The following is a 392,750-nucleotide window of genomic DNA, read 5'->3' as shown; positions in this document are numbered from 1 at the left end:
TGCCGGAGGCGTAGGAGGCGCCGCCGCCGCCGTGCACGTGCAGGTCGACGAAGCCGGGCACGACGGTGTACCCGGTCAGGTCGAGGTCGCCGGGCGTGGCGGTACCGCCGAGGCCGGCGATCCGCTCGCCCTCGACGGCGAGACGGTCGCCCTCGACGACGCCGCCGGGCAGGACCAGCCGGGCGCCGGACAGTGCGAGTCGGTCCGCGGTCACGCGGTCACCTCCATGGAGAGCAGATCCCAGGCGAGCAGGCCGGCGCCCAGCGACGCGGCGGTGTCTTTGAGCATGGCGGGTACGACCTCGGGGGGCATCTGGAAGGTCAGCCGCTCGGTGACCGCCGCCCGCAGGGGGGTGAAGAGGGTGTCCCCGGCCTCGGCCAGCCCGCCGCCGACGATCACCCGGGAGGGGTCGAGCAGGCTCTGGGCGAGCACGATGCCGTCGGCCAGGGCGTCCACCGCGCGCTGCCAGACCGCGAGCGCGCGCGGGTCCCCGGCGTCCACCGCGACGGCGCAGGATGCCGCGTCGGCGTCGGGGTCGCCCACGGCCTCGGCCCAGGCGCGGGAGACGGCGGAGGCGGAGGCGAGGGTCTCCAGGCAGCCCCGGGCGCCGCAGCCGCAGGCGGGTCCGCCGGGGCGGACCACCACGTGGCCGATCTCGCCGCCGTAGCCGTGGGCGCCGGCCTCGATCCGGCCGTCGATGCCGATGGCGCCGGCGATGCCGGTGCCGAGGGCGACGAAGAGGAAGCGCTCGACCCCCCGGCCGGCCCCGAGCCGGCCCTCGGCGAGACCGCCGGAGCGCACGTCGTGGCCGAGGGCGACCGGCATCGCGCCGTCCGGGCCGGCCAGGCGTGCGCCCAGCAGAGTGCGCAGGGGCAGATCGCGCCAGCCGAGGTTGGCGGAGAAGACCGCGATCCCCCGCTGTTCGTCGATCGTGCCCGGGACGGCTACACCTGCCGCCAGGGGCGCGACGCCGAAGCGGGCGCGGCCTTCGTCCGCCAGATCGGCGGCGAAGTCGAGGATGGCGGCGACCACGGCGTCCGTGCCGTGTTCCCGCCCGGTCGGGCGTCGTGCTTCGAACAGCACGGAGCCGTCCTGGGCGAGCAACGCGGCTTTCATGCCGGTGCCGCCAACATCGAGTGCGATGACGTGCTTCACGGGGGACAGTTTCCCCCGGTCCGGTCTAAGAGGTCTAGTCCAGTTGTCGCATTGGTCTGGTCCAAAGGGGTGAGCTTTGTCGCAGAAGTGTGCGGTGTGCGGCACTTTGCGCGGGCGGCCGGCCGGTTCGGCCGGAGGGCGGAACCGGACGTCCGGGAGGTCGGATTCGTGGATTTTGTTGCGCGGTGTGCAACAAATCCCGCACTTCGATAACTACCGGGCCTTCGGGGGCCGGAGGTCTGGACCACCGCGTGCCCGGTTTGGCACCCTTGCGGCCTCCCCCCGGCCGGATCTCCCCCCGATCCGGTCCGTTCCCCCTCAGCAGGATCCCCCCGAAGGCGGTACCCGCGTTGGACAGGCGCGCCCAGGCCCCCACCCGGTTGTTCGGCGTCACGATGGCCGGTGCCCTGGCCGGAGCCCTCGTGCTCACCGGCTGCGGCGGCCAGGACAACGGTCCGGTCACCCTCCGGCTGGTGGCGGCCGACTACGGCGAGAGCGCGGACACCAGCTCCAAGCTGTACTGGGACGACGTCGCCCGCCGCTTCGAGTCCGCCAACCCCGGCATCAAGGTGGACGTCGAGGTCGCGAGCTGGACCGACATCGGCAAGCGGGTCGACGAGCTCGTCCGCAGCGGCAAGTCCCCCGACCTGCTGCAGACCGGCGGCTTCGCCGACCAGGCCGCCGCGGACCGGCTGTACAACGTCTCGGACGTGCTCTCGCTGGAGACCCAGGCCAACATCATGGAGTCGTTCTCGCACGCCGGGCAGGTGCTCGGCACGCAGTACGGCATCCCGTTCGTCTCCACCTCCCGGGTGCTCTTCTACAACAAGGCGATCTTCCAGAAGGCGGGCATCACCCAGCCGCCGGCCACCTGGAACGAGCTCAAGGCGGCCGCCGAGAAGATCAAGGCGAAGGTCCCGGGCGTCACCCCGTACGGGCTGCCGCTGGGGCCCGAGGAGGCGCCGGCCGAGTCGATGCTCTGGACGCTGAGCGGCGGCGGAAGCCTCTCCGACGACGTGGGCAACTACACCATCGACAGCGACAAGAACCAGGCCACCTTCAGTTGGCTGCGGACCAATCTGGTCGCCCCCGGCCTGACGTACCCCGAGCCCGGGAAGATGAACCGGACCCCGGTCTACAGCGACTTCGCGGCTGGCAAGGTGGCGATGCTGAACGGCCACCCGACGCTGCTGCGGATGGCCACCAACGGCAAGATCGATTTCGGCACGGCCCCGATCCCGAAGAAGGACGGCCTGGCGAAGACCGGCAGCCTCGGGGTGGCCGACTGGATGATGGCGTTCAAGGCCGGCGGCCACAAGAACGAGATCCGCCGCTTCCTCTCCTTCGTCTACACCAAGGAGAACCAGCTCAAGTTCGACGAGACCTACAACCTGCTGCCGGTCACCCAGGACGCGTTCGACGCGATGACGGCGGACCCCAAGCACGCTGACCTGAAGCAGTTCGCGGCCGGGCTCGGCAACGCGAGCTTCTACCCGTTCGGGGACCCGGCCTGGGCCGAGGTCTCCAACCGGATCAAGGCCGGCATCGGGGCGGCGGCCACCGCCGAGCCCAAGCCGGTGCTGGAGGACCTCCAGCAGGCGGCGATGAAGGAGGCGGCCCGGATCCGCAAGTGACCCGGGCCCGCCCGGCGGGGGTCAGTAGGTGATCGCGTAGACCTTGCGGAGCGTCTCCAGGACGGTCCAGGTGGTGCGGTCGCCCTCCTGGAACACCCCGGCGACACCCGGGCCCAGCTCCAGCACCGGGCCGCCGTCGACCACGACGGTGGCCCGGCCGCTCAGCACCACGAAGACCTCCGCCGCCTCGGTGTCGGTGACCACGCCCGGGGTGATCTGCCAGATGCCCGACTCGCCGGAGGCGGACTCGGAGAGCACCAGGCCGGACACCTCGGGGGTGCCGGAGACGATCTGCGCCGGGTCCAGCGGGTCGGGTTCGAGCTCGGCGGTCGGGACGTGCAGGGCGAAGGCGGCGGCCGGGATGCTGGTCATGGGGGCGACGCTAGTCGGCGGACCGGGGCGGCGCAGCGCGCAGGGTGTGTCGGGTCCGCGGGGCAGAATGACACTCCGTAGTGATGGGCGGAGGTGGGCCCGGATGGGCGCGGACGAGGAAGCGGCACGGCCGGAACCGGAGGACGGGTCGGGCGGGTCGGACGTGCCCCCGGCGCGGGCCGGGCTGGACGCCAGGGACCGGGCGGTGCTGGCGCTGGAGGGCCGGAGCTGGCGGACGGCCGGTGCCAAGGAGCGGGCCGTCCGGGAGGAGCTGGGGCTCTCCAGCGCTCGGTACTACCAGCTGCTGAACGGACTGCTGGACCGGCCGGAGGCACTGGCGCACGCCCCGGTGCTGGTCAACCGGCTGCGCCGGGTCCGCGAGGCCCGCCGGGCGGCCCGCTGAGGCGGCGGCGCGGCCCTGACGGGTGACCCCCGCCCGGGCTGGGTACGGTCCCGGACATGGGCCTTTCCGACATCGCGCGAACACTGACGGACACCGGACGCATGGGGCTGGCGGCGCTGCTCGCCGCGCCCCGCGACGCCGTGATCGCCCTCGACTTCGACGGGACGCTCGCCCCGATCGTCCCCGACCCGGACACGGCCCGGGCGGACCCGGGTGCGGCACCCGCGCTGCGCGCGCTGGCACCGCGGGTCGGCGCGGTCGCGGTGGTGACCGGCCGCCCGGCCGCCCTGGCGGTGGAGTACGGCGGGCTGGCCGGGATCGACGGGGTGGTGGTGCTCGGCCACTACGGCGCGGAGCGCTGGGAGGACGGCCGGCTGACGGCGCCGCCGCCGCACCCGGGCGTGGCCGCGGTGCGGGCGGAGCTGCCCGAGCGGCTGGCGGCGCTCGGCGCGCCCGAGGGCACCTGGGTGGAGGACAAGGGCCGCTCGGTGGCCGTGCACACCCGCCGGACGGCCGGACCGGAGGCGGCGTTCGCGCTGCTGCGGGCGCCGATGGAGCGGCTGGCGGCCGAGCACGGGCTGGTGGTGGAGCCGGGCCGGCTGGTGCTGGAGCTGCGGCCGCCGGGGGTGGACAAGGGGGCGGCGCTGACCGGGCTGCTGCGCGAGCGCGGGGCCCGTTCGGTGCTCTACGCGGGGGACGACCTGGGGGACGTTCCGGCCTTCGCGGCGGTGGAGAAGCTGCGCCCGGAGGGTCTGGCCGGTCTGCTGGTGTGCAGCGGCGCGGTGGGGGACGCGCCGGTGCGCGAGCTCGCCGACCGGGCGGACCTGGTGGTCCCGGGCCCGGCCGGCGTGGTGGAGCTGCTGGTCGCGCTGGGGGAGGAGCTCAGCCGCCCGGCCGCAGGGCGTTGAGCTGGTCCAGGAACCACTGCTGCGGCGGCAGCGCCGTCGCCGCGGCGGCCAGCCGCTTGGTGCGGTCGGTCCGCTCGTCGGCCGGCATGGTGAGCCCGGCGTGCAGCGCCTCGGCGGTGGCCACGACGTCGTACGGGTTGACGCTCAGCGCGTCCTGGCCGAGTTCGGCGTGCGCGCCGGCCTCCCGGGAGAGCACGAGCGCGCACCCCTGGTCGGAGACCACCGGGACCTCCTTGGCGACGAGGTTCATGCCGTCCCGGATCGGGTTGACCAGGGCCACGTCGGCCAGCCGGTAGGCGGCCAGCGAGCGCGGGAAGTCGTCGTCGACGTGGAGCACCAGCGGCCGCCAGTCCGGGGTGCCGAACTCCTCCTCGATCTCCGCGGCGAGCGCCCGCACCCGGTCGGTGTAGGCCCGGTACTCGGCGAGGTCGGTGCGGGACGGGTAGGCGAAGGCGATGTGGACGACCCGGTCCCGCCACTCGGGGCGGGTGCGCAGCAGGTGCCGGTAGGCCAGGAAGCCGCGGACGATGTTCTTGCTCAGCTCGGTGCGGTCGACCCGGACGATCGTGCGGCGGTCGCCGACGGTCGCGCGCAGGGTGGCGAGCCGCTCGTCGACGTCCGGCCGGTGGGCCCGCTCGCGCAGGAAGTCGGCGTCGGCGCCGAGGCCGTGGACGCCGAGGGCGGTGGTGCGGCCCCCGAACGTCACGGTGAGCGCCTCGCGGTCGACGTCCGCGCCGAGGTACCGCTCGCAGCAGTCGGCGAAGGCGAGGGCCCAGCGGCGGGTCAGGAAGCCCGCCCGGTCGGCGCCGAGGATGCCGGTGAGGACGGTCCCGGCGATGTCGTCGGGCAGCAGCCGCAGGTACTCGGGCGGCGCCCAGGGGGTGTGCGAGAAGTGGCCGATCCGCAGGTCGGGGCGGGCGGCGCGGAGCAGCGCCGGGACCAGTGAGAGGTGGTAGTCCTGCACCAGGACGGCGGCCCCGGGGGCGGCCTCGGCGGCGAGGGCCTCGGCGAAGGCCGTGTTGTACGCGGTGTAGGCCGCCCACTCGGTGCGGAAGCCGGCGTCGAAGACGGGTTCGGTCGGGGTGTTCCAGAGCAGGTGGTGGACGAACCAGAGGGTCGAGTTGGCGATGCCGTTGTACGCGCGGGCGAAGGTCTCGGGATCGATGCCGAGCATCCGGACGGCCTGGCCGCCGACGTCGTGGCCGGCCCGGTCGAGCCTGCCGTCCGGGGCCTCGCGGGCGGCCCTGCGGTCGGCGTCGGAGAGGGCGGCGCAGACCCAGACGGCGTCCGGGTCGTCGATCGCGGACAGCCCGGAGACCAGCCCGCCGCCGCCTCTGCGGAGGGTGAGGCTGCCGTCCTCGGCGGTGCCGAACGACACCGGCCCCCGGTTGGACGCCACCAGCACGGGGGCGGCGCCGGTCGGATTCGAACGTTCGGTCGTGAGATCGCCCATGGTTGGTTCGTTGCCGTGGCTCCGGGGCGGCAAACCCGCGGGACGCGTCATCGGTGTCGGGTGGCGTACTCGGGAAGGGTGTGCATCGGCGGCCGCTCGGTCGCGCTGACCGGGTGGGTGTGGGCGGTGAAGGCGCGGGTCAGCGGGTCGCGGGTGAACTGGGTGAGCTGGGGGCGAACCAGGTCGGCGGACGCCTTCAGCCGGTGGGTGCGGTCCAGCCGCTCCAACGCGGTGCGGTAGATGGTGGCCGCCATCCGGCCGAGTGCCTGGGCGTCCTGGTGCCGGTGGTGGCGGATGCCGACGTCCACCTGCGCGAGCGCGTCCAGTCCGGCCGTCTCCAGGGCGTCGACGAGCAGGCCGAGCTCGACGCCGTAGCCGGTGGGGAAGGGCAGCCGTTCGAGCAGGGAGCGGCGGGCCGCGTACTCGCCGCCGAGCGGCTGGACGAAACCGGCGAGTTCCGGCCAGTGCAGATTGAGCAGCGGCCGGGCGACCAGTTCGGTGACCCGGCCGCCGCCGGCCGGTACCACCGCGCCGTCGGCCTCCAGCGGCCGGTCGTACATCGCCTTGACCAGCTGGATGTCCGGCTCGGTCAGCAGCGGGCCGAGGATGCCGGAGACCAGGGTGGGGTGGAACTCGCGCAGGTCGGCGTCCACGAAGCAGACGATCTCGCCGCGGGTGACCAGCAGCGACCGCCACAGCACCTCGCCCTTGCCGGGGGCGGCGGGCAGCCGGGGCAGAATGGCGTCCCGGTGGACGACGGTGGCACCGGCCGCGGCGGCGACCTCGGCGGTGGCGTCGGCGGAGCCGGAGTCGACCACCACCAGCTCGTCCACCAGCGGCAGCCGCTCCATCAGTTCCCGCCGGATCACCCGGACGATCCCGCCGACGGTGGCCTCCTCGTCCAGGGCGGGCAGCACGACGCTGACGGTGCCGGCCGGACCGAGGGCGCGCTTGGCGGCCACGAGCGTGTGAACCGGCCGGTCGGCCGCGGTCCACGAGCGCCGCCGCAGCCAGGACGCGGTCTCGGGGAGGGGCGCGGGGGTCGGTTCGGCGGGCACGGTGCTCTCCTCGACGGATGGGGCTCCCCCGGCCCTCGGCCGGGAGAGAGTGGGACGGGTCATCTCGCGTGGCGGACGGTCCCGTTCGGGGCCGGGGCCTTCGGATACAGTCTTCGTACAGCGGTCGGACCTTCGCACGCCGGGGTCGCCACTGCGCAGAACCACAACTTCACAGAGCTCATCCAGAGGGACTGAGGGAACGGCCCGTTGACGTCCCGGCAACCTTCTCGCACGGTCGGCCCACGGCCCCGGCGGGACAGGTGCCAATTCCGGCCCGGGCGCGACCGCGTCCTGGGGAAGATGAGGAGAGAGGTCTCCGTACCATCATGGCTATCGACACCGCCGCACCCGTCGCCGTCGACCTCGGCCCCGCCACCGCGCTGTCCTGTCGCGAGTGCGGCACCCGGTTCCCGCTCGGTCCCAGCTTCGCCTGTCTCGAGTGCTTCGGTCCGCTGGAGATCGCCTACGAGTTCGGCAGCGAGGGCGCCGAGGAGCTGCGCAAGCGGATCGAGGCCGGTCCGGCGTCGATCTGGCGCTACGCGCCGCTGCTGCCCGTCCCGGCCGACGTGGCGACCAAGCCGAACCTCAACCCGGGGTGGACTCCGCTGGTGAAGGCGGACAACCTGGGCCGCGAGCTCGGCTTCACCGGCCAGCTGCACATCAAGGACGACTCCGGGAACCCGACCCACTCCTTCAAGGACCGCGTGGTGGCCTGCGCCATCGAGGCGGCCCGGGTGTTCGGCTACACCACGCTGTCCTGCTCCTCGACCGGCAACCTGGCCGGCGCGGTCGGCGCGGCGGCGGCCCGGGCGGGCTTCCGGTCCTGCGTGTTCATCCCGCACGACCTGGAGCAGGGCAAGGTCGTGATGGCCGGGGTCTACGGCGGTGAGCTGGTCGGCATCGAGGGCAACTACGACGACGTGAACCGCTTCTGCTCGGAGCTGATCGGCGATCCGGCCGGCGAGGGCTGGGGCTTCGTCAACGTCAATCTGCGGCCGTACTACGGCGAAGGCTCCAAGACGCTGGCCTACGAGATCTGCGAGCAGCTCGGCTGGCGGCTGCCGGAGCAGATCGTGATCCCGGTCGCCTCGGGCTCCCAGCTCACCAAGATCGACAAGGGGCTGCAGGAGCTGATCAAGCTGGGCCTGGTCGAGGACCGGCCGTACCGGATCTTCGGCGCCCAGGCCGAGGGCTGCTCGCCGGTCTCGGCGGCCTTCAAGGCCGGTCACGACGTGATCCGGCCGGTCAAGCCGGACACCATCGCCAAGTCGCTGGCGATCGGCAACCCGGCCGACGGCCCGTACGTGCTCGACATCGCCCGGCGCACCGGTGGCGCGGTGGAGGACGTCACGGACGAGGAGGTCGTGGCGGCGATCCGGCTGCTGGCCCGGACCGAGGGCATCTTCGCGGAGACCGCGGGCGGCGTGACCGTCGGCGTGCTCAGGAAGCTGGTCGAGACCGGGCGGCTGGACCCGTCGAAGGAGACCGTCGCCATCAACACCGGGGACGGGCTGAAGACCCTCGACGCCGTCTCCGAGGCCGGCATGACCGCCGTCATCCGGCCGACCCTGGACGCCTTCCGGGGCGCCGGCCTCGCCTCCGACTGACCCCGTCGTCCCCGACCGCCCCGCCCAGCGCCCGTCGTAGCTAGGAGACCCCCATGAGCGCCAACGTCCGCATCCCGACCATCCTGCGCACCTACACCGGTGGCGTGAGCGAGGTGCCCGCCGAGGGCGCCACGCTGGGCGAGGTCATCGCCGACCTGGAGCGCAACCACGCCGGGATCGCCGCGCGGATCCTCGACGACACCGGCAAGCTGCGCCGTTTCGTCAATGTCTACGTGAACGACGACGACGTGCGGTTCGCCGAGGGCCTGGAGACGGAGATCAAGGACGGCGCGAGCATTTCGATCATCCCGGCGGTCGCCGGCGGGTGATCCTCCGGCGGTCCGTTCGCTCCGGGGCGGACGCGTCGTCGACGGCCGTCCGCGGCACGGAATTCCGTGCCGCGGACGGCCGCGCTTATTTTGGCGGGAATATATTCGGTCCCGGGCGGAGTAAAGTGTCGCTGGACCGGGAACAGCGCGCGCCCGCCGCCCTTGTCCGGGAACGAATCCACCGCACCGCCACCACCGCCGACGCCCCGCCCCACCGGAGTCGGGGCGGGTCCGGGACCGGGATACATGTCAGGCCGGTGTCAGAATTCTGGCGGACATTTCACGTAATAGGTCCGCTATGTCCGGCGGGGAATGCGGGACTTTATCCCGATTGCGCCCGTCCTGTCCAGTGGTGCCGCGGGTGAATTCCCCGCCATTGGCTCTGTTGCAGAGGGCGTCGATCCGGATACATTCAGCCGCGGTCGACGCAATCACCCGTTCGCCGGATGCCGTTCGGCGGCACCGGGAGGATTGCGGCGTGCGCGGCTGTGCCCAGGGGGGGTTCCCCGGGCCGGCCTCCAACCAGACCCGGGCCCGCAGACCTGCGGGCGCGTGAAGGGCCAGCACAGCACTAGGGGAGTTCGGAATGGCTCAGGGCACCGTCAAGTGGTTCAACGCGGAGAAGGGTTACGGCTTCATCGCGGTCGACGGTGGTGCGGACGTCTTCGTCCACTACAGCGCGATCCAGATGGACGGCTACCGCACCCTTGAGGAGGGCCAGCGGGTCGAGTTCGAGATCTCTCAGGGGCAGAAGGGTCCGCAGGCGGACATGGTCCGCGCGGCGGTCTGACCTTTCCGACACCCGGGAGCTCTGCTCGGCCCATCGGCTGGCGCACCTCTTGATTCTCACGGCGGGCCCGTACGACCTCGGTCGTACGGGCCCGCCGCCATGCCCGGCCCCGGGGGCCGGGGTGGTCGGGGGCGGCCGCGCGGGGTGGGTGGCGCGGCTCGCGGATTGCCCGATTGGGCTTGCACTCACCCACCCGGAGTGCTAATCATTGGCGTTAGCACTCACAGCTTGAGAGTGACAGCGGACCGGGTCGGTGAGGCCCCAGGGAGCGGTAGGGGAATGGACCCCCGCACACCAGGGCCGTCCGTCGCGGGCACCCCTTGGTCCGAGCAGTCGACCGTGTCCCGGAGGACCACTTCTGATGGCCAAGATCATCGCCTTTGATGAGGAAGCTCGCCGCGGCCTTGAGCGCGGCATGAACCAGCTTGCCGACGCAGTGAAGGTCACGCTCGGCCCCAAGGGCCGCAACGTCGTTCTGGAGAAGAAGTGGGGCGCCCCCACGATCACCAACGACGGTGTCTCCATCGCCAAGGAGATCGAGCTCGAGGACCCGTACGAGAAGATCGGCGCGGAGCTCGTCAAGGAGGTCGCCAAGAAGACCGACGACGTCGCGGGTGACGGCACCACCACCGCCACCGTGCTCGCCCAGGCGCTCGTCCGCGAGGGTCTGCGCAACGTCGCCGCCGGCGCCAACCCGATGGCCCTGAAGCGCGGTATCGAGAAGGCCGTCGCCGCCGTCTCGGACCAGCTGCTGGCCCAGGCCAAGGACGTGGAGACCAAGGAGCAGATCGCCTCCACCGCCTCCATCTCGGCCGCCGACACCCAGATCGGCGAGCTCATCGCCGAGGCCATGGACAAGGTCGGCAAGGAAGGCGTCATCACCGTCGAGGAGAGCAACACCTTCGGTCTGGAGCTCGAGCTCACCGAGGGCATGCGCTTCGACAAGGGCTACATCTCGGCCTACTTCGCCACCGACCTGGAGCGTATGGAGACCTCGTTCGAGGACCCCTACATCCTGATCGCCAACTCCAAGATCGGCTCGGTCAAGGACCTGCTGCCGCTGCTGGAGAAGGTCATGCAGAGCGGCAAGCCGCTCGTCATCATCGCCGAGGACGTCGAGGGCGAGGCCCTGTCGACCCTGGTCGTGAACAAGATCCGCGGCACCTTCAAGTCCGTCGCCGTCAAGGCCCCGGGCTTCGGCGACCGCCGCAAGGCCATGCTCCAGGACATCGCCATCCTCACCGGTGGCACCGTGATCTCCGAGGAGGTCGGCCTGAAGCTGGAGAACGCCGGCGTCGACCTGCTGGGCAGCGCCCGCAAGGTGGTCATCACCAAGGACGAGACGACCATCGTCGACGGTGGCGGCGACAGCGAGCAGGTCGCGGGCCGCGTGAACCAGATCCGCGCCGAGATCGAGAACAGCGACTCGGACTACGACCGCGAGAAGCTCCAGGAGCGCCTCGCCAAGCTGGCCGGCGGCGTGGCCGTCATCAAGGCCGGCGCGGCCACCGAGGTGGAGCTCAAGGAGCGCAAGCACCGCATCGAGGACGCCGTCCGCAACGCGAAGGCCGCCGTCGAGGAGGGCATCGTCGCCGGTGGTGGCGTCGCGCTGCTGCAGGCTTCGGTCGCCTTCGACAAGCTGGAGCTGGAGGGCGACGAGGCCACCGGTGCGAACATCGTCAAGGTCGCGCTGGAGGCCCCGATCAAGCAGATCGCGACCAACGCCGGCCTGGAGGGTGGCGTCGTGGTGGAGAAGGTTCGCAACCTCCCCGCCGGTCACGGCCTGAACGCCGCCACCAACGAGTACGTCGACCTGGTCGCCGCAGGCATCATCGACCCGGCCAAGGTCACCCGCTCCGCGCTGCAGAACGCCGCCTCCATCGCGGCGCTGTTCCTCACCACCGAGGCTGTCATCGCGGACAAGCCGGAGAAGGCCGGCGCTGCCGCCGGCGGCGGCATGCCGGGCGGTGACATGGACTTCTGATCCTGATCGCTTCGATCGGATCGGCAGGTCTTTCGTCCGCGAGGGCGGTTCCCCGACGGGGAGCCGCCCTCGCGGCGTTCCCGGGCCGGGCCGGCGCCCGCCCGGGTCGGGCCCGGTGGATTCCCGGGTCGGCGGGCGTTCTTGGGAGACTGGACGGATGGCTACGACAGACGACATCGAGACGGCGCTGCACACCGCGCGGGCGCTGATCCTGGCCGACCTGACCGCGCGGGACGCCGCCGACGCCGTGGTGGTGTCCCTGGTGGAGCAGGCCGTGACGCACCGGCGCTGGTGGCTGGAGCAGTGGCCGGACGGCGCCGGGTACGTGCTGGGCCTGGTCGCCCAGGACGTCCAGGACGCGCTGCTGGAGAGCCACGGCCGCTGGCCGCTGTGCGAGGACTGCGCGGCCGACGGCGACCCGCACGCGCTGGGCGTGGAGCCGGAGCTGGGGCCGGAGCCGCACTGGGTGTGCGGCAAGCGCGGCGCCGTGGTGGCGGCGGTGGGCGAGCTGTAGCCTCCGGCCCCCTTCACCGGTCCTTGCGCCGGTTCTTCACCGGCCCTTGCGCCGGTCCTTGTGCCGGTCCCTCCCTCCTCCGTACCGCCGTCGCACCTCCGGGTGCGGCGGCGGTTTTTTCGTACCGGTGGAACCGCCGGACTGCATATGCAGTCCAACGACATATATAGTCCGTCCGAGTCCTTCTTTCGGAACCCAGTGGGGGAGACCCATGTCCAAGCCAGATCCGGTTCGTCCCGTCCTCGAACTGCGTGCCGTCACCCGGACGCACGGGCGCGGCGAAGCCGAGGTGCACGCCCTGCGCGGCGTGGACCTGGCCGTGCGCGCCGGCGAGTTCGTCGCCGTGATGGGGCCCTCCGGCTCCGGCAAGTCCACCCTGCTGACGCTGGCCGGCGGCCTCGACCGGCCCAGTGGCGGACAGGTGCTGGTCGAGGGCGTCGAGCTGAGCGGGCTGAACCGCACCCGGCTCGCCGCCGTGCGCCGCCGCTCGGTCGGCTACGTCTTCCAGGACTACAACCTCGTCCCCGCGCTGAGCGCGGCCGAGAACGTCGCCCTGCCCCGCGAACTCGACGGGGTGTCCGGCCGGACCGCCCGCCGGGAGGCCCTGACCGCCCTGCGCGAGATGGGCATCCCGGAGCTGGCCGACCGCTTCCCCGAACAGCTCTCCGGCGGCCAGCAGCAGCGCGTCGCGATCGCCCGCGCCCTGGTCGGTGACCGCCGGCTGGTCCTGGCCGACGAGCCGACCGGCGCGCTCGACTCCGCCACCGGCGAGGCGGTGCTGGCCGTGCTGCGGGCCCGCTGCGACGCCGGCGCCGCGGCCATGATGGTCACCCACGACCCGCGTCACGCCGTCTGGGCCGACCGCGTGGTCGTCCTCAACGACGGCGCCGTCGTCGACGGGGGCGTCGGGCAGGCCGCGCACCCGCTGCTCGCCGGCGGGAACGGGGGACGGCGATGAAGCTCTCCGCCCTGCGCGTCGCGCTGCGCATCGCCCGCCGCGACGCGCTCAAGGCCAAGGGCCGCAGCGCCCTGGTGATCGCCATGGTCGCGCTCCCGGTGCTCGGCGTCACCGGCGCCGACATCGTCCACCAGAGCGGTCGGCTCACCCCCGCCGAGCGGGTCGGGCGGCTGATGGGCGGGGCGGACGCCCTGGTCTCCGCCGAACGCCCGGGCCGCTCCGTCGAGCAGGCGCCCTTCGCCGAGGACGGCGTGCGGGTGCTGCCGGAGGCCCGGACCGACCCCGCTTCGGCCCCGGCGGCCGCCGGGGCGGCGAGTTCGGCCGCGCTGCTGGGCGGGCTGCTGCCGTCCGCCTCGGTGCTGCTGCCGGCCACCTCCGGACCCGCGGTCAGCGCCTCGACCCGGGAGGGCCTGTTCACCACCTCCACCGCCGAGGCCGATCTGACGGACCCGGTCTGGTCGGGACGGCTCGACCTGGTCGAGGGCCGGGCACCGGCCGCGCGCAACGAGGCCGCCGTCACCCGGGCCTTCCTCGACGAGGCCGGGCTGCGGCTCGGCGACTCCACCACGGTCAAGGGACTGGAGCAGACCCCGTTCCTGCTCACCGGCGTGGTCGAGCACCCCGGTGAGCTGAAGAAGGTGGAACTGGTCGCCCGGCCCGGCCAGGTGATCTCCCCGCTGGCCGCGGCGGCCGCCGCCGCGCCGGACGCCCCGGGCGGACCGATCGCCGCGGGCCCGGACGAGGCCGTCCGCACCGAGAGCTGGCTGGTCCGGCTGCCCGCGGGTACCGGACTCGACTGGGCCGCCGTCCAGAAGCTCAACCGGTACGGCTTCACCGTGACCTCCCGGGCGGTCGCCCTCGACCCGCCCCCGACCTCCGCCGTCCCCTACGACGTCGACAAGTGGGTCTCCCCCGAGAGCGACAACCGGACCGTCATCCTGGTCACCGTGATCGGCATGGCGCTGCTGGAGGTCACCCTGCTGGCCGGCCCGGCCTTCGCGGTCGGCGCCCGGCGCTCCCGGCGGCAGCTGGCGCTCGTCGGCGCCGCCGGCGGCCACCGGGGCCACATCCGGGCCATCGTGCTCGGCGGCGGACTGGTGCTCGGACTGGCCGGAGCCGCCCTCGGAGTGGCACTCGGCACCGGCCTGGTCGCCGCGCTGCGGCCCTGGCTGGAAGGGGCCGGCGGCAGCCGCTTCGGACACTTCGCGATCGCGCCGCTCGACCTGCTGGCGATCGCCGCCGTCGGAGTGCTGACCGCGCTCGCCGCCGCGGTGCTGCCCGCGGTGCAGGCGGCCCGACGGGACGTGGTGGCCGGTCTCACCGGCCGCGACACCGTCGCCACGCCCAGCCGCCTGCTGCCGGTCGTCGGCCTGCTGCTGGTCGGCGCCGGTGCGGCGGTGGCGCTGTACGGCGCGGGGACCTACCAGAGCGGCACCATGCCGGTGCTCGGCGGGCTCAACAAGCGGGCGCTCTCGGTGCTCGCCGGCGCGGCCACCGCCGAGGTCGGCATCCTGTTCTTCACCCCGATGCTGATCGCCCTCTTCGGCCGGCTCGCCGGCCGGCTGCCGCTCGGACCCCGGCTGGCCCTGCGCGACTCGGCCCGCCACCGCGGCCGGACCGCGCCGGCGGTGGCCGCCGTGATGGCCGCCGTCGCCGGAGCCGTCGCCGTCGGTGTCTACAGCACCGGGACCGAGGCCCAGGAACGGGCCTCCTACCGGCCGGCGGCCCCGCTGGGCGCCGTCGTGCTCGACGCCCCCGCGGACCCGGGCAGCCAGGAACCGGCCCGGCTGCGCCGCGCCGTCGAGCAGGCCCTGCCGAACCTGGGCGCCCCCGCCGACGTCCAGGAGGTGACCTACGTGTTCTGCGACAACTGCTCCAGCACGGTGCAGGCCAAGGGGAGCGGTGCGCGCTCGGAGTCCGGCGGCGTCCTGAACCGGGTGCTGTCCGGCGACACGACGGTCCTGCACAGCCTGTTCGGCGTGCACGACCGGGCGGCCGAGGAGGCCCTCGCCGCGGGCCGGGCCGTGGTCTTCGACCCCGCGTTCCTGAACAGCGGGCGGGTGACGCTGACGATGCAGGGCGCCGCCGGCGGACCGGTCCAGCCCGGGCAGGTGCCGGGGACGGAGCGGATCGAGGTCCCCGTCGAGGCCGTCCTGGCGCAGAACCCCGACGCGGCCCGGTACGGGGCGGTGCTGATGGGCCCGGAGGCGGTGCGCAGGGCCGGGCTCACGCCCAGGCCCAACGGGTCGGTCTGGCGCCCCGGGGTCGCGCCCGACCGCAAGGCGCAGCAGCGCGCCGAGGCGGCCGTCGCCCAGCTCGTGCCGCACGCCCAGCTGGCGGTGGAGCGCGGCTACCAGCCGAAGGGGGACACGAACACCCTGGCGCTCGGCGGGTTCGCCGTGGTGGTGGTGCTCGGCGCCGCCGCCGTGGCCACCGGGCTGGCCGCGGCCGACTCGCGCAACGACCGGGCCACGCTGGCCGCCGTCGGCGCTCCGCCGCGGATGAACCGGATCCAGGCCGGGCTGCAGTGCACGCTGATCGCGGGCATCGGCGCGGTGCTGGGCACGGTGAGCGGGTTCGTGCCCGCGCTGGGGCTGCTGCGGTCGCACACGGCCGGGCAGCTCGGCGCGCCGGCGGTGCCGTTCGCCGCGCCCTGGGGGCTCCTGGTGCTGATCACGGTGGTGCTTCCGGTGGTGGCGGGGCTGGGGGCGGCGGCCTTCAGCCGGGGCCGGCTGCCGCTGGCGCGGCGGGCGGGCTGACCACGTCCGGGTCGACGGTGGGCGGGTCGACGGTGGGCGGGTCGACGGCGGACACCTCGTGCCGTTGTCGACCCGCCGTCACTCCCGGCCGTCCCCGCCCGGTGCCTCCAGACCGGCGAGCTCGGCGGCGAGGTTGGCCCGGGCGGCGGCGTCGAAGCGCCGGTGGGCGGTCGTCGTGCGGAACAGCGCGGGCAGCGCGAGCAACTGGCGCAGCACGGCCGCGCGCCCGGCCCGGAAGTCCGGCTCGGGCACGAACGCGTACTCCTCCCGGACGGCCGCCGCGTACGCCGCGTAGGCCGCCGGCCCGCCGCCGAGCACCGCGAGATCGGCGTCGCACAGCACCTCGCCGTCGCGGTCGCCGGGCTCGGGGCGGTGGGTGACGGTGAGCCGGACCAGCCGGGCGACCTCGGCGACCCGGGCCGCCGGGAGCCCGCTCCCGCCCAGCGCCCGGACGGCCAGGGCGGCGCTGCGCTCCTCGTTCTCGGAGCGGTCCGGCCGGTAGACGGCGTCGTGGAACCAGGCGGCCAGCCGGACGGCGTCCGGGTCGTCGGCGTGATCGGCGAGGGTGTCGACGTGGCCCAGCACCGCGCGCAGGTGCTCGACGGTGTGGTACCGGCGCTGCGGCTCGGACCAGCGGCGCAGCAGTTCCCGCCCGGCCGGTTCGGGGTCGGTGGCCGTGCCGCAGCGGTGCAGCAGGGCGGTCCAGGCGGTGAGCAGGTCCTCGGCGGCTGTGGCGGCTGGCGCGGTGGCGGTGGCGGTGGCGGTGGCGGGGGCGTCGGCTTCCGGCATGGCGCCATTCTGCTGGCCCGGACCGCGCCGCCAAAGATTCCGCTGGACATGATATGTCGACGAAAGGTATATGTAGCTCCATGACTGAACGGGCGATGCAAGAGCCGACGCTGCTCCTGCTCACCGCGCTGGCCGACGCCCCGCGGCACGGCTACGCGCTCATCCAGGAGATCTCCGCGATCTCGGACGGCCGGGTGAAGATGCGGACCGGCACCCTGTACGGCGCGCTGGACCGACTGCTCCAGCAGGGGCTGATCGAGGTCGCGGCCGAGGAGATCGTCGACGGCCGCGCCCGGCGCACCTACGCGCTCACCGAGGGCGGGCGGGGCGCGCTGGGCACCGAGGCGGAGCGGCTGGCCGCCGTCGCCGGGGAGGCCCAGCGGCGGCTCGCCGCCGTCCGCGCGTCAGCCGCCCGACCGGCCGCGGTCCGCCCCGTGGCCGGGGGCGGCAAGCTCGCGTTCTTCAAGGCGAAGGGGGCACTCGCATGACGATCCAGTTCTTCCCCGGAGCGGGGGAGCCGGTGGTGTTCCGGGCCGCGCTGCGGCTCTACCCGGCCCGCTACCGCCGTGAGCGCGGCGACGAGCTGTCCGCCGTCTTCGCCGACTCCACGGCCGAGGGCGGAAGGCTCACCGCCGCGCGCGAGGCGCTCGACCTCGGGGCGTACGGACTGCGGATGCGCACCGGCCTGACCTCCTCGTCCACCGCCGGGCGGCTGCTCGCGCTGGCGGCGCCGCTGATCGCCGGAGCGGTCGCGGGGCTGGGGCTGACCCAGGTGCTGCACGACGCGACCGGCCGGGCTCCGGACTGGATGTGGGACCTGCCGGACCGGGCGGTGCAGTTCCCCGCCTTCGCCTGGTACTACGGCGCCCTGCTGGTGCCGCTGCTGCTGGTCGGCGCGGTGCTGGCCGGCCGGTGGCGGCTCGCCCGGACGGCGGCCGTCGCCCTGGCGGCGGTGGGCGCGCTGGGCGTGGCGCTGGCGGTCCTGACCATGCCCAACGTCTGGCTGGTGTTCAACAAGTCCTGCGAGGCGACCCCGCAGCTGTTCGCCGGGCTGCTGTTCGCGCTCGCGCCTCAGGAACTGCTGCGGCGGCCGACCCGGGGCGACCGGGCGCTGGTGCTGACCGCGGCGGTGGGCGGCGGGCTGGTCCTGGTGGCGGAGGACTTCTACAGCTCCTGGGTGCTGATGGACGGAACGGCGGGCGCGGCGCTGGTGCTGGTCCCGCTGCTGGCGGTGCTCTTCGCGGCGCGCGACCGGCTGGTCCCGGCCGCGATGGGGCTGGCGGTGCTGCCGCTGACGCTGATGTTCAGCCTGTTCCGGATCTGGCAGTCGATCGGCGGGGTCTGGCGACTGCTGCCGGTGGTGGGCCTGGCGCTGGTCGCCACGATGGTGGCCGGTGGGCTGCTGCACCGCGGGACCGGGGCGGGAGGTCACCGGAGCCTCGCCTGAGCGGGGACGGCCGGGGCCTCGCCGCTCCGAACGGCCGGACGACCGGGTCACGGGCCCGGAGCGTCCGGCCGTTCCGTGTTTTCCGGGGTGTGTCGTCCGGTGCTTTCCGGGGTGCGCGTTCTCCGGCCAAGTGGCCGCACGGGGCTCGCCGGGGCCGGGGCGATGTGGCACTCTGTCTAATATGTCTAGACCAATTTTCGAAGTCATCGCGCTGACGCCCCAGGATGCCCAGGCCGCCGAGTCGGGCGGCGCCGACCGGCTCGAACTGGTCACCGACATGGCCGCGGACGGCCTCACCCCCGGGGTCGAGGACTTCGCCAAGATCCGGGCCGCCGTCGAGCTCCCGCTGCGGGTCATGCTCCGGATCCGGGACGGCTTCGCCCCCGGCGACCTGGACGCGCTGCGCGACCGCGCCGCCGCGCTCCGGGCCGAGGGCGCCGACGAGTTCGTCCTCGGCTTCCTCGACGCCGAGGGCGCGGTCGACCTGGCCGCCACCGAGGCGGTCGCCGAGGCGATCGCCGGCTGCCGCTGGACCTTCCACCGGGCGATCGACCACAGCGCCGACCGGGCCGCCGTCCGCGCCGCCGTCGGCGCGCTGCCCGGTCTGGACACCTTCCTCACCTCCGGCTCGGCCGGCGGCGTGGACGCCGGACTGGACGTCCTGCTGGCCGAGCTCGCCCGGGCCGGCGAGCCCGGCTACACCCAGCGGATCCTCATCGGCGGCGGCCTTCGGGCCGAGCACCTGCCGGGGCTGCGCGGGGCCGGCTTCGACGCCTTCCACGTCGGCGGCGCGGTGCGGGTCGACGGCTGGCAGTCGCCGGTGGACGCCGCCAAGGTCGCCGAGTGGCGGACGCTGATCGACGGCTGAACAACGGCCGTACGACGGGCGGGCGGTGGCACCCGAACCGGTGCCGGCGCCCGCCCGTCGCAGGCCGGCGTCAGTCCAGCTGCGCCGGCAGCGGCTCGGCGTGCAGCACCTCCAGGCCGGAGACCGCACGGGTCAGCGCCACGTACAGCCGCCGCAGACCGGTCCGCTCGTCCGGCTCGCCCGCGACCACCGCGGCCGGCTCGTCCAGCACCACGTAGTCGTACTCCAGACCCTTCGCCAGCGAGGCCGGGACCAGGGTCAGCCGGGCCTCCGCACTGGTCTCGGCGCCCGGGGCGAGGTGCGGCAGTCCGGCCGCCGTCAGCGCCTCGGCCAGCAGCGGCACCCGCGCGTCGGCGGCGATCAGACCGGTCGAGCCCTCCTTGCCGAGCGCCCGTCGACAGGCCGCGACCACGGCCCCGGCCCGCTCCTCCGGATCGACCCGGCGGACCGTCAGCGAGCCCGGGGCCTCACGGACCGAACCGGCCGGCGCCAGACCCGGGGCGATCGACGGCAGCAGCCGGGAGGCGTACGCGATGACCTCCTCCGGCACCCGGAAACCCTTGGTCAGCTCCTCGATGTGCGCGGCCGGCTTGCCCAGGTGGTGCAGCGCCTCCGGCCAACTCGCCGTCGCCCACGGGGTGGTGCCCTGGGCGAGGTCGCCGAGCACGGTCGCCGAACCGGTGCTGCAGCGGCGGCCGACCGCTCGGTACTGCATCGGGGAGAGGTCCTGCGCCTCGTCCAGCACCACGTGCCCGAGCGAGGGGGTGCGACGCACCAGGTCCGTCGCCTCGTCGACCAGCACGGCGTCGGCGGTGGTCCAGCGGGCGGTCCTCACCGAGCGGCCCGGCCGGGGCCACAGCACGGCGGCCTGCTCCTCGGCGGTCAGCACGCCCTCCGCGCACCCGGCCAGGAACTCCGGGTCGGACAGCAGCCGCAGCACCAGCTTGGCCGGGTCCACCGTCGGCCAGCACTGCTTGACCGTCGCCTTCACGGCGGCGTTGCGGGCCACCGCGTCCTGCACCCGGTCGTCCGGGGCCTCGCCGGACTGCTCCATCTTCAGCAGCACGGCGTGCGCGATCCGCTGCGGCAGCGCCTCCGCGGCCGCGCCGTAGCGGGTCTCCCGGGCCTTCAGTTCCTCGATGATCCCGGTCAGTTCGTGGACCGGGACGCGCCAGCGGCGGGAGCCGCGGACCACCACACAGGGCTCGGTGGGCAGCGCGATGCCGGAGCGCACCGCCCGCCGCAGCACCTCGGCCATCCGGGCGTCGCCCTTCAGCCGGGCCGCCTCGGGCGAGTCCTCGCCGCGGACCTCGACGTGCGCGACCAGCTGCTGCACGGTCGCCTGGGCGACGTCCAGCTCGCCCAGCGCGGGCAGCACCTGCTCGATGTAGGAGAGGAAGGCGTTGTTCGGGCCGATCACCAGGGTGCCGGTGCGGGCCAGCCGCTCCCGGTGCGCGTACAGCAGGTAGGCCACCCGGTGCAGGCCGACGGCGGTCTTCCCGGTGCCGGGCGCCCCCTGCACGCAGAGGGTGCCGGAGATGTCGGCGCGGACGATCTCGTCCTGCTCCGGCTGGATGGTGGCCACGATGTCGCGCATCGGGCCGACGCGCGGCTTCTCGATCTCGGCGGCCAGCAGGGCGGAGGCGGTGTCGTCCTCGGCGGGATCGGTGAGGTGCTCGTCCTCGTACGCGGTCAGTTCACCGCCGGTGTAGCCGAAGCGGCGGCGGCGCTCGACGTCCATCGGGGCGGTGCGGCTGGCCCGGTAGAACGGCTGGGAGACCGGCGCGCGCCAGTCGATCACCATCGGGTCGCCCTCGGCGTCGTGCACGTGCCGGCGCCCGATGTAGAAGCTGTCGCCGCCGGAGCCCTCGCTCAAGTCCTCGCCGATGGCGTGCAGGTAGTCGAGCCGGCCGAAGAACAGCGGGGTGTGCGAGAGGTCGGCCAGGGCGGCGATCCTGGCCTCGATCTGCTTGTGCAGCACGATGGCGGTGACCCAGGTGCCGGTCACGTCGCGGATGTCCAGGGACTCGACGTCCTCGCGCATCGCGCGCAGGGCGGCCCGGGACGAGGCGAGGTGGTCGCGCTCGCGCTGCAGGGGGTCGGTGGTGGGGGTGGCGGGCACAGCGAACCTTCCCGGCTGCCCCCGGAAGGCCGGGCGCAGCGGATCGTAGGAGCTCACGGTGGATACAGCCGACCGGTTGCCGTGCGGTCGGCACCTCCCCCGGCTGCCCGCGCGACTTCAGCGGGCACCACGGTTCGGGAGGGGGCAGACGGACGATCCTAGCCGTGCCGGCCTCGGGGATCCAGCCCTGACGGACTCGGGGCCTCCGTACTCCCGGAGGACGACCTTCGTCCCGTCGGGTACGGCCTTCGGGGTGATGGCTGCGGCCGTTCGGGTGCCTACCGTGGAACACATGAGCGCATCGCAGCACCGCACCCGTACCGCCCCGTCCGGCGCCACCGCCACCGCCGGCCGCCGCCGCAACCCCCTCACCACCACCGTCCGCAACGTCGGCATCGCCCTGGACACCGCCGCGCGCGTGATCCTCCTCGGCCGCGACGGCGTCCGCTACTGAGCAGCATGCAATCAGAACGCAGAATTTGTGAAACTCTGCGTATTTCTGCGATCTGATTTGGGTAGTCTTCCCATCGGCAGATGAGGAGGGCCAGCGATGCTGATGCGTTTCCGGGTGGCCAACCACGCTTCGCTCCTGGAGGAGCAGGAGCTGAGTCTGGTCGCGACCGACGAGCACGACGACATCGCAGTGACTGCCGTTGCCTCGGTGGGCGTCGATGTCCTGCCGGTGCTGGCGGTCTTCGGAGCCAACGCCTCCGGAAAATCCAACGCGCTGAAGTCACTGGCCTACATGCAGCGCGCCGTCCTCGAATCGCATGCCCGCTGGCTGCCGGACGGCGGGACGGGACGCACACCGTTCCTGCTCGGCGCCGAGGGCCGCGAAATGCCATCGGCCTTCGCCGTAGACGTGGTGCTGGACGGAGTTTCCTTCGAGTACGGGTTCGAGATCGACGGCGACCGAGTGCACGAAGAGTGGCTCAGGAGCTACCCCGAGGGGCGCCCGCGTCGGCTGTTCGAGCGGTCGGTCGCCGAGGACGGGACGTCGCACTACGAATACGGGCCCAGTTTCAAGGGGCGCAAGAAGCTCATCGAGGACGTGGTTCGTCCGAACAGTCTCTACCTGTCAGCAGGGGCCGGGAACAATCACGAGGTTCTACGACGGATCCAGCACTGGTTCCACCGGGGGCTGCGGGTCGCGGTGGACGGCAACTTCGAGGCCCGGCTGGCGGAGACCCGCCTGCTCTGGGAGGGCGGAGCATCGTCGCAGGAAGAGGTGCGACGGTTGCTTCGGTTCGCGGACCTGGGAATCGCGGACCTCATGTTCACGGAGGCGGACGAGGAGGAGAAGGCCAAGTTCGTGAAGTCGACGGCCGGAGTCCTCGCCCCCGAATTCATAGCGCAGTACAAGCTGCCGCCGCAGGTCCAGTTCGTCCACGCCTCTGAGGAGGGGGCCGTCAGGCTTGCCCTCCGGGACGAGTCGAGCGGGACCCGGACGTGGGCGGGGCTACTGGGTCCAGTGATGACCACGTTGAGGAACGGATCGCTGCTGGTCGTCGACGAACTCGATGCGCACCTCCACCCGCACCTGGCTGCCAGGCTCGTCGCGTTGTTCCAGGACCCGGTGCGCAACGTCAACGGCGCGCAACTCCTCTTCAACAGCCACGACGCCACGCTCCTGGCTCCGCACAGCGAGGCGAACCTGCACCGCGATCAGATCTACTTGGCGACCAAGGGGGTCCGCACAGGCGCCACCGAGCTCACCGCTCTCGTCGACTTCAAGGTCAGGGACGGCGTGGAGAATCTTGAGAAGCGCTACCTCGCCGGTCGTTACGGTGCGCTACCGTTCTTCGACGAAGAGCTTCTGGTGGGGATCGGGGCGAAGCGTGGGGTCGATGAGGCGGGGCAAGCCGCTTGGGACGAAGAGGCAGAAGGCACACACACGTGAGCCCGAGCGGAGCTTCTTGATCTACTGCGAGGGGGAAGTCACCGAGAAGATCTACCTGAACGGTCTGGCACGGGATCTCAGGGGTCGCCCGATCTCGCTGAAGATCGGCAATACCCACGGTGAGCCGGTCAAGCTGGTGACCGCGGCGATCGGGCATGCCAAGAAGGTCGACGACCCCTTCGACGAGGTGTGGTGCGTCCTGGACGTCGAGGCACCGCGCCAGCACCCCTCGCTGGACCGGGCCCTTCGTACGGCCAAGCAGAACGGTGTGAACTGCGCGCTCTCCTCGCCCTGCTTCGAGGTGTGGCTCCTGCTGCACTTCGACCAAGCGCGGGCGTACCTGGCGAGCCACCAAGCGGCGAAGGACTTGGAGAAGGTCCTCAAGGGCTACGGCCACAAGGGCAAGGCGTTCGATTTCGACGACGTCCGCGAACACACGGAGAAGGCCCGGAGGGCAGCACTCGACCTGCACGCCCGGCACGAGCAGCAGAGTGAGCAGATCGAGTGCTGGTGCGTCAGCAATCCCTGTACCTCGATGGGGAGTTTGCTGGACGCCCTGGACTACCGTCCCTGACTCCCGCTACAGCACGTCGTCCGCGTCGATGATGCGGTAGGCGTAGCCCTGTTCGGCGAGGAAGCGCTGGCGGTGGGCCGCGAAGTCCTGGTCGACGGTGTCCCGGGCGACCACGGAGTAGAAGTGGGCGGAGTGGCCGTCCGCCTTGGGGCGCAGGACCCGGCCGAGGCGCTGGGCCTCCTCCTGGCGGGAGCCGAAGGTCCCGGAGACCTGGATGGCGACGGTCGCCTCCGGCAGGTCGATCGAGAAGTTGGCCACCTTGGAGACGACGAGGACGCCGATCTCCTTGTTGCGGAAGGCGTCGAAGAGCTTCTCCCGCTGGGCGTTGCTGGTCTCGCCCTTGATCACCGGGGCGTCCAGGACCTCGCCGAGTTCGTCCAACTGGTCGATGTACTGGCCGATGATCAGCGTCTGGTCCTTCTCGTGCTTCTTGACCAGGGCCTCCACCACCCGGCGCTTGGTCGCCGTGGTGGCGCAGAACCGGTACCGCTCCTCCGGCTCGGCGGTGGCGTAGGCGAGCCGCTCGGAGTCGGTCAGGGTGACCCGGACCTCGCAGCAGTCGGCGGGCGCGATGTAGCCCTGGGCCTCGATCTCCTTCCACGGCGCGTCGAAGCGCTTCGGGCCGATGAGGCTGAACACGTCGCCCTCGCGGCCGTCCTCGCGCACCAGGGTGGCGGTCAGGCCGAGCCGGCGGCGGGCCTGGAGGTCGGCGGTGAACTTGAACACCGGGGCCGGCAGCAGGTGGACCTCGTCGTAGACGACCAGGCCCCAGTTGCGCGCGTCGAACAGCTCCAGGTGGGCGTAGACGCCCTTCCGCTTGGTGGTCATCACCTGGTAGGTCGCGATGGTGACCGGACGGATCTCCTTCCTGGTGCCGCTGTACTCGCCGATCTCGTCCTCGGTCAGCGAGGTCCGCTTGACCAGCTCGTGCTTCCACTGGCGGGCCGAGACGGTGTTGGTGACCAGGATCAGCGTGGTCGACTTGGCGTGCGCCATGGCCGCCGCGCCGACCAGGGTCTTGCCGGCGCCGCAGGGCAGCACGACCACGCCCGAGCCGCCGTGCCAGAACCCCTCGACCGCCTGCGCCTGGTAGGGGCGCAGGCTCCAGCCGTCCTCGGCCAGCTCGATCGGGTGCGCCTCGCCGTCCACGTAGCCGGCGAAGTCCTCGGCGGGCCAGCCGAGCTTGAGCAGCACCTGCTTGATCTGGCCGCGTTCGGAGGGGTGCACGACCACGGTGTCCGGGTCGACCCGGTCGCCCACCAGCGGGGCGACCTTCTTGGAACGCAGCACCTCCTCCAGCACCGGGCGGTCGGTGGTGCTCAGCACCAGGCCGTGGGTGGGGTGCTTGGTCAGCCGCAGCCGCCCGTACCTGGCCATCGTGTCGGCCACGTCGACCAGCAGCGCGTGCGGCACCGGGTAGCGGGAGTAGTTCACCAGGGCGTCGACCACCTGTTCGGCGTCATGGCCCGCGGCCCGCGCGTTCCACAGCCCGAGCGGTGTCACCCGGTAGGTGTGCACGTGCTCCGGCGCCCGCTCCAGCTCGGCGAACGGCGCGATGGCCCGCCGGCATTCGGCGGCCCTGGGGTGGTCGATCTCCAGGAGGAGAGTTTTGTCGCTCTGGACGATGAGCGGTCCGTCGTTCACGCGGGGAAGCCCTCCACTGGCTGACAGGTCGGTCGGGGCCGCGGGTCCTGCGGCACGCCGACCCTCCAGTGTCGCGCATCCGGGCGGGTGGACGGGACCGCCCCCGGCGAGCGGCTACTTCCACTCGTAGTACTTGCCGGCCGAGGTGCCGTCGGGTGCCACCTCGTACTCGAAGAGGCCGACGAGGTGGGTGAGGCGGTCGAGCTGCGGCGAGGCGGTGGAGAAGAAGAGCGATCCGCGCCAGCTGGTGCCGCCGCCCTCGGTGAAGTGGCCGACCGCGATGCCGCGCCAGGTGACGGTCTGGCCGTCGGCCGTCATGTCGACGCCCTGGCCCTCGCCGTGCAGGGTGCCGTCGGGGCGGAGTTCGGACTCGTAGGTGCCGAAGCCGGTGACCGGGGTGCCGTAGTAGTTGCCCTTGCTCTCGAACGAGACCTCCACCACGACGTGGCCGTCGCCGGCGTCGAGGACGCGGCGGCCGGTGTCCTTGTTCCGGGTCTCGCCAATGAGATCGCCGAGCATGATGACTCCTTTCGTCACCCCCGTCATTCCGGACTACGCCGGTCGGGGCGGCCCGTCAACCGGGGGTACGGGCCGTGCGGCCGGCGACGCGGGGGGTGACCGTGGCGGGAGTGGCTCGTTGATCCCTGCATGAACAAGTCGAAGCGTGTTCTCACCGCTCTCGCCCTGGCCGGTACGGCCTTCGCCGCGACCGCCTCCTCGGCCGGTTCCGCGCACGCGGTCGCGGGTGTCGGCGAGGGGCCCGGCGGGCTGCTGGCGGCGCCCGGGTTCCTGCTCGCCGACCTGGCCGGGGCGAACGCCGTGATGCCGGTCGGGCAGGGCGACCTCGCGGCCATGGCGGACAAGGCGATGAAGCAGAAGCAGGCCGAGCAGGAGGCCCAGCAGCAGGGCCACTGAGCCCGGGGTCACTCGTCGAGCTCGGCGACCCCGGTGATCCGGTGCAGCGCGAAGGTGCGCAGCTCGCCGTCGTGGTGGTCGAAGGCGGTCACGTAGCCGCCCTCGACCTTCACCGGGTCGATGATCCGCTGGCTGGCCAGGCCCTCGGCGTTGAGGTAGCCGATCCACATCCGCTCGCCGAGCAGGACGGCCGTCTGGAGGGCCGCCAGGGTCTCGGCGGCGGCGGTGCGCGGCAGCTGGCGCCCGGACGCGGCGGCGGGCTCGCGGCGGACGGCGGTGGCGGCCCGGTCGCCGGCCCGGATCGCCTTGACGGCGGCGGCGAGCAGGGTGTCGTCGGGTGCCGGCGGGCCGTCCGGGACGGGCACCGGCGCCGCCCGGGGCGGGGTGCGGTGGCTGTCCGGGCGGGTGATCAGCACATCGCCGTCGGCGGACTCGGCGGCCGGCGCGTAGCCCATCGCGCGCAGGGTGGCGAGCAGGACGTCCGGCGGGGCCTGGGCGGCCAGCACGGTCGGTGCGAGCAGCCGCAGCCGCAGGTCGGCGGAGCGGCGGTCGGCGAGGATCTCGTTCAGCAGCGACGGGTCGTCGCAGCGCAGGTAGGACGAGGCGGCGCCGACCCGCAGCAGGCCGTGCCGGCGGGCGACGTCGTCGATCAGGTAGGCGAGCGGCTGCGGGACCGGGGTGCGGGAGTGCTGGGCCAGGAAGGCCCGCAGGTCGGCCGCGCCGCGTCCGGCGTCGAGGGCGCGCCGGACCGACTCCGGGGTGAAGCGGTAGACGGTCGCGCCGCCCTTGGACTCGATGTCGGCGCAGAGCGCGAGCGCCTGGGCGAGCGGGGTGAGCAGCGGGCCGGGCGCGATCGCGGTGAGGTCCGGCTGGAGGATCACGTGGTCGAGCGGCCGCGGCAGCAGCGGGGCGAGCACGGTGGCGGGGTCCGCCTCGGCGGTGAGCAGCGCGCGGGCGGGGGCGGCGAGGGCGCCGCGGCCGGTGACGCCGAGCAGTTCGGCCTCGGCCAGGGTCCAGCCGACCAGGTGTTCGCGCAGGTCGCGGCCGTCGGGGTCGGTCGGCCCGCCGCGCAGCGGGCGCTGCCAGCGCAGGGTGGGCAGGAGATCGGCGGGGGTGGCCGCGGTGCCCGGCGGGAGTTCGGCGAGCAGGGCGAGGGCGGCGCGGCGCACGGACGGGGCGAGGGTGCGGTCCAGTTCGGGGCCGAGCGCGGCGCGCTGCTTGCCCTTGCCGTCGGCGGTGCCGGCCAGGGCCGGGACGCGGGTCGCGGCGAGCCAGGCGCGGGCGAGCACGGTCCAGCGTCCGGCGGTGTCCAGACGCAGCCACTCGTCGTACCCGGGCGTCGGCGCCCAGTGCTCGTCGACCTCGCCGTCCGAGGCCAACAGACCTGCGGTGTAGGCGAGTTCGAGCCAGAATGCGGCGGTCTGCTCGGTGCCCTCCAGGGCCAGGGCGGTGCGCTTGAGATCGCGCACCCCGAGGCCGCCGGCGCGCAGGGTGGTCGGCGGGGTGAGACCCCAGAGCTCCAGCAGCTCCTCGACGGTCCGGACGGCGGTGTGCGCCTGCCCGGCGGCCGCGCCGTCCACCGTCCCGGGGTCGCGCGGCGCGGCGGTGGGCGCGGGTTCGGGCTGGACCGGCTCGACGGTGCGGTGCGAGCGTCCGCCGCGCAGGTGCAGGGCGAGTTCACGGGGCAGGACGACGCTGCCCGGGCTGGTGGGCAGCAGCAGACCCCGGGCCAGCAGCCATTCGACCGGACTCCGGGCGTCCTGCGCGGTGACCGGGCGGGTGGCGTCCGGGACGGTGCCGGTGGGTGGTCCCCAGACCAGACGGTCGAGCAGCCGCAGCGCGGCCTCGGGGGCGGTGGCGAGCAGGGCCTCGCAGCGGGCGCGGTCGCCGAGCAGGGCGGTGAACGCGCCGACGGCGGTGACCGGGTCGGGCGTCGCCGGCTGCCCGGCGGAGGCGAGCAACTGCTGGAGCCGGGCCGGGGACATGCCGGTGCTCGCCTCGGCGAAGGTCGGGCCGAGGCCGGTGCGGCCGGGGTTGGCGGCGGTCGGCGCGAGTGCCTCGCGGGCCGCGATGACCAGGCGCAGCCCGTTGTCGGGCCCCCAGAGCAGGGCCCGGTCGCGCAGGGTGGCCAGGGCGCGGGGCAGCGCGGCGGCGACGGCGGCGCGGTCGGCGGAGCTCAGCGGGGTGGCCCCGGGGTGCGGCTTCACCTTGGCCGGGCCGGCCAGCAGCGTGCGCACGGCGGCCGGTGAGGAGGCGTCGGGGAGCGCGGCGAGGGCCTCGGCGGTCTGCAGGGTGAAGCGGTCCAGTCGCTCCAGCGCACGCAGGGCGGAGGCGCGGGACGAGAGCCGGGCGGTGAGCTGGGTGAGGTCGCCGGGCACGGGGTTGAGCAGGTCGGGGCGGGACCGGAGCAGGGCGGCGAGGTCGTCGTCGGGCCGGGCCCGGAGCTCCTCGGCGAGGGTGCGGGGGCCGGCGAGGGACTTGGCCTGGCGCTGTGGGCCCTGCTGTGTGGTCATTCGACCTAGGTTAGTCGGGCGGCGGCGGGGTGGGAGGGCCCCGGCGCCGGTGGATGCCGGGGCGTCGGCGGGATCCGCGGGGGCGGCCGGTGCTCGGGGGTTGACGGGAGCTGCGCGGGGGTGGGGCGTCGGGGGAGGGGGCCGGTGGGGGCGGAGGCGGTCCGGGCGGGGGCGGTTCCGTCGACCCCGGCCCCCGGTCGGGTGCCGCCGGGGCGAACACGGGTGCGGCCGGGCGGCGTTCCGGCTCGCGTGGCGGGGTGGCGGGTGGGTACCGTCACGGTCGGCGGGGATGACGCCGCGTCCGGACGTGTGGCGGGTCCGGGCGGGGGCGGGCATCGGTACGGGCCATCGGTACGGGCGAGGCGGGGTGCGTGGGGATGTCGGACGGCGAGTGGTGGCGCAAGCAGGGGCCCTGGAGCGGGCCGCCGGGGGGTGCCGGGGACTCCGGCGGGCCCTCCGGCGGGACCGGTGACGGGGGTGGGGACGGGGACAGCGTCTACGCCGGGGAGCCGACGCCCGCCGTCCCGCCGCGCCCCCGGGAACCTCCGCGTCCCGCCGGGGCGCCGTCCGGGCCGCCGTCCGGCTCCCCCGCCGCGTTCCTGCCGCCTCCCACGCGTTCCGGCCGGGACCGGGACCGGGGCGCGGATGGGGACGGTGGCTCGCCGTGGCTGGCGAAGCAGGTCGAGGACGCCCCCGCGGACCCGGAGGCGCTGCCCCCGGCCTACCGCGCCGTGAGCACGGGCGACTGGAACTACGTGACCATCGACTTCGGGGACGGCCCGATCGCCTCCAACCACCCGATCCCGGAGCAGCGGACCGCCGCCGACGCCGGTCCGGCGCCCGGAGCGGGCGGGGACGCCGCCGACCAGGGCGACCCGGCGGCACCGGACGCGGCCGCCGGGGCGGGGGGCGCGTCGGCGGGGAAGGGCAACGGGAAGGGTGGGACCAAGGGCGGGAAGAAGGCACCGGCGGGGAAGGGGAGATCCGGGAGGAAGGCGCGGGCCCGGGGGAAGAACGGCCCCGCCGGAGCGGACCCCGCCGAGGGCGCCCCCGCCGCGAAGGGCGGTGCCAAGGCGCCGGGCGGGCGGCGGCCCTCGTTCCTGCTGCTGCTCTCCGCCGCGGTGCTGGTCGGCGGGGCCGTCACCGGTCAGCTGATCGCCATGCTGATCGGCTGGGCGCTCGGCTACCTGTCCCGCCAACTGTCGGACTTCACGCGGAAGTTGGCGGTTTTCGGGATTCCGCTGATGGTGATCAGTGGCAGCTCGCTCTTCTACTGGGGGCAGGCGCAGGGCCGTTGGGGCGTGGCCCCGCAGCCGGGCGAGCAGGGCTCGCACGCGATGTGGGAGGCCGCGCCGGGAGTGCTGCGGGTGGCGGCGGTGCTGTCGGCCGTCTTCCTGCTGCTGATGTCCCTGCGCCGCAAGGGCGGTGGAGCGGCGGGCGCCGGTCGGTAGCTGCCGGGTCGGCGGCGGTCGACCGACCGCTGTCGTGGCGTCAACTCCGTTGGCCGGGGCTGGAAAGGGCCAAGACGTCGCCTGCTGTTCACGGGGCTCTCCACTCCCGTCTGATGGAATTGCCGGCCGTGGTGTCACCCGTGCGCAGCAGCTGCAGGAGGTCTCGCGTGCCGTCGTCCCCGTCGTCCCCGCCGTCCCGGACATCCCCGCTCTCCCAGGTGCCGCCGGTGCCCTCGCCGTCCGCTCCCGGGCGGCCCCGGACCGCCGCGATCGGCCGCCGCGGCCTGCTGGTCGGCGCGGCCGTCGCCGTGGGCGCCCAGGCGCTCAACATCCGTACGGCGCGCGCCGAACCGGTCCGCCGGGATCCGTTCCCGCTCGGCGTGGCCAGCGGCGACCCGTTGCCGGACGCCGTGGTCCTGTGGACCAGGCTGGTCGCCGACCCGTTCGACGCCGCCGCCATGGGCCCCCGCTCCGTGCCGGTGTCCTGGGAGGTCGCGGCGGACCCGGGCTTCCGCCGGGTCGTCCGGCGCGGCACCGCCGTCGCCGAGGCCGGACGCGCGCACAGCGTCCATGTCGACGTGCGCGGGCTCCTGCCCGGCCGCGACTACTGGTACCGCTTCCGCGCCGGCCGCCACCTGAGCCCGTCCGGCCGCACCCGCACCGCCCCGGCGGCCGGCGCCCGCCCCGGCCGGCTCCGCCTCGGCGTGGTCAACTGCCAGGACTGGCAGCACGGATACTGGCCCGCGTACACCGCCCTGGCCGCCGAGGACCTCGACGCCGTCGTGCACCTCGGCGACTACATCTACGAGACCGACCCGAACAGCCAGTACCCGGACCGCCTGCACACCACCCCCGCGACCCCCGGGACCAACCAGCTCCTCACCCTGGCCGACTACCGGGCCAGGCACGCGCTGTACAAGACCGACCCGGCCCTGCAGGGCGCGCACGCGGCCTTCCCCTGGATCGTCACCTGGGACGACCACGAGGTCGAGAACAACTACGCCGGCCTGGTCGACGAGGTCGACGACACCGGCGCCGGTCACCAGGACCCCGCCGCCTTCGCCCGCGAGCGCGCCGCCGCCTACCAGGCGTACTACGAGCACATGCCGCTGCGGAACCCGTACCGGACCGGCTCGCCGGACTACCGCATGTACCGCCGCTTCGACTTCGGCGACCTGCTGCGCCTCAACGTGCTCGACACCCGCCAGTACCGCACCGACCAACCGGGCGGTCACTCGCAGGACTTCGGGCCGGTCGCGGACGGCCTGGGCAACACCGCGGGCACCCTGACCGGGGCCGAGCAGGAGGAGTGGCTGCGTCGCGGCCTGTCCGGTTCCCGGGCGCGCTGGAACGTCATCGCCCAGCAGGTGATGATGAGCCAGATCCGCTTCCCCAACTTCCTGGACCCGGCCCACCCGCTGCCGCCGCTCGCCAACCTCGACCAGTGGGACGGCTACGACCCGGCCCGTACCCGGCTGCTGCGCTTCCTGCGGGACGCGGCGGTGGCCAACCCCGTGGTGCTGGCCGGGGACATCCACTCCTCCTGGTTCAGTGACCTGCGGATCGACCGCGACGACCTCGCGGCCGCGCCGGTCGCCGTCGAGTTCACGGCGACCAGCGTCAGTTCGGACTTCCCGGTCGCGTTCGACGGGCCGCTCAAGGCGCTCAACCCCACCCTCAACCCGCACGTCCGGTACTTCGACGGCCTGCGTCACGGCTACCTGCGCCTGGACGTGGACCGCGAGCGCTGGTTGACGGACGCCCGGACGGTCGACAGCATCGCCGTCCGGGAGTCGCCGGTGCGGACCTCCGCCTCCTGGGCGGTGGTGGCCGGCGAGCCGGGCCTCGTCCCGGCCTGACCCTTCGCGACCGCTAGTCGCCGCCGGGGTCCCGGTCGCCGCCACCGCCGCGGCCCCGGCGTCGGCCGCGGGCCCGGTCGCGGCGGCGCGGGCCGTGACCGGAGCCGCGACCGGGGGTGTGGCCGGGGCCGACACCGTGGGTGTGGTGGCGGCCGTGTTCGGGTTCCTCCGCCAGCCGTTGGGCGCGGACCTCCATGCCGGAGCGCACGGTCCGGCTCAGGGCGCCGGCCGCCGCGGCCAGGAAGACGAAGTTGTACGCGATCTGCAGGAGCACCACCAGACGTGGCCCCTGCCCCGCCGCGGTGATGTCGCCGTAGCCGATGGTCGCCATCGTGACGACCGTGAAGTAGAGCGCGTCCAGGCGGGTCTCCAGCCCGGCGAACTCGCCCGGACGGTCGGCCAGGACGTAGTAGGTGGCGGCGAAGACGGTCAGCGAGAAGCAGATCAGGAAGGCCAGCCAGACGCCGGGATGGCGGCCGGTGCCGCGGATGCTGTCGACGATCCGGGCCAGCAGCAGCCCGGTCAGCAGGGTCAGCACCGCGCCGAAGAGTGCCCAGCTCAGCAGCGGCCGGTCGTCTCCCAGCCGGCGCAGCGGCAGCGTGAAGTAGCCGAGCATCAGCAGGGCGAACGAGCTCAGCAGCAGACCCCAGGCCCGCAGGTCGGGATGCCCCAGGAGGGGGGCCGGCGGCGGCTGCTCGTTCGCGGACATCGTGGCCAGCCTGCCCCGGTGCGGCCGGTCCCGCCGCCGGGGCTGCTCCGTCCGGGCCGGGGGCCGGCGGCGCCGGACGCGACGAAGCCCCCGCCGGTTCGGGCGGGGGCTTCGGCCGACTGCGTGCCGCCGAGGATCAGGCGGTGGTGGACCGGGGCGTCTCGGTCGCCTTGGTCACATTGGTCGGGTTGACGGCGGCCGGCTGCGCCGGGGTGGCGGCCGGCTGGGCCGGGGCGGCGGTGCTCTGGGCGGTACCCGGCGCGGCGTCGGCGGCGGCGGGGGTGTCGTCCTCGCGCATCGCCTTCGTCTCCGCCTTCAGGATCCGCATCGACTTGCCGAGGCCGCGGGCCATCTCCGGCAGCTTCTTCGACCCGAACAGCAGGATCACGACAGCCAGCACCACAAGCACGTGCCAGGGCTCAAGACCGTTACGCAGCATCCCTGGCCACCGGTCCCTTCTCGTCTAGAGTCGTACGTCACAGTTGGGCAAAGCGCCCGTCCTGGCCAGTATGCCTGTCCCCGGCGGCGAACGTATACACCGGCCGGGAAACGCTGGTCAAAAACCAGGTGCTGCGCGGACGGACGGCCGGGGGTCGCGGTCCGCCCGCCGGGTGCCTGCCCGGTCAGGTCCGACGGGCCAGCAGGTAGCCGCGGCGGGTGGACGCCTCCTCGGGGTACGGGTCGCGCTCCAGCCGGGCGGTGACGGTGAAGCCGGCCTCGGCGAGCAGGCCGGAGACGGTGTCGGGCTCCAGGGAGCGGAAGTCCACGTCCACCCGGTGGCCCCACCACTCGTCCAGTGTCCTCACCCCGGTGCCCAGGTGGAACGAGACCAGGAGCACCCCGGACGGCCGCAGCACCCGCCGCATCTCCGCGAAGGCCGGTCGCAGTTCACCCGGTTCGAGGTGGATCACCGAGTAGAGCGACACCGCGGCGGCGAACTCCCCGTCGGCGGCGGGCAGCGCCAGCAGGTCGCCGACCCGGAACTCCGTCCCCGGGTGCTCCCGCCGGGCGACCGCCACCATCGCGGGCGACAGGTCCACCCCGACCGCCGTCGCTCCCCGTCCGCCCAGCCAGCCGGTGATGTGGCCCGGCCCGCATCCCAGGTCCGCGACCGTCCCTCCGGCGGCGTGCTCCAGCACCACGCCGAGCAGCGCCCGGTCCATCGCCTTGAACGCCAGCTCGTCCCCGATCCGCCGCCGGTACTCCTCCGCCACCGCGTCGTAGCTCGCCCGTACCCGCCCGTGTCCGCCGCCGTCCGCCATCCGGGCAGCCTGGCATCCGGTGCCGCCCCCGTACAGCCGAATGCCCGGACCGGCCGGACCGAACGGCGGACCGGCGCCCGGACCGAACGCGGCGGCCCCCGCCCGGGGTGGGCGGGGGCCGCGATGACGCGCGTGCGGGGGATCGGGTGGAGCGGGCGGGTCAGGCGGTGACGGGCTCGGGGGTCGTGGTGGCCGGGGCGGCGGCGGGGAGGTGGCGCATCAGGCGGTGGGCGAGGAAGGAGGCGCCGACCGCGAGGACGAGGCCGACCACGGCGGCGACGTGCAGGCCGTCGGTGAAGGCGGACCGGGCGGTGGCGAGCAGGTCGGTGCCGATCCGGCCGGGCAGGTGGGCGGCGACGGTGACGGCGCCGCCGAGGGTGTCCTGCGCGGTGCGGGCGGCCTCGCCGTCCAGGCCGGCCGGGAGGGCGCCGTCCAGCCGGGAGCGGTAGACCGCGGCGCCGGCCGCCCCCAGCAGGGCGATCCCGAGGGAGCTGCCGAGCTCGACGGCGGTCTCGGAGGTGGCGGAGGCGACGCCGGCCCGCTCGACCGGGGCGGCGGAGACGACCATCTCGGCGGTGAGCGTCATGGTGCCGACGGTGCCGGCGGCCAGCACGCCCGCCGCGGTGAGGATGAGCGCCAGCGGCGAGTCCGGGCCGACCAGGGTCATCATCGCGAAGCCGGCCGCGCCGATCAGGAAGCCGCCGGCCATCATCGCCGCCGGACGGACCTTCCCGGCGAGCGCCGAGCTGAGTCCGACGGCCGCGCCGACACCCACGCTGGGGACGAGCGACCAGAGTGAGGCGGTGAGCGGGCTCATGCCCTTGACCAGCTGCAGGTACTGCGAGGTGAAGAGGGTGAAGCCCATCATCGCGAACATCGCCATGGTGTTGACGGTGATCGCCCCGCTGAAGGCGCGGATCCGGAACAGGGAGAGGTCGAGCAGCGGGGCGGCGGCGGTGCGCTGGCGCCGGAAGAACGCGACGCCGAGGAGCAGGCCGGCCGGGACGGCGGCCGCGGCGACCGGGTCCCAGCCGTCGACGGCGAGGGTCTTGACGCCGTAGACCAGCGGCAGGACGGCGCCCAGCGAGAGGACGGCGCCGAGCAGGTCGAAGCCGCCGCCGCACCGGGGGGAGCGGTACTCGGGGAGCAGGGCGGGGGCGGCGAGCAGGACCAGGGCCATCACCGGGAGGGCGAGCAGGAAGACCGAGCCCCACCAGAAGTGGTCGAGCAGCAGACCGCCGGCGACCGGGCCGAGGGTGGCGCCGGTGGTGAGGATGCCGCCCCAGGCGCCGAGCGCGATCTGACGCTGCTTGGGGTCGTGGAACATGTTGCGGATCAGCGCGAGGGTCGAGGGCATCACGGTGGCCCCGGCGACGCCCAGCAGGGCGCGGGCGGCGATCAGCTGGGGGGCGCTGTCCGCGTAGGCGGCGAGCAGCGAGGCACCGATGAATCCGGTCGCGCCGATCATCAGCAGCCGGCGGCGGCCGATCCGGTCGCCCAGCGCGCCCATCGTGACCAGCAGCCCGGCCAGCAGGAACGAGTACATGTCCATGATCCACAGCTGCTCGGTGCCGCTCGGCGCCAGCGTGGTGGAGATGTAGGGGACGGCGAAGAAGAGGACGCCCATGTCCATGGTCAGGACGAGGGTCGGGAGCAGGAGGACGGCGAGGCCGATCCATTCGCGACGGCCTGCGCGGCCGGTGGTGGCGGTCATGAGGAAGACGGTACGGACGTGTCAGACATTTGTCTAGTACGAGCGTCTGAATCACTCGTGCGAGACTTGCGTGCCAGACGTATGTACGAGACATGCGTGCAAGACAAGCGTCTTGATCGGACGTAGCATGCGGGTATGGGAAATCGTGAGGACCTCATGGCCGGCGCCAAGCAATGCCTCTTCGACAAGGGCTACGGGCGCACCACCGCCCGGGACATCGCCACCGCGTCGGGCGTCAGCCTGGCGGCCATCGGCTACCACTTCGGGTCCAAGGAGTCCCTGCTCAACGCGGCGCTGATCGAGGCGACGGCGGAGTGGGGCACGGTGCTGGCGACCGTGGTGGCGCGGGCGAGCGAGGCGTCCGACGACCCGGCGGAGCGCTTCGTCGCGGTGTGGGACGGCGTGCTCGGGACCATCGCCGAGCACCGCGGCCTCTGGGCCTCGCAGTTCGAGGTGATGCTGCAGGCGGACCGGGTGCCCGAGCTGCGGGAGGCGCTCGCCGGGATCCAGAAGCAGGGGCGGCTCGGACTGTCGGCGCTGTTCCAGGGCCTGCCCGAGGTGCCGGACACCGACGAGGAGCTGTCCCGCGGCATCTTCTACCAGGCGCTGCTGGTCGGTCTGGCCGGCCAGTGGCTGGCCACCCCCGAACTGGCGCCGCGCGGGAAGGACTTCCTGCGCGGGCTGGAACTCGTCGGCGGTTCGGTGCTGCGGCCGAACGGTGCCCCGGCGGACGGTCCGGGGTGGCACGGGCCGACCGGCTGAACCTCAGGCGGTGACGGCCGTCAGCAGCACCACCGAGTCGACGTGCGCGAGCAGGCCGTGCCGCTCCTGCGGGACGGTCTGCAACTGGCCGGCGGAGAGTTCCTCGCGCCGGCCCGCGACGGTGAGGGAGACCCGTCCGCGCAGCACCTGGAGGCTGGCGGCGGCCGGGGCGTTGTGCTCGTCGAGCGAGGTGCCCGCGGTCAGGGCGATCACGGTCTGCCGGAGGACCCCGTCGTGCAGCACCAGATGGGCGCTGCGGCCGTGCGGGCTCTCGGCGGCCCGGGCCGCGTGTTCCGCGACGAGCTGTTCGAGATCGACCATCGCGTGTCCTCCTGAGTCCTGCCGCCGCTCCGCCGTGCCGGAACCCCCTCGCGGCCCAGCGTCCCGGACGTGCCCGGCGCCCGCACTCCGAGCGGCACCCCGGGCGGCGTCCGAGCGGCACCCGGGCAGTGGCCGGAGCCGTGTCCGGGCGCCCACGCGTGCGGACGCGGGTGGACGCGCTCGACGTGCGGGCGCGGCGGACAGCGCCCATCGTGGAGGGCATGGCGACCAACGAGCGTTCTTTCAGCGGGTTCCAGGTCAACCGCTCGCTGCTGGCCGGCGGCGCGCTGCTCACGGGCATCGGCGCGCTGTTCGGGACGGCGGGCGCGGTGATGGTGTGCGCGGCGCTGGCCACGGCCGGCCGCGACTGGGTGCGGCGGCTGGACACGCCGCCGCAGGCCCTGGCCCAGCGGGCCCTGCACGAGGCCAAGGTGGCGTCCTCGGCGGGCTGGGAGGCATGGCGCACCGAGCACCACTCGCCCAACTGAGACCGGGGCGGCACCCGTTCGCCCGTCCGCGCGTTCGACTCCGCGCGGACGGGCTGACCGGGTCCGGGCCGGACCGGTTCGGGGCGATCCGGGCCGGCCGTCGGTCCGGCTACAGTCCGAGCGACTTGGCGACGATGCTGCGCATGACCTCGCTGGTGCCGCCGTAGATCCGGAAGACCCGGTTGTCGGTGTAGAGCCGGGCGATCGGGTACTCCAGGATGTAGCCGTAACCACCGTGCAGCTGAAGGCACTTGTCGATCACGCCGGACGCCGACTCGGTGCAGAACAGCTTCGCCGCCGCGGCGTCCGCGACCGTCAGCTCGCCGTTCTGGTACAGCTCCAGCGCGCGGTCCACCATCGACTGCTGCGCCATCACCTGCGACTCGCAGTCGGCCAGGGTGAACTTGGTGTTCTGGAACTCGGCGACGGTCCTGCCGAACACCTTGCGGTCCTTGACGTACTGCACCGCGAACCGCACCGCCGCCGCGGCGGCCGCGTACGCGCCGACCGCGATCGCCAGCCGCTCCTGCACCAGGTTGTGGGTCAGATAGGTGAACGCCCTGCCCTCGTCGCCGAGCAGGTTCTCCACCGGCACCTTGACGTCCGCGAAGGCCAGCTCGGCGGTGTCCGAGCTGCGCAGCCCGATCTTCTGGAGCTTGCGGCCGACCGTGTAGCCGGGCGAGGTGGTGTCCACGCAGAGGATGGAGAGCCCGGCCCGACGGTTGTCCGGGTCGTACGGCGAGGTGCGGCAGACCACCAGGACGAGGTCGGCGAGGACGCCGCCGGTGATGAAGGTCTTGGCGCCGTTGAGGACGTAGTGGGTGCCGTCCTCGGAGAGCCGGGCGGTGGTGGAGATGCCGGCGAGGTCGGAACCCGCGCCCGGCTCGGTCATCGCGATCGCGGTCATGATGTCGCCGGAGACGAAGCCCGGCAGCCAGCGCGCCTTCTGCTCCTCGTCGGCGTACTCCAGCAGATAGGGCAGCACCAGGCCGGTGTGCACGCCGGAGGATCCGAAGCCGACGCCGGCCCGCGCGGTCTCCTCGGCCACCACCGCCTGGTACTTGAAGCCGCTCTCGCCCGCGCCGCCGTACTCCTCGGGCACCTCGATCCCGTAGACACCGAGCGCGCCGAGGGTGCGGTAGAAGTCCCGCGGCGGGTGTCCCGCGGCCTCCCAGTCCTCGTACACGGGGACGACCTCGTTGGCGATGAAGTCGCGGATGGTCTCGCGGAAGGTCTCGTGGTCCTCGGTGAACACGGTGCGGCGCACGGCGGCGCTCCCTTCGACGTGCCCGACGCGGCGCGGCCGGGCGGCCCGCCGATGGCCCCACAAGTTAATCGGGAGTAGCTTCGGCTGTCCAGGGTCGGAGGAGGGGTGTTCGCGCTGTTGCCGATGGGTGGGGGAACGGTCCGGCGGGGCCTTGGGTGAACGGCTGCTAGCCTGCCGGACGGGCGTCGGAGCGGGCGCCGAACGGGTGTCCGGAGGGGTGGGCGTCATGGTGGTGCGGCGGCCGCCCGCGCGGGCCCGGCGGGCGCAGATCCTGGCGGTGGCCGCCGAGCGCTTCCATCGCGAGGGCTACCACCGGGTGTCGATGGCGGACGTCGCGGCCGGGGTCGGCATCACCGCGCCCGCGCTCTACCGGCACTTCCGGGGCAAGCCCGAACTGCTGGACCGCGCCGTCGGGGTGGGCCTGGAGGCGCTGGCCGACGCGGTGCGGACGGCCGGTTCGACGGCGGACCTGGCCGCCGCGCTGGCCGCCGTGGCCGTCGCCCATCGCCCGCTGGGCACCCTGGTGCAGCGGGAGGCCCGGCTGCTGCCGCCGGACCGGCGGGCGGCGTTCCGGCGCGAACTGCGCGCCGACATCGGCCTGATGGCCGCCGTGCTGCGGGCCGAACGCCCCGGACTCGCCGCCGCGGACGCCGAACTGCTCTGCTGGTCGGCGCTGTCGGCGGGGGCCGGGCTCTCCTACCAGTCGACCGCCCCGCAGCCGCGACGGGCCGAACGGCTGCTCCGGGAGGTGCTCGGGGCGGTGCTCGCGGTCCGCCTCGACGCCGCGGGGCCCGCCGCCGCGGCCGCGGTCGCCGTCCCGGTGGAGCCCCGTCCCGCTCCCGCGCCGGGGTCGCAGTCGCGCCGGGAGGAACTGCTGACGGCCGCCGTGCGGCTGTTCCACCGGCGGGGCTTCGACAACGTCAGCACCGGTCGGCTGGGTGCGGAGGTGGGAATCTCGGGGCCGAGCGTCTACCGGCACTACGACAGCAAGGCGCAGCTGCTTGCCGCCGCCCTGGTCCGGGGCCGGGAGCGGCTCCGGCACGAGGTCGGCGGCGCGATCACCGGCACCCCGGGCGGTCCGGAACGGGCGCTGGCGGCGGGTCTGGCCGCGTACGTGGACTTCGCCCGGCGCAACGGGGACTACCTGGGCGTGATGCTGAGCGAGACCGAACGGCTGGCGCCGCCGGACCGCCGGGCCGCGGTGGACTTCCGGCGGGACTTCCTGCGCGGCTGGGTGGAGCTGCTGGTCCGGGTCCGCCCGGAGGAGGGCGCGGCGGCCGCCCGGATCCGGGTGCACGCGCTGTTCTCGCTGGTGAACGACGGGGTGCGGAACCGGCCGCACAGTGTCCGGCCGGACCTGGACGACTGCCTGCTGCGGCTCGGCCGGGCGGTCCTCGGCCTCCCGGACCTCCCGGACCTGTAGGACCTGTAGGACCTGTAGGACCTCCCAGGCCCGTCGGGTCACCCGGGCCCGCCGGACCTCCGGAGGCGACGGACCTCCCGGACCCGTCGGGTCCGGGAGGCCGGAGCGACGCGGCCGGGTGGGGCCCCGCCGGCGTGGGGCGCCCACCCGGCCGCGATCGGCGGACGTGCTCAGGGGCGGAGCGTCACTCAGCCACCGATGTGCGGGGCGAACAGGGCGGCGAGGTTGCCGTTGCCCTGGAGGGCGCCGATGTTGCCGGCGTTCCCGGTCGCCGCGAGGGTGTTGCTCTGGTTGCTGGCGCCGGAGCCGGTGGCGGTCTGCTGGTTGCTGACCACGTTGCCGTGGACGTTGCCGATGATGTTGCCGGAGCCGGTGTTGCTCACCACGCTGCTGTTGGAGTGGTGGTCCGCGCCGGCGCCGTTGTCGGCGTGGGCGGTGCCGATGCCGGCGAGGAGGAAGGCCCCGAGGGCGGTGACGGCGGCGGCTGCGCGGATACGGGACACGATGGTCTCCCTGAGGGTGGGGTGCGAATGGTGGCGCGTTCCGGAGTGGCCGCTCCGCAGCGCCGTTGCCTGACGTCGCACGACCAGGATTCACCGGGGCCGGGCAAGAACTCCACCGAATGGCCGAGGATTCGCCCGATGGTGGTACCCGGATGATTGTCCGACTGCTGCCCGGACCAGGGGTGTTCGAAGGTTTCTTGGTGAATGCTTTACTGTTTCATTGCCAAGAGTCGACCCTTCAGGCCCTCAGGAGTCCGCCCCGTGACCAGCCTCGCCCTCGGCCCGTCCTGGCTCGATCCGACCTACCTGATCTCCACCTTCGGGCTGATCGGCATCCTGGCGATCGTCTTCGCCGAGTCCGGCCTGCTGATCGGCTTCTTCCTCCCCGGCGACTCGCTGCTCTTCACCACCGGCCTGCTGGTGGCCGGCGGCACCTATCTGGACCAGCCGCTCTGGCTGGTCTGCGCGCTGATCGTGGTGGCGGCGGTGGCCGGCGACCAGGTCGGCTACCTGTTCGGACGGAAGGTCGGACCGGGGCTGTTCCGCCGCCCGGATTCCCGGCTGTTCAAGCAGGAGAACGTGGAGAAGGCGGCCGCCTTCTTCGACCGGCACGGCCCGAAGGCGATCGTGCTGGCCCGGTTCGTGCCGATCGTGCGCACCTTCACCCCGATCGTCGCCGGGGTGGGCGCGATGAACTACCGCGTCTTCGTCCTCTTCAACCTCATCGGCGGCGTGCTCTGGGGCGCGGGCGTCACGGTGCTCGGCTACTTCCTCGGACAGATCCCGTTCGTCCGGGAGAACATCGAGGCGATCCTGGTCGGCATCGTGCTGGTCTCGGTGGTCCCGGTGGCCGTCGAGCTGCTCCGCGCCCGGCGCTCCGGCCGGGCCGCCCCCGTCGTCGACGCCGAGCGCCCCGACCGTCCCGCGGCGCCGGCCGCCGGGGCCGGCGGCCGCCACCGCGCCGGGTAGGCGTCCGGGACCGCCCGGGCCCGCCGCCCCGTACATGTGCGTCCGGCAGTTCGATCGGGCATGGTGTATCCGGAGATCGAACGGCGGCCCGGGGGACCGGCACCGCCAGGGGCGGCAAGGAGCGGAAGTGCCGAAGCGGGGCCGGCCGGGCGGCGGCAAGAAGGCCAGGGGCGGTCGGGGCGGCCGGTCGCCCGGACCGCAGTCCCGGCCCGCCGCCGGGCCGCGTCCGGTCCACCCGTCCGACGCGCCGCCCACCGAGGGCCTGCTCGGGCGCCCCGCCCCGGTCGTCGAACCGACCGTGGAGATCCCGCTCGTCCTGCCCGTGCCCGAGACCAGGGGCCTGCTGGCCCCCGAGTCGGAGCCCGAGCCGGAGCCCCACGCCCCGCCGACGGACGCGGTGCCGTCCGGCGGGTCGCCCGCGGCCGGGACACCGGTCGATGCCGGGTCGGCCGAGCAGGGGCGCCGCCGCCGTTCGGTGGCCGAGGACACCCTCACCCCCGAGGAGTGGCGGGCCGCCGGCTACACCCCGCCGCTCGGCATCCCGGTCGGCGCCCTCAAGCCCGGCGCGCCCGGAGAGGCGCCGTGGCCGGACCGGATGCGCACCCTGCTGCGCACCCCGATGTCCGAGCGCCCGGCCTTCGAACGGACCGCCCGCGAGCTGCACCCCTCGGTCGCCGCCGGCCGCAACGTCCCGCGTGTCCTCGACCTGACCCTGCGCATCGGGGAACTGCTGCTGGCCAGCGGCGAGGCCGCCGAGGACGTCGAGGCGGCCATGCTCGGCATCGCGCACGCCTACCGGCTGGACCGCTGCGAGCCGCAGGTCACCTTCACCCTGATCGGGATCTCGCACCAGCCCTCGCTGGTCGAGCCGCCGATCACCGCCGACCGGGTGGTGCGCCGCCGCACCTCCGACTACACCCGGCTGAACGCGGTGTACGAGCTGGTCGCGGACATCACCGCCGAGCGGGTGAGCGTCAACGACGCCTACCGCCGGCTCGCGCTGATCCGCCGCAACCGCCACCCGTACCCGGCCTGGATGCTCGCCCTGAACACCGGTCTGCTGGCCGGCGCGGCGACCTTCCTGGTCGGTGGGCGGATCGACGACAAGGCGTGGCTGGTCTTCCTCAGCGCCTTCGTCGCCGCCGTGCTCGGCGACCGGATGGCCTCGCTGATCGCCCGTCGGGGACTGCCGGAGTTCTACCAGTTCGTGCTGGCCGCGATGCCGGCCGCGGCCTCCGGCATCGTGCTCTCCTTCAACGACCTGGGCCTGCGCGGCTCGGTGGTGATCACCGGCGGACTGTTCGCGCTGCTGCCCGGACGCGCCCTGGTCGCCGCCGTCCAGGACGGTCTGACCGGCTTCTACATCACCGCCGCGGCCCGGCTGCTGGAAGTCATCTACCTGGTGGCGGGCATCGTCATCGGCGTGATGCTGATCCTCTACCTGGGGGTCGGCTTCCAGGCGAAGCTGAAACCGGACGAGTCCCTGGTCGGGAACAGCTACCCGCCGGTCCAGATGGTCGCGGCGCTGGTGCTGACCTGCGCCTTCGCGATGCTGCTGCAGACCGACCGGCGCTCGCTGGCCCTGGTCACCCTGAACAGCGGCATCGGCTGGGCCAGCTACGGGGTGCTGGCCTACAACGCCCAGCTCTCGCCGATCGTCGCGACCGGTGTCGCGGCCGGCCTGGTCGGCCTCTTCGGCCAGCTGATGGCGCGCTACCGCAACGGCTCCGCGCTGCCGTACGTCACCGCCGCGATCGGGCCGCTGATGCCCGGTTCGGCGCTCTACCTCGGCATGCTGTCGTTCGCCCAGGGACACCCCAGCGGCGGCCTGGTCCAGATCACCAGGGCCGCGGCGATCGCCCTGGCGCTCGCCATCGGGGTGAACCTGGGCGGGGAGATCGCCCGGCTCTTCATGAAGCTCCCGGTCGGGGTCGAGCGGCCGTCGCTCGCACCGGTGATCCCGCGCCGGGCGGCCAAGCGCACGCGCGGGTTCTGACGCCGATCGTTGGCCTCCGGGCCATGTCGTGGCAGACCGCACGCAGCACCAGGAACGAAGGTAAGACGCATGACCACACTGCTGGACGGCTACCGCGAGCACATCGTCGGCGCGCACAAGCAACCGCTGTTCCTGCTGCTGGTCGGGTTCATCACCTCGTTCGTCTTCATCCGGTTCAGCGTGCGGATGATCAGGGCCCAGGTCCGCTGGTGGCCCGGCAACGTGACGCCCGGCGGGCTGCACATCCACCACATGGTCTTCGGCCTGGGCTTCCTGCTGGTCGGCGGCATCGGGGTGTTCGCCACCTACGGCGGCCACCCGTGGATCGACCTCTTCGGCCTGCTCTTCGGCATCGGCTGCGGTCTGGTGCTGGACGAGTTCGCGCTGATCCTGCACCTGGACGACGTCTACTGGAGCGAGCAGGGCCGCAAGTCGGTGGACGCGGTGATCTTCGGCATCCTCTTCACCGGTCTGCTGCTGGTCGGCTACGTGCCGCTGGGCGCCGAGCCCACCGGGGAGACCCGATGGGGCCTGGTCACGGTGATCTCGGTGAACGCGCTGGCGATGGTGGTCACCCTGCTCAAGGGCAAGATGTGGACCGGTCTGCTCGGGATCATGGTGCCCGGCCTCTCCTGGGTGGGCGCGATCCGGCTGGCCCGGCCGAGCAGCCCCTGGGCGCGCTGGCGGTACGCGGGGCGCCCGCGCCGCCGGGCCCGGGCACTCCGGCGCGAGCGTCGTCTGCACCGGCGCGCGGACATCGCCCGCACCTGGCTTTTCGATCTGATCGCCGGGGCGCCGGACAAGGTGTCGGCCAACCACCCGGCCGCCCACCGGGTGGCCGAGCGGATGGCCGCCCGGGCCAGTGCCCACCTGGACGCGCACGCCGCCCGGGCGCTGTCCCGGCGCTCCGCGCGGCTGGCCGACCGGCGCTCGGCGGCGGGCGGGGAGCACCCGTCGGGCAGCCACCGGACCGCGGGGGCGAACGGCAACGGGGGCGCCGCCGGGAACGGTGCGGCGTACGGCGGGGCGGCGTACGGCGGGCAGGGCGGCTACGACGGTGCGGCCGATCAGGCGGGGCCGCGGGGCGGGTCCCAGCGCCGCCGCCGAACCGTTCGGGCCGGCCGGGGCCGGACGTACGCCGTCCGGCCGACCGGGCAGCCCCTCCGTCCGGGGCGACACCGCTGGTTGCGGACGCATACGCGTCGGATGAGCCGTTAGTTCGCATACCCTGGCCGCCCGGTTGGGAGCGCTTCACGGTCGGATCATCGGATGGTCACCCGGCCGGCGGTGCGGGCTTGAGGTGTGAAACCCGCCCCGCTTGAGAACATGGCGGGTAGTGACCGTCTTGTCACGGAATGGGAGCCTTTGCCGCATCTGCCGGCGCCCGCCGCCCCGGCCCCGTCACCCGCCCGGGCCCCACCGCGGCGCGGGCGCGCGGCCGCTCCCTCGTGACCGTTCGAAGGGATGAATCGTGGCGCGCAGATTCCTGCCGACCCTCCTGTTGTCCCTCACCGTCCTGCTCGGGCTGCTCCCCGTCGCGGCCGCCGCCCCGAAGGAGCCGGGCGAGCCCAGCGTCGCCGCGGAACCGTCCGGGCCCGGTTCCGCGGGTTCCGCCGGGGCGCCGGGGGCCCTGGGGACCCTGGGTGCTCCGGGTGCTCCGGGTGCTCCGGGGGCGGAGACCTACCCCTCCGTCGAGGAGATCGACCGGTCCCGGGCCGAGGCCGACGCCACGGCCGGCTCGGTCGCCGCGATCGAGGCCGGCCTCACCGCCGCCAGGACCGAGCTGGACACCGCCGCCCGGACCGCCGAACAGGCCGTCGAGGCGTACAACGGCGCCCAACTGGCCCTCACCCGCGCCCGCGCAGAGGAATCCGCCGCCGCCGCCCGGTCGGCGGCCGCCGAGGTCGAACGCTCCACCGCCTCCGAGGACGCCGCGGCCCTGGCCGCCGAAACGTACCGGCAGGGCACCAGCGCCGAACTCTCCGCGATCAACGCCCTGCTCGGCGCACACGGCCCGCGCGAGGCCGGCGACCGGGCCGCCGTGGTCGGGATCGCCAGCGACCGCTCCCGGCAGATCCTCGACGCCGCCGTCTCCACGGCCGCCGAGGCCGGCCGGGCCGCCGCCGCCGCCCGTACCGCGACCGAGGCCGCCGAACGCGCCGCCACGGCGGTCACCACCGCCCGGGAACAGGCCGAGGCCCGGCTGACCGACCAGCAGAACCAGGTCGCGGCGACCGCCCTGAGGCGCGAACGGCTGCTCACCGAACTGGCGGCCGCCCGCCACACCACGGTCGAACTGGAGCGGCAGCGGCGCGAGGCGCTGGAGGCGATCGCGGCCCGCGAGGCCGAAGCGGCGGCGCGCGCGGCCGCCGAGAAGGCCGCCGCCGAACGCGAGGCGGCGGAACGGGCCGCCGCCGAGCTGGCCGCGGCGGAGAAGGCGGAGGCGGAGAAGGCGGAGAAGGCTTCCGCTTCCGCGGCCGCCGCCACCCCGGCGAAGACCGGCCCGGCCGCCGCCGCACCCCCGGCCGGACAGCCCTGGTCCGCCGAGGGCGCGGCCTCCGCCGTGGCCTACGCCCGCGCCAGGATCGGCCTGCCCTACATCTGGGGCGGCGAGGGCCCGGCCGGCTACGACTGCTCCGGGCTGACCATGATGGCCTGGCGCGAGGGCGGCAAACGGCTCAACCACTTCGCCGCCGACCAGTACGCGCAGTCCACCCCGGTCACCTACCGCCAGCTGCGCCCCGGTGACCTGGTCTTCTGGACCGCCACCGGGCGCGCCGCGGACATCCACCACGTCGGCCTCTACATCGGCGACGACCAGATGATCGAGGCACCACGCGTCGGCATGCCGATCAAGAAGGCCAGCCTCTGGATCATGGGCACCCCCGACTTCTACGCCCGCCCCTGACCGGCCGCCGCCCGGCTGTGCGGCGTCAGGTGCGGGTCGGCCTCGGCGACCGGCCAGAGGTCGAGGCCGTCGGAGTCCCAGTGGTCCAGCACGGGCTGCGTCACGATCACCCGGGCCGGTGTTCCGCGGGCCCGGGGCGTTCCGCACCGGGATTTCGCTGGCGGGCCGCGGTGGGAGCCGGGGTGCCGGGCGACCCGTCAGGGGCGGGGTCCAGGGCCGGAATAAATCGGATGCCGTCGCCGAAACCCCGCCGTACGGTGGGCGGATGGGCAACGAGACGTACGGCGGGACCAGGGAGCCGGGCAGCGGCCGACCGGGGGAGCGGGCCGACGCGGGTGACGGGATCGAGATCCGCGCGATCGGCGAGGGCGAGGTCGAGGCGTGGGACCGGGCGCTCGCCAAGGGCTTCCTGCGCGCGCACGTGGGCTCGGCGGCGGAGTTCCGCCGCCGGCAGTGGGAGCCGGACCGGATGGTCGGGGCCGCGGTCGACGGCCGGTTCGTGGCCACCTTCCGCAGCTTCGACACCGAGCTGACCGTCCCCGGCGGCGCGGTCGTCACGGCCGACGCGATCACCGCCGTCACCGTGACCGCCACCCACCGCCGGCGCGGGCTGCTCCGCCGGATGATGACCGCGGACCTCGCGGCCGCCCGGGAGCGCGGCACCGCGGTCGCGATCCTGATCGCCGCCGAGTACAACATCTACGGCCGCTACGGCTTCGGCCCCGCGACCCGGGGCCACGGCTGGAACATCGACCTGCTCCGGGCCGGAGGTCTGCGGGACGGTCTGCCCACCGTGCCCGGCGGGCGGATCGACCTGGTGGAGATGGCGGAGCTGCGCAAGCTCGGCCCCGAGCTGTTCGACCGCTGGCGGGTCACCCAGGCCGGTGCGATCGCCCGCGACGAGCTGACCTGGCAGCGCATCACCGGCGAGGTCGAGGTGCCCGGCTTCGACTGGAAGGAGCCGTTCGCGGCCGTCCACCGGGATGCCGACGGCACCCCGACCGGTCTGGCCGTCTACCGGATCGACGACAACTGGGACGGCTCGTACCCCAACTGCACGCTCACCCTCTCGGACCTGTTCGCCCTCGACCGGGCCGCGGCCACCGAGCTGTGGCGGTTCGTCTGCTCGATCGACTGGGTCCGCACGGTCGTGGCCGAGAACGTCGGCCAGGACGACCCGCTGCCGATGCTGCTGAACGACCCGCGGGCCGCGACGCCGCACGCCGACAACGCCGACTACATGTGGCTGCGGATCCTCGACATCGAGGCCGCGTTCAACGCGCGGACGTACGGCGCGGCCGGCCGCGCGGTGCTGGAGGTCGACGACCCGGCGGGCTACGTCGCGGGCCGCTGGGCGTTCGAGGTCGCCGCCGACGGCACCGGCCGCTGCGTCCGGACGGCCGACGAACCCGATCTGGCGCTGGACGCCTCGGCGCTGGGCGCGCTCTACCTGGGCGGCGAGACGCTGCCGCGGCTCGCCGTGGCCGGGCGGGTCACGGAGCTGCGCCCCGGTGCGGCGGCGGCCGCGGACCTGTTGTTCCGCACGCCGCTGGCGCCCTGGAACATCGACGGATTCTGATCGGGCCGCACGACCGGGGAAGGCCGGCCCGTTTTCGGCGGGTCGGCCTTTCCCTCTGTCCTCCCGCTATTTGACGGCGGTCTTCCCGATGGTGGGAAGGATGAAGTCCTGGATGAGCCCCTTGGCGTCGCGGACGATCGGCCGGAACACCCGGTAGCGCGAGAGGTTGATCACCCGGGCCGCCATGGGGGTGGACCGGTGGACGAATTCCCGGGTCCGCCCGGTGTCCTCGGTCCGGTCGAAGACCCAGTAGAGGACGACGACCATGAGGTGCAGCCAGAGCACGTCGGGCAGCAGCTCGACCAGTTCGGCGTCCAGCTTCGGTGCCAGGTCCGAGCCCTCCAGCACCTCGCGGAACAGCGCGACCGCGGTGGCCCGGGCCGGGTGCGACTCGTTGGAGAAAGGGCTCAGCGCGCTGGTGGGGTCGGCGGCCGTGCGGAAGAACTGGGCGGCGAACTCGTGGTACGGGGCCGCCGTGTCCAGCCAGGAGACCAGCGCGATCTCCAGGCGCTCGGCGAAGTCCCGGGTGTGGGCCATGCGATTCCTGGCGTCCGCCGCGTGGTCGTACGTCATCCGGTCGTAGAACCCCTGGATCAGGAATTCCTTCGCCGAGAAGTAGTAATAGGCGTTTCCGACCGAAACACCCGCCTCGGCGGCGATGGCGCGCATGGTGGTCTTCTCGTAGCCGCGCTCCTGGAAGAGCCGCATCGCGGTCTCCAGGATCAGGGCCCGGGTCTGCTCGCTCTTGTCCGTCTTCGGCCGGGCGCGGCTGCCGCGGGTCTCGGCGGGCGCCGAGGGGGCGCCGTCGGCGCCGCCGCTGTCGGTGCCGCCGCCGTCGTTCGTCGCGCTCGGGCCGTTCGTCGCTGCCAGGTCGTCCACGCCCCGAGCCTAGCCCGATCGGCCCAGCCTCCGGTGGTGTCGGCCCGGACGGCACCGGATGCCCCCTCCGCATCCGGTGCCGACACGGCGCCGTTCTCCGTGAACTCTCTTCGAATCTCTTCGAACGCGTTCAAAAGCATGCCATGACTTCGGACCGGGCTTGAACGCGTTCAGGCCGAATGAGAGGCTCGTTCCGTGATCACCACCATCCGCCGGGGGAGCGCCCGGGACGCCGAGGCCGTCGCCACGCTGCACGCCGCCAGCTGGCGCAGCGCGTACACCGGCATCGTTCCCGACAGTGCCCTCGGCGACGGGCTGGCGGGCGAGCGGCGTGAGATCTGGGAACTGCGGCTGACCGTCGACTACGGCGCCCCCGAGGCGACCCCCGAACTGCTGATCGCCGAACGGGCGGGCGACACCGTGGGATTCGCCTACCTGGTCCCGATGCCGGACGGCCGGGTGCTGCTCGACAACCTGCACGTCCGCCCCGGGCTGACCGGCGCCGGGATCGGCGGGGACCTGCTGGACGCGGCCCGCGCCCATGTCGCCCGACAGCACCCCGGGGCCGACCTCTACCTGGAGGTACTGCGGGCCAACACCCGCGCGATCGCCTTCTACGAGCGGGCCGGCGGCCGCCGCACCGCGGCCGGGCAGGGCGTCTTCCCCGGTGGTCACACACTGCCCGAGTACGAGTACACCTGGTCGGCCGTCGCGCCGGCCGGTCGGTCGCGGTCGTAGACCGTCACCGGCACCCCCCGGTCCGTCAGCCGGGCCCGCACCAGGGGCTCCACCGACTCCCAGCGCCCGCCCGCCAGTCCGCAGCCGATCCTCGGCATGTGCACCGAGGCGCCCAGGTCCAACGCGTGCCCGCCGAGGGTCGCCAACGCGGTGTCGATCGCCTCGTACCGCACCGGCGGCCCGGACGAGCGGCCCGTCCGGATGCCGCGCTGGCCGACCAGGTTGGCCACCCAGAGGTGCTCCGCCACCCGGACCAGTTGCACGGCGCCCAGCCCGAAGTCGTTCCCCGCGCGCTCCCGGTGCCACCGCCGGTACGCCGCCTCCGGCCCGGCCCAGCGCCGCGAGACGGCCAGCACGAAGCCCTTCCCCCACCCGCAGTTGTTCGCCCGCTCGCCTCCGGGGCGCTCTGATCCGGTGCCGACGGTCGTTGCTCCCTCGCTCGCCCCAAGCCTTCGGCCGGGAGGTGCCCCCACCGTCGCTCCGTCGCGCCTCCCTTTCGGCACCGGCGCGCCCCTTCGGCTCGGGGCGGAGCGTTGCAGACGTGCGCGATCACCTTCACCCCCTTGCCCAGGGGCGCCGTGGCATCGCCCCGGACGTAGTCGATGGTCCTCGCCGTCGTCATGTCCCGAAAGCTAGCGCGTGGCACTGACAGTGGATTCGGGAGCCGACAGGTCCGGGACGCGGGACGCGGTCCTCAGGTGGCGGCGGCCCGCGAGAGCGATCAGCAGGGCGAGCGCCGCCGCCCCCGCCGGGATCCAGTACCCCGCGCCGGGGCCTGCGTGTTCCGCGAGCGCGCCGGCCAGCGCCGAGCCGGTCGATATCCCGATCATGATTCCGGACACCGCGATCGCCATCGCCTCGTTCAACTGCCGCCGGGGCAGGAGTTCCTGGATCAGCGTCATGCCGGTGACCATGGTCGGCGCGGTGCCCGTGCCGGCCGCGAACAGGGTCGCCCCGAGCAGTGCGAGCCCCGCGCCGCCCAGCCCGGCGGCGAGCGGCAGGAGCAGCAGCCCCGCCATCGCCGCCACGCCCCGCAGGAAACGGGTACCCGCGGGGCCGGTCGGCCGCAGGGTGCCGAACGCCAGCCCCGCCACGCAGGAACCGGCAGCCACCAGGGCCAGCAGTCCGCCCGCGACCGGCCGGTTCCCGAGCGCGTCCGCGTACGCGACGGTGGTCAGGTCGAGCGCGCCGAAGACCATGCCGGTGCTGAGGAAGGTCAGCGCGAGCACCCGGAGCGCGGGGACCCGCAGCGGCGAGCGTGGTTCGTCGGCGTCGGCGTCGGCGTCGGCGTCGGCTTTGGCTTTGGCGGCTACGGCGGACTCGGGCCGGTCCGCCGTCGGCGGTTCGGTCCGCCGCTGGGCCGCGAAGAGCAGTGCCCCGACCGCGCCGGCCCCGCCGGCGGCGAGCATCCCGGCCTCCGGGGCGACCGTGGTGCACAGGACCATGCCGAGCACCGGTCCGGCCATGAAGCAGAGCTCGTCCAGGGCCTGTTCGAGGGAGTTGGCGAGGTGCCGGTCGTCCGGCGCGTCGCGGAGCAGGTGCGCCCAACGGGCCCGTGCCATGCCGCCGAGGTTCGGCATCGCGGCCCCGGCCGCCCAGCAGAGGTACAGCGTCCAGTCGGGCGCGCCGAGGCGGACGCAGAGCAGTAGCCCGGACAGCGGCACCAGGTTGTACAGCACCGCCGGGACGGTGACCCGGGACTGCCCGAACCGGTCGACGAGCCGGCCGATCAGCGGCATGCCGACCGCCACGGCGCCCAGTCCGGCCGCGGCGACGGTGCCCGCGAGCGTGTAGGAGCCGCGCCGTTCGGCGATCAGCACCACCAGGGAGACACCGGTCATCGACATCGAGAGCCGGGCGAGCAGCCCGGTCAGGGTGAAGGCGACGGTGCCGGGCCGGGTGAACAGGCGTCGGTACGGGGCGAGCATGGGGCTCCGGGGGAAGGAGGAGAGAGGGAGGGCTCCAGCCTCGGGCCGCCGCCCGCGCGCGGTCCAACACCTGTTCCGCCGCATTCACAACAAAGTGCTGTTGGTCAGGGCCGGGCGCGGCCTCCGACCGCCTCCGCCCGCCCGGCCGTCCGCGCGTTGCTAGCCTGCCGCCATGCCCCACGACCTGCACCCCCGCCTGCTGCGCGGCTTCGTAGCGACCGCCGAGACGCTGCACTTCGGCCGCGCCGCGGAGCGGTTGCACGTGGCGCAGCAGGCGCTCAGCCGGGATGTCCGGACGCTGGAACGGCTGCTCGGCGACACGCTGTTCGTCCGCACCACGCGCAGCGTCGAACTCACCACGGCCGGGCACGGGTTGCTGCCCAAGGCCCGCCGGCTGCTGGCCCTGCACGACGAGATCCTGACCGGCGTGGCGCAGCGGCCGCTGCTGCTCGACCTCAACAGCGATGTCACCGGCCCGGACCTCACCAGCGACCGGCTGCTCCAACGGGCGCGCGCCGCCTGGCCGGAGGGCGAACTGCTGGCCCGCTTCCACGGCGGCCTGGCGGCCGCGGCCACCGAACTGCTCGCCCATCGGCTGGACGTGTCGTTCGGCCGCTACGCCGGACTGCCCGCCCGGGCCCGGGCCCGACTCGCCCAGCGCCCGGTCAGGCTGGAGGCGGTCTCGGTGATGATGTCCTCGGGTCACCCGCTGGCCGGACGGCCGGCGCTGCGGCTCGCGGAACTCGCCGGGCATCCGGTCGACATCTGCGCGGGCAATCCGGCGACCACCGAGTGGGCCGACCTCGGCCGGCGGCTGCTGGAGGAGCACGGCCTGGCCGCGGCGCCGCCAAGGGTCCCGCCGGTGGGGGTGGACGAGACGGCCCGCTACCTGGCCCGGCACGGTGATCCGATGCTGACCACCGTCGGCGGTCCGGTGCTGCCGGGCGCCGTGAACGTGCCGCTGGTCGAGCCGGTGCCGCTCAGTCTGGTGAGTCTGGTGCACCGCCCGGAGCTGCGGCATCCCGGACTGACCGCACTGCTGACAGCCGCGGCCGAACTCGGCTCGGCCGAGGGCTGGTTGCGCCGCCCGGTGGGCAGCTGGCTGCCGGCGCCGGACGCCGCGCTGCTGGCGCCCTAGGTCTTCTCCTGCCCGCTGACGGGGCGGCCGGGCGGAACCGCCGGATCAGGAATCACCGTGCCGCGGCGGGTTGTTGTGGCGGGACAGGACTCCGCCCCTGCCGCTCGGGGGTCGGCAGGGGCGGAGTCGGGCGCGGGCGGGCGGTCGGCCCGGGGGTCGACACGCGCGCCCGCCGCTGTCGGGGGCCGCAGGGCCCGCGGCCGAGGTCGGCCGGGTCAGGCCGCCTTCACGGCGGAGATGTCGAAGGTGAGCTTGACCTTCTCGCCGATCAGCACGCCGCCGGTCTCCAGCGCCGCGTTGTAGGTCAGGCCCCAGTCGGTGCGGTCCAGGACGGCCTTGCCCTCGAAGCCGACCCGGTCGGCACCGTAGGCGTCGACGGCGTGGCCGGTGAAGTCGAGGTCCAGGGTGATCGGGCGGGTGACGTCCTTGATGGTCAGCTCGCCGCTCATCCGGTAGGACTCGTCGCCCACGCGCTCGGCGGCGGTGCTGCGGAAGCGCATCTCCGGGAAGCTCTCGGCGGCGAAGAAGTCGCTGGTGCGCAGGTGCTCGTCGCGCTGGGCCTGGTTGGTGTCGATGCTCGCGACCTTGATCACCAGGTCGGCGCGCGAGTTGGTCGGGGTGGTGCCGTCCAGGTGCAGCTTGCCCTCGTACTCGGTGAAGCGGCCCTTGACGTTGGTGACCATCGCGTGGCGGACGGCGAAGCCGATCTCGCTGTGGGTGGTGTCGATGGCCCAGTCGCCGGTCAGGTGTCCGAGCCCGAGGTCCTGGCCGGCCGGGTTCTCGGCGACGGCGACGGCGGTGGTCGCGGTGTCGGTGGTCTTGGTGCGGTTGAACAGGCCCATGGCTCCTCCTCGGGTTCGAAGCCATTTGTTTAGGCTTCAACTTGATGTCTCCACTGTAGACCCGACTCGTTCAAAGTTCAACCACTGATCGCGGGTGAGTCTCCGCCGGGTCCGCTTGACCCTCGACCCGGTCGAGGCCGCAGAGTCTCCGGCATGGAGAGCGACCTGCGCAGCATCGGCGAACTGGCCCGCGACAGCGGTCTGAGCGTCAGTGCCCTGCGGTTCTACGACGGCGCCGGGGTACTCGCCCCGGCCCGGGTCGACCCGCGCACCGGTTACCGCTGGTACGCCCCCGGACAGCTGGCCGACGCCCGGCTGCTCGCCCGGCTGCGCCGGGTGGGCCTGCCGCTGGCCGACATCCGGGCCGTGCTCGGCGCGGCCCCCGGCAGCGGCGCCGCCCGGCGGGTGGTGGACGAGCACCTGCGTCGACTGGAGGACGGCCTCGCCGACGCGCGCCGCGAACTCTCCCTGATCCGCCGGTTGATCGACCAGAGGGAGAGCCCCATGACCACGACCCCCGCCGAGTACCGCTTCACCGTCCCCGCCGGCGAGCTGGCCGAAGCCCTGGACGCGGTCCGCTTCGCCGTCGGCGGCGACCCCGAGCTGCCGGTGCTGTCCGGTGTGCTGTTCGACCTCGACGGTGGTCTGCTGCGCCTGGTCGCCACCGACCGCTACCGGATCGCCCTGGCCGAGGTGCCCGTGGAGTCCGAGGTGTCCGTCGAGCCCGCTGCCGCGTCGGCCGTCGTGCCGGTCGCGCTGGCCGACGCCGTCCGCGCGCTGCTCGGCTCCGCGGCAGGGGCGGTGGAACTGGTGCTCGGCGCCGGAGCGGTGCGTGTCACGGTCGGCGGCCACCGGATCGAGGGTGCCGCGCTCGACCACGACTACCCCGACTACCGGCCCCTCGTCCGGCTGGAGCCGGTCCACCGGATCGGGCTGCCTGCCGCCGAGCTGCGCGCGGCGCTTGTGTCCGCCGCGACCAGCAGCCTGCCGTCCGGACCGCACGGCGCGGCCTGCGAGGTCACCCTGCTGACCGTCGACGGCGAGGGCCGGTTCGCCGTCGCCGCCCCGGGGACCGGGACCGACGGGGCGGACGATGCCCTCCGGGTGGCGGTCAACCGGGACTTCCTCCTGGAGGCCCTCCCGGTCGACGCCCCGGGGCAACTGCTCCTCGAACTCGGCGGCCCGATCACCCCCCTCGCCGTCCGCGCCGCCGACCGCCCCGGCACCTTCTCCGTCCTGATGCCGGTCCGCCTTCCCGCCTGACCTCGTCCGCCTCCTGTTCGGTCCGGGTGTTTGCTGGTGCTAGCACGGTGCTTGCAATTGCAAGCGCGGTGGGGCAGGGTGTTCGCATGGCCTCACTGAACGTCGGCCCGCTGGGCGCGTACATCCGCGAGCAGCGGCGCAATGCGCAGTACTCGCTGCGGCAGCTGGCGGAGGCCGCCGGTGTGTCCAACCCGTACCTCAGCCAGATCGAGCGCGGGTTGCGCAAGCCGAGCGCGGAGATCCTGCAGCAGATCGCGAAGGCGCTGCGGATCTCGGCGGAGACGCTCTACGTCCAGGCCGGGATCCTGGAGGAACGGCGGGGGGAGGGCCTGGAGCTTCGGGCCTCGATCCTGGCCGATCCGCTGATCAACGAGCAGCAGAAGCAGGCGTTGCTCGCGGTCTACGACGCCTTCCTCAAGGAGAACGCCGCCGGGCGGCCGTCCGGCGCGGACCCGGTGACGGATCCGGCGGCGGACCCGGCCGGGAGCACGGACGAGCACCGGGGCGAGGCACCCTAAACACCACGGGAGGACCGGCCATGCCGATCACGGACGACATCAAGAAGACCCTGACCGACCCGACCCCGCTCTACGCCCTCGCCGGCGCCGGGGAACTCGCCTACGAGAAGCTGCGCGAGGTACCGGGCCGGGTCGAGGCGCTCGCGGCCGACCGCAAGGGCACCCAGGAGAAGGCCACCGCCGCGCTGGCCGAGGCCCAGGCCCGGTTGGTCGACGCGCAGGCCAAGGTCAGCGGCACGGTGACCGCGCTGCCGACCGACCTCAAGGCGCTGCAGGAGAAGGCGCAGACCTTCGCCCTCCAGCAGGTCGGCCGCGCCGTCGAGCTGGCGGTCAAGGCCAAGGAGACCTACGACGAGCTGGCCGAGCGCGGCAAGGTCGCGGTGGACCGGGGCCGTGGCACCGACGCCGACGCGGGCGAGGCGGTCGCGGAGCGGGTGGACGCGGAGTCGGCCGAGGCCGGCGAGCTGGTCGAGGGCGAGCTGGTCGAGGACGAGGCGCCGGTGGCCCCGAAGCGCGGCCGGGCCCGCAAGAGCGCGGAGTAACCCCGGCCGGACCGGGCCGGGGTTCCGGCACCCCGGGGCACGTCGGGTGCCGCCGGGCCGTTTGACCCCGTGGTGGACCGTGCGCCGTGCCAGGATGGACGGGCAGGTGTGCCGCAGCGAGACGCAGAGGAGGCCGTGATGGGCGGAGTGGCCCAGATTCTGATCCTGGACTACTTGAACCCGTTCTGGTGGCTGGCCGTCGCCATCCTGGGCTACAAGCTGTTCGCGCTGGTCGACGCCGCGACCCGCCCGGAGGACGGGTACCGGGCGGCCGACAAGAAGACCAAGGGTTTCTGGCTGGCGATCCTCGGTGTCGCGTTCGGTCTGGACCTGCTCTTCGGCGCCAACTTCATGACCAGCTTCCTCACCCTGGGGGGCCTGGTCGCCGCGATCGTCTACGTGGTCGACGTCCGCCCGGCGATCCGCGCGCTCACCAACCGGGGCGGCGGCCGGGGCGACCAGCGCAACATGGGGCCGTACGGACCCTGGTGACGGTCTGCTGACGGCCCGCTGACGGGCACTGTTCGCAGGGACTGCGCCGAGCCCCGGCGTCCGGCGGGTCCACCGTCCGGGCGCCGGGGCTCCGTGCTGCCCGCGGCCGGGGCCGGGTGTCAGCCCAGGATCAGCTGCACCGGGTTGCGCTCCAGCAGCAGCACCGCGACATCGTCCGTCAGGGCGCCGCCGTTCAGCTCCTCGACCTCGGCGATCGCGCTGTCCACCAGCCGGCCCCGGGTGAGCCCGGCGGACTGGTGGTCGCCGATCAGCTCGGCCAGGCCGTCCTGGCCGAGCCGGCGCGAACCGGCGCCGATCCGGCCCTCGATCAGCCCGTCGGTGTAGAGCAGCAGCCGCCAGCCGCGGTTCAGCTCGAAGGTGTGCGCCGGCCAGACGGCCTGGCCGTCGTCGCAGGGGAGCAGTCCGAGGGCGGGGCCGGCGTGCTCGGCGGGGAGCCCGATCGGGGTGTGGCCGTCGCCGAGCAGCAGCGGCGGGGGATGGCCGGCGAGGTAGAGCCGGGCCCGTTCGACCGCACCGGGGGTGCCGTCGTCGGCCGGCTCGATGATCAGCATGCAGAGCGTCGCGAAGATCTCGTCGCTGCGCCGCTCGTGCTCCAGGACGTGCTGGAGGGTGGTCAGCAGGGTCTCGCCGGTGAGGCCGGCGAAGACCAGGGTGCGCCACGCTATCCGGAGGGCCACCCCGAGCGCGGCCTCGTCGGGGCCGTGACCGCAGACGTCGCCGATCACCACGTGGACGGTGCCGTCGTCGGTGCGGACCGCGTCGTAGAAGTCGCCGCCGAGCAGGGCGCGGCGGCGGCCGGGCCGGTAGCGGCGGGTGAAGGAGAGGTTGGCGCCGTCGAGCAGTGGTGTGGGCAGCAGATGGCGCTGGAGGCGGGCGTTCTCCTGGCCGCGCAGCTCGGCCTCGACGAGCCGGCGCTGGGACTCGTCGGCGCGCTTGCGTTCGACGGCGTACCGCAGCGCGCGGGCCAGCAGCGGGCCGTCGGTCTCGTTCTTGATCAGGAAGTCCTGGGCGCCGGCGGCCACGGCGGCCGCTCCGAGTTCGGCGCCGGCGGCGTCGGTGAGCACCACGACGGCGGTGTGCGGGGCCCGGCGGAGCAACTCGTGCAGGCCCTCCAGGCCGTCGGACGGGTCCGAGGGGTGCGGCAGGTCGGCGGGTGCGGCGAGGTCGAGCAGGACGCAGCTGAAGTCGCTGTTGCGGCCGGGGTCGCCGCCGCGCGACCGGGTGCGCCGGGAGCCGGAGGGGGTGGGGGCGAGCAGCCCGAACGCCTGGTCGAGGCCGCGGGTCCAGTGGATCTCGATCGGGGCGCCGCTGTCGGCCACGGCGGCCTTGAGCAGCTGGGCGTCGGTGGCGTCGTCCTCGATGACGAGCAGTTTGAGCGGGGCGGTGGCGGGGGGAACGGCCGGTCCGGTGGACGGCGCCGCCGCCGGGCCGCCGGTGGCCTTCGACCGGGGGTGGGGTATCGGCGCGGAGGCGTTGGCGGGGCGGGCCGACCGTCGGTCCGCCCGGCGTTCCGGCGGTCGGGCCGGGTGCTGTTCCGGTGTCGGGGCCCGTTCGGGGGCACGATGGGCGGCGCGATCGGCGGCGGATCCGCGGGCGGGGGCGTCGGGGGCGGGCCGGTTCTGGGCGTGCCCGGGACGGGCGCCGCCCTGAGCGCCCGGCGAGTCGGTGGCACCAGGTGCCCGCCCGTCTCCCGTTGCGGGCATCGGCTGATCCTCCCTCTCCCCGAGTGCGTAACGGCCGAGGTCCGTCCGCAGTGCCCGCTCGGCACCCTGCGTCGGGGAACTTCTCGCGACCATAACGTGATCTCCGGGGATTTCTTCGGCCGACCGGCGCCGTTGTGGCTCGTGCCATGCCGGTGGCAGTGTGACGGACGGGGCGGGGAAGCGAGCGGTGGCCCGTGGGGCGGGCGCCGGACCGGGTCGGAAGAGGGGTTGTGGGATGGTGACGCGGATCACCCTGGTCGAGGGTGACATCACGGCGCAGCAGGTGGACGTGGTGGTGAACGCCGCCAATTCCTCACTGTTGGGCGGCGGTGGGGTGGACGGCGCGATCCACCGCCGGGGCGGAGCGCGGATTCTGGCGGAGTGCCGCGAGCTGCGGGCCTCACGGTACGGGCGGGGGCTGGCCACCGGGCGCGCGGTGGCGACCACGGCCGGTGACCTCCCGGCCCGCTGGGTGGTGCACACCGTGGGGCCGGTCCATCTGGCGGACGAGTACGAGGAGCGGGCGGAACTGCTGGCCTCCTGCTACCGCGAGTCGCTCCGGGTGGCGGCGGAGCTGGGCGCGCGGACGGTGGCCTTCCCGGCCGTGTCGGCCGGGATCTTCGGGTGGCCGCCGCCGGACGCGGCCAGGATCGCGCTCGGGACCGTCGCGGCGGTGCTGGCGGAGCGCGAGGACGGGCCCGAGGAGGTGCGCTTCGTGCTGTTCGGGGCGGAGATGTACGAGGTCTTCGCCGCCGTCGGACGGGAGCTGGGGCTGGTGGGGCAGGAGTGAAGTGCTGACCGGTGCTCCCATGGTGGCGTGACGGGGCGTCAACACGCCAGAGATATTCGATAACTCGTTCGAGTGAATCCGTGGACTCGCTCGCGGCCCCGGTCGCGCCGCCTAGGGCGCCAGGGCCGTCCAGGGCAGGGTGACCTCGCCCTGCCGCCACCGGCCGCGCGCGTCCACCAGCGGCCAGGCCCCGGCCAGCGCGGTGCAGGCGGCCACCCAGCGCTGCCGGGCGCCGAACGCCCCGTAGGGCGCGGCCGCGGCCCAGGCGCGGTCGAAGTCACGGAGGAACGCGTGCACCGGCCGGCCCGGCACGTTGTGGTGGATCAGCGCCTTCGGCAGCCGTTCGGCCAGGTCGGACGGCCGTTCGAGGCCACCCAGCCGGGCCGCGAAGGTGACCGTCCTGGGCCCTTCCGGGCCGAGCGCCACCCAGACGTGGCGGCGGCCGATCTCGTCGCAGGTGCCCTCGACCAGCAGCCCGTCCGGGGACAGCCGGGCGCACAGCCGCTCCCAGACCGAGGCCACCTGGGCCTCGTCGTACTGGCGCAGCACATTGGCGGCCCGGATCAGCCGGGCGGACGCGCCGCCGTCCAGCGGGACCTCGAAGCCGCCGCGCCGGAAGGTCAGCAGCGGCGGCACCGCGTACGGCAGCGCCGCGGCGACCCGGGCCGGATCGATCTCGATCCCGACCACCCGGACGTCCGGCCGCACCGTCCGCAGCCGCCCGGACAGCTCGACCGCCGTCCACGGGGCGGCGCCGTACCCGAGGTCGACGGCGGTCGGGGGGAGGTCGGCGGCCCGCAGCGCGGGTCCGAGCGTGTGGGCGATCCAGCGGTCCATCCGCCGCAGCCGGTTGGTGTTGGTGGTGCCCCGGGTCACGGTGCCCACCGGCCGCCGGGCCGCTCCGCGGGCGGGCGCGGTCGCGGAATCGAAGGAGGAGGCGGCCATGTCCCTCAGGGTACGGGCCGGACCGCGACCGGACGGCGGGCGCCCCGTGACGGGGCCCGGAACGGGCCGGGAGCGGAGCCGGAGCGGGCCGGCGGGGACTGGCTCCGGCCCCCGCGAGCCATCTCGTCCGGCGACCCGGGAATGCCGGTCACCGATCGCGTGGTTGGCAGACTGGTGGTGATGTGCGCCCGGACGGGCGGCAGGCCGGCGCGCGCCCGGGGCGGGCGTTCCGGCCGGGCGGCCCGGGCGGCGGCGCGCACACCGGACAGCAGGCAGTAGGCAGTAGGCAGCAGGCAAGGGCTGCGAGGCGGGCAGCACACGAGGAGGCTTCAGCCAGGTGATCCAGCACCCCGTCCGTTCGGTACGCCGTGCCCAGCCGGTCACGCCCGCGCGCGGGCGGCTCCAGTCGCTCGTCCAGGCCGGCCGGCGCCGCCCGCGCCGGATAGCCATGCTCAGCGTCCACACCTCCCCGCTGCACCAGCCGGGCACGGGCGACGCGGGCGGCATGAACGTCTACATCGTGGAGCTGGCCAAGCGCCTGGCCGCGCTCAACATCGAGGTCGAGGTCTTCACCCGGTCGATCTGCTCGGACGACGAGCCCACCGTGGAGCTGGCCCCGGGCGTACTGGTGCGGCACGTCACGGCCGGCCCCTACGAGGGCCTGGTGAAGGAGGACCTGCCGGCCCAGCTGTGCGCCTTCACCCACGGGGTGCTGCGCACCGAGGCCGGTCACCGGCCCGGCCACTACGACCTGGTCCACTCGCACTACTGGCTCTCCGGCCAGGTCGGCTGGCTGGCCGCGCAGCGCTGGGGCGTCCCGCTGGTGCACACCATGCACACCATGGCGAAGGTGAAGAACGCGGCGCTGGCCGAGGGCGACACCCCGGAGCCGGCGGCCCGGGTGATCGGCGAGAGCCAGGTGGTGGAGGCGGCGGACCGGCTGATCGCCAACACCACCGAGGAGGCCGCCGAGCTCGCTCGCTTCTACGCGGCCCGCCCCGAGCAGCTGGCCGTGGTCCACCCCGGTGTCAACCTGGACGTCTTCCGCCCCGGCGGGGCGGGCGCCCCGGGCACGGCGGAGGCCCGCCGTGCCGCCCGGGCCCGGCTGGGACTGCCCGCCGGGGCGGCGGTGCTGCTCTTCGCCGGGCGGATCCAGCCGCTGAAGGCCCCGGACGTGCTGCTGCGCGCGGTCGCGGTGCTGCTGGAGCGGCGTCCGGAGCTGCGCGAGCGGCTGGTGGTGCCGGTGGTCGGCGGGCCGTCCGGCACCGGCCTGGCCCGTCCGGAGAGCCTGCACAAGCTGGCCGCCCAGCTGGGCATCGGCGACGTTGTGCGCTTCCACCCGCCGGTCGGCCAGGCGATGCTCGCCGAGTGGTACCGGGCCGCGACCGCGCTGGTGATGCCCTCGTACAGCGAGTCCTTCGGGCTGGTCGCGCTGGAGGCGCAGGCGTGCGGCACACCGGTGGTCGCGGCCGCGGTGGGCGGCCTGCCGGTCGCCGTCCGGGACGGTGTCACGGGCACCCTGGTGCAGGGCCACGACCCCGCGGACTGGTCGCGGGCGCTGGAGCCGTACGTCGTCGATCCGGAGCTGGTGGTCCGGCGCGGCGGCGCGGCGGCGCGGCACGCGGCCGGGTTCGGCTGGGACACCGCGGCCGCGACCACCGCCGAGGTGTACGCCGGCACCCTGGCCCGGCCGGCCGGTCGGCTGACCGGGGCCCGCAGGCTGCTCGCCTGAGCGGCCGGGGCGGCTCGCGCGCGGTTGGGACGCCGGTCCCGGCGGGCGCTGCTGCGCGCGGCCGTACCCCCGAGTAACGTCAGCCCCATGGCATTCCGCACCAAGGACGAGGCCCTGACCCTCCTGCGCACCGCCCTGGACGAGGCCGGGGTGCCCTGGGAACCGGCCCCCGCCGACCCGTACACCCTGGTGGCGGCGCTCCCGGGCACCCGGAAGCTGAGCACCACGTGTGCCCTGCGGATCGGTGACCACACGCTCTCGGTCAACGCCTTCGTGGTCCGGCGACCGGACGAGAACCACGAGGCCGTCTACCGCTGGCTGCTGGAGCGCAACACCCGCCTCTACGGCGTGGCGTACGCGGTCGACCGGCTCGGGGACGTCTACCTGGCGGGTCGGCTGCCACTGGAGGCGCTGACCCCGGACACCGTGGACCGGCTGCTGGGCACGGTGCTGGAGAACGCCGACGAGCCGTTCAACACCCTGCTGGAGCTGGGCTTCGCCACCGCGATCCGGCGGGAGTGGGAGTGGCGCACCAAGCGGGGCGAGTCGACCCGCAACCTGGCGGCCTTCGCCCACCTCGCCGGTCCCGTGCCGGAACCGGCGTCCGTGCCGGACGCGGCGTCCGCCCCGGAGTAGCTCAGCCCGCCGCGGCCCGCTCGGGTTCGGCCCCGGCCCTGGCGCCCGCGCCCACCACGTCCGACTTCGCCAGCGCGGCCCCCGGCCGTCGGCCGAGCAGGACGTACCCGCCCGCGGCGACCGTGCCGAGCACCGCGCACGCCCCCCACATCACCTCGCTGCCGGCCCGCTCCAGCAGCACCCCGCCCGCGGCCGGCCCGAGGAACGAGGCGAGCGACCAGGAGAGCGAGTACACGCCCTGGTAGCGCCCCCGCGCCTCGGCCGGCGACAGCTCGGCGACCAGGCCCATCATGGTCGGCGCGTTCAGGATCTCGCCGAGCGTCCAGACCGCGACGGTGAGGGCGTAGAACCACGCCGAGGTGCCGGCCAGCGCGGTCAGCCCGAAGCCCCAGCCGATGAACAGCGCGCTGGCGACGAGCAGCGCCGTCCGGTCCCGGCTCTCCATCCACCGGGTGAGCGGGATCTGGAGCACCACGATGAGCAGGCCGTTGAGGCCGATCACCAGGCCGTACTGGGTGGAGGTGATGCCGGACCGGCCCATGTCCACCGCCAGCGTGGTGGACCCCTGCTGGGCGACCAGGGCGAGCAGCAGGTTGAGCACCACCACCGCCATGAAGCGGGCGTCCCGGAAGACCGTGACGAGGCCGATCGCCGGCGGCGCCTTCGGGCCGTCCGCGGTCGGGGCGGGTGCGGCGGGCCTGGTCTCGGGGACGCGGACGAAGATGACCACCGCGCAGATCACCGTGGAGAGCGCGTCCAGCAGGAAGAGCGTGAGGTAGCCGTGGGTGGCGATCAGGCCCGCCGCCGCCGCGGAGAGGCCGAAGCCGATGTTGATCGCCCAGTAGTTGAGGGCGAAGGCGCGGACCCGGTCCTCGGCGGGCACGATGTCCGCGATGATCGCCGAGGTGGCGGGCCGGGTCGCGTTGTTGCAGAAGCCGACCAGGAAGGCCACCACGGCGATCGCCACCTGGCCGTCGGTGAAGCCGAGCACCGCGGTGAACAGCGCGGTACCGAGCTGCGCGGCGACCAGCGTCGGCCGCCGTCCGATCCGGTCGCTCAGCACCCCGGCGACGAGCGAGGCGATCGCCGAGCCCAGGCCGAACAGCGAGGCGACCAGCCCCGCGTAGGAGGCCGAGTAGCCCCGCTCGGTGGTCAAGTAGAGTGCCAGGAACGTGACCACGAACGCGCCCAGCTTGTTGATCAGGGTGCTGGTCCAGAGCCACCAGAACTGCCGGGGCAGTCCGCTCATGGCTTCGACGACGGCTCCGACCGCACGAGCTGGGACGGAAACGGGCATGTGGGGGCTCCCGGGCAGGCGGCCGACCGCCGAGCACGCGGGCAGGACCGCTCGGCGGGAAGGTAAGTGTCACTGATGCGATGCACACCTTACCTGTCAGGGGGTCCGCCCACCAGGGGTTTTATCGGGCTCCACTAAGCTGGGCGCCATGGCTGACACGACGTACCGACTCATCCTGCTCCGCCACGGCGAGAGCGAGTGGAACCAGAAGAACCTGTTCACCGGTTGGGTCGACGTCGACCTCAACGAGAAGGGCGAGAAGGAGGCCGCGCGCGGCGGCGAGATGCTCGCCGCCGAGGGCTACCTCCCGGACGTCCTGCACACCTCGCTGCTGCGCCGCGCGATCCGCACCTCGCAGATCGCCCTGGACAAGGCCGACCGCCACTGGATCCCGGTCAGCCGCAGCTGGCGCCTGAACGAGCGGCACTACGGCGCGCTCCAGGGCAAGGACAAGGCCCAGACCCTGGCGGAGTTCGGCGAGGAGCAGTTCCAGCTCTGGCGCCGTTCGTACGACACCCCGCCGCCGGTGCTGGCCGACGACTCCGAGTTCTCGCAGGCCGGCGACGCCCGTTACGCCGGGATCCCGAGCGAGCTGCGTCCGCGCACCGAGTGCCTCCAGGACGTCGTCGAGCGGATGCTGCCGTACTGGTACGACGCGATCGTCCCGGACCTCGCCGCGGGCCGGACGGTGCTGGTCACCGCCCACGGCAACAGCCTGCGCGCGCTGGTCAAGCACCTCGACGGCATCTCGGACGCCGACATCGCGGGCCTGAACATCCCGACCGGCATCCCGCTGGTCTACGAGCTGGACGCCGACTTCAAGCCGACCGTCCCCGGCGGCCGCTACCTCGACCCGGACGCCGCCGCGGCCGCGATCGAGGCGGTCAAGAACCAGGGCAAGAAGTAAGCCGCTTGCCGCTACGGCCCCCCACCCGCGCGTTCGGCGCCGGTGCGGGGCCGTTGGCATTCCCGGGGTCCCGGGAATGTCGCCGGGCCGTCCGCGGGCCGTCGGCCCCGGCGGGCCGCGGAACCACTCCGATCCATCGACACGAGGTCCGAGATGCGCGTCTCCATCGCCACCGCCCCCGGCGGCCCGAACCCCAACGAGGACTGGGTGGCGGCCACGCCGACGCTCGCCGTGGTCCTGGACGGCCTGAGCACGGCCGGGCTCGACACCGGTTGCCGGCACGGCGTCCCCTGGTACGTCGCCCAGTTGGGCGGCCATCTGATGGCCGCGCTGGCCGAGCCGGGCCGGACGCCGGCGGACGGGCTGGCCCGGGCTCTCGACCAGGTCGCCGCACTCCATCCCGGCTGCGACCTCGGCAACCCGGGGACGCCCTCGGCGACGGTCTCGGTCCTGCGGGCCGGGGCCGACGGGTTCGACTACCTCGTCCTGGCGGACTCGCCGATCGTCTTCGAGCGCGCCGACGGCCACCAGCTGGTCACCGATCTGCGGGTGGACGCCACGGTGCCCGAACTCCGCGCCGAGGCCGAGCGGTTCCCCACCGGGACGCCCGCGCACACGGAGGCCGTCCGCCGGATGGTCGCGGCCCAACGGCTCACCCGGAACACCGCGGGCGGCTACTGGGTGGCCGGCTCCGACGGCGGGGCGGCGCACCACGCGCTGACGGGCACGGTGCCGCTCGCCGGGATCACCGCGGCGGCGGTCATGTCGGACGGCGTGTCCAGGCTCGTCACCGAGTACCGCGCCGCGTCGTGGACGGAGGTCTTCGCGACCCTCCGGGAAGGCGGTGCGGACGGACTGATCGCGGCGGTCCGGACGGTCGAGGCGACGGACCCCGAGGGGCTGCGGTGGCCCCGCTTCAAGGCGAGCGACGACGCCGCGGCGGCGTTCTGTCAGCTGTAGGCCGACTGGGCCCAACTCCCCTGTGGTGGGGAGGAGTTCGGCGTGCCGCAAAAGTGGTTCAGACCATTGACGGCCCCGGTGGCGGCTCCTACCGTGTGAGCACCGACCCGGCGCAGGCATGCCAAGCCCCCACGCGCGCGTGTCCGCGCTCGGCGGACTCTCCATCCACCCCCACGGAGGAGCACCATGCGCACACGTCATGTCGTCGGAGCCGTGATCGCCGCCCTGTCGGTGCCGGTCGCGGTCGCCCTGCCGGCCCAGTCGCACGGCTACATCAGCACCCCGCCCAGCCGGGCCGCGCTGTGCGCGGCGGGCACCGTGAAGGACTGCGGCGCGATCCAGTGGGAGCCGCAGAGCGTCGAGGGGCCGAAGGGCTTCCCGAGCAGAGGTCCGGCCGACGGCGCGATCTGCGCCGGCGGCAACAGCCGGTTCGCCGAACTGGACGACCCGCGCGGCGGCGCCTGGCCGACCACCGCCGTCTCGGCGGGCCAACGGCTCACCTTCACCTGGAAGTTCACCGCCCGGCACGCCACCACCGGCTTCAAGTACTACCTGACCAAGGCGGGCTACGACGCCACCCAGAAGGTCACCCGGGCGAACCTGGAGTCGACCCCGTTCCTGAACGTCCCCTACAACGGCACGCAGGTGCCCAGCACCCTCAGCCACACCGCGACCCTGCCGAGCGGCCGGACCGGGCACCAGGTGGTGGTCGCGGTCTGGGAGATCGCGGACACCGGCAACGCCTTCTACTCCTGCACCGACGTCAGGTTCTGACGCCGGTCGTTCCGGTCGCTCCGGTGGACCCCGTCGGCGTCCCGGCGGTGAGGAGTCCGGGGCGCGCGGCCGTCTCCCACGGCGGCCGCGCGCCCCGGAGCTCCGCGGCGGCACCGGGACGGGTCCGGCGGAGCGGACGGGCCGAGCGCCTCTCAGTGGCCGCAGCAGCCGCCGTCGGCCCCGCCGCACTGGCAGGGCGCGCCGGACTGGCAGCCGCAGCCGCAGCCGGGCCCGCAGCCGCAACCGGCGGCGAGGACGGGAAGCAGCCCGGGGGTGGGCGGTTCTACGGTGTCGGGAGCCGATGCCGGGCCGGTCGGGTGTGCCTTCATCGCGCGGACCCCTCCTTCTGACGGGCACGCTTCGGTGCCCTCGGGATCGAGTGAAACCGCCGACCGGAGGAAGCGTCAACGGGCGCGCGGTGGTGGGGAGTCGACGCTCGCGTGCTTCCCCACCACCCTCGGCCGGGGTTTACCCGTCCCGGGGGCCGGGCGCCGTCTCCGACGGCTCCCGGCCGGGAGGTCAGTCGAGCTGGGCGGCGGCCTCGGAGGCGGCGACGAACTCGTTCACGTGCTCGCCGGTCACCAGGTACACCACGCGCTTGGCCACCGACACCGCGTGGTCGGCGAAGCGCTCGTAGTAGCGGCCGACCAGGGTGACGTCCACAGCGGTCTCGATGCCGTGGTGCCAGCGCTCGTCGATGAGGTGCGCGAACAGCTCGCGGTGCAGCGCGTCGATCGCGTCGTCGTCCTGCTCCAGCTCCAGCGCCTTGTCGACGTCCTTGGTGGCGATCACCAGGCCGGCCTTGGCCACCAGTCGCTGGGCGAGCTGGCCCAGCTCCAGGACGGTCGCGTGCAGGTCGGTCGGGACGGCGCACTCGGGGTAGCGCAGCCGCGCGACCTTGGCGACGTGGCGGGCGAGGTCGCCGCAGCGCTCCAGGTCGGCGCTCATCCGCAGCGAGGTGACGACGATGCGGAGGTCGGTGGCGACCGGCTGCTGCCGGGCGAGCAGGTCGATCGCCCGGTTCTCCAGCTCGTGGTGCAGGTCGTTGACCTTGCCGTCGGCGGCGATCACGCTCTCCGCCAGTGCCAGGTCCGCGTCGAGGAGCGCGGTGGTCGCGCGCCCGAGGGCGGAGCCGACCAGCCGGGCCATCTCGACCAGGCTGTCGCCGATCGAGTCGAGTTCCTCGTGGTACGCGTCGCGCATTGTTCTCTCCTCAGTAGCTGTGTCGGTGGCGGTGCCGACCGGTCATCCGGTACGACCGTCCGAACGGCGCACGAATGACCGCTGCTGGTGGCGCGCATCGTACGCGCGCACCCGGGGTGGCGGACGGCTGTTCGGCCGGGCCACCCGTCCCACACGGGCTCCGGCGCCCACTCTGGGCCGTCCGGGCGACCGCGCACGACCCGTCCGGTGAATCAGTGGCTTCCTGAAGGTGAATTCTCGGCAACGCGTGGTCGATCCCTTGACCTGACCCTGGGGGAGCGGCCGCATCGTGCGCTTAGGCTGGCGACATGGACGTGAACGTGGCCGCCGCCGCTGCCTGCGCCATAGCCGGGCTCGGCGTCGGCCTCACGGCCTCGATCGCCTTCCGTTGGAGCGAGCGCGAGCAGGCGAAGGGCAGGCACAGCGGCACCAACCGGAATCAGGGCCTCGGCCCAGCGCAGGAACCCCCGCTCCCGCCGGGCGTCGACACGGTCCTCTCCGTGCTGCGCTCCTGCGCGATCGTGCTCGGAGAGGGCGACGAGGTGGTCAAGGCCAGCTCGGCGGCGTACGCGATGGGCCTGGTCCGCGGCGGCGCGGTCGCCCTGGACCAGCTGCTCGCGCTGGCCAGGGGGACCCGCAGGGACGGGGAGATCCGGCAGATCGAGCTGGAACTGCCCCGCCCGGGCGCGGCACGGGCCGCCGAACCGCTGGCGGTCTCGGTCCGGGTCGCCCCGCTGGGTTCCCGGCTGGTCCTGGTCCTGGTCGAGGACCAGACCGAGCGCCGCCGGGTGGAGGCCGTCCGCCGGGACTTCGTGGCCAATGTCAGCCATGAGCTCAAGACCCCGGTCGGCGCGCTCTCGCTGCTCTCCGAGGCGGTCGCCGACGCGGCCGACGACCCGGAGGCGGTGCAGCGCTTCGCCGGCCGGATGCAGATCGAGGCGACCAGGCTGGCCAGCCTGGTCCAGGAGATCATCGACCTCTCCCGGGTCCAGGACGACCGGCTGATGGTCGACCCGGAACCGGTCGCGGTGGACGAGCTGATCGCCGAGGCGATCGACCGCTGCCGCCAGCAGGCCGCCGCCAAGCAGATCCTGATCGCGGCCGGCGGCATCGCCGGCCTCTACCTGCACGGCAACCGGGGTCAGCTGGCCGCCGCGCTCGGTAACCTGGTCGAGAACGCGGTCAACTACAGCCCGCCCCGGACCAGGGTCGCGATCGCCACCCGCCGGATCTCCAGCGCCGCCGCCCTGGGCGAGGCGGACGGCGAACTCATCGAGATCTCCGTGACCGACCAGGGCATCGGCATCTCGGAGAAGGACCGCGAGCGGGTCTTCGAACGGTTCTACCGGGTGGACCCGGCACGCTCCCGGCAGACCGGTGGCACCGGCCTCGGTCTCTCCATCGTCAAGCACGTGGCCGCCTCCCACGGCGGCACCGTCTCGGTGTGGAGCGTCGAGGGCCAGGGCTCCACCTTCACCCTCCGCCTGCCCGCCGGGCAGGCCCCCGTGGACCGGCCCCTGGTGGCCGGGTCCTCGCACTCCTTGTCAGAAACAACCCCACTGCTTGCCCCGGAGGCCTGATCGTGACCCGAGTACTGGTGGTCGAGGACGAGGAGTCGTTCAGCGACGCCCTGTCGTACATGCTCCGCAAGGAAGGCTTCGAGGTCGCCATCGCCGCGACCGGCCCCGACGCGCTGGAGCAGTTCGAGCGCAACGGCGCCGACCTCGTCCTGCTCGACCTGATGCTGCCGGGGCTGCCCGGCACCGAGGTCTGCCGCCAGCTGCGGGTCCGCTCCAACGTGCCGGTGATCATGGTCACCGCCAAGGACAGCGAGATCGACAAGGTGGTCGGTCTGGAGATAGGCGCGGACGACTACGTCACCAAGCCCTACTCCACCCGTGAGCTGGTCGCCCGGATCCGCGCGGTGCTGCGCCGCCGCGGCGAGAACGAGGGCCCCGGCGACGGCGGCGGCCCCGGCGCCCTGGAGGCGGGCCCGGTCCGGATGGACGTCGACCGGCACGTGGTGACCGTGGACGGCGCCAAGGTCGACCTCCCGCTCAAGGAGTTCGACCTGCTGGAGATGCTGCTGCGCAACGCCGGCCGGGTGCTCACCCGGATGCAGCTGATCGACCGGGTCTGGGGCGCGGACTACGTCGGCGACACCAAGACGCTGGACGTCCACGTCAAGCGCCTGCGGGCGAAGATCGAGCCGGACCCGGGCGCGCCGCGCTACCTGGTCACGGTGCGTGGTCTCGGCTACAAGTTCGAGCCGTAGACCGGCCGGTCCGCGCGGCGGGCCGGGCCGAAGCCAAGGGGAACGCCCCCTCCGGATCCTTCCGGAGGGGGCGTTCCGTTGCCGCGGCCGCGTGCCGCGGCGGCGGCTCAGTGCGCGGCCGGGACCGCCGGAGCGGTCGTGCCCGTGGCCGGGGCGGCCGGCGTGGTGGCGCCCGTGGCCGGGGTGGCCGGCGTGGTTGCGCCGGTCGTCGGGGTGGCCTTCGGCGGCACGGCGGCCGGGGCGGCGGTCGGGCCGTAGCCCTTGTAGAGGCCCTTGTTCGGGCTGACCTGGGCCTCGGTGTCGAGCTTGTCGTGGTTCTTGAACCCGAACGAGGCCGCCACGTAGCCGCCCACGCTCACCGTGGTGGAGGCGACCTTGGCGGTCGGGCCGCCCGGGCCGCCGAGCAGCAGCGCGCCGCCGGCCGGGACGGTGATGGCGGGCAGCGCGGCGCCCTTCTCGTCGGCGAAGGTGGCGGTCGCCCCGTTGGCGACGGTGATGGACTGCAGTTCGAGCGCCTCGGTCCCGGTGTTGCTGATGTTCACCGTCACGTTGGCGGGGCCGGTGTGTTCGCCGGAGGACTCGTCCCCGGTGACCACGACGATGTTGTTCAGCCGGATGTCGGTGCCCAGGGTCGCCGACGCGTTGTCGGGCTTGACCTCCAGGGTGGCCGGGGTGTTCCCGGCGGCGCAGGAGGACAGCGAGGCGATGGCGAGGGCTGCGATGGCGGCGATGCCGCCGCGTCGAAGGCTGCGGCTCACGGCGGCGGCTTCTCCTAGGTCACGTGTCGATAGGTCAGGTCCCAGATTATCGACCACGCTTATGTCGTCCTCACGGGGTGGTCCCTTCGGGTCACGGTCCGGCCGTCAGGACGTTCGGACGGCGGTACGTCCGCGTGTTCAGGTCAATCATCGACCAAGATCGGATCACGATCTGGAAACGGCCCGATAAACGGTGAAAACCCAAGATCCAATCATGGTTTCGGGAGTGTTGCCAGAGGTTTCGGTGGGTGGTGGAACCGCCTCCGACCTGCGGGAAGCTCTCCTCGAACACCGGTCGCAGCACGTCATGGGGGTCCTTGTCAAGCCCCGAGACCGGCCCTGACCTGCGAAAACGCCCTTCGGGTGCGCCGAAAAGCGTGTTATTCTGGAAAGCCACGGAAGGGGTCCTGTCACATGACGTTCAAGGTTGGCGACACGGTGGTCTACCCCCATCACGGGGCCGCACTGATCGAGGCCATCGAAATTCGCCAGATCAAAGGTGTGGACAAGACCTACCTGGTGCTCAAGGTGCAGCAGGGAGACCTGACGCTCCGCGTGCCCGCCGAGAACGCGGAGTTCGTCGGCGTGCGTGATGTGGTCGGCCAGGAGGGTCTGGACCGGGTCTTCGAGGTGCTTCGCGCACCGTACACCGAAGAACCGACCAACTGGTCCCGTCGTTACAAGGCGAATCTGGAGAAGCTCGCCTCGGGTGACGTTATCAAGGTCGCCGAGGTTGTGCGCGACCTCTGGCGTCGTGAGCGCGAGCGCGGCCTCTCCGCCGGAGAGAAGCGCATGCTCGCCAAGGCGCGCCAGATCCTCGTCAGCGAGCTCGCGCTGGCGGAGAACACCAACGAGGACAAGGCGGAGACGCTGCTCGACGAGGTGCTCGCCTCGTAGCGGCCGTCCGCTCCACAACGCTCACAGCGCCCGATGCCGGCGCGCCGCCCACCGGACCGACGGTCCGTGGGTGGTGCAGTGGCACTTCGGGCGCTGAGGCGTGTCCGGACGACGCCCCCGCACCCGAGCGGCCTGGCCGGCCTCGGGTCTGCATGACCGTTTCTGCTGATCCTGCGGGCGGGACACGGTGGTGCTTCGGAAGGGGTCCGCGCCCGTCGCGCACGCCATGGCCATACCCACTTCGCCGAAGGAGTGAAACCTGAACGCCACAGGAGCAATCGCAGCAGCAGTCGTCCCCGCCGCCGGCCGCGGCGAGCGACTGGGACCCGGCGCCCCCAAGGCCCTGCGTGACCTGGGCGGCGTGCCGCTGCTGGTGCACGCGGTCCGGGCGCTGACCCGCAGCCGGGCCGTCGGCCTGGTCGTGGTCGCGGCCCCCGCCGACGGCGTGGCCGAGGTGGTCGCCCTGCTCGACAGCCACGGTCTGGAGGGCAAGGACATCCGGGTGGTGGCCGGAGGGGACACCCGCCAGGAGTCGGTGCGGCTGGGCCTGGCCGCGATCCCGGCCGAGGTCGGGATCGTGCTGGTGCACGACGCGGCCCGGCCGCTCGTCCCGGTCGAGGTGGTGGACGCGGTCGCGTCCGCCGTCCGGGCCGGGGCCGAGGCGGTGGTGCCGGCGGTGCCGCTGGCCGACACCGTCAAGCGGGTCGAGCCGGTCCGGGGCGGCCCCGAGCCGGTGCTCGACACGCCCGACCGGGCCACGCTGCGCGCGGTGCAGACCCCGCAGGGCTTCCGCCGGGACACGCTGGCCGAGGTGCACGCCAAGGCGCTGGCCGAGGAGTCGGCGGGGGCCGGGGGCGCTCTGCCGCCGGTCACCGACGACGCCGGGCTGGTGGAGCGCTTCGGCGGCCGGGTGGTCGTGGTGCCCGGCCACGAGGAGGCGTTCAAGGTGACCCGTCCGCTGGACCTCGTCCTCGCCGAGGCCGTACTCGCCCGCCGGAGGGCCGCCGATGCCTACTGAGCCGCACGCCCCCGTACTGCCCCGGGTCGGCATCGGCACCGATGTGCACGCCTTCGAGCCCGGCCGCCCGCTGTGGGTCGCCGGGCTGGAGTGGCCGGACGCCGAGGTCGGCCTGGCCGGGCACTCGGACGCCGACGTGGCCGCGCACGCGGCCTGTGACGCGCTGTTCTCGGCCGCCGGGATCGGCGACCTGGGCGCGCACTTCGGCACCGACCGCCCGGAGTGGGCCGGCGCGTCCGGGGTGAAGCTGCTCGGCGAGGCGGCCCGGCTGGTTCGCGAGGCCGGGTTCGAGATCGGCAATGTGGCGATCCAGGTGATCGGGATCCGGCCGAAGATCGGCAAGCGCCGGGCGGAGGCGCAGGCCGCGCTCGGCGCCGCGGTCGGCGCCCCGGTCTCGGTCTCCGGCACCACCACCGACGGACTCGGCCTCACCGGCCGGGCCGAGGGCCTCGCCGCGATCGCCACCGCCCTGGTGTACGAACGACGTTGACCGGGCCCGCCGCCCGTCGGCGGCGGGCCCGGCGGTGGCCGCGGCGCCCCGGTGCCGGACCGGGGCGCCGCGGCGGAAATAGACCGGACGTGACGGGTGTTCAACACCCTTGGCCGGGGCCCGGATCGCTACTCTTCGATGCGGGTTCGCCCCAGCAGTCGTCCTCCACCGCCGCTCGACGAGAAGAACCGAGGTCCCGATGGCCGCACACCTCTCCGACCAGGCCAAGGCCCTGATCGACGCCAAGAGCTTCGCCGTTGTCACCACCGTCCAGCCGGACGGCAGCCCCCAGTCCTCCGTGGTCTGGGTGAAGCGCGACGGCGATGACATCCTGTTCTCCACCGTCCAGGGCCGCCGCAAGCACCTCAATCTGGTGAAGGACGCGCGGGTCTCGCTCCTGGTCAACCCGCCGGAGAACCCGTACACCTACCTGGAGGTCCGCGGCGAGGTCAGCCTGACCGAGGAGGGCGGCCGGGAGCTGATCGACGAACTGTCGGTGAAGTACCGGGGCGAGGGGCCGTACGGCTTCGACGGCCCCGACGACGTGCGGGTGGTCGCCCGGCTCACCCCGCGCAAGGTCGTCGGCTCGATCTGAGCCCCACCGGGAGCGGAACGGACGCCCCGGGGCGGTCCCCGGGGCGTCACCCGGCGGAAAAGCACCCGCCGCGGTCTTGACATTCCGGAATGTCGCGGGGCACCCCCCACCGCCCACTACGCTTGACGCTGTGAGCATTCGCCTGTACGACACCAGCACCCGCCAGGTACGCGACTTCGTCCCGCTTGTACCGGGTTGTGTCTCGATCTACCTGTGCGGCGCTACCGTCCAGTCGGCGCCACACATCGGGCACATCCGGTCCTACCTCAACTTCGACGTGATGCAGCGGTGGTTCGCCTACCGCGGCTACCAGGTGACCTTCGTCCGGAACGTCACCGACATCGACGACAAGATCATCGCCAAGGAGCGCGAGCTCGGCACGCCGTGGTGGCAGATCGCCTACGAGAACGAGCGCGCCTTCAACGACGGTTACGACGCGCTGGGCTGCCTGCGGCCGACCGTCGAGCCGCGGGCCACCGGGCACATCCCCGAGATGGTCGGGATGATGCGCGGGCTCATCGAGAAGGGCCACGCCTACGCGGCCGAGGGCAACGTCTACTTCGACGTGAAGTCCTACCCCGACTACCTCGCGCTCTCCAACCAGAAGCTGGAGAACCTCCAGCAGCCCAGCGGCGAGGGCGAGACCGGCAAGCGCGACCCGCGCGACTTCGCGATGTGGAAGGCGGCCAAGCCGGGCGAGCCCAGCTGGGACACCCCGTGGGGCCGGGGCCGTCCGGGCTGGCACCTGGAGTGCTCGGCGATGGCCCACAAGTACCTGGGCGCGGCCTTCGACATCCACGGCGGCGGTCTCGACCTGATCTTCCCGCACCACGAGAACGAGATCGCCCAGTCCAAGGCGTTCGGCGACGACTTCGCCGGCTTCTGGGTGCACAACGCCTGGGTCACCATGGCCGGCGAGAAGATGAGCAAGTCCCTGGGCAACTCGGTGCTGGTCTCCGAGATGGTCCGCCGCTGGCGGCCGATCGTGCTCCGCTACTACCTGTCGGCCCCGCACTACCGCTCGATGATCGAGTACAGCGAGGAGTCGCTGCGCGAGGCCGAGGCCGGGTTCGGCCGGATCGAGGGCTTCATCCAGCGCGCCGTGGAGCGCTGCGGCACGGTCGACGCGGCGCCCGAGGTGCCGCCGGCCTTCGCCGAGGCGATGGACGACGACCTGGGCGTGCCGCAGGCGCTCGCGATCGTGCACACCGCCGTCCGCCAGGGCAACAGCGCCCTCACCGCGGACGACAAGGAGAACGCGGTGGCGCGATTGGCCGAGGTCCGTGCGATGCTCGGAGTACTGGGACTCGACCCGCTCGACCCGCAGTGGGCCGGGGCGGAGCGCGGCGAGGACCTGCACGGCGTCGTCGACTCGCTGGTCCACCTGGTCCTGGAGCAGCGGCAGGCGGCACGGGCCCGCAAGGACTTCGCGACCGCGGACGCCATCCGCGACCAGCTCGGCGTGGCCGGGCTGGTGATCGAGGACACCCCGTCCGGCCCGCGCTGGACGATCAACAGCCAGTAACCCCCGGGTGACCGAGGGGTGAGCGGTGGGCCGTACCGGACCGGTGCGGCCCTCCCGCATGACGGAGCGCATGCCGTCGGCCGCACCGGCCCGAGCCGGTGCGGCCGGCCATGCCGGACAGACAGACAGGAAGTACAGCCATGGCCGGCAACAGCCAGCGCAGGAACCGCCGCAACCCCGGGTCGAAGAAGGGCGCGAGTGTCGGTACCGGCGGCCACAGCCGGAAGGCGCTCCAGGGCAAGGGCCCGACGCCGCGCGGCGAGGAGCGCAAGGGGCACCCGAAGCAGCGGGCCGCCAACGCCGCGGTCAAGCGCGAGCGCGACGCCAAGGCCCGGGCCGGCATGCGCCGCGCCGGCGCCGGCGGCCGGGGCGGCCGCGGCGGCGCCGGCTCCGCCGAGCTGGTCTTCGGCCGCAACTCGGTGGTCGAGGCCCTGCAGGGCGACGTGCCGGCCAACGCGCTGTACGTCCAGCAGTTCATCGACACCGACGACCGGGTCCGCGACGCCTTCCAGGCCGCCAACGACCGGGGCATCCCGCTGATGGAGGCCCCGCGCCCGCAGCTGGACCAGATGACCGGCGGGATGAACCACCAGGGCCTGGTGCTCCAGGTCCCGCCGTACGAGTACGCCCACCCCGACGACCTGCTGGACGGGGCCGCGGACTCCGGCGACGACGCGCTGATCGTGGCGCTGGACGGGGTGACCGACTCCCGCAACCTGGGCGCCGTGGTCCGCTCCGCCGCCGCCTTCGGCGCGCACGGCGTGGTGATCCCGGAGCGCCGGGCGGCCGGTATGACCGCCGGTGCCTGGAAGACCTCCTCGGGCGCCGCGGCCCGGCTGCCCGTCGCCCGGGCCACCAACCTGACCCGCGCCCTGGAGGCGTACCAGAAGGCCGGTCTGACCGTGGTCGGCCTGGCCGCCGACGGCGCGGCCGAGATCGGTGACCTGGAGGTGCTGACCGGGCCGGTGGTGATCGTCGCGGGCAGCGAGGGCAAGGGCCTGTCCCGGCTCGTCGCGGAGACCTGCGACGTGCTGGTGCGGATCCCGATGTCCGGGCTCACCGAGTCGCTGAACGCCGGTGTCGCGGCGGGCGTCGTCCTGTACGAGGCGGCCCGACTGCGTCGCAAGGTCGGCTGACCCTCCGCTCCGGCGGCTCCGGCCGGCGGTGGCGGCACACGGCGGGTGCTCGGCGCAAGGCGTTCTCCGGAACCGCCCACCGCCCGCCCGCAATCCATGGAAAGCGATCGGATCCGCCCGGATCCGATCGCTTTTCTCATGATCACTTCAAGGGGACTCCCGATATCCACTCGGGAGAGTGTCCTAACCGGGTGTCACCCGGTTAGACGGGCGTGGACACCAGAACACCTCGGCGCCCGCTCCTGGGCGGTGGCAGCACCGGGATGGAAGCGGGCCCCGGCCTCAACACCGCCAAGGTGCCGTCGGACCCGGCACGCCTCAGCAGCACCCAGGCGAGCTTCCGGCTCCGGCTCGGCACGCCGGTGGCGCCGCTGATCGACGCCCCGGCCGGACTGCTGTCCACCGGCGCCGCGTTCGGCGACCCGTACGGCACCCAGGGCCTGATCCGCCGCCCGCTGGTCACCCCGCAGGTGGTCGTCCCCGTCGGCGACGTGTCGGCGCTCGCCGGGGCGCCGCCGCGCCGCAAGGGCAGGGTCACCGCCGTCACCTGGACCGGCGAGGCGCGGCCGGACGACATCGCGGCCACCCGGCTGCTGGAGGCCGTCCGACTGGGCGGCGTCCCGGCCGGGGTCGGCGGGCGCGGGGGCGGCCGCTCCGGCGGCTCCCTGGCGGACGCGGACACCCAGCTGGTCCCGCCGTACGGCGGCGCGCGGACGGTGCCGCGCCAGCCGCGCGAGGGCGACGGCACCGCCACCGAGGGCGGCGTCGGGCCGGTCGGCGCGCCGCAGGGCTGGACGCCCAGCGGTGAGCTGCCCGAGGTCTCGGCCGCCGGGGCCGAGGGCAAGCAGCCCTGGTACCCCGGCCGCCGGGTGGACCTCGGCCTGGTCCTGCTGCCGCTGCGCGCGGTGCTCGGCTCGCTCTCCGTCTACGCCGGGTTCAGCAAGCTCTGCGACCCGGTGTACTTCGACGGCGGCGAGCGCGGCTCGATGATGCGCTGGCTGTCCTCGCTGCACCCGTGGAAGGTCGCCGAGCCGCTGCTGGCCTTCGCCATGGCGCACCCGGTCGGCTCCGGTCTGGTGGTGTCGTTCACCGAGATCGTGGTCGGTGTGCTCACCCTGCTCGGGCTGTGGCAGCGGCTCGCGGCCGGGGCGGCGATGGCGCTGTCCGCCGTGCTGCTGTTCACGGTGAGCTGGCGGGCCGTCCCGGTGTACGACACGCCCGACCTGATCTTCCTCGCGGCGTGGAGCCCCCTGCTGATCGCCGGGGCGCCGTTCGCCTCGCTGGACGGGCGGCTCAACCTGGAAGCCTGGCGGCGGTACGGCGCGGGCGCGCCGGCCGCGCTGCGCCGGCGGGTGCTGCGGCGCGGCGCCGTGGTCACCGCGGCGGTGGTCGGTCTGACCCTGCTGCTCGGCTCGATGCTGGGCGGGGCGGTCCGGACCGGAGCCCGTCCGCACCCGGCGCCGTCCCGGCCCGCCACCGACTTCGGCACGCCGGTCTGGCCGAGCGGAGGGCCGTCGGTGACCCCCGGCGGCAGGAGCCCGGCCGGGACGGCGCCCTCGCCGGCCCCGTCGCGGCCGGCCACGCCGAGCGCGGCGGCCACCACCGCCGCGCCGTCCGGTGCCGCGGCCTCGCCGAAGGCGGCCCAGGCCACCCCGAGCGGCAAGGCGAAGCCCTCGGCGAAGCCCGAGACCGGCGCGGCCCCCTCGGCCGCTCCGGCGGCCTCCGCGCCGCCGGCCGCCCCGGCCCCGGCCGGATCGGCGCCCGCGCAGCGTGCTACTCCCGCCGCTCCGGCGGCCGGGAACGGGACGGCGCCGAAGCCGGCCCCGAACACCGGGAACGGCTCCGGCGGTACTCCGAGCGGGTCCGGCGGGTCCTCCCCGGGCGGCTCGGGACTGCTGGGCGGGGTGCTCGGCAGTGGGCCGCTGGCCGAACTGTCCGGCGGCGGTGCCCGCGCTTCCCGTCCGGAGCCGGCCACGGCCACCTGACGGGCGGGCCGGTCGGACCGGCCCGGGAAACGGCGACCGGCCGGGTGCTCCGTGGGGGAGCACCCGGCCGGTCGCCGTGCGCGGAGCACCTCGTGGGCGTTCCGTCAGCGTTCTCCTCGGACCGTTGTCCTCGGGCCGTTCGTCGTTCCAGGGCCGTGTCCGTCGAGCGGCGCGGACGTGGCGGAGCGCCCCGCCGCGGGGCGCCGTACCACGGGGCGCCGTACCGCTGCGGGCCCCGTCCTACTGCGGCGCGCGGCCGGCGCCCCCGGCGAGCTCCTTGGCGGCCTCGGTGAGGTCCTTGGCGGTGTCGATGGCCCGCCAGTAGACGCCCTGCGGCAGCTGGTAGCCGGCCAGCCGCTTGCTGCGGGCCAGCTGCGGGAAGGTGGTCCGCTCGTGGTCGCCGACGTCCGGCAGCAGCTCGGCGAAGTCCGGTCCGAAGACGTAGAGGCCGGCGTTGATGAGGAACGGCGAGGGCGGGGCCTCGATGAAGTCGAGCACGTTGCCGAACTGGTCGGTCTCCACGGCGCCCCACGGGATCCGCGGCCGGGCCAGCGCGAGCGTCGCGACGGCGTCCCGCTCGTGGTGGAAGGCGGCCATGTCGCGCAGGCTGAACCTGGTCCAGATGTCGCCGTTGGTGGCGTACCAGGGCTCGTCGGGGCGGGGCAGCGCCTTGGCCGCGTACTTGAGGCCGCCGCCCCGGCCGAGCGGCTCGGCCTCGACCACCGTGCGGACCCGCAGCGGCAGTTCGGCCTTGTCGAGCCAGTCCTCCAGCACGTCGGCCAGGTGGCCGCAGGAGATGACCGCGTCGGTGACGCCCTCGGCGGCCAGCCAGGCGAGCTGGTGGCCCAGGATCGGGGTGCCCGTGCCCGGGATCTCGACCAGCGGCTTGGGCCGGTCGTCCGTGTAGGGGCGCAGCCGGGAGCCCTGGCCGCCGGCCAGGATGACGGCCTGCGTCACCGGCACCGGGCCGACGGCGGGAGCGGGCTGGGGGGCGGCCGTGGGGCCGGAGTCAGCGGTCATGGCTGAACAATAGGCGCGCCGGGGCCGGCCGGGCGGCCGTCCGCGGCACCCGGTCGCCGCCGTGGCGCGGTGACGGCCCGTCGCGCCGGACGGGCCGGACGGCGACGGGTTCCCGGGCGGCCCCCAGTGGCTGTCGGTCGATCGGGGCCGCTCCCGGCTCGGTCAGCCCGCCGCGCCGGCGGCGAACGAGCCGTCGCAGACCGCCCGGGCGAAGGTGCGGGCCCGCTGGACGTCGCCCTGGTACTTGCGCACCGCCGCCTTGCCGAGTTCGGTGGCGAGCGAGCTGCAGTAGGGCGTGAGTCCGGGCTGCTCGCGCATCGCGCGCTCCAGCAGGTCGAGCGCGCTGCCCGGGTTGTGGGCCCGCAGCTCGTCCATGAGCGCGACGCGCAGGGCGTCCTGCGGGGCGAGCCCGTCGGACGTCCGGGTGGTGGTGGCGGCCCGGCCGATCCCCGCGCCGTCCCCGCTGGACGCCGCCACGACCTGCTGGTCCAGCGACGTGGGCGGGGCCCACGGGACCCTGGTCACGGCGAGGGTGCCGGTGGTCACCAGGACGACGGGCAGGGTGAGGGCGACGGTCTGGCCGATGCGGCGAACTAGCTGCTTCACGCACAGGAGAGTAGCGGTGGGTGGCGCCCGGATCACCCTTCGTTACACCATCGAGTGACATGGTGTCCCGGTTCGTCCCTTCACCGGGTTGACGAAGTCCTCCGTCGGAGTGGCCCGGAACGACGGGAGCCCCGCCGGACCGGGTGAGGGTCGGACGGGGCTCCGCGCGGCGGGCGGTGGCCCGGCGGGGCTCAGCTGGAGAGGCGGGCGCCGGTGCTGGTCGAGAACACGTGGGTCTCGTTGGCGACGGGCACGACGTGGATCGTCTCGCCGCGGGCCGGGATCTGGCGGCCGTGCACGCGGACGACCAGGTCCTTGTCCTCGCCGCCGATCTTGGTGGTGCCGTAGACGAAGCCGTCCGAGCCGAGCTCCTCGACCACGTTGACGGTGACCGCGACGCCCTCGATGCCGCCGCCGGGGACGATCTCGAAGTGCTCGGGGCGGATGCCGACGGTCACGTTCTTGTCGCTGCCGGCGCCGGCCAGGTCCTCGCGGGAGATGTTGACGACCGAGCCGCCGAACTTCACGCCGCCGTCCACCAGCGGCACCTCGACCAGGTTCATCGCGGGCGAGCCGATGAAGCCGGCCACGAAGAGGTTGGAGGGCCGGTCGTACATGTTGCGCGGGGTGTCGACCTGCTGCAGGACACCGCCCTTGAGGACCGCGACGCGGTCGCCCATGGTGAGCGCCTCGGTCTGGTCGTGGGTCACGTAGACGGTGGTGATGCCCAGGCGGCGCTGCAGGCCGGCGATCTGGGTACGGGTCGAGACGCGGAGCTTGGCGTCCAGGTTGGACAGCGGCTCGTCCATCAGGAAGACCTGGGGCTCGCGGACGATCGCGCGGCCCATCGCGACGCGCTGGCGCTGGCCGCCCGAGAGCGCCTTCGGCTTGCGGTCCAGGTACTCGGTGAGGTCGAGGATCTTGGCGGCCTCTTCGACCTTGGTGCGGATGTCCGACTTGTTGACGCCCGCGATCTTGAGCGCGAAGCCCATGTTCTCCGCGACGGTCATGTGCGGGTACAGCGCGTAGTTCTGGAACACCATCGCGATGTCCCGGTCCTTCGGCGGCAGGTGGGTCACGTCGCGGTCGCCGATGCGGATGGCGCCGCTGTTGACGTCCTCCAGGCCGGCCAGCATGCGGAGGCTGGTGGACTTGCCGCAGCCGGAGGGGCCGACCAGGACGAGGAACTCGCCGTGCTCGATCTCCAGGTCCAGCGCGTCGACCGACGGGGTGGTCGCCCCGGGGTAGACACGGGTCGCCTGGTCGTACGTCACAGAAGCCATGGCTGTGCTCTCCTTCACCGGCAGGAACGTGCCGGACGATCCGAAGTAAAGGGTGGGGGGACACCAGTGCGCCGGTCCCCAGGTGTGGTCTGAACCTCTGTGCGAGACCGGCTCCGGGCGACGCTACCTGCGCGTCCGCCGCTTGTCAGCCCCTCGACGGCCGGATTTCGGCATCGGTTCCATCACGCCCGCCCCGTCCGGCCCGCCACCGCCCGCGCTGCCGCCCGACCCCGGATATCCCCCCACCGCCCGCTCCCCGCCCGGTAGACTGCCCCCGGTGCCGCCGTGATCCGTCGCGGACGGTCACCATGCCTCCTTAGCTCAGCTGGCCAGAGCACCGCTCTTGTAAAGCGTAGGTCGTCGGTTCGAATCCGACAGGGGGCTCCGCAGGCCCTCGACGAAGGCCCCCCGGCGCGCAGCCGGGGGGCCTTCGTCGTTCCCGGGCCCGGGGTCGGGCCCGGCCCGGCGTCAGGGGCGGGGCCGGAGCTGGCGCAGGGTGTGGCCGGGGGCGTGGGCGGTGAACAGTTCGGCGGCGCGCCGGTAGGAGAGGCGGGCGCGGCCGGTGTGGGGGCAGCGGTCGGCGGCGGGGGTGGTGACCGGGGCGCGGCGGTCGGTGAGGAGGAGCGGGCCGGTGGGGCGGCCGGCGAGGTGCGGGGGGAGCAGCCGGGCGGTGCCGGACTGCCAGGTCAGCGCTGGGGCCGGGGGGCGGGTGCGGCGGTGCGGGAGGTCGAGGTCGTCGACGTTCAGGGCCAGCACGGTCTCGACGGGGGCGGCGCTCTCGTGGAGGAGGTGCCAGAGGAGCTGTTCGCGGAGCGGGACGCGGAGGGCGAACAGGGCGCGCAGTCGCTCGGGGGTGAGCGGGGCGGAGTCGTCGGCGGGGTCCGGGAGGGGGCGGGGGCGCAGGCCCTCGGCGGGGTCGGCGGTGATCCAGCCCCGGGCGCGCCACCAGGCGGTGGCGGCGCGCAGGGTGGACAGCTCGCGGTTGAGGGTGCGCGGGTCGGTGTCGGCGGCGCGGCGGTCGACGGCGGCCCGCAGTCGGGCGGCGCAGTCGGGGTGGTCGAGCAGCGCGAGCGGGAGGACGGGCGGTTCGGCCCGGCGACGGTCGGGGCCGGTCGGGGCCGGGCGGTCGGCGAGGGCCCAGGCCCAGGTGCCGAGGGCGATCCGGTAGATCCGGCGGGAGCCGGCGCCCAGCCCGGAGGCGGCCAGGTAGCGGTCGACGGCGACCGCGTACTCGACGGGGGGAGGCTGAGACATCGAGCGCTCTCTTTCCGCAGTAAATCTGCTCCTGCAGGGCAAGGGAAGGATAGCTCCGTGATGCAGTAAACAGCAGGTGGAGAAGGAGAAGTAGGGCTGTTTACTGCGACAGTGGGTCGAGCGGAAAAAATTGATGCTGTTGGACTCAAGTCCTGGCCCGGAAACCCTTGTCCGGCGCGACTCCCGCGAGCAGACTTGCCGCCCATGGCAGTGGACGCGGGAGTACGCCGCACGGGCCGGTCGGCCGTGCTGGGCGAGCGGGATTTCGGATGGTTCTTCGTCGGCTACGCGACCTCGCTGGTCGGCTCCTCCATGGCGCCCGTCGCGGTGGCCTTCGCGGTGCTCGGCGGCGGGGGCGGCGGGACGGAGCTGGGCTGGGTGATGGCCGCCCGGATCCTGCCGATCGTGCTGGTGATGCTGCTCGGCGGGGTGGTCGCCGACCGGCTGGGCAGCCGCCGGGTGATGCTCGCCGCGGAGGTGCTGCGCTGCGCGGTGCAGGGCGTCTTCGCCGGGCTGCTGCTGACCGGGCACCCGCCGCTCGGGGCGATGGTGGCGCTGGTCGCCGTCTGGGGCCTGGGCGAGGGGGTGTTCCTGCCCTCACTGGGCGCGCTGGTGCCCACGCTGGTCCGCCGCAAGGAGCGGTTGTCGGACGCCAACACCCTGCTGGGGCTGGCGCGTTCGGTGTCGACGGTGGCCGGCCCGGCGCTCGCCGGCGTGATCACGGCGGGGTGCGGACCGGGGGTGGTGCTGGCGGTCGACGCGGCGACCTACGGGGTCGGCGCGCTCGCGCTGGCCCGGCTGTCCGTCATTCCGCCCGGTACGACGACCGGCTCGGGCTCGGGCGCGGGCTCGGGCGCGGGCGCGGACGACCGCGAGGACTCGATGCTGGCCGATCTCCGCAACGGCTGGAGCGCGTTCCGCTCCCGGCGCTGGCTCTGGGTGACCACCGTGCAGATGGGGCTGTTCAACCTGCTGGTCTGGGCGCCGTTCCTGGTGCTCGGCCCGCTGACCGCGCAGCGGGAGCTGGGCGGGGCGCGGGCCTGGGGCCTGGTGATGGGCGTGTACGGGGTCGGGGCGGTGCTGGGCGGGCTGTCGATGCTCGGGCGCCGGCCCGGGCGGCCGCTCGCGGTGGCGACGGTGGCGACCCTCGGCTGGGCCCTGCCCTCGGCCTCGCTCGCGGCGGGGCTGCCGCTGGGCTGGACGGTCGCGGCGGCGCTGGTGGCGGGGGCGGGTTCGGCGGTCTGCGGTTCGCTGTACGCGTCGACGCTGCAGCGCTGGGTGCCGGCCGAAGTACTGGCGCGGGTGACGGCGTTCGGCGGGTTGGGCGCCTTCGTGCTGGGGCCGTTGGGCCTGGCGGCGGCGGGTCCGCTGGCCGACCGGGTGGGGGTGGCGGCCGTGCTGGCCTTCGGCGCGGGGTGGCAGCTGTTGGCCGCGGCGGCGGTGCTGGCGGTGCGCGCCGTGCGCCGCCGGGGCTGGGACGACGGGTCGGGGGCCGACGCCGGGGTGGTGGAACCGGCCCGTTCGACGGCGGGTGCCGGGTGAGCCGGGCGGTCGTACCGTGGAGAGGTGCGGGGGCGAACGGAGGAGGCAGACCATGCCCGGTTCTCTCACCATCGGCCACCACGGGGCGGCCGCGTCGCTGGACCACACGGAAGCCGCACGGCTCGCCACCGTCCTGGACGAGCTCGCGTACCTGTTGGAGATCCCGGGGCCGAACCGGATCAACGACGCCCAGCTCGCCGCCCTGTGCGAGGGACGGGCGGCCGACCGGGCCGAGCTGGCGGACTGGTCGCGGACGGTCGCGGCGGAGCTGAAGGGGCGGCGCCCCTGACCGTCACCGTCACCGTGCCGATGGCCGCCGCCGTGCCGGGGCTTCCGCCCGGCCCGCCGTACGATGACGCGCGGGCCGGGTGGCCGGTGCGCGTCCGGACGGACCCGGGCGGCACCGCCGGCGCGGTGGACCGCAGGGGGGAAGACATGGCGGGGAGGACGACGGCGCCGCTGTCCTGGCTGACGGTGGAGACGCCGCTGCCGAGCGGCGCGCTGCACATCGCGGTGACCGCCCGGGGTGTGGCGGCGGTCGGCTACCTCGGCCGGGACGGTGAACTGCCCCGGTGCACCGACGAGTCGAAGATCGCCGCGGTCACCGGCCGGGTCGGCGAGTACCTGGCGGGCCGGCGGCGGGAGCTGGACCTCCCGATCGACTGGAGCCTGAGCTCCGGTCCGCACCGGGAGGTGCTGCGGACGCTGTTCCACCAGGTGCCGTACGGCCGGACCGTCACCTACGGCGAACTCGCCTCGCGCAGCGGCGTGTTCGCCGATGTCGAGGAGCCGGGACTGGCGGCCCGGACGGTCGGGCAGATGATGGCCGCCAACCCCGTCGCCCTGCTGGTGCCCTGCCACCGGGTGGTGGCGGCGGACGGGATCGGCGGCTTCGGCGGCGGCCGGGTCGGCATCGACGTGAAGCGCTGGCTGCTCACCCTGGAGGGCGTGCTGGAGCCGACCCTGGACTGGAACGGCCCGCTCTAGGACCCGCCCCGGGCGGCCGCCCCGGAGGTCAGTGCACCAGTTCGGCTGCCGGGAGGGTCGCGGGGAGGACCGCCGGGATGACGGCCGGCGCGAACGGCGGCAGCCGGTGCGGCAGTACCGGCTGGATGCCGGACACCAGGGTGTACTCGATCCCGGCCGGGTCGCCGGCCCAGTCGGTGTCCGGGCGTTCGCCGAGCGCCAACTGCACCGCGTTCCAGGGGAGGTTGAGCCCGCACAGGCGCAGCTGGTGGAGTCCGCCGGAGGGGCGGGTGTTGACGTCGATGACCACCGGCTCCCCGTGCAGATGGCGGAACTGCACGTTGGACAGGTAGGCCATGCCGGTGGCCTCGACCAGGCGGCGGGCCGGTTCCAGGTAGCGCGGTTCGGTGGTGAAGCTGCGACGGCGCCGGTGCTTGCTGCGGCCGACGGCGGCCAGCAGGGTCCCGTCCAGGTCGGCCAGGCAGTCGACGGACACCTCGGGGCCGTCGAGGTAGGGCATGACCAGCAGGTCGGCAGGGGTGTCGGGGGTCTCGCGGGCGGCCCGGTCGAGCGCGGCGGCCACCTGGTCGACCTGGACCCGGCTGTCCCATCCGGCCAGCCGGTGCAGTCCGAAGGGTTCGCGGGTGAGCAGCCGGAAGCCCTCCCCGCCGGCGCCGGAGGCGGGCTTGAGGCAGGCGGTGAGGCCGGCCGCCTCGATCAGGTCGACGGCGTCGACCAGTTCCCCGGCGGTGCGCACCAGCCACCAGGGCGGGGTGGGCAGGCCGGCGGCGGTCATCGCCGCGTAGCCGTCGGCCTTGCTCTCGAAGGCGGCGATCGCGGTGGCGGGCGGGCAGGCGAGGGCGGTGCCGACGGCCTCGAACTCGTGGCGGTGCAGGGATATCGCGAGCTGGTGCAGCCGGGGCACGAACACGTCGACGCGGTGGCGGGCGCAGTGGTCGAGGGCGTAGGCGACGTAGGCGTCGGGGGTGAGGTCGGCGGGTTCCAGGCCGGCGGTGTCGGCGGCGGCGAGGACGGGGGAGTCGGGGTCGACGTGGGTCGCGTGGATCCGGACCGGTCGGGGGGCCGCGCGCAGCTGTTCGATGAAGAACACGTTCTCGGCGTACGTGCGGTTGAGCCAGACGGTGACGGGGGCGCTCAAGGGGGCTCCCAGGGCAGGGGTGAACGACGTGGAAGGGCTGTGGTTCGGCCGCATTCGTCCTGGCCCCGTGGCCCTTTGAGGTCGCACCCTAGCGGTCTGTCGAACGGGCCCGAACACGGGGTGGGTCCGCCGCGGGTCCGCCGCGCGCCGACCGCGAGGGCGAACCGGAGCATCCTGTTCCGGAACATATGGGATCACTTGATCGATTCAATATCGATCAGACATTCTATTCGTACTATTTTTTCGGGTATTCCGACCACTCGAAAGAGTGATTGCGGCGACCCTCCGAATGGGCCCAACATGATTGTTGCAAGTTGCAAGGCGACACTTCATCGGGTACGGGTACGCGAAGGGCTCCCTATGTCGACCGAAACCAACGTCGGTATTCCTGCACCGGGCGGTGAGGCGCGGACCCGGGACCAGCAGAGTCTCGCGACCGCGGCCGCGCGGAACCTGGCCACGACGACCAAGTCCGCGCCGCAGATGCAGGAGATCAGCCCCCGTTGGCTGCTCAGGACGCTCCCCTGGGTCCAGGTCTCGGGCGGTACCTACCGGGTCAACCGCCGGCTGCGCCACGCCGTCGGCCGCGGCCGGGTGAGCTTCGACCGGACGGGCAGTCGGGCCCGGATCCTGGCGCCGACCCTTCGCGAGGTGCCGGTCCTGCGGGGCTTCCCGGACGACGCGGTGCTGGAGGAGCTGGCCGGGCGCTTCGTCCAACGCGAATTCTCCGCGGGTGAGGTCCTGGTCGCCGCCGGAGCGCCGATCGCCGAGGTCTTCATCATCGCGTACGGGAAGCTCAACCGGTTGGGAACCGGAAAGTACGGCGAGGAGACCGTGGTCGGCACCCTGGCCGACGGCGACCACCTCGGCGACGAGGCGCTCCGGCAGGAGGGCGGGGACTGGCCGTACACCGTCCGGGCGGCCACCGCTGGCACCGTGCTGTCGCTGAGCCGGTCCGACTTCCAGGAGCTCGTCGACCGCTCCGACGCCCTCCAGCTGCAGATCATGGAGTACCTGGAAGGCTTCCAGCAGCCGCAGAACAAGCACGGCGAGGCCGCGATCGGCCTGTCCGCCGGCCACCACGGCGAGTACGAGCTGCCCACCGCCTTCGTGGACTACGAGCTGAAGCCGCGCGAGTACGAGCTCAGCGTCGCGCAGACCGTGCTCAAGGTGCACTCCCGGGTGGCCGACCTCTACAACCAGCCGATGAACCAGACCGAGCACCAGCTCCGGCTGACCGTCGAGGCGCTGCGCGAGCGCCAGGAGCACGAGCTGATCAACAACCCGGAGTTCGGTCTGCTCCGGAACGCCGACCACGAGCAGCGGATCCAGACCCACTCCGGCCCGCCCACCCCGGACGACATGGACGAGCTGCTCAGCCGCCGCCGCGGCACCAAGCTCTTCCTGGCCCACCCGAGGGCCATCGCCGCCATCGGCCGCGAGTGGAACCGGCGCGGCCTGTACCCGGACACCGTCGAGCTGCAGGGCCGCCGGGTCCTCGGCTGGCGCGGGGTGCCGCTCCTCCCGTGCAACAAGATCCCGATCACCGGAGACGGCACCACCTCGATCCTCGCGATGCGTACCGGCGAGGACAACCAGGGTGTCATCGGTCTGCACCAGACCGGAATTCCGGATGAAGTCGAGCCGAGCCTTTCGGTGCGATTCATGGGAATCGACGAGAAGGCGATCATTTCCTATCTGGTGAGCGCCTACTACTCGGCCGCGATCCTGGTGCCGGACGCGGTCGGTGTTCTGGAGAACGTCGACATCGCCCACCGCCAGGACTGACCGGGTCGGCCGGGATCGCGTCGTCCGTCCGGGCGGGGAGCCACCCCCGGTCGGGCGGCGCCCCTGACGATCCCGGTCCGCCGCGGGGCCCGTCCGCCACCGGGCCGGCCCGTCGTACCACCAAGGGGGAGGACCCATGGGAATGTTCACGCTGGAGCGCGACCATCGCGAGGGGCACGAGGCGCGGGACGTCCTCGCGCGCACCCGCGCCCTGGTCGACCCGGTGCTGCGGGCCGCCGTGGACTCGCTGCCCGGCACCATGCGCCGGGTGGCCGGCTACCACTTCGGCTGGTGGGAGGCGGACGGCTCGCCCTCGGCCGCGCCCTCCGGGAAGGCCATCCGGCCCGCCCTGGTGCTGGCCGCCGCCCAGGCCCTGGGCGGGGACCCGGCCAAGGCCACCGCCGCCGCGGCCGCCGTCGAGCTGGTGCACAACTTCACGCTGCTGCACGACGACATCATCGACCGGGACGAGACCAGGCGGCACCGTCCCACCGCCTGGCTGGTGTTCGGCACCACCGAGGCCATCCTGGCCGGCGACGCGATGCACTCGCTGGCCCTGCGACTGCTGGCCGAGGACGGCCACGCGGTGGCGGGCGACGCCGTCCGCCGGCTGGCCGACTGCGTGGTGGAGCTGTGCGAGGGCCAGCAGATCGACTGTGCCTTCGAGCAGCGCAGCGACGTCTCGCTGACCGAGTGCCTGGCGATGGCCGAGGCCAAGACCGGCGCCCTGCTCGGCGCCGCCTGCGCGATGGGCGCCCGGTACGCGGGCGGCTCCGAGGAGGCCGCGCAGGCGCTGGACGGCTTCGGCCGGGAGATCGGCCTGGCCTTCCAGCTGATCGACGACCTGATCGGTATCTGGGGCGATCCCGAGGTCACCGGCAAGCCGGTCGGCGCCGACCTCCTGGTCCGGAAGAAGTCCTTGCCGGTGGTCGCCGCGCTCCGCTCGGGGACGCCCGACGGGGAGCGGCTGGCGGAGCTGTACGCGCTGGAACGGCACCTGACCGCGGAGGAGTTGGCGAGCTGCGCGGCCGCCGTCGAGGGCGCGGGCGGGCGGGCCTGGGCCCAGGGCGAGTCCTGTGAGCGGATGGCGGCGGCGATGGCCCAGCTGGCGCTCGCGGTGCCCGAGCCCTCGGCGGCCGACGAGTTGCTCGCGCTGGCCGAACTGGTCACCCGCCGGACGCACTGAGGCGGGGCGGCGCCGCCGGGGGAGCGGGTACCCCGCTCTCCCCGGGCCGGTCCGGGCCGGTCCGGCCCCGCCGCCGTCAGGCCGACGCGTCCAGCAGCCGCCGTTCCTTCGCCGGCTCGATGCCGTGCGTGATTCGGCCGCGCTTGCGTCCGTCGGGCTCGGTGTCCTCGGCCGGTCCGCGTCCGCGCAGCCAGTCCCAGGTGTCCCGGGCGGTCTCGGCGAAGGGCCGGCAGCGCAGCCCGGCCGCCTCCGCCCGACGGGTGTCGACCTGCCAGGTCCCCGCGGACTCGGCCACGTCGGGCAGCCAGAGCGGCAGTTCGCTCCACGGCTGGACGCTGTCCGGCCCCTCCTTCAGCAACCGCGCGTCCGGGACCCAGACCAGCTCGACGTCCGTGCCGCCGGCCACCGCGGCGCAGCCCGTCAGGAACTCCCCGTAGGTGATCCGGCCGGGCGGTGCCGTGGTGAGGAAGCGCCCGGTGGTGCCCGCCGTCAGCAGGTCCACCCCGAAGGTCGCGAAGTCCCGGACGTCGATCAGCTGCATCGGCCGGCCCGGCTCGCCCGGTGCCAGCACCCGGCCGCCCCGGGCCGTCCGCTCCAGCCACCAGGGCAGTCGGCCGCCCCGCTCGTACGGGCCGATCAGCAGGCCGCTGTTGAGGATCAGCGCGCGGTCGGCGCCGAAGTACTCCAGCACGGCCCGTTCGCAGCCGGCCTTGAGCGCGGCGCTGAACTCCTGCCCGGGCGGGGTGTCGGCGGGGCAGGGGTGCAGCGGCGAGGTCTCGTCGACGGCCCGGGCGGGCCAGTCGGCGAAGGCGTGGACGGAGGAGATCAGCGTGTAGTGGTCGGCCCGGCCGTGCAGCAGTCGGGCCGTGGCGGCGGCCTGGGCGGGCTGCTGGGCCGAGGTGTCGACCACGGCGTCCCACTGCCGCCCCTCGACCAGCCGGGCCAGGTCCTCGGCCGAGTCACGGTCGCCGCGGACGGCCTCGACGCCGGTCAGGTCGGCGGCCGTGCGGCCGCGGTTGAAGGTGGTGACCTGGTGGCCCCGGGTGAGGGCCTCGAAGGCGAACGCCCGTCCCAGGAAGGACGAGCCGCCGAGCAGAAGGATCTTCATACCGGCAAGACTCTCCCGGCCGGTCGCTCCGCATACCGCCGTTCGCCCTGGGCGGAGGCCCGTCCTCCGGCCCCCCGGCCCCGGTCTCTCCGTGTCCGACCGCCCCCGCGCCCGTGCCCGACCGCTCCGCGCCCTGCCTCCACCACCGGGATGCCGCCCCCCGGAGACCCGCACAGCATCCGGTTTGTACCGATACCCACGTCATGCACGCGACGGCCCCGGGGCGGCGGGCGGTTCCGAGGGCGCGGCGGTGGACGGGGCCGGGGTCGCCGACCCGGTGGGGCCCGGCGCGGGCGTCGTGGGCGCCGCGGTCGGGGCCGGGGTCGTACCGGTGGTCGGGGTCGACGTCGGGGCCGCTGTGGACGTGGGGGCCGGCGTGGACGTCGACGGGGACGTCGGCGGGGTGGTGGGGGCCGGAGTGCCGGACGGCGCCGGTCCGCCCTCGGTGGGGGTTGGGCTCGGCGCGGTGGTCGGTCCGCCGGTGCCCGGCTCGGCCGGGGCCGAGGTGGACCCGCCGCGGTGCTGCGGCCCGCCCTCCAGGGTGACCACGGCCTGCGAGGGCGGCAGCGCGATCCGGGCGGTCCAGCGGGTGGCCGGGGCGAGGTCCTCGTCGACGCTGACGATCACGGTGATCCGCTGCCCGGGCGCGAGCGTCCCGGAGTCGCGGCTGAGCCGCAGCCAGGACACGTCCACCACGGCGTGCCAGTGGATCTCGGTGCCGCCGGAGTTGGTGAGGGTGAGCACTGTCCGGTTGCCGTACTCACCCGCCTCGACGGTCAGCAGTCCGGACGGGGCGGCGGACCCGGTGGAGGGGGAGCCGGAGCCGGAGGGCCCGACCGACGCCGGGCCGGCGGGGGCCGGTGCCGCGACCAGGGTGGGGCTGGCGAGCGGGGTCGCACCGTGGGCCGGGACCGGGATCAGCGGCCCCTGGATCCCGGGCAGCAACGTTTCTGCACTGAGCGGCCCCGCCCCGGCGAGCTCCATCCCGGCCACCGCCGGTCCCCGGGCCGGGGCCCCGCCGGTTCCGCCGCCCCCGGTCGCGCCGATCACGGCGCCGAGCACCGTGCCCTCCACCGGGACGGCGGAGCCGTCCGGACTCCGGCCCGCCGCACCGTCCGCCGCGCCCCCGGGGTGTCTCCCGCCCGCCGGGCGCCCGTCGTCCTCGACCCGCACCGAGGAGACCGCCGCGGCCGCCCCCGGCCCGCCACCGCCCCGGTGTCCCGCCCACAGCGCGACCACCGGCGCGGCCAGGACGGCGGCGAGCACCCCGGTGGTCACCACCCGGCGCCGCACCGTCGGTCCGCGCCCGGAGTCCGGGGCCCGGTGGCGGGGGAACCCGCCCTGGTCGAAGCGGAGCCCCGGCTCGGTCACCGGGACGGGCGTGCCCGCCCGCCGCCCGGTCGGCTCCCGGGGCGCCGAGGGCAGGAAGGCCAACGGGCCCGCGGGAGCGCCGGACCCGTCGGCCGGGGCGCCCCCCGACCCGGATCCGGCTCCCGCCCCCGCCCCGGCCGGCGCGGTGAGCACCGGCAGCCCGGACAGCCCCGGGCCCTGCGGCACCTCGCCCGCGACCCGTTCCGCCGTCCCCCGGCAGGTCGGGCAGTCCACCACGTGCCGCACCAGCTCGCGGCGGAGCGCCGGCCCGAGCACCCAGTCCCGCCAGCTCTCCGCCCCGGCGCCGCCGAGCCGGTCCAGCTCCGGGCAGCTGCCCACGCCGAGCACCAGCAGGGCGGCCCTGGTCCGGTCGACCTCGACCCGCGCGGAGGCCAGCAGCGTACGGACGGTTTCGAAGGGCTGCCCCAGGACGGCGGCCACCTCGATCGGGCTGAGCCGGTGGCGGACGGCGAGTTCGAGGGCCTCGCGCTGCTCGGGGTCGGTGCCGGCCGCCTCGGGCCAGGCCAGCGAGGCCAGCTCGCGCCGCCGCCGGACCGCCTCCGCCCCGCCGTCGTCCGCTCCGCCGGACCCGGTCCCGCGCGCCCGGCCCGCCGCTCCCGCCGCACCGCCGCGCGGACCCGCCGCACCGGGCTCCGCACCGGTCGGCGGACCGTCCGCCAGCCGCCGCAGGCAGCAGTAGCGGGCCAGCGAGTAGAGCCAGGCCCGGAGCAGCCCGGGCTCGGCCAGCCGGGCGCCGTGCCGCAGCGCCAGCTCGCGCACCTCCTGCAGGGCGGCAGCCGCGGCCCCGTGCTCGCACAGCACCGAGAGGCAGTAGGTGAAAAGGCCGTCGACCTGTCGCTCGTACGCCGCGAGGACGGCGTCGCGCGGCCCTTCCGTACTCGTCGTCACCCTTCCGACGGTAGAGACGGCGGGGCCCCGCCCCGGGCCATTCCGCCCGGTTGTACTTCTTTCGGGTAACAACATCGCTCATTCGTGGACCGGCTCCCGCCCCCGCCGCCCGCGCGCCCCGGACCGTCCGCCGCCCGCGTTGTCGTACCCGGGCGCTACGGTGACCGCATGGCTGCCCGTACCAAGACCACCGCCAAGCCGCGCCCGGCCTACCGCTGCACCGAGTGCGGCAACCAGCTGCCCAAGTGGGTCGGCCGCTGCCCGGAGTGCAACGCCTGGGGCACGGTCGAGGAGTACGGCGCCGTGCCGATCCGGACCACGGCCGCCGGGCCGGTCAGCTCGCCCGCCCGCCCGATCGCCCAGGTCGACGGCCAGGTGGCGACGGCCCGCTCCACCGGCGTGCCCGAGCTGGACCGGGTGCTCGGCGGCGGCCTGGTCCCGGGCGCCGTGGTGCTGCTGGCCGGGGAGCCCGGCGTCGGCAAGTCCACCCTGCTGCTGGACGTCGCGGCCAAGGCATCCGGCGCCCAGCACCGCACCCTCTACGTCACCGGCGAGGAGTCGGCCGGCCAGGTGCGGCTGCGCGCCGACCGGATCAACGCGCTCTCCGACCACCTGTACCTGGCGGCCGAGTCCGACCTCGGCGCCGTCCTCGGCCACATCGAGGCGGTCGACCCCGGCCTGCTGGTCCTGGACTCGGTGCAGACCATCGCCTCCGCCGAGCTGGACGGCGCGCCCGGCGGCCCGGCCCAGGTCCGCGAGGTGGCCGGCGCGCTGATCCGGGCCTCCAAGGACCGGGGCATGGCCACCCTGCTGGTCGGCCACGTCACCAAGGACGGCCAGATCGCCGGCCCCCGCCTGCTGGAGCACCTGGTCGACGTCGTCCTGAGCTTCGAGGGCGACCGCCACGCCCGGCTGCGGATCATCCGCGGGATCAAGAACCGGTACGGCGCGACCGACGAGGTCGGCTGCTTCGAGCTGCACGACGAGGGCATCGAGGGCCTGGCCGACCCGTCCGGCCTCTTCCTGACCAGGCGTGACAAGCCGGTGCCCGGGACGTGCCTGACCGTGACCCTGGAAGGGAAGCGCCCCCTGGTCGCCGAGGTGCAGGCGCTGATGGTGGACTCGCAGATCCCCTCGCCCCGCCGGACCACCTCCGGTCTGGAGTCGCCCCGGATCGCGATGATCCTCGCCGTGGTCGAGCGCCACGGCGGGGTGAAGCTCGGCAAGCAGGACATCTACACCGCCACCGTCGGCGGGGTGAAGCTCTCCGAGCCCTCGGCGGACCTCGCGGTCGCCCTCGCGGTGGCGAGCTCCTCCTCGGACACCCCGCTGCCCAGCAACCTGGTCGCGATCGGCGAGGTCGGTCTGGCCGGTGAGGTCCGGCGGGTGACGGGTGTGCAGCGGCGGTTGGCCGAGGCGCACCGGCTGGGCTTCACCCACGCGCTCGTCCCGCCGGACCCGGGCAAGGTCCCGCCGGGCATGAAGGTGGTCGAGGTGGCGGACATCGGAGAGGCGCTGCGCGCGCTGCCGGGCCGTCGTCGGGCCGCCGCGAAGCCCAGGGCTGAGGCCCCGTCGGCGCCGCCGGCCCCCCGGGCGCACCGGCCGGTGGCCCACCCGGAGGAGCTCATGGAGGGGTGGGAGCCGCTCGACTCCGACGAACTCCACTGACCCAAGCCCTGTCGTTGCCGCACGCAGTTAGACTTTCCCCTGTCTCATTGGTGACAAGGCAGTACTAAGCGACAGAGCAACAGACCGCAGGCCGGCGCCCCCCGCACGAGGCGCCCGGTACGGGGTCGACCGGAGGAGTCACGTGGCAGCCAGCGACCGGGCGGACAAGTCCTCCCGCGAGGAGGCCCTGCTGCGGGCCTCCCTCACCGCCATCGCCCCCGGCACCGCACTGCGTGACGGCCTGGAGCGGGTGCTCCGGGCCAACACCGGCGGTCTGATCGTGCTCGGTTTCGACAAGACGGTCGAGCCGATCTGCACCGGCGGCTTCGTGCTCGACGTCGAGTTCACCGCGACCCGGCTGCGCGAGCTGTGCAAGCTCGACGGCGCCGTGGTGCTGGACAAGGACATCACCAAGATCGTCCGGGCCGGCGTCCACCTGATGCCGGACTCCACCATCCCGACCGACGAGACCGGCACCCGGCACCGCACCGCCGAACGGGTCAACCGGCAGACCGGCTTCCCGGTGGTGGCGGTCTCGCACTCGATGCGGCTGATCGCCATGTACGTCAACGGCACCCGCCGGGTGCTGGAGGACTCCACCACCGTGCTGTCGCGCGCCAACCAGGCGCTGGCCACCCTGGAGCGCTACAAGCTGCGCCTGGACGAGGTGGCGGGCACGCTCTCCGCGCTGGAGATCGAGGACCTGGTGACGGTCCGGGACGTCACCGCCGTCGCGCAGCGGCTGGAGATGGTCCGGCTGATTGCCACCGAGATCGCCGGCTACGTGCTGGAGCTCGGAATCGACGGCCGACTGCTCTCGCTCCAGCTGGACGAGCTGATCGCGGGCGTGGAGCCGGAGCGTGAGCTGGTCGCCCGGGACTACTTCCCGGAGCGCGCCGCCAAGAAGGGCCGGACCGTCACCGAGGTCCTGGCCGACCTGGAGGCGCTGACCCACGCCGAGCTGCTCGACCTCACCACGGTGGCCAAGGCGCTCGGTTACTCGGGCACGCCGGAGTCCCTGGACTCGGCGGTCTCGCCGCGCGGCTACCGGCTGCTGGCCAAGATCCCGCGGCTGCCCAACACGGTGATAGAGCGCCTGGTGGAGCACTTCGGCGGACTGCAGAAGCTGCTGGCGGCCAGCATCGACGACCTGCAGACGGTCGAGGGCGTCGGCGAGACCCGGGCCCGCTCGGTCCGCGAGGGCCTGTCCCGTCTTGCCGAATCGTCCATCCTGGAGCGCTACGTCTGACCGGACGCGGTCCCGCCCGGACCACCGGGCCCGTGACGGGCGGAAGGCCCGGACCGTGCGAACGGTCCGGGCCTTCCGCCCGTCACGGGGGGACCGGCCTCAGTTCTCCAGGCGGATCGGGGAGCGGGCCGACGCCTGGCCGCCGGAGAGGCCGGTGAGGTCGGCCACCACCAGGTAGTTGCCGGCCGGGGCGGTCGCCGGATCGGCGGTCGCGCACTGCGGCTTGCTGCGGACCCGGTCCCAGCCGAAGGTCTCGGTCAGCCCGCCGTTGGCGGGGAGCTGGACCCAGGCGCTGCCCCGGTCGGCCGGGCAGTCGCCGGAGGACCAGATCCGCTCGCCGTTGCTGGCGGTGACGGTGATCGCGGAGGCGGTCCGGCCCAGGTCCACCCGGCAGGTGGCGGCGGAGGAGTTGTTGATGGTCAGCGCCAGCTTGGGCTTGTCCTTGGGCTGGTAGGAGTTCTGGGCGCTGGCCAGATTGAGCGTCACCTGGGAGGAGGCGCAGACCGGCAGGGCCATGATCTCGGTGGTGTTGACGGGGGGCTGGCCGCCGCCGGCCGTACCGCCGCCGCCCGAGGCGCTTCCGCCGGTGCCGCCCGCGCCACCACCCGTGCCGCCCGAGGTGCTTCCGGAGCCGCCCGTGCCGCCGCCCGCCGCCCCGCCGGTGGCGGGTGCCGGGGCGGTACCGCCACCGGTCGTGCCCCCGGTGCTGAGGCTGACATCGCCGCCGCCGGAGCCGCCCACGGCGCCGCCGGAGGCGCTGCCGCCGCCACTGCCGCTGCCGGGTCGGGAGTTGTTGGCCGGTCCGCTCGGCGAGGCGCCCGGCGTGATCGCCTGGGCCGGCGTCTGGTTCTGGGACTGGGTCGGTACGGCCTGTGCGGCCTTGTCCTTCGCTCCGTCGCCACCCCCGCCCTGATCGGTCATCAGCCAGATGACGAGGGCGGCGACCGCGACGGCGGCGACGATCACGACGACACGCCGACGCCAGTAGATCGAGGCCGGCAGCGGTCCTACGGGTTGACGGAGAGAGGGCACGCCCAAACTCTACGAGACAGTGTGTGCCCCTTGACGCACCAACACCGCACACTCACCCCTTCCTTCACATGATCCGCCATTTGCGCCGTTCGGGCGAGGCTGAATGGGGTGTTTTGCACATAGAAGCGGAATCCAATGATCCACTTCGGTGGCCGGTCCGGGCGTGGGAGGATCGAAGGGCCATGGCTGCGAACACCGTCACCCCCGTCCTCCCCGCACCCGCGACCTCCGCCGCGCCGCCGGGTCCCGACGCGCCCGCCGAGGTCCTGCCGAAGCTCGGACTGCCACTGCCGGTCCTGCACGCGACCGTCCTCGACTGGTACGCGGCCAGCGCCAGGGACCTGCCCTGGCGGACGCCGGACGCCTCGCCCTGGGCCGTGATGGTCAGCGAGTTCATGCTCCAGCAGACCCCGGTGAAGCGCGTGCTGCCGGTCTGGGAGACCTGGATGGAGCGCTGGCCGACCCCGGCCGACCTGGCCGCCGAGGCGCCCGGCGAGGCCGTCCGGATGTGGGGGCGGCTGGGCTACCCGCGCCGGGCGCTGCGGCTGCACGGCGCCGCGGTGGCGATCACCGGGAAGCACGGCGGTGAGGTCCCGGACGACCACGCGACCCTGCTCTCGCTGCCCGGGGTCGGCGAGTACACCGCCGCGGCGGTGGCCTCCTTCGCCTTCGGCCAGCGGCACGTGGTGCTGGACACCAATGTCCGGCGGGTGTTCGCCCGGGCCGTGACCGGGGTCGAGTACCCGGCCCAGGCCACCACGGCGGCCGAGCGGCGGACCGCGACCGCGCTGCTGCCCGCCACCGACCGCACGGCCGCCACCTGGGCGGTCGCCGTGATGGAGCTGGGCGCGCTGGTCTGCACGGCCCGGGGTCCGGAGTGCGGGGACTGCCCGCTGTTCACCTCCTGCGCCTGGCAGCGGGCCGGCCGGCCGCCGTACGAGGGTCCGGCCCGGCGCGGCCAGACCTACGAGGGCACCGACCGCCAGGCGCGCGGCAAGCTGCTCGCGGTGCTCCGCGAGGCGCACGGCGAGGTGCCGCAGTCCCGGCTGGACGCGGTCTGGCCGGACGCCGTGCAGCGGGCCCGCGCCCTGGACGGGCTGGTCGCCGACGGACTGGTCGAACCGGTCGAGCAGGGCGTCTACCGGCTGCCCCGGTAGTCCCGGGGTCCCGCCGGCGCCTCCGGCCCCGGAACGGAACGAAGGGCCCCCGCCCGCCGGTTCGGCGAGCGGGGGCCCCGTGCGTTCCGGCGGCCGACCGGGTCAGATCGCGACGGCCTCGGTGTTGCCGGCCGCCGGGGCGACCTTGCCGGTCCCGCCCTCCTCGGCGGGCGGCCCGCCGGCCCCGCGCAGCGGCACCTCCCGCACGAAGACCGCGGCGGCGACCGCGATCACGGCGGCGGCCGCGCCCCAGAGGAAGACGGTGTGGATGCCGTTGGCCACCGCGTGGTGGTAGGCGTCCTGCACCGGCGCGGGCAGTGCCTTGAGCGCGTTCGGGCTCAGCTGGGCCGGGTCGGCGCCCTGCGCGGAACCCGCCCCGGCGGCCGAACCGAGCCGCTCGTTCATGGTCTCGGTGACCCGGTTGTTGAACAGCGCGCCGAAGAGCGCCACACCGAAGGAGCCGCCGATGGTGCGGAACAGGGTGGCGGTGGAGCTGGCCACACCCATGTCCTTGAGCTCGACGCTGTTCTGCGCGACCAGCATGGTGATCTGCATCAGGAAGCCCATGCCGGCACCGAGCACCACCATCCAGCAGGCGGAGGTGAAGCCCGAGGTGTCGGTGGAGAGGGTGGACAGCAGCGCCATGCCGGCGGTCATCACGACGGTGCCGATGATCGGGTAGATCCGGTACTTGCCGGTCTTGGTCACCGCCTGGCCGACCACCAGCGAGACGACCAGCATCCCGAACATCATCGGCATCAGCAGCAGGCCGGAGTTGGTCGCCGAGGCGCCCTGCACGGTCTGCTGGTAGAGCGGGAGGAAGACGGTCGAGCCGAACATCACGAAGCCGACCGCGAAGCCGATGATCGAGACCAGGGTGAAGTTCAGGTTCTTGAACAGCGACAGCGGCAGCATCGGCTCCTCGACCCGCTGCTCCACATAGCAGAAGCCGATCAGGGAGGACGCGGCCAGCGCGCTCAGGCCGAGGATCTGCTTCGAGCCCCAGGCGTACTCCTGGCCGCCCCAGGTGGTGATCAGGGTGAGCGAGGTGATGCCGGTGGTGAGCAGCAGCGCGCCGAGGTAGTCGATCCTGGCCTTGCTGCGGACCGTCGGCAGCTTAAGGGTGACCACGACGACGGCGAGCGCGACGGCGCCGAGCGGCAGGTTGATGTAGAAGGTCCAGCGCCAGTTCAGGTGGTCGGTGATGAAGCCGCCGACCAGCGGGCCGCCGATGGTGGCGAGCGCCATCACCGCGGCGAACATGCCCTGGTACTTGCCGCGGTCGCGCGGCGGGACCAGCGCGCCCATGATCGACATCACGCCGACCATCAGGCCGCCGGCGCCCAGGCCCTGGAGGGCGCGGAAGCCGATGAGCTCGGTCATGTCCTGGGAGAGGCCGGAGAGCGCCGAGCCCGCCAGGAAGATCACGATCGAGGTGAGGAACACGCCCTTGCGGCCGTAGAGGTCGCCGAGCTTGCCCCAGATCGGGGTGGAGGCGGCGGTGGCCAGGGTGTACGAGGTGACCACCCACGAGAGGTGTTCGGCGCCGCCGAGCTCGCCGACGATCGTCGGCATCGCGGTGCCGACGATCAGGCCGTCGAGCATGGCGAGCAGCATGGTGACCACGAGGCCGATCATGACCAGGCGGATCTCGCGGGCCGAACGGGGCTGCTCGTCCTCGGCCGGTTGCTTCTCGGGGGCCGCGTTGCCGGCCTTGGGGTGTGACATGGGTGGGACTCCCGGGCAGGGGGCGGGCGACCGGTGGGGCCTGCGGAAGCCCCCCTTACTTGTCGCCCGGCTAGTTTGTGGACCGTGGGCACGGTAGGTTGTTCACTAGCCGGTCGTCAAGCCAGTTTCTCGGCGGGCTCCCGGGGCAGGAAGAATGGGCGCACCAGTGGTCGCCGGTCGGGGCGCCCGTCGCTCGTACCGCGGCGGCCGCAGGTCGCCGGGACCGAATCACGACGCAGTCAGAGGCAGGCGATGGGCACGACGCAGAGCCCCCGTAGCGACACCCGGGCGCGGATCGTCGCGATCGCCCTGGAGCTCTTCTCCGAGCAGGGCTACGAGCGCACCTCACTGCGGGAGATCGCGGACCGGCTGGGCGTCACCAAGGCCGCGCTCTACTACCACTTCAAGACCAAGGAAGACATCGTCCACGGCATCGTGGCGACCACCGCCGCGCCGATCGACGAGCTGATCGTCTGGGGGCGCGAGCAGACCTGGACCCCCGAGGTGCGGGACGAGCTGATCCGTCGGTTCGCGGCCGGGATGGCCGAGCGGGCGCCGCTGCTGCGCTTCTTCCAGGAGAACCAGCCCGCGCTGCGCGACCTGCAGGCCGGTCAGGAGTTCCGGGACCGCATGACGGCCCTGGTCCGGCTGGTGCACGGCCCCGGGGCGAGCTTCGAGGACCGGCTGCGGGCGATGATGTCCCTGTTCACCATCAACTCGGCGCTCTTCCTGCTGCACCAGGACAAGCGGCCCGAGGTGGACCGCTACGTCGGGGACATCCCGGTCGCCGAGGCCACTCGCGAGGAGGCGGTCGAGGCGGCCCAGCACGTGGCGCTGGAGATCTGCCGACTGATCGTCAGGCCCGCGCCGACGGACTGAGCGCCCCCCCGGCGCCCCGATCGGCTCGTGCACCCGTGCACCCGTGCAGCCGATCGCGCCGAGCCCCCGCGCACCCGACCGTCCCGGATCAGAAGTCGGTGACCCCGCGCGCGGCGAGGTAGGCGATCGGGTTGATCACCGCGCCGTACTGGTTGGCGGAGCGGATCTCGAAGTGCAGGTGCGGCCCGGTCGAGTTGCCGGTGTTGCCCGAACGGCCGATCTGCTGCCCGGCGGCGACCTTCTGGCCCGGCGACACCGCGAGCGCCGACATGTGCGCGTACTGGGCGAAACGGCCGTCGGCCAGCCGCAGCACGACCTCCTTGCCGTACGCGCCGTCCCAGCCGGCCGACACCACCGTGGCGTTGCCGACCGCGAGCAGCGCGGTGCCGGGGGAGACCGCGAAGTCCACGCCGGTGTGGTACCCGGCGGCGTACTCGGCGTTGCGCACGCCGTAGGGGTTGCTGGTCGGCGCACCCGGGATCGGTGCGGACCACTGCCGGGCCGGGGCCGGCGCAGGGGCAGCCGGCGCCGGGGCGGCGGGAGCCTCCTCCGCCGCGGCGGGCTCGGGCTCGGCGGCGGGCGCCGCCTCCTCGCCCTGGCCCTCGCCCTGGTGCTGGTCCTGGGCCTGGGCCTGGGCCTGGTCGGCGGACGGTGCCGGGGCGCCGGCCTGCTCAGTCAGCAGATTGGCGGCGATCGCCACCGCGTCCTGGGCCGAGGACTGCTCGGAGGGCATGGTGTACGGGCTGGGGCCGGCGACCTGGACCAGTGCCGGGGCCGGGGCCGCGCCGTGCGGCGCGGTGAACACCGAGCTGCCGGGGGTGGTCGGGGCGACGGTCTGCGCCGAGGCGCTGCCCGCGGTGGTGAGGAGCAGGGCGCCGGTCAGGACGGCCGCTCCGGCCGCGGCGGCGGTGGTGGAGCGGTTCCGGTCGGTCTGCCGAAGGAAGGCGTCGGCGAGCCGGCACAGGGTCGGCCCCAGAGGCGGTACAGGAGACATCGGAACCTCACGAACACGTACGGGGGCAGCACGCTGAGCCCGTTCGGGCGTGCTGAGTGGGGGACCACTCAGGTGTAACCGTCACCGAGCGGACTCCCAAACCGTGTGACGTACTACGGCGTGTAGTCAGCATCGAGCCGGAGATTCAAACCGACGGAGTAATGATCATGTGATCGGATGCTCCGTTCGGGGGAGGAGGGTGGGCGCCCGCCGAGCCGCCGTCCTACTACTCCCGCTCGTACCGGCCCCGGGCGCTGTGAGGATCACCACCCGCCCGGCGGGTTTCGTCCGTCCGGGTACAAAGAATCCGGCCCGCCCCCGCGGGTGCGGGAGCGGGCCGGATCGGCTCAGCGGTGCCTGGTCACGGACCGGGCGTCAGAGCTCGGTTCGATCAGTTGTCGACCGGGCGGACGCGGATCCAGGTCTCCAGGTAGTTCGAGGACTCGTTCTCGACCTCGATGCTGGTGCCCGTCTTCGGGACGATGACGCTGCTGTACGGGTTGTCCTTCGACCAGTAGGACTTCAGGTCGGAGAACTCGTCGACACCCTTCGACTTCGGGATGACCGTCTCGACGCCCGCCTTGTGCAGGGTCAGACCGTCGGTGCGGCGCGAGCCGAAGGTGGAGTCGTAGCCGTTGATGCGCGGGCGCATCAGCGAGCCGTCCTTCCACTTCAGCGGGGCCGGGTGCGAGTCGACCGGGAGGAGCAGGCCCTGGCCCGGGTGGTTGGTGACGTTGTTGTCGGTCTGCGACTCGTCCCAGTACCAGATCAGCAGACCGGCCTGGTACGGGTAGTGCTCGACGAAGAGCGGCTTGTCGGCGAAGCCGAAGTTGTACGGGCCGACCTTGAGGGTGCGGTCGTACGAGACGTACTGCCGGTTCTCCGCGATGTAGTACTGGTTGTAGTCGTTGGTGAACGAGCCGGTGCTCCGCGAGAAGCCCTTGGCGGTCCAGCCGTTGTCACCGTTCTCGGCACCGTCGGTGAAGACGGTGGCGCCGTCGGCCGACACCGCGATGTCGTCCAGGGCCAGGCCCTTGAGGTGCAGGCCGCCATCGGTGGTGTAGCGGAAGCGGACCTTGACGGCCTTGCCGGCGTAGGCGTCCAGCGGGAAGACCAGGTCGCCCCACTTGTCGGCCGAGTTACCGGTCAGCGAAGCCTTGCCGGAGGGGTCCTTCGGCAGCGCGACGCCGTTGTAGGTGCCCTCCAGGGCGGCCCAGGTGGCGCCACCGTCGGTGGAGACCTCGGCGTAGCCGTAGTCGAAGTCCTGCTCGATGTCGTACCAGCCCTTGGCCGACAGCGCGGCCTTGGTCTTGCCGGTCAGGTCGACGTCACGGGTCAGCGAGACGTTCAGGTCGTCGGCGCTGCCGCTCCACCACTCGTTGGCACCCGCGAAGGGCTTGTTGATGTTGGTGGTGACCGACTTCTTCGGCAGGTCGACGACGAGCGCCTGCGGGAGCGCGCTGTTGTACTCGACCGGGCCGATGTGGTGGGTCGACTCGGTGCCGGCCTTGGCCTTGTCGAACTTCAGCCAGCCGAGCTTGAGCTTGCTCCAGGCGTCGAGGTCGTTCGGCATGTCGCCGATCGAGTTCTTGCCCTCGCCGAGCCAGGAGCCGGACGACATCAGCGACCAGAAGCCGACCGAGTTGTCGATGCCGCTGCCGGAGGTGTCGTAGAGGTCCGGCAGACCGAGGTCGTGGCCGTACTCGTGGGCGAAGACACCGAGGCCGCCGTTCTCGGGCTGCATGGTGTAGTCGCCGACCCAGACACCGGTGCTGCCGACGGGGGTGCCGCCGAGCTTGTTGGTGGCCGGGCCGGTGGTGCCGGCGCCGGTGCCGTAGACGTACGAGCGGTGGGCCCACAGGGCGTCAGTGCCCTGCTTGCCGCCGCCGGCCGACTGGTCCTCACCGGCGTGCACGATCTGGAAGTGGTCGATGTAACCGTCGGGCTGGTTGAAGTTGCCGTCGTGGTTGTAGTCGTACCGGTCCCACTGGTCGTACTGCGCGATGGTGGCCTGGATCTGCGCGTCCGTCTGGCCCTTGGCCTTCTGGTCGGTGACCCAGGTGTCGATCGCGTCGCGGATCAGGTCCTGCGCGTTGGCGCAGACGTGCTGGCCGCAGTAGTCCGAGCCGTAGCGCGCCTCGTTGTACTTGATCTTCACCCAGTCGGTGACCTGGCCGTCGACCGAGTAGCGGCCCGAGGACTGCTTCTCGTAGTAGGTCTTCAGCGAGTCGCCGGACTTGTTGAAGTACAGGTCCTGGTAGTGCTGCTGGTTGTAGTCAGCCTGCCAGAGGGTGGAGTTGTTGGTCGCGGCGTCCGGCTTCTCGATCTGGTTGCGCTGCGGGCCGGGCTGGCCGCCGTACTTGATCTTGCCGTCCGGCGTCTTGGTCGTGTTGTCGACCTCGTCGCCGAACTCCACCAGGATGGTGAAGATCTTGTCCGTGCGCTCGCGGGCGAGCTCGACGTACTTGTCCTTGCCCAGCTTGATGCTGGAGCCGCCGCCGTGCTGCTCGATCTGGGCGGTGCCGGCGAGCAGCTGCTCGGTCGCGGCCTTCTGCTCGGCCTCGACCTTCTCGGTCAGCGGGCCGGGAATGTTGTGCTCAGTGCTGGTCTGAACGGCGTCGGCCGGGTCCTGCGGGACGGGGGCGGAGCCGGCGGCGACCGCCGTGCTCGGGAGCAGTCCCGCGCCGAGTGCGGCTATGACAGCCGCGATCGACACGACCGAAGCGGCTTTCCTGGTCATCTTCAACGTTGTGACGTCCTCCCCAAACCGTCCGGCTCTTGGCCTTCCGGTAAACCAATGAAAGACAGGTGGACGACATTTGATCCAAGCGTGGACGGAAAAGATAGACCTTGACCGTGACATGGCCACAGCGCTATCCTCCGCAACTTCGTATCAGCTGACGCACTGTCAACATCATTGTCATTAAAGATGACCACGGCTTCGGTCGCACCCGCACCGGCCCCCGTTCAGGCCAGCGACCTGCCGGTTCGTGGTCCTGATCACAGTTTCGGCGGGCGCGCGAAAAACGGTCAGGGCCCCCGACGCGAACGTCGGGGGCCCTAACCGTTGATGTTGTCTGTTAAATGTTGCTACTTCGTCAGGTCCGGACCCGGCGAGGCGACGGCGGCCGGGGTGTCCGCGACCGCGGACTTCTCCTCGCCGCGGAAGGTGAACTTCGCTTCCTTGCCCTCGCCCTCGACCCCGACGACCACGATGTGGCCGGCCCGCAGCTCGCCGAAGAGGATCTTCTCGGAGAGGTGGTCCTCGATCTCGCGCTGGATGGTCCGGCGCAGCGGCCGGGCGCCCAGGAGCGGGTCGTAGCCGCGCTTGGCCAGCAGCTTCTTGGCCTCGACGCTGAGCTCCAGGCCCATGTCCTTGTCCTTGAGCCGCTCGTCCACCTTGTCGATCATGAGGTCGACGATCTTGATGATGTCTTCCTCGGACAGCTGGTGGAAGACCACGATGTCGTCGACGCGGTTCAGGAACTCGGGGCGGAAGTGCTGCTTGAGCTCCTCGCCGACCTTCGCCTTCATCCGGTCGTACCCGGTCTGGCTGTCGCCCTGGGCCGCGAAGCCCAGGTTGAAGCCCTTGGAGATGTCCCGGGTGCCGAGGTTGGTCGTCATGATGATGACGGTGTTCTTGAAGTCGACCACGCGGCCCTGGGAGTCGGTCAGGCGACCGTCCTCCAGGATCTGCAGCAGCGAGTTGAAGATGTCCGGGTGGGCCTTCTCCACCTCGTCGAAGAGCACGACGGAGAACGGCTTGCGGCGCACCTTCTCGGTGAGCTGGCCGCCCTCCTCGTAGCCGACGTAGCCGGGGGGCGAGCCGAAGAGCCGGGAGACGGTGTGCTTCTCCGAGAACTCCGACATGTCCAGCGCGATCAGCGCGTCCTCGTCGCCGAAGAGGAACTCGGCGAGCGTCTTGGACAGCTCGGTCTTACCGACGCCGGACGGGCCGGCGAAGATGAACGAGCCGCCGGGGCGCTTCGGGTCCTTGAGGCCCGCCCGGGTGCGCCGGATGGCCTGGGAGAGCGCCTTGATGGCGTCCTTCTGGCCGATGACGCGCTTGTGCAGCTCGTCCTCCATGCGCAGCAGCCGGGAGGTCTCCTCCTCGGTCAGCTTGAAGACCGGGATGCCGGTGGCGGTGGCCAGGACCTCGGCGATGAGCTCCTCGTCCACCTCCGCGACGACATCCATGTCGCCGGCCTTCCACTCCTTCTCGCGCTTGGCCTTGGCCTGCAGGAGCTGCTTCTCGTCGTCGCGCAGGGACGCGGCCTTCTCGAAGTCCTGCGCGTCGATCGCGCTCTCCTTCTCGCGGCGCACGTCGGCGATCTTCTCGTCGAACTCGCGGAGGTCCGGCGGCGCGGTCATCCGGCGGATGCGCATCCGGGAGCCGGCCTCGTCGATCAGGTCGATGGCCTTGTCCGGCAGGAAGCGGTCCGAGATGTACCGGTCGGCCAGGGTGGCGGCGGCGACCAGGGCGGCGTCCGTGATCGAGACCCGGTGGTGGGCCTCGTAGCGGTCGCGCAGGCCCTTGAGGATCTCGATGGTGTGCGGCAGCGAGGGCTCGGCGACCTGGATCGGCTGGAAGCGGCGCTCCAGCGCGGCGTCCTTCTCCAGGTGCTTGCGGTACTCGTCGAGCGTGGTGGCACCGATGGTCTGGAGCTCACCGCGGGCCAGCATGGGCTTGAGGATCGAGGCGGCGTCGATGGCACCCTCGGCGGCGCCCGCGCCGACCAGGGTGTGCAGCTCGTCGATGAACAGGATGATGTCGCCGCGGGTGCGGATCTCCTTGAGGACCTTCTTCAGGCGCTCCTCGAAGTCACCGCGGTAGCGGGAGCCGGCCACCAGGGCGCCCAGGTCCAGCGTGTAGAGCTGCTTGTCCTTGAGCGTCTCCGGGACCTCGCCCTTGACGATCGCCTGCGCCAGGCCCTCGACGACGGCGGTCTTGCCGACGCCGGGCTCACCGATCAGGACCGGGTTGTTCTTGGTGCGGCGGGACAGCACCTGCATGACCCGCTCGATCTCCTTCTCGCGCCCGATCACCGGGTCGAGCTTGGCCTCGCGGGCGGCCTGGGTGAGGTTGCGGCCGAACTGGTCCAGGACCAGCGAGGTCGACGGGGTGCCCTCGGCCGGCCCGCCGGCCGTGGCCGACTCCTTGCCACCGGGGGTCTGGTAACCGGAGAGCAGCTGGATGACCTGCTGACGGACCCGGTTCAGGTCGGCGCCCAGCTTCACCAGGACCTGGGCCGCGACGCCCTCGCCCTCGCGGATCAGGCCGAGCAGGATGTGCTCGGTGCCGATGTAGTTGTGGCCGAGCTGCAGGGCCTCCCGCAGCGACAGCTCCAGGACCTTCTTGGCCCGGGGGGTGAAGGGAATGTGACCGGACGGGGCCTGCTGGCCCTGACCGATGATCTCCTCGACCTGCTGGCGAACGGCCTCAAGAGAAATCCCGAGGCTCTCCAGGGCCTTAGCGGCGACACCCTCACCCTCGTGGATCAGACCCAGGAGGATGTGCTCGGTGCCGATGTAGTTGTGGTTGAGCATCCGGGCTTCTTCCTGAGCCAGGACGACAACCCGCCGCGCGCGGTCGGTGAACCTCTCGAACATCGTTTATCGCTCCTCAGAGCGGTCGGGCAGTTCGGGGTCCGTCCCCGCCCTGTCCTTCCGCATGCTAGTCCCGCTCAGCGGCGCGGCCCACGGATTCGCTCCCCTCGCGGGGAACGACATGCTGCGCGACCAGCCGACACCAATCCCAACCCGATGTTGGGAGACGGTGTTCCCGCACGCGGGCCGGATGCACCGGATACCGCTACGCCATCGGCGAACAACCGCCGCCGCGGCGCAGTGGGTGGGCTTCCGACCGCGTCCGACCGGTCACGCGTACTGCTCCGGACGGGGTCACGGACCCCGTCCATCTGCATTCATACCCGGTATCGGGGCGGTTCTCGCGCAGTTTCCGCGGTGGCGGTGTTCGCCTGGCGAGAAGTCGGCCGCCGCTGACGGTCGGTCAGCCGCGGCCGCGGTGGCCGGTACGCCATCCCGGTGGCGTCCGCGTGACCGCTTCGCCCTTCCAGCGTTGCACAGGCCGTGACCGTTCTGCCGCCCGAGCCCGTGCCCGGCCCGCTGCCCGAACGGGCGGCCGTGCCCGCGCCGGGCCCCCGCGGCGCCGCCCGGAGGTACGCCGCGGGGCGCGGAGGGGATCCCTCCGCGCCCCGCGCGTGTGCCGTGGACGCCCCGGCCGGAGCCAGGGGCGCCGGACCCGTCAGGGCGGCCGGCGGTCGCCCGGATCAGGCCGCGTTGGCCTTCTCGTAGGCTTCGCGCACATTGCTGGGGACACGACCGCGGTCGTTGACCTCCAGGCCCTGCTCCTTGGCCCACGCGCGGATCTTGGCGGTGTCCGGGACGCTGCCGGACGGGCGCGGGGCGGCGCTGCGGCCCGCGCGGCGGGGGCCGGCGAGCCGGCCGCTCTGCTTGCGCCCCTTCTCGACGTACGGCGCCAGCAGACCGCGGAGCTTGTCCGCGTTGGCGCTCTTCAGATCGATCTCGTAGGCAACGCCGTCCAGGGCGAACGTCACCGTCTCGTCCGCCGACCCGCCGTCGAGATCGTCTTCAAGAATGACCTGCACCCTCTGTGCCACGGGCTTCCCTTTCCGCTAAACGACCCTTTGCCTAAGGAAAGGAAAGCGCCTTTCTCCGGAAAACACAAACCCCTGACCGTCCGGGGGCGGCTCACAGGTGCAGCAGCATGCGTGAGTTGCCCAGCGTGTTGGGCTTCACCCGCTCCAGGTCGAGGAACTCGGCAACACCTTCATCGTACGAGCGGAGAAGTTCTTCATAGACATCCGTAGCGATCGCCGCCGGGTCTGTCGTACCATCATCGGTTTCCTGGGTCTCTCCGATCTCCACGAAACCGTGTTTCGCGAAGAACGGGACCTCGAACGTCAAGCAGAAAATCCGACGGACGCCGAGCCAGCGGGCGGTCTCCAGCAGCTTCTCCAGCAGCAGGTGCCCGACGCCGTGACCTCGGCAGGACTCGTCGACGGCGAGTGTGCGGACCTCGGCGAGGTCCTCCCACATGACGTGGAGCGCGCCGCAGGCCACCACCGTCCCGTTGTCGTCGCGTTCCGCGACCCAGAACTCCTGCACCGATTCGAACAGCGTGACGGTGGGCTTGTCGAGCAGAATCCCGTCACGCGAGTAGGTGTCGATGAGCCCGCGCACTGCCCGCACGTCCGTGGTCCGCGCCCGGCGGATGGTGACCTCCATGGCGGGACGTTATCGTGCCGGCCCCGATCCGGTCTCCCCGGTATCCGGTCCGCTCCCGGGTCCGCTCCGGGGTTCGTTCTCCGGCCCGTTCTCCGGCCCGCTCTCCGGCCCGCTCCGCGGGGAATCCGGGGCCACCGGATCGGACGGGAACAGAGCGGCCACCCGCAAGGCGTCCCGCAGCGCCTCCCGTTGCTCCGGTGACATCAGGCCGAAGAAGTGCACCAGGGCCGCGGCCGGATTGTCGCCGGTGGCCCACGCGTCGTTCATCAGGGCCGCCGTGTACGCCTCGCGCGAGGAGACCGGTTCATATCGATAGGCCCGGCCGACGCGCTCCCGGCGGAGCCAGCCCTTTCGGTGCAGCTTGTCCAGGACGGTCATCACCGTGGTGTACGCGATTTCCCGTTCCGATCGCAGATCCAGAAGGACCTCGCGAACCGTGACCGGCCGGTTCCACTGCCACACCCGGGTCATGATGGCGTTCTCAAGTTCGCCGAGTTGCCGGACCATAGTCCGGCCAGGATAGGGAGTGAACGGGGCAAATCTTGTGAAGTGCCGCGAAACCGGCGCGCCGCCACCCCCGGAATCCGGGAATGGCGGCGCGGGGTGCACCGGGGCGTCCGGCGACTGCCGGGCGGCGCGGCCGCTCAGTCGACCAGATCCTCCTTGGCCTTCTGGGCACCGCCCTGGGTGCGGATGATGGCCCGCACCAGGAAGCCGAAGCCGATCGCCATCACCAGCGGCGGGACGATCGCGCTGACGTAGTCCATCAGGTCACTCCTCCTCGGTCTGCTCCGCCGCACCGGCGGACGCCTTGGGTTCCGGCTTCACCAGCGGGAAGAGCACGGTCTCCCGGATGTTCTTGCCGGTGAGCAGCATGATCAGGCGGTCCACCCCGAGCCCGAGGCCGCCGGTGGGCGGCATCGCGTACTCCAGGGCCCGCAGGAAGTCCTCGTCGACCTGCATCGCCTCGACGTCGCCGCCGGCCGCGAGCAGGGACTGCGCGGTGAGGCGGGCGCGCTGCTCGACCGGGTCGATCAGCTCGGAGTAGGCGGTGCCGATCTCGGTGCCGAAGATCACCAGGTCCCACTTCTCGGCCACGCCCGGGACCGAGCGGTGCTGGCGGGTCAGCGGGGAGACCTCGGTCGGGTAGTCCTTGATGAAGGTCGGCCGGACGGCGTTCTCCTCCAGCAGGCGCTCGACCATCTCCAGCACGATCTGGCCGTGGCCCCACTCCTTCTCGAAGGGGATGCCGTGCTCGGAGGCCAGCTTGCGCAGCTCCTCGACGCCGGTCTCCGGGGTGACCTCGACGCCGAGGTGGGCGGAGATGCCGGGGTAGACGCCGACCTCGGCCCAGGGCTCGGCCAGGTCGATCTCGTGCTCCACGCCGTGCGGGTCCAGGCCCTTGATCACCGTGGTGCCCAGCGCGTCCCGGGCCGCGTTGACGATGGTGGCCCGGATCAGCTCGGCCTGGGTGTCGTAGTCGCCGTACGCCTCGTAGGACTCCAGCGAGGTGAACTCCGGGTTGTGGGTGGAGTCCGCGCCCTCGTTGCGGAAGTTGCGGTTGATCTCGAAGACCTTCTCCGCGCCGCCGACCACCAGCCGCTTGAGGTAGAGCTCGGGGGCGATCCGCATGAAGAGGTCGATGTCGTAGGCGTTGATGTGCGTCTTGAACGGACGCGCGTTGGCGCCGCCGTGCACCGGCTGCAGCATCGGGGTCTCGACCTCGATGTAGCCGCGCTCCTCGTAGGTGCGGCGGATCGACCGGACCACCTTGGAGCGCAGGTGCAGGATCTCGCGGGCCTCGGGGTTGACGATCAGGTCCACGTACCGCTGGCGGACCCGGGCCTCGGGGTCGGTCAGGCCCTTGTGCTTGTCCGGCAGCGGGCGCAGGCACTTGGCGGTGAGCTCCCAGCGGTCCACCATCACCGACAGCTCGCCGCGGCGGGAGGTGATCACCTCGCCCTCGACGCCGACCTGGTCGCCCAGGTCGATGTCCGACTTCCAGGCGGCCAGCCGCTCCTCGCCCAGCTTGTCCAGGGACAGCATCACCTGGAGGTCGCCGGAGCCGTCGCGCAGGGTCGCGAAGCAGAGCTTGCCGCCGGTGCGGGAGAGGATCACCCGGCCGGTGATGCCGGTCCGCTCGCCGGTCGCGGTGTCCGGGGCCAGGTCCGGGTGCTTGGCCCGGAGGTCGGCGATGGTGCTGGTGCGGGGGAACCCGACCGGGTACGGGTCGATGCCGGCGGCCCGGAGCCGGTCCAGCTTCTCGCGCCGGACGCGCATCTGCTCGGGAAGGTCGTCGGTCGCGGTGATGGGACTCTGATCGCTCACCCCACCAGGGTAGCCAGCCCGTACTGGTGCTCCGCCACGGGATTACCGCGCCGCGCGGGGCGGGGGCGGGTGCGCCCGCCCGCGCCCCGCGCGAGGGGCTCAGGAGTGCCGGCGGCCGAGGCGGCGGGAGGCGAGGAGCGCCGCGCCGCCCAGGGCCAGCGCGGTGGCGGAGGCCCAGGCCAGCGGGACGGCGTCGCCGCGGCCGCTGTCGGCCAGCTCGCCGCCGTCCGCGAGGCCGGGCGCCGCCGTGCCGGTGGTCCCGGTCGTCCTGGCCGTCGTGGTGGTGCCCGCCGTGCCGGTCCGGCCGGCCGAGGGGGTGGCGGTGCCGTCGCCGGCCGCGGCGGTGCCGGTCCCGGTGCGGGCGGGGTCCGTCGCCGAGGCCGGGACGACCGGCCCGGTCGGCGTCCCGGTCCCGGTGCCGCCGTCCGGGGCGGGGGTCCCGGGCGCGGCGGCCGAGCGCAGCGCGACCTTGATCCGGTCGTTGCCCGGGTCGGGGTCCCAGCTCATCGGGGCGCTCGGGTAGCCCTCCTCGAACTCGCTGAGCTGGTTCTGGAACGACACGGTGGCGGACAGCGGGCCGGTGCCCTCGTCCAGCCGCAGGCCCAGGACCTGGGTGCTGGAATCGCCGTTCGCCATGTAGAAGTCGAAGACCTCGCAGTCGAACTTGTTGAGCGGGTGGCCCTGCGGCTCCCCCAGGACCTGGTCGTTCGCACGGCAGTTCCTGGGCAGGTCGGTGACCGTGGCGCCCTCGGGCAACTGGATCCGGACGTACGGCGTGCCCTCGCCGCCGCTGCGGTCGAAGATCGAGGCCGGGCCCCGGTTGGCGGCCGTGACGGTGAGCGTGCCGGCGCGGCCGGAGGCGTCCGGGGTCCAGGTGCCGGTCAGGACGAAGTCGGCGCCGTTGTCCGCGAGTACCTCCTGCTCGGTGAAGTGGCCGTTGATGTCGGGGTAGCCGGAGGGGATGCCCTCGGCGGAGTCCCGGGTCAGGGTGGCGGGCGCGCCGGTGCCGCGTCGGAAGGCCAGCCGCTCGCGCAGCGCCGGGGCCTGGGCGGCGGCCGCGTCGGGATCGGCGAAGACCGAGAAGTCCGCGAAGGTGTACCGGGCCTCGGGGGTGACGGTCAGGTCGAGGCCGTTGAGCCGGACCGGCTCGTTGGGCAGGATCTCGCCCTCGACGGTGCAGATGCCGTACGTGGTCGCGATCGGTGTGCCGAAGCCCTCCTGGCCGAGCTGGCCCGGGTCGGTGGCGTACTCGCAGTTGGACGGCCAGTTCTCGACCTTCAACCCGGGCAGCATCATGACCTCGACGACCGCCCGGGCGGCCGAGACGCCGCCGCGGTTGGCGAACCGCACGGCCGGGGTGAAAGTGCTGCCGACCTTGGTGTGCTCCTTGAGGGGGATCCCGGCGGTCCGGAACACGGCTCCGCCGACCTCGACCGCGAAGTCCTTGGTCGCCGACTCGGCGCCGGGTGCGGTCAGCGCGGCGTGCACCACGCCCCTGGTACCGGCCCTGACCCCGGGCACGGCGCTCAGCCACAGGTGGTCGGTGAGGTTGACGTTCGGGCTGCTCAGGTTGTCGAGGTCGCAGCTGATCGTCCGGGCCGCGGTGACGCAGCGGCCGCCGGAGGCGGTGAGCGCGGCGACGCCGTCCAGCCCGGAGGTGTCGAGGGTGAGCCTGGCGCCCGGGACCGGGGCGGTTCCGGTCCGGCCGATCCGGATGAAGACGTTCTCGCCGAACTGCGGCTGGGTGGTCGGCTCGCCCGGGATCTGGACCAGGGCGCCGACGTCGAGCACGAGGGCCGGTGCCGCGGCGTGGGCGGGGACGGCGAGCGTGCCGACGGACAGGGTGGCGACGGCCGTCGCCGCGGCCGAGCCGAGCACCCGGCGCGTACGGGTCGAGTTCACGGGGATCCTCTTGATCGTGGGGTGTCCCCGTGACCCTATGGACGGCCGGACGGACGTCAAGCCGGTTGATCGTCCATCAATTCGTACAGGACGGGAGCGATCCGGCGGCGCGCGCGGTGATGGTTATCCAGTTGTGATCCGAACGACCCCTCGGGGGGCGGAATTGTCGATGGACGGACCGGGGAGGCCGGGCCGCTCGGTGCGGCGCGGCCTCCCCGGGAGGCGGTGGCGGAGCGGGTTTCAGCCGGTGCCGGTGGCCAGTTCCAGGTCCTCGGGTTCGGCCGGGTGGACCGGCCGGTCCGGGTGGGCCGACGCCTTGGGCCGGCGGCCGAACAGTTCGGCGGGAGTGGGCATCCGGTGGGGGCGCCCGGGCTGCTGGTCCTGCGGGCCGCGGGGGGCGCCCGTGCGGGCGGCGGCGGGCTGCTCGGCGGGGTGCTCGGTGCTGCTCATCGGGATCCGTCCTCCAACAGGGATGAGGGGACTGCTCGGGGGTGCGGCGGGGCTCGGTACGGCGACGAGGTGGCGCTGGCCGCTGGTGAGGGCGAGTCGTTCGCGGACGGCGGCCTCGGCCAGCGCGTGGCAGCGCCCGGCGAGCCGGGAGCGGCGGGAGCGCTCGTGCTGGCCGCACGGCTGGCGCGACAGTCCGCGCAGGGCGGTGAGGTCCTCCGGCGCGGGCAGGTAGCCGTCGGTCACCGCCTCCTCCAGCCGTTCCAGGTAGCCGCTGGCGCTGCCGGGCAGGGCGGCCCGGTAGCGGCCGAGGTCGGCGAGGAGGAAGGCGCGCAGCCGGCCGCCCTCCTGGGCGGCCTCGTCGATCGCCTCGGTCAGGCGCAGTGCGTCCTGGACGTCCTCGGCCCACAGGGCGGCCCCCAGACCGGCGTACACCGGCCGGTCGGGGAGCTGGAGGTGGGCGGGGGCGGCGGGGTGCAGGGCTTGGGCGAGGGCGCGGCGCAGCACGCGGACTTCGTCGGCGCTGAAGGCCATGCCGCCGCGCGATCCGTGTGGCGTAGGCATGGGTTGACACTACGTGAGGAATATCCGATTTGTCGGTAGTGTCGCGCCGAACCCCCACGTTCGGACGCTGCGGGGCGTCCCCCGGTCAGCTCGGGCGGTTGCGCTCGAAGACCAGGCGCAGGCCGATGAGGGTGAGCCAGGGCTCGTGGACGTCGAGCGAGCCGGCCTCGCCGAGGACGAGCGGGGCCAGGCCGCCGGTGGCGATCACCTGGACGTCGTCGGGGTCCTTGGACAGCTCCCGGGCCATCCGGTCGACCAGGCCGTCGACCTGTCCGGCGAAGCCGTAGAGGATGCCGGACTGCATGCCCTCGACGGTGTTCTTGCCGATCACGTTGCGCGGGCGGGTCAGCTCGATCTTGCGCAGCAGCGCGCCGCGGTTGCCGAGCGCCTCGACCGAGATCTCGATGCCGGGGGCGATCGCGCCGCCGACGTAGTCGCCGCGGGCGTTGACCGCGTCGAAGGTGGTGGCGGTGCCGAAGTCGACCACGATGCAGGGGCCGCCGTAGAGGTGGTTGGCGGCCAGCGCGTTGACGATCCGGTCGGCGCCGACCTCCTTGGGGTTGTCCATGAGGACGTGCACCCCCGTCTTCACCCCCGGCTCCACGATCACCGCGGGGACGTCGCCGTAGTACCGGCGCGCCACCTCGCGGAACTCGTGGAGCACGGAGGGGACGGAGGAGCAGATCGCCAGGCCCTCGACCTTCGCGTCCGCGATCGCGGTGCGCGATCCCTGCGAGCCCATCAGGCCGTGCAGCAGCACCGCCAGCTCGTCCGCCGTGCGGCGCGGGTCGGTGGAGATCCGCCAGGTCTCGACCACCTCCTCACCGCCGAACAGGCCGAGGGTGGTCTGGGTGTTGCCGACGTCGATGGTGAGCAGCATCAGGCGCTTTCTGCGTCGAGGACCAGCGGGCGAACGGGCGAACGGGCAGGGCGGACGGACGGACGGTCAGGCGCGCAGGTCCAGGCCGATGTCCAGGATCGGCGAGGAGTGGGTCAGCGCGCCCACGGCCAGGTACTGCACCCCAGTCTGGGCGACCTCGCGCGCGGTGGCCAGGGTGAGTCCGCCGGACGCCTCCAGCTCGGCCCGGCCGGCCACCAGGGCGACCGCCTCGCGCAGCTGCGGGACGGTGAAGTTGTCCAGCAGGATCAGCTCCGCCCCGGCCTCCAGCACCGGGGTGATCTGCTCCACGGTGTCGACCTCGACCTCGACCGGCAGCTCCGGGTAGGCGGCCCGGACGGCCCGGAACGCCTCGGCGACGCCGCCGGCCGCGACCACGTGGTTGTCCTTGACCAGGGCCGCGTCCGAGAGCGCCATCCGGTGGTTGGAGCCGCCGCCGCAGCGGACCGCGAACTTCTCCAGCGCGCGCAGGCCCGGGGTGGTCTTGCGGGTGTCCCGGACCACCGCGTCGGTGCCCTCCAGGGCGTCCGCCCAGGCGCGGGTGGCGGTGGCGATGCCGGACAGGTGGCAGAGCAGGTTGAGCGCGCTGCGCTCGGCGGTCAGCAGGTCCCGGGTGCGGGAGCGGACCGAGAGCAGCACCTGACCGGCCTCGACCCGGTCGCCGTCCTGGACGTGCCGCTCGACCTCGAACTCCTCCTCGCAGACCAGCGAGACGACGGCCTCGGCGATCCGCAGACCGGCCACCACGCCCGCCTCGCGGGCGGTGAAGTCGGCGGTGGCGACGGCGTCGGCGGGCACGGTGGCCACCGAGGTGACGTCCTCGCCGCCGGCCAGGTCCTCGGCCAGGGCCAGGGTCGCGATGTCCTCGACCTCGACCGGGTCCAGGCCGGCCTCCTCCAGCAGCTCGGCGAGCTGGGGGTCCAGGCCGGTCTCGTAGCCCTCGCCGTCCCCGCAGGCGCAGCCGTCGCCGCAGCCGCCGGCCAGCGGGAGCTCGTCGTGCTCGTGCTCGTGCAGGTGGGTCACGTCGGTCGCGTCGGTCATGGTGGTTACGGCTCCTCAAGGGTGCTGACGGGTCCGCCGGAGGCGGTGAGGGTGGTGATCAGATGGCGTTGCCAGTGCGCGTCGTCGCGCTCCGGGAAGTCCTCGCGCCAGTGGCAGCCGCGGGTCTCCTCGCGCTGCGCGGCGGCGGTGACCATGGCGTCGGCGACCAGCAGCAGGTTGGCCGCCTCCCAGGTCTCCACCCGGGGGTCGGCCGGCTTCTCCTCGGCGGCGGCGGCGCGGGTCTGCCCGGTGATCAGGGCCAGCCCCTCCGCCGTGGCGGCCATCGACGCGGCCGAGCGCAGCACCCCGGTGCCGCGCGACATCAGCCGCTGGATCTCGGCCCGCGCCTCGGGCGCCGGCAGCGGCACCGGGTGGGCGGCCCTGGCCGCCTCGACGTCGACGACGCGCTCGGGCAGTTCCCCGGCGGTGTGCCGGGCGGCCAGGTCGGCGGCGATCCGCTCGGCGAAGACCAGGCCCTCCAGCAGGGAGTTGGAGGCCAGCCGGTTGGCTCCGTGCACCCCGGTGCAGGCCACTTCGCCGCACGCGTAGAGGCCGGGGACGGAGGTCCGGCCGCGGTTGTCGGTGCGCACCCCGCCGGAGGCGTGGTGGGCGGCCGGCGCGACCGGGATCGGCTCGGTGACCGGGTCGATGCCGTGGGCGAGGCAGGAGGCCAGGATGGTGGGGAAGCGCCGCCGCCACATCTCGGCGCCGAAGTGCCGGCCGTCCAGGTACATGTGCTCGGTGCCGTGCTCCTGCATCCGGCGGGTGATCGCCTTGGCGACGATGTCGCGCGGGGCCAGTTCGGCCAGCTCGTGCTGTCCGACCATGAACCGGACGCCGTCGGCGTCGACCAGGTGCGCGCCCTCGCCGCGGACCGCCTCGGAGACCAGCGGCTGCTGGCCCTCCGCGTCGGGGCCGAGCCAGAGCACGGTGGGGTGGAACTGGACGAACTCCAGGTCGGTGGCCTCGGCGCCGGCCCGCAGCGCGAGCGCCACGCCGTCGCCGGTGGAGACCGGCGGGTTGGTGGTGGCCGAGAAGACCTGGCCCATGCCGCCGGTGGCGAGCACCACCGCGCGGGCCCGGACGGCGCCGACGCCGTCCCGCTGGCCCTCGCCCATCACGTGCAGGGTGAGCCCGGCGGCGTGCCCGTCGGCGTCGGTGAGCAGGTCGAGCACCAGGGCGTGCTCGATCAGTTCGAGGTCCGGGTCCCGGCGGACGGCCTCGACCAGGGCGCGGGATATCTCGGCGCCGGTGGCGTCCCCGCCGGAGTGCGCGATCCGGTTCCGGTGGTGGCCGCCCTCGCGGGTGAGCAGGATGTCGCCGTCCTCGCCCCGGTCGAACGCCGCGCCGACCGCGATCAGCCGGCGGACCGCGTCGGGGCCCTCGGTGACCAGGGTGCGGACGCTGTCGTCGTCGCACAGCCCGGCGCCCGCCACCAGGGTGTCGGTCAGGTGCTGCTCGGGGGTGTCGCCCTCGCCCAGGGCGGCCGCGATGCCGCCCTGGGCCCAACGGGTGGACCCGTCGTCCAGCATCGCCTTGGTGACCACCAGGGCCCGCAGGCCGGCCCGGCGGACGTTGAGGGCGACGGTGAGCCCGGCCACGCCGGAGCCGACCACGACGACGTCGGTGTCGGCGGTCCAGCCCGGGGCGGGGGCGGTGAGGCGGTGGGTGACGGACATGGCTTCAGTGGCTCCTTAGCGCGCGACCGGGCCGGCCGCGCCGTTGTCGCCACGGTACGCCGCGTCGCCGCGCAGCAGTCCGCTGCCCTCCCCGGCCTCGGCCGGGTCGCCGCCGAGGCCGGTGACCCGGTTCCGCTCGTCGACGAAGACGACCTTGGGCAGGTAGCCCTTGGCCTCGGCGGTGTCCATCTGCCCGTAGGCGATGAGGATGACGAGGTCGCCGGGGTGGACCAGCCGGGCGGCGGCGCCGTTGATGCCGATGACGCCGGAGCCGCGCGGGCCGGCGATGGTGTAGGTCTCCAGCCGGGCGCCGTTGTTGATGTCGACGATGTGGACCAGCTCGCCGGGGAGCAGGTCGGCGGCGTCGAGCAGGTCCTCGTCCACCGTGACCGAGCCGACGTAGTGCAGGTCGGCCTGGGTCACGGTGGCCCGGTGGATCTTGGACTTGAGCATCGTGCGGAGCATTGCGGGTCACGCCTCCTGTGAGTGCATGCCTAGGGGGTACTTGTTGCCCGACGCCCTGCGGGCGAGCGTTTGTTTCGGGCCGGTGTTCCGGTCGGGTGTGCTGGTCGGGTGTGCCGGTCCGGCGCGCCGGCTACCGGACGACGACGTGGACGTTGTCGATCAGGCGGGTCGCGCCCACCTTCGCGGCGACGGCCAGCACCGCCTCGCCCCGGAAGTCGTCCGGCGCCTCGGTGAAGTCGTGCGGATCGATCAGGGCGAGGTAGTCGAGGTCGACGCCCTCGGCGGCGTCGAGCACGGCCGAGGCGGCCTCGCGCACGGCCTCCGGGCCCCGCGCGGCGGCGTCCCGGCCGGCGAACAGGGCCCCGGACAGGGCCAGGGCGCGGGCGCGCTCCTCGTCCGAGAGGTAGCGGTTGCGGGAGGAGAGCGCCAGGCCGTCCTCCTCGCGGACGGTCGGCACGCCGACGATCTCGACGTCGAAGTCCAGGTCGGCCACCATCCGGCGGACGACCGCCAGCTGCTGGGCGTCCTTCTCGCCGAAGAACGCGAAGTCCGGGTCGGTGATGTGCAGCAGCTTGGCGACGACGGTCAGCACCCCGTCGAAGTGGCCGGGCCGGGTGGCGCCCTCGTAGCGCTCGCCCATCGGGCCGGCCGCCATCCGCACCTGCGGCTCGCCGTTCGGGTAGACCTCGTCGACGGACGGCGCGAACACCACGTCGGCGCCGTTCTCCCCGGCCAGCCGCACGTCCTCGTCCAGGGCGCGCGGGTAGCGCTCCAGGTCCTCGCCGGCGCCGAACTGCAGCGGGTTGACGAAGACGGTGACGGCGACCCGGCCGTCCCGGCCGACCTGCTTGCGGGCGGCCCGGATCAGCGCGGCGTGGCCCTCGTGCAGCGCGCCCATCGTCATCACGACCGCGTTGTCGACCGGCTGCTCGTCCGGCCAGAACGCCGACTCGAAGTCGTCGACGGTGTGGGTGACGACGGCCCGGTGGACCTTCGGGGCGTGCTGGGTCCTGCCCGGCTGCTTGCCGCGTGCCATTACTGCTTCTCCTCGTTCAGTACGTCCAGCAGCGCCGCCGCCGACGTCTCGTCGATCGTCCCGCGGGCCAGGGCCCGCTGGGCGGTGGCGCGGGCCATCGCCCGGTAGGCGGCGGGGATGTCCGGGGACACCGTACTGAGCTGCGCCAGGTGGCGGCGTACGGTGCCGGCGTCGCCCCGGGCGACCGGGCCGGTGAGGGCCGCGTCGCCGGAGCGCAGGGAGTTGTCGAGCGCGGCGCCGAGCAGCGGGCCGAGCATCCGGCCGGGCTCGGCGACACCGGCCGTGCGCAGCAGCTCCATCGCCTGCGCGACCAGCGTGACCAGGTGGTTGGCGCCGTGCGCGAGGGCGGTGTGGTACATCGGGCGGACGCCCTCGGGCACCCACTCGGGTTCGCCGCCCATCTCCACCACCAGCGCCTCGGCGACCGGTCGCAGCTCCTCGGGGGCGGTCACCCCGAAGGGGCAGCCGGCCAGCCGGGCCAGGTCGACGGAGGTGCCGGTGAAGGTCATCGCGGGGTGCAGCGCGAGCGGCAGCGCGCCGGCCGCGGCGGCCGGCTCCAGCACGGCCACGCCGTGCGCGCCGGAGGTGTGCACCAGGATCTGGCCGGGCCGGACGGCGCCGGTCGCGGCGAGGCCGGTGACCAGGTCGGCCAGCGCGTCGTCGGGGACGGTGAGCAGGACGAGGTCGGCGGCGGCCAGCACCTGCGGCGGGGTGACGATCCGTACGCCCGGCAGCAGGGTCTCGGCCCGGCGGCGGGAGGCGGTGGACACCCCGGAGGCGGCGACCACCCGGTGGCCGGCGAGCTGGAGGGCGGCGCCCAGCGCCGGGCCGACCCGGCCGGTGCCGACCACGCCGACGGCCAGGCGGGCGGGGCGGTTGCCGGGGTCGGCCGGGTCGCCGAGGCCGTCGGCGAGCGGGGCGAACTCGCCGTGGTCGGCGAAGTCGGACGGGCTCACGCGTCCACCTTTGTCCAGGGGTTCCGTTCCAGTCCACTGCCGGGGTACCGGACGTACCGGCCCATTCTACGGGCGGGGCCGGGCCGGTGGAGCGGTTCGCTCCGGAGCGGGCGCGGGGCCGGGTCCGGAGCGGGCCGGGCCGCTCAGTCGGTGGCGCCGGCCCGGATCAGTCCGGCCTCGTAGGCCAGGACGACCGCCTGGACCCGGTCGCGCAGGCCCAGCTTGGCCAGGATCCGCCCGACGTGGGTCTTCACGGTGGCCTCGGACAGCACCAGCCGGGCCGCGATCTCCCCGTTCGACAGGCCCTGGGCGACCAGCAGGAAGACCTCGCGCTCGCGCTCGGTGAGCGGACCCAGGGTGTCGGCGCCGCCCTGGCCGTTCTGCGGGGTGGGCAGCACCTCGGCGAAGCGGTCGATCATGCGGCGGGTGGTGGTCGGCGCGACCACCGCGTCCCCGCCGTGCACGGCTCGGATCGCGGCCACCAGCTCGGTCGGCGGCACGTCCTTGAGCAGGAAGCCGCTGGCCCCTGCCTTGAGCGCGGCGAAGGCGTACTCGTCGAGGTCGAAGGTGGTGAGGATGAGCACGTGCGGGGCGTCCGGCAGCGGGCTGCCGTCCTCGGCCAGGCAGATCCGCCGGGTGGCCTGCACCCCGTCCAGCCGCGGCATCCGGACGTCCATGAGGATCACGTCCACCTCGGTGTGCCGGAGCTTCTCCACGGCCTGGGCGCCGTCCCCGGCCTCGGCGACGATCTCGATGTCCCCCTGCGACTGCAGGATCATCCGGAATCCGGTGCGCAGCAGCTCCTGGTCGTCGACCAGCATCACGCGGATGGTCAAGGGTGGCTCCTAGTTCCTCGGGGAGGACGGCGGGGGTCGGTGCGGGGTCCGTCGGCGGGTGTCCGGGGGTGGCGGGTGTCCGTGGTCAGGCGGCCTTGAGCGGCAGGACGGCGCGGATCCGGAATCCGCCCCCGGGTCGCGGCCCGATGTCGAGGCTGCCGCTGACCATACCGACCCGCTCGCGCATGCCGATCAGGCCGTGGCCCTGGCCGTCGGGGCCGCCGGTGGTGAGCTGTTCGTCGGTGCTGCCCCGGCCGTCGTCCTCGACCAGCACGGCCAGTTCGCGCTCGCCGAAGTCGACCGCGACCCGGGCGTGGACATCGGGACCGCCGTGTTTGCGGACGTTGGTCAGCGCCTCCTGGACGATCCGGTAGACCGTCAGTTCGACGCCCCGCGGCAGCTCGCGCGGATGGCCCGAGGTGGCGAAGTCCACCTGGAGTCCGGCCGTGCGGACCTGGTCGAGCAGCTCCGGCAGTTCCTCGACGCCGGGCTGCGGCACGTACTCCTCGCCCTTGCTGTCGGCGCTGCGCAGCACGCCCAGCAGCCGGCGCATCTCGACCAGTGCCTGCCGGCCGGTGGAGGCGATGGTGCTCAGCGCCTCCTTGGCCTGCTGCGGCGAGTTGTCCAGCACGTAGGCGGCGCCGTCGGCCTGGACGATCATCACCGAGACGTTGTGCGCGACCACGTCGTGCAGCTCCCGGGCGATCCGGGCCCGCTCGGCGGCGACCGCGACCTTGGACTGGGCGTCACGCTCCCGCTCCAGCCGGGCCGCGCGGTCCTCCAGCTCGACCAGGTACGCCCGGCGCACCCGGGTCAGCCGGCCCCAGGCCCAGCAGAGGATGAACGGGGTGGTCATCAGACCCATGATGAGCAGCGCCTCGGGGGCGGAGTAGCTCACGAAGTGGACGTCGGAGTCGGCGACCGACTCGATCTTCTGCGGATGCAGCCGCCAGTACACCAGCGGGCCCGAGAGCAGGCCGCCGAGCAGCGCGAACCGGGACGTCCACGGCCTGCCGAAGGCGGCGCCCGTGTAGGCGAACACCAGATAGGCGATGCTGGAGATGGCCGGGTTGACGTCCAGGAGGACCTGGGTGATGCCGATCAGGCCCGCGGCGGTCACGGTCGCGTCGGGGAAGCGGCGGCGGAACACCATCAGCAGGGGCAGCAGCACGGCGACGCCGAAGCTGACCCCGAGCCGCCAGCCGCTGTTCACGCTCCCGTCCTCCGGCAGCACGCCGAGGACGAGCACCATCGCGGCCCAGACGGAGTCGACCACCATGGGGTGACGGCGGAGCCAGGCGTTGAGTCGATGCACGACTCAAGCGTAGGCAGTCGCACCCCGTGCCCAGGTCCGCCGGGAGGGCGATCCGTTCTACTCCCTAGGTCGGAGAGCCCGGCATGCCGGTGCCGTAGGGATTGGGCGGGTACGGAGCGGGTGTGTAGCGTCCCGCCCCATGACCTGGATGCGGTGGGCGCCCGCCACGGAGCGTGCCCTCTACGACCCCGACGGCGGTTTCTACCGCAGGCCGGAGGGCCCGGCCGGGCACTTCCGGACCTCGGTGCACGCCTCGCCGCTGTTCGCCCGGGCGGTGGCCCGGCTGCTGCTGGAGGTGGACGAGGCGCTCGGCCGTCCGGAGGAGCTGGCCTTCGTGGACGTCGGGGCCGGGCGGGGCGAGCTGGTCGCCGGGGTGCTGGCCGAGTTGCCGGAGCCGGTGGGGGAGCGGCTGCGGGTGTGGGCGGTGGAGCTCGCCGCCCGCCCGGACGCGCCGCCGGCCGCTCCGTCCACAGGGCTGTGGACGGAGCGGAGCTGGGCCGCGGTGGACTGGACGGCGCGGGTGCCGCGCGGCGTCACCGGGCTGCTGTTCGCCAACGAGTGGCTGGACAACGTGCCGCTGGACACCGGCGAGGTCGGCGAGGACGGGCGGCTCCGCTACCTGGAGGTGGACCCGGCCACCGGCGAGGAGCGGCTCGGCGGGCCCGTGGACGCCGCCGACGCCGACTGGGCCGCCCGCTGGTGGCCGGCCGAACGGCCCGGGGACTTCGTCGAGTTCGGCGCGCCCAGGGACGCCGCCTGGGCGCGCGCGGTGGCCGGGCTGGAGCGCGGCCTGGCCGTCGCCGTCGACTACGGGCACACCGCCGGGCGCCGCCCGCCCTTCCCCACCCGGACCGGCTTCCGGGCCGGCCGGGAGGTGCCCCCGGTGCCCGACGGCTCGTGCGACGTCACCGCGCACGTCGCCCTGGACGCGGTGGCGGTCCCCGGTGTCCACAGCCTGTGGACGACCCAGCGGGAGGCGCTGCGGGCGCTCGGGGTCAGCGGCGCCCGGCCGCCGCTGGCCCTCGCCTCCAGCGACCCGGTCGGCTACCTGCGCGCGCTCGGTGGCGCGGGCGAGGGCGCCGAGCTCACCGACCCCGCCGGCCTGGGCGGATTCGGCTGGCTCTCGCAGGCCGTCCGGATGCCGGTACCGCCGGGCCTCGGGGCGCTGCCGGGATGGCAGACTCTGACCCCATGAGGGAGACCACGGTCGGCATCGGGGCGGGAGCCGAGAACGTCACGGGTGGGGCGGGCGGCACCGACATGGTGCTCAACATCGGCCCGCAGCATCCGGCGACCCACGGTGTGCTGCGGCTGCGCCTGGTGCTGGACGGCGAGCGGATCGTCAGCGCCGAACCGGTGATCGGCTACATGCACCGGGGCGCGGAGAAGCTCTTCGAGGCCCGGGACTACCGGCAGATCATCATGCTGGCCAACCGGCACGACTGGCTCTCGGCCTTCTCCAACGAACTGGGCGTGGTGCTCGGCGTCGAGCGGATGCTCGGCATGGAGGTGCCCGAGCGGGCGGTGTGGATCCGCACCCTGCTGGCCGAGCTGAACCGCGTTCTCAACCACCTGATGTTCCTCGGCTCGTACCCGCTGGAGCTGGGCGGGATCACCCCGATCTTCCACGCCTTCACCGGCCGCGAGGACCTCCAGCACGTGCTGGAGGAGGCGTCCGGCGGCCGGATGCACTACATGTTCAACCGGGTCGGCGGCCTCAAGGAGGACCTCCCGGCCGGCTGGCTCGGCCGGGTCCGCGCCGCCGTCGCCGTCGTCCGCTCCCAGCTGCCGGTCTTCGAGGACCTGGTGCTGGGCAACGAGATCTTCCGCGCCCGCACCGCCGGGGTCGGCGTGCTGACCCGGGAGCGGGCCGAGGCGTACGGCGCCAGCGGCCCGATCGCGAGGGCGAGCGGACTGGACCTCGACCTGCGCCGGGACGAGCCCTACCTGGCGTACGGCAGCGAGGAGCTGCGGCAGGTGCTGACCGTGGTCACCCGCGAGGAGGGCGACTGCCTGGCCCGCTTCGAGTGCCTGCTGGAGCAGACCGTCAACGCGCTCGACCTCGCCGACGCCTGCCTCGACAAGCTGGCCCTGCTCGCCCCCGGGCCGGTCAACCTGCGGCTGCCCAAGGTGCTCAAGGCACCCGAGGGCAGCACCTACGCCTGGACCGAGAACCCGCTCGGCGTCAACGGCTACTACCTGGTGTCGCGCGGCGACAAGACGCCGTGGCGGCTGAAGCTGCGCTCGGCCTCGTTCAACAACATCCAGACGCTGACCGAGCTGCTGCCGGGCACTCTGGTCGCGGACATGGTCGCGATCCTGGGCTCGATGTTCTTCGTCGTCGGCGACATCGACAAGTAGCCGGCCGGGGGCGGGCCGGACCCGCCCCCGCGACGCGCGCTACTTCTTCGGCGCCTTCGGCCGCTTCGCCGGGTCGGCCGGGTGCGGGGCCACCTTCCGGTCGCCCTTGGTGGCGATCCGCTCCTCGCAGAGGCCGGCCAGCACCTCGTACGCGGCCCGCCCCATCAGCTCGGTGAGCTCCGGGCGGTAGCTGACGAACACCGGGTCGGCGCCCTGGTGGGCGTCCGGGCTGCCGGTGCACCACCAGTGCAGGTCGTGGCCGCCCGGGCCCCAGCCCCGGCGGTCGTACTCGCCGATGGTGACCTGGAGGTAGCGGGTGTCGTCGGGCCGGTCGATCCAGTCGTAGGTGCGGCGGACCGGCAGCTGCCAGCAGACGTCCGGCTTGGTCTCCAGCGGCTCGCGGCCCTCCTTGAGCGCCAGCGCGTGCAGGGCGCAGCCGGCTCCGCCGGCGAAGCCGGGGCTGTTCACGAAGATGCAGGCGCCGTCGACCCGCCGGGTCTGGCGGTCGCCGTCCTCGTCGAACATGGTGATGCCGCCGTCGAGCCTGAGCCGGCCCTTGGCGTCGGTGCCGTGCGCGTGCTTCTCCCACAGCTCCGGGGTCAGCCGGGCCGCGTGGCCGGCCACCCGCTTCTCGTCGTCCTCGTCCGAGTAGTGCGCACCCAGGGTGCAGCAGCCGTCGGACTCGCCCCGGCCCTCGCGGATGCCCTGGCAGCCCTGGCCGAAGATGCACGACCAGCGGGAGGTCAGCCAGGTCAGGTCGCAGCGGAAGACCTGCTCCTCGTCCTCGGGGTCGGTGAACTCGACCCAGGCGCGGGCGAAGTCGAGCGGGACCTCGGGGCGGAGCTCGGAGCGGAGGGTCGGCATCGCCAGGTCGACGGCGCCCGGGCCGTCGTTCCCGGACTTCTTCTTCCCGCCCTTGGAAGTACCGCTGTGCTGGGACGTGTCTGCTGCTGCCACCCGGCAAGGGTAGAGCCTCCGCGCGGCTGCGAACCGCCCGTGGTCACGGGGTTCGCGGCGAGTTCACCGCCCGGCCCGGTGAACGCCGGGTCAACACCGGCCGAATGCCGTTCGAACCGGGGTCCCGGTCCGCCCCGGCCGGTCCGCCCCGGTCCGCGATCAGCACCCGGACCAGCACGAACACCGGCACGACCGGTCTCCTCCGGCGTGAGATCGCGTAGCGTGGACGGTTATGCGACTCGGTGTGCTCGACGTAGGTTCCAACACGGTCCACTTCCTGGTGGTCGACGCCCACCCGGGCGCCGCACCCCTGCCCGCGTACTCCCACAAGGCCGAACTGCGGCTCGCCGAACTCCTCGACGAGCAGGGCGCGATCGACGGGGCCGGGGTCGAGAAGCTGATCGGCATGATCGCCTCCTCGCTGCGCGTGGCCGAGGACAAGGGCGTGGTCGACATACTGCCCTTCGCCACCTCCGCCGTGCGCGAGGCCGCCAACGGCGAGGAGGTGCTGCGCCGGGTCGCCGAGGAGACCGGGGTCGAACTGCGGGTGCTCTCCGGCCAGGACGAGGCCCGGCTCACCTTCCTGGCGGTCCGCCGCTGGTTCGGCTGGTCCTCCGGCCGGCTGCTCAACCTCGACATCGGCGGCGGCTCGCTGGAGATCGCCTGCGGCCTGGACGAGCAGCCGGACGTGGCCTGCTCGGTGCCGCTCGGCGCCGGCCGGCTGACCGCCCGCTGGCTGCCCGGCGACGTCGCCGACCCCGAGCAGTTGCGCCTGCTCAGACGGCACATCCGGGCCGAGATCGCCACCGTCGTCGGCGAGGTCGCCCGGCTCGGCGCGCCGGACCACGCCGTCGCCACCTCCAAGACCTTCAAGCAGCTGGCCCGGATGACCGGCGCCGCCCCGGCCGACGCCGGCCCGTACGCGGACCGCCGGCTCACCCGGGCCAACCTCGCCGCCTGGCTGCCCCGGCTGTCCGCGATGACCGTGGCCGAACGGGCGCAGATCCCCGGGGTCTCCGAGGGCCGCGCCAAGCAGCTGCTCGCGGGCGCGCTGGTCGCCGACGCGGCGATGGACCTGTTCGGTCTGGACGAGCTGGACGTCTGCCCCTGGGCGCTGCGCGAGGGCATCATCCTGCGCCGGCTGGACGCCATGGACAGCCCGTCCGACCGCCGCCGGGCCGTGCTCACCCCCTGAGACCGGGGGCGGGGCGGCCGGGCGCGCGCCGACCGGCTCCCCGTTCCGGGCGCGGTCCGCTTACGCTGTCTCCCGTGGCGCAACCAGCGGGCGAGGACGGGACGCGGGAGGGCCGCGCGCCCCAGGACGGGAAGCCGCGGCCGGACGCCCCGCGCCGCGCCGGGCGCCGCACCGGCCCGGATCCCGCGCCGGACGCCGCTGCCGACGCCGCTCCCGACCGCACCGGGGACACCGGCCCGGAGGTTCCCGCGCCGGCCCGCAAGCTCGGCAAGGCGGTCAAGGGCGTCAGGCCCGTCAAGTCTGCCAAGGGCGCCAAGGGGACCAAGGCCGTCAAGGCGGCCCGGCAGGCGGCCGGCGGCGTCGCCGAGAAGGCGGCCCGCAAGGCCGCGAGCCGTGCGGCCACCAAAGCCACCAAATCCACCGAGGCCGCCGGGGGCACCGAGGCCGCCGGGGCGAGCAGGACCGCCCACGCGCCCAGGGGCCCCAAGGCCCCCGGCGCCGAGCCCACCCGCACCGCCCGGGCCGCCGGCGCCGCCAAGGCCGCCGTCCAGTCCGTGAAGTCGGTCAAGGCCGCCCGCCAGGCCGCCGCCCGCCCGCCGCTGCTGCGCACCACCGACCGCCTGGTCCTGCCCCCGCACCCGGCCCTGCACATCCCGGACACCAAGGTCGTGCTCTCCACCGCCTCGGTCTACCCGGCCACCACCGCGGTCGCCTTCGAGCTGGCCGCCGGACTCGGCTACGACGGTGTCGAGGTGATGGTCTGGAACGACCCGGTCAGCCAGGACGTCGAGGCGCTGCGCCGGCTCTCCGACGCCCACGCCATGCCGATCCTCGCCGTGCACGCGCCGTGTCTCCTGATCACCCAGCGGGTGTGGAGCACCGACCCGTGGACCAAGCTGGTCCGTGCCCGCGCGGCCGCCGAGAAGCTCGGCGCGAGCGCGGTGGTCGTCCACCCGCCGTTCCGCTGGCAGCGCCAGTACGCCCGGGAGTTCGTCGAGGGCATCCACCGGATGGCGGGGGAGACGGACGTCCGCTTCGCGGTCGAGAACATGTACCCGTGGCGGTACAAGGACCGCGAGATGCTGGCGTACGCGCCGGGCTGGGACGTCACCGAGGAGGAGTACCGGCACTTCACCATCGACCTGTCGCACGTCGCCACCTCGCGGGTGGACGCCTTCGCGATGGTCGAGCGGATGGGGGACCGGCTCGCCCACGTCCACCTGGCCGACGGCTCCGGCTCCGGCAAGGACGAACACCTCATCCCCGGCCGGGGCAAGCAGCCCTGCGCCGAGCTGCTGGAGCACCTCGCCCGGACCGGCTTCGACGGCCACGTCGTGCTGGAGGTCAACACCCGCCGCTCGGTGTCGCCCGCCGAACGCGAGGCCGACCTCGCCGAGGCCCTCGCCTTCACCCGTCTGCACCTGGCCACGCCCGCGCGCGTACGCTGACGGCACACGAACCGGCTTCCACAGGGGGACACATGGCGGAGAAGACCGGATCCGGGCCCACCCGTGACTTCCGTGAACTGGCGAAGTCCTTCGGCGGCGTGGCGGCGGAGTACGACCGGGCCAGGCCCTCGTACCCGCGGGAGCTGTTCGACGAGCTGGAGCGGCTGGCCGGGCGCGCGCTGAAGGGCGCGCGGGTGCTGGACGTCGGCGCCGGCACCGGCATCTCGACCCGGCTGCTGGCCGGCCGCGGCGCCGACGTGGTCGCGGTGGAGCCGAACGCGGGCATGGCCCGGCAGTTCCTCGCCGTCTCGCCGGGGCTCGGGCTGGTCCGGGGCAGCGGCGACGAGCTGCCGTTCCACGACGGCTCGGCCGACTTCGTCACCTACGCCCAGGCGTTCCACTGGACCACCCCGGCGAAGTCGGTGCCGGAGGCGATCCGGGTGCTGCGGCCCGGCGGCGCGCTGGCCCTCTGGTGGAACGTGAAGGACAGCGACGTCGCCTGGGTGCGGGCGATGGGCGAACGGCTCTCCGCCGCGCTGCCCTCGACCTACCACGGCTACGGCGCCGTCAACGAGGTCACCTCCCACCTCGCCCCGTACGCCCTGGTGACCCGGCACGCCCGGCTCCGCTGGGAGCGCCGGATCACCGTCGACCACCTGATCACCGACCTCACCTCCCGCTCCTACCTCGCCGCGCTCACCCCGGAGCAGCGCGCGCCGCTGCTGGCCGTCGAGCGCGCGGCCCTGCTGGCGGAGTTCCCGGACGGCACGGTGGTCGAGCCGTACGTGCTGGACCTGACCGTCGCGATCACTCCCTCCTGACCCTCGCCCGGCGCCCGGCGGGCGGCCTCCCGGGCCCCGTCCGGCGGCCACGCGGCTGACCGCATCGCGGACGCCGCGTCCGCCGCCCGGACGGCGGGCGTAGGCTCGACGGACACAGTGGCCCCGCACCCTCCTGATCGAGCGGGGCCGCCAGTCAGCCTCCGAAGGAGTGGAGCACAGTGCCCGAGCTGAGGTCCCGTACGGTCACCCACGGTCGCAACATGGCAGGCGCCCGGGCGCTTCTCCGGGCGGCCGGCGTAGCCCGCGAGGACTTCGGCAAGCCGATCATCGCGGTCGCCAACTCCTTCACCGAGTTCGTCCCCGGCCACACCCACCTCCAGCCGGTCGGCCGGATCGTGTCCGAGGCGATCAAGCAGGCCGGCGGCATCCCCCGCGAGTTCAACACCATCGCGGTGGACGACGGCATCGCCATGGGCCACAGCGGCATGCTCTACTCGCTGCCCTCGCGCGACCTGATCGCCGACTCGGTCGAGTACATGGTCAACGCGCACTGCGCGGACGCGCTGATCTGCATCTCCAACTGCGACAAGATCACCCCCGGCATGCTGATGGCCGCCCTGCGGCTGAACATCCCGACGGTGTTCGTCTCCGGCGGCCCGATGGAGGCCGGCAAGGCCACCCTGGTCGACGGCACGGTGCGCAAGCTCGACCTGGTCGACGCGATCTCGCAGGCGGTGAACGAGAACGTCTCCGACGAGGACATCGCGATCATCGAGGAGAACGCCTGTCCGACCTGCGGCTCCTGCTCGGGCATGTTCACCGCCAACTCGATGAACTGCCTCACCGAGGCGATCGGCCTCTCGCTGCCCGGCAACGGCTCGCTGCTCGCCACCCACACCGCCCGCCGGGCCCTCTACGAGGACGCCGGCCGGACCGTGGTCGAGATCACCAACCGCCACTACGGCCAGGACGACCACTCGGTCCTGCCCCGCTCGATCGCCTCCCGCGCGGCCTTCGAGAACGCCATGGCCCTGGACATCGCCATGGGCGGCTCGACCAACACCATCCTCCACCTGCTCGCCGCCGCCCAGGAGGCCGAGCTGGACTTCGACCTGCGGGACATCGACGCGATCTCCCGCAAGGTGCCCTGCCTGTCCAAGGTCGCGCCCAACGGCGCGTACTACATGGAGGACGTGCACCGGGCCGGCGGCATCCCGGCCATCCTCGGCTCACTGCACCGGGGCGGGCTGCTGAACGAGGACGTGCACACCGTCCACTCCGACTCGCTCACCGAGTGGCTCAAGACCTGGGACGTCCGCGGCGGCTCGCCGTCCGCCGAGGCCGTCGAGCTGTGGCACGCCGCCCCCGGCTGCGTCCGCTCCGCCGAAGCCTTCTCGCAGTCCGAGCGCTGGGAGTCGCTGGACACCGACGGCGCCCGGGGCTGCATCCGCGGCGTCGAGCACGCCTACTCCGTCGAGGGCGGACTCGCCGTGCTGTACGGCAACCTCGCCGAGGACGGCTGCATCGTGAAGACCGCCGGCGTGGACGAGTCGATCTGGACGTTCAGCGGCCCGGCCGTCGTCGTCGAGTCCCAGGAGGACGCGGTCGAGGCCATCCTCGCCAAGCGGATCAAGGAGGGCGACGTCGTCGTCATCCGCTACGAGGGCCCCAAGGGCGGCCCCGGCATGCAGGAGATGCTCTACCCGACCTCCTTCCTCAAGGGCCGCGGCCTGGGCAAGGCGTGCGCGCTGGTCACCGACGGCCGCTTCTCCGGCGGCACCTCGGGCCTGTCGATCGGCCACGCCTCCCCGGAGGCCGCGTCCGGCGGCACCATCGCCCTGGTCGAGGACGGCGACACCATCGCCATCGACATCCCCGGCCGGCGGATCTCCCTGGAGGTCCCGGCCGAGGTCCTGGACGAGCGCCGCCGCGCCCTGGAGGCCGGCCACGGCTACCGGCCGAAGAACCGCGAGCGCCAGATCAGCCAGGCCCTGCGGGCCTACGCCGCGATGGCCACCTCCGCCGACAAGGGCGCCGTCCGGGACGTCAGCAAGCTCGGCTGATCCCCGCCGGATCCGTGGGGCGCCGTCCCGGCCACCGGGACGGCGCCTCCGCCGTTCCCGCCCACCGGGGATAATCGGACCCGTGACCCAGGAACGCACCCCCACCCCCGCCCGGCCCGCCGGAGCCCCCGAGCCCGAGCCGATCCGCTGGTTCGGCACCAGCTGGGTCGAGCGCGGCGGCGACTACCGGCTGCGCCGCGTGCTCGTCCCGATCGGGGCGCTGCTCGCCGCCGCGGCCGCCGCCTTCGTGCTGAGGCTCGCCGTCGAGGGCATCCAGGTCGCCGACAACGGGGGCTTCCTCAACGGACTGCTGGTCGCCGCCGTCGCGATCTGCTCGCTGCTCGCCGCGCTGCGCACCTGGAAGCTGCTCACCGAGGGCCGGGACGCGCTGACCGGCTGGATGGCCGAGGACAGGTCGCTCGGTGTGGTCTGGGTGATCGGCGGGGTCGGCTCCCTGCTCGCCTACTTCCTCCGCGCCCTGCGCGAGGCCCCGGGCGAGGCCCTGCACCGGGCCGGCTACGAGAAGGCGCTCGCCCGGCACGACCGCAAGCAGACGGGTCGCGGCGGCCGGCCCGGCACCGCGGCGCCGGGCCGGGGCCGGCGCAAGCGCTGAGCCACCGGGCCGGCGCCGGTCAGCTGCGGCTGACGGTCCCGCAGAGGCCGTCGGCGCTGAGCTCGCCCCGGCGGTCGTACGGGTCGGAGGTCGGACCGGACCGGTCGGGGTTCGGGGCCCCGGCGGCCGCGAACTGGTCGAACCGCGGGTGGTACCAGCCGTCGTACACCCCGCACTCGCTGTTCCCGGACTCGGACAGGTGCCGCTGGAAGTAGAGCCGGTCCCGCTCGACCGTGAACTTCGCCGGGTCGTAGAAGCGGAAGGTGTCCGCCCGGCGCACGACGGTCCGGGTCGTCCAGGTGTCCCCGGGCACGTCCGCCACCGGGGTCACCAGGCCGACCGGCTTCGCCGTGGCGTTGCCGCCGGGGGCGGGGTCGCGCGGCGGCCGGTGGGACGGCGAGGGCTTGTGCGCGGCAGCGCGCGCGGCGGCGTCCGGGCCGGGCCGGAGCGGGTAGACGTAGGTGAAGTCGGTGTGCACCAGCACGCCGCGCTTGCCGTCGCCCTCGACGCTGATCGAGCCCTGGACGCGGTAGACCTCGCCGACCGGGATCGCCTCCCGCGCGTCGAAACGGCTGAACCACGTCAGCGGGTCGTCGTCGTAGGAGGGCGCGGCCAGCGCCTTCTCGGCGTCCGCCCGGTTCTCGGGGCCCAGTATGGCGAGGGCCGCCTCCGGCCGGCCGCCGGCCACCGTCCGCGGGTCCAGATTGGCGGCCGCCAGGTACCGCTTGACCAGCTCGACCTGGGCGGCGACCTGGTCGGCGCCGAACACCCCGATCCTGGTGACGGTGCTCGGATCGGGCCCGAACACCTCGATGCCGGTGGGCCAGCCCTCGGCGGGGGAACCCGCCCAGGGGCGGTCGACGGTCGGCTGCGCCGGGTCGGTCGGGGGCGGCGCGGTGGTCGGTCGGCCGGACTCGGGCGCGACGCTCCGCACGGGCACGGCGGTGGACCCGGAGCCGTCGCCGAACCGCGTCGAGTACCAGGACCGCAGCCCGTCGATGTTGAGCGCGGCGAGCACCAGGGCGACGGTGAGCAGCACGAGCAACGGCGTCCGCAGCCGCCCGCCGCGGCGTGGCCGGGGGGTGCCCCACGGGTCGACCGGCCGCGGCCGACGGGTGAAGCGCCGCCGCGGCCGGGGCCCGTCGTTCACCGAGCGGCGGCCGCCGGGGTCGACCGGCGGGGTGTGCTGCCACCGGGCGGCGAGCATCCGGGTGCGGCCCGCCTGCTCCTTCACGGTGGCGCCGCGGACGAACTCCTCGTCGAGCACGAGGTCGGCGAACGGGTCCTTCCCGTCCTCGCCGTTCCTCGGGTCCTCGGGCGGACGCGGTTCTGGATCTTCGGCGATCGGCATCGCGCCAGTATGCCGACAGGGTCCGACGGTTGTTCGATCGGGGCCGCACCGCCAGGTGAACGCCCCGCCGGTGCGGGGCGGCCGACCGCCTTCCTCCCGCCGGGGCGTCAGTCCTTGCCGCGGGCGCGCTTCACCGAGCCGACCACCCCGGCCACGCCCAGGACCATGGCGGCCGGGAACAGCGAGAGGAAGAACGCCTCGAACACGCCCGCGCCGCCGAGGAACAGCTGGGCCAGCGTGTTCAGGAGGAGCAGGCCGCCCGCCGCCGGGAGCGCGGCCCGCCAGGGGTGTTCGTTCGCCCACTTCTGCAGCCGCCGGTCGGCGGTGTCCCGGCGCAGCCGGCCGCCCACCGCGCCGACCAGGAAGAAGAAGAACAGGGCCACGCCGGCCGGACCGGCCAGCATGCTCAGCGACCAGTCACCGTCGATCAGATCGATCACCAGGTCCGTCGCCCCCACCAGCGCACCGACTCCCGCGGCCGTGCGCCACGGGCCCAGGGTCGCCGCGGCGACGGCGACCTGCCGGTTCTCACGTCGGGACATCTCTCCGTGTGCCATGCCTCCACGGTGCGCCCGCGCCCGGCGCCGGGCCATAGGGGAGAACCCCGAGTTTCGCCCTAAGGGGTGCTGCCGCGGGGGTGCCCGCAGGGTGGACGGTGCCGTCCCGGGGCGGGGCGCGGTGCGAGGATGGCCGGGGTGGCGGGACGCGGCACCGGAGGCAAGGAGCGGCCATGACCAGCAGTGCGACGCGGGGACAGAAGATCGCCTTCCTCGGCACGGGCAAGATCGGGGAGGCCCTGCTCTCCGGTCTGCTGCGGGCCGGCAAGGACCCGGCGGACGTCCTGGTGACGGCCCGTCGGCCCGAGCGGGCCGCCGAGCTGGCCGCCCGGTACGGGGTCGGCGTGGTGGGCAACGCCGAGGCCGCGAAGCTCGCCGACACCCTGATCCTCGCGGTGAAGCCGCAGGACATGGGCACCCTGCTGGACGAACTGGCGCCGCACATCGACCCCGACCGGCTGGTGATCTCGGCCGCGGCCGGCATCCCGACCGCCTGGTTCGAGGCCAGGCTGGCGGGCGGTACCCCGGTGGTCCGGGTGATGCCGAACACGCCCGTCCTGGTCGACGAGGGCATGAGCGTCATCTCGGGCGGGTCGCACGCCGCCGAGGCGCACCTGGAGCGGGCGGAGGAGATCTTCCGCTCGGTCGGCAAGGCGCTGCGGCTGCCCGAGTCCCAGCAGGACGCGGCGACCGCGCTGTCCGGCTCCGGCCCGGCGTACTTCTACTTCCTGGTCGAGGCGATGACCGACGCGGGCATCCTGCTCGGCCTGCCCCGGCAGGTGGCGCACGACCTCATCGTGCAGTCGGCGATCGGCGCCTCGGTGATGCTGCGGGACTCCGGGGAGCACCCGGTGAAACTGCGGGAGGCGGTCACCTCGCCGGCCGGCACCACCATCGCGGCCATCCGGGAGCTGGAGAACCACGGGGTGCGGGCCGCTCTGCTGAGCGCCCTGGAGGCGGCCCGGGACCGCTCCCGGGAGCTGGCCTCCGGTGGCAGGTAGGCCGCCCAGTAGGCTCGATCGCATGGCCTACGACCTGGTGATCTTCGACAACGACGGTGTGCTGGTGGACAGCGAGCCGCTCTCCAACCGGCTGCTCGCCGAGTACCTGACCGAACTCGGCTACCCGACCACGATCGAGGACTCCTACCGGGACTTCATGGGCACCGCGGCCCACCGGATCCACGACGTGATCGCCGAGCGCCACGACGGCGCCAGGCTCCCGGAGGGCTTCGACGAACTGTTCCACGCCCGGGTGTTCGCCGCGTTCGGGGCCGAACTCACGGCCGTGCGGGGCGCGGAGGCACTGCTGAAGGAACTCGGGCGGCGCTCGGTGCCGTTCTGTCTGGCCTCCTCGGCGCACCACGCGTGGATCCGCACCGCCCTCGACGTCACCGGTCTGCGCGGGTGGTTCCCCGAGGAGCGGATCTTCAGCGCGCAGGACGTCGGCGTCGGCAAGCCGGCACCCGACCTGTTCCTCCACGCAGCGCGCGCCCTCGGCGTCGAACCCGCCCGCTGTCTGGTGCTGGAGGACAGCGTCAACGGCGTGCTGGCCGCCCGGGCCGCCGGGATGGACGTGTACGGCTACACCGCGCTGACCGACCCGGCGAGGCTGACGGCGGCGGGTGCCACCGGTCTGATCGGGGATCTCGCCGAGGCCGCCGCGCTGCTCGACCGGTAGCGGTCCGGGACCGTTCGGGGGTGGGGCACCGGCGCCGGTGCCCCACCCCCGCACTCGTGACGGTCGATCAGCAGGCGTAGTTCGGCTGGACGTTCCAGTAGTCCAGCTTCGACCAGGTCTGCGGGCCGACCTCGCCGTCCTGCTGGATGTGCACACAGCCCTGGAAGTAGAGAACGGCGTTGCGGGTGGCCTGGCCGAACACGCCGTCGGCGATCAGCTTGTAGCCCCGGTCCGGGTGGATGGAGCGGTTGAGCTCGCACTGGAGCTCGCGCACCGCGTCGCCGGTGGAGTTGGCCTTCAGCAGCGGCTCGGCGGTGCTCCACTCGGAGCACGGCTGGCCGCTGCTCGCGGCGGACGCGGTGGTGGCGGTGGAGACGCCGCCGGCGAACACGAGGCCGGCGACGGCCAGGCCGGTGAGGATCTTGCGCATGGGGGTTCCCTCCCTGTGAACGCGTGCCGGGGCCGGCCCGCGGTCGGTGCGTCCGGCGTGGTGCCGGACTGGCCACGACTCTGCTCGTTCGGGGGCCGACGACCAAGGCCCGGACCGTCCCAGAGCCGTCCCAGGGCCGTCCCGGGACGGCCCTGGGACGGCGCCGGCGGTGACGCCGCAGGTGGCTCCGGGTCCGTCGGCCGGCCTCCGCGCGGCCGTCCCGCGCGCGCACCCCCTCCCGCGAACGCCCGTCAGCGCCTACGCTCTCGCCACCGACCGCCGTACCGGCCAGTAGCGAGGTGGATGTGCCTACCGAGAGTGCCTACCGTTCCGGGAGCGACGAGGGGGACGGGAGCGTGGGGGGCGGGAGCGTCCCGGTCACGCCGCGGCTGCGGGCGGGCCGGGCGGCGCTGGCCGCGAGCTTCCTCCTCCAGGGCGTCACCTTCGCCCTGCTGGTCACCTGCATCCCGGAGATCCAGGACCGGTACGGGCTGAGCGACTCGCTGCTGCCGTTGTTCCTGGCCGCGGTGCCGGTGCTGGCCGGGGTGGGGTCGATCGCCTCCGAGCGGCTGGTGCGCCGGACGAGCGCGCGGGCCGTGCTGCGGGTGGTCCAGCCGACGGTCTGCGCCACCCTGGCCGCCGCCGGACTGGGCGGCGAGCTGTGGCAACTGGCGCTGGCCCTGGGTGCCTTCGGCCTGCTGGTCGGCGCGCTGGACGCGAGCATGAACATGCTCGGGGTCGGGCTCCAGCACCGTTACGGCCGCTCGGTGATGCTCGGCTTCCACGCCGCCTTCAGCCTCGGCGGCATCGTCGGCGCGGCCGCCGCGGGTCTCGGCGCGCATGTCGGGCTCGGTCTGCCGGTGCTGTTCGGGACGGCGGCCGGGGTGGTCGCCCCGCTCGCGCTGCTGGCCGGCCGCTGGTTCGCCGGACCGGCCGAACTCGGTGACGCGGTACGGGAGGCCGCCGCGGCCGCCGCCCGGTCGATCCCCTGGCGGCCGCTGCTGCCGCTCTGCCTGGTGATGGCCTTCGCCTACATCGCCGACGCCTCGGTCTCCAACTACAGCGTCAAGTACCTGACCGACGGGCTGGGCAGTCCGGAGGACGTCGCCAAGCTCTCCTACCTCGGCTACATGGTGGCGATGCTGCTCGGCCGGGCGCTCGGGGACCGCGCGGTGCAGCGCTGGGGCGCCGTGCCGGTGGTGCGGTCCGGTGCCGCGCTGTCCGCGCTGGGGTTCGCGCTGGCCGCCGCCGCGCCCGCCGCCTGGGCCGGGATCGCCGGGTTCACCGTGCTGGGACTGGGGATCTGCGCGATCATCCCGCAGGTGTTCGCGGCCGGTGGGCGGTTGTTCCCGGCCGACTCGGACGCCGCGGTGGCCCGGCTCAACCTGTTCAACTACGTCGGCTTCCTGGTCGGTTCGCCGCTGGTGGGAGCACTCGCGGACGCGAGTTCGTACCGCTGGGCGCTGCTGGCGCCGATGCTGCTGGTGCTGGCCGTGCTGCCGCTGGCCGACCGCTTCGCCCCGGCCGCTGCCGCGCCGTCCCCGGTCCCGTCCGGTCCGGCCGTCCGGGACGCCGTCCGGGGCGCGCCGTAGCGACTCGCCCGCGGCGGGCCCCGGGGCCCGCCGCGAGGGGGCGGCTCAGGGAGTCGCCTTCCTGATCTCCTCCAGCGACTCGTGCAGGATCGTCCTCGCCCGGGCGAACCAGTCGGTGAGCACGGCGATCTCAGCCGGGGTGTAGTCCGCGAAGAGGCCGTTGATCCGTCCGTAGAACGGGCCGTAGACCTCCATGATCCGCTCCTGGGCGGCGGCCTCCAGCACCACCCGCACCCGGCGGCGGTCGTCCGGGTCGGCCTCGCGCCGGGCGTACCCGGCCTTCTCCAGCCGGTTGAGCACACCGGTCACCGCGCCGGTGGTCAGCTGCGCGCGTTCGGCGAGGTCGCCCGCCGCCAGCGCCTGACCGGCCATCGCCGCCTCGATCAGGAAGCCGACGCAGGTGAGGTCGGTGACGTTGAGGCCGAGCCGCGCCGCGATGTCCTGCTGGCCGAACTGCGCGAGCGCGATCATCCGGTCCATCGCGTAGAGCGCCTGCTCGGGGGACGCCTCGGGGCGCGGCTTGCCCTCCACGGGAAATCTCCTTAGCATCTAAGTTACTTAACTCGTGAGATAAGACGTCGGTCCGTTCGCGGACGGGAGCCCGGGTGGACCCGTCCATCACACCAAACGAGGAGACATGGGCGCACACGCTGATCACGACATGGGGCACACCGTGGCCGGCTGGACCGGCACCGCCGTCGTCACCCTGGGCTTCGCCGTCGCCGGCGCCGCCTTCGTCGCGGGCTCCGGGCCGGGGCTCTGCGCGGGCGCGGCGCTGATCCTGCTCGGGGCGGTCGCCGCCTGGACGCTCCACCTGGCCGGCCGGGGCAAGGCCACCGGGCCGCGCCCGCCGGAGCTGCGGCACTGGCGCGTCCCCGACCCGGCCGGCCGCCGCGGCCACCCCGACTGCCTCGGCTGCCGCCTGGCCGGCCGCCGCACCGCCCGCGCCGCGACCCCGGCCGCCGCGCCCGTCGCCGCCGCCGTGCCCGCCCCGGGGGCGGGCACCCGGGTCTGACTCCCGTACGGCGGGCGTTCGAGGACCTGTTGCCCGGTCGCGCGGCCGCCACCCACTACGGTGGACGCCATGCCCGACGCCGAGCGTGACCCCTCCTGCGGCCTGCACCTCTTCTGGGACGAGGCGGTCACCGCCTACGATTTCGGCCCGGGCCACCCGATGGACCCCGCCCGGCTGTCGCTCACCATGCGCCTGGTGGAGGAGCTCGGCCTCGCCGCCGGACCCGGTGTCACCGTCCGCTCCGCGCCCGCCGCGGGCGACTCCACCCTCCGCCTGGTGCACACCGCGGCCTACGTCGAGGCGGTCAAGCACGCCGCCGCCCACCCGGACCGGCAGGACCCGCGGCACGGCCTCGGCACCGACGACAACTGGTCCTTCCCCGCCGTCCACTCCGCCTCCGCGCTGATCGCCGGCCAGTCGGTCGCCGCCGCCGAGGCGGTCTGGCGCGGCGAGACGCCGCACGCCGTCAACTTCGCCGGCGGGCTGCACCACGCGATGCCCGACCGCGCCTCCGGCTTCTGCGTCTACAACGACCCGGCCCTCGCCATCGCCCGGCTGCTCGAACTGGGTGCCGAGCGGATCGCCTACGTCGACGTGGACGTCCACCACGGCGACGGCGTCCAGCAGGCGTTCTGGGACGACCCCCGGGTGCTCACCGTCTCGCTGCACGAGCACCCGGCCACCCTCTTCCCGCAGACCGGCTGGAGCACCGAGACCGGCGGCCCGGGTGCCGAGGGCTCCGCCGCCAACCTCCCACTGCCGGCCGGCACCGGGGACGCCGGCTGGCTGCGCGCCTTCCACGCCCTGGTGCCCGAGCTGCTCGGGGCCTTCCGCCCCCAGGTCCTGGTCACCCAGCACGGGGCGGATACCCACCTGGAGGACCCGCTCGCCCACCTCGCCGTCACCGTGGACGCCCAGCGGGCCGTCGCCGAGGAACTGCACCGGCTGGCGCACGAGCACGCCGACGGCCGGTGGATCGCGCTCGGCGGGGGCGGCTACGCGGTCGTCGACGTCGTGCCGAGGGCCTGGACCCATCTGGTCGCCACCGCCGCGGGCCGGCCGGTCGACCCGGCCACCGAGACCCCGGAGTCCTGGCGCGCCGAGGTCTACCGGCGCACCCGGGGCCCCGCCCCGCTGCGGATGACGGACGGCGCCCGCCCGGTCTGGCGCGACTTCGACGCGGGATACGATCCGGCGGACCGGCTCGACCAGGCGATCCTGGCCGCCCGCCGCGCCGTTCTGCCGCACCACGGCCTGCTGCCCTGACCGGGCCGCCGGACGGGCGTCGTCCGCTTGCGAAGACCTGGTGTCCGGTCGCGTTCCGTGCGCAGGCCGACCGGTACATATCGCCGATCGGCTACGTACTGCAACCGACTTATCCCTCACCGTACGAGGACTGGGCTTCTCCCCCTTCCCACTGGTACCACCCATAACTACTCTGGGGATACACGTGTGCCGGTGGAGTCACCGGAGGGGAAGCCGGTGCCTTGCACACGGGTAAGGGTCGGGTGATGGTCATGAGTTCCGGCGAACGCCCCTTGCAGGACGTCGTCTTCCTGACCGTGGCCGAAGTGGCCGCGGTCATGCGGGTCTCCAAGATGACGGTCTACCGGTTGGTGCACAGCGGTGAGCTGCCTGCCATCCGGGTCGGCCGCTCGTTCCGGGTGCCCCAGCAGGCAGTGCACGAGTACCTCAAGGAGTCCTACGTGCGGCTCGAAAGCGCGTAGGCGAGGCCGGTCCGGACGGGGTCCACCACCGGTGGGCCCCGTCTCCGTTCGCTCCGGATTCGCCTGCGGTTCGCCTGCTCCAGGGGGTGCGATTACGACCCTGGGCGAGTGGACGGTAGGCTGGGCCCTCACGTCAGTCGTATGGACTCCGTCTCTCACGGGCGAGAGTCTCAGTGAGCGAGGGTTGTTCCGTGGGCTCTGTCATCAAGAAGCGTCGCAAGCGTATGGCCAAGAAGAAGCACCGCAAGCTTCTCAAGCGCACGCGCGTTCAGCGTCGCAACAAGAAGTAAGCGCCCCCGGCCGCGCTCGCGCGCCCAGCGCTTGACTCCGCCCGTCCTGGCCCTCCGGCCGGGGCGGGCGGTGTCGTTTCCCGGCCCGCTGCTTCCGGCCGTCGGTCCCCGCCCGTCCGTCCCCGGCCCGGTCGTTTCCCGGCCCGCGGGGGCGGCGCGGTACGGTGCACGCAGGTCTCCCGGGCCGAGGAATGGGGTGCAGCGCTGTGGGAACGGTCGTGCTCGTCACCGGCGTGGCCCGGCACCTGGGCGCCCGCTTCGCCGCCGAGCTGCGCCGTCGGCCGGGAGTGGATCTGGTGGTGGGCGTGGACGTGCAGCCGCCGCGCCCGGCCCTGCGCGCGCTCGCCGACCCGGACGGGCCCGCCGCGCCGTACCGCTTCCACCAGCTGGACCTGCGCCGCCCCGCCGTGGCGCGGGTGATCGCCGAGCACGGCGTCGACACCGTGGTGCACCTCGCGGTCAGCGCCACCGGACTGGGCTCCACCAACCGCTCCGCGGTGAAGGAGTCCAATGTGATCGGCACCATGCAGTTGCTCGGCGCCTGTCAGAAGGCGCCGGGGGTGCGCCGGCTGGTGGTGAAGTCGACCACCGGCGTCTACGGTTCGGCGCCGCGCGACCCGGCGGTGTTCACCGAGCGGACCCAGCCGAAGACCCTGCCGGGCGGCGGCTTCGCCAAGGACGCGGTCGAGGTGGAGGGCTACGTCCGGGGCTTCGCCCGGCGCCGTCCGGACGTCGCCGTCACGGTGCTGCGGTTCGCCAACATCGTCGGCCCGGGCGCCGACACCCCGCTGACCGACTACTTCGCGCTGCCGGTCCTGCCGACCGTGCTCGGTTACGACCCCCGGCTGCAGTTCGCGCACGAGGACGACGTGGTCGAGGTGCTCTGCCGGGCGGCCTTCCCGGCCGAGCCCGGCACCGTGAACACCGGCACCGTCAACGTCGCCGGCGAGGGCGTGCTGCTGCTCTCCCAGTGCGCCCGCCGCCTCGGCCGGCCGACCCTGCCGCTGCTGCTTCCCGCGGTCAGCTGGATCGCCGGACTGGCCCGGCAGACCCGGCTGGTCGACGTCTCGCCCGAGCACCTGCGGCTGCTGACCCACGGCCGGGTGGTGGACACCGCGCGGCTGCGCGGGGCCTTCGGCTACCGCCCGGTGTTCACCACCCCGGAGGCGTTCGCGGACTTCGCCGCCGCGCAGGCGCCGGGCCTGCTGCCGCCGCGACGGCTGACCGCCGTCACCGACGGCCTGGCCGGGCTGCTCGGTCCGGAGGCCGGCCGACCCCCCGCCCCGGGCTCCACCACCCCGGGCGCCCCCGCCCGACCGCACCGACCCAGGAGCTGAACCCGCATGAGTGCCGCCGCCGAGAACGCGCCGGGTGAGGCGAAGGTGATCCCGATCGAGTCCGCCCCCAGCTGGAGCGAGCCGCCGGCCGACGGCTCCGGCCTGGCCGACCGGGTGGCCGGCGCCGTCGGTGGCGCGCTGGCCGGGCGGCTGGGCGCCGCCGCGACCCGCGCGTTCGGCAAGGGCTGGGAGGACCGGGCCGCCGACGGACTCGCCTTCCTGCGCCGCCGGATCACCGGCGACTACGAGGTGGACGAGTTCGGCTTCGACCGGGAGCTGACCGAGGAGGTGCTGCTCGGGCTGCTGCGGCCGCTGGCGGAGAAGTACTTCCGGATCGAGGTGCGCGGGATCGAGAACATCCCGGCCGAGGGCGGCGCGCTGATCGTCGCCAACCACTCCGGGACGATCCCGCTGGACGCCCTGATGACCCAGGTGGTGATACACGACCACCACCCGCACCACCGGCACCTGCGGATGCTCGCCGCCGACCTGGTGTTCGTCCTGCCCGGGATCAACGAGCTGGCCCGCAAGGCCGGGCACACGCTGGCCTGCAACGAGGACGCCCAGGGTCTGCTGGAGCGCGGCGAACTGGTCGGGGTGTGGCCGGAGGGCTTCAAGGGGATCGGCAAGCCGTTCTCCGAGCGGTACAAGCTCCAGCGCTTCGGCCGGGGCGGTTTCGTCTCCTCGGCGCTGCGGGCCCGGGCGCCGATCGTGCCGTGCTCGATCGTCGGGGCCGAGGAGACCTACCCGATGATCGGCGACTTCCGGACCCTGGCCCGGCTGCTGGGCCTGCCGTACGTGCCGGTCACGCCGACCTTCCCGTGGTTGGGTCCGCTGGGGGCGGTGCCGCTCCCGACCAAGTGGATCATCGAGTTCGGCGAGCCGATCCCGACCGACCGGCACCCGGTGGAGGCGGCCGACGACCCGATGCTCGTCTTCGACCTGGCCGACGAGGTCCGGGAGACCATCCAGCACACGCTCTACCAGCTGCTGGTGCGGCGGCGCTCGGTGTTCTTCTGAGTCGGTCCGGGTTCTTCCGGGTCGGGTCCGGCCGTCCCGGGACGGCCGGACCCGACCCGGGACGGCCGGGGCCCCGGATCCTCGCGGCGAACGGCGGGCCCCGGCGGACAGCTCGTCCGCCGGGGCCCGCCGTCGCGGTCGCCGGGTCAGCCGCCGAGGATCCGCAGACCGGGCAGCAGGCCCGGGATCAGCGGGGGCACCTCGACGCCCTGCTGCTGCGCGGCGCTGCTGCTCGCACTGGGCGACTCCGACGGCTGCGCCGGGGAGCGGTCCGGTGCCGGGGCCGGGGCCTGGGCGTCCGCGCTGGGCGAGGGCTTGGCCCCGGTGAGTCCACTGGTGAGGTTGTCGACCAGTCCGCCGACCGGCGCGGGCACGACATTGGCGTCGCCGCCGGGCAGTGGTGCGAGCGGTGCGCCCGGGGCCGCGGGCGCCGCCGGTGCGGGCGCGCCGCCCTGCGGCGGGACCTGCGGGGTGCTGCCGGGCCGACCGCCGACCGCGCCGCCGGCCGGTCCGCCGGTGGCGCCGCCCTGGGCCGGTGCTCCGCCGACCGCCGGGTCGCCGCCGGGCGAGGTGCCGGTGGACGGCCCGCCCTGGCCGCCGTTCCCGCGGGTGCCGTCGCCCGCCCCGCCGTCGTCCGGCATCCCGCTCGTGGCGGGCTGCTGGACCAGACGCAGGGGCGCGACGTCCTGGCTTATGTCGTCGAAGAGCTGGTCCACCATGTGGGCCTGCGGGACGAGCTGGACCGGGAGCCGGGACTGGACCTCGGCCCAGGTGCCGTCCTCGTCGTGGGCGAAGCCGGCCAGGGTGCGCATCGGGTCGAGCGAGCCGTTGTTGCGGTAGACGGCGCGCAGCAGGTCCCGGCCCTTGAGGGCGTCGCTGTGCATGTCGTCGAGGGCCTTGCGGACCTGCTCGACGGTGCCCGGGCTGAGCGAGCCGCCGGTGCCCGACCTGCCCACCAGTGACCGCGCCTCGCCGAGCCGGGTGGCCGCGTTGTCGAGCAGCAGCTCGCCGCGCTCGCTGTCGGTGTCCGCGAGGTTGAGCCGCAGCCCCTCCAGCCCGCGCTTCATGCCGTACAGCGGGTCGCCCGGGAGGGCGTTGCCACTGGCGGCCGCGGCCCCGGCGAAGCTGCCGACGGCGAGGCCGGCGACGAGTCCGCCGATCGCGAACCGGCGGCTCCAGCGTCCGCGCGGCGCCGTGCGGACGGCCCGGTGGCGGCGCTGGCGTGGCACGGTGACACCCGGCCCGCCCGCGAACGCCTGCTCGAACGCGGCCATCAGCTGGGCGCGTTGGACGGTCCGGACCTCGTGGTCGAGCTCCGGGGCGGGCAGCGCGCGGAGCGCGCCGACCGTGTCGATGAGTTCGGCCATCGCGGCCGAACCGGCCTTGCCGGCAGCGGTGTTGGCCGTTCCGTTGCCGTCGTCGGCGCTTTGCTCCGCCTGGTGGGCCTCCAGCGCCTCGGCGAGGGCCTTCGCCCGCCGGTGCTCCAGCACGTTTGCCGTCACGGGCCACACCTCCCTTCGTCGTTGTCGACACCCCGGCCTGCCGGACGGTTGCCCCGGCAAGCCAAAGCCACTCCATCGGGTGAGAGGTCGCAATTCGACTTGACCGCACGCCTGGTGGAGGCTTGCAAGCTGGCCAACGAGCGGTGCGGGCGGTCGGTTACGCACGACTGATCATCGGACCGACCGTTCACCCGGATGTGTCGGGCCGCCGCCGAGGGTGACGGCCCGCCCGCTATCTCTCCCGCCGCTTCCCCCGGGGACTCCCCGGACCGCCGCCGGCTCACCGCGCGTCGGGCGGGAGCAGGCGGGCCAGGGTGCGGACGGCGCGGTACTGGAGGGTCTTGATGGCGCCCTCGTTCTTGCCCATGATCCGGGCGGTCTCGGCCACCGACAGCCCCTGCAGGAAGCGCAGCGTGACGCACTCCTGCTGCTGCGGGTTCAGCCGGCGGACCGCCTCCAGCAGGGCCGCGTTGGAGAGCGACTCCAGCACCGAGTCCTCGGGGCTGCGCTCGCACTCGTTCGAGTCGAGCATCTCGCCCGTGGTGACCTCCAGCCGGAACCGGCTGGACTTGAAGTGGTCGGCGACCAGGTTGCGGGCGATGGTCACCAGCCAGGCGCCGAAGTCCCGGCCCTGCCAGGTGAAGGTGCCGATCCGGCGCAGCGCGCGCAGGAACGTCTCGCTGGTGAGGTCCTCGGCGGTGGCCCGGCTGCCGACCCGGTAGTAGATGTAGCGGTAGACGGTGTCCGCGTAGTGGTCGTAGAGCCGGCCGAACGCCTCGCTCTCGCCGGCCTGGGCCCGCTCGACCAGCTCCATGATCGGATTGTGCTCGGTCTCGTAACCGGGGCCGGTGGTGGTGCGGGAGCGGCTGCGGCCGCCGGCGCTGCCGGCCCGGCCCCGGGTGCCGGCCCCGGCGGAGCCGGCCGCGGTGGTGCGCAGCAGGGGGGTGCCGGGGCGGTCCTGGGTCTGACCGAACGCGGCTCCGGCGGGCACCAGTTGGGGGGTGGAGGCGAGCTGGCTGCGGAGCAGGCTGCGCAGCAGGTCCAGGCCGGTGGAGATCTGCCGGGGCGGGACCGGGCGGCCGCGGAGGCTGGTACGGGAGCGCAGGGGCGCGGACGACGGGCGGGAGGGTGCAGGCGCGTCGTTCCGGACGGGTGGGTACACGGGACTCCCAGAGGCAGAACTGTGGACGGATCACCTCCGCCTGCGCGGAGAGCACGTCCGCGCCCCCCGGGTCGCGCTGGGGCGGTTGGGTGACGTGCATCCAGGAGAGAATAACGCTTTGTGCAATGACAGCTACACCGTGTGGTCGAAGTGGTCGTTTGGGATCCGCATTGAGCGGATATCCGGCTGACACTGACCGAACATGTCGGCGATCGCCTGGCCCAACGTGACAGAACGAGTGCGCCAGGTGACCAATTCGGTGGCGTGGCGGGCGGTTTCCCGGTTCTGGGGCCGGATAACCCCCGACTTTGCCGAGCTGGCGAACGATCAGATCCGGTCACTGGCTGGCGAGTTCGATCGACAGGGCCGGACGGGCCCGCGACGCGCGGGAGTTCGCCCGTACGGGCGGCATCGTCAGCGCGCGAATTGACCGGCCCCACTCCGGCGCGGGCCCCGGTGGCCCTCCCCGGGGGCCGTTCCGTTCAGCGGCGGTTCCGGCGGTGCAGCGCGGCCCAGGCCGCGGCGGCACCCGCGGCCACGCCGAGCGCGGCGGCGGCCGGCAGGCCGACCCGGGCGGCCTTCCGTCCGGTCCGGAAGTCCCGGACCCGCCAGCCCTGCGCCCGGGCGTGCCGCCGGAGCGCGCCGTCCGGGTTCACGACGTAGGGGTGGCCCACCAGCGACAGCATCGGGATGTCGTTGGCCGAGTCGCTGTACGCGGCGCAGCGGTCGAGGTCGAGCCGCTCCCGCCGGGCCAGCGAGCGCACCGCGGCCGCCTTGGCGGGCCCGTGCAGCAGCTCGCCGACCAGCCGGCCGGTGTACGCGCCGTCGCGCGCCTCGGCGACGGTGCCGAGCGCCCCCGTCATGCCGAGCCGGGCGGCGATGATCCGGGCCACCTCCACCGGGGCGGCGGTGACCAGCCAGACCCGCTGTCCGGCGTCCAGGTGCATCTGGACCAGGGCCCGGGTGCCCGGCCAGACCTTGTCGGCGATGACCTCCTCGAAGACCTCCTCGCAGAGCGCCTCCAGTTCGGCGGTCCGCTTGCCGGCGACCAGGCCCAGGGCGGTGTGCTGGGCGTCGGCCACGTGGTCCGGGTCCTCGGCGCCGTACAGTCGGAACCACGCCTGCTGCCAGGCGAAGCGGGCGATGTCCCGGCGGGTGAGGAAGCCCCGGCGGTAGAGGCCGACCCCGAGGTAGAAGATCGCGGCCCCGCGCAGGATGGTGTTGTCGCAGTCGAAGAAGGCGGCGGCGCGCGGGTCGTCCGGCTCGGGGGTGTGGTTCTCGGCGGGGGGCCTCGGCGCCTTGCCGCGCCGGGCGGGCTCCGCCTCCCCGGTGGGCTCCGGCGCCCCGGCCGGCCGGGCGTCCCCCGTCGGCCCGGCGCTCCCGTCCGGTGCCGCCGGTGTTGCTCCGGCCGGTGCCGGGGCGGCCCGCAGGGCGGCCTCCGCCGCCTCCGCCGCGGCCTCGCCCGCCAGCGCGGCCCGCGAGCCGGTGGAGCGCTTTGCCTGGGTGAGCCTTCGGATCACGGCCATGTCATCGAGCATAGCCAGCCACCTGTGCGGCGGCCGTGACGGCGGCGTGCCCGACGGGTGAACGGCGGCCGTGACGGCGGCGTGCCCGACGGGTGAACGGCGGGCGGGTCGGCGGGGTGGTCGGCGGGGTGGGGCAGCGGGCGGGTCGGCGGGGTGGTCGGCGGGGTGGGGCAGCGGGCGGATCGGCGGCGTGGGCGGCGGGTCGGTCGGCCGGGTCCGGTCCGCCCGCCGGGGCGGCGCACAATGGCGGGGTGAGTCCACTGCTGCGACGTGACAAGAACCGGGGCCCGGAGCCGGCCGACCGGACGGTGACCCTGGTGGCCAAGCCCGGCTGCCATCTGTGCGACGACGCCCGGGAGGTGATCGTCCGGGTGACGGCCGAGCTGGGCGCGGCATTCGAGGAGAAGGACATCACCCAGGACCCGGAGCTCCACCACCTCTACTGGGAACAGATCCCGGTCACCCTGATCGACGGGCGCCAGCACGACTTCTGGCGGGTGGACGAGAAGCGCCTCCGGGCCGCGCTCGGCGGCTGATCCCGGCCCCGGCGGCCCCGGGCCGCGGGACGTCCGCGGGACCCGACGGGCGCCCCCAGCGCCCCCGCCGAACGGCGGGGGCGGTTCGCCGAATCGTTGTGAAGATTCCGCGTTCCCGGCTTGGGGCACCGGCCGTCGGTCGGCTTACGATCGAACTCGTCCGCGCCCATGGGGGGCTGAGCACACGAGGAGTGCCGCCATGCTTCCCGGTCCGCCCCCAGGCACGCCCGCCGAGCCGCCGGCCGCGCGCGGGGGCTTCGCCGTGGTGGACGTGGAGGCGACCGGGCGCAGCCCGTGGCGGCACCGGGTGGTCGAGGTGGCGGTGGTGCTGCTGGACGAGCGGCTCCGCCCCGAGGGCGAGTTCTGCACCCTGCTGGACCCGCTCGGCCCGGTCGGGCCCACCCATGTGCACCGGATAGCCCAGGAGGACGTCGAGGGCGCCCCGCGCTTCCGCGAGATCGCCCCGTTGCTGCTGGAGCTGCTGACCGGCCGGGTGCTGGTCGGCCATCACGTCACCTGCGACCACGCATTCCTGGATCGCGAATTCGCCCGGATCGGGGTCCCGCTGCCGCCGGTGCCCTCGCTGTGCACGATGCGGCTGGCCCGGGACCACCTGCCGGGCGCCGGTGGCTTCGGCCTGGCGGCCTGCGCCGCGGCGGCCGGTCTCGGCGGTTTCGCCGCGCACACCGCGCTCGGCGACGCCCGGGCCACCGCGGGCCTGCTCCGCCACTGCCTGGGCACGCCGTCCTGCCCGCCGGACGACTGGGCGGAGCCGCTGCGGGAGGCGGCCCGGGTGCCGTGGCCGAGGCTGGGGCGGGCCCGGTCCCGCCCGTCGGGGGAGCCGGTGCCGCTGGTCCTGCGGGGGTCCTCCGGTCCCGCTCCGCGGGAGGCGTCGAACGGCCTGCTGTACGGCCCTCGGCCACCCCTTGCACCGCCCCCGGCGGCGGCCCCGAAAGCGGCCGGTGCTATGGGGTCCACGGCGTGATGCGCATCACTGTGCGGGGACAAATCGGACACCATCTTTGTGCACACGTTCACAAACGCATAGCCTGGCTGCCAAAGCCCAGCTTCACCCACAGGAGCACCGTGGCAATCGGCCGATCACCACAGAGCAGTTCGCAGACGCCCGACCAGGGCGCCGCGCGCCGACCCTCGCGCGCCCGGGGCATCCCGGAGGCGACGGTCGCCCGGCTTCCGTTGTACCTGCGCGCGCTCACCGCGCTCTCCGAGCGCTCGGTGCCGACCGTCTCCTCCGAGGAGCTGGCGGCCGCGGCCGGAGTGAACTCCGCCAAGCTGCGCAAGGACTTCTCCTACCTCGGCTCCTACGGCACCCGCGGCGTCGGTTACGACGTCGAGTACCTCGTCTACCAGATCTCCCGCGAGCTGGGCCTGACCCAGGACTGGCCGGTCGTCATCGTCGGCATCGGGAACCTCGGCCACGCGCTCGCCAACTACGGCGGCTTCGCCTCCCGCGGTTTCCGGGTGGCCGCCCTGCTGGACGCCGACCCGACCGTGGTCGGCAACAGCGCGGCCGGCCTGCCGGTGCGCCACATGGACGAGCTGGAGTCCATCGTGGAGAGCCAGCACGTCTCGATCGGTGTCATCACCACCCCGCCCGGCGCCGCCCAGCAGGTCTGCGACCGCCTGGTCGACGCCGGTGTCACCAGCATCCTGAACTTCGCCCCGACCGTGCTGACCGTCCCGGACGGCGTCGACGTGCGCAAGGTGGACCTCTCCATCGAGCTGCAGATCCTCGCCTTCCACGAGCAGCGCAAGGCCGGCGACGAGCCCGACCGCACGGAGTCCGTGCTCGACCGCGCCCCCGGCCCGGTCCGCGCCGCCGCGGCCAAGCTGCGCCGGGCGGCCGGCGGCAGCACCAAGCCCCGCACCGCCGCCGAGCCGGCCAAGGACGCGGAGCCGACGGCGAAGGGCAAGCCCGGCAAGCCCGGCGAGGGCGAGTTGTCCGCGGTGATGCCGGCATGAGCGGGACCGGAATTCGTGGGACCAGGGGGCGGGCGTGAGTCTTCTCGTCGTAGGGCTGAGCCACCGCACGGCCCCCGTCGGCGTGCTGGAGCGGGCCGCGCTGACCGGTGAGGTGCCGACCCGGCTGCTGCACGACGCGGCCGCGTCCGCGACCGTCGCCGAGGCCGCGCTGGTCAACACCTGCAACCGGATCGAGCTGTACGCGGACGTGGACAAGTTCCACGCCGGCGTGGCCGAGCTGTCGCTGCTGCTCGCCCACCACAGCGGGGTCGACCTGGAGGAGCTGACCTCCCACCTCTACGTGCACTACGAGGACCGCGCGGTCCACCACCTCTTCTCGGTGGCCTGCGGCCTGGACTCGATGGTGGTCGGCGAGGGCCAGATTCTCGGCCAGCTGCGCGACGCCCTGGCCAGGGCGCAGGAGGAGCACACCGCCGCGCGCGGCCTCAACGAGCTCTTCCAGCAGGCCCTGCGGGTCGGCAAGCGGGCGCACAGCGAGACCGGCATCGACAAGGCCGGCCAGTCCCTGGTGACCTTCGGACTGGAGCAGGTCGCGGCCGGCGCGGGCCCGATCGCGGGCAAGCGGGCGCTGGTGGTCGGCGCGGGCTCGATGAGCTCGCTGGCCGCCGCCACCCTGGTCCGCTCGGGCGTGACGGACCTGCTGGTCGCCAACCGGACGCCGGAGCGCGCCGAGCGGCTGGTCGAGATCCTCGGCGGGGACGTCGCCCGCACCCTGGACCTGGCGAAGGTGCCGGAGGCGCTGGCCGACGTCGATCTGGTGATCTCCTGCACCGGCGCGGCCGGCACGGTGATCGGGGCGGACGACGTCGCCGCCGCCGTCGCCTCGCGCGCCGCCGCCACCCCCCTCGCCTTCCTCGACCTCGCCATGCCGCGGGACGTCGACCACGCCGTGCACGAGCTGCCCGGCGCGCTCCTGGTCGACCTGGAGAGCCTCTCCCACGCCCACGCCGCCACCCCCGGCGCCGGGGACGTCGACGCCGTCACCGGCATCGTCGCCGAGGAGGTCACCGCCTTCGGCGCCGCCCAGCGGGCCGCGCGGATCGCCCCCACCGTGGTGGCCCTGCGCGCGATGGCCTCCGGCGTGGTCTCCGCCGAGCTGGCCCGCCTGGACTCCCGGCTGCCCGGTCTGGACGAGCGCTCGCGCGCCGAGATCGGCCAGACCGTCCGCCGGGTCGTCGACAAGCTGCTGCACGCCCCCACCGTGCGGGTGAAGCAGCTGGCCGCCGAACCCGGCGGCGCCTCCTACGCGGAGGCACTGCGTGAACTGTTCGACCTCGACCCGGCCGCCGTCCACGCGGTCTCGGGCACCCCGATCGGCACCCAGCAGCCTGCGGGCGGGGGCGCCGGATGAACCGTCAGCCATCCCACGAGTACCACCGGGACGATCACCCCATGAACGGTCAACCGCTCACCGGCCAGGCACCGGACCCCACCGCGGCACCCCTGCGGCTCGGCACCCGGCGCAGCGCGCTCGCCATGGCCCAGTCGGGCATGGTCGCCCGTGAGGTGACCCGCCTCACCGGGCGCCCCGTCGAGCTGGTGGAGATCACCACCTACGGCGACACCTCCCGCGAGGCGCTCGCCCAGATCGGCGGAACCGGTGTGTTCGTCTCCGCGCTGCGCGACGCGCTGCTGGAGGGCCGGATCGACTTCGCCGTGCACTCGCTCAAGGACCTGCCGACCGCGGCCCCCGAGGGCCTGCTGCTGGCCGCCGTCCCCGAGCGCGAGGACAGCCGCGACGCCCTGGTGGCGCGCGAGGGCCTGGCGCTCGGCGAGCTGGTGGAGAAGCTGGCCGGAGCCGGCCGCCCGGCCCGGATCGGCACCGGTTCGCCGCGCCGGATGGCGCAGCTGAACGCCTGGGCCCGCGAGCGCGGCGACCGGCTGGAGACCGTCGCGATCCGCGGCAACGTGGACACCCGGATCGGCTTCGTGACCTCCGGTGAGCTCGACGCCGTGGTGCTGGCCACCGCCGGCCTGAACCGGCTCGGCCGGTCCGCGGAGATCACCGAGCACCTCGACCCCGAGCTGATGGTCCCGGCCCCCGGCCAGGGCGCGCTCGCCATCGAGTGCGTCGCGACCGACAGCGGTCTGGCCACCGTGCTGGCGGCCCTCGACCACGCCCCCACCCGGGTCGCGGTGGCCGCCGAGCGGGCCCTGCTCGCCACCCTGGAGGCCGGCTGCTCCGCACCGGTCGCCGCGCTGGCCGGCTGGAACCACCGATCCGAACTGCGGCTGGAGGGCGTGGTCGGCACCGTCGACGGCGCCGACCTGCTGAAGATGTCCGCCCACGGTCCGATCGTCCTCGACGAGACCGCCGAGCGACAGGCGGTGGCCCTCGGCCGCGCCCTGGCCGCCCGGCTGCTCGACGCGGGCGCGGCCGCCCTGATGGGGGAGCGAGCCCGATGAGCCCCACCGCCGCCACCGACAGCCCGTTCCCGGCCGACAGCCCGTTCGGGGGTACGGTGCCCGCCAACGGCCGGTGCACCTTCCTGGGCGCGGGCCCCGGCGACCCGGGCCTGCTGACCCTGCGCGCGGTCGAGGTCCTGGCCTCGGCCGACGTCCTGGTCGCCGACCCGCTGACGGCCGCCGCCGTGCGCAGCCACTGTCCGTCGGGCGTGCAGGTGCACGCCCCCGGCGCGGAGGGCCAGGACTTCGACCTGGCGCGGCTGGTCGCCGAGGCCGTGCGCTCCGGCAAGCACGTGGTGCGGACCGTCGACGGCGACCCGGGCCTGGACGGCTGCGCCGCCGAGGAGATGCTCGGCTGCGCCGGAGCCGGGATCGCCTTCGAGGTGATCCCGGGCGTGGCCCAGTCGGTCGGCGTGCCGGCCTACGCGGGAGTGCCGCTGCGCGGCGCCGCCGGGACGGACGTCCGCTTCGTGGAGGCCGCCGCGCTGCTGGCCGGCTCCCCGGTGGACCTGGGCGCGCCGGGGACCACCCTGGTCGTGCGCACCACCCTGGGCCAGCTGCCGGCCACCGCCAACGCGCTGGTCTCCAACGGCCGCAAGCCGGAGTCGGCGCTCAGCGCGACGCTCTCCGGCACCACCACCCGCCAGCGGACCTTCACCGCGACCCTGGCCACCATCGCGGCGGACCTCAAGGCCGCCCGGGTGCTGCCCGCGCCGGTGTCCGCCCCGGTCGACCCCGCCACCCCCGTGATAGCCGTGGTCGGTGAGCAGGTCGCCCACCGCTCCTCGCACTCCTGGTTCGAGACCAAGCCGCTGTTCGGCTGGAACGTCCTGGTGCCGCGCACCAAGGAGCAGGCGCACGGCCTGTCCGAGCAGCTGCGCTCGTACGGCGCGGTGCCGCAGGAGGTGCCGACCATCGCGGTCGAGCCGCCGCGCACCCCGCAGCAGATGGAGCGGGCGATCAAGGGCCTGGTCACCGGCCGGTACGAGTGGATCGCCTTCACCTCGGTGAACGCGGTGCGCGCGGTGCGCGAGAAGTTCGAGGAGTACGGCCTGGACGCCCGGGCGTTCGCCGGGATCAAGGTCGCGGCGGTCGGCGAGACCACCGCGCAGGCTCTGGTCGACTTCGGCGTGAAGCCGGACCTGGTGCCGTCCGGCGAGCAGTCCGCGGCCGGGCTGCTGGAGGACTGGCCGCCCTACGACCCGGTGTTCGACCCGATCGACCGGGTACTGCTGCCGCGCGCCGACATCGCCACCGAGACCCTGGTGGCCGGCCTGGTCGAGCTGGGCTGGGAGGTCGACGACGTGACGGCGTACCGGACGGTGCGCGCCTCGCCGCCGCCGGCCGAGACCCGGGAGGCGATCAAGGGCGGCGGCTTCGACGCGGTGCTGTTCACCTCGTCCTCGACCGTGCGGAACCTGGTCGGCATCGCGGGCAAGCCGCACAACGTGACCGTCATCGCCTGCATCGGCCCGGCCACCGCGAAGACCGCGGAGGAGCACGGCCTGCGGGTGGACGTGATGGCCCCGGCCCCGTCGGCCGCGGCGCTGGCCCAGGCCCTGGCAGACTTCGGGGCCAAGCGCCGGGACACCGCGACCGCCGCCGGCGAGCCGGTCTACCGGCCCAGTGAGCGCCGCCCCGGCTCGCGCCGCAAGGCCGCGCGCTGAACCGAGGCCGGGGGCGGACCACCCGAACCGCCCCCGGCACCCGCACCACCGTTCGGAGAGAGAAGCCGTGTCCGCTGAATTCCCGTACGTCCGCCCGCGCCGGCTGCGCTCGACCCCGGCGATGCGCCGGCTGGTCGCGGAGACCCGGCTGCACCCGGCGGAGCTGATCCTGCCGCTGTTCGTCCGCGAGGGCGTGCGCGAGCCGGTCCCGGTCTCGTCGATGCCGGGGGTGGTCCAGCACACCCGGGAGACCCTGCGCAAGACCGTCACCGAGGCGGCCGCGGCGGGTCTGGGCGGCGTCATGCTGTTCGGCGTCCCCGAGACGCAGGACGCGACCGGCAGCGAGGGCACCAACCCGGACGGCATCCTCCAGCAGGCGATCCGGGACGTGGTCGCCGAGGTCGGCGACGCCCTGGTGGTCATGTCGGACCTGTGCCTGGACGAGTACACCGACCACGGCCACTGCGGTGTGCTGGCCGCGGACGGTTCGGTGGACAACGACGCCACCCTGGAGCGCTACGCCGAGATGGCCCGGGTGCAGGCGGACGCGGGCGTCCACCTGGTCGGCCCGTCCGGGATGATGGACGGACAGATCCGGGTGGTCCGCGAGGCCCTGGACGGGGCCGGTCACCAGGACGTCGGCATCCTCGCCTACACCGCCAAGTACGCCTCGGCGTTCTACGGCCCGTTCCGGGAAGCGGTCGGCTCCTCGCTGAAGGGCGACCGCAAGAGCTACCAGCAGGACCCGGCCAACGCCCGGGAGGCGCTGCGCGAGCTGGAGCTGGACGTCGCCGAGGGCGCCGACCTGGTGATGGTGAAGCCGGGCATGGCCTACCTCGACATCCTGCGCCAGGTCGCCGACGCCTCGCCGGTGCCGGTCTCCGCGTACCAGGTGTCCGGCGAGTACGCGATGGTCGAGGCGGCCGCCGCGAACGGCTGGATCGACCGGGAGCGGATGATCCTGGAGACGCTGACCTCGCTGCGCCGGGCCGGTGCCGAGCAGATCCTCACCTACTGGGCCCTGGAGGCCGCCGCGATGGTGAAGTAGCCGGGGCGGGACCCCGGACACGGCGGAGGCCGGGCCCCTGCGGAAGGGGACCCGGCCTCCGTTGCGTCCTACCAGCCGCCGAGGTGGGCGAAGCCCTCCTCGCCGCCGACCGCGTCGGTGGAGGTGGCGGCACCCCAGCCGTGCGCGCCGGCGTGGATGTTCGAGGTGTGGGCCAGGCCCCACCACTCGCCGGCCGCGAACACCGGGTGGGCCGAGGCGGCGAACTCGCCGCCGCCGACCACGCCGACGTGCGCGGACGCCGCCGGGGCGGCCAGGCCGGCCAGCGCCAGTGCGCCGACGGCGGTCAGAGTGACCTTGACCAGCTTGCTCTTCATGGATCTGCCCTCTCATCCGGAGCGCCCCGTGCGGGCGCTCTGCCACTGACGTGTGCTCCGGTCCGGGTACCGGGGACCGGCCCTGACACGGGACCACACGCTGCCGTCCGGCGCGGTGCCCCACGCGCCGCGCCGACGGTCTGTCACCCGGCCGGACGCCGCCGGTGCGGCCCGGCCGGAACTCCGGTCCGGTACGCCCGGAGGGCCCGGGGACCAGACGTCCCCGGGCCCTCCGTCGCGCCGTGCGACCCGATCAGCCGATCAGGTGCGAGACACCCGCGTCGCCCGAGGACTGGGTGTTCTGGCCGACGTTGCAGATCTGCTTCGGGGTGCTGTTGAGGATCGGCACCTCGACCGGGACGGCCACGCCGAGGACGGCGACCGCGATGTTGTGGACCTCCGGCAGGCAGATGTTCGCGTTGTCGAGGGTGTGGAAGTTCGGGCTGTGGTCGCCGTGGGTGCCGGTCTGGTTGGTACCACCGTTGCCCTGGGCGGAGACGGCGGCACCGTCCGAGTCGGCGATGGCCGAGGCGGAGCCGGCGGACATCGCGATGGCGGCGGCGGCCAGACCGGCGGCGGCGAGAGACTTCTTGATCATTTCGGTGTTCCTCTCAGGGGTGAATCGGGGAGCGATTCGAAGGGTGGATCAGGAGGGGTGACGCAGCTTGGGACGAGCAGGTCAGCCGATCAGGTGGGAGACGCCCGAGTCGCCCTTGGTCTGGGTGCCCTGGCCCTGGGTGCAGTACTGCTTGCCACCGCTGTTGGCGATCGGGACCTCGACCGGGACGGCCACGCCGAGGACGCCGACCGCGATGTTGTGGATCTCGGGCAGGCAGACGTTCGCGTTGTCCAGGAAGTGGAAGTTCGGGCTGTGGTCACCGACGGTGCCGGTGAAGTTGGTGCCGCCGTTGCCCTGGAACGACCCGGCGGAGCCGTCCGAGTCACCGATGGCCGAGGCCGGCGCCGCGGCGACGGCCAGCGCGGCGGCGGCCAGGCCGGCGGCCGCGAAGGACTTCTGGATCATGGGGAGATCCCTCTCTGAAAAGCTCTTGGTTTCCGTGCGTACAACGCGTACAACGCTCAGACCCGGTCTGCGGTCACTGACGCTCAGATCAAAGAATGACGGCACGGAAGGTTACGGGGATTTCCGAAAAGAGTCCGGGAGGCGCGACGGCCGCGTGTTTCTTGTCGGATTATTAGCCCGAACCGGTTAACGGCCCAATCCGGGATCCGGGTGGATCGTTGAGCACATTGCTTTCGGCTGCGCCCGCGCAGCCTTCCCTGTAGAGATCTCCACCACGGACAGGCAGAACGGTGAAAAGCATGAGGTTCTCCAAGCGGGCCGGCGCGATGCTGCTGGCGGTCGGTGCGGGCGTGCTCGCCTCCCAGGGGGCGGCCGCCGCCGCTCCGGTCGGCCCCGAGCAGGTGGGGGCCCTGGAGGAGCAGCTGGGCACCCAGCAGGTGCCGGTGGACATCCCCCTGGCGCCGTTGGACAGCCGGATTTCGGGCGGCATCCCGACCTCGCTGGTGATGCCCCCCGTGCCCGCCCACGGCACCGGGGACGCGCTGATCCCGGAGCGCATCGTGCCGCCGCTGGGCACCGGCCGGGTCGGTCCGACCGCCAAGGCGGAGCTGCCGCTGCCGTTGCTGGACCGGGGCGCCGACCTCGGCGAGCTGCTGCTGGACGCCCCGGCGGCGCCGCTGCACGCCGACACCCCCGGCATCGGCCTCGGCAAGCCGCTCTCGCTGGCCCAGGACGGCACCGGCCAGCTCGCCGACGGCCGGGTCAAGGTGGACGAGATCGACCCGCGGCTGGTGACCGGCGCGGTGCAGGCGGTGCCGGGCGCCAGCGCCTCGCTGGGCAAGGACGACGAGCGGATCTCGGTGACCGACTCGGTGGACAACCTGGCGACCACCACGACCGCGACCACCACCGGCGTGGTCCAGGAGACCGGTCTGGCGGGCCTGGCCCAGCTGTAGCCGCGAACGCCCGGGAGCCCGGCACCCGTGTCCGAGGACGGAGTGCCGGGCTCCCGCGCGCGGCGCCGGTGGGTGCGGGGGGCTCAGCCGGGCAGGGTGCCGAGCACCCCGCCGACCAGCGGCAGGTCGCGCGGGCCGCCGCCGGCGCTGAGCGGCCCGGTGAGCAGGTCGGTGCCGACCGGCCCGAGGCCGGAGTTCTCCGGCCGCACCGTCGCGCCGTTGTTCAGCACGTCGGCCGAGGAGTTCGCCCACGGGTCCAGGCGGAGGTCCTTGACCGGGGCCACGGCGTAGCCGAGCCCGGCGGTGGTGCCGCCGAGCGCCTGGTTGACGTCGGTCTTGGCCAGGGCGGCGCCGCCCTCGGCCGGGGCCGCGTGCGCCGCGCCCGCGCCGGCACCGCCGAGCAGCATCGCGGCGCCGAGGGCGGCGGCGAGGCCGGCCCCGCTCTTCTTCGAAACCATGCGCAATCACCTTCGGGGGGAGGGGTGCCCCGGGCGGCCGGACCGCGCCCGGGTACGCCGAACCGCCCCCCGGCCGGCGGGCCGGGGGGCAGTGCGGGCGGAACGCGTGCCGATGGGGATCAGCAGTCGTCCATGTCGTGGTGGTGCTCGGCCTCCGCGTTGATGCAGGTGTTGCCGAACGCCGGGTTCAGCAGGCCGATCACGTTGATGGAGTTGCCGCACAGGTTGACCGGGATGTGCACCGGGACCTGCAGCTGGTTGCCGGAGGCGACACCGGGCGAGCCGGCGGCGACACCCTCCGCGCCGGAGCTGGCGGCGGCACCGCCCGCGGCGCCGAGCACCAGGCCGGCGGCGGCGGCGGAGAGGACGGCGGCCTTCTTCACGTTCTGCATGGGGGTTGATCTCCTAGATCACACACGGGTTGAGCGGGCCGCACCCCGCCCTCGGCGGGGTGCGGCCCGGGCACGGCCGATCGACTGTCGCCGGTGCGGCGACGGCCGGGTCAGCCCTGGTTGACGCAGGTGTTGCCGAACGCCGGGTTCAGGATGCTGATGACCCCGATGGAGTTGCCGCAGACGTTGACCGGGATGTGCACCGGGATCTGGATCTGGTTGCCGGAGAGCACACCCGGGGAGCCGGCGGCGACACCCTGGGCGCCGGAGCTGGCGAACGCGCCACCGGCCGCACCGACCACCAGGCCGGCGGCGGCGAGGGACAGGGCGGCAGCCTTCTTGAGGTTACGCATGTGGTTCTTCCTCCGATTTCTGCCCGACCGTCTGTGGAATAGTCGGGATCCGGGCGAGGTGAAATCCTGGCCCGGTGGCTTCTGGGAATACCGTGATTGTCACTCGGGCGGCCCAGATGGCGCGTGTCGCCCGTGGTGCGGGCGATGAGCGGCCGCCGCGGTACCGTGCGCCGCGAACGATTCCCGCACGGCCGGGAAGAATTCGCATCGACGCGCGACCGGGAGGAATTCCGGACGGGCTTGGACCGGCGGCGGATCTCCTCGTCGTAGCGGGCGGGTGGAGCGTGTTCCGACTGTGAGAACGAGGCAGTGCGCCGGGGGAAACGGTCGGATGCGGCAGTCACCCGAATGCCCGGCCGGGGGTCCGTTCCTCCGGACGGGTGACAGTGGCCATGCCCTCGCAACCGGCTCGACCGGGTCTCGTTGGAGATGTCGCACTCCCCGTGCATCTCTGTCGAACAGTCAGGAGGCTCCTCATGAGCATCAAGAAGACGGCCGCCGTCGGCGCCGCTGTTGTCGGCATCGTGGCCGCCGGTGCCGGTTCCGCGATGGCCAGCTCCGGCGCCGAGGGTGTTGCCGCCGGTTCCCCCGGTGTCATCTCCGGCAACCAGATCCAGGTCCCGGTCCACGTGCCGGTCAACCTGTGCGGCAACACGATCGACATCATCGGTCTGCTGAACCCCGCCTTCGGCAACACCTGCGTCAACAACGGCTGATCGTTCCTCGGTCCGGCCGGTGCGAGCCGCCGCTCCCGCGCTTCCCTCCTGGGGTGCGGAGTGGCGGCTCGAGGCGTTTGTCACCCCCGGTGCCGGCGGCCGCCGCCGTCGGCACCGCTTGCTTCCGGCGGCAGGCCGGGGTCCGGCCCCCCGGCCCCGCGGCCGATCCGTCCACGACCCGCCCGTCCGGCCACTGGACGGGCTGCCCGCCCGTGCGGCGGGCGGGGTGTCGTAGGCTCGCCCGGCGTCGCGGTGTCGGTCGGCGCGCCGGACGCGAGTGGGGCGGGGAGTACCAGAGCTGATGAGCACGGCATCGAGCACCGAGTCGTCGGGCGGGGGCGCGGGCGTGCCCTCGTCGGCCTCCCAGCCGTCGCCGCCGTCCGGGTCGGTGGATCCGGAGGAGACCGGTCGGCCGGACGTCCCGGCCCCGGGCCCGGGCCGCATCGGCGCCCTGGTCGACCGCTTCGCACCGGCGCTCGGCGCCTACGCGGTGGTCAAGGCGACCGGGCTGACGGTCTTCCTGCTGCTGCTCTCGCACACCGAGGACTTCCTGAAGAAGGACCCGGGGCGCGGCGGCGGCGCCCACCCCTGGGACGTGCTCGGCACCTGGGACGGCATCTGGTACCAGCGGATCGCGGAGAACGGTTACGACCCGCAGCTGATCCCGCTGCACGGCTACCCGCTGGCCACCTACTACGAGAACTCGGCGGCGTTCTTCCCGCTCTACCCCTGGCTGATGCGGCTGGTGGGGGCGGTGACCGGGCTCGGCCCGTACGGCTCCGGGATCGTCGTCTCGGTGCTGGCCTCCTTCGTCGCCGCCGCCGGGATCTTCGCGATCGCCGAGCGGCTCGGCGGCTTCCGGGCCGGGGTGACCGCGGCGGTGATCTGGGGCCTGTTCCCCGGCTCGGGCGTGGAGTGGGCGGTCTACTCCGACTCCCTGTTCGTCGCCCTCTCGGCCTGGGCCTGCTACTGCGTGATGACCCGCCGCTGGCTGGCCGCCGGCACGCTCGCCCTGGTGGCCGGTCTCAACCGGCCGACGGCGGCCACGGTGATCGCCGCCGTCTCGATCTCCGCGCTGGTGGCGCTGGTGCGGCGCACCGACGGGGTGGCCCGGCCGCTGACCGCGATGCTGATCACCCCGTGGGGCATGCTCGGGTACATCGCCTGGGTCGGCTGGCGGATGGGCGACTGGACCGGCTACTTCAAGCTCCAGCGCGGCGCCTGGAACCGCTACTTCGACTGGGGCTCGTCCACCCTGAACAGCACCCTGGACACGATCACCGGGCACTGGACGTTCTGGCAGTCCAATCCGACCCCGGACCTGATCGCGGTGTGCCTGCTGATCGCCCTGCCCGGACTGCTGGTGCTGCTGCTGCGGCTGCGGCCGCCGCTGGTCCTGGTGATCTACACCCTGCTGACCGTCTTCATGGCGCTGAGCAGCAACCAGATCTACGGCAACATCTCGCGCTACCTGTTGCCGGCCTTCCCGCTGTGCGTCGGTCTGGCGGTGGCGCTGCGGCGACTGCGGCCGAGCACGGTGGCCGGGCTGTTCGCGATGCCGGCGGTGGCGGCGGGCTGGTACGCGGGGTACGCGCTGTTCGAGCTCGGCATCCCGTAGCCCGGCGGTACCCGGCTCCGGGGAAACAGTCCCGCACGGGATCGTCCGTCGGCGGACGGTCGTTGCTAACCTCGGACTCATGACGACCAGCCCGCCCGTGCGGCGCATCCGTGACATCTCCGGCCTGCTGGACCACGCCAGCCATGTGCTCGCGACCAGGATGGCGGCCGCCTTCACCGAGCTCGGGATCACCCCGCGCGCGTACTGCGTGCTGTTCCACGCGATGGAGGCCGAGCGCACCCAGATCCAGCTGGCCGAGCTGGCGGACCTGGACAAGACCACCATGGTGGTGACCGTCGACGAGCTGGAGAAGGCCGGGCTGGCCGAGCGCCGGCCGTCCGCCGCCGACCGCCGGGCCCGGATCATCTCGGTGACCGAGGCGGGGGAGCGGGCCGTCGAGCGGGGCACGGCGATCGCGGACCGGGTGCACCAGGACGTGCTGGAGGCGCTACCGGGGGATGAGCGCACCGCCTTCGTCTCGGCGCTGACCAGGCTGGTGGGCGGGCCGCTGGCGGAGCCGGTGGAGAGCGAGCGGACGGTCCGTCGGGCCCGCCGTTCCCGAGGTTGAAATCAGGAAGAGGATCATCCCCAGGAAGATTCTCTTACAAGAGATAGTCCACAACAAAACCATCTGCTAGCGTCTTACCCGGTACTCGACCACCGGGAGACCCGCTATGACCACGCACGTCCTGACCGAGCCCGCCCCGGTCGCCCACGCCGCGCCCGCGCCCGGCGCACCCGCCCCGACCCGCTCGCGCGCCCTCGCCCTGGCGGTGCTCTGCGCCGGGATGCTGATGATCGTCCTGGACGGCTCGATCGTCACCGTCGCCCTGCCGGCGATCCAGCAGGACCTCGGCTTCACCCCCGCCGGTCTGACCTGGACCGTCAACGCCTACCTGATCGCCTTCGGCGGCCTGCTCCTGCTCGCCGGCCGGCTCGGGGACCTCGTCGGACGCCGGAAGGTGTTCGTCGCCGGGCTGCTGCTGTTCACCGCGGCCTCGCTGCTCTGCGCCCTCGCCACCGACCAGGACATGCTGATCGCCGCCCGCTTCCTCCAGGGTGTCGGCGGCGCGCTGGCCTCCTCGGTCAGCCTCGGCATGATCGTCACGCTCTTTCCCGAGCCGGCCGAGCGCGGTCGCGCCATCGGCGCGTTCAGCTTCGTCGGCGCGGCCGGCGCGTCGATCGGCCAGGTGCTCGGCGGCGTCCTCACCGAGGCGCTGGACTGGCACTGGATCTTCCTGATCAACCTGCCGCTCGGCCTGACCGCCGCCCTGCTGGCCCTGCGGGTCCTGGCCCCCGACCGCGGGCCCGGGCTGCGGGCCGGCGCCGACGCCCCGGGCGCGGTGCTGATCACGGCCGCGCTGATGCTGGGCATCCACACCGTCGTCGGCACCGCCGAGCACGGCTGGACCTCCGCGCGGACCCTCGGCCCCGGCGCCCTCTCGCTGGTCCTGCTGGCCGGCTTCCTGGTCCGGCAGGCCCTGGCGGCGGCACCGCTGCTGCCGCTGCGGATGTTCCGCTCGCGGGCCGTCTCCACCGCCAACGCGGTGCAGGTGCTGGTCATCGCCGGAATGTTCGGCTTCCAGGTCCTGGTGGCGCTCTACCTGCAGAACGTGCGCGGCTACGGGGCCGCCGCCACCGGTCTCGCCATGCTCCCGGCCGCCGTCGCCATCGGCGCCGTCTCCCTGCTGCTCTCCGCCCGGCTGAGCGCCCGGTTCGGCGAGCGCGCCGTCCTGCTGGCCGGCCTCGGGACGCTGGTCGCGGCGCTCGGCCTGCTGACCCGGCTGCCGGCCGACGCGGGCTACGTCGTCGACCTGCTGCCGACCATGCTGCTCGTCGGCGGCGGCGGGCTGGTGCTCTCCGGCCTGGCCGCGCTGGGCATGTCCGGCGCCGGCGAGGCGGACGCCGGGACCGCCTCCGGGCTCTTCAACACCACCCAGCAGGTCGGTGCCGCGCTCGGGGTGGCCGTGCTCTCCACCCTGGCCACCTCCCGCGGCGACGCCCTCGCGGCCGCCGGCCGGCCCGGGGCGGAGGCGCTCACCGGAGGCTTCCGGCTCGCCTTCACGGTCGCCGCCGGTCTTCTCGCCCTGGCCTTCGCCGTCACCGCGCTGCTGCCGCGTCCGAAGAAGTGAGGACCCCTCCGGAGCCGCCCGCGACCCCGCGGCCCCGGAGCGGCGACAGGTCGTTTCCGGTCGGCTTGTATGCTCCACCTGGCGCCGGGGTGGACGTTCTGGCCGCCGATCGTTCGAGGACACAGCCGTGAGAGGTGCGGGGATGTCGGGTCGCCGAGACAGGAGTCGGTCCAGCGTGGCCAGGCCGCGTTCGGAGGATCCGACCGGCTCGGCGGGTTCGGGTGCGTCCGGGGGCGGCTCCAAGGCCGGTGCCGCCGCGGCCGGTTCGGGCACCGGCACGGCCGGTGCCAGTGGCTCGATCCCGGCGCCCAGGGCCGGCGGCCGGGCCGAGGCCAGGCGCGCGGCCCAGGGCAAGGGCGGCCGCGGTTCCTCGGGCGGCGACGGCGGGTCGAGCGGTTCGGGCCACCGCAAGGCCGGCGGGCGCGGCAAGAAACCCGAACGCAAGATCAAGAAGATCGTCGGCTGGACGGCCGTCGGCGCCCTGGTGCTCATAGCCGGGACCGGCGGGGCGATCTACCTCAAGCTCAGCGGCAACATCAAGACCATCGACGCGGACGGGCTCAGCAAGGACCGGCCGCCGGAGTCCGCGGCCGACGCCAACGGCAACAAGCCGGTGAACATCCTGCTGATCGGCTCCGACAGCCGGGGCGCCGGCAACTCCGACCTCGGCGGCGGCAACGCCGAGGGGGCCCGCTCGGACACCACGATCCTGCTGCACGTCTACGCCGACCACAAGAACGCCATCGGCGTCTCGATCCCGCGCAACACCCTGGTGACCATCCCGCCCTGCAAGCTCCCCAACGGCAAGTGGACCAAGGAGCAGAAGGGCAAGGACATCCTGTTCAACGCCGCCTTCGCGCAGGGCGACTCGGTGGACGGCAACGCCGCCTGCACCCAGAACACGGTGGAGAAGCTCACCGGGATCCGGGTCGACCACACCCTGGTGGTCGACTTCTCGGGCTTCGCGGCGATGACCAAGGCCGTCGGCGGCGTCGAGGTCTGCCTGCCCAAGGCCATCTTCGAGGGCGACATCAACCCGAACCTCACCAAGAAGGGCGCGCAGGTGCTCCCGGCCGGCCGTCAGAAGGTGGAGGGCCAGCAGGCGCTGGACTACGTGCGGCTGCGGCACGGCATCGGCGACGGTTCCGACATCGGCCGGATGAAGCGTCAGCAGGCGTTCATGAGTTCGATGATCAGCACGGTGAAGAAGAAGGGCCTGGAGCCCACCACCCTGCTGCCGCTGGCCGACGCGGCCACCAAGTCGCTGCGCGTCGACGAGGGGCTCAACTCGGTCGACAAGCTGATGTCGTTCGCCCTCTCGCTGAAGAACATCGACCTGCACGACCTCAAGTTCGTGACCCCGCCGTGGCGTTACAGCGACGCCAACCTCGACCTGGTGAAGCCGGACGTGGACAAGCTGTGGGAGGCGATCAAGGCCGACCGCACCCTGGACGGCAAGGACGCCACCGGCGAGCAGCCCGCCACCCCGGAGGCCCCGGCGGCGCCGGCGGCCACCCCGGAGGCCCCGCCGACCACCACCGCGCCGCCCGCGCGCGTCGCCGCGGCCCCGGTCAAGGTCGCGGTCTACAACGGAACGACCGTCAACGGGCTGGGCGCCAAGGCGGGTGAGGCGCTGAAGGCGGCGCAGTTCACCGTCACCGGCGTCAACCAGGCGAAGTCCACCAACAAGCTCACCACGACGGTCGAGTACGGCGCCGGGCAGAAGGCCAACGCCGAGAAGGTCGCCGCGCTGTTCCCCGGGGCCACCCTCAGCTCCACCACGGCGGCCGGCATCAGCGTCGTCCTCGGCAAGGACTACGCCGACGCCAACGGCGGCGCCGGCACGGCCGCCCCGGGCACCCCCGCCGTCCCGGCCCCGCTGCCTTCCTCGGTCACCGAGGAGGCCCGCTCCGCGGACGACGACATCTGCGCCAACACCAGCTACGGCTCCGGCGGCTGACCCTCCGGCACCCCCCGGCACCGACGGGCGGGTCCCCCGGCAACCCGCCGGGGGACCCGCCCGTCGTCCGTCCGGTGAGGCCGGTTGCTCAGGGCCAGACCAGGCAGTACAGCTGGTGGCCGGCCTCGTGCAGGCGGTTCGCGAAGTCCTGCCACTCGTGCAGCATGCTGTAGATCACGAAGGCGTCGCGCGGGCCCCGGCGGTCGGGGACGGTGGACCAGATGAAGGCGGCGGCGCCGAGTTCGGTCTCGTCGGCCTTCCGCAGCGGTTCGACGACGTTGTGGGGGAGCTGGACGACGGCGTAGTCCGGGTGCAGCACGACCAGTTCCAGCGGGGGCACCTGGTGCAGCGGCACGCCCTGGATACCGGTGAGGACCATCGCGCTCATGGTCTCCGGTTTGATCTTGGTGGAGAGGTGGCCGTTGGGCGAGCCGCTGGTCTCCATCAGATCGCCGAGCCGGCCGAGCGAGCCGAGCTCGCCCGCGTCCAGGCCGAGCCCGCCGGGGCCCAGCGCGGTCGGGACCCGGGCCGCGGTCGCCCGGTCGGGTGCGCCGAAGTACTTGTACGTCACCCCCACGCGTCCCTCACCCCGCCTCTCACGGCCACGGCCGCCACGCCCCGTTCCCCCGCGTGCGGTCTCGGCGGGCCGGCGGGGGCCACCCGCGGCCTCGTCGTAGCCGTCCTGCGCCTCGGACACTCGGACCATCCTCACCGGAATTCGCCGGAATCGACAGACCCCCGCGCGTCCGGTGTCCCTCCGGACGCGCTCCTTACCCGTCATGCGCCGCCGTACCCAGTCGCGGTACGCGGCAGTCCTCTTCACACCCCTGCATCGACCAGGAGTTCCTGCCCACCCTCGCGGCCGGACGAACCCCGGAGACACTCCGGGTACATAGTCTGACTGGTCCAGGTCGCCGGGGCGGCCAGGGGTCCTGTTGTACGGATAACCGTACAGACTCGGGCGCCCGGATCATCGTTCCAGATGATGAGGTCCGACATGCAGAGGTGAAGGACACGATTTGAGACCATGTCCCCCGTGAGCTACCCCTACGAAGCACCCCAGTCCCAGTCGCTCTTCGATCGTGCCTCGGTCGTCACGCCCGGCGGCGTGAACTCCCCGGTGCGCGCCTTCCGCGCCGTCGGCGGTACGCCGCGCTTCATGGTGTCCGGAACCGGCCCCTACCTGACCGACGCCGACGGCCGCGAGTACGTCGACCTGGTCTGCTCGTGGGGCCCGATGATCCTCGGCCACGCGCACCCCGCCGTCCTGGACGCGGTGCGGGACGCGGTCTCCCGCGGCACCTCCTTCGGCACGCCGGGGCAGGGCGAGGTCGAGCTGGCCGAGGAGATCGTCGCCCGGGTCGCCCCGGTCGAGCAGGTCCGCCTGGTCTCCTCCGGCACCGAGGCCACCATGTCGGCGATCCGGCTGGCCCGGGGCTTCACCGGCCGCGCCAAGGTCGTGAAGTTCGCCGGCTGCTACCACGGCCACGTCGACGCGCTGCTGGCCGCCGCCGGTTCCGGCCTCGCCACCTTCGGCCTGCCGGACACCCCGGGCGTCACCGGCGCCCAGGCCGGCGACACCATCGTGCTGCCCTACAACGACCTCGCCGCCGTAGAGGCGGCCTTCCGGGCCCACCCCGGCGAGATCGCCTGCGTGATCACCGAGGCATCGCCCGGCAACATGGGTGTCGTCCCGCCGCTGCCCGGCTTCAACGGCGGCCTGGCCCGGCTCTGCCGGGAGAACGGCGCGCTGTTCGTCTCCGACGAGGTGATGACCGGCTTCCGGGTGTCCAGGGCGGGCTGGTACGGCCTGGAGGCGGCGCACGAGGGCTGGGCGCCCGACCTGCTGACCTTCGGCAAGGTCATGGGCGGCGGCTTCCCGGCGGCGGCCTTCGGCGGCCGCGCCGACGTGATGGCCCACCTCGCCCCGGCCGGCCCGGTCTACCAGGCCGGCACGCTCTCCGGGAACCCGATCGCCACCGCGGCCGGCCTGGCCCAGCTGCGCGGCTGCACCGACGAGGTCTACACGGCCGTCGACCGGGTCGCCGCCGAGGTCTCCGGTCTGGTCTCCGCCGCGCTCGCCAAGGAGGGCGTGACGCACCGGACGCAGACCGCCGGGAACATGTTCTCGGTGTTCTTCACCGAGGACGCCGTGACGAACTACGACGAGGCGAAGACCCAGGAGTCCTTCCGCTTCACCGCGTTCTTCCACGCGATGCTGTCCCGCGGCGTCTACCTGCCGCCGTCGGCCTTCGAGTCCTGGTTCGTCTCCTCGGCGCACGACGAGCGGGCGATCGAGCGGATCGCCGCCGCCCTCCCCGCCGCCGCCCGGGCCGCCGCCGAAGCCACCGCCTGAGCCACCGCCTGAGCCACGGCCCCGGGCCACCAGGCCCAGCGCCCCAGCCCTTACGAGTCCCAGGAGTACTGAGAAGTGAGCGCCAAGGACATCACCGTCGTCCATCTGATGCGGCACGGTGAGGTGCACAACCCGGAGGGCGTCCTCTACGGCCGCCTCCCGGGCTACCGGCTGTCCGAGCTGGGCCGGGAGATGGCCGAGCGGGTCGCCGAGGACCTGGCCGGGCGGGACATCACCCACGTGGTGGCGTCCCCGCTGGAGCGCGCCCAGGAGACCGCCACGCCGATCGCCCGGACCCACGGCCTGGACCTCGCCTCGGACGGGCGGCTGATCGAGGCGGAGAACATCTTCGAGGGCAAGACCTTCGGAGTGGGCGACGGCTCGCTGCGCAACCCGTCCTACTGGAAGTACCTCACCAACCCGTTCAAGCCCTCCTGGGGCGAGCCGTACCTGGAGCAGGCGGTGCGGATGATGGGCGCGCTGGCCGCCGCCCGGGACGCAGCGCGCGGGCACGAGGCGGTCTGCGTGAGCCACCAGCTGCCGATCTGGATCGTCCGCTCCTTCGTCGAGCGCCGCCGGCTCTGGCACGACCCGCGCAACCGGCAGTGCTCGCTGGCCTCGCTGACCAGCTTCACCTACGAGGGCGACCGGATCGTCTCGGTGGGCTACCGCGAGCCGGCCCGCGACCTGCTGCCGGCCCACCTGGTCGGCAAGGGCGGCAGGAGCAAGCCGGTGGGCAAGAGCTTCGGCGCCTGACGCCGCTCCGGGGGCGGCGGCCCGACGCCGGTCGGCCCCGGAAACGGGGCACCCGGTTCCGGGTACGCCGAGAAGGACCGGACGAGCGGAACGGTGCTCATGGTTCCCGATTCGGTGTAAGCGCCGTGTGAGTAAGACCTGGGTCACACTCCCGCGACACCCCGTGGAGCCGTCCCGCCGCAGGTCAGAGGGGGTCCGGCAGACAATGTCGGACCCCCCGGTACCTGCCCGTGACTCCATGCGAAACTTTTCACATGTCTGGCATGACGCGCCCCCGTCCCCGTCTCGCCGCCGCCGCGGTCACCGCCGCCGCTGCCGCGCTGGTCCTGACCGCCTGCAGCTCCTCCGGCTCCTCGGCCAGTGGTGACGGGCAGCTCGGTTTCGTCACCGCCAAGGGCAGCAACATCTCCACCGCCGCCGTCGGCCACCGCCAGGAGGCGCCGGACATCGGCGGCGACACGCTGGAGGGCGCCCCGGCCAAGCTCTCCGACTACCGGGGCAAGATCGTCGTGCTGAACGTCTGGGGCTCCTGGTGCGGCCCGTGCCGCTCGGAGGCCGACGACCTCCAGCGGATCTGGGACAAGTACAAGGACCAGGGCGTGCAGTTCCTCGGGATCAACACCCGGGACACCGAGATCAAGAACGCCGTCCGGTTCGAGCAGGAGAAGGGCGTCACCTTCCCCAGCATCTACGACCCGGCCGGCGCCCAGCTGCTCAAGTTCCCCAAGGGCAGCCTCAACCCGCAGTCCATCCCGACCACTCTGGTGGTCGACCGGGACGGCCGGCTCGCCGCCCGTGCCGTCGGCGGCCAGACCGACGACGCCCTCGAAGCGATGCTCCAGCCGGTGCTGGCGGAGCAGCAGCGGTGAGCGGGACGCTGCAGCTCGCCGACAACATCGGGACCATCCAGAGCGGGGCGCTGCTGGTCGCGGCGCCGATCGCGCTGGCGGCGGGCCTGGTGTCGTTCTTCTCGCCCTGCGTGCTGCCGCTCGTCCCCGGCTACCTCTCCTACGTGACCGGCTTCTCGGCCGCCGACCTCGCCGACGCGCGCGGGGCCCGGCGCGGCCGGATGCTGGCCGGCGCGGCGCTGTTCATCCTCGGCTTCACCGCCGTCTTCGTCTCCAGCGGCGCGCTGTTCGGCCAGTTCGGCGACACGCTCAAGGAGCACCAGGCGGTCATCAGCAAGGTGCTCGGCGGGCTCACCATCGTGATGGGCCTGGCCTTCATGGGACTGGTGCCCGGGCTGAGCATGCGCGAGGTGCGGACCCACCGCCGCCCGGTGGTCGGACTGCTCGGCGCGCCGCTGCTCGGCGTGGTCTTCGGCGTCGGCTGGACCCCGTGCATGGGGCCCACCCTGGCCACCGTCACCAACCTCGCGCTCAACCAGGCCGACGCCCAGCGCGGTGCGCTGCTGATGGTCTTCTACTGCCTGGGCCTCGGCGTACCGTTCATCGTGGCCGCGTTGGCCTTCCGCCGGGCGCTGGGTGCCTTCGGCTGGGTGAAGCGGCACTACCCGCTCGTCATGCGGATCGGCGGCGGCATGCTCGTCGTGGTCGGTCTGCTGCTGGTCACCGGCGTCTGGGACGCCATGGTGAGTGACCTGCAGAACCAGTTCGCCGGCTTCCAGATCGGAATCTGACCCGTGACCAACACGACGACCGACCGCGCGCAGGTCGGTGACACGGCGCAGGACGCCGCCGAGGGCGCGGCGGAGCGGCTCACCACCGCCCCGGCCGAGTCCGACGGCCCGACCGGCATCGGCGTGGTCGGCTGGCTGCGCTGGATGTGGCGCCAGCTGACCTCGATGCGGGTCGCGCTGATCCTGCTCTTCCTGCTCTCGCTGGCCGCCATCCCGGGCTCGCTGATCCCGCAGAACGGCCAGAACGAGTTCAAGGTCCAGAACTGGAAGGCGCAGCACACCACGGTCGCGCCGATCTACGAGAAGCTCCAGCTGTTCGACGTCTACAGCTCGGTCTGGTTCTCCGCGATCTACATCCTGCTGTTCGTCTCGCTGGCCGGCTGCATCGTGCCGCGCACCTGGCAGTTCGTCGGCGTGCTGCGCTCCCGGCCGCCGGCGGCGCCGCGCAACCTGACCCGGATGCCGGTGTACGCGGCCTGGCGGACGGACGCGGACGCCGCGGCCGTCAGCGCCGCCGCCCACCGGCTGCTGCGCGGGCGGCGCTTCCGGGCGCACCTGGACGGCGGCGCGGTCGCGGCCGAGAAGGGCTATCTGCGCGAGGTCGGCAACCTGGTCTTCCACCTGTCGCTGTTCGCGCTGCTCGGCGGCTTCGCCTGGGCGAGCCTGGCCAGTGGCACCGGCGGCAAGCTGCTGGTCGAGGGCGAGGGCTACTCCAACACGATCACCCAGCTCGACGACTTCACCGGCACCCGGTTCTACGGCACCGAGGACCTCGACCCCTTCTACGTGAAGCTGGACCGGTTCACCTCCAGGTTCCAGAACAACGGCTCGCAGATCGGCAGCGCGCGGCAGTTCACCGCGAACGTCGACTACTACGAGGGCAGCGACCCGTCGAAGCTCAAGCAGGGGAAGATCGAGGTCAACCACCCGCTGGAGATCGGCGGCAGCAAGTTCTTCCTGATCGGGCACGGCTACGCCCCGGTGATCACCGTGCGCAACGCCGCCGGCGACACCGTCTACACCGGTGCCACCCCGTTCCTGCCGCAGGACGGCAACCTGACCTCCACCGGCGTCATCAAGGTCTCCGACTACGGCCAGAAGGACGGGAAGCGGACCCAGCTGGGCCTGTCCGGCTTCTTCCTGCCGACGGCCCCGGTGGCGTTCGACCGGAACACCGGCCCGCGCTCGCTGTTCCCCGGTGACGCGGACCCGGTGCTCGTGCTCAACGCCTACGCGGGCGACCTGGGGACCGACTCCGGTCTGCCGCAGAACATCTACCAGCTCAACACGAAGAACCTGACCCAGCTCCAGCAGGACGGCGAGCCGGCCAAGGTCCGGATGAAGCCGGGCCAGGCGTGGCAGCTGCCGGACGGCTACGGCTCGGTCACCTTCGAGGGCTACAAGCAGTGGGCCAGCTTCAACGTCTCGCACCGGCCGGGGAACGCGATCGCGCTGACCGGCGCGGTGCTGGCGATCGCCGGTCTGATCGGCTCGCTGTTCATCCAGCGGCGCCGGATCTGGGTGCGGGCGGTGGCCCTGCCGGACGGCGGGACGCTGGTCGAACTGGCCGGGCTGGGCCGCAGCGAGTCGGCGAGGATCGCCGAGGAGCTGGCCGCGCTCGCGGTGGACCTCCAGGACGACGCCCCGGCCCTCGACGACGAGCCCGACGACGAGCCCGACGACGAGCCCGACGCCGCGCCCGAGGACGGGTCCGACGCCGAGTCCGGGAAGGAGCCCGAGGACGGGCCCGCCGACGGCAGCACGGAGGCCGACGAGGCCCCGGCACCCGCAGAATCCGCAGTCCCCACCGCGCAGAACTCCAAGGAGTAGACGGTGCACCTCGCCTCGTCGGTCGACCCGCAGCTGGCCGACCTGTCCAACAAGCTGATCTATTCGGCGATGGCGGTCTACCTGATCGCCATGTTCGCCTACATGTTCGAGTGGACCTTCGGCGCCAAGGGCGCCGTCGCCGTCCGCTCCACCGAGCAGGCGGGCCTGGCCGGGACCGTCGCGGCGGCGGAGGCCGCGGCCAAGGGCGCCAAGAAGGTCACCGTCACCGTCGCCTCGGCGGGCGGCGGCACCACCACGCTCACCCGCACGGCGCTGGCCGGCGAGGGCGCGACGGTGGTGACCAGCGGGCGCGGCGACGAGGAGGTCGACGGCCCGGGCGCGGCCGGCACCAGTGAGAAGGCCGACCTGTCCGGCCGGATCGCGGTCTCGCTCACCGTGCTCGCCGTCCTGCTGCACATCGGCGGCGTGCTCACCCGTGGCCTCTCGGTGTCCCGCTGGCCGTGGGGCAACATGTACGAGTTCTCCTGCGCCTTCGCGCTCGCCATGACGCTGGCCTTCCTCGGCCTGATGGTCGCGAAGAAGCCGGTCCGCTGGCTCGGCCTGCCGGTCACCCTGGCCGTCGTGCTCACCCTCGGCATCGCGACCGAGGTGCTGTACACCGACTCCGAGCAGCTCGTCCCGGCCCTGCACTCGTACTGGCTGGCGATCCACGTCTCCACCGCGATCATCTGCGGCGGCGCCTTCTACGCGGGATTCATCACGGCCCTGCTCTACCTGGGCAAGGACTCCTTCGACAGGCGGATGGCGGCCGGCCTGGCCAAGGGCCCGCTCGGCACCTCGCCGTCGATCTGGCGCCGGCTGCCCGCCGCCGCGACCCTGGACAAGCTGTCCTACCGGATCAACGCGCTGGTCTTCCCGCTCTGGACCTTCACCATCATCGCGGGCGCGATCTGGGCCGAGGCCGCCTGGGGCAAGTACTGGGAGTGGGACCCGAAGGAGACCTGGTCGTTCATCACCTGGGTCGCCTACGCGTGCTACCTGCACGCCCGCGCCACGGCCGGCTGGAAGGGACGCAAGGCCGCCTACCTGGCCCTCGGCGCCTTCGCCTGCTGGCTGTTCAACTACTACGGCGTGAACATCTTCGTGACCGGCAAGCACTCGTACGCGGGGCTCTGACCGGAACGGGAACCACCCACCCGGCCCGGCGCTCCAGACGAGGAAGCCGGGCCGAGGTGTGACGGGGGTACTGCGTGCCGGCCACCCGGTCCGGCACGGGGAGGAACTGAGGAGGAAATCGCGCAATGGAGTGCGACGAGGTCATGCTGACCGTCCGAATCACCGCCGCCGAGCAGCTGCTGCTCCGCCGGCTCGCCCAGGGGCACCGCAGCGACGTGTCCGAGGTGGTGGCCGACGGGCTGCTGGACATCATCCCGACGTTCGTCTCGCCGGCCGACGCCCATCGGCTGCTGGCCGCCCTCGCGGCCCCCGCGCCGTGCGCGCTGACCGTCTGGCTGCCGACGCCGCTGGCCGATCTGCTGGTGCCGGGGGCGGCCCGGATCGCCCAGGTGACGCAGGTGCGGATCGGTTCGGCCAGCGCGATGCTGGGCGCCGCGCTGCGGCTGTGGCTGGCGCAGGACCCGGGGCGGCTGGCGGAGAACCTCAGCGTGATGCACGCGGGGCGGCCGGCGTCGGCGCTGGTGGCGGCCTGACCCGGCGGGGGTAGCGGGGGCGGGGCGGGGCGCGGGGAAGGGGGAAGCGGACGCCGTACCGGGCGGCGGTCCGGTCCGGACGGTCCCGGTCGGGTCGGTCGTCCCGGTCGGGTCGGGCGGTTCGCCCGGGCCGGCTCAGCTGGCGAGCGGCAGACCGCGGCGGCCGGCGGCCGGCGCGGCCGCGGACCGGCCGCCGCCGACGGGGGCACCGTCGGCCGGGGCGCCGGTCAGCCGGACCTCGGCCACCGTGCGGCCGTCCTGGACCAGCACGACCCGGACCGGCGCCCGGCGGCCGCCGCAGCCGTCCTGGCCGGACTCCGGCCCGACCTCCCGGACGGCCCGCACCACACAGGGGCGGTCCGGCGCGATCGGGTCGTGGAAGGACGTCACCAGGTCCACCGGCACCATCCGGTCCGGGTGGTGCAGCCGCTGGGCCGCCTGCCGGGCGGCCTCCAGGACCAGCATCCCGGGCAGGTGTCCCGGCGCCGGGTCCATCGGGTCGAACAGCACCGGGTGGGCGGCGTCGGCGCGCAGCAGCCAGCTGCCGGGCAGCAGCGCCGGGCCGAGCACCACGTCGGCGGCTTGCTGGCGGCCCACCAGTTCCGGTGCGACGACCTGCTCCGGGATCCGCGGCGGGACGGCCCGGCGGCCGGGTCCGCGCAGCCGCTCGTAGGCGGCGGGGGAGAGGATCCGCAGGCCCCCGACGCCGCGGCCGACCGGGCGGCCGTCGCGTTCGATCTCCGCCTGCACCCGCAGCGCGACCAGCCGGCCGTGCCGCATCCGGACGTCGTGGCAGCTGATCCGGAGCATCAGTTCGGTGGGGGCGGCGCCGACCGCGAGGCCGTCGAGGCCGGCCGGGCCGAGGGTGTAGCCGAGTTCGTCGAGTACGGCATGGTGGTCGTGGGGGACGCCGAAACCGGCGTGCCCGACCAACAGGGCGGCCTGCCTGACGGTTTCGGCCATCAGTACCGGGTCGTGGTGCCGGTCGCCGGGCAGTCGGTAGAAGCCGTGCAGCCGGGGCCACTGGGCGCCGAGCAGGAAGTCGTAGGGGCCGGTGGACTGCCAGCCGGTGATGAGTACTTCGGCGACCGACGAGCGGTGGACCAGTTGGCGGGAGACGGTCCGTTCGTGGAAGTCGTAGCGGCGCGGGCCCGAGGGAGCGGGGCCGGGGTGGGGATACGGAGCGTCGCCGTCCATCGCGGTGAACACTGGCATGACTGGCCCCACTCCCGGGTGTCGGTCGGCCGGCCGTACGGGCGGCCTGCGCAAAACATACAGGCCACCCGGTTTCTGGTCCCCCGAGGGGTAGTTCCCGGTACGCGCCCGGCGGGTTCACCGTACCCGCGTTCCGGCCTGCGGCAACGGCCGGGAGGCCCGCTCCGGACCTTGGGCGGGGGCCGGTCCCCCCTGGACGGCGGGGGCCGGGCAGGGGCTAGATTAGATACCAACCATGCGGTTTCGGGCGGGCGCGCGAGCCACCGACGGTCCGCAGAGGCGCCGCACCATCGACGACGGCGCCGTGACAGCAACCGGGCGAGCCGGAGCTCGCCACGGCCGGGGGCCGGAGGGACCGAGTGGCCAAGCAGGAACGGGCGGGGCGGACCAGGCAGGCCGTGCTGCTCGCGGCGGCGGACACCTTCGCCGACGCGGGCTTCGAGTCGGCGAGCCTGGTCGACATCAGCCGCCGGGCGGGTGTCAGCAAGGGCGCGCTCTACTTCCACTTCGTCTCCAAGCAGGCGCTCGCGGACGGGGTCCGCGCCGCCGCCGCCGACGCCATCGGCCTGGCCGTGCTGCGCGCGCTGCGCGGCCGTGGGCCGGCCGTCCAGGAACTCCTCGACCTCACCCACGAACTGGCCCGGCTGCTGCGCGAGGACGTGATCGTCCGGGCCGGTGTGCTGCTCGGCCTCGGCGGCCGCCCGGCCGGCTGCGGAGTGGGGGCGGTGGTGTCGCCGGCCGGATCGCCGCCGGCACCCTCGGCGGACGCGTGGTGGAGCCTGACCGCCGTCTTCCGCACCCTGCTCGACCGCGCCGCCGCGGCCGGCGAGCTGCGGCCCGGGCTGGACCGGGAGCAGGCGGCCGGGCTGCTGACCACCCTGGCGGCCGGTCTGGTGCTGTTCGCCGCCGAGTCCACCGGCCGGCTGGCCGCCGGGGCGGTCGGCGGCCTCTGGACGGCGGCCCTGCCGTCGCTCGTCCCGGCCGACCGGGTGGCGGACTACCGGATCTGAGCCGCCCGCCCGTCGTCGGACACACCCCGGCCCCGGTCGAAGTCGAAGGTGTTCAGCCGGGCGAGGGTGCGCGGCTCGACCAGTCCGGGCAGCAGCAGCGCCCAGAGGTCGGCCATCCGCTGCACCAGGTCCTTGCGGTCGGTCATGACCTGCGAGCTGAGCTGGATGCCGGTCACCGCGCCGGTGATCACGCCCGCGGCGGCCGCGGGCCGTACTCCCGGCCGCAGCTCGCCGGCCTCCCGGGCCCGCTCCAGCAGCTCCCGCGCCGCGTCCGTCCAGCCCTGGTAGGCGCCGATCTGCGGCTGGGTGAAGGTGCCGTGCTCGATGGTCAGCCGGATCGATCCGCGCAGCAGCGGGTCGTCCAGCAGCGCGTGGGCGAAGGCGTGCCCGATGTCGATCACGGTCTGCATCGGGCTGTCGGAGGCGGGCCGCAAGGTGGCCAGCCAGGCGCCCTGGCCCTCGATCACGGCGAGCGCCAGGTCCTCCTTGGACGGGAAGTGGAAGTAGAGCGCTCCCTTGGTGACGCCGGCCCGGTCCAGGATCTCGGCCATGGTGGCGCCCGCGTAGCCGCGCTCGTCGAACACCTCGGCCGCGGCGCGCAGCACCGTCTGGCGGGTCGCCAGCGCGCGGGCCTGCCTGGCCATCGCAGCCTCCCTGGTGGTTCCGGTCGTCAGCTGCTGGATCCTACGGGGGCGGGCCGGGCGTCGGCCCGCGTACCGTCCGGTAGCGACCCTTTCGAGCCGTTTCGGGCGGCGGTGCGGAGTTCGGGCCCGTGTCCGCCCCGTTCTTCCCGCTCGGCGGTTTCCCATGCGCCGGTCCTCCGCCCCGGAACGCCGCCGGCCGGCCACCCCGGTCCTGCGGGTGGCCGGCCGACGGCCGAGCGGTCTCCGTGCGGGCCCTCGGAGGAGGCGTCAGGCGGCCCACTGCCAGCTGACCGGCGAGAAGTACGCCGGACGGCGCTCCAGGCGCTGCCAGTTGGCGATCGGCTCGACCGGCGAGGAGGCGGCGGCCTGCTGGGCGGCCGCGGCGCGGGCCATCAGCACGGCGGTCAGGGCGGCGAGCTCCTCGTCGGAGAGCGAGCCGCGGACGATACGGACGAGTGGTTCGGCGGAAGCGGTCATGGTCCGGATTTCTCCCGGCGGAAGTGGTGAGTGGGCGTCGGCGTGGCCGGCCGTGGTGCTCGGGCCGGGCGGCGCTGCTACATCGGCGGGTTGCCGTGCTTGCGGCTCGGCAGATCCGCGTGCTTGGTGCGCAGCATGGCCAGCGAGGACGCGAGGACCTGGCGGGTCTCGGCGGGGTCGATGACGTCGTCCACGAGGCCGCGCTCGGCCGCGTAGTACGGGTGCATCAGCTCGCTCTTGTATTCCTTGATCTTCTGGGTGCGCGTCGCGTCCGGGTCGTCGGCGGCGTTGATGTCCCGGCGGAAGATGACGTTGGCGGCGCCCTCGGCACCCATGACGGCGATCTCGTTGGTCGGCCAGGCGTAGGAGAGGTCGGCGCCGATGGAACGGGAGTCCATGACGATGTAGGCGCCGCCGTACGCCTTGCGCAGGATCAGCTGGATCCGGGGCACGGTCGCGTTGCAGTAGGCGTAGAGGAGCTTCGCGCCGTGCCGGATGATGCCGTCGTGCTCCTGGTCGACGCCGGGCAGGAAGCCGGGGACGTCGAGCATGGTGACCAGGGGGATGTTGAAGGCGTCGCACATCTGGACGAAGCGCGCGGCCTTCTCGCTGGCGTTGATGTCCAGGACGCCGGCGAGCGACTGCGGCTGGTTGGCGATGATGCCGGTGACGTGGCCGTCGATCCGGGCGAGCACGCAGAGCACGTTGGTGGCCCAGCGCTCGTGGACCTCCAGGTACTCGCCGTGGTCGACGATCTCCTCGATGACCTTGCGCATGTCGTACGGCCGGTTGCCGTCGGCGGGCACCAGGTCGAGCAGGCTCTCGTTGCGGCGGTCCACCGGGTCGTCGTTGACGACGGGCGGGGGCATCTCGCGGTTGTTCTGCGGCAGCAGCGAGAGGAGGTAGCGGACCTCCTCGATGCAGGACTGCTCGTCGTCGTAGACGAAGTGCGAGACGCCGGAGACGCCGGCGTGGACGTCGGCGCCGCCGAGGCCGTTCTGGCTGATCTTCTCGCCGGTGACGGCCTGGACGACGTCGGGGCCGGTGATGAACATCTGCGAGGTCTCGCGGACCATGAAGACGAAGTCGGTCAGGGCCGGCGAGTAGGCGGCGCCGCCGGCGCAGGGGCCGAGCATCACGGAGATCTGCGGGATCACGCCGGAGGCGCGGGTGTTGCGCTGGAAGATGCCGCCGTAGCCGGCGAGCGCGGTGACGCCCTCCTGGATGCGGGCGCCGGCGCCGTCGTTGAGCGAGACCAGCGGGGCTCCGGCCGCGATGGCCATGTCCATGATCTTGTGGATCTTCTGGGCGTGGGCCTCGCCGAGCGCGCCGCCGAAGATCCGGAAGTCGTGGGCGTAGGTGAAGACCGTCCGGCCGTGCACGGTGCCCCAGCCGACGACCACGCCGTCGGTGTGCGGCTTCTTCGCCTCCAGGCCGAAACCGGTGGCCCGGTGCCGGCGCAGCGGCTCGACCTCGCGGAACGAGCCCTCGTCGAGCAGGAGGTCGATCCGCTCGCGGGCGGTCAGCTTGCCCTTGGCGTGCTGGGCCTCGGTGGCCTTCTCGCTGGGACCCCGGCGGACCTGCTCGCGGAGTTCGTGCAGTTCCGCGACTCTTCCCCGAACGTCCGTGGGGATCTCCGGGACGTCGTCGTCGACCGGCGCCTGGTGCACAACCGTCATCTCGAACCACTCCAAAGGTGAGGGAACTGTCCGACAGCCAACGTCTGCGATGCCCCCGGCTGCGAATCACTTCTTCACTTATGACTGTACGAGGGGCCGCACGCTGGTTTCGGCGTCGATTCCGTACAAGGTCGCGTCCGTTTAGATGTCAGGGCTGCACAGAAAGCGAAGCGTTTCAGCCCGTGCGGCCGGTAGCTGTTCGATTACCCCGAGCTGTCGTCCAGATGGCGGCCAGGTGAGCTGAAGTCGAGGAAACACGCAGGTCAGGGCTGTCCCTGTCAAGGGCGGTCCGGTTTTCCGCGCGGCCCCCCGCGGGGCGCCTGGTGCGGCGGTGAAGGCCGTGCCGACGGGTCGGTGGTACCCCACCAGTCGTAGGGATGCACCAAAAAGACCGCAGCCCACCCGGTGGATGCCGGGTGGGCTGTCCGAGCGACACCGGCTCAGCCGCGACGGCTGTCGTCCGGGTCGTCCTTGCCGCGCAGCTCGTTCTCGCGGCGGCGCAAATCCGCCTCCCACTGCTTGAGCATGTCCTCGTGCTCGTTGTTGTGCTTCTTCAACGAGGCGAGGAACTCGGGGTTGTCGTCCGGCGCGACCGGTCGGCCGTCGCGCCGGGGCCCGTACGCCGAGCCGCCGGCGGCGTCGCCGCCGTCCTCCGGCGCGGTCCGCAGCGCGCCGCGCTGCTTGCCGGCCACCAGCCAGGCGATCGAGCCGACCAGCGGGAAGAGCAGCACGATGATCACCCAGACCACCTTGGGGAGGTGCTTCACCTCGTCCTCGGGCGTGGTCAGGCAGTCGATGAAGGCCCACACCCAGAGGGCGAGCGGGAGTACGAAGGTCAGGATCCTCAGCACGGCGGCGGTCTCCCCCGGGTGACGTCGGTGGCGGGCGGGCGCGTTCTCGTGGCGGCGGGCCGGTCCGTCGGGCGGTGTGCCGCTTCGAGGGGGCCCTTGACACAGGCCAGGCTAGCGGGTGGCGGATACTGGCACGCATGGCATACGACGATCTCCGCTCGTTCCTGCGGGCCCTCGACCGCGAAGGCGACCTCAAGCGCATCAAGGCGGAGGTGGACCCCTATCTGGAGATCGGCGAGATCGTCGACCGCGTGCAGAAGGCCAAGGGTCCGGCCCTGCTGTTCGAGAACGTCAAGGGCTCGTCGATGCCGCTGGCGATGAACGTCTTCGGCACCGAGCGCCGGCTCTCCAAGGCGCTCGGCCTCAAGGGTCCGGAGGAGATCGCCGACCGGATCGCCGGGCTGCTGAAGCCGGAGCTGCCGCAGGGCTTCACCGGCTTCCGGGACGCCTTCGGCAAGCTGGCCTCGATGGCCCACGTGCCGCCGAAGAGCGTGAAGTCCGCCGACGCGCCCGTGCACGAGGTGGTGCTCACCGGCGAGGACGTCGATCTGGACGACCTGCCCGCGCTGTTCACCTGGCCGCTGGACGGCGGCTCCTTCTTCAACCTGGGTCTGACCCACACCAAGGACCCGGACAGCGGCATCCGCAACCTCGGCCTGTACCGGCTGCAGCGGCACGACCGCCGCACCATCGGCATGCACTGGCAGATCCACAAGGACAGCCGCAACCACGCCGCGGTGGCCGCGAAGCGGGGCGAGCGGCTGCCGGTCGCGATCGCCTTCGGCTGCCCGCCGGCCGTCACCTACGCGGCCACCGCGCCGCTGCCGGGCGACATCGACGAGTACCTGTTCGCCGGCTTCGTGGCGGGCGAGCGGGTGCGGATGGTGGACTGCAGAACGGTCCCGCTGCAGGTCCCGGCGGACGCCGAGGTGGTCCTGGAGGGCTGGCTGGAGCCGGGCGAGATGCTGCCCGAGGGGCCGTTCGGCGACCACACCGGCTTCTACACGCCGCAGGAGCCGTTCCCGGCGCTGACGATCGACTGCGTGACCATGCGCCGCCGCCCGATCCTGCAGTCCATCGTGGTCGGCCGCCCGCCGACGGAGGACGGCCCGCTGGGCAAGTTCACCGAGCGCTTCTTCCTGCCGTTGCTGAAGATCATCATCCCGGACATCGTCGACTACGACCTGCCCGAGGCCGGCGGCTTCCACAACTGCGTGATCGTCTCGATCGACAAGAAGTACCCGAAGCACGCCCAGAAGACCATGCACGCCATCTGGGGCGCGCACATGATGTCGCTGACCAAGCTGATCATCGTGGTGGACTCCGACTGTGACGTCCACGACTACCAGGAGGTCGCCTGGCGGGCCTTCGGCAACGTCGACTACAGCCGCGACCTGACCGTGGTCGAGGGCCCGGTCGACCACCTCGACCACGCCTCCTACCAGCAGTTCTGGGGCGGCAAGGCCGGGATCGACGCGACCCGCAAGCTGCCCGAGGAGGGCTACACCCGGGACGGCGGCTGGCCCGAGATGGTCTCCTCCGATCCGGAGACTGCCGCCCTGGTCAGCCGGCGCTGGAAGGAATACGGCCTGTGAGCACCGCCGCCGCACTTCCCGAGGCCCCGCCCGGCAAGGTCAAGTCCTTCCTGCGGCTGGTGATGATCGAGCACTCGGTCTTCGCCCTGCCGTTCGCCTACATCGCGGCGCTGACGGCGATGTTCCGGTCCGACGGGCGGGTGCACTGGGGCGAGCTGTTCGTCGTCACGGTCTGCATGGTCGGCCTCCGGACCTTCGCCATGGCGGCGAACCGGATCATCGACCGGGAGATCGACGCCCGCAACCCGCGCACCGCCGGGCGTGAACTCGTCACCGGCGCGGTGTCCCTGAAGACCGCGTACGTCGGTTCGGCCGTCGCCCTGGTGGTCTTCCTGGGCGCGGCCGCGCTGCTGAACCCGCTCTGCCTCGCGCTGGCGCCGGTCGCCGTCGTCCCGATGGTGGTCTATCCGTACGGCAAGCGGTTCACCGACTTCCCGCAGGCGATCCTCGGCCTGGCCCAGGCGATGGGCCCGGTCGGCGCCTGGCTGGCCGTCACCGGCACCTGGTCCTGGGACGCGGTCGTGCTCGGCGCCGCCGTCGGCATCTGGATCGGCGGCTTCGACCTGATCTACGCCTGCCAGGACGTCGCCTCCGACCGGGCGGGCGGGGTGCGCTCGGTGCCGGCCCGGTTCGGCATCCCGGCCGCGATCCGCGGCGCGCGCGGCTGCCACGCGCTCACCACGCTGCTGCTCGGCTGGTACGCGGTGCTCACCGACGCGGGTGTCGCGTTCTGGATCGGCCTGCTGGTGGTGGCCGGGGCCTTCGTCTACGAGCACACCATCGTGAAGCCGAACGACCTGTCCCGGCTGAACCGGGCGTTCTTCCAGACCAACGGCTTCGTCGGCATCTCGCTGTTCTTCTTCGCGCTGGTGGACCTGGTGGTGCGCGGCCTCGGCATCTGAGGCCGCGCCCCCTGGGCCGTCCGGGGGACGGCCCTACTTGCCGCCCTCGTCGAGCGTGTGCTTGACGAGGGCGTTCGCGTGCCCGTGGCCGATGCCGTACTCCTGCTTCAGCCAGGCGACCAGCTCCATGTGCTTGATCAGCGGGGAGGCGCGGATCAGCTCCTGCCAGTGCGCGATCGGCTGCCCGTACTTCTTCTCGACGGCGGGGAAGTAGCTGGAGGGGCCGTTGGGGGCGGGGGTGGTCATGCGGTGCTCCTCGAAGTCGGTTCGGTCGTCCACTGAATGATGATCATTGCGCCTGGAGCCGGATCGCGACAGCGGTCAGCCAGGCCAGTCCGAGGGCGGCGGCGAGGGTGAACGCCAGCACCGTGGCGCCCGAAGCGGCGAACCCGACCAGGACGGCGGCCGCGACGACGCGCGAGCCGAGGGCCCAGCGCCCGCCCAGGTGCCGGGCCAGGACGAGGAAGGCCGCGCACAGCGCGAGGAATCCGACCGCCCCGCCGACCAGGTGCACCAGGCCGTGCCCGCTCAGTTCGGTCACCCGGCCCTCGGGCGCCCCGACCGGGAACCCGGCCCCGGGATCGGCGGCGAAGAACCCGTCGAGGACGAAACTCGCCCCGAACACCCCGACCAGCCGGGGCGCCCAGTCGCTCCCGGGCAGGGCCCGGCGCAGCCCGACGGCGCCCGTGAGCAGCAGTGCGCCGGTGAGCAGGAACGCGACCTGCTGCACCCACCCGAGCCCGCCGAGGCTCAACTGACTGAGCGCGTTGCGGGTGAAGTCGAAGCCCTCCCGGGTCAGCCCGCCGATCACCCCGACGGCGAGGAAGAGGGGCCCGGCGACCGCGCCGGTGGTCAGCAGCGGGCGGGCGGCGGGGGCGGCGGGCGCGGTCCGCGCGGTCATCGTGTTCGTCATGCTTCCAGGACCGGACCCGGCGCGGAAACTCATCGGAGGGCCGGATGTGACCCGCGTCACCCGGGGTGTCGGCCCGCCCCGGGTCCGGTGGGCCGTGTGCGCCCGGCCGGGCTCGCCGGGTCCGGGCCGGCCGCGTCCGGGGGTGCAGACCGGCCAGACCGGACGTCCCGCCGCCCGGTGCGACCGCCCGGCTCGTGACCCGACGCCCCTTTGCCGCCCGCCCGCCGTTCCGTTCCGGCCGGAACCGTCGCAGGTCGGCCGCACGGGGGGTGCCGTGCGCGGCCGGTGGCTGAAAATCTCATGCAATATAACCTGTGACATTGTTCTGATCTCCGGTCGATGACAGGATCCACGCCGATCTCCTTCCTTCAGTCCGACCCCAACCCGGACTGCCCCCACTCACGAAGGATTCGGCGTGCTCCTGCGCACCAGACTCTCCATGCTCGCAGCCGGCGTCGTCGCCTGTTGCGCCACGGCCACCGCCGTGCTGCCGACCCAGGCGTTCGCGGCGCCCCCCGCCGCCAGCGCAGGCCCGGCCCCGGCCACGACCTCGGCCGGTCCGGCCGGCCTCACCGCCCCGACCGTGACGACGGGGTCCGAGGACCTCGCCGAGCCCGCCCCGGCGCTGCCCCCGGCGCTGATCGGCGCGACCCGCCTGACCGATCCGGTCGCGGCGGGCGGCCCCAGCGCGTTCAAGTCCCTCGCCGCGCAGAGCTGCACCCCGGCGGACTTCGCGGCCCGCACCGGGGCCGACCTGGTCGCGTTCGTCAAGAACTCGACCGTGGACTGCGTCAAGTCGCTGTACAGCAGCGGCGGTGCCGATCCCGGCATCTTCCAGCAGTCCCGGATGCTGGCCGTCGCGGCCGCCCTCAAGGACCTCGCGGCCGGCTACGGCGGCGACAACTCGACCGGCATCACCCAGCTGGTCAAGTACCTGCAGGTCGGCTACTACATCCAGTTCTACTACCCGGCCCAGGCCGGGCCGTACACCGGAGAGCTCACCACCGCCGTCACCTCCGCCCTCGACACGCTCTTCGCCGGCACCCGCTGGCGCGACGTCAGCGACAACAACGGGAGCCTCCTCAAGGAGGTGGTGTGGCTGACCGACAGCGCCAACGTCCAGGCCCGGTACATCGGTGCCTACAAGCGGATCCTGGACGAGTACAACAACACCTACAACGCGTTCCCGCAGATGATCAGCGCGGTCAACTCGGTGCTGTACTACCCGCTCTGGGGCGGCTACCGGAACCAGGACTTCGTCCGGGCGCTCGCGGCCGATCCGGGCCTCGTCACCTCGCTCGCCGACTTCGCGATCAAGCACCGCGACCTGCTCAGCGGTCCCAACGCGGTGCTCGACACCAACGCGGGCAACGACCTGGCCCGGTTCGCCGGAACCGGCCCCGCCGCCGAGGCCGTGGCCAAGCCGCTGGTCAAGAAGGTGCTGGACTCCGCGCCGCTGCTCACGCCCTTCGGGTCGCTGTACGTGTACACCGCCGTCCAGGCCGCCTGGTACAACGGCGGCCAGTGCTCGTACTACGGCATCTGCAACCTGCCGGCCAAGCTCGCCTCGGTGGTCCTGCCGAACCAACTGGTCTGCGACAACCGCACCCTCCAGGCCCAGGCCCTGTCGGCCGCCGAACTCCAGGCGGCCTGCACCAGCCTGCGCGGCGAGGACGCCTTCTTCCACGACGTGGTCAAGGACAACGGCCCGATCCCGAACCAGTACGCCAAGACCGTCACCCAGGGGATCTTCGCCAACAAGGCCGACTACACGACCTACTCGTGGGCGATCTACGGCAACTCGACCGACAACGGCGGCCAGACCGTCATGGACCCGACCGACCCCAACGGCCGGGCCGTGAACGTGATGTACCAGAAGGCGTGGAACACCAAGGACACCGCCCGGGTGTGGAACCTCAACCACGAGTACACCCACTACCTCGACGGCATCTACGACATGAAGGGCAACTTCTCCACCCAGACCTCCGTCCCGGACATCTGGTGGGTGGAGGGCATCGCCGAGTACATGTCGTACAGCTACCGCGCCACCACCGACACCGACGCGACGACGCAGGCCGGCCTGCACACCTACAAGCTCAGCACCGTCTTCCAGAACACCTACGCCAACTCGGACTCGACCCGGGTCTACCCGTGGGGCTACCTGGCCGTCCGCTACATGCTGGAGAAGCACCCGGCCGACGTGCAGGCCATGCTGGCGCGGTTCCGCGTCGGTGACTACACCGGCGGCTACGCGGTCTACAACAACCTCGGCACCTCCTACGACGCCGACTTCGACGCCTGGCTCACCGCCTGCGCCGCCGGCGCCTGCTACGCGGCCGGCCCGACCGCGCTGTTCGACACCACGGTGAACGGCGCCACCGTCAGCACGAGCGAGCGGTCCGTGCAGACCGGCCCCGGCCGGATCACCGCCTGGCACTGGACCTTCGGCGACGGCACCACCTCGGACGAGCGCACCCCGAGCCACACCTACGCGGTGGCCGGCTCCTACACCGTCGCCCTCACCGCGACCGACGACACCGGCCGGACCGCCGTCACCCCGACCACGGTCACCGTGACCGCCCCGGCGACCTCCCTGCCGACCTGCGCCGAGCAGCGCAACGACGCGATGGGCGCGAACTGCTCCCGCACCGGCCGCGCCGCGACCGCCGGTAACTCCGACTACATGTACATCTACCTGCCGGCCGGCACCAGCACGCTGAAGGTCTCCACCGTCGGCGGCACCGGTACCGCGTACCTCTACTACAACGCGGACACCTGGGCGTCGCCGACGGCCTGGACCGCCGCCTCGACGGCCGCCGGGGCGACCCAGTCCGTCACCGTCACCAACCCGACGGCCGGCTACCGCTACCTCAGCCTGTACGCCGTCACCGACTTCAGCGGCGTCACGGTCACCACCCAGTTCTGACACCGTCCCGGATCCACCACCCACCTCGGATCCACCGCCCGGCCGGGATCTCCCGGCCGGGCGTTCCGCGTCCGCGTCCGGGGCGACCGGCCGACGGGTTATGGGGAACAGGTGACGGGGAACGGGGAACGGGCCGGAAACCCCTGTGCGCGGCGGGACTCCTGCGCGAGACTGGCCGGATGGCGATGAACACGGTGGCGGCGCTCGCCCACGGGGCGGAACTGCTCGGCTCGGAGCGGTCGGCCGACCGGGCGGCGGGATGCGACCTGCTGGGCGAGGCGGCCGACCGCGACCCGGCGGTCGCGGCCGGGGCGGCCGCCGCGCTGCTCGGGCTCGCGGACCGGGAGCGGGACGACCACGTCCTGACCCGGCTGGCCCGGGCCCTCGGCCGGACCGGCGACGAACGGGCCGTTCCCGTCCTGGTCGCCCTGGCCGGTCACCCCGATCCGGAGGTGCGCGAGCAGGTGGCCGGCGCCCTCCCCCTCGACGGGGTCGCCACCGGCCCGGCGGACACCCCCGGCGTCCGCGCGCTCATCGCCCTGACCCGGGACGCGGATCCGGAGGTCCGCGACCGGGCGACCTTCGGGCTCGGGTTCCAGTGCGAGGCCGACGGCCCACAGGTGCGGTCGGCACTCTGGGAGCGGACCGGCGACGAGCACCCGGAGACCCGGGAGGAGGGCATCCGGGGGCTGGCCCGCCGCCGCGACCCGCGCGCCGTGCCGCTCATGTGCGAGCTGCTGGCGGATCCGGAGGGCGCGGCCGTGCTCACCTTCCGGGCGGCGGAGATCCTCGGCGCGCCCGAACTCCTGCCGCTGCTGGCCGACTACGACCAGGAGGACCACGGTGTGGCCGAGGCCGTCGACGCCTGCGACCCGGACACCCGGGCCCGACTGGCGGACGGGGCCTGGGTGCTGCTGTCCGCGCTGGAGCGGCAGCGGCCCGACCTGGAAGCCTCGCTCCGGGCGACCCGCTGCGAACCGGGCCTGGGCCTCGCCCTGGACGGCGCCGCCGCCACCGCGGACTACGACATCGGCGCGCTGCTGGCCCGGGCCGGCGGCGACCCGGCCCGGGCGGCCGCCCTGGTCGGCTCCGACCATCCGCCGGCCGCAGATCGCGGCACCGGGCCGTGATCGGCGACAGCAAGAGCAGCGGGAACGGCGACGGCGACGGGAACGTGAACGTGAACGACTGGAAGTCCGACCGGATCGGCAGCGCGCTGCGGGGGGAGAACCCCACCGTCCTCCGGCGGCTGGCGTCCGGGTTCGCGGTGATCGGGGACGTGCAGTTCCTGCCCGGGTACGCGGTCCTGCTGACCGACGAGCCGGGCGCGCAGCGGCTCTCCGACCTGCCCCGACCCCGTCGGCTCGCCTACCTGGAGGACCTCGACCGGCTCGGCGAGGCCGTCGAACGGGCCTGCCGCGCGGCCGATCCCGCCTTCCGGCGGGTCAACCTGGAGATCCTCGGCAACACCGACCCGTTCCTGCACGCCCATGTCTGGCCCCGCTACGAGTGGGAGCCCGCCGACCTCGTCCGGCTGCCGGTCTGGCTCTACCCGCGCGACCGCTGGACCGACCCGGCGCACGCGCTCGCCCCCGTCCACGACCCGATCCGCGCGGCCGTCGGCGCGGAGTTGGATGCGCTCCGGTAAAGGCCAGTGGTGCAGACCACTCGTTCTCGTGAATCCGCTGCCCAGGGGCGGTACGCGGAGCCGACTCGCCTCTACGCTGCGGTACATGGACATCGTCATCCCGCTTTTCGACGACTTCGAGCCGCTCGACGCGATCGGCCCGTACCAGATCCTCGGGTACCTTCCGGGGGCCACCGTGCGGTTCGTGTCGGCCGGCGGGCACGGCGTGGTGGCCGACAGCATCGGCGGACTGCGGCCGGAGGTGCCCACCCGGTACTCGGACGTCGAATCCTGTGACGTTCTGGTCGTGCCCGGCGGGCACGGCACCCGGCCGCTGATGACGGACGAGGCGTTCCTCGACTGGCTGCGCCGGACGCACGCGACCACCCGGTACACCGCCTCGGTCTGCACCGGGGCGCTGCTGCTCGGGGCCGCCGGCCTGCTCGACGGTCTGGCGGCCACCACCCACTGGGCGGCCGCCGGCGAACTCGCCGCCCACGGTGCCACCTACACCCCCGAGCGGGTGGTGCGGCAGGGGCGGATCCTGATGGCGGCCGGCATCTCCGCCGGCATCGACATGGCCCTGCACCTCGCCGCGCTGCTCACCGACGAGACCACCGCCCGGGCGATCCAACTGCACGCCGAGTACGACCCGGTGCCGCCCTTCGACAGCGGTTCCTGGGCGAAGGCGGCGCCGGACGTCCGGGAGCGGATCAAGCGGCTCGGCCGGCGACCGGAGTCACCGTCCGCCGACCGTGCGGGAGTTCAGAGCGCGCGGCGGTAGGCCATGACGGTCTCGCCGTCGACGCGCCGCTCGCCCACCTCGGTGAATCCGGTGCGGGCGAGCAGGGCGCGGGAAGCCTCGTTGTTCAGGGCGCTCACAGCGGTGAGCCCGCTCAACCCGTAGGAGCCGGCGGCCAGTCGGCAGACCTCCTCGACGGCAGCCCGGCCCAGCCCCTGCTGGGAGTCGGCCTCGGCGATCCGGTAGCCGATCTCGGCGCTGCCGCCGGCGATGTCCACCAGGTTCACCCGGCCGACGATCCTGCCCCAGCCGTTGACGAGGACGTGGAAGTGGCAGCGGCCGTCGGCCTGTTCGGCGAGCAGGGCCCGGTGCCGCTCGGCGAAGCCGTCGGGGGTGAAGTACTCGTCCCCGCGGTCGGGCACCGAGTAGCGGAAGAAGTCCCGGTTCTCCTGCTCGAACGCGAGGACGGCGCCCGCGTGTTCGGCCGTCAGGCGTTCCAGCGAGGGCTCGGGGGCGAGTCGCGGGGCCTCCGGGTGGTAGACGCGCTGCCGCTCGGTCGTCGTGTGCCCGATCTCGTGGCCGATGTTCCAGAGCACATCGCCCGACCGGACCAGGGCTCCCGTGGCCCGGCCGTATCCCTTGATGACGCCGCCGCGGCCGTCCGGGTCGGGGAAGGTGTGCGGGCGGCCGGCGCCGAGCTCGACCGAGTGGGCCGAGATCCGGCCGAGGATCTGCGAGCCGCTGCCGAGCAGGCTGTCGCCGGTGACCTCGACGCCGTCCATGAGCCGGACCTCGTCACCGATGTCGATGCTCTCGTGCGCCCCGGCGACGATCCGGGTGCCGCCGTCGCCGATCAGCGAGCGGGCGCCGACGGTGATGCTGCCCCCGTCGGTGGCGCTGATCCGGGTGCCGCCGTACAGCACGTTGCCGGGGCCGATCGCGCAGCGGCTCCGCTCGTCGCACTCGACGACGACACCGGGGTGGAGCACGTTGTCCGGCCCGATCTTGACCCGCCGGGAGACGATCACCGAGAACGGATCGAGCACCGTGACGCCGTGTTCGGCGAGGTCGAGCAGTTCGGCGGGGGTGAGCAGCCCGCGGTCGCGACGCAGCCGGTCGAGGCGCGCGTGCACGGATTCGTCCGGAGTGGTCATGCGAGCATGTTCACGATCTTCGGTCGGCTTGTCCAGCACGGCCACCGGAGCCCGCGGCCGCCGACCCCGGACCCGCCCCCGAGCGTCCCGAAGGAGCCCCGATGATCGGCCGGTTGCAGTGCCTCGTGCTCGACTGCCCCGACCCGGCCGCGCTGGCCCGGTTCTACGCCGGGCTGCTCGGCGGCGAGGTGGACCGCCCGGACCCGCGCTGGTCGCTGGACGAGGACTGGTCCACCCTGCACACCCCCGACGGCCGGGTGCTCTGCTTCCAGCGGGTCGCCGGGTACCGCCCGCCCCGCTGGCCGGACCCGGAGCACCCGCAGCAGGCCCATCTGGACGTCGACGTGCCGGACCTCGCCACCGCCGACCCCGCCGTCCGGGCCCTCGGGGCGACCCTGCTCCGGGACGCCGGCGGGTGGCTGGTCTACGCCGACCCGGTCGGCCACCCGCTGTGCCTGCTCCCGGAACGCCGCTGAGACCCGCGCGGGCCGCGGCGGGCCGGGAAGGGGCGGGCCGGCCCCGTGCCCGGCCCGCCCGGTCTCAGGAGATCCGGCGGACCCGGCGGACGGCGAGGGTGACCAGCAGGACGGTCAGGGCGAGGAAGATCCCGGTCTCGATGGCCTGGAAGGTCCAGAAGCGGTCGGCCGGCTGGTACTCCTGCCAGTTGGTGTGCGGGCCGGGGCCGTAGTCCTGGGCGACGCGGGCCAGGCAGCCGGAGCTGTCGCTTCCGTCGGGACCGGTGGCGCAGCCGATCCGGCCGTCCGGGAGGACGAGGGCGCCGGTGCCGTTGCGGACGCCCTCCCGGTAGATCCAGGAGCCGGCGAAGCGGTTGGCCATCAGCGGGCTGTCGATCGCGTAGGTGAGCGTTCTCGCGGGCAGGAAGTGCGGGCGGGCGAACAGCTCGACCAGGGCCCGGACGGCTATGAACGCGGTGAGCGAGAGGCCCATCGCGGGCAGCACCCGGCGGGCCACGGTGCCGGCGAGGATGCCGAGCGCGACCGCGAACAGCGTGTACCCGATCGGCGCGGTGCCCTGGACGTCGAACACCAGGTAGCGGAAGCGGCCGAGACCGTTGTCGGCGAGCGGCTCCAGCCACCAGGCGGCGCCGAGCGCGTAGCCGACGGACAGGACCAGCGCGACCGCGCCGACCAGGCCGAACTTGGTGAGGATCCAGCGCCGGCGGCTGACGCCCTGGGTCCAGACCAGCCGGTGGGTGCCGTTCTCGACCTCCCGGGCGACCAGCGGGGCGCCGAGGAAGATGCCGGCGAGGAGCGGCAGCAGGACCAGCAGGACGGCCAGGTAGGCGGTCGCGTCGTACTTGTTCCGGAAGCGTTCGCTCAGTGCCTCGCAGCCGCCGTTGTCGACGAGTTCGGCGTGGCCGAGCGCGCGCAGGCAGGCGCCGAGGCCGGAGTCCTGGAACGTGGAGCGCATGGCCAGGCCGGTCGGGACCAGGACGGCGGCGAGCGCGAGGATCGCCGCGGCCGTCCACAGGGCCTGCTTGCGGTGCTGGCGCCAGGTCAGCCAGATCACGCGGCCACCTCCGTGGCGACGGCGGCGCCCGCGGAGGCGCCGAGGTGGGCGAGGACGAGGTCCTCCAGGGTGACCTCGTGCACGGTCCAGACGCTCTCGTCGACCGGTCCTTCGGTGCGGACGAGCAGGGTGGACTGCCGTTCGGTGTGGCTGGCCCGGATCACCGCGGCCACCCCGGGGACGGCGGTGCCGTCGGGGGTCCTGGGGCCGGTCAGCCGGCAGTGCGAGGCGAGCAGTTCGTCGACCGGGGCGGAGAGCCGGACCTGCGAGGTGTGCAGCAGGACCAGCTGGTCGCAGACCCGTTCCAGGTCGTTCAGCAGATGGGAGGAGAGCAGAACGGTGGTGCCGTACTCGCCCACGGCGCCCATCAGGGTCTGCATGAACTCGTGCCGGGCGAGCGGGTCGAGCGCCGCCACCGGCTCGTCGAGCAGGAGCAACCGGGGCCGCTTGGCCAGGGCCAGCGCGAGGGCCACCTGGGCGCGCTGGCCGCCGGAGAGACGGCCGACGCGTTTGTCCAGCGGCAGGCCGAGCCGGGTGAGCCGGTCGCGGGCGATCGTGTCGTCCCAGCCGCGGGGGTTGAGCCGCCGGCCCATGGTGATCAGCTCGGCGGCGGTGAAGTCGGGGTAGAGCGGGGTGTCCTGGGCGACGAACCCGAGGTCGGCCCGGGCGTCGGGGTCGTGGCGCGGGTCCCGCCCGAAGACGCGGACCTGCCCGCGGTCGGGCCGGAGCAGGCCGACGGCGAGGTGGAGCAGAGTGGACTTGCCGGCGCCGTTGGGGCCGACCAGGGCGGCGATCCGCCCGGCCGGGAGCTCCAGCGAGCAGCCCTGGAGTGCCCAGGTCTGCCCGTAGCGCTTGCCCAACGCCTCGGCGTGCAGAGCTAATTCCGTCATGGTGTCTCCCCCGGGATGACGTTCAGGCGGGCGCGGCGCCGTCGGTGGGCGGCCGGTCCGGTGTGGCTCGCAGGGTGGTGTCGACGAGTGCGGTGATGTCCTCGCGGGTGAGCCCGGCGGTCTGCGCCCGGCGCAGCCAGGCCACCAACTCGGTGCGCAGCTCGGCCTGGTGGGCCAGTGCGGGTCCGGCCAGGGTGCGGACAAGGAACGTCCCCACGCCGGGCCGGCCCTCGGCGAGTCCTTCCAACTCCAGCTCCCGGTAAGCCTTGAGCACGGTGTTGGGGTTGATCGCCAGCGCCTGGGCCACGTCGCGCACCTTGGGGAGCCGGTCCCCGGGTTGCGCGAGTCCGACCCGCAGTGCCTGTTTCACCTGTAGGACCAGCTGCATGTACGTGGCCACCCGCGAGCGGCCGTCGAGCACGAACTCGATCACCAGTTGTTCTCCTGTCCTACGACAGTAAGACAGGATAGGCGTACGTCAGTCAAGTGGCGATTCCGACGCGCGAATTGACGGGTGGTGGGGGAGGGCGGCGGACCGGCGTCAGTCGAGGGTCAGGGTGTCCCCGACACCGAGGCGCCCCGGGGCGGCGACCTCGGCGAGGGCGTCGAGCCGGGCGTCGTGGGCCTGGGCGATGGCCTTGAGGATCTCGGGCGCGTGCGGCAGGCCGGGCTGGGCGACGGTGACCATCGCGCACCGCTCGCTGGAGCGGACGAAGGCGAGCCGGGCGCCCGAGCGGGCGCCGCCCCGGGCCTCCCGGCCGAACCAGGAGTCCTCGCTGAACGGCGGGGTGCCGGGCGGGGTGCGCAGCAGGATGTTCGGGCGGAAGCGGCGGACGTCGACCGCGGCGGACGGAGCGGCTCGGGCGACCCACTCCAGGGTGGCGGTGGTGAGCACGCTGACCGGGAGCTGGTCGAAGTGGGAGACGGCGTCCTCGCGGGCGAGTTCGACGTCCTCGCGCTGGAGGTAGGCGCGCAGGAAGGCGGTCGGGTCGGTGACCGGCTGTCCGAGCGGGTCGAACAGCTCTGGGCCGTCGAGCCGGTGGCCGAGTCGGGAGGAGAGGCGCAGCAGACCGTCCATCCGCCGGAAGCGGCGGGTGTTCTTGCCGGAGCCGAGCTTGCCCTGGCCGTCGCGCACGGCGTAGACGCGGTCGCCCGCGAGCCCGCGGTCGTCCACGTCGACGGAGTCGAGCCGCTCGCCGCCGGTGGATTTCACGGGGTAGCGCCAGAGCTGCTCGACGACTCCGATGATCTCTGCCATGGCCGGACAGCGTACCGCCGCGCGCCGATGATGGTCTAGACCAAGTCTCCGAGTGCGGCGAGGGGTTCACCCCAATCGGGCCACCGCCCGGACCGGGGCCCCGTCGGCCGCGACCAGCCGGAGCGGGAAGAGCGACACCTCGACCGCCCGTCCCGCCTCCTGCGCCGCCAGCAGCGGCCGCAGATCGGTCAGGTTCTCCGCGATCACCCCGCCGCCCGGCGCCCCGAGCAGCACCCGGTGGGCCGCCAGCGTGGGTTCCTCGGCGGCCGGCTGGTCGTGCTCGTCGGTGAGGTCGGCGAGCAGCGCCGCCACCGCCGGATCGCCCGGGCCCGGATCCGGGGTGGGGTCGACGCTCAGCGCGTCCACCCCGACCGTGCGGACCCCGGCCGCCACGATCGCCTCGGCGGCCCGGGCGGTCAGGGACGGGTGGGCCAGATAGGCGTCGGTGCCCCAGTGCCGCGCCCATCCGGTGGCGAGCAGCAGGACGGTGCCCTCGCCGACCCGCTCCAGGGCGGGCGCGAGCTGTTCGGCGGTGACCTCGGCGCGCGGGTCCAGACCGCGCAGGTCGGCCACCACGGCCGGGCCGGTGAACCGCTCCAGCGGCAGGCCGTCCAGCGTCGGCCAGGTGACGTCGACGTGGTACGGCGCGTCGACATGGGTGCCGGACTGCGAGCCGAGGTGCACGGCGAGCACGTTCACCCCGGCGGTGGCGGTGGTGAGGGCGGGCTCCAGGACGACGGCCGGATCGCCGGGGTAGACCGGCATCGCGGTGGTCACCTGGTGGGTCAGGTCGACGAGGGTCGGGGCCATGCCGCCATCCTCCCAGGGCGGGCCGGGGCGGGGTGGGGATAGAAAGGAAGCACTATGGAAAAGCCTGAGCAGCCCGTGCGCCGCCCCTGGATCGTCGGGGTCTCCGGCGCGTCCGGCACCCCGTACGCCGCGTCCGTGATCCGCGCCCTCCTCGCCGCCGGCGAGTCCGTCGACCTGGTGGTCAGCCGGGCCGCCCGGCTGACGATCCTCGACGAGACCGGCATCGCCTTCCGGGACGCCCACTGGCGCGCCGATCTGGCCGAGTGGCTGGGCGCCGCGGCCGACGGCCTGGACGACGTCCGGTACTGGCCGGCGGGGGACTTCGCGGCCGGTCCGTCCAGCGGCTCTTACCCGGCGAAGGGGATGCTGGTGGTGCCCGCGACCACCGGGGCGGTGGCCGGGATCGCGCTGGGTCTCAGCAAGGACCTGCTCCAGCGCGTGGCCAGTGTCACCCTCAAGGAGCGGCGTCCGCTGGTCGTCTGCGTCCGGGAGGCGCCACTCAACGGGGTGACGTTGAAGCACTTGGTGGAGCTGGACGCGCAGGGCGCGGTGGTGCTGCCCGCCTCGCCCGGGTTCTACGCCGGCGGCTCCACCGTCCGCGAGCTGGTCGACTTCGTCGCCGGACGGGTCCTGGACGCCGTCGGCGTGTCCCACACGCTGTACCGGCGCTGGGAGGGGGAGCTGGGCGGGGCGGCGCGCGCGGCGGAGCGACCGGCCTGAGGGGGAGTGAGGAGCCGTGGGACGGGAGAGTATGTTCTCTGCGATATCCGGGTTGGTGCGAGCATGGCGCCTTTGAATCCGGATAATGATCTGTGGGTCTGGTGAGGTTCGGAAGGACGCGGACGGTATATGGACACGGTGGACAGACAGCTCATCCAGGCGCTCCGGGAGAACGGCCGCGCGTCCTACGCCGAGCTGGGCCGGCTGGTGGGCCTCTCCGGCCCCAGCGTCACGGACCGGATCAACCGGCTCGAGCAGGCCGGTGTCATCACCGGCTACCGCGCGACGGTCAACCCGGCCTCGCTCGGCTTCGGCGTGACGGCCCTGATCGGCCTCCAGCTGACCGACGCGGCGGACCACGAGGACGTCGCGTTCCGGCTGAAGGACCTGGGCGAGGTCGAGGACTGCTGGTTCATCGCCGGCGACGACTCGTACATGCTCAAGGTCCGGGTGCCCGACGTGGAGGGCCTGGAGTCGGTGGTGAAGCGGATCTCGGGCACGAAGGGTGTGGCTCGCACCCGCACCACCGTCGTACTCTCCACCAAGTGGGAGAGCCGGGTCAGCGAGCTGCCGCTCGTCGAGAGCGAATAGCGTCGACGGCGGACAGGCCCGCCGGTTCCGACAGCACGGACGAACACGCACGGACGAACACGCACGGGGGAGTGGCGGACATGGCACTGGTCGGTCTGGAGGAGCTGCGGGCGGCTCGGCAGCGCATCGCGGGAGTCGCCGTGCGCACCCCGCTGGTCCCCGCCCCGTGGGCGGCGGACGGCGGGCGCCGGCTCTGGCTGAAGCCCGAGAACCTCCAGCCGACCGGGGCGTTCAAGACCCGGGGCGCGTACAACCGGCTCGCCGCGCTGAGCGAGGACGAGCGCGCCCGCGGCGTGGTCGCCCAGTCCAGCGGCAACCACGCGCAGGCGGTGGCGTACGCCGCCCAGCTGCTCGGGATCAAGGCCGTGATCGTGATGCCGGACACCTCGCCGGCGGTCAAGATCGAGGCCACCCGGTCGTTCGGCGCCGAGGTGCTGGTGGTGTCGCCGGAGGAGCGGGACGTGGTGCCCGGCGAACTGGCCGAGCGGCACGGCTATGTCTGGGTGCCCCCGTACGACGATCCGTTCATCATCGCGGGCCAGGGCACGGTCGGCCTGGAGATCGCCGACGACGCCCCGGCCGAGCTGGACACCGTGCTCGTCCCGGTCAGCGGCGGCGGGCTGATCGGCGGCACCGCGGCCGCGCTCAAGCTCACCCGCCCCGAGGTGCGGGTGATCGGCGTCGAACCCGAACTCGCCGCCGACGCCCGGGCGAGCCTGCGGGCCGGCGAGCGGATCACCTGGCCGGTCGCCGACACCTACCGGACCATCGCCGACGGACTGCGCACCCCCTCGGTGGGCGTGCTGCCGTACGAGCACATCACCACCTACGTGGACGACATCGTCACCGTCACCGAGGACGAGATCCGCTCCACGGTGGCGCTGCTGGCCCGGCGCGGGCGGATCGTCGCCGAGCCGTCCGGCGCGGTCGCCCCGGCCGCGTACTTCCACCGGGCCGCCGAGACCGGCGGCCGGGCCGTCGCGGCGGTCGTGAGCGGCGGCAACATCGAGCCCGCGCTGCTCGCCGAGCTGCTGGCCGGCTGACCCGCCCGGGGGCGGCTGCCCGCGAGTCGACGCCGGTGGGGGCGTACGCTCGTTCCGGCAACGATTCGAAGTCGGAGGAGGCGGGGCACCGCATGGACGCAGGGCTCAAGCGCGAGCTGGAGGCGAAGGTCTACGCGGGGGAGCGGCTGACCCGGGAGGACGGGATCGCGCTCTACGAGAGCGACGACCTGGCCTGGCTGGGCGGGCTCGCCCACCACGTGCGGACGGTGAAGAACGGCGATGTCGTCCACTTCAACGTCAACCGCCACCTCAACATGACCAACGTGTGCAGCGCGTCGTGCGCGTACTGCTCGTTCCAGCGCAAGCCGGGCGAGAAGGATGCGTACACGATGCGGATCGAGGAGGCCGTTCGCCTCGCCAAGGCGATGGAGGTCGACTCCCTCACCGAGCTGCACATCGTGAACGGCCTCCACCCCACCCTGCCGTGGCGCTACTACCCGCGCTCGCTGCGGGAGCTGAAGGCCGCGCTGCCGAACGTCTCGCTGAAGGCTTTCACCGCCACCGAGATCCACTGGTTCGAGCGGATCAGCGGCCTGCCCGCCGACGAGATCCTCGACGAGCTGATCGACGCCGGTCTGGAGTCGCTGACCGGCGGCGGCGCGGAGATCTTCGACTGGGAGGTCCGCCAGCACATCGTCGACCACGACACCCACTGGGAGGACTGGTCGCGGATCCACCGGCTCGCCCACAGCAAGGGCCTCAGGACCCCGGCCACCATGCTGTACGGCCACATCGAGGAGCCCCGCCACCGGGTGGACCACGTGCTGCGGCTGCGTGAGCTCCAGGACGAGACCGGCGGCTTCCAGGTCTTCATCCCGCTGCGCTACCAGCACGACTTCCACGACTCCAAGGACGGCGTCGTGCGCAACAAGCTGATGGCGCGCACCGAGATGGCCACCGGCGCCGAGGCGCTGAAGACCTTCGCGGTCTCCCGGCTGCTCTTCGACAACGTGCCGCACGTCAAGGTCTTCTGGGTGATGCACGGCGTCACCACCGCCCAGCTGGCGCTCAGCCACGGCGCGGACGACATGGACGGCTCGGTGGTCGAGTACAAGATCACCCACGACGCGGACAACTTCGGCACCCCGAACAAGCTGGGCCGCGAGGACCTGCTCGGCCTGATCCGGGACGCCGGTTTCCGCCCGGTCGAGCGCAACACCCGCTACGAGATCATCCGCGAGTACGACGGTCCCGACCTGGCCCGCCGGGAGACCCCGCAGGCGATGCGCCTCTGACGCGTGCCGCGCCGCCCGGGCCCCCGCGGCCCGGGCGGCGCGCCGTCTTCACCGGGCCCGCACAGCCCCCGGGTTTCCCAACCCGGCCTCCGTTTGGCAGGATCGGCCACATGTCCGGTCACCGTCGCACCTCCCCGTACCCGTCGTACGAGCCGGTGCACGAGGCGCCGCAGCCGTCGTACGGCGAGTACCAGCAGGAATACGGCACCGTCCACGAGGGTCAGGACCCCGGGTACGGCTACCGGAGCCTCGCCGACCACGACGTGTACGACCGGCCCTTCCAGGCGTACGCCGCCGAGCCGGTCCTCCCGGTGGACCAGCAGTCGGGCCACCAGCAGTCGGTGTACCAGCGGTCGGGACATCCACAGTCGGGGTACCAGCAGTCGGTGTACCGGACCGCCCCGCAGGACGGGTACGGGTACCCGGGCGCCGGGCAGTCCTCGGACCAGCCCCTGTACGAGCCCTCCCGCCAGGCCCCGGGCCGGCACGGGTACGAGGACCAGTACCGGCCGGAGCCGCAGGACCAGGCGCCGCCGGCCCCGCTGCCGCAGCAGCGGAGCGCCGACACCGCCACCGCGGCCTCCGCCCCCGGATCCCGGACGGCCGCCCGGGGCCACCGCCGCAAGCCCCGGAAGAAGCGCACCGGCCGCGCCGTCACCGCCGGCACCGCCCTGCTGCTGGCCGCCGCCGCGGGCTGGTACACCGTCGGCGAGGACGCCGCCAAGCCGGGTGTGACCAGCGCCGACGGCCCCGGCGCCGAGGGCTTCGCCCCCGGCCGCGCCGCGCAGCCGGCGGCCGACCAGCCCTCGCCGACCGCGGACCCGGCCGCCCGGGCCGCCGATGCCCGGCAGACCGAGACCCCCGCCGCCGACCGCAGCGAGCGCACCGACGGCTCAGTGGCCGCGATCCCGGGCCTCGGCGCCGCCTTCGCCGGCCGGATACCCGCCGGCACCAACCAGGTGGTGCTGGCCACCGGCGAGGGCAAGGACACCAACCGGAGCGCCGTCACGCTGTGGACCCGCACCGGCGAGGGCCGCTGGCTGGCCGGCGAGACCTGGCAGGGCCACAACGCCTTCAAGGGCTGGACCACCGACCACAACGAGGGCGACCTGCGCAGCCCGATCGGCGTCTTCTCGCTCACCGACGCCGGCGGCCGCAAGGCCGATCCGGGCAGCCGGCTCCCGTACGACCGGGACCCGAACTTCGTGGTCTCCGGCCGGGGCTTCGCCGGCGAGCAGCTGGCCGGGTCCTTCGACTACGTGATCGCGATCGACTACAACCGGGTGCCCGGCAACTCCCCGCTGGACCCCCGCCGCCCGAACGGCTCGACCAAGGGCGGCGGGATCTGGATCCACGTCGACCACGGCGGTCCGACGCACGGCTGCGTCTCGGTGCCGGAGGACAGGATGGCCGAGTTGATCCGCACCCTCGACCCCGCGGCCCACCCGGTGATCGTGATGGGGGACGCCGCCTCGCTGGCGGCCTGAGCTGCCCGGACCGGGCCGCCGTTCGTCCACGACTCTCTTTGCGGGCCCGCCCGGGACCCGCCTGCCGCAACGGTCCTTGTCGGCCTCCTACAGCATCCCGGCGCGGATCCTGTAGCCGGTCGCGCCCGACTGACCAGCGGGTAACCGGGTTGAGTGGGCAGTATGACCGGTTCGCGCATCGTGGCACTCGGCCACTACCAGCCCCCCAAGGTCCTCACCAACGACGACCTGTCGAAGCTGGTCGACACCGACGACGAGTGGATCCGCAGCCGCGTCGGCATTCGGACGCGGCACATCGCGGAGGACGAGACCGTCGTCGACCTCGCCACCGAGGCGGCCCAGAAGGCGCTGGCGAACAGTGGCCGTTCGGCCGCCGAGGTCGACCTGGTCGTGGTGGCCACCTGCACCGCGGTGGAGCGCAGCCCCAACACCGCCGCCGCCGTCGCCGCGCGGCTCGGGATCCGCTCCCCGGCCGCCTACGACATCAACACGGTCTGCTCGGGATTCTCGTACGCGCTGGCCACCGCGGACCACGCGATCCGGGCCGGGGCGGCGACCAAGGCCCTGGTGATCGGGGCGGAGCGGATGTCGGACACCCTCGACTGGACCGACCGGTCCACCTGCGTGATCTTCGGTGACGGCGCCGGGGCGGCGCTGGTCGAGGCCCAGGAGGACGGCGCCGAGCCCGGTATCGGCCCGGTGGTCTGGGGTTCGGAGCCCGAGCGGGGCGACGCCGTGGTGATCACCGGCTGGGACCCGGTGATCAGCCAGCAGGGCCAGTCGGTGTTCCGCTGGGCGACCACGCAGATCGCCCCGCTGGCCCGGCAGGCGTGCGAGCGGGCCGGGATCGACCCGTCCGAGCTCAAGGGCTTCGTGCCGCACCAGGCCAATCTGCGGATCATCGACGCGATCGCGTCCCGGCTCGGGGTCACCGACGCGGTGGTCGCCCGGGACGTGGTGGAATCCGGCAACACCTCGGCGGCCTCGGTGCCGCTGGCCTTCTCCAAGCTGGTCGAGCGCGGCGAGCTGTCGCCCGGCGACCCGGTGCTGCTGTTCGGCTTCGGCGGCGGCCTCGCCTACGCCGGCCAGGTCGTCCGCTGCCCGTGACGGCCACCGGCGCCCCGGTGGCGCCCCCGTCCGGTCCCGGACGCCTCCCGGCGGCCCCCTGGGCGGCTCCCGGCGCACCGCGGCGCCCGTGAGGCCCCCAGGGCCGTACGGGGCCCGGAACGGCCCCCGACATGCCTGTGGGCGGTCACCCCGCGCAGGGTGACCGCCCACAGGCATGTCGGGGCGCGCTGCGGACCGCCGGCGGACCTCCCCCGAGGACACGGCCGCCGTCCGTCGTACCCCGGACAGGAGGCCGGGGCGCGCGCGAAGCGGAAGAGTGGGTCGTGGCGGATCGGTCTACTTGGGCGCCTTCTTGCCGGTGACGCCCAGGTACACCAGGGGAGCGAGGTTGGGCTTGAGGTCCTTGACCTTGACGCCCCAGGAGGTGAACGCCTTCTGGTGCTCGGCCGCGGAGGCGAGCAGGGAGACCAGTGAACCGGCCACGGCGGCCGGATCCAGTGTCTTGTCGGCCTGTCCCTTCGCCTGGAGTTCCTTGACGGCTTCCGTGAGTGGCTTGGCGACCGCGTTCAGGACGGTCATGCGGATCTTGAAGAACCGCTTGTCCCCTTCGGCGGCACCGAGCGTGACCACTCGGAGAATGGCGTCGTTCTTGCGCCAGAAGGCGAGGAATCCGTCGACCAGTTCTTCCGAAGTGGTCGTGCCGGACTTCCCTGCCCAGGACTTTCCGGCCACCAGCTCTTTGAGCGTGTCGGCGTCCTTGGCCATTTCCTCGGCGATTTCGAGGACAGCGCCCTCGACATCCGGGAAGTACTGGTAGAAGGTCGCGGGGGAGGTACCCGCCATACGGGCGACGTCGATGACCTTGACGTCCCGATAGGGCGACGTGCTGAGCATCTCGCGGAGGCAGTCGAGCAGCTTCTGCCGCGTCTCCTGTCCGCGTCGCCCGGCGACGCGACCGTCGACGGTGCGAACTTGTCCTGTCATGCCGTCAGCTTACCGTGGCCCGATCTTGGCGCGATTCGGTGATGTGACAATTACTCCGCCCGGGGGTTGGTATAGGGGCTACGGGCCCTTCGGACGGATATTCATCGGCCTCCGGAGGGCGTCATGACGCCCCCCCGTGCACCGATGACGCCACAGGGTGACGACCCCTTCACTGAGGGGTTATCGAGTAACGGAGCGTGACGAAATGGTCGGGGGTGTGAATCGCCCCTCACCGGGCCTCCGGGCGTGTCGGGCGCAAGCCCGGGCCGGAGCGGGCGTCAGGATCCGGCCGTTCCCGAGCCGCTGACCGGGTCGTGGCCCCTTCCGGGGCCGGACGGCGTTCCGGGCGGGGGAGGTTGGAGATGGGACGGGCGGCATTGGAGAATCGGGTCCGGCACCACGCGGTGGGTGCCCGGCACCACGCGGGGCGGTGCTCAAGACGGGGAGGTGGCAGCGGGTGGACCAGCTGACGGCGCACGATCCGAGGCGGATCGGGCCCTTCGAGGTGCTGGGGCGGCTCGGGGCGGGGGGAATGGGCCTGGTCTACCTGGCGCGGTCCGCGTCCGGCCGCCGAGTGGCGATCAAGACCGTCCGGGGGGAACTGGCCGAGGACGAGTTGTTCCGCATCCGCTTCGCCCGGGAGATCGCGGCCGCCAAGACGGTCGGCGGTTTCTACACCGCGGCCGTGGTCGACGCGGACGCGGACGCCCGGGTGCCCTGGCTGGCCACCGCGTACGTGCCGGCGCCGTCCCTGGAGGACCTGGTCAACGACTGCGGTCCGCTGCCGGTCGGGGCGGTGCGCTGGCTGGTCGCCGGCATCGCCGAGGCGCTGCAGTCCATCCACGCGGCCGGGCTGGTCCATCGCGACCTCAAGCCCTCGAACGTCCTGGTGGTCGAGGACGGCCCCCGGGTGATCGACTTCGGCATCGCCGCCGGGGTCTCCAGCACCCGGCTCACCATGACCAACGTCGCGGTCGGCACCCCGGCGTACATGTCGCCCGAGCAGGCCCGGGACAGCCGCGGTGTCACCGGCGCCAGCGACGTCTTCTCGCTCGGCTCGCTGCTGGTGTTCTGCGCCACCGGCCACCCGCCCTACCGGGGCGCCAACCCGGTGGAGACGGTGTTCCAGCTGCTGCGCGAGCAGCCCGACCTCTCCGGTCTGCCGGCCGAGCTGGTCGACCTGGTGCGGGCCTGCATGCGGCCCGCCCCCGAGCACCGGCCGACGCCGGAGCAGATCCAGGTCGAGCTGGCCCCGCACCTGTTCTCCCGGGACGACGCCTCGGGCGAGGCCGGGGACTGGCTGCCGCCCAACGCGCTGGCCCTGATCGAGCAGAAGCGCCGTGGCCGCCCGGCGCCCGCGGCGGCGCAGGCCCAGGTGGCGCAGCCGCCGGTCGTCCCGCCGCCGTCGGTGCCGCCGCCCCAGCAGCACCGGGCGGGCCACGGGCCGGTCCCGCACTCCGCCCCGCCGCCCCGGCCGGGCCAGGACGACCCGCGCACCCGCCAGGTGGCCGGGCACGCGCCGCCGTCCGTCGGCCCTGTGCACAGCGCGCCGCCCGCCCCGGACACCGAGGCCGCGACCGAGAAGATCTCCGCCCCCAGCCGCCACCGCCGGCCGGTCGGCGAGGAGGAGGCGGAGGTCCGGCTGCCCGGGGCCTCGGTCCGGATAGGGCCCGGCCCGCGCGCCGAACCGACCGGCCCGGGCGCGGCGCCCGCCGAGACGGACTGGGTCCGCCGGATCACCCCGCCCCCGGCCCGCGCCGCCCGCTGGCGCCCCTGGCGGTTCCGGATGTCCAACGACGTCTGGGGTACCCCGGTGGTCGCCGACGGCACCCTGTTCGTCTCCAGCTTCGAGGTGCACGCCCTGGACATCGCGTCCGGGCAGCGCCGCTACAAGACCCGGGACGTCGCCTGGGCCCTGGCCGTGGACGCCGGGCGGGTGCACGCGGCGGACGGCCCCCACCTCTACACGGTCGACGTCGCCGACGGCACCGAGCGCTGGCGGCACTCGCTGGACGGCTGGGTGTACGCGCTGGACGCGGCCGACGGCGTGCTCTGCTGCGGTGTCCGGGGCGGCGGCGTGCAGCTGCGCTCCGCGGTCACGGGGGCCGAGCTGTGGCGGGCCGACGACGCCCAGCAGGACTACGAGAACCCGCAGTCCGGGCCCGCCCTGGTGGCCGGTTCGGCCTACTACTACGGCGGCGGCCGGCTGCGCTGCGTGGACCCGCGCGGCTCCGGCCTGCGCTGGTCGGTGCCGGTCGGCGAGGACGTGCCGTCCCGCCCGGTCGAGCGGGCCGGGGTGCTCTACGTGACGGCCGGGACCAGGGTGTACGCGCTGGACGCGGCGAGCGGTGCCGAGCGCTGGCGGTTCGAGGCCCCGGTGGTGCTGTTCACCCCGCCGGCGCTGGACGCCGACGCGGTCTACGTGGCCGACTACCTGGGCACCGTCTACGCGCTGGACGCGGCCACCGGCCGGGACCGCTGGCGCGCGGCCACCGGCACCCGGCAGGGCGCCGAGCCGGTGGTGGTGGGCGACGGCATGGTGCTGGTCGGCAGCGGTGAGGTGCTGTACGCCTTCGAGGCGGCCGGCGGCCGGGAGTGCTGGCGCTACACCGCGCGGGGCGAGATCGTCGGCTCCCCGGCGGTCGCCGACGGGCTGGTCCACCTCGGCAGCCGGGACCACTCGCTGCACACCCTGGACCTGGCCGGCGGTCAGCTGCGCTGGGAGCTCGGCACCAAGGGCGAGCTGACCGGTTCACCGGTTGCGGTCGGCGGCAAGGTGTTCGTCGGCAGCAAGGACCGCTGCGTGTACGCGCTGGACGCCTTCTACGGCACCGCGGTGCCCTCGCACTGACCCGGGCGCGGCGGGGGCCGGAGCCCCCGCCGCGCCCGGTGCCGGGCCGGACTACTTGCGCGCCTCCGGGTGGCGGCCGCACCAGCCCTCCCAGGCCGAGGCGACCATGTCCTCGACGTCGTGCCGGGCGGTCCAGGACAGCTCGCGGTGGATCAGGTCGGCCGAGGCCACCACCCGGGCCGGGTCGCCGGCGCGGCGGGGGGTGATCTCCGGCGTGGTGTCGTAGCCGGTGACCTTGCCGATGACGTCCAGCATCTCGCGCACGCTGACGCCCTCGCCGCGGCCGATGTTGAGCACCAGGGAGGTCTCCCCGGCCGGGTCGGCGGCCAGTCGCTTCGCCGCCGCCACGTGCGCCGACGCGATGTCGGAGACGTGGATGAAGTCGCGGACGCAGGTGCCGTCCGGCGTCGGGTAGTCGGCGCCGAACACCAGCGGGGCCCGGCCGGCGGTGAGCCGCTCGAAGACCATCGGGATCAGGTTGAAGACGCCGGCGTCGGAGAGCTCCGGCGAGGCGGCGCCGGCCACGTTGAAGTAGCGCAGGGCGACGGTGGACATGCCGTGGGCCTTGCCGGCCGCGGCGACCAGCCACTCGCCGGCCAGCTTGGTCTCGCCGTAGGGGCTCATCGGCGCGCACGGGGTCGACTCGGTGACCAGGTCGACGTCCGGCATGCCGTAGACGGCGGCGGAGGAGGAGAACAGGAAGCGCTTGACGCCGCCCTCGGCCGCGGCCTCCAGCACGGTCTGGAGACCGATCATGTTCTCGCGGTAGTACAGGAAGGGCTGCTCGACCGACTCGCCGACCTGCTTCTTGGCGGCGAAGTGGAGGACGCCCTCCACCCGGTGGTCGCGGACGGCCGCGTCCAGCGCGGTCCGGTCCAGGGTCGACCCCTCGACCAGGACGACCTCCTTCGGCAGTCGGGCCCGGTCACCGGTGCTCAGGTCGTCCAGTACGGCCACGCGCTCGCCCGCGTCGAGGAGCTGCTGCACGACGTGCCCGCCGATGTATCCGGCACCGCCGGTGATCAACCAAGTCATGGGCGAATCCTAGGGCCCGTGGGTTTCGCGCCGGTGCCGCGGGTGAGTCGGAGCCGAGTATTCGGACATTTCGGTGAAATGCTGACAAAGACCACTGCGTCCTGTCCGAACGGCCCCGCGGCCGTGAGCCGAGGAATCCGGAGGCGTCACCGGTGAACCGCAAGAAGGAGCCCACCCGTCCGATTCCGGCCGGACCGCGCCCCACCGGGCCGAAGGCGTGCGACCGGGGTCCGCTCGCGCCCGCCGCGCCCGCGGCCGTCGTGCTGCTGGCCGCGCTCGCGCTGGCCGGGTGCAGCAGCGGCGGCTCGTCCTCGTCGTCGTCCTCGGCCTCCGGATCCTCCTCGGGGACGGCCGGGTCCGCGACCGCCTCCGGCGGCTCCGCCGCCCAGCCGGGCGGCGCCAACCAGCTCCAGTCGGACTACCAGAAGGTGATCAAGGACGTCCTGCCCTCGGTGGTCCAGATCACCACCGCGAGCGGCCTCGGCTCCGGGATCGTCTACGACGACAAGGGCGACATCGTCACCAACGCCCACGTGGTCGGCACCGCCACCACCTTCACGGTCACCCTGGCCGGCAGCACCAAGCCGCTGGACGCGACCCTGGTCGCGAGCTACCCGGACTCCGACCTCGCGGTGATCAAGCTGAGCAGCCCGCCCGGCGGGCTCAGGCCGGCCGCCTTCGGGGACTCCACCAAGGTCGAGCTGGGCCAGATCACCCTCGCCATGGGCAGCCCGCTCGGACTCTCCAGCAGCGTCACCCAGGGCATCGTCTCGGCCACCGGCCGGACCGTCTCCGAGCCGCGCACCGAGGGCTCGCCGGGCGCCGTGATCGGCAACATGGTGCAGACCTCGGCCGCCATCAACCCCGGCAACAGCGGCGGCGCGCTGGTCAACCTGGACAGCCAGGTGATCGGGATCAACACGCTCGCCGCCACCGAACCGGAGGCCAACGGCGCCGCCGCCCCCGGCATCGGCTTCGCCATCCCGGCGTCCACCGTGACCAGCATCGCCGATCAGCTGATCAAGGACGGCAAGGTCACCAACTCCGGCCGGGCCGCGCTCGGCATCACCGCCCGGACCTACTTCGACCAGAACTACCGCCCGGCCGGCGCCGTCGTGGTCGCCGTCGCGGACGGCGGTCCGGCCGCCTCGGCCGGCCTCCAGCCCGGGGACGTGATCACCAGGATCGGGGACACCCAGGTCGACTCGCTGAACTCGCTCACCACCGCCCTGGCCTCCCTCGCGCCGGGAAGCAAGGTCACCGTGACCTACAGCCGGGACGGCAGGAACACCACCACCGAGGTCACCCTCGGCACCCTGGCGACGCCCTAGGGTCCCCCCAGAGCCCCCGGACGGCGGGCGGCCCCGCACACCGCGCAAGGGTTCGCGGGGCGCCCGCCGTCCGGGTGGAGAGGACGGTCAGCGGCGGGCGGCGCGGGTGTGCCAGGGGAGCTCGACCGTCACCGAGGTCGGGCCGCCCTCCGGGCTCTCGACCAGGAACACCCCGTCCACCGCCCGGACCCGGTCGGCCAGCCCGGCCAGGCCGCTGCCCGGGTAGGGGGCCGCGCCGCCCCTGCCGTTGTCCTGGACCAGCAGCATCAGCTGGCCGCCGGCCCGCCAGACGTCCACGGTGGCGGAGCGGGCGCCGGAGTGCTTCGAGATGTTGGTCAGCAGCTCGCTGACGGTGAAGTAGGCGATGCCCTCCACCGCCGAGTCGGGCCGGGCGGTGCCGCCGTCCGGGGCCTTCAGGTCGACGTGCACCTTGACCCCCTCCGGCACGGTGCAGCGCGCGGCCACCGAGGAGAGCGCCGCGTCCAGGCCGCGGTCGGTCAGCACCGCCGGGTGGATGCCCCGGGCGAGGTCCCGCAGCTCCTGGAGGGCCAGCTTCACCTCGCCGTGGGCGTTGTCCACCATCTTCGCGGCGGCCGCCACGTCCTGCGGGGTCTCGGGCTCCCGCAGCCGCTCCTTGGCCATGCCGAGGTCCATCGCCAGCGCCACCAGCCGGGCCTGGGCGCCGTCGTGCAGGTCGCGCTCGATCCGGCGCAGGTCGGCGGCGGCGGTGTCGACGACGGTGCCGCGGTCGTCCTCCAGCTCCCGCACCCGCTCGGAGAGCGCGCCCGGGGTGAGCAGGACCTCGACCAGCATCCGGTCCACCGCCGACCCGGCGCGGACCACCCAGGGCAGGGCCGGCCAGCCGACCAGGACGAAGACCAGGGTCACGGCGAAGCTCAGCACCCCCCACGGGAGCATCAGCACGTGGTAGAGCGCCGAGCGCCAGGAGAGCCCGTCGGTCAGGTGGGCGATCGCGTAGCCGGTGACGCCCGGCCGGCGCGGCACCGGCTCCGGCTCGTGCACCCCGGAGCCGTACAGGGACCGGGCCCGGCCGCGGGCGAAGCCGCCCATCCTCCGGCAGCCGGCCAGGCCGGCGGCGAGCAGCGGCAGTCCGATCACGGTGACGGACAGGGCGAGGCCGATCGACAGGGTCACGACCGTGAAGACGAAGCCGGCGATCCCGAGCGGCAGGTTCAGCAGCAGCCGCCCGACCTGCCGCCACATCCGCGCGCCGTACGGCGGGGTGCGTCCGGCGGGCGCCTGCGCGCCGGCGTCCCCGGTGCGGCTGTCCTTGGGCTTCATCTGGTTCTACCGTCCCTCTCGGTCGAGCTGTGCCCCCAGCTTCGCCGGTCGGGGGCGGGCGGGGCCATGGGGGTGATACGTCTCCCCGGTCGGGGGTTATCCCCACCCCGGTCCGCAGGACGCCCGGGGACCGCCGGGTGACGACGGGACGACCGCCGTGTGCCGCCGGGTGTCCACCGGCCGTCCATCGGATGTCTTGCGGACCGGGCAGGATGCCGGGCACGGGGGCCGTGCACTTAGACTCACGCACTGGCGATGGTTGTGGGCGCGTAAAGGAACGTCGTAGAACCGCCCCGAGGGGCGGGTTCCGCGGCCGATGTGGAGGCGAGGCATGGTGGGGCAGCGGGCGGCTTCGGTCGCGGCCGACCCGGCGGCCGGCAGCGGCTACTTCGACGCGTACGCCGCGATGGGCCTGCTCGCCGTCGTCGGCGTGCTCTTCGTGACGGTGGCGTTCACCGCCAACCGTCTGCTCCGCCCGGTGGTGTACTCGCCGGAGAAGCTCCTCGCCTACGAGTGCGGCGTGGACCCGGTGGGGGAGGACTGGGCGCACACCCAGGTCCGCTACTACGTCTACGCCTTCCTGTACGTGATCTTCGCGGTCGACGCGATCTACCTGTTCCCGTGGGCGACCGTCTTCGCCTCCGCCGGGTACGGCGCCGGGACGCTGGTCGAGATGTTCGTCTTCATCGGTTTCCTCGCGGTCGGCCTGCTCTACGCCTGGAAGAAGGGCGTTCTCGAATGGACGTGACGCACACCCACTCGCACGGGCACGGCGCCGCCGGCGGTCCGGTTCCGCTGGGCGTGCCGGACCCGTCGAACCCCGGTGCCGCCGTGGAGCGGCGCGCCATCGGCCCGCTGGCCCGGCTGGCGCCGGACCCGGTCAAAGTGGTGCTCAACTGGGGGCGGCGCTACAGCCTCTGGTGCTTCAACTTCGGCCTCGCCTGCTGCGCGATCGAGTTCATCGCGGCGTCGATGGCCAAGCACGACTTCATCCGGATGGGTGTCATTCCGTTCGCGCCGGGCCCCCGACAGGCCGATCTGATGATCGTCTCGGGGACGGTGACCGACAAGATGGCGCCCGCCGTGAAGCGTCTCTACGAGCAGATGCCCGAGCCGAAGTACGTCATCTCCTTCGGCGCCTGCTCCAACTCCGGCGGCCCGTACTGGGACTCCTACTCCGTCACCAAGGGCGTCGACCAGATCATCCCGGTCGACGTCTACGTGCCCGGTTGCCCGCCGCGTCCCGAGGCACTGCTCCAGGGCATCCTCAAGCTCCAGGAGAAGATCGCCGCCGAGTCGCTGCCCGAGCGCTACGCCGCGCCCGCGGCGGCGCTGCGGCGTCCGCCGGTGCCCGGGCCCGAGGCCGGCACCGTCGAGGGAGGGGTCTCGTGACCACGGCCGAGCAGTACGCGGCGTCGGTCGGGGAGTGGGCGACCGGCGCCGAGGCATACGGGCTGATCACCGTCGACGTGCCCGCCGAGCACTGGATCGAGGCGCTCACGGCGGCCCGGGACACCCTCGGCCTGACCTTCTTCGACTGGCTCAGCGCCGTCGACGAGCTCGCCGAGGGCTTCTCGGTGGTCGCCCATCTCGCCGCCGTCGACGCCCCCGGCGTGCGCCACCTGGCCGTGCGCACCCGGGTGCCGCGCGCCGGGGCCGCGCTGCCGACCGCCGTCGCCGTGTACGCCGGGGCCGCCTGGCACGAGCGCGAGACGCACGAGATGTTCGGCATCGACTTCCCCGGGCACCCGCACCTGGTCACCCTGCTGCTGCCGGACGGCTTCGAGGGGCACCCGCTGCGCAAGGAGTTCGTGCTCGCGGCCCGGGTCGCCAAGGCGTGGCCGGGAGCCAAGGAGCCGGGCGAGTCCGAGGGCGACGGGCCGGCGCGGCGCAAGATGCAGCCGGCCGGGGTGCCGGACCCGAACGAGTGGGGGCCGCTCAAGGGCACCCTGCCGCCGGTCGCCGAGCGTCCCGCCCGGGGTGCCAGGGCGGCCGGCGCGGCCCGGACGCCGCGGGCCGCCGCGGGCGCGGCCGGGGCCGCCGGGGCGAGCGCGGCGGGTACCGGGAGCGCTGCCGGGGCCGAGGACGCCGCGGTGCGGGCGGACCGTCCGCGCCGGACCAGGTCGGTCTCCGACGGGTCGGCGAGCCAGGCGGCCGCCGCTCCGGCCGCGGGAGCCGCCGCCGGGAGCGTCCCCGCGGAAGGGCTCCCGGTCGAGGGTGCCGCCGTGGAGGGAGCTGCCGCGCCGCCGGTGCGGGCGGACCGGCCCCGGCGGACCAGGTCGGTCTCCGACGGCTCGGTGAGCCAGACGGAGGCCGGTGCGGCCGCCGACGCTCCGGAGGCCGGGCCCGCGCGGACCGCGCCGTCCCGGACCCGGTCCTCAGACGCGCCCTGGCACAACCCGGTGCCGGCCCACGACGGGCCCGCGGGCGAGTCGGCCGGCGGGTCGGCGGAGCCTCCGGGCGAGCGCGCCGAGCAGTCCCCGCCCGAGCCCACCGCGGCCACCGAGCCTTCGCCCGGGCCCGCCGGGCCCACCGAGCCCTCGGACCGGCCCGCCGCCGGGGAGCGGAAGACGAGCGAGCCACCGGCCGAGTCGGCCGGCCAGGACGGAGACGGCGCGTGAACCTGTTGGACACGGTGCTGCGCTGCGTCGCCACGCTGGTCGTCTTCCTCACCCTCCCCCTGGTCATCGGCCAGACCGAGCACAAGGTGATGGCGCACATGCAGGGCCGGCTCGGCCCGATGTACGCCGGCGGCTTCCACGGCTGGGCCCAGCTGATCGCGGACGGGGTGAAGTTCGCGCAGAAGGAGGACATCGTCCCGGCCGGGGCCGATCGCCGGATCTTCCAGCTGGCCCCCGCCGTCTCGCTGCTGCCGTACCTCTTCGTGCTGCTGGCGGTCCCGGTCGGCCCGGACGGCTTCGTCGGGCAGGCGATCGACGCCGGCCTGTTCTTCGTGCTGGCCGTCATGGGTGTCGGTGTGATCGGCAAGCTGATGGCGGGCTGGGCCTCGGCCAACAAGTTCTCGCTGCTCGGCGGTCTGCGCACGGCCGCGCAGCTGATGTCCTACGAGCTGCCGATGGTGCTCGCCGCGGCCTCGGTGGTGATGGCCGCCGGGACGCTCTCGCTGCCCGGGATCGTGGACGCCTGGGAGTGGTACTGGATCCCGTGGCAGGCGATCGGCGCCTTCGTGTTCTTCACGGCCGGTCTGGCCGAGCTCCAGCGCCCGCCGTTCGACATGCCGGTCGCCGACTCGGAGATCATCTTCGGCGCGTACACCGAGTACACCGGGCTGCGCTTCGCGCTGTTCCTGCTCTCCGAGTACGTGGGCATCCTGGTGGTCTGCGCGCTGACCGCGGTGCTGTTCCTCGGCGGCTGGCACGGCCCGCTGCCGGACCAGCTCGGCTGGCTGTGGACCCTGCTGAAGACCTTCGCGCTGGCTTTCGTGGTCATCTGGCTGCGGGTCACCTACCCCCGGCTGCGCGAGGACCAGCTGATGCGCTTCGCGTGGACGGTGCTGATCCCGCTCGCCCTCGTCCAGCTGGCCCTCACCGGCATCATCAAGGTGGCGATCTCATGAGTTTCCCCGGTGCGGGGCTGGCCAAGGGCCTGGCCGTCACCCTGCGGACGATGACGAGGAAGACCGTCACCGCGCAGTACCCCGACACGCAGCCCGCGCTCCCGCCCCGTTCGCGCGGGGTGATCGCGCTGTTGGAGGAGAACTGCACGGTCTGCATGCTCTGCGCCCGTGAGTGCCCGGACTGGTGCATCTACATCGACTCCCACAAGGAGACGCTGCCGGCCGCCGACCCGAACGCGCGCGCCCGCACCCGCAATGTGCTGGACCGGTTCGCCATCGACTTCTCGCTCTGCATGTACTGCGGGATCTGCATCGAGGTGTGCCCGTTCGACGCGCTGTTCTGGTCGCCCGAGTTCGAGTACGCGGAGACCGACATCCTGGAGCTGACCCACGAGCGGGACCGGCTCCGGGAGTGGATGTGGACGGTGCCGGTGCCGCCGGCGCTGGACCCGGCGGCCGAGGAGCCCAAGGAGATCGCCGCCGCGCGGAAGGCCGCCGACAAGCTCGTGGCCGCCGCGGCCGCGGCCATCGCCGACCCCGCCGACCCCGCCGAGGAGAAGGGTGACACCGCGTGAGCGCCGCCGCCCTGCTCGCCGCGACCGGGCCGCTGGACCCGGCCGCGCGCTCCTTCCTCTCCCCGACCGGGGTGGAGATCGTCTTCCTGCTGGTCGGCGTCGCCGTGCTCGGCTCGGCCGTGGTCGCCGTGACGACCAGGCAACTGGTGCACGCCGCGCTCTGGCTGGTCGCCGCGCTCGGCGGGCTGGCGGTGGAGTTCCTGCTGCTCACCGCCGAGTTCATCGCCTGGGTGCAGGTGCTGATCTACCTCGGCTCGGTGGTCGTGCTGGTGCTGTTCGGACTGATGCTCACCAAGGCGCCGATCGGGCGCTCGCCGGACGCCGACTCGAACAACCGCTGGGTCGCCCTGGTGGTCGCGCTGGCCTCGGCCGGGACCCTGGTGACGCTGGTCGTGGACGCCTTCCGGACGTCCTGGATCGACCTCGGCGCGGGCGGCGGCTCGGCCGCGGTGACCGGGGCCAGCCTGTTCCGCACCTGGGTGCTGCCCTTCGAGGCGCTCTCGGTGCTGCTGCTGGCCGCGCTGGTCGGCGCCATCGTGCTGTCGCGCGGCGCGGGGAAGCGGGTGCCGCCGCCCCGGGCCGGGCGGATCCGGGCCGGCCGGCCGGTGGGCTCCAACGGGACGGTCGCCCAACGCGCGGCCGCCGCGCCCGGGGCGAAGGCCCCCGCGTCCCCGGCCGGGGCCCCCGAGACCGCTCCGGCGGAGGAGAGCTGATGCACCTCGCCTACCCCGTCGTCCTCGCCGCGCTGCTGTTCAGCGTCGGCGTCTACGGCGTCCTCGCCCGGCGCAACGTGATCCTGGTGCTGATGTCCGTCGAGCTGATGCTCAACGCCGTCAACCTCAACCTGGTCGCCTTCGACGCCTGGCTGCGCGACTCGCTGCACGCCGGCCAGGCGCTGACCCTGTTCACCATCACGATCGCCGCCGCCGAGATCGGGCTCGGGCTCGCCATCGTCCTGCTGCTCTTCCGGGCCCGGGGCACGGCGGACATCGACCGGGCCACCGTGCTCGGCGACCCCGCCGAAGCCACCGCCGACGTCGAGGAGGCGCCGGCCGGGACCGGGGCGCCGAAGGGCCGGGCCGCCGCATGAACCTCGCTCTGCCCGCCCTCGTCCCCGCCCTGCCCGCGCTCGGCGCGGCCGCCACCCTGGCCGTCGGCCGCCGCTCCCCGGGCCTGGCCCGGCCGCTGGCGATCGTGCCGGTCGCGGTCTCGGCCGTGCTCGCCCTGGTGGTCGCGATCCAGCTCGGCACCGGCCAGGCGCTGGACGCCGCCACCCGGCTCACCCCGACCGGCGGCCCGGACATCTCGCTCGCGATCCACCTGGACGGCTACAGCTCGCTGATCTCGGTGCTGGTCGGCCTGGTCGCCACCTGCGTCCAGGTCTACTCGACCGCCTACCTCAAGGACGATCCGCGCTACCCCTCGTACGCGGCGCTGGTCTCGCTCTTCACGGCGGCGATGTTCCTGGTCGTGTACTCGGGCGACCTGATCGTGCTGCTGGTCGGCTGGGAGGTCATGGGCATCTGCTCGTACTTCCTCATCGGCCACCACTGGGAGACCGAGGACGCCCGCTCCGCCTCGCTGAAGGCGTTCCTGGTCACGAAGCTGGGCGACGTGCCGTTCCTGTTCGGCATCTTCCTGCTCGGCGCCGACGCCGGGAGCTTCCGGATCGAGGACGTGCTGCGGGCCGCCACCGACGGGCGGCTCGGCCACCCGACCCTGGTCGCACTGCTCCTGCTGGCCGGGGTGGCGGGCAAGAGCGCGCAGTTCCCGCTGCACACCTGGCTCCCGGACGCGATGGCCGGTCCGACGCCGGTCTCCGCGCTGATCCACGCCGCCACCATGGTCGCCGCCGGCATCTACCTGGTGGCCCGGCTGCTGCCGGTCTTCCTGCTGTCCGGGGCGGCGTTGGTGGTCCTGGCGGTGATGGCCGCCGTGACGATGATCGGCTCGGCGCTCTGCGCGCTGGCGCAGGACGACCTCAAGCGGGTGCTCGCCTACTCGACCGTCGGCCAGCTCGGCTACATGGCCGGGGCGCTGGCGAGCGGCGACCGCGAGGCTTCGGTGTTCCACCTGGTCAGCCACGGCGCGTTCAAGGCACTGCTGTTCCTCGCCGCCGGTGTGGTGATCCACGCCGCGCACACCAACTCGATCTCCGCGATGTCCAGGATCCCCGGGCTGCGCAAGCGCGTCCCGGACGCCTACTGGACCACGGCGATCGCCCTGGTCGCCCTGGTCGGCCTGCCGCCGTTCTCCGGCTTCTTCAGCAAGGAGGCGGTGCTGACCGCCGCCGAGCACGCCGCCAACGGCGACGCGCTGACCAACGGCCTCGGCCCGGCCTCGGCGGTACCGCAGGCGGCCGGCTGGATCGTGCTGATCTCGGCCGGGCTCACCGCGCTGCTCACGGCGGCGTACGCGACCAGGCTCTTCCTGGTGGCCTTCCACAGCCCGGCCGGCGCGGCGGTTCCCGTCGTGACCGGGGCCCCGGCGGCCGGCGGCCACGAGCCCGACGCACCGTACTCGCCCGAGCCGGACGAGGCCGACCCGGCCGTCGCCGAACCGCCCGCGATGCGCTGGCCGCTGTGGGTGCTGGCCGTCCCGACCATGGGCTTCGGCATCGCCGGCCTGCGCTCGGACTGGCTGCCCGCGCTGCTGGACGGCGGCCCGCTGAAGCCCTCGGCGGTCACCGCCGTCACCGGCACCGGCCTGGCCGTGGTCGGTGTGCTGCTGGCCTACGGCGCCTGGCGCTCGGCCACCGCCCGGGCCACCGAGGGCCTGCCCGGCCCGGCGGAGCCCGGCCGGGTGCCCGAGCAGTCCGGAGCCCCGGCCGCCGAGGTGATCGTCGCCGACCCCGGGCGCGCCCTGCTGGGCCCGCTGTTCGGCCCGGCCCGGCACGGCTTCGGCGTCGACCGGCTCTACAGCGCGCTGTTCGTCCGCCCGGTCGAGGCCGCCGCCCGGCTCGTCCGCTTCCTCGACCGCGAGGTCGTGGAGACGTACGTGCGCGGCGGCGGCGCCGGGGCCGACCTGCTCGGCCGGGTCGTCCGGCTCGCCCAGACCGGCAACGCGCAGACCTACCTCAGCGCGCTGCTCGCCGGCGTCGTCCTGCTCGCCGTCCTGGTGGCGGTGTAGCCGATGCCGTACCTCCCGTCCCCGCCCGTTGCCGCGGCTGCCGCTAGGAGTCCCCGATGAACGCGGTCCTCATCGCCCTCCTGGCGCTGCCGCTGCTCGGTGCCGCGCTCACCCTGGCCCCGGTGTTCGGCCCGGACCCGGCCGCCGCCGACCGGCGCGCGCTGCGCCTCGGCACGGTGGTGTCCGGTGCCGTCCTGGTGCTCACCGTCGCCCTGGCCGCCGGCTTCGACCACGACCGGCCCGCCCGGATGCAGGCCACCACCGACGTGGCCTGGATCCCGGCCGTCGGGGTGCGCTTCCACCTCGGTGTGGACGGCGTCTCGCTGCCGCTGCTGGTGCTGACCTCGCTGCTCACCTTCCTCTGCGCGCTGTACTCCGAGCGGCGGCTGCCGTCGGGGCCGGACGTGCCCTCCGCCCGGTCCTTCACCGGGCTGTTCCTCCTCCTCGAAGTGGGCATGCTGGCCACCTTCGCGGTGCTGGACCTGGTGCTCTTCTTCCTGGCCTTCGAGATCGTGCTGATCCCGATGTACTTCCTGATCGCCCGCTGGGGCAGCGGCGCGAAGGTGCCGGCCGCGAACCGGTTCATCCTGTACACGCTGCTCGGCTCGGCCGTGATGCTGCTCGGCTTCCTGCTGGTCGGCCTCAAGGCGGGCACCTTCGACATGCAGGCCCTCGCCGCCGCCCACGGCTCCGGCCTGAGCCACTCCACCCAGGTGATCGCCGCGCTGGCGATCATGATCGGGCTCGCGGTCAAGGCCCCCGCCTGGCCGCTGCACAGCTGGCTCCCGGACGCGCACACGGCCGCCCCGACGGTGGGCTCCGTCCTGCTCGCCGGCGTGATGCTGAAGATGGGCACCTACGGCCTGGTCCGCGTCCTCCTCCCGGTCGTCCCCGACGGCACCACGACGCTCGCCCCCTACCTGGGCGCGTTCGCCGCCGTCGGCATCGTCTACGGCTCGCTGGCCTGCCTCGCGCTCTCCCGGACCGGTGCCAAGGGCGACCTCAAGCGCCTGATCGCCTACTCCTCCGTCGGCCACATGGGCTTCGTCCTGCTGGGCATCGCCTCCCTCACCCCGGTGGGGGTCAACGGCGCGCTGTTCGCCAACATCGCGCACGGTCTGATCACCGGCCTGCTGTTCTTCGTGGTCGGGGCGCTCAAGGACCGCTACGGCACGGCGGACCTCGACACCCTGGCCGGCGCCACCGGCGCCGCACTCTACGGACGGGCGCCCAGGCTCGGCGCGCTGCTCGCCTTCGCCGCCGTCGCCAGCCTCGGCCTGCCCGGTCTGGCCGGCTTCTGGGGCGAGCTGCTCGCGATGTTCGGCGCGTTCGACCCGGCCGAGGGCCTCTCCCGCCCCGCCTTCGTCACCTACATGGTCCTGGCCGGTCTCGGCACCCTCCTCACCGCCGCCTATCTGCTGATCGTGGTCAGGCGCGTCTGCATGGGTGATCCGAAGCAGCCCGCGCCGGTGGCCGAGCTCGCCGACCTCCGGCCCTACGAGGCCGTCAGCTGGACGCCGCTGGCCGCCCTCACCCTGCTCGCCGGTCTCTGGCCCGCGCTCCTGCTCGGCCTCTCCGACCCCGCCGTCAAGCACCTGCTCGGCGGTGGCTGACCATGCTCGGCACCGCACTCGGATCTCACTCCACGGGGCAGACCACTGTGACCTCCCTCGCCGTCGCCAACCCGGGCAGCCTGATCCAGTCCGTGGACTGGGTGGCGATCGCGCCCCCGCTGATCGCCGCGCTGGCCGCCCTCGCCGTGCTGGTCACCGACCTCTTCCTGCCCGCGCGGCACAAGCGGTGGCTGGGCCGGCTCACCGCCGCCGCACTCGCCCTCGCCATCGTCTCGCTCCTCCCGCTCACCGGTGGATCACCCCGAGCCACCTTCTGTGCGCAGAACGTAACAGGGGCCACTGACAACGCGGGCTGCTCCTACGTCGCCGACCACTTCGCCCTGGTCTTCCAGCTGCTCGCGCTCGGCGGCGCGCTGATCGCCGCCCTGCTGTCCGCCCACACGGTGGAGCGCGAGGAGCTGCCCGGCGGCGAGTACTGGTTCCTGTTGCTCTCCAGTGCCACCGGCGCCGCGCTGCTGCCCGCCTCCCGCGACCTCGCCACCCTGGTGATCGCCCTGGAGGTGGCGTCGCTGCCCGCCTTCGCCCTGGTCGCGCTGCGCCGGGACGGCCGGGGCGCCGAGGCCGCGCTCAAGTTCTTCCTGTCCTCGGTCACCGCGACCGCCGTGATGCTGCTCGGCATCGGCTTCGTCTACGCGGCGAGCGGCAGCCTGCACCTGGGCGCCGTCGCCACCGGACTGGAGCACGCCCCCGCGCAGCTGAAGCCGCTGGCCGAGGCGGGCGCCGTGCTCACCCTGGCCGGCTTCGCCTTCAAGGTCGCCGCCGTGCCGTTCCACTTCTGGGTGCCGGACACCTACACCGGCGCCCCGCTGCCGGTGGCCGGCTACCTCTCGGTGGTCGGCAAGGCGGCCGGCCTGGCCGGACTCGCGCTGGTCACCACCATCGCCTTCCGCCCGTACGCCCACACCTGGGGCCTGGTGCTGGCGGTGCTGGCCGCCGTCACCATGACGGTCGGCAACGCGGGCGCGCTGCGCCAGCGCTTCGACACCCGGTACAGCGCGGTCCGGCTGCTCGCCTGGTCCTCGGTGGGTCAGGCCGGCTACCTGCTGGTGCCGCTGGCCGCGGCCGGCTACGCGCCCACCACGACCGACCCGCTGGGCGCCACCGCCGCGTACGCGCTGATCTACGGCGTGGTCAACCTGGGCGCCTTCGGCGTGGTGGCGGCGGTCGGCCGTCGCTCCGAGGCCGGTGTGGACGACTTCCGCGGGCTGTTCGCCCGGCGCCGCTGGACGGCGCTGGCGCTGGCGTTCTTCCTGCTCTGCCTGGCCGGGCTGCCGCCGGGCGTGATCGGGCTGTTCGGCAAGGTCGTGGTGTTCCGCGCCGCCGTCGACGCGGGGCTGGGCTGGCTCGCCGTGGTGATGGCCGTCAACGTGGTCGTCGCGCTGTACTACTACCTGCGCTGGACCGCCGTGCTGTTCGCCCCGGCCCCGGAGACGGCCCCGGCCGCCGCCCCGGTGACGGTTCCGGGCGCGGAGGGGGAGGGTGACCGCCCGGGCGCGGCCGCCGGGACGGGCCCCGAGCGCCGTCTGCCGGTGTCGCTGACCGCGACCCTCGGCCTCACCGCCTCCGTCGCGGTGGTGCTCTCGGCGGCCCCGCAGCTGGTGCTCCAGGTGGTCGGCGGTTCACTGTTCTGAACCCCGTCCGGCGGGCGCGCCGGGGCGGGGCCGGGTCCCCCGGTCGGGTGTCGTGCCGGTCACAAGGGAACAAGGCCCCGTCCCCCACCCGTTGACCGGGCAGGAGGGACGAGGCAGAAAGGGCTTCCCCACGCACCATTGGAGGGCCACCCGTGCATCGCCGGCACAACGGACTGAGGACCGCCGCCCTGCTCGGGGGCCTCTCGGCGCTGATCCTGGTGATCGGTTCCTTCTTCGGCCGTACGGGCTTCGTGATCGCCCTGCTGGTCGCCCTCGGCACCAACGCCTACGCCTACTGGAACAGCGACAAGCTCGCCCTGCGCGCCATGCGGGCCCGCCCGGTGAGCGAGATCGAGGCGCCGCGGCTGTACCGGATCGTCCGGGAGCTCTCCACCTCGGCCCGCCAGCCGATGCCCCGGCTCTACATCTCGCCCACCCCGGCCCCGAACGCCTTCGCCACCGGCCGCAACCCGCGCAACGCGGCGGTCTGCTGCACCGACGGCATCCTGCAGCTGCTCGACGAGCGCGAGTTGCGCGGTGTCCTCGGCCACGAGCTGAGCCACGTCCACAACCGGGACATCCTGATCTCCTCGGTGGCCGGGGCGCTCGCCTCGGTGGTGATGTTCCTGGTGAACTTCGCCTGGCTGATCCCGTTCGGCCGGGGTGACGACGACGACGGGCCGGGCCTGTTCGGGCTGCTCGCGATCATGATCCTCGGCCCGGTCGCGGCCTCGCTGATCCAGCTCGCGGTCAGCCGTTCCCGCGAGTACCAGGCCGACGCCGACGGGGCCCGGATCACCGGCGACCCGCTCGCCCTGGCGAGCGCGCTGCGCAAGCTGGACGCGGGCACCCGGCAGCTGCCGCTGCCGCCGGAGCCGCAGATCCAGACCGCCAGCCACATGATGATCGCCAGCCCGTTCCGGCCGGGCGAGGCCGGCACCAGGCTGTTCTCGACCCATCCGCCGATGGCCGAGCGGATCGCCCGGCTGGAGCGGATGGCCGGCCACCGGTAGCGGCCCGGCGCGGGCACCCGGCGGTCGTCAGCCCGTCATGACCGCGTCCAGCACTTCCCGGAGCCGGTGGACGCCCTCCACCACCTGGGCGGAGCTCTCGGCGGCGGCGTAGCTGAGCCGCAGGTGGGCGGCCTGCGGCTCGGCCGGGTGGTACGGGCGGCCGGGCGTCACCTGGACGCCGGCCCGCAGGGCGGCGGCGGTGAGCACGCCGTCGTCGACGCCCTCCGGGAGCCGCAGCCACAGGTGGTAGCCGCCGGGGCGGTAGTCGCCGAGCACGCCCGGCAGCTCACGGTGCAGGGCGGCGACGGCGGCGGTGCGGCGGTCGCGCAGCTCGGTGCCGAGCGCGCGCAGGTGCCGGGCCCAGCCGGGGTCGGCGACGAGTTCCAGCGTCGCCTCCTGGAGCGGCCGGGGCACGAAGAAGCTGTCCACCACCTGGGTGGCCCGCAGCCGGGCGAGGGCCGGGCCGCGCGCGGTGAGGGCGCCGACCCGCAGGTTGGGCGAGGCGGCCTTGGTGAGCGACCGCAGGTGCACCACCACCCCGTCACGGTCGTCGGCGGCGAGCGGCCGGGGCAGGGCGGGGGCGTCGGCGTGGACCAGGAGCCGGGAGAAGTCGTCCTCGACGACGAACGCCCCGGCCGCCCGGGCGATCCGGAGCACCTCGGCCCGGCGTTCCGGGGAGAGCACCGCGCCGGTCGGGTTCTGGAACAGCGGCTGGCAGACGAAGACCCGCGCCCGGGTGGCCTCGAACGCCTCCTCCAGCAGGTCGGTGCGGACGCCGTCGGCGTCGACCGGTACCGGGACGGGCCGCAGCCCGGCCGCCCGGACGACCGCGAGGATGCCCGGGTAGGTCGGCGACTCCACCAGGACCGGGGCGCCGGGCGCGGCGAGTGAGCGCATCGCCACGGTGAGGCCGCTCTGCCCGCCGGAGGTGAGCAGGACGTCCCCGGTGGCGATCGGCCCGTCGTGGCCGCCGATGTCGCGGGCGAACCAGCCGCGCAGCTCGGTGAGGCCGTCGGTGGGCGGGCGCTCCCAGGCGCCGGGGCGGCGCCCGGCCCGGGCCAGGGCGGCGGCGAGCAGCCGTTCGGGCAGCAGCGAGGCGTGCGGGTAGCCGCTGTTGAGGTCGATGACGTCGGGCGGCGGCACGCGCAGGGTGGCGAACACCGGGGCGGCCAGCAGGTCGCGCGGTCCGGTCTCGCTGCTGAGGGCGATCTCCTGCCAGGAGAGGTCCCCGGGCCGGGCGGTGCCGGACGGAGCCCGGCGGACGCCGGCCGGCGGGGCGGTCCTGAACGCCGCCGCGCGGAACACCCCGGCGCCGGGGCGGGAGACCACGAGTCCCTCGGCGGCGAGGACGGCGACGGCGCGGGAGACCGTGCCGGGGCTGACCTGGTGGCGTTCCATCAGGGCCCGGCTCGACGGCAGCTTCCGTCCCTCCGGGTAGCGCTCGACCTCCCGCCGCAGACTGTCGGCGAGTTCGGTCACACTGCTACGCTCACTCATGAGAGCACAAGATAGCGCTACCCTCGCTTCCGCGATAGCGGTCGGGCCCGCTACTACGCCCCCGGCCCCGGCCACCGGCCCGGCCCCGGCCGCCGCCGCACCCGGGGGCAGGGGATCCGCCGGTACCGCGCAGGCCGCCCTGGGCGTCCTCTGCTTCTCCTTCAGCTTCCCCGCCACCGCCTGGGCACTGACCGGCTTCGGTCCGTGGACGGCGACCGGCCTGCGCGGCCTGCTCGCCGGGGTGCTCGCCGCGCTCTGTCTGGCGGCGGCCCGCGTCCCGCTGCCCGAGCGCCGTCACTGGCCCGGCCTGCTGGTGGTCTCGGCGGGCTGCGTCCTCGGCTTCCCGCTGCTCACCACGCTGGCCCTGCGCACCTCCTCGACCGCGCACTCGGCGGTCGTCATCGGCGTGCTGCCGCTGGCCACCGCGGCCGTCGCCGCGCTCCGGGCCGGCCGCTCCGCCGCCCGGCCGTCCCGGCTGTTCTGGGGCGCGGCCCTGGCCGGGGCGGTGGCCGTGCTCGGTTTCACCCTGCTGCAGAGCCACGGCCGGCCGGGCCTCGCCGACCTCTGCCTGTTCGCGGCGCTGCTGGTCTGCGCGGCCGGGTACGCGGAGGGCGGGCGGATCTCCCGGGAGCTGCCCGGCTGGCAGGTGATCGCCTGGGCGGTGGTCGTGGCGTTGCCCGTCACCGCGCTGACCACGGCGCTGGCGCTGCCCGCCGAACCGGTGGAGCTCGGCGGGAAGGCGGTGGCCGGGCTGGCGTACACGGCGCTGGTGTCGCAGTTCGGCGGGTTCGTGGTCTGGTACCGGGGGATGGCGGCGATCGGCGTGCCCAGGGCCAGTCAGCTCCAGCTGGCGCAGCCGCTGCTGACGCTGGTCTGGTCGGTGCTGCTGCTCGGCGAGGTGCTGCCGGCGGCGGCGCCGGTGACGGCCGTGGTGGTGCTGCTCTGCATCGCGCTCACCCAGCGGGCACGGGTCTGACGCACAGTGGTGTCCGGCCCCGGTCCGGGTCCGGACACCACCGAGGGCCCGCCGGCGGGCTCAGTGCCCGGCGGCGTCGGGCCGGTGGACGCACAGCGCCCAGATGATGAAGACGTCCAGCGCGATCACCACGATCGACCAGCCCGGGTAGTACGGCATCGCCAGAAAGCTGTCGACGGCGCTCACCGCGGTGAGGGCGATACCGGCGTAGCGGGCCCAGGCGGCGCCCTTGAGGAGGAACGCGCCGACCAGCGCCACCAGCGCGCCGACGACGATGTGGATCCAGCCCCAGCCGGTGAGGTCGAACCGGAAGACGTAGCGGGCGGTGCTCACGAAGACCTCGTCCTCGTGGACCGCCATGATGCCCCGCAGGACCTCCATGATGCCGTTGATCAGCATCAGGACACCCGCGAACACCACGAAGCCGGGCGCCCAGTCACGGAACTCCCCGTGCGAGCCCGACGACGGCCGGTCCGTGCCGGAGCGCCAGGGCGGCGGCTGGTCGGGAGGCGGGGACGATGTGCTGCTGCTGCTCATGGATTCCTCCAGAACCGGACGCCGGGGCCCGACAGGCGCCCCGGACAGGCGTGCGGAGAGACGTACGGACTTCGACCGTCCGACCCCGCCCGCACCCCGGCAACCGGACCGCACCTGTTCGGGTGACCCGCCCCGCGCGCCCCCGGCCGCCCCGGGGCACCGGCCGGTACTGCTGGTCCGACCCCTGCCCCGGACCTGGAAGGCGCGGCACGTGACTCTCCTGCCGAAGGACCCAGTGGAGCAGCCCCCGCGCCGTTCCCGCGCCCCGCGGCTCGACCGCCGTCGCGTCGCCGCCCGCCGCCGCCGGGGCCGCGCCCTGGTCGGCTGGCTGACCACCACCGACCACAAGCGGATCGGCACCCTCTACCTCACCACCGCCTTCGTGTTCTTCCTGGTCGGCGGGCTGATGGCGATGCTGATGCGGATCGAGCTGGCCCGCCCCGGGCTGCAACTGCTCTCCAACGAGCAGTTCAACCAGCTCTTCACCATGCACGGCACGATCATGCTGCTGATGTTCGCGACCCCGCTGTTCGCCGGGTTCGCCAACTGGATCATGCCGTTGCAGCTCGGCGCCCCCGACGTCGCCTTCCCCCGGCTGAACGCGCTCGCCTACTGGCTCTACCTGTTCGGCTCGCTGATCGCCGTCTACGGCTTCCTCACCCCGGACGGCGCGGCCGACTTCGGCTGGTTCGCGTACGCTCCGCTCAACAGCGCCGAGCACAGCCCCGGCGTCGGCGCCGACCTGTGGATCATGGGCCTGGCCTTCTCCGGCTTCGGCACCATCCTCGGCTCGGTCAACTTCGTCACCACCATCGTCTGCTTCCGCGCACCCGGGATGACGATGTTCCGGATGCCGATCTTCGTCTGGAACACCCTGCTCACCGCCGTCCTGGTGCTCTTCGCCTTCCCGGTCCTGGCGGCCGCGCTGCTCTGCCTGGAGTCCGACCGGCGGTTCGGCTCCCACGCCTTCGACGCGGCCAACGGCGGGGCGCTGCTCTGGCAGCACCTGTTCTGGTTCTTCGGACACCCGGAGGTCTACGTCATCGCGCTGCCGTTCTTCGGCATCGTCACCGAGATCATCCCGGTGTTCAGCCGCAGACCGGTCTTCGGTTACACCGGCCTGATCGCCGCGACCGTCGCCATCACCGGCCTGTCGATCACCGTCTGGGCGCACCACATGTTCGTCACCGGACAGGTGCTGCTGCCGTTCTTCGCGGTCATGACGATGCTGATCGCGGTGCCCACCGGGGTGAAGTTCTTCAACTGGATCGGGACCATGTGGCAGGGCTCGCTCAGCTTCGAGGCGCCGATGCTGTGGACGGTCGGCTTCCTGGTCACCTTCCTCTTCGGCGGCCTCACCGGCGTGCTGCTGGCCGCGCCGCCGATCGACTTCCACGTCTCCGACTCGTACTTCGTCGTCGCCCACTTCCACTACGTGGTGTTCGGGACCGTGGTGTTCGCGATGTTCGCCGGCTTCCACTTCTGGTGGCCCAAGTTCACCGGCCGGATGCTCGACGAGCGGCTCGGACGGATCCACTTCTGGACCCTCTTCACCGGCTTCCACGGCACCTTCCTGGTCCAGCACTGGCTGGGCGCCGAAGGCATGCCCCGCCGCTACGCCGACTACCTCGCCACCGACGGTTTCACCACCCTCAACACCGTCTCCAGCATCGGCTCCTTCCTGCTCGGCGTCTCCACCCTGCCGTTCCTGTACAACCTCTGGCACACCGCCCGGTACGGGCAACGGGTCACCGCCGACGACCCGTGGGGCTACGGCCGCTCGCTGGAGTGGGCCACCTCCTGCCCGCCGCCCCGGCACAACTTCACCACCCTGCCCCGGATCCGCTCCGAGTCGCCCGCCTTCGACCTCCACCACCCGGAGATCGCCGAACTCGACCGGCGGCGGAACGTCCGCGAACCACAGCGCTGAGTCCCGGCCCCGCGCCCTCCCGTCGGCCCGGGTTCCGCGCCCTCTCGTTAGGATGACCGGCATGGCAGAGGACACCGCGGACACCGCAGAGGACACCAACGCCCCGGTGGCCGGCGACCCGCGGGCCCGGCGGCGCGGCCAGGGCGAACTGGAGGCCCAGGTGCTGGCGGTGCTCCAGCGCGCACCCGGTCCCGCCACCGCCGGCTGGGTCCAGGAACGCCTCGACGGCGACCTCGCCTACACCACCGTGATGACCATCCTCTCCCGGCTGCACACCAAGGCCGCCGTCACCCGGACCCGGGCCGGCCGTTCCTACCTCTGGCAGGCGTCCTCGGACGCCGCCGGCCTCGCCGCGCTGCGGATGCGCCGCGTCCTGGACGGCGAACCCGACCGGGACGCCGTGCTCGCCAGTTTCGTCACCGCCCTGCTGCCGCACGACGAGGAACTGCTGCGCACGCTGCTCGACAGCGCCACCGCCCCGGCCCCCGACCGCGAAGGCTGACCTCCTCACCGTGGGTTTCTTCGTCTTCCTCCCGCTCGTCCTGCCGCTGACGGCGCTGCCCATCGCCCGCCTCACCGAGCAGCACCTCCACCCGCGCGGCGCCGCCCGGCTGCTCACCGGGTTCAGCATCGTGATGGCGCTGTGCAGCGCGGTCAGCCTCGGCCTGATCGGCGTCGTCGGCACCGCCCAGCTCCCCGGCAACCCGCTCCCCGACAGCTGGTCCGACCCGGAGGTCAGGGACGCCCTGCCCTACCACGAGACGGTCGGCACGGCGGCGCTGATCGCGCTCGCCGTCGTCCTGCTCGCGATCGGCCGCACCCTCGTCCGGCACCTGCGGGTCCGCGCCCGCGCCCGGCGCGCCCTCGGCCGGGCCCTGCCCGCCGCCTCCGACGTCGCGCTCCTGCCCGACCCGGCCCCGTACGCCTACGCGCTGCCCGGATCGCCCCGCTCGCCCGGGCGCGTGGTCGTCTCCACCGGCATGCTCGACGGCCTGGCCGAGGACGAGCGCGCCGCACTGCTCGCCCACGAGCGCGCCCACCTGACCCACCGGCACCACCGCCACCTGCTGGCCACCCAGCTGGCCGGCTGCGTGAACCCGTTCCTGCGGCCGCTCCAGCGGGCGGTCGCCTACAGCGCGGAGCGCTGGGCCGACGAGGAGTCCGCGCAGGCCGTCGGTGATCGCCGGATCACCGCCCGCGCCGTCGCCCGGGCCGCTCTCGCCTCGCGCACGACCCCCGCCGCCTTCGCGGTGTTCCCCGCCTTCGCCGCCCCCGGCCCCGTCCCGCGCCGGGTCGCCGCCCTCCTGGGCCCGGTCCCCACCGCCCGCAACTGGCCCCCCGCCCGCACCCCCGCCGGCCTCGCCGCCCTGGTCGCCGCCCTCGGCACCGCCGCCTCCGCGCTCTCGGCCCTCAACGCGGCCGTCGCCCTCCTCCTCATCCTCAAGGCCGTCACGCCGCTCTGACCCCTCTCCGGCCGAGAAGGGAGTGGCGCCCGGCCCCGCGCCCGTTCTACTGTCCGCTCCATGGCTGGACGTCGCTATGTGGCCCGGGGCGTTCCCGGCGGTTACCGGATCCGGGACAACAAGGCGGGCCGCTGGTGGGGCGACCACTACGAGCTCTGCCCCGACGCGCTGCTCGCCGAGCTCAACGGCGCCGCCGACCCGGCCCGCCTCACCGCGCTCCTGCGGGAGCACCGCGCCCGCAAGCGCTGACGAGTCTCCACCCCGAGGAGGGGCGGTACCCGGAGTGGTCCCTGAGATGCGGCATTCGAACGCGTAGACACGCAGCCCGGCGGGCATCGGGGTCGTAGGGGGCAGTCGTCGCGCGTGAGAGGGTGCCGGACATGAAGGTGATCGACTTCGTTCTCAACGTGATCTGGCTGATCTTCTGCGGCATCTGGATGGCGATCGGCTATGTGATCGCCGGCGTCATCTGCTGCATCCTGATCATCACCATCCCGTTCGGCATCGCGTCGTTCCGGCTGGCCGGGTTCGTGATCTGGCCGTTCGGGCGCAAGGCCGTGGAGCGGCCGGACGCCGGGGCGCCGTCGTGCGTCGGCAATGTGATCTGGCTGGTGTGCGCGGGGTGGTGGCTGGCGCTGATGCATCTGATCACCAGCATTCCGCTGTTCCTGTCGATCATCGGGATCCCGTTCGGGTGGGCGAACCTCAAGCTCATCCCGGTGTCGCTGACGCCGCTGGGGCGGGAGATCGTGTCGACCGACGAACCGTGGGGCGGGCGGTAACGAACGCGAGGAAGGGCCGGCGGGTGTTCCCGCCGGCCCTTCGGCGTGCTCAGGCGTCGGCGAGGGCGGTCAGGGTGGTGCGGGCGCTGCTGAGGGAGGTGGTGGCGAGGGCGCGGTAGGGGGTGAGGGCGGGGATGTCGGCGGCGCGGGTGAGTTCGGCGTGGACGAAGCGGAGGTTGGCGTCCGGGACGCCGAGGTGTTCGGTGAACCAGGCGCGCAGGTAGGGGGTCTGGAAGTCGAAGGGTTCGCGCGGGGTGCCGGGGCCGTAGCCGCCGCCGCGGGCGGTGACCACCACGACGCGGGTGGCGGTGAGGCGGCCGGTGTGGGCGCCGGGGAAGGTGATCCGGTCGATCCACGCCTTGAGGGCGGCCGGGACGGTGAAGTTGTACATCGGGACGCCGAGCAGCAGGGTGTCGGCGGCGTGGAGCTCGGTGATCAGGGGGTGGGTGAGCGACCACTCGTGCTGTTCGGACGGGGTCGTGGCGAAGGAGGGGACGTCGGTGAGCGGGACGGGGGCGCCGTGGCGTTCGACGCGGATGCCGAGGGAGGCGTAGCCGGGGCCGATCAGGGGCACCGGGTCGGCGGCGAGGTCGCGGTGGCGGTAGCCGGCGTCCGGGTGGCGGGCCGTCCAGGCGCGGGCGAAGCGGGCGGTCAGACGGCGGCTGACGGAACCGTCGAACGGGCTCGCGCTGGAGTCGAGGTGGAGCAATGCGGACATGGGAGGGCTCCTGGTCACCTTCGGGGAGTGGGCATCGTCAGTCCCGTGACGAGGGCGCGGACGGAAAGGTGACCGATGGACGGGCGCGAGGAGCTGGCGGTGCGGTTCGAGGCCGAGCGGGGGAGGCTGGGGGCGGTGGCGCGGCGGATGCTCGGGTCGACGGCGGAGGCCGAGGACGCCGTGCAGGAGGCATGGCTGCGGCTGGAGCGGGTGGACGCGGCGGAGCTGGAGAACCTGCCGGGATGGCTGACCACGGTGGTGTCGCGGATCTGCCTGGACCTGCTGCGGGGGCGGCGGACGGTCCCGGTGGCGGTCGAGGAGGTGGTGGACGGCCCGGAGGCGGAGGCGGAGCTGGTCGAGGAGGTGGGCCGGGCGATGCTGGTGGTGCTGGACCGGCTGGGGCCGGCGGAGCGGGTCGCCTTCGTGCTGCACGACGGCTTCGCGGTGCCGTTCGAGCAGATCGGGCGGATCGTCGGGCGGAACACGGCGGCCGCGAAGAAGCTGGCGAGCCGGGCCAGGCAGCGGGTCAAGGGGGCTGACGCGGCGCGGGGGACCGGGGACCGCCAGGTGGTGGAGGCGTTCCTGGCCGCCGCGCGCGGGGGCGACCTGGACGCGCTGCTGGCCGTGCTCGCCCCGGAGGTGGTGCGCCGGGCCGACCCGGCCGCCCTGCCCGCCGGGCGGCCGGTGCTGCTGCGCGGCGCCGGGGCGGTGGCCCGGGAGACGCGGGTGATCGGACGGCGGGCACGGTTCGGTGTGCCGGTGCTGGCGGACGGCGGGCTCGCGGTGGCGATCGCGCCGGACGGGCGGCTGCGGCTGCTGCTGCGGTTCGAGGTCGTGGCCGGGCGGGTGGCGGGGTTCGAGGTGGTGGCGGACCCGGCCCGGCTGGCGGCGGCGGATGTCTCGCTGCTGGACCGGTCGGCCGGTTAGCGCGGCTCGTCGGCGAGCTGGACGATCATCTTGCCGGTGTTGGCGCCCTTGAGCATGCCGAGGAAGGCGTCGACGACGTGCTCGAAGCCCCGGACGACCGTCTCGTCCGAGCGGACGGCGCCGGAGCGCAGGTGCGGGACCAGGAAGTCGTACAGCTCGGGGCGGGCGTCGAGGTGGTTCCGGACCAGGAAGCCCTCCAGCCGCAGGCTCTTGCCGACCACGTCGAAGAGGTTGCGCGGCGCGGGCGGCGGCGCCTGGAGGCTGTTGTACTGGGCGACCGCCCCGCACCAGGCGATCCGGCCACCGTCGCGCAGGGCGTCGATGGCGGCCTCCAGGTGGTCGCCGCCGACGTTGTCGAAGTAGACGTGCAGGCCGTCGGGGGCGGCCTCGCGCAGCCGGTCGGCGATCGGCGCCTCGTGGTAGTCGAAGGCGGCGTCGAAGCCGAGCCGCTCGGTGAGGTGCTGGACCTTGGCGGCCGAGCCGGCGCTGCCGACGATCCGCCCGGCGCCGAGCAGCCGGGCCATCCGGCCGGCGGCGGTGCCGACGCCGCCGGCGGCCGCCGAGACGAAGACGGTCTCGTCGGGGCGCAGTCGGGCGATCCGGGTCAGGCCGACCCAGGCGGACAGCCCGGTGCCGCCGAGGATGCCGAGGTGGGCGCTGAGCGGGACGCCCGCGAAGTCCGGCAGGACGGTCGCCTCGTCCGGGGTGACCACGGACAGGGTGCGCCAGGCCCGGCGGTGGTGGACGAGCGTGCCGACGGGCAGCGCGGGCGTCCGGGACTCGACGACCCGGCCCAGGGTGCGGCCCTCCAGCGGAGCGTGCAGCTGCCAGCCGCCGGTCGCGTCCATCTCCTCGCGCATGTACGGGTCGACGGACTGGTGGATGTTCTCGACCAGGGCCTCGCCGCCGGCGAGGGGCGGGACGGTCTCGTCGAGGAAGGCGAAGTTGTCGGCGGTGGGCTCGCCGGTCGGCCGGGAGACGAGGTGGACGACGCGGGCGGTGGGGCGGGACACGGGGGCTCCAGGGGTGTGCGAACGGGGCTGTGCCGGTGAGCGCCGACCGGTGCTGACCGGCGCGGTCGGTGATGATCACCGTAGGGAGCCGGTGGGCGGCCGGGCAGGGGCCGCCGTCGATGGATGGGCCTGTTCCATGAACGGAATCGATGGATCCGGTAGCGTCGCCCGCATGACCGATCTCGCCCCGCACGAACTGCGCGTGCTGGTCGCCGTGGCCGAGGAACAGGGCTTCACGGCCGCCGCCGCGCGCCTCGACAGCAGCCAGTCCGCCGTCTCGCACGCCGTGCGCGCCTGTGAACGGAAGCTCGGCGCGGTGCTGTTCGAGCGCGGGCGCCACGGCGCGCGCCCGACCGAGGCCGGGGAGCGGGCGGTGGCGTACGCCCGGCGGATCCTGCGACTGCTGGCGGTGATGGGCCCGGAGGTCCGGACGGCCGGTGCGGGCGACCCGGCCGGCGAGGTCACCGGGACGCTGCGGATCGCCGCGTTCCGGAGCGTCGCCGCCCATCTGCTGCCGCCGGTCCTGGCCCGACTGACCACCCGGCACCCGGGACTGACACCGCGGGTGCGGATCGTCCGCGAGATCGGCCGGGGCACCGCCGGGGAGGTCGCGGACGGCCGGGCCGACCTCGGCCTCGCGACCCTCGACCCCGCCGCGCCGCCGCCCGTCCCCGGCCTGGTCGCGGCCCGGCTGTTCGAGGAGACCTACGCGCTCGCGCACCCGGCCGGGCACCCGGCGCCGCGCGGCCTCCCGCTGGTCGACTGGGACGAGAACTGCGGCTCCTACACCCGGGACTGGTGGGGCCGGCAGGACTGGATCCCGCCCTCGACCATCGACGTCGAGGACGACACGGTGGCCGTCTCGCTGGTCTCCCAGGGCCTCGGGATGGCGATCATGCCCCGGACCGCCCTGCTCGGCGCCCCGCCCGGGCTGGCCGTCACCGACCTCGGCCCGAACCCGCCGAGCCGGTACGTCGGGTACGTGACCACGCCGGAACTCGCGGGCACGGCGGCGGTGCGGGCGCTGATCCGGGAACTGCGGGAGCTGCGCGGGCAGGCCCTGCCGGAAGGGCTGGCGGCGGCCTGAGCGGGTGTCGGTGGCCCGAGGGGTGTCGGCGGTCCGAGAGGTGTCGCGCCGTCAGCCGCGGTTGCCCGGCCGCTCGGCCTCCTCCGAACGGTCCGGTTCCGAGCGGTCCGGCTCCGGGCCGTCCGGCTCCGCGTCGTCCAGCGCCGCGCGGAGCCCGGCGAACTCCGCCGCCAGCGCGTCCAGGGTGTAGTGGGCGTTGAGGCCGCTGGGGTTGGGGAGCACCCAGACGGAGGTGTCGCCGAGGCCCCGCTCCTGCCGTCCGACCGACGCCGTCCGCCGCCCGAAGGCGGTGCGGTAGGCGCCGATGCCGAGCACCGCCAGGGCGCGCGGCCGCAGCCGCAGCACCCGCTCGGCGAGCGCCGCGCCGCCCGCGCGCAGCTCCTCGGCGGTCAGCTCGTCGGCCTTGGCGGTCGCGCGCGGGGCGACGTTGGTGATGCCGAGGCCGAGGTCCAGCAGCTGCCGCTGCTCGTCCGGGCGGAACTGCCGGGGGGTGAACCCGGAGCGGTGCAGCGCGGGCCAGAAGCGGTTGCCGGGCCGGGCGAAGTGGTGACCGGTCGCGCCGGACCACAGCCCGGGGTTGATGCCGCAGAACAGGACCCGCAGACCGGGGGCGGTGATGTCCTCGATCGTGCTGTCACGGGCGGCCAGCAGCTGTTCGGCGGTGGGCCTGGGCGGCGCGCCCGGCGCGGGGGCCCTGGTCGGCTTCTCGGTCACGGGTCCAGTCTGCCGGTGCGGACCGCCTCCCGGACATCCGCCCCCGCGGACGCCCCCACGACCGCCGGGACCGGCCCGCTCGCCGCCAGCGACCTGGTCCGCCGCCGTTCCCGCAGCCACCTCACGCCGTACACCGCCGCCGCCGCGTACGCCCAGCCGACGAAGACGTCCACCAGGAAGTGCTCCGCCCCGTACACCAGGGTGAAGGTCATCGCGAGCGGATAGGCGATTAGCAGCACCCGCAGCCATCGCGAGGCGGTCGGCCAGAAGAAGAACAGCAGCATCGCCGGGTACGCCGAGTGCAGCGAGGGCATCGCCGCGACATCGTTGGCGAACTGGCTGCCGTTCTCGAACACCGAGGCGGCCCGGGGCAGTCCGATCCCGCCGAGCACGTCCGAGACCACCCGGGTCAGGGCCGGCAGGTGCCCCTCCTCGGAGGCCAGCCACGGCGGCACCGCCGGGTAGAGGATGTACGTCGCGAAGCCGGCGAAGGTCAGCACCAGGTAGCAGGTGAGCAGGTGCCGGAACCGGTCGTGGCGGCGGCGCCAGAGCACCGCGAGCACCACGAAGACCATGAAGAAGTGCGACATGTAGACGGTGACCGCGGCGTAGTCGTACCAGTGCGGCGAGCCGGGCGTGTAGAGCCCGTGCTGGAGCCGGACCGTCAGGGTCTCGCCGAAGCCGAGGAGTTCGTCGGCCCGCTGCTGCGGCCACAGGTACGGGCCCCAGGGGGTGTGCGCGCCGTAGCCCCGGAGCAGTGAGTAGGCCCAGACGACGGCCATCACCGGGACCCAGTCGCGCAGCACCAGCAGGAAGCCGCGCGGCCCGTGCCCGCTGTGCACACCGGCGGCCAGCAGCGCGCCGATCAGCCACAGGAAGACCAGGTCATTGGTGTACGGCAGGCCGTAGGCGCGCAGGTACCAGAGCAGGGCGGCGAGGTAGAGCGGCCACGCCAGCAGTCGGAGCCGGGCGGCGGCGCCGGTGCGCGCGTCGTTCCGGGAACCGGTGGCCGGACGCAGCCGCCCGGCGCTCGCGGACGGGGTGGGCGGCGCCGGGCGGAGCATTCTGGTCATGCCGGTCGAAGCTAGCAAGGCATTCTTGGAGAACTCTCGGTGCGAACGTCCGGTCCGTTCAGGAAGGGCTCAGAATTGCCCCGGTTGGTGCAGTGCGACGAGGGCCGACCGGGTGGTCCCCGGGGCCGGCCTCACGACACGATGCCCAGTTCGTGCGGGGTGTTGTTGAACCGTCGGCCGCCCTGCTCGGTGACCGTGACGATGTCCTCGATCCGCACCCCGAACCGGCCCGGCAGGTAGACGCCCGGCTCGATCGAGAAGCACATGCCCGGGACGAGCGGCTGCCGCTCGCCCTCGACCAGGTACGGCGGCTCGTGCGTGGTGATGCCGATGCCGTGGCCGGTGCGGTGGATGAAGTACTCGCCGTACCCGGCCTCGGTGATGACCCGGCGGGCGATCCGGTCGATCTCCTGGCAGGCGATCCCCGGCCGGACGGCCTCGAAGGCGGTCTGCTGCGCCTGCCGGACGACGTCGTGGACCTTCCGCACCTCGTCCGGGACGTCGGTGCCGACGTGCACGGTGCGGGTGGTGTCGGAGCCGTAGCCGTCCTTGAGGCCGCCGAAGTCGAGGACGACGGTGTCGCCGGCCGCGATGATCCGCTCGCCGGCCTCGTGGTGCGGGTTGGCGCCGTTGGGGCCGGAGCCGACCACGGTGAAGTCGACCTGGCTGTGCCCGTACTGGATCAGCAGCGCGCTGAGGTCGGCGGCCACGTCGGTCTCCCGGCGGCCGGCGAACTCCACCTCCAGGATGCCCCGGTAGGCGGCGTCGGCGGCGCCGCCGGCCGCGGCGAGGCGTTCCAGCTCGTCGGGGCCCTTGACCGCGCGCAGCATCGGCAGGGACTCGGTGAGCGAGGTCCAGCCGGTGCCCGGCAGGGCGGACTGGAGCCCGAGCAGGTGCATCGCCCAGGTGTTGTCGGAGACGCCGTACCGCCCGGTCGGGTTGAGCAGCGGGACGGCGGCGGCGTACGGGTCCTGGCCGTCGGTCCAGTCCAGCAGCCGGACGGCGGGGGTGCCCTCGGCCCGTTCGGCGTCGGGGCGTTCCAGGGCGGGGACGATCAGCACGGGTTCGCGTCCGGCGGTGAGGACGAGGGCGGTGAGCCGTTCGGTGATCGCGGTCGGCCGGTAGCCGGTCAGGTGGACGAGGTCGGGACCGGGGCCGACGACCAGTCCGGCGAGTCCGGCCCCGGTGGCGGCGGCGGTGGCCCGGTCGAGGCGGGCGCGGTAGTCGTCGGTGGTGAAGGGGCGGGGCATGCGGGACTCTCCTGGCGGGGGCATGCGGGTCTCCTGACTGCGCGGGGCGGTCGACGGGCGGGCCGGGTGCGCGTCGACTCCATCACGGGTGGGGCGGGTTCGTCACGGGCGCGGTTCGTGGCGGTTGCCGTTCGTGGCGGTTGCCGTTCGTGGTGGTCGGGTCGAGATGGGGGCGGTCGGGTCGAGGTCGTCGTCAGGGCCGGTGCGAGTCGGCGTAGTGCCGGAGGAAGAGCGCCTCGACGTTGGCCATGTGCTCGATCTCGGTCGGGTCGACGCTCTCGTTGGGCGCGTGGATGAGGCAGCGCGGCTCCTCGACGCCCATCAGGATGATCTCCGCCTCCGGGAAGGTCCGGGCCAACACGTTGCAGAGCGGGATCGAGCCGCCCTGGCCGAGGAAGGACATCGGCCGACCGTAGACCTCCCGCATCGCCCGGTCGAGCGCCGTGTACGCGGGCCCGCCGGTGGCGGCGCTGAACGGCGAACCGGTGCTCTCCGGGGCCACCTCGATCCGCACGCCCCACGGCGCGGCGGCCTCCAGATGGGCGGTGAGCGCCTCCCGGGCGGCGCCCGCGTCGGTCCCGGGCGGGACCCGCAGGCTGACCCGGGCCCGGGCGGTGGCCGGGATCGCGGCGGCGGACCCCACCACCGGCGGGCAGTCGATGCCGAGCACGGTGACGGCGGGCCGCGCCCACAGCCGGTCGGCGACGGTGCCGGAGCCGGTCAGCCGGACCCCGTCCAGCACACCGGCGTCGGTGCGGAACTGCTGTTCGTCGTAGCCGACCCCGACCCAGCTGCCGGTGCAGTCCAGCCCGTCGATCCGGGTGCCGCCGTCTGCGTCGCGCAGCGAGTCGAGCACCCGGATCAGCGCGGCCAGGGCGTCCGGGGCCGGACCGCCGAACATGCCCGAGTGCATGTCGCCGCCGAGCGCGGAGACGGTGACCACCACGTTCGTCAGGCCGCGCAGCGAGGTGGTGGCGGTGGGGACGCCGACGGCGGCGTTGCCGGTGTCGCAGACCAGCAGCGCGTCGGCGTGCAGCTCGCCGGCGTGCGGCGGCACATAGGCTTCCAGGCCGCCGGTGCCCTGCTCCTCCGAGCCCTCCACGACCAGCTTGAGGCCGACCGGCAGGTCGTCGCCGAGGGCCCGCAGCGCGGTGAGGTGCATGACGATGTTGCCCTTGCAGTCGGCGGTGCCGCGCCCGTACCAGCGGCCGTCGCGCTCGGTGAGCTCGAACGGCGGGGAGGTCCAGGCGGAGTCGTCGAGCGGGGGCTGGACGTCGTAGTGGGCGTAGAGCAGGACGGTCGGCGCGCCGGGCGGCGGCGGCCGGTGGCCGACCACGGCGTGGCTGCCGTCCGGGGTCTCCTCCAGGTGGACGTCGCGCAGTCCGGCCTCGGTGAAGGCCGCCGCGACCCACTCCGCGGCCCGGCGGCAGTTCTCGGGCGGGTACTGGCGCGGGTCGGCGACGGAGGGGAGGGCGACCAGTTCGGCGAGGTCGGCCTTGGCCCGCGGCATCAGGTCGGCGATCCGGCGGGCGAGTTCGTCGGTCATGGGGGTCCTCCGGGACCAGTGGGCCGGGCGGGGCGTCAGTTGCGGACGGTGTCGTGGAGCTTGAGGTCGGCGATCTTGTCCTTGATCGCCGCGAGCTTGTCCGGGCAGTACACGGAGAGCACGATCGACTCGGCGAAGACCACCTCGCGGTCGGAGAGCACCGGGCGCTGACCCGGGCCGCCCGCGCCGTTCGACATGCCGTACGTCCACTGCGCCTGCTTCAGCGCGTTGGCCGGGTCCTCGCAGACGGCGCCGCCGTCCTCGCCCAGGGTGTGCACGATCTGGTTCTGCGTCGGCACCGGGTAGCCGGCGGCGCTCAGGGCCGCGCCCAGCTGCTGGGCCTTGCGGTTGGCCTCGTTGGTCTGGTGCAGCTGGGTGAAGGTGAGCAGGCCGGTGATCAGCATGCCGACCAGCACCACGATCGCGCCGAGGTAGATCCAGCGGTGCCGGGAGGCCATCAGGCTGGTCATGCCGCACCTCCGCCGGTGCGGGGGCCGTCGGTGCGGGGGCCGTCCGGGCGGGGGTCGTCCGCCCCGGCCTGGCCGAGTTCGGCGGCCTCCTGGGCGGCGAGCTCGGCCTGGGCGTCGGGCGAGCGCCACTGCGGCTTGCGCAGCCGCAGGAACAGGTAGGGGATCACCAGGCCCAGCACCACCAGGCCGCAGCCGACGATCAGCACGTACGACCAGGCCGATCCGCTGCCGAACTGCGAGGACGGCACGAAGCCGATCGCCATCGCCGCCGCCGAGGCCACCAGGCCGGTGACGGCGATCGGCACCAGCGCGGGCGCGTGGTAGCCGCGCGGGTGGTCGGGCTGGGTGCGGCGCAGCCGGATCGCCGCCGCGAACATCAGCAGGTAGACGATCAGGTACACCTGGGTGGTGATCACCGAGAAGACCCAGTAGGCGCTGGAGACGTTGGGGATCAGCGCGTAGGCGAGGGCGATGACGGTGGTGACCACGCCCTGGGTGACCAGCAGGTTCTGCTGGACGCCCTCCTTGTTGAGCCGCTGCAGGAACGGCGGGAGGTAGCCCTCCTGGCGGGAGATCAGCAACAGGCCCTTGGAGGGCCCGGCGAGCCAGGTGAGCATGCCGCCGAGCGAGGCGGCGATCAGGGCCACCGCGATCACCGGGGTCAGCCAGCCGATGTGGAAGTACTGGAAGAAGGAGTCGAACGCCTGCATCACGCCGGCCGTCAGGCTCAGCTCGCTGGACGGCACCACCCAGCTGATCGCCAGCGCGGGGAGGATGAAGATCGCCAGCACCATCGCCGAGGCGGTGAACATCGCGCGCGGGAACTCCTTGGCGGGGTCGCGCAGCGAGGAGACGTGCACCGCGTTCATCTCCATGCCGGAGTAGCTGAGGAAGTTGTTGACGATCAGCACCAGGCTGGCCAGGCCGGTCCACTGCGGGAACAGGTGCGAGGAGTCCATCGGCGCGGCGGACGCGTTGCCCTGGCCGAGGAAGACCATGCCGAGCACGACGAGCAGCGTGCCGGGGATCAGGGTCCCGATGACCAGGCCCATCGAGGAGAGCCCGGCCACCGCCTTGGTGCCCCGGGAGGAGACCCAGACTCCGGTCCAGTAGAGCACCATGATCACGATCGCCGTGTAGAGCCCGTTGCTCGCCAGCGCGGGGTCGACCACGTAGGCGATGGTCGAGGCCACGTACGCGAGCAGGGACGGGTAGTAGAAGATCGTCATCGCGAACTGGCACCAGACGGCCAGGAAGCCGAGCGGCTTCGACAGGCCCTCCGACACCCAGCGGTAGACGCCGCCCTCCCAGCCGGACGCCAGCTCGGCCGAGACCAGCGCGGTCGGCAGCAGGAAGACGAGGGCCGGGAGCAGGTAGAGGAAGACGCAGGCGAGACCGTAGACCGCCATGGTGGGCGCGGCGCGCAGGCTGGCCACCGAACTCGTCGTCATCAGGGCGAGCGTCAGCCAGGACATCCGGGGCGCGTTCGCGATCCTGGTGGCCACCGCACCGGTGCGTTCGCGGGCCGTCCGCGACGAGGGGCCGTCCGGTCCGCCGCCGTCCGGTCCGCCGCCGGGCGTGCCGCCGCGGGGTGCGCCCGGGCCGGGACTGCCCCGGCCGGACGACGGTATGTCCATGGAACTCATGGGTCCTCCTGGGGTGGCCCGACAGCACTGGTCCGGGGGTGGCCCCGGGGCGGGCCGTACCCGGTCAGTTCACCCGGGTGGCGCGGCGGCCGCATGCGGCGTGCGTCCGCCCGGGTGAGCGGCGGTCAGGGCGCGCCGGCGCCGGATCGCCGGATCGCCGGATCCGTCGGGCGGTCGCGCGAGTGCGGCCTCGGAGGCGTCCGTACCGAGGCGTCCGTACCGAGGCGTCCGTACCGAGGCGTCCGCACCGGGGCGCCCGGACCGACGTGCCCGGTTCCGGGCCGGTGGCTCCGGTTTCCCGGCCGCCGGCTCCCGGAATGACGGCGGGCCGGGCACGGAATCGTAAACGCCGGGCGGACTGTCGGTGCCATGGTTCAGGATGACTGAATGTCATACGAACTTCAGGCGCTGATCGGCCCGGCGGAGCTGGTCGCGGTGGCGGCCGCCGAGGTTCCGGCCGCCCGTCCGCGGCCACTCGCCCAGGGGCTGGCACTGATACCGGCGACCCCCGAGTTCCTGGCCGCCTTCCGCGGCGGCGACGGGGCGGCGGCGAGCGGCTCGACCTCCTCCGGCTCCTCGGGCTCCTCGGCGGGCTCGACCTCTTCGACCGCCGAGGCCGCTTCGGCCTCCTCGGCCGCTCCGGCGGCTTCGCGCGCGGCCGGTCCGGTCTCCTTCGACTGGTTCCCGGACGGTCTCGAACGCCGGCTCGCCGCCTGGTCCAAAGCCGCGCCGATCGCCTGCGTCGAGGCCGACTACTTCGGCGGCACCGGCACCCAGCGCGCCGCCGTCTGGGCCGACGGCCGGGTCGACCTCGGCCCCATCACCAGCGGCGAGTTCGAAGCCTTCCCGCCCGAGGGCAGCCCGATCTCCCGGGTCCTGCGGCGGCTCGGCGCCCAGGTGGGGGAGGGCGGCGACGCCCGGGACGAGTTCGACGCGGTCGGGCTCGGGGCCCACCGGGCCACGGCCTCCTGGGTCTCCGGCGACTGACGTCCGCCGGGGCCTCCCGCTCTCCCGCCGTTCCGTCCACGGTCCCGTCCACCGCGTGTCGTCGCGTGTCGCCGCGTGTCGTGCACCGTTCGGCGTACACGCGGTGGCTGGGCCAACGGGGCTGCCCCACGGTGTGAATCAGGCATGACGCCCGATCTCCGAATCGAGCACGACGCCCGATCTGTACCGAGAGGAAAGCATCCCCCATGCGCACCACCTGGATGGCCGCCGCGCTGACCGCAGCCCTCGCGCTGACCCCGGTCGCGACAGCCTCCGCCGCCGTCGGCAACGGAGCCGCCGCCCCCCACCGCACGACCTTCCCCCTGACCTCCGTGACCCCCGTGACCGTCCCCGGCCTCCCCGCCGTGCCGGCGCCCCCCACCGCGCCGATGTCACTGGCGGGTCTCCCCGCACTGCCCGGAATGCCCCCGCTGCCCGCACTCCCCGCGGCACCGGGGCTCCCGGCGGCCCCCGGGGCTCCGGAAGCCCCCGCGGCTCCGGCGGTCCCGGCGGTTCCCGGACTGCCGGCCGCCCCCGCGCTCCCGGCCGACGCCCCCGACCCGACCTCCGCCCTCAGCGGCGTCCTCGATCTCGTCGGCGGCCTGCTCTCGGCGGTCCCCGACCTGCTCGGCGGGGTCGACCTCGGCGTTGTCCAGCAACTCCTCGCCTCGCTGGCGGGCACCCTCCAGGGCCTGCTCGGCCAACTCCCGACGCCGCCCACCCTCCCGACCCTCCCCACCCCGCCCCCGACCGTGGCACCCCCGACGGCGGTCACCCCGGCCGTCCCGGCCCCGCCGGCCGCCCTGGCGGACCAGCTGGCCACCCTCAAGTCCCAGGCCAAGGCCCTCGGTGACGCGGCGGCCGCCGCCGCTGCCACCCGCTGACGCCGACGGCCACCCGTAACGCGACGAGGGCGCGGTGACGAGGACATCCTCGTCACCGCGCCCTCGACCGTTCGCCGTACCGGCGTCGGCCCGCGACTAGCGGTAGTTCACGAACTGGAGCGCGAAGTCCAGGTCCTTGCCCTTGAGCAGGGCCTGCACGGTCTGGAGGTCGTCACGGCTCTTCGAGGTCACCCGGAGCTCGTCGCCCTGGACCTGGGCCTTGACGCCCTTCGGGCCCTCGTCCCGGATGATCTTCGCGACCTTCTTGGCATCGTCCTGGGAGATGCCCTCCTTCACGTCCGCGAAGATCTTGTACTCCTTGCCGGACAGCTGCGGTTCCTTGGTGTCCAGAGCCTTCAGCGACAGGCCGCGCTTGATGAACTTGCTCTGCAGCACGTCCAGGATCGCCTTGACGCGCTCCTCGCCGTTGGCCTTCATCTCGATCGTCTCGCCGGAGCGCTTGATCTCGGCGCCGACGTTCTTGAAGTCGAAGCGCGTGGAGATCTCGCGGGAGGTCTGGTTGATCGCGTTGTCGACCTCCTGCCACTCGACCTTCGAGACGATGTCGAAACTGGAGTCGGCCATGGGTGTTGGTCTCCTTGATGCTCTGGCTGCACTGACACGGCCCACCCCACCGGGTGTCCGCCGTCCCAGCCTATCCAGCCGACCCCCAACCCCGCCCGGGACGCCCGCGCCGCACCCGCCCATCCGCCCCCGGGGAACCGGGTGGCGAAGCACCCCCCAGCATCGGGTAAGGTTTACCCAGTCGAACGGGGCAAGCCCCGGACGGCGAACATCCTGGCTGGTTGCCCGAGCGGCCAAAGGGAGCAGACTGTAAATCTGCCGCGCAAGCTACGCAGGTTCGAACCCTGCACCAGCCACAGGATAGAGAACGGCCCCCGATTCACGGAGACGTGGATCGGGGGCCGTTCTGCGTTTCCGGTGGGGTCAGTGGTGGAGGGTGAGGAGGTGGGCCGCGGCGGCGGGGGTGTCGGGGGCCGTGCGGGTGGGGGTGGGGTGGGTCGGGGGGAGGTGTGGGGGTGGGTCGGGGGTGATCCAGATGGAGTGGAGGCCGGTGGCGTGGGCGCCGCGGATGTCGGTGGCGGGGTTGTTGCCGACCATCCAGTCGGTGGGGGTGAGGGTGCGGCCGAGGCGGGCGGCGGCGAGGTGGAAGATCTCGGGGGCGGGTTTGCGGGTGCCGGCCTCCTCGGAGACGACGACGGCGTCGACGGCGGGGAGCAGGCCGGTGCGGGTGAGTTTGGCGCGCTGGATGTCGGTGGAGCCGTTGGTGACGACGGCGATGGGCCAGCCGGCGGCGCGCAGGGCGGCGAGGGCCTCGGGGACGCCGGGGAGCGGGTGGGTGCGGGCGGCCTCCTGGGCGACGTGTTCCTCCCAGAGGTCGGCGCCGGTGTGCGGGAGGTCGTACTGGGCGGCGATCCGGGTGAAGCCGGTGGGGGAGCGGTCGGCGCGGAGGAGGGCGAAGACGGTGGGGGCGGCCTCGGGCGGGAGGCCGTGGGTGGCGCAGAAGGCCGGGGTCCAGGCGTCGGGGCCGCCGTCGCGTTCGACCAGGGTGTGGTCCAGGTCGATGAGGAGCAGGGGGAACGACGGCGGTGTCGGAGGGTGCCTTTTCATGTGCGGAGAGTAGTGGATCATCAGGGTCGGACTTATTGCGAACGACTTGCAATTACCTGGAGCAGGCAGCACAGTGGTGGGGCAGGGTGGGACCGGACCGTTTCGGCTCGTCCGTCGAGCAGTCCCGGCCGCGCGCGAGCGCGTCGGGAGTCCTCCGCCACAGCTGATCGTCTTCCCAACCGGCGCCCGCCGGGACAGCGGTCCGCCCACCCCGCCCAAACCCCGCCGAGGCCCTGTCAAGGGACCGTCAGGAGCGGGGCCGGGGGCGTCAGGAACCCGTACGGACCGGCGGTGGGACCGGTGCGCGACCCGCAGGATCGGAGCAGCCGATCGACCGCGGAGGTCCTGCCCGATGTCCAGCCCCCTCACCACCGAACCCCAGCCGCCGGACACCCGCGCCGCGGCGAACGGCGGGCGCGGTGGTGACGGAGGTGGTGCTGACCGGGGCGACGACGACCGGCACCGGCTGACGGTGTCCGGCGGACTGGCGGCGCTCTCCCTGGACGCGATGGCCTCGGTGGCCTACGGGCCGGAGTCGATCGTGCTGGTACTCGCCGCGGCCGGCGCGTACGGGCTCGGCTTCACCCTCCCCGTCACGGCGGCGATCGCGGTCCTGTTGGCCGTGCTGGTGGCCTCCTACCGGCAGGTGATCGCGGCGTTCCCGGACGGCGGCGGCGCCTACGCGGTGGCGAAGGAGCACCTGGGCCGGCGGACGGCGCTGACGGCCGCGGCCTCCCTGGTGACCGACTACGTGCTGAACGTCGCGGTCTCGGTAACGGCCGGCGTGGCGGCGCTGACCTCCGCCGTGCCGGGCCTGTACGAGGACCGGGTGTGGCTCTGCCTGGGCGTCCTGGCGCTGGTGACGGCGGTGAACCTGCGCGGGATCGCCGAGTCCGCCCGCTGGTTCATGGCGCCCACGGCCGTCTTCGTACTGTCGGTGCTGTCGATCGTCGTGGTGGGCCTGTTCCGGGACGCGCCGGCGAGTACGGTCGCGGCGGCCGGGCACGCCTCGGCGCTGACGGGGAACGCGACGACGGTCGGCGCGCTGCTGCTGCTCCGGGCGTTCGCGGCCGGCTGCTCGGCGCTCACCGGCGTGGAGGCGGTGGCGAACGCCGTCCCCTCGTTCCGCGCGCCGGGCGTGAAGCGCGCCCAGCGCACCGAGGTCGCGCTCGGCGCGCTGCTCGGTGTGATGCTCATCGGACTGGCCGTACTGATCGGCCGCTTCCACCTCCAGCCGGTCGAGGGCGTCACCGTGCTGGCCCAGCTCGCCGACGCCTCGCTCGGTCACGGCGTCGGCTTCTACGTCGTCCAGTCCGCCACTGTCGTCCTGCTCGGCCTGGCCGCCAACACCTCCTTCGGCGGCCTGCCGGTCCTGCTCCACCTGCTGGCCCGCGACAACCACCTGCCGCACGTCTTCGCCCTGCGCGCCGACCGTCAGGTGCACCGTCACGGCGTGCTGTTCCTGGCGGCCGTCTCGGCCGTGCTGCTGGTCGCCTCCGGCGGCGACGTCAACAGCCTGGTCCCGCTGTTCGCGATCGGCGTCTTCGTCGGCTTCACCGTCTGCCAGGTCGGTATGGTCCGGCACTGGGCGCTGGAGAAGCCGGCCCACTGGCGGGCGAAGGCGGCGCTCAACGGCTTCGGGGCGCTGCTCACCGGCACCGCCGCCCTGGTCGTCACCGGGACGAAGTTCACCGAGGGCGCCTGGGGCATCTGTCTGGCCCTGCCGCTGCTGGTGCTGCTCTTCGAGGCGGTCCACCGCGGCTACGCCCGGATCGGTGAACGCCTGGAGCTCGGCCGGGTCCCCGGCCCGCTCACCCCGCAGCGCAGCCTGGTGGTCGTCCCGGTCACCGCGATCACCCGCCTCACCCGCGACGGCCTCTCCGCCGCCCTCTCCCTCGGCGACGAGGTCATGGCCGTCACCGTCGTCCACGACCCCGCCGGGACGGAGGCGCTGCGCCGGGACTGGGAGCTCTGGCGTCCGGGCGTCCCCCTGGTGGAGATCCCGGACGGCCACCGCCGGCTCGGGCGGCCGATCGCGGACTTCGTCAACGACCTCGCCGCCGAGCACGCCTACGACCGCCTCACCGTGCTCATCCCCGAGGTCGAGCCGGCCCGCCCCTGGCAGCGCGCGCTGCAGAACCGGCGCGGCGCCGTCATCGACCGCGCGCTGCGCCGCCACACCGACGCGGTGGTCTGCCGGCTCCGGATGCGGATGTGAGGGGAGGAGGGGGAGAGGAGGAGAGGGGAATGGAGGGGAGAGGTAGAGGGCGGGGAGAGAGGAGCAGAGGGGGGATTGAGGCGGTATGGAGGGATGTAAAGGAGTCGATCGTCATATCTTGACGATGTCTTAACGGCCCCTCCGGCCACCCCCCGAGCTCCTCCACCGTGCCCGGAACGCCCCGCCCATAGCGGCTCCGACCTGCGGAAACACCCCGCCGCTCGGGCGTGTCGGGCGCTCCGCGCACGCCATGACGGCCCATTGCGCGCCCGGTGTGCGCCCTTACGCTCGCCCATGTGTTCAACCTGCCCCAGGCGCTCAAGCGCCTAGTGATCGGCCGGGCCATGCGCAGCGAGGAGCTCGGCGAGACGCTGCTCCCCAAGCGCCTGGCCCTGCCGATCTTCGCCTCCGACCCGCTCTCCTCGGTCGCCTACGCGACCCAGGAGATCCTGCTGGTGCTCACCGTCGGTGGCGCCGCCTTCCTCAACCTGACCCCGTGGGTCGCGGCCGGTGTGGTCGCGCTGATGGCGGTCGTGGTGATGTCCTACCGCCAGGTGGTGCACGCCTATCCCAGCGGTGGCGGCTCCTACGAGGTGGTGTCGCGCAACCTGGGCGCCAACTCGGGCCTGGTGGTGGCCGCCTCGCTGCTGGTCGACTACGTGATGACGGTCGCCGTCTCGGTGGCCTCCGGCGTGGACAACATCATCTCGGCGCTGCCCTCGCTGGCGGACCACCGGGTGGAGCTGGCGGTCGGCTTCGTCGTGCTGCTGATGGCGGTGAACCTGCGCGGTGTCCGGGAGTCCGGCAAGGCGTTCGCCGCGCCGACCTACCTGTTCATCGGCGGCATCCTGCTGATGGTGGTCACCGGACTGGTCCGGGCGGCGTTCGGCGACGCCCCGGTGGCGGCCAGCGCCGCGTACGGGATCGTGCCGGTGGACGGCAAGGACACCCTGGCCGGGCTGGGGCTGCTGATGCTGGGCCTGCGCGCCTTCGCCTCCGGTTGCACGGCGCTGACCGGTGTGGAGGCGATCTCCAACGGCGTGCCGGCCTTCCGGGCGCCGAAGTCGCGGAACGCCGCCGCCACCATGGCGGTGATGGGCACCACGGCCGTGGTGATGTTCATCGGCATCACCGCGCTGGCGCTGATCTCCAAGGTCCACATCGCCGACGACGCCTGTCACCTCAGCGGCTTCCCGGGGGACTGCGCGACCGCGCCGCAGCAGACCGTGATCGCCCAGCTGGCGGCGGCGGTCCTCGGCGGGGACGGCAGCGTCCTCTTCTACTTCGTCCAGGCCGTCACCGCGCTGGTGCTGATCCTGGCGGCCAACACGGCGTTCAACGGCTTCCCGCTGCTGGCCTCGATCCTGGCCGAGCACCGCTACCTGCCCCGGCAGATGCACACCCGCGGCGACCGGCTGGCCTTCTCCAACGGGATCATCGCGCTGGCCGTGGTGGCCGGTGGCCTCCTCTGGCTGTACGACGCCGATGTCACCAGCCTGATCCACCTCTACATCCTGGGCGTCTTCACCTCCTTCACGCTGTCGCAGATCGGCATGGTCAAGCACTGGAACCGGGTCCTGGCCACCGAGACCGACCCGGCGGTGCGGGGGTCCGCCCAGCGTTCCCGGGTGATCAACTCCTTCGGCGCGGTGACCACCGCGCTGGTGCTGGTCATCGTGCTGCTGACCAAGTTCACCCAGGGCGCCTGGCTGGCCGTGGTCGCGGCGGCGGTGCTGTGGGTGATGATGCGCGGCATCCGCCGGCACTACGACGGCGTCGCGGAGGAACTGGCGGTGGACGACCCGGAGGCCGAGTCGGTGCGGCCGTCCCGGGTGCACGGCATCGTGCTGGTCTCCAAGGTGCACAAGCCCACCCTGCGGGCGATCGGCTACGCGCAGGCGTTCGCTCCGGACTCGCTGGAGGCGCTCACGGTCGCGGTCGAGCCGGACGCCACCGGGGAACTGGAGCGCCGCTGGGAGGAACTGGCCCTGCCGGTGCCGCTGAAGGTGCTGGACTCGCCGTACCGGGAGATCACCAGGCCGGTGGTCCAGTACGTGCGGGACTACCGGCGGACCAGTCCGCAGGACGCGGTGGCGGTGTTCATCCCGGAGTACGTGGTCGGACACTGGTGGGAGCACCTGCTGCACAACCAGTCGGCGCTCTGGCTGAAGAGCCGGCTGCTGTTCACCCCGGGCGTGATGGTGATCAGCGTGCCGTGGCAGCTGACCTCCTCCAACCGGGCGGACCGGCCCTCGGGGCGCGCCCCGGGCGCGGTCCGGCGCGGCGAGCCGGCGGTGCGCCGTGAGCGGGAGAAGCTCCGGGCCCCCGAAAACGCTTAGGCGGGCCGCGGACCGGTGGTCCCGGGAACGCGGGCCGAGGCCCCGGACAGCACCCGCTGTCCGGGGCCTCGCCGCAGTCGGGCGCACCTGGCGGGGACCGGGCCGTGGTCCGGTCGTACCTGGCCGCAGTCCGGTCGAACGGTACCCGGCGCGCGACCGCGCCCCCCCGGCCGGAAATCCGGCCGGGGCCCCGCTCACGGCCCGGCCGGGGCCTCGGCCGCGGCCCGGACCGGGCCCCGGTCACGGCCCGGACAAGGCCCCGTATGGAGGCCGTCAACAATCGAACGGCCACCGTATGGAGGGCGTCAAGAACGCCGTTGACGCTCCGTGAGCGCGGTTGGCTGGGCTCTGCCGGCCTCTCCGCCGGCGCGCCGTGCCGGCAGCTGAACGCGGGCCGCGGCCACCTCCGAACCACCGTGGTGGAGTCCATGTCCGATCTCATCTACGTCGTCGTCACGGTCGCCGTGTTCGGCGTCATCGCCCTGATCGCGCGGGGGGTGGAGAAGCTGTGAGCGTCGAGAACGTCGCAGGTCTCATCGTCGCCGTGGCCCTCGTCGGCTACCTCGTCCTCGCGCTGATCCACCCGGAGAAGTTCTGACATGGGCTCCACTCTCGCGGGCTGGCTTCAGGTCCTCGCCCTGGTGGGCGCACTGGCCCTGTGCTACCGCCCCCTGGGCGACCACATCGCCCACACCCTCACGTCGAAGAAGCACCTGAGAGCCGAGAAGGCCCTCTACAGGGTGATCGGCGTGGACGCCGACGCCGACCAGCGCTGGCCGGTCTACCTGCGGTCGGTGCTGGCCTTCTCGGCGGTGTCCGTCCTCTTCCTCTACGCCCTGATCCGGGTGCAGCAGTGGCTGCCGCTGGGCCTGGGCGTGCCGCAGATGTCCGGCCACCAGGCGTGGAACACCGCGATCTCCTTCGTGGCCAACACCAACTGGCAGTCCTACAGCGGCGAGTCCGCGATGGGGCACCTGGCGCAGATGGCCGGGCTGGCGGTGCAGAACTTCGTTTCGGCGGCCGTCGGCATCGCGGTCGTGGCCACCCTGATCCGGGGCTTCACCCGCAACCGCACCGACCGGCTGGGCAACTTCTGGGTGGACCTGATCCGGATCAGCGTCCGGCTGCTGCTGCCGGTCGCGATCGTGTTCGCCCTGGTCCTGGTGGCCAGTGGCGTGGTGCAGAACTTCCACGGCTTCCACGAGGTCGCCACCCTGGCCGGCGACCCGCAGTCGGTGCCGGGCGGTCCGGTGGCCTCGCAGGAGGTCATCAAGCTGCTGGGCACCAACGGCGGCGGGTTCTACAACGCCAACTCGGCGCACCCGTTCGAGAACCCGACCGGCTTCTCCAACCTGGTCGAGGTCTTCCTGATCCTGGTGATCCCGTTCGCGCTGCCGCGGGCCTTCGGCCGGATGGTCGGCGACAACCGGCAGGGCTACGCGATCGTCTCGGTGATGGGCCTGTTCTGGGTCGCCTCGGTGGCCCTGCTGACCCTGGCCGAGTCGCACCACGCGGGCAGCGCGCTGCAGTCGGCGGGCGCGGCGATGGAGGGCAAGGAGCAGCGGTTCGGCATCGCGGCGTCCAGCCTGTTCGCGGCCTCGACGACGCTCACCTCGACCGGTGCGGTGAACTCCTTCCACGACTCGTACACCGCGTTCGGCGGCGGGCTGACGATGTTCAACATGATGCTGGGCGAGATCGCGCCCGGCGGTGTGGGCTCGGGCCTGTACGGGATGCTGGTGCTGGCGATCGTCGCGGTGTTCGTGGCCGGGCTGATGGTCGGCCGCACCCCGGAGTACCTGGGCAAGAAGCTCGGCGGGCGGGAGATGAAGTTCGCCTCCCTCTACATCCTGACCACGCCGACCCTGGTGCTGGTCGGCACGGGCGTCGCGATGGCGCTGCCGGGCCAGCGGGCCGGGATGCTGAACAGCGGGGCGCACGGATTCTCCGAGGTGCTGTACGCCTTCACCTCGGGCGCCAACAACAACGGCTCGGCGTTCGCCGGCATCACGGTGAACACCGACTGGTACGACACCGCGATCGGCCTGGCGATGGTGTTCGGCCGCTTCCTGCCGATGGTCTTCGTCCTGGCCCTGGCCGGCACGCTCGCGCAGCAGCAGCCGGTCCCCGCCACCCCGGGCACCCTGCCCACCCACAAGCCGCTGTTCGTGGGCCTGCTGTCGGGCGTCGTCCTGATCGTCGTCGGCCTCACCTACTTCCCGGCCCTGGCTCTCGGGCCGATCGCGGAAGGTCTCTCCTGATGTCGTCCACCATGACCGAAGAATCCGAGCGGGCCGGGAAGCCGGCCCCGCCGCCGGAGACGTCGCCCGCCGTGGCGCCGCACAGAGTGTCCGGCGGCCTGCTGGACCCGAAGCTGATCGTGGCGTCCCTGCCGGACGCGGTGAAGAAGCTCGACCCCCGGGTGATGGTGAAGAACCCGGTGATGTTCGTGGTCGAGGTCGGCTCGGTCGTCACCACCGTCGCCGCGGTGGCCGATCCCAGCGTGTTCGCCTGGTCGATCACGGTGTGGCTCTGGCTGACCACGGTCTTCGCCAACCTGGCCGAGGCCGTCGCCGAGGGCCGGGGCAAGGCGCAGGCGGACACCCTGCGCCGGACCAAGAGCGACACCATGGCCCGCCGCCTCACCGACTGGCCGCGCTCGCGGGCCGAGGAGGAGGTGGCCGGTACCGCGCTGCGGCTCGGTGACCACGTGGTGGTCGAGGCCGGGCAGATCATCCCCGGCGACGGTGACGTCGTCGAGGGCGTGGCCTCGGTCGACGAGTCGGCGATCACGGGCGAGTCCGCGCCGGTGATCCGGGAGTCGGGCGGCGACCGCTCGGCCGTGACCGGTGGCACCAAGGTGCTCTCGGACCGGATCGTGGTGAAGATCGCCTCCGAGCCCGGCAAGTCCTTCATCGACCGGATGATCGCCCTGGTCGAGGGCGCCGCCCGGCAGAAGACCCCGAACGAGATCGCGCTCAACATCCTGCTCGCCTCGCTGACGATCGTGTTCCTGGTGGCGGTCGTCACCCTGCAGCCGATGGCCACCTACGCCGGGGCCCCGCAGTCGATGATCGTGCTGGTCGCGCTGATCGTGGCGCTGATCCCGACCACCATCGGCGCGCTGCTCTCCGCGATCGGCATCGCCGGTATGGACCGGCTGGTCCAGCGCAACGTGCTGGCGATGTCGGGCCGCGCCGTCGAGGCGGCGGGCGACGTCAACACCCTGCTGCTCGACAAGACCGGCACCATCACCCTCGGCAACCGCCAGGCCGCCGAGTTCCTTCCGGTGACCGGCGTGTCCTCCGAGGAGCTGGCCGACGCCGCGCAGCTGTCGTCCCTGGCGGACGAGACGCCGGAGGGCCGTTCGATCGTCGTCCTCGCCGAGACCGAGTACGGCCTGCGGGCCCGCGCCCGGGGCGAGTCGACGCACGCCACCTGGGTGCCGTTCACCGCGCAGACCCGGATGTCGGGCGTGGACCTCGACGAGGACGAGGACCTGTTCCAGGTCCGCAAGGGCGCGGCCGGCTCGGTCGCCAACTGGGTGACGGAGAACGGCGGCACGGTCGGCGAGGACGTCGCCGACCTGGTCGACGGCATCTCCGCCGCCGGTGGCACCCCGCTGCTCGTCGCCACCCGGACCGGCACCGCGGCCCCCACGGCCCTCGGGGTGATCCACCTCAAGGACGTGGTGAAGGAGGGCATGCGGGAGCGGTTCGACGAGCTGCGCCGGATGGGCATCAGGACCGTCATGATCACCGGCGACAACCCGTTGACCGCCCGGGCGATCGCGGAGGAGGCGGGCGTGGACGACTTCCTCGCCGAGGCCACCCCCGAGGACAAGATGGCCCTGATCAAGAAGGAGCAGGCCGGCGGCAAGCTGGTCGCGATGACGGGCGACGGCACCAACGACGCCCCCGCCCTCGCCCAGGCCGATGTCGGGGTCGCGATGAACACCGGGACCATGGCGGCCAAGGAGGCCGGCAACATGGTCGACCTGGACTCCGACCCGACCAAGCTGATCGAGATCGTCGAGATCGGCAAGCAGCTCCTGATCACCCGCGGCGCGCTGACCACCTTCTCCATCGCCAACGACGTCGCCAAGTACTTCGCGATCATCCCGGCGATGTTCGCGGCGGTGTACCCGGGCCTGGACAAGCTCAACATCATGGGCCTGCACAGCCCCCAGTCCGCTATCACCTCGGCGATCGTCTTCAACGCCCTGGTCATCGTCGGTCTGATCCCGCTCGCCCTGCGCGGAGTGAAGTACCGGCCCTCCGACGCCAGTTCGCTGCTCCGTCGCAACATCGGCGTCTACGGCCTCGGCGGCCTGGTCGTCCCGTTCGTCGGCATCAAGCTGATCGACCTGGTCGTCCAGTTCGTCCCCGGCCTCAACTAGCAAGAGAGGAGAACGCATCATGTCCAAGCCCCTGCCCACCGCCGTGCGCACCCATCTCACCGCGCTGCGCGCCCTGCTGGTCCTGACGGTGCTCCTCGGCATCGCCTACCCGCTGCTGGTCACCGGCATCTCCCAACTGGCGTTCGCGGACAAGGCGAACGGCTCGATCGTCGAGGTCGACGGCAAGGAGGCCGGCTCCAGCCTGCTGGGCCAGAACTTCGACCTCCCCAAGCAGAACCCGGGCGACCCGGACGAGGCCCCCCGCCCCGACCCGCGGTGGTTCCAGCCCCGCCCGGGCGCCTACGACCCCAAGGCATCCGGCGCCTCCAACCTGGGCCCCAACAGCGAGGACCTCGCCAAGAGCGTCGAGGACCGCCGCCAGGCCGTCGCCGCGTTCGACGGCGTCGACCCGGCGAGCGTCCCGGCGGACGCCCTCACCGCCTCCGGCTCCGGCCTGGACCCGCACATCTCCACCGCCTACGCCCGGCAGCAGGTCGAGCGGGTCGCCAAGGCCCGCGACCTGCCGGCGGACACCGTTCGCAAACTGGTCGACCGGAACACCGACGACCGACCGCTCGGCTTCCTCGGCCAGCCGGGAGTCAACGTCGTCCTGCTCAACCAGGCGCTGCTGGAGCAGAAGTGACGACAGACCGGCCGAGCTGAGACGGGCCGGTCCGGTCCGGGGCGAGTGCCCCGGACCGGACCGGCCCGCCGTCCGTCCCCCGTACGACGCAGAAGACGAAAGAGCAGCGCCCATGGCCCGCGACCTCACCCCCGGCACCGGCCACCGACGCGGCCGGCTGAGGGTGTACCTCGGTTCCGCTCCCGGTGTCGGCAAGACCTACCGGATGCTGGACGAGGCCCGGCGCAGACAGGACCGGGGCGCGGACGTCGTCGTCGGCTGGATCGAGTGCCACGGCCGCCGCCACACCGAGGCGATGCTCGACGGCCTGGAGGTCGTGCCCGGCGTCCACCGCTCCTACCGGGACACCGACTTCGAGGAGATGGACCTCGACGCGTTGCTCGCCCGCCGCCCGGCCGTCGCCCTGGTCGACGAACTCGCCCACACCAACGTCCCCGGCGGGCGCCACGGCAAGCGCTGGCAGGACGTCGAGGAACTGCTGGCCGCCGGCATCGACGTCATCACCACGGTCAACGTCCAGCACCTGGAGTCGTTGAACGACGTGGTCCGGAAGATCACCGGCATCCCGCAGCGCGAGACCGTCCCCGACGAGGTGGTCCGCCGCTCCGACCAGATCGAACTCGTCGACATGGCCCCCCAGGCGCTGCGCCGCCGGATGGCCCACGGCAACGTCTACAAGGCGGAGAAGGTGGACGCGGCGCTCTCGAACTACTTCCGGGTCGGCAACCTCACCGCCCTGCGCGAGCTCGCCCTGCTCTGGGTGGCCGGGCGGGTCGACGAGGGACTGCGCGACTACCGCGCCAGCCACGACATCGACCGGGTCTGGGAGACCCGCGAACGCGTCGTGGTCGCCCTCACCGGCGGCCCCGAGGGCGAGACCCTGGTCAGACGCGCCGCCCGGATCTCGGACCGCACCGCCGGCGGCGACCTGCTCGCCGTCCACGTCACCCGCAGCGACGGCCTGGCCGGCGCCTCCTCCGGCGCCCTCGCCCAGCAGCGGCAGCTCGTCGAGAGCCTCGGCGGCAGCTACCACGTGGTCGTCGGCGACGACATCCCCACCTCGCTGCTCGCCTTCGCCCGCGCCCACGACGCCACCCAGCTCGTCCTCGGCACCAGTCGCCGCGGCCGGACCGCCCGGTTCCTCACCGGCCCCGGCATCGGCGAGACCACGGTCGACGCCTCCGAGGACATCGACGTCCACATGGTCACCCACGAGTTCACCGGCCGGGGCCGGCTGCCCGCCCTCGGCCGGCGACACTCCCGTCGCCGCACCGTCGCCGGCTACCTGGCCGGCCTGCTCGTGCCCTCGCTGCTGACCCTGGTCCTGTCCCGGTTCCACGAAACCGTCAACCTCACCACCGACACCCTGATCTTCCAGCTCGGCGTGGTCGTCGTCGCCCTGCTCGGCGGCGCCACCTCGGCCCTGCTGGCCTCGCTGGTCGCCTCGGCGCTGCTCAACTACTTCTTCATCCCGCCCGTCCACGCCTTCACCATCGGCGAGACCAACAACATCATCGCCCTGGTGGTCTTCGCCGCCGTGGCACTGACCGTCTCCACCGTGGTCGACCACGCGACCCGCCTCACCGCCCGCGCCGCCCGGGCCACCGCCGAGGCCGAGACCCTCTCCACCCTGGCCGGCAGCGTCCTGCGCGGCGCCGACGCCCTGCCCGCGCTGCTGGAGAAGTCCCGCACCGCCTTCGGCATGAGCGCGGTGGCCCTGCTGGGCCGCACCGGCGGCGAGGTGCTCGCCTCCTGCGACACCGCGGCCGACGGTGACCGGGCCGACAACGGCGCCGCCGCCCCGGACCACAACCTCGTCACCACCGAGGTCCCCGTCGGCCCCGACGCCGTCCTCGTCCTCACCGGCCGCCGGCTGCCCGCCGCCGACCAGCGCGTCCTCACCGCCTTCGCCGCCCATGTCGCCGCCGCCCTGGAACGCGACCGCCTCGCCGTCGTCGCCGCCGAGGTCGAACCCATCAGGGCCGCCGACCGGATGCGCACCGCCCTGCTCGCCGCGGTCAGCCACGACCTGCGCACCCCGCTCGCCGCCGCCCTCGCCTCGGTCGGCTCGCTGCGCAGCCCCGACGTCGAGTTCTCCCCCGAGGACCAGGCCGAACTCCTCGCCACCGCCGACGAGTCCCTCGTCAGACTCACCCGTCTGGTGGACAACCTGCTCGACATGAGCCGCCTCCAGGCCGGCGCCCTCACCCTCCACCTCGCCGAGACCCACCTCGACGAGATCCTGCCCCGCGCCCTGGACTCGCTCGCCGACCCGTACGCGCCCGTCCAGCCGCTCGACCTGGAGACCGTCCCGCCGGTGCTCGCCGACCCGCCGCTGCTGGAACGCGTCCTCGCCAACGTCGTCACCAACGCCCTGCGCCACAACGCCCCCGGCGCGCCCGTCCTGGTCGCCGCCAGCCACCACGCCGGACGGGTCGAACTCCGGGTGATCGACCGCGGTCCCGGCATCGCCCCCGAGGACCGCGACCGGGTGTTCCTGCCCTTCCAACGCCTCGGCGACACCGACAACACCACCGGAGTCGGCCTCGGTCTCGCCCTCTCCCGGGGTCTCGCCGAGGCCATGGGCGGCAGCCTGGAGGTCGAGGACACCCCCGGCGGGGGCGCCACCATGCTGCTCACCCTGCCCGCCGCCCCGGCCCGGACACCGCCCCCCGATCCGGACCCCGCCGCTCCCGTACCCGCCCGGCAGTCCTGGGAGGCCCCCGAATGAGCGAGATCCTCGTCGTCGACGACGAGCCGGCGCTGCTGCGCACCCTGCGGATCAACCTCGGCGCCCGGCAGTACGCCGTCCGCACCGCCGCGACCGGCGGCGAGGCCCTGGACCGGGCCGCCAGGACCGCCCCCGACGCCGTCCTGCTCGACCTCGGCCTGCCCGACCTCGACGGCATGGACGTCATCCGCGGCCTGCGCAGCCGCAGCGCGGTGCCGATCATCGTGCTCTCCGGCCGCGCCGGCGCCGCCGACCGGATCGGCGCGCTGGACGCGGGCGCCGACGACTACCTCACCAAGCCGTTCCTGATGGACGAACTGCTGGCCCGGCTGCGCGCGGTGCTGCGCCGCCCGCCGGTCGCCGTCGGGCCCGCGCCGCCCGCGCCGGTGATCGGCGACCACACCGTGGACCTCGCCGCCACCACCGTGACCGGGCCGAACGGTCCGGTGCGGCTCACCCCGACCGAGTGGCGGATCCTGGCCCTGCTGCTGGCCCACCCCGGCCGGCTGGTGCCCGGCCGGCGGATCCTGCGCGAGGTCTGGGGCCCGGCCCACCAGGAGCGGGGCAACTACCTGCGGGTCTACCTGGCGGGTCTGCGGCGGAAGCTGGAGCGCGACCCGGCCCGGCCGCGCCATCTGATCACCGAGCCGGGCATCGGCTACCGCTACGAGCCCTGAACGAGCCCTGAACGGGCCCTGGACGGGCTCCTGACCGCCGGGCGCGTCAACGGTCCGTCAGGAGTGGCCGTCCCGGTGTCAACAGGGCGTCAGGAGCGTCCGGATCCTCCCCTCCCAGGGCCTAGCGTCGGTGGTGAAGGAAGCGGCCCCGCTCCGTGGGGGATGCCTGGGGCCGCTTCGCCGCTCCGGCGGCCACGCAGGTGGGGCAGGGGCGCGCGGTGCCCGCATCGCGCGCCCCGATCACCCGGACGGCGGGCGCCCGTTCGGGCGGCCGGAACGGGCCCGCGCCCGGTCGCACCGGTGCCGCGCCGGTGCCGCCCGTCCGGTCCGGCCGGGTTCAGCCCCCGTCCGTGCCGCCCGACTGCCGGGGCAGCGCCAGGGCCACCGTGTCGGCGAACTCCCGCACCGCGCTGGTCCGGCTGACGACCCGCCCGCTGTGCACCACCAGCCGGCTGTGCCCGCCCGCCAGCGCCCCGGACAGGCTGTCCCCGCGCACCGCCAGCAACTCCGCCGGGAACCCGGCGTCCACCCGCACCGGCGGCAGTCCGAGCGCCAGCCGCGCCTGGTTGGAGACCGCGTCGTACGCCGCGTCCGGGTCCAGCACCCCGGCCGCCGCCAGCAGGTAGGCGGCCTCCAGCGGGTCCGCCCGCCCGACCGGGTTGGCGCCGTCCCGCAGCGAACCGCTGCCGGCCGCCAGCGGTACCCGGGCCTTCAGCAGGTCCCGCAGCAGCGCGGGCCGCAGCGCGCTCGCCGGGCCCTCCACCCCCGAACAGCCGCCGTTCTGCGGCAGGCAGACCACCCGGACCCCGCTGTTGGCCAGCACCGTCGCGGCGCCCGGCGCGAGCGACCCGCAGGGACCGACCACCACCCGGGGCCGCAGTGGGGCGAGCGCCCCGGCCAGCCGCGCCAACTGCGCCGGATCGGCGCCCGTGGTGTGCAGGTCCACCGGGCAGTCCGCCTCCCGGGCGGCCTCCAGCAGCAGGTGCACGTAGCCGGCCGGGTCCGGGTCCAGTTCGGGGCAGCCGCCGGCGGCGGTGGCGCCCAGCTTGAGCGCCTCCCGCAGCTGGGCCCGGCCGTCCGCCCCGGCCCGGCCGGTCAGCAGCCGGGGCATCGCGACGGCCTGGAGGTCGGCCAGGCCGCGCAGCGCCTGCTGCGAGGTGAGGACGGCCTCCAGCCGGCGCAGCCCGTGCACGTCGCCGATCCGGACGTGGGTGCGCTGGGCGGTGGCGCCGTAGCCGAGCGAGGTCAGGGCGGCCTCGGTGACCCGCCGGGTGAGCTCGGCGGGGGTCTCCGGCGGCGGGGTGGGCAGGGCGGCGGAGAAGGCGGCGTCGTAGTGCGCGTGGGCCTCGGCCGGGGCCGGCAGCAGCAGGTAGCCGCGCAGGTCGATCCTGGCCCCGGTGGTGACGGTGGGGCCGCCGGGCACGGCCGGCAGGGGGCCGAGGCCGCCGGCGGTGCCGACGGCCTGGATCCGGTCGCCGCTGATCCGCACGTCCACCACCCGGCCGTCCGCCAGCCTGGCTCCGGTGAGCAGCAGGACGGGCCCGTGCCCGAGCGGGTTGGCGGCCGGTCCGGGTCCGGGGTGCGGTCCGTCGGCGGCTGCGCTGTCCATCGCCCGGCTCCTTCTGGCATCCGGTTCCTGCTCGGGTCAATGAGCGACGAGCCTACGGCGGGCGGACCCGGGGCGCCGGGAGGCGGGCAAAAGTCGTATCGGCTCGGGGCGCGCCTCCGGAGGCCGGTCGAACGCCCGGCCTTCGATCGTTCGCCCGTGCGGCCCGTCGACCTGCGGACTTCGCCGCGCGATACGGATTTCACCTCTGGGCGCGGAACGTGTAATCTCTTCCTCGTTCGCCCCTATAGCTCAGTCGGTAGAGCGTCTCCATGGTAAGGAGAAGGTCTGCGGTTCGATTCCGCATGGGGGCTCTGGTGAGAAGGAGTAGGCTTCGGCTGCGCTCCGGATCACTGTGGCGGTGTAGCTCAGTTGGTAGAGCAAGCGGCTCATAATCGCTGTGTCACCGGTTCAAGTCCGGTCACCGCTACCCCGCGTAGTCGGTCGGGGGATCACACTCCCGGTCGGCTACTGTTGTCTGTGTTCTTATTCATTGTCCAAGGAAGGCACTCCCGTGGCTGCCACCGATGTCCGCCCGAAGATCACGCTGGCCTGCGTGGAGTGCAAGGAGCGGAACTACATCACCAAGAAGAACCGGCGTAACGACCCGGACCGTCTTGAGATGAAGAAGCACTGCCCCCGCTGCAACTCGCACACCGCGCACCGCGAGACCCGCTGACCCTGTTGTAGGGCATCGGGCCTGCGTGAAACAGGTCTACGGCTCCGGGCCGCATCCCTCACTGGGGGGTGCGGCCCGGAGTCTTTTGCGTCCGAACCGCCTTGTCCACCGCGTTTCCACCGCGTTTCCTAGGAGCTGCCGATGGCACTCGACCCCTCCTTCATCGGGCGGACCTACCCGCCCACCGAGCCGTACGAGGTCGGCCGGGAGAAGATCCGCGAGTTCGCCGTCGCCGTGGGTGACGCCAATCCGGTGTACCGCGACCCGGAGGCCGCCAAGGCGCTCGGCCACCCGGACGTGATCGCCCCGCCGACCTTCCCGATCCTGCTCACCATGCGGGCCTCCGCCCAGGTGGTCCAGGACCCGGAGCTGGGCCTCGACTACAGCCGGGTCGTGCACGGCGACCAGAAGTTCAGCTACACCCGCCCGGTGCGGGCCGGCGACCGGCTGACCGTCTCGGTCACCGTCGACAACATCAAGTCGCTGGCCGGCAACGACGTGCTCACCGTGCGTGGCGAGGTCGCCGACGAGACCGGCGAGCACGTGGTGACGTCGGTCATGACCCTGGTGGCCCGGGCCGCCGACGAGAAGGCGGGGGAGTGAGCCCGATGGCGATCCGATACGACGAGGTCGGGGTCGGCACCGAGCTGCCGGCGCAGTCCTTCCCGGTGACCCGGGCCGCGCTGGTGCAGTACGCGGGCGCCTCCGGGGACTTCAACCCGATCCACTGGAACGAGAAGTTCGCGCTGGAGGTCGGCCTGCCCGACGTCATCGCGCACGGCATGTTCACCATGGCCGAGGCGGTCCGGGTGGTGACCGACTGGGTCGGCGACCCGGCCGCCGTGGTCGAGTACGGCGTCCGGTTCGTCCGTCCGGTGCCGGTGCCCAACGACGGCACCGGCTCGGTGGTCGACGTCACCGGCAAGGTGGCCAAGCTGCTCGACGGCAACCGGGTCCAGGTCGACCTGCTGGCGACCTACCAGGGCCAGAAGGTGCTCGGCATGGCGAAGGCGGTCGTCCGGCTCGCCTGAGCCGGCACTCCTTCGCACCGCCCCGCATGCCGGGGCACCCCGCCCGCCCCGGCACGGCCCCGGGCCGGGCGGGAGCGGGCTCCCCGTACCCTGGGGGCGTGCTGGAAGAACTCGACGCCCCCCTCGCCCCGCTGACCACCCTGCGGCTCGGCGGCCCGGCCCGCCGCCTGGTGACCGCGCACACCGACGCCGAGGTGATCGCCGCCGTCCGCGCCGCGGACACGGCGGGGGAGCCGCTGCTGGTGCTCGGCGGCGGCTCCAACCTGGTGATCGGTGACGCCGGGTTCCCCGGCACCGTGCTGCGGATCGCCACCACCGGGTTCACCCTGGACGGCACCGCGCTGGAGCTGGCCGCCGGCGAGGTCTGGGCCGACGCGGTGACCCGCGCTGTCGGGGCCGGGCTGGCCGGGATCGAGTTCCTGGCCGGCATCCCCGGCTCGGCCGGTGCCACCCCGGTGCAGAACGTCGGCGCCTACGGCCAGGAGGTCGCTCTGACGATCACCGAGGTGGTCGCCTACGACCGCCGGGCCGACGAGGTGGTCACCCTCCCGAACGCCGAGTGCGCGTTCTCCTACCGGCACAGCCGCTTCAAGGCCGACCCCGAGCGCTACGTGGTGCTGCGGGTCCGCTTCGGGCTGGAGGACGCCGGCGGGCTCTCCACCCCGGTCCGCTACGCCGAGGTCGCCAAGCACTTCGGGGTGGCGCAGGACGAGCGGGTCGACCTGCGGGCGGCGTACGGGGCCGTGCTCGGGCTGCGGGCCGGCAAGGGCATGGTGCTGGACCCGGCGGACCACGACACCTGGTCGGCGGGCTCCTTCTTCACCAACCCGGTGCTGGACTCCGAGCAGTACGCGGCGTTCCTGGCGCTCGCCGCCGGGCGCGAGCTGAGCGCCCCCGCCTACCCGGCGGCGGACGGGCACACCAAGACCTCGGCCGCCTGGCTGATCGACCGGGCCGGCTTCGGCAAGGGCTACGGGAGCGGTCCGGCGACCCTCTCCACCAAGCACACCCTGGCGCTCACCAACCGCGGCGCGGCCACCACCGAGGACCTGCTCGCCCTGGCCCGGGAGATCCGGGACGGGGTGCGGGCGGCCTTCGGGGTGGAGCTGGTGAACGAGCCGGTGATGGTCGGCGTCAGCCTCTAGGGGTCCGCGCCCCGGATCCGGGGCCCCGGATCCGGCGCCCCGGATCCCGCCGCTCAGGCCGTCAGCCAGGCGTCGACGTCGGCCAGCAGTTCCTTCCGCACGCTGTCGGGCGCGCACGAGCCGCGCACCGACTGCCGGGCCAGCTCCGCCAGCTCCGGGTCGGAGAAGCCCAGGACGTCGCGGGCCAGGTCGTACTGGTCGGCGAGCCTGGCGCCGAACAGCAGCGGGTCGTCGGCGCCGAGCGCCAGCGGCACCCCGGCGTCGAACAGCCGGCGCAGCGGGACGTCCTCCGGGCGCTCGTACACGCCCAGCGAGACGTTCGAGGACGGGCAGACCTCGCAGGTCACCTGACGGTCGGCCAGCCGCTGCATCAGCCGCTCGTCCTCGGCCGCCCGCACCCCGTGGCCGATCCGGCCGGCGCCGAGGTCGTCCAGGCAGTCCCGGACGGACTCCGGGCCGGCCAGTTCGCCGCCGTGCGGGGCGGCCAGCAGCCCGCCCCGGCGGGCGATGTCGAAGGCCCGGTCGAAGTCGCGGGCCAGGCCGCGGCGCTCGTCGTTGGACAGGCCGAAGCCGACCACGCCCCGGTCGGTGTAGCGGACGGCGAGCCGGGCCAGGGTCCTGGCGTCCATCGGGGACTTCATCCGGTTGGCCGCGACCAGGACCCTGATGCCGACCCCGGTGGCGGCGGCGGCCTGCTCCACCGCGTCCAGGATCAGTTCCAGGGCCGGGATCAGCCCGCCCAGCCGGGGCGCGTAGGAGGTCGGGTCGACCTGGATCTCCAGCCAGCGGGAGCCGTCCCGCCGCTCGTCCTCGGCGGTCTCCAGGACCAGCCGGCGGATGTCCTCCTCGTCGCGGAGGACCGAGCGGGCGGTGTCGTAGAGGCGCTGGAACCGGAACCAGCCGCGTTCGTCGGTGGCCCGCAGTCGGGGCGTCCCGCCGGAGCTGAGCGCCTCCGGCAGCCGGACACCGTGCTTGTCGGCCAGTTCCAGCAGGGTGGCCGGGCGCATCGAGCCGGTGAAGTGCAGGTGCAGGTGGGCCTTCGGGAGGTCCCTGACGTCGCGCGGATTCAGCAGGCGTTCCATTCACGAATCCTGCCGTATCGGGGGCCCCTACGGGAACCGCCCTCTTCCCGGCCCCCGAAGGGGTGAAAAGAGGGCGGTCCGGTCAAGCGGTGTTGACGTCACGTTCCGAGGAGGCCGCGAGCGGCTCCCGGGCGGGGAGGGGTCAGCGGGCCTCGGCCAGCAGCTTCTGGATCCGGCCGACACCCTCGGCGAGGTCGGCGTCGCCCAGGGCGTAGGAGAGCCGCAGGTAGCCGGGGGTCCCGAACGCCTCGCCGGGGACGACCGCGACCTCGACCTCGTCCAGGATCAGCGAGGCGAGCTCGGCCGAGGTCTGCGGACGCTGCCCGCGGATCTCCTTGCCCAGCAGGGCCTTGACGGACGGGTACACGTAGAAGGCGCCCTCGGGCTCGGGGCAGAGCACGCCGTCGATCTCGTTCAGCATCCGGACGATGGTGCGGCGGCGCCGGTCGAAGGCGGTGCGCATCTCGTGGACGGCGGAGAGGTCGCCGGCGACGGCGGCCAGGGCGGCGCGCTGGGCCACGTTGGAGACGTTCGAGGTGGCGTGCGACTGCAGGTTGGTCGCGGCCTTGATCACGTCCTTGGGGCCGATCACCCAGCCCACCCGCCAGCCGGTCATCGCGTAGGTCTTGGCGACACCGTTGACGACGATGGTCCGGTCCGCCAGCTCCGGCAGCAGGGCCGGCAGCGAGACGAACTCCGCTTCGCCGTAGACCAGGTGCTCGTAGATCTCGTCGGTCAGCACCCAGAGCCCGTGCTCCAGGGCCCAGCGGCCGATCGCCTCGGCCTCGGCCCGGGTGTACACCGCGCCGGTCGGGTTGGACGGCGAGACGAAGAGCACCACCTTGGTGTTCTCGGTCCGCGCGGCCTCCAGCTGCTCGACCGAGACCTTGTAACCGGTGGTCTCGTCGGTCACGACCTCCACCGGCACACCGCCGGCCAGCTGGATCGACTCCGGGTAGGTGGTCCAGTACGGGGCCGGGACGATGACCTCGTCGCCCGGGTCGAGGATCGCCGCGAACGCCTCGTAGATCGCCTGCTTGCCGCCGTTGGTCACCAGCACCTGGGAGGCGTCCACCGCGTAGCCGGAGTCGCGCAGCGTCTTGGCCGCGATCGCCGCCTTGAGCTCCGGCAGACCGCCGGCCGGGGTGTAGCGGTGGTTCCTCGGGTCGCGGCACGCCTCGACGGCGGCCTCGACGATGTAGTCCGGGGTGGGGAAGTCCGGCTCGCCGGCGCCGAAGCCGATGACGGGCCGGCCGGCCGCCTTGAGGGCCTTGGCCTTGGCGTCCACGGCGAGGGTGGCGGACTCGGCGATCGCGCCGATCCGGGCGGAGACCCGGCGGTCGGCGGGGCGGACGGAACGGTCGGGCTGCGGGGTGGAAGCGCTCATGCCTGCATGGTCGCAGACCGCACATCGCCCGGGCACGGCGGTTTCACCATATGTACGGGACCGTCCGGATGGCGGCCCGGTGGGGCCCCGGTGACGGCCCGAAAAAGAAGAGGTTCGACCAAACACCCCTCCACCCCGTACACTCACTGATCGACGGCCACCGAACGAACCGGAGCCTCCACCGCCGCACAGAAGCTGTGCGGACATCGGCGGAAGATGCGGTAGGTTGGTCGTCGCTACTGGGGCCGCGAGGTTCCGTAGGGCAATAGCTCAATTGGTAGAGCACCGGTCTCCAAAACCGGCGGTTGGGGGTTCAAGTCCCTCTTGCCCTGCTGCTTGATCCGTAATCAGCCCGTTCGCTCCACAGAGCGAACGGGCTTGATGCGGAGAGGGCGCCGATCAGCACCGCTAGCCGGCCGCTCGTGCCCCTTCGGGTACGCAGTCGACGCCCGGCAGGACCCGGATTCAGGTGAGGACGAGTGACGGAGACCACGGGCTCCACCGCAACGCCTGAGAGCGGCAACCCCGAGGGGGCCGACGGCGCTGCCGAGGCGACCCCTGCGGAGGGTGACTCGCGCCGCAAGCGTTCTGGCGAGAAGAAGTCCGGCAAGCGGGCCAAGAAGGGCGTGTTCGCCCGCCTCGCGCTGTTCTACCGGCAGATCATCGCCGAACTGCGCAAGGTCGTCTGGCCGAGCCGCAACCAGCTGGTGAGCTACACCACGGTCGTGGTCGTGTTCGTCGTGGTGGTGATGGCCTTCGTCTCCGGCCTCGACTACGGCTTCTCCAAGGCCGCCCTCTGGATCTTCGGCTGACCAAGCCGTTCCACCTGTGCGTTCAACCTCCCGACCCGGGCCGGTCCTCGGCCCGGGTCGAGCTGTCTGCGTCGGAGGTACGGGGCCGCTACCGTTGACTCGGTACTGTTGAAGTCTTCGAGGCGAACTTCCGGCGACCGCGTGAGCGGAGCGGAGCCGGACCGTCGCGGAGCGTGCCACCTTCACCATCTCCAGGAAAGAAGCAGCCACCGTGTCTGAGTCCCCCCTGTACGACGCCGACGAGACCGTCCTCGAGGCGGATGTCGCCGCCGAGGACGCGGCCGAGCTGGCTGACGCCGTCGAGTCCGACGAGCAGCAGATCGTGGACGCGGTCGACGCCGACGAGGACGAGGTCGAGGCGGACGACGAGGCCGAGGCCGGCGAGCCGGCCGAGGAGGTCGCGCTGCACGTGGAGGCCGAGGAGGAGCTCGCCGAGGACGCCGAGAGCGCCGAGGGCACCGACGAGGACGCCGACGCCGAGGAGGCCGAGGAAGAGGCCGAGGAGGCCGTCGAGGTCGACCCGGTCGCCAAGTTCCGCGAGGACCTCCGGTTCATGCCGGGCGAGTGGTACGTGATCCACACCTACGCCGGCTACGAGAACCGGGTGAAGCAGAACCTGGAGCAGCGCGCGGTCTCCCTCAACGTCGAGGAGTACATCTTCCAGGCCGAGGTGCCGCAGGAGGAGGTCGTCCAGATCAAGAACGGCGACCGCAAGACCATCCGCCAGAACAAGCTCCCCGGCTACGTCCTGGTGCGCATGGACCTCACCCCGGAGTCCTGGGGCGTCGTGCGCAACACCCCCGGTGTCACCGGCTTCGTCGGCAACGCCTACGACCCGTACCCGCTGACCCTGGACGAGGTCGTCAAGATGCTCGCGCCCGACGTCGAGCGCCAGGCGGCCAAGGACGCCGGCAAGCCCTCGCCGATCAAGCCCAGCGAGATCCAGGTCCTCGACTTCGAGGTCGGCGACTCGGTCACCGTCACCGACGGCCCGTTCGCGACCCTGCAGGCGACCATCAACGAGATCAACCCCGACTCGAAGAAGGTCAAGGGCCTGGTCGAGATCTTCGGCCGGGAGACCCCGGTCGAGCTCTCCTTCGACCAGATCCAGAAGAACTAGTCCCACTGTCTTCGGATTCGGGGCGGGCCCGCGGGCCCGCCCCGAATCCGTTTTGGTCCAGCGACGCCGAGGCGTTAGCCTGGTCCGATGTGTGTGCTGGCGACCGGGTGTCGCCCCGTGTCCGCACACACCAGCAATCACCTCTCGGAAGGACCCGGAGAGACATGCCTCCCAAGAAGAAGAAGGTCACGGGGCTTATCAAGCTCCAGATCAACGCCGGTGCGGCCAACCCGGCCCCGCCGGTCGGCCCCGCGCTGGGTCAGCACGGCGTCAACATCATGGAGTTCTGCAAGGCGTACAACGCCGCGACCGAGTCGCAGCGCGGCATGATCGTGCCGGTGGAGATCACGGTCTACGAGGACCGTTCCTTCACCTTCATCACGAAGACGCCGCCGGCCGCGCGCCTCATCCTGAAGGCCGCCGGCGTCGACAAGGGTTCGAGCGAGCCGCACAAGACCAAGGTCGCGAAGCTCACCGCCGCCCAGGTCCGTGAGATCGCCACGACCAAGATGCCCGACCTGAACGCCAACGACCTGGATGCCGCGTCCAAGATCATCGCCGGCACCGCCCGGTCGATGGGCATCACGGTCGAGGGCTGAGAACCTCCCTTCCCGTCAGGGAAAAGTTGATTCAGCCGTCCCCGTGGTAGGGCCCGCGCAGGCCCGTGACACCACAACTCCATTCACCATTCAGGAGCAGCTATGAAGCGCAGCAAGGCCCTGAAGGCCGCGGACGCCCAGGTCGACCGCGAGCGCCTTTACGCCCCCCTCGAGGCCATCCGCCTCGCCAAGGCGACCAGCACCAGCAAGTTCGACGGCACCGTCGAGGTCGCCATGCGTCTGGGTGTCGACCCGCGCAAGGCCGACCAGATGGTCCGCAGCACCGTGATCCTCCCGCACGGCACCGGTAAGACCGCTCGGGTCCTGGTCTTCGCGACCGGCGAGCGTGCCGAGGCCGCGCGTGCTGCGGGCGCCGACATCGTCGGTGCCGACGAGCTCATCGACGAGGTCGCGAAGGGCAAGCTGGACTTCGACGCCGTCGTCGCCACCCCGGACCTCATGGGCAAGGTCGGCCGCCTCGGCCGCGTGCTCGGTCCCCGTGGTCTGATGCCGAACCCGAAGACCGGCACCGTGACCCCGGATGTCGCCAAGGCTGTCAACGACATCAAGGGCGGCAAGATCGAGTTCCGCGTCGACAAGCACTCGAACCTGCACTTCATCATCGGGAAGGCTTCCTTCACCGACGAGCAGCTGGTCGAGAACTACGCCGCCGCGCTGGACGAGGTGCTCCGCGCCAAGCCGTCCGCCGCCAAGGGCCGCTACATCAAGAAGACCGCGTTCTCGACCACCATCGGCCCCGGCATCCTGGTGGACCCGAACCGCACCCGTAACCTCCTCGTCGAGGAGGACCCGGCCGCGGTCTGATCGCAGCCGACCTTCGTACGGCGGGCCCGTACCCCCTTCACCGGGGGTACGGGCCCGCCGTCGTTTCCCGATCGGTACCCCCTGCCGGGGGAACGGGCGCACGGTCCGTCGTACGCTCGGCCGGTCCGCCCGCGTGTTCCCGGCCGAGGGAGCCCGCCGCCGTCCGACCGCCGGAGTGTGCCGTGCCCGCCCTTCGCCCCGCCGCCAAGGGGGCGGCCCTGTTGCTGCTCGCCGCCGGCCTCACCGCGTGCAGTGTGCTGGCCGTCTCCGGCGACCGCACCCCGATCAGCGACAGGCCCACCGTCCGGCCGCCCCGACAGGTGCTGCTGTCCGCCTCGCAACGGCTGGACGACTCCGGCGGGGCGCGGATCCGGACGGTCGAGGAGGGCCCGGCGGGGCGGCGGAGCGCGAGCGGCACGGTGTCCTGGGGCGCGAACGACTCGGCCGAGCTGACCGTCACCGACGAACTGGGCACCGGGCGGCTGCGGGGCCGGGACGGCGCGCTGGACCTCGGCTACGCCGGCGCGGCACCCCGCACCGCGGACCGGGACCGGGCGGAGTCGCTGGATCCGCGCGCCGTCCCCGGCGGGCAGGGCGGCTGGTCCGGCGGCTGGATCACCGGACTGCTCGCCAACCCGGGCGGGTCGGCGCGGCTGATGGCGCTGGCCGGCAAGCTCACCCCGCTGGGCGGGGAGGAGCTGAACGGCGGGACGGTCGCGCACTACCGGGGCGCCGCGCCGGTGGCGGACTACTTCGGCGCCGAGGAGGGGCTGAGCCCGGCCCGGCTGAACGAGGTGCTCGACTACTACGGCCGGCGCGGGGTCGGCGCCGTCGAGTACGACTTCTGGGTGGCGCCGGGGGACCGGCTGCTGAGGGTGCGGTCCACGTTCCGGGGCGCGTCCGGCGCGGTGGTGACCACCACGGACATCACCGAGGGCGCCGAGCCCACCGACGGCACTGCGACCGACGCGCCCGCCGACCGGCCCGCCGAGTCGCCCGGCGGGACGCCCGCCGCGGCGCCGGCCCCCGCGGGCTGAGCCGGTCGGCCCCGGTGCGGCGGTGCGGCCGAGTGGCGGGGGGTGCCCCGGAGTCGCGCGGGGCCGGGTGGCATGGTGGGCGGGAGCGGACGGCCCGGCCAGGGTGGCGTCCGCCGAGGACTGATCCGACGGGGAGGCCAGGATGGCGGTGCGGCAGCGGCTGGCGGCGGTGGTCGCCGCCGCGGTGCTGGCGGGCGGCCTGAGCGGGTGCGGCGGGGCGGACGGCCCGGCCCCGGGCGGTTCGTCGAGCGCGTCCGGCTCCCCGACGCCGACGCCCAGCAGCGCCTCCCCTACCTGGCCGGCCAAGCCGACCGACCGCTCGCCGCACGGCGTGCTGCTCTCGGCCCAGCTGGCGATGCAGACCGCGCGCCGGGCCAAGGTGAGCTACCGGCTGGGATCGGACGCCGGCTCCGGTCCGCTGTTCTGGCTGCCGAAGACCGCGCTCCAGGTCAAACGTTCCACCCCGGCCGCGGCCGAGCAACTGATCGTCGTGGACACCGTCGCCTACGAGGGCGGGGACGCTGCCACCGCGGCCCGGCTGGGCGGGCGGCACTGGGAGCGGTTCGCCGGGGCGCCGGGCCCGGACGGCCACCGGGAGATCCCGTACGCCGGGCTGATCGACCTGCTCAACCCGGTGGTGGCGCTGGCCGCCGCGACCGCCGACGGGACCACCGCCCAGTTCGTCGGTGAGGAGAAGTTCGAGGACTCCACGGTGGAGCACTACCGGGTGGGGACCGACGCGGCCCGCTACGCGGCGGCGCAGACCCAGCTGAGCCAGGCCCGCCGGGACGGGCTGCGCACCGCGCTGGCGCCCGGCGGCTCGGCCTCGCTCACCCTGGACCTCTGGCTGAACGACAAGGACCAGCTGGTCCGGCTGCAGCGGACCGGGACCGGCGACAGCGGCCGGCTGGACGACTCGGTGCTCTACACCGAACCCGGTGGCCCGCTCTCGGCGCAGGCCCCGGCCGAGTCGGACACCGTGGACACCGGCACCCGCAGTACCCCGCCGACGGCCCGCTGAGCCCGCCCCGTCCGGTCTCTCCCGTGCCGCTCCCGCGCCCGTCCCGAGCCGCCGGGTCCCTCCCGCCGTGCCGTCCCGCGGCCGTCACCGGGGGCGATTTGCCCCGGACGGCGGCGTCCGGCTACTGTGGCGGAAGCCAAAGACCGCTGGTTGTCGCGCTGCCCCCGTCAGGGAGTACGTGACCGAAGGATCCGCGCCTCGTGCGCGGGCAGCCCGCGCAGGATTGTTTGGAGCTTCGACCTCCGGGTCGCGTGCCTCGCACGTGGACCTGTCGAGTTCACCACGAGCCCCGTGCGCCTGCGCACCGGGGCTCATCTGCTTTTCCGCAGAGGTTCTCCTCCGTCCGGTGGTCCGAGGCGCGAATGGTCGACTCTCGCGGTCGGCCTGATTTCGACATCACGGAAGGAGGCGTAAGCCTATGGCTAGGCCCGACAAGGCTGCTGCCGTCGCCGAGATCACGGAGCTTTTCCGTGGCTCGAACGCGGCGGTGCTGACCGAGTACCGCGGTCTGACGGTGAAGCAGGTCAAGACCCTGCGTCGCTCGCTGGGCGAGAACGCCCAGTACGCCGTGGTGAAGAACACGCTGACCAAGATCGCGGCCAACGAGGTCGGGATCACGGAGCTCGACGACCTGTTCGCCGGTCCGACGGCTGTCGCTTTCGTCACCGGTGACCCGGTGGAGTCGGCGAAGGCTCTGCGTGACTTCGCCAAGGAGAACCCTGCTCTCGTCATCAAGGGCGGTGTCCTTGACGGTAAGGCGCTGTCCGCCGACGAGATCAAGAAGCTCGCGGACCTCGAGTCCCGCGAGGTGCTGCTCGCCAAGCTGGCGGGTGCCATGAAGGGCAAGCAGTCGCAGGCTGCCGCGCTCTTCCAGGCCCTGCCCTCGAAGCTCGTCCGCACGGTCGAGGCGCTTCGGGAAAAGGTCGAGCAGGGCGGTGCCGGTACGCCGGCTCCCGCCGCCGAGGAGACCGCGGCCGAGTAATCGGCCGAGGCCCTGCCTCGCTGCGGGCCCGTACGCCCGCCAACCCGTACATCCGGCACCACCTGCCGATTTAGTGGAAGGACGCCAATCATGGCGAAGCTGTCCCAGGACGAGCTGCTCGCGCAGTTCGAGGAGCTCACCCTCATCGAGCTGGCCGCGTTCGTGAAGGCCTTCGAGGAGAAGTTCGACGTCACCGCCGCCGCTCCGGTCGCCGTTGCCGGCATCGCCGGCCCGGGCGCCGTGGCCGAGGCCGTCGAGGAGCAGGACGAGTTCGACGTCATCCTCGAGGGCGCTGGCGACAAGAAGATCCAGGTCATCAAGGAGGTGCGCACCCTGACCTCCCTCGGCCTGAAGGAGGCCAAGGACCTCGTTGACACCGCTGGTGCCAAGGTCCTGGAGAAGGTTGCCAAGGACGTTGCCGAGAAGGCCAAGGCCGCTCTCGAGGGCGCCGGCGCCAAGGTCACCGTCAAGTGACTCTCCCCCGGCCCTAGCGGCCGGGTGGTGCCCCCAGCCCCTTCCGGGGGGCAGGAGCTCCGAGGCCGGGCCGATCACCCTTGCGGGTGGTCGGCCCGGCTTTTTCGCGTTTCCGGCGCCTCCGGGCCGCCGCCCCGGGTGGATTCCGGCCGTCGTCGGCCGTCGCGCGCCCCGTCGTCCGGCCGCTGCCGGGGCCGCCGCCCCGGTCGCCGCAGGGCCCGGGCCGACGGCCCGGCGGCCCGTCGGCCGCCCGCCGACGGCCGGTCGGTGGCCGGTCCCCGGCCGGTCCGTGGCCGGACACACCGGTGTGGCCGATCGGGCACTCGGCACTGTCGGTGCGGACGGGTATGGTGATCGCTGTCATCGCCTACGGCCCCGACCACGGCTTCTGTAACGCCGGGGTGGCCCGGAGCGATGAAAGGGACGAGGCCCGCACCGGAGGCGGGCCCTTGACGAACCCGGCGGCGCGCGCGATTCTCGATCCGCGAGTCCGCCCCGGTTGGTCGACCGCCGGATGCATAACCGGCGGCTCCGGAGGGAAGTGACTCCACGTGAGTCGTGGGCCCGGACGAGTCCGGGTCGCTGCAGTACCCGAAGGGCGTTCGCGCCCGACGGCTACCGGGAGGAGTCTCCGATTCGGTCTCCGAATCAGAGCTGGACAGCAGTGTCGCCTTTGGCTACACTGTCCCTTTGCGCTGCCTGTTAGCTGCTCCGTGACTCGTCGCCCGGAGTTTGCGTTGCCCTGAAGGGGTCTGGCACCGCCTCCGCAATGCGGCTCTGACCTGAGGTTTCGACCTCGGCGGAGGCCAGCGGCGAGGGAGGTGGGACCGAGCCCGTGAAGGCCCGGCCGGTACGCGCGTAGTGAGCTCCGAGCCCTCGGAAGGACCCCCCTCTTGGCCGCGCCGCGCAACGCCTCGAACAATTCCGCCGCATCCACCGCCCCGCTCCGCGTCTCCTTCGCGAAGATCAAGGAGCCCCTCGAGGTCCCGAACCTCCTGGCCCTGCAGACCGAGAGCTTTGACTGGCTGCTCGGTAATGCGGCCTGGAAGTCCCGGGTCGAGCGGGCGTTGGACAATGGTCAGGACGTCCCCACGAAGTCCGGTCTGGAGGAGATCTTCGAGGAGATCTCCCCGATCGAGGACTTCAGCGGGTCGATGTCGCTGACCTTCCGCGACCACCGTTTCGAGCCGCCGAAGAACTCCATTGACGAGTGCAAGGACCGCGACTTCACGTTCGCGGCCCCGCTCTTCGTCACGGCCGAGTTCACCAACAACGAGACCGGTGAGATCAAGTCTCAGACGGTCTTCATGGGCGATTTCCCGCTCATGACCCACAAGGGCACGTTCGTGATCAACGGCACCGAGCGTGTCGTCGTGTCGCAGCTCGTCCGCTCGCCGGGCGTGTACTTCGACTCCACCCTGGACAAGGTGTCCGACAAGGACATCTACTCCTGCAAGGTCATCCCCTCGCGTGGGGCCTGGCTGGAGATGGAGATCGACAAGCGCGACATGGTCGGCGTTCGCATCGACCGTAAGCGCAAGCAGTCGGTCACCGTGCTGCTGAAGGCCCTCGGCTGGACCAACGAGATGATTCTCGAGGAGTTCGGCGAGTACGAGTCGATGCGCGCCACCCTGGAGAAGGACCACACCCAGGGCCAGGACGACGCGCTGCTCGACATCTACCGCAAGCTGCGTCCCGGGGAGCCGCCGACGCGCGAGGCCGCGCAGACGCTGCTGGAGAACCTGTACTTCAACCCGAAGCGCTACGACCTCGCCAAGGTCGGCCGCTACAAGGTGAACCGCAAGCTCGGCAACGCCGAGTCGCTGGACTCCGGTGTGCTCACCGAGCCCGACATCATCAACGCGATCAAGTACCTGGTCAAGCTGCACGCCGGCGAGGTCGACTGGCGTGACGAGACCGGCCGCGACATCGTGGTCGAGGTCGACGACATCGACCACTTCGGCAACCGCCGCCTGCGCAACGTGGGCGAGCTCATCCAGAACCAGGTCCGTACGGGTCTCGCCCGTATGGAGCGGGTCGTGCGCGAGCGCATGACCACCCAGGACGTCGAGGCGATCACGCCGCAGACCCTGATCAACATCCGGCCGGTCGTCGCCTCCATCAAGGAGTTCTTCGGCACCAGCCAGCTGTCGCAGTTCATGGACCAGACGAACCCGCTGTCGGGCCTGACCCACAAGCGCCGTCTGTCCGCCCTCGGCCCCGGTGGTCTGTCCCGTGAGCGGGCCGGCTTCGAGGTCCGTGACGTGCACCCCTCGCACTACGGCCGCATGTGTCCGATCGAGACCCCCGAAGGCCCGAACATCGGTCTGATCGGCTCGCTCGCCTCCTACGGCCGGGTCAACGCGTTCGGCTTCATCGAGACCCCGTACCGCAAGGTCATCGAGGGTGTCGTCACCGAGCAGGTCGACTACCTCACCGCCGACGAGGAGGACCGCTTCGTCATCGCGCAGGCCAACGCCCCGCTGACGGCGGAGCTGACCTTCGCGGAGCCGCGTGTCCTGGTCCGCCGCCGCGGCGGCGAGATCGACTACATCCCGGGCACCGAGATCGACTACATGGACGTCTCGCCGCGCCAGATGGTGTCGGTCGCGACCGCCATGATCCCGTTCCTCGAGCACGACGACGCCAACCGCGCGCTCATGGGCTCGAACATGATGCGCCAGGCGGTGCCGCTGCTGAAGAGCGAGGCTCCGCTGGTCGGTACCGGCATGGAGTACCGCTGCGCCGTCGACGCCGCGGACGTCATCACCGCCGAGAAGGCCGGTGTCGTCCAGGAGGTCTCGGCCGACTACGTCACCGTGGCCAACGACGACGGCACGTACACCACGTACCGCGCCGCCAAGTTCACCCGCTCCAACCAGGGCACCGCCTTCAACCAGAAGGTGCTCGTCGACGAGGGCGCCCGGGTCGAGTCCGGCCAGGTGCTCGCCGACGGTCCCTGCACGGACGAGGGCGAGATGGCCCTCGGCAAGAACCTCCTCGTGGCGTTCATGTCCTGGGAGGGTCACAACTACGAGGACGCGATCATCCTGTCGCAGCGCCTCGTGCAGGACGACGTCCTCTCCTCGATCCACATCGAGGAGCACGAGGTCGACGCCCGTGACACCAAGCTGGGCCCGGAGGAGATCACCCGGGACATCCCGAACGTCTCCGAGGAGGTCCTCGCCGACCTCGACGAGCGCGGCATCATCCGCATCGGCGCCGATGTCGTCACCGGCGACATCCTGGTCGGCAAGGTCACGCCCAAGGGCGAGACCGAGCTGACCCCGGAGGAGCGCCTGCTCCGCGCGATCTTCGGCGAGAAGGCCCGTGAGGTCCGCGACACCTCGCTGAAGGTGCCGCACGGTGAGTCCGGCAAGGTCATCGGCGTCCGCGTCTTCGACCGCGAAGAGGGCGACGAGCTGCCCCCGGGCGTCAACCAGCTGGTCCGCGTCTACGTGGCCCAGAAGCGCAAGATCACCAACGGTGACAAGCTCGCCGGCCGTCACGGCAACAAGGGCGTCATCTCGAAGATCCTGCCGGTCGAGGACATGCCGTTCCTGGAGGACGGCACCCCGGTCGACATCATCCTCAACCCGCTGGGTGTCCCGTCCCGAATGAACCCGGGACAGGTCCTGGAGATCCACCTCGGGTGGCTCGCCAAGCAGGGCTGGGACGTCTCCGGCCTCGCCGACGAGTGGGCCCAGCGCCTCCAGGCGATCGGCGCCGACCAGGTCGACGGTGGCACCAACCTCGCCACCCCGGTCTTCGACGGCGCCCGCGAGGACGAGATCACCGGCCTGCTGGACCACACCACCCTCACCCGTGACGGTGAGCGCCTGGTGAACTCCACCGGTAAGGCCCGGCTGTACGACGGCCGCTCCGGCGAGCCGTTCCCGATGCCGGTCTCGGTCGGCTACATGTACATCCTCAAGCTGCACCACCTGGTCGACGACAAGCTGCACGCCCGTTCGACCGGCCCGTACTCGATGATCACCCAGCAGCCGCTCGGTGGTAAGGCGCAGTTCGGTGGTCAGCGCTTCGGTGAGATGGAGGTGTGGGCCCTTGAGGCATACGGCGCGGCCTACGCGCTGCAGGAGCTCCTCACCATCAAGTCCGACGACGTCCTCGGCCGTGTGAAGGTCTACGAGGCCATCGTCAAGGGCGAGAACATCCCCGAGCCCGGCATTCCCGAGTCCTTCAAGGTTCTCATCAAGGAAATGCAGTCGCTCTGCCTCAACGTGGAGGTGCTGTCCTCGGACGGCCAGTCCATCGAGATGCGGGACTCCGACGAGGACGTGTTCCGCGCCGCCGAGGAGCTCGGCATCGACCTGTCCCGGCGCGAGCCGAGCAGCGTCGAAGAGGTCTGACGGAGGCCGGGCCCGGCCGCTCACCGAGCGGCCGGCCCGCCCCCAGGCCCCCCTCAGACCACATGAACGACTCTCGACTTACGAAAGAGGGCTTGACGACCAGTGCTTGACGTCAACTTCTTCGACGAGCTCCGCATCGGCCTGGCCACCGCCGACGACATCCGCCAGTGGTCGCACGGCGAGGTCAAGAAGCCGGAGACCATCAACTACCGCACCCTGAAGCCCGAAAAGGACGGACTCTTCTGCGAGAAGATCTTCGGTCCGACCCGGGACTGGGAGTGCTACTGCGGCAAGTACAAGCGCGTCCGCTTCAAGGGCATCATCTGTGAGCGCTGCGGCGTCGAGGTGACGCGCGCCAAGGTGCGCCGTGAGCGGATGGGCCACATCGAGCTGGCCGCCCCGGTCACCCACATCTGGTACTTCAAGGGTGTGCCGTCCCGCCTCGGCTACCTGCTGGACCTGGCGCCGAAGGACCTCGAGAAGGTCATCTACTTCGCCGCCTACATGATCACCTGGGTGGACGACGAGCGTCGCCAGCGCGACCTCCCGTCGCTGGAGGCGCACGTCTCGGTCGAGCGTCAGCAGATCGAGAACCGTCGCGACTCCGACCTCGAGGCGCGCGCCAAGAAGGCCGAGACCGACCTGGCCGAGCTGGAGGCCGAGGGCGCCAAGGCCGACGTGCGCCGCAAGGTGCGCGAGGGCGCCGAGCGCGAGATGAAGCAGCTGCGCGACCGCGCGCAGCGCGAGCTCGACCGTCTCGACGAGGTGTGGGCGCGCTTCAAGAACCTCAAGGTCCAGGACCTCGAGGGCGACGAGCTGCTCTACCGCGAGCTGCGCGACCGCTTCGGCACCTACTTCTCCGGCTCGATGGGCGCGGCGGCCCTCAAGGACCGCCTCGAGACCTTCGACCTGGCGGAGGAGTCCGAGCGCCTGCGCGAGATCATCCGCACCGGCAAGGGCCAGAAGAAGACCCGCGCGCTCAAGCGCCTCAAGGTCGTCTCCGCGTTCCTGCAGACCACCAACAAGCCCAACGGCATGGTGCTGGACTGCGTCCCGGTCATCCCGCCGGACCTGCGTCCGATGGTGCAGCTGGACGGTGGCCGCTTCGCGACCTCCGACCTGAACGACCTGTACCGCCGTGTCATCAACCGCAACAACCGCCTGAAGCGGCTTCTCGACCTCGGTGCCCCCGAGATCATCGTGAACAACGAGAAGCGCATGCTCCAGGAGGCCGTCGACGCGCTGTTCGACAACGGCCGCCGCGGCCGTCCGGTCACCGGCCCGGGCAACCGCCCGCTGAAGTCCCTCAGCGACATGCTGAAGGGCAAGCAGGGTCGTTTCCGTCAGAACCTGCTCGGCAAGCGAGTCGACTACTCGGCCCGTTCGGTCATCGTCGTCGGCCCGCAGCTCAAGCTGCACCAGTGCGGTCTGCCCAAGGCCATGGCGCTGGAGCTCTTCAAGCCGTTCGTGATGAAGCGCCTGGTCGACCTGAACCACGCGCAGAACATCAAGTCGGCCAAGCGCATGGTCGAGCGCGCCCGCCCGGTCGTGTGGGACGTCCTCGAAGAGGTCATCGCCGAGCACCCGGTGCTGCTGAACCGTGCGCCCACCCTGCACCGCCTCGGCATCCAGGCTTTCGAGCCGCAGCTGGTCGAGGGCAAGGCCATCCAGATCCACCCGCTCGTCTGCACCGCGTTCAACGCGGACTTCGACGGTGACCAGATGGCCGTCCACCTGCCGCTCTCCGCGGAGGCGCAGGCCGAGGCCCGCATCCTGATGCTGTCCTCGAACAACATCCTGAAGCCGGCCGACGGTCGCCCCGTCACCATGCCGACCCAGGACATGGTGCTCGGTCTGTTCTTCCTGACCTCGGACCGCGACAACGTGAAGGGCGCCGGCCGCACCTTCTCGTCGACCGCCGAGGCGATCATGGCCTTCGACGCCCGCGAGCTGGGCGTCCAGGCTCCGATCGAGCTGCGCCTGCCGATCGGCACCGTGCCGCCGCGCGGCTGGACCCCGCCGCTGGACGAGGACGGTCAGTCGTCCTGGTTCGAGGGCGAGTCCTTCCGCCTGAAGACCACCCTGGGCCGCGCGCTCTTCAACGAGCTGCTGCCCGAGGACTACCCGTTCGTCGACTACGAGGTGGGCAAGAAGCAGCTCTCCGCGATCGTCAACGACCTGGCCGAGCGCTACCCCAAGGTCACCGTCGCGGCGACCCTGGACAACCTGAAGGCGGCCGGCTTCCACTGGTCGACCCGTTCGGGTGTCACCGTCTCGATCTCCGACGTCGTGGTCCCGCCGAACAAGGGCCAGATCCTCGAGGGCTACGAGGCCCAGGCGGAGAAGATCCAGAAGCAGTACGAGCGCGGTCTGATCACCAACGACGAGCGCAAGCAGGAGCTCATCGGCATCTGGACCCGGGCGACCAACGAGGTCGCCGAGGCCATGAACGAGAACTTCCCGAAGACGAACCCCATCTTCATGATGGTCGACTCGGGTGCTCGTGGAAACATGATGCAGATGCGTCAGATCGCCGGTATGCGTGGTCTGGTGTCCAACGCGAAGAACGAGACCATCGCGCGACCCATCAAGGCGTCGTTCCGTGAGGGCCTCTCCGTGCTGGAGTACTTCATCTCCACCCACGGTGCCCGTAAGGGTCTCGCGGACACCGCCCTCCGTACCGCCGACTCCGGTTACCTCACCCGTCGTCTGGTCGACGTCTCCCAGGACGTCATCATTCGCGAGGAGGACTGCGGCACCGAGCGCGGCCTCAAGCTGGCGATCGGCACGGTCGAGAACGGCGTCCTGCGCAAGACGGACGACGTCGAGACCAGCGTCTACGCCCGCATGCTCGCCGAGGACATCACGGTCGACGGCAAGCTGCTGGCCACCGCGAACACCGACCTCGGTGACGTGCTGATCGACGAGCTGATCCGCCACGGCATCGGCGAGGTCAAGACCCGCTCGATCCTGACCTGTGAGTCGGCCGTCGGCACCTGTGCCTTCTGCTACGGCCGCTCGCTGGCCACCGGCAAGCTGGTCGACATCGGTGAGGCGGTCGGCATCATCGCCGCCCAGTCCATCGGTGAGCCCGGTACCCAGCTGACCATGCGTACCTTCCACACCGGTGGTGTGGCCGGTGACGACATCACGCAGGGTCTGCCCCGTGTCGTCGAGCTCTTCGAGGCCCGTACCCCCAAGGGTGTGGCCCCGATCTCGGAGGCCCAGGGCCGGGTCCGCATCGAGGACACCGAGAAGACCCGCAAGCTGGTCGTCACGCCGGACGACGGCACCGACGAGATCGCCTACCCGGTCTCGAAGCGTGTGAAGCTGCTCGTCAGCGAGGGCGAGGCGGTCCAGGTCGGCCAGAAGCTGACCATGGGTGCCACCAACCCGCACGACGTGCTGCGGATCATGGGCCAGCGCGCCGTCCAGATCCACCTGGTCGCCGAGGTCCAGAAGGTCTACAACTCGCAGGGCGTGTCGATCCACGACAAGCACATCGAGATCATCATCCGGCAGATGCTCCGCCGCGTGACGATCATCGAGTCGGGCGACGCCGAGCTGCTCCCGGGCGAGCTCGTCGAGCGTGGCCGCTTCGAGACCGAGAACCGTCGTGTGGTCTCCGAGGGCGGTCACCCCGCCTCCGGCCGTCCGCAGCTGATGGGTATCACCAAGGCTTCGCTGGCCACCGAATCCTGGCTGTCGGCCGCCTCCTTCCAGGAGACGACCCGGGTGCTCACCGACGCGGCGATCCACGCCAAGTCGGACCCGCTGCTGGGCCTCAAGGAGAACGTCATCCTCGGTAAGCTCATCCCGGCCGGTACGGGTCTGCCCCGCTACCGCAACATCCGGGTCGAGCCGACCGAGGAGGCCAAGGCCGCGATGTACTCGGCCGTCGGCTACGACGACTACGACCTGTCGCCCTTCGGCGCCGGCTCCGGCCAGGCGGTCCCGCTGGACGACTACGACTACGGCCCGTACACCGGCTGAGTCGAAGGTTCCTGATCGCAGGGCGGTCACCCCGAACGGGGTGGCCGCCCTGCGGCGTTCCCGGACTCCGTCGCGCGGGGGAGGGCGGAAGACCGGTCCGGCGGGGGAGGCGCCGCCGGACCCGGCCGGGCCAGGCTCGGAGCCGTCGGAACGAGGACGGGCGGAGGGCGCGGGCATGGACGTGCGACGGGTGCTGGGGGCGGTGGCGATCACCGGGGTGGTGGCGCTGGGCTCGATCGGCTGTTTCCGGGACCGGGAGGAGGGGCCCGAGCGGCTGACGGTCTCCTACGGGGTGGCCGGGCCGGTGGCCGAACTGGTGGTGGACGGGGGGACCGGCGGCATCGAGGTGCGGGCCGGGGAGACCCTGCGGGTGGTCGAGAAACAGGCGTTCCGGGGCGACCCGCCGCGGACCCGGCACTCGCTGGTGGACGGCACGCTCCGGCTGGCGTACGACTGCTCGGACTGCGGGGTCGGCTACGAGGTGACCGTCCCGGCCGGCACGGCGGTGCGGCTCACCAGCGGGACCGGCGGGATCCGGCTGCTCGGCCTGGCCGGGGAGGTGCGGGCCACGGCCGGCGTCGGCGGGGTGGAGGGCAGCGGCCTGACCTCGGCGAAGGTGTCGGTCACCGCGGACACCGGCGGCGTGGAGCTCTCCTTCGCCGCGAGCCCGACCACCGTGGAGGCCAGGGCGGAGACCGGCGGGGTGCGGGTCTCGGTGCCCGGCGGCGAGCCGTACGCGGTGGACGCCGGGACCGGCGTCGGCGGGGTCGAGGTGACGGTGCCCCGGCGGGACGGCGCGCCCCGCAGCATCACGGCACGGGCCGGGACCGGGGGCGTGGCGGTCACCGGTGGCTGAGCCCGGGGCCGGGACCGGTTTCGGTTCCGCTTCCGGCTTCGGTTCCGGCTTCGGGTCCGCCTCCGGTTGCGGCTCCGGCGGAGGAGTGCCCACCGCGCTGCCGGTCGGGCATGATCTTCTCCGCGGGGGCGGGTACCCCGGACACGGGGGAGGGGTCATGACCGCACGGTCGGCACGGTGGCGGGCACGGGTGGCCGGGCTCGACCCACGGGTGGTGGACGGCCTGACGGCGGCGGTCTCGGCGGCGGTCTCGCTGTGGTCGGTCTCCCAGGACGAGACCGTCAGGCCGTGGTGGGTCTACCTGCTGGCGCTCGGAACGGCCCTGCCGCTGCCCTGGCGCAGACGGGCACCGGTCACCGTGCTGGTGCTCAGCGGTGGGTTGTCGGCGGTGCTCTCGGTGCTCGCCCACTCGGCGATGCCGCAGCTGCCCCTGTACGCGGTGATCGCGCTCTACACGGTGGCCGACCGGGCCGGGGAGCGGCAGCGCTGGACGGTGCTGGCGGTGACCGTGGTGGCCAACGTGGTGGGCACGCACTCGCCGAACGGCGCGCTGTTCTCGCTGCTCACCTCGGTCGGGGCGTTCGTCTTCGGCTGCCTGGTGCGGGAGCTGCGCCGGCTGGCGGCGGTGGAGGCGGAGCGGGCCCGGGAGGCCGGCCGGCGGGCGGCCAGTGACGCGGCCCGCGCGGTCGTCGAGGAACGCGCCCGGATCGCCCGGGAGATGCACGACATCCTGGCGCACGCCGTCTCGCTGATGGTGATCCAGGCCGAGGCGGGGCCGCTGGTGGTGCGCAGCGATCCGGACCGGGCCGTGAGGACCTTCGACACCATCGCCGACTCGGGGCGGGATGCCATGGTCCAGTTGCGGCGGGTCCTGGGGGTGCTGAAGGAGGAGGGCGCGGCGCCGGAGCTGGCGCCGCAGCCCCGGCTGGCCGAGCTGCCCGCGCTGGTCGAGCGGGTGCGCCGGACCGGGAGGGTGGTCGAGCTGGAACTCGACGACCGGGCCGGGCCACTGCCGGCCGGGGTGGAGGCGGCCGGCTACCGGATCGTGCAGGAGGCGCTGACCAACACGGTCAAGCACGCGCAGGCGGACCGGATCGGGATCCGGGTGGTCCGGGAGGGGGCGGAGCTGGTGGTGCTGGTCTCCGACAACGGGCGCGGGGTGCGGCCCGGGCCGGACCGGGAGCCGGGCGGGCGTTCCGGAGGCCGGGGGCTGGTGGGCATCCGGGAGCGGGCGGCGGCCTGCGGCGGCCGGGCGGAGGCCGGACCCGGGCCGGGCGGCCGGGGGTTCCTGGTGAGCGCCCGGCTGCCGCTGGACGGGAGGGCGGACGGGACGGCGAACGGTTCGGCGGCCGGGCGGCCGGCCCGGGCGGTGCGGGTGGGGGCGGAGGTGACGGGCCCGGCGGGTCGGGCGGGTTCGGGAGAAGGGGCGGGCGGATGAGGCCGATCAGGGTGGTCGTCGCGGACGACCAGGAGCTGGTACGGGCCGGGTTCGGGATGATCCTGGACGCCCAGCCGGACATCGAGGTGGTCGCGGAGGCGGCGGACGGGGCGGAGGCGGTCGAGGCGGTCCGCGTCCACGCCCCGGACGTGCTGCTGCTGGACGTCCGGATGCCCGTCATGGACGGGCTGGAGGCGGCCCGGCGGGTGTGCGCGGATTACCCCGGCACCAAGGTGATCATGCTGACCACCTTCGACATCGACGACTACGTCTTCGACGCGCTGTACGCGGGGGCCAGCGGCTTCCTGCTCAAGGACGTCCGTCGCGACGACCTGGCGCACGGCGTCCGGATGGTGGCCTCCGGGGAGGCGCTGCTGGCGCCCTCGGTGACCCGCCGGCTGATCGGCGAGTTCGCCGCCCGCCGACCCGGCTCCGGCGAGCGCCCGGCCCGGCCGCCGTCCCGGTTGCTGGAGCAGCTGACCGCGCGCGAGCGGGAGACGCTGGTGCTGCTGGCCCGGGGGCTGTCCAACGCCGAGATCGCCGCCGAGCTGGTGGTGAGCGAGCACACGGTGAAGACCCATGTCAGCAATGTGCTGGCCAAGCTGGGGCTGCGGGACCGGGTGCACGCGGTGGTGTTCGCCTACGAGGCGGGCGCGGTGGTGGCCGGCGAGGGCTGAGCGCGGGGGCGTCCTCCCCCGCGCGGGGGAGGCGCCGGATTCGCCGGTGCGGGCGATCCGCGACGAGGGCCCCGGCGGACAGGATCCGTGGTGCCGGCCTTCGCCGGAGCCGCCGGCCGGGCCGGTGGAACCCACCACCTCAGGAGCACCCCGTGCACACCGTGCCGCCCGCCCGCCCCGTCACCCGTGTCGCCGTCGTCGCCGCCCCCGTGCTGATGGCGCTGTACGGCGGTGTCCGACTGCTCGACGGATCGCGCGACCCCGGCCCCGGCTGGCTGGTCGGTCACAGTCTGCTGCTGTTCGCCCCGCTGCTGCTCGCGCTGGAGCGGGCTCCCGGCCCGCGCCGGACGGCCGGGCCCCGGGTGGCCGGCCGGGTGGCGCTGGGGGCGGCGTTCACCGGGCTCGTCGCCTCGCTGGGGCAGATCGGGATCGACCTGTACGTCGGCGCGGTGGCGGTGGACAAGGCCGACCAGAACCGCTTGTTCGAGGCGGTCCAGAGCCGGCCGGGGGTCGAGCCGCTCTTCTACTCCGCTCTCCCGCTGCTGTTCCACCTGGGGGTGCTGGCCCTGCTGGTGGGCGCCTCGGTGGGTGCCGGGCGGGTGCTGCGCTGGTGGAGCCCGGTGCTGATGGCCGTGGCCATCGTGCTGACGGCGGCCGATCTGGCGTTCCTCCCGCTCGCCGCGGTCGGCCAGCTGGTGGCGCTGGCGCCGCTGGCCGGGTTCGGCCCGGGGGGCAGCCGTCCGGTCGCGGCCCGGTCGGCCCGAGCCGCCTGACGTGCCCGGGCCGCCTGACGTGTCCGAGCTGCCCGGGCGGTCTGTGGGTCCCGGACGCTGCGGGCGGCCCGAGCGGCGGGGCGCCGGGTCGGGCCGCCGACGTCCGGCGGGCCGGTCCGGCATCATGGCAGGAGATGCACGGGACCGTTCGTGGGACGAGGTAGGCGTGAGCAGGCGTGGACAGAGTGGCGGCGGCGGAGGCGGGGACGTCGGGGCGCTGCTGGACACGGCGGTGCGCGGGGTGGTGACGGCCCCCGAGGAGGGGCTGGACCTCGCGCTGGACACCGGAGCCTCGCTGCTGGCGGCCTCCGCCGGGCAGTGGCCGGCGGTGAGCCGGGCGGCGCTGGGCCACGCCGACACGGCGGTCGGCCGGTGCTGGTCGGCCGGCTGGCGTCCGGCGGACCTGGCACGGGTGGTGCGGCGGGACCTGAAACCGGTGCACCTGGCGCTCGCCGTGGACCTCATCGCCGCCGAGGGACGCCGCCACCCGGCCGCCGGGCTCGACCGGCGCTGGCAGGAGCAGCTGCGGGAGCTGGAGGCCGAGGTCTGGTGGCCGTCCGACGAGGCGTACCTCTCCGGCTTCGCCCAGCGGCACCGGCTGGACCGGTTCGCGCTGGCCACCGCGTTGCTGGAACTGCTGCGCAGCTGGGGCCGGCTGCCGCCGATCGCCCCGGTCGGTCCCGCCCCCGGGCGGTCCGCGCACCCGGGCGGCCCGGAGCGGCGCCCGCGCGGCCCGGTGACGGGCGAGCCCCGGATGCTGTCGCGGATCCGCGCCCTGCTGGCGAAGGCCGAGTCCACCGACTTCCCCGAGGAGGCCGAGGCGCTGACCGCCAAGGCCCAGCAGCTGATGGCCCAGCACAGCATCGACGAGGCGCTGCTCGCCGTCGAGGGGGTCGACCCGCACGCCCCGGGCGCGCTGCGGATCGGGGTGGACAACCCGTACGAGAGTCCCAAGACGATGCTGCTGGACGCCGTGGCGGCGGCCAACCGCTGCCGGGTGGTGTGGGCGAAGGAGTTCGGCTTCTGCACCGTGATCGGCTTCGACGCCGACCTCGACGGCGTCGAGCTGCTGTACACCTCGCTGCTGGTCCAGGCCACCCACGCGATGCAGCAGGCCGGGGCCCGGCAGCACCTGGACGGGGCCTCCCGCACCAAGGCGTTCCGGCAGTCCTTCCTGGTCGCGTACGCGGCCCGGATCCGGGAGCGGCTGACCGAGGCGACCGAGCGGACGACCAGCGACGCGGCGGCCGGCCGGCACCTGCGCGAGGACGGCACGGCGGAGCAACTGGTCCCGGACGAGCGGCTGCTGCCGGCCCTGAAGGCGCGCACCGAGGCGGTGGACCAGGAGGTCGGCCGGATGTTCCCCAAACTGGTGTCGCAGCGGGTTCGGGTGAGCGACGGCGAGGGCTGGGCGGCGGGCCGGGCGGCGGCGGACCGGGCGTCCCTGCGCGGTCGTTCGGGGGAGATCCGGGGCTGACCCCGGGGCCGGCCCGTCGGCGGGGAACCTCGGCCGCGGCCCGGCCGCCTGGTACAACAGGGCACGGGGACCGACGAGGGGCGGGCAGTGTGAGCACGACTACGACGACCACCACGGAGACCGGTTACCGGGACCGGGTGCGCGGAGCCCTGCTCGGCGGGGCGGTCGGCGACGCGCTCGGCTGGCCGGTGGAGTTCCAGCGGCTGGACGAGATCCGGGACCGGTTCGGCCCGGAGGGGGTGACCGGACTGCCGGGCGGCGGGCTGGTCGCCGAGATCACCGACGACACCCAGATGACCTTGTTCACCGCCGAGGGCCTGATCCGCGGCTTCGTCCGGGGCTGGTCCGGCGGCGGCGGTTCGGTGCCCGAGGCGGTGCACGGCGCGTACCGGCGGTGGCTGCTCACCCAGCAGCAGGGCGCGCCGGACCGCGAGCCGCTGCCCCACCCGTACGACGGCTGGCTGCTGCGCGAGCCGTTCCTCTACGCGCGGCGGGCGCCCGGCAACGCCTGCCTGACCGGGGTCCAGTACCACCCGGTGTTCGAGGCGCCGGTGGCGCTGGGTCAGCCCGGCCCGATCAACGCGCACTCCAAGGGCTGCGGCACGGTGATGCGCTCGGCGCCGTTCGGCCTCGGCCGGCTCGGCGCGGAGCAGGCGTTCGGGCTGGCCGCGCAGTGCGCGCAGCTGACCCACGGGCACCCGACCGGCTACCTGGCGGCGGGAGCCTTCGCCGCGCTGGTGGAGCGGCTGGCGGCCGGTACGGAGCCGTGGGCGGCGGTCGGTGAGACGGTGGAGCAGACCCGGGAGTGGCCGGCCTCGAAGGAGACGGTGCAGGCGCTGGCCCGGGCGGTGCGGGTGGCCCAGGAGTCCGGGCCGTCGGCGGAGGCGGTGGAGCGGGTCGGGCTGGGCTGGATCGCCGAGGAGTGTCTGGCGATCGCGGTGTACTGCCTGCTGGCGGGCACCGAGGGCGCCGACCCGGCCCGGGCCGCGCTGCTGCTGTCGGTGAACCACTCGGGGGACAGCGACTCGACCGGCGCGGTCTGCGGCAACCTGGTCGGCGCCGCGTACGGAGCCTCGGGACTGCCGGCCGACTGGACCGAGGCGGTGGAGGGCCGGGAGGCGCTGCTGCGGACGGCGGACGACCTGCTGGTGCTGTTCGGCAGCCGGGAGCCGGGCCATCCGGCGCTCGGGGACCGCTACCCGGTCTGACCGCCGGTCCGACGCCCCGCTCGGACGGCCCGGTCCGCCCGCCCGGTCCGCCCGCCCGGTCCGACGCCGAGCGGCCGGCGGGTCACCGACTCAGGCGGCCGGGTCGGTGACCTGGCCGAGGAACAGCGGCAGTCCGCTCGCGGTGTACCGGACCAGGAACAGGAACGGCCGGTCGATGTGCAGCCGGACCGGGTCCCGCGGCGCCGGCGCGGACGCGACCTCCACCCCGACCCCGCTGCCGGCCGCCGCGACGGTGCCCTGCTCGTCGACCCGGACGGTGGCCTTCTGCACCACCGGGCCGATCCGGAGCCGCTCGGCCGTGCCCGGCTCCGGGATGCCCGAGAGATCGGCGCCGTCCCCGAACGCGGCGGTGACACCGAGGGTCTTCAGCGCGGAGGTGAATTCGCCCCCGCTGTCGAAGCCGAACTTCGGCAGCGTGAGGTCGACCGTCCGCTCGGCGAGCGCGCCCAGCACGAGGTCCAGCTGCGCCCGGTCCAGCCCCCGCCGGAACGCCGTGAAGCCGCCCTGCGCGGGCACGATCAGATCCATCGCCAGGGTGCCTCCCGCGTAGGGGAGTTCGACGGCCTGCCAGGGTTCGCCGAGGATGCCGCCGGAGCCCTCCGCGTAACGCAGCGACTCGGCCGCGGCCATGGTCGGCACGGCCGCCTCGGAGCCGTCGAGGCGGCGGAACGGCTGGCCGGTGGTCCGCCCGGGCTCGAACGGGTGCGCCCAGTCGGCCTTGAGGTACAGCGCGTCGGTGAGCGCGAGCCGGGTGTCGGGATTGATCTGTCCCTCGGCGAAGAGGTCCTCGACCAGGCCCTCGGTGGCCTTCTCGACGACGCCGTTGACGGCCTTCCGGGCTCCCTCCGGATCCTTGCGGAAGTCGGCGGTGCGCACACCGGTGCCGAAGGCGGCGGCCAGCACCCCGAGGTAGTGCGGGTCGAGCGGGAAGTCGCGCTGGGCCCAGAGGTCGTCGGACCGCCGCAGGACGGGCCCGCCCTTGCCGCCCGGCGCGCCGGAGCGGTTCAGGGCGCCGGTGGCGAGCGCGTACTGCTCGGGGGAGAGCCCGGTGTGCAGGGCCGCGGCCAGCTGATCGGCGGTGGTGCCCCGGGCCCCGGGCAGCACCATCGCGAGGGCGGTCGCCAGCCCGGACGGCGACAGCACCAGATTGCCGCCGTCCGCGCCGGGACCGGCGGTGAGGGTGCGCAGCAGGTCGAGCCCGAACGCGGCGGTCGCCGCCGCGGTGGCGGCGACCGCCGCCGGGTCCGCCGGTGGCAGCGGGACGGGGTCGGCCCGGACCACCCCGGTCCCGCCGCCGGCGGAGCCGCAGGCGGTGAGCAGGGCCGCGCAGCAGAGCAGGAGCACCGCCGGGCGGCGGGTGCGGACGGTCGTGGCGGACATGGCTGACCTCGCCCCTGGGATCCCGGCACGGACCGGCGCCCGCGCCTCGGTGCCGGTTCGACGCACCCCGCCCGGACCCGGTTCCGGTCAGTCCCAGAGCGCGCCGAACTCCAGCAGTTCGTCCCGGTGCTCGATCCGCTCCACCCAGTCCGCCGGCCAGGCGTCGGCGCCCAGGTGGGCTCCGGCGAAGGCGCCGGCCAGGCAGGCGATCGAGTCGGAGTCCCCGGAGGAGTACGCGGCCCGGCGGACGGCGGCCACCGGATCGTCCGGGAGCAGCAGGAAGCAGAGCAGCCCGGTGGCGAACGCCTCCTCGGCGATCCAGCCCTCGCCGGTGGCCAGGCAGGGGTCGGCCTCGACGTCCGGTGCGGCGAGCCCGGCGTCGAGACGGTCGAGCACCGCCAGGCACTCGTCCCAGCCGCGGGTGGCGAAGCTCTCGGCGGTGCGGTCCTGGGCGTGCGCCGCGAGGTCGCCGAGCCAGTGCGCGGCGTAGTGGCCGCGGCGGGAGAGCGCGTAGGCGCGCAGCACGGCGGGCAGTCCGGCCGGCGGCAGGCCCTCGGCGAGCTCGCGGACGGCGTGGGCGGTGAGCTCGCTCGCGGCGAGCGCGGTGGGGTGGCCGTGGGTGAGACCGGACTGCAGCTGGGCCGCGCCGGCCAGCTGCGCCGGGGTCGGCCCGCGGACCAGACCGAGCGGGGCGACCCGCATATTGGCGCCGCAGCCCTTGGAACCGACATCGCTCGCGAGCTGCCAGCGCACCCCGGGCGAGGCGAGTCGGTCGCAGGAGCGCAGGCAGGTCATGCCGGGGGCGCGGTTGTTCTCCGGGGAGGTCGACCAGGCGAGGAACTCGGCGCGCAGCGGCGGCTCCAGTCCGTCCGGGGTGAGCGGGCCGTCCGTCAGGGCGGTGCGCAGGGCGCGGGCCAGGGCGAGCGTCATCTGGGTGTCGTCGGTGACCAGCGCGTCGTCCGGCAGCGGCAGCCGCCGCCAGTCCGGCCACTGCCACGCGATCAGCTCGATCTCCGAGAACTCGGTCCGCCTGCCCAGCGCGTCCCCGATCGCCAGGCCCAGCAGGGCCCCCGTCGCCTTGTCGCCCACGGCCCGTTCCTCCTCTTCCGTCACACCTCGACCAGCAGTTCCTCCAGTCCGCGGATCACGTAGCCCGGGCGCCACTCGGGTTCGCGGACCAGCCGCAGGCCCGGGGCGCGGCGGAGCAGGGTGCCGTAGGACTCGGTGAGCTCCAGTCTGGCGAGGGGAGCGCCGAGACAGAAATGGATTCCGGCGCCGAAGGTGATGTGCGGGTTGTCGGCGCGGGCGAGGTCGAGCCGGTCGGGGTCGGCGAAGCGTTCGGGGTCGCGGTTGGCGGAGCCGAAGAGCAGCGCGATCTCGGCGCCGCGGGGGACGGTCACGCCGCCGATCTCGATGTCCTCCAGGACCCAGCGCTCGAACATCTGCAGCGGGGTGTCCCAGCGCATCAGTTCCTCGACGGCGGTGGGCAGCAGCCCGTCCACGTCGGCGCGCAGCCGGGCGAGTTCGCCGGGGTTGCGGAACAGCGCCCACCAGCCGTTGCCGGTGGTGTTGACGGTGGCCTCGTGGCCGGCGTTGAGCAGCAGGACGCAGGTGGAGACCATCTCCTGCTCGCTGAGCGCGTCGGAGCCCTCCTGGGCCTGGATCAGCGCGCTGATCAGGTCGGTGCCGGGGGCGGTGCGGCGGTCGCGGATCAGCGCGCGGAGGTAGTCGGAGAACTCGGTGCTCGCGGTGACGGCGCGGCGGGCGGTCTCCTCGCTCGGGTTGAGCTCGAACATCCCGGTGATGTCGGCCGACCAGGGGCGCAGCAGGTGCCGGTCGGACTCGGGGACGCCGAGCATCTCGGCGATCACCGCGACCGGCAGCGGCTCGGCGACGGCGGCGATCAGGTCGCCGCCGCCGGCCGCGAGCAGGTCGTCGACGAGTCCGTCGGCCAGGCGCCGCACGGTCGGGCGCAGGCCCTCGACCATGCGGGGGGTGAACGCCTTGGACACCAGACGGCGGATCCGGGTGTGGTCCGGGGCCTCCAGGTCGAGCAGGCCGTTGTCGTTGAGGGTGTGGAACGGCTCGTGCGCCGGGTCGGGTTCGGGGCGGCCGAACTCCTGGTGGCTGAACCGGTGGGTGTAGGTGCGGCCGAGGCGGCGGTCCCGCAGCAGCGCGCCGACGTCGGCGTGGCGCGGGACCAGCCACTGGTCGGTCGCCTCGAAGTACGTCGCCGGACCCTGGGCGCGCAGTTCGGCGTACGCGTCGTAGGGGTGGGCCACGAACGCCGCCGACCAGGGGTCGAACTTCACCGTCGTCGTCATCGGTCGATCACTCCAGGCCGTGAGGGGGAGCCGGAAGGATCATCGTACGCACGCGGTCGGTCCGGCCCCAGGGGCGGAGGACCCGGCGTCGGGACGGCCTCAGTCCGGCCGTTGCAGCCGAATGCTGCCCCGGGCCGCCCGGCCGTCGAACAACCGCGCGTCGACGGGCTCCCGCGTCCGCGGCACCGGCGGACCGGCCGGGGCGAGCGGTATCCGGTCCCGGCCGCCGAGCGCCAGCAGCCAGGCGGTCGGGTCCGGCCTGGTCCCGTAGGGGCCGCCGGCCTGCTCCCAGACCCGGCGGGCCAGGCCGAGCTGCCGGTCCGTCAGCACCCCCGGCAGCGGGTCCAGCGGTGCGCCCGGCGCCAGGTACGGGTCCTGCGCCAGGACCCGGCCGACCAGCAGGGCCGCCTTGTAGCGGTCGCTGTCCACCGAGGCGGGAGCGCCGCGCGGGGCCAGCGGATCGGACCAGTCGGGGGTGTCGGCCTGCTCCAGCACCGGCGCCGCCCCGGCCCGGCGGATGCCGTCGCAGTCCAGCAGGTGCACCGCGGGCCCGGGCCGCACCGACCAGAGCACATTGGCGTGCGAGAGGTCGCCGATCACCAGCCCCAGGCGGTGCAGCCGGTCGATCAGCCGCACCAGCTCCACCGCCAGGGCCAGCCGCTGCTCCGGGTCCGGGCGGAGGACGCCCCGGGTGGCGGGCTTCTCCGGGTGGAGCAGGAACTGCGCCTCGGTGAGCCTGGACCCGCCGGAGGCCGTCCGCCAGGTCATCGAGGCGGGCGCCTCGCGCATCAGGAAGCCGACGCAGCGCGGGCCGTCCAGCACCCGGCAGAGCGGCCAGGCGGTCCGCGCGTCCAGCCGGTCCCGCTCGTCCGGTGGCAGGGCGAGCCGCAGCGCGACCAGCGCGGCCAGGGCCGGGCCGTGCACCCGCCCGGGTTCCAGGTAGCGCTTGAACAGCACGCCCGGGACGCCGTCCAGCCGTCGCACCAGGCCCTGGCCGCCCCGGCCGGCCTCGGGACCGGCGGGCAGCAGGGCGAGGCCGGCGTCCGCGCCGCCGGCCAGCGCGGCGGCGAGGTCCGGGGCGGTCATGCCGGCGCCTCCCAGAGGCAGACGACCGAGCGGTCGTCGTCGTAGCTGCGCACCCGGACCTGGGCCTGCCAGAGGAACTCGGCCAGGCCGGGCACCTCGCGGCCCCAGCGGCCGCCGAGGAAGTCCCGCAGCTCGGGCTCCTTGAGCAGGGGGAGGGCCAGTCCGTCGGTGCAGAGCACCAGCACGTCGCCGGGGCGGGTGTCGGTGATCAACGCGGCCCGGGCGCGTTCGTACGCCTCCGGCAGGCAGTCCGTCCGGGTGCTGATCAGGGTGCCCGCGCCGTCCCCGTCCGGGTCGGGGTCCAGGTTCTCCCAGCCGTCCGCGCGCAGCCGCAGCAGCCCGCCGTCGCCGACCGCGAGGAAGCCGCGGGCCGCGGTCCCGGGGCCGGCCGGTACCAGCAGTGCCCGGAGGGTGGTCGACCAGGACTTCGGCGGATGTCCGAACCGCTCTGCCTCCTGGGCGAGTCCGTCGGCCGCGGCGGCGACGATCCGGCCCGCCAGGGTGGCGAAGTCCGTCGCGGCGCCGGCCCGCAGGAGGCCGAGCAGGGTGTCCGCCCGGGGCAGGACCTGCTTGGCCAGCAGCCGGAGGATGCCGTGGGAGCCGTGGTGGGAGTGCGGTTGGGAGCCGACGCCGTCGGCGACCGCGACCAGCAGCAGGTCGTCGGCCCGGGCGACCAGGACGGCGTCCTGCCGGCATTCGGCGGCGTAGCGGTGCGAGTCGCCGCGGACGGAGGCGGCGCGGACGGTGAGCGGGCCGAACCGGCCGCCGTCCACCACAGTGTCGGGCAGCAGGACGGCGTGGAGGTCGCCGCCGCGCAGGGCCGGGACGTCGGTCGGTTCGGCGGGGTAGGCCGGGGCCTTGCGGCCGACGTGGGGGAGCGGGCCCGGGGCCCGGAACGAGGGCGGCCGGAGGACCGGGTCGGCCGCCGCCACCGGCGCGGCGGGTACGTCGGGCGCGGCCGGTTCGACCGGGCCGCCGAGCGGGGACACCGGGTCCCGCCAGGGCGTGCGGACCGCGGCCGGGCCCTGGCCGATCGGCCGCGGCAGGGAGTCCCCGGGCGTCACCCGCCCGGGGGTGACGGCGTGTCCCGCGGCGCCGTCGGCGGGTGCGGGGTGCGGTGCGGGGCCCGGTGCGGGTGCGGAGGCCGGTGCGGGGTCCGGCGGCTTCAGGTCCCAGTCCTCGTGGGACTGGGCGGCGGCATCCACCGGGTCGTCCTTGCGGGTCGGCGCGTGCTCCGGCCCGGGCTCGGGCACCTGGCCGGCCGGCGCCGGGCTCTCGTGCGGATTCATCCGGCGGCCCGGCTCAGAGCTTGTCGAGCGAGACGGTGGTGAAGCCGGACAGCTGGTCGTCGACCTGGAGGCTCATCCCGGTGCCGGCGGCGTTCGCCCCGCTCACCGAGCGCACGATCGACCGGGTCAGGCTGGCCGCGAACTCCCGCAGCGCGGGCGCCACATCGGCGTCCCCGTCCTTCTGCATGAAAGCCTTGAAGGTCGCGACCCGCGCGATCACCGCCCGGTCGGCCTCGCCGATGCCGAAGGCGATGATGTGCGGCCGGAACGCGGCGGCGAGCAGGTCCTGGTAGGGCTGCTCCCAGTCGGAGTCGGTCGGCTCGCCGTCGGAGAGGAAGAAGACCACCGGGCGGTAGACGTCGTGGCCCTCCGCCTTCAGTTCCCGCACGTCCCGGTCGATCCCCCGGCGGAGCAGCTCGAAGACCCGGCGGAAGGACGTCAGTCCGGACGCGGCCAGGGCCGGCAGCTCCTCCAGGTCGCTCAGGTCGGCGAGCGGCTGCAACTCGTGGGCGTCGGTGGAGAAACCGATCAGCCCGAACCGGGTCTTGTCGGCGACGGTCGGGTTGGTGCTGATCTCCTGGTGGAGGCTGACCAGGGCGTCGTTGAGGGTGTCGATGTGCGGGGTCATGGACGATGACTCGTCGCAGACGGCGTAGAACGGGAGGATCTGCACTGCACTTCTCCTTCGGTCGGCGGGGCGCCGGCGGTCAGCCGGTGTAGAAGTAGATCTCCAGCGAGGCGTGCCGGGGGTTGTCCGCGAGCGAGATGAAGTCCCGGGCGGTGGTGCCCCGGAACATCTCCGGACGGGCCTGCGCGAGCAGGCCGTTGACGGTGTGGGCGTAGGACTGGCCGACGCCGGGGTCGCGGTTGCTGCCGAAGGTGAGGACCACGGCGGCCTGCCGTCCGGCGTACGGCTCGGTGGCGGCGCGGATCTGCGCGGCCAGGCCCGCCGCGTCCGAGGAGTCCCCGGTCACGTCGACGGTGACCGGGTCGTGCTCGACCCCGCGCGGCCCGGTCGGGGTGGGGGCGGGGAGCGGGGCGGCGCTCGCGGTGGCGCTCGGGTCCGGGGTGGCGGTGGGCGTCGCGGTGGCCCGTTCGGCGGCCACTTGGTCGCCCTGGTCGCCCATCGCGACCAGGGCGAGCACCAGCAGCATGTCGGCGAACAGCCAGCCGACCAGGTGGGTGGCGCGGAGGCCGGGGCGCGCGGTCCGGAACCGGCCCCTCATCGGCCCTGCCCGTGCACCGGCACCTCGTCCAGTTCCAGCAGCGTCCGGTCGTCCAGGCCGCCGACCGTGCCCGGAGCGGTCTGGGCGGCGGTGTCCCGGGAGCGGGCGGCGCCCTCGTCGGGGCCGGGGCCGGACGAGGTCTTCACCATGACGATCCCCGGGGACCCGTCGCCCCGCCGGTCGGCCGCCGCGTCCGGCCGGGCCGCCGCGGCGGTGGCCGCCGAGGCCGCGGCGGCCACCCGGTCCGCCAGCGCCACCACCTCCCGGGCCAGGCCGTCGAGCCGCTCCAGCACCTGCCCGCCCACGTCCGCGACGGTCTCCGCGCCGGTGGTGAAGCCGCGCTGGGCGACCGCGAGGTCCCGCACCGCGTCCTCCACCCGCTCCCCGGCGTCCATGAGTCCGGTGCCGACCCGGTCGGTGGCCTGCCGGACCAGGTCGGCCGCGTCGGCGGCCTGCCGGCCGCTGCGGTGGACCAGGTTGTCGGTGGCCGCCGCGCCGTCCCGGACGGTCTCGGCGAGCCGGTCCCCGCTGTCCTTCACCGCCCGGCCGACGCCGTCGACGGCCCGGCCGATGCCGTCGACCGCCTTCTCCACGCCGTCGACGGCCCGGCGCAGCGGGTCCACCGCCTCGCCCGCCTCGGCCAGTCGCTGCTCGGCCCCGGCGACCGAGCGCTCGACGGCCAGCGCCGCGTCACCCAGGCCGCGCTGGGTGTCGGCGGCCTGCCGGACGAGCCGTTCCAGGGTCTCCGCCGCGCCGGTGAGCTCGGCCGTGAAGCGCTGCGGTGTCGAGCGGCGGCGTTCGTTCAGCACCAGCTGGGCCCGGGTGAGCAGCGGCGCCAGCTCCGCCAGCAGGTCCTCCGCCTCGGTCTCCGCCGCGGCCTCCCGGCGCTCGGCGCCCGCCCGGCGCAGGCCGTGCGCGACGGACAGCGCCAGCAGCAGCGCGATGAACAGGGTCGCGGACAGCGCGACGTCCCCGAAGCCGGCCCAGTCGGGCAACCGGCCCTCGAAGCCGGTCTGCCAGAGCTGGAGGAACGGCCGCGCGGCCTGCCGGGCGTCCGCGCCGATCAGCGCCCGGTAGGCGCTGCTGGCCTGCATCAGCCCGGCCCAGGTGACCAGCAGGGGGGCGAACACGAGCCCGCCGAGGGCCACTTCGGTCCAGGCCCAGAACCTCGGGGCGGGCCGGGGCCGGACCGCGGCCCGCACGCTCTCCGGCCGGACGAAGCTGTGCACCAGGTCGAGTTCCGCCCAGCGGTCCAGGTCGCCGTCGCCGGTCCCGGAGAGCGCCAGGGCCAGTGCGCGGAGCTCCTCCCGGCGGTGTGCCAGCCCGGGCCGGTCGGCCAGTTCCCGCAGTTCGCCCCCGAGCGCGGTGCGGTCCAGCAGCGGACCTGAGGTCATGAGGGCTCCTTCGTACGCGCCGCCGCGGAGCGGGCACGCCCGTGCCCCGGTACGGCGCGCGGGCGTGCCCCGCCCGCGCGGCCTCCCCCCGTGGCCGGAAACCGACCACGCCGCTCCGCGCGGCAGCGTAGCGCAGAACAGGCCGCCGGGACTTGGCAGTTCGGAAGATCGCGGCCGTTCTCGCCGGTCGCGCCGGGCGTGCGCGGGCGGTCAGCCGCGGCGGGCGGTCAGCCGTTCCACGAGGGCCGGCAGGGCGGTCGAGATCGGCTCGCGGACGACCTCCTCGGCGGCCTCGTCGAGCGGTGTCGGCTCGCCGTTCACCACGATCAGCCGGGCGCCGGCCCGCACCGCCTCGTACGGCAGCGCCGCCACCGGGTGGACCTTCAGGCTGGTGCCGACGGCGATGAACAGCTCGCAGGCCGCGCTGATCGCCGCCGCCTGCCGGAGCAGCGCGCCGTCCAGTTGCTCGCCGAACATCACGGTGCGCGGGCGCAGGATCCCGCCGCAGGCCAGGCAGGCCGGATCCGGCTCGCCCGCCGCGACCCGCTCCAGGGCCCGCTCCATCGGGCCGGTCGCTCGGCAGTCCACGCACGTCGTCTCCCGTGCGGTGCCGTGGAGTTCGAGCACCTTGCGCGGGGTCTGCCCGGCCCGCTGGTGCAGGCCGTCGACGTTCTGGGTGAGGATCCGCACCGGCAGCCCGGACCGCTCCAGCGCCACCAGCGCCCGGTGCCCGGCGTTCGGCTCGGCGGTGAGCGCGCCGCCCGCGGCCCGCATCCGCCACGCCTCGCGGCGGACCTCCGGATCGGACAGGTACGGGCCGACGGTGACCAGCCGCTGCGCGCCCGGGTCGCGCTGCCACAGGCCGTTCGGGCCGCGGTGGTCGGGGATGCCGGAGTCGGTGGAGATCCCGGCGCCGGTCAGCACGGCGATCAGCGGGTGCTCGGCGTTCATGCCCGGGACGCTACGGTCCCCGCCGACGGCCCGCCACCGAGAATCCGCCCGCCGGGGAGCACCGCGCGGCCGGGACACCGGGCGGCCGGGCCGCGGCGGATTCCGCGGCCCGGCGCCCCGGTGGTGGGTGTCAGCGTTCGACGGCCTTGGCGAGGATCTCCGGGAGGCGCTCCAGCAGGCGGCCGGCCGCGAGCCGCAGCCCGAGGGTGGCGACGGCGGCGCCGTAGAGGGGGCCGGCGAGCAGCAGCGGCCAGGTGACGGCGCCGGTGGCGAGCGCCCAGACCAGGTAGCCGACGACCGGGGCGGCGAGGGCGGCGCTGCCGAACATCGAACCGAAGCTGTTCAGCATCACCAGCCCGCCCTGGCCCGGGGCGGCGTTGCGCATCGGGCTGTTGTCGGCGGGCATGGTGTACGGCGCGAGCACGCTGAGCACGGCGCCGATCGCGAGGCCGCTGCCCAGCAGGGCGAACGCGAGGCCGACGGCGGCCGGCAGTCCGGACCAGTCGCCGGTGGCGGCGGCCAGCACCAGGGCGAGCACCAGGGTGACCGGCACGGCGTAGGAGAGGACGGCGAACGCCCGCCCGCGCAGCTCGTCCCGGGCGTCGGCCGGGGTGAGCAGGGTGGCCGCGACCATCCAGAACGCGGAGCCGTCCATGCCGAACAGGTTGAGCATCTGCAGCCCGAGGAACATCCCGGTCATCGCCACCAGGTAGACCGTCGACCAGCCCTGGACGATCGACAGCACGCAGATCACCAGCGTCATCCCGATGCTGGTGAAGACGGCGGCCTTGGCCCGCGGCTCGCGCCAGGCGTAGCGCAGGTGGCGCTGCATCACCGCGCCGGTCCGGCCCTCCGGCAGGAAGCGAGGGCCGCGTCGCGCCCGCTGGACGCCGCGGACGACCTCCACCGTCGAGGCGTCGGCGGTGACCATCAGCTGCTGCAGGCTGGCGCGCCACCAGCGCAGCAGCAGGGCCAGCAGCGCGGCGGTCGCGGCGAGCTGGAGCAGCGCGAGCGGCCACCGGCCCTCGCCCGCGGTGCGGGCCGCGTCGACGGCGCCGACGGGCGGGACCCAGCGCAGCACGGCGGCGACCGGGGCCAGCGGGCCGAGGTCGGCGCCGTTCTCGCCGGCCTTGCCGAAGACGCTCTGCGAGCCGACGTTGGCGATCTGCACCAGCAGCGCGAAGAGGAGGCCGCCGAAGACGGCGAAGTCCTTGCCGCGCCGACTGGAGAGCAGCCGGGCGTTGCCGGCGGCGACCGCGCGGGAGAGCGTCACCACGGTGAGCACCGCGAGCGGCACCCCGACCGCGCCGGCCACCGCCGAGGCGGCGCCGTGCGCGCCGGACAGGGCGGCGCCGGTGAGCAGCACCAGGCTGATCAGCGGTCCGGGGCCGAGCAGCGCGGCCAGTGCCGAGCCGCGCAGCAGCGGTCCGGGCCGCAGCGGCAGCATGGTGAGCCGGGTGGGGTCGGCGCTCTCGTCGCTGGAGAAGAGGAACAGCGGGATCGCGGCCCAGCCGAGGGTGAGCGCTCCGGCCAGCACGACGCCCGCGTCACCGGCGGCGCCGTGCTCGACGTGGTCGTGGAGGATCGTCAGCAGCAGGGCGACGCCGGTCGCGAGGAGCAGGCCGACGACGGCGCCGATCAGGTAGAGGGCGGCGCGGCCGCGGCTGCGGCGCAGCCCGTTGCGCAGCAGTCGGAGCTTGAGCGAGACCAGGGTGCGGACGACCGTCCGGTCGTCGGGGATCCCCGGTGCCGGGAGCGGGGCGGTCACCGGCAGCGGGGCGGGGGAGGAGCTCACCGCTCGCCCCCGCCGAGCCAGCCGAGGGAGTGGCCGTCGTCCTCGCGGACGCCGATCAGGTCCAGGAACGCCTCGTGCAGGCTGCGGCCGCCGCGGACGGTGTCCAGGGGGCCCTGGGCGATCACCCGGCCGGCGCTGATGACGGCGACCCAGTCGCAGAGCTGTTCGACGAGCTCCATCACGTGGCTGGAGAAGACGACGGTGGAGCCGGCCGCCGCGTAGCGCTTGAGCACGCCGCGGATGGTCTGGGCGGAGACCGGGTCGACGCCCTCGAACGGCTCGTCGAGGAAGAGCACGTCCGGGTTGTGCAGCAGGGCGGCGGCGAGGCCGATCTTCTTGCGCATGCCGGTGGAGTAGTCGGCGACCAGTTTGTCGGCGTGGTCGGCGAGGTCGAGGACGGCGAGCAGCTCCTCGGCGCGGCGGTCGACCTCGGCGCCCGGCAGTCCGCGCAGCCGGCCGTTGTACTGGAGCAGCTCGCGGCCACTGAGCCGTTCGAACATGCGCAGGCCCTCGGGCAGGATGCCGATCCGGGCCTTGGCGGTGACCGGGTCGGCCCAGACGTCGGCGCCGTGGACGAGCACGGTCCCCTGGTCGGGCCGGAGCAGGCCGGTGACCATCGACAGGGTGGTGGTCTTGCCGGCGCCGTTCGGGCCGACCAGTCCGATGAACGCCCCGGTCGGCAGCTCCAGCCCGAGCCCGGCGACGGCGGCCTGGCTCCCGAAATGCTTCCACAGGCCCTGGATGGAGACGGCCGAGGCCACGGGGGCGGTCGGGTCGGGGGACGGCGGCGGCGCCGATGCCTGCATGGCGGATCTCTCTGCTGGGGTCGGACCGGTCGGGAACCGGTGGTCGTTCCATGATCGAAACGCGCTCGGCGACAGCCTGCCACCGCCCGGACCGGCCTGTCTCCTGTTGCGATGCCCCGGGTGTGTCGGGGCCAAACGGATGAACGTCGCGGCGGGCCGCGGCGGGCGGAGCCCCGGGCGCGCGGGATCGGGAGAATCGGCAACTACTCGGGACCCCCGTTCGTCCTGCACTATGAGAGTCCGACGAACGGGGGGACTCCGTGGTCGCGCGGGGGTACCGGGAGGTGGCGGATGGCCGTTCAGCCGTGGGGTGAGCAGGAGTTCGGGGCGGCCCGGCCGCCGGTTCCGGGTCCGCCCGCGATGCCCTACCCCGCGATGCCTCCGGCCCCCGTGCCGCAGGTCGCGATGCCGCAGGCCGCGATGCCGCAGTCGGCGATGCGGGCGGCGACCGCGGACCGCGAGCGCACGGTGGACGTGCTGAAGGCCGCGTTCGCCGAGGGCCGGCTCAGCGCCGCCGAGTACGGCGAGCGCTTCGAGGCGGCCAGCGGCGCGCAGACCTACGGCCAGCTGGCCCGGCTGGTCGCCGACCTGCCGGCCGGGCCGATGGTCGCCCCGCAGATGACGGCCCCGCAGATGATGATGCCGGTGCCGGCGACCTTCCTGCCGCCGCCGGTCATGATGCCGCCGCCGCGGCCGACCAACGGGGCGGCCGTGGCCTCCCTGGTGCTCAGCCTGCTCGGCATGGGCCTGCCGGCGGTGGTGGCCGGCCACATCGCCAAGAACCAGATCCCCCGGCGCAACGAGGACGGCGACGGGATGGCCACCTTCGGTCTGGTCCTCGGTTACGTGGAGTGCTTCTTCTGGACCCTGCTGATGTTCGCGGTCGTGGCCACCGGCGGCTGAGCGGAGCCGTCCGCCGGGTGCTTCCCTTGGCACTGCCCCGGCGGATGTGGTAAAGCGGACAGAGGGACACTTCGGCGCCGGGCGGTCGCGCGCGGCCGGCCCGGCGGCATCGGGCCGAAGGCCACGACCTGCGATGTTCCATTTGTTTTGACCGAGCCCGATGCGCTAGGTACGCTCTGACCTTGTGCCTGGGGTGTCCCCGGGTCCTTGTGCGTGCATGCACACCGGTCGCCGCGCCGAGCCGGAGCGCCTTTCAGGGCGCGCCGCGCGTAGAGCGCCGTCGCTGTACATCAGCCCACGGGATTCCGTGCCGGAAAAAACCCAACACACCCGACCGCGTGGGTCGACCACGGGGCCGTGTGTGAGGGAGACACCGCAGGTTAGTTCCACCAAGCCTTGGCACACAGAAAACGGAGAAACGGTGCCTACGATCCAGCAGCTGGTCCGAAAGGGCCGGCAGGACAAGGTCGAGAAGAACAAGACTCCCGCGCTGAAGGGTTCCCCGCAGCGCCGTGGGGTCTGCACGCGTGTGTACACGACCACCCCGAAGAAGCCGAACTCGGCCCTTCGTAAGGTCGCCCGTGTGCGCCTCACCAGCGGGATCGAGGTCACCGCTTACATCCCGGGCGAGGGCCACAACCTGCAGGAGCACTCCATCGTGCTGGTGCGCGGTGGTCGTGTGAAGGACCTTCCTGGTGTCCGCTACAAGATCATCCGCGGTTCGCTCGACACCCAGGGTGTCAAGAACCGCAAGCAGGCTCGCAGCCGCTACGGCGCCAAGAAGGAGAAGTAAGAATGCCTCGTAAGGGCCCCGCCCCGAAGCGCCCGGTCATCATCGACCCGGTCTACGGCTCCCCTGTCGTCACCCAGCTGGTCAACAAGATCCTGCTGCACGGCAAGCGCTCCACCGCCGAGCGGATCGTCTACGGCGCCCTCGAGGGCGTTCGCGAGAAGAGCGGCGCCGACCCGGTCGTCACCCTGAAGCGCGCGCTGGAGAACGTCAAGCCCGCCCTCGAGGTCAAGTCCCGCCGTGTCGGTGGCGCGACCTACCAGGTTCCGGTCGAGGTCCGCCCGGGCCGCGCCAGCACCCTGGCGCTGCGCTGGATGGTCGGCTACTCGCGCGCCCGTCGTGAGAAGACCATGACCGAGCGCCTGATGAACGAGATCCTCGACGCCAGCAACGGCCTGGGCGCTTCCGTGAAGCGTCGCGAGGACACCCACAAGATGGCCGAGTCCAACAAGGCGTTCGCGCACTACCGCTGGTAGTCCGTACCCCGTCACTAGACAGAGAGAGAACGAGCCACCATGGCTGCAACCTCCCTTGACCTCGCCAAGGTCCGCAACATCGGGATCATGGCGCACATCGACGCGGGCAAGACCACCACCACCGAGCGGATCCTGTTCTACACCGGTGTGTCGTACAAGATCGGTGAGGTCCACGATGGCGCTGCCACCATGGACTGGATGGAGCAGGAGCAGGAGCGCGGCATCACGATCACGTCGGCCGCGACGACCTGTCACTGGACCGTCGACGATGCCGACCACACCATCAACATCATCGACACCCCGGGCCACGTCGACTTCACCGTCGAGGTGGAGCGTTCGCTGCGCGTCCTCGACGGTGCCGTGACGGTGTTCGACGGTGTCGCCGGTGTCGAGCCCCAGTCCGAGACCGTGTGGCGGCAGGCCGACCGCTACGGCGTTCCGCGCATCTGCTTCATCAACAAGCTGGACCGCACGGGCGCCAACTTCTTCTTCTGCGTCAAGACCATCGTGGACCGCCTCAGCGCGACCCCGCTGGTCATGCAGCTGCCGATCGGCGCCGAGGGCGACTTCGCCGGCGTTGTGGACCTGGTCCGCATGAAGGCGCTGGTCTGGTCCGCCGAGGCGGCCAAGGGCGAGATGTACGACATCGTCGACATCCCGGCCGAGCTGCAGGAGCAGGCGGACGAGTACCGCGAGCAGCTGATCGACACCGTCTCGAACGTCAGCGACGAGATCATGGAGCTCGCCCTCGAGGGCGAGGACATCCCGGTCGAGCTGCTTCAGGACGCGATCCGCAAGGGCACCCTGAACTCGGACTTCACCCCGATCTTCTGTGGTACCGCGTTCAAGAACAAGGGCGTCCAGCCCCTGCTCGACGCCGTCGTCAAGTACCTGCCGTCCCCGCTGGACATCGAGTCCATCGAGGGCACCAAGCCGGGCGACGACACCGTCAAGATCTCCCGCAAGGCGTCGGACGACGAGCCGCTCGCCGCCCTCGCGTTCAAGATCATGTCGGACCCGCACCTCGGCAAGCTCACCTTCGTCCGGGTCTACTCGGGCCGCCTGGAGTCCGGCACCTCGGTGCTGAACGCCGTCAAGGGCAAGAAGGAGCGCATCGGCAAGATCTACCGCATGCACGCGAACAAGCGTGAGGAGATCGAGTCGGTGGGCGCCGGCGACATCATCGCCGTCATGGGCCTGAAGCAGACCACCACCGGTGAGACGCTGTCCGACGAGAAGAACCCGGTCATCCTGGAGTCCATGGACTTCCCGGCCCCGGTCATCCGCGTCGCGATCGAGCCCAAGTCCAAGGGTGACCAGGAGAAGCTGGGCGTTGCCATCCAGCGTCTCGCCGAGGAGGACCCGTCCTTCCAGGTCAACACGGACGAGGAGACCGGCCAGACCATCATCGCGGGTATGGGCGAGCTGCACCTCGAGGTGCTCGTCGACCGTATGCGCCGTGAGTTCAAGGTCGAGGCCAACGTCGGCAAGCCGCAGGTCGCGTACCGCGAGACGATCCGTCAGGCCGTCGAGCGCATCGACTACACCCACAAGAAGCAGACCGGTGGTTCCGGTCAGTTCGCCAAGGTGCAGATCGCGATCGAGCCGCTCGAGCAGGCCGAGGGCTACGAGTTCGTCAACCAGGTCACGGGTGGCCGCGTGCCGCGGGAGTACATCCCGTCGGTCGACGCCGGTTGCCAGGAGGCCATGGAGTTCGGCATCCTCGCCGGCTACCCGCTCCAGGGCGTTCGCGTGAAGCTCCTCGACGGTGCGGCGCACGACGTCGACTCGTCCGAGCTCGCCTTCAAGATCGCCGGTTCGATGGCGTTCAAGGAAGGCGCCAGGAAGGCCAAGCCGGTCCTCCTGGAGCCGATGATGGCCGTCGAGGTCACCACGCCCGAGGACTACATGGGCGACGTGATCGGCGACATCAACTCTCGCCGTGGCCAGATCCGGTCCATGGACGAGCGTCACGGCGCCCGCGTCGTCACGGCGCTGGTGCCGCTCTCCGAGATGTTCGGCTACGTCGGTGACCTGCGCAGCAAGACCTCCGGTCGCGCGAGCTACTCGATGCAGTTCGACTCGTACGCCGAGGTTCCGAAGAACGTGGCGGACGACATCATCGCCAAGGCCAAGGGCGAGTGACGTCCCGACATTCGGGACGATAACGAACCCTTAGGCTATTAGGAGGCAACTCGGGAGGATCCGGCACCGGATCCTCCCGGGCCTCCGGCCCCCAACCCGCGGGACGGGACGGGGTGTCCTCCGGACAACCCGCACCAACAACCCGATCAAAGACCAACTGACGTCACTACGGCGTACAGAACTGTCCTCAGGAGGACTCAGTGGCGAAGGCGAAGTTCGAGCGGACGAAGCCCCACGTCAACATCGGCACCATTGGTCACATCGACCACGGTAAGACCACGCTGACCGCGGCCATCACCAAGGTGCTGCACGACGCGTACCCGGACATCAACCCCTTCACGCCGTTCGACCAGATCGACAAGGCGCCGGAGGAGCGGCAGCGCGGTATCACCATCTCCATCGCGCACGTCGAGTACCAGACCGAGGCGCGTCACTACGCCCACGTCGACTGCCCGGGTCACGCGGACTACATCAAGAACATGATCACCGGTGCCGCGCAGATGGACGGCGCCATCCTGGTGGTCGCCGCCACCGACGGCCCGATGCCGCAGACCAAGGAGCACGTCCTCCTGGCCCGCCAGGTCGGCGTCCCCTACATCGTCGTCGCGCTGAACAAGTCCGACATGGTGGACGACGAGGAGATCCTGGAGCTCGTCGAGCTCGAGGTCCGCGAGCTGCTCTCCGAGTACGAGTTCCCGGGCGACGACCTGCCGGTCGTCCGCGTCTCCGCGCTGAAGGCCCTCGAGGGCGACGCCGAGTGGGGCCAGAAGCTCCTCGGCCTGATGCACGCCGTCGACGAGAGCATCCCCACCCCGGCCCGCGCCGTGGACCAGCCGTTCCTGATGCCGATCGAGGACGTCTTCACGATCACCGGTCGTGGCACCGTCGTCACCGGTCGTATCGAGCGTGGCATCCTCAAGGTCAACGAGACCGTCGACATCATCGGCATCAAGACCGAGAAGACCACCACCACGGTCACCGGCATCGAGATGTTCCGCAAGCTGCTCGACGAGGGCCAGGCCGGTGAGAACGTCGGTCTGCTGCTCCGTGGCATCAAGCGCGAGGACGTCGAGCGCGGCCAGGTCATCATCAAGCCGGGTTCGGTCACGCCGCACACCGACTTCGAGGCCCAGTCGTACATCCTGTCGAAGGACGAGGGTGGCCGCCACACCCCGTTCTTCAACAACTACCGCCCGCAGTTCTACTTCCGTACCACGGACGTGACCGGCGTCGTGACCCTCCCCGAGGGCACCGAGATGGTCATGCCGGGCGACAACACCGGCATGACGGTCGCGCTGATCCAGCCGATCGCCATGGAGGAGGGCCTGAAGTTCGCCATCCGTGAGGGTGGTCGGACCGTCGGCGCCGGCCAGGTCACCAAGATCATCAAGTAATTGATGCTCTGACTCTTGACCCCTGGTCAGGATGGGCTTGGTGAGGATCCTCGGATCCTCACCAAGCCCTCTGTCTTTGTGCCGGGAACCGTCACCGGGATCGCGGTACGACGCCGGAGCGGAGCCGGTGCCCGTCCCGGCGCGGCGCGGGCGTCAAGCCCGGCGACGTCCGGGACCACTCGTGGGAACGTGGTTTCCCGGCACCCGGTCGGACCGGCCCGCGGTGGCGGGTCACCCACTGTCCGGCGCACGGGGCGCCGCCCTTCCCGGGCGGCGCCCCGTCGGCGTACCCGGGGTCGTGCGCCCGGCGGGCCGGGCGGCGCCCAGCGCGTCTCATCAGGGCATCATCACTGGCTGCTATTGTCGGCGGCGATCGACCCCACCAGCGGAAAGCGGGATCAACTCATGACGACGGCGCCCGAGTTGTCGGTAGTCATGCCGATCTACAACGAGCAGGAGGCGCTGCCGCTGACGGTCGAGCGACTGCGCCCGATCCTCGACGGGCTGGGGGTCGGCTACGAGGTGGTCGGCGTCGACGACGGGAGCACCGACGCCACGCCGCTGCTGATGCAGAAGATCCGCCAGGACTGGCCCGAGTTCCGGATCGTCCGCTTCTCCCGCAACTCCGGTCACCAGGCGGCGCTCAAGGCCGGGCTGCACCGGGCGTTCGGCGACTTCGTGGTGAGCATCGACGCGGACCTCCAGGACCCGCCGGAGAAGATCCCCGAGATGCTGGAGCTCGCCCGCGAGCGGAGCCTCGACATCGTCTACGGCGTGCGCGGCGACCGCGGCACGGACAGTTTCTTCAAGCGGCGCACGGCCGGCGGCTACTACTGGCTGATGCGCAAGCTCGTCGGCAAGCGGATGCCGAACCAGGCCGGCGACTACCGGCTCCTCAGCCGCGCGGCGGTGGACGCGCTCAAGGCCCTGCCCGAGCACCAGCCGGTCTACCGGCTGCTGGTGCCGTGGCTGGGCTTCCCCAGCGGCGAGGTGGTCTACGTCCGCGAGGAGCGTGTCGCCGGGGCGACGCACTATCCGTTGGGCAAGATGGTCCGACTGGCACTCGACAGCGTGACGAACTTCTCCGCGGCCCCGCTGCGGCTGGCCACCTGGCTCGGCCTGTTCAGCTTCCTGATCTGCCTGGTACTGGGTGCCTACACCGCGATCGAACACGCGGTCGGCAACACCGTCCCGGGGTGGTCGTCGTTGTTCATCGGAATGCTGTTCATCGGCGCCGTCCAACTGATCTGCGTGGGTCTGCTCGGCGAGTACGTCGGCCGGATCTACTCGGCGGTCCAGGCCAGGCCCGCCTACTTCGTCGGCTACGACTCGGCCGAGGAGAGCACCGGAGCGGGGGCGGAGAAACTGTCCGACTGTGTCCGCTAGCGTGCCGGCGGCCCGGAGCGTGCGAGGAGACAGGACGTGGACGCCTACCGGACGACCGGGTCGGACCGCGGCGCGGGGACCGCGGACGAACGGGCCGGTGGCTCGGCGCCGGTGACCGGCCGGGTCCGCGCGGTACGGCTGCTGCCGACCGCGGCCGCCCTGACCGCGGTCCTGGCGGTCCTGCTGGTCTGCGGCACCCGGCCCGAGGACGTCGCCCGCTACGCCGGCTACGCGCTGTGGTCCGTGCTCCTTCCCGGCACGCTGGTGTTCCGCGCCCTGCGCCGCCGCCCGCACACCCTGGTCGAGGACCTCGCGCTGGGGGCCGTCACCGGTCTGGTGCTGGAGCTCGCCGCCTGGGGCGTGGTCGTCCGGCTCGGCCTCCAGTCGCTGGCCGTGCTCTGGCCGCTCGCCGTGGTCCTCCCGTTCGCCCTGGTGCCCGGCCTGCGCCGGCACTGGCGGCCGCGCGGGTACACGCGACCGCCGCTGAGCTGGTCCTGGACGGTCGCGGGCCTGGTCGCGCTGACCGCGGTCTACTTCGGCGAGGTCTTCCTGGCCCGCTTCCCGATCCTGCCGACGGGGGAGCCGAGCCGGGTCTACGGGGACCTCCCGTACATGATCTCGCTCGCCGGGAACGCGAAGTACCAGATGCCGCCGACCTTCCCGCAGGCGGCCGGGGAACCGCTGCACTACCACTGGTTCACCTTCGCCCACATGGCGATGTCCTCCGTGGTCGGCGGCATCGACCTGCCGGTGGTCGCGATGCGGCTGATGGTGCCGACGCTGAGCGTGCTCACCGTGCTCACCCTCGTGGCGGCCGCACACCGGCTGAGCGGCCGGCTCTGGGCCGGGCCGCTGGCGGTCGCGCTGTTCATGGGGGTCGGCGAGTTCACGGCGGCCTACCCCAACTTCATCGACTCCTGGCTGTTCGGCGCGCCCGCCGTGGGGCTGCTGTCCTGGGCGAGCCTCTCGCTCGCCTACAGCCAGCCGCTGCTGATCGCCCTGGCCGCCGCGGTCGGCGAGGTGCTGCGCGGGTACGGCGCCGACTCCGACCGGCGGGCGGTGCCGCCGCTCGGGCGCGGTGTCCTGGTCCTGGTGGGTCTGTTCGCGGTGGCCTCCAGCGCGGCCAAGGCCAGCACCCTGCCGGTCACCCTGGGCGGGCTGGCGGTGGCCGGCCTCGCTCTCGCCGTCACCACCCGGAGGATCCCCCGGGCGGTGCTGGCGACCGGCGCGATCCTGGTCGGGGCGCAGTTGTTCGCCACCGCGCTGGTCTTCGACTTCCAGAGTTACGGGCTGCAGCTCGGCCTGTTCGGGAACGTCCGGAAGTACTGGGCCGACACCCGGCCGGGCCCGGCCCCGGTCCGGGCGGCGGTCGCGCTGGCGACGCTGGCCGCGTTCGCGCTCAACCACCAGTTGCGGCTGCTGGGCGCGGTGCCGCTGCTGTGGCGGCGGCGGATGCGCCTGGAGCCGGTGCAGTGGTTCCTGCTCGGGGCGGCGCTCGCCGGACCGGCGGCCTATCTGCTGATCGGCGGCTTCAACGCGAGCTACTTCACCATCGCCTCGGCGCCCTTCGCCGCGCTGCTCTCCGCCTGGGGCTGGTGCGAGCTGGCCGAACGGGCCGCGTTGCCGCGCCGGGCCGTGGCGGCGCTGGTGGCCGGGGCGGTGCTGGCGGGCGCCGTCCTCACCTGGCTGATCCACGGGTTCTCGGACCGCTGGGCCGAATTCTCGGTCCGCCTGCTGGGCGGGGACGCCGGGAGCCGCGCCCACTGGCCGCTGCTGCCGATGCTGGCCGCCGCGCTGGTGGTCGCGGCCGCGGCCGTCCTCGGCCTGCTGCTCTGGCGGGGTGCCGGCCGGGTGCGCCCGGCGCTGCGCGGCACCGGCGGGGTGGTGCTGATCACCGGTCTCTGCGCGGTGGGGCTGCCGGCGCTGCCGCTGGACGTGCTCCAGGGCCGGGAGTACGGCTGGGACTTCGCCTGGGCGTTGTCCGGGCGGCAGATCGAGGCGGCCCGCTGGGTCCGGTCCCACAGCCGGCCCGCGGACGTCCTCGCCACCAACTCGCACTGCTGGCAGTTCGACGACCACGCCTACGGCCCCGAGTGCGACAACCACCGGTCGCAGTGGCTCAGCGCCTACTCCGAGCGGTCCGTGCTGGTGGAGGGCTGGGCCTACGCGCCGCGGCTGGTGGCCCGCTCGGGTGGCGGGGTGGTCGCCCGGGAGCCGTTCTGGGACCAGCGCCTGTTCGGACTCAACGAGGACGCGGTGTACCGTCCTACCGCAGAGCTGATCGAGCGGTTGCGGCAGGAGCACCGGGTGCGGTTCCTGGTGGTCGACCGGAAGGCGGGCGCCGAATCGCCCCGGCTGCGGGAATTCGCCGAGCCGGTCTTCGACAACGGACGGGTTGCCGCGTACCGGCTCCCCTGAGCGGACGGAACGGACGGGTACCCCGCGATGCTTTCGACGGACGACAGGAGCGGGCGGCCGCGGGCGGACGGGCGGCCGGTGCGCCGGCAACTGCCCTCGTTCCTGGTGATCGGTGTCCTCAGCACCCTCTTCTACCTGGGGCTGTTCGTGCTGGCGCGGCGGTTCACCGATCCGCAGGCGGCCAATCTGCTGGCGCTGGCGGTCAGCGCGGTCGCCAACACCGCGGCGAACCGGCGGTTCACCTTCGGGATCACCGGCTCCGAGGGCGCGGTGCGCCACCAGCTCCAGGGCGCCGTGGCGTTCCTGATCGGCCTGGGGCTCAGCGCCGGCGTCCTGGCGCTGTTGGACCTCGTGGCGCCGGACGCCTCGCGCGCGGTCGAGGTGGCAGGACTGGTCGCCGCCAACGGCCTGGCCACGGTGGTCCGGTTCCTGCTGATGAAGGTCTGGGTGTTCCGCGGCCGCTGAGCCCGGCCGTACCGAAACGCGCGGCGCCCGTCCGGAGGGACCGGACGGGCGCCGCGCGTTTCGGTACGGGGCTCAGGCGGAACGGGCGTCAGGCGGAGACCCTGGGCGGCTTCCCGGCCGCCTGCTCCGGCGTCTGTTCCGGCGCCGGAGCGAGCAGCGGATCGGTCGCGGCGGCCCGGGCGGCCGCGCGCTCCTTGAGCCGGCGCACCGGCCACGGCGTCCAGTTCTTGGCCTTCATCAGCGGCGACTCCAGCAGATGCCAGGAGAGCGCGGACAGCACCACGGTGCCGGCCATGGCGAGGGCCAGGTACACCGGCTTGCCGTGCTTGGCGTAGCCCAGCATGGCGAGGGCCTGCTCGACGGTGAAGCCGTAGATGTAGATGCCGTACGAGTAGTCGCGCTTGCGGCCGATCTTCTGGAACGGGCTCGGCAGCCGGATGGCCAGCCACAGCAGCAGGTAGGCGAAGGCCGGGTAGCCGAAGACGAACAGGCCGCCGACCCACAGGCTGAGGCCGAGCACGACCGCGCTGATCACGGCCAGGCCGTCGTGGATGACGAGCCGGTCGCGGTAGAGCTGGAAGGTCGCGCCGATCATGAAGATGAAGACCAGGTGGATGATGAAGTGCATCGACATCGCGCCCAGGAACGGCACATAGACGACGGAGTTCATCTCGCCCGGGATGCCGCGCAGGGTGGGCATGTTCACCCAGTCGCGCAGGATGAGCACCCACAGACCCAGCGCCAGCAGCGGTACGAACTTGCGGGCGCGCTGGAGCACGCCTCCGGCGCCCATCAGCCCGATGATGATGTAGCAGAGGATCTCGTACTTCAGCGACCACAGGGCGCCGTTGACGCCGATGTCGAAGTTCGTGCCCTTGGCGATGCCACCGTGGATCACCCCGGAGATGTCCCAGCCGGTGCTGATCGAGGTGTTCCAGGTGCCCTTCAGGTAGTTCACCGGACCCTCGGGGTGGTTCCAGTACCCGTCGAAGGTCCCGTGCTGCCAGTGCCACAGCAGCGGGACGATCACCAGGGCGGAGACCAGCAGCGAGCCCCACAGGCCGGGCAGGATGCGCAGCGCGCGGTGCCAGGAGTAGCGCCCGATGGTCGACCGGGCGCCACTGGCGCTGATCATGAAGCCGGACAGCACGAAGAACCCGATGACCGCCATCTTGCCGACGTCGGTCTGCTGCCCGCTCTTGATCCAGAGCGGGTCGAGGTGCCCCCAGGCGATGGGGTACATGTGCGAGACGACCACAGCCGAGGCGAGCAGCAGTCGCAGCAGGCCGAAGCTGTTGGCCCGGCCCGAGTACAGCTCGGCGAGGGTCCCGCGCCGACCGGGCAGCACGGACAGCCACCCGCCGGGTCGGTTACCGCGGGACCGGGGTGTACCCGACGAGGAGAGCCTGCGAGACATCGAAGGAATCATGCTTTCCTGGAAGTGGTGCCCAGGCGACGGCCTGGTGCACAGGCCCGGTCGGGTCCTGCTCGGATCCTACCGACGCCCGCCGATGGTCATCATGTGTGCTGATCGAATCGTTAGCGTGCGGAACCGGCGCCGGCCGAGGCGGCCCGCCACAGTTCGGTGACCGCCGCGCTCAGGCTGCGACGGGGCTGCCAGCCGAGGGCCTTGCCGGCGGCGGTGACATCGAGCTGCTGCCACTCGGTCTCCGGGCCGGTGCCGTCGGGCGCCGGGACCTCGGTGATCTCGACCGGGACGCCACTGGCCCCGATCAGCAGCTCGACCAGCTCGCGCGCCGAACTCGCCTTGCCGAGGCCGATGTTGAGCACGGCGGGGGAGTCCGGGTTGCTCGGGACGGCGGCGATGATCGCGTCCACCGTGTCCTGCAGGTCGACGAAGTCGCGCTGGGCCGTGAGCGGCTGCAGCGCGAGCTCCGCGGTGGTGCCGGCGTCCCGGGCGGCCACGAGCTTGCCGGCCATCACACCGAGCAGGCTGTGTCCGGGCTGGTGGGCGCCGACCACGTTGCCCAGGCGGAGCACCACGGCGTCCAGACCCTCGGTGCGCACCGCGTCCTCGATGAGCCGGGTCGCCCGCAGCTTCAGCTGCCCGTAGACCATGGACGGGTTCGGCTCGGAGTCCTCGCTCAGGCTCACGCCGATCGGGCAGAGGCCGTACTCGTGCACCGTGCCGAGGTGCACCAGGCGGGGGGCGGCGGGCATGCTCCGCAGCGCCTCCAGCAGCCGGCCCACCATGCCGACGTTGGCGCCGACCATCTGCTCGTCGGTCAGGCCCCACATCCCGCCGGCCGCGTTGACGACCACGTCGATCCGGTGCTCGGCGAGCAGCGCGGCCAGCTCGGCGGGGGAGTCCTCGGTGAGGTCCAGCCGGGCGAACTCGCCGGGCAGCGGCTCGGCCGGCGCCTTGCGGGCGATGGTGAGCAGGTGGTGGCCCCGCTCGTCCAGGGCGCCCAGGATGGTGCGCCCGATGAAGCCGGTGCCGCCGAGGACGGCGATGCGGGGAAGGTCTGAGCTGCTCACGGCCATGGTCTCTGGTTCCGGTCTCGGTCGGATGGGGCGCCGGGGTGTCGGGGGCGTCGACCCGGCGGGGGAGTGGAGCGGCCGCTCAGTAGCGGTCGTTGCCGGCGACGTGCCGCAGCAGGGTCTTGGCGCCCGAGCCGTTCCGGCCCTTGACCGCGCCCGGGAGCATGGTCAGCGCGTGGATCCGGGACGACAGGTGCAGCCGGGAAGCCTTGGCGGCGTTCTGCCAGCCGTGCGCGTCCAGGCGGTCGGCGACGTCGCGGAAGAAGCGGTTGGCCTCCTCGAAACGGATGCCGGAGGAAGCCTGCGCCGAGGAGATGCTGACGGCGTGCCGCCGGTACTGGAAGCAGGTCGTGTCGCTGATCATCATCTGCTCCCCGGCCTGCAGCAGGTCGATGACCAGCGCGAGGTCCTGGGTGACCTCCAGGTTGTCCCGGAAGCCGGCCGCGCGGACCGCCTCGGTGCGCCAGCAGATCGACGGGAAGAACAGCCAGTTGCCGCGCAGCAGGCTGATCGCGAGCTCCTCGCCGCCCATCAGCTTGCGGCCGTTGACCTTCGGCGAGTAGATGCGCTTCTTGGCCTGGTCGGCGAGGCCCTCGGTGGGCTTGTCGTTGCCGTCGATGACCTGGACGCCCGGCTGGACCATGCCGATGTCCGGGTTGTCCTTGAGCACGCTCCGGACGGTGGCGACGTACTCGGGCAGCATGATGTCGTCGGTGCCCATCATGACGAAGTTCTCCTCGCGCACCAGGCCGAGGCACTTCCGGTAGTTGCCCGTCACACCGAGGTTCTGCTCGTTGCGCTGGTAGGAGACCCGGTCGTCCCCGAGCTGGGCGAACCAGCCGGGGACGTCCGGCTCCTTGCCGTCGTCCACCACGGTGAGCCGCCAGTTGGGGTCGCTCTGGGCCAGGATGCTGCGCACGGCGGCCTGCATCAGCGCGACGTTGCCGTAGTAGGGCAGCATGATGTCAAGAGTTGTCATGGGCGGCGCACCAGGTTCCGGGGTAGTGGGGACGGCAGGAAGGCTACTGGCCGCTGAGCGACCGGCGGAACCGCAGGCACTCCTCGTAGTCCGGCAGCAGGCCGGTCTCCAGGGCCTGGGCCAGGGTCGGGGCGGCGTCGTCGCGGGCCGACAGCTGCGGCACCTCGGCCGGCCAGTCGATCGCGAGGTCCGGGTCCAGCGGGTGCACCGCGTGCTCGCCGGTCGGGTTGTACGTCTCCGAGCAGACGTAGGAGAGCGTGGCGTCGTCGGTCAGCGCGCAGAAGCCGTGGCCGAGGCCCTCGGAGATGTACACCGAGCGGCGGTCCACGTCGTCGAGCCGGACGAACTCCCAGCGGCCGAACGTGGGGGAGCCCACGCGCAGGTCGACGATGACGTCGAGCACCGCGCCGCGCACACAGCTGACGTACTTGGCCTGCCCCGGGGCGACGTCGGCGAAGTGGATGCCGCGCACCACGTCCTTGGCCGACACCGAGAGGTTGCCCTGGGCCATCCGCAGCGGGTGGCCGACCACCTCGGCGAGGTGGTCGAAGCGGTACCACTCCATGAACAGCCCGCGGGGGTCGCCGTGCTGCTGCGGCGTGACCTCCCAGGCGCCCTCGATGGACAGCTCGCGGAACTTCATCGCGCGGCCTCCTCGTCGAGCAGGTTCACCAGGTACTGGCCGTAGCCGCTCTTCAGCAGCGGCTCGGCGAGCTCCCGCAGCTGCTCGGAGGTGAGGAACCCGGCCCGCCAGGCGGCCTCCTCGACGCAGCCGATCTTGAAACCCTGGCGCTCCTCGATGACCCGGACGAACTCCGACGCCTGCACCATCGACACGAAGGTGCCGGTGTCGAGCCAGGCGGTGCCGCGGTCCAGGACGGTGACCTGAAGCTCACCGTCGTTCAGGTACGCCTCGTTGACGGCGGTGATCTCCAGCTCGCCACGGGCGCTCGGGGTGATGGTGCGGGCGATCTCCACCACGCGGTTGTCGTAGAAGTACAGACCCGGGACCGCGTAGCGGGACTTGGGGGTCTGCGGCTTCTCCTCGATCGAGATGACCTGGCCGGCCTCGTCGAACTCGACCACGCCGTAGGCCGTCGGGTCGGCGACCGGGTAGGCGAACACCATGCCGCCCTTGGGGTCGGTGCGCTGGGCGAGCCGGGTGCCGAGACCACTGCCGTGGAAGATGTTGTCGCCGAGGATCAGCGCGACGGGCTCGTCGCCGATGAAGTCGGCGCCGAGGACGAACGCCTGGGCGATGCCCTCGGGCCGCTCCTGGACGGCGTACTGCAGGTCGAGGCCCAGCTGCGAGCCGTCGCCGAGGAGCCGCTCGAACTGCTCACGGTCCTGCGGAGTGGTGATGATCAGAATCTCGCGGATCCCCGCCATGATGAGCGTGGAAAGCGGGTAGTAGATCATCGGCTTGTCGAAGACCGGGAGAAGCTGCTTGGAAACGGCCCGGGTCAGGGGCCAGAGGCGGGAACCGGTGCCGCCCGCAAGAAGAATGCCGCGCATGGCGCACACCTTACGTGGCCCGGGCAACCGGGCGGCAACCAGGCGGTGCCGGGCCCTTCCGGGCCCGGGGCACCTGGTGCGATGAGCGCTGCGCGCGCGCACTATACTCAGCCGCATTATGCGCATCCTCGTCACCGGCGGCGCCGGATTCATCGGTTCCCAGTTCGTGCGCGCGCTGCTGGCGGGGGACCCCGCGGCTCGCGTCACTGTTTTCGACAAGCTGACCTACTCGGGCGTCGAGGAGAACCTCGCGCCGGTGGCCGATCACCCCGGCTACTCCTTCGTCCGCGGCGACATCTGCGACGTCGACGCCGTCGACGCGGCGATGCCCGGCCACGACGCGGTGGTGCACTTCGCCGCCGAGTCGCACGTGGACCGCTCGATCGCGGGCGCCGGCCCCTTCGTCATGACCAACGTGGTGGGCACCCAGGTGCTGCTCGACGCGGCCCGCAAGCACGGCGTCGGCCGCTTCGTCCACGTCTCCACCGACGAGGTCTACGGCTCCATCACCGAGGGTTCCTGGACCGAGGAGTGGCCGCTCTCGCCGAACTCCCCGTACTCCTCCTCCAAGGCGGCCTCGGACCTGCTGGCGCTGGCCTACCACCGGACCCACGGCATGGACGTCGTGGTCACCCGCTGCTCCAACAACTACGGGCCGTACCAGTTCCCCGAGAAGGTCATCCCGCTCTTCACCACCAACCTGATCGACGGCAAGAAGGTCCCGCTGTACGGCGACGGCGGCAACGTCCGGGACTGGCTGCACGTCTCGGACCACTGCCGCGGCATCGACCTCGCCCTGCGCAAGGGCCGCGCCGGCGAGGTCTACAACATCGGCGGCGGCACCGAGGCCACCAACAAGGAGCTCACCGGGCTGCTGCTGGAGGCCGCCGGGGTGGGCTGGGAGATGGTCGAGTACGTCGAGGACCGCAAGGGCCACGACCTGCGCTACTCGATCGACATCAGCAAGATCCGCGAGGAGCTCGGCTACGAGCCGCAGATCCGCTTCGAGGACGGCCTCGCCGAGACCATCGCCTGGTACCGCGAGAACCGCGCCTGGTGGGAGCCGCTCAAGGTGAGGGCCGCGCAGCAGTCGTGAGCGACGACGAGGGCACTACGGCGCCTGAGCGCCGTTCCGCGCTGGCCAAGGCCGTCGGCGCCCTCCCCCCGGGCACCCAGCTGGTGATCGGGGGGACGGTGCTCCTCGGGGCCGCCTCCTACATCCATCTCATGGCGGCCGGCTACAGCCTGGACAAGCCGCAGATGGCCTCGGTGTCGCTGCTCTGGACGATCCTGATGTCCGTCGGGCTGGGACTCTTCTTCCCGATCGAGCAGGAACTGACCCGGATCGTGGCCGCCCGGGTCGTCGGCGGCCAGGGGGCCGGACCGGTCGTCCGGCGGATCCTGGTGATCACCGCAGGTGTGCTGGTGGTGCTGGTCGTCGGCATGGCCGTCGCCGCCCGTCCACTGGCGGAGACCTTCTTCGACGGCCGTCGCAGCATGGTCGTGGCGCTCGCCGCCTCCTTCGCCGCGATGGCCGCCGGCAACGTCAGCCGCGGGGTGCTGGCCGGCCTCAACCGGTTCGGCGCGTACGGCGCCCAGCTCGCCGTGGACGGTGCGTTGCGCATCGCGCTGGCCGTGGGTTGCGCGGTGGCGGGCGTCCGCTCACCGCTGGCCTTCGCGCTGATCCTCACCGTCGCGCCGCTGGTGGCCGTGCTGGCCACGGTGAAGCCGCTGCGTTCCGGCGTCAAGGCCGGTCCGGTGATCGGCTGGGGCAAGCTGGGCTCGGGGCTGGCCCCGCTGGTCGCGTCCACCCTGCTCTCGCAGGTCGTGGTCAACGCCGCGGTGGTCTCCACCCAGCTGCTCGCGCCGGACGACGCCGCACTGGTCGCCGGCCTGCTGAACGCGGTGGTGCTCGCCCGGGTGCCGCTGTTCGTCTTCGGCTCGCTCCAGGCGTCGCTGCTGGCCGGGCTCGCGAGCGCGGCCGCCGCCGGCGACCGGGCCGGATTCTCGAAGCTGCTGGTGCGCACCTGCGGCGTGGTCACGGTGCTGGGTGTCGCGGGCGGCATCCCCGCCACGATCCTGGGCCCCTGGCTGATCCAGGTGCTCTTCAAGGCCGACGACGTGCTCGGCTCGCTCGACTTCCTGCTGATGTCGGCGGGCACTCTCTGCTACATGCTCGCGATGGTGCTCGGCCAGGCGCTGCTGGTCCTGCACCGCCACCGTCTCCAATTGCTCGGCTGGGCGTTGGGAACTGTTGCATTGGTCGTGACCACTCTGGTACCTGGGGCCGTGGCGACCCGGGTGTGCCTCGCCTACACTATGGGTTCGTTGGCCGCGTGTGCGTGCATGGTCGCGGCAGTCTGGCTCACGTTCCTGCGCCGACCTCCGCACGTCCGGCCCCGGGCCGACGAATTCACCACTCCCTCAATGGTGGATTCGCTGTGATGACCTCCGGCACGGCGGCGCGCCGATGCCGGCACTCGCACCCCGCTTCCCCTCGCACCCTGAAACTCGCGGCCGCCGGCTGCGGCATGGAGCCTTGATGTCCGACTATGACGACGTGTGGCTGGTGATTCCCGCCTACAACGAGGGAACCGTCATCGCCGATGTGATCGAGAACGCCCGGAAGATCTTTCCGAACATCGTGGTGATCGATGACGGAAGCACGGACGACTCGGCCGAGACGATCATGACGACCGGGGCCCACCTGGTGCAGCACCCGGTCAACCTCGGCCAGGGCGCGGCACTCCAGACCGGCTTCAAGTACGCGCTCCGGCAGCCCGGTGCCAAGTACTTCGCCACCTTCGACGCGGACGGGCAGCACCAGACCCCCGACGTCGAGAAGATGGTCGCCCTGCTGCGTGCCGATGAGGCCGATGTCGTGCTCGGCTCCCGCTTCATCGAGCAGACCGGTGAGGTCCCGTGGATCAAGCGCGTGGTCCTGCGGACCGCCGCGACGATCAGCCCCACCGCGCGCAAGCTCAACCTCACGGACTCGCACAACGGCCTGCGGGTGATCAACCGCAAGGCCGCTTCCCAGCTCCGCATCACGATGAACGGCATGGCCCACGCCTCCGAGATCGTGGCCATGTTGGCCGCCTCGGACCTGCGGGTCATGGAGGTGCCGGTGGACATCCTGTACACCGAGTACTCCCGTTCCAAGGGCCAGTCGCTGATCAACGGCGTCAACATCCTCTTCGACATCTCGCTCAGGGAGCGTGGCCGCAAGTGAAGTACATCTGGATCCAGCTGCTGCTCATGGTCGGCACGGGCGTACTCGTGCTCGCCTTCGTCCGCCGCTGGGACGCCGCGCACACCCGGGCCTGGAAGCGGATGGCGTTCTTCGCCTTCGTGCTCGCCAACGTGTACGCGGTGCTGCGACCCGAGGACGTCACCTGGGTGGCCAACAAGCTCGGCGTCGGCCGCGGCACCGACCTGGTGCTCTACCTGCTCGTCGTGGCGATGGCCTTCATGACGCTGAACACCTTCATGCGCTTCCGTTCGCTGGAGAAGAAGCTGACCGATCTCGCCCGCACCGTGGCCGTCAACGACGGCCAGCGGGTCAACGACGACCGTTTCGCGGACGAGGCGGCGCTGCGCGTCGACCCGGAGCAGGTTCTGCCCCGCTGAAGCGCCGGATCCCCGGGGGGTTCGACGGATCCGTAACGCACAAGAAGTCGGTTGGAGAACCAGTAGTCATGTCTGTACAGGCCGACGGGCCTCGAATACGCCTGCCCAGGAGGGTGTGCCTGGCGGGGGCGGAGCTCGGAGCCGGTGCGGTGGTCGCACTCGGGTTCACCCGGCTCTGCATGTCGATCGACGTGAATCCGATGCAGCGGGTGGGACAGGTCAGCGGCCTCGCCGGCCTGCAGCTCCGTTTCATCGCGGTCTTCGTGGCACTGGCACTCCTCTGGTGGGCGTTCAGCCGTCGGTTGTCCCGTCCGTTGGCCCTCCGCCTGGCCTGCTGTTCGCTGGCCGGCCTGGCCACCGGCCTCTACGCGGGCGGTGTCGCGGTCACTCTGCGCGGTACCGCCCTGCCGCCGAACGGCGTGCTCGGTGACGCCGGCCAACTCCAGCTCTGGGTGACGGACATCCAGAACGGCCGCCCGATCTCCGGCGTGTACCCGCCGCTCTTCCCGCACCTGCTGACCTGGTGGACCGAGCTCTTCCACCCGGACCGGCCCGGCGCGGCCCTGAAGGTGCTCGGCCTGGTGCTGATCGCTCTCACCGGGCCCGCGGCCTACCTGGCCTGGCGGATGCTCCTGCCGCCGCTCTGGTCGCTGGGGATCGGCGTGGTCTCGGTCTTCCCGATCGTCCACGCGGCCAAGCCGTACGTCGACATCGTCCTGATCATGCTGATCCCGGTCCTCGCCAAGTTGATGGCGGCACTGCTGCGGGCGCGGGCGATGTCCACCCGCACCCTGGTGCTGACCGGTGCCGGGTACGGGCTCGGTCTGTCGGTGCTGTTCCTCTGGTACTCGGGCTGGTTCGTCTGGTCGGCCCCCGGCGCGCTCGCCGCGTTCGCCCTGCTGCTGTTCAGGCTCGGCAAGGAGGGACGCGCCCCGCTGCTGCGGGCGGTCGCGATGCTCGGCACCACCGCGGCCGTCTTCCTGGCCCTGAGCGGCAGCTACCTGGTCCGGCTGCTCGGCAGCGCGGGCACGCCGGACACGTACATGTACTTCGACACATTCGTCGACCCGGCCTACTTCGTCATGTGGCAGGGCGATCAGCCGGGCCAGTTCGCGACCGCGGTCTGGCCGCTGCCGGGCGAGCTCGGCGGGGTCGGGATGTTCGCGCTGCTCCTCGTCGCGGGTCTCGGCGTCGCCCTCTGGCTGGGGCCGACCCTGCCGGTGGTCCAGGTGGCCGGTCTGTGCATGCTCGGCACCTTCGGGCTGCGGTACTGGTTCGCCTCGCACATGGAGCGGGACCAGCTCGTCCAGCTGTACCCGCGCACCTCGGCGGAGCTGCTGTACTGCGCGATCGTGCTGTGCGGGATGGCCGGGTACCTGCTCAGCCAGAAGCTCACCGGCCGGTCGGCGCTCGCCCTGATAGGCGGGCGCAAGGGGCCGGTCCCGGCGCTGCGGACCAGTGGAGCGGTGCTCTGCGCGCTGGCCTTCTTCTTCTCGATGGCGGGCTCGGCGACCGTGGACCGTTTCATGCCCCGACAGGACGGCTCCTGGGGCACATTGACCTGGGTCGCCCAGACCACGGAGCAGCCGGGCGGCGGCTGCCCGCGCTATGCCCCGGAGGGCAAGTGCACCCCGTTGCGGGAGGCATGGGCCAGGAGATAGGCACGGAACCGGGCCGCCGGTCCCGTCCTCCCGGGCCGGGGGTATCCGCCTCCGGCCGAGCGGCCCGCGATCCGCACCCGGTACCTTGGCTTCGGAGAACGCAGCGGAGACCCGCTTTTCGCCAGCCGTTTCGGACCGGGTGCGCCCGCTGGCCGAGATGCCTGGCGGTGCCGTCTCCCGGTGAGAACACCTAGGAGAGACACCCGTGGATCAGACCACAGCCGTCGCCGCAGAGGGCGAGACGGCCACGCGGCGAAGTCCGGCGTCCCCCGCTCCGGCCGACCGGGCGGCGCACCCGGCCGTGGAGCGGCTGCGGGCGCTCATGGCACAGCGCTGGTTCTGGCCCGTCGCGCTGCTGGCGGGGTACGCCGCGCAGGTGGCGTTCCGGCTTTCGCTGTCGGCCCAGAACTACTACCCGTCGGTCCACGCGGACGAGGACTCGTACCTCGTCATCGCGCGCGTGCTCGCGGGGCACCCGACCACCGAGATGCCCGTCGGCGTGGTGATTCCGGGCGGTTATCCGCTGCTGCTCACCCCGGCGCTGCTGATCGCGAACAACGCCGCCACCGCGTACCACCTGATCATGGGGATCAACGCGCTGCTCAACGCGCTGGTGTTCCCACTGGTCTTCCTGGCCGCCCGGCGTCTGGGCCTGACCCGCGGACTCTCGTTCGGGGTGGGCACCGCGGTCGCCCTGGTGCCGCCGGTGATCTTCTACTCCCAGTTCGCGATGTCGGACACCGTCTTCCCGGTGATCCTGCTCTGCTGGCTGCTGTCCATGCACGGCTGGCTCTCGCCGGGCACGCTGCGGCGCCGGGCCGTGTACGCGGCCGGCACCGGTCTGGCGGCGGGGTACGCCATGGCCACCCACGACCGGGGCGGTGTGGTCGTGGCGGTCACCGCCACGGTGATGCTGGCCGTGCTGGCCTTCGGCTGGGTACAGCGCCTGGCCTCGCTCGCCGGCCTGGGCGGGCTCGCCGTGGGTGTCGGTTTCTCCAAGGTCCTGGCGATCTACGTCGAGGGCAAGTTCAAGGAGGCGCCGAGCACGGTCGGGACCCAGGTGATCGACAACCTGACCAACAGCGACCTGATCGGCACCACGCTCACCCGGTTCTCCGGCCAGTTGTGGTACTTCATGACCTCCTCCTGGGGCTTCGGCGCGGTCGCCTTCGTGCTCTGCGTGGTCGCCGTGTTCAGCCGGCGGTTCGACCTCGCGGACCGGGTGGTCGGGTTCTGCATGGTGGCGCTGCTGTGCGGGATCGCGCTGGCTTCGGCGGCCGGACTCCCGGCCTCGGACAACCGGGTCGACAACTGGGTGTACGCCAGGTACGTCGCGCCGCTGATCCCGATCTTCCTCACGGTCGGCTTCGTCGCGCTGTACCGCTTCGCGGCGGGCCGGCTGGCCCGGCTGGCGGCGGGGGCCGCGGTGCTGACGCTCGCGCTGGGCCAGGTGGTCCTCGGTTATGCCGGGAGCGACCTCAAGCGCTACGTGATCCCGTGGGGCGTCCCGGACGCGCAGTTCCTCGCCTCGCAGTGGGACGGCCTGCACATGGGCCGGACCACGCTGGCCGCGCTCCTGGTGCTCGGAGCCTGCCTCCTGCTGCGCGTCGCCGGCGGGCGGCGGGTGGTCTGGGCCGTGACGCTCTGCGTCGCGCTCTTCGGGATGTTCGCGACGCTCACCATCACCGACCAGATCGCCCAGCCGCACTACAAGTACCGCAAGTGGGAAGCGGTCGGGATCGTCAAGGACGCCGGTCTGAAGAAGAGCGACAACGTCATCATGGACTGGGACCTCGACTGGAGCATCCGGATGTCGCTCCCGTTCGAGATCTACGAGGGCCGGGTGTGGACCAACAACGTCAAGGCCGGCAACACCCCGCAGGACACGGCGAACGCGGTGCTGCTCCGTCTGTTCAAGGACGTCGAGCCCACCGCGAGCTGGCCGTCCCCTCCGGCCGGATGGCACCTGGCGGACTACGACGAGAACAAGGAATGGGCGCTCTGGCGCAAGGGCTGACCGTTCGGTGAGTCGCCCCGGTCGGGGCCGGTGAGGGCTTCCTCACCGGCCCCGATTGGCTTTCCGGCTCCCGGCTGTGGCAGTATGTCCAAGTTGCTCGGTTGAGTGCCGATGCTGCGCGCCTCCCGCCGGGAGGACCGGAAGCGAGTCCCATCTACTCGTCGTTCCCGTGATGGCCGTCAAGCGTGTGTATTACGCCACGGCAGCTGCGGGGCGAAAGTACGGGAATCTTCCGGGAAGCGTGTGCGGGGTATCAGCCCGGCTCTCCCCCACCCCGAAAAGTTTGGAACCGACGAGTCATTCGCCGGTTTTTTGCAAGCGCGAGGGCGACACGCCCGAGCGCGGGGGTCGGAGAGTAGTCGTGCGGCGACTTGACAGAAGGACTACAAGGTAGCCATGGCGGGACAGAAGATCCGCATCCGGCTCAAGGCCTACGACCACGAGGTCATCGACTCCTCGGCGAAGAAGATCGTCGAGACGGTGATCCGTACTGGTGCGCAGGTCGCGGGCCCGGTGCCGCTGCCCACTGAGAAGAACGTGTACTGCGTCATCCGCTCGCCGCACAAGTACAAGGACTCGCGCGAGCACTTCGAGATGCGCACTCACAAGCGTCTGATCGACATCCTCGACCCCACGCCGAAGACGGTTGACTCGCTCATGCGTCTCGACCTGCCGGCTGGCGTCGACATCGAGATCAAGCTCTGAGAGGCGCACCGAAGATGGCTAAGCAGATTAAGGGCATCCTGGGCGAGAAGCTCGGCATGACCCAGGTCTGGGACGAGAACAACCGGGTCGTTCCGGTGACCGTCGTCAAGGCTGGGCCCAATGTCGTGACCCAGGTCCACACCGCCGACAGCCCGGCCGGCTACGACGCCGTCCAGATCGGCTTCGGCGAGATCGACCCCCGCAAGGTGAACAAGCCCCTCGCGGGTCACTTCGCCAAGGCCGGTGTCACCCCGCGCCGCCACCTGGTCGAGCTCCGTACCTCGGACGCGTCCGAGTACACCCTGGGCCAGGAGATCACCGCCGAGCTGTTCGAGGCGGGTGTCAAGGTCGACGTGACCGGCACCTCCAAGGGCAAGGGCTTCGCCGGTGTCATGAAGCGCCACAACTTCCGTGGCCTCGGCGCTGGTCACGGTGTGCAGCGCAAGCACCGTTCGCCCGGTTCCATCGGTGGCTGCGCCACCCCGGGCCGCGTGTTCAAGGGCATGAAGATGGCCGGCCGGATGGGCCACGAGCGCGTGACCACCCAGAACCTGACCGTGCACGCGGTTGACGCGGAGAAGGGTCTGCTCCTCATCAAGGGTGCGATCCCGGGCCCGAACGGCGGCCTCGTCCTCGTCCGCACCGCGGCGAAGGGGCTGTGAAGGATATGAGCACCATTGACATCCTGTCGCCCTCGGGCGACAAGACCGGCAGCCTGGAGCTGCCGGCCGAGATCTTCGACGCGAAGGTCAGCGTTCCGCTGATGCACCAGGTCGTCGTGGCGCAGCTCGCTGCGGCCCGTCAGGGCACCCACAAGACCAAGACGCGTGGCGAGGTCCGCGGTGGCGGCAAGAAGCCGTACCGCCAGAAGGGCACCGGCCGCGCCCGTCAGGGCTCGACCCGTGCGCCGCAGTTCGCCGGCGGTGGCGTTGTGCACGGTCCCGTGCCGCGCGACTACTCGCAGCGGACCCCGAAGAAGATGATCGCCGCCGCCCTCCGCGGTGCGCTCACCGACCGGGCCCGCCACAACCGCATCCACGTCGTCACCGACGTGATCGCGGCCGAGGTGCCGTCGACCAAGGCCGCCAAGGGCCTGTTCGGCAAGATCACCGAGCGCAAGAACATCCTCCTCGTCGTTGAGCGTGCCGACGAGCTGGGTCTGAAGAGCGCCCGGAACCTGCCGCACGTGCACATCCTGGACGCCGGTCAGCTGAACACCTACGACGTGCTCGTCTCCGACGATGTGGTCTTCACCCAGGCTGCCTTCGAGCGTTTCGTGGCGGGTCCCGCCGCGTCCGCCAAGGCCGTCGCTGCTGAGGGCGAGCTCGAAGGGAGCGCCGCCTGATGGCTGCGGAGATCACGAGCAAGACGTTCACGGACCCCCGTGATGTCCTGGTGAAGCCGGTTATCTCGGAGAAGAGCTACTCGCTCCTCGACGAGAACAAGTACACGTTCGTCGTGTCGCCCGGTGCCAACAAGACCCAGATCAAGCAGGCCGTCGAGGCGGTCTTCTCGGTCAAGGTCGAGTCCGTCAACACGCTCAACCGTCAGGGCAAGCGCAAGCGCTCCAAGACGGGTTTTGGCAAGCGCAAGGACACCAAGCGCGCCATCGTGACGCTGGCTGAGGGCAACCGCATCGACATCTTCGGTGGTCCGACCTCCTGACGGAGGCCGTGATCGTCGATCAAGACGAGGACGAAAATGGGTATCCGCAAGTACAAGCCGACTACGCCGGGCCGTCGTGGCTCCAGCGTGGCCGACTTCGTCGAAATCACGCGGTCCACGCCGGAGAAGTCGCTGGTTCGCCCCCTGCACAGCAAGGGCGGCCGTAACAACGCCGGTCGGATCACCGTTCGCCACCAGGGTGGCGGGCACAAGCGCGCCTACCGCGTGATCGACTTCCGTCGTCACGACAAGGACGGCGTGCCGGCCAAGGTCGCTCACATCGAGTACGACCCGAACCGCACCGCGCGCATCGCGCTCCTGCACTACGCGGACGGCGAGAAGCGCTACATCATCGCGCCGCGCGGCATCACGCAGGGCGACCGGATCGAGAACGGCGCTGGCGCCGACATCAAGCCGGGCAACAACCTGCCGCTGCGCAACATCCCGGTCGGTACCACCATTCACGCGGTGGAGCTGCGTCCCGGTGGCGGTGCCAAGCTGGCCCGCTCCGCCGGCTCCGGCATCCAGCTGCTCGCGCGTGAGGGCAAGATGGCGCACCTGCGCATGCCCTCCGGCGAGATCCGTCTGGTGGACGCGCGCTGCCGCGCGACCGTCGGCGAGGTCGGCAACGCCGAGCAGTCGAACATCAACTGGGGCAAGGCCGGCCGTATGCGCTGGAAGGGCGTCCGCCCGACCGTGCGTGGTGTGGCCATGAACCCGATCGACCACCCGCACGGTGGTGGTGAGGGTAAGACCTCCGGTGGTCGCCACCCGGTCTCGCCGTGGGGCCAGAAGGAGGGTCGTACCCGTCGCCCGAAGAAGGCGTCGGACGCTCTCATCGTGCGCCGCCGCAAGACCAACAAGAAGCGCTAGGAGCAGGTCAGATGCCGCGCAGTCTCAAGAAGGGCCCCTTCATCGACGGCCACCTTCTCAAGAAGGTGGACGCTCAGAACGAGGCGGGTACCCAGAACGTCATCAAGACCTGGTCCCGCCGCTCCGTGATCTTCCCGGCCATGCTCGGCCACACGATCGCGGTTCACGATGGTCGCAAGCACGTCCCGGTGTTCGTCACCGAGTCGATGGTCGGCCACAAGCTGGGCGAGTTCGCTCCGACCCGCACGTTCCGCGGCCACGTCAAGGACGACCGCAAGTCGAAGCGTCGCTAGTCGCCTGAGCTTCACAGCCAGACCGACTCAATGACTTACTCCATTAAGGGGACAACCATGGAAGCCAGGGCCCAGGCGCGGTACATCCGCGTCACGCCCATGAAGGCCCGCCGCGTGGTGGACCTCATCCGTGGCCTTCCGGCCACGGAGGCCCAGGCCGTCCTGCGTTTCGCTCCGCAGGCCGCCACCGTGCCGGTCGGCAAGGTGCTCGACAGCGCCATTGCCAACGCCGCGCACAACTACAACCACCCCAACGCCGACGACCTCGTCATCAGCGAGGCGTACGTTGACGAGGGCCCGACCCTGAAGCGGTTCCGTCCGCGCGCCCAGGGCCGTGCCTACCGGATCCGCAAGCGGACCAGCCACATCACCGTGGTCGTCAGCAGCAAGGAAGGGACCCGGTAATGGGCCAGAAGGTTAACCCGCACGGGTTCCGCCTCGGCATCAGCACGGACTTCAAGTCCCGCTGGTACGCCGACAAGCTGTACAAGGACTACGTCAAGGAAGACGTTGCCATTCGTCGCATGATGACGAAGGGCATGGAGCGCGCCGGCATCTCCAAGGTCGAGATCGAGCGCACCCGCGACCGCGTCCGCGTCGACATCCACACCGCCCGCCCCGGCATCGTCATCGGCCGCCGCGGCACCGAGGCCGACCGCATCCGCGGCGACCTCGAGAAGCTGACCGGCAAGCAGGTCCAGCTGAACATCCTCGAGGTCAAGAACCCCGAGCTGGACGCCCAGCTCGTGGCTCAGGGCGTCGCGGAGCAGCTGTCCTCCCGCGTCTCCTTCCGCCGTGCCATGCGCAAGTCGATGCAGGGCACCATGAAGTCCGGCGCCAAGGGCATCAAGGTCCAGTGCTCCGGTCGTCTCGGCGGCGCCGAGATGAGCCGTTCGGAGTTCTACCGCGAGGGTCGTGTGCCGCTGCACACCCTTCGTGCGAACGTCGACTACGGCTTCTTCGAGGCCAAGACCACCTTCGGCCGCATCGGCGTGAAGGTCTGGATCTACAAGGGCGACGTCAAGAACATCGCCGAGGTCCGCGCTGAGAACGCCGCTGCCCGCTCGGGCAACCGCCCGGCCCGTCCCGAGGGTGGTCGTCCCGCCCGCGGTGGCGAGCGCCGCGGTGGCGAGCGCGGTGGCCGTGGCCGTCGCCCCGCCGCTTCCGAGGCCCCCGCGGCCCCGGTCGCCGAGGCTCCGGCTGCCGAGAACACCGGAACGGAGGCCTGACCGTCATGCTGATCCCCCGTCGGGTCAAGCACCGTAAGCAGCACCACCCGAAGCGCCGCGGCGCTGCGAAGGGTGGCACCGAGCTCGCGTTCGGCGAGTACGGCATCCAGGCCGTCACCCCGGCCTACGTGACGAACCGGCAGATCGAGTCCGCTCGTATCGCCGTCACCCGTCACATCAAGCGTGGCGGCAAGGTCTGGATCAACATCTACCCGGACCGTCCGCTCACCAAGAAGCCGGCCGAGACCCGCATGGGTTCCGGTAAGGGTTCGCCCGAGTGGTGGATCGCGAACGTGCACCCGGGTCGGGTCATGTTCGAGCTGTCGTACCCCAACGAGAAGGTGGCTCGTGAGGCGCTGACCCGCGCAGCTCACAAGCTCCCGATGAAGTGCCGGATCATCCGGCGCGAGGCAGGTGAGAGCTGATGTCGGCCGGCACCAAGGCTGCTGAGCTTCGCGAGCTGGACAACGAGGGTCTCGTTGCCAAGCTCCGTGAGGCCAAGGAGGAGCTGTTCAACCTCCGCTTCCAGGCGGCGACCGGGCAGCTCGACAACCACGGACGGCTCAAGCTCGTCCGTAAGGACATCGCGCGGATCTACACCCTGATGCGCGAGCGCGAGCTGGGCATCGAGACGGTGGAGAGCGCCTGATGACTGAGAACACCAACGAGACGCGCGGTTTCCGCAAGACCCGTGAGGGTCTCGTCGTCAGCGACAAGATGGACAAGACCGTCGTCGTCGCCGTCGAGGACCGCGTCAAGCACGCTCTGTACGGCAAGGTCATCCGCCGTACGAACAAGCTGAAGGCGCACGACGAGGCGAACGCCTGCGGCATCGGCGACCGGGTCCTCCTCGCGGAGACCCGCCCGCTGTCCGCGACGAAGCGCTGGCGCGTCGTCGAGATCCTCGAGAAGGCCAAGTAACGAAGTTGATGCGGTACGGCCGTATGTGCACCAGGTCCCTCGCGGGCGCTGGTGTGAGCAGCGGCCGGCCCGTCAGCTCTCGTTGACGATCAGGAGAAAGCTGTGATCCAGCAGGAGTCGCGACTGCGAGTCGCCGACAACACGGGCGCGAAGGAAATCCTTTGCATCCGCGTTCTCGGTGGTTCCGGTCGCCGCTACGCCGGTATCGGGGACGTCATCGTCGCGACCGTCAAGGACGCGATCCCCGGCGGTTCGGTCAAGAAGGGTGACGTCGTCAAGTGCGTCGTCGTCCGCACCGTGAAGTCGCGCCGTCGTCCCGACGGTTCGTACATCCGGTTCGACGAGAACGCCGCCGTCGTCCTCAAGAACACCGATGGCGACCCCCGCGGTACCCGCATCTTCGGCCCGGTGGGCCGCGAGCTGCGCGACAAGAAGTTCATGAAGATCATCTCGCTTGCGCCGGAGGTGCTCTAACTCATGGCGAACAGCATGAAGATCAAGAAGGGTGACCTGGTTCAGGTCATCACCGGCAAGGACCGCGGCAAGCAGGGCAAGGTCATCCAGGCCATCCCCGCCGAGAACAAGGTCCTCGTCGAGGGTGTGAACCGGGTCAAGAAGCACACCAAGCCGGGCCCGGGCACTCAGGGTGGCATCGTCACCGTCGAGGCCCCGGTGCACGTCTCCAACGTCCAGCTGGTCGTGGAGAAGGACGGCAAGAAGGTCGTCACCCGCGTTGGCTACCGCTTCGACGACGAGGGCAACAAGATCCGCGTTGCCAAGCGAACCGGTGAGGACATCTGATGTCTGAGACGACTGTTGAGAAGGTGACCCCCCGTCTCAAGGAGCGTTACAACTCCGAGATCAAGGGTCAGCTGCAGGAGCAGTTCTCGTACGAGAACGTCATGCTGACGCCCGGCCTGGTCAAGGTCGTCGTCAACATGGGTGTCGGCGAGGCCGCCCGTGACAGCAAGCTGATCGAGGGCGCGATCCGCGACCTCACCGCGATCACCGGCCAGAAGCCGGCCGTGACCAAGGCTCGCAAGTCCATCGCGCAGTTCAAGCTGCGTGAGGGCCAGCCGATCGGCACCCACGTCACCCTCCGTGGTGACCGCATGTGGGAGTTCCTGGACCGTCTGGTTTCGCTGGCCCTGCCGCGAATCCGTGACTTCCGCGGCCTCTCGCCGAAGCAGTTCGACGGCCGTGGCAACTACACCTTCGGTCTGACCGAGCAGGTTATGTTCCACGAGATCGACCAGGACAAGGTCGACCGTCAGCGCGGTATGGACATCACCGTCGTGACCACCGCTCAGACCGACGACGAGGGCCGGGCGCTCCTGCGTGCTCTGGGCTTCCCGTTCAAGGAGGCGTGAGCCAATGGCGAAGAAGTCCCTCATCGCGAAGGCCGAGCGGAAGCCGAAGTTCGGCGTCCGGGCCTACACCCGGTGCCAGCGCTGCGGTCGCCCGCACTCGGTGTACCGCAAGTTCGGCCTCTGCCGTGTCTGCCTCCGTGAGATGGCGCACCGCGGCGAGCTGCCGGGCGTGACCAAGAGCTCCTGGTAATCCTCTTCACCGAGGACAGCCAGGTGCCCTGGGCACCCAGCGAAGCAGAGGTGCCCGATCCCACACCGGCCCGTTTTGGGCCTGCCGTACGGATTCCCGTAAGGTAGTGGGGTCGGGCCCCCTGCCACGGCTTCCCCATGGATGTCCGTGGCCCTCTTGCGAGAGGGCTCGCACCCAGTCTTACGACGTCGCAGGTCCCCTGCGCTTGTGCCCCTGACGAACTCGGAAGAGTCCGGCAGGGGGACCTGGCGCGGAGAAACCGCGGCGAGAGAGGCCTGAGGCCATCATGACCATGACCGACCCCATCGCAGACATGCTCACGCGTCTGCGTAACGCGAACTCGGCGTACCACGACTCCGTGGCGATGCCGGCCAGCAAGATCAAGGCGCACGTCGCCGAGATCCTGCAGCAGGAGGGGTACATCTCCTCCTACAAGGTTGAGGAGCCCGTTGAGGGCGAGGTCGGCAAGAAGCTGACCATCGAGCTCAAGTTCGGCCCCAACCGTGAGCGCTCCATTGCCGGCATCAAGCGCATCAGCAAGCCGGGTCTGCGCGTTTACGCAAAGTCCACCAACCTGCCGAAGGTTCTCGGCGGCCTGGGCGTGGCGATCATCTCCACGTCCTCCGGCCTCCTGACCGACAAGCAGGCCGCCAAGAAGGGCGTAGGCGGAGAAGTTCTCGCCTACGTCTGGTAATTCGGGAAACGGAGGTACAGCAATGTCGCGCATTGGACGGCTGCCCATCCAGGTCCCCGCTGGCGTGGACGTCACCATCGATGGCCAGACGGTCTCGGTGAAGGGTCCGAAGGGCTCTCTCACCCACGTCGTCGCCGCGCCGATCGAGATCGGCAAGGGCGAGGACGGCATTCTGGCTGTCACCCGCCCCAACGACGAGCGTCAGTCGAAGGCCCTGCACGGCCTGACCCGCACGCTGGTGGCGAACATGATCACCGGTGTGACCGCGGGCTACCGCAAGTCGCTGGAGATCAGCGGTGTCGGCTACCGAGTGCTGGCGAAGGGCTCCGACATGGAGTTCCAGCTGGGCTACAGCCACCCGATCCTCGTCGAGGCCCCCGAGGGCATCTCCTTCGTCGTCGAGTCGGCCACCAAGTTCCACGTGGACGGCATCGACAAGCAGAAGGTCGGCGAGGTCGCCGCGAAGATCCGCAAGCTGCGCAAGCCCGACCCGTACAAGGCCAAGGGTGTCAAGTACGCGGGCGAGGTTATCCGCCGCAAGGTCGGAAAGAGTGGTAAGTAAGCGATGAGTGTCTCTGTCAAGATCGGCAAGGGCAACGCCTACAAGAGCGCCGCTCGCAAGCGCCGCGCGATCCGCGTTCGCAAGCGCGTCGTCGGCAGCGAGGTGCGTCCGCGCCTCGTCGTGACGCGCTCGAACCGTCACATGGTCGCCCAGGTCATCGACGACGCCAAGGGTCACACCCTGGCGTCGGCGTCCACCCTCGACGTGTCCATCAAGGGCGCCGAGGGCGACAAGACCGAGCTGGCCAAGAAGGTCGGGAGCCTGGTCGCCGAGCGCGCCAAGGCCGCCGGCATCGAGTCGGTCGTCTTCGACCGCGCGGGCAACCGGTACGCCGGCCGCATCGCCGCCCTGGCGGACGCGGCTCGCGAGGCCGGGCTCGACTTCTAAGCCGCTCGTCGACTCTGTCGGCGGACGTAATCGAGAGAGGTAATTCCAATGGCTGGACCCCAGCGCCGCGGTAGCGGCGCCGGCGGCGGCACCGGTGGCGAGCGGCGCGACCGTAAGCGTGACGACCGGGGCAACGCCCCCGCCGTCGAGAAGACCGCTTACGTCGAGCGCGTCGTCGCGATCAACCGTGTCGCCAAGGTTGTCAAGGGTGGTCGTCGTTTCTCCTTCACCGCGCTGGTCGTGGTGGGCGATGGCGATGGCACCGTGGGTGTTGGTTACGGGAAGGCGAAGGAGGTTCCGGCCGCCATCGCCAAGGGTGTTGAGGAGGCCAAGAAGAACTTCTTCAAGGTCCCCCGTATCCAGGGCACCATCCCGCACCCGATCCAGGGTGAGAAGGCCGCCGGCGTCGTGCTCCTGAAGCCCGCCGCCCCCGGTACCGGTGTTATCGCCGGTGGTCCGGTGCGCGCCGTCCTGGAGTGCGCCGGCATCCACGACATCCTGTCGAAGTCGCTCGGCTCGGACAACGCGATCAACATCGTGCACGCCACCGTGGCCGCTCTGAAGGGCCTCGTGCGCCCCGAGGAGATCGCCGCCCGTCGTGGTCTGCCGCTGGAGGACGTGGCCCCCGCCGCTCTGCTGCGGGCGCGTGCTGCTGGGGTGAGCGCCTGATGGCTCGCCTCAAGATCACGCAGACCAAGTCGTACATCGGCAGCAAGCAGAACCACCGTGACACCCTGCGTTCGCTCGGTCTGAAGCGCATGCACGACGTCGTGGTGAAGGAGGACCGTCCCGAGATCCGCGGGATGGCCCAGACCGTTCGTCACCTCGTGACGGTTGAGGAGGTGGACTGATCATGGGCGAGAACCCGATCAAGATCCACAACCTGCGTCCCGCCCCGGGTGCCAAGACCGACAAGATCCGTGTGGGTCGTGGCGAGGCGTCCAAGGGTAAGACCGCTGGTCGTGGTACCAAGGGCACCAAGGCCCGCTACCAGGTTCCGCAGCGCTTCGAGGGTGGCCAGATGCCGCTCCACATGCGCCTGCCGAAGCTGAAGGGCTTCAAGAACCCGTTCAAGATCACGTTCCAGGTTGTCAACCTCGACAAGCTGGCCGAGCTCTACCCGCAGGGTGGCGAGGTCACTGTCGAGGACCTGGTCGCCAAGGGCGCGGTTCGCAAGAACTCCCTCGTCAAGGTGCTCGGCACCGGCGAGATCTCGGTCGCCCTCCAGGTGACGGTCGACGCCGTCTCCGGTAGCGCCACCGAGAAGATCGTCGCCGCCGGCGGCACCGTCACCGAGCTCGTCTGAGCCCGCTGACTTCGTGAGCCCCGCGTTTCCCGTTCCGGGAAGCGCGGGGCTCACGCCTTTTCCGGACTTTCCCGGTCCCGGGGCGGTCCGGATTGCGGTGATCGGGTCCTCGTTCTTTTGTGTGGCAAAACCGGGCATCCCGTACCCCATGAGTGGGGGAGAGGCCGTACGCGCTTCTTTCGAGTGGCCGTGCACTGTTAGAGTCCGTGGAGTTCCCTTGTAGGCTGCGCGCAGGCTCGCCTGTGCCGTCTGTACGGGGCCCGAACCGCAAACTCCCCATTCCAGGACCGACCCTCCCGCCGACGACGTGCGGGAGGCGCAGGAGGCACCGTGCTCAGTGCGTTCGCGCGGGCGTTCCAGACGCCCGACCTGCGCAAGAAGCTGCTGTTCACGCTGGGCATCATGGTGCTGTTCCGGCTGGGCTCGCACGTTCCCGTACCCGGGGTCGACTTCGAGGCGGTTCACGCCTGCATCAAGGAGACCAAGAACAACGGGCTCTTCGGCCTGGTGAACCTGTTCTCCGGTGGCGCTCTGCTCCAGTTGACGATCTTCGCCCTCGGCATCATGCCGTACATCACGGCGAGCATCATCCTCCAGCTCCTCACGGTCGTGATCCCACGACTCGAGGCGCTGAAGAAGGAGGGGCAGGCCGGTCAGGCGAAGATCACCCAGTACACCCGGTACCTGACCATCGCGCTGGCGGTGCTCCAGGGCACCGGGATCGTGGCGACCGCGTCCAGCGGCGCCCTCTTCTCCGGGTGCGTCTACGCCAACCAGATCGTCCCGGACACCGGGGTCTTCCGGATCGCGGTGATGGTCCTGACCATGACCGCCGGCACCACGGTGATCATGTGGCTCGGTGAGCTCATCACCGACCGGGGCATCGGCAACGGCATGTCGCTGCTGATCTTCACCTCGATCGCCGCCCAGTTCCCCACCTCGATGTGGGCGATCAAGCAGTCCGGCACCATCGGCGGCGGCTGGGTCGAGTTCCTCTCGGTCATCGCGATCGGCGTCATCGTCGTGATGCTGGTCATCTTCGTCGAGCAGGCGCAGCGTCGGATCCCGGTCCAGTACGCGAAGCGGATGATCGGGCGTCGGGCCTTCGGCGGGACATCGACCTACATCCCGCTCAAGGTGAACCAGGCCGGTGTCATCCCGGTCATCTTCGCCTCGTCGCTGCTGTACATCCCGGCCCTGGTGGTCCAGCTGACCAACAGCCAGTCGAGCTGGGCGGTCTGGATCACGAAGCACTTCGTCCGCGGTGACCACCCGGTCTACATGGCCACGTACTTCCTGCTGATCGTGTTCTTCGCCTTCTTCTACGTCGCCATCTCCTTCAACCCCGAAGAAGTTGCCGACAACATGAAGAAGTATGGTGGGTTCATCCCGGGCATCCGGGCCGGCCGCCCGACGGCCGAGTACCTGAACTACGTGCTCACCCGCATCACGTGGCCGGGTTCGCTCTACCTGGGCCTGATCGCGTTGATCCCGATGATCGCCCTGGTCGCCTTCGGACAGCAGACCAACTTCCCGTTCGGCGGCACCAGCGTTCTCATCGTCGTCGGCGTCGGACTCGAAACTGTGAAGCAGATCGAGAGCCAGCTCCAGCAGCGCAATTACGAAGGGTTCCTCCGCTGATGCGTATTGTCCTCGTCGGACCCCCCGGGGCCGGGAAGGGTACTCAGGCGCACCTCCTCGCCAAGACCCTGTCCATCCCCCACATCTCGACCGGCGACCTGTTCCGCGCGAACATCGGCCAGGGCACCCCGCTGGGTGTCGAGGCCAAGAGCTACATGGACGCGGGCCGCCTGGTGCCCGACGAGGTCACCATCGGGATGGCCAAGGACCGCATGCTCCAGGAGGACGCCGCCAACGGCTTCCTGCTGGACGGTTTCCCGCGCAACCTGGGCCAGGCGAAGGCGCTGGACGAGTTCCTCGCCGAGCAGGGCATCGCGCTGGACGGCGTGCTGGACCTGGAGGTCCCCGAGGACGAGGTCGTCCGCCGGATCGCCGGCCGCCGGCTCTGCCGCAACGACGGGGGCCACGTGTTCCACGCGGTCTACAACCCGCCGAAGGCCGAGGGCGTCTGCGACGAGTGCGGCGGCGAGCTGTACCAGCGCTCGGACGACACCGAGGAAGCGGTGCGGACGCGGCTGGAGGTCTACCACACGGAGACCGAGCCGATCATCGACTACTACCGCCAGCAGGGTCTGATCGCCACGATCCCCGCGCTCGGCAAGGTGGACGAGGTCACCGCCCGCGCGATCGAGGCGCTGAAGCAGGACAGCTGAGTTTTTTCAGCGACGTACGTACGGCCGCGCTGCCCGCCCATGGGCAGCGCGGCCGTACGGCGTCGTACGGTGGAACGAGTGCACGGCCGCCGGCAAGGACCGCGCGGGAACCCAAGGAAGGCGTGACCAGATGGTGGAGATCAAGACCCCCGACCAGATCGCGAAGATGCGAGCGGCCGGGCTGGTCGTCGCCGAGGCGCTCAAGGCGTGCCGCGAGGCGGTCGCCCCGGGAATCACCACCCAGGAGCTCAACGACATCGCGGACAAGGTCATCACCGGCCACGGTGCGACCTCGAACTTCCGGGCGGACCACGGCGGCCTCTGGTTCCCGGGCGTGATCTGCGCCTCGGTGAACAACGAGGTCGTGCACGGCATCCCGGGTGACCGGGTGCTCCAGCAGGGCGACCTCATCTCGATCGACTGCGGCGCGATCCTGGACGGCTGGCACGGCGACGCGGCGATCTCGGTCGCGGTCGGCGAGGTGAGCCCCGAGGTGGAGATGCTGAGCCGGGTCACCGAGGGTTCGATGTGGGCGGGCATCGCCCAGATGCGCAAGGGCAACCGTCTGGTCGACGTCTCCAAGGCGATCGAGGGCTTCATCCGCCGCCAGCCGCTGCCGCCCAAGGGCAAGTGGGGCATCACCGAGGGTTACGGCGGCCACGGCATCGGCACCGCGATGCACATGGAGCCGCACGTGCTGAACTACGTCGAGCGCGGCCGGGGCAAGGGCATGAAGCTGATCCCCGGCACCGTGCTGGCGATCGAGCCGATGGTCTCGCTGGGCACCCCGCACACCTCGGTGCTGGAGGACGACTGGACCGTGGTCACCAACGACGGCACCTGGGCCTCGCACTGGGAGCATTCGGTGGCGGTCACCGAGGAGGGCCCGTTGGTGCTCACCGCCTTCGACGGCGGCAAGGAGATGCTGGCCGCGCTGGGTGTCACGGCCGCGCCGGACCCGCTGGGCGTGTAGTACGCGGGGTCGCTCGCCGGCCCCGGCGAAGGGGCTGAGCCCTGGAGGTTTGGACCTCCAGGGCTTTTGTCCTATTTTTATGCGCTGGCAGTGGCTTCGAGCGAGGAGAGTGCAGTGTTCAAGGGATTCCGCGACTTCATGATGCGCGGCAACGTCGTCGACATGGCGGTCGGTGTGGTCATCGGCGCCGCGTTCACCGGCGTGGTGACCGGCTTCGTGTCCGCCTTCCTCACCCCGCTGGTGGGTGTGGTGGTCGGCGCCGCCGGCGACTTCGGCTCGTACAAGGCCACGATCGCCGGGGTGACCTTCCCGTACGGGCAGTTCCTCAACGTGCTCATCGCGTTCTTCATGACCGCCGCGGTGCTCTACTTCTGCGTGGTCCTGCCGGTGACCAAGGCGACCGCCCGCTACCTGCCGAAGAAGCCGAAGACCCCGAAGCGTCCGTGCCCGGAGTGTCTGACCGACATCCCCGAGGCCGCCCGCCGCTGCTCGGCCTGCACCGCCCACGTCGACCCGCTCGTCGTCCCGGTCGTTCCGGCCGCCACGACCGGCCGCTGACCCGGGGCCCCGTTTTGGTGCATCCCTCGCGCTGGCGTAGGATGGACCGTCGGCTCACTCGTAGCGTGCTCCAGCACGCCCTCTTCCCCCTCGTCGGGGTCGGGGTGGACCCAGGTTCGCACGAGCGTGCCGCATACGGTAGCCGGTCCCGGAAGGTGGATCTCGCAGTTCATGGCTAAGAAGCAAGGCGCCATTGAGATCGAGGGCACCGTGATCGAGTCTCTTCCGAACGCGATGTTCAAGGTCGAGCTGCAGAACGGTCACAAGGTCCTCGCGCACATCAGTGGCAAGATGCGCATGCACTACATCCGCATCCTGCCGGACGACCGGGTCGTGGTGGAGCTCAGCCCCTACGACCTGACGCGTGGCCGGATCGTCTACCGCTACAAGTAAGAACGTCAGATCTAGACCCGGAGAACCTGAACCATGAAGGTCAAGCCGAGCGTCAAGAAGATCTGCGACAAGTGCAAGGTGATCCGCCGTCACGGCCGGGTCATGGTGATCTGCGACAACCTGCGCCACAAGCAGCGCCAGGGCTGATCTCGCCCCAGCATTTCTCGTAGTACTTCGCGTGACGCGAAAAACGTCATAAGCGGGCCATCCGATCCGTCCCAGACGGACTGCCTCCCCCGGTAAGAGGCCGGGGCTCCCTCACCGTGAGGTGTTGGAGTAGGTGGCACGCCAGACCTCTGAAGAAACAGCAGGAGCCTTGAATGGCACGCCTCGCCGGCGTTGATCTCCCCCGTGAGAAGCGGATCGAGATCGCCCTTACCTACGTGTACGGCATCGGCCGTACCCGCGCCCAGCAGACGCTCGCCGAGACCGGTGTGAGCCCGGATGTCCGCGTTCGCGACATCACCGAGGACGACCTGGTCAAGCTGGGCCAGTACATCGACGCCAACTTCACGGTCGAGGGTGACCTCCGCCGCGAGGTGGCCGCCGACATCCGCCGCAAGGTCGAGATCGGCTGCTACGAGGGCCTGCGTCACCGTCGCGGCCTGCCGGTCCGCGGTCAGCGCACCCACACCAACGCGCGTACCCGCAAGGGCCCGCGTCGCGCGATCGCCGGTAAGAAGAAGCCGGGCAAGAAGTAGTCCGTCCCGTAACCGGACATCCCTCCGGCCCGCGGGTCAGCGGACCGACCACCTCAGTAGGAGAACAGACTTATGCCCCCCAAGGGTCGTCAGGCTGCCGGCGCGAAGAAGATCCGCCGCAAGGAAAAGAAGAACGTCGCTCACGGCCACGCGCACATCAAGAGCACGTTCAACAACACCATCGTTTCGATCACCGACCCCGCGGGCAACGTGATCTCCTGGGCCTCCGCCGGTCACGTCGGCTTCAAGGGCTCGCGCAAGTCCACCCCGTTCGCCGCGCAGATGGCCGCCGAGGCCGCTGCCCGCCGCGCGCAGGAGCACGGCATGCGCAAGGTCGACGTCTTCGTGAAGGGTCCGGGCTCCGGCCGCGAGACCGCGATCCGTTCGCTCCAGGCCACCGGCCTGGAGGTCGGCTCGATCCAGGACGTCACCCCCACCCCGCACAACGGCTGCCGTCCGCCGAAGCGCCGCCGCGTCTGACGCGGGGCCCTTCCGGGCTCGCAGTACCTGTTTCAAACCTCGTACGGGGTCCCGTTTCGGACGGGACCCCGTACGCTGGTTCTGTTCGGCATCAAATAGTGGGTGCCGAAGATCAATGGAGGACTGAACATGCTGATCGCTCAGCGTCCCTCGCTGACCGAAGAGGTCGTCGACGAGTTCCGCTCGCGGTTCGTGATCGAGCCGCTGGAGCCGGGCTTCGGTTACACCCTCGGCAACTCCCTGCGCCGCACGCTCCTCTCCTCGATCCCGGGTGCCGCTGTCACCAGCATCCGCGTCGACGGCGTCCTGCACGAGTTCACCACCGTGCCGGGTGTCAAGGAGGACGTCACCGACCTCATCCTCAACATCAAGCAGCTGGTCGTCTCCTCGGAGCACGACGAGCCGGTCGTGATGTACCTGCGCAAGCAGGGCCCGGGCGTCGTCACCGCCGCCGACATCGCCCCGCCGGCCGGTGTCGAGGTGCACAACCCCGAGCTGGTCCTCGCCACCCTGAACGGCAAGGGCAAGCTGGAGATGGAGCTGACCGTCGAGCGCGGTCGCGGCTACGTCTCCGCCGTCCAGAACAAGGCGTCCGGCCAGGAGATCGGCCGGATCCCGGTCGACTCGATCTACAGCCCCGTGCTGAAGGTCACCTACAAGGTCGAGGCGACCCGTGTCGAGCAGCGGACCGACTTCGACAAGCTGATCGTCGACGTCGAGACCAAGCCCGCCATGCGTCCGCGCGACGCCATGGCCTCGGCCGGCAAGACCCTGGTGGAGCTGTTCGGCCTCGCCCGCGAGCTGAACATCGACGCCGAGGGCATCGACATGGGCCCGTCCCCGACGGACGCCGCCCTGGCCGCCGACCTGGCGCTGCCGATCGAGGAGCTGGAGCTCACGGTCCGCTCCTACAACTGCCTCAAGCGCGAGGGCATCCACACCGTGGGTGAGCTCGTCGCCCGCTCCGAGGCCGACCTGCTCGACATCCGCAACTTCGGCGCGAAGTCGATCGACGAGGTCAAGGCGAAGCTGGCCGGCATGGGCCTGGCCCTCAAGGACAGCCCGCCCGGATTCGACCCGACCGCCGCCGCCGACGCCTTCGGCGCCGACGACCTGGACGACGCGGGTTACGCGGAGACCGAGCAGTACTGAGAGACTTGACCGCGGGGGCGGTTCTCCGGAACCGCCCCCGTCGTCGTGAAAGTCGTGCGGGCACAGTGCCCGTACGCCCGCTGCGGTACCTGGTACGGCCGCAGTCGGAGATTCGAGGAGTAATTCCATGCCGCGTCCCACCAAGGGTGCCCGCCTCGGCGGCGGCCCGCACCACGAGCCGCTGCTGCTCGCCGGTCTGTGCCGTGAGCTGTTCCAGTACGGCCGCATCACCACGACCGAGGCCAAGGCCCGTCGGATGCGCCCGCTGGCGGAGAAGCTGATCACCAAGGCGAAGAAGGGCGACATCCACAACCGTCGCCTGGTGCGCAAGACCATCACCGACATCTCGGTGCTGCACACCCTCTTCACCGAGATCGCGCCGCGCTACGAGAACCGCCCGGGTGGCTACACCCGTATCACCAAGATCGGTCCCCGTCGTGGCGACAACGCCCCGATGGCCGTGATCGAGCTGGTCGAGGCGCTGACCGTCGCGCAGAACGCCGTCGGCGAGGCCGAGGCCGCCACCAAGCGCGCCGTCAAGGAGGCCGACGAGGCCAAGGCCCAGGAGACCAAGGCCGACGAGGCCGAGGCCGCCGAGCAGGCCTGACACCACCAGGTGTGTTGCGGGTCCGCTTCCCCATCCGTGGGGGAGCGGGCCCGTTCCTCTTTGTCCGGTCTCTTTGTCCGGCCTCGTGTCCAGGGAGTGGAGAGCAGTGGTCAACGATTGCGCCGAGCGGCCGCCGGTGAAGGACGGTCCGGCCGACGGGTTCGTCCGGGTCCGGCTGGACCTCGCCTACCACGGTGCCGAGTTCTCCGGCTGGGCCCGGCAGAAGGGCGGCCGACGGACGGTCCAGGAGGAGATCGAGACCGCGCTGCAGATCGTCACCCGCAGCCAGGAGCTCCACCCGCTCACCGTGGCCGGCCGCACCGACGCCGGTGTGCACGCCCGGGGCCAGGTCGCCCACGTCGACCTGCCGGCCGAGCTGTGGGAGGCGCACCGGGAGAAGCTGATGCGCCGGCTGGCCGGGCGGTTGCCCGGTGACGTCCGGATCTACCGGGTGGCCGAGGCCCCGGCCGGCTTCGACGCCCGTTTCTCGGCGATCTGGCGCCGCTACGCCTACCGGGTCGCCGACCACCCCGGCGGGGTCGACCCGCTGCTGCGCGGCCATGTGCTCTGGCACGACCGGCCGCTCGACCTGGACCGGATGAACGCCGCCGCCCGGCTGCTGCTGGGGGAGCACGACTTCGCGGCGTACTGCAAGAAGCGCGAGGGCGCGACCACCATCCGCACCCTGCTGGAGCTGCGCTGGGACCGGGTGCCGGTGGACGCCTACGCGTCCCAGGAGGGCTCGCTCGCGGTCGCCACGGTCCGGGCCGACGCCTTCTGCCACAACATGGTGCGGGCGCTGGTCGGCGCGATGCTGCTGGTCGGTGACGGCCACCGGCCGGTGGAGTTCCCCGGCGAGGTGCTGGCCGGCGGGGTGCGCAACTCCGCCGTCAACGTGATCCGGCCGTACGGGCTGACCTTGGAGGAGGTCGGCTACCCCGCCGACGAGCTGCTCGCCGAGCGCAACCGCGCCGCCCGCCGGATGCGCACCCTCCCCGGCGCCCCCACCGCCCCGTCAGGCCCCGGGCTTCCCTAATCCATTTGGGTCCGGGGCGGCGGGTTGGGACAATCTCCCCCATGGGACACGTCGAGATTTCGCACCTGGAGTACTACCTGCCGGACGGGCGGGTGCTGTTCGACGACGCGTCCTTCCGGGTGGGGGAGGGCGCGGCCGTCGCGCTGGTCGGCGCCAACGGCGCGGGCAAGACCACGCTGCTGCGCATGATCGCGGGCGACCTCCAGCCGCACGGCGGCTCGGTGACGATCAGCGGCGGGCTCGGCGTGATGCGCCAGTTCGTCGGCACCACCGGCCGCGAGGAGCAGAAGAAGGCGGGCGACGAGGAGGAGGGCCCGGGCGCGCTGCCCGCCGACGCCTCGGTCCGCGACCTGCTGGTCTCCGTCGCCCCCGGGCGGATCGCGAAGGCCGCCCGCGCGGTCGACGCCGCCGAGCTGGCGATGATCGCCCAGGACGACGAGAAGACGCAGATGGCCTACGCCCAGGCGCTCTCCGACTGGGCCGACGTCGGTGGCTACGACTACGAGACCGACTGGGACGTCTGCACCACGGCGGCCCTCGGGATGCCCTTCGACAAGGTCCAGTGGCGCGGTCTGAACACGCTCTCCGGCGGTGAGCAGAAGCGGCTCGTCCTGGAGGCGCTGCTGCGCGGCCCCGAGGAGGTCCTGCTGCTCGACGAGCCGGACAACTACCTGGACGTCCCGGGCAAGCGCTGGCTGGAGGAGGCCATCAGGGCCACTCCGAAGACCGTGCTGTTCATCTCCCACGACCGTGAGCTGCTGTCCCGCACCGCCGAGAAGATCATCAGCGTCGAGTCCGGCGCGGCCGGCTCCAGCGTCTGGGTGCACGGCGGGGGGTTCGACTCCTTCCACGAGGCCCGCAAGGCCCGCTTCGAGCGCTTCGAGGAGCTGCGCCGCCGCTGGGACGAGGAGCACGCCAAGCTCAAGAAGCTCGTCGTCAACCTGCGCCAGGCCGCCTCGATCAGCCACGACATGGCCTCCCGCTACGCGGCCGCGCAGACCAGGCTGAAGAAGTTCGAGGACGCCGGCCCGCCCGAGGCCCCGCCGCGCGAGCAGAGCATCACCATGCGGCTCAAGGGCGGCCGCACCGGAGTGCGCGCCTTCACCATGGAGCAGCTGGAGCTCACCGGCCTGATGAAGCCCTTCGACCTGGAGGTCTTCTACGGCGAGCGGGTCGGGGTGCTGGGGTCCAACGGCTCCGGCAAGTCGCACTTCCTGCGGCTGCTGGCGGGCGACGGCACGGTGGCCCACACCGGGGCCTGGAAGCTCGGCGCCCGGGTGGTGCCCGGCCACTTCCGGCAGACCCACGCGCACCCGGAGCTGTTCGGCCGCACCGTCCGCTCGATCGTCGAGGAGGAGCACGCGCTCGCCCGCGGCGCCGCGATGGGCGTGCTGCGCCGGTACGAGCTGGACCGCCAGGAGGAGCAGAAGTTCGAGTCGCTCTCCGGCGGGCAGCAGGCCCGGCTGATGATCCTCAAACTGGAGCTGTCCGGCGTCACCGCGCTGCTGCTCGACGAGCCGACGGACAACCTGGACCTGGAGAGCGCCGAGGCGCTGCAGACCGGGCTGGAAGCCTTCGACGGTACTGTGTTGTGCGTCACCCACGACCGGTGGTTCGCCCGGACCTTCGACCGTTTCCTGGTTTTCGGCGCGGACGGCCGGGTCTACGAGTCCCCGGAGCCGGTCTGGGACGTCAGCCGGGTCGAGCGGGACCGCTGATCAGGGGCCCGGAGACCGTTCCGGCGGGGAGGATTTTGACCGTCCCCGTCCGGCCCGGTAGCCTGGGCGCTTGATGTGCGTATTGGCTCGCTCTATCTCACGTGAGAGGTCGGTACGCCGGAGACATCAGGTCGACGACCAGCGGCTCCCCCTTGAATTGCGTCCAAGGCGGCCAGGCTGATCCCTCCTCCAGGTGCTCCTGTCAGGACTCACTCACTGAAAAGCGAAGGCATACGACCGTGCGTACGTACAGCCCCAAGCCCGGCGACGTCCAGCGTCAGTGGCACGTCATCGACGCGACCGACGTCGTGCTCGGCCGTCTGGCCTCCCAGGCCGCCAACCTCCTCCGGGGTAAGCACAAGGCGATCTACGCGCCGCACGTTGACACTGGTGACTTCGTCATCATCATCAACGCCGACAAGGTGCACCTGTCGGGCAACAAGAAGACCCAGAAGCTGGCTTACCGCCACAGCGGCTTCCCGGGCGGCCTCCGCTCGGTCCGCTACGACGACCTCCTGGCGAACAACCCGGAGAAGGCCGTCGAGAAGGCCATCAAGGGCATGATCCCCAAGAACACCCTGGGCCGCCAGATGCTCTCGAAGCTGAAGGTCTACTCGGGCGACCAGCACCCGCACGCTGCCCAGCAGCCGGTGCCGTTCGAGATCACCCAGGTCGCGCAGTAACTCCGGCCACCAAGCCCCCCATCACTGAAAAGAGCTGAGGAACATCGTGGCCGAGACCACTGAAACCCCCCTTGAGGTCGAGTTCGACGAGACCGTCGTCGAGGTCGAGGGCGAGTACACCTCCGAGGGCGAGTACACCTCCGAGTCCCTGGCCGGCCGCTTCGGCGAGGCCGTCCCCGGCGCCGGCCTCGGCCGTCGCAAGGAGGCGATCGCCCGCGTGCGCATCGTCCCGGGCACCGGGCAGTGGAAGATCAACGGTCGCACCCTGGAGAACTACTTCCCCAACAAGGTGCACCAGCAGACCGTGAACGAGCCCTTCAAGCTCCTGGAGCTCGACGGCCGTTACGACGTTGTCGCCCGCATCAGCGGTGGCGGCGTCTCCGGTCAGGCATACGCGCTGCGCCTCGGTGTCGCCCGCGCCCTGAACGAGGCCGACGTGGACAACAACCGCGCCGCCCTCAAGAAGGCCGGCTTCCTGATGCGTGACGCCCGCGCCGTCGAGCGCAAGAAGGCCGGTCTGAAGAAGGCCCGCAAGGCGCCGCAGTACAGCAAGCGCTAATTGCGCCCTCCGGGGGTGCGTACCGCCCAGGTGGTGCACGCCCCCGGATGCGCTCCACACGCCCCGGAGTACCTCGTGTACTCCGGGGTGTCGTGTTCCCCGGCCATTGTGCGGAGGCCGGGGATTCGATCGGATTCTCTGCAAGGCACTGCGGCGATGTGAGGACGGGACAATGGGACGACTCTTCGGTACGGACGGCGTGCGCGGCGTGGCCAACCAGGGGCTGACGGCGGAGCTGGCGCTCGGCCTGTCGGTCGCGGCGGCGCACGTGCTCGGCGAGGCGGGGGCCTTCGACGGCCACCGGCCGGTCGCGGTGGTCGGCCGTGACCCGCGCGCCTCGGGCGAGTTCCTGGAGGCCGCGGTCATCGCGGGCCTGGCGAGCGCCGGCGTCGACGTACTGAGGGTCGGAGTGCTCCCCACCCCGGCGGTGGCCTATCTCACCGGCGCGCTCGGCGCCGACTTCGGTGTGATGCTGTCCGCCAGCCACAACGCCATGCCGGACAACGGCATCAAGTTCCTCGCCCGCGGCGGCCACAAGCTGGACGACCGGATCGAGGACGCGATCGAGGCGCACTTCCACAAGCACGCGGCGGGCGGCGAGGACTGGAACCGTCCGACCGGCGCCGCCGTCGGCCGGGTCCGCGAGTACACCGAGGGCTTCGACAAGTACGTCGCCCACCTCATCGGCGTGCTGCCCAACCGTCTGGACGGCATCCGGGTCGTCATCGACGGCGCGCACGGCGCGGCCGCCTACGTCGCCCCGGAGGCGTTCGCCCGGGCCGGCGCCGAGGTCGTGCACACCCTGGGCGCCGAGCCCACCGGCCTCAACATCAACGACGGCGTCGGTTCCACCCACCTGGACCGGCTCCGGGCCGTGATGCGCGAGCACTCGGCGGACCTCGGCATCGCGCTGGACGGCGACGCCGACCGCTGCCTGGCCGCCGACGCGGCCGGCGACGAGGTCGACGGCGACCAGATCATCGCGATCCTGGCCGTCGCCATGAAGGAGGCCGGCACGCTGCGCCGCAACACCGCCGTCGCCACCGTGATGTCCAACCTGGGCTTCAAGCTGGCGATGGAGCGCGAGGGCATCGACCTGGTCGAGACCTCGGTCGGCGACCGGTACGTGCTGGAGGCGATGAAGGAGCACGGCTTCGCGCTGGGCGGCGAGCAGTCCGGCCACGTCATCCTGCTGGACCACGCGACCACCGGCGACGGCACCCTGACCGGCCTGATGCTCGGTGCCCGGCTGGCCGCCACCAAGCAGCCGCTGGCCGACCTGGCCGCCGTGATGACCCGCCTGCCGCAGGTGCTGATCAACGTCAAGGGCGTCGACAAGAGCCGGGTCGGCACCAGCGAGGAGCTGGCCGCCGCGGTGGCCGCGGCCGAGGCCGAGCTCGGCGCCACCGGCCGGGTGCTGCTGCGCCCGTCGGGCACCGAGCCGCTGGTCCGGGTGATGGTCGAGGCCGCCGACGAGACGCAGGCGCGGTCCGTCGCCGAGACGCTCGCCGAGGCGGTCCGCAGCTCCCTGGGCTGACCGTGCCGGAACGCCGGAGGCCCCCGCCGCGACAGTCCGCGGCGGGGGCCTCCTGCGTTTCCGTCAGAGCTTGCGCAGCAGGGCCCGGCGGACCTTGTGGTCCGAGCCCTTCTGCAGGACCAGGGTGGCCCGGCCGCGGGTCGGCCGCACGTTCTCCAGCAGGTTCGGGCGGTTGATGGTGCGCCAGACCTGGCGGCCGTACTCCATCGCCTCCTCCTCCGGCACCTCGGTGAAGCGGCGGAAGTAGGAGCTCGGGTCCTGGAAGGCGGTCTGCCGCAGCTTGCGGAAGCGGTCCAGGTACCAGCCCTCGATGTCGTCGGTGCGGGCGTCGACGTAGATGGAGAAGTCGAAGTAGTCGGCCACCGCGAGGCGGGTGCGGCCGTCGCTGCCGGGCAGGGCCGGCTGGAGCACGTTCAGGCCCTCGACGATGAGGATGTCCGGTCGCTCCACGGTGAGCCGCTGGTCCGGCACGATGTCGTACACGAGGTGCGAGTAGACCGGCGCGGTGACCCGCTCCTTGCCCGCCTTCACATCCGCGACGAAGCGGGTCAGGGCCCGGCGGTCGTACGACTCGGGGAAGCCCTTGCGGGCCATCAGGCCGCGCCTGCGCAGCTCGGCGTTGGGCAGCAGGAACCCGTCGGTGGTGACCAGCTCGACCCGGGGGTGCTCCGGCCAGCGGGCCAGCAGGGCCTGGAGCAGCCGGGCGGTGGTGGACTTGCCGACGGCGACCGAGCCGGCCACCCCGATGATGAACGGGGTGCGGGTGCGCTCGGTGTCCGGGGTGTCCAGGAAGGTGCCCAGCGCGCCGCGCAGGTCGTGCGTGGCGTGGATGTAGAGGTTCAGCAGCCGCGACAGCGGCAGGTAGACGTCCCGGACCTCGTCGAGGTCCAGTGCGGTGCCGAGACCGCGCAGCCGTTCCACCTCCTCGGCGGTCAGTGGCAGCGGCGTACGCTCGCGCAGCGCGCTCCACTCGGCCCGGCTGAGGTCCACGTAGGGGGACGGCGAGGGGCCGGGCGTGATGTCGCCCCGCGTACAGAGTTCGGTCAGCACATGCTCCATTGTGGGCCGTAGCGCCGTTCGCGGTGGCTGTGGTTTCGGTCACGGCCGGTGGGCGAACCGTGCGAATGGGGCGTCCCGAGCGCCCTTATGCTGGCACGCATGTGCGGAATTGTTGGATACGTGGGCTCCCAGCCCGCCCTTGATGTTGTAATCGCAGGTCTGCAGCGACTGGAGTACCGGGGCTACGACTCCGCCGGTGTCGCGGTGCAGGTGCAGGGCTCCGACGGGCAGTGGAGCCTCGCCACCGACAAGCGCGCCGGCAAGCTCGCGAACCTGGAGAAGTCGCTCGCCGAGACCCCTCTTCCCGGCGGCACCACCGGTATCGGCCACACCCGATGGGCCACCCACGGCGGCCCGACGGACGCCAACGCCCACCCCCATCTGGACGACGCGGCCAAGGTCGCCGTGGTCCACAACGGCATCATCGAGAACTTCGCCCAGCTCCGGGCCGAGCTGGCCGAGCGCGGCCACACGCTGCGTTCGGAGACGGACACCGAGGTCGTCGCGCACCTGCTCGGCGAGCTGTACGAGGGCGACCTCGCGGAGGCCATGCGCGCCACCTGCCGCCGTCTGGAGGGCGCCTTCACCCTCGTCGCGGTGCACGCCGATGCCCCGGACGTGGTGGTCGGCGCCCGTCGCAACTCGCCGCTGGTGGTCGGGCGCGGCGAGGGCGAGAACTTCCTCGCCTCCGACGTGTCCGCGTTCATCGCGCACACCCGCGAGGCGATCGAGCTGGGCCAGGACCAGGTCGTCGAGCTGCGCCGCGAGGGCGTCACGGTGACGAACTTCGACGGTTCCCCGGCCGACGTGCGCGAGTACCACGTCGACTGGGACGCCTCGGCCGCCGAGAAGGGCGGCTACGACTACTTCATGCTGAAGGAGATCGCCGAGCAGCCGAAGGCCGTCGCCGACACCCTGCTCGGCCGGATCGGCACCGACGGCCGGCTCACCCTCGACGAGCTGCGGATGTCGGACGCCGACCTGCGCGCGGTCGACAAGGTCGTCATCGTCGCCTGCGGCACCGCCTTCCACGCGGGCATGATCGCCAAGTACGCGATCGAGCACTGGACCCGGATCCCGTGCGAGGTGGAGGTCGCCTCCGAGTTCCGCTACCGCGACCCGATCATGGGCCCGGGCACGCTGGTCATCGCCATCTCGCAGTCCGGCGAGACCATGGACACCCTGATGGCGCTGCGCCACGCGCGCGAGCAGGGCGCCAAGGTACTGGCGATCTGCAACACCAACGGCTCGACCATCCCGCGCGAGTCGGACGCGGTGCTCTACACCCACGCCGGCCCCGAGGTGGCGGTCGCCTCGACCAAGGCGTTCCTGACCCAGCTGGTCGCCTGCTACCTGGTCGCGCTGTACCTGGGCCAGGTGCGCGGCACCAAGTGGGGCGACGAGATCCTCGCCGTGATCAAGGAGCTCGGCGACGCGCCGAAGCAGGTCGAGCAGGTGCTGGAGACCATGGAGCCGGTGCGCGAGCTGGCCCGCTCCCTCGCCGACGCCAGGTCGGTGCTGTTCCTCGGCCGGCACGTGGGCTTCCCGGTGGCCCTGGAGGGCGCGCTCAAGCTCAAGGAGCTCGCCTACATGCACGCCGAGGGCTTCGCCGCCGGTGAGCTGAAGCACGGCCCGATCGCGCTGATCGAGGAGGGTCTGCCGGTGGTGGTCGTCGTGCCGTCGCCGCGCGGCCGGTCGATCCTGCACGACAAGATCGTCTCCAACATCCAGGAGATCCGGGCCCGCGGTGCGCGCACCATCGTGATCGCGGAGGAGGGCGACGAGGCGGTCGTCCCGTACGCGGACCACCTGATCCGCATCCCGGTCACGCCGGTGCTGCTCCAGCCGCTGGTCGCCACCGTGCCGCTGCAGGTCTTCGCCTGCGAGCTCGCCACGGCCAAGGGCCACGAGGTCGACCAGCCCCGCAACCTGGCGAAGTCGGTCACCGTCGAGTAGTCCGACCCCGCTCCGTGCCGGGGCCCCTGCGGTGGGAAGCGTCCTACCGCAGGGGCCCCGTGTCGAGCGTGAACGAGAACGGGGCGGGCAGGTCGAGGGGCTTGCCGAACTCGACCTTGGTTGTGGTGATGTAGTCGCCGTCCTCGGGCTGGGTGAACAGGGTGACGGTGCCCGTACCGCGGTCGACCAGCAGGTAGCAGGGGATTCCGGCGGCGGCATAGCCTCTCCGCTTGGGTTCGCGGTCCTTGTGCGGGTTGAGCGAGGTGACTTCGAGGACGAGTTCGACTCCAGCTGCGGACGCCCAGGACCCCTGGGCGCGGAAGTGACCGACGGGTGCGACCGTCGCGTCGGGGACGAAACGGCCGTTCGGCGTGATCAGACCCTTGCCGCCGCTGACGTACAACTCCTCGACGGCCTCGCGCGCGACGGCCCGGGCGAACCGGGCGATCGCGTCCTCGTGGTCTCCGTCCGGTGGCGGCGTCACGACGATCTCCCCTTCGATGAATTCGGCCTTGCTTCCCAGCGGGGTGTCCAGCTCCAGAAACGCCTGGAGGAGGTTGCCCTCGCTCAGCGGGTGCTCGACTGCCGGCATGGCGACCATGGCCCTTCTCCCTCCTGTGGGTCCGTGCCGAGGCACACGGTAGGCATCCGGACCGGCACCGGTGGGGGATCGAAGTGGGTGTCACTCGAAGTGTGCCGCAGCCCCGGCCCCCGTGGGGCGGGGACGCGGGCTAGCGTCGGTGTCAGCCGACCGCCGAAGGAGCTCCGTCATGCGCCACGCCCATAGCGTCGAAGTCGTCCGTGCCGCCGAGGCCGAGCTGATGGCCCGGCTCCCGGAGGGCACGCTGATGCGGCGGGCCGCCACCGGGCTCGCCGTGACCTGTGCCCGGCTGCTGACCCGGCGGCGCGGCCGGGTGTACGGCGGCCGGGTGGTGGTGCTGGCCGGCAGCGGCGACAACGGGGGCGACGCGCTGTACGCGGGCGCGGAGCTGGCCCGGCGCGGGGCGCGGGTGACGGCGGTGCTGCTGGCTCCGGAGCGGGCGCACGGCGGCGGGCTGGCGGCGCTGCGGGCGGCGCGCGGGCGGGTGGTGCTGGAGCGGGAGGCCGGCCTGGCCGAGTTCTCGCGCGCGGACCTGGTGCTGGACGGCATCGTCGGCATCGGCGGCCGGGGCGGACTGCGGCCGGAGGCCGAGCCCTACGCGCGGGCCGCGCGGGCCGGGGTGGTGGTGGCCGTCGACGTGCCCAGCGGGGTGGACGCCGACACCGGCGAGGTCGCGGGCGCGGCGCTGCGGGCGGACGTCACGGTCTGCTTCGGCACCTACAAGCCCGGGCTGCTGATCGACCCGGGCGCCTCGTACGCCGGGGCGGTGCAGCTGGTGGGGATCGGGCTGGAGCTGCCGCCGGCCGGGGTGGTGGCCCTCCAGCACGCCGACGTGGCCGCGCTGCTGCCGGTGCCGGGCGTCGAGAGCGACAAGTACCGGCGCGGTGTGGTCGGGGTCGCTGCCGGTTCGGCGCGGTACCCGGGGGCGGCGCTGCTGGCGGTCGCCGGCGCGCTGCGCGGCGGCGCGGGCGCGGTGCGGTACGTGGGGACGGCGGCGGAGGAGGTGGTGCGGCGCTTCCCCGAGACGCTGGTCACCGAGGGCGGTCCGGCCGGGGCCGGCCGGGTGCAGGCGTGGGTGGTCGGCCCGGGCGGTGGCGAGGGGGCCGGGCGGGCGCTCGCCGAGGCGCTGGCGGCCGACGTACCGGTACTGGTCGACGCGGACGGGCTGACGGAACTCGCCCGGCTCGGCCCCGGCGCGCTCGCCGGGCGGACGGCGCCGACGCTGCTCACCCCGCACACGGGGGAGGCGGCCCGGCTGCTCGCCGGAGCCCGAGCCGGGGCCGGAACCGCGGTCGGGGGCGACGGTGCCACCCGTTCGGAGCAGGCCCGCCCGCCCGCCTCCGAGGAGCTGGCGGCCGCCCGGCTGGCCACCGCGCGACGGCTCGCGGCGGCCTACCGGGCCACGGTGCTGCTGAAGGGCTCGACCACCGTGGTCGCCGACCCTCCCCCAGCCTCCGGCCGGGGGTACCCCCATGGTGCCGTGCGGGTGAACCCGACCGGCACCGCCTGGCTGGCCACGGCCGGCAGCGGGGACGTCCTGGCCGGACTGGCGGGCTCCCTGCTCGCCGCGGGCCTGTCCGCGCCGGACGCCGCCGCGGTGGCGGCCTATCTGCACGGGCTCGCCGCCCGGCGCGCCGCCGGCCTCCCCGGCGCCCCCGTCACCGCGGCGGAGGTGGCGGCCGCGCTCCCGGCGGTCTGGAACGACGTCCGCTCCGGCGCGGCCCCGGAGCCGTCCCGGACGGCGGGTGGAACCGGCGCCTGATTCGTGGGCGTCCGGAAGGGGGTGGCGGGTCGCGGGGGCCCCTGGGCGTGGGCGGCCCGGGGCGGCGAGCCGAAGGGCCGTTCGGCGAGGACCTCGGGACGTCTGGGAGACTGACCCTGATGACAACTGCGAAGACGACCGTGATGGCCGGTCTCACCGAAGGCGTGAGGGCCGAGGCGACCATCGATCTCGCCGCCCTGCGCGGCAACCTCGACGCGCTGCGCGAGCGCGTCGGCGGCGCCATGGTGATGGCCGCGGTCAAGGCGGACGCCTACGGCCACGGCGCCCTGCGCTGCGCCCGCGAGGCGGTCGCCGCGGGAGTCGGCTGGCTGGGCACCGCGACGCCGGAGGAGGCGCTCGCCCTGCGCGCCGGCGGGGTGGGCCCCGAGCAGGCGCGCATCCTCTGCTGGCTGTGGACCCCCGGCGGTCCCTGGCGGGAGGCGCTCTTCGCGGACCTGGACATCTCGATCAGCGGCGAGTGGGCGCTCACCGAGCTGCTCGCCGCCGTCCGCGCCACCGGCATCCCGGCCCGGGTCCACCTCAAGGCCGACACCGGCCTCGGCCGCAACGGCTGCCAGCCGCACGACTGGCCCGAGCTGGTCGCGGCCGCCCGCCGCGCCGAGCTGGACGGCCTGCTGACCGTGGTCGGCGTCTGGTCGCACTTCGCCGCCGCCGACGAGCCCGGCCACCCCTCGATCCAGTTGCAGCTGGACGCCTTCCGGCTGGCCCTGGCCTCCGCCGAGGCGGCCGGGCTGCGCCCCGAGGTGCGCCACCTGGCCAACTCGCCGGCCACCCTGCTGCTGCCGCAGTCGCACTTCGACATGGTCCGCACCGGCCTCGCCATGTACGGACTGTCGCCGGTCCCCGAGGTGGGCTCGCCGGCCGACTTCGGCCTGCGCCCGGTGATGGCGCTGACCGCCCGGCTGGCCCTGGTCAAGCACGTGCCCGGCGGCCACGGCGTCAGCTACGGCCACCACTACACCACCCCGGGGCCGACCACGCTGGGCCTGGTCCCGGTCGGTTACGGCGACGGCGTCCCGCGGCACGCCAGCGGCATCGGTCCGGTGCAGGTCGACGGCAAGTGGCGCACGGTGGCCGGCCGGGTGGCGATGGACCAGTTCGTGGTGGACCTCGGCGGCGACACCCCGCCGGTCGGCGACGAGGTGCTGGTCTTCGGCAGCGGGGACCGGGGCGAACCGACCGCCGAGGACTGGGGCCGCGCCTGCGGCACCATCTCCTACGAGATCGTGACCCGGATCGGCTCCCGGGTGCCGCGCCGCTACGTCGGCGGACTGGACGAGGGGCTGCTCGGATGAGCGGGAGCGAGAGCGACCCGGTCGCGGCGGTGGGCCGGGCGGCCCGGGCCGTCAGGGCGGCCGAGGCCGCGACCGGGGTGAGCCGGGCCGGTCTGATCGGCATCTCGGTCGGTGTGCTGGCGGCCGGGGCCGCCGCCGGGGTGGCGATCGACCGGCTGACGGTCGGCCGGAGCACGCGCCGCCGGGCCCGCGCCGAACTGGACGCCAACGCCCCGTACGGCTCGCTGCGCGGCCGCCCCCGCACGGTGGCCGCCGCCGACGGCACCGGGCTGTACGTCGAGCTGGACGGGCTGGAGGGCCCGGACGGCTCCGACGGCCCGGGCGGGGAGGGGACCGGGCGGGACGGCGCGGCCGAGCCGCTGACCGTGGTGTTCTGCCACGGTTACTGCCTCAACCAGGACAGCTGGCACTTCCAGCGCGCCGCCTTCCGGTCCGGTGCCCGGCTGGTCCTGTGGGACCAGCGCAGCCACGGCCGGTCCGAGCGTTCCCGCTCCTTCCTGGCCGGCGAACCCGCCGGGATCGACCAGTTGGGCGGCGACCTCAAGGCCGTGATCGACGCCGTCGCGCCGACCGGCCCGCTGGTGCTGGTCGGCCACTCGATGGGCGGCATGACGATGATGGCGCTGGCCGACCAGCACCCGGAGCTGTTCCGGGAGCGGGTCGCCGGGGTCGCGCTGATCGGCACCCTGGCCGGGAACTGGGACGCCGTCACCTTCGGTCTGCCCGTCGCCGGCGCCAAGCTGTTCCGCAGGGTCGCGCCGGGCATGATGAAGCTGCTCGGGCGCCAGGTGGACCTGGTGGAGGCGACCCGCCGGCTCGGCGCGGACGTCAGCGCCGTCTTCTACCGGCGGTACTCCTTCGGGGCGAAGGACGTCGACCCGGGCGTGGTCCGGTTCGCCGAGCAGATGCTGGACGCCACCCCGATCGACGTGGTGGCCGAGTTCTACCCGGTCTTCTCGGCGCACGAGAAGACCGAGGCGCTGGCCGCCCTGCGCGGCATCCCCGCCCTGGTGCTGACCGGCACCAAGGACCTCCTCACCCCGCCCGGCCACGGCGAGGTGATGGCCGAGCAGCTGCCGGGGGCCGAGCTCGTCCTGGTCGAGGACGCCGGGCACCTGGTGATGCTGGAGCGCCCCGACCTGGTCGACCGCCACCTGGCCGAGCTGTTCGACCGGGCCGCCCGTTTCCGCGGCGCGGCGCCGCTGCCGCCCCAGGTCGGCGAACCGGCGTAGTCCCGGGCCCCGGCCGTCCCGAGCCCGGCCGTTCCGGGCCCCGGCCGTTCGGTGCCGGGGCGGGCCCGGCGCGGGCGGCGCCGGGGATGTGGCACGGTAGCGGGGGCGCCCGAGGACCGGAGCGCCGCCGTACGGACCGAAGGGCTTGATTCGCGCATGGGCTCCCACGCCTCTCTCACCGTCGCCACCCCCGACCGGATGGGCCGGCTCGGCCGGGAGCTGGCCGCGCTCCTGCGGCCGGGGGACCTCGTGCTGCTCTCCGGCGAGCTGGGGGCGGGCAAGACCACGCTGACCCGGGGCCTCGGCGAGGGGCTCGGGGTGCGCGGGGCGGTCACCTCGCCGACCTTCGTGATCGCCCGGGTGCACCCCTCGCTGGTGGGCGGCCCGGCGCTGGTGCACGTCGACGCGTACCGGCTGGGCGGCGACCTCGACGAGATGGAGGACCTCGACCTCGACGTCTCGCTGCCCGAGTCGGTGGTGGTGGTCGAGTGGGGCGAGGGCAAGGTCGAGCGGCTCTCGGAGAACCGCCTGGAGGTCCGGATCGGACGCGCGATCGGCGCCGAGGCGGCCGGGGACGACCTGGACCCGCGCCGGGTGGAACTGACCGGTGTCGGCACCCGCTGGGACAGCACGGACCTCACCGTGCTGGTCTGAGGCGGGCCGGGACCGTGCCGGACGGCGTGCCGGGGCGGCCCCGTCGCGCGATTGTTTGCCGACGGCCTGTCGGGAAGATGTTGCGATCGAGGTCCCGGGCGTGGTGGGATGGTTGTTGAGGTTAGGTCTGCCTAACTAGGAGGCGCCATGCCGAGCACCACGCCCGCCCCGGAGCGCGCACCGCGCGGAACCGGGGCCGAGGAGCCCGCCCGCCGTGCCGCGGGGGAGCCGATGCGGGCCCTGCTGGCCGCCTGCGCGGCGGCGGAGGCGATCTCCACCCCGCCCGAACGCCGTCCGGCCGACCCCGCGTGGGGCGAGGGCTCCGGGACGTCCGGACCGTCGCCGTCGAGCGGCGGCGCGCACGAGACCCGCCGCGCCGCCTGACGGCTGTCGCCCCCGGTCAGGGGATCACGACGACCTTGGTGTCCTTCGGCGCGAAGTCCCAGAGCAACTGGCCGTCCGCGCGGCTGCTGCGGATGCCGCCGGTCTTGCCCGCCGCCGAGGCGGCGGGGGAGGACGCGGCCGCGGTGGGCGCCGGGACGGCCGGCGCCGAGCCGGTGGCGCCGTCGACGGCGGCGCTGAAGCCGAACACCACGCCGTTCTGCTGCGCGAAGCGCACCACGTGCTCGATCTGCTTGCCGTCGGTGCCGGTGCCGGTCGGGGTCCGGCTGTACACGGGGTAACTGCCGGGGGCCGGCTCGACCGTGCCCGGGGTCACCGGGAAGACCGCCAACACCTGCGGGGTCTTCTTCGGGTCGATCAGCCACACGTAGTGCGTGGCGACCGAGTAGACGACCCGCAGCCCGGTGCCGGTGCCCGCCGTGGGCAGGGTCGGGGCGGTCGGCGTGGGCGCGGCGGTCGGGGCGGCCGAGGCGGCCGGCCCGCCGGAGGTGGCGGCCGTGCTCGTGGTCGGGTTCGCGGCGACCGCCCGGTCCTGGGCGCCGTTGGCCTGGAAGGCCAGCAGGCTCACCACCGCCAGGGCTCCCAGGGTCAGCCCGGTGACCACCACTCCAGGACCCATCTTCGCCACGTGCCGCTCCCACCGCCGTCCCGAAACCGTCGGCCCCATCGTGCCAGGTTCGCCCGTCCGGTCCGCATCGCGTCGGACGTGTGTTCCGGAGTCGGCCCGGTTTTCGATCGGGCGGAGCACGTGCCCGGCCGTGCCACCGGGGACCGGCGCCGGACCGGGCACCGGCCCGGCGGTCTAACCTTGACCCGTGCTGCTGCTCGCGTTCGACACCGCTACCCCCGCCGTCACCGCCGCCGTCCACGACGGCACGGCCGTCCTCGCCGAGACCGACCAGGTCGACGCCAGGCGCCACGGCGAACTCCTGATCCCCGCGATCGACCGGGTGCTCCGGGAGGCCGGTGTCGACCGGCACCGGCTGACCGACATCGCGGTCGGCGTGGGCCCCGGCCCGTACACCGGCCTGCGGGTCGGCCTGGTGACCGCCGCCGCGCTGGGCCACGCGCTCGGCCTGCCCGTGCACGGCGTCTGCACGCTGGACGCGATCGCCCACGCGGCCCGCGCCGAGGGGCTGGCCGGCGAGCCGTTCACGGTGGCCACCGACGCCCGCCGCAAGGAGGTCTACTGGGCCGCCTACGACGCCGAGGGCCGGCGGACCGAGGGGCCGTCGGTGGACCGCCCGGGCGAGCTGACCCCTCCGGCGCGGTCGGTCGGCGCCGGCGCGCTGCTCTACCCGGACAGCTTCCCGGGGGCGCACGGCCCCGAGCACGTCTCGGCCGGCGCGCTCGCCGCGTTCGCCGTCGCCGAGCTGGCCGCCGGCCGGGCCCTGCTGCCCAACGCCCCGCTCTACCTGCGCCGCCCGGACGCCCAGGTGCCGGCCGGCTACAAGGCGGTGCTCCCGGCGTGACCGGCCCGAGCACCGCCCGGCCCGGCACCGTCGGCCCCGGTGCCGCCGCTCCGGCCCCGGACGACCGCGCGCCGGCCGACCGGGTCCCGGCGGACCGGGCTCCCGCCGCCCGGCTGCGCCCGATGCGCTGGTGGCACATCGCCCCGGTACTGCTGCTGGAGCAGGAGTTGTTCCCGGAGGACGCCTGGTCGGCCGGCATGTTCTGGTCCGAGCTGGCCGAGGCCCACCCCGGCGGCACCCGGCACTACACCGTCGCCGTCACCCCGGACGGCGCGGTCGTCGGCTACGCGGGGCTGATGGCGGTGGGCGGCGACGGCGACGTGCAGACCATCGCGGTCGACGGACGCCACCAGGGCACCGGGCTCGGCGCGGCGCTGCTCGCGGACCTGGTCCGGGAGTCGGCCCGGCGCGGCTGCGCGGACCTGCTGCTGGAGGTGCGGGTGGACAACACCCGCGCGCAGCGCCTCTACGAGCGCTTCGGCTTCGAGCCGGTCGGCATCCGGCGCGGCTACTACCAGCCGGCCGGCATCGACGCGCTGGTGATGCGGCTCGACCTCACGGCCGTCCCGGCCGACCCCGCCGCCTCCGCCGCGGCCCCCGACGACCTCGACGAACCCGCGGACCACCCGCGACCGGATGTGAAGAAGGACACCCCCCATGGCTGACGAACCGCTCGTCCTCGGCATCGAGACCTCCTGCGACGAGACCGGCGTCGGCATCGTGCGCGGCACCACCCTGCTGGCCGACGCGGTGGCCTCCAGCGTCAACGACCACGCCCGCTTCGGCGGCGTCGTCCCCGAGATCGCCAGCCGCGCGCACCTGGAGGCGATGGTCCCGACGATCCAGCGCGCCCTGGACACCGCGGGCGTCAGGGCGAGCGACCTGGACGGCATCGCCGTCACCGCCGGACCGGGCCTGGCCGGCGCGCTGCTGGTCGGCGTGAGCGCCGCCAAGGCGTACGCGTGGGCCCTCGACAAGCCGCTGTACGGGGTCAACCACCTCGCCTCGCACATCTGCGTGGACCAGCTGGAGCACGGCCGCCTGCCCTCGCCGACGATGGCCCTGCTGGTCTCCGGCGGGCACTCCTCGCTGCTGCTGAGCGAGGACATCACCACCGACGTCCGCCCGCTCGGCGCGACCATCGACGACGCGGCCGGCGAAGCCTTCGACAAGGTGGCCCGGGTGCTCGGGCTGGGCTTCCCCGGCGGCCCGGTGGTGGACCGCAGGGCCCGCGAGGGCGACCCGAAGGCGATCGCCTTCCCGCGCGGCCTGACCGGTCCCAAGGACCCGGAGTACGACTTCTCCTTCTCCGGTCTGAAGACCGCCGTCGCCCGCTGGGTGGAGGCGAAGCGCCGGGCCGGCGAGGAGGTGCCGGTCGCGGACGTCGCGGCGTCCTTCCAGGAGGCGGTCACCGACGTGCTCACCCGCAAGGCCGTCAAGGCGTGCAAGGACAGCGGCGTCGACCACCTGATGATCGGCGGCGGTGTCGCGGCCAACTCCCGGCTCCGCGAGATGGCCCAGCAGCGCTGCGACCGGGCCGGCATCCGGCTCCGGGTGCCGCGTCCGGGCCTGTGCACCGACAACGGGGCGATGGTCGCCGCGCTCGGCAGCGAGATGGTCTGGCGGGACCGGGCGCCGTCCTCGCTCGACCTGTCGGCGGACTCCTCGCTGCCGGTCACCGAGGTCCACGTGCCGCACACCGACTTCCACGGGCAGGCGTACGAGGCCCTGACCGGGGAGCGGCGGTGAGCCCCACCACCGCCGCGATGTGGGAGGCCAGGGCCGCAGACGGCCGGGGCGCCGAGCTCTCCGGCTGGGTCCGGGGGACGGCACTGCCCGCGCTGCGCGGTTCGGCCGGGCTGCTCCGCGCCGAGCTGCTCGCCGCCCCCGGGGACCGGGTGCTGCTGATCACCTGGTGGTCCGGCGAGCCGGTCCCGGTGCCGGAGCCGCCCACCGCCCTGCTGGGCCGTCCGGCGCACCGCTGGTCCTTCACCAGCGAGCATGTGGAGTAGTCGCCCGTAGCCGTTCGCACGCCCGACCGGGAACCGAACGTCCGACCGTTACCGTGCTAGTGATCGAGGTCGCGGCACGGGAGCGGGGAGCAGGGCGCGGTGAACACGCAGGCACGGGGCAGGACGACGGTGTACGCGGCGGGGGTGCTGGCCCTGTTGGCCGCCGTCACCGGGTGCACGAGCGACGGCGGCAGCGGCGCGGCCTCGGCCGCGCTGGTCCCGGCGGGCGCCTCCCCGACGGGCGGTTCCCCGGGGACGGCCGCCCCGGCGCCCTCGCGGTCCGGGAGCCCGGCTCCGACCGCGTCCCCGACCGGGGGCGGCCCGGCCGCCGGGGACGCCGCCGCGTGGGCGAAGTGGCACCTCACGCCGCTGCCGCCGGCGCCGCCCGCGCCCGCCGACAAGCCGGTGAAGCTCGCGCGGACCGGGCCGGTCCCGGTGTTCAGCGAGGTGAGGACCCCCGACAAGGTCGTCTTCGTCACCATCGACGACGGTGCCGAGAAGGACCCGAAGTTCGTCGAGATGCTGACCGACCTCAAGGTGCCGGTGTCGATGTTCCTGACCCGCGACATCGTCAAGGACGACTACGGCTACTTCAAGCGCCTCCAGGCCCTCGGCAACCACGTCCACAACCACACCGTGGACCACGCCCAGCTGAGCAAGGTGCCGCCGGAGAAGCAGAAGTCCGAGATCTGCGACGCCCAGGCCGCGCTCACCCAGCAGTACGGCACCCCGCCGCTGCTGTTCCGCCCGCCGTACGGGGACGGCGCCAACACGCCGGCGCTCAACACCGCGGTGCAGCAGTGCGGGCCGAGGGCCGTGGTGCTGTGGCGCGAGTCGATGCAGATCCACGACATGCAGTACCAGGCCGCGGACAAGAAGCTGCGGCCCGGCGACATCGTGCTCGCCCACTTCCGGGGCCCGAAGGACCTCAAGGGCGAGACGATGACGCAGATGTTCGGCGAGCTGCTGGCCCGGATCCAGGAGCAGGGCTTCGCGGTGGCCCGGCTGGAGGACTACATCGAGGCGCCGGCCGCCTGAACGGCCGCGGCCGGTCCGGTGACGGGGTGGCCCAGCATCATCAGCGGGCCGTTGTCGGTGCGGCTGAGGACCACCGTGACGGCGTTCGGACCGGTGGGCCGCAGCTGCCGGCGCAGTTCCTCCGGGGTGATCGCCATCCCGCGCTTCTTGATCACCACCGTGCCGACCTTCCGCTCGCGCAGCAGCGCCTTGAGCTTCTTGATGTGGAACGGCAGCACGTCGGTGAGCTCGAAGGCGTGCGCGTACGGGGTGTCGACCAGCTCGTCGGAGGTCAGGTAGGCGATCTTCGGATCGATCAGCCGCCCGTTCACCAGCCCGGCCACCTCGGCGACCAGGTGGGCGCGGATCACGGCGCCGTCCGGCTCGTACAGGTAGCGGCCGACCGGTCCGGCCGGGGGATCGGGCAGGTCGCCGCCGGTGAGGCCGGCCCGCCGCGGCAGCAGGGTGGCGCGGTGCGGATGCCCGGCCCGGGTGCCGAACCAGAGCACCGCCTCCTTGACGTCGCCGTGGTCCGAGACCCACTCGGCCTCGGCGTCGGCCGGCACGGCCTCGTGCGGGATCCCGGGCGCCACCTTGAGCGCGCCGACGGGGGCGCGCCGACCGGCCTCGATCGCCCAGGACAGCGGCGGGGCGTACGCCTCGGGATCGAAGACCCGGCCGCGCGCGGTGCGCCGGGCGGGGTCGGTGAAGACCGCGTCGTAGCCGGTGACGTCGACCTCGGCGACGTCCGCGCAGCGCACCTCGACCAGCTCGGCGAGGCCGAGGGCGGCCGCGTTGGCGGTGAGGGCGGCACAGGCCGCCGGGTCCCGGTCGACGGCCAGCACCTCGATGCCGGCCCGGGCCAGCGCCAGGACGTCGCCGCCGATGCCGCAGCAGAGATCGGCCAGCCGCTTCACCCCGAGTCCGGCGAACCGCTCGGCCCGCCACTCGGCGACCTCGCGCCGGGTGGACTGCTCGACGCCGTTGGGCGTGAAGTACATGAGATCGGCGTCGGCGCCGAACTTGGCCCGGGCCCGCTGGCGCAGCCGGGCCTGGCCGAAGGCGGCCGACACCAGCTCGGCGGGGTGCTCCTTGCGCAGCCGGGTGGCCAGCGCCAGCTCCTCCTCGGGCGCGAACTCGCGCAGTTCGGCGAGCAGGGCCTGGCCCCGCTCGGTCAGCAGGGCCCGCAGGTCGTCGTTCTCCACCCGCCCATTCTCCCCGGTCACGGGGGCCCGGGGCGCCGGGTCCCCGGGCGGGATCGGGGCGGTCGCGGTTCGGGCGCGGGGGCGTCGGACGGGACCGGCCCGCGTGGCGTTGGCACTCTGGTTGACTGAGTGCTAACGGCCGCCTATGGTCATCACTAGCACTCACCACCGGGGGAGTGCTAACGCGAAAGTGCGTGTCTGACCCCCGCGACGGCAGATCCGCGAGTTCGCCCCTACCCGTTAGAAAACCCCGTAATCTCCGAAGGGGAGCTCGGACGTGACCACCAGCAGCAAGGTTGCCATCAAGCCGCTCGAGGACCGCATTGTGGTCCAGCCGCTCGACGCCGAGACCACCACGGCCTCCGGCCTGGTTATCCCGGACACCGCCAAGGAGAAGCCCCAGGAGGGCGTCGTCCTGGCTGTCGGCCCGGGCCGCTTCGAGGACGGCCAGCGTCTTCCGCTCGACGTCGCCGTGGGTGACATCGTCCTGTACTCGAAGTACGGCGGCACCGAGGTGAAGTACCAGGGCGAGGAGTACCTGGTGCTCTCCGCGCGCGACGTTCTCGCGATCATCGAGAAGTAAAAGCGTTCAGCCACGCCCCGGATCCGTGTCCCTAGTGACAGGGGCCGGGGCGTGGCTGTTGGTTCACGTAGTCGAGCGGCCGGCGACGGCCGCACCCCGAAGGAATAGGGAACATGCCGAAGATCCTGCAGTTCGACGAGGACGCCCGCCGCTCGCTCGAGCGCGGTGTCAACAAGCTGGCCGACACCGTCAAGGTGACCATCGGCCCCAAGGGCCGCAACGTCGTCATCGACAAGAAGTTCGGCGCCCCGACCATCACCAACGACGGTGTCACCATCGCCCGTGAGGTCGAGCTCGACGACCCGTACGAGAACCTTGGCGCGCAGCTCGTCAAGGAGGTCGCCACCAAGACCAACGACGTCGCGGGCGACGGCACCACCACCGCCACCGTGCTGGCCCAGGCCCTGGTCAACGAGGGTCTGCGCAACGTCGCCGCCGGCGCCGGCCCGGCCGCCCTGAAGAAGGGCATCGACAAGGCCGTCGCCGCCGTCTCCGCGCACCTGCTGTCGGTCGCCCGCGAGATCGAGGGCAAGGACGACGTCGCCGCCGTCGCGAGCCTCTCCGCCCAGGACACCCAGGTCGGCGAGCTCATCGCCGAGGCGATCGACAAGGTCGGCAAGGACGGTGTCATCACCGTCGAGGAGTCGAACACCTTCGGCGTGGAGCTGGACTTCACCGAGGGCATGCAGTTCGACAAGGGCTACCTGTCGCCGTACTTCGTCACCGACGCGGAGCGGCAGGAGGCGATCCTCGAGGACCCGTACATCCTGATCAACCAGGGCAAGATCTCCTCCATCCAGGAGCTGCTGCCGCTGCTGGAGAAGATCCTGCAGGGCGGCACCTCCCGCCCGCTGCTGATCATCGCCGAGGACGTCGACGGCGAGGCGCTGTCCACCCTCGTGGTGAACAAGATCCGCGGCACCTTCAACGCGGTGGCCGTGAAGGCCCCGGGCTTCGGCGACCGCCGCAAGGCGATCCTCGGCGACCTGGCCGTCCTCACCGGCGGCACCGTGATCTCCGAGGAGGTCGGCCTCAAGCTCGACCAGGCCGGTCTGGACGTGCTGGGCTCCGCCCGCCGCGTGACCGTCACCAAGGACGAGACGATCGTCGTCGACGGTGCCGGTGACTCCGAGGCCGTGGCCGGCCGCGTCGGCCAGATCAAGGCCGAGATCGCCAACACCGACTCGGACTGGGACCGCGAGAAGCTGCAGGAGCGCCTGGCCAAGCTGGCCGGCGGCGTCTGTGTCATCCGCGTCGGTGCCGCCACCGAGGTGGAGCTGAAGGAGCGCAAGCACCGCCTGGAGGACGCCATCTCGGCGACCCGCGCCGCGGTCGAGGAGGGCATCGTCGCCGGTGGTGGCGCCTCGCTGGTCCACGCCGCCAAGGTGCTGGACGAGGGCCTGGGCCTGACCGGCGACGAGGCCACCGGTGTCGCGGTCGTCCGCAAGGCGCTGCACGAGCCGCTGCGCTGGATCGCCCAGAACGCCGGCCTGGAGGGCTACGTCATCACCTCCAAGGTCGCCGAGCTGGAGCTGGGCCAGGGCTACAACGCCGCCACCGGCGAGTACGGCGACCTGGTGAAGGCCGGCGTCATCGACCCGGTCAAGGTCACCCGCTCCGCCCTGGAGAACGCCGCCTCGATCGCCTCCCTGCTCCTCACCACCGAGACCCTCGTGGTGGAGAAGAAGGAGGAGGAGGCCGAGGCCGGTCACTCGCACGGCGGTCACGGCCACTCGCACTGAGGCCCGACGCACTGACCGGAGGCCCGGTCCGCGCCCCGCTGGGGGTGGCGGGCCGGGCCTCCGGCGTTGCGGCGGGACCGGGCCGGGCCGGGGCGGCGCCGGTGTGTTCCATCCTTCAACTATCAGTTGAATTTTGCTTGTTGCAAAGAATGCCTTATATCTTGGAGGCATGATCGAGGCCCGCCACCTGCGCGTCCTGCGTGCCGTCGCCCGCACCGGCTCCTTCTCCGCCGCCGCTCGTGAGCTGGGCTGCACCCAGCCCGCCATCAGCCAGCAGATGAAGGCGCTGGAGAAGTCCGTGGACACCCCGCTGGTGGTCCGTTCGGGCCGCGGGATGCAGCTCAGCGAGGCAGGCCGGGTGCTGCTCAAGCATGCCACCGGAATCCTCGCCGGACTCTCCGCCGCCGAGGAGGAGGTGGCCGCGATCGCCGGGCTGCGGGCCGGCCGGGTCCGGCTGGTGTCCTTCCCGACCGCCAGTTCGACCCTGGTGCCTCCGGCCGTCGCCCGGCTGCGGGGCACCCATCCGGGGGTCCGCGTGTCGCTGGTCGAGGCGGAGCCGCCGGAGTCGCTGGCGATGCTGCGCGGCGGCGAGTGCGAGGTCGCGCTCGCCTTCCGCTATCCGCAGGCCCCCGGTGCCGCCGTCACCGCCGCCGCGCCCGTGCACGGCATGCCGCGGGAGGCGCGCGCCGAGGCCAATCTGGAGGCCCAGCAGCTGAGCGCCGGCGCCGACTGGTCCGATCTGGTGGCCACCCCGCTGCTGGACGACCCACTGGTCGGCCTGCTGCCCGCCGGGCACCGGCTGGCCGGGCGCGGCGGGCCGGTGGAACTGGCCGAACTGGCGGAGGAGCAGTGGATCGCCGGCTGCCCGCAGTGCCGGGGTCATCTGGTGGAGCTGTGCGCGGGAGCCGGCTTCGAGCCGCGGATCGACTTCGCCACCGACGACTACCCGGCCGTGGTCGGGCTGGTGGCGGCCGGGCTCGGGGTGGCGGTGCTGCCCGGCCTGGCGCTGGAGTCGGTACGCCCGGACGGGGTGGCGACGGTGGCGGTGCACGCCGCCTCGGGGGCGCCGGCGGTGCGGCAGGTGGTCGCGCTGACCCTGCCGGACCTCGCCGAGGTGCCGGCGGTGGCGCTGATGCTGGAGCGGCTGTCCGGGGCGGCCGCCGGGCGCTGACGCCGCCGACCCGCCCGCCCGGCCGCCGGGTCGGGCCGGGCCGGGCTTCGGGCGGACGTCACCCGGACGGGGCCGCCGGGCCCGGAGGGGGTGCCGCGAGGGCTCGTGGCGACCGCAGAAGAACCGCAGAAGAAACGTTTCTCCTCCCCGGCGCGGAACCGGCCGCCTACTGCTGGGACACGCCCGGAGCGACCAGCGGCACCTCCGCCAGGCGGTGGCGCGAGCGGCCCATCAGCTCCTCGCGCTCGTCCTCGGTGAGCCCGCCCCAGACGCCGTACGGCTCGCGGACCGCCAGGGCGTGCGCGGCGCACTCGGTCCGGACCGGGCAGCGGGTGCAGACCTCCTTGGCACTGGCTTCGCGTGAACTGCGGGCGGCCCCGCGCTCTCCCTCGGGGTGGAAGAAGAGGGAGCTGTCCACGCCGCGGCAGGCCGCGGAGAGCTGCCAGTCCCAGAGATCCGCGTTGGGGCCGGGGAGGCGGGAGAAATCTGCCATGGCTCATTCCCTTCAGAGGTCGTCGACCGCGGGCCGGTCACCAGCGGGTCGCGCTGGAGTCGGCTCGGCGGGGCGTCCGGCGCGGTGTGGACACCTGGAAATATGACTTACGGCAACTCCATGGACAAGTCACCCACAGAGTGGCACAACAGTCAATGACCATACAAAAGCTCTAAAAACGGGCAAAGTGGGCATGACTGTCGGGCCGGGAGTCACCCGGCGCAAGCGTGGCAATCGGGTGGCCGATGGGCGCGCGGGGCGCCGCTCGGGTGTGCGGGTCGTGCGCCCACAGCGCGCGAGCTGCGCAAAAGTGCGGCGTGTGCACCGCGATGCGGCTGATCGGTAACGGGTCGGCCACGTACAGTGGTGGAGATGGCCCTGAAGGCCGTAACTCATTCGAGTGATGGTCGTTGGAAGTGTGGAGGCGGTTAGCGGACGCCGGACGTCGGGAACGATCGCGGGGAACCTGGGCGATCGGCACGGAGTCCGACGCCGGTGGGCCGTGTCGGAGAGGTTCGTACCAGCCAGGAGGCTCAACGTGACGCGGATCAGCTGCGGAGGACGACGGTCATGACTTCCGTTCTCGTTTGCGACGATTCCCCGCTCGCCCGCGAGGCGCTACGCCGCGCGGTCGCGACCGTACCCGGTGTCGACCGGGTCACCACCGCGACGAACGGTGAGGAGGTCCTCCGCCGCTGGGTGGCCGACCGCTCCGATCTCGTCCTGATGGACGTCCGGATGCCCGGCCTCGGCGGGGTGGAGACGGTCCGGCGGCTGTTGTCCGCCGACCCGGGTGCCCGGATCATCATGCTCACCGTCGCCGAGGACCTCGACGGTGTCGCCCTCGCGGTCGCCGCGGGTGCGCGCGGGTACCTGCACAAGGACGCCTCGCGCGCCGAACTGCGGGCCACCGTGACCCAGGCCCTCGCCGACCCGACCTGGCGGCTCGCCCCCCGCCGGCTGCGCAGCCCCGACATGGGGGCCGCGCCGACCCTGACGGCACGTGAGATCCAGGTGCTCGAAGGCATGAGCCACGGCCGCAGCAACGCGGAGATCGGCCGGGAGCTGTTCCTCTCCGAGGACACCGTCAAGACCCACGCCCGGCGGCTGTTCAAGAAGCTCGGCGCCTCGGACCGCGCGCACGCGGTGGCCCTGGGCTTCCGGTGGGGCCTGGTCCGCTGACCGCCGGTGCCGCCGCCGGTTCCGGCACGCTGCTCGCGATTGTCCGTGCGGGGGCGTGTGACGTTACGGCCCCGAGGTTGCACCATGGAGGAGTGGAACACCTCGGGGACCAGCGGACAGGAACTGCGGCGAACCACACAGCCGCAGGAGACTCGGCGGACGGCGCGGCGGACGATCCCGTTCACGGCGGCGGGGCGGGAGGCGGTGCGGTGCAGGAGGGGCCGGTGGTGCGTACCGGAGCGGCACCGCATAACGTTCCGGTGCACAACTCCGGACGCGGTGCCGCGTTTTCCCGCGCGACCAGGCACCATGGACCGATGCGTGACGACGTGACCGGGTCTCCCGGTGAGGCGGACCCGGTGGAGGCCGAGCCCTCCGCGCCCGGGCCCGCCCCGGCGTACGCGGATCCGGCCGACGGACCGGGCGCGCTCGCCGCGCTCGTCGCGGCCGCCGTCCGGGGCGAGGGCCCGGCGATCGACGCCCTGCTCGCCCACGTGCACCCGCTGGCGCTGCGCTACTGCCGCGGCCGGCTGGTCCGGCTGCCCGGCGGGGCCCGGCACCACGTCGACGACATCGCCCAGGAGGTCTGCGTCGCGGTGCTCTGCGCGCTGCCCCGCTACCGGGACCAGGGCCGCCCCTTCGAAGCCTTCGTCTACGGGATCGCCGCCCACAAGATCGCCGACCTCCAGCGGGCCGCGATGCGCGGGCCCGGATCGACCGTGGTCCCGCAGGACGACCTGCCGGAGGTGCCGGACGACGCGCTCGGCCCGGAGGAGCGGGCGCTGCTCAGCAGCGACGCCGCGTGGGCCAAGGAACTGCTCTCCAACCTGCCGGCCCGGCAGCGCGAGCTGGTCCTGCTGCGGGTGGCCGCCGGTCTGTCGGCGGAGGAGACCGGCGAGGTGCTCGGCATGTCGCCGGGGGCCGTCCGGGTCGCCCAGCACCGGGCCCTCAGCCGTCTCCGCGCCCTGGCGGAGGAGTCCTCCTAGCGGCGGGGAGCACCGGCTCCCGCCCCGGCCGTCGGCGCCGGGCGGAGCGCCCCGGAGGCGGGCGGGCGGGGCGCGGAATGGCTCATGGTGGGCCGGTGTTGTCAAGGGCACACGAGGACCCATTCGCGGTGCCAGTACCATGGGGTATCGGCGTCTGGGCGGGTCGCCAAAGTTCCGACGGTGCACACGGGGTTCCCCTGGAGGATCCTCCTATGGACACCGGGCTTTCGGCGGTCCGAGCGAGTGAGCTGATGACTGCGCCCCCACCCTCAGGGCGTGAGCTGATTAGGCCGGCCACGGAAGGTACCCCCGAAATGTCTTACAACGCCGCAGGCGTACCCGAGAAGTTCGCGATGCTCGGGCTCACGTACGACGACGTCCTGCTGCTGCCGGGGGCGTCCGAGGTGCTGCCGAACCAGGTCGACACCTCCTCCCGGGTCTCCCGCAACGTGCGGGTGAACATCCCGCTGCTCTCGGCCGCGATGGACAAGGTCACCGAGGCGCGGATGGCGATCTCGATGGCCCGTCAGGGCGGCGTCGGCGTCCTGCACCGCAACCTGTCGGTCGAGGACCAGGCCAACCAGGTCGACCTGGTGAAGCGCTCCGAGTCCGGCATGGTCACCGACCCGATCACGGTCGGCCCGGACACCACTTTGGCCGAGGCCGACGCGCTGTGCGCGAAGTTCCGCATCTCCGGTGTGCCGATCGCCGACGAGGGCGGCAAGCTGCTCGGCATCGTCACCAACCGCGACATGGCCTTCGAGTCGGACCGCAGCCGCCGCGTCCGCGAGATCATGACCCCGATGCCGCTGATCACCGGCAAGGTCGGGATCTCCGGCGTCGACGCGATGGCGCTGCTCCGCCGCCACAAGATCGAGAAGCTGCCGCTGGTCGACGACGAGGGCCGGATCAAGGGCCTCATCACCGTCAAGGACTTCGTCAAGGCGGAGCAGTACCCGAACGCCGCCAAGGACGCCGAGGGCCGGCTGCTGGTCGGTGCCGCCGTCGGCGCCAGCGCCGAGGCGTTCGACCGCGCCCAGGCCCTGGTGGAGGCGGGCGTGGACTTCCTCGTCGTCGACACCTCGCACGGCCACAGCCACAACGCGCTGGCCTGGATCGCGAAGATCAAGGCCGCCGTCGGCGTCGACGTGGTCGGCGGCAACGTCGCCACCCGTGACGGCGCCCAGGCGCTGATCGACGCCGGCGTGGACGGCGTCAAGGTCGGCGTCGGCCCGGGCTCCATCTGCACCACCCGTGTGGTCGCCGGCATCGGCGTTCCGCAGGTCACCGCGATCTACGAGGCGGCCCTGGCCTGCCGGGCGGCCGGCGTGCCGGTCATCGGCGACGGCGGCCTGCAGTACTCCGGCGACATCGGCAAGGCGCTTGCCGCCGGCGCCGACACCGTGATGCTCGGCTCGCTGCTGGCCGGCTGCGAGGAGTCCCCGGGCGAGCTGCTGTTCATCAACGGCAAGCAGTTCAAGTCCTACCGCGGCATGGGCTCGCTGGGCGCCATGCAGACCCGCGGCCAGGCGCGCTCCTTCTCCAAGGACCGCTACTTCCAGGGCGACGTCACCTCCGACGAGAAGCTGATCGCCGAGGGCATCGAGGGCCAGGTCCCCTACCGCGGCCCGCTGTCCGCGGTGCTGTACCAGCTGATCGGCGGCCTGCGCCAGACCATGGGCTACGTGGGCGCCGCCTCCGTCGCCGAGATGGAGAGCAAGGGCCGGTTCGTCCGGATCACCTCGGCGGGCCTCAAGGAGAGCCACCCGCACGACATCCAGATGACCGTCGAGGCGCCGAACTACACCAGCCGCGGCTGATCCGGGGCTCGTCGGGAGGGCCCGCCACCGGCCGGTGGCGGGCCCTCCCGCCTGTCCGGACACCGGTGGGGCACCGGTCGGGCCCCGTCCGGGGAACGGGGCGGCGCCGTGCGGCCGGCGGGGGGTGCGGGATACTGGGGGCGGCCGGGGTGACCCGGCCGGCATGAGGCAATACCAGCAGAAGGGCTCGAAGTGACCGAGATCGAGATCGGGCGTGGCAAGCGCGGCCGCCGGGCGTACGCCTTCGACGACATCGCCGTCGTCCCCAGTCGCCGTACGCGCGACCCGAAGGAGGTCTCGATCGCCTGGCAGATCGACGCCTACCGTTTCGAGCTGCCGTTCCTGGCCGCGCCCATGGACAGCGTGGTTTCCCCGCAGCAGGCCATCACGATCGGCCGTCTCGGTGGCCTGGGCGTGCTGAACCTCGAAGGTCTCTGGACCCGCTACGAGGACCCGCAGCCGCTGCTCGACGAGATCGCCGCGATCACCGACGAGGCCGCCGCCACCCGCCGGCTGCAGGAGATCTACTCGGCGCCGATCAAGGCCGAGCTGATCAAGCAGCGGATCCAGGAGGTCCGCGACTCCGGCGTGGTCACCGCCGCCGCGCTCTCGCCGCAGCGCACCGCCGAGTTCTCCAAGGCCGTCGTGGACGCCGGGGTCGACGTCTTCGTCATCCGCGGCACCACCGTCTCGGCCGAGCACGTCTCCGGCGCCGCCGAGCCGCTCAACCTGAAGCAGTTCATCTACGAGCTGGACGTCCCGGTCATCGTCGGCGGCTGCGCCACCTACACCGCCGCCCTGCACCTCATGCGCACCGGCGCGGCCGGCGTGCTGGTGGGCTTCGGCGGCGGTGCCGCGCACACCACCCGCAACGTGCTGGGCATCCAGGTGCCGATGGCCACCGCCGTCGCCGACGTGGCCGCCGCCCGCCGCGACTACATGGACGAGTCCGGCGGCCGCTACGTGCACGTCATCGCGGACGGCGGCGTCGGCTACAGCGGCGACATCCCGAAGGCGGTCGCCTGCGGCGCCGACGCGGTGATGATCGGTGCCGCGCTGGCCCGGGCCACCGACGCGCCCGGCAAGGGCTACCACTGGGGCATGGAGGCCGTGCACGAGGAGCTGCCGCGCGGCAAGCGGGTCGACCTCGGCACCGTCGGCACGACCGAGGAGATCCTCACCGGTCCCTCGCACACCCCGGACGGCACCATGAACCTGTTCGGCGCCCTGCGCCGGGCGATGGCGACCACCGGGTACACCGAGCTCAAGGAGTTCCAGCGGGTCGAGGTGACCGTCAACCCGGCGCTGCACCACCGCTGAGCCGATCACGTCCGGCCCGAGGCCCCGTCGCACCGCGACCGGGGCCTCGGGCGGTTCCGGGGCCGGGCGCGGGCCTGGTCGGGGCGGAGCGGGGAAGGGCGCGGGGCGCGGGCCGGGTGGGCGCCGCTACTGGCGGGTGGCGGCGCGGCGGGTCAGCAGGAAGCCGCCGATCACGGCGATGCCGTAGAAGACCAGGTCCAGCGTGCGGCGGTCGGCGCGCCAGAGCGGGAGCGCGTCGTGGAGCAGCTCGCCGTACCCCGTTCCGGCCAGCCGGTGCAGTCGCCGGGTCTGCCCGAGCAACTGCCCGAGGAACAGCGCGCCGGACGCCAGTACGGCGCCCAGCGGCGGCAGCAGCCGCCCGGGGCCGCCGAACCGGCCGAGCGGCCAGGCCACCGCGGCCGCCGGGGCGATGGCAAGCCAGCCGACGGTGGACCCGGCCCGGATCGGCGCGCAGCCGAGCGCCGCCGCTCCGGCGAGCATCGCGAGGACGGCGATCGCCACCGCGAGTCCGGTCCGCCCGCGGCTGCGTCGGCGGCCCGCGGCGCCGTCGGCCGCCGGGGCGTCGCCGGTCGGGTCGACGGGGTGGTAACCGGCCACCGGCGCGCCCGGCATGCCGGGGGCCACGTACCCCTCCGGGGTCTCCGGTTCCGGTGCGACCGAGAAGTGCCGGGCCGCGGGCGGCCGGTTCGACTGGCCGTCAGCGCCCGGTGCGGATGCGGTCATGGACGTCCTGTTCCCCCCGGAAAGACGGTGAGCTGCCGAACCGTAGCAGTGGCCGGAGCCGGCCGGACAGAGTTTTCGATCACAGATCGAGCACGGAGCGCCCCCCCTGTCCGGGGTGCGGACCAGGGTGGCCGGGGGCCGGGTGGCCGGGCGCGCGCGGGACAGGGGATGATGGAGGCTTGGGCGTTCGGGCCCGACGCCGGTCCGACGTGCCGTCATCACGACCGCCAGCAGCACATGGGGGAACGTTCCGAATGACCCAGGCGCAGGGTTCCACCGGCCGCCTCCTGGCCGGACGCTACCGGCTGGACGCGGTGCTCGGTCGTGGTGGCATGGGCACAGTGTGGCGCGCCGAGGACGAGATGCTGGGCCGGACGGTCGCGGTCAAGGAACTGCGGATGAACGCCAGCGTGGACGAGGACGAGAAGCACCGGCTGATCGTCCGCACGCTGCGCGAGGCCAAGGCGACGGCGCGGATCCGGCACTCCTCGGCGGTCACCGTCTTCGACGTGGTCGAGGAGGACGACCGGCCGTGGATCGTCATGGAGCTGGTCGAGTCCCGCTCGCTCGCGGACGTCATCCGGGAGGACGGGCCGCTGGCGCCGGCCCGGGCGGCGGAGATCGCGCTGGACGTGCTCGGCGTGCTGAGCGCCGCGCACGCGCACGGCATCCTGCACCGGGACGTCAAGCCGTCCAACGTGCTGATCGGCGATGACGGCCGGGTCGTGCTCACGGACTTCGGGATCGCCAGCGTGGAGGGCGACTCCTCGGTGACGTCGACCGGGATGCTGGTCGGCGCGCCCTCGTACATATCCCCGGAGCGGGCCCAGGGGCAGAAGCCCGGGCCGCCGGCCGACCTCTGGTCGCTGGGCGGCACGCTGTACGCGATGGTCGAGGGGCGGCCGCCGTACGACCGTGGCTCGGCGCTGGCCACCCTGACGGCGGTGATGACGGAGAGGCTCACCGCACCGGTGAACGCCGGGCCGCTGCTGCCGGTGATCGAGGGCCTGCTGGCCAAGGACCCGACCGAGCGGTTGACCGCCCCGCAGACCCGGTCGATGCTCAAGCGGGTGGCCGCGGAGGCGACCGCCCGGGCCGAGTCGACCACCGAGCACGCGGTGCCGGTGGCGGGCGCGGGCGGTGACGCGGGCACCGGTGGTGACACGGGCGCGGGCGGCGGTTCGGGCAAGGGCGCCGACAAGGGCGGGAAGCCGCCGGTCGGCGGACTGCTCGGGACGGTCCGGGTGGGCAGCCGGGCCGGGGACGCCGGGAGCGACGGGACGGCGGCGCCGGGCACCCCGGAGACACCGGAGGACGGGCCGGCGCCGACGGAGGCCGCGGAGACCTCGGCGGAGGCGGCCAGACCGGTCACCAGCGAGTGGACCCTGGGCGCGACCCAGGCGGCCGGCGCCGACCCGCGCACCGGTCGGCGGCGGCTGGCCGTCGCGACGGCGGTGGTGGTGCTGCTGCTGGTCGCAGGCGTGATCGCGCTGCTGCAGGCGTTCGGCGACTCCGGGGACGGCTCGCCGGAGGGCGCGGGCGGCACCGCGCCGGTGGCGGCGGTCACGGACGGCGCCCAGGACGGCGCCGCGCCGGCGACGGCCCCGCAGACGCCGCCGGAGACCACCGGTCCGGGGGAGGCCGCGCCGCCCGCGGAGGCCGCCGAACCGGCCGCGACGCCCGCGCCGGCAGCGACACCGACTCCCACGCCGACCGCTGCCACGCCGACGCCGCCGCCCGGGGCCGTCGTGCCGGCCGGGTACCACGAGTACAAGGACCCGTCCGGCTTCTCGATCGTGCTGCCCGACTGGCTGCAGCCGACGGGCTCCGACGCGAACCGCCGCACCTTCAAGGGCAACGGCAGCACCCTGCGGATCGAGTGGACGACCACGCCGGGCGCGAGCGCGCTCGCCGACTGGCAGGCGTCCGAGCCCGGGCTGCGCGGTCAGGTGAGCAACTACCAGCGGGTGCAGCTGCAGTCCGTCGCCTACCGGGAGTGGACCAACGCGGCCGACTGGGAGTGGACCAACGGCACCCCCAGGACCCACTCGCTGAACCGGGGGTTCGTCACCGGCTCCCCGGCCAAGTACGGCTACGCGATCTACTGGACCACGCCGGACGCGGACTGGTCGGCGGCACCGAACGCGCAGGCACGGCAGACCGCGTTCGACACCTTCCAGCCCGCGCTGTAAGTCGCCCGCTCGTTGCCGGGGCGCTCTTGTCCGGTGCCGACGGTCGGCGTTCCCTCGCTCCTTCGTCGCTCCCTCGCGCTCTCCCTCTCGGCACCGGCGAGCCCCTTTGGCTCGGGGCGGGGGCGGGGTCGCCCGCTCGCGGGGAGGGGCCTCGGGCGCCCGCGGGTGCCCGTTCGGTCAGCCGATGAGGCGCTGTTTGGCGCGGGTGAACTCCTCGGCGGTGAGGGCGCCGGCGGTGTGCAGGGCGGCCAGGCGCTCCAGCTGGTCGAGCAGCTCGGCGCCGGTGGAGGCGGGGGCCGCGGGGGGCGTCAGGGCGCTCGGTTCCTTGCGGGAGCCCTCGCGCGCCAGCCGGGCGGCGGCCCGCAGCTGTTCGGCGAAGACCTCGGCCTTGACCACGTCCTCGAACCGGTGCGAGCCGGTCAGCGCGACCACGAGCAGCACCTCGCCGTTGATCCTGGTCCTGGTGACCGTCGCGTCGGTGACCGCCGCGAGCGGAACCGGGACCGGGGGCTTGCCGTCCTTGAGGAAGAGCAGTCGATGGGTGGTCAGGACCAGCACGCCCTTGCGGAAGTGGTCGGGGTGGCGTCCCGCCGTGGAGGCGATCGGCTTCTCGTCGGGGGCGACGTTCGCCTCCACGGTGCGCAGGGCCGCGGCCCGGTGGTCACTGCTGCTGTTGCCGGCCACGTCGAAGGCCGTGTCGATGAGATCGCTCCAGTCCATGGACCGAGGGTAATCCGGGGGACTCGGGCGGTGCCCTCCGTCGGCAACTAGGCTGGGCGGCGAGCGGAGAGGAACACGCATGCGAGCGGGCCCGGGTCAGGTGCTGGCGGGGCGTTATCGACTGACGGACCGTCCGGAGGCGTTGGGAGCGTTCGCCGTGGACGAGCGGAGCGGCGACGGCGTGCGGCTGCGCGCGCTGGAGCTGCCCGTCGCGCTGATCGGGGACCAGGAGCCGGACGGTCCCGTGGCGGAGCCGGGGGAGCGGCTGGTGCGGCGGGTGGCGGCGGTCGGCGCGGCGGCGCCCCGGCACGCCCGGCTGCTGCAGGGCGCGGGGGCGTTCGTCGAGGGCGACCTGCTGTGGACGGTCGAGGAACGCCCCGCCGGACGGTCGCTGGACGCGCTGCTCGCGGCCGGCCCGCTGCCGCCGTACCGGGCGGCGGAGGTGGCGGCGGACCTCGCCGGGGCGCTGCGGGCACTGCACGGCGCGGGTCTGGTGCACGGGAACGTGACGGCCGCCTCGGTGCTGGTCGGCGAGGACGGCGCGGCCCTGCTGGGCGGGTTGCTCCCCGGGGTGGCCGAGGAGGCGCTGGCGGAGGAACTGGGCGGTCCCGGCGGGCGGCGGCGCTACGAGGTGCGGGCCGCGCTGGTCGGGCCGGTGGCCGAGCGGTGGCCGCTGGACGGCGGTCCGGCCGGTGACTGCTGGGCGCTCGGGGTGCTGCTGCACCGGATGGCGACCGGGCGGGCGCCGTACCCGAAGAGCGGGGTGCCGGAGCTGGTGACGGCGGTGCGGGAGGGCCGCCGGGTGCCCGCCGCGGCCTGCGGGCCGCTGGGGCCGCTGGTGGAGCGCCTGGTGCGGGCGGATCCGGCGCTGCGGCCGACGGCGGCGGAGATCGGGGCGGAGCTGGCGGAGCTGCTGGCACGCGCGCCGGAGCCGGTGGACGGGCCGGGCGCGGACGGTGCGCCTGTGCTTCCCGGGCCCCGGGCGGCGGGACCGGCCGGGCGGCGCCGGGCGAAGGGCGGGGGGCGGTCGCGGGACAGTCGGTCGCGGGACCGTCGGCCCCGGGACGACCGCCCGCGGGACGACGCCTCCGGGACGGCCCGGCCGCCCCGGATCCCGCCGGCGCTGCTGGGGCCGCTCCTGGTCGGCGGAGTCTTCCTGCTCCTTGGCCTCGGTGTGGCGGCCGTGGTGCTGTTCGCGGGCTGACGGGGCCGGTGGGAACATGGTCGCCGGAACGGCGGGCCGGGGAGATTACCCGGGGGCATCCGGGACGCCTAGGGTGTCCGTGGAATCTGTTCGATTCAGTGGTCTGCACCGAGTGGTCTGCACCGGGCCCTTCGTCGCGTGACGGCAGGTGGATGAGGGGGAGCGGTCGCGAATGGGCGCGCAGGACCGGCCGGAGTCGGCCCAGGGGGAAAGGCTGCTGGCCAACCGCTACGAGCTGGGCGAGCGGCTCGGCCGCGGCGGGATGGGCACGGTCTGGCGGGCCCGGGACCGGATGCTGGACCGTGAGGTCGCGGTCAAGGAGCTGACCGTCAACCACCTCCCCGAGGAGGAGGTGGAGATCCTGCACGCCCGGATGAAGCGGGAGGCCGCCGCGGCCGCCCGGATCAAGCACCCCGGCGTGATCACCGTGCACGACGTGCTGGAGCAGGACGGCCGGCCGTGGATCGTCATGGAGCTGGTCGACGGCCGTTCGCTGGCCGATGTGATCAGCCAGGACGGCACCCTGCCGCCGCGCGCCGCCGCCGAGGTCGGCGGCCAGGTGCTGGCCGCGCTGCACCGGGGCCACCAGCTGGGGGTGCTGCACCGGGACGTGAAGCCGGCCAACGTGCTGCTGGAGCACGGCACGGGGCGGGCGGTACTGCTCGACTTCGGCATCGCGACGTACGAGGGTTCGGCCGAGCTGACCCGGCCGGGGGACCTGGTCGGTTCGCCGGACTACCTGGCGCCGGAGCGCGCCCAGGGCGAGCGGCCGGGCCCGGCCTCCGACCTGTGGGGGCTCGGGGCGACGCTGTACGCGGCGGTGGAGGGCGACTCGCCGTTCCGCCGCACCTCGCCGCTCACCACGCTGGCCGCGGTGGTCGGCGACCCCCTGCCGGAGCCGCGCCGGGCCGGGCCGCTGGGTCCGGTGCTGGCCGCGCTGATGGCGAAGGACCCGGACGAGCGGCCGTCCGCGGACGAGGCGGCCCGGATGCTGGCCGAGGTGCAGGCCGGGCACACCGTCGGGCTGAAGCCGGTCACGCCGGTGCGGATGCCGACCCAGTCGGTGCCGGTGGTGGACCGGGCGGGCGAGCCGGCGGACGGCACGGAGGACGCGGCGGAGCCGGAGGACGCGGAGGCCCTCACGGTGCCGCGGGCCCAGGCGGCCCCGGACCGGACGGAGGAGTCCGCCGCGGCTCCGGCGGCTCCGGTGACCCCGACGGTTCCGACGGCCCCGGTGGAGACTTCCCCCGGGACCGACCCGGCGCGGGAGGGCGGACAGGGGGCGCCCACCGGACCGGTCACGCCGGCGGCGTACACCATTACGCCCGCGCGCGGCCCGGCCGGGCGCCGGAAGGTGCTGCGGCTGCTCGCGCTGGTGGTGGGCCTGGCGGTCCTGGCCGCCGGGGCGCTCTACCTGGTCCAGCGCCAGCGCGCGGAGGACCCCGGCCGCTCCGGTCCGGCCCCGTCGGCGTCGGTCCCGGGCCAGGCCGGTCCGCAGCCGACCGCCCCGGTCGACGGCACCCCCGCGCCCAGCGGCTACCAGTGGGTCGACGACCCGGCCGGCTTCCGCTTCCCGCTGCCGGTGGCGACCCCGGCCTGGACCCGCTCCAGCACGCCGGACAACCAGATCTACTACAGCCCCGACAACAAGGGGCACTACCTGCAGTTCGCCGTCACCGTGGGCCAGTCGGTCCGTCCGCTGGAGCACATGCGGCAGATGGAGAGCACCGTCTCCAAGTCCTTGAAGGAGTACAAGCAGCACCGGCTCACCGGCGTCGCCGTGAACGGCCACGAGGCCGCGGTCTGGGAGTTCAGCTACCTGGCCAAGGAGGGCGGCCGCCGCCGGGCGATCGAGGCCGAGTTCATCGACGAGGACGGCACCAGCTACGCGATCTACTCCTCCAGCTTCGACCGGGGCAGTGAGTGGAACGAGGCCGAGCAGCGGTTCAACGCGGTGCTCCACTACTTCACCCCGACCCGCTGACCCGTAGGGTCCGCACCCGGTCGGGGGTTTCTTGTTACCGACGGGTACCGCACCGGCCGCCGAGCGCCTAGGCTGCGCCCTATGTCGGACCTCACAGCAGCTGCCACGGCCACCGATCCCGTCGGCCCCGGCGCGCCGGGCCGCAACCCCGCCGCCCCCGGCGGCGGGCGTACCGTCGCCTCGGCCGTGCCCCCGTCACTGGTCGACCGCCTCGCCGTCGGGGTCACCGCCACCGGCGAACCCAGCCTGGTGGAGACCGTCGCCCCGCTGACCGGCGAACGGCTGGCCGGCCTGCCGCGGTCGACCCCCGCCGACGTCGAGGTCGCCTTCGAGCTCGCCCGCCGCGCCCAGCCGTCCTGGGCCGCGCTGCCGGTCCGCCGGCGCGCCGCCGTGCTGCTGCGCTTCCACGACCTGCTGATCAAGCGGCAGGACGAGGTGCTCGACCTCATCCAGGCGGAGACCGGCAAGGCCCGGCTGCACGCCTTCGAGGAGGTCCTCGCGGTCGCGATCGCGGCCCGCCACTACGGCCGGGCCGCGCACGGCTACCTGCGGGACAAGCGGCACCTCGGCGCGGTGCCGCTGTTCACCCAGGCGGTGGAGGCCCGCCGTCCCAAGGGCGTGGTCGGCCACATCTCGCCCTGGAACTACCCGTTCGAGCTGTCGGTCGGCGACGCGCTGCCGGCCTTCGTCGCGGGCAACGCGGTGGTCAACAAGCCGGACACCCAGACCGCGCTGACCGCGCTCTGGGCCCGTGAGCTGCTGATCGAGGCCGGGCTGCCGGCCGACCTGTGGCAGATCGTGATCGGCGACGGCCCGGTGATCGGCCCGGCCGTGGTCGAGCACGCCGACTACGTCTCGTTCACCGGCTCCACCCGTACCGGCCGCGAGGTCGCCCGGCGGGCCGCCGAGCGGCTGGTCGGCGCCTCGCTCGAACTCGGCGGCAAGAACGCCCTGCTGGTGCTGGCCGACGCGGACCTCGACAAGGCCGCCGAGGGCGCCGTCCGGGCCTGCTTCTCCTCGGCCGGCCAGCTGTGCATCTCGATCGAGCGGCTGCTGGTCCACCGCTCGGTGGCCGACGAGTTCCTCGCCAAGTTCGCCGCCCGCACCCGTGCGCTGCGGCTCGGCGGCGGCCTCGCCTACGGGGCGGACATGGGCTCGCTGGTCTCGGGCCGCCAGCTGGAGGCCACCACGCGGCACGTCGAGGAGGCGGTCAAGGCCGGCGCCACCGTGCTGGCCGGCGGAAAGGCCCGGCCGGACCTCGGCCCGTTCTTCCACGAGCCGACCATCCTGGAGGGTGTCACCCCGGACATGGCGGTCTGCGGCGAGGAGACCTTCGGGCCGGTGGTGTCCGTCTACCGCTTCGACACCGAGGAGGAGGCGGTGGCCGCCGCCAACTCCACCCCGTACGGCCTCAACTCCAGCGTCTGGACCACGGACGTGCGGCGCGGGCGGGCGATCGCCGCCCGGCTGCGGACCGGCACCGTCAACGTCAACGAGGCGTACGGCGCGGCCTACGGTTCGGCCGCCTCGCCGATGGGCGGCATGGGCGACTCCGGGCTCGGCCGGCGGCACGGTGCCGAGGGCATCCTGCGGTTCACCGAGGCGCAGACGATCGCGAGCCAGCGGCTGCTGCCGCTCGCGCCGGCGTTCGGCCAGGACGACAAGCAGTACGCGGCGATGATGACCGCCGGGCTGCGGATCCTGAAGGCGCTGCGCGTCAAGTAGCCGGGCCCGCGGGCCCGCCCGGTTCCGTGAACGACTTCCGAAGGAGCAGAGGCAGATGGTGGGTTCGGCTGACGGCCGCGAGTTCGACTACGACGTGGTCGTGGTCGGCTCCGGCTTCGGCGGGTCGGTCTCGGCGCTGCGGCTGACCGAGAAGGGGTACCGGGTCGCCGTCCTGGAGGCCGGGCGCCGCTTCGACCGCGACGAGCTGCCCAGGAACTCCTGGGACGTCGCCAACTACCTGTGGGCGCCGAAGCTCGGCCTGTACGGCATCCAGCGCATCCATCTGCTGGCCAATGTGCTGATCCTGGCCGGCGCCGGGGTCGGCGGCGGCTCGCTGAACTACGCCAACACCCTGTACGTGCCGCCGAAGGCGTTCTTCGAGGACCGCCAGTGGCAGCACATCACGGACTGGCAGGAGGAGCTGGCGCCGTTCTACGACCAGGCGCGGCGGATGCTCGGGGTGCGGCTCAACCCGACCGTCACCCCGTCGGACGTCCACCTCCGGGCGGCCGCCGAGCGGATGGGCGTCGGCGACACCTTCCACATGGCGCCGGTCGGGGTGTTCTTCGGCGACGGCAAGGACGCCGACGGCACGGCGAAGGCGGCGCCCGGCGAGGAGGTGCCGGACCCGTACTTCGGCGGCGCCGGCCCGGCCCGGCGGTCCTGCGTCGAGTGCGGCGAGTGCATGACCGGCTGCCGCCACGGCGCCAAGAACATGCTCACCGAGAACTACCTGCACCTGGCCGAGCGGGGCGGCGCCGAGATCCACCCGCTCACCACGGTGGCCCGGATCCGGGAGCGGGGCGAGGGCTTCGCGGTGGACGTCCGGCGCACCGACGCCCGCTCCACCACCGACCGGGCCAAGGCCGGGGCGCGGACGATCACGGCCGCCCGGGTGGTGGTCGCGGCCGGCACCTACGGCACCCAGAGCCTGCTGCACCGGATGCGGGCGGGCGGCCACCTGCCCCGGATCTCCGCCCGGCTCGGTGAACTGACCCGGACCAACTCCGAGGCACTGGTGGGCGCGCAGACCACCGACCGGCGGTACGGCGCCCGCGCGGACTTCACCAAGGGCGTGGCGATCACCTCCTCGATCCACCCCGACGAGAACACCCACATCGAGCCGGTCCGCTACGGCAAGGGCTCCAACGCGATGGGCGCGCTCTCGATCGCCCAGGTGCGGGGCGGCGGGCGGCTCCCGCGCTGGCTGCGCTACCTCGGCAACTCGGTCAAGCACCCGGTGACCTTCGGCCGCTCGATGAACCAGCACCGGTGGTCCGAGAAGACGATCATCGGCCTGGTGATGCAGTCGCTGGACAACTCGATCACCGTCTCGCTCAAGGAGAAGGGCCTCGGCAAGGGCGCGCTGACCTCCCGCCAGGGCCACGGCGCGCCCAACCCCACCTGGATCCCGGCCGCCGAGAAGGGCGCGCAGGCGCTCGCCGAGGAGATCAACGGCTTCGCCGGCAGCAGCGTCGGCGAGATCTTCGACATCCCGCTGACCGCGCACTTCCTCGGTGGCTGCGCGATCGGCGACTCCCCGGAGACCGGCGTGGTCGACCCCTACCACCGGCTCTACGGTCACCCCGGGATCAGCGTGGTGGACGGTGCGGCGGTCTCCGCCAACCTCGGCGTGAATCCCTCGCTGACCATCACGGCGCAGGCCGAGCGGGCGATGTCGATGTGGCCCAACAAGGGCGAGGAGGACACCCGGCCGGCCGTCGGCGAGAGCTACCGCCGGGTGGCCGCGGTCGCGCCCGTCGCACCGGCCGTGCCCGAGGACGCGTTCGGCGCCCTGCGGCTGCCGCTGCTGGCGGTGCCCGAGGTGCCGAAGAAGCGGGACTGAGCAAGGCCGGGGGCCGCGCCGCCGGAGTGCGGCGCGGCCCCCGGCGGGTCCCGGCCCGGCCCGAAGGGCCGTGAGCGGTTGACAGCTGTCCGTGTCCGATGAAAGAAAGGGGCGCCCTGGGGGGACCAGGCGATCGTTCGTTCGGACGGGGGACGGGGCCCATGGCCATCTGCGCATCCTGCGGCGCGGTTTCGGCGGAGGGGGCGTCGGTCTGCGCGTCCTGCGGGCGGTCGGCGGTGCCGCCGCCGCTCCTGCCGCCGTCTCCTGTGCCACCGCCGGTCCTGCCGCCCCGCCCGCCCGTGGCGCCGCCGGTTCTGACGAAGCCGGAGCTGACGAAGCCGGACCTGCCGCCGCCCGTCCTGCCGCCGGTCCCGCCCACGGCGGGGAGCTGGGGCGCCGGGCGGCCGTACCACCCGGCGGCCCGCCGGCCCGCCGCCCTCCGGTGGCTCACCGGCGCCGACTGGCGCCCGGCCCTGCGGGTGGTCGTCGCGCCGACCGTCGTCCTGCTGCTGGCCGCGCTGATCGCCGCCGTCCCGGAGAGCGACCTCTACTTCGGCCCCTACGGCGCGCCGTCCTTCGGCAAGCGCTTCGCCAGTTCGCTGGCCATGGCGCTGGCCGCCCTCGGCGCGCCGTACCGGCTGGGCCTCGAATCCGTCGTGGGTGAGACCTCCTCGGTGTTCCGCGCCCTGCCGATGACCGTCACCGGGCTCTGGCTGTTCGCACTCTGGCTCGGTCTGCGGGTCGGCGCGCGCCGACGGCAGCAGCGCACCGGCGAGCAGCAGACCCGCCGGCAGGCGGCCGGCGAGGCCGTGCGCACCGCCGTCGCCGCCGCCGTCGTGGCCGTGCTGCTCGGTCTGGCCGGCGGTCTGCGGTGGCAACCCGGGGGCGAGCCCTACGGCCCGGATCCCTCGGAGGACCCGTTGTTCGGCCGGACCACTTCCACCGCCTCGGCGGGCTGGCCGGAGGCGGTTGCCTGGGCGGCGCTGCTCGCCGGACTGCTGGCGTTCGCCGTGCACGGCACGGACGCGCTGCGCTGGGCGGCCTGGCGCAACCGGGCGGTGCGCGGCTGGGCGGTCGCGGGGCTGGCGGCCGGGCGCGCGCTGGCGGTCTCGGTGGCGCTGGCGTCGGGGGTCGGCTTCGTGCTGGTCGCGGTCCGGGTCGACGGTGATGTGACCGGCGCCGCGGTCGCCTTCCTGCCCAACCTCGGCCTGCTGCTGCTCGGGGTGGGTTCCGGGGCGACCTTCCGGGCCAGCAGCACGGCCGTGCCCGGCGCGGGGGCGGACGTGGAGCGGGGCGTGCGCGACGCGCAGGACTACTCCTTCTTCGACCCGAACACCGCGGGGACCGACTGGCGCTGGTCGGCGCTGCTCGCGCTGGTCTCCGCCGCGGTCCTCGGCTGGACGGCGTACCGGCGGCGGCTGGACCGGGCGGACCGGCTCCGGCTGGCGGTCGTGTACGCGGTCGGGCTGAGCCTGTTGACGCTGCTCTCGGGGACCGTGGTGTCCACCGGGACCGGGTACCGCGGGGTGCGGATGTCGGGCTTCGACGACGCGTTCGGGCTGGTGCCGTGGACGCTGCTGGTGGCCAGCGCGGTCTGGGCCGCGGTCGGCGCGCTGGCGGTGCCCGCGCTGCTGGCGGCCCGCGACCGGCGGCCGGAGCCGCCGGCGGACCGGGGGGCGGGGGAGTCCGGGGCGGACGCCGGAGCCCGGTCCGTGGTGAGGCCCGGGGCGGAGGCCGTCGGGCCGACGCCGATGCCGTTGGAGGTGGTCGGCTCGGAGGACGGGCGGCGCCCGGCCCGGCCGGAGCCGGAGGACGGCGGCCCGGTGGACCCCACGGTGTGGAGCCGGCGGCCGTAGCGGCGACGGCGGGACCGTGGCCGACGCGGTCCGAAGCGGTTCGAACCGCGACCGGCCGGAAACCGACCCCGGGCAGGGCAAAGGGCCCCGCGGGGGAACGGGGCCCTTTGTCGCTCAGCACTCGGCGTCAGGGCGCGCCGGTGCTGGGGTGACGGCGCCGGGGGAGTAGCGCCGTCCGGTCGGTCGGTCGATGGGTCGCGCGTCGCCGCGGCTCCGGCGGGGTGGGCCGGCGCGCGGGCGCGCGAGGGCGTGGCGGTGGTCCGGACGCATGCTTGCGTCGAGCCTTCGCTCACGGAGCGTAAGGTGATAATCGTTGCCACCGCGGGTCTCGGCGGCACCGATCGGCACTCCGCGGATGGCGCTGCGGCCATCGGGAGAACCTCTTCCACGCAGCATCGTGCTGGAAGAAGGGCTTGCTCTGCAACCGATTCGGCATGATTCGGTACAGGCCGTTTCCGGCCGGGTCGGCCGTCGGGCCGGGTCGGGTCGGCCCCGCGGGGGCCGGACGGGGCGACGGGGGAGTGGTTCCCGTGATCACGTTCTGTAGTGGCGCCGGTCGGGGCGCACGGAGACGCGCGTAGCGGCGCGGGGACGAGCACCGGGGTGCGCCGGGATCGTGTCGGGTGCGGCGGCCGGCACCGGGCGTCCCCGGCGGCCGACCGCCCCACCTCCTTGGTCCAGTCGCGGCCGGGGTCGCTGTCCCCTGCTGGCCGGCCGCAGCACCGGCGCACGGTCCCACGGCGCGCCGCTCCCCGGTCAGGCCGGTTCCGCGACGGCGCCACGCGCGCCGGTGGACTGGGTCGAGCTCCACGCGTGGTCCTGCACTGCCGTACGGGCGCCCTGGCCGGGGCGGGGTGACGCGTCTGGCGGACGCGGCGCGGTCGTACGGTCCGCCCGGAGCAACGAACCGGCCGCCGCGGCGGTCACGGCCCCGGGGGCGGGCAGACGAGTGAAACCGGCCAGCCCGGTAGACTCGACGGCAGACCCCCGCCTGTCGCCCGCCGCACGCCCCCCGAGGGCCGCGCCGCGTGCGACACCTTTCGTAACGCTGCCGGAAGGCCGTCTGTGTCCTCTGCTACTCCCGTCCAGTCCGCGCCTGAGACCGACACCGTCCTGGTGGTCGACTTCGGTGCCCAGTACGCCCAGCTCATCGCCCGACGGGTGCGTGAGGCCAGGGTCTACAGCGAGATCGTGCCGAGCAGCATGCCGGTCGCCGAGATGCTCGCCAGGAACCCGAAGGCGATCATCCTCTCCGGCGGCCCCTCGTCGGTCTACGCGGAGGGCGCGCCGCAGCTGGACCGCGCGATCTTCGAGGCCGGCGTGCCGGTCTTCGGCATGTGCTACGGCTTCCAGCTGATGGCGAAGACGCTCGGCGGCACCGTCGACAACTCCGGCGCCCGCGAGTACGGCCGCACCCCGCTGGTCGTCTCGCGCACCGGCTCGACCCTGTTCGAGGGCGTCCCGGCCGAGCACTCGGTGTGGATGTCGCACGGCGACGCCTGCTCGGCGGCCCCGGAGGGCTTCACCGTCACCGCCTCCACCGACGTGGTTCCGGTCGCGGCCTTCGAGAACGACGAGGCCCGGCTCTACGGCGTCCAGTACCACCCCGAGGTGCTGCACTCCGACCACGGCCAGCAGGTGCTGGAACACTTCCTGTACCGCGGCGCCGGCCTCGCCCCCACCTGGACCACCGGCAACGTGGTCGAGGAGCAGGTGGCGCTGATCCGCGCCCAGGTCGGCGACAAGCGCGCCATCTGCGGTCTGTCCGGCGGTGTCGACTCGGCGGTCGCGGCCGCGCTGGTCAACAAGGCCATCGGCTCCAGGCTCACCTGCGTGTACGTCGACCACGGTCTGATGCGCAAGGGCGAGACCGAGCAGGTCGAGAAGGACTTCGTCGCCGCCACCGGCGTGCGGCTGAAGGTCGTCGACGCCAAGGAGCGCTTCCTCACCGCGCTGAAGGGTGTCAGCGACCCGGAGGAGAAGCGCAAGATCATCGGCCGGGAGTTCATCCGGGTCTTCGAGCAGGCGCAGGCCGAGATCGTCGCCGAGGCCGGCGAGCACGGCGAGTCGGTCGACTTCCTGGTCCAGGGCACCCTGTACCCGGACGTGGTGGAGTCCGGTGGCGGCACCGGCACCGCCAACATCAAGTCCCACCACAACGTCGGCGGACTGCCGGAGGACCTGCAGTTCTCGCTGGTCGAGCCGCTGCGCAAGCTGTTCAAGGACGAGGTCCGGATGGTCGGCCAGGAGCTCGGCCTGCCGGAGGAGATCGTCCAGCGGCAGCCGTTCCCGGGCCCCGGCCTGGGCATCCGGATCGTCGGCGAGGTCACCGAGGAGCGGCTCGACCTGCTCCGCGAGGCCGACGCGATCGCCCGCGAGGAGCTGACCGCGGCCGGCCTGGACCGTGAGATCTGGCAGTGCCCGGTGGTCCTGCTCGCGGACGTCCGCAGCGTCGGCGTCCAGGGCGACGGCCGTACCTACGGTCACCCGATCGTGCTGCGTCCGGTGTCCTCCGAGGACGCCATGACCGCCGACTGGTCGCGCCTGCCGTACGACGTGCTGGCCCGCATCTCCACCCGGATCACCAACGAGGTCCCCGACGTCAACCGCGTCGTGCTGGACTGCACCAGCAAGCCGCCGGGCACCATCGAGTGGGAGTGAGCCCTCCCCGTCCCGGCCGGTCCTGAACCGGTTCTGAACGACCGTGCCGCCGCTCCCGTACCGGGGAGCGGCGGCACGGTCGTTCCGTGTCCACGGGCACCCGGCGGGTGGGCCCTCCCACCGAAAGCGTTCACGACCGGGCAGAATGCGTCCGGACCTGTCAGGCGGTGACGGGCCGGCGAGGAAGGTGTGCGGAATGTCGGAGGCCAGCAGCTCCGTGGCGGCCGGGCCGGGCCCGGCCGCCAGCATCGGCGACGGTGCGGCCGGACCGCCCCCGGGCGCCGGCGAGGGTTCCGGACCGGTGGGCAGAACCGGGCGGGTCGCCGCCTGGAAGGCGGCCGGCTCGCGGCTCGCGCTGCTGCCGCTGAGGCTCTTCCTCGGTGTCACCTTCGTCTACGCGGCACTCGACAAGCTCTCCGACAGCCACTACCTGGCCGGCGCCGGCGACCCGGCGTCCTTCGTCTCGCAGACCCGCGCGGCCAAGGGCTCCAGCCCGATCTCCTTCCTGCTCGGCCCGGCCCTGGACCACCCCACGCCGTTCGCGCTGCTGGTCGCCTTCGGTGAGCTGGCGGTGGGCCTGGGCACCCTGCTCGGCCTCTGGTGCCGGCTGGCCGCCGCCGGCGGGGCCATGATCGGTCTCAGTCTCTGGCTCACCGTCAGCTGGAACGTCTCGCCCTACTACCTCGGCAACGACCTCGTCTACCTGATGGCCTGGACACCGCTGCTGCTGGCCGGCACCCCCTACCTGTCGGTGGACGGCTACCTCGCCCGGCGGTCCGGCCGGGACCGGCAGCGCGGCCTGCACGAGGACCACGTCCGGCGGCGGGCCCTGATGGACGGCGGCATCGCGGCCGTCGCGATGGGCGGGGCGGGGCTGCTCGCCGGCTCGCTGACCGCCACCTTCGGGCGGGACCGGCCCGCCGCGAGGGCGAAGCAGCCCGCGGCCCCGGCGCCGGCCGCCCCGCCCGTCACGGTGGACGCCGCGAGCGTCCCGGTCGGCGGCTCGGCCCAGGTCAAGGACCCGGCCAGTGGCGACGCGGTCTACGTGGTGCAGCCCAAGGCGGGCCAGTACTGCGGGTTCTCCTCGGTCTGCACCCACTCCGGCTGCGCCGTCGACGCGCCGAAGAACGGTCAGCTGTACTGCCCGTGCCACGGCTCCCGGTTCGACGCGGCGACCGGGGCGGTGCTGAACGGGCCGGCCACCAAGCCGCTGCCGAAGTACACGGTCACCAAGGAGGGCGACAAGCTGCGGCTGGGGTCCCCGGAGAGCTGACGGCCCGCCGGCGACGGTCCCGGGCGGACCGGTCCTACCGGGCGGAGTCCGGCCGGGTCTCCTCCGGCCGGGAGCGGCGGACCGCCGCCGCCACCGCCCCGGCCAGGCCGCCCAGGCCCAGCACGATGAAGGTCACCGGGATGACGATCCGGCCGTTCACCGAGACGTCGTTCACCGCCGCGACCAGGTAGAGCACCGCGATCACGGTGAACAGGCCCCCCGCGATCAGCGAGAAGAGATCGAGCTGGTGCTTCCTCACTTCTGGACCACCTTGATGTTCCCGAGCCCGATCCGCAGCGCGAGGTCGAGCGTTCCCTTGGATGTCTGTCCGTTCGCCGGCAGCACCTGGTAGCTGCGCTTGCCCGGGCCGTTGTCGGGGCTGTCGAGGCCCGGCACCTGGACCTGGCCCAGTCCGACCTCGGTCCGTACGTTCACCGTCACGTCGGACGGCACCGTCACGGTCATGTCCCCGGCGCCGAGTTCCACCTCGGTGGCCAGGGTCGCGCCGGCCGGGTCGAGCCCGCCGAGGTCCAGCCGTGCCGAGCCGACCCCCAGCGTGTACTTGGCCTCCAGCTGGACCGCCGAGACGGCCGTCCAGGTGCGCTCGCCGAGCAGGTTCTGCGCCGAGACCGAGGACTGGCCGATCGCGGTCAGCGCGACCGTCAGCAGCACACCCGGGACCACCAGCCGGCGGGCCCGGCCGAATTTCGCGCCGACCAGCAGGGTCAGACCGATCACCAGCAGCGCCGTCGCCAGTACCGTGTCGGCCGCCACGGCCGTCCCGCCGTCGGTCGAGGCCGACCAGACGGCGCTGGCCGCGCCCACCGCCAGCAGCAGGCCGATCAGGCCGAGCGGGGAGCGCTCGCGCCGGTGCACCACCACGGGCGGGCGGGGCGCGGGCGGCGGGGTCGGGCCGGTCCCCTTGCGCAGCGGGTCGCCCTGCGGCAGGTCGGTCCGCTGCCACCAGGGCCGGGCCGGGGTGCCGGGCGGGGCGGGCGGCCCGTAGGGCGGGGCCGGCGGTGCCGGGGCCGTCCCGCCGTACGGGTTGCGCTCGGGGTGGCGCGGGTCCCAGAGGTAGCCGGTCGGACCGGCGTGCGGGGTGTCGGCGGGGACGGTGCCGGCGGCCCGTTCCCGGGCGTGCCGGACCCGGGCGTCGTCGTCCTCCTCCGGCGGCCAGCGGTAGCCGCTCGCGGTGGCCCCGGCGGCGCCCGCGGCGCGGGCGTCGGATCCGGCGTCCGGGAAGTAGCGGTCGTACGGGCCACCGGTCCGGCCGTCGGCGCCGGGGGCGTGCGGGTGGCGCGGGTGCCCGAAGCCGTGGCCGTGGCGCCGGTTGCGCCGGCCCCGGATCCGGCGGTTCCGGCGCTCCGGGTCGTAGCGGACGGCGAGGAACACCATCCCGCCGAGCAGCAGCAGCGGGAACAGCTGGTCGCCGTCGCCCATCGAGGAGAAGAAGACGCCGGTGCCGATCACGGTCAGCAGCACCGCGCCGACCGACTGGCCGTCCACCCGGCCGGTCAGCACCCGCTGGAGCTCGGTGCGGCCCGAGCGCCCGCCGCCCTTGCCGTCCGGGCCGGGCTCGGTCGGCACGATCAGCCAGGCGAGCCCGTACAGGAAAAGGCCGAGGCCGCCGGAGAGGCAGAGCACGACCGTGACGACACGGAACACCACCGGGTCGATGTCCAGGTGCCGGCCGAGGCCACCGCAGACGCCGGCCACCACCCGGTGGCGCTCGGCGCGGGTCAGCGGCGGCCGGTCGGAGGCGGTCCGGGCGCCACCTCCGGCCTCGTGGAGCTCCTCGGTACGGTGGTCTTCGGTCATGCCACCATCCTGGTGGGTGCCGGAGCCCGGCCCAACCGGTCCCGCCCCTGCTCGGACCCTGACTTGTCCCTGAGAAGGGTCAGGGCTCCACCCTGATGCGTGCCGGTCCGCCCGCGTGGAACCATCGGTGCCGTGGCAGCACCCGGTTCCGATCCCCGTTCCCTCGCCCCCGAGCCCGCGTCGGCCGGGGCCGCAGACCCGTCCGCGCCCGGCGGCGGGAAGCCGCCGTACCGCCGGCTGTACCGCAGCCCGCAGGGACGGATGCTCGGCGGCGTCGCGCACGGACTGGCGGTGCACCTCGGACTGCCCGTCAGCTGGGTGCGGATCGCCTTCGTGGTGCTGTTCTTCGCCCAGGGGCTGGGCGGGCTGCTGTACGCCGCGTTCTGGTTCGTGGTGCCGATCGGCATCGGTGAGCCGGCCCGGCGCGGCGGTGGCCCGCACTGGCTGTACGTCAACGGCACCTTCGTCCCGGTGGGGGCCGGGACGGTGGGCGGCGGGGAGCTGAGCAAGGGCGGCGGTCGGCGGGGGGAGCCGGACGGGGACGGCGGCCGGCGCGGCGGGTGGATCGGGCGGATGCGCCTGGTGCTGCAGCACACGCTCCGCGGCGAGCCGGTCGAGGTGGGCGAGGTGGGCGGGACGCCGGCGGCCGCGGCGTCCGGTACCGCGGGCGCCGGCACCGGCGCGGGCCAGCGGCAGGGCGGGCTCGGCCAGCTGACCGCCCTGGTGATGCTGGTGATCGGCGTGATCGCGCTGCTCAACGCGCTCAATGTGCAGACCGCCAAGCCGTACACCTGGCCGCTGCTGGCGATCGGCGTCGGTGTGGCGCTGGTCTGGCGGCAGGCCGACGACTCGCGCTGGCAGCGCTGGTTCGGCCTGGAGGAGGGCGAGAAGCGGCGCGGCGCCTACACCCGGGTCGGCGCGGGCGTGCTGCTGGTGGTGGCCGGCATCATCGCCTTCCTCGCCACCCAGGGCAGCGGCTCGACCATCGGCTCGGTGGTCGAAGCCTCGCTGGCGGTGCTCGCGGGCGTGCTGGTGCTGGTGGGCCCGTACGCGCTGCGGATGTGGCAGGACCTCGGCGCGGAGCGCACCGCCCGCATCCGGGCCCAGGAGCGGGCCGAGATCGCCGCCCATGTGCACGACTCGGTCCTGCACACGCTGACCCTGATCCAGCGCCGGGCCGAGGACCCCAAGGAGGTGCTCCGGCTGGCCCGGGCCCAGGAGCGCGAACTGCGGTTGTGGCTCTACCGTCCCGAGGCGGTCGCCGAGGCGGCGCCGGACACCATGGCGGAGAGCCTGCGGGCGGTCGTCGCCGAGGTCGAGGACCGGCACGGCGTCCCGGTCGAGGTGGTGGTCGTCGGCGACTGCCCGATGGACGACCGGATCGCGGCCCAGATGCAGGCCGCGAGGGAGGCGACCGTCAACGCGGCCAAGTACGGTGGCGGTGGACCGGTCCAGGTCTACGCCGAGGTCGAGGGGAGGACCGTGATGGTGTTCGTCCGCGACCACGGACCCGGCTTCGACCCGGACACGGTGCCGGAGGACCGGATGGGCGTACGCGAGTCGATCCTCGGCCGGATGAAGCGCAACGGCGGCACCGCACGGGTGCGGCCCGCGCCGGACGGCGGGACCGAGGTCGAGCTGGAGATGGAGAGGGCCAATGACTGAGGCAGCGCCGGAGCGCCGGGCGAGGGTCGTGCTGGTGGACGACCACCGGATGTTCCGGACGGGGGTGAGGGCCGAGATCGGGCGCACCGAGACGACCGGCATCGATGTGGTCGGCGAGGCCGACGACGTGGAGTCCGCGGTCCGGGTGGTGGCCGAGACGCGGCCCGACGTGGTGCTGCTGGACGTCCACCTGCCCGGTGGCGGCGGGGTGGAGGTGCTGCGGCGCTCGGCCGGGCTGATGGGTGACCCGGGAGGGGTGCGCTTCCTGGCGCTGTCCGTCTCGGACGCGGCGGAGGACGTGATCGGCGTGATCCGCGGCGGTGCCCGCGGCTACGTCACCAAGACCATCACCGGGACCGACCTGGTGGACGCGATCTTCCGGATCGGCGACGGGGACGCGGTCTTCTCCCCTCGGCTGGCCGGCTTCGTGCTGGACGCCTTCGCGGCGACCGACACCCCGCCGGTGGACGAGGACCTGGACCGGCTCACCCAGCGCGAGCGCGAGGTGCTGCGGCTGATCGCCCGGGGTTACGCGTACAAGGAGATCGCCAAGCAGCTGTTCATCTCGGTGAAGACGGTGGAGAGCCACGTCTCGGCGGTGCTGCGCAAGCTCCAGCTGAGCAACCGGCACGAGCTGACCCGCTGGGCGACCGCCCGCCGGCTGGTCTGACGGCTGCCGCCGCGGCCGTCGACCGGGGGCCGGCGGCCGCAGCCGCCTGCCCGACCCCGCCCTGCCCGACCCTGCCCTGTCCGACCCTGCCCGCTCCGTCCGGACCGGTCCGGTCGAGGGCCGGGCGGGGTTGTCGGTGGGTGGCCATAGACTCGTCATTGCCATGAATAGCCTCTTTGACGACCTCCCGCTCCCCGGTTTCGAGGCCCCCGCCGCCGGGTCGAAGCAGCCCGCGCCGCCGGCCGGCGAGGAGCCGCCGCCGTACGAGGACGACGTCCCGTACGACGCCTTCGAGGAGGCGATCCCCGAGGGGCTGTTCCACACCGACCACGCGGCCCAGGCCGAGCGGGACGCCTTCTACCGCAACGGCGCCGCCCGCCCGGTGATCGACCCGGCGGCGCTGCTGGAGGGCATGAACGACCCGCAGCGCGAGGCCGTGCTGCACGCCGGCTCGCCGCTGCTGATCGTGGCCGGCGCCGGCTCCGGCAAGACCAGGGTGCTCACCCACCGGATCGCCCACCTGCTCGGCGCCCGCGGCGTGCAGCCCGGCGAGGTCCTGGCGATCACCTTCACCAACAAGGCGGCCGGCGAGATGCGCGAGCGCGTCGAGCAGCTGGTCGGCCCGCGCGCCCGGGCGATGTGGGTGTCCACCTTCCACAGCGCCTGCGTCCGGATCCTGCGCCGCGAGTCCAAGCTGCTCGGCTTCACCTCGTCGTTCTCGATCTACGACTCGGCCGACTCGCAGCGGCTGATGGCCCTGGTCTGCCGCGATCTCGACCTCGACCCGAAGCAGTACCCGCCGAAGTCCTTCACCTCCAAGGTCAGCAACCTCAAGAACGAGCTGATCGACGAGGAGACCTACGCCGACCAGGCCGCCAACCCGATGGAGAAGAAGCTCGCCGAGGCGTACTTCCTCTACCAGCGGCGGCTGCGCGAGGCCAACGCGCTCGACTTCGACGACATCATCATGACCACGGTGAACCTGCTCCAGGCGTTCCCCGACGTCGCGGAGCACTACCGGCGGCGGTTCCGGCACATCCTGGTCGACGAGTACCAGGACACCAACCACGCCCAGTACATGCTGGTCCGGGAGCTGAGCGGCGGCGCGGTCGCCGCCGCGCCGAAGCGCACCGTCGACGGCGACCTGGTCGACCCGTCGGCCGGCCGGCTCGCCGAGGTGCCGCCCGCCGAGCTGTGCGTGGTCGGTGACGCGGACCAGTCGATCTACGCCTTCCGCGGCGCGACGATCCGCAACATCCTCCAGTTCGAGGAGGACTACCCGAACGCCACCACGATCCTGCTGGAGCAGAACTACCGCTCCACCCAGACCATCCTGAGCGCGGCCAACGCCGTCATCGAGCGCAACGCCAACCGGCGCGCGAAGAAGCTCTGGACGGCCGGCGACGACGGCGAGAAGGTCGTCGGCTACGTCGCGGACGACGAGCACGGCGAGGCCCAGTTCATCGCCGACGAGATCGACCGGCTCACCGACGCGGGCGCGGCCAAGCCCGGGGACGTCGCGATCTTCTACCGCACCAACGCGCAGTCCCGCGTCTTCGAAGAGGTGTTCATCCGGGTCGGCCTGCCGTACAAGGTCGTCGGCGGGGTGCGCTTCTACGAGCGCAAGGAGGTCAAGGACGTCCTGGCCTACCTGCGGGTGCTGTCCAACCCCGAGGACACCGTGCCGCTGCGCCGGATCCTCAACGTGCCCAAGCGCGGCATCGGCGAGCGGGCCGAGGCGATGATCGACGCGCTGGCCGCGCGCGAGCGGATCTCCTTCGCGCAGGCGCTGCGGCGGGTGGACGAGGCGTACGGCATGGCCGCGCGCTCGGCGAACGCGGTGAAGAAGTTCAACGAGCTGATGGCCGGGCTGCGCCAGGTCGTCGAGTCCGGGGCGGGCCCGGCGGCGGTGCTGGAGGCGGTGCTGGAGGAGACCGGCTACCTGGCCGAGCTCCAGGCGTCCACCGACCCGCAGGACGAGACCAGGGTGGAGAACCTCCAGGAGCTGGCCTCGGTGGCCCTGGAGTACGAACAGGACCCGGGCGAGCGCCCCGACGCGGGGGAGGACGGCGCGCCGCCGGTCGGCTCGCTGCCCGACTTCCTGGAGCGGGTCGCGCTGGTCGCCGACTCCGACCAGATCCCCGACGGGGACGATGAGGGCCGGGGCGTCATCACGATGATGACCCTGCACACGGCCAAGGGCCTGGAGTTCCCGGTGGTCTTCCTGACCGGCATGGAGGACGGCATCTTCCCGCACATGCGGGCGCTCAACCAGGTCAAGGAGCTGGAGGAGGAGCGGCGGCTCGCCTACGTCGGGCTGACCCGGGCGCGTCAGCGGCTCTACCTGACCAGGTCGGTACTGCGCAGCGCCTGGGGGCAGCCGGCGTACAACCCGGCCTCGCGGTTCCTGGAGGAGATCCCGGAGACGCTGGTGGAGTGGAAGCGCACGGGGGGCGCCCCGGCGCCGGTCGCGCGCGGCTTCTCCTCGGGGTCGTCCTGGGGCGGGAGGTCCTCGGGCGGCTCCGGCGGCTCCTCGCGCGGGGGCTCCGCCCGCGGGGGAGCGGCGGCGGCCTCGCCGAAGGCGGGCTGGGGGCAGTCGGCGCGCCGCACGGGCGCGGCGGTGGAGCGCGAGGTGGTGGCGCTGGCGGTCGGCGACCGGGTCACCCACGACACCTTCGGCCTGGGCACGGTGGTGGCCACCGCCGGGGTCGGCGACAAGGCCCAGGCCACCGTGGACTTCGGCACGGAGGGCCGTAAGCAGCTGTTGCTGCGCTACGCGCCGGTGGAGAAGCTCTGACCCGAGCCGTGCTGAGCGGTTCCGGTCCCGGGGCCACCCGGGGCCGGGCCGGTCCGACCGGGGCCGTTCGGTCCGTGCCGCCTCAGCGCGGGTCGAGGCCCTGGGCGAGGAACCAGGGCAGGGGGTCGACGGGGGCGCCGCCGTCGGCCGGGCGGATCTCGAAGTGCAGGTGCGGGCCGGTGCTGTTGCCGCTGCTGCCGACGAAGGCGATGACGTCGCCGGCCTTCACCGTGCCCTTGCGGATCTTGTAGGACCGCAGGTGGCAGTACCACGCCTCGGTGCCGTCGGCCATCTTGAGTATCGTCATGTAGCCGTACGAGGGGTTCCACTGGGTCCGGACGGTGCCGTCCGTGACGGCCATGACGGCGGTGCCGCCGTCCACCGGGAAGTCGATGCCGGTGTGCCGCTTCGACCAGTGGGTGCCGGCTGCGCCGAAGACCTCGCCCAGGCCGTGCTGGGCCACCGGCATCGCGATCCTGGCCCGCTCCGGCGGGGCCTGGTCGGTCGTGGTGACCTGGGCGGCCGGCTGTCCGGCGGGGTCGGTGCCGTCCTGGGTGCCGGTGAGCGGCTGGCGGGCGTCGCTCCGGGAAGCCTGGGTGCCGCCCCCGGCGGCGAGCGCCTGCTGGGCGGCCTGGGCGGCCTCGGTGTGCGGGGCGCCGGCGTTGTCGGCGGCACCGGCGGTGGTGGTCCGACCGGGGAGCCGGCCGGCCGCCTGGGCCCGCTGCTGGTCGGCCTCGCCCTGGACGGTGACGGCGGCCGCTGCCGCGACACCGAGCGCGGCCACCGAGGGCAGCGCCACCCGCAGCAGCGCCGTCCGGGTGGCGGCCTTCGCGGCGTCGCGGCGCTGGGACCGGGACTGCTCGCGGGCGGCGACGCGCAGTTCCGCACGGGTCGGGCGAGGTGCGGCTTCGGGAGCCATCGCGGCTGCCTCCTCGGGCGCGTCGTCGGACGAGGGGGTAAACGACCGAGACTGTAGCCGCAAGCCCGACATCCGGACAAAAGTCCGGTTGTCAAGGGGCTGTGGGTAGGCGGTTGCGGGGTAGAACAGCGGAGGGGCGGCGGGCGGCTGTGATTTTCCCCTCCTCTTGAGAGGCGGCGGGCCCAACCGGGACGGGTGACGCTAACCTCCCCTCAGATTGGTTATTGCTCGTTAACTCCGCCTCGTGCCCACAAGGCCCGGCGGGGTGATGGACGACGAGGTCCAGGAGGCAGTGATGGGTGTGTCAGGACCGATCCGCGTGGTGGTCGCCAAGCCGGGACTGGACGGGCACGACCGAGGCGCCAAGGTCATCGCGCGCGCCCTGCGCGACGCCGGCATGGAGGTCATCTACACCGGCCTGCACCAGACGCCGGAGCAGGTGGTCGACACCGCGATCCAGGAGGACGCGGACGGCATCGGCCTGTCGATCCTGTCCGGCGCGCACATGACCCTGTGCACGCGGGTGCTGGAGCTGCTGAAGGAGCGGGACGCGGCGGACATCAAGGTGTTCTGCGGCGGGATCATCCCGCCCGAGGACATCGTCGAGCTGAAGGCGATGGGCGTCGCCGACATCTTCACCCCGGGCACGCCGACCACCGAGGTGGTCGCCTGGGTCACGGCCAACCTGCGCGCCGCCGGCTGACGGCCGGACCGGGGCCGCGCGCCTCGTCCGGCCCCGGACTCCGCCGCGGTGGGGTCCTCCGTGTGCCGGGTGCCCGTGTGCCGGGTGCCCGTGTGCCGGACCTCTGCGCCGGGGCCAGGGTCAGAGCGCCAGCTCGGCGAGCATCGCCTCGCGGAAGCGCAGCGTGCCGGCCAGCCGGGTGAAGGTCTCGCCCCAGGCGGTGGCGGGGGCGGCCCCGGCCGCCAGCTCCTCGACCGACCCGGCGGCCGTCGGCGAGAGCGCCCGCTCGGTCATGCCGAGCACCCCGCTGTGGCTCCAGGGGTAGGCCCCGGAAGCGGCGGCCCGGGCCAGGGCGCCGACCACGGCGGTGGACAGCGGCGGCGTCCACGGGGTGGCGCAGGCGCCGAGCAGTTGGAAGGCGTCCCCGAGTCCGTGCGCCTCGACGAAGGCGGCCGTCCAGACGGCCCGTTCGGCGGGCGGGAGCACCGCGAGCAGTTTCGCCGGGGCACCGGTGGTGCGGGCCGTCCGCCCGGGTCCGGCGACCGGCGGGGGGCCGAGCAGGGCGCGCGCCCAGGCGGCGTCCTGCTGACGGACGGCGGCCCGGGCCCAGCCCTCGCGCAGGTCGTCGGACCAGGTGCTGCTGGTCTCGTCGATGGCGTCGCCCACCCGCAGGCCGAGCAGCCGCTCGGGGGCAAGACCGGTGTGCGCGGACCACAGGGCCAGCGGGGCGGCGGCGATGACCTCGCCGAACCACCAGGCCCGTTCGCCGCGCCCGGTCGGGGACCTGGGCGCTATGCCGTCGCGCTGCATGGCCCGGTCGCAGGCGGTGGGCGGGGTGACCAGCAGATGGGTGCCGTGCTCGGAGAGCCGGACGGCGGCCCGGGCGCGCTCGCCCATCCGGGCGGCCAGGGCGGAGCCGGGCAGGGTGGAGAGCAGTTCGGCGGCGGTGGCCCGGACGTTCTTGCTGCGGTCGCCGAGCGCGGCCTCCAGGAACGGTTCGTCGGCGGGCGAGAGGCCGTCCTGGAGGGCGTCCAGGAACAGCAGCCGGTCCTCGGCCCGTTCGGTGGGCCAGGTGCCGCGCAGCAGCGCGAGGCCGGCCGCCGGGTCGCGGCGGCGGAGCAGCGTGAGGTGGGTGACCCGTTCGGCGAACAGGCCCTCGTGCCAGAGTCGGTCGCCCTCGGCGGGGGCGGTGTCCGCCGCCGGTGAGGGTGCCCGGGCGGCGCGCTGCACGAACCGCCAGTCCGGGTTGCGGTCGGCGAGCCAGCGGCCGAGCGGGCCGGCCAGCGCCACCGCGTCCGGGCGCAGTTCGCTGCGGGCGCGGGCGGCGTCCAGCAGGGCCGGAACGCTCGCGGCGGGTGCGCGGTAGCCGCGGTCGCGGGCGGTGGCGAGCCACTGCGGGAGCAGCTCGCCGAGGTTGGCGAGCACGCCCCCGCCGGTGCCGCGGGTGGAGAGCAGCAGCGAGAGCCGGCGGGCGGCCGCGGCGGGCAGCTCGGTCCGGTGGTCCTCGGCGGCCGGTTCGGCGGGCGGGCCGGCGGCCGGGTCGGGCAGGGCGCCGGCCCGGCGGCGGACCGTCTCCAGGGCGGCGAGTTCGAGCAGGGCGGTGGCCGGGTCGGCGCGGTCGACGGCGCCGTCGTAGGGGGCGGCCGGGCCGGGCGCGGGGAGCGGCCGGCGGTCGGTGCCCAGCAGGGCGGTGGTCTGCAGGGACTCCCAGGGGTCGGGCACGGGGCCTCCTCCTCCGGTGGAACGGGTCGGGTCGGACAGGTCGGGTCTGGTCTGGTCGAGTCCGGTCTGGTCGAATCCGGTCGGGCGGGGTCCGCTCGGGGTCGGGCGCCGGACGGCGGGGCGTGCGGGGCCGGGGCGGCCCGCTCAGGTCGCGGTGAGGCCGATCGGGCGGCCGTCCGCGCCCCAGGCGGTGACCGGGGCGAAGCCCTGGTGGCCGTACTCGCCGAAGAGGGTGAGCGGCCGGCCGGTGGAGACGGCGGCGAGCCGCCAGAGCGCGGCCTCGGTGACGGCCGCCCGGTGCACCGGGGCGGTGTGCCGGCCGTCGGTGAGCTGCCAGCCCTCGGGGGAGAGCACCGGCACGACCCCGGTGAGCACGCTCGGCCAGGCGTCCAGCCACGGGTCGTCGGCCACCGCGGTGCCGTAGCCGGCCACCGCCTCGGCGACGGTCAGGCCGGGCGGCGGGCCGTCGGGAGCGGCCCCGGGCGCGCCGTAGCGGGTGCCGAGGACCGCCCGCAGCGGGCGGGCGCCGGGGTGGAAGGCCAGCTCGGCCTCGACCACCTGGCCGGTGGGCAGGCCGAGTTCGGGTGCCTGCCCGGGGCGGCCGAAGGCGATCAGCAGGGCCTGACGGCCGGTCTTGGCGCCGCGCAGCCAGAGCCGGCGGGTGGTCAGCCGCTCGTCGGCGCCGCCCTCCATCGGCGAGGTGCGGCTGCCGAGGACCTGCCAGCGGTCCCGGACCGTCGGGCCGGCCAGCAGCTCGGCGGTCTCGGTGGTGTAGCCGACCCGGGCGCGCACGGTCGCGGCGAGCGGCGCGGGCAGTTCGTCGAGGCGGGTCGCGGCGGTGGCGAGCAGGTGCAGCATCGCGTACTCCTCCAGCATCCGGTGCTGCGGCAGGGCGTCGAGCTCGCGGACCCTGGTGGCCAGGCCCGGTGCCTGGGCGTCGACCATGCGGGCCGCGACCTCCTCCCAGGGGCCGGCGGTGGAGCGGTCGGCGAGGCCGGACCGGACCCGGTCGGCGAGCCGCAGCCGCAGCTCGGCGGCGCCGGCCGCGACCCGGGCGGAGCGCTTCCCGGCCCGCCGGAGGGCGGCGGCCGGGTCGGCCGGGGCGGCGGACCGCCCGGCCCGCTGTCCGGACCGCTCCTGGCGCTCCCGCAGCCACTCGGCGGCCCAGTCGGCGGGCTCGGCGCCGCCGGGCACGGCGTCGGGGGAGCCGCTCCAGAGCAGCAGCAGCCCGAGCGCGTGCTTGCACGGGAACTTCCGGCTCGGGCAGCCGCACCGGTAGGCGGGCGCGGCGAGTTCGACGACCGTGCGGTACGGCGTGCCGCCGCTGCCCCGGCACTCGCCCCAGACCGCGGCGCCGTCGGTGCCCGCGGCCGACCAGGACGCGGACGTGGAGAGCTTGCCCGCGGCCTTCCGCGAGGCGGCGTCGGGCGCCAGGGACAGGACGTGTTCGGTGCTCCAGCGTTCCTCCATGACCACGACGTTAGGCGCCGGCACTGACAGTCGACCCGGCCTCCGGGCAGCCCGAACTGAGGTCGGGTCAGGATTGTCAGTGGTCCGGTGCAGGCTGGTTGTCGCAGGCCGGGACGCCGATCCGGCTCCCCCCGACCACCCCGCCGCCCGGGCATCCGTGTGCCCGGTGGTCCGACCCGAAGGGGCCCCGATGACCGACCTCGTGACCGATGTCCTGCGGCAGCACGCGGAGGACGCCTTCGCCGCCGAACTGGCCGCGCTCGCGGCCCGGGACGACCGTCCGCGCCCGGAGCGCTGGCGGCTCTCCCCGTGGGCCGTCGCCACCTACCTGCTGGGCGGCGAACTGGACGACGGCACCGTGATCACGCCCAAGTACATCGGCCCGCGCCGGGTGGTGGAGGTCGCCGTCACCACTCTCGCCACCGACCGGGCGCTGCTGCTGCTCGGGGTGCCGGGCACCGCCAAGACCTGGGTGTCCGAGCACTTGGCGGCGGCGATCAGCGGCGACTCCACGCTGCTGGTGCAGGGCACCGCCGGTACCCCGGAGGAGGCGGTCCGCTACGGCTGGAACTACGCCCGGCTGCTCACCGAGGGTCCGAGCCGGGAGGCGCTGGTGCCCTCGCCGCTGATGCGGGCGATGGCGGACGGACGGATCGCCCGGGTCGAGGAGCTCACCCGGATCCCGGCGGACGTCCAGGACAGTCTGATCACCGTCCTGTCCGAGAAGACCCTGCCGATCCCGGAGCTGGGCACCGAGACCCAGGCCGTGCGCGGCTTCAACGTCATCGCCACCGCCAACGACCGCGACCGGGGGGTCAACGAGCTGTCCAGCGCGCTGCGCCGCCGCTTCAACACCGTGGTGCTGCCGCTGCCGGGCTCGCTGGAGGAGGAGGTCGAGATCGTCACCCGCCGGGTCGAGCAGCTCGGCCGCTCGCTCCAACTTCCCGAACTGCCCGGTGGGGCGCAGGAGATCAGGCGGGTGGTGACCGTCTTCCGGGAGCTGCGGGCCGGCCTCACCACCGACGGCCGGACGAAGGTGAAGACCCCGAGCGGCACCCTGTCCACCGCCGAGGCCATCTCGGTGGTCACCAACGGCATGGCGCTCGCCGCGCACTTCGGCGACGGGGTGCTGCGGGCCGGCGACGTCGCGGCCGGGGTGATCGGCGCCGTGGTCCGCGACCCGGCCGCCGACCAGCAGGTCTGGCGCGAGTACGTCGAGGGCGTGGTCCGCGAGCGGGACGGCTGGCAGGACTTCTACCGCGCCGCCCGCGAGAACGCCTACGAGAACGCCCGTGGGAGCACCCGCGAGAGCGCCCGCTGAGCCGCACGACCGCACGACCGCACGACCGCACGACCGCACGACCGCACGACCGCGGGACTCGCCGACGACGGGAGGGAGAGCGCGATGAGCGCAGAGGTGACACTGCTGGGCGTACGGCACCACGGGCCGGGATCGGCCCGCGCGGTGGCGGCCGCGCTGGAGCGGCTGCGGCCGGACGCGGTCCTGGTGGAGGGGCCGCCGGAGGCCGAGCCGGTCCTCGGACTGGCCGCCGCGAAGGACATGGTGCCGCCGGTCGCGCTGCTGGCCCACGCGGCCGACGACCCGTCCCGGGCCGCGTTCTGGCCCTACGCCGAGTTCTCGCCGGAGTGGGTGGCGATCCGTCACGCGGTGGACCGCGGCGTCCCGCTCCGGTTCATCGACCTGCCGGCCGGGCACTCCTTCGCGGAGGTCGGCGGCGAGGACGACGGCGTCGAGGAGGACGCCCACCTGCCGCGCGACCCGATCGCCCGGCTCGCCGAGGCGGCCGGCCACGACGACCCCGAGCGCTGGTGGGAGGACGTCGTCGAGCACCGCCGCCCCGCCGACGGCGAGGACGCGCTCGCGCCGTTCGCGGCCGTCGCCGAGGCGATGACGGTGCTGCGCGAGGACGGTGGGGCGGGCCTGCGCGACCGGCAGCGCGAGGCGTACATGCGCGGACGGATCCGTGCCGCCCGCCGGGCCGGCCACCAGCGGATCGCCGTGGTCTGCGGGGCCTTCCACGTGCCCGCGCTGGCCGTGGAGCCGACCGTCGCCCACGACCGGGCCCTGCTCGCCGGACTGCCGAAGAAGGTGCGGACGGAGGTCACCTGGGTGCCCTGGACGCACCGCCGGCTCTCCCAACTGGCCGGCTACGGCGCCGGGATCGTCTCCCCGGGCTGGTACCACCACCTGCACCGGACCGACGGCGACCCGCTGCCCGGCTGGCTCACCCGGGCCGCCGGACTGCTCCGGGCCGAGGACCACCCGGTCTCCTCCGCGCACGTCATCGAGGCCGTCCGGCTGGCCCGCGCCCTCGCCGGGCTGCGCGGCCGCCCGCTGGCCGGGCTCACCGAGACGCTGGACGCCGTCCGCGCGGTGATGTGCGAGGGTTCGGACGTCGCCCTCGCGCTGGTCCGGGACCGGCTGGTGATCGGCGACGTACTCGGCTCGGTGCCCGAGGACGCGCCCGCCGTCCCGCTCCAGCGCGACCTGGCCCGGCTCCAGCGCACCCTGCGGCTCCGGCCCGGGCCGGAACCGCGCGACCTCGATCTCGACCTGCGCAAGGAGATCGACGCGGCCCGCTCCCGGCTGCTGCACCGGCTGCGGCTGCTCGGCGTCGACTGGGGCGTGCCGGCCCGCTCCGCGGTCGCCTCCACCGGCACCTTCCGGGAGAGCTGGCGGCTCTGCTGGCAGCCGGAGTTCGCGGTCAGGATCGCCGAGGCCGCCCAGTGGGGCACCACGGTCGAGCGGGCCGCCGTCGGCAAGGCCGTCGGCACCGCCCGGGCCGGGGCCGGACTCGCCGAGCTCACCGGGCTGGTGGAGACCTGCCTGGTGGCCGACCTGGCCGAGGCCCTGCCCCCGGTGATGCGGGTTCTCGCCGACCGGGCCGCGCTGGACACCGATGTCGCCCACCTGGCCGGCGCGCTGCCCGCACTGGTCCGGGCGCTGCGCTACGGCGACGTCCGGGGCACCGACCGCGTTGCTCTCGGCGAGGTGGCCGGCGGGCTGGCCGACCGGGTCCGGGTCGGTCTGCCGCCCGCCTGCACCGGCCTGGACGCCGCCGGCGCCGCCGTGATGCGCGCCCACCTCGACGAGGTGCACGGCGCGATCGGCCTGCTGGGCGGCGCCGACGGTCCCACCGGAGGCCCCGCCGACGGCCTCGCCGACCGCTGGGCCGGCACGCTGCGGTCGCTCGCCCGGCGCGA

Annotated in this window: 368 protein-coding genes, 5 tRNA genes, 2 pseudogenes and 1 riboswitch (1 of these 376 only partly in view); of the genes and pseudogenes, 246 read left to right on the top strand and 129 right to left on the bottom strand. The window is 73.2% G+C overall.

Annotated elements, in window-relative coordinates:
• Together ACIQ9P_RS17220 and ACIQ9P_RS17215 are read right to left on the bottom strand one after the other, a co-directional pair.
• Window positions 1-214 (bottom strand): annotated as a pseudogene (locus tag ACIQ9P_RS17220) (N-acetylglucosamine-6-phosphate deacetylase); the annotation flags it as partial.
• Window positions 211-1,155: an ROK family protein gene (locus ACIQ9P_RS17215; protein ID WP_402355806.1), complete on the bottom strand. Its 945-nt coding sequence runs from the start codon at window positions 1,153-1,155 to the stop codon at window positions 211-213. The pseudogene ACIQ9P_RS17220 and the gene ACIQ9P_RS17215, both read right to left, overlap by 4 nt.
• Window positions 1,156-1,505: 350 nt before the next feature.
• Here ACIQ9P_RS17215 and ACIQ9P_RS17210 point away from each other — a divergent pair, with 350 nt between their 5' ends.
• Window positions 1,506-2,789 (top strand): extracellular solute-binding protein, encoded by a 1,284-nt coding sequence (locus tag ACIQ9P_RS17210; RefSeq protein WP_402355803.1) that lies wholly within the window; start codon window positions 1,506-1,508, stop codon window positions 2,787-2,789.
• A 21-nt stretch (window positions 2,790-2,810) separates the two neighbouring features.
• Here the strand turns inward: ACIQ9P_RS17210 and ACIQ9P_RS17205 are convergent, their stop codons facing one another.
• Window positions 2,811-3,161 carry a cupin domain-containing protein gene (locus ACIQ9P_RS17205; RefSeq protein ID WP_402355801.1) on the bottom strand — a complete coding sequence of 117 codons (351 nt, stop codon included), beginning with the start codon at window positions 3,159-3,161 and terminating at the stop codon, window positions 2,811-2,813.
• A gap of 103 nt (window positions 3,162-3,264) precedes the next feature.
• Between ACIQ9P_RS17205 and ACIQ9P_RS17200 the strand changes: the two genes are divergently transcribed.
• A complete protein-coding gene (locus ACIQ9P_RS17200) occupies window positions 3,265-3,564 on the top strand; it encodes a DUF3263 domain-containing protein (protein WP_402355798.1) in 300 nt (99 codons plus the stop codon).
• Between the two features lie 56 nt (window positions 3,565-3,620).
• Window positions 3,621-4,472, top strand: a complete 852-nt coding sequence (gene otsB, locus ACIQ9P_RS17195) for a trehalose-phosphatase (protein WP_402355795.1) — start codon at window positions 3,621-3,623, stop codon at window positions 4,470-4,472.
• On the opposite strand, the gene ACIQ9P_RS17190 is transcribed toward otsB, so the two are convergent.
• Window positions 4,447-5,925 (bottom strand): trehalose-6-phosphate synthase, encoded by a 1,479-nt coding sequence (locus ACIQ9P_RS17190; RefSeq protein WP_402355792.1) that lies wholly within the window; start codon window positions 5,923-5,925, stop codon window positions 4,447-4,449. The two genes, otsB and ACIQ9P_RS17190, sit on opposite strands and share 26 nt — an antisense overlap.
• Window positions 5,926-5,972: 47 nt before the next feature.
• A complete protein-coding gene (locus ACIQ9P_RS17185; RefSeq protein ID WP_402355789.1) occupies window positions 5,973-6,983 on the bottom strand; it encodes a glucosyl-3-phosphoglycerate synthase in 1,011 nt (336 codons plus the stop codon).
• A gap of 175 nt (window positions 6,984-7,158) precedes the next feature.
• Window positions 7,159-7,290, top strand: a riboswitch (SAM riboswitch).
• A 19-nt stretch (window positions 7,291-7,309) separates the two neighbouring features.
• Between ACIQ9P_RS17185 and thrC the strand changes: the two genes are divergently transcribed.
• The 7 genes from thrC to ACIQ9P_RS17150 all read left to right on the top strand — a co-directional run bounded on the left by thrC (window position 7,310) and on the right by ACIQ9P_RS17150 (window position 15,924).
• A complete protein-coding gene (thrC, locus tag ACIQ9P_RS17180) occupies window positions 7,310-8,590 on the top strand; it encodes a threonine synthase (RefSeq protein ID WP_402355786.1) in 1,281 nt (426 codons plus the stop codon).
• Between the two features lie 53 nt (window positions 8,591-8,643).
• On the top strand, window positions 8,644-8,919 hold the full coding sequence (locus tag ACIQ9P_RS17175; protein ID WP_266311769.1) for a ubiquitin-like small modifier protein 1: 276 nt from the start codon (window positions 8,644-8,646) through the stop codon (window positions 8,917-8,919).
• A gap of 586 nt (window positions 8,920-9,505) precedes the next feature.
• Entirely contained in the window at window positions 9,506-9,709 is a 204-nt protein-coding gene (locus ACIQ9P_RS17170; RefSeq protein ID WP_030289665.1) for a cold-shock protein, read from the top strand.
• 361 nt (window positions 9,710-10,070) lie between these two features.
• Window positions 10,071-11,693: a chaperonin GroEL gene (gene groL, locus ACIQ9P_RS17165; RefSeq protein WP_402355782.1), complete on the top strand. Its 1,623-nt coding sequence runs from the start codon at window positions 10,071-10,073 to the stop codon at window positions 11,691-11,693.
• Window positions 11,694-11,850: 157 nt separating this feature from the next.
• On the top strand, window positions 11,851-12,207 hold the full coding sequence (locus tag ACIQ9P_RS17160; protein WP_402355779.1) for a hypothetical protein: 357 nt from the start codon (window positions 11,851-11,853) through the stop codon (window positions 12,205-12,207).
• A gap of 211 nt (window positions 12,208-12,418) precedes the next feature.
• The gene (locus ACIQ9P_RS17155) at window positions 12,419-13,165 is read left to right on the top strand and encodes an ABC transporter ATP-binding protein (RefSeq protein ID WP_402355776.1); all 747 of its coding nucleotides are present in this window, start codon (window positions 12,419-12,421) and stop codon (window positions 13,163-13,165) included.
• Entirely contained in the window at window positions 13,162-15,924 is a 2,763-nt protein-coding gene (locus tag ACIQ9P_RS17150) for an FtsX-like permease family protein (protein ID WP_402355773.1), read from the top strand. Before ACIQ9P_RS17155 ends, ACIQ9P_RS17150 begins: the two co-directional genes overlap by 4 nt.
• 78 nt (window positions 15,925-16,002) lie before the next feature.
• Here the strand turns inward: ACIQ9P_RS17150 and ACIQ9P_RS17145 are convergent, their stop codons facing one another.
• The gene (locus tag ACIQ9P_RS17145) at window positions 16,003-16,713 is read right to left on the bottom strand and encodes a hypothetical protein (RefSeq protein ID WP_402355770.1); all 711 of its coding nucleotides are present in this window, start codon (window positions 16,711-16,713) and stop codon (window positions 16,003-16,005) included.
• Window positions 16,714-16,793: 80 nt separating this feature from the next.
• Between ACIQ9P_RS17145 and ACIQ9P_RS17140 the strand changes: the two genes are divergently transcribed.
• The 3 genes from ACIQ9P_RS17140 to ACIQ9P_RS17130 all read left to right on the top strand — a co-directional run bounded on the left by ACIQ9P_RS17140 (window position 16,794) and on the right by ACIQ9P_RS17130 (window position 19,028).
• Window positions 16,794-17,201 carry a PadR family transcriptional regulator gene (locus ACIQ9P_RS17140; protein WP_402355767.1) on the top strand — a complete coding sequence of 136 codons (408 nt, stop codon included), beginning with the start codon at window positions 16,794-16,796 and terminating at the stop codon, window positions 17,199-17,201.
• Entirely contained in the window at window positions 17,198-18,160 is a 963-nt protein-coding gene (locus ACIQ9P_RS17135) for a hypothetical protein (protein WP_402355764.1), read from the top strand. Before ACIQ9P_RS17140 ends, ACIQ9P_RS17135 begins: the two co-directional genes overlap by 4 nt.
• Window positions 18,161-18,341: 181 nt before the next feature.
• The gene (locus tag ACIQ9P_RS17130; RefSeq protein ID WP_402355761.1) at window positions 18,342-19,028 is read left to right on the top strand and encodes a copper homeostasis protein CutC; all 687 of its coding nucleotides are present in this window, start codon (window positions 18,342-18,344) and stop codon (window positions 19,026-19,028) included.
• 70 nt (window positions 19,029-19,098) lie between these two features.
• Here ACIQ9P_RS17130 and ACIQ9P_RS17125 read toward each other — a convergent pair whose 3' ends face one another.
• Window positions 19,099-21,150: a HelD family protein gene (locus ACIQ9P_RS17125; protein WP_402355758.1), complete on the bottom strand. Its 2,052-nt coding sequence runs from the start codon at window positions 21,148-21,150 to the stop codon at window positions 19,099-19,101.
• Between the two features lie 292 nt (window positions 21,151-21,442).
• On the opposite strand from ACIQ9P_RS17125, the gene ACIQ9P_RS17120 reads away from it, so the two are divergent.
• From ACIQ9P_RS17120 to ACIQ9P_RS17110, 3 genes are all read left to right on the top strand, one after another.
• Window positions 21,443-21,604: a hypothetical protein gene (locus tag ACIQ9P_RS17120; protein ID WP_402355755.1), complete on the top strand. Its 162-nt coding sequence runs from the start codon at window positions 21,443-21,445 to the stop codon at window positions 21,602-21,604.
• A gap of 96 nt (window positions 21,605-21,700) precedes the next feature.
• Window positions 21,701-23,050: an ATP/GTP-binding protein gene (locus tag ACIQ9P_RS17115; RefSeq protein ID WP_402355752.1), complete on the top strand. Its 1,350-nt coding sequence runs from the start codon at window positions 21,701-21,703 to the stop codon at window positions 23,048-23,050.
• Window positions 23,051-23,066: 16 nt separating this feature from the next.
• Complete coding sequence (locus ACIQ9P_RS17110; RefSeq protein WP_402355749.1) at window positions 23,067-23,624, top strand: RloB family protein; 558 nt, start codon at window positions 23,067-23,069, stop codon at window positions 23,622-23,624.
• A 6-nt stretch (window positions 23,625-23,630) separates the two neighbouring features.
• Here the strand turns inward: ACIQ9P_RS17110 and ACIQ9P_RS17105 are convergent, their stop codons facing one another.
• Together ACIQ9P_RS17105 and ACIQ9P_RS17100 are read right to left on the bottom strand one after the other, a co-directional pair.
• Window positions 23,631-25,268, bottom strand: a complete 1,638-nt coding sequence (locus ACIQ9P_RS17105; protein ID WP_402355746.1) for a DNA repair helicase XPB — start codon at window positions 25,266-25,268, stop codon at window positions 23,631-23,633.
• A gap of 114 nt (window positions 25,269-25,382) precedes the next feature.
• Window positions 25,383-25,787, bottom strand: coding sequence for a hypothetical protein (locus ACIQ9P_RS17100; RefSeq protein WP_402355743.1), 405 nt, complete (start codon window positions 25,785-25,787; stop codon window positions 25,383-25,385).
• A 129-nt stretch (window positions 25,788-25,916) separates the two neighbouring features.
• On the opposite strand from ACIQ9P_RS17100, the gene ACIQ9P_RS17095 reads away from it, so the two are divergent.
• Window positions 25,917-26,183, top strand: coding sequence for a hypothetical protein (locus ACIQ9P_RS17095; RefSeq protein ID WP_402355740.1), 267 nt, complete (start codon window positions 25,917-25,919; stop codon window positions 26,181-26,183).
• Window positions 26,184-26,191: 8 nt separating this feature from the next.
• On the opposite strand, the gene ACIQ9P_RS17090 is transcribed toward ACIQ9P_RS17095, so the two are convergent.
• The gene (locus ACIQ9P_RS17090) at window positions 26,192-28,696 is read right to left on the bottom strand and encodes a helicase C-terminal domain-containing protein (RefSeq protein ID WP_402355737.1); all 2,505 of its coding nucleotides are present in this window, start codon (window positions 28,694-28,696) and stop codon (window positions 26,192-26,194) included.
• A 377-nt stretch (window positions 28,697-29,073) separates the two neighbouring features.
• Here ACIQ9P_RS17090 and ACIQ9P_RS17085 point away from each other — a divergent pair, with 377 nt between their 5' ends.
• Together ACIQ9P_RS17085 and ACIQ9P_RS17080 are read left to right on the top strand one after the other, a co-directional pair.
• Window positions 29,074-30,147 carry a hypothetical protein gene (locus ACIQ9P_RS17085; protein WP_402355734.1) on the top strand — a complete coding sequence of 358 codons (1,074 nt, stop codon included), beginning with the start codon at window positions 29,074-29,076 and terminating at the stop codon, window positions 30,145-30,147.
• A 227-nt stretch (window positions 30,148-30,374) separates the two neighbouring features.
• Window positions 30,375-32,006 (top strand): alkaline phosphatase D family protein, encoded by a 1,632-nt coding sequence (locus ACIQ9P_RS17080; protein WP_402355731.1) that lies wholly within the window; start codon window positions 30,375-30,377, stop codon window positions 32,004-32,006.
• Between the two features lie 13 nt (window positions 32,007-32,019).
• Here ACIQ9P_RS17080 and ACIQ9P_RS17075 read toward each other — a convergent pair whose 3' ends face one another.
• The 4 genes from ACIQ9P_RS17075 to ACIQ9P_RS17060 all read right to left on the bottom strand — a co-directional run bounded on the left by ACIQ9P_RS17075 (window position 32,020) and on the right by ACIQ9P_RS17060 (window position 35,691).
• Entirely contained in the window at window positions 32,020-32,715 is a 696-nt protein-coding gene (locus tag ACIQ9P_RS17075; RefSeq protein ID WP_402355728.1) for a potassium channel family protein, read from the bottom strand.
• Window positions 32,716-32,851: 136 nt separating this feature from the next.
• Window positions 32,852-33,154 carry a Sec-independent protein translocase subunit TatA gene (tatA, locus tag ACIQ9P_RS17070; RefSeq protein WP_402355725.1) on the bottom strand — a complete coding sequence of 101 codons (303 nt, stop codon included), beginning with the start codon at window positions 33,152-33,154 and terminating at the stop codon, window positions 32,852-32,854.
• Between the two features lie 184 nt (window positions 33,155-33,338).
• Window positions 33,339-33,977, bottom strand: coding sequence for a class I SAM-dependent DNA methyltransferase (locus tag ACIQ9P_RS17065; RefSeq protein ID WP_402355722.1), 639 nt, complete (start codon window positions 33,975-33,977; stop codon window positions 33,339-33,341).
• A 160-nt stretch (window positions 33,978-34,137) separates the two neighbouring features.
• Window positions 34,138-35,691: an MFS transporter gene (locus ACIQ9P_RS17060; RefSeq protein WP_402355719.1), complete on the bottom strand. Its 1,554-nt coding sequence runs from the start codon at window positions 35,689-35,691 to the stop codon at window positions 34,138-34,140.
• Window positions 35,692-35,826: 135 nt separating this feature from the next.
• Between ACIQ9P_RS17060 and ACIQ9P_RS17055 the strand changes: the two genes are divergently transcribed.
• Window positions 35,827-36,453, top strand: coding sequence for a TetR/AcrR family transcriptional regulator (locus ACIQ9P_RS17055; protein WP_402355716.1), 627 nt, complete (start codon window positions 35,827-35,829; stop codon window positions 36,451-36,453).
• A gap of 3 nt (window positions 36,454-36,456) precedes the next feature.
• Here the strand turns inward: ACIQ9P_RS17055 and ACIQ9P_RS17050 are convergent, their stop codons facing one another.
• A complete protein-coding gene (locus ACIQ9P_RS17050) occupies window positions 36,457-36,774 on the bottom strand; it encodes a cupin (RefSeq protein ID WP_360014804.1) in 318 nt (105 codons plus the stop codon).
• 221 nt (window positions 36,775-36,995) lie between these two features.
• On the opposite strand from ACIQ9P_RS17050, the gene ACIQ9P_RS17045 reads away from it, so the two are divergent.
• Complete coding sequence (locus tag ACIQ9P_RS17045; RefSeq protein WP_402355713.1) at window positions 36,996-37,262, top strand: hypothetical protein; 267 nt, start codon at window positions 36,996-36,998, stop codon at window positions 37,260-37,262.
• Between the two features lie 109 nt (window positions 37,263-37,371).
• Here ACIQ9P_RS17045 and ACIQ9P_RS17040 read toward each other — a convergent pair whose 3' ends face one another.
• Window positions 37,372-38,529, bottom strand: coding sequence for an acyl-CoA dehydrogenase family protein (locus tag ACIQ9P_RS17040; RefSeq protein ID WP_402355711.1), 1,158 nt, complete (start codon window positions 38,527-38,529; stop codon window positions 37,372-37,374).
• A gap of 226 nt (window positions 38,530-38,755) precedes the next feature.
• Here ACIQ9P_RS17040 and ACIQ9P_RS17035 point away from each other — a divergent pair, with 226 nt between their 5' ends.
• Window positions 38,756-39,952 (top strand): TetR/AcrR family transcriptional regulator, encoded by a 1,197-nt coding sequence (locus ACIQ9P_RS17035; RefSeq protein WP_402355709.1) that lies wholly within the window; start codon window positions 38,756-38,758, stop codon window positions 39,950-39,952.
• Between the two features lie 188 nt (window positions 39,953-40,140).
• Here the strand turns inward: ACIQ9P_RS17035 and ACIQ9P_RS17030 are convergent, their stop codons facing one another.
• Complete coding sequence (locus ACIQ9P_RS17030; RefSeq protein ID WP_402355707.1) at window positions 40,141-40,455, bottom strand: hypothetical protein; 315 nt, start codon at window positions 40,453-40,455, stop codon at window positions 40,141-40,143.
• Window positions 40,456-40,716: 261 nt separating this feature from the next.
• On the opposite strand from ACIQ9P_RS17030, the gene ACIQ9P_RS17025 reads away from it, so the two are divergent.
• The 4 genes from ACIQ9P_RS17025 to ACIQ9P_RS17010 all read left to right on the top strand — a co-directional run bounded on the left by ACIQ9P_RS17025 (window position 40,717) and on the right by ACIQ9P_RS17010 (window position 46,328).
• Window positions 40,717-41,424: a DedA family protein gene (locus tag ACIQ9P_RS17025; RefSeq protein ID WP_402355705.1), complete on the top strand. Its 708-nt coding sequence runs from the start codon at window positions 40,717-40,719 to the stop codon at window positions 41,422-41,424.
• A gap of 34 nt (window positions 41,425-41,458) precedes the next feature.
• Complete coding sequence (locus ACIQ9P_RS17020) at window positions 41,459-43,420, top strand: threonine/serine exporter ThrE family protein (protein WP_402355703.1); 1,962 nt, start codon at window positions 41,459-41,461, stop codon at window positions 43,418-43,420.
• A gap of 69 nt (window positions 43,421-43,489) precedes the next feature.
• The gene (locus ACIQ9P_RS17015; protein WP_402355701.1) at window positions 43,490-44,638 is read left to right on the top strand and encodes a hypothetical protein; all 1,149 of its coding nucleotides are present in this window, start codon (window positions 43,490-43,492) and stop codon (window positions 44,636-44,638) included.
• Between the two features lie 253 nt (window positions 44,639-44,891).
• Entirely contained in the window at window positions 44,892-46,328 is a 1,437-nt protein-coding gene (locus ACIQ9P_RS17010; protein WP_402355699.1) for a C40 family peptidase, read from the top strand.
• Here ACIQ9P_RS17010 and ACIQ9P_RS17005 read toward each other — a convergent pair.
• On the bottom strand, window positions 46,313-46,438 hold the full coding sequence (locus tag ACIQ9P_RS17005; RefSeq protein WP_402355697.1) for a hypothetical protein: 126 nt from the start codon (window positions 46,436-46,438) through the stop codon (window positions 46,313-46,315). The two genes, ACIQ9P_RS17010 and ACIQ9P_RS17005, sit on opposite strands and share 16 nt — an antisense overlap.
• Before the next feature lie 155 nt (window positions 46,439-46,593).
• Here ACIQ9P_RS17005 and ACIQ9P_RS17000 point away from each other — a divergent pair, with 155 nt between their 5' ends.
• On the top strand, window positions 46,594-47,907 hold the full coding sequence (locus ACIQ9P_RS17000) for a GNAT family N-acetyltransferase (protein ID WP_402355695.1): 1,314 nt from the start codon (window positions 46,594-46,596) through the stop codon (window positions 47,905-47,907).
• 66 nt (window positions 47,908-47,973) lie between these two features.
• On the opposite strand, the gene ACIQ9P_RS16995 is transcribed toward ACIQ9P_RS17000, so the two are convergent.
• Window positions 47,974-48,786, bottom strand: a complete 813-nt coding sequence (locus ACIQ9P_RS16995; RefSeq protein ID WP_402355693.1) for a TetR family transcriptional regulator — start codon at window positions 48,784-48,786, stop codon at window positions 47,974-47,976.
• Between the two features lie 195 nt (window positions 48,787-48,981).
• On the opposite strand from ACIQ9P_RS16995, the gene ACIQ9P_RS16990 reads away from it, so the two are divergent.
• Complete coding sequence (locus tag ACIQ9P_RS16990; protein WP_402355691.1) at window positions 48,982-49,524, top strand: GNAT family N-acetyltransferase; 543 nt, start codon at window positions 48,982-48,984, stop codon at window positions 49,522-49,524.
• Here ACIQ9P_RS16990 and ACIQ9P_RS16985 read toward each other — a convergent pair.
• Window positions 49,458-50,146 (bottom strand): annotated as a pseudogene (locus ACIQ9P_RS16985) (Appr-1-p processing protein). The gene ACIQ9P_RS16990 and the pseudogene ACIQ9P_RS16985 sit on opposite strands and share 67 nt — an antisense overlap.
• 10 nt (window positions 50,147-50,156) lie before the next feature.
• Window positions 50,157-51,452: an MFS transporter gene (locus tag ACIQ9P_RS16980; protein WP_402355689.1), complete on the bottom strand. Its 1,296-nt coding sequence runs from the start codon at window positions 51,450-51,452 to the stop codon at window positions 50,157-50,159.
• 172 nt (window positions 51,453-51,624) lie between these two features.
• Between ACIQ9P_RS16980 and ACIQ9P_RS16975 the strand changes: the two genes are divergently transcribed.
• Complete coding sequence (locus ACIQ9P_RS16975; RefSeq protein WP_402355687.1) at window positions 51,625-52,590, top strand: LysR family transcriptional regulator; 966 nt, start codon at window positions 51,625-51,627, stop codon at window positions 52,588-52,590.
• A gap of 215 nt (window positions 52,591-52,805) precedes the next feature.
• Here the strand turns inward: ACIQ9P_RS16975 and ACIQ9P_RS16970 are convergent, their stop codons facing one another.
• On the bottom strand, window positions 52,806-53,432 hold the full coding sequence (locus ACIQ9P_RS16970) for a YceI family protein (RefSeq protein ID WP_402355685.1): 627 nt from the start codon (window positions 53,430-53,432) through the stop codon (window positions 52,806-52,808).
• Between the two features lie 153 nt (window positions 53,433-53,585).
• Between ACIQ9P_RS16970 and ACIQ9P_RS16965 the strand changes: the two genes are divergently transcribed.
• The 4 genes from ACIQ9P_RS16965 to ACIQ9P_RS16950 all read left to right on the top strand — a co-directional run bounded on the left by ACIQ9P_RS16965 (window position 53,586) and on the right by ACIQ9P_RS16950 (window position 56,247).
• Entirely contained in the window at window positions 53,586-54,695 is a 1,110-nt protein-coding gene (locus ACIQ9P_RS16965) for a MerR family transcriptional regulator (protein WP_402355683.1), read from the top strand.
• 86 nt (window positions 54,696-54,781) lie between these two features.
• Entirely contained in the window at window positions 54,782-55,213 is a 432-nt protein-coding gene (locus ACIQ9P_RS16960; RefSeq protein ID WP_402355681.1) for a helix-turn-helix domain-containing protein, read from the top strand.
• 20 nt (window positions 55,214-55,233) lie between these two features.
• Window positions 55,234-55,755, top strand: coding sequence for a hypothetical protein (locus tag ACIQ9P_RS16955; protein ID WP_402355679.1), 522 nt, complete (start codon window positions 55,234-55,236; stop codon window positions 55,753-55,755).
• A 138-nt stretch (window positions 55,756-55,893) separates the two neighbouring features.
• Window positions 55,894-56,247 (top strand): DUF2516 family protein, encoded by a 354-nt coding sequence (locus tag ACIQ9P_RS16950; protein WP_030393714.1) that lies wholly within the window; start codon window positions 55,894-55,896, stop codon window positions 56,245-56,247.
• A gap of 119 nt (window positions 56,248-56,366) precedes the next feature.
• On the opposite strand, the gene ACIQ9P_RS16945 is transcribed toward ACIQ9P_RS16950, so the two are convergent.
• Window positions 56,367-57,971, bottom strand: coding sequence for a SpoIIE family protein phosphatase (locus ACIQ9P_RS16945; protein ID WP_402355677.1), 1,605 nt, complete (start codon window positions 57,969-57,971; stop codon window positions 56,367-56,369).
• 238 nt (window positions 57,972-58,209) lie between these two features.
• On the opposite strand from ACIQ9P_RS16945, the gene ACIQ9P_RS16940 reads away from it, so the two are divergent.
• Window positions 58,210-58,761 carry an O-acetyl-ADP-ribose deacetylase gene (locus ACIQ9P_RS16940; RefSeq protein WP_402355880.1) on the top strand — a complete coding sequence of 184 codons (552 nt, stop codon included), beginning with the start codon at window positions 58,210-58,212 and terminating at the stop codon, window positions 58,759-58,761.
• Between the two features lie 111 nt (window positions 58,762-58,872).
• Here the strand turns inward: ACIQ9P_RS16940 and ACIQ9P_RS16935 are convergent, their stop codons facing one another.
• The gene (locus ACIQ9P_RS16935; RefSeq protein WP_402355675.1) at window positions 58,873-59,706 is read right to left on the bottom strand and encodes a class I SAM-dependent methyltransferase; all 834 of its coding nucleotides are present in this window, start codon (window positions 59,704-59,706) and stop codon (window positions 58,873-58,875) included.
• A gap of 340 nt (window positions 59,707-60,046) precedes the next feature.
• Here ACIQ9P_RS16935 and mshA point away from each other — a divergent pair, with 340 nt between their 5' ends.
• Together mshA and ACIQ9P_RS16925 are read left to right on the top strand one after the other, a co-directional pair.
• Window positions 60,047-61,438 (top strand): D-inositol-3-phosphate glycosyltransferase, encoded by a 1,392-nt coding sequence (gene mshA / locus ACIQ9P_RS16930; protein ID WP_402355877.1) that lies wholly within the window; start codon window positions 60,047-60,049, stop codon window positions 61,436-61,438.
• A gap of 87 nt (window positions 61,439-61,525) precedes the next feature.
• Window positions 61,526-62,074 carry a YbjN domain-containing protein gene (locus tag ACIQ9P_RS16925; RefSeq protein WP_402355673.1) on the top strand — a complete coding sequence of 183 codons (549 nt, stop codon included), beginning with the start codon at window positions 61,526-61,528 and terminating at the stop codon, window positions 62,072-62,074.
• 1 nt (window position 62,075) lies between these two features.
• Here ACIQ9P_RS16925 and ACIQ9P_RS16920 read toward each other — a convergent pair whose 3' ends face one another.
• Entirely contained in the window at window positions 62,076-63,323 is a 1,248-nt protein-coding gene (locus ACIQ9P_RS16920) for an MDR family MFS transporter (protein ID WP_402355671.1), read from the bottom strand.
• A gap of 196 nt (window positions 63,324-63,519) precedes the next feature.
• Here ACIQ9P_RS16920 and ACIQ9P_RS16915 point away from each other — a divergent pair, with 196 nt between their 5' ends.
• From ACIQ9P_RS16915 to ACIQ9P_RS16905, 3 genes are all read left to right on the top strand, one after another.
• On the top strand, window positions 63,520-64,278 hold the full coding sequence (locus ACIQ9P_RS16915) for a phosphoglyceromutase (RefSeq protein ID WP_402355669.1): 759 nt from the start codon (window positions 63,520-63,522) through the stop codon (window positions 64,276-64,278).
• Window positions 64,279-64,431: 153 nt separating this feature from the next.
• Entirely contained in the window at window positions 64,432-65,238 is an 807-nt protein-coding gene (locus ACIQ9P_RS16910) for a hypothetical protein (RefSeq protein ID WP_402355667.1), read from the top strand.
• A gap of 186 nt (window positions 65,239-65,424) precedes the next feature.
• Complete coding sequence (locus ACIQ9P_RS16905; RefSeq protein ID WP_402355665.1) at window positions 65,425-66,012, top strand: lytic polysaccharide monooxygenase; 588 nt, start codon at window positions 65,425-65,427, stop codon at window positions 66,010-66,012.
• A gap of 519 nt (window positions 66,013-66,531) precedes the next feature.
• Here ACIQ9P_RS16905 and phoU read toward each other — a convergent pair.
• Complete coding sequence (gene phoU / locus ACIQ9P_RS16900) at window positions 66,532-67,215, bottom strand: phosphate signaling complex protein PhoU (RefSeq protein WP_402355663.1); 684 nt, start codon at window positions 67,213-67,215, stop codon at window positions 66,532-66,534.
• A gap of 308 nt (window positions 67,216-67,523) precedes the next feature.
• Here phoU and ACIQ9P_RS16895 point away from each other — a divergent pair, with 308 nt between their 5' ends.
• Both ACIQ9P_RS16895 and ACIQ9P_RS16890 read left to right on the top strand, forming a co-directional pair.
• Window positions 67,524-68,795 carry a sensor histidine kinase gene (locus ACIQ9P_RS16895; protein ID WP_402355661.1) on the top strand — a complete coding sequence of 424 codons (1,272 nt, stop codon included), beginning with the start codon at window positions 67,524-67,526 and terminating at the stop codon, window positions 68,793-68,795.
• A 2-nt stretch (window positions 68,796-68,797) separates the two neighbouring features.
• Entirely contained in the window at window positions 68,798-69,490 is a 693-nt protein-coding gene (locus ACIQ9P_RS16890) for a response regulator transcription factor (protein WP_030305055.1), read from the top strand.
• Between the two features lie 107 nt (window positions 69,491-69,597).
• On the opposite strand, the gene ACIQ9P_RS16885 is transcribed toward ACIQ9P_RS16890, so the two are convergent.
• Window positions 69,598-70,248 carry a DUF461 domain-containing protein gene (locus ACIQ9P_RS16885; protein WP_402355659.1) on the bottom strand — a complete coding sequence of 217 codons (651 nt, stop codon included), beginning with the start codon at window positions 70,246-70,248 and terminating at the stop codon, window positions 69,598-69,600.
• A gap of 91 nt (window positions 70,249-70,339) precedes the next feature.
• On the bottom strand, window positions 70,340-70,645 hold the full coding sequence (locus ACIQ9P_RS16880) for a hypothetical protein (RefSeq protein ID WP_402355657.1): 306 nt from the start codon (window positions 70,643-70,645) through the stop codon (window positions 70,340-70,342).
• Window positions 70,646-70,662: 17 nt separating this feature from the next.
• Here ACIQ9P_RS16880 and ACIQ9P_RS16875 point away from each other — a divergent pair, with 17 nt between their 5' ends.
• The 7 genes from ACIQ9P_RS16875 to ACIQ9P_RS16845 all read left to right on the top strand — a co-directional run bounded on the left by ACIQ9P_RS16875 (window position 70,663) and on the right by ACIQ9P_RS16845 (window position 77,894).
• Complete coding sequence (locus ACIQ9P_RS16875) at window positions 70,663-71,145, top strand: CarD family transcriptional regulator (RefSeq protein ID WP_030244332.1); 483 nt, start codon at window positions 70,663-70,665, stop codon at window positions 71,143-71,145.
• A 259-nt stretch (window positions 71,146-71,404) separates the two neighbouring features.
• Entirely contained in the window at window positions 71,405-72,163 is a 759-nt protein-coding gene (gene ispD, locus ACIQ9P_RS16870) for a 2-C-methyl-D-erythritol 4-phosphate cytidylyltransferase (RefSeq protein WP_402355874.1), read from the top strand.
• Window positions 72,153-72,653 (top strand): 2-C-methyl-D-erythritol 2,4-cyclodiphosphate synthase, encoded by a 501-nt coding sequence (gene ispF / locus ACIQ9P_RS16865; RefSeq protein ID WP_053645868.1) that lies wholly within the window; start codon window positions 72,153-72,155, stop codon window positions 72,651-72,653. Before ispD ends, ispF begins: the two co-directional genes overlap by 11 nt.
• Before the next feature lie 199 nt (window positions 72,654-72,852).
• The gene (locus ACIQ9P_RS16860) at window positions 72,853-73,248 is read left to right on the top strand and encodes a PPOX class F420-dependent oxidoreductase (RefSeq protein ID WP_402355654.1); all 396 of its coding nucleotides are present in this window, start codon (window positions 72,853-72,855) and stop codon (window positions 73,246-73,248) included.
• A 130-nt stretch (window positions 73,249-73,378) separates the two neighbouring features.
• A complete protein-coding gene (gene cysS, locus ACIQ9P_RS16855) occupies window positions 73,379-74,773 on the top strand; it encodes a cysteine--tRNA ligase (protein WP_402355652.1) in 1,395 nt (464 codons plus the stop codon).
• A 140-nt stretch (window positions 74,774-74,913) separates the two neighbouring features.
• The gene (rlmB, locus tag ACIQ9P_RS16850) at window positions 74,914-75,909 is read left to right on the top strand and encodes a 23S rRNA (guanosine(2251)-2'-O)-methyltransferase RlmB (protein WP_402355650.1); all 996 of its coding nucleotides are present in this window, start codon (window positions 74,914-74,916) and stop codon (window positions 75,907-75,909) included.
• Between the two features lie 263 nt (window positions 75,910-76,172).
• On the top strand, window positions 76,173-77,894 hold the full coding sequence (locus tag ACIQ9P_RS16845) for a DoxX family membrane protein (protein WP_402355648.1): 1,722 nt from the start codon (window positions 76,173-76,175) through the stop codon (window positions 77,892-77,894).
• Window positions 77,895-78,134: 240 nt separating this feature from the next.
• Here the strand turns inward: ACIQ9P_RS16845 and ACIQ9P_RS16840 are convergent, their stop codons facing one another.
• The 3 genes from ACIQ9P_RS16840 to ACIQ9P_RS16830 form a co-directional block, all read right to left on the bottom strand.
• Window positions 78,135-78,914 carry an NDP-sugar synthase gene (locus ACIQ9P_RS16840; RefSeq protein WP_402355646.1) on the bottom strand — a complete coding sequence of 260 codons (780 nt, stop codon included), beginning with the start codon at window positions 78,912-78,914 and terminating at the stop codon, window positions 78,135-78,137.
• A 162-nt stretch (window positions 78,915-79,076) separates the two neighbouring features.
• Window positions 79,077-79,520 (bottom strand): hypothetical protein, encoded by a 444-nt coding sequence (locus ACIQ9P_RS16835; protein ID WP_402355644.1) that lies wholly within the window; start codon window positions 79,518-79,520, stop codon window positions 79,077-79,079.
• A gap of 191 nt (window positions 79,521-79,711) precedes the next feature.
• Window positions 79,712-80,803, bottom strand: a complete 1,092-nt coding sequence (locus tag ACIQ9P_RS16830; RefSeq protein ID WP_402355642.1) for an ABC transporter ATP-binding protein — start codon at window positions 80,801-80,803, stop codon at window positions 79,712-79,714.
• Window positions 80,804-81,113: 310 nt separating this feature from the next.
• Between ACIQ9P_RS16830 and ACIQ9P_RS16825 the strand changes: the two genes are divergently transcribed.
• A tRNA-Thr gene (locus ACIQ9P_RS16825) sits at window positions 81,114-81,187 on the top strand.
• A gap of 84 nt (window positions 81,188-81,271) precedes the next feature.
• Here the strand turns inward: ACIQ9P_RS16825 and ACIQ9P_RS16820 are convergent.
• The gene (locus ACIQ9P_RS16820) at window positions 81,272-82,057 is read right to left on the bottom strand and encodes a hypothetical protein (protein WP_402355640.1); all 786 of its coding nucleotides are present in this window, start codon (window positions 82,055-82,057) and stop codon (window positions 81,272-81,274) included.
• 204 nt (window positions 82,058-82,261) lie between these two features.
• Here ACIQ9P_RS16820 and ACIQ9P_RS16815 point away from each other — a divergent pair, with 204 nt between their 5' ends.
• The 3 genes from ACIQ9P_RS16815 to ACIQ9P_RS16805 all read left to right on the top strand — a co-directional run bounded on the left by ACIQ9P_RS16815 (window position 82,262) and on the right by ACIQ9P_RS16805 (window position 84,586).
• On the top strand, window positions 82,262-83,599 hold the full coding sequence (locus tag ACIQ9P_RS16815) for an MFS transporter (RefSeq protein ID WP_402355638.1): 1,338 nt from the start codon (window positions 82,262-82,264) through the stop codon (window positions 83,597-83,599).
• Between the two features lie 52 nt (window positions 83,600-83,651).
• Complete coding sequence (locus tag ACIQ9P_RS16810) at window positions 83,652-83,888, top strand: hypothetical protein (protein ID WP_402355636.1); 237 nt, start codon at window positions 83,652-83,654, stop codon at window positions 83,886-83,888.
• 146 nt (window positions 83,889-84,034) lie between these two features.
• A complete protein-coding gene (locus tag ACIQ9P_RS16805) occupies window positions 84,035-84,586 on the top strand; it encodes a methylated-DNA--[protein]-cysteine S-methyltransferase (RefSeq protein WP_402355634.1) in 552 nt (183 codons plus the stop codon).
• Between the two features lie 28 nt (window positions 84,587-84,614).
• Here the strand turns inward: ACIQ9P_RS16805 and ACIQ9P_RS16800 are convergent, their stop codons facing one another.
• On the bottom strand, window positions 84,615-85,724 hold the full coding sequence (locus ACIQ9P_RS16800; RefSeq protein ID WP_402355632.1) for an ATP-grasp domain-containing protein: 1,110 nt from the start codon (window positions 85,722-85,724) through the stop codon (window positions 84,615-84,617).
• A gap of 360 nt (window positions 85,725-86,084) precedes the next feature.
• Here ACIQ9P_RS16800 and ACIQ9P_RS16795 point away from each other — a divergent pair, with 360 nt between their 5' ends.
• Together ACIQ9P_RS16795 and ACIQ9P_RS16790 are read left to right on the top strand one after the other, a co-directional pair.
• Window positions 86,085-87,512, top strand: a complete 1,428-nt coding sequence (locus ACIQ9P_RS16795) for a family 2B encapsulin nanocompartment shell protein (protein ID WP_402355630.1) — start codon at window positions 86,085-86,087, stop codon at window positions 87,510-87,512.
• 136 nt (window positions 87,513-87,648) lie between these two features.
• Window positions 87,649-88,698: a family 2 encapsulin nanocompartment cargo protein polyprenyl transferase gene (locus ACIQ9P_RS16790; protein WP_402355628.1), complete on the top strand. Its 1,050-nt coding sequence runs from the start codon at window positions 87,649-87,651 to the stop codon at window positions 88,696-88,698.
• A gap of 76 nt (window positions 88,699-88,774) precedes the next feature.
• On the opposite strand, the gene ACIQ9P_RS16785 is transcribed toward ACIQ9P_RS16790, so the two are convergent.
• Both ACIQ9P_RS16785 and ACIQ9P_RS16780 read right to left on the bottom strand, forming a co-directional pair.
• The gene (locus ACIQ9P_RS16785) at window positions 88,775-89,806 is read right to left on the bottom strand and encodes an NAD-dependent epimerase/dehydratase family protein (RefSeq protein WP_402355626.1); all 1,032 of its coding nucleotides are present in this window, start codon (window positions 89,804-89,806) and stop codon (window positions 88,775-88,777) included.
• A 201-nt stretch (window positions 89,807-90,007) separates the two neighbouring features.
• Window positions 90,008-92,086 (bottom strand): sigma-70 family RNA polymerase sigma factor, encoded by a 2,079-nt coding sequence (locus ACIQ9P_RS16780; protein ID WP_402355624.1) that lies wholly within the window; start codon window positions 92,084-92,086, stop codon window positions 90,008-90,010.
• Window positions 92,087-92,254: 168 nt separating this feature from the next.
• Here ACIQ9P_RS16780 and radA point away from each other — a divergent pair, with 168 nt between their 5' ends.
• A complete protein-coding gene (radA, locus tag ACIQ9P_RS16775) occupies window positions 92,255-93,754 on the top strand; it encodes a DNA repair protein RadA (RefSeq protein WP_402355622.1) in 1,500 nt (499 codons plus the stop codon).
• A 142-nt stretch (window positions 93,755-93,896) separates the two neighbouring features.
• Window positions 93,897-95,003, top strand: a complete 1,107-nt coding sequence (disA, locus tag ACIQ9P_RS16770; RefSeq protein WP_051741604.1) for a DNA integrity scanning diadenylate cyclase DisA — start codon at window positions 93,897-93,899, stop codon at window positions 95,001-95,003.
• A 99-nt stretch (window positions 95,004-95,102) separates the two neighbouring features.
• On the opposite strand, the gene ACIQ9P_RS16765 is transcribed toward disA, so the two are convergent.
• Entirely contained in the window at window positions 95,103-96,035 is a 933-nt protein-coding gene (locus ACIQ9P_RS16765) for a hypothetical protein (protein ID WP_402355620.1), read from the bottom strand.
• 182 nt (window positions 96,036-96,217) lie between these two features.
• On the opposite strand from ACIQ9P_RS16765, the gene ACIQ9P_RS16760 reads away from it, so the two are divergent.
• Entirely contained in the window at window positions 96,218-97,192 is a 975-nt protein-coding gene (locus ACIQ9P_RS16760; RefSeq protein WP_402355618.1) for an A/G-specific adenine glycosylase, read from the top strand.
• A 102-nt stretch (window positions 97,193-97,294) separates the two neighbouring features.
• On the opposite strand, the gene ACIQ9P_RS16755 is transcribed toward ACIQ9P_RS16760, so the two are convergent.
• Complete coding sequence (locus ACIQ9P_RS16755; RefSeq protein WP_402355616.1) at window positions 97,295-98,920, bottom strand: MDR family MFS transporter; 1,626 nt, start codon at window positions 98,918-98,920, stop codon at window positions 97,295-97,297.
• Window positions 98,921-99,172: 252 nt separating this feature from the next.
• On the opposite strand from ACIQ9P_RS16755, the gene ACIQ9P_RS16750 reads away from it, so the two are divergent.
• Window positions 99,173-99,799: a TetR/AcrR family transcriptional regulator gene (locus tag ACIQ9P_RS16750; RefSeq protein WP_402355614.1), complete on the top strand. Its 627-nt coding sequence runs from the start codon at window positions 99,173-99,175 to the stop codon at window positions 99,797-99,799.
• Window positions 99,800-99,887: 88 nt separating this feature from the next.
• Here the strand turns inward: ACIQ9P_RS16750 and ACIQ9P_RS16745 are convergent, their stop codons facing one another.
• The 18 genes from ACIQ9P_RS16745 to ACIQ9P_RS16660 all read right to left on the bottom strand — a co-directional run bounded on the left by ACIQ9P_RS16745 (window position 99,888) and on the right by ACIQ9P_RS16660 (window position 121,493).
• Window positions 99,888-100,793, bottom strand: coding sequence for a M23 family metallopeptidase (locus ACIQ9P_RS16745; RefSeq protein ID WP_402355612.1), 906 nt, complete (start codon window positions 100,791-100,793; stop codon window positions 99,888-99,890).
• A gap of 391 nt (window positions 100,794-101,184) precedes the next feature.
• On the bottom strand, window positions 101,185-103,533 hold the full coding sequence (locus tag ACIQ9P_RS16740) for an immune inhibitor A domain-containing protein (RefSeq protein WP_402355610.1): 2,349 nt from the start codon (window positions 103,531-103,533) through the stop codon (window positions 101,185-101,187).
• Window positions 103,534-103,883: 350 nt separating this feature from the next.
• Window positions 103,884-106,403 (bottom strand): ATP-dependent Clp protease ATP-binding subunit, encoded by a 2,520-nt coding sequence (locus tag ACIQ9P_RS16735; RefSeq protein ID WP_402355608.1) that lies wholly within the window; start codon window positions 106,401-106,403, stop codon window positions 103,884-103,886.
• A gap of 680 nt (window positions 106,404-107,083) precedes the next feature.
• A complete protein-coding gene (locus ACIQ9P_RS16730) occupies window positions 107,084-107,434 on the bottom strand; it encodes an Lsr2 family protein (RefSeq protein WP_045937970.1) in 351 nt (116 codons plus the stop codon).
• Window positions 107,435-107,525: 91 nt separating this feature from the next.
• Window positions 107,526-108,062 carry an amino-acid N-acetyltransferase gene (locus tag ACIQ9P_RS16725; RefSeq protein WP_402355606.1) on the bottom strand — a complete coding sequence of 179 codons (537 nt, stop codon included), beginning with the start codon at window positions 108,060-108,062 and terminating at the stop codon, window positions 107,526-107,528.
• A 9-nt stretch (window positions 108,063-108,071) separates the two neighbouring features.
• Complete coding sequence (locus ACIQ9P_RS16720; RefSeq protein WP_402355604.1) at window positions 108,072-108,671, bottom strand: BlaI/MecI/CopY family transcriptional regulator; 600 nt, start codon at window positions 108,669-108,671, stop codon at window positions 108,072-108,074.
• A gap of 35 nt (window positions 108,672-108,706) precedes the next feature.
• Window positions 108,707-108,829 (bottom strand): hypothetical protein, encoded by a 123-nt coding sequence (locus ACIQ9P_RS16715; RefSeq protein ID WP_030393758.1) that lies wholly within the window; start codon window positions 108,827-108,829, stop codon window positions 108,707-108,709.
• A 4-nt stretch (window positions 108,830-108,833) separates the two neighbouring features.
• Entirely contained in the window at window positions 108,834-110,390 is a 1,557-nt protein-coding gene (gene lysX / locus ACIQ9P_RS16710) for a bifunctional lysylphosphatidylglycerol synthetase/lysine--tRNA ligase LysX (RefSeq protein ID WP_402355602.1), read from the bottom strand.
• 99 nt (window positions 110,391-110,489) lie between these two features.
• A complete protein-coding gene (locus ACIQ9P_RS16705; protein ID WP_402355600.1) occupies window positions 110,490-112,292 on the bottom strand; it encodes a hypothetical protein in 1,803 nt (600 codons plus the stop codon).
• Window positions 112,293-112,532: 240 nt separating this feature from the next.
• Window positions 112,533-113,303, bottom strand: a complete 771-nt coding sequence (locus tag ACIQ9P_RS16700) for a hypothetical protein (protein ID WP_402355598.1) — start codon at window positions 113,301-113,303, stop codon at window positions 112,533-112,535.
• An 85-nt stretch (window positions 113,304-113,388) separates the two neighbouring features.
• Window positions 113,389-114,183, bottom strand: a complete 795-nt coding sequence (locus tag ACIQ9P_RS16695) for a type III pantothenate kinase (protein ID WP_045937965.1) — start codon at window positions 114,181-114,183, stop codon at window positions 113,389-113,391.
• Window positions 114,184-114,249: 66 nt separating this feature from the next.
• Window positions 114,250-115,242, bottom strand: coding sequence for a carboxylating nicotinate-nucleotide diphosphorylase (gene nadC, locus ACIQ9P_RS16690; RefSeq protein ID WP_402355595.1), 993 nt, complete (start codon window positions 115,240-115,242; stop codon window positions 114,250-114,252).
• A gap of 5 nt (window positions 115,243-115,247) precedes the next feature.
• Complete coding sequence (locus ACIQ9P_RS16685) at window positions 115,248-116,921, bottom strand: L-aspartate oxidase (RefSeq protein ID WP_402355593.1); 1,674 nt, start codon at window positions 116,919-116,921, stop codon at window positions 115,248-115,250.
• A 15-nt stretch (window positions 116,922-116,936) separates the two neighbouring features.
• Entirely contained in the window at window positions 116,937-117,386 is a 450-nt protein-coding gene (gene panD, locus ACIQ9P_RS16680; RefSeq protein WP_402355591.1) for an aspartate 1-decarboxylase, read from the bottom strand.
• A 130-nt stretch (window positions 117,387-117,516) separates the two neighbouring features.
• On the bottom strand, window positions 117,517-118,422 hold the full coding sequence (panC, locus tag ACIQ9P_RS16675; RefSeq protein WP_402355589.1) for a pantoate--beta-alanine ligase: 906 nt from the start codon (window positions 118,420-118,422) through the stop codon (window positions 117,517-117,519).
• The gene (locus ACIQ9P_RS16670; RefSeq protein ID WP_402355587.1) at window positions 118,422-119,378 is read right to left on the bottom strand and encodes a Rossmann-like and DUF2520 domain-containing protein; all 957 of its coding nucleotides are present in this window, start codon (window positions 119,376-119,378) and stop codon (window positions 118,422-118,424) included. Before ACIQ9P_RS16670 ends, panC begins: the two co-directional genes overlap by 1 nt.
• 143 nt (window positions 119,379-119,521) lie before the next feature.
• Window positions 119,522-120,214: a response regulator gene (locus ACIQ9P_RS16665; protein WP_402355585.1), complete on the bottom strand. Its 693-nt coding sequence runs from the start codon at window positions 120,212-120,214 to the stop codon at window positions 119,522-119,524.
• A gap of 85 nt (window positions 120,215-120,299) precedes the next feature.
• Window positions 120,300-121,493, bottom strand: a complete 1,194-nt coding sequence (locus ACIQ9P_RS16660; protein WP_402355870.1) for a sensor histidine kinase — start codon at window positions 121,491-121,493, stop codon at window positions 120,300-120,302.
• 175 nt (window positions 121,494-121,668) lie between these two features.
• On the opposite strand from ACIQ9P_RS16660, the gene ACIQ9P_RS16655 reads away from it, so the two are divergent.
• Window positions 121,669-122,724: an SAM-dependent methyltransferase gene (locus ACIQ9P_RS16655; protein ID WP_402355583.1), complete on the top strand. Its 1,056-nt coding sequence runs from the start codon at window positions 121,669-121,671 to the stop codon at window positions 122,722-122,724.
• Window positions 122,721-123,890, top strand: a complete 1,170-nt coding sequence (locus ACIQ9P_RS16650; RefSeq protein WP_402355581.1) for an NADH-quinone oxidoreductase subunit D — start codon at window positions 122,721-122,723, stop codon at window positions 123,888-123,890. Before ACIQ9P_RS16655 ends, ACIQ9P_RS16650 begins: the two co-directional genes overlap by 4 nt.
• Window positions 123,891-123,929: 39 nt before the next feature.
• Here the strand turns inward: ACIQ9P_RS16650 and ACIQ9P_RS16645 are convergent, their stop codons facing one another.
• Entirely contained in the window at window positions 123,930-124,754 is an 825-nt protein-coding gene (locus ACIQ9P_RS16645) for a hypothetical protein (protein WP_402355867.1), read from the bottom strand.
• Window positions 124,755-125,079: 325 nt separating this feature from the next.
• On the opposite strand from ACIQ9P_RS16645, the gene ACIQ9P_RS16640 reads away from it, so the two are divergent.
• The 5 genes from ACIQ9P_RS16640 (at window position 125,080) to ACIQ9P_RS16620 (ending at window position 130,948) form a co-directional block, all read left to right on the top strand.
• A complete protein-coding gene (locus ACIQ9P_RS16640; protein WP_402355579.1) occupies window positions 125,080-126,042 on the top strand; it encodes a Ppx/GppA family phosphatase in 963 nt (320 codons plus the stop codon).
• Window positions 126,043-126,662: 620 nt separating this feature from the next.
• Window positions 126,663-127,490 carry a sugar phosphate isomerase/epimerase family protein gene (locus ACIQ9P_RS16635; RefSeq protein ID WP_402355864.1) on the top strand — a complete coding sequence of 276 codons (828 nt, stop codon included), beginning with the start codon at window positions 126,663-126,665 and terminating at the stop codon, window positions 127,488-127,490.
• Between the two features lie 32 nt (window positions 127,491-127,522).
• Window positions 127,523-128,311: a class I SAM-dependent methyltransferase gene (locus tag ACIQ9P_RS16630; RefSeq protein WP_402355577.1), complete on the top strand. Its 789-nt coding sequence runs from the start codon at window positions 127,523-127,525 to the stop codon at window positions 128,309-128,311.
• A gap of 179 nt (window positions 128,312-128,490) precedes the next feature.
• Window positions 128,491-130,335, top strand: coding sequence for a dihydroxy-acid dehydratase (gene ilvD / locus ACIQ9P_RS16625; RefSeq protein WP_402355575.1), 1,845 nt, complete (start codon window positions 128,491-128,493; stop codon window positions 130,333-130,335).
• A gap of 82 nt (window positions 130,336-130,417) precedes the next feature.
• Window positions 130,418-130,948: a hypothetical protein gene (locus ACIQ9P_RS16620; protein WP_402355573.1), complete on the top strand. Its 531-nt coding sequence runs from the start codon at window positions 130,418-130,420 to the stop codon at window positions 130,946-130,948.
• A gap of 19 nt (window positions 130,949-130,967) precedes the next feature.
• Here the strand turns inward: ACIQ9P_RS16620 and ACIQ9P_RS16615 are convergent, their stop codons facing one another.
• A complete protein-coding gene (locus tag ACIQ9P_RS16615) occupies window positions 130,968-132,299 on the bottom strand; it encodes a hypothetical protein (RefSeq protein ID WP_402355571.1) in 1,332 nt (443 codons plus the stop codon).
• Between the two features lie 107 nt (window positions 132,300-132,406).
• The gene (locus ACIQ9P_RS16610) at window positions 132,407-132,856 is read right to left on the bottom strand and encodes a hypothetical protein (protein WP_402355569.1); all 450 of its coding nucleotides are present in this window, start codon (window positions 132,854-132,856) and stop codon (window positions 132,407-132,409) included.
• A gap of 173 nt (window positions 132,857-133,029) precedes the next feature.
• On the opposite strand from ACIQ9P_RS16610, the gene proC reads away from it, so the two are divergent.
• Together proC and ACIQ9P_RS16600 are read left to right on the top strand one after the other, a co-directional pair.
• The gene (gene proC / locus ACIQ9P_RS16605) at window positions 133,030-133,857 is read left to right on the top strand and encodes a pyrroline-5-carboxylate reductase (RefSeq protein WP_402355567.1); all 828 of its coding nucleotides are present in this window, start codon (window positions 133,030-133,032) and stop codon (window positions 133,855-133,857) included.
• Window positions 133,858-133,879: 22 nt separating this feature from the next.
• A complete protein-coding gene (locus tag ACIQ9P_RS16600) occupies window positions 133,880-134,536 on the top strand; it encodes an HAD family hydrolase (protein ID WP_402355565.1) in 657 nt (218 codons plus the stop codon).
• 67 nt (window positions 134,537-134,603) lie between these two features.
• On the opposite strand, the gene ACIQ9P_RS16595 is transcribed toward ACIQ9P_RS16600, so the two are convergent.
• Window positions 134,604-134,966: a peptidoglycan-binding protein gene (locus ACIQ9P_RS16595; protein WP_402355563.1), complete on the bottom strand. Its 363-nt coding sequence runs from the start codon at window positions 134,964-134,966 to the stop codon at window positions 134,604-134,606.
• 389 nt (window positions 134,967-135,355) lie between these two features.
• Between ACIQ9P_RS16595 and ACIQ9P_RS16590 the strand changes: the two genes are divergently transcribed.
• Window positions 135,356-136,558: an MFS transporter gene (locus ACIQ9P_RS16590; protein ID WP_402355861.1), complete on the top strand. Its 1,203-nt coding sequence runs from the start codon at window positions 135,356-135,358 to the stop codon at window positions 136,556-136,558.
• A 45-nt stretch (window positions 136,559-136,603) separates the two neighbouring features.
• On the opposite strand, the gene ACIQ9P_RS16585 is transcribed toward ACIQ9P_RS16590, so the two are convergent.
• A complete protein-coding gene (locus ACIQ9P_RS16585; protein WP_402355561.1) occupies window positions 136,604-137,089 on the bottom strand; it encodes a MarR family winged helix-turn-helix transcriptional regulator in 486 nt (161 codons plus the stop codon).
• Between the two features lie 106 nt (window positions 137,090-137,195).
• Between ACIQ9P_RS16585 and ACIQ9P_RS16580 the strand changes: the two genes are divergently transcribed.
• From ACIQ9P_RS16580 to ACIQ9P_RS16555, 6 genes are all read left to right on the top strand, one after another.
• Window positions 137,196-137,573, top strand: coding sequence for an HGxxPAAW family protein (locus tag ACIQ9P_RS16580; protein ID WP_402355559.1), 378 nt, complete (start codon window positions 137,196-137,198; stop codon window positions 137,571-137,573).
• A 69-nt stretch (window positions 137,574-137,642) separates the two neighbouring features.
• Window positions 137,643-138,839 carry an acetoin utilization protein AcuC gene (locus ACIQ9P_RS16575; RefSeq protein WP_402355557.1) on the top strand — a complete coding sequence of 399 codons (1,197 nt, stop codon included), beginning with the start codon at window positions 137,643-137,645 and terminating at the stop codon, window positions 138,837-138,839.
• Window positions 138,840-139,090: 251 nt separating this feature from the next.
• Complete coding sequence (locus ACIQ9P_RS16570; protein WP_045937940.1) at window positions 139,091-139,300, top strand: helix-turn-helix domain-containing protein; 210 nt, start codon at window positions 139,091-139,093, stop codon at window positions 139,298-139,300.
• Between the two features lie 191 nt (window positions 139,301-139,491).
• Window positions 139,492-139,590, top strand: a complete 99-nt coding sequence (locus ACIQ9P_RS16565; RefSeq protein WP_003948845.1) for a 30S ribosomal protein bS22 — start codon at window positions 139,492-139,494, stop codon at window positions 139,588-139,590.
• Window positions 139,591-139,796: 206 nt separating this feature from the next.
• Window positions 139,797-140,927: an NAD-dependent epimerase/dehydratase family protein gene (locus ACIQ9P_RS16560; RefSeq protein WP_402355555.1), complete on the top strand. Its 1,131-nt coding sequence runs from the start codon at window positions 139,797-139,799 to the stop codon at window positions 140,925-140,927.
• Between the two features lie 6 nt (window positions 140,928-140,933).
• The gene (locus tag ACIQ9P_RS16555) at window positions 140,934-141,947 is read left to right on the top strand and encodes a lysophospholipid acyltransferase family protein (RefSeq protein ID WP_402355553.1); all 1,014 of its coding nucleotides are present in this window, start codon (window positions 140,934-140,936) and stop codon (window positions 141,945-141,947) included.
• Between the two features lie 146 nt (window positions 141,948-142,093).
• On the opposite strand, the gene ACIQ9P_RS16550 is transcribed toward ACIQ9P_RS16555, so the two are convergent.
• The 3 genes from ACIQ9P_RS16550 to ACIQ9P_RS16540 all read right to left on the bottom strand — a co-directional run bounded on the left by ACIQ9P_RS16550 (window position 142,094) and on the right by ACIQ9P_RS16540 (window position 146,137).
• Window positions 142,094-143,449 carry a DUF5667 domain-containing protein gene (locus tag ACIQ9P_RS16550; RefSeq protein ID WP_402355551.1) on the bottom strand — a complete coding sequence of 452 codons (1,356 nt, stop codon included), beginning with the start codon at window positions 143,447-143,449 and terminating at the stop codon, window positions 142,094-142,096.
• A gap of 280 nt (window positions 143,450-143,729) precedes the next feature.
• Window positions 143,730-144,506 carry an ECF subfamily RNA polymerase sigma factor, BldN family gene (locus ACIQ9P_RS16545; protein ID WP_402355858.1) on the bottom strand — a complete coding sequence of 259 codons (777 nt, stop codon included), beginning with the start codon at window positions 144,504-144,506 and terminating at the stop codon, window positions 143,730-143,732.
• Between the two features lie 587 nt (window positions 144,507-145,093).
• The gene (locus ACIQ9P_RS16540; RefSeq protein WP_402355549.1) at window positions 145,094-146,137 is read right to left on the bottom strand and encodes an HAD family hydrolase; all 1,044 of its coding nucleotides are present in this window, start codon (window positions 146,135-146,137) and stop codon (window positions 145,094-145,096) included.
• A 251-nt stretch (window positions 146,138-146,388) separates the two neighbouring features.
• Between ACIQ9P_RS16540 and ACIQ9P_RS16535 the strand changes: the two genes are divergently transcribed.
• The 7 genes from ACIQ9P_RS16535 to hemB all read left to right on the top strand — a co-directional run bounded on the left by ACIQ9P_RS16535 (window position 146,389) and on the right by hemB (window position 153,798).
• Window positions 146,389-146,673, top strand: a complete 285-nt coding sequence (locus ACIQ9P_RS16535; RefSeq protein WP_402355547.1) for a glutaredoxin family protein — start codon at window positions 146,389-146,391, stop codon at window positions 146,671-146,673.
• Between the two features lie 199 nt (window positions 146,674-146,872).
• Window positions 146,873-147,658, top strand: a complete 786-nt coding sequence (locus ACIQ9P_RS16530; protein WP_402355545.1) for a 3'-5' exonuclease — start codon at window positions 146,873-146,875, stop codon at window positions 147,656-147,658.
• Between the two features lie 101 nt (window positions 147,659-147,759).
• The gene (locus ACIQ9P_RS16525; protein WP_402355543.1) at window positions 147,760-148,656 is read left to right on the top strand and encodes a redox-sensing transcriptional repressor Rex; all 897 of its coding nucleotides are present in this window, start codon (window positions 147,760-147,762) and stop codon (window positions 148,654-148,656) included.
• A 34-nt stretch (window positions 148,657-148,690) separates the two neighbouring features.
• The gene (locus ACIQ9P_RS16520; protein WP_402355541.1) at window positions 148,691-150,028 is read left to right on the top strand and encodes a glutamyl-tRNA reductase; all 1,338 of its coding nucleotides are present in this window, start codon (window positions 148,691-148,693) and stop codon (window positions 150,026-150,028) included.
• A 41-nt stretch (window positions 150,029-150,069) separates the two neighbouring features.
• A complete protein-coding gene (hemC, locus tag ACIQ9P_RS16515; RefSeq protein WP_402355539.1) occupies window positions 150,070-151,083 on the top strand; it encodes a hydroxymethylbilane synthase in 1,014 nt (337 codons plus the stop codon).
• Window positions 151,080-152,750, top strand: a complete 1,671-nt coding sequence (locus tag ACIQ9P_RS16510) for a uroporphyrinogen-III synthase (RefSeq protein WP_402355537.1) — start codon at window positions 151,080-151,082, stop codon at window positions 152,748-152,750. Before hemC ends, ACIQ9P_RS16510 begins: the two co-directional genes overlap by 4 nt.
• A gap of 67 nt (window positions 152,751-152,817) precedes the next feature.
• Window positions 152,818-153,798 (top strand): porphobilinogen synthase, encoded by a 981-nt coding sequence (gene hemB, locus ACIQ9P_RS16505; RefSeq protein WP_402355534.1) that lies wholly within the window; start codon window positions 152,818-152,820, stop codon window positions 153,796-153,798.
• A gap of 68 nt (window positions 153,799-153,866) precedes the next feature.
• Here the strand turns inward: hemB and ACIQ9P_RS16500 are convergent, their stop codons facing one another.
• The 3 genes from ACIQ9P_RS16500 to ACIQ9P_RS16490 form a co-directional block, all read right to left on the bottom strand.
• On the bottom strand, window positions 153,867-154,133 hold the full coding sequence (locus ACIQ9P_RS16500) for a hypothetical protein (RefSeq protein WP_402355532.1): 267 nt from the start codon (window positions 154,131-154,133) through the stop codon (window positions 153,867-153,869).
• A 253-nt stretch (window positions 154,134-154,386) separates the two neighbouring features.
• On the bottom strand, window positions 154,387-154,731 hold the full coding sequence (locus ACIQ9P_RS16495; protein ID WP_037779809.1) for a hypothetical protein: 345 nt from the start codon (window positions 154,729-154,731) through the stop codon (window positions 154,387-154,389).
• 81 nt (window positions 154,732-154,812) lie between these two features.
• Window positions 154,813-155,157 (bottom strand): hypothetical protein, encoded by a 345-nt coding sequence (locus ACIQ9P_RS16490; protein ID WP_030304790.1) that lies wholly within the window; start codon window positions 155,155-155,157, stop codon window positions 154,813-154,815.
• A gap of 299 nt (window positions 155,158-155,456) precedes the next feature.
• On the opposite strand from ACIQ9P_RS16490, the gene ACIQ9P_RS16485 reads away from it, so the two are divergent.
• Window positions 155,457-156,113 (top strand): hypothetical protein, encoded by a 657-nt coding sequence (locus ACIQ9P_RS16485; protein ID WP_402355529.1) that lies wholly within the window; start codon window positions 155,457-155,459, stop codon window positions 156,111-156,113.
• An 83-nt stretch (window positions 156,114-156,196) separates the two neighbouring features.
• Here the strand turns inward: ACIQ9P_RS16485 and ACIQ9P_RS16480 are convergent, their stop codons facing one another.
• The 3 genes from ACIQ9P_RS16480 to ACIQ9P_RS16470 form a co-directional block, all read right to left on the bottom strand.
• On the bottom strand, window positions 156,197-156,571 hold the full coding sequence (locus ACIQ9P_RS16480) for a hypothetical protein (RefSeq protein WP_402355527.1): 375 nt from the start codon (window positions 156,569-156,571) through the stop codon (window positions 156,197-156,199).
• Window positions 156,572-156,690: 119 nt separating this feature from the next.
• Entirely contained in the window at window positions 156,691-156,963 is a 273-nt protein-coding gene (locus ACIQ9P_RS16475) for a chaplin (RefSeq protein ID WP_030393801.1), read from the bottom strand.
• A gap of 110 nt (window positions 156,964-157,073) precedes the next feature.
• Window positions 157,074-157,316 carry a chaplin gene (locus tag ACIQ9P_RS16470; RefSeq protein WP_360014555.1) on the bottom strand — a complete coding sequence of 81 codons (243 nt, stop codon included), beginning with the start codon at window positions 157,314-157,316 and terminating at the stop codon, window positions 157,074-157,076.
• A gap of 476 nt (window positions 157,317-157,792) precedes the next feature.
• Between ACIQ9P_RS16470 and ACIQ9P_RS16465 the strand changes: the two genes are divergently transcribed.
• From ACIQ9P_RS16465 to ACIQ9P_RS16445, 5 genes are all read left to right on the top strand, one after another.
• Window positions 157,793-158,032, top strand: a complete 240-nt coding sequence (locus tag ACIQ9P_RS16465; protein ID WP_360014552.1) for a chaplin — start codon at window positions 157,793-157,795, stop codon at window positions 158,030-158,032.
• A 301-nt stretch (window positions 158,033-158,333) separates the two neighbouring features.
• On the top strand, window positions 158,334-159,650 hold the full coding sequence (locus ACIQ9P_RS16460; protein WP_402355524.1) for a hypothetical protein: 1,317 nt from the start codon (window positions 158,334-158,336) through the stop codon (window positions 159,648-159,650).
• 79 nt (window positions 159,651-159,729) lie between these two features.
• Complete coding sequence (locus ACIQ9P_RS16455; protein ID WP_402355522.1) at window positions 159,730-160,218, top strand: MarR family winged helix-turn-helix transcriptional regulator; 489 nt, start codon at window positions 159,730-159,732, stop codon at window positions 160,216-160,218.
• A 106-nt stretch (window positions 160,219-160,324) separates the two neighbouring features.
• Window positions 160,325-161,782, top strand: a complete 1,458-nt coding sequence (locus ACIQ9P_RS16450) for an MFS transporter (RefSeq protein ID WP_402355520.1) — start codon at window positions 160,325-160,327, stop codon at window positions 161,780-161,782.
• A 175-nt stretch (window positions 161,783-161,957) separates the two neighbouring features.
• Window positions 161,958-163,742, top strand: a complete 1,785-nt coding sequence (locus ACIQ9P_RS16445; RefSeq protein WP_402355518.1) for an LCP family protein — start codon at window positions 161,958-161,960, stop codon at window positions 163,740-163,742.
• A gap of 88 nt (window positions 163,743-163,830) precedes the next feature.
• On the opposite strand, the gene ACIQ9P_RS16440 is transcribed toward ACIQ9P_RS16445, so the two are convergent.
• Window positions 163,831-164,448: a hypothetical protein gene (locus tag ACIQ9P_RS16440; protein WP_402355516.1), complete on the bottom strand. Its 618-nt coding sequence runs from the start codon at window positions 164,446-164,448 to the stop codon at window positions 163,831-163,833.
• 321 nt (window positions 164,449-164,769) lie between these two features.
• Between ACIQ9P_RS16440 and hemL the strand changes: the two genes are divergently transcribed.
• From hemL to ACIQ9P_RS16405, 7 genes are all read left to right on the top strand, one after another.
• The gene (gene hemL, locus ACIQ9P_RS16435) at window positions 164,770-166,098 is read left to right on the top strand and encodes a glutamate-1-semialdehyde 2,1-aminomutase (RefSeq protein WP_402355514.1); all 1,329 of its coding nucleotides are present in this window, start codon (window positions 164,770-164,772) and stop codon (window positions 166,096-166,098) included.
• A gap of 108 nt (window positions 166,099-166,206) precedes the next feature.
• Window positions 166,207-166,854 carry a histidine phosphatase family protein gene (locus ACIQ9P_RS16430; protein WP_402355855.1) on the top strand — a complete coding sequence of 216 codons (648 nt, stop codon included), beginning with the start codon at window positions 166,207-166,209 and terminating at the stop codon, window positions 166,852-166,854.
• 263 nt (window positions 166,855-167,117) lie between these two features.
• Window positions 167,118-167,723, top strand: a complete 606-nt coding sequence (locus ACIQ9P_RS16425) for a TlpA family protein disulfide reductase (protein WP_402355512.1) — start codon at window positions 167,118-167,120, stop codon at window positions 167,721-167,723.
• Complete coding sequence (locus tag ACIQ9P_RS16420) at window positions 167,720-168,493, top strand: cytochrome c biogenesis CcdA family protein (RefSeq protein ID WP_402355510.1); 774 nt, start codon at window positions 167,720-167,722, stop codon at window positions 168,491-168,493. Before ACIQ9P_RS16425 ends, ACIQ9P_RS16420 begins: the two co-directional genes overlap by 4 nt.
• A 3-nt stretch (window positions 168,494-168,496) precedes the next feature.
• Window positions 168,497-170,323, top strand: coding sequence for a cytochrome c biogenesis protein ResB (locus tag ACIQ9P_RS16415; RefSeq protein ID WP_402355508.1), 1,827 nt, complete (start codon window positions 168,497-168,499; stop codon window positions 170,321-170,323).
• A 3-nt stretch (window positions 170,324-170,326) separates the two neighbouring features.
• The gene (gene ccsB, locus ACIQ9P_RS16410; RefSeq protein WP_402355506.1) at window positions 170,327-171,460 is read left to right on the top strand and encodes a c-type cytochrome biogenesis protein CcsB; all 1,134 of its coding nucleotides are present in this window, start codon (window positions 170,327-170,329) and stop codon (window positions 171,458-171,460) included.
• Between the two features lie 143 nt (window positions 171,461-171,603).
• On the top strand, window positions 171,604-171,993 hold the full coding sequence (locus ACIQ9P_RS16405) for a hypothetical protein (protein ID WP_402355504.1): 390 nt from the start codon (window positions 171,604-171,606) through the stop codon (window positions 171,991-171,993).
• A gap of 135 nt (window positions 171,994-172,128) precedes the next feature.
• Here the strand turns inward: ACIQ9P_RS16405 and ACIQ9P_RS16400 are convergent, their stop codons facing one another.
• Window positions 172,129-173,208: a ScbA/BarX family gamma-butyrolactone biosynthesis protein gene (locus ACIQ9P_RS16400; RefSeq protein WP_402355502.1), complete on the bottom strand. Its 1,080-nt coding sequence runs from the start codon at window positions 173,206-173,208 to the stop codon at window positions 172,129-172,131.
• 359 nt (window positions 173,209-173,567) lie between these two features.
• On the opposite strand from ACIQ9P_RS16400, the gene ACIQ9P_RS16395 reads away from it, so the two are divergent.
• Complete coding sequence (locus ACIQ9P_RS16395; protein WP_402355500.1) at window positions 173,568-174,218, top strand: ScbR family autoregulator-binding transcription factor; 651 nt, start codon at window positions 173,568-173,570, stop codon at window positions 174,216-174,218.
• On the opposite strand, the gene ACIQ9P_RS16390 is transcribed toward ACIQ9P_RS16395, so the two are convergent.
• From ACIQ9P_RS16390 to ACIQ9P_RS16375, 4 genes are all read right to left on the bottom strand, one after another.
• Window positions 174,206-174,862 carry a ScbR family autoregulator-binding transcription factor gene (locus tag ACIQ9P_RS16390; protein ID WP_402355498.1) on the bottom strand — a complete coding sequence of 219 codons (657 nt, stop codon included), beginning with the start codon at window positions 174,860-174,862 and terminating at the stop codon, window positions 174,206-174,208. The two genes, ACIQ9P_RS16395 and ACIQ9P_RS16390, sit on opposite strands and share 13 nt — an antisense overlap.
• Window positions 174,863-175,129: 267 nt before the next feature.
• A complete protein-coding gene (locus ACIQ9P_RS16385) occupies window positions 175,130-175,339 on the bottom strand; it encodes an acyl-CoA carboxylase subunit epsilon (RefSeq protein ID WP_030393819.1) in 210 nt (69 codons plus the stop codon).
• Between the two features lie 77 nt (window positions 175,340-175,416).
• Window positions 175,417-177,018, bottom strand: coding sequence for an acyl-CoA carboxylase subunit beta (locus ACIQ9P_RS16380; protein ID WP_402355496.1), 1,602 nt, complete (start codon window positions 177,016-177,018; stop codon window positions 175,417-175,419).
• A 440-nt stretch (window positions 177,019-177,458) separates the two neighbouring features.
• A complete protein-coding gene (locus ACIQ9P_RS16375) occupies window positions 177,459-177,869 on the bottom strand; it encodes a PLD nuclease N-terminal domain-containing protein (RefSeq protein WP_402355494.1) in 411 nt (136 codons plus the stop codon).
• A 137-nt stretch (window positions 177,870-178,006) separates the two neighbouring features.
• Here ACIQ9P_RS16375 and ACIQ9P_RS16370 point away from each other — a divergent pair, with 137 nt between their 5' ends.
• Both ACIQ9P_RS16370 and mqnP read left to right on the top strand, forming a co-directional pair.
• Window positions 178,007-179,464, top strand: a complete 1,458-nt coding sequence (locus ACIQ9P_RS16370) for a menaquinone biosynthesis decarboxylase (RefSeq protein ID WP_402355492.1) — start codon at window positions 178,007-178,009, stop codon at window positions 179,462-179,464.
• Complete coding sequence (gene mqnP, locus ACIQ9P_RS16365) at window positions 179,461-180,366, top strand: menaquinone biosynthesis prenyltransferase MqnP (protein WP_402355490.1); 906 nt, start codon at window positions 179,461-179,463, stop codon at window positions 180,364-180,366. The genes ACIQ9P_RS16370 and mqnP overlap by 4 nt, the downstream gene beginning before the upstream one ends.
• A 33-nt stretch (window positions 180,367-180,399) precedes the next feature.
• Here mqnP and ACIQ9P_RS16360 read toward each other — a convergent pair whose 3' ends face one another.
• On the bottom strand, window positions 180,400-180,612 hold the full coding sequence (locus ACIQ9P_RS16360) for a DUF4287 domain-containing protein (protein WP_402355852.1): 213 nt from the start codon (window positions 180,610-180,612) through the stop codon (window positions 180,400-180,402).
• Window positions 180,613-180,655: 43 nt separating this feature from the next.
• Complete coding sequence (locus tag ACIQ9P_RS16355; protein WP_402355488.1) at window positions 180,656-181,279, bottom strand: DUF998 domain-containing protein; 624 nt, start codon at window positions 181,277-181,279, stop codon at window positions 180,656-180,658.
• A 415-nt stretch (window positions 181,280-181,694) separates the two neighbouring features.
• Between ACIQ9P_RS16355 and ACIQ9P_RS16350 the strand changes: the two genes are divergently transcribed.
• The 4 genes from ACIQ9P_RS16350 (at window position 181,695) to ACIQ9P_RS16335 (ending at window position 186,616) form a co-directional block, all read left to right on the top strand.
• On the top strand, window positions 181,695-184,205 hold the full coding sequence (locus ACIQ9P_RS16350) for a collagenase (protein WP_402355486.1): 2,511 nt from the start codon (window positions 181,695-181,697) through the stop codon (window positions 184,203-184,205).
• Window positions 184,206-184,384: 179 nt separating this feature from the next.
• On the top strand, window positions 184,385-185,335 hold the full coding sequence (locus ACIQ9P_RS16345) for a HEAT repeat domain-containing protein (protein WP_402355484.1): 951 nt from the start codon (window positions 184,385-184,387) through the stop codon (window positions 185,333-185,335).
• A complete protein-coding gene (locus ACIQ9P_RS16340; protein ID WP_402355482.1) occupies window positions 185,332-185,853 on the top strand; it encodes an HIT family protein in 522 nt (173 codons plus the stop codon). The genes ACIQ9P_RS16345 and ACIQ9P_RS16340 overlap by 4 nt, the downstream gene beginning before the upstream one ends.
• 85 nt (window positions 185,854-185,938) lie before the next feature.
• Window positions 185,939-186,616, top strand: a complete 678-nt coding sequence (locus ACIQ9P_RS16335; protein WP_402355480.1) for a DJ-1/PfpI family protein — start codon at window positions 185,939-185,941, stop codon at window positions 186,614-186,616.
• Here the strand turns inward: ACIQ9P_RS16335 and ACIQ9P_RS16330 are convergent.
• The gene (locus tag ACIQ9P_RS16330; RefSeq protein WP_402355478.1) at window positions 186,598-187,728 is read right to left on the bottom strand and encodes a GNAT family N-acetyltransferase; all 1,131 of its coding nucleotides are present in this window, start codon (window positions 187,726-187,728) and stop codon (window positions 186,598-186,600) included. The genes ACIQ9P_RS16335 and ACIQ9P_RS16330 overlap by 19 nt on opposite strands.
• A gap of 101 nt (window positions 187,729-187,829) precedes the next feature.
• Here ACIQ9P_RS16330 and ACIQ9P_RS16325 point away from each other — a divergent pair, with 101 nt between their 5' ends.
• Window positions 187,830-188,204, top strand: coding sequence for a VOC family protein (locus ACIQ9P_RS16325; RefSeq protein WP_402355476.1), 375 nt, complete (start codon window positions 187,830-187,832; stop codon window positions 188,202-188,204).
• A gap of 64 nt (window positions 188,205-188,268) precedes the next feature.
• On the opposite strand, the gene ACIQ9P_RS16320 is transcribed toward ACIQ9P_RS16325, so the two are convergent.
• From ACIQ9P_RS16320 to ACIQ9P_RS16300, 5 genes are all read right to left on the bottom strand, one after another.
• Window positions 188,269-189,258 carry an ABC transporter permease gene (locus ACIQ9P_RS16320; protein ID WP_402355474.1) on the bottom strand — a complete coding sequence of 330 codons (990 nt, stop codon included), beginning with the start codon at window positions 189,256-189,258 and terminating at the stop codon, window positions 188,269-188,271.
• On the bottom strand, window positions 189,255-190,148 hold the full coding sequence (locus ACIQ9P_RS16315; protein ID WP_402355472.1) for an ABC transporter ATP-binding protein: 894 nt from the start codon (window positions 190,146-190,148) through the stop codon (window positions 189,255-189,257). Before ACIQ9P_RS16315 ends, ACIQ9P_RS16320 begins: the two co-directional genes overlap by 4 nt.
• A gap of 22 nt (window positions 190,149-190,170) precedes the next feature.
• Entirely contained in the window at window positions 190,171-190,581 is a 411-nt protein-coding gene (locus ACIQ9P_RS16310; protein WP_402355470.1) for a GntR family transcriptional regulator, read from the bottom strand.
• Between the two features lie 108 nt (window positions 190,582-190,689).
• Entirely contained in the window at window positions 190,690-191,406 is a 717-nt protein-coding gene (locus ACIQ9P_RS16305; RefSeq protein WP_402355468.1) for an MOSC domain-containing protein, read from the bottom strand.
• A 66-nt stretch (window positions 191,407-191,472) separates the two neighbouring features.
• On the bottom strand, window positions 191,473-192,216 hold the full coding sequence (locus ACIQ9P_RS16300; RefSeq protein WP_402355466.1) for a cyclase family protein: 744 nt from the start codon (window positions 192,214-192,216) through the stop codon (window positions 191,473-191,475).
• A gap of 54 nt (window positions 192,217-192,270) precedes the next feature.
• Between ACIQ9P_RS16300 and ACIQ9P_RS16295 the strand changes: the two genes are divergently transcribed.
• The 6 genes from ACIQ9P_RS16295 to ACIQ9P_RS16270 all read left to right on the top strand — a co-directional run bounded on the left by ACIQ9P_RS16295 (window position 192,271) and on the right by ACIQ9P_RS16270 (window position 198,420).
• Entirely contained in the window at window positions 192,271-192,936 is a 666-nt protein-coding gene (locus tag ACIQ9P_RS16295) for a UbiX family flavin prenyltransferase (RefSeq protein WP_402355464.1), read from the top strand.
• Window positions 192,937-193,065: 129 nt separating this feature from the next.
• Window positions 193,066-193,527, top strand: a complete 462-nt coding sequence (locus tag ACIQ9P_RS16290) for an Lrp/AsnC family transcriptional regulator (protein ID WP_402355462.1) — start codon at window positions 193,066-193,068, stop codon at window positions 193,525-193,527.
• 80 nt (window positions 193,528-193,607) lie between these two features.
• Entirely contained in the window at window positions 193,608-194,570 is a 963-nt protein-coding gene (locus ACIQ9P_RS16285; RefSeq protein WP_402355460.1) for a threonine/serine dehydratase, read from the top strand.
• 92 nt (window positions 194,571-194,662) lie between these two features.
• Window positions 194,663-195,826 carry an aminofutalosine synthase MqnE gene (gene mqnE, locus ACIQ9P_RS16280; protein ID WP_402355458.1) on the top strand — a complete coding sequence of 388 codons (1,164 nt, stop codon included), beginning with the start codon at window positions 194,663-194,665 and terminating at the stop codon, window positions 195,824-195,826.
• 110 nt (window positions 195,827-195,936) lie between these two features.
• Window positions 195,937-197,313 carry a L,D-transpeptidase family protein gene (locus ACIQ9P_RS16275; protein WP_402355456.1) on the top strand — a complete coding sequence of 459 codons (1,377 nt, stop codon included), beginning with the start codon at window positions 195,937-195,939 and terminating at the stop codon, window positions 197,311-197,313.
• A gap of 162 nt (window positions 197,314-197,475) precedes the next feature.
• Window positions 197,476-198,420, top strand: a complete 945-nt coding sequence (locus ACIQ9P_RS16270) for a beta-ketoacyl-ACP synthase III (protein WP_402355454.1) — start codon at window positions 197,476-197,478, stop codon at window positions 198,418-198,420.
• A 297-nt stretch (window positions 198,421-198,717) separates the two neighbouring features.
• Here the strand turns inward: ACIQ9P_RS16270 and ACIQ9P_RS16265 are convergent, their stop codons facing one another.
• A complete protein-coding gene (locus ACIQ9P_RS16265; RefSeq protein WP_402355452.1) occupies window positions 198,718-199,365 on the bottom strand; it encodes a TetR family transcriptional regulator in 648 nt (215 codons plus the stop codon).
• 457 nt (window positions 199,366-199,822) lie between these two features.
• Here ACIQ9P_RS16265 and ACIQ9P_RS16260 point away from each other — a divergent pair, with 457 nt between their 5' ends.
• Window positions 199,823-202,216 (top strand): PQQ-binding-like beta-propeller repeat protein, encoded by a 2,394-nt coding sequence (locus tag ACIQ9P_RS16260; RefSeq protein WP_402355450.1) that lies wholly within the window; start codon window positions 199,823-199,825, stop codon window positions 202,214-202,216.
• A gap of 51 nt (window positions 202,217-202,267) precedes the next feature.
• Here the strand turns inward: ACIQ9P_RS16260 and galE are convergent, their stop codons facing one another.
• Window positions 202,268-203,251 (bottom strand): UDP-glucose 4-epimerase GalE, encoded by a 984-nt coding sequence (galE, locus tag ACIQ9P_RS16255; RefSeq protein ID WP_402355448.1) that lies wholly within the window; start codon window positions 203,249-203,251, stop codon window positions 202,268-202,270.
• Between the two features lie 263 nt (window positions 203,252-203,514).
• Here galE and ACIQ9P_RS16250 point away from each other — a divergent pair, with 263 nt between their 5' ends.
• Window positions 203,515-204,582, top strand: coding sequence for a S1C family serine protease (locus tag ACIQ9P_RS16250; protein WP_402355849.1), 1,068 nt, complete (start codon window positions 203,515-203,517; stop codon window positions 204,580-204,582).
• An 87-nt stretch (window positions 204,583-204,669) separates the two neighbouring features.
• On the opposite strand, the gene ACIQ9P_RS16245 is transcribed toward ACIQ9P_RS16250, so the two are convergent.
• Window positions 204,670-205,884: a sensor histidine kinase gene (locus ACIQ9P_RS16245; RefSeq protein ID WP_402355446.1), complete on the bottom strand. Its 1,215-nt coding sequence runs from the start codon at window positions 205,882-205,884 to the stop codon at window positions 204,670-204,672.
• A 331-nt stretch (window positions 205,885-206,215) separates the two neighbouring features.
• Between ACIQ9P_RS16245 and ACIQ9P_RS16240 the strand changes: the two genes are divergently transcribed.
• From ACIQ9P_RS16240 to htpX, 11 genes are all read left to right on the top strand, one after another.
• Window positions 206,216-206,632, top strand: a complete 417-nt coding sequence (locus ACIQ9P_RS16240; protein WP_350561717.1) for an NADH-quinone oxidoreductase subunit A — start codon at window positions 206,216-206,218, stop codon at window positions 206,630-206,632.
• Window positions 206,623-207,276, top strand: coding sequence for an NADH-quinone oxidoreductase subunit B (locus tag ACIQ9P_RS16235; RefSeq protein WP_402355444.1), 654 nt, complete (start codon window positions 206,623-206,625; stop codon window positions 207,274-207,276). The genes ACIQ9P_RS16240 and ACIQ9P_RS16235 overlap by 10 nt, the downstream gene beginning before the upstream one ends.
• Window positions 207,273-208,505, top strand: coding sequence for an NADH-quinone oxidoreductase subunit C (locus ACIQ9P_RS16230; protein ID WP_402355442.1), 1,233 nt, complete (start codon window positions 207,273-207,275; stop codon window positions 208,503-208,505). Before ACIQ9P_RS16235 ends, ACIQ9P_RS16230 begins: the two co-directional genes overlap by 4 nt.
• A complete protein-coding gene (gene nuoH / locus ACIQ9P_RS16225) occupies window positions 208,502-209,461 on the top strand; it encodes an NADH-quinone oxidoreductase subunit NuoH (RefSeq protein ID WP_402355440.1) in 960 nt (319 codons plus the stop codon). The genes ACIQ9P_RS16230 and nuoH overlap by 4 nt, the downstream gene beginning before the upstream one ends.
• The gene (locus ACIQ9P_RS16220; RefSeq protein ID WP_402355438.1) at window positions 209,458-210,036 is read left to right on the top strand and encodes a NuoI/complex I 23 kDa subunit family protein; all 579 of its coding nucleotides are present in this window, start codon (window positions 209,458-209,460) and stop codon (window positions 210,034-210,036) included. The genes nuoH and ACIQ9P_RS16220 overlap by 4 nt, the downstream gene beginning before the upstream one ends.
• Window positions 210,033-210,749 (top strand): NADH-quinone oxidoreductase subunit J, encoded by a 717-nt coding sequence (locus tag ACIQ9P_RS16215; protein ID WP_402355436.1) that lies wholly within the window; start codon window positions 210,033-210,035, stop codon window positions 210,747-210,749. Before ACIQ9P_RS16220 ends, ACIQ9P_RS16215 begins: the two co-directional genes overlap by 4 nt.
• Window positions 210,749-211,126, top strand: a complete 378-nt coding sequence (nuoK, locus tag ACIQ9P_RS16210) for an NADH-quinone oxidoreductase subunit NuoK (RefSeq protein ID WP_402355434.1) — start codon at window positions 210,749-210,751, stop codon at window positions 211,124-211,126. The genes ACIQ9P_RS16215 and nuoK overlap by 1 nt, the downstream gene beginning before the upstream one ends.
• Window positions 211,123-213,165, top strand: a complete 2,043-nt coding sequence (locus tag ACIQ9P_RS16205; RefSeq protein ID WP_402355432.1) for an NADH-quinone oxidoreductase subunit L — start codon at window positions 211,123-211,125, stop codon at window positions 213,163-213,165. The genes nuoK and ACIQ9P_RS16205 overlap by 4 nt, the downstream gene beginning before the upstream one ends.
• Window positions 213,166-213,221: 56 nt before the next feature.
• Window positions 213,222-214,778: a NuoM family protein gene (locus tag ACIQ9P_RS16200; RefSeq protein ID WP_402355430.1), complete on the top strand. Its 1,557-nt coding sequence runs from the start codon at window positions 213,222-213,224 to the stop codon at window positions 214,776-214,778.
• Window positions 214,779-214,825: 47 nt separating this feature from the next.
• Window positions 214,826-216,430, top strand: a complete 1,605-nt coding sequence (locus ACIQ9P_RS16195; RefSeq protein ID WP_402355428.1) for an NADH-quinone oxidoreductase subunit N — start codon at window positions 214,826-214,828, stop codon at window positions 216,428-216,430.
• Window positions 216,431-216,582: 152 nt separating this feature from the next.
• Window positions 216,583-217,443: a zinc metalloprotease HtpX gene (gene htpX / locus ACIQ9P_RS16190; protein WP_402355426.1), complete on the top strand. Its 861-nt coding sequence runs from the start codon at window positions 216,583-216,585 to the stop codon at window positions 217,441-217,443.
• A gap of 27 nt (window positions 217,444-217,470) precedes the next feature.
• Here the strand turns inward: htpX and ACIQ9P_RS16185 are convergent, their stop codons facing one another.
• Complete coding sequence (locus ACIQ9P_RS16185) at window positions 217,471-218,940, bottom strand: PLP-dependent aminotransferase family protein (protein WP_402355424.1); 1,470 nt, start codon at window positions 218,938-218,940, stop codon at window positions 217,471-217,473.
• Here ACIQ9P_RS16185 and ACIQ9P_RS16180 point away from each other — a divergent pair.
• A complete protein-coding gene (locus ACIQ9P_RS16180; RefSeq protein ID WP_402355422.1) occupies window positions 218,939-219,916 on the top strand; it encodes a DMT family transporter in 978 nt (325 codons plus the stop codon). The two genes, ACIQ9P_RS16185 and ACIQ9P_RS16180, sit on opposite strands and share 2 nt — an antisense overlap.
• A gap of 60 nt (window positions 219,917-219,976) precedes the next feature.
• Here the strand turns inward: ACIQ9P_RS16180 and ACIQ9P_RS16175 are convergent, their stop codons facing one another.
• Window positions 219,977-220,453: a hypothetical protein gene (locus ACIQ9P_RS16175; RefSeq protein WP_402355420.1), complete on the bottom strand. Its 477-nt coding sequence runs from the start codon at window positions 220,451-220,453 to the stop codon at window positions 219,977-219,979.
• Between the two features lie 235 nt (window positions 220,454-220,688).
• On the opposite strand from ACIQ9P_RS16175, the gene ctaD reads away from it, so the two are divergent.
• The 5 genes from ctaD (at window position 220,689) to ACIQ9P_RS16150 (ending at window position 224,628) form a co-directional block, all read left to right on the top strand.
• Window positions 220,689-222,383, top strand: a complete 1,695-nt coding sequence (gene ctaD, locus ACIQ9P_RS16170) for a cytochrome c oxidase subunit I (protein ID WP_402355846.1) — start codon at window positions 220,689-220,691, stop codon at window positions 222,381-222,383.
• Window positions 222,384-222,444: 61 nt separating this feature from the next.
• The gene (locus tag ACIQ9P_RS16165) at window positions 222,445-222,885 is read left to right on the top strand and encodes a BlaI/MecI/CopY family transcriptional regulator (RefSeq protein ID WP_402355418.1); all 441 of its coding nucleotides are present in this window, start codon (window positions 222,445-222,447) and stop codon (window positions 222,883-222,885) included.
• Between the two features lie 10 nt (window positions 222,886-222,895).
• Entirely contained in the window at window positions 222,896-223,846 is a 951-nt protein-coding gene (locus ACIQ9P_RS16160; protein WP_402355416.1) for a M48 family metalloprotease, read from the top strand.
• A gap of 60 nt (window positions 223,847-223,906) precedes the next feature.
• Window positions 223,907-224,095 carry a hypothetical protein gene (locus tag ACIQ9P_RS16155; RefSeq protein ID WP_162497194.1) on the top strand — a complete coding sequence of 63 codons (189 nt, stop codon included), beginning with the start codon at window positions 223,907-223,909 and terminating at the stop codon, window positions 224,093-224,095.
• 131 nt (window positions 224,096-224,226) lie between these two features.
• A complete protein-coding gene (locus tag ACIQ9P_RS16150) occupies window positions 224,227-224,628 on the top strand; it encodes a YccF domain-containing protein (protein ID WP_402355414.1) in 402 nt (133 codons plus the stop codon).
• 49 nt (window positions 224,629-224,677) lie between these two features.
• Here the strand turns inward: ACIQ9P_RS16150 and ACIQ9P_RS16145 are convergent, their stop codons facing one another.
• Window positions 224,678-225,346, bottom strand: coding sequence for an FMN-dependent NADH-azoreductase (locus tag ACIQ9P_RS16145; RefSeq protein WP_402355412.1), 669 nt, complete (start codon window positions 225,344-225,346; stop codon window positions 224,678-224,680).
• A 75-nt stretch (window positions 225,347-225,421) separates the two neighbouring features.
• On the opposite strand from ACIQ9P_RS16145, the gene ACIQ9P_RS16140 reads away from it, so the two are divergent.
• On the top strand, window positions 225,422-226,273 hold the full coding sequence (locus tag ACIQ9P_RS16140) for a sigma-70 family RNA polymerase sigma factor (protein ID WP_402355410.1): 852 nt from the start codon (window positions 225,422-225,424) through the stop codon (window positions 226,271-226,273).
• Here the strand turns inward: ACIQ9P_RS16140 and ACIQ9P_RS16135 are convergent.
• Window positions 226,270-227,286, bottom strand: a complete 1,017-nt coding sequence (locus ACIQ9P_RS16135; RefSeq protein WP_402355408.1) for an NADP-dependent oxidoreductase — start codon at window positions 227,284-227,286, stop codon at window positions 226,270-226,272. The genes ACIQ9P_RS16140 and ACIQ9P_RS16135 overlap by 4 nt on opposite strands.
• Before the next feature lie 172 nt (window positions 227,287-227,458).
• Here ACIQ9P_RS16135 and ACIQ9P_RS16130 point away from each other — a divergent pair, with 172 nt between their 5' ends.
• Window positions 227,459-228,373 carry a LysR family transcriptional regulator gene (locus tag ACIQ9P_RS16130; protein WP_402355406.1) on the top strand — a complete coding sequence of 305 codons (915 nt, stop codon included), beginning with the start codon at window positions 227,459-227,461 and terminating at the stop codon, window positions 228,371-228,373.
• A gap of 51 nt (window positions 228,374-228,424) precedes the next feature.
• Here ACIQ9P_RS16130 and mug read toward each other — a convergent pair whose 3' ends face one another.
• The 6 genes from mug to ACIQ9P_RS16100 all read right to left on the bottom strand — a co-directional run bounded on the left by mug (window position 228,425) and on the right by ACIQ9P_RS16100 (window position 234,901).
• Entirely contained in the window at window positions 228,425-229,087 is a 663-nt protein-coding gene (mug, locus tag ACIQ9P_RS16125; protein WP_402355404.1) for a G/U mismatch-specific DNA glycosylase, read from the bottom strand.
• Window positions 229,084-230,160 (bottom strand): phosphatase PAP2 family protein, encoded by a 1,077-nt coding sequence (locus ACIQ9P_RS16120; RefSeq protein ID WP_402355402.1) that lies wholly within the window; start codon window positions 230,158-230,160, stop codon window positions 229,084-229,086. The genes mug and ACIQ9P_RS16120 overlap by 4 nt, the downstream gene beginning before the upstream one ends.
• 131 nt (window positions 230,161-230,291) lie before the next feature.
• Entirely contained in the window at window positions 230,292-231,410 is a 1,119-nt protein-coding gene (locus ACIQ9P_RS16115) for a M24 family metallopeptidase (protein ID WP_402355400.1), read from the bottom strand.
• Between the two features lie 193 nt (window positions 231,411-231,603).
• A complete protein-coding gene (locus ACIQ9P_RS16110) occupies window positions 231,604-232,956 on the bottom strand; it encodes a dipeptidase (protein WP_402355398.1) in 1,353 nt (450 codons plus the stop codon).
• 35 nt (window positions 232,957-232,991) lie between these two features.
• Window positions 232,992-233,426 (bottom strand): hypothetical protein, encoded by a 435-nt coding sequence (locus tag ACIQ9P_RS16105; protein WP_402355396.1) that lies wholly within the window; start codon window positions 233,424-233,426, stop codon window positions 232,992-232,994.
• Window positions 233,423-234,901 (bottom strand): APC family permease, encoded by a 1,479-nt coding sequence (locus ACIQ9P_RS16100; protein WP_402355843.1) that lies wholly within the window; start codon window positions 234,899-234,901, stop codon window positions 233,423-233,425. Before ACIQ9P_RS16100 ends, ACIQ9P_RS16105 begins: the two co-directional genes overlap by 4 nt.
• A 558-nt stretch (window positions 234,902-235,459) precedes the next feature.
• Here ACIQ9P_RS16100 and ACIQ9P_RS16095 point away from each other — a divergent pair.
• Both ACIQ9P_RS16095 and ACIQ9P_RS16090 read left to right on the top strand, forming a co-directional pair.
• Complete coding sequence (locus tag ACIQ9P_RS16095) at window positions 235,460-236,059, top strand: hypothetical protein (RefSeq protein WP_402355394.1); 600 nt, start codon at window positions 235,460-235,462, stop codon at window positions 236,057-236,059.
• 206 nt (window positions 236,060-236,265) lie between these two features.
• Window positions 236,266-236,943 (top strand): hypothetical protein, encoded by a 678-nt coding sequence (locus tag ACIQ9P_RS16090; protein ID WP_402355392.1) that lies wholly within the window; start codon window positions 236,266-236,268, stop codon window positions 236,941-236,943.
• A 96-nt stretch (window positions 236,944-237,039) separates the two neighbouring features.
• Here the strand turns inward: ACIQ9P_RS16090 and ACIQ9P_RS16085 are convergent, their stop codons facing one another.
• Window positions 237,040-237,528, bottom strand: a complete 489-nt coding sequence (locus ACIQ9P_RS16085; protein ID WP_402355390.1) for a YajQ family cyclic di-GMP-binding protein — start codon at window positions 237,526-237,528, stop codon at window positions 237,040-237,042.
• A gap of 215 nt (window positions 237,529-237,743) precedes the next feature.
• Here ACIQ9P_RS16085 and ACIQ9P_RS16080 point away from each other — a divergent pair.
• A tRNA-Tyr gene (locus ACIQ9P_RS16080) sits at window positions 237,744-237,824 on the top strand.
• A gap of 67 nt (window positions 237,825-237,891) precedes the next feature.
• Here the strand turns inward: ACIQ9P_RS16080 and ACIQ9P_RS16075 are convergent.
• On the bottom strand, window positions 237,892-238,575 hold the full coding sequence (locus ACIQ9P_RS16075) for an HAD family hydrolase (protein WP_402355388.1): 684 nt from the start codon (window positions 238,573-238,575) through the stop codon (window positions 237,892-237,894).
• 352 nt (window positions 238,576-238,927) lie between these two features.
• Between ACIQ9P_RS16075 and ACIQ9P_RS16070 the strand changes: the two genes are divergently transcribed.
• The 9 genes from ACIQ9P_RS16070 to ACIQ9P_RS16030 all read left to right on the top strand — a co-directional run bounded on the left by ACIQ9P_RS16070 (window position 238,928) and on the right by ACIQ9P_RS16030 (window position 251,582).
• Complete coding sequence (locus tag ACIQ9P_RS16070; protein WP_402355386.1) at window positions 238,928-240,793, top strand: APC family permease; 1,866 nt, start codon at window positions 238,928-238,930, stop codon at window positions 240,791-240,793.
• 344 nt (window positions 240,794-241,137) lie between these two features.
• Window positions 241,138-243,132 (top strand): APC family permease, encoded by a 1,995-nt coding sequence (locus ACIQ9P_RS16065; RefSeq protein ID WP_402355840.1) that lies wholly within the window; start codon window positions 241,138-241,140, stop codon window positions 243,130-243,132.
• A gap of 317 nt (window positions 243,133-243,449) precedes the next feature.
• Complete coding sequence (locus ACIQ9P_RS16060) at window positions 243,450-243,644, top strand: hypothetical protein (RefSeq protein WP_402355384.1); 195 nt, start codon at window positions 243,450-243,452, stop codon at window positions 243,642-243,644.
• Entirely contained in the window at window positions 243,641-243,730 is a 90-nt protein-coding gene (gene kdpF / locus ACIQ9P_RS16055; RefSeq protein WP_402355382.1) for a K(+)-transporting ATPase subunit F, read from the top strand. The genes ACIQ9P_RS16060 and kdpF overlap by 4 nt, the downstream gene beginning before the upstream one ends.
• A 1-nt stretch (window position 243,731) precedes the next feature.
• Entirely contained in the window at window positions 243,732-245,393 is a 1,662-nt protein-coding gene (kdpA, locus tag ACIQ9P_RS16050) for a potassium-transporting ATPase subunit KdpA (protein WP_402355380.1), read from the top strand.
• 11 nt (window positions 245,394-245,404) lie between these two features.
• Window positions 245,405-247,531, top strand: coding sequence for a potassium-transporting ATPase subunit KdpB (kdpB, locus tag ACIQ9P_RS16045; protein ID WP_402355378.1), 2,127 nt, complete (start codon window positions 245,405-245,407; stop codon window positions 247,529-247,531).
• 19 nt (window positions 247,532-247,550) lie between these two features.
• Window positions 247,551-248,174: a potassium-transporting ATPase subunit KdpC gene (kdpC, locus tag ACIQ9P_RS16040; RefSeq protein WP_402355376.1), complete on the top strand. Its 624-nt coding sequence runs from the start codon at window positions 247,551-247,553 to the stop codon at window positions 248,172-248,174.
• Window positions 248,175-248,286: 112 nt separating this feature from the next.
• Window positions 248,287-250,905 carry an ATP-binding protein gene (locus ACIQ9P_RS16035; RefSeq protein ID WP_402355374.1) on the top strand — a complete coding sequence of 873 codons (2,619 nt, stop codon included), beginning with the start codon at window positions 248,287-248,289 and terminating at the stop codon, window positions 250,903-250,905.
• Complete coding sequence (locus ACIQ9P_RS16030; protein ID WP_402355372.1) at window positions 250,902-251,582, top strand: response regulator; 681 nt, start codon at window positions 250,902-250,904, stop codon at window positions 251,580-251,582. The genes ACIQ9P_RS16035 and ACIQ9P_RS16030 overlap by 4 nt, the downstream gene beginning before the upstream one ends.
• A gap of 337 nt (window positions 251,583-251,919) precedes the next feature.
• On the opposite strand, the gene ACIQ9P_RS16025 is transcribed toward ACIQ9P_RS16030, so the two are convergent.
• Window positions 251,920-253,191, bottom strand: coding sequence for a hydrolase (locus ACIQ9P_RS16025; protein ID WP_402355370.1), 1,272 nt, complete (start codon window positions 253,189-253,191; stop codon window positions 251,920-251,922).
• Between the two features lie 238 nt (window positions 253,192-253,429).
• On the opposite strand from ACIQ9P_RS16025, the gene ACIQ9P_RS16020 reads away from it, so the two are divergent.
• The 6 genes from ACIQ9P_RS16020 to ACIQ9P_RS15995 all read left to right on the top strand — a co-directional run bounded on the left by ACIQ9P_RS16020 (window position 253,430) and on the right by ACIQ9P_RS15995 (window position 256,043).
• Window positions 253,430-253,502 (top strand) — tRNA-Thr (locus tag ACIQ9P_RS16020).
• A gap of 43 nt (window positions 253,503-253,545) precedes the next feature.
• Window positions 253,546-253,618: transfer RNA gene (locus ACIQ9P_RS16015), tRNA-Met, on the top strand.
• Between the two features lie 84 nt (window positions 253,619-253,702).
• A complete protein-coding gene (gene rpmG / locus ACIQ9P_RS16010) occupies window positions 253,703-253,867 on the top strand; it encodes a 50S ribosomal protein L33 (protein WP_006604855.1) in 165 nt (54 codons plus the stop codon).
• Between the two features lie 141 nt (window positions 253,868-254,008).
• Entirely contained in the window at window positions 254,009-254,470 is a 462-nt protein-coding gene (locus ACIQ9P_RS16005) for a MaoC family dehydratase N-terminal domain-containing protein (protein ID WP_402355368.1), read from the top strand.
• Between the two features lie 5 nt (window positions 254,471-254,475).
• Window positions 254,476-254,898: a MaoC family dehydratase gene (locus tag ACIQ9P_RS16000; RefSeq protein WP_402355366.1), complete on the top strand. Its 423-nt coding sequence runs from the start codon at window positions 254,476-254,478 to the stop codon at window positions 254,896-254,898.
• A gap of 101 nt (window positions 254,899-254,999) precedes the next feature.
• Window positions 255,000-256,043 carry a UDP-N-acetylmuramate dehydrogenase gene (locus tag ACIQ9P_RS15995; protein ID WP_402355838.1) on the top strand — a complete coding sequence of 348 codons (1,044 nt, stop codon included), beginning with the start codon at window positions 255,000-255,002 and terminating at the stop codon, window positions 256,041-256,043.
• A gap of 53 nt (window positions 256,044-256,096) precedes the next feature.
• Here ACIQ9P_RS15995 and ACIQ9P_RS15990 read toward each other — a convergent pair whose 3' ends face one another.
• Both ACIQ9P_RS15990 and ACIQ9P_RS15985 read right to left on the bottom strand, forming a co-directional pair.
• Complete coding sequence (locus ACIQ9P_RS15990) at window positions 256,097-257,125, bottom strand: adenosine deaminase (RefSeq protein WP_402355364.1); 1,029 nt, start codon at window positions 257,123-257,125, stop codon at window positions 256,097-256,099.
• Between the two features lie 142 nt (window positions 257,126-257,267).
• Window positions 257,268-258,512, bottom strand: a complete 1,245-nt coding sequence (locus tag ACIQ9P_RS15985) for a pyridoxal phosphate-dependent aminotransferase (protein WP_402355362.1) — start codon at window positions 258,510-258,512, stop codon at window positions 257,268-257,270.
• A gap of 259 nt (window positions 258,513-258,771) precedes the next feature.
• On the opposite strand from ACIQ9P_RS15985, the gene ACIQ9P_RS15980 reads away from it, so the two are divergent.
• The 17 genes from ACIQ9P_RS15980 (at window position 258,772) to ACIQ9P_RS15900 (ending at window position 280,174) form a co-directional block, all read left to right on the top strand.
• Window positions 258,772-258,844, top strand: a tRNA-Trp gene (locus ACIQ9P_RS15980).
• Window positions 258,845-258,991: 147 nt separating this feature from the next.
• The gene (gene secE / locus ACIQ9P_RS15975) at window positions 258,992-259,324 is read left to right on the top strand and encodes a preprotein translocase subunit SecE (protein WP_402355360.1); all 333 of its coding nucleotides are present in this window, start codon (window positions 258,992-258,994) and stop codon (window positions 259,322-259,324) included.
• Between the two features lie 211 nt (window positions 259,325-259,535).
• Window positions 259,536-260,444, top strand: a complete 909-nt coding sequence (gene nusG / locus ACIQ9P_RS15970; RefSeq protein ID WP_402355358.1) for a transcription termination/antitermination protein NusG — start codon at window positions 259,536-259,538, stop codon at window positions 260,442-260,444.
• Window positions 260,445-260,608: 164 nt separating this feature from the next.
• A complete protein-coding gene (rplK, locus tag ACIQ9P_RS15965; RefSeq protein ID WP_402355356.1) occupies window positions 260,609-261,043 on the top strand; it encodes a 50S ribosomal protein L11 in 435 nt (144 codons plus the stop codon).
• Window positions 261,044-261,145: 102 nt separating this feature from the next.
• Window positions 261,146-261,868, top strand: coding sequence for a 50S ribosomal protein L1 (gene rplA, locus ACIQ9P_RS15960; RefSeq protein ID WP_045939618.1), 723 nt, complete (start codon window positions 261,146-261,148; stop codon window positions 261,866-261,868).
• 182 nt (window positions 261,869-262,050) lie between these two features.
• Window positions 262,051-262,905, top strand: a complete 855-nt coding sequence (locus tag ACIQ9P_RS15955) for a hypothetical protein (RefSeq protein ID WP_402355354.1) — start codon at window positions 262,051-262,053, stop codon at window positions 262,903-262,905.
• 142 nt (window positions 262,906-263,047) lie between these two features.
• Window positions 263,048-263,926, top strand: coding sequence for a hypothetical protein (locus tag ACIQ9P_RS15950; RefSeq protein WP_402355352.1), 879 nt, complete (start codon window positions 263,048-263,050; stop codon window positions 263,924-263,926).
• A gap of 418 nt (window positions 263,927-264,344) precedes the next feature.
• Window positions 264,345-264,908: a 50S ribosomal protein L10 gene (gene rplJ, locus ACIQ9P_RS15945; RefSeq protein WP_030393254.1), complete on the top strand. Its 564-nt coding sequence runs from the start codon at window positions 264,345-264,347 to the stop codon at window positions 264,906-264,908.
• 90 nt (window positions 264,909-264,998) lie between these two features.
• Complete coding sequence (gene rplL / locus ACIQ9P_RS15940; RefSeq protein WP_402355350.1) at window positions 264,999-265,382, top strand: 50S ribosomal protein L7/L12; 384 nt, start codon at window positions 264,999-265,001, stop codon at window positions 265,380-265,382.
• An 893-nt stretch (window positions 265,383-266,275) separates the two neighbouring features.
• Window positions 266,276-269,752 carry a DNA-directed RNA polymerase subunit beta gene (rpoB, locus tag ACIQ9P_RS15935; RefSeq protein WP_402355349.1) on the top strand — a complete coding sequence of 1,159 codons (3,477 nt, stop codon included), beginning with the start codon at window positions 266,276-266,278 and terminating at the stop codon, window positions 269,750-269,752.
• Window positions 269,753-269,854: 102 nt separating this feature from the next.
• On the top strand, window positions 269,855-273,745 hold the full coding sequence (locus ACIQ9P_RS15930) for a DNA-directed RNA polymerase subunit beta' (protein WP_402355347.1): 3,891 nt from the start codon (window positions 269,855-269,857) through the stop codon (window positions 273,743-273,745).
• A 175-nt stretch (window positions 273,746-273,920) separates the two neighbouring features.
• Window positions 273,921-274,601 (top strand): hypothetical protein, encoded by a 681-nt coding sequence (locus ACIQ9P_RS15925; protein WP_402355345.1) that lies wholly within the window; start codon window positions 273,921-273,923, stop codon window positions 274,599-274,601.
• A 157-nt stretch (window positions 274,602-274,758) separates the two neighbouring features.
• On the top strand, window positions 274,759-276,039 hold the full coding sequence (locus tag ACIQ9P_RS15920) for a sensor histidine kinase (protein ID WP_402355343.1): 1,281 nt from the start codon (window positions 274,759-274,761) through the stop codon (window positions 276,037-276,039).
• The gene (locus tag ACIQ9P_RS15915; RefSeq protein WP_402355341.1) at window positions 276,036-276,716 is read left to right on the top strand and encodes a response regulator; all 681 of its coding nucleotides are present in this window, start codon (window positions 276,036-276,038) and stop codon (window positions 276,714-276,716) included. The genes ACIQ9P_RS15920 and ACIQ9P_RS15915 overlap by 4 nt, the downstream gene beginning before the upstream one ends.
• 152 nt (window positions 276,717-276,868) lie before the next feature.
• On the top strand, window positions 276,869-277,489 hold the full coding sequence (locus ACIQ9P_RS15910; RefSeq protein ID WP_402355339.1) for a hypothetical protein: 621 nt from the start codon (window positions 276,869-276,871) through the stop codon (window positions 277,487-277,489).
• A gap of 166 nt (window positions 277,490-277,655) precedes the next feature.
• Window positions 277,656-278,966, top strand: coding sequence for a DUF2786 domain-containing protein (locus tag ACIQ9P_RS15905; protein WP_402355337.1), 1,311 nt, complete (start codon window positions 277,656-277,658; stop codon window positions 278,964-278,966).
• A gap of 89 nt (window positions 278,967-279,055) precedes the next feature.
• A complete protein-coding gene (locus ACIQ9P_RS15900; RefSeq protein ID WP_402355335.1) occupies window positions 279,056-280,174 on the top strand; it encodes an ADP-ribosylglycohydrolase family protein in 1,119 nt (372 codons plus the stop codon).
• Between the two features lie 90 nt (window positions 280,175-280,264).
• Here ACIQ9P_RS15900 and ACIQ9P_RS15895 read toward each other — a convergent pair whose 3' ends face one another.
• The 11 genes from ACIQ9P_RS15895 to ACIQ9P_RS15845 form a co-directional block, all read right to left on the bottom strand.
• Complete coding sequence (locus ACIQ9P_RS15895) at window positions 280,265-281,575, bottom strand: serpin family protein (RefSeq protein WP_402355333.1); 1,311 nt, start codon at window positions 281,573-281,575, stop codon at window positions 280,265-280,267.
• Window positions 281,576-281,662: 87 nt separating this feature from the next.
• Window positions 281,663-282,664 (bottom strand): ADP-ribosylglycohydrolase family protein, encoded by a 1,002-nt coding sequence (locus ACIQ9P_RS15890; RefSeq protein ID WP_402355331.1) that lies wholly within the window; start codon window positions 282,662-282,664, stop codon window positions 281,663-281,665.
• A 20-nt stretch (window positions 282,665-282,684) separates the two neighbouring features.
• The gene (locus ACIQ9P_RS15885; protein ID WP_402355329.1) at window positions 282,685-283,899 is read right to left on the bottom strand and encodes a cytochrome P450; all 1,215 of its coding nucleotides are present in this window, start codon (window positions 283,897-283,899) and stop codon (window positions 282,685-282,687) included.
• A 99-nt stretch (window positions 283,900-283,998) separates the two neighbouring features.
• A complete protein-coding gene (locus tag ACIQ9P_RS15880; RefSeq protein WP_402355327.1) occupies window positions 283,999-284,985 on the bottom strand; it encodes a hypothetical protein in 987 nt (328 codons plus the stop codon).
• On the bottom strand, window positions 284,982-286,274 hold the full coding sequence (locus tag ACIQ9P_RS15875) for a protein phosphatase 2C domain-containing protein (protein WP_402355325.1): 1,293 nt from the start codon (window positions 286,272-286,274) through the stop codon (window positions 284,982-284,984). Before ACIQ9P_RS15875 ends, ACIQ9P_RS15880 begins: the two co-directional genes overlap by 4 nt.
• Window positions 286,275-286,287: 13 nt before the next feature.
• Entirely contained in the window at window positions 286,288-286,947 is a 660-nt protein-coding gene (locus ACIQ9P_RS15870) for a VWA domain-containing protein (protein ID WP_402355323.1), read from the bottom strand.
• 34 nt (window positions 286,948-286,981) lie between these two features.
• Window positions 286,982-287,500 (bottom strand): hypothetical protein, encoded by a 519-nt coding sequence (locus ACIQ9P_RS15865; RefSeq protein WP_402355321.1) that lies wholly within the window; start codon window positions 287,498-287,500, stop codon window positions 286,982-286,984.
• Window positions 287,497-288,894, bottom strand: a complete 1,398-nt coding sequence (locus ACIQ9P_RS15860; RefSeq protein ID WP_402355319.1) for a methyl-accepting chemotaxis protein — start codon at window positions 288,892-288,894, stop codon at window positions 287,497-287,499. The genes ACIQ9P_RS15865 and ACIQ9P_RS15860 overlap by 4 nt, the downstream gene beginning before the upstream one ends.
• Window positions 288,895-289,104: 210 nt before the next feature.
• Entirely contained in the window at window positions 289,105-289,845 is a 741-nt protein-coding gene (locus tag ACIQ9P_RS15855) for an SIR2 family NAD-dependent protein deacylase (protein ID WP_402355317.1), read from the bottom strand.
• A gap of 130 nt (window positions 289,846-289,975) precedes the next feature.
• Entirely contained in the window at window positions 289,976-291,640 is a 1,665-nt protein-coding gene (locus ACIQ9P_RS15850; protein ID WP_402355315.1) for a transporter, read from the bottom strand.
• A complete protein-coding gene (locus ACIQ9P_RS15845; protein ID WP_402355313.1) occupies window positions 291,637-292,446 on the bottom strand; it encodes an ABC transporter ATP-binding protein in 810 nt (269 codons plus the stop codon). The genes ACIQ9P_RS15850 and ACIQ9P_RS15845 overlap by 4 nt, the downstream gene beginning before the upstream one ends.
• 291 nt (window positions 292,447-292,737) lie before the next feature.
• Between ACIQ9P_RS15845 and ACIQ9P_RS15840 the strand changes: the two genes are divergently transcribed.
• The 8 genes from ACIQ9P_RS15840 to ACIQ9P_RS15805 all read left to right on the top strand — a co-directional run bounded on the left by ACIQ9P_RS15840 (window position 292,738) and on the right by ACIQ9P_RS15805 (window position 302,423).
• Entirely contained in the window at window positions 292,738-293,349 is a 612-nt protein-coding gene (locus ACIQ9P_RS15840; protein ID WP_402355311.1) for a DUF1707 and DUF4190 domain-containing protein, read from the top strand.
• A 421-nt stretch (window positions 293,350-293,770) separates the two neighbouring features.
• A complete protein-coding gene (rpsL, locus tag ACIQ9P_RS15835) occupies window positions 293,771-294,142 on the top strand; it encodes a 30S ribosomal protein S12 (protein ID WP_014144289.1) in 372 nt (123 codons plus the stop codon).
• A 2-nt stretch (window positions 294,143-294,144) separates the two neighbouring features.
• Window positions 294,145-294,615, top strand: coding sequence for a 30S ribosomal protein S7 (gene rpsG, locus ACIQ9P_RS15830; protein WP_030393278.1), 471 nt, complete (start codon window positions 294,145-294,147; stop codon window positions 294,613-294,615).
• 39 nt (window positions 294,616-294,654) lie between these two features.
• Window positions 294,655-296,760 (top strand): elongation factor G, encoded by a 2,106-nt coding sequence (fusA, locus tag ACIQ9P_RS15825; RefSeq protein ID WP_402355309.1) that lies wholly within the window; start codon window positions 294,655-294,657, stop codon window positions 296,758-296,760.
• Between the two features lie 200 nt (window positions 296,761-296,960).
• Entirely contained in the window at window positions 296,961-298,154 is a 1,194-nt protein-coding gene (tuf, locus tag ACIQ9P_RS15820) for an elongation factor Tu (protein ID WP_266269924.1), read from the top strand.
• Window positions 298,155-298,559: 405 nt separating this feature from the next.
• Entirely contained in the window at window positions 298,560-299,540 is a 981-nt protein-coding gene (locus ACIQ9P_RS15815; protein ID WP_402355307.1) for a glycosyltransferase family 2 protein, read from the top strand.
• Window positions 299,541-299,576: 36 nt separating this feature from the next.
• Window positions 299,577-301,958, top strand: a complete 2,382-nt coding sequence (locus tag ACIQ9P_RS15810; RefSeq protein ID WP_402355305.1) for a hypothetical protein — start codon at window positions 299,577-299,579, stop codon at window positions 301,956-301,958.
• A 27-nt stretch (window positions 301,959-301,985) separates the two neighbouring features.
• Complete coding sequence (locus ACIQ9P_RS15805) at window positions 301,986-302,423, top strand: GtrA family protein (protein ID WP_402355303.1); 438 nt, start codon at window positions 301,986-301,988, stop codon at window positions 302,421-302,423.
• A gap of 88 nt (window positions 302,424-302,511) precedes the next feature.
• Here ACIQ9P_RS15805 and ACIQ9P_RS15800 read toward each other — a convergent pair whose 3' ends face one another.
• The 5 genes from ACIQ9P_RS15800 to rfbA form a co-directional block, all read right to left on the bottom strand.
• Window positions 302,512-303,771 (bottom strand): acyltransferase family protein, encoded by a 1,260-nt coding sequence (locus tag ACIQ9P_RS15800; protein WP_402355301.1) that lies wholly within the window; start codon window positions 303,769-303,771, stop codon window positions 302,512-302,514.
• Between the two features lie 191 nt (window positions 303,772-303,962).
• A complete protein-coding gene (locus ACIQ9P_RS15795; protein WP_402355299.1) occupies window positions 303,963-304,922 on the bottom strand; it encodes an NAD-dependent epimerase/dehydratase family protein in 960 nt (319 codons plus the stop codon).
• Between the two features lie 85 nt (window positions 304,923-305,007).
• Window positions 305,008-305,904, bottom strand: coding sequence for a glycosyltransferase family 2 protein (locus ACIQ9P_RS15790; RefSeq protein WP_402355297.1), 897 nt, complete (start codon window positions 305,902-305,904; stop codon window positions 305,008-305,010).
• A 43-nt stretch (window positions 305,905-305,947) separates the two neighbouring features.
• Window positions 305,948-306,547 (bottom strand): dTDP-4-dehydrorhamnose 3,5-epimerase family protein, encoded by a 600-nt coding sequence (locus ACIQ9P_RS15785; protein WP_402355295.1) that lies wholly within the window; start codon window positions 306,545-306,547, stop codon window positions 305,948-305,950.
• Window positions 306,544-307,419: a glucose-1-phosphate thymidylyltransferase RfbA gene (rfbA, locus tag ACIQ9P_RS15780; RefSeq protein ID WP_402355293.1), complete on the bottom strand. Its 876-nt coding sequence runs from the start codon at window positions 307,417-307,419 to the stop codon at window positions 306,544-306,546. The genes ACIQ9P_RS15785 and rfbA overlap by 4 nt, the downstream gene beginning before the upstream one ends.
• 118 nt (window positions 307,420-307,537) lie before the next feature.
• Between rfbA and rfbB the strand changes: the two genes are divergently transcribed.
• The 42 genes from rfbB to glmM all read left to right on the top strand — a co-directional run bounded on the left by rfbB (window position 307,538) and on the right by glmM (window position 337,613).
• Window positions 307,538-308,515: a dTDP-glucose 4,6-dehydratase gene (gene rfbB / locus ACIQ9P_RS15775; RefSeq protein WP_402355291.1), complete on the top strand. Its 978-nt coding sequence runs from the start codon at window positions 307,538-307,540 to the stop codon at window positions 308,513-308,515.
• Window positions 308,512-309,864 carry a lipopolysaccharide biosynthesis protein gene (locus ACIQ9P_RS15770; protein WP_402355289.1) on the top strand — a complete coding sequence of 451 codons (1,353 nt, stop codon included), beginning with the start codon at window positions 308,512-308,514 and terminating at the stop codon, window positions 309,862-309,864. The genes rfbB and ACIQ9P_RS15770 overlap by 4 nt, the downstream gene beginning before the upstream one ends.
• A 97-nt stretch (window positions 309,865-309,961) precedes the next feature.
• Entirely contained in the window at window positions 309,962-310,651 is a 690-nt protein-coding gene (locus ACIQ9P_RS15765) for a glycosyltransferase family 2 protein (protein WP_266269911.1), read from the top strand.
• A complete protein-coding gene (locus ACIQ9P_RS15760) occupies window positions 310,648-311,049 on the top strand; it encodes a DUF2304 domain-containing protein (RefSeq protein WP_402355287.1) in 402 nt (133 codons plus the stop codon). The genes ACIQ9P_RS15765 and ACIQ9P_RS15760 overlap by 4 nt, the downstream gene beginning before the upstream one ends.
• Before the next feature lie 149 nt (window positions 311,050-311,198).
• Window positions 311,199-312,710, top strand: coding sequence for a hypothetical protein (locus tag ACIQ9P_RS15755; RefSeq protein ID WP_402355285.1), 1,512 nt, complete (start codon window positions 311,199-311,201; stop codon window positions 312,708-312,710).
• Between the two features lie 205 nt (window positions 312,711-312,915).
• Window positions 312,916-314,727: a hypothetical protein gene (locus tag ACIQ9P_RS15750; protein ID WP_402355283.1), complete on the top strand. Its 1,812-nt coding sequence runs from the start codon at window positions 312,916-312,918 to the stop codon at window positions 314,725-314,727.
• 396 nt (window positions 314,728-315,123) lie between these two features.
• A complete protein-coding gene (gene rpsJ / locus ACIQ9P_RS15745) occupies window positions 315,124-315,432 on the top strand; it encodes a 30S ribosomal protein S10 (RefSeq protein ID WP_012785157.1) in 309 nt (102 codons plus the stop codon).
• A gap of 14 nt (window positions 315,433-315,446) precedes the next feature.
• A complete protein-coding gene (rplC, locus tag ACIQ9P_RS15740) occupies window positions 315,447-316,094 on the top strand; it encodes a 50S ribosomal protein L3 (protein ID WP_402355281.1) in 648 nt (215 codons plus the stop codon).
• A gap of 5 nt (window positions 316,095-316,099) precedes the next feature.
• Window positions 316,100-316,777: a 50S ribosomal protein L4 gene (gene rplD, locus ACIQ9P_RS15735; RefSeq protein WP_045937810.1), complete on the top strand. Its 678-nt coding sequence runs from the start codon at window positions 316,100-316,102 to the stop codon at window positions 316,775-316,777.
• Complete coding sequence (gene rplW / locus ACIQ9P_RS15730) at window positions 316,777-317,097, top strand: 50S ribosomal protein L23 (protein ID WP_030393296.1); 321 nt, start codon at window positions 316,777-316,779, stop codon at window positions 317,095-317,097. Before rplD ends, rplW begins: the two co-directional genes overlap by 1 nt.
• Window positions 317,098-317,133: 36 nt before the next feature.
• Window positions 317,134-317,970, top strand: a complete 837-nt coding sequence (gene rplB, locus ACIQ9P_RS15725) for a 50S ribosomal protein L2 (protein ID WP_030393297.1) — start codon at window positions 317,134-317,136, stop codon at window positions 317,968-317,970.
• 11 nt (window positions 317,971-317,981) lie between these two features.
• Complete coding sequence (gene rpsS / locus ACIQ9P_RS15720) at window positions 317,982-318,263, top strand: 30S ribosomal protein S19 (RefSeq protein WP_030055821.1); 282 nt, start codon at window positions 317,982-317,984, stop codon at window positions 318,261-318,263.
• A 57-nt stretch (window positions 318,264-318,320) separates the two neighbouring features.
• Window positions 318,321-318,668, top strand: a complete 348-nt coding sequence (gene rplV / locus ACIQ9P_RS15715) for a 50S ribosomal protein L22 (RefSeq protein WP_402355278.1) — start codon at window positions 318,321-318,323, stop codon at window positions 318,666-318,668.
• Window positions 318,668-319,492: a 30S ribosomal protein S3 gene (gene rpsC, locus ACIQ9P_RS15710; protein ID WP_030393298.1), complete on the top strand. Its 825-nt coding sequence runs from the start codon at window positions 318,668-318,670 to the stop codon at window positions 319,490-319,492. The genes rplV and rpsC overlap by 1 nt, the downstream gene beginning before the upstream one ends.
• Before the next feature lie 5 nt (window positions 319,493-319,497).
• A complete protein-coding gene (gene rplP / locus ACIQ9P_RS15705; RefSeq protein ID WP_030055824.1) occupies window positions 319,498-319,917 on the top strand; it encodes a 50S ribosomal protein L16 in 420 nt (139 codons plus the stop codon).
• Window positions 319,917-320,141 carry a 50S ribosomal protein L29 gene (gene rpmC / locus ACIQ9P_RS15700; RefSeq protein WP_030393300.1) on the top strand — a complete coding sequence of 75 codons (225 nt, stop codon included), beginning with the start codon at window positions 319,917-319,919 and terminating at the stop codon, window positions 320,139-320,141. Before rplP ends, rpmC begins: the two co-directional genes overlap by 1 nt.
• Window positions 320,141-320,413, top strand: coding sequence for a 30S ribosomal protein S17 (gene rpsQ, locus ACIQ9P_RS15695; protein ID WP_030055826.1), 273 nt, complete (start codon window positions 320,141-320,143; stop codon window positions 320,411-320,413). Before rpmC ends, rpsQ begins: the two co-directional genes overlap by 1 nt.
• Window positions 320,414-320,515: 102 nt before the next feature.
• Complete coding sequence (gene rplN / locus ACIQ9P_RS15690; RefSeq protein WP_030393301.1) at window positions 320,516-320,887, top strand: 50S ribosomal protein L14; 372 nt, start codon at window positions 320,516-320,518, stop codon at window positions 320,885-320,887.
• A 15-nt stretch (window positions 320,888-320,902) separates the two neighbouring features.
• On the top strand, window positions 320,903-321,214 hold the full coding sequence (rplX, locus tag ACIQ9P_RS15685) for a 50S ribosomal protein L24 (RefSeq protein WP_371503333.1): 312 nt from the start codon (window positions 320,903-320,905) through the stop codon (window positions 321,212-321,214).
• Window positions 321,214-321,783 carry a 50S ribosomal protein L5 gene (gene rplE / locus ACIQ9P_RS15680; protein ID WP_030393302.1) on the top strand — a complete coding sequence of 190 codons (570 nt, stop codon included), beginning with the start codon at window positions 321,214-321,216 and terminating at the stop codon, window positions 321,781-321,783. The genes rplX and rplE overlap by 1 nt, the downstream gene beginning before the upstream one ends.
• A gap of 4 nt (window positions 321,784-321,787) precedes the next feature.
• Entirely contained in the window at window positions 321,788-321,973 is a 186-nt protein-coding gene (locus ACIQ9P_RS15675) for a type Z 30S ribosomal protein S14 (protein ID WP_030393303.1), read from the top strand.
• Window positions 321,974-322,259: 286 nt separating this feature from the next.
• Window positions 322,260-322,667 (top strand): 30S ribosomal protein S8, encoded by a 408-nt coding sequence (rpsH, locus tag ACIQ9P_RS15670; protein ID WP_030055831.1) that lies wholly within the window; start codon window positions 322,260-322,262, stop codon window positions 322,665-322,667.
• Between the two features lie 22 nt (window positions 322,668-322,689).
• Window positions 322,690-323,229, top strand: a complete 540-nt coding sequence (gene rplF, locus ACIQ9P_RS15665; protein ID WP_030393304.1) for a 50S ribosomal protein L6 — start codon at window positions 322,690-322,692, stop codon at window positions 323,227-323,229.
• 3 nt (window positions 323,230-323,232) lie between these two features.
• Window positions 323,233-323,616, top strand: coding sequence for a 50S ribosomal protein L18 (gene rplR, locus ACIQ9P_RS15660; RefSeq protein WP_327677862.1), 384 nt, complete (start codon window positions 323,233-323,235; stop codon window positions 323,614-323,616).
• 48 nt (window positions 323,617-323,664) lie between these two features.
• The gene (gene rpsE / locus ACIQ9P_RS15655; protein WP_030393306.1) at window positions 323,665-324,285 is read left to right on the top strand and encodes a 30S ribosomal protein S5; all 621 of its coding nucleotides are present in this window, start codon (window positions 323,665-323,667) and stop codon (window positions 324,283-324,285) included.
• Window positions 324,285-324,467: a 50S ribosomal protein L30 gene (gene rpmD, locus ACIQ9P_RS15650; RefSeq protein ID WP_030251557.1), complete on the top strand. Its 183-nt coding sequence runs from the start codon at window positions 324,285-324,287 to the stop codon at window positions 324,465-324,467. Before rpsE ends, rpmD begins: the two co-directional genes overlap by 1 nt.
• 2 nt (window positions 324,468-324,469) lie before the next feature.
• Window positions 324,470-324,922, top strand: a complete 453-nt coding sequence (rplO, locus tag ACIQ9P_RS15645) for a 50S ribosomal protein L15 (protein ID WP_093861720.1) — start codon at window positions 324,470-324,472, stop codon at window positions 324,920-324,922.
• A gap of 330 nt (window positions 324,923-325,252) precedes the next feature.
• Entirely contained in the window at window positions 325,253-326,563 is a 1,311-nt protein-coding gene (gene secY / locus ACIQ9P_RS15640; protein WP_093861721.1) for a preprotein translocase subunit SecY, read from the top strand.
• Window positions 326,563-327,216: an adenylate kinase gene (locus tag ACIQ9P_RS15635; protein ID WP_402355271.1), complete on the top strand. Its 654-nt coding sequence runs from the start codon at window positions 326,563-326,565 to the stop codon at window positions 327,214-327,216. The genes secY and ACIQ9P_RS15635 overlap by 1 nt, the downstream gene beginning before the upstream one ends.
• A 130-nt stretch (window positions 327,217-327,346) precedes the next feature.
• Entirely contained in the window at window positions 327,347-328,189 is an 843-nt protein-coding gene (map, locus tag ACIQ9P_RS15630; protein WP_402355269.1) for a type I methionyl aminopeptidase, read from the top strand.
• Between the two features lie 114 nt (window positions 328,190-328,303).
• On the top strand, window positions 328,304-328,747 hold the full coding sequence (mscL, locus tag ACIQ9P_RS15625; protein ID WP_402355267.1) for a large conductance mechanosensitive channel protein MscL: 444 nt from the start codon (window positions 328,304-328,306) through the stop codon (window positions 328,745-328,747).
• A 171-nt stretch (window positions 328,748-328,918) separates the two neighbouring features.
• On the top strand, window positions 328,919-329,140 hold the full coding sequence (gene infA / locus ACIQ9P_RS15620; RefSeq protein ID WP_003956442.1) for a translation initiation factor IF-1: 222 nt from the start codon (window positions 328,919-328,921) through the stop codon (window positions 329,138-329,140).
• Window positions 329,141-329,173: 33 nt separating this feature from the next.
• On the top strand, window positions 329,174-329,287 hold the full coding sequence (rpmJ, locus tag ACIQ9P_RS15615; RefSeq protein WP_003956441.1) for a 50S ribosomal protein L36: 114 nt from the start codon (window positions 329,174-329,176) through the stop codon (window positions 329,285-329,287).
• A 173-nt stretch (window positions 329,288-329,460) separates the two neighbouring features.
• Window positions 329,461-329,841, top strand: a complete 381-nt coding sequence (gene rpsM / locus ACIQ9P_RS15610) for a 30S ribosomal protein S13 (protein WP_266269900.1) — start codon at window positions 329,461-329,463, stop codon at window positions 329,839-329,841.
• A gap of 72 nt (window positions 329,842-329,913) precedes the next feature.
• Window positions 329,914-330,321 (top strand): 30S ribosomal protein S11, encoded by a 408-nt coding sequence (gene rpsK, locus ACIQ9P_RS15605; RefSeq protein ID WP_030232513.1) that lies wholly within the window; start codon window positions 329,914-329,916, stop codon window positions 330,319-330,321.
• A 129-nt stretch (window positions 330,322-330,450) separates the two neighbouring features.
• Complete coding sequence (locus ACIQ9P_RS15600; RefSeq protein WP_030232516.1) at window positions 330,451-331,473, top strand: DNA-directed RNA polymerase subunit alpha; 1,023 nt, start codon at window positions 330,451-330,453, stop codon at window positions 331,471-331,473.
• Window positions 331,474-331,600: 127 nt separating this feature from the next.
• Window positions 331,601-332,080 carry a 50S ribosomal protein L17 gene (gene rplQ / locus ACIQ9P_RS15595; RefSeq protein ID WP_402355264.1) on the top strand — a complete coding sequence of 160 codons (480 nt, stop codon included), beginning with the start codon at window positions 331,601-331,603 and terminating at the stop codon, window positions 332,078-332,080.
• A gap of 106 nt (window positions 332,081-332,186) precedes the next feature.
• Window positions 332,187-333,116, top strand: a complete 930-nt coding sequence (truA, locus tag ACIQ9P_RS15590; RefSeq protein ID WP_402355262.1) for a tRNA pseudouridine(38-40) synthase TruA — start codon at window positions 332,187-332,189, stop codon at window positions 333,114-333,116.
• Window positions 333,117-333,157: 41 nt separating this feature from the next.
• Entirely contained in the window at window positions 333,158-334,834 is a 1,677-nt protein-coding gene (locus tag ACIQ9P_RS15585) for an ABC-F family ATP-binding cassette domain-containing protein (protein WP_402355260.1), read from the top strand.
• A 239-nt stretch (window positions 334,835-335,073) separates the two neighbouring features.
• Entirely contained in the window at window positions 335,074-335,517 is a 444-nt protein-coding gene (rplM, locus tag ACIQ9P_RS15580) for a 50S ribosomal protein L13 (protein ID WP_030393317.1), read from the top strand.
• A 46-nt stretch (window positions 335,518-335,563) separates the two neighbouring features.
• Window positions 335,564-336,076: a 30S ribosomal protein S9 gene (gene rpsI, locus ACIQ9P_RS15575; RefSeq protein ID WP_402355257.1), complete on the top strand. Its 513-nt coding sequence runs from the start codon at window positions 335,564-335,566 to the stop codon at window positions 336,074-336,076.
• 172 nt (window positions 336,077-336,248) lie between these two features.
• Window positions 336,249-337,613 carry a phosphoglucosamine mutase gene (glmM, locus tag ACIQ9P_RS15570; RefSeq protein WP_402355255.1) on the top strand — a complete coding sequence of 455 codons (1,365 nt, stop codon included), beginning with the start codon at window positions 336,249-336,251 and terminating at the stop codon, window positions 337,611-337,613.
• 63 nt (window positions 337,614-337,676) lie between these two features.
• Here the strand turns inward: glmM and coaA are convergent, their stop codons facing one another.
• Window positions 337,677-338,672, bottom strand: a complete 996-nt coding sequence (gene coaA, locus ACIQ9P_RS15565) for a type I pantothenate kinase (RefSeq protein WP_402355253.1) — start codon at window positions 338,670-338,672, stop codon at window positions 337,677-337,679.
• Between the two features lie 99 nt (window positions 338,673-338,771).
• Between coaA and glmS the strand changes: the two genes are divergently transcribed.
• Window positions 338,772-340,628: a glutamine--fructose-6-phosphate transaminase (isomerizing) gene (glmS, locus tag ACIQ9P_RS15560; RefSeq protein WP_402355251.1), complete on the top strand. Its 1,857-nt coding sequence runs from the start codon at window positions 338,772-338,774 to the stop codon at window positions 340,626-340,628.
• A gap of 43 nt (window positions 340,629-340,671) precedes the next feature.
• Here the strand turns inward: glmS and ACIQ9P_RS15555 are convergent, their stop codons facing one another.
• A complete protein-coding gene (locus ACIQ9P_RS15555; protein ID WP_402355834.1) occupies window positions 340,672-341,220 on the bottom strand; it encodes a Uma2 family endonuclease in 549 nt (182 codons plus the stop codon).
• A 178-nt stretch (window positions 341,221-341,398) separates the two neighbouring features.
• Here ACIQ9P_RS15555 and ACIQ9P_RS15550 point away from each other — a divergent pair, with 178 nt between their 5' ends.
• The 5 genes from ACIQ9P_RS15550 (at window position 341,399) to ACIQ9P_RS15530 (ending at window position 346,577) form a co-directional block, all read left to right on the top strand.
• Window positions 341,399-342,991, top strand: a complete 1,593-nt coding sequence (locus ACIQ9P_RS15550) for an NAD(P)H-hydrate epimerase (protein ID WP_402355249.1) — start codon at window positions 341,399-341,401, stop codon at window positions 342,989-342,991.
• Between the two features lie 119 nt (window positions 342,992-343,110).
• Window positions 343,111-344,307: an alanine racemase gene (gene alr / locus ACIQ9P_RS15545; RefSeq protein ID WP_402355247.1), complete on the top strand. Its 1,197-nt coding sequence runs from the start codon at window positions 343,111-343,113 to the stop codon at window positions 344,305-344,307.
• Window positions 344,304-345,539 carry an alpha/beta fold hydrolase gene (locus tag ACIQ9P_RS15540; RefSeq protein ID WP_402355245.1) on the top strand — a complete coding sequence of 412 codons (1,236 nt, stop codon included), beginning with the start codon at window positions 344,304-344,306 and terminating at the stop codon, window positions 345,537-345,539. The genes alr and ACIQ9P_RS15540 overlap by 4 nt, the downstream gene beginning before the upstream one ends.
• A gap of 156 nt (window positions 345,540-345,695) precedes the next feature.
• A complete protein-coding gene (gene tsaE, locus ACIQ9P_RS15535; RefSeq protein WP_402355243.1) occupies window positions 345,696-346,193 on the top strand; it encodes a tRNA (adenosine(37)-N6)-threonylcarbamoyltransferase complex ATPase subunit type 1 TsaE in 498 nt (165 codons plus the stop codon).
• 147 nt (window positions 346,194-346,340) lie between these two features.
• Window positions 346,341-346,577 carry a hypothetical protein gene (locus tag ACIQ9P_RS15530; protein WP_402355241.1) on the top strand — a complete coding sequence of 79 codons (237 nt, stop codon included), beginning with the start codon at window positions 346,341-346,343 and terminating at the stop codon, window positions 346,575-346,577.
• Between the two features lie 16 nt (window positions 346,578-346,593).
• Here ACIQ9P_RS15530 and ACIQ9P_RS15525 read toward each other — a convergent pair whose 3' ends face one another.
• Window positions 346,594-347,214: a hypothetical protein gene (locus ACIQ9P_RS15525; protein WP_402355832.1), complete on the bottom strand. Its 621-nt coding sequence runs from the start codon at window positions 347,212-347,214 to the stop codon at window positions 346,594-346,596.
• A 196-nt stretch (window positions 347,215-347,410) separates the two neighbouring features.
• On the opposite strand from ACIQ9P_RS15525, the gene tsaB reads away from it, so the two are divergent.
• The 5 genes from tsaB to ACIQ9P_RS15500 all read left to right on the top strand — a co-directional run bounded on the left by tsaB (window position 347,411) and on the right by ACIQ9P_RS15500 (window position 351,117).
• On the top strand, window positions 347,411-348,067 hold the full coding sequence (tsaB, locus tag ACIQ9P_RS15520; protein WP_402355239.1) for a tRNA (adenosine(37)-N6)-threonylcarbamoyltransferase complex dimerization subunit type 1 TsaB: 657 nt from the start codon (window positions 347,411-347,413) through the stop codon (window positions 348,065-348,067).
• 122 nt (window positions 348,068-348,189) lie between these two features.
• Window positions 348,190-348,732: a ribosomal protein S18-alanine N-acetyltransferase gene (gene rimI / locus ACIQ9P_RS15515; RefSeq protein ID WP_402355829.1), complete on the top strand. Its 543-nt coding sequence runs from the start codon at window positions 348,190-348,192 to the stop codon at window positions 348,730-348,732.
• A complete protein-coding gene (tsaD, locus tag ACIQ9P_RS15510; RefSeq protein ID WP_402355237.1) occupies window positions 348,725-349,816 on the top strand; it encodes a tRNA (adenosine(37)-N6)-threonylcarbamoyltransferase complex transferase subunit TsaD in 1,092 nt (363 codons plus the stop codon). Before rimI ends, tsaD begins: the two co-directional genes overlap by 8 nt.
• The gene (locus ACIQ9P_RS15505) at window positions 349,813-350,079 is read left to right on the top strand and encodes a hypothetical protein (protein WP_402355235.1); all 267 of its coding nucleotides are present in this window, start codon (window positions 349,813-349,815) and stop codon (window positions 350,077-350,079) included. Before tsaD ends, ACIQ9P_RS15505 begins: the two co-directional genes overlap by 4 nt.
• A gap of 99 nt (window positions 350,080-350,178) precedes the next feature.
• Window positions 350,179-351,117 carry a polysaccharide deacetylase family protein gene (locus ACIQ9P_RS15500; protein ID WP_402355233.1) on the top strand — a complete coding sequence of 313 codons (939 nt, stop codon included), beginning with the start codon at window positions 350,179-350,181 and terminating at the stop codon, window positions 351,115-351,117.
• Here the strand turns inward: ACIQ9P_RS15500 and ACIQ9P_RS15495 are convergent.
• On the bottom strand, window positions 351,093-352,322 hold the full coding sequence (locus ACIQ9P_RS15495) for a methyltransferase domain-containing protein (RefSeq protein WP_402355231.1): 1,230 nt from the start codon (window positions 352,320-352,322) through the stop codon (window positions 351,093-351,095). The genes ACIQ9P_RS15500 and ACIQ9P_RS15495 overlap by 25 nt on opposite strands.
• A gap of 256 nt (window positions 352,323-352,578) precedes the next feature.
• Here ACIQ9P_RS15495 and groES point away from each other — a divergent pair, with 256 nt between their 5' ends.
• From groES to ACIQ9P_RS15480, 3 genes are all read left to right on the top strand, one after another.
• Window positions 352,579-352,884: a co-chaperone GroES gene (groES, locus tag ACIQ9P_RS15490; RefSeq protein WP_014136232.1), complete on the top strand. Its 306-nt coding sequence runs from the start codon at window positions 352,579-352,581 to the stop codon at window positions 352,882-352,884.
• Window positions 352,885-352,997: 113 nt separating this feature from the next.
• Window positions 352,998-354,626: a chaperonin GroEL gene (gene groL / locus ACIQ9P_RS15485; protein WP_402355229.1), complete on the top strand. Its 1,629-nt coding sequence runs from the start codon at window positions 352,998-353,000 to the stop codon at window positions 354,624-354,626.
• A 169-nt stretch (window positions 354,627-354,795) separates the two neighbouring features.
• Window positions 354,796-355,797, top strand: coding sequence for a LysR family transcriptional regulator (locus tag ACIQ9P_RS15480; RefSeq protein ID WP_402355227.1), 1,002 nt, complete (start codon window positions 354,796-354,798; stop codon window positions 355,795-355,797).
• A 166-nt stretch (window positions 355,798-355,963) separates the two neighbouring features.
• On the opposite strand, the gene ACIQ9P_RS15475 is transcribed toward ACIQ9P_RS15480, so the two are convergent.
• Window positions 355,964-356,290 carry a WhiB family transcriptional regulator gene (locus ACIQ9P_RS15475; protein WP_053649143.1) on the bottom strand — a complete coding sequence of 109 codons (327 nt, stop codon included), beginning with the start codon at window positions 356,288-356,290 and terminating at the stop codon, window positions 355,964-355,966.
• 570 nt (window positions 356,291-356,860) lie between these two features.
• On the opposite strand from ACIQ9P_RS15475, the gene ACIQ9P_RS15470 reads away from it, so the two are divergent.
• The 4 genes from ACIQ9P_RS15470 (at window position 356,861) to ACIQ9P_RS15455 (ending at window position 361,598) form a co-directional block, all read left to right on the top strand.
• Window positions 356,861-357,472 carry a response regulator transcription factor gene (locus tag ACIQ9P_RS15470; RefSeq protein ID WP_014136228.1) on the top strand — a complete coding sequence of 204 codons (612 nt, stop codon included), beginning with the start codon at window positions 356,861-356,863 and terminating at the stop codon, window positions 357,470-357,472.
• Window positions 357,473-357,789: 317 nt separating this feature from the next.
• On the top strand, window positions 357,790-358,458 hold the full coding sequence (shbA, locus tag ACIQ9P_RS15465) for an RNA polymerase sigma factor ShbA (RefSeq protein ID WP_402355225.1): 669 nt from the start codon (window positions 357,790-357,792) through the stop codon (window positions 358,456-358,458).
• A gap of 314 nt (window positions 358,459-358,772) precedes the next feature.
• Window positions 358,773-360,278, top strand: coding sequence for an IMP dehydrogenase (guaB, locus tag ACIQ9P_RS15460; RefSeq protein WP_402355223.1), 1,506 nt, complete (start codon window positions 358,773-358,775; stop codon window positions 360,276-360,278).
• A 192-nt stretch (window positions 360,279-360,470) separates the two neighbouring features.
• Window positions 360,471-361,598: a GuaB3 family IMP dehydrogenase-related protein gene (locus tag ACIQ9P_RS15455; protein ID WP_402355221.1), complete on the top strand. Its 1,128-nt coding sequence runs from the start codon at window positions 360,471-360,473 to the stop codon at window positions 361,596-361,598.
• Between the two features lie 126 nt (window positions 361,599-361,724).
• Here ACIQ9P_RS15455 and ACIQ9P_RS15450 read toward each other — a convergent pair whose 3' ends face one another.
• Entirely contained in the window at window positions 361,725-362,321 is a 597-nt protein-coding gene (locus tag ACIQ9P_RS15450; RefSeq protein ID WP_402355219.1) for a hypothetical protein, read from the bottom strand.
• 254 nt (window positions 362,322-362,575) lie between these two features.
• Here ACIQ9P_RS15450 and ACIQ9P_RS15445 point away from each other — a divergent pair, with 254 nt between their 5' ends.
• A complete protein-coding gene (locus ACIQ9P_RS15445; protein WP_402355218.1) occupies window positions 362,576-364,513 on the top strand; it encodes a serine/threonine-protein kinase in 1,938 nt (645 codons plus the stop codon).
• A gap of 177 nt (window positions 364,514-364,690) precedes the next feature.
• On the opposite strand, the gene ACIQ9P_RS15440 is transcribed toward ACIQ9P_RS15445, so the two are convergent.
• Entirely contained in the window at window positions 364,691-365,233 is a 543-nt protein-coding gene (locus ACIQ9P_RS15440) for an SHOCT domain-containing protein (RefSeq protein WP_402355216.1), read from the bottom strand.
• 79 nt (window positions 365,234-365,312) lie between these two features.
• Between ACIQ9P_RS15440 and ACIQ9P_RS15435 the strand changes: the two genes are divergently transcribed.
• The 7 genes from ACIQ9P_RS15435 (at window position 365,313) to ACIQ9P_RS15405 (ending at window position 377,782) form a co-directional block, all read left to right on the top strand.
• Complete coding sequence (locus tag ACIQ9P_RS15435; protein ID WP_402355214.1) at window positions 365,313-366,437, top strand: hypothetical protein; 1,125 nt, start codon at window positions 365,313-365,315, stop codon at window positions 366,435-366,437.
• 172 nt (window positions 366,438-366,609) lie between these two features.
• Complete coding sequence (locus tag ACIQ9P_RS15430; RefSeq protein WP_402355212.1) at window positions 366,610-368,421, top strand: protein kinase; 1,812 nt, start codon at window positions 366,610-366,612, stop codon at window positions 368,419-368,421.
• A gap of 81 nt (window positions 368,422-368,502) precedes the next feature.
• The gene (locus tag ACIQ9P_RS15425) at window positions 368,503-370,146 is read left to right on the top strand and encodes a succinic semialdehyde dehydrogenase (protein WP_402355210.1); all 1,644 of its coding nucleotides are present in this window, start codon (window positions 368,503-368,505) and stop codon (window positions 370,144-370,146) included.
• Between the two features lie 55 nt (window positions 370,147-370,201).
• Window positions 370,202-371,992: a GMC oxidoreductase gene (locus tag ACIQ9P_RS15420; protein WP_402355208.1), complete on the top strand. Its 1,791-nt coding sequence runs from the start codon at window positions 370,202-370,204 to the stop codon at window positions 371,990-371,992.
• Between the two features lie 299 nt (window positions 371,993-372,291).
• Window positions 372,292-373,848, top strand: a complete 1,557-nt coding sequence (locus tag ACIQ9P_RS15415) for a hypothetical protein (protein WP_402355206.1) — start codon at window positions 372,292-372,294, stop codon at window positions 373,846-373,848.
• Window positions 373,849-374,913: 1,065 nt separating this feature from the next.
• Entirely contained in the window at window positions 374,914-376,509 is a 1,596-nt protein-coding gene (gene guaA / locus ACIQ9P_RS15410; protein ID WP_402355204.1) for a glutamine-hydrolyzing GMP synthase, read from the top strand.
• 196 nt (window positions 376,510-376,705) lie between these two features.
• Window positions 376,706-377,782 carry a Rieske 2Fe-2S domain-containing protein gene (locus ACIQ9P_RS15405; RefSeq protein ID WP_402355202.1) on the top strand — a complete coding sequence of 359 codons (1,077 nt, stop codon included), beginning with the start codon at window positions 376,706-376,708 and terminating at the stop codon, window positions 377,780-377,782.
• A gap of 34 nt (window positions 377,783-377,816) precedes the next feature.
• Here the strand turns inward: ACIQ9P_RS15405 and ACIQ9P_RS15400 are convergent, their stop codons facing one another.
• Both ACIQ9P_RS15400 and ACIQ9P_RS15395 read right to left on the bottom strand, forming a co-directional pair.
• On the bottom strand, window positions 377,817-378,041 hold the full coding sequence (locus ACIQ9P_RS15400; RefSeq protein ID WP_402355200.1) for a hypothetical protein: 225 nt from the start codon (window positions 378,039-378,041) through the stop codon (window positions 377,817-377,819).
• The gene (locus tag ACIQ9P_RS15395; protein ID WP_402355198.1) at window positions 378,038-379,600 is read right to left on the bottom strand and encodes a PspC domain-containing protein; all 1,563 of its coding nucleotides are present in this window, start codon (window positions 379,598-379,600) and stop codon (window positions 378,038-378,040) included. The genes ACIQ9P_RS15400 and ACIQ9P_RS15395 overlap by 4 nt, the downstream gene beginning before the upstream one ends.
• Before the next feature lie 132 nt (window positions 379,601-379,732).
• On the opposite strand from ACIQ9P_RS15395, the gene ACIQ9P_RS15390 reads away from it, so the two are divergent.
• The 3 genes from ACIQ9P_RS15390 to pcrA all read left to right on the top strand — a co-directional run bounded on the left by ACIQ9P_RS15390 (window position 379,733) and on the right by pcrA (window position 384,732).
• Window positions 379,733-381,265 carry a PspC domain-containing protein gene (locus ACIQ9P_RS15390; protein ID WP_402355196.1) on the top strand — a complete coding sequence of 511 codons (1,533 nt, stop codon included), beginning with the start codon at window positions 379,733-379,735 and terminating at the stop codon, window positions 381,263-381,265.
• Entirely contained in the window at window positions 381,258-381,935 is a 678-nt protein-coding gene (locus ACIQ9P_RS15385; protein WP_093861754.1) for a response regulator transcription factor, read from the top strand. The genes ACIQ9P_RS15390 and ACIQ9P_RS15385 overlap by 8 nt, the downstream gene beginning before the upstream one ends.
• Window positions 381,936-382,098: 163 nt before the next feature.
• A complete protein-coding gene (pcrA, locus tag ACIQ9P_RS15380) occupies window positions 382,099-384,732 on the top strand; it encodes a DNA helicase PcrA (protein WP_402355194.1) in 2,634 nt (877 codons plus the stop codon).
• 82 nt (window positions 384,733-384,814) lie between these two features.
• On the opposite strand, the gene ACIQ9P_RS15375 is transcribed toward pcrA, so the two are convergent.
• Window positions 384,815-385,651 carry a M23 family metallopeptidase gene (locus ACIQ9P_RS15375; protein ID WP_402355192.1) on the bottom strand — a complete coding sequence of 279 codons (837 nt, stop codon included), beginning with the start codon at window positions 385,649-385,651 and terminating at the stop codon, window positions 384,815-384,817.
• 295 nt (window positions 385,652-385,946) lie between these two features.
• On the opposite strand from ACIQ9P_RS15375, the gene ACIQ9P_RS15370 reads away from it, so the two are divergent.
• Window positions 385,947-386,354 (top strand): cobalamin B12-binding domain-containing protein, encoded by a 408-nt coding sequence (locus tag ACIQ9P_RS15370; RefSeq protein WP_320436245.1) that lies wholly within the window; start codon window positions 385,947-385,949, stop codon window positions 386,352-386,354.
• A gap of 120 nt (window positions 386,355-386,474) precedes the next feature.
• Here ACIQ9P_RS15370 and ACIQ9P_RS15365 read toward each other — a convergent pair whose 3' ends face one another.
• Both ACIQ9P_RS15365 and ACIQ9P_RS15360 read right to left on the bottom strand, forming a co-directional pair.
• Window positions 386,475-388,055 (bottom strand): DUF5691 domain-containing protein, encoded by a 1,581-nt coding sequence (locus tag ACIQ9P_RS15365; protein ID WP_402355190.1) that lies wholly within the window; start codon window positions 388,053-388,055, stop codon window positions 386,475-386,477.
• A 144-nt stretch (window positions 388,056-388,199) separates the two neighbouring features.
• The gene (locus tag ACIQ9P_RS15360) at window positions 388,200-389,525 is read right to left on the bottom strand and encodes an SWIM zinc finger family protein (protein ID WP_402355188.1); all 1,326 of its coding nucleotides are present in this window, start codon (window positions 389,523-389,525) and stop codon (window positions 388,200-388,202) included.
• Window positions 389,526-389,715: 190 nt separating this feature from the next.
• On the opposite strand from ACIQ9P_RS15360, the gene ACIQ9P_RS15355 reads away from it, so the two are divergent.
• Together ACIQ9P_RS15355 and ACIQ9P_RS15350 are read left to right on the top strand one after the other, a co-directional pair.
• Entirely contained in the window at window positions 389,716-390,846 is a 1,131-nt protein-coding gene (locus ACIQ9P_RS15355) for an AAA family ATPase (RefSeq protein ID WP_402355186.1), read from the top strand.
• Between the two features lie 84 nt (window positions 390,847-390,930).
• Window positions 390,931-392,750: the 5' portion of a DUF5682 family protein gene (locus ACIQ9P_RS15350; RefSeq protein ID WP_402355184.1), read on the top strand. Its footprint extends 523 nt past the window's final position; the window shows 1,820 of its 2,343 coding nt (coding positions 1-1,820); it begins with the start codon at window positions 390,931-390,933; the stop codon falls past the right edge of the window.

The organism is Kitasatospora sp. NPDC094019 (assembly GCF_044764505.1).
In the GTDB taxonomy this organism is placed as follows: domain Bacteria; phylum Actinomycetota; class Actinomycetes; order Streptomycetales; family Streptomycetaceae; genus Kitasatospora.
The sequence above is the reverse complement of the archived record's forward strand: the minus strand, read 5'-3'. Positions and strand labels throughout refer to the sequence as shown.

Excerpts from the sequence above, each read along its gene's own strand:
- ACIQ9P_RS17205 (WP_402355801.1), bottom strand. The coding sequence starts at position 3,161 with ATGACCAGCATCCCGGCCGCCGCCTTCGCCCTGCACGTCCCGACCGCC.
- ACIQ9P_RS17200 (WP_402355798.1), top strand. The coding sequence starts at position 3,265 with ATGGGCGCGGACGAGGAAGCGGCACGGCCGGAACCGGAGGACGGGTCG.
- otsB (WP_402355795.1), top strand. The coding sequence starts at position 3,621 with ATGGGCCTTTCCGACATCGCGCGAACACTGACGGACACCGGACGCATG.
- ACIQ9P_RS17190 (WP_402355792.1), bottom strand. The coding sequence starts at position 5,925 with ATGGGCGATCTCACGACCGAACGTTCGAATCCGACCGGCGCCGCCCCC.
- thrC (WP_402355786.1), top strand. The coding sequence starts at position 7,310 with ATGGCTATCGACACCGCCGCACCCGTCGCCGTCGACCTCGGCCCCGCC.
- ACIQ9P_RS17175 (WP_266311769.1), top strand. The coding sequence starts at position 8,644 with ATGAGCGCCAACGTCCGCATCCCGACCATCCTGCGCACCTACACCGGT.
- ACIQ9P_RS17170 (WP_030289665.1), top strand. The coding sequence starts at position 9,506 with ATGGCTCAGGGCACCGTCAAGTGGTTCAACGCGGAGAAGGGTTACGGC.
- groL (WP_402355782.1), top strand. The coding sequence starts at position 10,071 with ATGGCCAAGATCATCGCCTTTGATGAGGAAGCTCGCCGCGGCCTTGAG.
- ACIQ9P_RS17160 (WP_402355779.1), top strand. The coding sequence starts at position 11,851 with ATGGCTACGACAGACGACATCGAGACGGCGCTGCACACCGCGCGGGCG.
- ACIQ9P_RS17155 (WP_402355776.1), top strand. The coding sequence starts at position 12,419 with ATGTCCAAGCCAGATCCGGTTCGTCCCGTCCTCGAACTGCGTGCCGTC.
- ACIQ9P_RS17150 (WP_402355773.1), top strand. The coding sequence starts at position 13,162 with ATGAAGCTCTCCGCCCTGCGCGTCGCGCTGCGCATCGCCCGCCGCGAC.
- ACIQ9P_RS17145 (WP_402355770.1), bottom strand. The coding sequence starts at position 16,713 with ATGCCGGAAGCCGACGCCCCCGCCACCGCCACCGCCACCGCCACCGCG.
- ACIQ9P_RS17140 (WP_402355767.1), top strand. The coding sequence starts at position 16,794 with ATGACTGAACGGGCGATGCAAGAGCCGACGCTGCTCCTGCTCACCGCG.
- ACIQ9P_RS17135 (WP_402355764.1), top strand. The coding sequence starts at position 17,198 with ATGACGATCCAGTTCTTCCCCGGAGCGGGGGAGCCGGTGGTGTTCCGG.
- ACIQ9P_RS17130 (WP_402355761.1), top strand. The coding sequence starts at position 18,342 with ATGTCTAGACCAATTTTCGAAGTCATCGCGCTGACGCCCCAGGATGCC.
- ACIQ9P_RS17120 (WP_402355755.1), top strand. The coding sequence starts at position 21,443 with ATGAGCGCATCGCAGCACCGCACCCGTACCGCCCCGTCCGGCGCCACC.
- ACIQ9P_RS17115 (WP_402355752.1), top strand. The coding sequence starts at position 21,701 with ATGCTGATGCGTTTCCGGGTGGCCAACCACGCTTCGCTCCTGGAGGAG.
- ACIQ9P_RS17100 (WP_402355743.1), bottom strand. The coding sequence starts at position 25,787 with ATGCTCGGCGATCTCATTGGCGAGACCCGGAACAAGGACACCGGCCGC.
- ACIQ9P_RS17095 (WP_402355740.1), top strand. The coding sequence starts at position 25,917 with ATGAACAAGTCGAAGCGTGTTCTCACCGCTCTCGCCCTGGCCGGTACG.
- ACIQ9P_RS17090 (WP_402355737.1), bottom strand. The coding sequence starts at position 28,696 with ATGACCACACAGCAGGGCCCACAGCGCCAGGCCAAGTCCCTCGCCGGC.
- ACIQ9P_RS17085 (WP_402355734.1), top strand. The coding sequence starts at position 29,074 with ATGTCGGACGGCGAGTGGTGGCGCAAGCAGGGGCCCTGGAGCGGGCCG.
- ACIQ9P_RS17075 (WP_402355728.1), bottom strand. The coding sequence starts at position 32,715 with ATGTCCGCGAACGAGCAGCCGCCGCCGGCCCCCCTCCTGGGGCATCCC.
- tatA (WP_402355725.1), bottom strand. The coding sequence starts at position 33,154 with ATGCTGCGTAACGGTCTTGAGCCCTGGCACGTGCTTGTGGTGCTGGCT.
- ACIQ9P_RS17065 (WP_402355722.1), bottom strand. The coding sequence starts at position 33,977 with ATGGCGGACGGCGGCGGACACGGGCGGGTACGGGCGAGCTACGACGCG.
- ACIQ9P_RS17060 (WP_402355719.1), bottom strand. The coding sequence starts at position 35,691 with ATGACCGCCACCACCGGCCGCGCAGGCCGTCGCGAATGGATCGGCCTC.
- ACIQ9P_RS17055 (WP_402355716.1), top strand. The coding sequence starts at position 35,827 with ATGGGAAATCGTGAGGACCTCATGGCCGGCGCCAAGCAATGCCTCTTC.
- ACIQ9P_RS17050 (WP_360014804.1), bottom strand. The coding sequence starts at position 36,774 with ATGGTCGATCTCGAACAGCTCGTCGCGGAACACGCGGCCCGGGCCGCC.
- ACIQ9P_RS17045 (WP_402355713.1), top strand. The coding sequence starts at position 36,996 with ATGGCGACCAACGAGCGTTCTTTCAGCGGGTTCCAGGTCAACCGCTCG.
- ACIQ9P_RS17035 (WP_402355709.1), top strand. The coding sequence starts at position 38,756 with ATGGTGGTGCGGCGGCCGCCCGCGCGGGCCCGGCGGGCGCAGATCCTG.
- ACIQ9P_RS17020 (WP_402355703.1), top strand. The coding sequence starts at position 41,459 with ATGTGCGTCCGGCAGTTCGATCGGGCATGGTGTATCCGGAGATCGAAC.
- ACIQ9P_RS17015 (WP_402355701.1), top strand. The coding sequence starts at position 43,490 with ATGACCACACTGCTGGACGGCTACCGCGAGCACATCGTCGGCGCGCAC.
- ACIQ9P_RS17000 (WP_402355695.1), top strand. The coding sequence starts at position 46,594 with ATGGGCAACGAGACGTACGGCGGGACCAGGGAGCCGGGCAGCGGCCGA.
- ACIQ9P_RS16980 (WP_402355689.1), bottom strand. The coding sequence starts at position 51,452 with ATGCTCGCCCCGTACCGACGCCTGTTCACCCGGCCCGGCACCGTCGCC.
- ACIQ9P_RS16975 (WP_402355687.1), top strand. The coding sequence starts at position 51,625 with ATGCCCCACGACCTGCACCCCCGCCTGCTGCGCGGCTTCGTAGCGACC.
- ACIQ9P_RS16970 (WP_402355685.1), bottom strand. The coding sequence starts at position 53,432 with ATGGGCCTGTTCAACCGCACCAAGACCACCGACACCGCGACCACCGCC.
- ACIQ9P_RS16965 (WP_402355683.1), top strand. The coding sequence starts at position 53,586 with ATGGAGAGCGACCTGCGCAGCATCGGCGAACTGGCCCGCGACAGCGGT.
- ACIQ9P_RS16960 (WP_402355681.1), top strand. The coding sequence starts at position 54,782 with ATGGCCTCACTGAACGTCGGCCCGCTGGGCGCGTACATCCGCGAGCAG.
- ACIQ9P_RS16955 (WP_402355679.1), top strand. The coding sequence starts at position 55,234 with ATGCCGATCACGGACGACATCAAGAAGACCCTGACCGACCCGACCCCG.
- ACIQ9P_RS16950 (WP_030393714.1), top strand. The coding sequence starts at position 55,894 with ATGGGCGGAGTGGCCCAGATTCTGATCCTGGACTACTTGAACCCGTTC.
- ACIQ9P_RS16945 (WP_402355677.1), bottom strand. The coding sequence starts at position 57,971 with ATGCCCGCAACGGGAGACGGGCGGGCACCTGGTGCCACCGACTCGCCG.
- ACIQ9P_RS16935 (WP_402355675.1), bottom strand. The coding sequence starts at position 59,706 with ATGGCCGCCTCCTCCTTCGATTCCGCGACCGCGCCCGCCCGCGGAGCG.
- ACIQ9P_RS16925 (WP_402355673.1), top strand. The coding sequence starts at position 61,526 with ATGGCATTCCGCACCAAGGACGAGGCCCTGACCCTCCTGCGCACCGCC.
- ACIQ9P_RS16920 (WP_402355671.1), bottom strand. The coding sequence starts at position 63,323 with ATGAGCGGACTGCCCCGGCAGTTCTGGTGGCTCTGGACCAGCACCCTG.
- ACIQ9P_RS16915 (WP_402355669.1), top strand. The coding sequence starts at position 63,520 with ATGGCTGACACGACGTACCGACTCATCCTGCTCCGCCACGGCGAGAGC.
- ACIQ9P_RS16910 (WP_402355667.1), top strand. The coding sequence starts at position 64,432 with ATGCGCGTCTCCATCGCCACCGCCCCCGGCGGCCCGAACCCCAACGAG.
- ACIQ9P_RS16905 (WP_402355665.1), top strand. The coding sequence starts at position 65,425 with ATGCGCACACGTCATGTCGTCGGAGCCGTGATCGCCGCCCTGTCGGTG.
- phoU (WP_402355663.1), bottom strand. The coding sequence starts at position 67,215 with ATGCGCGACGCGTACCACGAGGAACTCGACTCGATCGGCGACAGCCTG.
- ACIQ9P_RS16895 (WP_402355661.1), top strand. The coding sequence starts at position 67,524 with ATGGACGTGAACGTGGCCGCCGCCGCTGCCTGCGCCATAGCCGGGCTC.
- ACIQ9P_RS16875 (WP_030244332.1), top strand. The coding sequence starts at position 70,663 with ATGACGTTCAAGGTTGGCGACACGGTGGTCTACCCCCATCACGGGGCC.
- ispF (WP_053645868.1), top strand. The coding sequence starts at position 72,153 with ATGCCTACTGAGCCGCACGCCCCCGTACTGCCCCGGGTCGGCATCGGC.
- ACIQ9P_RS16860 (WP_402355654.1), top strand. The coding sequence starts at position 72,853 with ATGGCCGCACACCTCTCCGACCAGGCCAAGGCCCTGATCGACGCCAAG.
- rlmB (WP_402355650.1), top strand. The coding sequence starts at position 74,914 with ATGGCCGGCAACAGCCAGCGCAGGAACCGCCGCAACCCCGGGTCGAAG.
- ACIQ9P_RS16845 (WP_402355648.1), top strand. The coding sequence starts at position 76,173 with ATGGAAGCGGGCCCCGGCCTCAACACCGCCAAGGTGCCGTCGGACCCG.
- ACIQ9P_RS16840 (WP_402355646.1), bottom strand. The coding sequence starts at position 78,914 with ATGACCGCTGACTCCGGCCCCACGGCCGCCCCCCAGCCCGCTCCCGCC.
- ACIQ9P_RS16830 (WP_402355642.1), bottom strand. The coding sequence starts at position 80,803 with ATGGCTTCTGTGACGTACGACCAGGCGACCCGTGTCTACCCCGGGGCG.
- ACIQ9P_RS16820 (WP_402355640.1), bottom strand. The coding sequence starts at position 82,057 with ATGTCTCAGCCTCCCCCCGTCGAGTACGCGGTCGCCGTCGACCGCTAC.
- ACIQ9P_RS16815 (WP_402355638.1), top strand. The coding sequence starts at position 82,262 with ATGGCAGTGGACGCGGGAGTACGCCGCACGGGCCGGTCGGCCGTGCTG.
- ACIQ9P_RS16810 (WP_402355636.1), top strand. The coding sequence starts at position 83,652 with ATGCCCGGTTCTCTCACCATCGGCCACCACGGGGCGGCCGCGTCGCTG.
- ACIQ9P_RS16805 (WP_402355634.1), top strand. The coding sequence starts at position 84,035 with ATGGCGGGGAGGACGACGGCGCCGCTGTCCTGGCTGACGGTGGAGACG.
- ACIQ9P_RS16795 (WP_402355630.1), top strand. The coding sequence starts at position 86,085 with ATGTCGACCGAAACCAACGTCGGTATTCCTGCACCGGGCGGTGAGGCG.
- ACIQ9P_RS16790 (WP_402355628.1), top strand. The coding sequence starts at position 87,649 with ATGGGAATGTTCACGCTGGAGCGCGACCATCGCGAGGGGCACGAGGCG.
- ACIQ9P_RS16785 (WP_402355626.1), bottom strand. The coding sequence starts at position 89,806 with ATGAAGATCCTTCTGCTCGGCGGCTCGTCCTTCCTGGGACGGGCGTTC.
- radA (WP_402355622.1), top strand. The coding sequence starts at position 92,255 with ATGGCTGCCCGTACCAAGACCACCGCCAAGCCGCGCCCGGCCTACCGC.
- ACIQ9P_RS16760 (WP_402355618.1), top strand. The coding sequence starts at position 96,218 with ATGGCTGCGAACACCGTCACCCCCGTCCTCCCCGCACCCGCGACCTCC.
- ACIQ9P_RS16755 (WP_402355616.1), bottom strand. The coding sequence starts at position 98,920 with ATGTCACACCCCAAGGCCGGCAACGCGGCCCCCGAGAAGCAACCGGCC.
- ACIQ9P_RS16750 (WP_402355614.1), top strand. The coding sequence starts at position 99,173 with ATGGGCACGACGCAGAGCCCCCGTAGCGACACCCGGGCGCGGATCGTC.
- ACIQ9P_RS16745 (WP_402355612.1), bottom strand. The coding sequence starts at position 100,793 with ATGTCTCCTGTACCGCCTCTGGGGCCGACCCTGTGCCGGCTCGCCGAC.
- ACIQ9P_RS16740 (WP_402355610.1), bottom strand. The coding sequence starts at position 103,533 with ATGACCAGGAAAGCCGCTTCGGTCGTGTCGATCGCGGCTGTCATAGCC.
- ACIQ9P_RS16735 (WP_402355608.1), bottom strand. The coding sequence starts at position 106,403 with ATGTTCGAGAGGTTCACCGACCGCGCGCGGCGGGTTGTCGTCCTGGCT.
- ACIQ9P_RS16725 (WP_402355606.1), bottom strand. The coding sequence starts at position 108,062 with ATGGAGGTCACCATCCGCCGGGCGCGGACCACGGACGTGCGGGCAGTG.
- ACIQ9P_RS16715 (WP_030393758.1), bottom strand. The coding sequence starts at position 108,829 with ATGGACTACGTCAGCGCGATCGTCCCGCCGCTGGTGATGGCGATCGGC.
- ACIQ9P_RS16700 (WP_402355598.1), bottom strand. The coding sequence starts at position 113,303 with ATGCCTACGCCACACGGATCGCGCGGCGGCATGGCCTTCAGCGCCGAC.
- ACIQ9P_RS16695 (WP_045937965.1), bottom strand. The coding sequence starts at position 114,183 with ATGCTGCTCACCATCGACGTCGGCAACACCCAGACCACCCTCGGCCTG.
- nadC (WP_402355595.1), bottom strand. The coding sequence starts at position 115,242 with ATGACCGACGCGACCGACGTGACCCACCTGCACGAGCACGAGCACGAC.
- ACIQ9P_RS16685 (WP_402355593.1), bottom strand. The coding sequence starts at position 116,921 with ATGTCCGTCACCCACCGCCTCACCGCCCCCGCCCCGGGCTGGACCGCC.
- panD (WP_402355591.1), bottom strand. The coding sequence starts at position 117,386 with ATGCTCCGCACGATGCTCAAGTCCAAGATCCACCGGGCCACCGTGACC.
- panC (WP_402355589.1), bottom strand. The coding sequence starts at position 118,422 with ATGGCACGCGGCAAGCAGCCGGGCAGGACCCAGCACGCCCCGAAGGTC.
- ACIQ9P_RS16660 (WP_402355870.1), bottom strand. The coding sequence starts at position 121,493 with ATGGTGGTCGACTCCGTCTGGGCCGCGATGGTGCTCGTCCTCGGCGTG.
- ACIQ9P_RS16655 (WP_402355583.1), top strand. The coding sequence starts at position 121,669 with ATGACCTGGATGCGGTGGGCGCCCGCCACGGAGCGTGCCCTCTACGAC.
- ACIQ9P_RS16650 (WP_402355581.1), top strand. The coding sequence starts at position 122,721 with ATGAGGGAGACCACGGTCGGCATCGGGGCGGGAGCCGAGAACGTCACG.
- ACIQ9P_RS16645 (WP_402355867.1), bottom strand. The coding sequence starts at position 124,754 with ATGCCGACCCTCCGCTCCGAGCTCCGCCCCGAGGTCCCGCTCGACTTC.
- ACIQ9P_RS16640 (WP_402355579.1), top strand. The coding sequence starts at position 125,080 with ATGCGACTCGGTGTGCTCGACGTAGGTTCCAACACGGTCCACTTCCTG.
- ACIQ9P_RS16630 (WP_402355577.1), top strand. The coding sequence starts at position 127,523 with ATGGCGGAGAAGACCGGATCCGGGCCCACCCGTGACTTCCGTGAACTG.
- ACIQ9P_RS16615 (WP_402355571.1), bottom strand. The coding sequence starts at position 132,299 with ATGCCGATCGCCGAAGATCCAGAACCGCGTCCGCCCGAGGACCCGAGG.
- ACIQ9P_RS16610 (WP_402355569.1), bottom strand. The coding sequence starts at position 132,856 with ATGGCACACGGAGAGATGTCCCGACGTGAGAACCGGCAGGTCGCCGTC.
- proC (WP_402355567.1), top strand. The coding sequence starts at position 133,030 with ATGACCAGCAGTGCGACGCGGGGACAGAAGATCGCCTTCCTCGGCACG.
- ACIQ9P_RS16600 (WP_402355565.1), top strand. The coding sequence starts at position 133,880 with ATGGCCTACGACCTGGTGATCTTCGACAACGACGGTGTGCTGGTGGAC.
- ACIQ9P_RS16595 (WP_402355563.1), bottom strand. The coding sequence starts at position 134,966 with ATGCGCAAGATCCTCACCGGCCTGGCCGTCGCCGGCCTCGTGTTCGCC.
- ACIQ9P_RS16580 (WP_402355559.1), top strand. The coding sequence starts at position 137,196 with ATGGGCGCACACGCTGATCACGACATGGGGCACACCGTGGCCGGCTGG.
- ACIQ9P_RS16575 (WP_402355557.1), top strand. The coding sequence starts at position 137,643 with ATGCCCGACGCCGAGCGTGACCCCTCCTGCGGCCTGCACCTCTTCTGG.
- ACIQ9P_RS16570 (WP_045937940.1), top strand. The coding sequence starts at position 139,091 with ATGAGTTCCGGCGAACGCCCCTTGCAGGACGTCGTCTTCCTGACCGTG.
- ACIQ9P_RS16555 (WP_402355553.1), top strand. The coding sequence starts at position 140,934 with ATGAGTGCCGCCGCCGAGAACGCGCCGGGTGAGGCGAAGGTGATCCCG.
- ACIQ9P_RS16540 (WP_402355549.1), bottom strand. The coding sequence starts at position 146,137 with ATGGCCGTGATCCGAAGGCTCACCCAGGCAAAGCGCTCCACCGGCTCG.
- ACIQ9P_RS16530 (WP_402355545.1), top strand. The coding sequence starts at position 146,873 with ATGCTTCCCGGTCCGCCCCCAGGCACGCCCGCCGAGCCGCCGGCCGCG.
- hemC (WP_402355539.1), top strand. The coding sequence starts at position 150,070 with ATGAACGGTCAACCGCTCACCGGCCAGGCACCGGACCCCACCGCGGCA.
- ACIQ9P_RS16510 (WP_402355537.1), top strand. The coding sequence starts at position 151,080 with ATGAGCCCCACCGCCGCCACCGACAGCCCGTTCCCGGCCGACAGCCCG.
- ACIQ9P_RS16500 (WP_402355532.1), bottom strand. The coding sequence starts at position 154,133 with ATGAAGAGCAAGCTGGTCAAGGTCACTCTGACCGCCGTCGGCGCACTG.
- ACIQ9P_RS16495 (WP_037779809.1), bottom strand. The coding sequence starts at position 154,731 with ATGATCAAGAAGTCTCTCGCCGCCGCCGGTCTGGCCGCCGCCGCCATC.
- ACIQ9P_RS16490 (WP_030304790.1), bottom strand. The coding sequence starts at position 155,157 with ATGATCCAGAAGTCCTTCGCGGCCGCCGGCCTGGCCGCCGCCGCGCTG.
- ACIQ9P_RS16485 (WP_402355529.1), top strand. The coding sequence starts at position 155,457 with ATGAGGTTCTCCAAGCGGGCCGGCGCGATGCTGCTGGCGGTCGGTGCG.
- ACIQ9P_RS16480 (WP_402355527.1), bottom strand. The coding sequence starts at position 156,571 with ATGGTTTCGAAGAAGAGCGGGGCCGGCCTCGCCGCCGCCCTCGGCGCC.
- ACIQ9P_RS16475 (WP_030393801.1), bottom strand. The coding sequence starts at position 156,963 with ATGCAGAACGTGAAGAAGGCCGCCGTCCTCTCCGCCGCCGCCGCCGGC.
- ACIQ9P_RS16470 (WP_360014555.1), bottom strand. The coding sequence starts at position 157,316 with ATGCGTAACCTCAAGAAGGCTGCCGCCCTGTCCCTCGCCGCCGCCGGC.
- ACIQ9P_RS16465 (WP_360014552.1), top strand. The coding sequence starts at position 157,793 with ATGAGCATCAAGAAGACGGCCGCCGTCGGCGCCGCTGTTGTCGGCATC.
- ACIQ9P_RS16460 (WP_402355524.1), top strand. The coding sequence starts at position 158,334 with ATGAGCACGGCATCGAGCACCGAGTCGTCGGGCGGGGGCGCGGGCGTG.
- ACIQ9P_RS16455 (WP_402355522.1), top strand. The coding sequence starts at position 159,730 with ATGACGACCAGCCCGCCCGTGCGGCGCATCCGTGACATCTCCGGCCTG.
- ACIQ9P_RS16450 (WP_402355520.1), top strand. The coding sequence starts at position 160,325 with ATGACCACGCACGTCCTGACCGAGCCCGCCCCGGTCGCCCACGCCGCG.
- ACIQ9P_RS16440 (WP_402355516.1), bottom strand. The coding sequence starts at position 164,448 with ATGGTCCGAGTGTCCGAGGCGCAGGACGGCTACGACGAGGCCGCGGGT.
- hemL (WP_402355514.1), top strand. The coding sequence starts at position 164,770 with ATGTCCCCCGTGAGCTACCCCTACGAAGCACCCCAGTCCCAGTCGCTC.
- ACIQ9P_RS16430 (WP_402355855.1), top strand. The coding sequence starts at position 166,207 with ATGCGGCACGGTGAGGTGCACAACCCGGAGGGCGTCCTCTACGGCCGC.
- ACIQ9P_RS16425 (WP_402355512.1), top strand. The coding sequence starts at position 167,118 with ATGACGCGCCCCCGTCCCCGTCTCGCCGCCGCCGCGGTCACCGCCGCC.
- ACIQ9P_RS16405 (WP_402355504.1), top strand. The coding sequence starts at position 171,604 with ATGCTGACCGTCCGAATCACCGCCGCCGAGCAGCTGCTGCTCCGCCGG.
- ACIQ9P_RS16400 (WP_402355502.1), bottom strand. The coding sequence starts at position 173,208 with ATGCCAGTGTTCACCGCGATGGACGGCGACGCTCCGTATCCCCACCCC.
- ACIQ9P_RS16390 (WP_402355498.1), bottom strand. The coding sequence starts at position 174,862 with ATGGCCAGGCAGGCCCGCGCGCTGGCGACCCGCCAGACGGTGCTGCGC.
- ACIQ9P_RS16385 (WP_030393819.1), bottom strand. The coding sequence starts at position 175,339 with ATGACCGCTTCCGCCGAACCACTCGTCCGTATCGTCCGCGGCTCGCTC.
- ACIQ9P_RS16380 (WP_402355496.1), bottom strand. The coding sequence starts at position 177,018 with ATGACGGTTGTGCACCAGGCGCCGGTCGACGACGACGTCCCGGAGATC.
- ACIQ9P_RS16370 (WP_402355492.1), top strand. The coding sequence starts at position 178,007 with ATGGCATACGACGATCTCCGCTCGTTCCTGCGGGCCCTCGACCGCGAA.
- ACIQ9P_RS16360 (WP_402355852.1), bottom strand. The coding sequence starts at position 180,612 with ATGACCACCCCCGCCCCCAACGGCCCCTCCAGCTACTTCCCCGCCGTC.
- ACIQ9P_RS16355 (WP_402355488.1), bottom strand. The coding sequence starts at position 181,279 with ATGACGAACACGATGACCGCGCGGACCGCGCCCGCCGCCCCCGCCGCC.
- ACIQ9P_RS16345 (WP_402355484.1), top strand. The coding sequence starts at position 184,385 with ATGGCGATGAACACGGTGGCGGCGCTCGCCCACGGGGCGGAACTGCTC.
- ACIQ9P_RS16335 (WP_402355480.1), top strand. The coding sequence starts at position 185,939 with ATGGACATCGTCATCCCGCTTTTCGACGACTTCGAGCCGCTCGACGCG.
- ACIQ9P_RS16330 (WP_402355478.1), bottom strand. The coding sequence starts at position 187,728 with ATGACCACTCCGGACGAATCCGTGCACGCGCGCCTCGACCGGCTGCGT.
- ACIQ9P_RS16325 (WP_402355476.1), top strand. The coding sequence starts at position 187,830 with ATGATCGGCCGGTTGCAGTGCCTCGTGCTCGACTGCCCCGACCCGGCC.
- ACIQ9P_RS16315 (WP_402355472.1), bottom strand. The coding sequence starts at position 190,148 with ATGACGGAATTAGCTCTGCACGCCGAGGCGTTGGGCAAGCGCTACGGG.
- ACIQ9P_RS16305 (WP_402355468.1), bottom strand. The coding sequence starts at position 191,406 with ATGGCAGAGATCATCGGAGTCGTCGAGCAGCTCTGGCGCTACCCCGTG.
- ACIQ9P_RS16300 (WP_402355466.1), bottom strand. The coding sequence starts at position 192,216 with ATGGCCCCGACCCTCGTCGACCTGACCCACCAGGTGACCACCGCGATG.
- ACIQ9P_RS16295 (WP_402355464.1), top strand. The coding sequence starts at position 192,271 with ATGGAAAAGCCTGAGCAGCCCGTGCGCCGCCCCTGGATCGTCGGGGTC.
- ACIQ9P_RS16290 (WP_402355462.1), top strand. The coding sequence starts at position 193,066 with ATGGACACGGTGGACAGACAGCTCATCCAGGCGCTCCGGGAGAACGGC.
- ACIQ9P_RS16285 (WP_402355460.1), top strand. The coding sequence starts at position 193,608 with ATGGCACTGGTCGGTCTGGAGGAGCTGCGGGCGGCTCGGCAGCGCATC.
- mqnE (WP_402355458.1), top strand. The coding sequence starts at position 194,663 with ATGGACGCAGGGCTCAAGCGCGAGCTGGAGGCGAAGGTCTACGCGGGG.
- ACIQ9P_RS16275 (WP_402355456.1), top strand. The coding sequence starts at position 195,937 with ATGTCCGGTCACCGTCGCACCTCCCCGTACCCGTCGTACGAGCCGGTG.
- ACIQ9P_RS16270 (WP_402355454.1), top strand. The coding sequence starts at position 197,476 with ATGACCGGTTCGCGCATCGTGGCACTCGGCCACTACCAGCCCCCCAAG.
- ACIQ9P_RS16265 (WP_402355452.1), bottom strand. The coding sequence starts at position 199,365 with ATGACAGGACAAGTTCGCACCGTCGACGGTCGCGTCGCCGGGCGACGC.
- galE (WP_402355448.1), bottom strand. The coding sequence starts at position 203,251 with ATGACTTGGTTGATCACCGGCGGTGCCGGATACATCGGCGGGCACGTC.
- ACIQ9P_RS16245 (WP_402355446.1), bottom strand. The coding sequence starts at position 205,884 with ATGAAGCCCAAGGACAGCCGCACCGGGGACGCCGGCGCGCAGGCGCCC.
- ACIQ9P_RS16240 (WP_350561717.1), top strand. The coding sequence starts at position 206,216 with ATGGTGGGGCAGCGGGCGGCTTCGGTCGCGGCCGACCCGGCGGCCGGC.
- ACIQ9P_RS16235 (WP_402355444.1), top strand. The coding sequence starts at position 206,623 with ATGGACGTGACGCACACCCACTCGCACGGGCACGGCGCCGCCGGCGGT.
- ACIQ9P_RS16220 (WP_402355438.1), top strand. The coding sequence starts at position 209,458 with ATGAGTTTCCCCGGTGCGGGGCTGGCCAAGGGCCTGGCCGTCACCCTG.
- nuoK (WP_402355434.1), top strand. The coding sequence starts at position 210,749 with ATGCACCTCGCCTACCCCGTCGTCCTCGCCGCGCTGCTGTTCAGCGTC.
- ACIQ9P_RS16205 (WP_402355432.1), top strand. The coding sequence starts at position 211,123 with ATGAACCTCGCTCTGCCCGCCCTCGTCCCCGCCCTGCCCGCGCTCGGC.
- ACIQ9P_RS16200 (WP_402355430.1), top strand. The coding sequence starts at position 213,222 with ATGAACGCGGTCCTCATCGCCCTCCTGGCGCTGCCGCTGCTCGGTGCC.
- ACIQ9P_RS16180 (WP_402355422.1), top strand. The coding sequence starts at position 218,939 with ATGAGAGCACAAGATAGCGCTACCCTCGCTTCCGCGATAGCGGTCGGG.
- ACIQ9P_RS16185 (WP_402355424.1), bottom strand. The coding sequence starts at position 218,940 with ATGAGTGAGCGTAGCAGTGTGACCGAACTCGCCGACAGTCTGCGGCGG.
- ACIQ9P_RS16175 (WP_402355420.1), bottom strand. The coding sequence starts at position 220,453 with ATGAGCAGCAGCAGCACATCGTCCCCGCCTCCCGACCAGCCGCCGCCC.
- ACIQ9P_RS16165 (WP_402355418.1), top strand. The coding sequence starts at position 222,445 with ATGGCAGAGGACACCGCGGACACCGCAGAGGACACCAACGCCCCGGTG.
- ACIQ9P_RS16155 (WP_162497194.1), top strand. The coding sequence starts at position 223,907 with ATGGCTGGACGTCGCTATGTGGCCCGGGGCGTTCCCGGCGGTTACCGG.
- ACIQ9P_RS16150 (WP_402355414.1), top strand. The coding sequence starts at position 224,227 with ATGAAGGTGATCGACTTCGTTCTCAACGTGATCTGGCTGATCTTCTGC.
- ACIQ9P_RS16145 (WP_402355412.1), bottom strand. The coding sequence starts at position 225,346 with ATGTCCGCATTGCTCCACCTCGACTCCAGCGCGAGCCCGTTCGACGGT.
- ACIQ9P_RS16140 (WP_402355410.1), top strand. The coding sequence starts at position 225,422 with ATGGACGGGCGCGAGGAGCTGGCGGTGCGGTTCGAGGCCGAGCGGGGG.
- ACIQ9P_RS16130 (WP_402355406.1), top strand. The coding sequence starts at position 227,459 with ATGACCGATCTCGCCCCGCACGAACTGCGCGTGCTGGTCGCCGTGGCC.
- ACIQ9P_RS16120 (WP_402355402.1), bottom strand. The coding sequence starts at position 230,160 with ATGACCAGAATGCTCCGCCCGGCGCCGCCCACCCCGTCCGCGAGCGCC.
- ACIQ9P_RS16115 (WP_402355400.1), bottom strand. The coding sequence starts at position 231,410 with ATGCCCCGCCCCTTCACCACCGACGACTACCGCGCCCGCCTCGACCGG.
- ACIQ9P_RS16110 (WP_402355398.1), bottom strand. The coding sequence starts at position 232,956 with ATGACCGACGAACTCGCCCGCCGGATCGCCGACCTGATGCCGCGGGCC.
- ACIQ9P_RS16105 (WP_402355396.1), bottom strand. The coding sequence starts at position 233,426 with ATGACCAGCCTGATGGCCTCCCGGCACCGCTGGATCTACCTCGGCGCG.
- ACIQ9P_RS16100 (WP_402355843.1), bottom strand. The coding sequence starts at position 234,901 with ATGTCCTGGCTGACGCTCGCCCTGATGACGACGAGTTCGGTGGCCAGC.
- ACIQ9P_RS16095 (WP_402355394.1), top strand. The coding sequence starts at position 235,460 with ATGTCATACGAACTTCAGGCGCTGATCGGCCCGGCGGAGCTGGTCGCG.
- ACIQ9P_RS16090 (WP_402355392.1), top strand. The coding sequence starts at position 236,266 with ATGCGCACCACCTGGATGGCCGCCGCGCTGACCGCAGCCCTCGCGCTG.
- ACIQ9P_RS16085 (WP_402355390.1), bottom strand. The coding sequence starts at position 237,528 with ATGGCCGACTCCAGTTTCGACATCGTCTCGAAGGTCGAGTGGCAGGAG.
- ACIQ9P_RS16075 (WP_402355388.1), bottom strand. The coding sequence starts at position 238,575 with ATGAAAAGGCACCCTCCGACACCGCCGTCGTTCCCCCTGCTCCTCATC.
- ACIQ9P_RS16070 (WP_402355386.1), top strand. The coding sequence starts at position 238,928 with ATGTCCAGCCCCCTCACCACCGAACCCCAGCCGCCGGACACCCGCGCC.
- ACIQ9P_RS16065 (WP_402355840.1), top strand. The coding sequence starts at position 241,138 with ATGCGCAGCGAGGAGCTCGGCGAGACGCTGCTCCCCAAGCGCCTGGCC.
- kdpA (WP_402355380.1), top strand. The coding sequence starts at position 243,732 with ATGGGCTCCACTCTCGCGGGCTGGCTTCAGGTCCTCGCCCTGGTGGGC.
- kdpB (WP_402355378.1), top strand. The coding sequence starts at position 245,405 with ATGACCGAAGAATCCGAGCGGGCCGGGAAGCCGGCCCCGCCGCCGGAG.
- kdpC (WP_402355376.1), top strand. The coding sequence starts at position 247,551 with ATGTCCAAGCCCCTGCCCACCGCCGTGCGCACCCATCTCACCGCGCTG.
- ACIQ9P_RS16035 (WP_402355374.1), top strand. The coding sequence starts at position 248,287 with ATGGCCCGCGACCTCACCCCCGGCACCGGCCACCGACGCGGCCGGCTG.
- ACIQ9P_RS16030 (WP_402355372.1), top strand. The coding sequence starts at position 250,902 with ATGAGCGAGATCCTCGTCGTCGACGACGAGCCGGCGCTGCTGCGCACC.
- ACIQ9P_RS16025 (WP_402355370.1), bottom strand. The coding sequence starts at position 253,191 with ATGGACAGCGCAGCCGCCGACGGACCGCACCCCGGACCCGGACCGGCC.
- ACIQ9P_RS16005 (WP_402355368.1), top strand. The coding sequence starts at position 254,009 with ATGGCACTCGACCCCTCCTTCATCGGGCGGACCTACCCGCCCACCGAG.
- ACIQ9P_RS16000 (WP_402355366.1), top strand. The coding sequence starts at position 254,476 with ATGGCGATCCGATACGACGAGGTCGGGGTCGGCACCGAGCTGCCGGCG.
- ACIQ9P_RS15990 (WP_402355364.1), bottom strand. The coding sequence starts at position 257,125 with ATGGAACGCCTGCTGAATCCGCGCGACGTCAGGGACCTCCCGAAGGCC.
- ACIQ9P_RS15985 (WP_402355362.1), bottom strand. The coding sequence starts at position 258,512 with ATGAGCGCTTCCACCCCGCAGCCCGACCGTTCCGTCCGCCCCGCCGAC.
- rplK (WP_402355356.1), top strand. The coding sequence starts at position 260,609 with ATGCCTCCCAAGAAGAAGAAGGTCACGGGGCTTATCAAGCTCCAGATC.
- rplA (WP_045939618.1), top strand. The coding sequence starts at position 261,146 with ATGAAGCGCAGCAAGGCCCTGAAGGCCGCGGACGCCCAGGTCGACCGC.
- ACIQ9P_RS15950 (WP_402355352.1), top strand. The coding sequence starts at position 263,048 with ATGGCGGTGCGGCAGCGGCTGGCGGCGGTGGTCGCCGCCGCGGTGCTG.
- rplJ (WP_030393254.1), top strand. The coding sequence starts at position 264,345 with ATGGCTAGGCCCGACAAGGCTGCTGCCGTCGCCGAGATCACGGAGCTT.
- rplL (WP_402355350.1), top strand. The coding sequence starts at position 264,999 with ATGGCGAAGCTGTCCCAGGACGAGCTGCTCGCGCAGTTCGAGGAGCTC.
- ACIQ9P_RS15925 (WP_402355345.1), top strand. The coding sequence starts at position 273,921 with ATGGACGTGCGACGGGTGCTGGGGGCGGTGGCGATCACCGGGGTGGTG.
- ACIQ9P_RS15920 (WP_402355343.1), top strand. The coding sequence starts at position 274,759 with ATGACCGCACGGTCGGCACGGTGGCGGGCACGGGTGGCCGGGCTCGAC.
- ACIQ9P_RS15915 (WP_402355341.1), top strand. The coding sequence starts at position 276,036 with ATGAGGCCGATCAGGGTGGTCGTCGCGGACGACCAGGAGCTGGTACGG.
- ACIQ9P_RS15895 (WP_402355333.1), bottom strand. The coding sequence starts at position 281,575 with ATGTCCGCCACGACCGTCCGCACCCGCCGCCCGGCGGTGCTCCTGCTC.
- ACIQ9P_RS15885 (WP_402355329.1), bottom strand. The coding sequence starts at position 283,899 with ATGACGACGACGGTGAAGTTCGACCCCTGGTCGGCGGCGTTCGTGGCC.
- ACIQ9P_RS15880 (WP_402355327.1), bottom strand. The coding sequence starts at position 284,985 with ATGACCGCCCCGGACCTCGCCGCCGCGCTGGCCGGCGGCGCGGACGCC.
- ACIQ9P_RS15875 (WP_402355325.1), bottom strand. The coding sequence starts at position 286,274 with ATGAATCCGCACGAGAGCCCGGCGCCGGCCGGCCAGGTGCCCGAGCCC.
- ACIQ9P_RS15865 (WP_402355321.1), bottom strand. The coding sequence starts at position 287,500 with ATGAGGGGCCGGTTCCGGACCGCGCGCCCCGGCCTCCGCGCCACCCAC.
- ACIQ9P_RS15860 (WP_402355319.1), bottom strand. The coding sequence starts at position 288,894 with ATGACCTCAGGTCCGCTGCTGGACCGCACCGCGCTCGGGGGCGAACTG.
- ACIQ9P_RS15855 (WP_402355317.1), bottom strand. The coding sequence starts at position 289,845 with ATGAACGCCGAGCACCCGCTGATCGCCGTGCTGACCGGCGCCGGGATC.
- ACIQ9P_RS15845 (WP_402355313.1), bottom strand. The coding sequence starts at position 292,446 with ATGCAGGCATCGGCGCCGCCGCCGTCCCCCGACCCGACCGCCCCCGTG.
- ACIQ9P_RS15840 (WP_402355311.1), top strand. The coding sequence starts at position 292,738 with ATGGCCGTTCAGCCGTGGGGTGAGCAGGAGTTCGGGGCGGCCCGGCCG.
- rpsG (WP_030393278.1), top strand. The coding sequence starts at position 294,145 with ATGCCTCGTAAGGGCCCCGCCCCGAAGCGCCCGGTCATCATCGACCCG.
- fusA (WP_402355309.1), top strand. The coding sequence starts at position 294,655 with ATGGCTGCAACCTCCCTTGACCTCGCCAAGGTCCGCAACATCGGGATC.
- ACIQ9P_RS15815 (WP_402355307.1), top strand. The coding sequence starts at position 298,560 with ATGACGACGGCGCCCGAGTTGTCGGTAGTCATGCCGATCTACAACGAG.
- ACIQ9P_RS15805 (WP_402355303.1), top strand. The coding sequence starts at position 301,986 with ATGCTTTCGACGGACGACAGGAGCGGGCGGCCGCGGGCGGACGGGCGG.
- ACIQ9P_RS15790 (WP_402355297.1), bottom strand. The coding sequence starts at position 305,904 with ATGACAACTCTTGACATCATGCTGCCCTACTACGGCAACGTCGCGCTG.
- ACIQ9P_RS15785 (WP_402355295.1), bottom strand. The coding sequence starts at position 306,547 with ATGAAGTTCCGCGAGCTGTCCATCGAGGGCGCCTGGGAGGTCACGCCG.
- rfbA (WP_402355293.1), bottom strand. The coding sequence starts at position 307,419 with ATGCGCGGCATTCTTCTTGCGGGCGGCACCGGTTCCCGCCTCTGGCCC.
- rfbB (WP_402355291.1), top strand. The coding sequence starts at position 307,538 with ATGCGCATCCTCGTCACCGGCGGCGCCGGATTCATCGGTTCCCAGTTC.
- ACIQ9P_RS15765 (WP_266269911.1), top strand. The coding sequence starts at position 309,962 with ATGTCCGACTATGACGACGTGTGGCTGGTGATTCCCGCCTACAACGAG.
- rpsJ (WP_012785157.1), top strand. The coding sequence starts at position 315,124 with ATGGCGGGACAGAAGATCCGCATCCGGCTCAAGGCCTACGACCACGAG.
- rplC (WP_402355281.1), top strand. The coding sequence starts at position 315,447 with ATGGCTAAGCAGATTAAGGGCATCCTGGGCGAGAAGCTCGGCATGACC.
- rplD (WP_045937810.1), top strand. The coding sequence starts at position 316,100 with ATGAGCACCATTGACATCCTGTCGCCCTCGGGCGACAAGACCGGCAGC.
- rplW (WP_030393296.1), top strand. The coding sequence starts at position 316,777 with ATGGCTGCGGAGATCACGAGCAAGACGTTCACGGACCCCCGTGATGTC.
- rplB (WP_030393297.1), top strand. The coding sequence starts at position 317,134 with ATGGGTATCCGCAAGTACAAGCCGACTACGCCGGGCCGTCGTGGCTCC.
- rpsS (WP_030055821.1), top strand. The coding sequence starts at position 317,982 with ATGCCGCGCAGTCTCAAGAAGGGCCCCTTCATCGACGGCCACCTTCTC.
- rplV (WP_402355278.1), top strand. The coding sequence starts at position 318,321 with ATGGAAGCCAGGGCCCAGGCGCGGTACATCCGCGTCACGCCCATGAAG.
- rpsC (WP_030393298.1), top strand. The coding sequence starts at position 318,668 with ATGGGCCAGAAGGTTAACCCGCACGGGTTCCGCCTCGGCATCAGCACG.
- rplP (WP_030055824.1), top strand. The coding sequence starts at position 319,498 with ATGCTGATCCCCCGTCGGGTCAAGCACCGTAAGCAGCACCACCCGAAG.
- rpmC (WP_030393300.1), top strand. The coding sequence starts at position 319,917 with ATGTCGGCCGGCACCAAGGCTGCTGAGCTTCGCGAGCTGGACAACGAG.
- rpsQ (WP_030055826.1), top strand. The coding sequence starts at position 320,141 with ATGACTGAGAACACCAACGAGACGCGCGGTTTCCGCAAGACCCGTGAG.
- rplX (WP_371503333.1), top strand. The coding sequence starts at position 320,903 with ATGAAGATCAAGAAGGGTGACCTGGTTCAGGTCATCACCGGCAAGGAC.
- rplE (WP_030393302.1), top strand. The coding sequence starts at position 321,214 with ATGTCTGAGACGACTGTTGAGAAGGTGACCCCCCGTCTCAAGGAGCGT.
- ACIQ9P_RS15675 (WP_030393303.1), top strand. The coding sequence starts at position 321,788 with ATGGCGAAGAAGTCCCTCATCGCGAAGGCCGAGCGGAAGCCGAAGTTC.
- rpsH (WP_030055831.1), top strand. The coding sequence starts at position 322,260 with ATGACCATGACCGACCCCATCGCAGACATGCTCACGCGTCTGCGTAAC.
- rplF (WP_030393304.1), top strand. The coding sequence starts at position 322,690 with ATGTCGCGCATTGGACGGCTGCCCATCCAGGTCCCCGCTGGCGTGGAC.
- rplR (WP_327677862.1), top strand. The coding sequence starts at position 323,233 with ATGAGTGTCTCTGTCAAGATCGGCAAGGGCAACGCCTACAAGAGCGCC.
- rpsE (WP_030393306.1), top strand. The coding sequence starts at position 323,665 with ATGGCTGGACCCCAGCGCCGCGGTAGCGGCGCCGGCGGCGGCACCGGT.
- rpmD (WP_030251557.1), top strand. The coding sequence starts at position 324,285 with ATGGCTCGCCTCAAGATCACGCAGACCAAGTCGTACATCGGCAGCAAG.
- rplO (WP_093861720.1), top strand. The coding sequence starts at position 324,470 with ATGGGCGAGAACCCGATCAAGATCCACAACCTGCGTCCCGCCCCGGGT.
- ACIQ9P_RS15635 (WP_402355271.1), top strand. The coding sequence starts at position 326,563 with ATGCGTATTGTCCTCGTCGGACCCCCCGGGGCCGGGAAGGGTACTCAG.
- map (WP_402355269.1), top strand. The coding sequence starts at position 327,347 with ATGGTGGAGATCAAGACCCCCGACCAGATCGCGAAGATGCGAGCGGCC.
- infA (WP_003956442.1), top strand. The coding sequence starts at position 328,919 with ATGGCTAAGAAGCAAGGCGCCATTGAGATCGAGGGCACCGTGATCGAG.
- rpmJ (WP_003956441.1), top strand. The coding sequence starts at position 329,174 with ATGAAGGTCAAGCCGAGCGTCAAGAAGATCTGCGACAAGTGCAAGGTG.
- rpsM (WP_266269900.1), top strand. The coding sequence starts at position 329,461 with ATGGCACGCCTCGCCGGCGTTGATCTCCCCCGTGAGAAGCGGATCGAG.
- rpsK (WP_030232513.1), top strand. The coding sequence starts at position 329,914 with ATGCCCCCCAAGGGTCGTCAGGCTGCCGGCGCGAAGAAGATCCGCCGC.
- ACIQ9P_RS15600 (WP_030232516.1), top strand. The coding sequence starts at position 330,451 with ATGCTGATCGCTCAGCGTCCCTCGCTGACCGAAGAGGTCGTCGACGAG.
- rplQ (WP_402355264.1), top strand. The coding sequence starts at position 331,601 with ATGCCGCGTCCCACCAAGGGTGCCCGCCTCGGCGGCGGCCCGCACCAC.
- ACIQ9P_RS15585 (WP_402355260.1), top strand. The coding sequence starts at position 333,158 with ATGGGACACGTCGAGATTTCGCACCTGGAGTACTACCTGCCGGACGGG.
- glmM (WP_402355255.1), top strand. The coding sequence starts at position 336,249 with ATGGGACGACTCTTCGGTACGGACGGCGTGCGCGGCGTGGCCAACCAG.
- coaA (WP_402355253.1), bottom strand. The coding sequence starts at position 338,672 with ATGGAGCATGTGCTGACCGAACTCTGTACGCGGGGCGACATCACGCCC.
- glmS (WP_402355251.1), top strand. The coding sequence starts at position 338,772 with ATGTGCGGAATTGTTGGATACGTGGGCTCCCAGCCCGCCCTTGATGTT.
- ACIQ9P_RS15555 (WP_402355834.1), bottom strand. The coding sequence starts at position 341,220 with ATGCCGGCAGTCGAGCACCCGCTGAGCGAGGGCAACCTCCTCCAGGCG.
- ACIQ9P_RS15550 (WP_402355249.1), top strand. The coding sequence starts at position 341,399 with ATGCGCCACGCCCATAGCGTCGAAGTCGTCCGTGCCGCCGAGGCCGAG.
- alr (WP_402355247.1), top strand. The coding sequence starts at position 343,111 with ATGACAACTGCGAAGACGACCGTGATGGCCGGTCTCACCGAAGGCGTG.
- ACIQ9P_RS15540 (WP_402355245.1), top strand. The coding sequence starts at position 344,304 with ATGAGCGGGAGCGAGAGCGACCCGGTCGCGGCGGTGGGCCGGGCGGCC.
- tsaE (WP_402355243.1), top strand. The coding sequence starts at position 345,696 with ATGGGCTCCCACGCCTCTCTCACCGTCGCCACCCCCGACCGGATGGGC.
- ACIQ9P_RS15530 (WP_402355241.1), top strand. The coding sequence starts at position 346,341 with ATGCCGAGCACCACGCCCGCCCCGGAGCGCGCACCGCGCGGAACCGGG.
- ACIQ9P_RS15525 (WP_402355832.1), bottom strand. The coding sequence starts at position 347,214 with ATGGGTCCTGGAGTGGTGGTCACCGGGCTGACCCTGGGAGCCCTGGCG.
- rimI (WP_402355829.1), top strand. The coding sequence starts at position 348,190 with ATGCGCTGGTGGCACATCGCCCCGGTACTGCTGCTGGAGCAGGAGTTG.
- tsaD (WP_402355237.1), top strand. The coding sequence starts at position 348,725 with ATGGCTGACGAACCGCTCGTCCTCGGCATCGAGACCTCCTGCGACGAG.
- groL (WP_402355229.1), top strand. The coding sequence starts at position 352,998 with ATGCCGAAGATCCTGCAGTTCGACGAGGACGCCCGCCGCTCGCTCGAG.
- ACIQ9P_RS15480 (WP_402355227.1), top strand. The coding sequence starts at position 354,796 with ATGATCGAGGCCCGCCACCTGCGCGTCCTGCGTGCCGTCGCCCGCACC.
- ACIQ9P_RS15475 (WP_053649143.1), bottom strand. The coding sequence starts at position 356,290 with ATGGCAGATTTCTCCCGCCTCCCCGGCCCCAACGCGGATCTCTGGGAC.
- ACIQ9P_RS15470 (WP_014136228.1), top strand. The coding sequence starts at position 356,861 with ATGACTTCCGTTCTCGTTTGCGACGATTCCCCGCTCGCCCGCGAGGCG.
- shbA (WP_402355225.1), top strand. The coding sequence starts at position 357,790 with ATGCGTGACGACGTGACCGGGTCTCCCGGTGAGGCGGACCCGGTGGAG.
- guaB (WP_402355223.1), top strand. The coding sequence starts at position 358,773 with ATGTCTTACAACGCCGCAGGCGTACCCGAGAAGTTCGCGATGCTCGGG.
- ACIQ9P_RS15450 (WP_402355219.1), bottom strand. The coding sequence starts at position 362,321 with ATGACCGCATCCGCACCGGGCGCTGACGGCCAGTCGAACCGGCCGCCC.
- ACIQ9P_RS15445 (WP_402355218.1), top strand. The coding sequence starts at position 362,576 with ATGACCCAGGCGCAGGGTTCCACCGGCCGCCTCCTGGCCGGACGCTAC.
- ACIQ9P_RS15440 (WP_402355216.1), bottom strand. The coding sequence starts at position 365,233 with ATGGACTGGAGCGATCTCATCGACACGGCCTTCGACGTGGCCGGCAAC.
- ACIQ9P_RS15435 (WP_402355214.1), top strand. The coding sequence starts at position 365,313 with ATGCGAGCGGGCCCGGGTCAGGTGCTGGCGGGGCGTTATCGACTGACG.
- ACIQ9P_RS15430 (WP_402355212.1), top strand. The coding sequence starts at position 366,610 with ATGGGCGCGCAGGACCGGCCGGAGTCGGCCCAGGGGGAAAGGCTGCTG.
- ACIQ9P_RS15425 (WP_402355210.1), top strand. The coding sequence starts at position 368,503 with ATGTCGGACCTCACAGCAGCTGCCACGGCCACCGATCCCGTCGGCCCC.
- ACIQ9P_RS15420 (WP_402355208.1), top strand. The coding sequence starts at position 370,202 with ATGGTGGGTTCGGCTGACGGCCGCGAGTTCGACTACGACGTGGTCGTG.
- ACIQ9P_RS15405 (WP_402355202.1), top strand. The coding sequence starts at position 376,706 with ATGTCGGAGGCCAGCAGCTCCGTGGCGGCCGGGCCGGGCCCGGCCGCC.
- ACIQ9P_RS15395 (WP_402355198.1), bottom strand. The coding sequence starts at position 379,600 with ATGACCGAAGACCACCGTACCGAGGAGCTCCACGAGGCCGGAGGTGGC.
- ACIQ9P_RS15385 (WP_093861754.1), top strand. The coding sequence starts at position 381,258 with ATGACTGAGGCAGCGCCGGAGCGCCGGGCGAGGGTCGTGCTGGTGGAC.
- pcrA (WP_402355194.1), top strand. The coding sequence starts at position 382,099 with ATGAATAGCCTCTTTGACGACCTCCCGCTCCCCGGTTTCGAGGCCCCC.
- ACIQ9P_RS15375 (WP_402355192.1), bottom strand. The coding sequence starts at position 385,651 with ATGGCTCCCGAAGCCGCACCTCGCCCGACCCGTGCGGAACTGCGCGTC.
- ACIQ9P_RS15370 (WP_320436245.1), top strand. The coding sequence starts at position 385,947 with ATGGGTGTGTCAGGACCGATCCGCGTGGTGGTCGCCAAGCCGGGACTG.
- ACIQ9P_RS15360 (WP_402355188.1), bottom strand. The coding sequence starts at position 389,525 with ATGGAGGAACGCTGGAGCACCGAACACGTCCTGTCCCTGGCGCCCGAC.
- ACIQ9P_RS15355 (WP_402355186.1), top strand. The coding sequence starts at position 389,716 with ATGACCGACCTCGTGACCGATGTCCTGCGGCAGCACGCGGAGGACGCC.